Origin of the sequence: Bacillus sp. FSL R7-0646 (assembly GCF_037969865.1) — a bacterium.
In the GTDB taxonomy this organism is placed as follows: domain Bacteria; phylum Bacillota; class Bacilli; order Bacillales; family Bacillaceae; genus Bacillus; species Bacillus licheniformis.
In genome coordinates this window covers 3,664,169-4,125,541 of record NZ_CP150217.1, presented here as the reverse complement: position 1 = coordinate 4,125,541, position 461,373 = coordinate 3,664,169, and the positions used below count along the sequence as shown (strand labels likewise).

Genomic DNA, 461,373 nt, shown 5'->3' with positions numbered 1-461,373 from the left:
ATCGGCCGATGCTGCTCAGAAAATAAAATGCTGTGTTCGTTATAGTAAGCATATGGAGAATATTGAAAATACCAGTTTTCTCCGGCGAGCGGGACTTTAATAATCCTGTGGTTTGCCCGGGCAGGATACCCGATTCGTCCCGCATACCCCTCGTTTTCTTTGCACAGCAGGCACATCGGATAGCTGCGCGATTGTTTTGCAGCGGCGCGTTCCCGTTTGATTTGTTCAGGGTCTTTTTCCGGCTTTGACAAATTGATCGTAATATCCATTGTGCCGTAAGGCGTATCCATCTGATACGAAATATTTTTTTCAATTCGCTTCGTCTGGATATAGTTGCTGTTTTTGCTGAGCTGATAAAAATATTCGGTGGCTGCCAGCGGCGATTGTTCGTATTTCTGCTGGAACACTGCATTGATGACAGAAGGTCTTGCAACAAAGCAGTTCATCACATTTGCCGCCAGCATGTCTTTCGCGTCTAGATCGTCGGTTATCACGCCGTGTTCGACTGCATAGGCTGCGAGTTTTTCCAAAAGGTCTGGGATGGAGTCGCCGGAAGCAGCAGTGGCTTCCTCAGGAAACGATTCCAAGCCCAGCAGATTCATCACTTGGTTGCGCGCGTAGTTCACGTCAGCCGGTTCGATTAACCCTGCTTCAAGCGCTTTTTGAATGAGTCCGGCTATGTCTTGTTCAATCATGTTGACACTTCCTTCCTGTAACCGTTTGGATGCGAGGAATGCCACTTCCATGCATCTTCAATAATCTTTGCTACAGATGTGCGCGAAGGCCTCCAGCCCAGAACTTGCTTTGCCTTGTGAGAGCCGGCAATCAGGATGCTCGGGTCGCCGGCTCTGCGCTTGCCGATCTCGGCGGTAATGTCTTTCCCGGTTGCCTTTCTGGCCGCATCAATCATTTCTTTCACCGAAAATCCTTCGCTGCTGCCGAGATTGAATATATCGCTTTTGCCGCCTTTTCTTAAATAGTCTAATGCCGACAGATGAGCGTCAATGAGGTCTTCAACATGAACATAGTCGCGGATGCATGTGCCGTCGGGCGTATCATAGTCATCGCCGAAAATCGTTATATGCGGTCTTTGGCCGAGAGCGGTCTGCAGGATGAGGGGGACTAGGTGTGTTTCCGGACGGTGGTCTTCTCCGATTTCTCCCGTCTCCCTTGCCCCTGCAACATTGAAGTACCTGAGAGACACAAAGCTGATCCCATGGGCTTCTTCAGTCCGCTTCATGAGCTTTTCCATGATCAGTTTCGTTTCCCCGTAGGTGCTTGTCGGCATTGTCGGCATGTCTTCTGTAATCGGCACCGATTAAGGCTCTCCGTAGACGGCCGCCGTCGAGGAGAATACGATTTTTTTTACATCGTGCTCGAGCATCGCCTGAAGCAAAACCTGTGTTCCGGATACATTGTTGTCGTAATATTTGAGCGGATCTTTCATCGATTCGCCGACAAGTGAACTGGCGGCAAAATGGATCACTTCTTCAATACGTTCCTTTTCGAAAACCGTGCGGAGGAAATCGCGATCGCGCACATCCCCTTCATAAAAGATCGCATCAGGATGTACTGCCTGTCTTTGGCCGGTCTCGAGGTTGTCAACGACAACGACGTTTTCGCCTCTGTCTATTAATTGGTACACGGCGTGTGAACCGATATAGCCGGCACCGCCCAAAACCAACACGCTCATATCCATTCCCCTTTCTATATTTCTTTGGCGCCGTCGCCTATTGCCGCAGTATAAAAAGCGGCATCATAGCCAACCGTTTCGCGGTAGACGGCATTCACGCGTTCTTTAAAGCTGTCTGTCCGGTCTTTTTCTACAATCGCAATCGCACAGCCGCCGAACCCGGCGCCGGTCATGCGGGCGCCAAGGACACCGTCTTGTTCCCAGGCCGCCTGGACAATGGCATCAAGCTCCAGCCCCGTCACTTCATAATCATCCCTTAATGACAAATGGGATTCATTCATCAGCTTGCCAAATCCGGCGAGGTCGCCTTCGCGAAGTTTTTCAAGCGCCTTCAGCGTCCGGGCATTTTCGTAGACAGCATGTTTGGCGCGTTTTTGATTGATTTCATTTCTGATGAGGTGCTGATGGGCTTCAAATCCTTCCATCGTCAATTCGCCCAGGCTTGCGATCGACAACTCCTGTTGCAGATCGCCGAGCGCCTCTTCACATTGGGTGCGCCTTTCATTATATTTAGACCCGGCCAGCGTCCGCTGTTTGTTTGTATTGATGATGATCACATCGTGTTCTTTCAACACGAAGGGAGCGTATGTGTAATCAAGTGTACGGCAGTCTAGCAAAATCGCGTGATCCTTTTTCCCCATGCCGATCGCGAATTGATCCATAATGCCGCTCCCCACGCCAATGTATTCGTTTTCGACTTTTTGTCCGAGCTTCACCATGGAGATCGTGTCTGTCTGCAAATCATAAAGCCCTTTTAACAAAACGCCTGTCGCAAGCTCAATCGATGCGGAAGAAGAGAGGCCCGCTCCGTGCGGAATATTTCCGTAATACAAAATATCGGCGCCGTGAACGATTTGATGGCCTGCCGCTTTCGTCAAAAGGAACATTCCCTTCGGATAATTGGCCCAGCCGTCGGACTGGTCAAAGGCTAAATCGCTCAAGCTGCATTCAATTATTCCTTTGTCAGGGAAGTTCTTTGAATAGAAGCGGATCATTTGATCATCGCGCTTCACGCCAAGGGCATAGGTGCCAAATGAAATCGAGGCGGGGAAAACATGCCCTCCATTATAATCCGTGTGTTCGCCGATTAAGTTGATCCTTCCCGGAGCAAAAAAGGTTCGCGGTGTCTTTTCTGTCTTAAAAATAGAACGAAAGTCGTTTGATAAAGCGGCTGCAGTATTCATATATCCTCCTATTCGTTTGACGTACCAGACTTAATAAATTAATTTAATTAAGTTCAACCCCAGTTTACTACGGGTTTTCGATTGGTGCAATAAAAAGTGTTTTTTCAAATGAAGCGTTTTCATGTAAAATCCTTATTGGCGGGGATAGGGCAATCAGCACTTGACTTTTACGCAAATCAACGTTAAATTAGTAAAATATTTTACTAAAAAATTTGATATTTAAAATAAAGGTGTTCATATGGAGGTTTTACAATCGTGGCGACGATAAAAGATGTTGCAGAAAAGGCGGGGTATTCCATCTCAACGGTTTCCCGCGTATTGAATAACGACGAAAGCCTTTCCGTACCCGATGAGACGCGGGAGAAAATATTTGAAGTGGCGGAAAGCCTGAACTACCGCAAGAAAACGATCAGGACACTGGTAAAAAACATCGCGTTTCTGTACTGGCTGACGGATAAGGAAGAGCTCGAAGACGTGTATTTTAAAACGATGAGGCTGGAAATCGAGAAGCTCGCAAAGCAATTCAACGTCGAACTGGCAACGTATAAAATTTCGGGAGGCATTGACGCCATTCCCGAAAACATAGAAGGATTCATTGCCGTCGGCTCGTTTTCAGATGATGAATTAATCCGATTAAGACAGATGACGCCTCACGGTGTATTTATCGATTCGACGCCTGATCCGAATCACTTTGATTCAGTGAGGCCGGACTTAAAGCAGATGACGAGGAAAACGGTAGATTTTCTCATTGAGAAAGGGCATGAAAAGATCGGCTTTATCGGAGGTACGTACCACAACCCCAATACAGATGAAGACGAAATGGACGTAAGGGAACGAACGTTTCGCGAATATATGAAGGAAAAAGGGCTCTTGGAGGAAAGCTTTATTTTTTGCCGGAGGGGTTTTTCGGTGGAAAACGGCTACCATCTGATGGACAAAGCAGTTGAAACATTGGGAGAAAAGCTGCCGACGGCCTTTTTTACAGCGGCGGATCCGATTGCCGTAGGCTGCCTTCAGGCCTTAAATGAAAAAGGGATCGCCATCCCGGGCAGAGTCAGCATCATCAGCATCAACAACATCAGTGTAGCGAAATACGTATCTCCCCCGCTGACGACATTCCATATCGATATTAAAGAGCTTTGCAAAAACGCTATTGAATTGCTTTTGGAACAAATACTTCAAAAAAGAAAAGCTGTAAAAACGCTATATATCGGTGCCGAACTGGTGGTCAGGAAAAGCACCAATTAAAAAAGCGCGGGCTGCTGTTCACAAGCCGCGCTTTTTTCGTAAAACATTTTACCTGTGTAAGTAAAATAATTGTTTACACTTTTCCTAAGACATGCTATATTGTTTTTGTAAAGCGCTTTCACTCCAATAAAAGGAATGAGACAAATGATGAATATGAAAAAATATGTTGGAATCAGCAGTGTCATTGCTCTCAGTTTGTCTTTAACTGCCTGCGGGCCTAAAGAGAGCAGCAATGGAGCATCAGACTCGAAGCAAAAGGAACTCGTGGTCTGGGAAGATAAAGAGAAAAGCGAAGGCATTAAAGATGCCGTCGCCCAATTTGAAAAAGAGCACGGCGTATCTGTCAAAGTCGTTGAAAAGCCTTACGCAAAGCAGATCGAAGACTTGCGGATGGATGGACCGGCGGGAACGGGTCCGGATGTGTTAACGATGCCCGGAGACCAAATCGGGACAGCGGTAACGGAAGGTTTGATCAAGGAATTAAAGGTGGACAAAGAGATCCAATCGATCTATACGGAACCTGCCATGAGATCGCAGGTGACAAACGGCAAGGTCTACGGCCTGCCGAAAGCGGTCGAAACGACGATGCTCTACTATAATAAAGATTTAATTTCTGAAAAAGAACTGCCGAAAACGCTGGATGAATGGTATGAGTATTCCAAAAAAACGGCTGACGGCAAAAAATTCGGCTTCCTGGCGCTGTTTGACCAGATTTATTATGCACAGAGCGTCATGGGAGGGTACGGCGGCTACATTTTTAAAAGCGATGCCGACGGCACTTATGATCCGGCCGACCTAGGCTTGAACAACAAAGGTGCAGTCGAAGGCGCCGAGTACATTCAGAAGTTTTACCAAGAGGGGCTGTTCCCTGCCGGAATTATTGGGGAGCAGGGCATCAATGTGCTGGAATCGCTGTTTACGGAAGGAAAAGCAGCAGCGATCATTTCAGGCCCGTGGAACCTGGAACCGTTCAAAAAAGCGGGTATCAATTACGGGGTTGCCAAGCTGCCTAAACTGTCCAACGGCAAGCATATGAGTTCTTTTGTCGGCGTGAAGAGCTACAATGTAAGCGCTTATTCGAAGAATGCCGATCTAGCCGAACAATTAGTCGTCTTCCTCGCCAATAAAGAAAACTCAAAGAAGAGATATGAGATCACAAAAGAAGTTCCCGCAGTCAAAGAACTGGCGGATGATCCTGCCGTCACAAAAAGCGAAGCGGCTCAAGCCGTTGCCGAGCAATCTCAGTACTCAGAGTTGACACCGAATATTCCTGAGATGAATGAAGTATGGACGCCGGCGGATGCGGCTCTGCAAACAATTGCAACCGGAAAAGCCGAACCGAAAAAAGCGCTTGATCAAGCCGCGGAAACGATACAAGGACAGATCAAAGCGAAGCACAGCGGCAGCAAATAAGCCGCGGGCGGTGGTGTCAAACTTGTCTTAAGTTTGGCGCCATTTATTATAAGCACGTCCATATAAAGAGGTGAAGGAGAAGGTGCAGCATCGCAAAAAAGCTTTACTATTATCAATTATTCCCGGTCTGGGCCAATTCTACAATAAACAATGGATAAAGGGTCTGTTATTCCTTCTTTTAGGCGTCTCGTTCTTTGCGGTTTTTGGCGATTTGCTGAATATGGGGCTGTGGGGCCTGTTTACGCTTGGAACCGAAGTGCCGCGCGACAACTCGATTTTTCTATTGGCAGAAGGCATTATTGCTGTGATTGTCACCTGTTTTGGGCTGGCTGTCTATTACGCCAATTTGCGGGACGCCTACCAAAACGGAAAGAGGCGCGATGAACAAAAGGAGCTCAGTTCACTCAAGGAACAATATCATAATTTAATAGCTCAGGGATATCCGTATCTCATCAGCGGGCCATCGCTGTTCATCCTGGTTTTTGCCGTTGTTTTTCCGATTTTGTTCAGCTTTGCATTAGCTTTTACAAACTATAACCTCTACCATTCTCCGCCTGCCCGCCTTGTCGATTGGGTAGGAATTAAAACGTTTTCCGAAATTTTCACCGTTGATATTTGGCGGTCGACCTTTTTGGATGTTTTAGCTTGGACCATTGTTTGGACGCTTGTCGCTTCCACGCTCCAAGTCGGGTTGGGAATTTTGTTGGCGGTTGTCGTCAATCAGAAGGAAGTCCGCTTTAAAAAAATTTTCCGGACGATTCTTGTCTTGCCTTGGGCCGTGCCCGGTTTTGTTACCATTCTCGTGTTTGCCGGCCTTTTTAATGACAGCTTCGGTGCTTTCAATCATCAAATCCTCGCCGCATTCGGCATCGATCCGATTCCTTGGATGACGAATGCCAATTGGACGAAGCTGGCGCTTATTCTTATGCAGGGCTGGCTCGGATTTCCGTATGTGTTCATTGTAACAACCGGTGTTCTGCAGTCGATTCCGGATGACCTTTATGAAGCGGCGACGATTGACGGAGCGTCTGCGTTTTCGAAATTCAGGCATATTACACTGCCGCTGATTTTAATCGCGATGGCGCCGATTATCATTACGCAATTCACTTTTAATTTTAATAACTTCAATATTATTTATCTATTCAATGGAGGCGGTCCGGCTGTTCCCGGGTCAACAGCGGGAGGAACCGACATCCTGGTGTCCTGGATTTACAAATTGACGATGCAGTCGAGCCAGTACTCTTTAGCCGCCGCATTGACGATCCTGCTGTCGGTCTTTGTCATCTCAATTGCACTGTGGCAGTTCAGACGGACAAATTCTTTCAAAGAGGGGGCTTAACGTATGAAGAAAAGAAGATTCTTTCGGCTCCTTCTGACCTATTCTCTGTTGGCTTTTATGACAGCCGTTATCATATACCCTCTGCTTTGGACGGTGGGGGCCAGCTTTAATCCCGGCAACAGTTTGGTCAGCACTTCTATCATTCCGGCAAATCCGACATTGGATCACTATAAAGAATTATTCGCCGGCAAAGAGAGCCTCCAATACGGGCAATGGTATATAAACTCGCTGAAAATCAGCATCTTTACGATGATCGGATCGGTCATCAGCGTTTCTTTTACAGCTTATGCTTTTTCACGGTTTCGTTTTAAAGGAAGGAAAAACGCTTTAGTTTTATTCTTGCTGCTGCAAATGATTCCTCAATTTTCGGCTTTGGTTGCGCTCTTCGTTTTAGCGCAGATGCTTGGAATGATGAACAGCCATTGGCTGCTGATTTTGCTGTACATCGGCGGGCTCATACCGATGAACACGTATTTGATGAAAGGGTATATGGACTCCATTCCCATCGATTTGGATGAGAGCGCTAAGATTGACGGCGCAAGCAATACAAGGATTTTCCTGCAGATTATTATGCCGCTATCCAAACCGATGATCGCGGTCGTTGCCATGAACGGATTCACCGGGCCGCTCGGGGATTTCGTTTTGTCTTCGACGATATTGCGGACACCGGAGTCGTATACATTGCCGATCGGTTTATACAATTTAGTCAATGAGGTGATGGGAGCCAGCTATACGACGTTTGCCGCCGGCGCTATTTTGATCAGCATACCGGTAGCCGTCATCTTTATCATGCTGCAAAAGAACTTTGTGTCAGGATTGACGGCAGGCGGAACGAAAGGATAGTCCGAAGGAGAAAATGGTCTAAAAAAGGAGAGTATTATGCCAAAAATTTATACGACCCAAGCAAGATACATGCTTCACGGGGGAGACTACAATCCGGATCAGTGGCTTGACCGTCCGGATATTCTTGCAGATGACATCAAGCTGATGAAGCTTGCCCATACGAATACATTTTCAGTGGGGATTTTTTCATGGAGCGCCCTTGAGCCGGAGGAAGGCGTCTATACGTTTGAATGGCTGGATGATATTTTTGAGAGCATTCACCGGAACGGCGGCCGGATTATATTGGCGACACCGAGCGGCGCCCGTCCTGCTTGGCTGTCGCAAAAGTATCCGGAAGTGCTGCGCGTGAATGCTGAACGCGTCAAACAGCTGCACGGCGGAAGGCACAATCATTGCTTCACTTCATACGTATACCGTGAAAAAACGAAAGAGATCAACCGCATGCTGGCTGAAAGGTACGGCAGCCAGCATGCCCTTTTGATGTGGCATGTTTCCAACGAATACGGAGGAGAATGCCATTGTGATCAATGTCAGCACGCCTTCAGAGACTGGCTGAAAAAGAAGTACAACCATGATATTAAATCTTTGAATGACGCATGGTGGACGCCTTTTTGGAGCCACACCTTCAACGATTGGTCACAGATTGAATCGCCGTCTCCGATCGGGGAAAATGCGGTGCACGGCTTGAATTTAGACTGGCGACGCTTCGTCACTGACCAGACGATCTCTTTTTTTCAAAATGAAATCGTTCCGTTAAAGGAAATCACGCCGAATATTCCGATTACGACCAATTTTATGGCGGACACGCATGATTTAATTCCGTTTCAAGGGCTGGACTACAGCAAGTTTGCCAAGCACCTGGACGTGATCAGCTGGGACGCGTATCCCGCCTGGCACAACGATTGGGAAAGCACAGCAGATTTGGCCATGAAAGTCGGCTTTATCAATGATTTGTACCGCAGCCTGAAACAGCAGCCGTTTCTCTTAATGGAATCGACGCCAAGCGCTGTCAATTGGCACGATTTTAATAAAGCGAAACGGCCGGGCATGCACCTCCTGTCTTCTGTGCAGATGATCGCACACGGATCTGACAGCATCCTCTATTTTCAATGGCGGAAATCCCGCGGCTCATCGGAAAAATTTCATGGTGCGGTTGTCGGCCATGACAATTGTTCCGAGAACCGCGTGTTTAAAGAAGTGGCAAAAGTCGGGCAAACCCTTGAAGCGCTGTCTGAAGTCACCGGAACGATCCGGCCTGCGGATGTCGCGATTCTCTACGATTGGGAAAACCATTGGGCGCTCCAAGATGCACAAGGATTCGGGATGAAAACCAAGCGGTATCCCCAAACCCTGCACGAGCACTACCGCGCGTTTTGGGAGCGTGATATTCCAGTCGACGTGATTACGAAGGAACAGGATTTTTCATCGTACCGGCTGCTGATCGTTCCGATGCTTTACTTAGCAAGCGAAGAAACAATCGCGCGCTTAAAGGCATTTGCTGCCAACGGGGGCACATTGGTGATGACCTATATTAGCGGAATCGTCAACGAATCTGATCTGACCTATTTAGGCGGATGGCCAAAAGATCTGCAAGAGATGTTTGGCATGGAGCCTGTTGAAACCGATACACTCTATCCGGGCGATAAAAATGCGGTCCGTTATCAAAACCGGTCGTATGAGCTAAAAGATTACGCGACCGTGCTGAAGCTCAGTACGGCAGATCCCGAGGGATTCTATGAGGACGACTTTTATGCGGACACGACGGCTGTGACGAGCCATCCATACAAACAGGGGAAAACGTATTATATCGGTGCGCGTTTAAGCAGCCAATTTCATCGGGATTTTTATGGAACATTGATTAAAGAGCTAGCGATTCAACCGGCTCTTGACGTGAAACATCAGCCTGGCGTCTCCGTTCAAGTCAGACAGGATGAGGAAAATGACTATATTTTCATCATGAATTTCACGGAAAAACGTCAGCCCGTCGTGTTGGCGTCGGCAGTTAAAGATATGCTGACCGGAGAAACGCTGGCCGGCGAAGTCACATTGGAAAAATATGAGGCCAGAATAGCGGTAAAAGCAAAAGAATAGGCCTGGGAGGACATCCGCTTTAAGGTGGATGTTTCTCCGGGTGAATAATGAAAGCGTTTTCTTTTTGCTTGTGTGTCTATTATGAAAGGGGAGAAGCGAGATTGATGAAGAACGTGCTGGCTGTTTTTGTGGTGCTGATATTTGTTTTGGGCGCATTTGGAACAAGCGGTCCGGCGGAAGCCGCCAGAGATTCAGGGACGGCAAAAAGCGGCCTTTATGTTGAAAAAGTTTCAGGGCTTCGCAAGGATTTTATAAAAGGGGTTGATGTTTCGAGCATCATCGCTTTGGAAGAGAGCGGCGTCGCCTTTTACAATGAATCCGGAAAGAAACAGGATATATTCAAAACGCTGAAGGAAGCAGGCGTCAATTATGTCCGGGTGCGCATATGGAATGATCCCTATGATGCCAACGGCAACGGCTACGGAGGGGGCAATAATGATCTGGAAAAAGCGATTCAGATCGGAAAACGGGCCACTGCCAACGGAATGAAGCTGCTGGCGGATTTCCACTATTCCGATTTCTGGGCGGACCCGGCGAAACAGAAAGCGCCGAAAGCATGGGCGAACCTAAACTTTGAAGATAAAAAGACGGCGCTTTATCAATATACAAAACAAAGCCTTAAAGCGATGAAAGCAGCGGGCATCGACATCGGCATGGTGCAGGTCGGTAACGAAACAAACGGGGGCCTTGCCGGTGAAACGGATTGGGCGAAGATGAGCCAATTATTCAACGCCGGGAGTCAAGCGGTGCGAGAGACGGATTCGAATATCCTAGTCGCCTTGCATTTTACCAATCCGGAGACGTCAGGAAGGTACGCTTGGATTGCCGAGACGCTTCATCGGCATCATGTAGACTACGATGTGTTTGCAAGCTCGTATTATCCGTTTTGGCATGGCACGCTGAAGAATTTAACATCCGTCCTGACATCTGTCGCAGATACGTACGGCAAAAAAGTCATGGTTGCTGAGACATCTTATACGTATACGGCTGAAGACGGAGACGGACACGGAAATACAGCTCCGAAAAACGGCCAAACGCTGAATTATCCGGTCACCGTTCAAGGGCAGGCGAACGCGGTCCGTGATGTGATTCAAGCGGTCAGCGACGTAGGTGAAGCCGGAATCGGCGTTTTCTATTGGGAACCGGCATGGATTCCGGTAGGACCGGCTCACCGGCTCGAGAAAAATAAAGCGCTTTGGGAGACATACGGATCAGGCTGGGCTACAAGCTATGCTGCTGAATATGACCCGGAAGACGCAGGAAAGTGGTTTGGCGGCAGCGCCGTAGACAATCAGGCATTGTTTGATTTTAAAGGACGTCCATTGCCGTCGCTTCATGTGTTTCAATATGTTGATACGGGAACACCATTCAAAAATTGACTTGTGGCCGGTTTCTTAGATGAAGGCGACGCCGTTTGCCGGAAAGCGGCCTTGAATGTTTAAAGCAGAATGGAAAAAAGGCCGGATATCATCCAGCCTTTTTTCGTGAAAGGACAGTCAGAAAGAGTTGTTAAAATGTTCTCAAGAGATAAAATCCGCTTAACCAGCGGTTACCGTTTGAAATGCATCTTCTACAGATACATATTCATATCCAAGGTCGCGCGCGACGGCCTTGTAGGTGATGCTTCCGTTTGCAACGTTGACGCCGAGAGCGAGCGCCTGATTTTCGGCGACTGCTTGTTCAACGCCTTTATTTGCGATTTGCAAGGCGTAAGGCATGGTGACGTTTGTTAAGCCGATCGTTGATGTACGGGGAACGGCTCCCGGCATATTGGCGACGGCATAGTGGACAACGCCGTGCTTCGTGTAAGTCGGATCGTCATGCGTAGTGATTTTATCAACCGTTTCGATAATGCCGCCCTGGTCAATCGCCACGTCTACAACAACTGAACCTGGCGACATCGACTTGATCATCTCTTCTGTGACAAGCTTCGGCGCTTTTGCACCAGGAATTAAGACGGCGCCGATGACAAGGTCTGAGTCTTTTACGGCTTCCGCAATGTTGAGCGGATTGGACATAAGCGTTTGAATGTCTTTGCCGAACTGGTCATCGAGCTGACGGAGGCGCTCAGCGCTCAAGTCGATCAAAGTGACGTCAGCGCCAAGTCCGACAGCGATTTTGGCAGCGTTCGTACCAACCACTCCGCCGCCGATGATCGTGACTTTGCCGCGTTTTACACCGGGTACGCCCGATAACAGGATGCCTTTGCCGCCTTTTGATTTCTCAAGAAATTGCGCGCCGATCTGCGAAGCCATGCGTCCGGCGACTTCACTCATTGGAGTCAAGAGCGGAAGCGTCCGGTTCACTTCGACCGTTTCGTAAGCGATGGCTGTGACGCCGCTGTCCACAAGCGCTTTCGCAAGCTTAGGTTCAGCCGCTAAGTGCAGATAAGTAAATAAAACAAGTCCTTTTCGGAAATAGCCGTATTCAGAGCTGATCGGCTCTTTCACTTTCATGACCATATCCGCTTTTCCCCACACATCTTTCGCTTCAGCCAAAATGTCCGCCCCGGCTGCTTTGTAGTCGGCGTCCTCGAATCCGCTTCCAAGCCCGGCTCCCTGTTCAATTAAAACTTGATGACCGCTTTTTTTTAGCGCGACTACTCCGGCCGGAGTAATGGCTACACGGTTCTCGTTGTTTTTAATTTCTTTAGGAATTCCAATGATCATGATGTCGTCCCCCTCAAATGAAATATGATTCTACCGCTAGTATAAATCTCTGAATCGGGAAGAGCATCGTGTGTAAAATTAAAAATGTAAGCGCTTTTTTGTGAAATTTAACAAATTGGTGAACGTTGAATAAGGTGAAAGGCTTGAGGAGATAAGTTATCTATTAAAATTTTTTTCTTTAAAAAATAGCTTTGTTAAAAAAACAAATGTAAGCGATTACATTTTGTGTCGTTTCACAAACATAACCATTTTCCATTGTGATAGAATATCTCATGCAGCTATGAAAGCGTTATCTTTGTCAGGAGTGAGTCATATGGATATCTTAGAAATACTAGGCAAGATTAATAAGGTACTATGGGGGCCGCCCAGTTTAATTTTATTATTTGGGACAGGCTTATTTTTAACGATTGTTTTAAAAGGACTGCAATTTCGCCGCCTGATCTATGCGTTTAAGATCGGGTTTGGCAAAGAAGACAGCAAAGACGCGGCTGCCGAAGGGGATGTGAGCCATTTTAAGGCTTTGATGACAGCGCTCGCCGCTACGATCGGAAACGGAAATATCGCAGGTGTCGCGACGGCATTGACACTCGGCGGACCGGGTTCGATCTTTTGGATGTGGGTTGTCGGGCTGTTGGGGATGGCAACGAAATACGCGGAAGCCTTGCTGGCTGTTAAATTCCGCGTAAAAAATGAAAAAGGGGAATATTCAAGCGGGCCGATGTATTATATCGAACACGGACTCGGCCGCAAATTTAAAGGACTCGCCATCGCCTTTGCGCTGTTTGGAGCTTTTGCCGCTTTGGGGATAGGCAACAGTGTCCAATCCAATACGATCGCTGATATTACGAAGAACAGCTTCGGCATCGAAAACTGGGTGACAGGGCTGATTCTCGTCATTCTCGTCAGCGTCATTATCTTCGGCGGCATCCAGCGGATCAGCACCGTTGCCAGCTTCTTTGTGCCGATCATGGCTTTTCTTTACATGGGCGGGGCGATCTTGATTCTGATTTTGAATTATGACAAGATTATTCCGGCTTTTGCGCTGATTTTTTATTATGCTTTCCACCCTGTAGCGGCAGCCGGCGGCTTCCTTGGAATTGCCGTATCTGAAGCGGTTCGGAACGGGGTATCCCGCGGTATTTTCTCAAACGAAGCAGGCCTTGGGACGGCGGCGCTAATCGCCGGAAATGCGCGCGCAGACCATCCGGTAAAACAGGCGCTCGTCGCAATGACCGGGACATTTATCGTGACGATCGTGGTGTGTACAATGACCGGTTTAACCCTTATCATTACCGGTTTCTGGGACCCGTCCGGCGGCTTGATATCAGGCGTGGCCCATAATGCCAGCCTGGAAGGCGGGGCATTGACAAGCGCAGCTTTTGCTTCAGTACTCGGCGCGGCAGGCGAATACATTGTGTCTCTGTCGGTCATTTTCTTTGGCTTCTCTACAATTGTCGGCTGGTATGTTTACGGAGAAAAGTGCTTCGAATATTTGGCAGGCGCCAAAGGAATTGCGGGCTACAGGCTGGTCTACATCCTCGCCTGCGGCATCGGGACGGTTGCCAACCTCGTCACCGTCTGGGCGTTTGCCGATATGGCGAATGCGCTGATGATGATTCCAAACCTGATCGCCATCCTGCTGCTTTGGAAAGTCATCAAAGCAGAGACAAATGATTATTTTCACCACTTCTATGAACATACCAAATCGGCGGGCCCGCCAAGTAAACCAATTCATTAAAAGCTCTGCCTTCCCGGCAGAGCTTTTTCTTCGGCTTATATTCTGCACCTTCTCAAATTTTGACGAAATATGTCGATACTATGGAGGGAAGAAGATGTTTGATTTGAAAACTGTTTTTCATCATTGATGACATAAAGGAGAAAGGATCACCATAATGAAAGTGAAAACAAAACTGCTGGGAATCATATCAATTCTAGTCGTTTCAATCCTCGGAATCGGAATCTCCTCTGTTTTTATGATTTCTTCTACGGTGAAAAAGAATGAAGAACTTAAGGACAAGATGGAATTTCAAAAAGAGATTAAGCATATTCAATACCGTCTGACCGGCTTGTCGAATGACGAGAGAGCCCTTATTATGACCGGAGACGATGAATACAGTGAAGGAATGAAGGACAAGGCCGACGATGTTTTAAAGAGTCTTGACCGGGCCGGAAAACTGATCCGGGAAAAATCATACAAAGCGAACGTCGAAGAAATTAAAGAAAACTTCAAGGCTTATTGGGATTTAAATCAACAAGTCATGCAGACTTACGCTTCAAGCCTTAAAAAAGCGGAATCGATCCATTTCGGAGAGGAAAGAACATTAAGAAAAGATGTCCTCGATCCGTCTGTCAATCAGCTGGTCGAAAGCCTGGAACAAGAGGTGGATGATCTGAAAGCAGAGATCAGAGCCAATGGGACGATGAGCGAATGGGTCATCATCGCTGTCACAGGAGTATCAGCGATATTGGGAATTGTTTTGAGTCTGCTGCTCTTGAAGTCTATTCTGGTACCGTTGAGAAGCCTGAATCAGCAGCTTGAGGACATCGCCCACGGCGAGGCGGATTTAACGAAAAAAGTGATCGTCAAAAATAAAGACGAGTTCGGCCAGCTTGCCAATTCTTTCAATGCTTTTGTCCAGTCGCTGACGCAAATTGTGAAGCAGATCAGCAGCTCGTCTGAGCAAGTCGCCGCATCCTCTGAACAGTTGTCCGCAAGCGCGGAGGAATCGAAATCGACTTCCGAACTGATTTCCGAAGAGATGCAGGCGATCGCCGACAGCAACATGACGCAAAGCGAAATGACAGAAAAGAGTTCAGAAGCAATTCATGAATTGCTGGACCGTTTATCATCCGTTGCCTCCAATACAGGCAGCATAGCGGATCTGTCGTCTTCGATGAGAGACAAAGCCGAAATCGGCTCCGAGTCCGTTCATAAAATGCTCGAACAAATGAACTTCATTGATAAGTCAGTCGACTCGGCCGGCAGCGGCCTGCAGGCGCTCGTGTCCAGCACGGCGGAAATCAGCAACATTTCTTCGCTCATCACCGATATTTCGGAGCAGACGAATTTGCTGGCGCTGAACGCGGCAATTGAAGCAGCAAGAGCGGGAGAGCAAGGAAAAGGGTTTGCCGTCGTGGCGGAAGAGGTCCGGAAATTGGCGGACGAAACGAATAAGTCAGCGAGCCACATTCAATCATTGGTCACAACGATCCAAAATGAATCGGTAGAAACGGTAAATAATATTAAAGTCGTTCAAGAAAATGTCAGCTCCGGTATAGCTTTGTCGCAGGAGACGACCGGTAATTTCAACGAAATTTTAAACTTGGTGGAACAGGTTGCTTCTCAAATCCAAGAAGTCGCGGCTTCTACTCAGCAGCTGACATCAGGTGTCGAAATGGTTCAAAACACCATTCAAACATTGGCTTCCGGATCACAGGAAACGTCAGCCAGCACAAAAGCGGTTGCTTCCTCAACCCAGGAGCAGCTGGCTTCAATGGAAGAAATCTCATATGCAGCGGAATCGCTGTCCCAATTGGCTGAAGAACTTCAAACCATTATCAATCGATTTAAATATTAAGCAGAAAACCCCATCCGGCGATGGGGTTTTAATTGGTTTTCATGGCAGCCAAAGCGCCCTCGGGGATTTCTTCTTCGTGTACTTCAGTCAAGCTTTTGGCTTTCGTTCCGTACGCCAATACTTTGATGAAAGCGCCGGGATGCAGTTTTTCGTCTGCCTCTGCCTCAATCTGCTGTTTGTGTCCGCTCGCGTCATAGCCGGTTAATGTGTAGTTGTACTTTCCGTTATCCGGCTTTTCTGCATGATCCTCAGCTTTGAGATAATAAGCCTCAGGCTTTCCCTGGCCTTGTATATAATCATCGGCCAGCGGCACAAGGCCTCCTGTCGCTTTCTGCAGGATAAAAACGCCGGCAACGGCGATCAGAACCGCGGCAATCAGGCCGCCCGCCCGTGTCTTCATATACCGTCTCCTCTTTCATTCAGTTTTGTGGATGGTATTATTTTATAAAAAAGCGCAGAGAGAAGATATTGATTCCTATTACAATACACTTACATGATTGTAAGGTAGGATGGATCGCGGCAGTTTTTGTTTATCAGACCGCTTCGTGTCATAATATATCCAAACCAAAAGGAGAGACCGAGATGCAAAAAGTGATGATTGTAGAAGACGACCCGAAAATTGCAGATTTGTTAAAATCGCATATTGTCAAATACGGATACAACGTTCATGTAGTGAAAGACTTTGACCGTGTCATGGATGAGTTCAGAAGCACGGCGCCTGATCTTGTTCTGCTTGATATTAACCTGCCGAGCTTTGACGGCTACTACTGGTGCCGGCAAATCCGCCAGGAATCGATTTGCCCCGTCTTGTTTATTTCTGCGCGGACAGGTGAAATGGATCAGGTGATGGCATTGGAAAACGGCGGAGATGACTTTATCACCAAGCCGTTTCACGCCGAGATCGTCATGGCAAAAATACGCAGCCAGCTTCGCAGGGCTTACGGCGAATACGCGGCGAAGGCGGAGGAACGGCTGCTGGAAAAAGAAGGGCTGCGGCTGTATCCGGAAAGACTTGAACTGACATTTGCCGGTCAAACGGCTGCTTTGACGAAAAAAGAAGCGGATATTATTGAAAGCTTAATGGAACGCCATCCGAGAATTTCAGGCCGCGAAGATTTGCTGGCCAAGCTGTGGGATGATCAGGCATATGTGGATGAAAACACGCTTAATGTCAACATTACGCGCGTCAGAAAAAAGTTTCAGGAGCTCGGTATTGAAGATGCAGTGGAAACAGTGCGGGGCGCGGGCTATCGCTTGAATGTATCCTGGGTGAAGGCGGGAGAGGAATGAAGCTTTTTTTCAAAGAGCACTATTTGTTGATTGCCGTGCAGGCGCTGCAGTTTATCACAATGCTGTCAGTGTACTGGCTTGATGGGTATCAGCACATCAGACCGGCTTTTTATGCCGTTTTTCTCGGCTTTTTCTTTCTTGGCTTCTATCTTTTCTACCATTACTATACGCGCCGGAAGTTCTACAAACGGATGACGAGCGGGCTGGAGTCATTGGATGACACCTTCAGGCAATCGAATCAGCCCCAATCCCCTTTGTCGGAAGCGCTTGAACAGCTGCTGAAAAGCCAGTACAAGCAATACCGCCAAGAATTAAAGAAGCTGGAGCTTGGCCAAAAAGAGCATTTGACTTTCATGGATCAATGGGTGCACCAAATGAAGACGCCGTTGTCGGTCATCGAACTGACGGCTCAAAATTTGGATGAACCGGAATCATCCAGCATCCGCGAGGAGACCGAGCGGATGAAAACGGGCCTCAATACGATTCTCTATATGGCCAGACTGCGGACGATCGAACAGGATTTCCGTATAAAACCGGTCGCATTGGCGGATATCGTTCACGAGGTCAATCGCGAAAATAAGCGCTTTTACATTCGCAGTCAAGTTTATCCTAAGTTCAAAGAAATCAAAAAAGGCATCACCGTCGAAACAGATGAAAAGTGGCTGTTTTTCATCATTTCCCAGTTTGTCAACAATGCGGTCAAATATTCGGCGGGGAAAAGCAATACAGTCATTATTTCTGTATACGAAAATGATTCGGAAGCGGTATTGGAAGTGGCAGATTTCGGCGCCGGCATCCCGGATACAGATCAAAAGCGGGTTTTCGACCCGTTTTTCACAGGAGAAAACGGACGCCGTTTCAGAGAATCGACCGGAATGGGTCTTTACTTGGCAAAATCGGCGGCTGACCAGCTCGGCCACCGGATCGAACTTGATTCACAAGAAGGGAAAGGCACGACAATTCGGCTGATTTTCACGGCTACGCAAAACCTTACATCGATGTAATGAAAGTGAAAGAAGAATCGATAGTTCATCAACAAGAGATTTAGGTAAACTGGTCACAGATCGAAAGTTAAAGGTGAAAGGAGATCTTGTGATGCTTCAGGTCAAACAAGCCAGTAAGATTTACGAAGGAAAAATTGCGTACCGCGCGTTAACAGATATTAACCTAACAATTGATAAAGGTGAATTCGTCGGGATCATGGGGCCGTCGGGAAGCGGAAAAACGACCCTATTAAATATGATTGCAACGATCGATGAGCCGACGACGGGCGAAATATTGATCAGCGGCCAAAACCCGCATGTTCTCAAAAAAGAAAAATTGGCTAAATTTCGCCGCAGAGAGCTGGGATTTGTGTTTCAGGACTTTAATCTTCTGCCGACATTAACCGTTGAAGAAAATATCGTACTTCCTTTGACGCTTGACGGCGAAAAGGTCAAGGAAATGAAGCGGAGGGCAAACGAATTGGCCGAAAAGCTCGGGATTACCCAGATCATGAAAAAGCGCACATATGAGATATCGGGCGGTCAGGCCCAGCGCGCCGCTGTAGCAAGAGCGATGATTCATTCGCCGAAGCTTCTGCTTGCCGATGAGCCGACAGGCAACCTTGATTCAAAGTCATCCAAAGATGTGATGGAAATGCTTGAGTCGATCAACCGCAATGAAAAAGCGACCATGATGCTTGTCACGCATGACCCTCAGGCGGCAAGCTATTGCAACCGGGTCGTCTTTATTAAGGACGGAAAGCTGTATTCGGAGATCAACCGCGGCGATAACCGCCAAGCGTTTTTCCAAAAGATTCTCGATACACTGTCCTTGTTGGGAGGGGATGCAAATGACCTTTCGTCAGTTCGCGTTTAACAATGTCATTCGCAACAAAAGGCTGTATGCCGCTTATTTTCTCAGCAGCATGTTTACGGTGATGGTTTTTTTCGCATTTGCGATTTTTGCTTTCCACCCGGTGATGACCAGTGATTCTTTGACTTCCGGCATCGGGCAGCATGCATCCTTTGGCCTGCTGGTCGCCGGCGGCATTATTTTTGTCTTCTCTTTTTTCTTTGTGCTGTACTCGATGAGTTCATTTCTTCAATCGAGAAAAAAGGAATTCGGCGTTTTAATGATTCAAGGGATGTCGATGCGCCAAATTCGCATGATGGTATTTCTTGAAAATATGCTGATTGGATTTTTTGCGACAATCGGCGGGATTGTGCTCGGGCTCGTCTTCGCCAAATTGATACTGCTCACTGCGGAAAATGTCCTGATTATTGATAACAAGCTCGATTTTTACTTCCCGTTGATGGCGATGATTGTGACGTTTATTTCTTTTAACGGTCTGTTCTTATTTATCTCTTTTCTTGTGTCGTTTGTGCTCAGGAGCGAGAAGCTGATTGTTCTGTTAAAAGGGAACAAAATCTCCAAAGGGGAGCCGAAAGCATCTGCCTTGCTTACGCTGGTTGCTGCTGTGCTGCTTGCCGGAGGCTATTACACCGCTTTGATTGTCAAAGAAGGAGGCGTTCTTGTGGCGATGGTGCCGGTGACGATTGTTGTCATTATCGGCACATATCTGCTGTTTACGCAGCTGAGTGTTTATGTGATCCGCAGGCTCAAAAAACGGGAAACCCTGTTTTGGCGGAAAACGAATATGATTTTGTTTTCTGATCTGTCTTACAGGATGAAAGACAATTCGCGGACGTTTTTTATGGTGGCCATTATCTCTACTGTCGCATTCAGCGCCATTGGGACGCTGTACGGTTTCCAAACTCTGGTGACAAACGGAATTAAAGAGATGAACCCGCATACGTTCTCATATAAGCCGCCGGAAACAAACAAACACATCGAAAAAGACGTGGCTTTCATCAATGACACACTGGATGAAAGAAATATCAAAACAGACAAAGCTTCAGCTGTCCTTCAATATTTCGATGTCGGCGGCAATGACATGCTGATTGTGAAAGAATCTGACTATAACAAGTTTGCCGATCTCGTCGGAGCCGACCACGTCAAGCTTGAAGACGGAAAAGCGGCGGCTGCCGAGTATGAGGTCAAGATCGGCTTAGAGGGAGATGATGACCAGCAGCTCCCTTCGTCAATCCCTTTTGCAAATGGAAAACAACTGAAGGCTGATCAAACGATCCGTTCAAAAGCGTTATCTGAACCCAGCTATTATATTGTGACAGACAAAGATTTCGCACAGCTGAAAAAACCGAAAAGCGAAAACCGGTTCTATGCATGGCAGGCAAAAGAAGCTGACGGCATGGCTTTAGTGAAAGCCGGGGAGGCTTTGCAAAAGAAACTGGATTACATGTATTTCGGGGCTGTAGATTATGAGGTATATAATATAAGCAAAGGGTATGGCCCGATATTATTTGTCGGACTGTTTATCGGAATCGTCTTCTTCGTTTCAGCAGGAAGCTTCCTCTATTTCCGGTTGTACACTGATTTGGACGATGATAAGCAGAAATTCAAATCGATTGCCAAAATGGGCTTAACAGACCGCGAACTGCATAAAGTGCTGAACAGGCAGATCGGCATCTTGTTCTTCGCGCCTATCGCTGTTGCCCTTGTCCATGGAGCTGTGGCGCTGACCGCTTTATCGCATGCCTTTCAGTACAACCTCTTCAAGGAATCTGCAATGGTGCTCGGCGTGTTCTTCGCCATCCAGGTCATATATTACTTCATCGTCCGCTTCTACTATACAAAACAGATAAAAGCGGCGATTTAAAAAAGATTAGACTACGTGTCTAATCTTTTTTTTATACTTGCAGCCGGCAAATTTGGGATAAACATACCTATGTATTTTGCCTCTTCCTTCATTTGGATGATTATGTTAATTTGATATTATTTCAAATTTGAAAGAGGAGTGATCGATTTGCAAGTAAAAGAAATTTTTGTCATTCGCTGCATCTCCTGTTTAAGCGTTGTTTTGCTTCATGCGATATCAATGGTGCTCATGGTGCGGGCGGACATGCTCGGAGATGCGGTTTTCCGGGTTGTTGAATCTTTCAGAACGCTCCTGATGTTCAGTACGCCGGCGTTTATTTTCATTTCCGAATTTTTGCTCGCGCATGCCTATCCTGGTGGTGTTCCGGAAGGGTTTTTAAAAAAGCGGTTTAAAACAATTTTCATCCCTTTTCTATTTATCGCTGTTTTGGATGCTTTTATGACCGCAGGTCTGATGATGCAGCAATTTCATGCATCGGTCATTATTAAAAAACTGTTGGCGAATATATTCTTGGGGAATTTCATCGGTTACTTCATTCTCGTCATTTTTCAATTTTACTTGCTGCACATGTGCTTCCATTCATTTTTGCAAAAGGCTTCGCCTAAATGGGTGCTTTCGATTTCTTTTGCGGTCACAGCGGCTTATTTGAGCTATTTCACGTTCATTCAACCTCCGGTCGTTCAGGAGGAGGCGCCGTTTCCTTTTTCGTGGGTGCCGTTTCCCGGCTGGCTCTTTTACTTTTGTTTGGCCTATTATTGCGGCAAGAATTACGAGCGCTTTTTGGCATTGCTGGAACGGTACAGGCATGCGGTGTATGCGGCGGCTGCTGTGACCGGATGTTTCATTGTAGCGGTTTCCTACTTCGGCCAAGACATCGCGGTGACGTCAAAGCGTCCGGATATCCTGCTTTATTCGACAAGCATCATTTTCTTATGCTTCCACCTGTTTTCAAAACTGAAGTCGGTACCGAAGCTGATTATGATGATCAGCAACTATTCTTTTTCTATTTATTTACTGCACGCTTTTATCCTGATTTTCGGGTTGGTCATCTTAACCGCCCTTGACAGCATCGGTACGGTATCGGCTGTTTTGCTTTTGTTTTTCATTTCTACAGGCGCTGCGGTTTTCATATCCTGGGCCGTCAATAAATTGAAGTACGGCTATATGTTTGTCGGAAAAATTTATGTGCCGAAAAAGAGGCGAATGGAGCAAAAAGTGCGCCATCATGCAGGTTAACGACATAACTTGATAGAGCGAAAAGCCAGAGCGAAAGATTGTATCGCCGGGGTTTTTCGCTTTTTTATATTCTCATAAAAATGTTCCGGTTTTGACACATCTCCTTTTAAATGGAAGGTGACTTATTGCCTATAATCATATTATGATAACGATTATCATTTTCAGAATACGGAGGCCTCAACGATGGTTTTAGCCGAATTAAAACAAAAAGAGAGAGCAAGAATCATAGATTTTTCAGACGTGAATGAACTTGTTCAGCGCAGACTCATACAGCTCGGAATGAAAGAAGATGATGAAATTTGCGTGAAGCGCAAATTGCCGTTTGGCGGTCCGTTCATGTTCGAGTCAGGCGGGCAGTGTCTCGGCATACGGCTTGGAGAAGCAAAAAAGATCAGGATTGAAAAGCTATGAACAGCCGGCAGATTGCCCTTTTCGGAAACCCGAATACGGGGAAGACGTCATTGTTTAATGCGCTGACAGGCTCCTATGAGTATGTCGGAAACTGGAGCGGGGTGACTGTTGAGAAAAAGGTGGGGCTGCTCCGTCATAAACAAGGAATGATAGTCGATCTCCCCGGTGTTTATACATTGAGTCCGCTGTCCCGCGATGAAGGGGTTGTCACAGACTTCCTGCTCAATGATTCATTTTCAGATATATTGAATATTGTCGATGCATCACAGTTAAAGCGGAACTTGCACTTAACCGTGCAGCTCCTGGAATTTGGGCATCCGCTTACGATCGGTTTAAATATGATCGATGTCGCAGGACAGCGCGGCGTCTTCATTGATCATCAAAAAATGTCTGATGCGCTAGGTGTTCCGGTAATTCCTGTGATTGCCCGCAGCGGCAAAGGATGTGATGAACTGAGCAGGCATTTGCTTTTTGAAAAGGAAAAGAGGGCGGAGCCGCTCGTCATCAATTACGGAAGCGCAGTGGAAGAAGCGATTGGCCGGATCGAATCGATCATACCCGAACTCCCCGGCGTTTTAAAGCGCTGGATGGCCCTTCAATATTTGGAAGGCAACTCGAAAATGAAAGAACAGCTGGAGGACGCGGCCGACAGCGAAAGATTAAAGGAAATTTACGAGGAGACCGAAAAACGCCTTCATCAGGAGCATTCCGTAAGATCGCTGCATCAGCATATTTACAATGAGAGATCGCGATGGATTGACCGCATCTTGTCAACTTCTGTGCAATATCAGTCAGAGCGAAAACTGACGCTGACTGAACGCGTGGATCAGATCGTAACGCATCAGGTGCTTGGCATCCCGATTTTTTTGTTGTTCATGTATCTCATGTTCATGCTGACGTTTGATTGGTTTGGCGTTCCATTGTCTGATGCACTGGACGGTTTCATCGGGGGACCGCTGACGGAATGGACGGCCTCGGCGCTGTCGGCAATGGGAGCCAGCCCGTTTATCGAGGCGCTTATTCTCGATGGGATTATTGCCGGTGTCGGCGGTGTGCTCGTGTTCGTCCCGCAGATCTTTATCCTGTTTTTCTTCATTTCGGTGCTTGAAGATTCAGGATATATGGCGCGTGTGGCCATGGTGATGGACCGCCTGATGGAGGCGATCGGTTTAAACGGCAAAGCCTTTATTCCGCTGATTATCGGCTTCGGCTGCAATGTTCCCGGCGTCATGGCTGCGCGGACTGTAGAGCAGCCTAAGGAAAGACTCTTGACGATTATGCTGACGCCATTTATGTCCTGTTCGGCAAGGCTGCCGGTTTATGCTCTGTTTGCAGGGGCTTTTTTCGCGGCCCACCAGGCTTTCGTCGTCCTTTCCTTGTATGTGCTGGGCATCGCCGCAGCGCTGGTGCTGGCGAAGTTTTTATCCTCATCCAAGCTCAAAGAAGAAAAGTCGTTCTTCGTGATTGAACTGCCGCCGTACCGTTTGCCTCAAGCGCGTACATTGTGGCGGGCAACATGGGAGAAGGGCAAAGGCTTCGTCCGCAAAGCCGGCACTTACATTTTTGGCGGGTCTGTCCTCATTTGGCTTCTGTCGTATACGGGACCCGGCGGAACGGACGTTGCGATGGATGACAGTTTTTTAGCGATGATCGGGGGAGTGCTCGCACCGCTATTGCTGCCGCTGGGATTCGGCACATGGCAGGCAGCGGCATCACTATTAACCGGTTTTCTCGCGAAGGAAGTTGTCGTTGCTTCGATGAGCATCATCTATTTTGTACCCGAAGCCCAGCTGCAAGGCATGATGGCTGAACAATTTACACCGTTGGCCGCTTACGGATTTATGGCTTTCGTGCTTTTATACGTACCATGCCTCGCGACAGTAGCGGTGATTAAAAAAGAAACAAACTCGAAAAAGTGGATGTTCTTGTCCATTGTTTACGGACTGGCCATTGCATATGCGATCGCGTTCCTGATTTATCAGGGCGGACGACTGCTTGGGTTATCATAGGAAGGATGTGACAGCATGCTGTTTAATATTACGATCGGAGCGCTTATCTTTAGTTATGCGGCATGGACGCTTATAAAATTTGTCAAACGAAGCCGGAAAGGAAAATGCGCCGCCTGTGAATTAAATCGCACCTGTCAATCGGCTTGTGATGATGTAAAAACGAAAAACAGCTGAGGGATCAGCTGTTTTTCATTTTTATATGTTCACCTCACTCATCAAAGCTAGGGTATTTCCTTCGGTATCTTCAAAGAAGGCCACCCAGGTTTCCGTTTGCTCGATTTTCGCCACCACATGCGGCTCTATTGGAAAAGAGACGCCTTTTGTTGCAATTTCATCATATACAGCCGGCAAATCTTCAACTTGAAAATAAATGACGGAGCCTGCATGAGCAAATTCGTCTTTTTCCGGAAGGCTGAGAAGAAGCCGCACTTCGCCGCACTCAAAGAAAGCCATGCGATCTGTCTGAAATAAAAGGGACAGGCCCAATACATCCTGATAAAATGCCGCAGCCCGCTCCAAGTCTTGAACCGGCACCCCGATTTGTCCAACCTTTTCAATTCCCATCATCATCTCTCCTTTTTTTGTTATTATTTTCATTTTCACACACTTGATTCCATATATTTTTTCGATGCATTTTTTGTTTCACGTGAAACAGGAGTGATGGGCTGAAGCAGCGGCATGCGTGTCAAATCATTGTTTTTATGGATGATTATTGTTAACATGGCTTCTGTTTCTTTTAATGGAAAACAATAGAAAGGAGGCGAACATAATGAATGAAAATAAAAAGGCTGAACAGGAGAGAAAAATTGGATTTGAAGGGTTTGTGCTCCTTCTTTCACTGATTTTTATTTCCATTTTTATCACGACAGCATACGAAATACCGAGCAATCTGTTGCTGATCATTCTATTTTTCATCGGCAGCGGCTACTATTCTATTAGGCTCGTGAGCAAAGGTCTGTTGAGAAAAAAGAGGGGACTCGGCTTTAAAGCTGCGTTTTCTGCCTTTGTCGTTTGGATGGCATTATCTTTTTTGTTTCATGACATTTCATATCCATTTAGTTTGAAAGGGTTATTATTTCAAATCATGATGTTTTTTCTTTTCTACATTCCTTTCTATTTGATCTTTCAATTTGCTTTTAGGTTTTCAAGCATTCAAGAAAGAAAACAATAAAAAAAGCTGGAAATTCCAGCTTTTTTACTTATTCTCCTTTTCGCGCTTCACCAGCATCTCCGTAATCAAATCAACCTGTTTGCTGACAGAGATCGGATCGTACGGATAGAACGTGTCAAAGTCGTTGATAAAGACACGGTTGTTTTTGACGGCGTCAAGGTTTTTCCAAATGGAAGACTGCTTCAGCTTGTCCAGCGTTTTGCTGTCGCCGTTCGGGTTATAGTCTGTCACGAACATGTAGTCTGCTGCATATTCAGGTACGACTTCCAAGGAAAGTTCTTTGATTTCGCCTTTTTTGAAGATGTCTTTTTGAATCTTTTCAGGCGCCTTTAAGCCGAGCGCGTTGTACACGGCTTGGCCTCCGCGGCCGCCGTTGTCATTGAACACCCAGAATTGGCCTTTTTCTGTGTTTTCATAAATACCGAAAGTAGCATTTTTGTCGACGACTTGAGCGATTTTTTTCCTCGCTGCTTTCGATTTCCGGTCGAAATCGGCAAGGAATTGTTCAGCTTCTTCTTTAGCTCCTGCAATGTCGCCGAACATCTTAACAGTTTCCTGAACATTTTTCGCCGTGTTATAAGGAATCACAACAGTCGGTGCGATTTTGGACAGTTTGTCGTAATTATCATCGTTCATCACGACAATTAAATCAGGCTTCAGCTTCATGACTTTTTCCACATTAATCGGGTCGCCTAAATCCGTTACATCTTTCATACGGTCCTTTAAAAATGGATTGGAGAAAGACCACGAGCCGGAGCCGACGACATTGGCGCCGACCGTGAACAGTTCACCGGCATAAAAGTCTGTCACGATGCGCTTTGGATGTGTTGGAATCTTCACGCTTCCACGCGTTGATTGATATGTTCTTGTCGTTTCTTCAGCCGCTTTTTCTTTGCTACCGTTTGACGCATTGCCGCTTCCGCAGGCGCTGACCACTATACACAACAGCATAACTAAACCGATTATCAATAAGTTCTTTTTCACTTGACCCTCCTGTTGATGTGAAACATATGACATTTCCTAAGTGATAATGATTCGCATTATCAATGTAAATATAGCAGATCAATCCCTCTCTCGTCTATCACTTTTTTTGCTAAGTATGATTAGTGTGGTTTTGGTTAATTTGTTACTATAAACAGAAAAAGGACTGATGAGAGATGGCAGAAACGAACCCGGTGATCAAAAAATTGCAGTTCAAGGATAATGGACAGCCTGTACTGATTGTGAATCCGCCTGAGGCATACAGCGGCGTCATCGCTGAATTTCAAGGCCCTGTTCATCATCACGCCGAATCGGACCAATATGATTTTGTTCAGGTATTCGCAGCGACCAACGCAAAGCTGCAGGCTTTAGCCAAGGAGGCTGAACGTCATTTGGCGGAAGACGGTCTGTTTTGGCTTTGCTACCCGAAAAAATCATCGAAAGTCTACAAAGGATCGGACTGCAGCCGCGATACAGTAGCCGGACTGCTTGCAGACCAGGGCTATGAACCGGTTCGCCAAATTGCAATTGATGAAGACTGGTCTGCGCTCAGATTTCGCAAGGCGGAAAACATCAAAACGATGAAGCGGAAATTTGCCGTAACAGAGAAAGGTAAGCAGCGTACAGATCAAGAATGATTATATACGCCTCCTTTCAGGGGGACGAATATTCAGCTTGTGAACGAAAGTACACAAAAAAGAAATAATATTATGTTCAATGATTCACAAACTTTTTGTATAATGAATCTAATCTTTTAAAATACCATAGAAAAGAGGTATGCAGCATGAAGAAATGGGCATTTGTATCAGACTTTGATGGGACGATTTCCAAACAGGATTTTTACTGGATGGTCATTGATAAATATTTTCCCGAAGGCCGTGAATTGTTCAAGAAGTGGAAGTCCGGAGAATTAAAAGATATCGAATTTTTGGGAACCGTTTTTGCTTCGATTAATCAAAGCGAACAAAAAATCATTGATGACATCCATTCCATACCGATTGATGAATATGTGCCTGACTTCATTCAGCATGTCCAGAAAAGCGGCGGCGACTTCTACATTTTAAGCGCCGGCACGGATTATTACATTCATTATATTTTAAAGAAATACGGGATTACAGACGTTGAGGTCTATTCAAATAAAGGCTTTTTTAAAGAAGACAATGTTCATATGGACATTGATGAGAATCATTGGCATTACTCTGAGCGCTATGGGATTGATAAATCAAAGGTCATTCAAAAGCTGAAAGAAGAGTATGAGACGGTTTATTTTGCAGGCGACAGTGAACCGGATTCGCACCCGGCTAAATTTGCGGATGTTACGTTTGCAAAGGATGCGCTCCAGGATTTGCTGCGTCAGCAGGGGGTGCCATTTGTAGCCGTTGAAACATTTGAAGACATTGAACAATATCTTAAAGAAAAAGGGCGGATCGTCTAATGCCGCGCCAGGTTACCAGCATAGCCATCCCCGCGGTTTTGGACATTAGTGAGGGCGTGCTTGGCCGGTTGGATGAGATATTGAGAAAACATCAGTTTGCCAAGGCGATCATGTTTTTTGACGATTTTTCCTATCAGCAGTATGAGCATTCACTGAAAACCGCATTTCAACATGTTAAAGTTGAAGCCGTTCTGCTGCCGTCCAATCTGGACATACAGGAGCTTTTGAAGCGGGCATTTTCGATCGGGAATTGCGATGTCATTATTGCCATGGGCGGCGGGTATGTTGTGGACTGCGGAAAATACATCGCCTTTTCCAAGCGGACCCCGTTCATCAGCATTCCGACGTCGGCATCCAATGACGGGTTTGCGAGCAGCAATTGCTCGCTTCAGGTCGAAGGAAAAAAAACAACCGTTCCGGCAAGGGTTCCCTACGGAATCATAGCTGATTTGAGCATTATTCAAAAAGCGCCGGATTGCTTTATTTTGGCGGGGATCGGAGATTTGATGTCCAATATTACGGCCCTTTATGATTGGGAGTTTGAGGAGCGGCACGGGGTCGGCGATGTAAATGCGTTTGCGTCGATGCTCAGCAAGAAAGCGGTCAACAGCTTTGTCCGTACGCCGATGCAGGATATTAAACAGCCGATCTTCTTAAAAGAGCTTGTCAGTTCTTTGACAATGGGCGGCATCGCTACGGAAATCAGCGGAAACAGCGCGCCGATCAGCGGTTCTGAGCACCTGATATCCCACGCCTTGGACAAAATTTCGAAAAAACCGCAGATGCACGGCATTCAAGTCGGGGTAGCCACCTACATCATGGCCCATGTACAGGATCACCGGGCTGAGCGGATTGAAAAGGTGTTTACGAGAACGGGCTTTTTCCAATATGTCAAAACGCTGAATCTGAACAAAGATGAGTTTCGCGAGGCGATCAATTTGTCGCACACTGTCAAGCCCAACCGCTATACGTACTTGCATGAAGCCGGCTATCGCGAAAAAGCGCTTCGCATTCTTGATGAAGATCCGATTCTGCAAGAAATATTTTAAGCAGGCCAAGCTTGCCCGAAAAACGCCTTATTTGCTGTAAGGCGTTTTTTCCGTGGGCATCAGATGAAAATGACCGGGAAAAGCTGTGATACAATAAAGAAGGTATGGGTCATAAGTACGATGTTAGGGCTCGATTCTGATCAGGGAGAGTGTAAAATGTACAAACTAATCGCGATAGATATGGATGGAACATTGTTGAATGATCTTCATGAAGTAACAGAGGAAGTACGGAATGCCCTGCATGCCGCGAAAAAACAAGGCGTAAAAATCGTTCTCTGCACGGGCCGTCCCCTCGGCGGTGTAAGCCGCTACCTGGAAGAACTGAATTTAAATGAAGACGGCGATTATGTCATCGCCTATAACGGAGCGCTCGTTCAAAATACGCATACTCAGGAAGTTGTGTCAGAACTGACACTGGGCTATGATGATGTGAAATCGTTATATGAGCTCAGCCAAAAGCTTGATACTCCGATGCACTTTTTTGATTCGGCTTATTTGTATACGCCAAACCGGGAAATCAGCCCGTATACCGTTTACGAATCATACGTCACCAAAGTGCCGCTCCGGTTCCGGACGATCGAAGAAATCCCGCAAGATCTTCTGGCGCCAAAGGCGATGTACATTGATGAGCCGGAAAAGCTGGACCGGACGATCGCCGCAATACCGGAAGACGTCAAGGAACGCTATACAATGGTGAAAAGTTCGCCGTTCTTTTATGAAATTCTTCACCCTGCGGCAAGTAAAGGAAATGCTGTTCAGCAGCTTGCCGACATATTAGGCATCGCGCAGGAAGAAGTGATGTGTATTGGAGACAACGGAAACGACATGTCCATGATCGAATGGGCGGGTTGCGGAGTCGCCATGGGGAATGCGATCCCTGAGGTAAAAGCTTCGGCCGATTACGAAACGCGTACGAATAATGAAAACGGCGTTGCCCACGCCATTCGTGAGCTTGTATTGTCCAAATAAAAAAAGCCGGCCCTTGGAAAGGCCGGCTTTTACTTATTTAACGGCGCCATGCTTCAATCTGCCAGATATGAGTCACCCAGTCTTCATAAAAAGCCGGTTCATGGGATACGAGCAAAATCGTTCCCTTATAGTCGCAGAGCGCTTGCTTTAACGCATGCTTTGCCGATGCGTCAAGATGGTTTGTCGGTTCATCAAGAACAAGCAGGTTGCTGTTTGAAAGCATCAGCTCCGCCAGCCGGACCTTTGCCTGTTCACCGCCGCTGAGCGTAAAAAGGGGCTGGCTGATATGCTTTGGCGTCAAGCCGGATACCGCGAGCGTCTGCCTGATGTCTTTTTCCGGTAGATCAGGATAGAACGCCCGCAATTTTTCAAGCGGTGTATCATGAGAAGCTGGGCTTTCCTGCCTGAAATAGGCCGCCTGTAAATGCTGTCCTGCTGTGACGATGCCGCTCAGAGGCTTGAGGTCGCCGAGCAGCGTTTTGATAAGCGTCGATTTTCCGGCGCCGTTTTCTCCAATAATCGCGATTTTATCGCCCCGTCTTACGGTCAGGGAAAGAGGCTTAAATAATGGAACTGTGTAGCCGGCCTCAAGATTTTCCGTTTTGAGTACAGTCATCGCCGGGTTTCGCCCCGTTTTAAATGCAAAGCTTGGGACATAAGAATCTGTCGGTTTTTCGATTCGCTTGATTTTGCGTAATGCTTTCTCCCTGCTTTTGGCCTGTTTCGCCTTTCGGACTCTGTTCCGGTCGATAAACGCCTCTAACTTTTTGATTTCCCTGTTCTGTTTTGCATATGCGGCTTCAGCCTGTGCCCTGATTTGCGCATACTCCTTCAGAAAATATTGATAGTTGCCGGAATAACGTTTGATCACATGATGCTCCAGATGGAATGTAACCGTCGTGATTTCATTTAAGAAGCGTTCGTCATGAGAGATGACAAGAAATGCGTGCTCATAGTTTTTCAAGTAGCCAGTCAGCCACTCAATGTGAGCGGCATCCAAATAGTTGGTCGGCTCATCCAACAGCAGTACATCAGGCTCTTCAAGCAGCAGTTTGGCAAGCAGCAGCTTTGTACGCTGCCCGCCGCTTAAAGCCGTGACATCCTGGTCAAGCCCGATTTCCGCCAAGCCGAGGCCTTGTGCGGCATCCTCAATTTTCGTTCCGATTTGGTAAAATCCTGAAGCTTCCAGCTCAGCCTGAAGCTCTCCGTATCTTTTCAGGACGGCTTCAAGGTTGTCTCCGGCATCGGCCATTTTTTCGGCAAGCCCATTCATTTCCTTTTCGATTTCAAACAGCCGGCCGTACGCTTTCTCCATGTACTGAAGAATGGTTGTGCCTTCCGTCAGCTTGGCATGCTGTTCAAGAAAGCCGACCCGAATGTTTGGCTGCCATTCAATGTTTCCATGATCGGGCAGAAGGCTGCCCGTCAAAATGCGCAGCAATGTCGACTTTCCGGCTCCGTTTGCACCGACAAGACCGGCATGTTCCCCTTTCAGCAGGCGGAACCCGGCGTCTTGAAAGATCATGCGGTCTCCATATATATGGGTCAAATTCGTTACATGAACAATACTCATGATGATTCTCTCCTTCAGGCTTATTTTTGAAAAAACAAGCCATCTAAAGAGAACAGCGTGAAGCATCGCTATCCTGTCCGGCAAAAAAACGGGTAAGGCAAACTACACCTTACCCGCTACATATTTAAAATACAGCAAGAAAGGATGTCAAATCGTATCAAACTGTTCCCGAGATGGCTTGTCTAAAAAAGGGCAGACTTCTCCCGTCTTTAAGCCAATTCTCTTTTAAGAACAGTTGATAAGATTTTCATTCCTTTCCACCTCATTTTGGTCAAATTTACCTTCACAACACATTATATGAAGCGGAATGCCGCTTGTCAAACCGCTGCCTTATCAATTGACATCGTGTAGGCAGTGTGTTATTTAATTTGTGAACAGAATCGAACGATATATGTATATCATATGAGCAAAAGAGGAGAGGGATAGATGGCTAAGAGAGAATTCAAAGCAGAATCCAAGCGATTGCTGGACATCATGATCAACTCGATTTATTCCCAAAAGGAAGTCTTTTTAAGGGAGCTGATATCCAATGCGAGCGATGCCATCGATAAAATCTACTACAAAGCGCTGACAGATGATTCACTGACATTTAACAAAGACGATTACTACATAAAAATCTCCGCAGATAAAGAAAACAGAACGCTGACCATTGCGGACACCGGAATCGGCATGACGAAAGAAGAGCTTGAAGAGCATCTTGGAACGATTGCCAAGAGCGGCTCGCTTGCGTTTAAACAAGAAAACGAATTAAAAGACGGGCACGATATTATCGGCCAGTTCGGCGTCGGTTTCTACGCCGCTTTTATGGTTGCGGACACCGTCACCGTCATTACAAAAGCCCATGGCAGCGATGAAGCGCATCAATGGGAATCAGCCGGAGCCGACGGCTATACAATCGAACCGGCTGCGAAAGAATCAGCCGGAACCGATGTCATTCTGAAGCTGAAAGAGAATACAGACGATGAAAACTATGATGAATACCTGGATGTTCATCGCTTAAAAGCGATCATCAAAACATACTCTGATTTCATCCGCTACCCGATCAAGATGGATGTCGCGGTCAACAAGCCGAAAGAAGGCGCCGAAAATGAATTTGAAGAAGTCCAGGAAGAACAGACGGTCAACAGCATGGTGCCGATTTGGAGAAAAAACAAAAGCGAACTGAAAGATGAAGATTATGAGGCGTTTTATAAGGAAAAGCATTACGGTTTTGACAAGCCTCTCGCGCACATCCATACAAGCGTAGACGGCGCGGTGAGATACCATGCGATTTTATTCATTCCTGAAAATATTCCGTTCAACTACTACACGAAGGAATTCGAGAAGGGTCTGGAACTGTATTCGAACGGTGTGCTGATCATGGAAAAGTGTCCGGATCTGCTGCCTGACCATTTCAGCTTTGTCAAAGGAATGGTTGATTCAGAAGATTTATCGCTCAACATTTCGAGGGAGATGCTCCAGCATGACAGGCAGCTGAAGCTGATTGCCAAAAACATCAGCAAAAAAATCAAGAATGAGCTGAAGAGCTTGCTGAAAAATGACAGAGAAAAATACGAGTCTTTTTATCAATCGTTTGGCAGACAGCTTAAATTCGGGGTATACAATGATTTTGGAGCCCATAAAGATCTGTTGAAAGACCTGCTGCTTTTCTATTCATCAAAAGAGAAAAAGCTGGTCACCCTTGAGGAATATGTGTCCAGAATGCCTGAAGATCAAAAATACATTTATTATGCATCAGGCGACTCGTATGACCGAATAGAAAAGCTTCCTCAAACCGAGCTGGTTTCGGAAAAAGGGTATGAAATCCTTTATTTCACCGAGGATATCGATGAGTTCGCCATCAAAATGCTGGCGAATTATCAAGAGAAAGAATTCAAGTCGGTATCAAGCGGCGACCTCGGAATCGAAAACGATGACGAGCAAAACCAATCTGACGGGGATGACAGCCAATACAAAGACCTGTTTGAAGAGATGAAAAAGACTCTGGATGGAAAAGTGAAAAGCGTGAGGGCGTCAAAACGGCTGAAGACTCACTCCGTATGCCTTGCCGCTGACGGAGAAGTCACCATCGAGATGGAGAAAATCTTAAACGCAATGCCTGACAATCAGCATGTAAAGGCTGATAAAGTATTGGAAATCAATATAAACCACGAAGTCTTCAAAACATTGCAGAATGCTTTTGACAACGACAAGGATAAATTCAAACTGTACACCGGCCTCCTGTACAACCAGGCGCTGCTGATAGAAGGCTTGCCAATTGAAGACCCCGTCGAATTTACGAACGATATATGCAAAGTAATGGCATAAAAATAAAAAAAGATACATCTCAGCTTCTTGCGAGATGTATCTTTTTTTTGATGTTAATGCTTCACAACTTCCTGTCCCCGCACATTCCAAGTCATCGCAAATATGAGTGCTGCGATTGCACATGAAGCGGTTAAAAGCGTAAAGCCCGCATTCCAGCCGGATGCATCGACGATAACACCCATCAGCGCATTCGCCGTCAAGGTTCCGCCCAGGTAACCGAACAGACCGGTCAATCCTGCAGCCGTGCCGGCCGCTTTTTTAGGAACAAAGTCAAGCGCTTGAAGGCCGATCAGCATGACGGGACCGTAAATGAGGAATCCGATCGCGATCAATGATGCCATGTCGATCATCGGATTGCCGGCTGGGTTGAACCAGTACACAAGCACCGCGATCAAAACACCTGCCATAAAGACAAAGCCTGCCGGTCCGCGGCGTCCTTTAAACCATTTGTCAGAGATCCAGCCGCACAGCAATGTCCCCGGAATCCCCGCCCATTCATACAGAAAATAAGCGACGCTTGATTTGCTCATGTCAAAGCCTTTTTCTTCGCTTAAATAGGTTGGAGCCCAATCCAGAACGCCGTAGCGGACGAAGTACACGAAAATGTTGGCAAGTGCGATCGCCCACACCCATTTATTATTTAATACATGTTTGAAAAGGATTTCTTTCGTTGATAATTCCTTTTCAAAGGTTTTCTTCGATTTGCTTGAATAATCGTTGCGGTATTCCTCGATTGGAGGAAGTCCGACAGACTGCGGCGTATCCCGGATCAGCCAGTAAGAAATGACGGCAACGGCGATGGCGACCAAGGCCGGCAAAATAAACACACCTTCATAGCCTGTAGCAGATCCCGTTATGCCTGAGAAGATGGCGACGCCGGCAACGGCAATCGGCGCCATCAGTCCCCCGCCGACATTGTGGGCGACATTCCATATGGCGGTTTTATTTCCCCTTTCGCTGACGCTGAACCAGTGGACAAGGACACGCCCTGACGGCGGCCATCCCATGCCCTGGAACCAGCCGTTTAAGAACAGCATGATAAACATAATTGCGATCGATGAGGTGAAAAAAGGAACAAACCCCATCAAGAGGCTGATGACAGCGGAAAGGATCAAACCGGCGGGCAGGAACATCCTCGGATTGCTCCGGTCCGATATCGTGGCCATCACGAACTTGCTCAGCCCGTAAGAGATGGATAGAGCGGACAAGGCAAAGCCGAGCGCCGACTTTGAAAAGCCCTCTTCGATCAAATAAGGCATGGCAAGCGAGAAATTTTTGCGAATTAAATAGTATGCCGCATAACCGATGAAGATGCCGAGAAAAACTTGCAGTCTGAATTTCTTATATTCCGAATCAATTTGATCTTCCGGCAGCCGCTCAATCGGCGGTGCTGGCTTAAACAGTTTTAACATGGTATTCCCCTTCTTTATTCATTTACTTCTTTTCGCGCAAAACATCGCGCAGCCGGTCCGGAAAGTTGGTGAACATTCCGGTCGCTCCCCAATCGAGCAGCCGCTTCATATCTTCTTTTTTATTCACAGTATAAGGATGGACCAGCATGCCGGTGCGTCGAATCTTTTGCACGTATGCCCGGCCAATGCGGTCAAAGTTCATGCCGAGTCCGACGCTGTAAGATTGATATTGTTTTAATTCGGCGTCAGTAATGGCAGCAGGTTTGTCGTACCATAATAATTGCACTAGCGGAATGTTTGGATTAGCGTTATGAATGATTTTTAAGCTTTCAGGACTAAAAGATTGAATGATGACTTTGCTTGAATGAATGTCTGCTCCGGTCAATTTGTATTGCTTCAGGATGTCCAGGAGCTTTTCTTCCATATGATCATAGTCTTCCGGTGATTTTGTTTCGATATAGTAGCGCGCGCTTCTCCCGAATGTTTGGATGATTTCTTCAAGGGTGGGCACTTTCAGCCCGGCGTACTCCGGTTTTGCCCGCTCAGGATATGCTTCGTTAAACCAGGAGCCTGCATCAAGCTCTTTGATTTCTTTCAGCGTATAGTCTTTGACAAAACCCGTACCATTAGTCGTACGATCCAATGTCTCATCGTGCATGGCGACCAAGTGGCCGTCTTTTGTCATTTGAAGATCGATTTCTATGTAATCGCCTTTCATTTTTTGTCCAAGCTTATAAGCCAAAAGCGTGTGCTCGGGAGCATGCCCCGATGCGCCGCGGTGCGCGACATTTAGTAGCTTGTTCGGATTGAGCTGCGGCTGGGAATGGCTTGCCGCCTCCGCATGCCCGCTGAATCCAAAACCAAAAGCAGCGATTGCGGCCGTTATAAGGAAGATGCTGCGGACTAGTCTTTTCATAACATGATCTCTCCTTTCAAGCTGTTATACAGAATAAAGGTGCCGTCTATTCATTACGATTGCTTTCGCCCCCTCTTAGATGACGAAGAAAAAGAGATCCACAAAAAAACCCCTGGCACAAGAGGGTCTTATTGTGAATCTCCCATTCTCCGTCACTTGTATTAACTTCTTTCCTATCATATCAAAAATGGAAGCGCTGTCAACAGGATTTTAAAAATAAAGAAACCTATCTTTTAAGATAGGTTTCCTGATCATTTAGCGGGCAAACAGCCGGTCGATGAAATCAATGTCCTCTTGAGACAGATTGACTTCTGCCGTTTTGAGGTTGTCGATCAGCTGATCAGCGCGTTTGGCGCCCGGGATCAACACGTCGATTTCAGGCCGCGCCAAGTACCAGGCCAAGACGATATGGGCGATGTCGACATTATGTTTTTCCGCGATCGGCGCAAGCTGGTTCACTTTTCTAATGTTTTCTTTGAAGCGTTCGCCTTGGAAGTTTTCCATTTCTCTTCTCAGGTCGCCTTCCGGGAACGTTGTATCTTCGCTGTATTTTCCGGCGAGCAATCCGGAGACGAGCGGGAAGTAAGGAACAAATGAGATGTTATGCTCCTGTGTATACGGGAAGAATGTCGTCTCAGCTTCCCTGTTCAGCAGGTTGTATTCGCCTTGGAGCACATCCACCAATCCGTCTTTGTTCGCTTCTTTCAGCTGCTCAAGAGAAAAGTTGGATACACCGATTGCTCTGATTTTGCCTTCCTGCTTCAGTTCATGGAGCGCCTGAACCGCTTCGTCTTTCGGCGTATTTTCATCAGGAAAATGGATATAGAAAAGGTCGATGTAGTCAGTTTGCAGCCGCTTCAGGCTTTCTTCGACGGACTTTTTCAAAAATGCGGGAGAGTTGTCAAAGACAAAATCGTCTCCTTCTTTCTTATGGGCGGCTTTTGTTGCAATCACGACATCTTCGCGGTTGAATTCTTTAAGGACTTCGCCGATTAATTCCTCGGAACGGCCGATGCCGTATATGTAGGCGGTATCTAAAAAAGTGACGCCGTTTCTTATTGCTTCCCGCACCAATTCTTTTCCCGTTTCTTCATTGAGATTCGGATAAAGGTTATGTCCTCCGACAGCATTGGTTCCCAAACCAATCGGAAATACGTGCAAGTCTGATTTGCCAACTTTAACTTTTTTCATTGAATTCCCCTCCTGATATGATGTGTAGATAAATAAACTTGGCCGGCCGCTTGGAAACAGCCGGTCAAGGGTGTCCGCTTCAACTATACATGTTTTGCCAAATGGATTTCAATTTTGCGATCTTTACAGTACACGTGATATTCCTCATCAAGCGCCTGAGATGTGACGATCGCGTGCAATCTGTCAAACGGCGCGTACGTCAGCAGGGTCGACTTCCCGAATTTGGAATGGTCGGCCAGCAAATATACTTGTTTTGCTTTTTCGGATATTTTCTTTTTAATTTCATATTCAAGCAGATCGGAGTTTGTCAGTCCATGGGTAAGTGTTGCGCCGGTTGCCGACATGAAAGCTTTATTAATATTATATTTATCCAGCGTTCCCGGATCATCCATGCCGACGAAGGACTGCGTTTTCCGTTTGTAGTTGCTGCCGATGATGATCAAGTTTATATTTTGCATCGCTGCAGCAGCGTTGATAATGTCGAGGCTGTTCGTTAAAACGGTTACATTTTTATTTGGATCAAGAGTTTCCAATATGGATCGGGTCGTTGTGCCGGAATCAATAAAAATCAGGTCATGGTCTTCAATAAAGCGTGAAGCATAGCGCGCGATTTTTGTCTTGGCATCCTTGTTTTGAATGGTTCTGTTTTCAAAAGGGATCAAGGCCGTTTTTTCGATCGCTGTTACGCCGCCGTAGACTTTTTTTATAACTCCTTTCTCGGTCAGCTTGTTAATGTCGCGTCTGACCGTGTTTTTTGAAACATTAAAGACCTGGCATAGTTCATCAAGCGAAACGGTGCCATTGGTCAAAATATAATCTTCCATTTCTTTAATCCGCATTAACTTCATACTAAGTATCTCCTTCTAGTATATTTGACTAAATATATATGACGAACCCAAAAGTTAACCAATAATTGCTTAAAAAATGATACCATTGGTGATTATTTTTTGCAAGATTTGCCCTGTTTCTTTTTATTATACAATGTTTCCCTAAATCATTTTAACGTTTTCTACAAATCTTACAAAAGAAAAATTTAATGATTTTGATTGACTTATGGGTAAGGCCGGATTAAAATATAACCAAGAAGTGACCAAAACGTGATAATGTTGAGAAATTTCTGATGTGTAAATGTTTTATTGCGTCATGGTTCTTTGGATAAAATCATAGTTCTATTCATTAATTTCTTTTGTAAGCGTTTAATTCCTGTTTTTTGCGAAAATCCGTTGTGCAATGAAGAGCTGTTCGGCATTCATACATAATGGTTGAAACCTGCCCCATCTGTACCAGGAGATGTTTAATATTCAAGGAGGTTATAAGAATGGCAGAAATCAGAAAGTTAAGAAACTATATTAATGGAGAATGGGTTGAAAGCAAAACCGACAAATATGAAGATGTAGTCAATCCAGCGACGAAAGAAGTGCTGTGCCAAGTGCCGATTTCGACGCGAGAGGATATAGAATACGCAGCGCAAACAGCGGCTGAAGCGTTTAAAACATGGTCAAAAGTGGCTGTTCCGCGCCGGGCAAGAATTCTATTTAACTTTCAGCAGCTTTTAACTCAGCATAAAGAGGAGCTTGCCCACCTCATCACGATTGAAAACGGAAAAAACACGAAAGAAGCGTTGGGTGAAGTTGGACGCGGCATCGAGAATGTCGAGTTTGCAGCTGGAGCGCCTTCACTGATGATGGGAGATTCACTTGCTACAATTGCAACCGATGTTGAAGCGGCGAACTACCGGTACCCGATCGGAGTCGTCGGCGGAATTGCACCATTTAACTTCCCGATGATGGTACCATGCTGGATGTTCCCAATGGCCATTGCGTTAGGAAACACATTTATTCTGAAGCCTTCCGAACGGACGCCGCTTTTGACGGAAAAGCTAGTTGAACTGTTTGAAAAAGCCGGACTTCCAAAAGGGGTCTTCAATGTGGTATACGGCGCGCATGATGTAGTAAACGGCATTCTCGAACACCCGGAAATTAAAGCGATTTCATTCGTCGGTTCAAAACCGGTCGGAGAATATGTCTATAAAAAAGGAAGCGAAAATCTGAAACGCGTTCAATCGCTGACAGGCGCTAAAAACCACACCATCGTTCTGAACGATGCCAACCTTGAAGATACGGTAACAAATATTATCGGCGCTGCTTTCGGATCTGCCGGCGAACGCTGCATGGCATGCGCAGTAGTAACGGTTGAAGAAGGAATTGCAGATGAGTTCATGGAAAAATTGGTTCAGAAAGCATCTGAAGTCAAAATCGGAAACGGACTTGACGACGGTGTATTCCTCGGGCCTGTCATTCGCGAAGACAACAAGAAACGCACACTCGGCTATATACAAAAAGGAATTGAAGAGGGTGCGAGACTTGTCTGCGACGGACGCGAAAATGTTACAGATGAAGGCTATTTCGTCGGCCCGACAATCTTTGACAATGTCACAACTGATATGACGATCTGGAAGGACGAAATTTTTGCTCCTGTACTATCGGTCATCCGTGTGAAGAACTTGAAAGAAGCGGTTGAGATCGCCAACCAGTCCGAATTTGCAAACGGCGCATGCTTGTTCACATCGAATTCGAATGCGATCCGCTATTTCCGTGAAAACATTGATGCGGGAATGCTCGGCATCAACCTGGGTGTACCGGCTCCGATGGCATTCTTCCCGTTCTCCGGATGGAAGTCTTCGTTCTTTGGTACATTGCATGCCAACGGAAAAGACAGCGTCGATTTCTATACGCGCAAAAAGGTCGTCACTGCAAGATATCCGGCGCCTGACTTCAATTAATTGTGAAAAAACCGGGCGGTGCGGTTCCCGCGCTGTTCGGATCATGTTTCAAGTTTGAAAAGGAGGCTTTATCCATGAGTCATTTGTTGCGCAAGCCGCAGGCGAATGAGCTGTCACAAGGCGTGAAGCTTGTACACGAAGTGAAAAAATCGAATTCCGATCTAAGTTATGTCGAGTTTAAAGTCCTTGATCTTGCACCGGGATCCAGCTATGAAGAATCGCTGAGCAAACAAGAATGCTGCATCGTCGCGCTTACCGGAAAGATTACCGCAACCGATCATGAACAGACATTTGAAAATATCGGCACGAGAGAAAGCGTTTTCGAAAGAAAGCCGACCGACAGCGTATATGTGTCAAATGACCGCAAGTTCGGCATTACCGCCGTTACAGAGGCAAGAGTTGCCCTGTGCTATTCACCTTCTGAAAACCAGCTTCCGACGAAACTGATCAAAGCTGAAGACAACGGTATTGAGAACCGGGGAAAATTCAGCAATAAACGAACCGTCCATAACATACTTCCGGATTCAGATCCTTCAGCGAACAGTCTTTTAGTCGTCGAAGTCTACACTGAAAGCGGAAACTGGTCCAGCTATCCGCCGCACAAGCATGACCAAGACAACCTGCCTGAAGAGTCCTTTTTAGAAGAAACATACTACCATGAACTTGATCCGCAGCAAGGCTTCGTATTTCAGCGCGTATACACGGATGACCGTTCCATCGACGAGACGATGACTGTTGAAAATGGAAACGTTGTCATCGTGCCGGCCGGATACCATCCTGTCGGGGTGCCTGACGGATACACATCCTATTATTTAAACGTGATGGCAGGGCCGACGCGTAAATGGAAGTTTCATAACGACCCTGACCATGAATGGATTTTGGAACGCTAACAATAAGGCAAGGAGAGGCTGTTGAAGATGAAGTATACGTTTAATGAAGAGAAAGAATTTGACATTGTAGCGATCGGCCGCGCATGCATCGATTTAAACGCAGTCGAATACAACAGGCCGATGGAGCAGACGATGACATTTTCAAAATATGTCGGCGGCTCCCCGGCTAATATTGCAATCGGCAGTTCCAAATTAGGCTTGAAGACCGGATTTATCGGGAAGATTCCGGATGACCAGCACGGCAGATTCATCGAAACCTATATGAGAAATACAGGTGTCGATACGTCACAAATGGCGGTTGATAAAGACGGACATAAAGCTGGGCTTGCTTTCACAGAAATTTTAAGCCCTGAAGAATGCAGCATTTTAATGTACAGGGATGATGTTGCAGATCTTTACCTTGCCCCTTCTGAAGTGAACGAAGACTATATTGCCAAATCGAAGATGCTTCTTGTGTCAGGTACGGCGCTGGCTAAAAGCCCTTCCCGCGAAGCGGTGCTGAAAGCCGTACAGCTGGCGAAAAAGCATCAAGTGAAAGTGGTCTTTGAGCTTGACTATCGTCCATATACGTGGACATCTGCGGAGGAAACGGCCGTCTACTATACGCTTGTTGCCGAACAATCAGACATTGTCATCGGGACGCGTGATGAGTTTGATGTAATGGAAAATAAGAGCCGCGGCAGCAATGAAGAATCTGTTCAGCATTTATTTGCACATTCCGCAGATCTTGTCGTTATCAAGCACGGTGTCGAAGGTTCATATGCATACAGCAAATCCGGGGACGTCTTCCGGGCGAAAGCGTACAAAACGAAGGTCTTGAAAACGTTTGGAGCGGGCGATTCATACGCCTCCGCCTTCCTCTACGGACTCGTTTCAGGCAAAGATATTGAAACCGCGCTGAAATACGGAAGCGCTTCCGCCTCGATTGTTGTTTCAAAGCACAGCTCATCTGAAGCGATGCCGACAGTCGCCGAGATTGAAGAGCTTATTGCGGCTCAGTCTTAAATGAAGAATATGAATAAAGGTGGGATCGTTTGTGGGCAAGAAAATACGTTTAACCACAGCACAAGCGTTAATTAAGTTCTTAAATCAGCAGTACATCCATGTAGATGGAGAAGAAACTCCGTTTGTCGAGGGAATCTTTACGATTTTTGGCCATGGGAACGTCGTTGGAATCGGCCAGGCGCTTGAACAGGATGCCGGCCACTTAAAGGTGTTTCAAGGCAAAAATGAGCAGGGAATGGCGCATGCAGCAATGGCTTACAGCAAGCAAATGCTGAGAAGGAAGATCTATGCCGTGTCGACATCAGTCGGACCGGGAGCAGCTAACCTTGTGGCAGCCGCAGGTACTGCGCTTGCGAACAACATTCCAGTCCTCTTGATTCCAGCCGATACATTTGCCACGAGACAGCCTGATCCTGTTCTTCAGCAAGTAGAGCAGGAATACAGTGCGGCGATTACGACGAACGATGCATTGAAGCCTGTTTCGAGGTATTGGGACCGTATTACGCGCCCTGAACAGTTGATGAGCAGTCTGATTCGCGCTTTTGAAGTAATGACAGACCCTGCAAAAGCTGGTCCTGCAACGATTTGCATTTCTCAAGATGTTGAAGGCGAGGCCTATGATTTCGATGAAAGCTTTTTTGAAAAACGCGTTCACTATGTTGATCGCAAAGAGCCGAGCGAGCGTGAACTGAAGGGAGCGGCAGAACTGATCAAGTCGAGCAAAAAACCGCTCATCTTGGTCGGCGGCGGAGCGAAATATTCCGGCGCGCGCGACGAATTGATCGCCATGTCTGAAGCTTACAATATTCCGCTGGTAGAAACCCAGGCCGGTAAATCCACAGTAGAAGCCGATTTTGCCAACAATTTGGGCGGAATGGGAATCACCGGTACGCTGGCGGCAAACAAAGCGGCTCGCGGGGCAGACCTGATCATCGGAATTGGCACGCGCTATACCGATTTTGCGACATCATCAAAAACCGCTTTTGACTTTGACAACGCAAAATTTTTAAACATTAATGTCAGCAGAATGCAGGCTTATAAACTGGATGCTTTCCAAGTCGTTGCCGATGCAAAAGTAACGCTCGGCAAACTGCACGGCTTATTGGAAGGCTATAAGAGCGAGTTCGGTTCAACCATCAAGGAGCTGAAAGACGAATGGCTTGCTGAACGCGACCGCTTAAGCAAGGTAACATTTAAGCGCGAAAACTTCACTCCTGAAATTAAAGATCACTTTTCTCAAGACATACTCAACGAATATGCGGATGTGCTGCAAACCGAACTGCCGCAAACAACGGCATTGCTCGCCATCAATGAAACAGTTGATCCGGACAGCGTCGTCATTTGTTCAGCAGGCTCTTTGCCGGGAGATCTGCAGCGGCTGTGGCATTCAAACGTACCGAATACGTACCACCTGGAATACGGCTATTCCTGCATGGGATATGAAGTATCGGGAACGCTCGGCTTGAAATTGGCGCATCCTGATAGAGAAGTTTATTCACTGGTCGGAGACGGAAGCTTCCTGATGCTCCACTCAGAGCTCATTACAGCAATCCAATATAATAAAAAAATTAACGTGCTGCTCTTTGACAACTCAGGATTCGGCTGCATCAACAATCTGCAAATGGACCATGGAAGCGGCAGCTACTACTGTGAATTCAGAACAGCAGACAATCAGATTCTCAATGTCGATTATGCGAAAGTGGCCGAAGGCTATGGAGCGAAAACCTACAAAGCGAACACGATTGAAGAATTAAAAGCGGCGCTGGAAGATGCCAAAAAACAAGATGTCTCAACATTGATTGAAATGAAGGTGCTGCCGAAAACGATGACGGACGGCTATGACAGCTGGTGGCACGTAGGTGTTGCAGAGGTTTCCGAACAGGAAAGCGTGCAAAAGGCGTATAAAGCAAAAGAAAAAATGCTGGAATCTGCAAAGCAGTATTAAAGGAGGCACCAGGATGGGCAAGACACAAATTCTATGGGGCATCGCCCCCATAGGATGGCGGAACGATGATATTCCGGAAATCGGCGCGGGAAACACACTTCAGCATTTGTTGAGCGACATTGTTGTTGCGGGCTTTCAAGGCACGGAAGTGGGCGGCTTTTTTCCGGAACCGGCCATTCTCAATAAAGAGCTCGAGCTGAGGAATCTAAGGATTGCCGGCAAGTGGTTCAGCAGCTATATCATTCGGGACGGCATTGAAGAAGCAGCCAAGGAATTTGCGGCTCACTGCCAGTACTTAAAAGACGTCCATGCCGATGTGGCGGTCGTATCAGAACAGACGTACAGTGTGCAGGGCTTGGATAAAAACGTGTTTAAAGAAAAGCCTTATTTCACCGATGAAGAATGGCAGCGGCTATTTGAAGGTTTAAATCACCTCGGGGAAATCGCCGGCCGTTACGGACTGAAGCTTGTCTACCATCACCACCTCGGCACAGGCGTGCAGACAGAGGAAGAGGTGGACCGGCTCATGGCGGGAACTGACCCGGCACTTGTGCACCTTCTGTACGATACGGGGCATGCCTACATTTCAGATGGAAATTATATGAACATTTTAGAGAAGCATATTGACCGTATTAGGCACGTTCATTTTAAAGACGCGCGCCTTAAGATCATGGAGAAATGCAAGCGGGAAGGAAATTCGTTCCAACAGGCGTTTCTGCAAGGGATGTTCACAGTTCCAGGCGACGGCTGCATCGACTTTAGAGAAGTATATCAAACGCTTTTAAAGCACGGCTATTCCGGCTGGATCGTAGTGGAAGCCGAGCAGGATCCCGATGTTGCCAACCCGCTTGAATACGCATTGATCGCCAGAAAGTACATCGATCGTCACTTGTTGAATGTCCCAGCAACCAATTAAGGGGGCTCTAAATTGAGCAATGGAAGTGCAGCAGTCTCACCATTCAATAAACGAACCGTCGCAGCAGCTTTGGCAAATTACATTGATGCAGGCTCCATTGTCGCAGGATCGGCAGGATTATCTTTATGGGTCAGTTACCTGAAGCTTTCTGATACACAGATCGGACTGCTCGGCGCATTTAGCGCCAACGCCATTTCGGCAGCAATCGGAGCGCTGCTCGGAGGCTTTTTGGCCGACAAAATTGGCCGAAAGGCTGTCTATACGAACAGTATGCTGGTTTATGCACTGGGCATTTGTTTAGTTTTATTCGGCACCAGCTTCCCCTTTTTGTTAAGCGGTTACATTATTATCGGTTTATCGGTAGGAGCTGATATTACGGCTTCCTGGACGATCATCGCAGAGAACGCACCTAAGAAAAACAGGGCGCGTCATTGCGGGGTTGCACAGGTCGCATGGGCTGCGGGAGCGGTTGTGGTTCTGCTGCTGTCGGTCCTGCTCGGTGATTTAGGCTTATTGGGCAATAAAATCGTGTTTGGGCATTTGCTCGTTATCGCACTGATTACTTATGTTCTGCGGAAAAGGCTGCCGGAATCCGATGCCTGGCAGGATCAATCCGAAATGGCTCAAGCCGTCAGGAAGCCGAAGACGCCTTATCTCGATTTGCTTCAGCCTAAGTATTTGAAAAGCATTTTATTCTTAATGGGCGTGTACTTGGTTTGGAATCTGGCTGCAGGTGTCATGGGGTTTTTTATGCCTTACATTTATCAGCAGGTCGGCGATGTATCAGCGACCATGGCAAATATTTTGCAGATGGGGCTGTTTATTTTCACCGGGCTTGGCGTCGCTTTTATCTTCATGCCGTTTGCAGACAAATACAGGAAGACAGTGTTTGGGATCTCCGCATTTGCGGCGGTGATCGGCTGGTCATTGTTTCTGCTTCCGGCAGAGGGCATGCCGATTCTCATCCTCTTTATCGTGATGATCGGCATAAACAACGGGGCGGGGCAACAGGCCAACTATCAATTATGGGCGAGTGAAATTTTCCCGACGGAATATCGCGCATCTGCACAAGGATTGATGTTCTTCCTTGTTCGTATCTCAATCGGGGCTTGGAGCCTTTTCGTTCCAATGATCATCTCGAATTTTGGAATTGCATTTATGGCGGCCATTCTCCTTGGATGTGTAACGGCCAGCATGCTCATCGGGCTCTTTTTTGCACCGAATACATCCGGTAAGTCGCTTGAACAAATTCAGGAAGAGCTGTATGGGACTCCTCCGGCTCAAGCTGGGCAAGTGCAAACAAGAAAAATTATGTAACTACATTTGAAGGAGTGGCTATCAATGAAACTACGCATTGGTGTTATTGGTACAGGAGCAATCGGAAAAGAACACATCAACCGCATCACAAATAAATTAGCCGGCGGCGAAATTGTCGCGGTCACCGATGTGAACCAGGAGGCAGCTCAGCAAGTTGTAACGGACTACAGCCTGAACGCCAAGGTCTATCCGGATGACGACAGTCTAATCGCAGCCGAAAATGTAGACGCAGTCTTAGTAACAAGCTGGGGACCGGCACATGAATCAAGCGTTTTGAAAGCGATTAAAGCAAACAAATTCGTATTTTGCGAAAAGCCTCTGGCGACGACTGCGGAAGGATGCATGCGGATCGTCAATGAAGAAGTCAAAGCGGGCAAACGTCTCGTTCAAGTCGGCTTTATGCGCCGCTATGACAGCGGTTACGTACAGCTGAAAGAAGCGATCGACAATCGGGTCATCGGCGAGCCCCTCATGATCCACTGTGCGCACCGCAACCCGGTTGTAGGCGACAACTATACAACAGATATGGCTGTCGTCGATACGCTTGTCCATGAAATAGACGCCCTGCACTGGCTGATTAATGATGACTACGAATCCGTTCAGGTCATTTATCCGAAAAAATCGAAAAACGCGCTTCCTCATTTGCGTGATCCGCAAATCGTCATCATCGAAACAAAAGGCGGAGTCGTGATCAATGCGGAAATCTATGTAAACTGCAAATACGGCTACGATATCCAGTGTGAAATCGTCGGCGAGGACGGAATCGTGAAGCTTCCTGAACCATCAAGCATCTCTCTCAGAAAAGACGGCAAATTCTCGACGGATATCCTCATGGATTGGCAGCGCCGCTTTGTAGACGCTTACGATGTAGAAATTCAAGATTTCATTGACTCGATCCAACAGAAAGGCGAGGTCAGCGGGCCGACTGCGTGGGACGGCTATATCGCCGCCGTGACGACGGACGCCTGTGTGAAAGCTCAGGAATCCGGACAGAAAGAACCTGTGGCGCTTCAGGAGAAGCCGGAATTCTATCAAACGTTCACAACTGTTAAAAAATAAAAACATTCCGAGGAGTGAAAAGTATGAAATTAGCATTGGATCCATCGATGTATCGTGATGATTTGACTTTGGAAGAAACGGTCTATAAAACGGCGGAGCTTGGCTACGAATATATCGAACTATCGCCGCGCGAAGATTTTTGTCCATTCTATAAATATCCGAAAGTCGATTCAGCTAAAATCAAACAATTAAAGCGGCTTTTAAGAGATACCGGTGTTAAGCTTTCATCGCTCCTTCCGCTTTACCACTGGGCAGGTCCTGATGAAGATCGCCGTCAGGCCGCCGTGCGCAATTGGAAAAGGGCAATCGAAATTGCGGTCGAGCTTGAAGTCGATTTGATGAACAGTGAATTCAGCGGTTCAAAATACGATCCTTTAACAAGTGAAGAAAAATTTATCAAATCCATGGATGAGCTTCTGCCAATCTTTGAAAAAGAAGGCATTAAACTCAATCTTCAAGCCCATCCATACGATTTTATCGAAACGCACAAAGGTGCGTTGGATATGATCCGCGCGCTTGACAAGGATTGGATTAATCTTGTCTACTCGACTGCGCATACATTCTTTTATGATGACGGCAAAGGCGACATCGAGACAATGTTTGACGAAGCCGGCGACCGCCTCACACATGTTTTATTCGCAGATACGTATAATCATAAAGCGGCTCATGGCCTTCGCTACATCGTCAATCCGCCTGACGCAAAAGTAACGGTTCACCAGCATTTGGACATTGGTCAAGGCGAGGTCGATTTTGATACGATCTTCAGAAAGCTGAGAGAGATGAAGTTCGACGGAATTGCGACGAACGCCGTTTTTGCTTGGGTCGATGAAAGAGCGGATGAATCAAGCAGATTCATGCTTGAAAAATTGAAACAAGAATTATTAGGCTAAGCCCCCCCCCCCTGAGTTCGGCGCCCTGCCGAACTTCTCTTCACAAGGATATGAGAGAAGGAGAATCGAATATGAAGCTATGCTTTAATGAAGCAACGACGTTGGAAAATTCAAACCTTGCAAAAGACCTCGAATACTGTGAGAAGCACGGATACGATTATATCGAAATCCGGACGATGGATAAGCTGCCTGAGTACTTAAAAGACCATGCTCTCTCAGAGTTAGCCGAGTATTTTCAAACTCATCATATTAAGCCGCTGGCCTTGAATGCCCTTGTCTTTTTCAACAACCGCGATGAAAAAGGGCACCGTGAAATCATCGAAGAATTTAAAGGCATGATGGAAACGTGCAAAATGCTTGGTGTGAAATACGTGGTCGCGGTACCGCTTGTCACCGAACAAAAAATCTTAAAAGAAGATATTAAAGCAAGCTCCGTCGAAGTGCTGACAGAGCTGTCAGACATCGCTGAGCCGTACGGCGTAAAGATCGCTGTCGAGTTTGTCGGTCACCCGGAGTGTACGGTCAATACGTTCAGCCAGGCCTATGACATCGTCATGACCGTGAACCGCGATAATGTCGGCCTTGTTTTTGACAGCTTCCATTTCCATGCAATGGGCTCAAGTCTTGAGGATTTAAAAAAGGCGGACGGCAAGAAAATCTTCATTTATCATATCGATGACACGGAAGACTTTCCAATCGGATTTTTAAGAGATGAAGACCGTGTTTGGCCGGGACAGGGAGCCATCGACTTGGATGCCCACTTATCAACTTTGAAAGACATCGGTTTTTCGGATGTCGTATCAGTTGAATTGTTCAGACCTGAATACTATAAGCTGAGCGCGGAAGAAACGATTCGAACGGCCAAAGAAACAACAGTTGAAGTTGTTTCAAAATACTTCAAGATTTAATACGGGATAGGAGGGGTGAACGTGGCTTTCGTTTCCATGAAAGAACTTCTTCAAGAAGCAAAGGAACATCATTATGCAATCGGTCAATTTAATATTAATGGCCTTCAATGGACAAAAGCGATTCTAGAGGCAGCGGAAGAAGAACGGTCACCTGTCATCGCAGCCGCTTCAGATCGGCTCATCGATTATTTGGGCGGATTTAAAACGGTTTCCGCAATGGTTGCGGCTTTGATTGAGGAAATGTCGATCTCCGTTCCCGTCGTGCTTCACCTTGACCATGGCAAAAGTCCGGAGCGCTGCAAGCAAGCGATAGACGCGGGTTTTAGCTCAGTCATGATCGACGGCTCGCATTCACCAATCGATGAAAATATCGCCATGACAAAAGAGGTCGTGTCATATGCCGGGGTCCGCAATGTTTCGGTTGAAGCAGAGGTTGGCACCGTAGGGGGCATGGAAGACGGGCTTATCGGCGGAGTGCAGTATGCCGACATCGGTGAATGCGAGCGGATTGTCAAAGAAACCGGTATCGATGCTTTGGCAGCCGCGCTCGGCTCCGTTCATGGAAAATATCAAGGCGAGCCTAATTTGGGATTTAAGGAAATGGAAGAAATCTCACGGGTAACGGACATTCCGCTCGTTCTCCATGGAGCTTCGGGCATCCCGGCTGATCAAATCGCAAGAACGATCCGTCTGGGCCATGCGAAAATCAACATTAATACCGAATGCATGGTGGCCTGGACTGAGAAAACGCGCAGCATATTTAAAGACAATCCCGATTTATATGAACCCCGCGCCTATATGACGCCAGGGATCAGCGCAGTCAAAGAAACGGTTAAACATAAGATGAGAGAATTCGGGTCATCCGGAAAAGCGGTATGCACCCAAAAGATAGAAATATAAGCTAAACCAATATCGCCTCCACTCACTTAATCGAAGTGAGTGTTTTTTTGTTCGCAGTATTTGTAAAGATATTCTAAAGGTTCAAAAGTATGATTGACTGTAATTGATATAATAGTTATAATTTCCCTCATAATCCATTTTGATCAGAAAAGATTTTATTTTCTGAAAATAAATGACAGCAAGACAATAACTAAATCAGGTGAATGCTATATGCTGACAAACGTTTTAAAGTATCGGGTTCATATTTTATTTATCGTGTTATGTTTGATCGGCGGGACGACATGGGCTTTTCAAAAAGCCGGGCTGAGTGACAGCCTTCCATTTTGGTCCGCCGGCATGCGGTTCATGATCGCAAGCATTTTGATCGCGGCGTTTCTGTTGGCACGGAGGCAGTTTGTTCTGTCAAAGGAACTGCTAGTGCTGTCGTTTTTGAACGGCATCATGTATTTTTCCGTTCCATTCGGATCTGTTTATTGGGCCTCTCTTTATTTGCCGAGCGGGTTGGTGTCTATATTAGCGGCAAGCATTTCAGTCTTTGCCCTGATGATCAACCGCCTCGTCAAAGGGACACCGGCGACGAAACTGCAGAAATGGGGGATATGCCTGGCTTTGCTCGGCATTACAATCGTGTTTGGCAACCAACTGCTGATCAAAGTCGATGTTATTGAAATTGTCGCAATGATTGTGATTTTGTGTGCGATGTTTGGCTCGGCTTTTATTCAAATCAAAGTACAGCAGAGAATTCGTTCGCTTCCGATCTTAAGCTTTAACTCCCTTTCAATGCTGAGCGGCGGAGCGGTATTGCTCATCAGCAGCCTCATCTTTGAAAGCGGGACAAGAACGTTTTCCGGTGTGAGTCTTTATGCGCTGCTTTATTTAGCGGTTGTCGGCTCGATTTTGGGTTTTTGGATCAACATTTATCTGCTTAAAAAATGGCACATCTCAAAAGCGACTTCCCACTTGTTCATCTCCCCTGTCATTGCGCTCTATATCGGATTTCTGTTTCTGGATGAAAAACTGAATGCGAATATTTATTTAGGAACGCTGTTTGTCATATTCGGTGTGATGTTCATCAACTTAAAAAAAGAAGAGAGGATCGCGAAAATTGACGAAACGAAACAAAAACTTGGCCATCATTTGTCAAAATAAGCACCTGCCATTTATTTTTGAAGAAGCTGAGCGTTTAGGATTGAAGGTCACGTTCTTTTACAATTCGGCCGAAGATTTCCCGGGCAATCTTCCGGCTGTGGAACGCTGTGTGCCGCTGCCGTTGTTTGAAGATGAAGAAGCGGCGATGGATGTCGTCAGGCAGACATTTGTCGAATTTCCGTTTGACGGCGTGATGACACTGTTTGAACCGGCTTTGCCTTTCACGGCAAAAGCTGCTGAAGCTTTGAATCTGCCGGGGCTTCCTTTCACAACAATGGAAAACTGCCGCAATAAAAATAAAACCCGCAGCATACTTCAGCAAAACGGATTGAATACGCCGGTTTTTCACGAGTTCCATACGCTCGCTGACCTGGAAAACAGGAAACTGTCGTATCCATTAGTCGTCAAGCCGGTCAACGGCTTCTCAAGCCAGGGCGTCGTCCGTGTTGATGATCGGAAGGAGCTTGAGGAGGCCGTCCGGAAAGTCGAGGCCGTCAACCAAAGGGACCTCAATCGATTCGTGCACGGCAAAACGGGCATCGTAGCCGAGCAATTTATCGATGGGCCGGAATTCGCGATTGAAACGCTGTCGATTCAAGGAAACGTACATGTTCTTTCGATTGGATACAAAGGGAACAGCAAAGGGCCGTTTTTTGAAGAAGGGGTCTATATTGCTCCGGCTCAATTGAAAGAAGAGACGCGCCTTGCGATCGTCAAGGAAGTGACGGGCGCCGTTTCAGCGCTGGGCATTCACCAGGGGCCGGCTCATACAGAGCTGAGGCTGGACAAGGATGGAACACCTTATGTTATCGAGGTGGGCGCCAGAATCGGCGGTTCAGGGGTTTCCCATTACATCGTCAAAGAGAGCACAGGCATCAACTTTATGCAGCTTGTCTTGCAAAATGCATTAAAGCCGCTGGAGAGCAGCGAGTTTGAAGGCGAGATCAGGCCTGTAAGGACAGCCGGCAATTATATCATTCCTGTACAGGGCTCCGGCACTTTTGAAAAAATCGACGGACTGGAAGAAGTCAAACAGAGGCAGGAGGTTAAGCGGGTGTTTCAATTTATGAGAAGAGGCGCAAAGATCCTCCCGTACCCGCACTTTTCCGGTTATCCGGGGTTTATATTAACAAGCCATCATTCTTATGAAGAATGTGAAGCTTTCTACCGGGAGCTGGATGATGAGCTTCATATCATTTATCAAAATAATTTGACGGGTACAATAGGAGGTTAAGATGATCTCGACTAAAGTGCACAAAGAGCAAGCCGTGATGATTGTCCATACGCTCGGTCCCAAAGGCACGAACTGTGAAAAAGCCGGCCTGCTATGGCTCAAAAATAAAGGGGTCCGCGGGGAAGTCAGGCTTTATGAAACGTTGGAAGAAGCGCTGCTCCATGTTAAATCGACAGAAAATTCAGTCCTCTTAGGCTGCGCCGTTTACCCGTTTTTGCATCAAATCGTATTTGAGAATCTAGCGGACTTAAAGATTATAGACAGTTTTGTGATGCCTACATACAACATGGTGTTTGCCGCAAAACAGCACACGATGGCATCGGATATTCAAATCGTCGCTTCACACCCTGCTCCGGCTCATCTGGCAAAGCTGTTCAGCAGTCAAGTCCAATTTGTCACCAGCAATGCTCAAGCGGCCCTGGCCTGCGCTTCAAACGAGGCTGACGGCTGCATCACGACGATTAAAGCAGCCGATGAACACCGTTTGAAAGTCATTAAAGATTTTGGGGAAGTACCGATGTGCTTTACAATCCACGGGCTTAAATCAATCGAAGGAGGAAGCCGATGACGACTTTGACAGGGGACATTGTAAACATGGTCAACGAGCAGATTGTACCGAACATACATGAATTGCAGACGTACCAAAATGATAAAGGACAGATTACAGAGCATCACGAAAGGGCGGAACAGCTTCTGCTGCAATTGATTGAAGACGCAGGAGCCATTTATGAAGCGGTTCACTTAACGGCTGCAAAAGAGGCGTTTAAAGAGGACGTTTTGGATTGGATCAGCCGCGGATTAGGGGAGACGCCGTATTTTGACCGGTTATTGACGGCTTACCGGGCTCCGCATGATCAGGAGACGACCTTTTTTGCGGCGCCGATCGTGACGCCGAATGGGCCTCATGCGAAAGGCTGCTATTTTGAAGCCTTTTTAGCCGTTCGTGAAGAACCTGCCATGATGAGGCCGATAGAAGAGGATCTGCCTCATCCTGAAAACGGCTGCCAATCCCTTAAGCTGCTCGCCGGAACAAAGGGGTTCACGGAAGAAAAATGCATCGTATTCTTCCCTGAAAATGTGAAAACAAAAGAGAAAATCACATCACAGACATTCGCGATTTTCTACTTTAATAAGTTTTATCACATTTACCATGAGGACACGCTCAAAAGAGCGAGGGCCATTTTTGAACATGCGCCTTTCAAGTCGGCTCAGCTTTCCCCCGACCGCACATATGAAGCAAGGGTGTTGTGGGGCTACCTTCACGACTATTTTCATCATTGCGGAAAAAAACCTTTTCATCTCCATATTCAGGCGAAAATGAATTTTTTCGCAGGCATTTTAGAAGAAGTCAAGGTCGATTGCCAAGCAATCCTGACCTTGTGGGAGCGGCAATATGACGGCTGGGAGGAAATTATCGAATTTGTTTTGTATGAGCGGCTGCTGCGCTATCCGAGCCAGCATAATGCAACGCGGAATTTTGATTCCGGGACAGGCTATTTTCTGTTCAGCTGGATGATTGAAAACGGCCGTTCCATTCAAAAAGGAGAAGAGAAGCGCGTGTCGCTTGACCTTCCACGCTGCATGGACGATTTAAGAAAGCTTGTGGCCGAAATTGAACAGCTGGAAGAAATCGAGGATGACACGGCATACAAAGAGGCCGCGGAGCGCTATGTCAGACAATACCTGCCTCCGGGACGGGAAGGCGAGCGATTCAGCGTCCCGGAACAGTATTTCATTGACGAGATCAATAAGAAAATCGAAACCGCCCGTCTTCGATTTGAACGGGAGAGACTGGAAGCGTGAAGCCGCCATTAAGCAAAATCGGAGAGAAAATGATTGAGAAAACAGGGGTCAGGGCTGTGATGAGCGATATTCAGGAAGTCCTGGCCGGCGGTGAACGGTCATACATTAATTTAAGTGCGGGCAATCCGATGATTTTGCCCGGCGTGTCAGCCATGTGGAAGTCGGCTCTTGCCGATCTCCTTGACGATGACAGGTTTTCTTCGGTGATCGGCCAATACGGATCGAGCTATGGAACCGATGAACTGATTGCAAGTGTTGTCCGCTTCTTTTCAGAGCGGTATAGCGCCGGCATTCGAAAAGAGAACGTGTTGATTACAGCCGGAAGCCAGCAGCTGTTTTTTCTGGCGATCAATTCGTTTTGCGGAATGGGAAGCGGATCTGTGATGAAAAAAGCCTTGATCCCGATGCTGCCTGACTATTCGGGATACAGCGGGGCGGCACTGGAGCGGGAGATGATTGAGGGGATCCCTCCGCTCATATCGAAATTGGATGATCATACGTTTCGATATGAGCTCGACCGTAAGGGGTTTTTAGAGAGGATGCGGACCGATCCGTGCATCGGTGCTGTCTTGCTATCGCGCCCGAACAATCCTTGCGGAAACATCTTGCCTAAAGAAGATGTAGCATTCATTTCAGACGCATGCCGAGAAGCGAATGTTCCGCTGTTCATTGATTCCGCATATGCTCCGCCTTTTCCGGCGATTCACTTTATCGACATGGAACCGATTTTCAACGAGCAGATCATTCACTGTATGAGCCTTTCAAAAGCCGGCCTGCCTGGCGAAAGGATCGGAATCGCCATCGGGCCGTCCCGGTATATTCAGGCAATGGAAGCTTTTCAGTCGAATGCGGCGATCCATTCTTCAAGGCTGGGGCAGTATATGGCTGCATCAGTATTGAATGACGGGCGCCTCGCCGACGTGTCGCTGAATGAAGTCAGGCCATATTACCGCAATAAATTCATGCTGCTCAAGGAAACGCTTTTATGCAAGATGCCTGAAGACATCAAATGGTATCTGCATCAAGGGGAAGGATCGCTTTTCGGATGGCTGTGGTTTGAAGACCTGCCGGTGACCGATGCAGCGCTGTATGAGTATATGAAAGCGGATGGAGTCATTATCGTTCCCGGATCATCTTTCTTTCACCGTCAATCCCGGCGCCTGGCGCATTCACACCAGTGTATACGAATCAGCCTAACCGCGGCGGATGAAGATATTATAAGGGGAATCGATGTTTTAGCTAAAATTGCGAAGGGTGTATATGAGAAACAGGTTGAATACTTATAAAAAAACAGGGGCTAAAAGCAAGCCCCTGTTTTATTCGTCAATCCCTCCGCCGGCATTGGCCTTTCTTTTTCTGCGCCTTGCCGTTGTCAAGATCAAAATAACCGCTGCCGCTATGATTACGATCAGGATGGCAATGTACAGCACATGCTGCTGATTGCTTTCCTGTTTATCATCCGTCTTGGTTTCGGCGGATTTTGCTGTCAGCTGTTGATGGTTTGTAAATAGCTGATGGCTGTCCGTTTCATTCACAACGGTTGCTGCGAAATCATTGCTGTTCAAAAAGTTGATCATTTCTTTTGTGACTGCTGTGCCTTGCCCTTTAAACGGCGCGAAAACAGCCATCGAGTAATTTGAATCCCACAGCGACGTTTGAGTAAACGCGACTTGTTTTGTCGTTTCATTCAGCATTTGAAAAGATGACACATCAAATGTTCCGTTTTTCGCCGTCGGAACAGCCAATTCGGCTGTTTTTTCCTTCAGCAGAGAGAATTGATCGACGCTTCCGATGAAGATTACGTTTCTTCCTTTCACGTCATCCGGTTTGACTTCCGAGGATGTTTTTACTGTGAATGCCTGCCGGGCTTCGCTGCCGAAGGAGCCGACTACAAGCGAAAGCTCATCAATCTTCGACTGATCCGCATTGTCGGGCAGGATCATCAGCGTTTTATTGTTATGATCACCCGCGTAGGGAAGCGGCCACGCTTGAAAATCTGCTGAAGCTGACGTGTCGCTGACATGGTAAGACAATGCACTTTGTTTATCGATAAAAATCCATTTGTCCTCGTTCACCGCGTAGCAAGGGTTGTTCTCTTTCAAGCCTGAAGCGGCAAATTGAATATCAATGTAACGGCTTTTTTGCAAAAGTTTCGGATCGACTTTTAAAGAAACATGGTAAAAGCCGTTTTTGTCTTCTTTTCCTATATCGTCAAGTCCGACGGAATGAGGCTGGCCATTGATCATGACCTTCAGCTCCGCCTGTTCCGCAGCTAAGTCGCTTTGGCCGGCCTGCTTTTGAATCGTTTTCGATTTTTTCATCGCAAGCGAAAGCTTTGCAGGCTGATTCTTGTCTAATAGAGCTGGCGCGGGATAATAAAAATGCTCGGAAGATGTCTGTCCCGAACCGATTGTCAAATCCCCCGCCCCGAAATCCTCAAGTGTCAGCTTGCTGCCGCCCCGTTTGCTATGCTGCTGAAGTTTGCCGATTGCCAGCGTGTCGCCGCTGAGCTGGGCGGCATACGTTTTGTCGGTGATGACGCTGATTTTTTCAGAAAGCACATCATCAGATGCTGCGGCCGCAAACAATACAGGCTGCTGCTTATCCTTTGCTTTGAGCATCCGTTTCGCAAGCAAAAGCTTGTCTTCTTTTGCTTCGAGTTTCGCTTGTTTCAACAGCTTTTTCACTTTGCCGCTCCAGTGATGGTGAACGCCGATCACAATCGTCGGCCTGTCGATCTTCGCCAGGTCAGATTCACCCAAGATCTTCGTGCTGATGCTGTTGTCAACCGTTTTGAGGTATGCTTCTGTTTTAACTGCCGCTTCGATTTCAGCCGAACTTGGATGGTCCGGAATGACGATTGCCGTTTTTTCCACGGAGCTGCCGGACTGGGCGAACGGATAAGGATAATGTTCGAGCGCCGCTCCTTTAGATTCGTTCTTTTCCCCGATATTCAGACGACTGTCCGGATAAATTTTGATCCAGTTCCCGGAGGAGTCCTGTCTGACGCAGACGCCTTCATGAACCACTCCGTAGAACTTCAGTGATAAGCTGTGAAACCCTGGAGACGACTGGCTTTTGTTCAGCGAGAGCTTCAGCGTTTTCTTCCCGTTATTCCCTTCAAGCTTAACCGTTTTGACCGGTTCGCCATCAATCTCGGCTGTTAAAGAAGACGGTGAGATTAAAAGGTCTGAGGCCTCGTATTTAAGTGTAAGCTGCTGATGGGTAGAGGAGGCGCCCGCCGGTATTTGATACGTCAGCTCGGCGCTGTCTTTTGCCCCGTATAAAGTCAAGAGATCGTTTGTGAGCACTTGCTGCTTGGCTTGTTCCCGGCTGTTTTCCCCCAGGATCGAGCCGTCTACTGTAACGTCTTTGGCTGCAGCCGCTTGTCCCGTCGCCGTGATCAGCAAGAAGCTTGCCAGACATATGATGATATATTTCAAAAAAGTCACCCGCTTTTCTTTTGATTGTATCGTTCTGTTTTGTACCATGTTGCTTGAACAGGCGGTGCTTGATTTCTACGAATAAAGAATAAATCACGAGCACAATCCAAGCCTGCGAGTATGTAAAGTACATCAGAAAAACGATGAAAAAGTTTTGCCTGTTCATTTCTGTTTTTTCGATGCTCAGTGTAATCATGACCTTCGTCATAAATAGAAAGAAAGCCAAAACCCATAAAATGATAGACAAAAAACCGAATGAAAGATGCAGATTATAAAATAAATTGATGACAAAAATCGCATTTGACATGATGACGCCAAAGAAAAACAAAAAATACGTAAAAAAGAAATAAAACAAATCAAAAATAATCCGTTTTCTCTTCAGCTTGAAAAACTGAGCCAAAAATTTCAGGACGACATACTGGTTGCCGCGAGCCCACCTTGTCCGCTGACGCCACCAGACTTTCCACGTTTCCGGCTCCTGTTCCCAAGTGACGGCCGCCGGAAAGAAGCGGATGTGGTAGCCGAGGTTGTAGACCCGGATCGTAAGCTCGGTATCTTCGGCCAGCGCCTTATCATCCCAGCCGCCCGGCTGTTCGATAATGCTTCTTCTGATGGCGAAATTGGTGCCGGGGATCGTGGCGATTTTGAACCATTTCCATCTCCCGCCCTGTGCCATCCATTGAAAACAAATCGTTTCGATGTTAATAAATTTTGTGAGCAATGTTTTCGCCGCATTGATGACGCGGAATTTTCCCACCACCGCTCCGGCTTTCTGATCATTCATGAGCCCGAGGACAAGGTAATAAACAGCCATTTTTTCCGGCGTGTTGTCGGCGTCATATACACAAATGACGTCCCCGTTTGACTCGGCAAAACCGCAGTTGAGCGCCGACGATTTTCCCTTTCCGGCATGCGGCGGTTTGGTCACGACCATTTTAATAAAGCCGTATTGCGTGGGAAATTCATCCACAATGTCACCCGTCCGGTCGGATGAATTGTCGTTGACGACAATAATCTCCAGCCGGTCCTTCGGATAATAGAGGTTGACCATCGCCTTCAGCGTCTGCCGAATGACGACCTCTTTGTTATGCGCCGGAATCAGAACGCTGACCTTCGGGAGATCCTTCACGTTCTCTTTCCACTTCGGAATGTTCCGTTCGAAGGTCATATAGTGGCGGAATCCGCCCTGCATCAAAAACATGTGATACAGAAGCATGACCCATATTAAGCTTAACGAGACTAGGAACAGAACATTACCCACGGCTTTTTCTCTCCTTAAAGATTCGTTTTTTTAATGTGGCTCTCAAGTAAAGGGTATAGCTCACAAACATGACAACAAACAAGAGAACAATAAGAGAGAGAATCCAAAGCGCCTTTTCCAGCGGGCTTTGCTGGTGATGATCGAAAAACGTCTCAATGGGGCTGACTTTGCTTTTGACTTGAATCGTTCCATCTCCGCTTGTGTGAATTTCTACTTTATCTGTGTTAACAGTTTGCTTTGTCTTTTTAATATCGAGCCATTCGCTGTTTGGAATGCGTTCCATTTGATCAACCAGTTCAGGAAGATATTTCATTCCAAGATAAGGATGATAAAATGCGCCGGCTACTCCGCCTTCAAAATCGATCATTTGAGAGATGCGCTCCTCGACTTTGCCGAGCGGATTTTGCTCCGATTGATCGACATAGCCGATTGTCTCGGGATAGAGCGTCATCCCATGGAGCATGGCCGGATTCGTAACAAATGGACCGGCGCCTGACGTTTTCCATGTTGTATCGCTAAGCTGAACCTGGCCGAACAAGCTTGTGAAATATTGTGAGGCGATTTGATAGCCGTGCTCTGACATCGTATAGTGCGGCGCTTCAAACGCGAGCGGATACAGCCCTTCCGCGGTGAGATCCTCAATAGCGTTCGTCAGCTTCTGCCGCGTGTAAGTTTCTTCATTCTTTCTGAACGGCTTCAAATAGTTTTGATATGCCTCTTCATTCGGAAAGCTCTGTTCCTTTTGCAAAAGGGTCGCGGGTTCTTCCGCATTTTCCGATGTGATCGGCTGATCGGCTTTGGCATCCCAAAACTCGAATCCTTCACCGGTTTCGCTGTAGCGGTATGTATGGGTATACCCGTGGACAATTACGCTTCCGCCCATATCCTGAAGCTTCCTCAGTACTTTGACCAGCTTCGGCTTTTCAGACATATAGACTTTGTCGCCTGTTTCAGGATTGACATATACCGGAATCACAGAAAGGATAAAAGGAATATTCCGTTTATGCAGATAAGATCCGGCTTGGAGCAGCAGTTTTTCATCCGACATCGGGCTGATATCCTCAAGCCGCAAATATAACAGCGTGCTGCCGGCCGTTTCACCAAATGCCTGTCTGAGCTGTTTAGCGGCGAGGAGGCTGTTGTTTAGCAAATCGGTTAACCCGATGTACACGTTTCCTTTGCCGGTTTTCCATCCAAAAGGACGAGCTTTTCCTTCGTCAGCTTTGTATGTGTACAATGCTTTTCCCTTCAATCCTGATACGTCGAGGACACGGACTCCGCTTTCTAAAGAGGAATCGATTTCCTCATTTGTGCTGCGAATCTGATACACATTGTCTTTGCTTTTGAGCGTAAGACCTGCAAATTGGCTGAACTGCCCGGCGTTAAAGCCGATCGCTATCACAGGTTTTTTGGAGGAGCTGATCAGCTGCGCGAGCTTTTTGCTCAGCTTTCTTTTCGTTTGTCCGTAATAGATGACGCGGTCTTTTGTTGCGAGATCCGATGCTTTGACATCCGCGTCTTTTATGACGGCCACACGGGATGAAAAATGGCCGGCGATAAGGTCGAGAATTTTCACATCGGCTGACTCTTTTCCATCCAATGTTGAATAGACGATGAGAATGCCGTGCTCCTGCTGCTTTGCCTCGGCGCTGTCCGGAACATAAAAAGCCGCAGACAGGATAAGCACAGCCGCGTATAGAAGTAATAGCCGCTTACAGTTCATTCATCATCATCTCGTTTTCTAGTTCTTCTAAAAATTGATCGGCAGTCTTTAAATCGTTCTGATATGATAAGTGGCACACGTGGAAGGTCAAGGTGACATACTTGCCGTTTTTCAGCTGGTACGTATCCAGCTGTTTCTTCAGTTTTTCAAGGACGGCGGGCATATGTTCGGCAGGCGTGTGTGTCAGCAGGATGCCGAACCGCTCCTCGGCAGGCCGGAACTTTTTATCGGTTTCCCGGACACATGATCTGATTTGACTGCTGACAAATTGAAAGAGACGATCGGTTTCTTTTTCTCCGTACAGGGATTTGAACTCTTTGAAATAATGCATATGAAGCAGTAAAAAAACAAACGAGTTGCCATACCGCTCCGCCCGCTTGATTTCTTCTGACAGCTCCAGCTTCATCCTCTGTTTATTATCAAAGCCTGTCACCCTGTCAATCGCAACAAAGCTTTTGATTTCGTCTTGAAGGTGTTTGACGGAGCGGTGAAGTCCGATCGCGATGTCGTGTATTCTCCCTGACATAAAGGAAAACAGCAACAGCGCCACTCCCCAGATGACGAGCATTTGCAGTCCGGTTTCAGACGAAGCAGCTTCTCCTTGGCCTGTGTGAAAAAACATCATCAAAGTGCCGAGAACAAACAGGACGATGATGGTCCCAGCCAGTGCGTAAATCGATCCGAGCCATATTCCTGCTGCGATGATGGCAAGTGTGATGCAAATGATGAGAACGGGTTCGAACCGCTGGACTGAGATATAATGGATGAACAACGCAAGCGCTGCTGCAAGTCCTGTCATATAAGCGAACATTTTATGCGATTCATTGAATGAGATTTTCATTTAAAAGCTTCCTTTCGGCTAATAGGGGCAGCAGATTATCAAAAGAATGCGTATCATTTCCGCTCATATATCCCCCATAATACGTCTCGGACGAATCAAGAATTTCAAAATCATTCATTCGATCATACAGCGCTTTAATGACGGTTTTATCTTCGTTTTGGTTGATGAAGAATAAAATCGCCAACGCGTAAACGGATGGAGACTCGTATTGGACCGCCGGCTTTTTTGTATCGAGCGAATACCGGCCATACAGTTTTCCGCCGGTTTGAAACGTCTGTTTGAGCCAATCCGCTAATACAGCGGCTTTTTGATCCTTCGGAGGTAAATGCCAAGCTGCGTAAAGCTGATCAATGAGATTGACTTCATGGTCATAGGTGTATGCTTTCGTTTCTGTACTGTATGCTTTTGGGAGAAAACCGTTTTTCAAAGGGGCGCGATAAAGAATGCTGGCATTCCGACTTTCGAGTTCTTTATTTATCACTCCATTCTTTTTCAAGATGGATAGCGCATCTGGCATGATATAGGAAAGCGTGATATCTTTTGCCGCGGATTGAGAGGCGGAGTCGTAAAAGTCCGTCAATATCCCGTTGTTCATGTTGTATTTTCTTAATGCGGCACCGATGTTCCGAGCGGTTTGTTTATACTCGCTGTTTCCCCATAGAGCTGCCGCTTGATCGAGGCTCACCATGATTCTGAGATCATCGATCAGGGCGTTCACCCCGCTTGCCTGACCGTTTTGGATTTGCCATGACACCAGGTTGTTGTTCATAAGGAAGGATTCGTTCAGGTGCTGATATTGCTCATGGAAATGCTCGCCGTCTTTTTTGCTGATCAAAAACTCCATCCACAAGCCAAGCGATTCCGACAAGTAAACAGGCTGGTCGGAAAAGCCGGTTTTGATCAGCCCCTGATCGCTCATTAAATGACGGTAAACGAAGTGTTCGGCAGGCTGAAGCGCTTCATCATTTTTCTCATCATCTGACTGATCTTCAGCTTTGATACAGCCGACGGCCAGACTGACGGATAAAAAGCACAGGATCATACCAATCCATATATACCTCACGGGTGCTTTCACGATAGATCACCCCGAATGTTTTTTTGAGTAATGATTTTGACTTATTTATTATAAATGAAAAAATGGAGATTGCTAGATTTATTTGATCTTTTTGGACTATCCAAAAACAGGACGTAAGTCCAATAATAAAATGTTTTTCCATCAATAGCAGGATTTTCGTATTGATTTTTAAAAGGGGAAATGTAGAAGAGAACTAGCGGGTGTGCTAGCGCTTGGAAAAATAAAATAAACGGAGGGCCTGAATGTACATCATCAGCAAGCTTGAAAGACAAAATGTGAAAGTGACAGAAATACCGAAGTGGGGCTCTTACTTGAGAAAAACGTGGGAAAACCGTTTTGCCGCAAGCATGGAGCTTCCGGAAAGGGACGCGATCTTGGTGAGCCATTTTTTGTGGCATTTATTCAGCTATGGGATGAAGCCGTGTTTTACCGGCGGACAGGCCGATCAAGCCTTTAGCGAACAGCCGAAGCGCGATTGCTTTTTATTCTACCAGCACACGGATGACGCCTATATTCTTGAACATGCTGAACAACTGATAGCCGCAGATCTGAAAGGAGAAGAAGATGCATATATAACGGATAAACATATGACATGGACATATGCGGTGACGCATGAGTCTGCATACGGACCGTATTTTGCAATTCAGCTGGATGAGAAGGAGCATGAACCTATATAATATGGGTTAAAGCGTTACTAAAGGGGAGGAACGTGATGGACAAGGAAAAACAGCAATTGAGCATTGAAGCAGCGAGGCTCTACTATCAGTCTGACTACAGCCAGCAGCAAATCGCCGAACAGCTGCAGATTTCAAGACCGACGGTATCAAGGCTGCTGCAGTTCGCCAAGGAAAAGGGGTATGTCCAAATCCGCGTTATGGACCCGTTTGAAGATATGGATGCGCTCGGTGCGATGCTTGAGGAAAAATACGGGCTTCTAGAAGCGCATGTTGTCTTTTCGCCGACCGCGGATTATACGACCATCACGCATTATCTCAGCCGCTTCGGGGCCGAATATATGCACGGCGCAGTCAAGGACGGCGACATTGTCGGCGTCAGCTGGGGGACGACGATGTACCAAATCGCCCAAAATATGCAGCCTAAACAGGTGAAGGGCGCAGAGGTCGTTCAACTGAAAGGCGGAATCAGCCATTCCAGCGTCAACACTTATTCGTCTGAAACGATTCAGCTGTTTGCCGAAGCTTTTCAAACGATGCCGAGGTATTTGCCGCTTCCGGTCGTGTTTGACAATCCGGAAGTCAAACAGATGGTGGAACAGGACAGGCACATCAAGCGGATCATAGAAATGGGAAAACAGGCAAACATTGCGTTATTTACAGTCGGCACGGTACGCGATGAAGCCTTGCTGTTCAGGCTGGGGTATTTTCATGAAGAGGAAAAAGCCCTCCTGAAAGAACGTGGAGTCGGCGATATTTGTTCGCGCTTTTTTGATGCGGAAGGAAACATTTGCAGCGATGCTATCGATTCGCGGACGATCGGCATTGAATTGGCTGACTTGAGGGAAAAAGAACGGTCGATTCTCGTAGCGGGCGGCAGCCGGAAAAAAGCCGCTATTCATGGTGCGCTCAAAGGCAAGTATGCCAATGTGCTGATTATTGATCAGCACACGGCGAAAGAACTGCTTGATGACTGAAGTGTCCAGGAAGAACAGCCTGGATTTTACTTTATTTTCTATTGAACAAAATTTCATATGATAATTTACATTTGTTCAAAAATCGGTTATGCTGAAACTATCTTATACAAAGGAAGTGCTAGTAAATGACGATTGCAAATCTCATTGATCATACAGCATTGAAACCGCATACACAAAAATCCGAGATTAAGAAATTAATAGAAGAAGCGAAAGCATACCAATTCGCTTCAGTCTGCGTCAACCCGACATGGGTCGAATTTGCCGCCGAAGAGCTGAAGGGAACGGAAATCGACGTTTGCACGGTCATCGGTTTTCCGCTGGGCGCCAACACGACAGAGACAAAAGCGTTTGAAACAAAAGACGCTATCGCAAAAGGCGCGACAGAGGTGGACATGGTCATCAACATCGCCGCTTTAAAAGACGGAAACGATGACTTTGTCGAGGCCGACATCCGCGCGGTCGTTGAAGCCGCAAAAGGTAAAGCGCTTGTTAAAGTCATCATTGAAACGTGTCTGTTGACAGACGAAGAAAAAGAGCGCGCCTGCCGCCTGGCTGTTGCTGCCGGTGCCGACTTTGTCAAAACCTCAACCGGGTTCTCAACCGGCGGAGCGACAGCGGAAGATATCGCCCTGATGCGGAAAACCGTCGGACCTGACATCGGTGTCAAAGCATCCGGAGGGATTCGTACAAAAGAGGACGTTGAAACCATGATCTCAAACGGCGCGACCCGGATCGGTGCAAGCGCAGGCGTTTCCATCGTCAGCGGAGCAGAAGGAAAAAATGAAGATAACTACTAAGATCCAGTGCGGCGGGAAGCGGAAGCTTCCTGCGCGCAGATACAAAAATGTAAGCGAATACATCACCAGGAGGATCAAAACATGAAATATCTCATCGGGCTCATTGGTTTATTTGTCGTCTTAGGGCTTGCATGGCTGGTCAGCAGCGGAAAGAAAAGAGTGAAATACCGCCCGGTTATCGTCATGATCGTGCTGCAATTCGCATTGGGATATATATTGCTGAACACGGGTGTCGGAAACTATCTCGTCGGCGGTTTTGCCAAGGGCTTCGGCTATTTGCTTGAATATGCGGCAGAAGGTGTGAATTTTGTCTTTGGCGGACTGGTGAATGTGAATGAATCCACATTCTTCATCAGCGTACTTCTACCGATTGTTTTTATATCTGCTTTAATCGGTATTCTGCAATATTGGAGAATCCTTCCGTTTATTATAAAATATATTGGTCTTGCGCTCAGCAAAATCAACGGGATGGGCAAACTGGAGTCATACAATGCCGTGGCTTCGGCGATACTGGGGCAATCTGAAGTATTCATTTCGTTAAAAAAGCAGCTTGGCCTGCTGCCTAAACACAGACTTTATACGCTGTGCGCTTCGGCGATGTCGACCGTCTCGATGTCTATCGTCGGCGCCTATATGACGATGCTGAAGCCCGAATACGTTGTCACCGCGCTCGTATTGAACTTATTCGGCGGATTTATTATCGCTTCGATTATCAATCCTTATGAAGTCGATCGAGAACATGATATGGTAGAGGTACAGGAAGAGGAAAAACAATCCTTCTTTGAAATGCTGGGCGAATATATTATGGACGGCTTTAAAGTCGCCGTCGTCGTGGCCGCCATGCTGATCGGATTTGTCGCGATCATCGCAATGATTAACGGCATTTTCAGCGCCGCACTAGGTATATCATTCCAGGAACTGCTCGGATTTATTTTTGCGCCGTTTGCCTTCCTGATGGGTATTCCATGGCATGAAGCGGTGAATGCTGGAAGTATCATGGCAACCAAAATGGTCTCAAATGAATTTGTCGCGATGCAGTCTCTCGCACAAGGCAGCTTCCATTTCAGCGGCCGCACCGAAGCGATTGTTTCCGTCTTCCTCGTCTCATTTGCCAATTTCTCATCGATCGGTATTATCGCCGGTGCGGTTAAAGGACTGAATGAGAAACAAGGAAACGTCGTCGCGCGCTTCGGGTTGAAATTGCTGTACGGCGCAACGCTCGTCAGTTTCTTGACAGCGACCGTTGTAGGATTGATCTATTGATAAACATTGAAAAAAGGACTGGTGATCACAATGAGAATGGTTGATATCATCACAAAAAAACAAAATGGAGAAGAATTGACAACAGAAGAAATTCAATTTTTCATTAAAGGCTACACCGACGGCAGCATTCCTGACTATCAAGCGAGCGCTCTGGCGATGGCCATCTATTTTCAGGACATGACGGACAGAGAGCGGGCCGATCTCACGATGGCGATGGTCAACTCAGGCGAAACGATCGACCTTTCCGCGATTGAAGGTATCAAGGTCGACAAACACTCAACAGGAGGCGTCGGCGACACGACGACGCTCGTACTTGCACCGCTTGTCGCGGCTCTCGACGTACCCGTCGCCAAAATGTCGGGACGCGGCCTCGGACACACAGGGGGAACAATTGACAAGCTCGAAGCGATCAAAGGGTTTCACGTGGAACTTTCCAAAGATGAATTCATCGAGCTCGTCAACCGCGACAAGGTCGCCGTTATCGGCCAAAGCGGAAACTTGACGCCTGCTGACAAAAAACTGTACGCCCTTCGCGATGTGACAGGCACGGTCAATTCGATCCCGCTGATTGCCAGCTCGATCATGAGCAAGAAAATCGCCGCAGGGGCGGATGCGATTGTCCTTGACGTCAAAACGGGCGCCGGCGCATTTATGAAAACCGATGAAGATGCAGTCAACCTTGCAAAAGCAATGGTCCGCATCGGAAACAATGTCGGCCGCCAAACGATGGCCGTCATCTCCGACATGTCCCAGCCGCTGGGGTTTGCCATCGGAAATGCGCTTGAAGTGAAAGAGGCGATTGATACATTAAAAGGCGAAGGTCCTGAAGACTTGACTGAGCTTGTCTTAACATTGGGCAGCCAAATGGTCGTTCTCGCCAAAAAAGCGGAGACCCTTGACGAAGCAAGAGAGAAACTGATCGACGTGATGAAAAACGGAAAAGCGCTGCAAAAATTCAAAGACTTCCTGCAGAATCAAGGCGGCGACAGCTCTGTCGCGGATAACCCAGAAAAGCTGCCTCAGGCTGCCTATAAAATCGACGTTCCTGCCAAAGAAGCGGGCGTCGTGTCTGAAATCGTCGCCGATCAAATCGGCGTTGCGGCCATGCTGCTGGGCGCCGGCCGCGCAACAAAAGAAGACAAAATCGACCTCGCCGTCGGCATCATGCTCCGCAAAAAAGTCGGCGACGCAGTCGAAAAAGGCGAACCATTGGTTACCCTATACGCAAACCGCGAAAATGTCGATGACGTCATCGCAAAAGTCTACGACAACATCCAAATCGCGGAAACAGCCGAAGCACCGAAGCTTGTGCATACGGTGATTACGGAATAGAGGAACATGCAAAACAGCACATACCTTTGGGTGTGTGCTGTTTTTTTGATGTCACGGAATTTGAGAAAAGGTCATTTGAACTAAGTCCAGGACGCTATTTTAAATAACATCGTTTGTATCTTGAATTGATCGATTCAAGAAAATCCAAGAAAACCAAGTCCATTATCCTATTTACCTATTTTGGATGATATTGTAATATGAAAAAGGTCTGATTTACAAGAACGTTAGATTCTCCCGTAAAGCAACAATATACCTAACCGAAATACAGTGGAATAAGCGAATAGTAACGTGCGGATTTTTATTTTCTGAAAAATGAGGTGAACCCGATATGTCTAACCATGCTGCTAAAATCTCTTCTTTGGAAAAAGATATTTCTTCTTTATCTCACAATATAAAGGATACCCAAAGCAAAATCGCTGAACTGAAAAAAGCAAAAACAGCTATTACCGGTGAACTTCACACCCTTTCAAACAATGCCACTCTCATCAATCAGCCAGATATTACATCACATATATGGAATGGCAGACATACAAAGCAATTTATCAATATTAGATCAAACATTGCACACAGCTATCAAAATATACAGAGAGAAACAGATGGTCTGATTTCGCATATTGAGCAAGAGATTGAAAATCTTGAAATGCAAATTTCTAATATGGAGATGTTTCTAAGTATACAAAAACAACAGCTTACAGATATAAAAAAACAAGTCAATCATTGAGGTGAAAGAATGGCAGAAATAAAGGTAAAAGCAGAAGAAGTCAAAACGGCGTTTTCAAGCCTTCAGACAAAAATCAGCGCACTTTCGATATCAGGTTCAAAAGCCGATATCGCTAATTCTTCAATGGATGTAGTGAACAAAATAAAAAAAATCGAAAAGGAATACGAGCAGCTACTAAAAAAATACAAGGAGGCGCTATCTTCAGTTGAAAAGGACGCATGGTCAAACATTAATGTCCTGATTGATACTGATAAAAACATCTCTCAAAAAATGAAATAAGGAGGGCTGGTTTTCTCTTGAAAGTTTTAGATGTTTCTGAAGTCATTGACGCGATTGACCAATTGATTAAGGAAAAAAAGCAAGAGGAAAAAGAAATCAACGCCATAAGGGAAAGTGTACAAAAAATTGCAGAGCTTGATGATGCATTAAAAGGAGAAGGCGGAAATGCGATCAAAGAACACTTTTCTGTTCTTCACCTTCCCGTGCTGCTTTATTTTCAGCACTTTATAGATCAATACATACAGAATTTAAAAGACATTAAAGCAAAAATCAGAACTTATGAATCAACAGAGGGTTTTGTAAAAGAAGAATTTCTGACGCATGACGTCAAAAAGGGCTTAACAGAACTGAAACGTCAAACGAATGATACGGTTGATTCGATTAATGACGAAGTTGATAAAATCAGCCACTTGATTGGGGGCGGATCTATCTCTTTGGCATCATTTAATGAGCATATTTCCGAAGCCAAAAAACATGTGAACAACACGGTGTCTGATTTAAAAGAGCTTGATCGCGATGCTAATTCTATATTAAAACAATCGTCAAATTCGATCGCTCAGCTATCCAAGCTCACTGAAAAGGTGAACACTTGGTCAAAGGGAGGCGCGATCTTATCTAAAAAAACGATTAAAGAGGTTGAAAACTACTTTTCTGAAACAGATGTCGTTAAACAAATGATTGACGAAGCCGTTGATTTAGCAGAAAAACAAGACGATCCGACAATGATGGGCAGAATCGCTGAATGGCTTGATTTAATCGGAACAGGAAACGGCGCGTTGGCCGTAACAAAAGGCGTCATAGCCGTGAATGTACTGGCGACGAAAATGCTTGAGCTTGAAAAAGACGGAAAAGGAAACTTCCGTGTGAAAGCCTCTCCGAAATGGACGCAAGGAGCTAACGGAAAATACGATTCCAAGGTGGCTCAGTTTGTTTACAACATCCTGAAAAAAGGCGATCCAAACTCAAGCAAACCAATAAAAAAATGGCTCGGCAAATTTCAAAATAAACCAAGCGGCCTTTTGAGAAAGATTGTTGGATTGGGGCCTAACACAACAAGGATCTCCTACAAGAAAATTTTGGAGAGCCAAAGTTTCCTAAAGCATAAGCCAGAGGAACTGAAGAGTTATAAGACTAAGGTTGATGTGAAAGGGACTGTTGGGAAGTTTAAGGATGAAGCTAGTATTACAAAACTCGCCAAAAAAATACCTTATGCTGGAACAATATTCTCCTTGACTACAAATGGAGCTGAGTTTTTTAGTGATGATAATAAAGATAAATCTTGGTTCGAAAAATTTGGCCGATTTTCAGCAGGGATTGGAATGGATGCTGGAGTTGGAGCGTTGACCGCTAGCGGAGCTGGACTGGGTTCATTAGTATGTCCAGGTCCTGGCACCCTTATTGGAGGAGCAATTGGAGCTGGTATTGGTATAACTGGATCCATAATTGCGGGAGATCAAGTAAAAGAATGGGGAGAAGATGCTGCAGGTTGGATAGAAGATAAAGGTAAGGAAGCTGGTGAATGGTTAAGTCAAAAGGCCTCTGAAACTACAGATACAATTTCAGACGGACTCTCAGGTGCAAAGGAATTTGTCACTAGCTGGTTCAGGTAATAAGGAGGAGTATAATGTTAGACTCTAAAATTATATTAACAACAAATGAACTCGTTGCCGCATTTTTATTGTGTAGGTATGAAAAAGCTGCTGAAGATATTATCAATGATCAGCAGTTGATTCAAGATGAAAAAGATATTGAGCCATTTTCAATTCAAGCCGAAAATCTTTTAAAACAAAGAGGATATTGGGCTGATGACACAGAATCTAATTTACAAAAAGGGTTAGAAAACCTGATTCACTTACTCATTCAATCAAAGCGAAAAGTTCGTTGTATCCATCGGAAAAGGGTGCTGATTGTACACCATGTTCAAAAAGATGAACTCATTGTGCAGGAGATCGAAAATCAAAATCATAGTTTTTCGATTTTAAGAAGCAGAGAGTCGTTTTTAGAAATGTTGAAAACATTTTATCATTCATATACAGATAAAAAACCAGAACATGAAATTTTTGAAATGGATGAAGATTCATTTGATGAGTTTCACGAGGTTGAAGCTGACGTTATTAAAAGAATGGCGGAAGACCCGAAAACGCATCCGACTATAAGTCAATTTTCCTTTGACTTTTTAGCAAACAACCAAGAGCTCGATAATATTTCTTTTGTAGAAAGTGACTATATTCAAAATCAAACAAGATTAGATCAAGTTGCTTTTTTATTAAGAAGTGATAATTTCATTTGGCATTTAGATTATGAAAATATTAAAAAAACTGGCTCGCTATATCTTCTACCAGTGGCAGTCGACGAATATTTTGGGAAAATAGTGGATACAATGAATGAATTTTATGATTTATAGTAGAAAGGATTTCTATTTATGTTCTCTTTTAAAAAAAGCCGATTCTTTTGGCTGAGAAGCAATGTTATTCTAATATTGTTAACTGCTCTATTGTTGTTGAATAAACCTTATTGGGAAAAAAACGCCAATGTTATGTTTTTTATGTTTGTTTGCACTGCTGAGCTGTTTATCATTTTACTTGCATTGGTATATGGTTTTCAAACAAAAAAGACAATTGCGCGCCCTCCTTCAAGAGCTATAAGAAAGACCAATATCCCAATAGGTATATTTGTTTTTTCTATTTTTAGTTTATTTTTTGGATTTGCGATGTCAGGGGATATACCGTATCCCAATTCTGCGCTTATCATATATTTAACAATTAACATGGTGTTTGCATTTGTTTCTTTGTTTGTACCAACATTAATCATTAAGCTATATGAAGTCAACGTATATGACGAATCAAATGGGCTGATCACCGACTTTTTTCGATATGTAGCCATTCTGGTTTCCTCTTTAAATTACGAAGTCCAAATCGTTTTAGCCCGCCTCCCTTTTGTATTACAGCGTCTACTGGGCGTCATTTTCATCGCTGTTTTGCTGTGGGAGCTTACTATGATCGGATTAATTTTTGAAAACAATTGATACTGTAGGGTGTTTCTTAGGGTTGCACTGATTGCAGCCTCTTTTTCATGTCTTTTTGAAATCAGTCATGATTCGCGTATAATCACATTCATAACACCATCATTCACTGGAAATCATATGACCAAAAGGAGTCCATACATGAGCAAAGCCAGTTTTAAAGAATATGCATTAAGCGGCGATATTACGAAAGCGCTCGATCACTTAGGATATAAGGAGCCGACTGCGGTGCAGAGCGAAGTGATTCCCGCGGTGCTTAAAAAGCGGGATGTTGTGGTGAAATCGCGGACGGGGAGCGGGAAGACGGCCGCGTTCGGAATTCCGCTTTGCGAGCTGACCGAATGGGAAGAGAACAAACCACAAGCCTTGGTTTTGACACCGACGCGCGAGCTTGCCGCTCAGGTTAAGGAGGATTTGACGAACATCGGCCGCTATAAAAGAATAAAAGCAGCGGCTGTTTACGGGAAGTCATCCTTTGAACGGCAAAAAACGGAGCTCAAGCAAAAATGCCATATCGTTGTCGGGCCGCCGGGCCGCGTATTGGATCACATTGAAAAAGGAACCCTTCCATTAGAAAAACTGAAATACCTTGTCATCGATGAGGCCGATGAAATGCTGAATATGGGATTTATCGATCAAGTGGGAGCAATCATCCGCCATTTGCCTGAAGAACGGCTGACGATGCTGTTTTCAGCAACTTTTCCGGAGGATGTGGAGCATCTATCCCTTCAATATATGAAAGACCCTTTGAAAATCGAGATTAAAGCAGGCGGTACGACAACCGCAGACATCGAGCATCAACTGATCATTGTAAACGAAAATGATCCATTTTCGCTTTTAGTGGATCTGTTCATTGTTGAAAACCCGGACAGCTGCATCGTCTTTTGCCGCACACAGGAGCAAGTGAATGAGTTGCAGCGGCGCCTATCCGTTTTGGGTTATCCGTGCGAGAAAATTCACGGCGGCATGCCTCAGGAGGATCGTTTTGCCGTGATGAACCGTTTCAGACGGGGAGCGTTCCGCTATTTAATCGCGACAGATGTGGCGGCAAGAGGCATCGACATTGAGAACATCACACATGTCATCAACTATGAGCTGCCATTAGATCAAGAAAGCTATGTGCATCGTACCGGAAGAACAGGCCGAGCCGGCAGCCGGGGAAAAGCGATTACTCTTGCCAGTGCGCGTGAAAAGAGGATGATTGCTGACATTGAAGACTATATCGGTTTTCCCATTCCTATTATTGAAGCGCCGTCAAAAGAAGAAATTGCACGAGCAAAAGCGGCTTTTCTAAAGAAAATCAATGCGAAGCCGGATCTCAAAAAGGACAAGAGCGAATCGTTAAATAAGGAAATCATGAGGCTCTACTTTAACGGGGGAAAAAAGAAGAAGCTGAGAGCCGTTGATTTCGTCGGAACGATTGCTAAAATTGACGGCGTCTCCGCCGAGGATATCGGGATTATCACGATCCAGGAGCAAGGTTCATTCGTTGAAATTTTAAACGGCAAAGGTCCGCTCGTCTTAGATGCGATGAAAAACACGACCGTGAAAGGGAAATTGCTGAAAGTGCATAAAGCGAGGAAATAATCTTAGGCTGCCGATTTTGTCGGGAGCTTTTTTGCTCGTAATAAACCTTGGATAAGCAGCATATGATGGATTGTCAAAAAATGAAAGCGTTTTAAAAGAGAGGAGAACAAATGAATATGAGAAAGTGTTTCATCCAAGTCCTTGCATTGCTTTTCATCATGGCTGCATGTTTCGCGCCAAACCAAGCCTCTGCACAAACTCAAAAACCTGTTTTTTCAGAAGTGACGGTACATGATCCATCGATTATTAAAGCGAATGGCACGTACTATGTGTTCGGCTCCCATTTAGCTTCGGCCAAATCGACGGACCTGATGAATTGGACGCAAATTTCCTCGAGTGTCCACGACGGCAATCCTCTGATTCCGAACGTCTATGAAGAATTAAAAGAAACCTTTGAATGGGCTGAATCTGATACGTTGTGGGCGCCTGATGTCACCCAGCTTGAGGACGGCAAGTTTTATATGTATTACAACGCCTGCCGCGGGGATTCTCCGAGATCCGCCCTCGGGCTTGCTGTCGCAGACGACATTGAAGGTCCATACAAAAATAAAGGCATTTTTCTGAAGTCGGGAATGGATGGGATCAGCAATGACGGGACGCCTTATGACGCGACAAAGCACCCAAATGTCGTCGATCCCCACACATTCTTTGATCAAAACGGAAAGCTGTGGATGGTGTACGGCTCCTATTCCGGCGGAATTTTTATTTTAGAAATGGACAAGAAAACCGGATTTCCGCTTCCGGGACAGGGATACGGCAAAAAGCTGATCGGCGGCAACCACAGCCGTATTGAAGGCGCATATATTCTCTACCATCCTGAAACACAGTATTACTACCTGTACATGTCCTTCGGGGGGCTTGCCGCTGACGGCGGGTACAACATTCGCGTCGCCCGCTCCAAAAACCCTGACGGCCCTTATTATGATGCAGAAGGCCACGCGATGATTGACGTCCGCGGCAAAGAAGGAACGCTTTTTGACGATCGTTCAATCGAACAGTACGGCGTCAAACTGATGGGAAATTTCTCATTTAACAATAAAAACGGCTATGTGTCGCCGGGCCATAACTCTGCCTTTTACGATGAAAAAAGCGGTAAATCATATTTAATCTTCCACACCCGCTTCCCGGGACGGGGCGAGGAGCACGAAGTCCGCGTCCACCAACTGTTGATGAACAAACAAGGCTGGCAGGTTGCCGCCCCTCACCGCTATGCCGGAGAAAAGCTCGAAAAGGTGAAAACATCAGATGTGATTGGCGCCTACGAATTGGTGCGTCATGGCAAAGACATCTCCGCAGATATTAAAGAATCGAAAGAAATCCGCTTGAATCAAAATGGCAAAATAACAGGCGCAGTAGCCGGAACGTGGAAGAACACGGGGCATAACAAAATAGAACTCAAGATCGACGGAAAAACCTACGATGGCGTGTTTTTGCGTCAGTGGGATGCGGCTTCTGAGCGTAAGGTGATGACGTTTAGTGCGTTGTCTCGTGAGGGAGATGCGGTTTGGGGGAGTAGTTTAAAAAGAGCGGAATTTTAAAAGGAATTTCATCTCTAAAAGCACATTCCTGATTAAAGGTATGTGCTTTTTAAATGATTTAGATCAAATGGTTGTTTTAATATGGAAATTCAGGATGGATTATACGATAATACATATATGGTCTTTTTTACTACATAAGTTGTTCGTGAGATTCTATGAAGAAAAATCAACAAGGGGTGTTGATAAAATGGGTTTTAAAAGGAGTTTTAAAATAATGCCTGGTGTCAAACTTAATATAAATAAAAAAAGTGTTGGGATGACTTTAGGGGGCAAAAATGGCAGGATAACTTATAATACTTCTGGCAAAGTAACAACAAGTGCAAAAATCCCCGGTACAGGTCTATCTTATAGTTCCAGTAAATCTATTTCTTCATCACAAAAACAAAGTCACTTGAATAATAACAATTATTCAAATAATTTAGAGCTTAATGCTTACCTCAATCATTTAACTTCATTTCATACGAGATTAACGAGCAGGCAAATAAATTGGGAAGAAATTAAAAAAGAGTCACCGCCAGAGATTAATGTAGCTCAATTAAAAAGTGATTTAAATAATTATAAACCCAATTTCTTTGAGAGAATTCTTAGATTAGATAAAACAAAAATTGAAAAGTTAAATAAAGAAATTACTGATGCAGAAACTAAATATAAGAAAGAATATGATGAGTGGGTAAAGCAACAAAAATTTGTGAAAATTATTGATGACAAAAACAGTGTTGCTTATAGTGAAATTTTAGAAGATATTATTAAGATTGAAGATACTATAGGAAAAATAAAAGAGATTATTTCGAATGAAAATAGTGAAGTTTTATTGAATCTATTAGTGGACACATCAATTTTACCGAATCAAGAAGAATACATCTCTTCTGCTGGGAACTTGTTAACTAAAAAGCTAACCAAAACAAAATATTATCAAAACCAATTAAACTTTATTGCCAGTCTTTCTATAGGTTTAGCAAAAGTAATCTTTCAAATAATTCCTGTTGAGACTGTATCGATTAATGTTTTAGAAAAAAGAATTGATACAGTGGATGGACATGAGAAAACAATGACTATCTTTGGCGTTAAATTTAAAAAAGAGCAGTTCATGGCTTTAAATATTAATTACATTAAACCAATTGATACTCTTCAACTCTTTGAAACTAGTTTGGATTTTAAAAAGACTAAGGGTCTCCAACCTGTAGAAGGTATACACCTTTAATTTTGATACGAGGTAGATGAAATGAGTCTTATTTTATTAATTATTATTGCATGTATAGTAAAGTTTGGATCTAACTTTGTTCTTGATAAATTTATATTTCCTTCTATCAAATACATGAGTAAGGAGAGCTTTAAAAAGTTTAGAAAGTTTGTTGAACAAAAAAATACCTTATTAATTTATAAAAAGACATTGAGAGCTAGTGAGTACTTTTTTATTTTATTAATGATTATCTTTATTGCCGTAAGTTTATTTTGTGTTTTATCACCAAGCAACTCTCTTCTCAATTTTTTATTTTTTGGATTACTAGCTTTCTTTCTTTTTTGTACTATCTTTATAGGGGATTTTAATTTAAATATTAAAAAAGAATTAGAAAAAAATCAAAAAGAATACGAGAGTTTAATTGAAAATACTATCTCTAAAGTGAATAGAAATAGTTATATTTTTGATAGATTAAAAGTGTTTTTTGGAAAAACAGGAATGAGTCTGTATTTTCATTGTTTATTTTTAATTTTAATTTTAACTTTTTTAACCGAAGTTAACAGTATACCTTATAGTATTTTTTATTTATTTTTATTGACCCTACCTCTAACGTTAGCAAGTTGGATTTACTTTTCAACTTTCAATACGGAAGAACAAAATATTAGAAGGATTATTGGGTACCTGTTATTGTTGATTATAACCATTTCAAAAAGTTTTTCCGATTTTAAAATTGTAATAGGGTTAGAGGTTGCTGATTCTGCTAATGACTATATCATGTTCTTAATCCTTACGGTATTTACAGCTATAGATCGACTTTTAAAAAGTATAGTTGATGATTATACTAAATTTAAAGAAAAAAGAAAAATTGTTGAATGAATTTATGTGCCGGGATGAAAACCCCGGCTTTTTTCTATAACCCCTTTCATTTTGACGAATCTTTTCCAATTCGATAACATAAAAATAGTTCACGAAGTGTAATATCAAACAAAAAGGATGAAGCGCAATGTGTACAAGTATCACGTTGACGACTGCGGGCCGGGAGCATTTATTGGCGAGGACGATGGATTTTGATTTTGAGCTTAACGGGGAGGTGCTGTTGCATCCGCGTCGCTACAAATGGAAAAGTGAAGCGGACGGCAGCGAGCATGCCGGCCGGTATGCGTATATCGGGATGGGCAGAAGGCTCAAGAATGCTCTGTTTGCCGATGGTGTGAATGAAAAAGGATTGTCTTGCGCGGCGCTTTATTTCCCGGGCTATGCTGTGTATGAAAACGAAGCAAAAGAGCAAAGCCGCAATCTTGCGCCGCACGAATTCGTGACATGGGTGCTGTCGGAATGCGGCGATTTGGAGGATGTGAAAAAAGCGGCTGTTTCCTTAAACATTGTTGAGAGAGAGGTCAGCTTGCTGAGTACGGTGACGCCGCTGCATTGGCTATTAACGGACCGCTCCGGGGCAAGCGTCGTTGTTGAACCGACGGCAGACGGCATTCAAATTCATGATAATCCGGTCGGCGTGCTGACGAACAGTCCGGATTTCCCTTGGCATTTGACCAATTTGCGCAACTTTATCGGTCTTCAGCCGGGACAGTTTGCCGCGAAAAAAATGGGAGGCCTGACGCTGTCGGCTTTTGGTCAAGGTTCCGGGCTGTCCGGATTGCCAGGAGATTTTACGCCGCCATCCCGCTTTGTCAGGGCTGCATTTTTGAAAGAGCACATGAAGCCTGTGTCCGATGAAACAGAAGGCGTCTCTGCCGCGTTTCATGTCCTCTCCAATATGAATATTCCTAAAGGGGTTGTTATGACTGATCAAGGCGAAGACGATTACACCCAATATACGGCGGTAATGTGCAGCGAGACGTGCAGCTACTATTTTCACCATTATCAAAACAGGCAGATTCAAAAGGTTTGCTTATTACAGGAAGACCTGGACAGCAACGAATTAAAGGCGTTTCAGCCAAAGCAGGAAGAGACGGTTCATTCTCTTCAATCATAAACGAAAGAAGGAGCAACATTGCAAAACAAAGCAGCAGACAGACTCATTTTATTAGGCATCAGTTTACATAGCATATATTGGTTGTTCATTTTATTTTTGTTTTTTCATTTCAAACATCAGCTTGACGCTTATGCTGTTTGGAATCCAAATGTCACGGACGGATATATGGAGGCTGGAACTTTCGTAGCTGCGCTGAAATTGATGCTCTACTCAGGCACATTATTTAATTTGGGCCTCTTGTTCATTTTGGGCTTGCTGATAGTGATATTAGCACAGTCGATCATTTTTATTGCCTTGGAAATCGCCGCTTACGTAAAAATCAAAAAAGATCCGTTTTCTCCATGGGGATCTTTTATTTTAGCGATGGGCATTAAAAACATTTTCACGAACTTATCAGGGATTCCGTTTATGGCTGCCGGATTCATTCTTCATAAGCAGCAGGAACCGAAAGAAGCAGTTGTAGAGCCGGCGGCGCGAAGGAAAGCAAGGCGAAACCCTGCATTGCTTATGAAAAAGGCGGCGAAAGCTAGAAAACGAAGAAATGAAGGTATAAAGTCTTAGTTTTTAGTTTTCATGTATTCTATTTTTTATGAGACATTTGTAATGAAAGCGTTGACATGAACAAAAACGGGTGCTAAAGTATAGTTACAAACTAATATCAGCAAGTTTCTTAAGGATTGTTACTGCTTTTGCAGGCAAAACCTAAGTTGCGTACAGCTTTCTGGGGCATTGTCCCGTTTAAGCCGGCGTAATTTAGGTTTTTTTTATACCCAAAATAAGGAGGTGATGTGAGATTTCGAGGATTCTTTCGGCAGCAGGCCAATAAAAAAAGCCGGGTGAAGGCGGCCACCTTCAGTCCGGCAGATTCCCCCAAAGAGGAGGTACTCATATGGATTATAATAAAGTATCGAAGGACATTTTACAACTCGTGGGCGGTGAAGAGAACGTACAGAGCGTGATTCACTGCATGACAAGACTGCGTTTCAATCTTTATGACAATGCGAAGGCAGACCGCGCGAAACTGGAAAGTCTTCCGGCTGTAATGGGCACCAACATCAGCGGCCAGCAGTTTCAAATCATCATTGGAAATGATGTCCCTAAGGTGTATAAAGCGATCATTGCCAACAGCGGGCTCAGCGATGAAAAAGCGGGCGAGCAGCAAGCTGGCAAAAAGAAAAACGTGCTGTCCGCCATTTTTGATGTGATATCAGGCGTATTTACGCCGATTCTCCCGGCGATCGCCGGAGCGGGTATGATCAAGGGGATCATTGCAATCGCCGTCACGTTCGGCTGGATGAGCGAAACTAGCCAGGTCCACACCATTTTATCCGCCATCGGCGACGGAGCATTTTACTTCCTGCCGATTTTGCTGGCGGTCAGTGCCGCGAGAAAATTCGGCAGTAATCCTTATGTTGCGGCGGCGATCGGAGCGGCGATTCTGCATCCCGATCTGACAGCGCTTCTCGGTTCAGGGAAAAGCATTTCCTTTGTCGGATTGCCTGTAACCGCTGCCACTTATTCGTCGACCGTCATTCCGATCCTGCTCGCGATTTGGATTGCATCTTACGTTGAGAAATGGATTGACAAAGTCACCCCGACTTCGTTGAAGATGATTTTTGTACCGACGCTGACGCTGCTGGTTGTCGTGCCTGTCACATTAATTACGGTCGGTCCGCTCGGTGCGATTGCAGGGAACTATCTGTCAATCGGTGTGAACGGTTTATTTGAAAATGCCGGTTTAATCACGATGATCCTTTTAGCAGGAACGTTCTCGCTGATCGTCATGACAGGAATGCACTATGCTTTCATTCCGGTTATGTTCAACAACATTACGCAAAACGGCTACGATTACTTGATACCTGCGATGTTCTTGGCGAATATGGGGCAGGCTGGCGCGTCATTTGCCGTCTTCCTGCGATCCAGAAATAAGAAATTCAAATCATTGTCGCTGACGACAAGCATCACGGCTTTGATGGGGATTACAGAGCCGGCGATGTACGGTGTCAACATGAGGCTGAAAAAGCCGTTTGTATCCGCGCTTCTCGGCGCCGCTGTCGGAGGAGCATTTTACGGCATCACCGGCGTAGCAGCATATATTATTGGCGGAAACGTCGGTTTGCCGGGAATTACGACGTTTATCGGCCCGACTTTTATACAGGCAATGATCGGTATCGTCATCGCGTTCTTTGCCGCAACGGCGTTTGCTTTTGTATTGGGGTTTGAAGACATTCCTTCAGATGAAGCCGCTGAACAAGGAGCCGCTCCATCTGAAGCGGGCGCGGGAGAGATCATTCAAAGCCCGCTGAAAGGCGAAGTCAAAGCATTGAGTGAAGTGGATGATGCGACATTTTCTGGAGAAGTCATGGGAAAAGGCGTCGCCATTGAGCCTGAAGAAGGCAAAGTGGTGTCGCCGGTATCAGGCACGATCACAACCGTTTTTCAAACGAAGCACGCCCTCGGCATTACAAGCGACAATGGGGCGGAAATTATTATCCATATCGGAATCGACACGGTGAAATTGAACGGCGAGCACTTTACCGTGCATGTCAATAAAGGCGACGCTGTAAAACCGGGAGACGAGCTTGTCTCATTTGATATGGATGCGATTAAGGATGCAGGCTATCAGTTGATCACGCCGGTTATCATCACAAATACGGACCGGTACCAGTCGATCAAACCTTTGAAATCAGATGAAAGCGTTGACATTGAGGAAGCGCTGATCGCGCTGGCGTAGAAAGAGGAAAGCCTGACAAATTTGGATGAGGTGAAATGATATGACTGAACAAACGAAAAAGTTTCCTGAAGGTTTTTTATGGGGCGGAGCGGTTGCCGCAAACCAAGTGGAAGGCGCCTATAATGTCGGCGGGAAAGGACTCTCGACAGCCGATGTGTCGCCGAACGGCGTCATGTATCCATTCGATGAGTCGATGGAGTCATTGAACCTGTATCATGAAGGCATCGATTTTTACCACCGCTACAAAGAAGATATCGCTCTTTTCGCCGAAATGGGATTTAAAGCATTCCGGACATCGATTGCCTGGACGCGGATTTTTCCTAACGGCGATGAAACTGAACCGAATGAAGAGGGACTCGAATTTTATGATCGCCTCTTTGACGAGCTATTAAAATACAATATTGAGCCAGTGGTGACGATTTCCCACTACGAAATGCCGCTCGGTCTGATTAAAAAATACGGCGGCTGGAAAAACCGGAAAGTGATCGATTGCTATGAGCATTATGCGAAAACGGTTTTCACCCGCTATAAAGAAAAAGTAAAATACTGGATGACATTCAATGAAATCAACATGGTTCTGCATGCGCCGTTTACAGGCGGAGGCCTTGTGTTTGAAGAAGGCGAAAACAAGTTAAATGCGATGTACCAAGCGGCGCATCATCTATTTGTCGCAAGCGCTCTTGCCGTTAAAGCGGGGCACGACATCATTCCGGACGCTAAAATCGGCTGCATGATCGCCGCAACGACGACATACCCGATGACGCCAAAGCCGGAAGACGTGCTCGCTGCGATGGAGAATGAGAGAAGAACGCTGTTTTTCTCGGATGTACAGGCGCGCGGGGCTTATCCGGGCTATATGAAGCGCTTCTTTAAGGAAAACGGAATTACGATTGAAATGGCTGAAGGTGATGAAGACATCTTAAAGGAAAACACCGTCGACTATATCGGTTTCAGCTACTACATGTCAATGGTCGCAAGCACGAGTCCGGAAGACTTGGCAAAAACGGAAGGCAACCTGCTCGGCGGCGTCAAAAATCCGTACCTTGAATCGTCCGAATGGGGCTGGCAGATCGATCCTAAAGGGATCCGCATTACGCTGAATACATTGTACGACCGCTATCAAAAGCCGCTTTTCATTGTTGAAAACGGGCTCGGCGCCGTCGATGTCGTCGAAGAAGACGGCTCCATCCAGGATGACTACAGAATCAACTATTTACGCGATCATTTAAAAGAAGTAAGAGAAGCCATTGCAGACGGCGTCGACTTAATCGGCTACACATCATGGGGCCCGATCGACCTGGTCAGCGCATCCACCGCCGAAATGAAAAAGCGCTACGGCTATATTTACGTCGATCGTGACAATGAAGGAAAAGGCACGCTTTCAAGAACGAGAAAGAAAAGCTTTTACTGGTATAAGAAAGTAATCGAAACGAATGGCGAGAGTTTGTGATATACAGAATGGCTGTCCTTTACAGGACGGCCCTTTTTTTTCTCTGTAGCGCGTGAAAACAATTTGCTATACACTTGATTTAGAAAATAGAAAAAAGCGCGGTGAGGCAAATGTTTAAACTGCTGTTGATAGAAGATGATGAATCGCTGTTTCAAGAAATAAAAGAGCGGTTAACCGGGTGGTCATACGAGGTATACGGCATCAACGATTTCAGCGAAGTGATGCAGGAGTTTGCGGCGATTAAGCCAGACTGCGTCATCATCGATATTCAGCTGCCTAAATATGACGGGTTTCATTGGTGCCGGCAGATCCGCTCCCGTTCCAACGTTCCGATTCTCTTTTTATCTTCGCGCGATCATCCTGCTGATATGGTCATGTCCATGCAGTTCGGAGCGGATGATTATATTCAGAAGCCGTTTCATTTTGACGTGCTGATTGCCAAGATCCAGGCGATTTTCCGTCGCGTCTACGACTATAATACAGAGCCTGAGATTCTTAAAAAAACGTGGTGCGGTGCAACCGTTGATCCCGAACAAAACCGCGTCAGCAATAAGGCGGGGGCGATCGAACTGACAAGGAATGAAATGTTCATTTTAAAACAATTGATCGACCAAAAAAACAAAATTGTCAGCAGGGAAGAATTGATGAGAAGCCTATGGAACGATGAACGCTTTGTCAGCGATAACACGCTGACAGTCAACGTAAACCGCTTAAGAAAAAAACTCGATGCCTTGAACTTGGGGCAATATATCGAGACGAAGGTCGGCCAGGGCTATATGGCGAAAGAAGAAGGATGATGAGAATGCTGAAAGCGTTTTTGACCGAGAGGCGAAGCTGGATCGCCATATTTGTTTTGCAGCAGATCCTCTTTCTGTTTATCGCTTATGTCGATGCATCCATTCCTTTTACGTCGATTTTGTATATGACCTATTTGTCCTCGTTTATTTTTATCGTTTTTGTAATTGTCCGCTTTCGGAAGGAAACGAAGTTTTATAAAAGTCTTGAAGAATGGGACCACAATCTCGATGTGACAAACATTCGAGAGGCGGAAACCCCTTTTGAAACGATGATTGAAAAAAGCATAGCCGAACAAACGAAACAGTTAAAGCAAGAGGCGGCACAGCATCGCCTGGCATTGGAGAATGAAAAAGATGAGCTCATGGCCTGGATACATGAAGTCAAAACGCCGCTTACCGCCATGCATTTGATCATGGAGACGATTGAGGATCAATCTTTAAAAGCGAGGCTTGCGTACGAATGGCTGCGCATCCACCTGCTGCTCGACCGCCAGCTCCATCAAAAGCGGATGTCATTTATCGAAAATGACTTGTCCCTTGAAGTCCTAGAGCTTAAACCTATGATCTTTAAAGAAATAAAAGATTTGCAATCATGGTGCATTCCAAAAGGGATCGGGTTTGATATACAGCTGGAGGCGGGGGAAGTGCTCAGCGATGCGAAGTGGCTGTCTTTTATCATTAGGCAGCTGCTGACAAACGCGGTGAAATACAGCGAAGCATCCGATGTTTTGATTAAAAGCTATGAGCAGGATGGCAAAGTGCATCTCGCTGTTCAAGACTTTGGACGGGGCATCGATCCAAAAGATATGCCGCGCGTGTTTGACAAAGGCTTTACATCAACAACGGAGCATCATGATCAGGCTGCCACGGGAATGGGGCTGTACTTGGCAAAAAAAGCGGCAAAGCCGCTCCTGATTCATATCGAGGTTGATTCTAAACCGGGAACGGGTACAACCTTTACGCTGATTTTTCCAATGCGGAATGAATTTTCCCGTGTGCTGGGCGTGTGACAAAAATGTCACACGCTTTTCTTTTTTGTTCGCTTAATCGAAGGAAAACGGCTGCCTTCCTTTCTATAATAAAAATATCCAGTAAAAAGGAGATTTTAAAATGATGATTTTAGAAGCGAAAAAAATACGAAAAAGCTATGGAAATAAGCACAATAAACACGAAGTGTTAAAGGGAATCGACCTTCAGATTCAAAAGGGGGAATTTGTCAGTATTATGGGCCCGTCTGGTTCAGGCAAAACAACATTGCTCAATGTTCTGTCCTCTATTGACCAGGTGAGCGGCGGAACGATTAACATCAACCAAGCTGAGATGACGAATATGAAGGAAAAACAGCTTGCCGAGTTCAGGAAGCAGCATTTAGGATTTATCTTCCAAGAATACAATTTGCTCGATACGCTGACAGTGAAAGAAAATATCCTTCTGCCGCTGTCGATTACGAAAATATCAAAAAAAGAAGCCGGTCAAAAGTTTGAGGAAGTCGCGAAAGAATTAGGCATCTTCGAGCTGAAGGATAAATATCCGAATGAAATTTCCGGGGGGCAAAAACAGCGCACATCAGCAGCCAGGGCGTTTATTCATGAGCCGAGCATTATTTTCGCTGACGAACCGACCGGTGCGCTTGATTCGAAATCCGCATCAGACTTGTTAAACAAGCTGAGCCAATTAAATCAAAAGCGCCGGGCCACAATCGTTATGGTTACCCATGATCCCGTCGCCGCGAGCTTCTGCAGTAGAGTGGTTTTCATTAAAGACGGACAAATTTATACGCAGCTGAATAAAGGCGGACAGGACAGGCAGATGTTCTTCCAGGACATCATGAAGACGCAAGGCGTGTTAGGCGGGGTTCAGCATGAGCATTAATCAGCTGATCATCCGCAACCTGAAAAAAAATATACGGAACTATTACCTTTATGTGTTTGCGTTGATCTTCAGCGCAGCGCTTTATTTTGCGTTTGTTACGCTCCAGTATGATCCAGCGATCAATGAAGTGAAGGCATCGATAAAAGGCGCAGCGGCTTTGAAGGCAGCTTCCATTCTCCTTGTGGCAGTAGTAGCGGTGTTTGTTTTGTATGCCAATACGATATTTATCAAAAGACGAAGCAAAGAAATCGGTTTATTCCAATTAATCGGCATGAGGAAGCAAAAAATCTTCCGCATCTTAAGCTTGGAAAATGTCATGCTGTATTTCGGCTCTTTGGTCATTGGGGTGTTTGCCGGGTTTTCGATCTCAAAGCTCGTGCTCATGATTTTGTTTAAAATTGTAGATGTTCAAGCCGAAGCCAAATTGAATTTTTCCGTCGAAGCGCTTGTGCAAACCGTCATTGTATTCTGCGGCATCTACCTTCTCGTAATGGTGATGAATTATGCGTTTATCAAAAAGCAGAGCATTTTATCTTTATTTAAAGTGACATCAGCTACGGAGGATAAGGTAAAGAGAATATCCGTTTTCCAAATGATCATCGGCTTATTGGGCATCTTGTTTATTTTATCCGGATACTATGTATCCACTGAGCTTTTCAGCGGAAAATTCAAGACCGTAGATGAGCTGTTTTATGCGATGAGCTTTATTCTCGGAACCGTCATCATCGGAACGTACCTCTTCTATAAAGGATCGGTCAGCTTTGTCTCCAACATCATCCGCAAAAGCAAAGGAGGCTACTTGAATATTTATGAAGTGCTGTCCCTTTCATCGATCATGTTCCGGATGAAATCAAACGCCCTATTATTAACAATCATTACCACCGTTTCGGCGCTGGCGATCGGATTGTTATCCTTGAGCTATATTTCGTACTATTCTGCAGAGAAAACCGCCGAACAAAACGTGGCGGCTGATTTCGCCATGACAAATCAAAAGGATGCAAAGCGTTTTGAACAACTTTTGGACGAAAATAACATTTCCTACAGCAAAAAAGAAATTCATGTCATTCAAGCGGTTTTTAATCTGGAACAAATTGTCGATGGAGATCCTGAAAATATGGCTGGAGACCCGGGGAAATTGCCCCTCGCCGTGGTCAGCGATGCAGAGATTGCCGGGATGGACGTGCCAAAAGGAGACGTCATTTTTTCAGGATATACCGACCTTCTCCAGAAATTTATGGCTTTAAAAGAGACCGGTGCCGTTAAGGTAAAGAGCAGGCATGAGACAATCCCATTAAACTATTTAGGCTTGAAAAAAGAGTCTCTTTTATCCTTCAACTTTACCAGCGGCGGATTGCCTGTTGCCGTTGTAGATGATGCGCTGTTTAAACGTCTTAGCCAAGACAAAGATCCAAAGCTGCAGCAGAAGCCGAGCCTTTTTTACGGAATCAATTTAAAACATGAAGATCAGCTTCAGCAGGCAAATGAGCTGTTTGCAACAGTGAATCAAAACGATCAGCATTTATCGCTCCTTGATGCAAGCACAGCTCAAAAATCGCTTTTCGGCCTTGCCATGTTTATTGTAGGCTTTTTAGGACTAACGTTTCTGATCACTTCAGGATGCATCCTATATTTTAAACAAATGGACGAAAGCGAAGATGAGAAACCGAATTACACGATTTTGAGAAAACTCGGTTTCACACGGAACGATCTGTTGAAGGGGATACGAATCAAACAAATCTACAACTTCGGCATTCCATTAGTTATCGGCCTGTCTCACAGCTACTTCGCCGTCCAGTCCGGCTGGTTCCTATTCGGGGCAGAGCTGTGGACGCCGATGATCATCGTGATGGTGCTGTACACCGTCCTGTACTCTATTTTCGGCTTGCTTTCCGTTCTTTACGGCAAGAAAGTGATCAAGTCGGCGCTGTAGCTGAGTCATGTGGAATCTCGCGTCGCTTGAAGGAAAACGATGACCCTATATGGAGAAAAACTCCTTTACCATATTGAACATCATCCGCCGGTTATTTTCAGAAAAGCATAATCAAAAGCCCATCGGACTCATCCGATGGGCTTCCTCATTTTCTACAGCTCAACCTTGTAGAGCGTTTGCCGCTGTCCGCCGCCTGGGCCGCCTCTTGCACCCTGCTGTGCGAAGCTGTCTGTACTGCTGTATTGGTCAGACGAAATTTCGGTTCCGTTTTCTTTGATCCAGGAGACGAGCTCGCTGTTGCCTGAGTTTTCACTAATCAGGAAGTATTTTACTCTTCCTTTTTTGATGAGGTTTTTCAGTTCACTGACCGACAGGATCGGGTCTGTGCCGTTGAAGCCTCCGAGCGCCATGACATTTTCGTCGGCATTGATGATATACGTGGCTGCGGTTACCGTTGTCAATGTCGCGAAAAGGTACTCTTCGCCGGTATTATTTTCCCGGAGGTATGTGAGCAGTCCTGTGTCCACGTCCGAGCTGAACATTCCGCCTCCGTTGGAGCTTTGCAGCTGAGGCCCTGATTCAGGAAGAACGCTGTTCCCTCCGTAAAGGATCGGTGTTGCCGACCAATAGACCGGTGTCAAAAGAAGCACGCACAAGCTGATGATGGTGAGCTGCTTTCCGAATGGATGGCGTCGCTTCAGCATCAGTAAGGCGATGGTGACACCCAGCCCCAGGATTCCCATGACATACATCCAAGCGCTGCCGATTTGGTTTGTATAAGCGCTTAAAATGTACACTTGGAATGCTGCTGTCGTGAGAACGGCTGCCGGCAGCAGATAGCTTGCCCAGTCTTTATGATTGTTGTAAAGGCCGTACATCGCGTACCATCCGATTCCTGACAGAGCGGCGATCGGCGGCGCCATCATAATCAAGTAGTAGTGGTGGAAGAATCCGGCGATGCTGAAGAACCCGGCGACAGGAACGAGCCATGCAGACCAAAAGATCGTTTCTTTCATTTCGCCTGCTTTTTCGCGGCGGCCGCGAAACCACGTGATGATCGTGCCGAGCAGTCCTAATAATGCAAATGGGAGCATCCAGCTGATTTGGCCCGATAAAGCCGATTGGAAGAGCCTCAGCGGTCCTGCGTCACCGGTGCCGAACATGTTCATGCTTTGTCCGCCGCCTTGACCTCCGCCTGGGCCGCCATTGCCTCCGGGACCGCCGTTGCCTCCGCCCGGTCCGCCTCCGCCCGGTCCGCCTCCGGCTGGCTGCTGGCTGCCGCCGTTTGCCCCTTGAGAACTGCCGTCTGCCGAACCGCCCGCACCCGGCGGCTGCATCGCGCCGTTTTGTCCATTGGAGCCGCCGGACGAACGGTTTCCGTTCTGAGCTTGCGCATTGCCGTTCGGCTGCTGCATGTCTCCTCCAAAGCCGTTCATATCGCCGCGGGCGTTGCCCGTCGTCTGGCCGAGAAGCCGCTCAGTGCCGTTGTAGCCGAAAGCCAGTTCAAGCACAGAGTTGGTTTGGCTGCTTCCGACATACGGGCGGCTGTCGGCTGATGTATAGTCGACCGCAAGCGCCCAAGAAAGCGAAATGCCGGTGAGGACAATAAGCGATAAAACCGCTGAAACGATTTTTTTCTTCCAATTCGCATGGGCCGCAATGAGATAAAACAGCAAGAACGCGGGAAGCACCATGAATGCCTGAAACATCTTCATATTGAATCCGAGGCCGATGAGACCGAATGCAGCGAGAAGCCAGATCAGCCTGCCTTGTTTGACCGCCTTCATCAGGCACCATGTACCAAGTAGGAGCGTGAAGACGAGCATGCTGTCGATATTATTCGTTCGGCTTACGGCGACCGCGATCGGCGTCAGCGCCATCACCAGCGCTGAAATGCGGGCGGCGCCTTTTCCGAATTTCGGCTTTATCAGTGCGTAAAGCAGATAGATGGAACCCGCCCCTGCAAGCGCCTGCGGCAAAATCACACTCCACGTATGCACGCCGAAGATTTTCGCAAATATAGTCTGAATCCATAAAACGACAGGCGGTTTATCTACTGATACGAATCCGGAAGAGTCGAATGACGCGAAGAAGAAATTGTGGAAGCTTTGCGTCATGCTTTTGACTGCTGCCAAGTAATACTGGTTGGCGGCATCGTCCAGCCAAATGTTATATGTATTCAGAATAAGAGCTGCCAACAAAATTAGAACCAGAATGACATCAAGTTGTTTGTTTTTTATTTTCATCATCACTTTCACCTCTTTATGTTCCCTATTCTAGAAGAAAAATATGAACAAGCTATGAATAAAAAGAGAACAATCTATTTTTGTTTGAATGGAAAAAAATAAATATTTTTTGGAAAAAGGTGTGTACATTTTCATTTTTGCGCTGTATACTGTACTACAACAGAAATATAAAACATAAAACTGTTCTATAAAAAGGAGGTTATACAAATGAGCTTGAAAAGTCCGATGGAATTTTTCAGAACGCTTCCGAAAAAAACGTGCCCTGAATGCGGCGAAAAGATGGAGGAGCAGGCTGAATCTTACTTCATGGAATGCGAGCGCTGTCTTGCCAAAAAAGGCGAGTAGGCAAACTGTTTTATAACAAAGCATGTAAAGGGGTAGGGAGACATGAAAACAGAGGAGAAGAGAATTCATATAACCGGATCGATAAATCCGCATTATGAAGAGATTTTGACAAAAGAAGCGATGGAGTTTATCGGACGTCTTGAACGCCATTTCGGGGGAAGAAGACGGGAATTGCTGCATTTGCGGACGATCAGGCAGGCTGAAATTGATCAAGGGAAGAACCCTTGTTTTTTGGCGGAAACGAAGCACATCCGCGAGGCGGACTGGACAGTCGCGCCGCTCCCCCGGGATTTGGAGGACCGCAGGGTTGAAATCACTGGCCCGGTCGACAGAAAAATGGTCATCAACGCTTTAAATTCAGGAGCGAAAGTCTTTATGGCCGACTTTGAAGATGCGAACTCGCCGACGTGGAAAAACTGCATTGAAGGCCAGGTTAATTTGCGGGATGCGGTCCGCGGGACGATTTCTTTTACGAATGAACAGGGCAAACGCTATGAGCTGAAAGAGAACCCCGCCGTTATCATGGTCAGGCCGAGGGGATGGCACTTGGAAGAAAAGCATGTGCTGATCGGCGGCAGGCCCGTGTCAGCAAGCCTGTTCGATTTTGGTCTTTATTTTTTCCATAACGCAAAAGAGCTGATCAAAAAAGGAAGCGGCCCTTATTTCTACCTTCCAAAAATCGAAAACCACCTGGAAGCAAGGCTGTGGAACGACGTATTTGTTTATGCGCAAAACGACTTGCGCATTCCGCAGGGCACGATTAAAGCGACGGTTCTCGTTGAAACGATCCTGGCGGCCTTTGAAATGGATGAAATCCTCTACGAATTGAAGGAACATTCAGCCGGGCTTAACTGCGGCAGGTGGGATTATATTTTCAGCTTTATTAAGAAATTCAGGAACAGGGATGAAGTCATTCTTCCAGATCGCTCAGCCGTGACGATGACAGTTCCCAACATGAGAGCCTACTCCCTCTTGGCGATTCAAACGTGTCATAAACGCAACGTCCATGCGATTGGGGGAATGGCGGCGCAAATTCCCGCTAAAGACAAACCTGAGATCAATGAAGCCGCATTTGCCAAAATCCGCGAAGATAAGGAACGTGAAGTAAAAGACGGCCATGACGGAACATGGATCGCGCATCCCGGCATGATTCAAACGGCGCTCGATGTATTCAATCAGCATATGCCGTCGGCGAACCAGATTCATAGAAAGCGGAAAGACGTAAAGGTCGAGGAAAAAGACTTGCTGGAAGTACCGAAAGGCAGAATTACAGAAGCAGGCGTCCGTACCAATATCAGCGCCGGCATCCGCTATTTAGCTTCATGGCTGTCGGGCAGAGGCGCCGCTCCGATCGACCACTTAATGGAGGACGCTGCAACGGCGGAGATTTCCAGAGCCCAGCTGTGGCAATGGATTCGCCATCCGAAAGGAGTTCTTGACGATGGCCGGAAAGTCACCGCGGAAATGGTCAAGATGATGAAAGAGAAAGAAATGCAGAAAATCATCGATGAAGCAGGCGTGGAACATTTTCGGAGCGGCCGGTTTGAAGAGGCCGGACAGTTATTTGAACAGCTGATTTTGGATGATGAATTCGCGGAGTTTCTAACGATACCGGCTTATGAAAATATATAATGGGGGAATGTGCGATGCTGAAAGAAAAACAACTCGCAGAAAGCTGGGAGCATGATGAACGCTGGAAAGGGATCACAAGGCCGTATGAGGCGGCAGACGTCATTCGGCTGAGGGGCACGCTCGAGATTGAATACACGATTGCAAGGCGCGGCGCCGAAAAGCTGTGGAAGCTTCTCCATACAGAGGATTTCGTCCCGGCGCTGGGCGCTTTGACCGGAAACCAAGCCATGCAGCAAGTAAAGGCCGGATTGAAAGCGATTTATTTAAGCGGCTGGCAGGTGGCTGCCGATGCAAATATGTCAGGGAGCATGTATCCTGACCAAAGCCTTTATCCGGCAAACAGCGTCCCGGAAGTCGTCAAAAAAATCAACCGCACGCTGCAGCGCGCCGATCAAATCCACCATATGGAAGGAAAGGAAGACATCGATTGGTTTGCTCCGATTGTGGCCGACGCTGAAGCGGGCTTCGGCGGGCAGCTGAATGTGTTCGAGCTGATGAAAAGTATGATTGAAGCCGGCGCCGCGGGAGTTCACTTTGAAGACCAGCTGTCGTCTGAGAAAAAGTGCGGGCATTTGGGCGGAAAAGTGCTGCTTCCGACGCAAACGGCGGTACGTAATTTGATTGCCGCGCGCCTCGCCGCAGACGTGATGGGAGTCCCGACCATTCTTATTGCCCGCACGGACGCGAATGCGGCAGACCTGATCACAAGCGACGTCGATTCATATGATGCACCGTTTTTGACGGGAGAGCGAACAGCGGAAGGGTTCTTCAAAACAAAGCCTGGCCTTGATCAGGCGATTGCCAGAGGTTTGGCGTATGCGCCGTATGCCGATTTGATCTGGTGTGAAACGTCTGAGCCGAATATTGAAGAAGCCCGCCGGTTTGCACAGGCGATCCATGAAAAATTCCCGGGCAAACTGCTCGCCTACAACTGCTCCCCTTCGTTCAACTGGAAGGCCAAACTGGATGACAACACCATCTTGAACTTTCAGAAACAGCTCAGTGAAATGGGCTATAAATTTCAATTTGTGACATTGGCGGGCTTCCACGCCTTAAATCACGGCATGTTTGAATTGGCCCGCCAATATAAGCACCGCGGAATGGCGGCGTACTCTGATCTGCAGCAGGCCGAGTTTGCCAGCGAAGTCCACGGCTATACGGCGACAAGGCATCAGCGCGAAGTCGGAACGAGCTACTTTGATGAAGTCGCCCAGGTTGTGACAGGCGGGACTTCATCAACCACTGCACTGAAGGGATCGACTGAAGCGGAACAGTTTCAATCATAAAAACGTGAAAAAGCCGCCCGTCATTGGGCGGCTTGCTTGTTGTCTATCAAGTTAGCAATTGACATCATTGGAAGGGGCGGTAAAAGAGTTTTCCCTAATAACAGTCAGTGTCTGATGATTCCTGTTGTTTGTTTTGGCCGGCCGGTTGTCTTTGCTGAAAGAATAGAACAAATACACGGCCATTGTCAAAATCAAGATAAACATCATCATAAATATCCCCTCCAAATTTTTTGTCTTCACTATATAAGACGAACAAGCCCGGAAAAGGTTTCAGAAAATTTATATTTTTCTATAAATATTTCCGATTGCCGACTTTCTGTATGAAACCCGGCGGTTCTATACAAGAATAAAACTGAAAAACTCAGGTTGACATCATAACCATTGATGTGTAGAGTAAAAGTTAATGTAATAGGAAGTCCACTAGGGGAGCCGTAAGCCGGCTGAGACAAGAAGCGATCTTGGACCCTTTGAACCTGATCTAGTTCATACTAGCGTAGGGAAGTGGAGCCGGTGTCTTAATGATTTCATCATACTAAGGCCGCTCCATTTTGGGGCGGCTTTTTTGCGTATAAAGCCGCTTGCCCCCCTGTGCCTTCCTATAAAACCGATTGCTAAGGAGGCTATCTACATGAGTTTTTCCGCAGAACTTCGCCGCGAGGCAGACCCTATTTTTGAAGCCATTTTTGAGCATCCGTTTGTACTGGGGCTGGCGTCCGGGAGGCTGGAAAAGGAGCAGCTTGTTCATTATGTAAAGCAAGATTACGAGTATTTGAATGCCTTTATTCAAATCTACGGAATTGCGATTTCCAAGTGTCAAAATCGAAAAGATATGGAAATGTTTCATGAGCAGATTTCATTTGTGCTAGACAGCGAAGTGCACCCGCACAAAAACCTGTGCCGGGCCGCTGGGGTGGAGTACGAAACTCTGCAGGGCTATCCGCTTGCGCCTTCCGCCCATCATTATGTCCGCCATATGCTGACGTCGGCGCACGAAGGTACGCTGGGAGAGATATTAGCCGTCTTGCTGCCTTGTCCATGGACATATTGGGAGATCGGAAAAAAACTGATGAAGGACGTTCAGCCTGATCCATCGCATCCATTTTATGACTGGATCTGTTTTTACGGAAACAGAACGGATTCAATCACGACAAAGTTTTGCGCCCGCCTGGATGAATGGGCCGAAACAGCGGGCAAGGCTGAAAAAGAAAAAATGAAGGAGCTCTTTTTGCAAAGCTGTCAGCTTGAATACGGCTTTTGGGAGATGGCTTATACGGTTGAAGATTGGCCTGTGGAAATGGGGGCGGTGAGACGATGAATTGGAACATGAAAGAAGTCGTCATGACAGTCATCTTGTCTGTGGCATGCGGCGTCATTTATTTAGGGTGGTCTACCTTGTGGATCCCTGTTTCAGCTATCGTCGGGCCCGTCGGAGCGAACTTTATGTTCGGCATATGGGTGATCGCCAGCCCGATTGTCGCTTATATCATCCGTAAACCGGGTGCGGCGCTGATTGCCGAGACGGCAGCTGCGGCGGTCGAACTGCTGACCGGAAGCCATTTTGGGCTTTCAGCATTATTAATCGGTGTGTTCCAGGGAGCCGGTGCGGAAATCGCGTTTGCGATCTTTCGCTATAAGCGCTATAACTTGTTTACCCTTATGCTTTCCGGTGCGCTAGCCGCGGTGGGGAGCGCGACATACAGCCTGATGGCAAACGGTTTTGCCTACTATACGACGCAAACGCTGATATTGACGCTTATCATCCAAATCATCAGCGGCATTGTACTCGGCGGCTGGCTGGCAAAAGCCGTTGTCGAAGCGCTTGCGAAAACGGGAGTCCTGAACCAGTATGAGATCATGAAAGAACACCGGAAGAAGGATGATGCCGATGCGTTCATTTCTCGGATGCAGTAACCTTTCCGTCCGTTTTTATCATCGTCCTGAAACAGTCTTGGACCGGGTCTCGCTGTCGATTGAGCAGGGAGAAAAAGTGCTGATACTCGGGCCGAGCGGAAGCGGAAAATCGACGCTGTTGTCCGTGCTTTCCGGCATCATTCCTGAACATATCGAAGCTGAAGTCACAGGCGAGGTCAACCGCAGAAAGAGCGCCGGCGTTATGTTTCAGGATCCGGATTCGCAGTTTTGCATGCTTCATGTTGATGAGGAAATCGCGTTTAGCCTTGAAAATCGATCCGTTCCGCCAAAAGATATGGACCGCATCATCTCGGAGCTGATGGAGCTGGTCGGTTTAAAGATAGATAAGAAAACGCCGATCGAAACCTTGTCAGGCGGTATGAAGCAGAGGCTGGCATTAGCGTGCCTGCTCGCTTTGGAGCCTGAAGTGCTGTTTTTTGATGAGCCGACGGCGCAGCTGGACCCGGCCAGCCGGCAAGACATCTTTGCCTTGCTCCGCGACGTTTCCCGAAAAAGCGGACAGACGATGGTGTTCGTCGAACACGTGCTGGACGGCTGTATCGAGTGGATGGACCGAGTCATCCTTTTCAATGAAAAGGGACAGATCATCGCTGATGGAAAGCCGGAAGAAATCGTCAAACATTTTCAGCCGGAAATGAAAGCGGCAGGCATCTGGCAGCCCAAACTGTACCCCGCAGTATGGGAAGATGTTACCACACAAGATGATCATCCGCTCGCCGTCAAGCTCTCTTCTACATTGAAAATGAAAGAGGAGGAAGCGAAAAACAGGCCGTCAGCAGACAGGGACATATTGATCCGCACAGAGGACGCGGCGATCGGCTATCGGAAAAAGATCGTTGCCGACGGCATCAACCTGGAGATTCCAAGAGGGGAATGGATTTCCGTCATCGGCGGGAACGGCAGCGGAAAGAGTACGTTTTTAAAAAGTCTGATCAGGCTTGAAGCGGTCAAAAAAGGGCGCATTTATCTGGAGGGCCGGGAGCTGAAGAAATGGTCCGATCGTACGCTTTACGAGAAGGCCGGCTTTGTCTTTCAAAACCCCGAGCTTCAATTTATTCGGGACACGGTGTTTGACGAGATCGCGTTCGGAGCGAGACAGCGGAGCTGGCCGGAGGAGCAGGTCGAAAGGAAAACGGCTGAATTGCTGCAGGAATTCGGACTTGATGGTCATCAAAAAGCGCATCCCTTTACATTAAGCCTTGGGCAGAAACGGCGTTTAAGCGTTGCGACGATGCTTTTGTTTGACCAGGATTTGCTGCTGCTTGACGAGCCGACATTCGGTCAGGACGAAAAGACGGCAAAAGAATTGATCAAGCGCTTAAAGGAGCGGCAGGAACGGGGAACGACGATTGTGATGGTGACGCATGACATGGACATCGTAGACGAGCACTCCGACCGGGTCATCGTATTTCATCAAGGGAAAGCGGCATATCAAGGAACGCCGTATCAATTGTTCTCTGACCAAGACCTGGTCCGCCGCTTTTCATTGATACCGCCGCTTCACTACCGGTTCATGCACGAAAGAAAGGAGAGGGTTCCCGTATGAAAAGCAATGGTTCACTTCTTTCGGCATTGAACCCGAGCGCCAAGCTCTTTTCCCACCTCCTGGTCATGTGCATTCTCATGTTTGTTTCAAATCCGAAACCGACTTTTTTCATTTGGCTGTTTGCGGTTGTCATCGGGATTTTTTTCGGGGGATGGACTTTGTCTTATTTAAGTAAACGGCTGCTGCCTTATCTTATTTTTTTTATTCTCGTATTTTGGATGATGGCCGCTTTTGGGAAAGGCGAGGAAACGATTTGGGAATGGGCCTGGTTCCGCGTTACCGAGGAAAGCGTCGGCAATGGGCTGACAATCGCGCTGCGGATGCTCGGCTTTGTCACATACGGTCTCTTGTTTACGTCAACAACCGATTTGACGCAGTTTATTATGAGCCTGATTCATCAATGCAGATTGTCGCCTAAATGGGCTTATGGCTTGCTGGCCGGCTTCCGTTTTGTCCCGCTTTTTCAGTCGGAGCTTTCGCAAATGAAGGCGGCGCACAAAATCAGGGGCTATAAGCAAAAAAACAGCTGGAAGGCGTTTATTCGCTATGCGCTGCCGTTGTTTTCGCAAGGCATCCGCAAATCGGAAAGAATCGCCGTTGCCATGGAAGCGAGAGGGTTTACCGGTACAAAAGACCGCACCTACTATCAAACAGCGGGGCTTTCCGGAAAAGACTTCGTATATTTTGCGGGTCTGGCATCAGTCGCAGCGGGGATTTTGCTCACTTTTTAAGAAGGTTTTTTACAGGGCCGCCTTGCGGCTCTTTTTTTATAAACCCGGGTACAGGCGGGCATTCTGTAAAATGCAAACATTTCGGACGTTGACTGAAATATATTGACCTAGGCCAAAAAGGTTGTACAATCAATGTGTACCATTTGAAAAAAGAAGTATAAAAAAATCCCCTTAAAAGATGGGAGTGGCGCGATGTGAAAATTGCCAAAGTGATCAACAACAATGTGATCAGTGTTTTAAATGAACAGGGTCAGGAATTAGTGGTCATGGGCAGGGGAATCGCTTTTCAAAAAAAGCCTGGCGAAGCGGTGGATGAATCGAGAATCGAGAAGATTTTCAGGCTTGATAATAAAGATGTATCAGAAAGGTTTAAGACGCTGTTGGACGAAATTCCAATTGAATTTATGGAAATGTCTGAAGAAATTATCTCCTATGCGAAATTAAAGCTCGGCAAAAAGCTGAATGACAGCATTTATGTCTCGCTGACCGACCATATTCATTTCGCCGTCGAACGGCATAAAAAGGGACTGGATATTAAAAATGCCCTGCTTTGGGAGACGAAACGGCTGTATAAAGATGAGTTCGCCATCGGCAAAGAGGCGCTGGCCATCATTGAAAAGAAGACGGGGACAGCTCTTCCGGAGGATGAAGCCGCCTTTATCGCGCTCCATATCGTAAACGCCGAGCTGAATGAAGAAATGCCGAACATCGTCAATATTACGAAAGTCATGCAGGAGATTTTAAGCATCGTCAAGTATCACTTTCATATCGAATTTGACGAAGAATCGCTTCACTATTACCGCTTCATTACCCATTTGAAATTTTTCGCCCAGCGGCTGTTCAGCGGAACCTATATGGAAAGCCGGGACGACTTTTTATTTGAAACCGTCAAAAATAAGTACCGGGACGCTTATGTTTGTACAAATAAAATCAGGCAGTATATCGAAAAAGAATACGGTCATCAGCTGACAAACGAAGAGCTTCTGTATTTGACGATTCATATCGAGCGAGTCGTTCATCAAAAATAGAGGATGATATCAAATGAAAGCGTTGACAATTGGATAAATGTATGCTACTTTTTACTTACATCAACTTATACAGGTTGTTAGGATTGTTACTGATGATGCAGGCAAAACCTAAATGACTGTGAAGCGGGACTCTTATGCCCTTGTTTTTCATAGTGATTTAGGTTTTTTTATTTTCATATTGTCTTAAGCGGGATTGTTACTGTTCGGCAGGCAAAACCTAAACTAAGCCTTCTTTGTACAGGCTTTAGTTTAGGTTTTTTATTTTTTAACAGCTTGATAGGGCTTTACGAGAGACAGGAGATGATCAACGATGAATGTTCAATCAATGGCAAAAGAAATTCTGGCGCGCGTCGGCGGGGAGAAGAACGTTGTATCGCTAGTCCATTGCGCGACAAGGCTCCGCTTCAAACTGAAAGACCGTTCCAAAGCAGACAGAGAAGCGCTTGAAAATACGGATGGCGTGGTAACCGTGGTGGAGAGCGGCGGGCAATTTCAAGTCGTTATCGGCAATAACGTTCCTGAAGTATATAAAGAAATCGGCCGGATCTCTCAACTGTTGGAAAGTTCTGCGGCCGATCACAGTCAAAAAGAGAAAGGAAGCCTCGCCGGTAGATTAGTAGATGTCGTATCCAGCATTTTCACTCCGCTGCTCGGCGTCATGGCGGGAGCGGGGATTTTAAAAGGCCTGCTTTTGATTTGCACAAACGCCGGCTGGCTCTCGCCGGAAGAGACGACATATACGATTCTATACGCGGCAGCCGACAGCCTGTTTTATTTCCTGCCTTTGCTGCTCGCCGTTACGGCCGCCAAAAAATTCGGAGCGAACCCGTTCATAGCGCTGACGATTGCCGGAGCGCTGATCTATCCGACGATACTCGAACTGAAAAACAGCGGCGCCCATACGGAGTTTTTCGGCATTCCGGTCGTCTTGATGAATTATACGTCGACCGTTATCCCGATTATCCTTGCGGTATTTGTGATGAGCTATCTTGAAAGATTATGTATGCGCTTTATTCATGAAAGCGTGAAGAACTTTATCACCCCTTTATTATGCCTGACGGTGATGGTGCCGTTAACTTTGATCGTATTCGGACCGCTCGGCGTTTACACAGGAAACGGGATCGCGGCAGCGATTCTGTCCGTTTTTGATTTCAGCCCGATTCTGGCAGGAGCGATTATTGCGGCCTTATGGCAAATCCTTGTCATCTTCGGGATTCACTGGGGGATCGTCCCTGTCATTTTGAACAACATTGCCGTCCACGGCAAGGACTACATTAAGCCGGCGACGGCAGCCGCCGTGTTTGCCCAAACAGGAGCCGCATTTGGCGTCATGCTGAAGACGAAAAACAAGAAGCTGAAAGCATTGGCAGGATCAGCTGCCGTTACCGGGATATTCGGGATTACAGAGCCGGCCGTCTACGGGGTGACGCTCAGGCTGAAAAAGCCGTTTGTATGCGGTGTCATCAGCGCGGCGGCAGGCGGAGCCATTATCGGATACTCCGGCAGCGTCGCCCTCGCTTCCGGCGCTCCGGGCTTGTTGACGATTCCGATTTTTTACGGACCGGGCTTTCTCGGCTTCATCATCGGCATTTCAGTTTCATTTGTTTTATCGATTTTGCTCACTTACATTGTCGGCTTTGACGACCCTGTGGAGGTGACAAAAGAGGAGCCTGTTGAAAAAAGCGCCGGTGAACCGATTTACAGCCCTTTGCAAGGAGAAGTCCTGCCGTTAACAGAAGTATCAGATAAAGTGTTCGCATCGGGGGCGCTTGGAGAGGGAATCGCGGTGGTTCCGTCAAAAGGCGTTGTCACCGCCCCTGCGGACGGCATCGTGACAACGGCATTTCCGACGGGTCACGCATACGGCATAACGTCGGAAAGCGGAGCCGAGATTTTGATTCATATTGGAATGGACACAGTCAGGCTCGAAGGAAAGCACTTCAATCCTAAAGCCGTGCAGGGGCAAAATGTGAAACGGGGTGATATACTCGCAGAATTCGATCTGGACGCTTTGAAAGAAGAAGGGTTTGACGTGAAAACGCCGATCATCGTTACAAATTCCGGTCAATACACGGATGTCATTCCAACGGATCAAAAAAAGGTGAAAACTGAAGAACGGATCATCACTTTAATTTCATCACCAAGGGAGGAAAATAATCATGAAATATAAAACATTAGCTCAATTTCCGAAAGATTTTTTGTGGGGCGCGTCTACTTCCGCTTATCAAGTGGAAGGCGCTTGGGACGAAGATGGAAAAGGGCCTTCTGTCATCGATGCGCGCGAAAGCTACCCGGAAGGGACAACCGATTTTAAAGTCGCAAGCGACCATTACCACCGCTATAAAGAAGATATCGCTTTGTTTGCAGAAATGGGCTTCAAAGCATACCGTTTTTCGATTGCCTGGACGCGCATCATACCGGATGGGGACGGCGATATTAATCCAAAGGGCATCGAATTTTACAGCCGTTTGATCGATGAACTCCTGAAATATGGAATCGAACCGATTGTTACGATGTACCACTTTGATCTGCCGAATGCTTTGCAGAAAAAAGGCGGCTGGTCGGACAGGGCCACGATTGATGCTTTTGAAAAGTATGCGAAGGTCCTTTTTGAAAGCTACGGTGACCGCGTCAAATACTGGCTGACCATCAATGAGCAAAATATGATGATCCTCCACGGATCTGCACTCGGTACACTCGATCCGAACTTGGAAAATCCGAAAAAAGAGCTTTATCAGCAAAACCATCACATGCTCGTCGCACAGGCGAAAGCGATCAAGCTTTGCCATGAGATGCTGCCGGAAGCAAAAATCGGTCCTGCGCCGAATATTGCGCTCATCTATCCCGCTTCTTCGAAACCGGAGGACGTGCTGGCGGCTTTTAACTATAATGCGATCCGAAACTGGCTTTACTTGGATATGGCCGTATTCGGACGGTACAATACAACAGCGTGGGCATATATGAAAGAAAAAGGCTGCACACCGGTCATCGCTGAAGGGGATATGGACATTCTGCGGTCGGCCAAGCCGGATTTTATCGCGTTTAACTACTATACATCGCAAACGGCTGAAGCAAGCAGGGGTGATGGCAGCGACACGGCTGCTCGAGGCGGAGACCAGCATTTGCAGACGGGAGAAGAAGGCGTATATAGGGGAAGCAGCAATCCGCACCTAAAGAAAAACGCATTTGGCTGGGAGATCGACCCTGTCGGTTTCCGTTCGACGCTGCGCGAAATTTACGACCGCTACCAGCTGCCGCTGATCGTCACTGAGAACGGCCTCGGCGCGTTTGATCAGCTTGAAGACGGAGATGTCGTAAATGACGATTACCGCATCGATTATTTAAAAGAGCATATCAAGCAAATTCAGCTGGCAATCACGGATGGAGTCGATGTTTTCGGCTACTCCCCATGGTCTGCCATCGACTTAATTTCGACCCATCAAGGCTGTTCAAAACGCTACGGATTTATTTATGTGAACCGCGATGAATTTGATTTGAAAGACTTGCGCCGCATTCGCAAAAAAAGCTTTTACTGGTATAAAAACCTGATTGCTACAAACGGCGAAACACTCGATTAAACAAAGAAAGAGGATGTTCAGATGATCTCTGAATATCCTCTTTTTTGGTTTGAAAATGCTCATTTTAAAATTTGCAGAAAATTTTAAAAATATGAATGTAAATATCTTTAAAGCGTGTTACATTCGAAACGGAACGAACAACAATGATGGAAAGGAAGAAAGAACCTATGAAATTCAAAATCGAAACACTTCCAAACTACCGCATTGCATATATGCGCCGAGTTGGTCCATACGGCCCCGCCAACATTGAGGTAATGGAAAGATTAAAAAAATGGGCTAAGAAAAAAGATCTTCTTGAATCCGCCATTCTGTTTGCGATTCCACAAGATAACCCGAAAACAACGCCTCCTGATCATTGTCGATTTGATGCTTGTATTGTGATACCGCATGATTATCAAGTCGATGATACCGTTTTTGAAGGCGAAATTTCCGGCGGACAATACCTTATTTACGAGGTTGAACATACAGCAGAAGCTATTCAAAAAGCATATTCAGATATTTTCTCATCCCTGCAAAACAATGAATACCAATTGGACAATAGGCCAATCATGGAAAAATACGTTGGTGATATGGTGAACAGTCCGTATTGCGAAATATGTGTGCCCTTAAAATCGGTTTAATTCGTTTTTTTGTGTAGTTGTCACACAAAACTTTGAATCTATAAAAAGAGTTTAACCCGCCGACAGAAAGGGTAAATCATAAAATAGCATTCCAGATCAGCTACATAGGGAATAAAAATGAGGAGGGATGACAAGTGAATAACAATGATGGCCGCCGCAAAGTCAATGGGCACAGCAAGGATCAACAACTCGAACAGTACCGGTCTGACAACAGGGGCAAAAAAATGACGACGAACCAAGGTTTGCGCGTATCTGAAGACGAGCACTCCTTAAAAGCAGGCGTGCGCGGTCCGACGCTGATGGAGGACTTTCATTTCCGTGAAAAAATGACCCATTTTGACCATGAACGGATTCCGGAGCGAGTCGTTCATGCGAGGGGGTTTGGCGCGCATGGCTATTTTCAGGTTTACGAGCCGATGACGGAGTATACGAAAGCAAAGTTTCTTCAAGATCCGTCAGTGAAAACACCGGTGTTTGTCAGGTTCTCGACTGTCGCCGGTTCCAGGGGCTCGGGTGACACTGTACGCGATGTCAGAGGATTTGCGACAAAGTTTTATACAGAAGAAGGGAACTATGATCTTGTCGGCAACAACATCCCCGTTTTCTTCATTCAGGATGCCATCAAGTTCCCTGACCTGGTGCACGCCTTTAAACCGGAACCGAACAACGAAATGCCGCAGGCTTCTACGGCGCACGATACGTTTTGGGACTTTGTCGCCAACAATGAAGAAACGGCCCACATGATCATGTGGGCAATGTCTGACAGGGCGATTCCGCGAAGCTACAGGATGATGGAAGGCTTCGGCGTTCATACGTTCAGGTTTGTAAACGAAGAAGGCAAGGCGCACTTTGTTAAATTTCACTGGAAGCCCGTCCTCGGCGTCCATTCGCTCGTCTGGGACGAAGCGCAGACAATCGCCGGAAAAGATCCCGACTATCACCGCCGCGATCTGTGGGAAGCGATCGAAAGAGGCGATGAAGTGGAGTATGAGCTCGGCGTGCAAATGATTGACGAAGAAGACGAGTTCAAGTTTGACTTCGATATCCTTGACCCGACAAAGCTTTGGCCGGAAGAAATCGTCCCTGTCAAAATCATCGGCAAAATGACGCTGAATCGAAACCAGGATAACGTTTTTGCGGAAACCGAACAGGCCGCTTTCCATCCGGGCCATGTTGTGCCGGGGATCGATTTCACAAACGATCCGCTATTGCAAGGCCGGCTCTTTTCTTATACGGACACACAGCTGATCCGATTGGGAGGTCCGAACTTTCACGAAATTCCAATCAACCGCCCGGTCTGTCCGTTCCATAACAACCAGTATGACGGCTATCACAGGATGACGATTAACAAAGGGCCTGTCGCTTATCATAAAAATTCGCTTCAAAACAACGATCCGGCGCCTGCTTCAGAAGAAGAAGGCGGATATGTGCACTACGAGGAAAAAGTCGAGGGCAAAAAAATCCGCCAGCGCAGCGAAAGCTTTAACGACCACTATTCGCAAGCGAAGCTGTTTTGGAACAGCATGTCCCCCGTTGAAAAAGAACATATCATTTCGGCGTTCCGCTTTGAAGTCGGAAAGGTCAAAAGCAAGGACGTCCGCCGCCAAGTCGTTCATATGTTTAACCGGGTTGACGGGGAGCTTGCCAAGCAAATCGCTGCGGGTGTAGGCGTAGAGCCCCCTGAAAAAGACGAAGGCTCCAACGTGACGTTCAAATCCCCTGCGCTCAGCCAGGAGAATACGGTGAAACTGCCGCAGACAAGGACAGTCGCCATTTTAGCAGAACAAGGTTTTGATGATGAAGACTTGAGCCGTGTGTTGAAAGAATTCAAAAAAGCCGGCATCATTCCGGACATCGTCAGCTCGGCACTCGGAGTAATCGAAGGGGCCGGCGGCACAGAAATTGAAGTCGGAAACACTTTGCAGACGGTCGATTCTGTGCTGTACGATGCCGTTTATATTCCGGGCGGCCAAGAAAGCATAGAACGCCTGAAATTGCATAAAGCCGCATCGGATTTTGTCAATGAAGCATTCGGACATTATAAAGCGGTCGGAGCCGCAGGCGAAGGGGTCGATCTCCTGCTGTCCGCCGCCGGGGCCCACGCGGCTTCACAGCCGGGCATTATCACCTCTCGTGGTGATAAGAACAAAGACGACTTCGGCAAAAAGCTGGTCGAAGCGATCAGCAGGCACCGCCATTGGGATAGGCAAGTTTAATAATAAAGCAGGCAGGCTAGATGCCTGCCCTTTTAATCTATTTTTCTACCAAACAAACAGCCCGACAATCCCCGCGCTCAACAGCGACACTGCTATTCCGCTGACGAGGAGCTTCCACACATTTCTTCCGATAATCGCCGATTTTTCTCCGTTAAATAAGGAATTGTACGTTCCATAGATCATCCCGATCGTACTGAAGTTGGCAAACGACGTCAAAAATGTTGTGGCCACGGCGGCTGTATGGGGTGAAATCGCGTCTAGCTGCGTTTTTAAATCCATCATCGCGACGAATTCGTTTGTGGCGAGTTTCATGCCCATCAGCTGTGCAACATACATCGCGTCGCCCGGCGCCAGTCCAAGCAGGAATGCGAACGGACTGAAGATATAAGAAAAGATCTTTTGAATCGTCAAACCGTCTACGATCAAGCCCAAAATACCGTTCAAACATGAGGTTAAAGCGACATATCCGATGACCATGGCGAGAATGACGATGACCATATTCATTCCGACCATCATGCTGTTTGAAATCGTTGAGAAAAAGTCCTTTTTCTCTTCTTTTGGCGGTACGTAAATAATGTCTTCATCCTTAGTGACTTCCACCGGGTTTAAAATGCTGGCCAAGATCAACGCATTTAAGCAGTTTAGCGGGATGGCGGTAAATACGTATGTCGCAGGAACCATCGTTAAATAAGAACCGAGAATCGATCCGCTGATGCTGCTCATGCTCATAATGCCGAACGTCAGCAGGCGGTTATCCTTTAATACAGCCAATTGCCCGCGAATGACGGCGAGCGCTTCAGTATTGCCCAGAAACATCATTTGAATCGAAAAGAAACTTTCTAATTTAGGAAGGCGTGAGACTTTCGAAATTACCCAGCCGATCTTATCAATCATCCATGTTAAAATTCCGAAATAAGCCAGTATATCAAAAAATGTCACAACAAAAATAATCGGCAGCAAGGCGCTGAAGAAAAAGTCAACGGTTTCATTGCCCATCACGGACGGAAAGGCAAAAGCGATGCCGTCGCTTGCACAAGCGATCAGCCACGAAAAGAAAGAGGCGATCAGGTTGATGGCCCATCCGCCGATTTTTGTCCCAAGCATAAACCACGTCACCAAAAGCTCAACGATGAAAAGGGAGAGAATCGGCCTCCATTTTACGCTTTTCTTTCGCGGGGAACAAAAATAAATTACAGACATGACAATGAAAATGCCTAAAATATTAATGAGAAAATACATGATGCCAACTCCCGAATGTTTTTTGAAAATAAAAAAGCTCTTATTTTTCATGGGTTCCGATAAAGAAAGCATGAAAAATAAGAGCAAATGAAAAATAGATATATTGTTTGCGCAATACACTTTTTACATGATCAAATCTATTCAAACTTCCTTGTAGTCTGGCGATTTACGGTTGCCAGGTAGAAACAATCAGACCCTATTACTGATTATATACAAGAAGTGGGCTTCTATTATTTTGACTGTATTTTATCTCGAGATTGTGTAAAATTCAAGCTAAAAATATATTTTCACAATAATTTTTCAAATGAAGTCATGTCTAGGAGAGGGTCAGGGCGCTTGTTGCTTAGTCTTTGAAAGCCGGATTTTCAAGCGGGAAAAATGATTGAAGTGACGATGCACAGAACAACAGACGAAAAATTGAAAGTGATAAAATTCTTTTTATTAGAGGAGAATCGTAAGCGATCGCGCTTTATATCTTCATGATGCCGCCTATTATGGCGGTTTTTTTGTGAAACTTTATCTGGAAGTTCCCGTAAGTATGATGAATCGTTTCAGTGCTAAGGCCTCACTGTAACATACTAATGACACCGACAAACCTTGCGTAATGAGCGAACATTAAATCAAAAGTCTCTGATTTAAATAGGCAAAATTTCGCGGTGCTTTAGTTCGTTGAATGAAATGATACCTTTTTGCTATGATTTCCCTATGTTTTTACAACTTGTATGTATGTCCAATTTCAGAGAAAAAGAGGGATAATGAATTATGCTGTTAAAAAAGAACTATCTTCCTGTCGGCAGTGTTGTCGGCTTACATAATGATTCAAGGCGTCTGCTCGTCATCGGGCGGCAAATGTTTTCTGAAACAAATCACGTGATCAGAGATTATGCAGCTGTCGACTATCCAAATGGATTTACCGATCCAAAAGAGCAGCTTGTTCTATTTAATAAACAGGACATAGAAGTGGTATACCATTACGGGTATGTTGATCAAAAAGAATTGCAGCTTGATGAACTGCTAACAGAAGCTGAAGCAGGAAAAAAAGAAAATAAGGAGCAATGACGATGGGACATTTTCGCTTCAACAAAGAACTTTCACACAAGGCAGCGGGAACCATTAGTCAGCTGGAAAACGCCTTTAGCCATGTATTTGAGAACATGGTGTTTTTTCGTGAAGAATTAGACCGGCACAGCGGAAAAGCCGCAGCAGCGCTGCAGAAAAAAATGAGCGACAACATCAACTTTTTCAGTAAAGCAAGCAGCTGTTTATTATATTTTGCAGACAGTGTACGCTGTTTTGCAAAAGCGGTCGAACTGACGGACGAATCCGACAAGCCGGCCAATGTTCAGCCGCAGTCGAGATCAGAAAGAAACCATACGTTTTCGGCTGAAAGAGTTCAAAGTGAAATTAAAGTAAACGGTGAATCGTTACACCAGGCAACCGGAAAGTTTGAATCAAATCTATCTACACTTGATGAAGTTTTGCACCATTTTGACACAATGCTCAGAGAAATGATGTATGAAACAGAATTTCCGTGGGAAAAATTCGATGACGTCTGGTCTGATGCAAAGTCGCACATCAACTCAATCATGACGGAGCTTAAAAAAAGAGTCAAAGAACTTTCGGCAAATGCTAAAAACATCGTTAAGGAATTAAAGCGCGTCGATAACATAATCTCACAGCAACTGCAAAGAGTGAAATGATGGAAGGGAAACAGAGTTATGGCTTATCATAATAGAGAAAAAGAAATCACGAACATTCTCAAAAACCATGAAAGAAAAGCGAACCAGCTGCTGCGGTTAGCCCAATCCAGCCGTCTGCTTGATACTTTTAATAAAATATGGGTTTCGATAGAAAATAAAGAACTTCCGAATTTTGTATCAAAAAACGTAATGGATTTTAATGTGGCGGATATCAAATCGGAAATCAACGATTGGATAAAGGATTTAAAAGAGTGCCAGGAGAATGCCAGGCGCAAATTTGAGTCTATGGAAGACCCCACACCGGAAGACTTAAGAAAACGCAACAATATTTCGAGTGACGCTGTTCTTTTAATTAGCCAATACGAGAATCTAAAAAATGGCATTGATCAGGTGGAACAAGATTTCAGCAATGTCGCCCGCACCCACCGCGCCCCGATGCGCGAAGCTTTGACAGACCTCTCAATCTTGTATAATTCAGTTAACCATGTAAAAGGCGATTTTTCGGATTATAAGAATGTTTCTGTTTATGTGCATGGGATTGAGGATAGTGGGAATGGTTTCTATAAAAGTGTAAAGGATGCTGCGAAAAAGGGCGACCTTATCGTTCGTATTACAACAAATGAAAAAAACGAATATGTTTATGAATACTATTATATTGACAAATATGGAAAAATGTATATAAAGGAAACTTATGAAGAAATAAAAGGTCTTGAATACTTCGACACTAACGGCCGTCTCCATATTGTTTATGACACAAATGAACCCAATGAGCATCGGCAAGCAACAAGTGACGATTTAGCAGAAAAGTTAAATGAGATGGGGCTGATGAATGAGGAGACAAAGATCGATATGTTCGGGCACAGCTATGGAGGAAGAAGATCGCTGCAATTTGCGATGGATTACCCTGACCATGTGCGAAGCATCACAACAATCGGAACTCCATATGATAAAAATCTCTTAGCTGCCGGGGCAAATAGAGCGCGCTGGCTTGCAGATAATGCTGCTGGAAGAGATACTATGAATACAAGTGATTATTTAGATTTTAATGAAGAAAACAAAAACAATGATAATGGAAAAGATTACAGTAATGCCTACACTGATATGGACTGTGAGGCGATGACTGAAGATATTAATCATTTGAAATCTGCCAATCCTGAGGTGTATCAAAAGCTGCAGAAGATGGACATTACCGCTGCGGCGGGATACAGAACAGAGGATACTGTAAGTTTTTCCCCTTACTATACCGCAAGCGGAAAACATAAAATAAACAGTGATGATATCGTTTCGGTCGAAAGTCAACACGGTGACATATTAGGCGATCTCATTGATAAAAAGCCAGAAATTGAAGTAAGAGGTTCCGGTGTAACCAATCCTGGACATATTTATGAAATTGAAGACTCTGAATTTGTTGACTTGATTCGAGAGGTCAACAAAAAAGAAGCAGAATAGGAGAAGGTCGATGAAAAAGAAAGGGTTTATAAGTATATTTTTTTTAATAGTGTTTCTACTGCTCGCCACCACCGGCTGCGGCAAAGATGATGTTCAGGAAGCCATCTATAAAAAAGGCTTGCCCAAAGAAGACAGTCCAGCATTTAGAGAATTTATGAGACATGAACTTGATTTAGCGACAGACGCAACTCTTAGTTATCAAAATAGTACATATACGATTATGCGCAGTGATAAAAAGGGGCTACGGTACTATCAATATACAGATCAAGAAGTAGACGATTTTTACAGTCCCTTTCTTTCGGCTAATAAATATCCTGCGACAAAATTATATGATTTGAAAACAACTGAATTTTTAACTAAAGAAAAACTTATCCACAATAAACTTGAATATAATCTGCCGGAAATGACATTAGATAAAAAGAATGTTCTAAAAGTGAAAACAAAAAGCGGAGAAAAAAAAATAGAGTTTCCATCAGCCAAGGATAAAAAAGTACATCTGGCGTTAGCAGCTGTTAGCAAAGACAGCATGCTTATACAAGTGGACGTATATGAAAAATTTAAAAATGGTGACCTTGGAGACAGACAAATATATTATCTTTTTTTAAAAAGTGATCTTTCAAAATACCGGATTGTTAAAGAAGAGGAATTAAATTCAACAATTGAGTCTGGGAAACTGAAGGAATACTTATCCGTATTTCCAAATGTAGCGAAGGATGGAGCATATCGTAAGTTATTTGATAAATACATTTTTGATGAAAAGAAAAACAAAGTTAGGAAAATCAAAAACACTGATATTCTGAGCAAAGACGGTAAGTATGTTTATATTAACGGAGCAAAAGAAAAAGAAACAAATGTAATGCCTGATGGTATCCAACAGATACAAACAATGGATAATTATCTAAAAGGAAATGAAAAATATGAAGCTCAATTTAAGATTGATTTCAAACAAATTGCAAAAGAGATGGATTTAAACGCGGGTGATGCGAGGATAGCTAATATTCATTATTTTAATAAAGATTATGTAGTTTTGTATATTTCTTATCATGGGAAGACAATTGGTACAGCAGGTTCTGTTAATGTACTTATTGATTTACAAAAAAACAAACAACAGCCAACGGCTTATTTAGTTGATTTAGGAATTGAATCATAGAGGGACTGAAGAGTTTTTATGCAGTCCTTTTCTTATTTGACAAAGGTAGGCCACAAAATTGGGACAAGCCTTCTAATTTTTGGAACTCAAATAAAAACATTTCAATGGCCTGCCGATGATCACCAACTACCGCAAAGCCGATGGAGAAAAAAACGCACCTCCATAGTTAGACGCTGCCTAACGATAGGGGTGCAGTTCATTTTCACCCTTGCTTCACCTTCTCCGACGCATATCCATTCGGATTCGCAGAGTGCCAGTTCCAGGCGTCGCGGATGATCGCGATCAGGCTGTTGTGCTGTGGGGTCCAGCCTAATTCTTTTCTGGCTCTGGAGGAAGAAGCGGCAAATGTTGCTTGTGAATCGATGTCCGTTTCTGTCAGCTTTGCGGCGATGAGGGGAATGCCTGTGACATATTGGGCGGCAAGGATGATTTGTTCAGCGGAGTAGCTTTCGCCATAGCTGAGATTGTAGATTCGGCTATCCTTGCCTTTCCGCAAGTGATTGATGGCGAGCACGTGTGCTTCTGCCAAATCTTGAACATGAACATAATCGCGGACGCCAGTTCCGTCTTCAGATTGATCTATGTGAACAAAAGGAAGGTGTCCGAGAGCGGTTCGCAGAACATTTGAAATGAGATGTGTTTCGCTCCCCCGGTCTTCGCCGATGATGGCGGATGGGTGAGCGCCGCACGCATTGAAGGAGCGGAGGATCACATATTTCAGCCCGTACGCTTTTTCCGCTTCCATCAGCATTTTCTCCATCATCCATTTGACTTTGCCGTGCGCGTGAACGGGCTCAGGTTCGGTTTCTTCTGTGACAGGGAGGTCTTCTGGACTGCCGTAGACGGCCGCGCTTGACGCGAAAACGATCCGGCCGACATCGTATTCTTTCATCACGTCAAGCAGTGTTTCCATTCCTGTGATGTTTTCGTTAAAGGAAGTAAACACGTTTTTGGATTTCGAGGAAATCGGAGATGCTGCGAAATGCATGACGGCTTCAATGTCCTCGTTTTCAAATACTTGCTTGAGAAAATGCCGGTCGCGAATGTCCCCTTTATAAAACGCAGCTTCGGAGTGAACGGCTTCTGCGTGTCCTGTTGCCAGGGAATCCACAACAACGACTCTTTCTTTTTTCTCAATTAACGTGTAAACGGCGTGGGAACCGATATAACCGGCTCCCCCGACAACTAGTACGCTCATCGGAATCCCTCCTTTTGGATCTTTCTACATAATATGGCGCTGGGGAGCTCGCGCCCGCCGCTGTTCTTCAAACCCGTATTTTCCGTCAATGATATAAAGCGGCCTGTCTTTCACTTCGTCATAAATGCGGCCGATGTATTCGCCGATTGCCCCGAGGATGATCAGGATAAATCCGCTGAACAAGCATTGCAGAATGATCATCGACGACCATCCTGTAATGGTGCTTGTCGTAAACAGCTTCATGCAGACGACGATGAAGGCGTATATAAAGCCGATCGCTGACAGCACGATTCCTGAGTAGCTTGCCAGTTTCAGCGGCTGAAAGGAAAATGAAGTGATGCCGTCGAGCGAGAGCTTCAGCATTTTTTTCAGCGGGTACTTCGTTTCCCCTGCAAGCCGTTCGTGGCGCTCGTAATAGACGGCTGTCTGCTTGAACCCGAGCCAGCTGACAAGACCGCGGACGAACGGGTTTTTTTCTTTCAGCTTGTTCATTTCATTGACCACCTTCCGGTCCATGAGCCGGAAGTCTCCTGTATCCACCGGGATATCAACGTCTGTAAGTTTTCTTAAAATCCGGTAGAACATGGCGGCCGTTTGCTTTTTGAAAAATGTTTCTCCTTCTCGCTTTGTGCGGACGGCGTATACAACGTCAAAGCCTTGGCGCCATTTTTCCGCCATTTCCAAAATCAATTCAGGAGGATCCTGCAAATCGGCGTCGATCACAACGATCGCCTCGCCGGCAGCATAGTCTGTGCCGGCCGTAATCGCGATCTGATGACCGAAGTTTCTTGAGAAATTGATGCATTTTACTGCCTGGTCTGACTGAGCAAGCGACTTCAGCGTGTGAATGCTGTCATCGCTTGAACCATCGTTTACAAAAATCAGTTCATAGGGATCGCCTGTCGAGTCCATGACGGTTTTTAATCGGTCATAGGTGCTTTGAAGCACTTCCGCTTCGTTGTAGACAGGGACTACGATTGAAAATGTGACTTGTTTCTGCATATTCATCACCTTTCCTTTCATCAATCCAGCTCCACTTTATAAAGCGTTTGATTTCCGCCAGGTCCGCCTGACTGTGAATCATCAGAAGAAGAGCTGCTGTATTCGCTTTTTGAAATTTCTGTGCCGTTTTCTTTAATCCAGTTGGTGATTTCTGAATTGTCCCGGCCTCGGCCGTCGCCGATCATGAAGTACTTGACTTCGCCGTTTTTGACGAGCTTCTCAAGTTTTTCAACCGTCAAAATCGGGTCGCTTCCTGAGAATCCGCCCATCGCCATCACAGCTTTGCCCGTTTTGATGATGTAAGATTGAGCAGAAGTTGCACTTGAGACTGCAAATAAATATTTTTCACCGGTGTTGTTCTTTTCAAGGTAGCTCAACAGTTCTTCATCGACCGACTCGCCGCTTCCAGGGCTGCCGCCGCCGCTTGGTCTGCCTTGTTGACGGCCGCTTGCGCCTTCGTCATTCTGATTTTGGCTGTTTTGGCCGGAACCGGTATCAGCTGAAGAATCGTTGCTGTTTTGGCTGTTTGAACCTGGACCGAAGCCAGGGCCATTATTGTTGTTTTGATTACTGTCTGTTTGGCCGTCTTGGCTGCCAAATCCGGGAGGTCCGCTGCCGTCGTTATTCTGCATCTTACCTCCTCCGCCACCGCCGGCAAATGATTGTGCGGATTTAGGTCCGGCCTGTGGAATCATGCCGTTTACACCGTCAGCAAGCGTCGCCGTTGTCCAATAGAAAGGCCCGATCAGCATGCCAAGCAGCGCTGCAAGTGATACATAGTAGCTGAATGACTTTCCTTTCTTGAGAAAGATGAGAAGACAGCTTGTGACAATGCCGAAAGCGCCGATCAATATGCTCCAGATGAAGCCGATTTCGCTGAGATAAGGACTCAAAATATACAATTCAAATGCGGTTGTCAGCAAAATGCCGATTGGCAGCAGCCGTTTTTTCCAGCCGCTTTCTTCCTGATAGAGGCGAACGAGCGCCGTCCAGCCTGCACCTGACAAAGCGGCGATTGGAGCTGCCAGCATAATCAGATAGTAATGATGGAAGAATCCTGCGATGCTGAAGAATGCAGCGACCGGCAGAAGCCACATCATCCAGAAAATTGTTTCAGTCGTTGTTTCATTGAATTTTCTTTGTCTGCGAAGACCCGCGATCAGCAAACCGATGATGCCGAAGAGGACAAACGGGATCAGCCAGCTAGCCTGTCCTGAAAGCTCAGATTGGAATAGTCTGAGAGGACCCGGGGTTCCAGTGCCAAACATGCCGCCTGTGCCGCCACCGGGACCTCCGCCGCCGCTTTGGACATCACCCTGCCGGCCATCCGGTCCGCCCGAAGGCATTTCGCCTCCGCTCGGCGGAGCCATTTGTCCATTTGCCGAGTCTGAGTTGTTTTCAATATCGCCGCTTTGCTGCTGATTCTTTTGATCATGATCAGATGAGGAGGTTCCGCCCCCGCCTGCACCGTTTTGACCTGTGAGACGCTGGATGCCGTTATAGCCAAACGCCAGCTCAAGGACAGAGTTGGTCTGGCTGCTTCCGATATAAGGGCGCGAAATCTCGGGCTGGCTGTCGACGACAACCGCCCAGGAAACGGAAACACCTGCCAGAACGATCACGGCTGTGATAAGAGACACAACTTTTTTGCGAATCGTCGTTTTGGCTCCAATCATGTAAAACAGCAGGAATGCCGGTAATACCATGTAAGCTTGCAGCATTTTGACGTTAAAACCGACACCGATCATACAGAATGCGCCGAGCAGCCAGCCGATTTTTCCTTTCCGGACTGCTTTAAACAACAGCCACGTTGCAATCATCAAGCAAAGGACGAGAATGCTGTCGACGTTGTTTGTATGGCTGACCGCAACGGCAATCGGCGTACACGCCATAATAAGAGCTGAAATTCTGGCCGCCGTTTTGCCAAAAGTAGGTTTTACAATAAAGTACAAGAGTGCTACGGAAATCACTTCCGCAATGGCTTCAGGGAGAACGACGCTCCAGCCGTGCACGCCGAATACAAGTGCAAAAAGTGTCTGAATCCAGAGTGCGACAGGCGGTTTATCAACTGTTACAAAGCCTGCCGGATCAAATGATGCGTAAAAGAAGTTATGAAAGCTTTGGGTCATACTTTCAACGGCCGCCGTATAGTAGGCGTTGTCTGTGTCACTATTCCAGATGCCGTACAAGTTTAATGCTGCAGATAATACAAGAATGAAGACCAGGAATATATCGATTTTCCTTTTCTTAATCATTGTTCGATCACCTCACTAAAGAGCATTATAGAAGCCAAATATGATCAAACTATGAACAAATCAAGAAGGAATTTTAAATTGTATAGAGGGGCAAAAAAAGAGACATGCCGTCAGGAGGCATGTCTCAAATATGAGGTGTTATTTCCATACGTCTTCAGCGATCTCGACGACATGGCGCAGTTTTTCCCACTGCTGTTCTTCGGTAAGCAGGTTGCCCTCTTCCGTTGAAGCAAAGCCGCACTGCGGGCTCAAGCACAGCTGGTTCAGATCGGCATATCGGGACGCCTCTTCAATGCGCCGCTTAATATCATCCGGGTTTTCAAGCTCGCCGAATTTAGATGTAATTAAACCGAGGACGATTTGCAAGTCTTTCCGTTGGACGTAGCGAAGCGGTTCGAAGCCGCCGGAGCGCTCGTCATCAAATTCAAGGAAAAGTCCGTCTAAATTGAGTCCGTCGAAAATCGTTTCAGCAGCCGCATCGTAGCCGCCTTCCGCCACCCATGTCGACTGGAAGTTGCCGCGGCAGATGTGCATGGTGACCGTCAAATCGTCCGGGCGCCCTTCAACTGCTTCATTAATCGTGTTGGCGAAAGACTGGCGCAGTTCATCAGGCTGGCGGCCGAAAGCTTTGATCTGCTCATGTCCTTTGTCTGAGAAAAATACGGACCAGGCCGTGTCATCCAGCTGCAAATAGCGGCAGCCGGCATCGTAAAATGCGCGGATCGCTTTTTTGTAAGCCTGAGCTACATCGTGATGAAATTCATCAAGATCCTCATACGGGCTTTCTCCAAGCTTTCCTCTGAAAAACAGCATATTCGGGCTCGGAATCGTCATTTTCGGCGTATGTGTGCCCGCAATATCATGAAGAAATTTATAATCTTCCAGCATCGGATGGTTTGTAAAGTCGACTTTGCTTGTTACTTTGATGCCGCGCGGCTTCGTTTCAACATTATGAAATTGAATGCCCTTGTCCGCTGTATATCCTTCTACGCCGTCAAGTCCTTCAAGAAAATCGAAATGCCACCATGACCTGCGGAATTCCCCGTCTGTCACGGCTTTAAGACCGATTTCTTTTTGCTTTTCGACAATGCGCTTGATCTCTTCGTTTTCGACTTCGCGCAATTGTTCAGCGCTAATTTCGCCGTTCGCTTTTTGGAGGCGCGCTTTTTTTACGGGCTCAGACCTTAAAAGACTGCCCACCTGATCAGCTCTGTACGGTCCGATTTTTCTTCCAGGCGTTTGCTTCAGTACATCGGTTGATTGTGTCATGCTTCATCCCTCTTTCTTTATAGACATAAAAAAGCTCTTCCCGATAAGGAAGAGCTTGATATATTCAATCTCCTCCTTATCTTCAAGAGCACGAACATGCTCTTAAGGATTTAGCACCATTCTGTCATAGACAGCGGTTGCCGGGTTTCACAGGGCCAGTCCCTCCACCACTCTTGATAAGGAAAACCTTTTTATGCGATTTTTTAATAGTTTTAATATTAATACTTTTTATAAAAATGTCAATGGGTTTAAAAAAACTCTTCGTTTTTTTCATTTTCTTCTTCTGCGGTTAAACTGGAGGGCGTATCGAATCAATGTGTGAATTTTTCGTCAGGACAGCCGTTCAAACAGTCAACAAGATGCTGAACAAACAGAATAAATTAGAATTTTTTTCAATTTTTATTTCCAAAAACAGAAACTTTTTATTGAGTTCACCGGTCTATAATGTGTACCTGATTTCAAAATGGGTATTATAAAAAATGACAGATTAAGGAGGGTTTTTATGAACAAAAAAACAGTGTTTAAAGCGTTCGGAATGTTGATGACAGGGGTATTGTTTTTTGCGCTGTACAGTGCGGCCGCACTTCCTTCTGCACACGCGGCAAACGAAAAAAAACCGACGGTCACGAGCCATACGTACAAAAACATTAAGGCTTTGAAATACCCGCAAGTTTCAAATGTAAGCCCCAAATCTCTCCAAAACAAGATCAACAAAGATTTTAAACATTATATTGAGCAGTCCTACAAAGATTATGTAAAAAACAAGAAAGACGGCCAACAGCACGGATACCAAACGGATTATCAAACGTCCTTTGAAGTGAAATACCGGACCGGCCAAAAGCTGAGCATCCTGACAAGCAATTACGTCTATTCCGGCGGAGCGCACGGAAATACGGCAGTCCGCTCTTTCAACTATGACCTTGTCTCTAAAAAACGGGTGTATTTATCCGACATCCTAAATACAAAATCGAAAATGGATAAGACAAAAACATACATTTACAACTATATTCAAAAACACAGCGACATTTTCTTTCCGGATGTGAAGAAGAAAGACATCGTCCTCGGTAAAAACACGGCCTTCTATTACACTAACGACGGCATTGCGATCGTCTTCCAACAATACGATGTCGCCCCTTATGCCGCCGGAAATCCGGTCGTTGCAGTTCCGAAAACGGTGTATCAATAAATAACAGCCCCTGTTTCTCAGGGGTTTTTATTATGAGGGAAGAAGGAAGGAGGAGGTTTTGGAAGCTCTTTCATAAAGCGGCAGCTGACGGGCATGATTCAGCCCGCAGTCAGTTTGCAGATTTTTTCTAAATCAAACAGTTCGCAGACATAGAACATGCACTGTCGGCCGCTGATGATCTGGTATTTTTTAAAAGCATATGTCCGGTCTGCTGAAACAGGTACAAGTTGTGTGAAATGTTTTCCCAGGCAGTCGCCCGTGCTGAAAATTTCACGCCTTGACTCCAGTTCTGCAATGATTTTCCCGATGGGAAGCCTTTCTTCCTGCAAATCTTGTTTGATGGCGGGCGGCAGTAAGTTTGTTTTGACATAGACATAATTATAAGATAAATAATCATCGCCTGTTTTCAAAGACGAGGTTCTAAACAAGATGTCATCATCGCGTTGAAACAGCCTTGCTTCCTCAGGTGAAAGCTTGTCATAATCAATATTATTTTGCTGAAAAACTTCGATTTCGGCTTTGCCGCCGATCAGCGTTTCAATCGCTTTGGTTGTTGAACCATCGGTTTTGGTTAACATGTCTTTTACAAGAGAAACAAAGGTTTCAGGAAAAAAGTGGCTTACGTTCAATTAAAGGCACCTCCACGCCAAAATTAGAATTTTTCGAAAACTTGTCTTTAAATTTATCATGGGGAGGTGAGTTTGTCTAGAAATATAAGTTAAATTTTAGGTGAGCAATGTAAATTTTATCTTTTTTATAATTGGATAGATCAGGATATGTATGGAGAAAGGAGACGTCAATGTCTCCTTTTTTTGTCCCGTTATTTTAAGTCGTCTCTCCTTCTAAAAGCTGTACGGGCAAATAGGTTTCCAGCGGCAAATCATCGAATTCGCCTTCAATGGCTTTGGACAAAATCTCAATGGCCGTCTTGGAAATGAGTTCGATCGGCTGCTGGATGGTTGTCAATTCCGGGAGAATGGACTGAACCGCTTCCGTTCCGTCGTAGCCGATCACCTTTAATTGCCCGGGAATGTCTTTTCTGCGTTTTTTTGCTTCGGTGATGACTGTAGCGGCCATGAGGTCATCACTGGCAAAAATGCCGTCAGCTGCAGGCTGTTCATCAAACAGTTTTGAAATGATTTCCCGGTAATTTTGATGAAAGGGAACTTCATATGTAATCGGCTGTCTCCCGTGTTGTCGCATCACATCTTCATATGCTTTTCTTCTAAGATTTGCCGGTGTTTTCAGCTCAATTGGTCCGTTGATATGGATGATGTGCCGGCAGCCTTTTGCAATTAACAGTTCTGTCGCTTTTCTTCCTCCGTCATAGTTATCAGAGCCGATGACGGGAATCGTTTCCGACAAGTAATGGTCGATGGCGACAATCGGCAGGTTTTGCCGATGATAATTTAAAATTCCCCTGTTGTAAGTCACGGCGATGACGCCGTCCACTTGATTTCGCATCAGCATTTCCAAGTATTTTTCTTCTTTGTCTTTGCGGTTTAAGCTGTTGCAAAGCAGCAGTTTGTAGCCCATGGCAGCGCAGATGCTCTCAATATGAAAGGCCAGTTCGCCGAAAAACGGGTTGCTGGAGTTAGGGATGATGAGCCCTATTAAATGAGTTCGTTTACGAAATAAAGAGCGGGCCAAATCGTTTGGAAAGTAATTGATTTCTTCCATCGCTTTATAGACTTTTTCTTTTGTTTTTTCACTAATATAGCCGCGGTTATTTAATACCCGCGATACGGTTGTTGGTGAAACTCCCGCTTTTTTTGCAACGTCGTGAATGCTAGGCTTCATTCCCTTTTCCCCCTGCTATTTTTACTGAAATGGCTTACAATTCTCGTCACGCACTTATTTTAGAGAATCGGGCCGATATGTGCAAGAAAATGCCATGATTCTGAGAAATGTACCGGGATGAATAATTGGGGAAAAAATATGTCAACCGGTTGACATATGAAACCGGTTGACATACAATTCACTTGAAAGTGCTTTCATTTGTTAATTGATAAAAAATGGGGGGAAGTGACAAAGATGAAAAGGTGGCTCTTCGGAATTTTTTCGTTGTTGCTGATGTTTGCGATGTGGGGCTGCAGCAATAGCAAAAGTGCAAATAGCCAAGATGGGAAAACGCTTACGATGTGGGTGCACGTATCTGATGACAGTGAAGAAGGAAAGGTCTATCAAAAGCGGGTGGACGCTTTTAATAAAAAGTATGCCTCTGAAAACATCGAGGCCAAAATTGATTTCATCCCCAGAAGCGGAAACGGCGGCGGATATGAAGACAAAGTGAACGCGGCGCTGACAACGAATACCCTGCCGGATGTGATCACTTTGGACGGACCGAACACGGCGGCTTATGCGAAATCCGGCGTTATTGCGCCATTGGATGAGTATATCAAAGACCAGGATGATTTATTGCCGAGCATTAAGCAACAGGGAACCTACCAGGGGAAACTGTATGCGATCGGTGTCAGCGAATCATCGGTCGGTATTTACTATAACAAAAAAATGCTGAAGGACGCCGGCGTTGACTTGAAAACGCTGCCAACGGTTGAGAATCCATGGACGTGGGACGAATTCCTTGAGCTTTGCAAAAAGCTGAAAAATAAATATGACAAACCGGCCATCGATATGCAGTTGCAGTCAAAAGACGAAATGCTGACCTATGCGCTTTTGCCATTTGTTTGGTCGGCTGGCGGCGATGTTCTTTCAAAAGATGGCAAGAAAGCGGAGGGTGTTTTTAACGACAAACTGACCGTTGAAGCGATGACATTTATTCAAACAATGCTGAAAGAGGGTTACACGACCCGGACTCCGGTTAAGCAGGCGTTTGAAACGGAAAAATATCCGATGAAAATGAGCGGTGTCTGGACGGTAACCGACATGGAAACAAATTTTCCTAATGTCGATTATGGTGTGATGCCGTATCCTGTGTCGCCAAAAACAAAAAAGCTTGTGTCCCCTTCAGGAAGCTGGCAGTTTGCCATGACACAGACGTCTGAAAACAAGGAATGGGCGGCAAAATTGGTCGATTGGATGACAAACAAGGAATCCAACTTGGAATTGAGCCGTTCGATCGCCGCGCTGCCTGTGCGCTATTCATCAGAGAAAGTGCTGGCAAAAGAATTCTCAGATGAAATGAATGTCTTCTTGCAGCAGCTGAAAGAAACGGGGCATGCACGACCGGTGACACCGGCATATCCACAGGTGACGCGCGCATTTCAGCAAGCGATCGATGACATCAGCTTCTTTGATCAGCATCAGGATATTCAATCGGTTCTGGATACGCGTGCAAAAGAAATGCAATCAGCCATCGATAAGGCAAACTAGAAGGTGGAGCCATGAATAAAATTCCGTTGAAAGAAGCAAGGACGGCCTTTCCGCTGAAAAAAATCCCTGCCAGTAAAATAGGGTGGCGGGACAATGTGCTGGCCTATACATTTTTAGGTCCGGCCTTGCTGATTTTGTCAGTGTTTCTCGTGATTCCTTCGATTATGGCGGTTTACTACGCATTTACAGATTATTATTTGTTAACACCTGACCTGCGCAAGTTTGTCGGTTTTGACAACTTTATCAAATTGTTCAAAGACCCTATTTTCTTGAAAAGTTTGAGCAACACATTGAAATTTGTTGTCCTTGTGATTCCATTACAGATCGGGGCCGCTCTCGGGCTGGCCCTTCTGTTGAATAAAAAGCGCAAGGCCAATACGTTTTTCAAAGTCGCATACTTTAGCCCCGTCGTCATGTCGCTTGTTGTCATCTCCGTTTTGTGGCTGTACTTGCTGAATCCGAATGAAGGAATGATAAATAACGTACTGACGCATGTCGGTTTGCCGCCACAGCCGTTTTTGACAAGTCCTAATCAGGCGATCTTTACAATTGTTTTCGTTTCAGTCTGGCAGGGAGCCGGATTTCAGATGCTGATTTTTTTAGCGGGCCTGCAAAACATTCCCGGAGATGTCTACGAGGCGGCGCAATTGGATGGTATGAATAAATGGCAGCGGTTTATTTATATTACATTGCCTTTGTTGAAACCGACGTCGGTTTTTATCTTTATTACGACGCTGATCAGTGCGTTTAAGCTCCTCGTGCAGCCAATGGTCATGACCCAGGGGGGACCGGTCAATTCAACGATGACAGTTGTCTATTATATTTATCAAACGGGATTTACCGATCGGATGGTCGGCTATGCAAGTTCAATTGCGCTCTTGTTTGGCACGATAATTGGATTGGTGACGCTTGCGCAGCGCAAGTTGGTGAAGGAGGATGAAGGCGGATGAGAAGGAAATTCGGACCTTTAACGATACTGGAATATATATGCCTTGTTTTGCTGGCGGCTCTGTTTATATTTCCGCTGATTTGGATGGTCGCTTCATCGATGAAACCGGAAGCCGATATTTACAACAATATCAGCAGCATTAAAGCGTTTCTTCCGTCTTTTCATCCGTCGGAATGGTTTCAATCCTACAGGGAAGTGCTGTCACGGTTTGATTTACTAATGTATATTGGTAACAGTCTGTTTTACGGTTTGTGTGTGGCAGCGGGAGCGGTCATTATCAACGGAATGGCGGGCTTTGCATTCGCCAAGCTGCAATTCACAGGTAAAAAAGTGCTGTTTACCATATTGCTGGCGCTTTTAATCGTGCCGATGGAAACGATTTTAATCTCGCAGTTTACAATTGTTCATAAGCTCGGACTTGTTGATACGCGCCTTGCCGTGATTTTGCCGGCGCTTGCGGGGGCTTTCAATATTTATTTGTTCCGAAACTTTTTCATGGCGATCCCGGGGGAGATGATTGAGTCGGCCAAGCTGGACGGAGCAAATACATGGCAGATTTTCTGGCGGGTGATGCTGCCGATGTCCAAACCGGCTGTCGCTACGGTGGGGACATTGGCTTTTATCGGCAGCTGGAATGACTATATTTGGCCGCTGATGGTTTTGACGGATAAGTCGAAATTTCCGATCCAGGTGGCGATTACAGCCATCAACAGCACCGAGCCGGTTTATACGAACCAGGTGATGGCTGTCTTGACGATTTCCACGATTCCGCTGATTCTGATCTACATTGTAGCCCAACGCTACATTTTAGATGGCCTGGGCGGTTCAGGGACAGGCATCAAATAGATACATCCAAATCGGGTTAAAGGAGCAAATGAAAATGAAAAGCTCAAACAGTCTGTATTGGAAACTAAGCGCCTATTTTTTCTTTTTCTTTTTTACTTGGTCTTCCAGCTATTCTTTATTTGCGATTTGGTTAGGGCAAGAAATCAATTTGAACGGGTCCGCGACGGGCATTATCTTTTCTGTAAACGCTATCTTTACTTTGTGCATGCAGCCTTTGTACGGTTTTATCTCCGATAAGCTCGGGCTGAAGAAAAACATATTATTTATGATCAGTTTGCTGCTCGTATTTACGGGTCCCTTTTATATTTTCGTCTACGGACCGCTTTTGCAATACAACGTCTTTCTTGGGGCTATCGTCGGGGGAATTTATTTGGGAACTGCTTTTCTCGCCGGAATCGGTGCGATTGAAACCTTTATTGAAAAGGTCAGCCGCAAATATCAATTTGAATATGGAAGAACAAGGATGTGGGGGTCCCTCGGCTGGGCTGCGGCGACATTTTTTGCAGGTCAGCTGTTCAATATCGATCCGAATATCAACTTCTGGGTTGCGTCCGCCTCAGCAATCATATTGGTGGCCATTATTGTTTCCGTAAAAATTGAGATGACAGATGATGAAAAGGAAAGAGCAGACTCGGTCGGATTAAAAGACGTAGGAGGGCTTTTTCTCTTAAAAGATTTCTGGTTTTTGATGCTGTACGTGATCGGCGTAACATGCGTGTACGGCGTCTATGACCAGCAGTTCCCGCTTTACTACGCTTCCTTATTTCCGACTGCGGCCTTGGGGAACCAAATATTTGGATACCTTAATTCATTCCAAGTATTTATTGAAGCGGGCATGATGTTTCTTGCGCCTTTCATCGTCAATAAGCTCGGTCCTAAAAAAAGCTTGATTTTAGCGGGGCTGTTAATGGCTTTCCGGATTATCGGTTCCGGACTTGTCAGCGGACCGGTCGGAATTTCATCGATGAAACTCATTCATGCTTTAGAATTGCCGATTATGCTGATTGCGATGTTTAAATATTTGGCGACTAATTTTGATAATCGTCTTTCATCCGTACTTTATCTTGTCGGCTTTCAATTCGCATCCCAGGTAGGCACGTCGATTTTTTCGCCGCTTGCGGGAGGTTTATACGACAGCATCGGATTTCGCCACACTTATCTCATCATGGGAGCAATGGTCCTTTGTTTTACCATTATTTCGATTTTTACCTTGCTAGACTCAAAGAAAGATGTTGAATTTGCTCAAAATCTACAAAGCAATCATATATAGAGAGGATGTCACAGATGAACAGAATTCAGCAGGCAGAAGAAGCATTAAAGAAAGCCGGGAAAAAAGTGAATCGCCGTTACCGAATGGGCTATCACATGATGCCCCGGGCAAACTGGATAAATGATCCAAACGGACTTATTCAATATAAAGGGGAGTATCATGTCTTTTATCAACATCATCCGTATGATGAGAATTGGGGGCCGATGCATTGGGGCCATTTGAAGAGCAAGGATCTTATTCACTGGGAGCACTTGCCGGTTGCTTTAGCGCCGGGAGACGAATTTGATGAGAGCGGCTGTTTCTCAGGAAGCGCAGTCGAATATAACGGCGACCTCGCTTTAATCTATACTGGGCATAATATGATAGATGAAGAGAAAGACGATTTCTACCAAACTCAGAATATAGCAGTCAGCAAAGACGGTATCGTCTTTGAAAAACTGAAAGAAAACCCTGTTATTGCAGAGCCGCCGGAAGACAGCGCACGTCACTTTCGCGATCCAAAAGTATGGAAGCATCGTGAGAACTGGTATATGGTGGTCGGAAACTCCTCAAAAGAGAACGTCGGGCGGGTCATCTTATACCGCTCGCCTAACTTTGTAGATTGGGAGTACGTAGGCGTTCTCGCCCAAAGCGACGGAAATCTCGGCTTTATGTGGGAATGTCCGGATTTCTTTGAACTAGACGGCAAACACATTTTGCTGATTTCCCCTCAGGGTATAGAGGCTGATGGTGAATCATATCAAAATCTGTATCAAACAGGCTATTTGATTGGAGACTATGATGAAGAAACGAATGAGTTTGTACATGGCTCCTTTAAAGAGTTGGATCACGGCCACGACTTTTATGCCGTGCAAACTTTATTGGATGACAAAGGCCGCAGAATTGCGATTGGCTGGATGGATATGTGGGAGTCAGAGATGCCGACGAAAGCAGACGGATGGTGCGGGGCATTAACTTTGCCGCGTGAATTGACGTTGAAGGATGGTCACAAAATTTTAATGAATCCCGTCGAGGAGACTAAATTACTTCGTGGATCGGAACATCATGAGTGTGACAATCAATCGATTTCCGGCAGCTATTTTATAAAGACAGCCGAAAAGCTTCTTGAAGTGGTGGCCGTTTTTGATTTGACAATTTGCAGTGCCGAAACGGTTGGCTTAAAGATCCGGGGAATTGAACAGGAAGAAACAACCATCAAGTACAGCTTGATTGATCAAAAGCTGACGCTCGACTGTTCAAAGTCCGGCAAAGCGAGGGACGGTGTGAGAAACGTACGGCTTGAAGCGGATGAGAAGCTCACTTTGCATCTGTTTCTCGACAGATCGTCTATTGAAGTATTTGCAAATCATGGTGAAGCGACAATGACAAGCCGCATATATCCGAAGGAAGGAAGAGCGGGGATTGAGCTGTTTTCTGAGAAAGGCAACGTACGGGTTGAAGAATTCACTTACTGGACGTTGAAAGATATTTGGAAAGGTGATGAAGCCAAATGAACAGAATTTTTTGCATCGGTGAGATGTTAATTGGCTTTATCCCGCTCCAAAAAGAAACCGCCTTGCAACATGTTCTAATTTCAGCAAAGCGCAGATAAAGATTGATCTGGAAAAAAAAGCGGCTGCTTTGTCTTGCAGCCGCTTTCCGCTTTTTTCGTTTAAGCTCTTTCTTCAAACAGCTTCACAATTTCCACGATGACATTCGCGGCTTTTACCATATTGTCGGCGGAAATATACTCGTATTTTCCGTGAAAGTTTTCCCCGCCTGTGAAAATGTTCGGACAAGGAAGCCCCATATATGAGAGCTGAGAGCCGTCTGTACCGCCGCGGATCGGTTTAACGACCGGTTCAATATCAAGGTTTTTCATCGCTTTATAGGCAATGTCGACAATCTCTTTGACCGGTTCGATCTTTTCCCTCATGTTGTAATATTGATCATTCATGTCCACTGTGACGCTGTTTTCGCCGTATTTCGCTTTAAGGTTGTTTGCGATTTTTTGGACGGTGTCTTTTCTCTCGTTAAATCGGTCTCTGTCAAAATCTCTAATGATATAAGAGAGGCTCGTTTCAGAAACATCGCCCTTGATTGAAAGCAGATGATAAAAGCCTTCATAACCTTCTGTAAATTCAGGAGCTTCGTTTTCCGGCAATGCGGCGTGGAACTGCATCGCGATTTTGGCGGCATTGACCATTTTTCCTTTTGCTGTGCCGGGGTGGACGTTCGTTCCTTTACAAGTGATTTTCGCGGCTGCGGCATTGAAGCTTTCGTACTGCAGTTCGCCAAGCGGTCCGCCGTCAACCGTATACGCGAATTTGGCATTGAACGCCTCGACGTCAAACTTGTGCGGCCCTCTGCCGATCTCTTCATCAGGTGTAAAAGCGACTCTGATCTTCCCGTGTTTGATTTCGGGGTGCGCAATTAAATATTCCATTGCCGTCATGATTTCAGAGATCCCAGCTTTATTGTCGGCGCCGAGCAAAGTCGTTCCGTCGGTTGTAATCAACGTATGTCCCGCATAATCTGCTAGCTCGGGGAATTCCTTGGGCGATAAGACGACATTGAGGGATTCATTCAGCACAATATCCTTTCCGTCGTATTGTTCGATAACCTGCGGATTGACGTTCTTTCCGGTAAAATCTGTTGCTGTATCCACATGAGCCAAGAAACCGATCGTCGGCACCTCTTTTTCTGTATTCGAAGGAAGCGTCGCCATCACATAGCCGTTTTCATCGATTGTGACGTCCTTCATGCCGATCTCTTTCAGCTCTTCGACAAGCATATTGGCAAGCGCCAGCTGCCCGGGAGTGGAAGGCGTCGTCTGACTGTTTTCATTTGACTGCGTATCCACTTTCGCATAAGAAATGAGGCGTTCAATCAATTTGTTCTTCATGTTTCCTTCATCTCCAATTGTTGGTTTTATTTTAATCTTATCATTTAGAGAAGGCGAATGGGAGGATTGAAATCTTTTATTCCTGTTGTGGAAAAATTTAGTATAATAATAAAAAATAGGTCAATAGAAAGGGAGAAAAATGGAAGGATATCATCACTTTAGAAAAGAAGTAGCGAATTATTTCAGGGCCCGCTTTCCGTTCCTGTATATTTCTACATGGGAAGAAGAACGTGTCATAGATCAACTGAGTCATATTGTTTCGGATACAGAATTGATTAGAACACCAAGAACCTTATTTGTTTGGAGTTTAACCAAAGGGTTTGAAAGCAATGGAATGCCTCCATCAGCCGAAACAAAAGACCCGTTAAAGGCTTTGGCGTTCATTGAAAAATATGATCAGCCAGCAGTCTTTATATTGAAGGATTTTTATGTTTATTTGGGTGCAAATAATCGCCCCCCTGAATACCGTTTGATTCGTAAAATGAAAGATCTTGTCTCTGTATTGGAAAAGAGTCTTGTTTCCAAAAATGTTGTGCTTGTGGCGCCAACATTAACGCTTCCTCCTGAATTGGAAAAGGACATCACAATTGTAGAGTTTCAATTGCCCAGCTTTGCAGAAATTAAAGAAACGCTCAAGAAAATGATCGAAATGAATCAAGGGCAAAATCGGGCAATCGTTAGCTTGACTGAGGACGAAGAAGAACGCCTAGTAAAAGCAGCACTGGGATTAACTTTAAAAGAAGCAGAAAATGCGTTTGCACTGGCGCTAGTAAGCAAAGGGCGTCTAGATTCGGATAGCGTTGATCAAATTCTTTTTGAAAAGCAGCAAATCATTAAAAAAACCGGCGTATTAGAGTTTATTAAAAGTGAACCAAATATCCAGGATGTAGGTGGATTGGAAAATATCAAACGTTGGTTGAATAAAAGAAACAAGTCATGGATGGACTCCGCTCAGGACTATGGGCTGCCATCCCCTAAGGGTCTTCTATTAACGGGGGTTCCCGGCTGCGGAAAAAGCTTAATTGCTAAAGCTGTCAGCTCTATGTGGAAGCTTCCTCTTTTAAAATTGGACATGGGAAAAATATTCAGCGGCATTGTCGGAAGCAGTGAAGAAAATATGAGAAACGCTTTATCTACGGCAGAGGCCATTTCTCCGTCTATTTTGTGGGTCGATGAGATTGAAAAAGGATTGGGGAATAGCGGAACAGCTGGAGACGGGGGGACTTCGAAGAGAGTGCTTGGGAATTTCTTAACCTGGATGCAGGAAAAATCAAAGCCTGTATTTGTGATAGCAACTGCAAATAATATAGACGCTCTTCCGCCCGAATTCTTAAGGAAAGGACGTTTTGATGAGATATTTTTTGTTGATCTGCCAACGAAAAAAGAAAGAAAAGAAATCTTTCGCATCCATCTTGAAAAGAGGCTAACAAACCCGAAAGCTGCCGGGAATTTTTCAATAGAACCACCTGTCTTGGACAAGCTTGCAGAACTGACGGAATCATTTATTGGTGCTGAAATCGAACAAGTCGTAATTTCTGCATTATTTGAAGCCTTTTCTGAAAATCGAAGCTTAACGGTTGAGGATCTTGAGAAAGTGATTAAGCAGACTGTTCCTTTGGCTGTTACGCAATCAGAGCAAATTCTTGCAATTCGGGAATGGGCAAGTCTTCGGGCTGTATCGGCTGCCCGTCAGGAAGATCTGAAGGAATACCAATCTATTCAGCTAAAGAAAGATGACGAAAATCCGCGTGATAAAGATGCCGATTTACATACAAGCCGGGGTGGCAGAGCTGTAGAGTTTTAGGAAGAGGTGTCAAAGCATGAGTATTGAAATTGTTTTATTACCAGTTGCGATTGCAGCGACCCAAGCGATTGCATCCTATTTGGCAGAAAACGAATCAGGCCGTCTTTATACAATGCCTACCGTTATGAAGGATGAAGACCTTCTCAAAAAAGCGCTTGACCAAAATGGATGTAAGACGATCGAGCTTGGAACAACAAACGTCGAAGCAATCATGGAAGATTCAGCTGTAACTTTCCATTTGACAGAAGAAGGCACCTTTAAAGCTGCATTTGATCGTTCAGTTGATAAAAACCAGGCGCGGGAATTTATTGATCAAATTGAAGAGGAGTACAAACGGATATTGCAGCAGGAAACATATTTGAAACTTATAGAAAAGGCCGAACATGAAGGATTGGTTTTAGAAAATGAAACGGTGACAAATGAGAATTCGGTGGTATTGACGTTCAAGGTGAATGGATAAGGAGGCATTTCATGAGTCAGCGAATTATTGTTGAAATTCAGCAGGATGGTCAAATTAATGTGGAAACAAAAGGGATTAAAGGACCGAAATGCCGAGATTATATTCGAGTTCTGGAACAGCTGCTTGAGGCTGAAACGATTGATTCATCATATACGGCGGAATACTTTGAGACGGAACAGGTTGATGTTTTGAGGCATCAGCAAATTATAAGGGGGCACCGTAATGGCTAATGGATATACCAATAAGGGAGTGAAATGGGAGCTGTTTCAATCCATATGGGTCCTATTTGTATTTACTCCTTTTGGCTTTTTAAATTGGGTTTCTTTTTTCTATATTTTCGCTCGGGCAAAACAAAAAAAATGGTTAATTGCCGGATGGATCTATTTTGCTATTTTTTTATTCACTATTCTTTCTAATGGAACACCTTTATTCAATGCGGCCATGGTTCTTTTGATCATCGGCTGGGGTGTCTCAATTGTTCACGCTTTAAAAGTGCGGCCGGAGTTTTTAATTCGGTTAGAGTCCATTCAACAGTTGAAACGCGCTGAAATAGATCAGCTGCGTAAATCTCTGAAAAATGAGTATCCAGAGACCGCCGCGGCTCGAACGAGCCAAACCGATAAACAATCGGAACGGAAAATAGACATTAATCAAGCGAGTGTGGAAGACATCGCTTCGATTCCGCAGTTGGGAATTATCCTCGCCAAAAAAGCGGTCGCCATGCGTGAAGAAATCGGTGGCTTTTCATCTATTGATCATTTCGGCGAACAGTTAGGATTGAAGCCGCATGTGCTTTTGAAGGTAGAGCCGTATCTCTCATTCTCTAAACCAGTTGACCGAAGGGATAGAAAAGATGAGAATGCTGAAGGAAGGGTTTTGGATATTTAATGAAAATACGAATCCATCGTTTTTTGCCGCTTACTGAAGCAGAAGGACCCGGTAAACGGGCGTGTTTATGGGTGCAGGGATGTTCGGTACGCTGCGAAGGCTGCGGAGTACCGTGGACATGGTCTGACAAGGGTGGAAAAGACATCAGTGTAGACGACCTCTTTAAAAAGATTGTTGATTCAAAAAAAGAAAACAATATTGAAGGTGTAACATTTCTTGGTGGTGAGCCAATGGATCAAGCGGAAGCCCTTGCAGAACTTGCGGATAAAATAAAAATTGCTGGACTTTCTATTTTGACCTTTAGCGGCAGATACTTGGAAGATATAAAGTCGAATCCACGAAAGGGCCAGCTAGAGTTACTTGAATTGACTGATTTGTTCATTGATGGTCCTTTCGAAAAAGAAAATATAGATTTAAGCCGGCCATGGACAGGTTCCTCTAATCAACGATATCATTTTTTGACTGAGAGATATCGTTATCTTGAAGGTCAGCTTCAATCAATTTCAAATAAAATAGAAGTTCGGTTAGAACCCGATGGCACAGTTTCAATCAACGGAATGATTCGTCAAGAACAATTGCAAAGTTTATACGAAGAATTATCTAAACATAAAGTTTCCAACAGAAACTAACATTTGAACCCGCTATATTACCTAAAGCGGGTTTTTTATGTGAAAAAAACCATCTTTCTGAAACTTTTCTCATCATTTCTCCTCTCTAATGTTTGAAGGAGGCGCAGCAGTGAAGCAAATCAGATTAGTTAAGAAAGCTGTCGCAGGCAACGCCAAAGCTTTTGAAATGCTGTTTCAAAAGCACAGCGAACAGCTTTACAGAACAGCTTACATATATGTGCGAAATAAGGAGGACGCGTTAGATATCGTACAGGAAACGGCGTACAAGGCATTTTTATCGATTGCCCAGTTGAAGAATCCCGAATACTTTTTGACATGGCTGACGAAAATCCTCATTCATCATGCATATGCCATATTGGACAAGAAAAAGAAAGTGGTTTTAATGGACAGGCCGCTGCAGGACGAAGGCCGGGAGCAGGAGATGCATGCGGACGACAGAATAGGGATGCTTGAAGCTGTTCAGCAGTTGCGAAAAGAATATCAAACCGCCATCATTTTATTTTATTATCACGACCTGCCGATTCATGATATCGCCGAGGTGATGAATGCTCCTGAAGGAACCGTTAAGACCTATCTGAAAAGAGCGAAGCTTGAATTAAAACAACTACTGACTGGGGGAGAAGACGCATGGACAAACAACGGTTCAAAAACGAAGTAAACAAGATCGATGTCCCTACAAAAGAAATCCGCGAATCGATTGATAAAGGCATCAAGCGGGCCAAGCAGGAAAAAACGTTTCGGCCGAAGCGCGCCGTGAAAAGGACTGTTTTTGTTTCGAGCGCGGCCGCCGTGCTCCTTCTCGGTAGCGGCTTCGTTTCCCCAGCGATGCAAAGCGTGTTGGCTGACGTCCCGCTGATTGGAAAAGCGTATCAACAATTCCATGACTATGTCGGCCAAAACTTGGTGGCGGGCCAGCTTGTCACTGAACTGAACGAGAAAGCGTCCAGCAACAACATAGACGTGACAGCTACAAGCGTTTATTTTGACGGCGGAATCATCGGTATGACGTTTAAGGTGAAAAGCGATACAAGAAAAGATTTAGATGATGGAGCGAGAATGATTCATTTCACATTATTTAATGGCGAGCGCAAATGGGCTATCGCTTCTCAAGGAGACTTGAAGAAAACAGAGGACGGCTATACCGGCTACATTCAAGTAGGCTATCCAGACAAACATATTCCCGATAAACTGACACTCCCGGTTACGATCACAAATATTAACGGAATCAGAGGGAAATGGAAGTTCGACATTCCGGTTGATAAACTGCCGTATAAAACGCTCCACATAACCAAAAACAATACACAATCGGCTGATGGCCATAAGCTCGCCGTAAAAACGGTAATTCTCGGAAAAGAATCGACTGTCATCGACTATGAAGTATCCAATTCAGAGGAACATCCGAACGATCGTACATCGGTTATAAAAGTGACCGATGATAAAGGAAATGAAATTCCTTATTTGAGTGGCGGGCAGTGGACGACGGACAGTACAAAGAACGGAAACAAGGTTCGTCACGAAGAAAGGCTGATCCTTGGAAAAGTGAATAAAGGAACAAAACACCTCAAGATTGAGGCGAGCAGCAGTATGGGCGATTCCGAAAAGACGCTGCCTCTCACAAAAACGCCCGCCGCGCTGAGCGCTGACCGTCATGACTTCCAGATTGCCGTTGATCAGGTGAAACAAAACGGAAGTAAATTGTCTGTCGACTATCATCTGAAACATGTCGATCAATCTAAGATTGATATTGACAGCATGCAAAACTTTTTAGAAACGATGTCACTGGTTGATTCTGCTTATAAAAGCATTGACGAAGCGCCGATGGGACACAGCGTAAAAGGTAATTTTACAAAAGTGCTTGATCCTAAAAAGCTCCGATTCCGATCAGACTTTACGTTAGATGGTGAATTTGGAGCGAAAAACTTCAGCCTTGACCGATATTCGCTTGATGTCGAATTTGGTTATTTAAGCGCATTTTATTCTACACCGTTTAAGCCGATCAAAGTGCAGTTGCCACAGTAAAATATATGACCCGCTGTTTCAGTGAAACGGCGGGTTGTCTGCTTTGCTGGCCGTCCAACCTGAAAAATTTCCTCTCCCAAAGGAAAAAATATGCACCGAAAAGAAAGCGTTTTCATTGTAAAGTAAAAGCAAACCACCAAAAAAGGGGGAGAGTAAATGAGCAGGATGGCGAAGGTGACTGAGATGTTTGAGCGGGTCGCTTTTAAAATTACAAGTTTCAAATATATCATGGTCATTAAGTCGGCGTTTGTCACACTGATGCCGGTCATCATTGCCGGGGCGTTTGCGGTTTTGATGCAGAATATGGTGATGAGCCCCGAGACGGGACTTGCGGTTTTCAGGCCTTTTCGGTTCTTGTCTGCGCTTGAGCCGATTATGGCGTCAATCAATTATGCGACGCTGAACTTTATTACGATCGGCGCGGTGTTTTTGATCGGGATTGAGCTCGGGAAGCTGAATGGGCATGAATCGTTTTTTCCCGGCTTGATGGCGCTCATGTCCTATATCTCTGTCATTCCATCGGCGGTGCTGTTGGAAGTGAACGGTTCGATGCAGGAAGTAGTTAACGTGCTGGCCAAGGAATTTACGGATCCGAAGTCGCTGTTTTTGGGGATGTTTATTTCGATTGTGTCTGTTGAAATCTTCAGCAAGCTGTCAAGCATGGACCGGCTCAAGATTAAAATGCCGGACAGCGTGCCGGCAAATGTCTCTGTATCATTCGGCACTTTATTTCCTTCGATTATTACCGTCACGATCATCGCCAGCTTCGGATTTGCGTTTCATCGGCTGACGGGGGTATATCTTCATGAAGCCGTGTACAATGTCGTGCAAAAGCCGCTTGAGGGCGCGATTCAAGGTCTTCCCGGCATTCTCTTGCTGGTGTTTGTCGCACAGTTTTTCTGGGTGATCGGCATACATGGAAACCAGATGGTGAAGCCGATCAGGGAGCCTTTGCTGCTCGCTTCGATTACCGTCAATATGAATGCATACGCAGCCGGCGAATCGATTCCGAATATCATTACGATGCCGTTTTGGGATGTGTACATGAGCATCGGCGGATCCGGCGTCACAATCGGTCTGTTGATCGCGATGTTTATCGCGGGGAAACGGGAGGATTTGCGCAGCATTACAAAGATTTCGTTTGGTCCCGGCATCTTCAATATCAATGAACCGGTCATCTTTGGGGTTCCCGTCATGCTGAATCCGTTAATGGCGATTCCATTTATTGTGACGCCGCTTGTGACGGGTGCGATCGGTTACATCGCGACAGCGGCGGGCTTTGCCGGAAAAGCCGTTGTCATGGTGCCGTGGACGACACCGCCGATTATCAATGCCTGGCTGTCAACAGGAGGAAGCCTCGGTGCCGTCGTCACACAAATCGTATGCATCATCGTCTCCGTCCTTATTTATCTTCCGTTTGTTATTTTATTGAATCGGACCTTTACGATTAGTTCTGAAAAAAATGTGTCTATGTAAAGCAAAGAAAGGTGTGAATGAGATGGCCAGACAAACGTGGAAGATTCCCGACGATTTTATTCTCGGCGCAGCAGCGTCGGCGTGGCAGACAGAGGGGTGGGACGGGAAGCGGCCGACACAGGATTCCTATTTGGATATGTGGTACAAAAATGATCCTGATGTATGGCATGACGGATACGGACCGGCTGTGGCAACCGATTTTTATAACCGCTACAAAGAAGATATTCAATATATGAAAGACATCGGGCTAACCCACTACCGGACATCCATTAACTGGTCGCGGTTTCTTTTGGATTATGAAACCGCCGAAGTTGACGAGGTGTATGCAGGCTACATTGATGACGTCATCGATGAGCTGAAGAGATGCGGAGTAGAACCGATGCTTTGTCTTGAGCACTACGAAATCCCGGCTGTCCTGCTGGAACAGTATGGCGGATGGGGATCAAAACACGTGGTTGGCTTATTTGCGGCTTATGCAGAAAAAGCGTTTGAACGGTATGGGGACAGGGTGAAATACTGGTTTACCTTTAATGAACCGATCGTGCCGCAAACACGGATCTACCTTGACGCACTTCGCTATCCGTACGAGCAGAACACGAAAAAATGGATGCAGTGGAACTACCATAAAGCACTGGCGACAGCAAAGGCCGTGGCAATTTTCCGGAAAAGGAAGCCCAGTTTTAGAGAAGGCGCAAAAATCGGCGTCATCTTAAATCCTGAGGTCGCGTATGCGAGGTCAAGTGCGCCCCATGATCAGAAAGCGGCCCAAGTTTATGATTTGTTTTTTAACAGGGTTTTTTTAGATCCGAGCATAAAAGGCGTCTATCCCGATGAATTGATGGAGCTCATGGCCAAACACGACATCCTTTTTGACCATGATGAAGAAGAGCTTTCCGTCATCAAGCGGAATACGGTCGATTTTGTCGGTGTGAACCTGTATTATCCGAAGAGAGTTCAAGCGCCTTCAAGGCAATGGAATGAATCGACGCCTTTTCATCCTGCTTATTACTATGAGCCCTTTGAGCTGCCAGGCAGAAAGATGAATCCGTTCAGAGGCTGGGAGATCTGCCCGCGCATTGTGTACGATATGGCTATGAGACTTAAATATGAGTATGGAAATATCGAATGGCTGATTGCTGAAAACGGCATGGGCGTCGAACATGAAGAGCGTTTTAAAAATGAAGAGGGGGTCATTCAGGACGACTACAGAATCGATTTTATTTCAGCCCATTTGCGAGAGGCGATGAAAGGGATCGCCGACGGCGCAAACTGCAAAGGATATATGCTTTGGGCATTCACGGACAACGTCTCTCCGATGAACGCCTTTAAAAACCGCTACGGCCTTGTCGAGATTCGATTGGAGAACAACCGCAGCAGGGCGCTGAAAAAATCGGCTTGCTTTTATCGGGATATCATCAAAAACAGACGGTTTGAAACAGAGGAATTCCGGTATAAATAAAAACGGCGGGGAATCATCCCGCTTGTCGCCGGGATGATTTCTCATATATGCCTACATAAAATATTCCGGCCGATTGATCATGATCTGCTTGTTCATTTGACTGATAACGCCTTCGCAGCGGAGCTTTTTCAGGACGGCGCTGACGGTTTCGCGGGATGTCCCCGAGATTTTGGCGATTTCGGCAGCGGTGATCGGACAGTTGATGACGGTTGAGTTGCTTTCTTTTTGACCGAGGCTTTCGGTTAAATAATAAATGGCTTGTGTAACCCTGTCGTGGGCATGGGAGAGTGTGATGCGCTTCAGCCTTTCCTCGTGAAGGGCAAGGATGTCTGATAAATGATTGAGAATATCGTAAAGCAGGTTTTTGTTGTCCCGGACGAGATCTTCGAAGATGTTCATGGGTATATAGTAGAGTTCAATATCTGTTAAGGCTTCGGCGGCATAGTGATAATGCTCATCCCGAAACAAGCCTCCAAATGGAAAGAGGGTATGAGGACGTACATAGTCGGTATAAAACATGGATCCGGCTTCGTTTGATTTTTCGAGTTTGATAAAGCCGTCGAGAAGAAGGTACATTCGTTCCCGGGGGTCGTCTTCCATAAATAATATCTGGCCTTTATGGTAAGAGCGCCAATAGATAAACTGTTTCATATCTTCCAGATCTCTTTTATTCAGGGAAGCGAGAAGAGGAAACTTTTTCAGCTGATGTACGATGTCTTTGTTCTTCATATGGACCACCCTTATCGATTTTCTTATGTTGCGGCTATATACTTTAAATTTTACTTGTTTTTGACGATTGGCAAAAGGAAGAACCCTCCCTGAGCCCTTCCTTTTGCATTTAGGCTTGGACGACAATCGTGCCGGCATTTCCTTGGAGAGCGTCTTTGGCTAATTTCAGGGATGTGATGACCGTTTTGTTGCCTTTTTTAGCTTCAGCAAACTGAATGGCTGCTTTGACTTTTGGCAGCATGCTTCCTTCTGCAAATTGCTTTTCTTTTATATAACCTTTCAGTTCTTCGGTGGTGACGCGTTTCAGCGCACGTTCTGTCGGCTTTAAATAATCGACGGCAACATAGTCGACACCTGTTAGAATGACCAGTTCGTCAGCCTGCACAAGCTCCGCCAGTTTGCAGGCTGCAAAGTCTTTGTCGATGACGGCGTCAATACCGGAGACGGCATCGCCGTTTTCGATGACGGGAACGCCTCCGCCGCCGGCTGCAATGACGATATGTCCGTGTTCGACAAGATCATTGATAACATCGTGTTCAAGAATCGATACCGGGGCCGGAGACGGTACGACGCGGCGCCAGCCTCTTCCGGCATCTTCTTTAAAAACGAGGCCGCCGTTTCGGCTGTTCATCAGTTCTTTCGCTTCTTCTTCGCTGTAAAATGGACCGATCGGCTTTGTCGGGTTGCGGAACGCTTCATCATCGCTTCGAACGGCGACGCGGGTGATGACGGTTGCCGCATGTCCGCCTTTCCCTTTTGCGTGAAGCGCCCGGTCAAGGGCATTTTGCAGCCAATAGCCGATCATTCCCTGGGTCATCGAAACACAGGTTTCAAGCGGCATGGCCGGCGTTTTCGGAGAATCCGCCTCCTTTTGCTGGATCATCAGGTTTCCGACCTGCGGGCCGTTTCCGTGCGTGATGATTAATTCAGCGCCGCTGTCGATCATATCCGCCAAATACATGGCCGTTTCTTCAAGCGCGCGCTTTTGCGCTTCTGCGCTGGCATCTCCGGTTTGAATGGCATTACCGCCAAGTGCGACGACAATTTTTCTTTTTTTCATTTAATAATCACCTCTGTTTTGTTAAATTGAAATGCTTCCCGAAGCCAGTCTGATCACGGCGATCACGGCCAATACAAGAATCAGGGCGGCAATCAAAAGCTCGGCTTTATTGAAGACTGGGCCTTCTTTTCCTTTGCGCACAGCCCGGAATACGAGAATGCCGGGAGCGTATAAAATCATGGTCAAAAGCAGGTAATCAAGTCCCGCGGCATATACGAGCCAGACGCCGTATATGCTTGCGATGATGCCGATGATGAGATTTTTGCCCCGGTTAGGCTCTTTGTGCAGCCAGCTGTATTTAAGCTGATAAAGCCCGGAAAACAGATACGGGATCAAGATGGCCGAGGAAGCCAAGGAAAATGCAAACTGGTAGGCCGCATCTGAAATGAGAAACGTCAGCAAAAACAGCTGGATAATGGCGTTTGTCAAAGTCAGCGCATTTGTCGGCGCACCGTTTTTATTTTCTTTGCCGAACCATTTCGGGAAGACCCCTTCGCGTGCCGCGATCAGCGGGAGTTCGCCCGCGAATAATGTCCAGGCCAGCCAGGCGCCCAATACGGAAATGATCAATCCCAGGTTGATGAGCACGGTTCCCCATTTGCCGACGATATGCTCCATGATCGCGGCCATTGAAGGATTCGGAAGCTCGGCCAAGTTTTGCTGATTCATGACGCCGAGCGACAGCATCGTAATCATGACGTAAATCACGAGTACGCTGATCAAGCCGATGACAGTCGCTTTGCCAACATCGCTTGATTTCTTGGCCCGGCTTGAAAATAAGACGGCCCCTTCAATTCCGGTAAACACCCAGACGGTCACCAGCATCGTGCTCTTGACCTGTGTTCCGATGGAACCGAGCGACAGCCCTTTTCCCCAGAAATCGTTCGTAAATAAATCAAGATGAAACACAAAGATAATGGCGATAATGAAAGCGAAAATCGGTACAAGTTTTGAAATGGTCGTAATTAAGTTGATCATGGCAGCGGACTGAACACCGCGGAGGATCAAAAAGTGCACGCACCAGAGGATCACGCTTGCACCGATAATTGATGCGATGTTTTGTCCGTCTCCAAACGCAGGGATGAAATATCCGATTGCGCTGAACAGCAGCGTTCCATATGCGACATTGCCGAGAAGGGCTGCGAACCAGTACCCCCAGCCGCTGTTAAAGCCCATGAAATGGCCGAATCCTTCCCGGGCATAAGTGAAAATACCGCCGTCTAAATCAGGCCTTTTCGTCGTCAAGTTTTGGAAAGAGAATGCCAGGGCAATCATGCCGACTCCGGTGATGATCCAGCCGATTAAAATGGCTCCCGCCCCCGCCCCTGAAGCCATGTCGCTTGCAAGGTTGAAGGCGCCCCCGCCGATCATCGATCCGATGACAAGCGCGATGAGCGCAAACAGCCCAAGTTTTTTTTCTTCCGCCATTTTTGTCACCTCATTCGGTTTAGAATGGAAAAGGGAATGAGTCCCTTTTCCTGTCAGTCAAGATCGCCGAGCGTCGCTGCCATGACAGCTTTAATCGTGTGCATGCGGTTTTCAGCTTCATCGAACACTTTAGAGTGTTTGCTGCGGAACACTTCGTCCGTCACTTCCATTTCTTTAAGGCCGTGCTGTTCGTAAACATTTTGTCCGTAGGTTGTATGAAGGTCGTGGAAGGCAGGCAGACAGTGCAGGAAGATGACGTTGTCGTTGCCTGTTTTCTTGACGAGATCCATATTCACTTGATAAGGCTTGAGCAGTTTGATTCTTTCTGCAAACTTGTCTTCTTCCCCCATGGATACCCAGACGTCCGTATACAGAACGTCGGCTCCGGACACGGCTTTATCTGTATTGCTTGTAACGGTGATTTTTCCGCCGGATTCTTCAGCGAACGCTTCCGCCATTTTAACGATGTCCTGATCAGGGAAAAGCTCTTGAGGCGAACAGATTCTTACGTCCATGCCGACTTTTGCGCCGCCGATGAGCAGGCTGTTGGCGACATTGTTCCGGCCGTCGCCGATATAGGTGAGCTTGACGCCTTTTACGCGTCCCGTATGTTCTTTCACAGTCATAAAGTCCGCAAGCATCTGCGTCGGATGCCATAAATCGGTCAGCCCGTTCCATACCGGCACACCGGAATGCTCTGCCAGTGAGATCACTTTTTCGTGTTCAAATCCGCGGAATTCAATTCCGTCGAACATGCGGCCGAGAACTTTGGCCGTGTCTTCGATCGACTCTTTTTTGCCGAGCTGAATGTCGTCTTTGCCCAAATATTCGGGATGCGCACCGAGGTCGATACAGGCTGTCGTAAAAGCGCAGCGCGTTCTTGTAGAAGGCTTTTCAAACAGCAAAGCGATGTTTTTGCCTTCCAAATAGCGATGCCTGATGCCTTGTGCTTTTTTTTCTTTTAGTTTCTGGGCCAGATCGAGCAAATAGAGGATTTCTTCTTCTGAAAAATCTTTTTCAGCTAAGTAGCTTCTGCCTTTTAAATTAATCGTTTGGTTCATGGATCTCTCTCCTTTTTCTTTAGGTTGGTTATTTCACATCTTCTCGGTAGAGCGGCATGCTCATGCAGCGCGGGCCGCCGCGTCCTCTTGAAAGCTCCCCGCTCGGGATTTCGATTACCTTAATGCCCTGTTCTCTCAAACATTCGTTAGAAATGTAATTCCGGTCATAGGTGACGACAACCCCCGGAGCGATCGCGAGTGTATTGGAGCCGTCATTCCATTGCTCCCTGGCTGAAGCAATTTCGTCTCCGCCGCCGCAGAAGATCAAGTTGACATCTGAAAGGCCGAGCGTTCTCTTCAGCACTTCCGGCAAATTGTGTTCTTCAGTTGTATGAATCTCGTCTGCCGTTTTTCCTCTTTCAAGAACGAAGATCCGCATGTCTCCTTCAGGCCCCTGGATGGCGGGATGGATCGTGAATTGATCTCGGTCAACCATCGTGAAGACGGTATCTAAATGCATAAAGGCTCTGCTCTTTGGTATTTCGACGGCCAGTACACGGCGAATCCGGCTCTGCCGCTGAAACAAGTTCCGGACAAGACGCTCGATCGCCTGAGCCGTTGTCCGTTCCGATACCCCGATCGCAACGGTTTCTTCATTTAAGACAAGCTCATCTCCGCCTTCGATATTGAATTTGAAATCACGGTCGAGCCAAACCGGAATCTCGTGTCCTTTAAAACGCGGGTGGTGATTGATAATGTAGCGCATAAACAGCGATTCCCTTCGGCGGGCAGGCTCCTTCATTTTGTTGATGGTCAGTCCGCTGCCGATGGCGGCCGCCGGATCTCTTGTGAAATAAAGGTTCGGCATCGGATCGAGATAAAATGGATAATGGTCTTCCATCAGCTCATGAAGATGCGATTTTTTTTCGCGTTCAAGCTCATTTTTTCGAATGCCGCTCATCACCTGTTCAACCATTGAATCGGCGTCAAAGGTAAGCAAAAACTCTTTCAGCCTGTCGTATGCGCCGTTGATATCCGCTTTGCTTTCCGTTAAAAGCTCATCGATAAACTGCTCGCGGACTAATGCGTCATCCAAAGCTTCGGCCGTCAGCTTTTCTAAATAAAGAACTTCAGTCCCCTGTTGCTTTAATGTTTCTGCAAATTGGTCATGCTCTTTTTGCACCGCTGGCAAAAAGGGAATATCGTCAAAGAGAAGCCTTTCCAGATATTCGGGTGTGAGGTTTTCCAGTTCCCGACCGGGCCGCTTCAGCATAACGGTTTTTAAAGGGCCGATTTCTGAGTAAACGTGTATCGGTGTTGTCATGATCATCCCGCCTCCTAAGCTCTTTTTGTTACATGTACAGCTTAAAACAGGAAGGAGAAGCGCGATGTGAAAGCGATAACAACAAAAACGTGATATATTTCACATGTTTTTTGATGAAGCAAAAACAAAAATGAATAATTATGATAAATGGAAAATAAGTTCCTGTCGGAGCGGAGAATAGAACGTATAAAACGTGTATATTTTTAACGGGGATTTCTCGAAAAAAATTTTTTTGAAGGGCAAAAAAAGCTGATCCGGACGGCCGGATCAGCATAAATGGTCATAAAATGATTGGGCTGCCTCAGGTGACTGGGAAATCACAAGGCATGTATCGTTCCCGCATATACAGCCCAGCATTTCCGGGCTTCCGAGCTTATCAAGAAGAACGCCGATGGCATGGGCGTTGCCGGGCATTGTTTTAATAATGATCAAGTTGTCCGTTCGATGCACATGCAGGACAACGTCAGAGATTTTATCTTTTAATATTTTGGAAGGATTGATGGATAAAGAAGCATTTGTCGTGTAGACAAGTTTTCCGTTTTCACCGGGCTGTTTCACAAGATACATTTCTTTAATATCGCGGGAAATGGTAGACTGCGAAACGGTGATGCCGCGTTTTTCCAGCAGGGATGCCAGCTGTTCCTGATTTTCTACCGGATGTTCGAGAATGGTCTGCTTGATGAGCCATTGCCGTTTTTGTTTGTTCATAAGAGCGCCTCCCAGGCAAAACACGTATATCTATTATTATAGAATGGTTTTATCGCTGACAGATGGAAGCTATTTTACAAAAAAACAAATCTTTCAGGCTGATATAGGGGTTGATAGACCCCAGAATTTCACTTATAATGCTTGAAGATGACAAATTGATAGCAGAGAAAAGGTGGTTTTCTAGGGTTCCGCAGTGCCCTCCCGCGCTGGTCTGGTCCGAGAGAAAACACATAGCGAAGTATCGTTATGACACGGTGGGATAAAAGCCCAGGAGTTTTTGCTCTTAATCAAAGAGCTTCTCTCCTAGGCTTTTTTACTTTTTACAGGAAATCGATTAAGGATAAAGAAAGGGGATGTATTTATGAAAAAGAAAGCAATGGACATAATATTGATCATTATAGGCGCATTTTTCTTTGCGTTAGCCGTGAATCTGTTCGCCATCCCGAATGACTTGGGAGAAGGCGGCGTCACGGGGATCACGCTGATTTTATACTACGTTTTTGAATGGTCTCCGGGCATCACAAACTTTGTACTGAACGGCATTCTTCTGATTATCGGCTATCGCTTTTTGGATAAAAAGACGACGATTTACACTATTATTGCGGTGGCGGCCAATTCGTTCTTTCTGCACGTCACCGAAGATTGGACGGTGCCGGCCGATGAAGTGATCATCAGCACCATCTTTGCCGGGGTATTTGCCGGCGTCGGAATCGGCATGATCATCCGTGTCGGCGGAACCACCGCCGGGTCTGCGATTCTCGCGAGAATCGCCAATAAATATTTTGACTGGAACATCAGCTATGCCTTGCTGATGATCGATTTAGTTGTCGTCTTCAGTTCCTACTTTATCATTGGAGCTGAAAAGCTGATGTTTACGATTGTCATGCTGTACATCGCCACGAAGGTCATGGACTTCATTATCGAAGGGCTCAACACGAAAAAGGCGATCACGATTATTTCCGAGCATAAAAACGAGATCGCGGCGCAGGTCAATACCCTGATGGACCGCGGCGTCACGATATTATCGGGACGCGGGCACTATACGGGCGACTCCAAAGAAATTTTATACATTGTCATTAATAAACAAGAGCTGTCCATGCTGAAGAAAATTATTAGAAGCACAGATAAAAAAGCATTTGTCATCATCCACGATGTCAGGGATGTATTCGGCGAGGGATTTGTTGATATTTCAAAATAGGGGAAGGCTGCCGGCAGATGGCCGGGAGCCTTTTCTGTATTCATTCTGATTAGGGACAGACAAATACATGAAGTTTTATGCAGGAACTGGTTTCTGTGGTAAGGTAGGTCTTGGCATGAATATTATTTGTAGCGGAATCCGCTTGCTGAAGTAGAGGAGGGCCTAATTATTTTTGGAACAGGAAAAAAAGCAGACATTTGATGTGAAAAGCAGAATGTCCTTTAGAGTATGGGTTTTTGCAGGGACTGCAGGTTTCGGATTGATTGGAGCATGGCTCTTTTATGAAGCAATAAAACTCGAATCAAAATATTCCTTGCTGTACGTGGGCGTTGGAACTTTCGGGATCATCTACGGTTTGATGACCTTTCTAATGGTTTTTCCGGCCTTCACGAAAAAAGGAAACATCATCTTCACCATTATCGAGGGAGAAGACGGGCGGATATTCTCAGGGAAGAAATCTGTGTTGTTCAAGGACATCAAAAGCCTTAAAATGGCGGAGCACCGCTACAGCCCGAAAGGCATTTTCTTGATGGATATACTGATAGAGACACGGGGGAACGGCAGGGTGCGGATTCCGACGTACAACATTCTGCCTGAGCCGGAATTTTATAAAGCGGTCGAGCTGTACATCCTGCCGTATATGACGGAGGAAGCGCGTGCGGAATGGATCGGTCAGTTTACAGAAGCGCAAAGAAAGGCTTATTTAAATGAATTTCATAAAGATATTTAATCGTCCGGGAAACTGCAATTTTCTAGATGAAAGAAAATAACTGAAACCTTTGGGGAAATTCATTCGTCTTAATTAAAGGCCGTTGTCTTACATGCGGAAAATTTTTTTCGCAGGCGTAGACTGTTTGAGTGAGGGAAGCCGGGGGATTTCACCAGGACGTGCTTGTAAAACCGCCGAGACTTTTAGTAGAATGATATATTATCGTTTCCTCACGCTTCATTGACTGAAACAGAAAGCGGTCTGAAAAAAGTTTAAAAAGGTAGAGGTTATCATGAAAAAAATATTCTCTCATAAGCTAAGCTTTTTTGTATTAGCTGTTGTTTTTGTATGGGCTAAAACCTATGCTTCCTACTTTTTAGAGTTTAATTTAGGTGTGAAAGGGTCTACGCAGCACATGCTGCTGTTCATCAACCCATTGAGCTTCACGATTGCTGCACTCGGTTTGGCTTTGTTTGCAAAAGGCCGCCGGTCGGCGATATGGATCATCATCATTGATGCTGTGATGACGTTTGCTTTATATGCAAATGTCCTGTTTTACCGTTTCTTTGATGACTTTTTGACGTTTGCAAACTTAAAACAAGCCGGAAACCTCGGCAATATGTCTGACGGCGTTTTTGACATCATGGCATTTCATGACATCGTCTATTTCGCAGATTTGATCATTTTGATTGCTCTATGTGTGAAGCTGCCTGAACTGAAGGCGTCACAACTGAAAAAAAGATGGGCTGCTGCCGTTGTTCTCGGCGGAGTGGCTCTGTTTTTCATCAACCTTGCAGTTGCCGAGACAGACCGTCCGGAGCTTTTGACAAGAACATTTGACCGAAATTACATCGTCAAGTATTTGGGGCCTTACAATTACATGATCTATGATGGTGTTCAGGCCGCTCAAAACGCGAGCCAAAAGGCATACGCGAGCAGCGACGACCTGACGAGCGTCATCAACTATACAAATTCGCATTATGCGAAACCGAATGACGAGTATTTCGGCGCAGCAAAAGGTAAGAACATCATCAAGATTCATTTGGAAAGCTTCCAGACGTTTTTGATCGATTATAAGCTGAACGGAAAAGAAGTCACGCCGTTCTTGAACAAGCTGGCGCACGGCCAGGATGACATGATGTATTTCGATAACTTTTTCCATCAGACCGGCCAAGGTAAAACAGCGGATGCCGAATTGATGATGGACAACAGCCTTTACGGACTTCCTGAAGGCAGTGCGTTTGTAACAAAAGGGCAAAATACGTACCAGTCCCTGCCGGCGATTCTGAACCAAAAAGAAGGCTACACAAGCGCCGTGCTGCACGGGGACTACAAGTCATTCTGGAACCGCGACCAGGTGTATAAACAAATTGGCTATGACAAATTCTTTGACGCCAGCACATATGATATGTCAGAGGATAATCTCGTCAACCTTGGCTTGAAAGACAAGCCGTTCTTTGAAGAATCAATTCCGAAGCTGAAATCGCTCAAGCAGCCGTTCTATGCGCATTTAATCTCGTTGACAAACCACTATCCGTTCATTTTGGATGAAGAGGATGCCACCCTTGAAAAGGGAACAACGGGAGACAAAACGGTAGACGGTTACTTCCAGACGGCGCGCTATCTTGACGAAGCGCTTGAAGATTTCTTTAAAGAGCTGAAAAAAGCGGGATTATTTGATGATTCTGTTATAGTGATCTATGGTGACCACAACGGAATCTCAGAGAATCACAACCGTGCGATGAAAGAAGTATTAGGTAAAGAGATTACACCGTATCAAAACGCGATGAATCAGCGCGTACCGCTTATGATCCGCATTCCGGGCAAAAAAGGCGGAGTCAACCATACGTATGGCGGTGAAATGGATGTCATGCCGACACTTCTTCACCTGCAAGGTATTGACAGCAAAAAATACATCAACTTTGGTACAGACCTCTTTTCTAAAGACCACGACCAAACCGTGGCTTTCAGAAATGGAAACTATGTAACGCCGAAGTACACGATGATTGATACGACCGTATATGATACAAAGACAGGAAAAGAGATCAAGGGCAACCAAGAGACGGAAAACCTGAAATCGCAGGTGTCCGAACAGCTGGATCTGTCCGACCAAGTACTCTATAAAGATCTGTTGAGATTCCACGAGATTTCAGACTTCAAGCCTGTTGATCCATCAAAATATCATTACGGAAAAGAAAAAACCGGAGAATAAAAGACAAAAAACCGCCTGACTGCTTTAACAAGCGTCAGGCGGTTTTTTTGTGGGGCCGCTCCGCCGTTGTTCTAAGAAGCCTGTCCGGCACATAGATTGATAGGAAAGAAGACAGAACAATGAAAGAGGATGTGAGAGCGTTGACCAAATCTCAGTATTTCTTTAAATTGCATCCTTTGATGGTGCCGGCCGGCTGGAAGGTGAAGGAAAATCATTTGTATCAAAAGCCGATTCGCGACCCCCGCCATACGCTATTGATCTTGGAGAATGAAAGCTGCGGTAAAATGGTACAAGTTGAATATGCTGGAGAACTGAAGTACGTCATCAGGATGCAAAATGCTGATCAATCGAAGGTCAGCGAAGATTCTGACGCGCCGTATGAACAGCTGATCGAACGGTTGGAAGACTTGATGCGTGCCTCTGATGGCGCCCGCAATTTGCTAAGGCTTAGAATCCCGGCCGGCTGGACAGTTGCGCATCACTCTTTAACTGATACAAACCCCGATGAACTAGCGCCTGACAGCAAGGCTTGGCTGTTTGACTTCAAACGGGACCTTTTGAAGCTGCGGCATGATGAAGAACGCCTTCTGCTCGATGTAGAGTGGTATCCCGAGTGCAGTCCGGCAGGCCATTATGCGCTGAAATTGATAAAGAACGGGAACTGGGACAGCCCTTTGGAAGACATGCTGTGCATCCATCCGAAGGAATTAGCGTATGAGATTAACGCTGTTTTGAAAAAGACTTGCGAACATCAATATGTGGATGAAACCGGCGCATAACGGCCGGTTTTTGTGCGAAGAGACGCTTTTTCGATTCATACTTTTCATTCAATAAAATGCCATATTTTTCTTGATCGAATAAGAAAAATATTTTATCATGGTAAAAGATACATAACAAATAGACGAAAGGGGTCAAATGGGATGAAAAAAATAGCAGCGGGTCTTTTGTCTGCCGGTCTGATCATCGGTTTTTCCTGGGGCGCCGGCGATGTGGCAGAAGCAAAAACGAAGGTAAAGACGTACAAAAACTGCAAAGCTTTAAACAAAGACTATAAAGGCGGCGTCGCCCGTACGAAATCGGTGAAAAACAAAGGCGGAAAAACGAAGTACAAGCCGTATGTTTCAAAAGCGCTTTATGATGCCAATAAGAAGCTGGACCGCGATAAAGACAAAATTGCCTGTGAGCGCTGATATATCCAAAAAAAGATCTCTGCCAAGGGATCTTTTTTTGTTTATCAGGAAATTTATGAAAATTAAAGACTGCTGAAACATAATCTTAACAGTGCGAACCTATACTTTGGCAAGAGAAGAGCAAAAGGGGAGTGGATGATGTGTCAGCTTTATTCAAAAAATTGATGTTATCTTCATTGATCGGGGTTTCCATCGGGTCAGCGCTGTTTGCACCGAATGCGGGTGCACAAGAGCCGGCGGTGAAGCCTAAAAAAGTGGATGTCATTGCACACAGAGGCGCTTCGGGATATGCGCCGGAAAACACGATGGCTGCTTTTGATAAAGCGCTTCAGATGAAAGCAGATTATATCGAGCTGGATGTTCAAATGTCCAAAGACGGGGAGCTTGTCATCATTCACGATACGACCGTAAACCGTACGACAGATATTGACTTAGTGCTGCCGGTTGCCGTAAAGGATTTGACGCTTGCCGAGCTGCGCAAGCTTGATGCCGGCAGCTTCTTCGGTCCGCAGTTCGCAGGAGAGCGCATTCCGACATTTGAAGAAGTGCTTGACCGGTATAAAGGGAAGATCGGAATGCTGATCGAATTGAAAGAGCCTGCACGCTATCCGGGAATCGAAGGAAAAGTGTCAGCAGCATTGAAAGAGCGGAGAATGGATAAGCCTAAAAACGGAAAAATCATTGTACAATCGTTTGATTTTAACTCTGTCTATAAAATTCATCAGCTGCTTCCATCGATGCCGACAGGTGTCTTGACGTCAAAAGCGGCGGACTTAACAGATGCAAAGCTTAAGGAATTTTCCGGCTATGCCAAATACGTGAACGCCAACTTGAAAAATGTGGCCGCTGATCCTACGCTTGTGCCGAGAATTCATGCGCTCGGCATGAAGATTACGCCTTGGACCGTCCGCTCCCGCGATGAAGTGCCTCCGCTATTAAAGGCCGGCGTGGACGGGATTGTGACAGACTTTCCCGACTATGTTCCGAAAAAAGTACGGTAGCCACAATAAGAAAGCCTGCAGCTCGCTCTGCAGGCTTTTTCATTCATCAATAAAACTGGGCTAGCAGCAGCAGCGTCAGCGTAACGGTTATCGCTCCGCCGATTCTTGTGGACACCTGGGCAAACGGCATAAGCTCGAGGCGCTCTGCGGCGCTGAGAATTGCGATGTCGCCGGTGCCTCCCTGGCCGGAATGGCAAGCATTGATGATCGCGGTTTCGATCGGGTACATATTCAGCCACTTCCCTGCAAAAAAGCCGACGGCTATCATCGTGACCACGACGGATACGATCGTAATAATATTGGCGATATTAAAAGCTGCGATCAGCTTGTCCCACGGTGTCATGGAGACGCCAATGGCAAAAAGCAGCGGATATGTCACAGCAGTTGAAAAGAAGCGCGACACGCCGTAGGCGCCGTTTTCCAAATTCGCCGGAGCCAGACGAAACAGTTTCACGGCAACAGCCAGCAGAAGCATCATGACGGGTGCTGGAAATCCGAACAAGTCATGTGAAAGCATACCGACCAAATATAATGAGACGGCGAGAATGCCTCCTGACGCAAAGTGGGAAAGATTAAAAACGCTTTCTTTGTCTTTGTCGCGGCTTTCGAGCGGCTGTGCGTCCCCGCTATCAAAACGGTCAACTTTTCCGTTGCCTGTCAATTCAGGCTTTTTCTTCCCGATTACATTTAAAATTCCGGACAAAATGACGGCGCTTAAGCTTCCGAACATTATGGAAGGAATGACAAGTGCAAAAGCTTCCCCTTGTGACATGTGCATGATTTCCGAATAGCCGATGGACAGCGGAATAGCTCCCTCGCCAACCCCTCCGGCCATGATCGGAATTACAATGTACAGCAGCGTATGCTGAAATCCGAGGCCGAGCATTGTACCGACCGCCAGACCGACTGCCGCTGCAGCAATGGTCCCTGCAATCAGAGGAATAAAAATTTTAATGAACGCCCTGACCAGCGTTTCTCTTTTCATTCCTAAAATGCTTCCGACTACAATGGCAGAGATGAACAAATAAAGAAAGTTTGAGTTTTCTGTAAATTCAGTTGTTGATTTGATAATGTCATCGGGAATGAGATGGTAATAGACGATAGCTGAAGGAATAAACGTCGCAAGTATAGCGGCACCGCCGACAGAACGAAGAAGCGGCAGCGACTTTCCGATTTGGGCGAAGGTGAATCCGAAAAAGCCCGTAACCGCAATGGCTGTTAAAATGTCGCTTTTCAGATCGTGCATATAGACAAACGTCACAATCAAAGCGAAGAGCAGCAAATATACGGGCAGCGGAATGATGCCGATTTTAACATTCATTGCTCTTGCAAAAAAATTTTCATCCTGTTCTTTTGTTGTTTGAATCGGTATATGTTGTACCTTTGTTTTTGCTTCCATATTCTTTCCCCCATCCTTTATGTGATCCCCTTGCTGAGTTATTTAACTAAATTAAGTATACTAAAAAAATCAAAATTCAGACAACCGTGCAGGAAGACCTAACTGTTTTCCCATAATGATCAAAATTTGGCTAAAGACGTGTCTGGATATAGGTAATGGCCCTTGTGCAGGCCGTTTTTGATGCAATTATTCCTGGATTCCCTTTTTGTGGAATAAAAATCGACACAAAATAGCTGTTAATCCGTCAAAAATAAATCAAACATTTAGGAGCAGAGACCTTTTTTCTTTTGTAAAGCGTTGATACATTCAGCTCCTTTCTCTGAAAAGACACAGGACGTCTGAGACAAAAGATTCAATCTTGATACGGGGTACATGTGAAGGGTTATCAATGTGAGCCTTATGATTTTTTGAACAAGAGACTATAGTCGTATAATTTCAGTTTTTAATAGATAAAAAGATATAATTTTTATAATTTTTTAAAGAAAATTAGGACAAATAGTGGTAATATATTTGAGTGCAAAAGAAAGAAATAAAGGAATATTTTAGAGAAACCCTGTAAAAAGGTTTTTTTATGTATCACATAAGGAGAAGAAAATGGAATTTATTTTACACTACTATCCCGCGGCAATGATTGCTCTGATTCTCATCGGTTTTTGGGGATCGCGGGTGAATTCGCGTTTTAAGAAGTTTTTAATCATACTGTGTCTTATGACGAACGGTGTGTATATTGTATGGCGGTTCGGCTTTACGCTGCCCGTCTCTCGCCCCGCCGATATCGTGATGGGCGTCATCCTGATTGCAACTGAATGTATCGGCTTTTTACAGCTCTTGGTCTTTTATACGCTAGTATGGAAGGAAAAGAAGCGGGAGCCGGAAAAGCTGGGCGATCAAGACCATCGGCCGAGCGTTGATATTCTCATTGCAACTTATAACGAGGAGCGCCATGTGCTGAAAAAGTCGGTGGCAGGCTGTCTGAACCTCGACTATCCAAAAGAGCTTGTCAACATTTATTTGTGTGATGACGGAAGGCGGACGGCTATTCAAAAGCTGGCTGAGGAACTTGGCGTTCATTACGTTACAAGGCAAAACAATGAGCATGCAAAAGCGGGGAATTTAAACCATGCGATGAGCTGCTCAAACGGGGAACTGATTGTGACGATGGATGCCGATATGGTTCCGCTCCCTTCATTTTTGCAGAAAACCGTCGGCTATTTTAAGAAGGAAAAAGTGGCTTTTGTTCAAACGCCGCAGGCTTTCTATAATGAAGATCCTTATCAGTACAACTTATTTTCCGGAGCGAACATTCCGAATGAGCAGGACTTTTTCATGCGCAGGCTCCAGGCTGGGAAAGACCGTTTTAATGCTGTCATGTACGTCGGCAGCAATACGGTTTTCAGAAGAACGGCTTTGGAGGAAATCGGCGGTTTTGCGACAGGTGTGATTACGGAGGATATGGCAACAGGGATGCTTTTGCAAACAAAATTTAAATCTGTTTTCGTCAAAGAAGTGCTTGCGGTCGGTCTCTCGCCGGAAACGTGGATGGATCTTTTGAAACAGCGCGACCGCTGGTGCAGGGGAAACATTCAGTGCGGAAAGAAGTGGAATCCGCTTTTCTTAAAAGGCTTGACGCCCATGCAGCGAATCCTTTATTTTGACGGCATTCTCTTTTGGTTTTTCGGCGTTTTTAAGATGGTATACATCCTCGCGCCGCTCATGTTTTTGCTGTTTGGCATACATAGCTTAAAGACTGATCTGTGGTCGATCACTTCGTTTTGGCTGCCTGCGTTTTTAGGTTCTTACCTTTCATTTAAAGCCGTTTCGGACCGGCAGCGCAGTATGAACTGGAGCCATATTTACGATACATCGATGGCGCCGCACATGGCGATATCGGCCTTGTCGGAATTCATTTTCAAAAAGCGGTTTGATTTTAAAGTCACACCGAAAGGCGTCAACACAGATCGGCGAAAATTCAAATATACAACGGCGCTGCCGTGTGCGATTTTGCTCGCAATGACGCTGCTTGCACTCGGAAAAACCCTTTATGAATTGTTGTTTCTTCATACGTTTGATATAAACGTCACTTCGTATAATTTATTTTGGGTTCTCTATAACATGACAGGGCTCATACTTGCGCTGCTCGTTGCCTTTGACAGGCCGAGGTTCCGAAGCTCTGAGCGTTTCACAGTCAACAAGCCGGCGGCTTTTTCCACCGTTTCAGTAGATGAGCACAAATGTGAACTGATCGATGTGAGCGACACGGGCGCGCGTATCAGACTGCCTTATACGGCTGATTCGGATATGTACTATCATGTAGACGGTCTGATCATAGATGCGGTCGGAAAAGTCCCGGCCCGGGTGATGTGGACGACGAAGGACGAGGCCGACATTGAAATCGGGCTGCACTTCAAAGAGATGGACAAGGAACTGTATGTGAAACTGATCGGTTTTATGTTTAATGAAGAAAATGCAAAAAAGGCCGACCGGGAAAAGCGGGCTGATACGTTGTCAACAGTGATACGCTTTTTAACGAAAACTGAAAAAAGCCCTGATGCATTCAAGAGAAAATACGTGCGCGAGGCCTTTCAAGGTCTGGGAACACTGCTGTTTCCCCGTGATTCAGAGAAAGGGGCTCACGAGGTTATGATTAAGGATATCAGCTTGTCAGGCTGTCAGATTGAATCCGGCTTCCCGCTTGAAATCAATGAACATGTGCTGGTTTCTATCAATGAGAAGGACCCGGATCAGCGGCTGGCGCTCGTCTGCTGGATAAAGAAGCGGAGAAAGCGATACACAGCGGGATTGAAATTTTTAGATGAACATGCATCAAAATCAATGGGAGACCCGGTAGCATAAGCTGCGGGTCTTTTTTTGTCAATGGTCTTCCTGTACGGTCCGCCCGTATTCGAATTTCATGCTTTGGTTCAGCATGTTTTCTTTAGCTGTGATCTCTCGGGGCTGAACAAAGAGGTGTCCGCTGTGCACCTGAGCAAATTGTGATCTGTTCCGGTACGCAGTATGCAGTCGGACTTCTTTGCCAGCTGCTCTCAATGAACGGCCGATTGGTTGCGTTGGAAAATCCGGGATATGATGGTGTGCGTTCTGTTTTCCTTAACCATGGATGTGATATTCAGCCAATTGGTCTGGAGACGGATGGGATCAATTTGACACAGCTTGCTGCAACACGGGCGAAACTCGTTTATATTACGCCATCGCATCAGTTTCCGTATGGAATGGTTCTGCCGATACAGAAGAGGCTGAAATTGCTTGAATGGGCAAGCCGTGAGAAGGCCTATATTATCGAAGACGACTATGACAGCGAATTCCGCTATCAGGGCAGGCCTATTCCATCTTTAAAAGCGCTTGATAAAAAAGAAAATGTCATTTATTTAGGGACTTTTTCAAAGTCATTTCTTCCGGGAGCGAGATTGAGTTATATCGTTCTGCCTTCAAAACTGGCGGATGAATTTCAAGAGAAGCTTGGCCGCTACAGCCAGTCTGCTTCACCCATCATTCAAAAAGCGATGTTTTTATTTATGAAAGAAGGGTTTTTCGAAAGGCACATCCGTAAAATGAAAAAAGTATATCAAGAAAAGCACAAAACATTAATATCGGCCATTAAAACGCATTTCGGAAATGACGTGGAAATCATCGGCGAAAAAGCGGGGCTCCATATTTTGATGAAGACAGACCGACATGCACAAGACCTCATACATAAAGCGGAAAAACTCGGTGTGAAAGTTTATCCGGTATCCGATTTCTGGATTAAGCCTCATGAAAGCAGCTCTTCAATCGTCATGGCGGGATTTGGGGGTCTTACTGCAGCGGAAATTGAAGAAGGGATCAGCAGACTGCGTAAAGCTTGGCTCTCCTCCTCAAAGCAGGAACAGTGAAAAATGCCCGTTCCGCACCGATATTAAAAAGGATTCAGTAGATAGAAAGCGGGAATAATTGTGAAAAAAACGAAAATGTTACTTGTGCTGTCTATGTTGATGGGGGTGCTGTACGGGTGTTCCGGTCATGAAACAAAAGGAGAGGAAAAAACAGAACCAAATACGGCTCAAAAAGCGGCAAAACAATCAAAACAGCAGGCGGAACATGATCCATCATCCAAGTGGGTCAAAGTGAAAAGCCCGGCCCGCATTCCGATTCTCATGTATCACAGCATTTCCTCAGGAAACAGCCTGCGCGTACCGGAAGGGGAATTCCGCGGGCATATGAAATGGCTGAAGGATAACGGCTATTACACGTTGACACCTGAGGAAGCCTATATTGTCTTAACGCAAGATAAAATGCCGAGTGATAAATGCGTGCTGATTACGTTTGATGACGGTTATACAGATAACTTTGAAAAAGCGTACCCGATTTTGAAAGGCTATGGGATGAAGGCGACAATTTTTATGATCGGCAAATCGGTTGGCGGGAAGAACCATTTGACGGAGAAACAAATGAATGAAATGAGGCGAAACGGCATTTCGATTCAAAGCCATACCATTCATCACGTTGAATTGAACGGACTGGCACCGGGACAGCAGCTCGATGAAATGACGCGTTCCAAAGCGCTGTTTGATCGCATGTTCAGCCAAAATACGGTGATGCTGAGCTATCCGGTCGGGCGCTACAACGAAGATACGCTGAAACTCGCAAAGCAGGCAGGCTATCAAATGGCCGTCACAACAGAACCGGGAGCGGCATCTAGGGATCAGGGGATGTATGCGCTCCACCGCGTCCGAATCTCGCCGGGGATGTCGCCGGACGCCTTTGGGAAAATGGTGGAACACAGCAGACAATAGGAAAGACGGCATTTATCATGATGCCGCTTTCCTTATTTTTTTTCGTTTTGGTGCGTCGGGCTCATGACAAGCCGCAGATTCGGGCGCATACCTTCGGAGGTTCGGCGGTTTGCCGTCTGTCCGGGAGCGGTTTCGATTACCCTCAAAACTCCGGTCGGCGCAGCTGCCTGGCGGATCAATATTCTGCTTTTCGGTGCCGCTTTTTTATAAGAACTTTTGTTGTTCTTGTCAAAAAAGAATGAATACAAAATAAACAGAGCCAATAAAACCAGTAAAAAAATCATCTGGAAAAAACCCTCCTTATCATGAATGTCTTCTTTTAATATCGAACAAGTAGGTGCAAAGTTTTATATGTTTTGTATCAGAATCGCTTTATTGTGACTTTTAAATCGTTTGAAGAGCGGGAATCTGCTGTCTTTACATCATTCCCAATCGGAAGTCAGGTTAAACAACTGAATGAATAATGACGTATTTGGAGTTGATGTTGAATGAATGATGAAGGGAGATAGCTGGAATATACCCGGCTCACTGCAGCAAGAACTGCATACAGCCTAGGGATCCGAGCAGGAGCAGAAGTTAGGTTAACGCAGCCGCAGGTCTTAACAGCCGCCATCGCCGCCGCAATCACCCCCGCTGTCTCCGGATGAGTCAGGACCTCCAATAAAAAAAGTCGAAGAGCTGCTGCCGCTGTTTTTTTCCCCGGACGGCAACATGGAGGCGTAGAGAAGGAAAACCACCAGTATAAAACCAATTATTCCAACAATCATATGAAAACCTCCTAAACAATATGACTTCTGTTTTTATACGAGCAACGGGCCAAAAAGTTTCGGAATTTTGTTAAAATATAGTGATTCATAGAAAAAACGGCTTAGACGCCGTTTTTTATTGCTTGATCAATTTTTTCTGAACGGCACTCGGCATGCCGCCGGGCTGTACTTCTTCCCATGTCTCAACATATTTTCCCTTCGCGTTTACCTTTAGATAGGCGTTTCTTCGAAGGGAATCGCTGGCGGAGAATGTAATTTCTTTTTCCTTACCGGTGTCATTATATCCTTCCAGCGTGTACTCATAGCGGCCCGGGCTCAGGTGCTTACCGTCTTTGTTGATCTGGACATATACGCTTTCTTTCTTCACAAGTGGATTGAACCTGTCTGTCACTTCATTATGAATCAACAGAAATGCGCCGATACATACAGCTAAAGCGGCTGTAATGAGAGAAATTGTTTTTTTCATATTTTATCACCTTAAAAATCCTTTTAATTTTTTCAGATAGCTTTTTCGAATCATCATAAAGAATAATAGTTGGAAGATCAGAAATCCGCCTATTGTCATGATCACCGGAGATGCGAAATGACCAAGGCTCTGTGCCTCGAGCGTCTTCATCGCAAAATACGTATGAATTGAGGCGAGTACGAACGGAAAGAAGAACAGGATGGCCAATTGAATCGTTACGCTCTGCGACATTTCCTTTTCGCTCAGGCCGATTTTTGAGAGTGACCGGTAGCGCTCTTGATCTTCTTCAAGATCGGTAAACAGGCGGAAGTACAGAAAGCTCCCGGATGCCGTAAAAAAGAGAACCGCAATAAAGAATCCGATAAACAGACTCAGGCTTGGAAGCTGAACAGTTTCAAAATAATTGATGGCCTTTGCTTCAAATTGAAATTGGATATTGTGAGATTTTTCTCTGAGATCTTTTTCCAATGATTGGCTCATGTCGAGGCTCTCTTTCCAGCGGTTGTACTGATAGCCGTACAATGTGAGGGATTCGCCTTGTTTTTTCAGCTTTTCGAAGGTTTTGCCGTTTACGACAACGATGCTTTCTAACGAAATGAGCGGTTTTTTAATACCTTTTACCTTTAGCCGTTCATTTGCCGGCTTCAAATCTTTGTTCAACATGTCCAAGGTCTCAGGAATTTCCCGCTTTTCTTTTGCCTCAAAGGCGTTTGGATAATACAGCGCCTCACCGTCTTTCAGTTCACCGGAATTTAACTTGAAGTGCTTTTGGAATTCGCCTTCAGAGACCAGGAGCACCGGAGGAAGGAGATCTCCCTGGCTATAGCTCATATAAATTCCTTTTGTCACTTCCTTTGCATACGAAAAATGTCCGTCCTTCAATTTTTGTTCGATCACCTTAACGTGTGTTTGTTCCTTTTGGCTCCCGCTGTATAATAAGTACTCTATCTCATATCGGGAATCCAATTTTCCGATAGAAGTCTTGGAAATTACCAATGCACCCATGGCGGTAAAGGCGACCGCGGAAATGATGCAAACGAGAAAGAACAGGCGGGCATTATCCTTCAGCCGATAAACAAGATCGGATATCCAAAGCACGTTTTTTCCTCGTAAATAAAATGACCTCCGCTTTTTTAACAGCCGCAGCAGCCAAATGCTGCTTTGGCTGAAGAAGAAATAAGTCCCGATGATCGTCAAAATTAAGATCGTGACGGCTTGGGGAAAATGGATGTCGGCGAACAATACAAGCCAGTAGCCGGAGCCGAGGCAGCCGATGCCGACGACCGAAAAAATAATGGACGGTTTTGGCTCCGGTTTAATTTTCCCGGTGCCTTTGATCAGCTTGACAACGGTTTTTGATTTAATAAATAACACCGTAAATTGCGACAGCAGAATAAACAGCGCAAGAAAGCAGGCGGATGTAAGGGCCATCGCTTTCCAAGGCAGATACAATGGCAAAGCGTCCATTTCCAGAATATAAGCGCCGATCGTAAAGAATGTTTTTGCAAAAACAAGACCGCCGATGATGCCTGTAACGATCGAAAGCACGCCGATGATGATGTTTTCTGCGGTAATCAGCTTCCTCAATTGACCCGGAGCGATTCCCTGGATGGTGAGGATCCCGAATTCCTTGCTTCTCGACTTGAGAAAGGCGTTGACGGAATAAAGCACAAACAGAATGGAAAAGGCGAAAATCATCCATTCAGCCACCGACAACCCCCGTTTTGCAATGGTGTTTAAGTAGCCTTCCTCTAAAGCGGGGTGGAACAAAAACATCGCAAATGTGAAAAAAATCATCACTGAAAATGAGCTGCTTAAAAAGAAGGCGAGATAGGCTCTTTTATTCCGGACGACGTTTTTATAAGCGAACTGAAGAAAGGTCATTGGTATTTCCTCCCAGCATAGACAGCACATTCAGAATCTCTTCATAAAATACTTGGCGGTTGGCGCCGCGGTAAATTTCATTGAATAATGTTCCGTCTTTAATAAAAATGACGCGACGGCAATAGCTTGCGGCAACTGGGTCGTGCGTGACCATTAATATCGTGGCATTGTCGTTTTCATTAAGATGCTGCATCGTCTCCATCACGTCTTTTGATGCCTGCGAATCGAGGTTTCCTGTCGGTTCGTCGGCGAGGATGAGGGCGGGCTGATGAATGACGGCTCTTGCGATGGCCGCCCGCTGCTTTTGTCCGCCGGATACTTCAAACGTCCGTTTGTTCAAAAGTTGTTCAATGCCGAGTTTTTCAGCAATCGCCTGAAGTTTATCTTCCATGACGGAAAGCGGTTGATTTTCAAGCGTTAACGGCAGCATGATGTTTTCGCCGATCGTCAGTGTATCCAGCAAATTAAAATCCTGGAATACGAACCCGAGCTGCCTGCGGCGAAAGTGGGCAAGCTTCGCCCTTTTTAAATGATGCGGGTCTTCTCCGCGAATTAAAATGTCGCCGGAATCCGGGCGGTCAATCGTCGAAATGATATTGAGAAGCGTCGTTTTTCCAGAACCGGACGGCCCCATGATCGCCGTGAACTCACTTTCCTCGACATTGAATGAAATATCTTTTAAAGCCTGATGGGAGACTTGTCCTTTATATGTTTTATTGATGTTTTTAACGACCAGCATATTTGTTGTCATGATATCCTCCTTTTGCTGCGCTTTTTAAGGATGACCGTTTCCGGTATGTTATCCATTCCAGCGGGCTCCTCCGGAATGCTTTCAGCCAAAATGCGTTTATGAAAGGCTTGAATGGCCATTGTCCAGAAACTAAGAACGGCGGCCTCGTTTATATAACAGAATGTGCCGACTCTTTTCATAGACTCGGATTGCTTATAAAAAATCCTCCTTGCCACGTTTGTTTTGTAAACAAATCATATCAAGGAGGATGGGGATGAGCTATGCGGTTTTATTAAAGAAGACTTACATTTTTGTAAGAAATGAAAATTGCACAGTCGTTTCTTTTCCTTCTTCTGAATCGATGCTCACATCATGATTGAGCTTTTCGGCAATCTCTTTTACAAGGTAGAGGCCGATGCCTGTTGATTCCTGAAAGCGCCGTCCGTTTTCCCCGGTGTAATAAGGCTCAAATACGCGTTTCACATCTTGTGAAGGGATTCCGATTCCGTAATCTTTGATTTCCAGAATGATGCGTTCGCCTTTACGGAATATCGTCAAATCGATGCGTTCGCTTCTTCCTGACGAGTACTTCACAGCGTTAGTGATGACTTGGCCAGTGGAAAATCTGAGCCATTTGCGATCGGAGTAAATAACGGCGTCTTCAGCGGGAACCTGTTTATTTGGATAGACACGATGCTGTATAAAATAGCGTTTATAGCGCTGAATCAGCGAATTAAGCAGCTCGTCTAGTGACACGGCCTCAATTTTAAAATCTCTTTCAAACAGGTCAAGCCTTGATGAATAGAGGAGCGTCTCCAGTCCGTATTCAATCTGCTGGACTTCTTTTTTGATTTGTTTAAAAACGGGTTCGTCCTCTTCCTGGATGATCAGATTGATGACGGAAAGCGGTGTTTTCACCTGATGCACCCATTGATTCATGTAGGTTACCCTATCTTCCAGCTTGGACTCCATATCATGTATTTTGCGGTGGTGGAGCCGGCTCAGCTCCATATGTTTTTCATAGAGCTCTGAGCAAAATTCAGACGTCCCCAAAAAAGGAATTTCTGTATCTTTTTGATCTGAGCCGATCCATTGGTAGACTCTGTGTTCTTCATACCATTTGTATGAAAGATAAAGCGCAAGCGCCAGAAGCTGAACGCCGAGAATGTAAAAAAGGTGGGTGAAAGTCTGCATGCCGGCAAACCAATAGTAAAAAAATACGAATCCGCCCTGAAAGAGAAACAGAAAAATGAGAACGGCATGGTTTTTTAGGAACAGCTTCATGATTTCGTCCTCAGCTGATACCCTTCGCCCCGCACAGATTCAATTGAGAAGGGCACGTCCATGCTTCGCAGTTTTTTGCGAATCCTTGTAATATAGACATTTAGCGTGTTTTCATCTACAAATGTATCGGTTTCCCATGTCTTCTCCATTAACCGGTCTCTGCTTGTCACCTTTTCTCCTCTTTCAAGCAGCACTTCCAAGAGCTTGCTTTCCTTTTTTGAAAGCTCGAGCTTCTCATTTCGGCAGTGCAGCTCAAAACGTTCGACAAACAGCTGGACGCCTTCAAATTCAATCACTTTTTCACCTTGTTTTACTGCGTATTCTCCAAATGCCCTGCGAATTTGGCCTTTAATTTTAGCGAGCACCACCTCATAGGAAAAAGGCTTCTCTATATAATCATCGCCGCCGTTTTCGATCGCCATGACCTGATCCATTTCTCCGCTTCTCGCCGAAATGAAAATGATCGGACAAGTCGAATGCTGGCGGATTTGCCTGCACCAGTAGTAACCGTCGTATGCCGGCAGATTGATGTCAAGCAATGCCAGGTCGGGCTTCTCTTGGAGAAATATTTCAAGGATAGAGGTGAAATCAGTCGCTGCAACAGTTTCGTATCCGTATTTTTCTAAATGATCGCGTAAAAGCTTCCGAATGTCTTCGCTGTCCTCGACAATCATGATTTTCGTCATTTTGAACACTCCTATGAACAAGTCTCCGCTGCCGATTTCTTTATAAAAGCGGCAGTGAAGGGCCTCTAATGTTAAGAATATCATAAAAAGTTTTTTTTCATGTGAGCGCTTAAGGTTTTTGCATACCAGATCATGATAATTCAGTTTCTCTGAGTTAAAATAGGAATGGACGACTGTCAAAAAAGGAGAGGATCAAATGGCGAAATACAGAGGTTATATCGGAACATATACAAAAGCAGACAGCGTAGGGATTTATACATTTGAGCTTGATACGGAAAAAAAGGCGTTAAGCACGCCGAAGCCGGCAGCAAAGCTGGGCAGTCCGACATATTTGAATATCGCCAAAGACAATGACATGCTTTATGCAGTGGTCAAAGACGGCGATAAGGGCGGGGTTGCCGCATATCGTATTGACGGTTCCACAGGAGAGCTGACTATCGTCAACCAGCAGACCGGGGAAGGACCGTCGCCTTGCCACGTCAGTGTGGATCAAGATAACCGTTATGTTCTGTCCGCCAATTACCACAACGGGACGATCTTGGCATATCCTTTAAATGAAAGCCGCGGCCTGCTTGAGCCTTCATCAAAAGTACAGCATGAGGGATCAGGACCGCATGAGAGGCAGGAAAAAGCGCATACTCATTATTCAGGATTCTCACCTGATGAGAAATATGCAGTGGCCGTCGATCTCGGAACGGATCATATCATCACGTATCAATTGAAAGAGGGCCGGCTTGAAGAAGTGAAAAAACACGCTGCTGCACCGGGCTCAGGGCCGAGACATATCGAGTTCCATCCACAGGAAAAGTATGCGTATGTATTAACAGAGCTGAGTAATGAAGTCATCGTGCTGGAATACAACCCCGATTTGGGTGAATTCAGAGAGATTCAAGTGATTTCGGCATTGCCGGAAGGCTTTGACGGCCATAGCCAAGGCGGCGCCATCCACATCACGAAAGACGGCAAATTTGTATACGCTTCAAACCGCGGCCACGACAGCATCGCCGTCTTCAGCGTCAACGAGTATTCGGGCGAACTTTCCCTGGTTGAACACGTATCAACTGAAGGGGAATGGCCGCGCGACTTTGAGATTGATCCTTCAGAGCAATTCTTAGTTGCTTCCAACCAGGAAACAGGGACTTTGACATTGTTTGAAAGAGACCGGACAACGGGCCGGCTGACGCTTTTAGAGTCTGGAGTTCCTGCTCCTGAAGCGGTTTGTGTGAAATTTTTACATCAATAAAAGCAAAAAAAACTTGATTGGCCTTTTTAGCCAGTCAAGTTTTTTCTTTTTATAGCATGCGGCGGTTAACCGCTGTCATTTTACTCCGCATCCAGCCCTTTTTTGACCTTGATAAACGCAACCATCTGCTTGATTTCTTCTTCGGAAAGAAGCGTTCCGTCGACTGCCAGCTTGAGCTTAGCCCAATCCGTCAGTTCAATGGCTTCGTTTTTAGCCTTTTCATCCCGGGGATCGTCAACTCTTCCGAGCAAAAAATCGGTGGAGGTATTGAATAAATCAGCGATTTCGATAAGCGCCTCTAAAGAAGGGCGGCGGTATCCCGATTCATAGCCCGCGTAAGTGCTTTTCGCAATACCGAGGCGGTCGGCAGTATATTGCAATGACCATTTTTTGTTTTTTCTCAGTGTTGTTAATCGATCTAAATTCATATCTTACGCTCCTTTTGATACACAGTGATTATAGCACATTATCAGTAAAAGTGTACGCGAAATGAATAAAGTTTCTTGATTATTTCACATTTGAGGACTATAATTGCATTGAAGGTACGCATAAAGCGTATACATTCCTGATGTATCAAGCCTTCTTTGCTAAAATAAATCATGATTTATACTGTATAAAACTACTTCTTAAAGAGGTGTAGCACATGAAAAAGTTACTGCTGTTGACCACCGGCGGGACCATCGCTTCAGTAGAAGGCGAAAACGGACTGGCTCCGGGGGTTAAAGCGGAAGAGCTTCTCAGCTATTTATCTGATGATCATTCAAATTATACGATAGATTGCCAATCTTTAATGGATATAGACAGCACCAACATGCAGCCTGAACACTGGGTGATGATGGCTGAGGCTGTATATGAAAATTACAGCCGCTACGACGGCTTTGTGATCACGCACGGAACCGATACGATGGCCTACACCTCAGCGGCGCTTTCATACATGCTGCAGAATATTGATAAGCCCGTCGCGATTACGGGTTCCCAAGTTCCGATTACGTTTAAGAAAACGGATGCGAAAAAAAATATAAAAGATGCGGTCCGCTTTGCGTGCGACGGCATCGGCGGAGTATATGTCGTCTTTGACGGCCGCGTCATTTTAGGCACGAGAGCGATCAAATTAAGAACAAAAAGCTACGATGCATTTGAAAGCATCAATTATCCTTACATCGCTTTCATTCACGATAAGGAAATCGAGTACAACAAACGGGTTCCCGAAGTAAAGCCAGGCGCTTTGAAACTCGATACCTCTTTAAATACCGACGTTTGTCTGGTGAAGCTTCATCCGGGTTTAAAACCAGAGTTTTTCGATTGTCTGAAAGGTTCATATAAAGGCATTGTGATTGAGAGCTACGGAAGCGGCGGCATTCCTTTTGAGAAAAGAAACATTTTAGAAAAAGTGAACGAGCTGATCGATTCCGGTATGGTCGTAGCGATCACGACGCAATGCCTTGAAGAAGGAGAGGATATGAGCATTTACGAGGTCGGCCGCAAGGTAAACCAGGATGCCATTATCCGCTCGAGAAATATGAACACTGAAGCGATCGTTCCGAAGCTGATGTGGGCTTTAGGGAAAAACGGACAACAAGCTGAAGTCAAAAAGATCATGGAAACGCCGATTGCAGACGATATCATCATATAAAAAGAAAGCAGGGTTAAAAAATGAAAGCTGAAATGACATACCGGACGGAAAAGGATTTTCTCGGAGAGAAGAAGATTCCGGCCGATGTCTACTACGGGATTCAGACATTGCGGGCAGCGGAGAACTTCCCGATTACAGGATATAAAATCCACGAAGAAATGATCAAGGCGCTGGCAGTGGTGAAAAAAGCGGCGGCGCTTGCCAACATGGAGACAAAACGTCTTTATAAAGGCCTTGGAGATGCCATCGTCCAAGCCGCTGATGAGATCCTTGAAGGAAAGCTGCACGATCAGTTCATCGTTGATCCGATCCAAGGCGGCGCAGGCACTTCAATGAATATGAACGCGAACGAAGTCATCGGAAACCGCGCACTTGAACTGCTCGGCCACAACAAAGGCGAATATATTCACCTGAGTCCGAATACGCACGTCAACATGTCTCAATCGACAAACGACGTATTCCCGACGGCGATTCATATTTCAACGCTTAAGCTGCTGGAAAAGCTGCTGGACACAATGGAATACATGCTTGATGCCTTTAAGAAAAAAGCACGCGACTTTGACCACGTCATTAAAATGGGGCGCACCCATCTTCAAGACGCCGTGCCGATCCGCCTTGGACAGGAGTTTGAAGCCTACAGCCGCGTGATCGAACGCGACATCAAACGGATTAAACAATCGCGCCAGCATTTGTATGAAGTCAATATGGGCGCTACCGCGGTTGGAACGGGATTAAACGCGGATCCGCGCTATATCGAAAATGTCGTCAAGCACTTGGCTGAGATCAGCGGTCTTCCGCTTGTCGGCGCTGACCATCTGGTAGATGCGACGCAAAATACGGACGCTTACACAGAAGTTTCAGCTGCATTAAAAGTATGCATGATGAACATGTCGAAAATCGCCAACGACCTTCGGTTGATGGCATCAGGTCCGCGCGCAGGACTTGCGGAGATTTCCCTTCCGGCAAGACAGCCGGGTTCATCCATTATGCCGGGGAAAGTCAATCCGGTTATGGCCGAGCTGATCAACCAAATCGCCTTCCAGGTCATCGGAAACGATCATACGATCTGCCTTGCTTCTGAAGCCGGACAGCTCGAACTGAATGTGATGGAGCCAGTGCTCGTCTTTAATCTCCTGCAATCCATCAGCATCATGAACAACGGATTCCGTTCGTTCACTGATCACTGTGTAGCAGGTATTGAAGCGAATGAAAAACGCTTAAAAGCATATGTCGAAAAGAGCGCCGGCGTCATCACTGCGGTCAATCCGCATCTTGGCTACGAAGCAGCTGCAAGGATTGCGAGAGAAGCCATTTTAACAGGCCAATCCGTCCGCGATCTCTGTCTTCAAAACGATGTGTTGACAGAAGAAGAGCTTGATCTGATTTTGAATCCTTATGAAATGACAAAACCGGGGATTGCCGGGGCTGAACTTTTAAATCGGGATTGATCTGGAAAAAACAGTATGCGAAAACACTCTGACATTTTACCGGGATAGAAACACAGAGTGTTTTCGCTTTCCTTCAATAACTTTATGAAGAGAAAGGACAACAGCGGTGAAGTGGTACCGCATCAGCCTTTTTCATGGTATACTGTTCGTTGTTAGTTAAATTTTTAAGAAAAAATTGAAGCAGATTGCTATTTTTATGTAGTTTATTTTGAAAGCGTTTCAATAATTAAGGGGGATTTAGGTTGAAAACAGCACGGTTGCCATCAATGTTGGAAATCATTTGTGTATTAGGTGCATTTTTAGCGATAGTTTGTTCATTTACAGTCAAATTCGAGCTGCCGATTCAGCTGGCATTGTTTATTTCATGGTTCTTGGTGATTTTGCTCGGACTGCGCCTGGGGCACCGGTATGAAGATTTGCAAAAATCGATTACAAACGGAATTTCAAATGGACTTGAAGCGATATTGATCCTGATTGCCGTCGGCGCTCTTATCGGCACATGGATAGCCGGCGGTGTTGTGCCGACTTTGATTTATTACGGGCTTGAGTTTATCCACCCGAGCATATTCCTGCTTGCCACGCTCATTATTTGTTCGATCACATCTGTTGCCACAGGTACGTCTTGGGGGACTGTAGGAACGGCCGGGATCGCCATGATGGCAATCGGGGAAGGGCTGGGGCTTCCGCTTCCGCTTGTAGCCGGAGCCGTGCTGTCCGGAGCCTACTTTGGAGATAAATTATCGCCGCTTTCCGATAGTACGGTGCTTGCGTCATCCCTTTCAAAGGTCGAAGTGATTACCCATGTCAGAGCGATGCTGTACTTGTCGATTCCCGCCTATTTAATCACGGCGGTCCTGTTCACCATCACCGGCTTTATGTATGGAAGCCGAAATGTTGATTTGGAAAAAGTTGAATTTTTGAAAGCTTCTTTGCAGAACACGTTTGATATTCACATTTGGATGCTTGTTCCGGCTGTTGTCGTCATCGTTCTATTGGCGATGAGAAAGCCATCTGTGCCGACGATCGCGATCGGCGCACTTTTGGGCGCGATCTGGGCTGCGGTCTTCCAAGGCATGGACTTTGCGGATGCGATCGGCACAGCATACAACGGCTTTTCCATTGACACCGGGATCAAATTTATGGACGAGCTCTTAAATCGCGGAGGAATAGAGGGCATGCTCGGTTCGGTCGTCGTCATCATTCTCGGTCTGGGCTTTGGCGGCCTCTTGGAGCACTTAGGCGTTCTAAAAGTGATCGTCTCCAAGTTCCAGCAAAAGCTGACTTCTGCCGGCAACGTCACATTCTCGACGATTATCGTCGCCTTCTTGGCAAATGTGTTCGGCTGCGCGATGTATGTCTCGCTCATTTTAACACCGAAAATTATGGAAAAAAGCTATGACAAGCTCGGAATTGACCGGAGGGTGCTGTCCAGAAACGCGGAAGTCGGCGGTACGATGACGTCGGGCATGGTGCCGTGGTCGGACAACGGCATATATATGGCGGGGATTCTCGGCGTCTCGACCTTCTCTTATGTGCCGTTCATGTGGCTGAGCTTTGTTTCAATCGGCCTTGCGATTTTGTACGGATACACAGGTAAATTTATTTGGTACACCGATAAAAAAGACTCGCCGGTTCAGTAGCCGATTTTAAAACAATTGATGGAGGTATTCTGTTATGAATGGCAACAATATTATTCGGAATTTGATGCTGGAAATCCCTTCAGCACCCGGAAACCTTGGAAAGGTGACAACGGCGATCGGCCTTGCCGGCGGTGATATCGGAGAGATTGAAACGATCAAGGTAGGGCCGAATTATACGATGCGGAACATTACGGTTCAAGTTGAGCATGAAGAACAGCTCACCGAGATTCTTGAAGTGATCCGCAACTTAAAAGAAGGCATCCATCTTCATACCGTTTCAGATGACGTGCTGGCTGCACATGAAGGCGGCAAAATCCGCATGAAAAGCAAGATGCCGATTCGCTCGCTTGCTGATCTGCGTCGGGTGTATACGCCGGGTGTCGCGAACGTGTGCGAGCTCATTAAAGAAGAGCCGCAAAAAGCGAATATTTATACCGGAATCGGCAATTCGGTTGCAATTGTAACGGACGGCACGGCCATCCTTGGCTTGGGAGACATAGGGCCAGTTGCTGGAATGCCTGTTATGGAAGGGAAAGCCGCTCTTTTCGACCAGCTTGCGGATATCAGCGGGGTTCCGATTCTGCTCGACACGAATGATCCTGATGAAATCGTAAGGACGGTTAAAAACATCGCGCCCGGCTTTAGCGGCATTTTGCTTGAAGACATCGGTTCACCGCATTGTTTTGAAATTGAAGAGCGCCTGAAAAACGACCTGAATATTCCGGTCATGCATGACGACCAGCACGGTACGGCGGTTGTGACGCTGGCGGCCGCCATTTCAGCAGCCAAGAGTGCAGGGGTGGATCTGAAGCAGGCCCATGTCGGCCAAATCGGCCTGGGCGCGGCGGGTGTCGCGATCTGCAGGATGTTTATGGCATATGGAGTAAAACGTGTTGTCGGAACGGATAAATCGCTTGAGGCGATGGCGCGTTTAGAGAACTATGGCGGCCATGCGGCTGAAAGCATCGAAGAATTGATGGAAAGCTGCGATATCGTCGTTGCGACAACCGGTGTTCCGGGATTGATCAATAAGAAATGGGTTCGGGAAGGCCAGGTGATTTTGGCTCTGTCCAATCCGAAGCCGGAGATTGAGCCTGAGGATGCGCTCGAGGCCGGGGCAGCCTACGCTGCAGACGGACGGTCTGTCAACAATGTGCTGGGGTTCCCAGGTATTTTCAGGGGCGTGTTAAATGCCGGAGCCGATTCGATCAGCCACCCGATGCTGGTTGCGGCCGCTGAAGCGATCGCATCCTGCACAAGACAAGGCGATCTTGTGCCTCATCCGCTGAACCCTGAAGTTCACGAGATTGTGGCCAAAGCAGTCGAAAGGGTCGCACTTTCAGAAATGGGAAAAATCAACGGATAAAGAAAACAGCTGCTGCTTCATCGCAATACGGATAAAGCGGCAGCTGTTTTTTTCGCGAATGTTAACGGCGGTTCTACAGATTGAAAATGAATATATAAAATATTCGGTTCTGTAAAAATCCAATGATTGTGGAGAGCACTGATAATGATGCCCTGATCGACAAGCTTTTTTGTAAACAGCGGAACTTCTTCAGGCAAAATTGCGACTTCGGCCATATTCAAGGCGATTCCGTTTTGATCGAGCGATTCGAACATGATTTCTTCCATGCCGACTCCCCGGCTCGGTCTTCCTTGAATCGCGACACGCAAATTCCGTTTGATGCTGACAGAACAGACACCGTGGTTCAATGTGCGGCTCCCCATTTAAAATATGTCCAAATTGCCGGCAAAGCGAATGAAAACTTTGCATCGCTGAACCTCCATTTTTAAAGTTACCACGATTTTATGAAGGGAGCCCGCATATTTAGAATCCATTAAAAATGGACGATCTTTTTATTTGATGATTTCTTCACCGCCCGGCTTGTTGGCATAGTGGTACATGAAGCCCATCATAAACGCGCCTCCGACCAGGTTCCCGAGTGTTACCGGAATTAGGTTATGGATTGCGCCTGCAATCGAAATGGTCTCCGGATGCTCGGTGACCAGAGAGACGGCAAAAGTGGCCATGTTCGCGATGCTGTGTTCATAACCGGAAATAAAGAAAGTAAAGACAAACAGCATCATAGAGAACATTTTCGCTCCGTCCCCTTTTTGCGCCATCGGAACGAAAAACGCAAGGCAGACAAGCCAGTTACACAGAATCGCTTTAAAGAACAATTCGGTCACCGGCGTATTCATTTTATGCTCCGCCACGCTGAGAATAAAGCCGGTGGAAGAAGGATCTTTAAATAAGCCGGTCGCAAAGATGAGGCCTGCGAAAAAAACGGCGCCCATTAAATTTCCTGCATAGCTGAACATCCACAGCTTGATCACAGTGGGCCAGCGCATTTTTTTACGAAGCGCAGCCAATGTATAATAAAATGTATTTCCCGTAAATAAATCTCCTCCGCCATAGACGATCAGAATAATGGCGCCCCCAAAGGTGATTGCTGCAATTGGATATGTGAACGGAGAATGTTCAACATAAAAGAGATTCCCCGTTTTAAACGCTACAATGACTCCGAACCCGATAAACATACTGGCCAGCATAGCCCGTAAAAGATAGCGAAGCGGGCTTTGCACAAAGATGCTTTGCTTTTTTAAAGCAAGCTCTTCGACTAGAACAAGTGATTTAGATTCCATGTTTTCCACCACCATCAAGTGTTTACTTAAGAAGTATCTATCATAAATACAACCTAAGTATAGCAGGATATTGTGAAACATTTCACAAATTTTGTGTATTTTGTTTGAACAAATGTATGGTTCGATTTTCATAGAATAAACGGGGTATCGTTATTGTTTATTTCAAAGCAATAAATATTCCTTCCCTTCCTCCGTTAATAGTCAGCGGGAGCTGGATGGCTGTGCAGGGGGAAAAACGTGCGGTGCAGTCAGCTCGTGCTGCGTGAAGGCTTCAGTGGAGATAAATCAGCAAATGGATGAAGGGAATGCGCAGAAGGCGGAAGGAAGATTTCACAGATTGGACAAAACAGCAGAACTTTCCGTAAGGCGCGCTCACACTGAAGGAAAACCCCGAATTTGTTTCACTGCATATAACGGTTTTCTTTTGATGCGACAGGCTTTCGCGAAGAATCACAGATGTTGAATGACGAAATGTTCCACGTGAATTTCGGGGCATTTTTCTCATGTTGTTTTAGTGCTTGTTAACCAGCGTGTCACAAAATATCTATAATTCCTTCGTATAATTGTCACAATGACATCCATAAATTAGGGAAAATGTACTTTATTTAAGAAGGAATTCGCGGTAAAGTACAGGTATAAATAACCATCCTGATAATAACGGAACATCAATGCGGGCCGAGGTCACCCTTTTGTCTGTAATCATAATCACATTAATAAGATGCATGTGAAAGTCTGAGCAAGTGTGATGCCCATTTGGCAAACGGGCCCGGCTAGAACAAAGAGGAGGAGACAGGAACAGTGGACGAACTCATTTTGGCAAGATTTCAATTTGCTTCAACAACGATCTTTCACTTTATTTTTGTACCGATGTCAATCGGGCTTGTCTTTATGGTTGCTTTAATGGAAACCCTTTATGTCGCAAAGAAAAAAGACATTTACAGAACGATGGCTAAATTTTGGGGGCACTTATTTTTAATTAATTTTGCAGTCGGTGTTGTCACCGGGATTTTACAAGAATTTCAGTTCGGAATGAACTGGTCGGAGTACTCCCGCTTTGTCGGTGATGTATTCGGCGCTCCGCTCGCGGTGGAAGCGCTGCTCGCTTTCTTTATGGAATCGACGTTTATCGGTTTGTGGATCTTCGGCTGGGACCGCCTTCCGAAGAAGATTCATTTGCTGTCCATTTGGCTTGTTTCGCTTGGCACGATCATGTCGGCGTTTTGGATTCTAGCGGCCAACTCGTTTATGCAGGAGCCTGTCGGATTTGCGATCAAAAACGGACGCGCGGAAATGACCGATTTTTTTGCGATTATTAAAAACCCGCAGCTATGGGTTGAATTTCCGCACGTCATTTTCGGTGCGCTTGCCACTGGGGCGTTTTTCATTGCCGGTGTCAGCGCGTATAAAATGCTGAAAAAACAGGAATTGCTCTTTTTTAAAAAATCCTTTCAAATCGCGATGATTGTGGCGCTTGTTTCCGGGGGCGGCGTTGCGTTCAGCGGACATGAGCAGGCACAGCATCTGATGAAGAGCCAGCCGATGAAAATGGCTGCCAGCGAAGCGCTTTGGGATGACAGCGGCGATCCGGCTGCATGGACGGTGCTTGCGAACATTGACACGGACAAGCAGGAAAACAAATCCGAGCTCAGCATCCCGTATGCGCTCAGCTATTTGGCTTATAAACAATTCAGCGGCGATGTGCCCGGAATGAAGACACTGCAAAAGCAATATGAAGAAAAATACGGAGAAGGAAATTATATTCCGCCGGTGAAAACGACATTCTGGAGTTTCAGAATCATGGCCGGATCAGGACTTTTAATGATCGTTGCCGCTTTGACCGGTCTTTATCTCAGCTTCCGCAAAAGACTCGAAACAAGCAAATGGTTCTTGCGGACAATGGTGGCTTTGATCGCCTTTCCATTCATTGCAAATACGGCGGGGTGGATCATGACTGAAATCGGACGCCAGCCGTGGACGGTGTTCGGTATTTTGACAACGGCGCAGTCCGTGTCGCCGAACGTATCAGCGGGAATGCTGCTGTTCTCTGTCATCGCGTTTACAGCGATTTATCTTGTGCTGGCGCTCGTTCTTGTCTACTTGTTTGTGCGGGAGATTAAAAAAGGGGCTGCACACCATGACCACCATCATGATGATTCCGTATCGACAGACCCGTTTGATCAGGAGGTTTACCATGGTATCTCTTAATGAATTTTGGTTTATATTAGTCGCTGTGCTGTTCATCGGTTTTTTCTTTCTTGAGGGCTTTGATTTCGGCGTCGGAATGGCGACGCGGTTTCTCGGGCGCAACGATCTTGAACGGAGGGTGATGATCAATACGATCGGTCCTTTCTGGGATGCAAATGAAGTCTGGCTGCTGACCGGGGGAGGCGCGATTTTCGCCGCTTTTCCGAACTGGTATGCCACGATGTTCAGCGGATATTACATTCCGTTTGTCTTTGTTCTTCTTGCATTGATCGGCCGCGGGGTCGCGTTTGAATTTAGAGGAAAAGTCGAAACCGCAAAATGGAAGAATACATGGGATTGGGTCGTATTTTTCGGCAGCATTCTGCCGCCGTTTTTGTTCGGTGTATTGTTTGCGAGCATCCTGCGCGGCATGCCGATTGATGCCGATATGAATCTGCACGCCGGTTTTACCGATTATGTGAACGTCTATTCCGTGACAGGGGGAGTCGCCGTTACGCTTCTCTGCCTGCTGCACGGCCTGATCTTTATTACATTGAGAACGGAAGCCGATTTGCGCGACCGGGCAAGACAGCTGGCCAAAAAAGTCGTATTCGCCGTTTTGGCGGCGCTTGTTGCCTTTGTTGCATTATCCATTTTTGAAACGGACTTGTTCACGGGCAGGGGGCATGTGACGATACCGCTTGCGGCTCTGATTGTCGTTTGCTATGTGCTGTCGATCGTGTTTATGAAACAAAAACGCGACGGCTGGACATTTGCCATGACGGGCGCAGGGATCGCTCTTACAGTGGCGACGATTTTCACTGCGCTGTTCCCGCGCGTCATGATCAGCTCGGTGAAAAGCGCATATGACTTAACCGTTTATAATGCTTCATCAGGCGACTATTCTTTAAAGGTTATGACGATCGTCGCGCTGGCACTGCTTCCGTTCGTGCTGGGCTATCAGATCTGGAGCTACTATGTTTTTAGAAAACGGGTCAGCAGCAAGGAGCCAATGATTTATTAATGGGAAAAGATCTTTTGCAATATAAAGGGATGAAACGAATACTTGCAGTACTCACTGTCCTGACATGCATGCAGGGCGCCGCCATTATCATGCAGGCCGAATGGCTTGCTGAAGCGGTTACCCGCCTTTTTAACGGAGAACGCGTCGGTTCGCTCTTTCCGCTGCTCATCTTATTTACCGCCGCTTTTTTATTTCGACATGCTGTTACCCTTGTCAGGCAAAAGCTGATATTTGACTATGCCGCCGAGACGGGGGCCGGCATGCGGAAAAAGTTTTTGGAGAAGCTTTTCCAATCCGGCCCCAGGCTGGCGAGGAAAGAAGGAACCGGTCATGTCGTCACGCTCGCGATGGAAGGAATTGCACAGTTCCGCCGCTATTTGGAGCTGTTTTTGCCGAAAATGGTCAGCATGGCCGTTATACCGCCGGCGGTTGTCTGTTATGTCTTTTTTAAAGACACATCTTCCGCTGCAGTCTTAATGATTACGATGCCGATTTTAATCACTTTTATGATCCTTCTTGGGTATGCGGCTAAAAGAAAAGCGGACAGCCAATGGAAAACGTATGAGATGCTTTCAAACCATTTTACAGATTCCTTGCGCGGCCTGGAAACATTGAAAGTGCTGGGCATCAGCCGTTCACATACTAAGAATATATTTCATGTGAGCGAACGGTACAGGAAGGCGACGATGAGTACGCTTAAGATCGCCTTTCTGTCATCGTTTGCACTTGATTTTTTCACCATGCTGTCCGTAGCGACCGTTGCTGTTTTTCTCGGTCTCGGTCTTGTTGACGGCAGCATCTCGCTGGAGCCGGCTCTTGCCATTCTGATTCTTGCCCCTGAGTTTTTTCTCCCTGTCCGGGAAGTCGGCAATGACTATCATGCTACATTGAACGGACGCGAAGCCGGTAAAGCGATCAAGGCGATATTGGATTCGCCGGGTTTCAAGGATGAGGCGCCTTTAAGTCTTGAGCGATGGTCTGACGACGATCAAATCGAGTTCAAGCATGTAGATGTGCGGCATGAAGATGAGGAAAACTGCTCTTTATCCGGGATTTCTCTTTCATTTAAGGGAAAGAGAAAAATCGGAATCATCGGGGAAAGCGGTGCCGGAAAATCTACGCTTATCGATGTGCTCGGCGGCTTCCTGGAAACGAAAAGCGGCGTTATCAAAGTCGGGGGAAAAAAGAGAACGCATTTGCAGACGGACAGCTGGCAAAATCAGCTCTTGTATATTCCGCAGCATCCCTATATCTTTCCGGATACGCTCGCAGCCAATATCCGTTTTTATCATCCCGCCGCTTCTGACGAAGACGTTGAACAGGCAGCAAGAGCTGCCGGGCTCTCGGAGCTGATTGATCAGCTTCCAAACGGCTTGAAAGAGCGGATCGGTGAAGGCGGGAGGGCATTAAGCGGTGGACAGGCGCAGCGTACAGCCGTTGCCCGGGCTTTCCTTGGCAACCGTCCGATTATTCTTTTAGATGAGCCCACTGCTCATTTGGATATCGAAACAGAATACGAGTTGAAAAAAACGATGTTAAAACTGTTTGAAGACAAGCTGGTTTTTTTGGCAACCCATCGCCTTCACTGGATGCTTGATATGGATGAAATTATCGTGCTGAAAGATGGGCAGGTGGCTGAAACCGGTACACATCAAGAACTGATTGAAAAGCGGGGCGTTTATTACGAGCTCGTGAAGGCGCAGTCGTTTGGAGGTGCATCATGAACAATGAAGACGGGTGGATTCTGCCCTACATCAAGAAAAATACAAGGCTTTTGATCATTGTCGTGCTGCTTGGCGGGTTGACGGCATGCTCGGCGGCTGCTCTCATGTTTACCTCCGGTTATTTAATATCCAAAGCGGCTACGCGTCCGGAAAATGTTTTGATGATCTATGTTCCGATCGTAGCGGTTCGCACCTTCGGGATTCTGCGCTCGGTGTCGCGCTATGTTGAGCGGTTGACAGGGCACCATATCATTTTGAAAATTTTATCCGATATGCGCGTCAGGCTTTACAGGATGCTCGAACCTCAAGCTTTAAAATGGCGTGAACGTTTCCGAACGGGGGATATGCTCGGCATTTTGGCCGACGATGTTGAACATTTGCAGGACATGTATTTGAGAACGGTATTTCCCGGGCTGTCGGCTCTTCTTTTATATGGCGTATTCATCGCAGCTATCGGCTTTTTTTCATGGCCTTTTGCTGGACTAATGGCGGTCTATGCCGCGGTTTTCGTATTTCTTGTTCCGCTTGTTTCCCTGCTTGTGACAAGGGCAAAAAATGTTGCGCTGAAAAGAGGACGGAGCCACTTGTACCGTCAGCTGACAGACGCGGTCATGGGGGTGAGCGATTGGGTTTTCAGCGGCCGGCAAAACGACTTTGTCCATTCGTATGAAGCGGCAGAACATGAATGGCTGGCGATCGAAAAGAAACAGGTGCGCTTCAGTCGTTGGAGGGACTTTGCCATGCAATGCCTGGCGGCAGGACTTGTTCTTCTGATGCTAATATGGGCGGGCGGCCAAAGCGCGGAAGGGGCTCTGGCTCCTGTGTTTATTGCGGCGTTTGTCCTTGTTGTGTTTCCTTTGACGGAAGCTTTCTTTCCGCTTTCGGACGCAGCGGCTTCAATCCCTGAGTATCAGGATTCTTTAGAAAGAATGGACGGTCTGCAGCCGCCGAAAAGGGGGAACGGGGCCGATGTTCAGCAGGAACGGGCGGAGGCTGTAGGTTTGGACGATGTCACGCTTCGCTTTGAAGACGTTTCTTTTTCTTATGAGCAAGGCCAGCCGGTGTTGGACGGTGTTTCATTTATATTAAAGCAGGGTGAAAAGACCGCTTTGCTAGGCCCGAGCGGTGCGGGTAAATCGACCATCTTGTCGTTGATACAAGGGGCGCTTGCTCCTTCTAAAGGAAACATTACATTGAACGATATTTCTGTGCAGTCTCTTCAGGGAGAAATTTCACGCGTAGTCTCCGTTTTCAATCAGCAGCCGCACCTGTTTGATACGACGGTTTTGAATAATATCCGGCTCGGGAACCCTGACGCGAGCGATGAGGACGTGTATTGGGCGGCGCGCCAGGTGAAGCTTCACGATTATATTCAGTCTCTTCCCGATGGATATCATACATCTGTACAGGAAACGGGCATCCGTTTTTCAGGTGGAGAACGCCAGCGGATTGCTTTGGCGCGGATTCTGCTGCAGGACGCACCCATCGTCGTGTTGGACGAACCGACCGTAGGCCTTGATCCTAAAACAGAGAAGGAGCTTCTTTCAACGATGTTTCAAGTACTTGATGGAAAGACCGTTCTATGGATTACACACCATTTGGCAGGAGCCGAAGCGGCCGACCGGATTCTGTTTTTAGACAAAGGGAAGCTTGCAATGGCAGGGAGCCATCAGCAGCTTTTGGAAAACAATCCGCGCTATTCAAGACTTTATCGTCTGGATGCGCCTGTCAGCCGGCTTTTTTAGTCGAAAACGCCAAGCACAGCTTCAAGTTGTGAAGCTGTCTTTTTTATATGAACGTAAACTGATCCGTTCATCAGTGCTATTTTGCATGTTAAAGAGCAGTGAAGGGTATGATTCAGTTACAATTTAATTAAACGTTTGTTTAAACTATATTGAAAGGTGTGATCCGGGATGTCTGCAGAACAATTGCCGATATGGACGAAAGACTGCGTGAAGGGCTCATTGCCGAAAAGGGGAAATGATAGTCATAAAGGAACTTATGGAACCGGCCTTTTGCTCGCGGGAAGCGATGATATGCCGGGAGCGGCTCTCCTTGCAGGAATCGGGGCGATGCGGAGCGGTCTAGGAAAGCTTGTCATCGGAACGTGCGGGAGTGCGATTCCGCTGATCCTCCCCGTTCTTCCTGAGGCGACGTATTGGCGGGACGGCGCCGAAAAGGCGGCGTCAGGCGAGATTGCCGAACCTTACCGGGCGATTGCGATCGGGCCTGGGCTGCCGCCTTCGCAAATGACTGAGCAAGCGGTTCAAAGCGTATTAGCGAAAGACTGCCCGGTTGTGCTTGATGCGGGTGCTCTTTCAAAACGATCGTATCATGAACGGGAAGCGCCGGTGGTATTAACGCCGCATCCGGGCGAATTTTCGAAAATGACAGGCTTGTCCATTCGAGAAATTGAAGCAAACCGGGCCGGTTATGCTCGAGATTATGCGGAGGAACAAGGTATTACCCTTGTCTTGAAAGGCAATGAAACGATCGTTGCTTTCCCCGACGGCGAGTGCTGGAGGAATGTAACGGGAAATGGGGCGCTGGCAAAGGGAGGAACGGGGGATACGTTAACAGGTATGCTTCTCGGGATGCTGTGCTGTCATGAGAATTCGAGAGAAGCGGTGCTGAATGCTGTCCACTTGCACGGCGCATGTGCGGACGCATGGACAAAGACCAGATCGGCTCATGCGCTTCTTGCGCATGAACTTTCCGATCTGCTGCCAACGGTATGGAAAGCGTATGAGGATGGAAATAAGTGAAACGCCCGGAATGCCCCGGACGTTTCACCTCAAAGCTTATGGATTGATTTTGCCGACTCCGGCATTTTGCTTGACGATTGATTTTACATTGTCGACATTGTCGAGTGAGTAGCTGTATGGCGGATTATAGGTTGTAGTAGAGGTAGTCGGCATACTGCCCCTAGAGTTTACAAATTTGTTGTTGGATACATGCCAATAGCCCGGTGAACTGCTGTACCAAGAGACAATCGGATCTTTGGCGTTTTCAAAGAGGTTGTTCTCAATTCTGATGCGCGCGCCCATCCTCGAATTAATTCCGCTGTCGATGATTTTATTGAAATAGTTGTTGTAAATATGGCCTTCTCCGAAACGGAATGACGGCACACGCGAATTCAGATTCTCAAACCAGTTATGATGGAATGTAATCGTCCTGTTGTAATTATCGCTGTCCGATGAACCCATCAGCATTGATTTCCATCCATCGTGCACATAGTTCCAAGAGAATGTAATATATTCCGCATCTCTTTTGACGTCAAATAATCCGTCATAGTAATCTTTGTCAACGTTCAGGCTGTGGTAAAGCTCATTATGATCAACCCAAATGTTTTTAGAAGGGCCTTCAATGCCGATCGCGTCTTTATCGCCTGAGGCGACCTCGTGAATTTTCAAGTTGCGGATGATGATGTTGTTGGCCCGCCATATTTTGATGCCGATCCCTTTGAGTTCCCCTTTGGTCCCTGATCCGACAATCGATACGTTTGACACGTCTTTGACGTCAATCTTTGATGCGGATGTATTTGATGTTGTAATGGTGCCGTTGACATAAATTTTTAAAGGCGTATTTGCATTCTTATTTTTTAATGCCGCAATCAGCTGATCTCCCGTTGTTACGGTTACCGTCTGACCGCCTTCTCCGCCCGTTGTTCCGCCGTTTAGTGCGGCAAAGCCTTTTAAGCTGAAGTCGGCAAGCGGATTTACTTTGCCCGAGTTTAAGGCAGAAGCTGCTTCTGCCGAAACCGCCGCTGTCAATGACCCGACAACCCCTAATACAAAGATAAAGATGATGCTGATTAATTTCTTCATTATATTCCTCCTATTGTTTCTTTTTTGATGCCAACGCTGAATGGGAAGCGCTTACAATTACGGCGGATACTGAATGGTGGGCACCGATCATCCCTCCCTTTTATTGGAATCAGAGAGAGCATAGCATGTATTTCTGAATTGTCTGAATAATCATGTTGTGAGTTGGATTTGCTCATAAGCTGGTGATTATGCCAAATGACACGAATCTGAGAATAAGCGCATTTGGATGAAGGTCTTTCATCGTAATGTTGCAAAAAAAATCTATGGATGAAAATCCATAGATTTTGATTTTAAAACACGTTTTCTCTTTTAAAAGCTTTGCTGTTCTTTTTGATAAGCGCTTGAGGCGGACTGAGCTGAAGCAGTTCCGGCAGTTCTTCTCCATATTGGCATTGCAGCATGCCGTAGCCGACTCCGCTTAAACCAAGCATGAGCCCGGCTGAATCCACACCTCGTGATACCCCTTTACTGAATGGATTTTCTTGAAAATATGTCAACAGCCGATCTTCCGTATTCTGTATAATGGTGTTCAGTTCGCTGAATTCTTCCCTGAACCCTCTTAGGATTTCGAGTTGGCCGAAATCGCCGTGACAGAATGAGCGGTTATTGCCGAGCCCATGCTTAACAGTTGTTTCAAGAGCGTTCAAGATGTCGGTATGCAGCCCGGGATCATTGACTCCGTTTTCTCGGAGGATGCTTCTCGACAACAATATGCCGGCAGCGCCATGGCACCATGCAACTGACAGTTGTTCTCTTCCTTTTGATCCCCAATTTTTTTCGGAAGCGATGTACAGCTGCTTTTCAAATGCCAGGCATTGCGAAATGATTTTTTTCAGTGATTGCGAATCAAACACTTTATTGAATCGGGATAAAGCTGCGGCGATGCCGGAAGTGCCGTGGGCAAATCCTGTGTAATAGTTTTGTGTATGAGGATCTTTCCAGGCCGCTCCGTTTTCAATATTTGTTTTATGCTGAAGCAAATGGCCGGCGCACTTTTCGGCGAGCTTTAGAAAAACCGGGTCATCCAGTTGTTCATACAATGACATCAGAACCATTAGAGCACCGGCAGAACCGCTGATGATATCGCAGTTTTCGTCTTGTTCGATGACAGCTTCAAGGACTGGCAGAGCTTCATGTATGAGTTCGATCCATTCGTTTTTTTTCTGAACCGTTCCCGCATGCTGCAGAAAATACAGATAGCCGGAAACCCCCGTGAATGCCCCAGAGTCGGCGTACTTCAGGAATTCTTCTTTTTCCTTCAGTTCATTCAACGCTCGCTGAATCGCAAATACACACTGCTCGGTTATATGCGAGTAAGTCTCCGGCCGTTTTGCGAAGCGGCTCAGATAGCTCATAAAAAGTCCGATGCCTGCATTGCCATTATATAAATCAAGACTGACAGGGGAGATCGTCCAAGAGATTTCTTCGACGCCTTCAATAACTGTACTGATCCAAGTGACGTCCTTTCCATCATTGCCTTCAATTCGCTTTTCAGCCAAATCGTCAGCCGCTTTCTCAGCGATGGCGAGCGGCTGCAAGGCGCCTGATCTAGGACTCGGGTGATTTTGGTCTATATCGATTGCGTCTTTTTCATGTCTCGCGTTATATGCAGCCAGAATCGACATGCGTATGACATTCGCTTGTTCCTTTAAGTCCTGGTCTGAAAATGATGAGATCTTCTTAATTACTCTTGTGAAGGACGGCGTTTCAAAATAAGCGGCAATCGGTTCTTCTTCGCCATTGAGCAAATAGGTATCTGAAGGCTTCGACAGAAAATAGGGGATGTCTCCCCGAATGAGCTCTTTCAGCTCTGTTTTTGCCGCTGCAATATCTGTGTCTGCATCTTCAAACTTTTCCACCCGGCATAAAAACACTTCACGGTCTACCGCATCCCTGAGAAAATCAGGGTGGTAGCTTTTATTCAAAAGAGAGGCGTAGTGCGCTGTCGGCTTCAAAATATTTCGAACGGTGCAGTTTTTAAAATGTTCAATCGTAGCCAGGTAGCTTTCGCCATGATCAGAAATCAGACGGTATACTGCTGAAAATCCTTCGATGATACAATGAAGATAATCTGCGACAGGGACATGCTGGTGATCTAAAGTCGGCAGATTTTTCGCCTCGCCGATTTCAAATCGGTCATGCTCCAGGCGAATGTCATCGCGGAAAAATCCTTTGATTTGAAGCGCCTGAAACGGTGATTCCTGAGCTTCCTGCCCCCCCATTCCGCTGATGTCCACAACTTTATCCCGGTTTTTCCTTCCGAAGTAAAGGTTGAACGGCAGGATTCCGGTAGACCGTACGGATCTGGAAAGAATGTAGTTTGCTTTGTCAACGGCGGTCGAGCCGGGTTCGTCTCGTTTTTTATATTGATGAAAAATTGATTCAAGATCGATTAAAACAGGATGCTCGCCGGAGGCGATAATGTTTTCGTGGTGAAAGTCAACGGCATCGATGCTGTATAAAACGGCCAAAAGTTTGCCGAGGCGTGTATAGTAGCCTTCCAGTTCTTTTTTCGTATGGCACGTTTCGTGAGGAATAAACTCGGACCATCCGTACCGTTTTTTATTGATTAATCTCAAAGTTTTTAAAGGGCTGCCTGAATTTCGGTCATTGATCCATGATAGAAGAAGTTGAAATGCGTCGTCAACATCATGGCTTCTCGGTTTATAGACAATCTTTTTTCCATCGGAATATGTAAGGATGGCTGCCATCTTTCCTTTATTGTGCGAGTCTCCCACCCCAAGCTCAATATGGACAGGATCGCCGGCAATATGAAATGCAGCCTGCAGCTGTTCGCGGTCCTGCCTCAGCCTCTTCCACAGTTCAGAAAAGTTTTGAACCCAGTAATCGGTTTTTGTGCACAGAAGGCGCAGCAATACGGGATACTCGTTGAACAGGGTCCGCAGGTATCCTGGATTGACTAAAAAGTTATCATTGAAATCAAGATAGCGCATTTCGGGGGTGTCGCCCTTCAATTGATCTTCAAGCCTTAAAATGTTTAGTTCCAGTATTAATGTTTGATGGGCAATTTGAAGAAGCGTCTGTTTTAAATGTGTCAGCACCTGCCGACAAAGAGGAGGAGAAAGTATGATATTTTGTTCCTCCAAAGCATCTTGTGCTGCAGACGCAAAACGGGTCAGCAGGGAGTCGAACAGCAATTCTGAATCTTGCAGAGCAGAATCCTTGTAGGAAAAGGGCGTTTCAAAGATCCGCTTTTGCATCTTCTGCCATGGGCCGCGACGGCTGTCTTTCAGCCCGACTGACTGGGATACCGAGGATTGTGCGATGGAGGACAAAGGGTCATGGCTTAATAATGAAACTGCTTTATTGAGCCATTTATCATCATCGCCGAAAAGGGAACGCCAATACTTTATCTTATCGTTTACGAACGGGGATTGAGTTTGGGCGACGGGAAGCCGTTCGTGATATCCGGCGGATTTTTCATTCATTCTATCGACCTCTTTTTCTATCAATATGCCAACGCGGGAGCAGGGCCCCCGCGTTGGGAACTTAGTTACAGCTTGGCATGCATTCTTTTGTCACTGTACACAGGTATCCGTTATTTCCTAACGGCTTGCTCAAGATGGCACAAGTGCTGAGCGTGATTGTGCCTCCGGCGATGCTGTGCTGTTCCTCTTCCTGGAGTTCTTTAAGGATGTTCCCTGCTGGATGATAAGAAGATTCAGTGCGATACATAGGATTTTTCCATGAAAGAATCATTTCCTTTTTTGACATATATTCCACCTCCTAGAAAATTTATAATTTTTTGTCGATTTCTTGATGTACTTATAGTATAATTTGACTGGAACGGCGAGTCAATTCTAAATTATAGGAAAATTTCGATAGTTTGCCCGTTCTAGGAGGTGAGAATCATGAAAACAATGAAAAATTCAGCTGCCCGTGAAGCCTTCAAAGGAGCCAATCATCCGGCAGGGATGGTTTCCGAAGAGGAATTGAAAGCTTTGGTAGGAGGAAATGACGTCAATCCTGAAACAACTCCTGCTACAACCTCTTCTTGGACTTGCATCACAGCCGGTGTAACGGTTTCTGCTTCATTATGCCCAACAACTAAGTGTACAAGCCGATGCTAGGGAATCATAAAAAATTCAAAAGAATCCATCCTTGCAACGGAGTTGCAGGGATGGTTTTCTTCGCCAAAGGGATGACGAGAATGAGCATGAAAGAATTCGAAATTTATCTGTATAAAGCTCTTTACAGCAATGAACGAGGCGGTCAAGGTCAAGAACATCCGTCCGGCTTTTTTCCGGAAAACGGAAAAACTCCGTCTCGTCCTACGGATTTTCACCTTTCTTCTGTCCAACATTCACCCAATGAGCCTGTGCAGCTGCAAGGCAAAATGCCGGAATGGGCTGCCTGTTTGTCTGAAATTATGAAATACAACCCTAAAGCGGTTTCCGAATTAAAACACCCGCTTCCCCACATGTCATTTGTCACCTTCTTTGTTCCTTTTCTTTTATTTGCACAAGAACGGATGTCGAAAGCTTTTTCTGAATTTGAGAAGCAGGAAGGCGGTCTATCCGGCATAATCGACGCTGCCGGCTATCAAGACGGCATCATGTCTGAACTTCACCAATGCCTTGATAAGCTGGCGACGAGAACACTTATCACAGAGCTGAATGTAGCCCGGGAAGACGGCCGGCTAAAGGGGGCGTCACCGGAAGAGCGATATGTTTACTTTGTTGAACAATACATTTCCGATCCTGAAATTTACCGGGAATTTTTCGAGCTTTACCCTGTGCTTGGCAGGCTGATGGCTGAGAAGGTTCTCAGGGTGCTCGAGATTCATGAAGAAATTATTGGGAGATTTTTAAGCGACCGCAGCCTGATTGCGAAAAAATTTAATATCGCTTCCCCCGAATTGGTTGGATTTGAAGGGGATTTGGGAGATTCCCACAAAAACGGGCAGAGTGTCAAAGTGCTGGTGTTAAACAACGGAAAGCTCGTGTATAAACCGCGGTCCTTGTCAATTGACGAACATTACAGGGAGCTGCTGAACTGGCTGAACGGACGGGGAATGAAGTACAGCCTCCGTGCTGCGGAAGTGCTTGACAGGGGAAATTACGGCTGGCAGGAATTTGTAAAGCATGAAGGCTGTTCTTCAGAAGAAGAACTGGAAAGATTTTATTTCCGGCAGGGCGGACATTTGGCGATATTGTACGGATTGCGCTCCGTCGATTTTCATAATGAAAATATCATCGCCTCAGGCGAACACCCCATCCTGATTGATCTGGAGACTCTTTTTGACAACCATGTCAGCATTTTCGCTCAAAATCAAAACCTCCATGTCACCGCATTGGAGCTGAAGCATTCCGTGCTGTCTTCGATGATGCTTCCGGTCAAATTCAAACATGATGAAGTGCTCGATTTTGATTTAAGCGGGATCGGCGGCAAAGGCGGCCAGCAGTCAAAGAAAGCGAAGGGCTACGCCGTCCTGAATTACGGTGAGGACAGGATGTCTTTAAAAGAAACATCGCTGACCACCGAGGAAAAATTGAATGCGCCCAAACTAAATGGACGTCCGGTGTCCGCCGTTTTCTATACGGACTTTATCGTGGAAGGATTTAAAAATGCTTATGCCATTATGATGAAACATAAAGAAGAACTGGCAGGACCCTCGGGGTTTTTGAATCTGTTTAAGCACGACGAAGTCCGCCACGTCTTCCGGCCGACACATGTGTACGGCAAGTTTCTCGAAGCGAGCACCCACCCTGACTACTTGACCGCCGGAGATAAACGAGAGCAATTATTTGATTATATGTGGATGCTCGCCAAACAGTCGGAAAAGGCAAACGTGTTTATTCCGGACGAAATTGTCGATCTGCTGCTTCATGATATTCCCTACTTTACTTTTTATGCTGGGGGCGCTTCCCTGCTCAATTCAAGAGGGGAAGAATCGGAAGGTTTTTATGAAACATCAAGTATTGATTTGGCAAAGAAAAAAATTCAATCTTTCTCGGAAAAGGATTTGAATCATCAGCTCCGCTATATTTCTTTATCAATGGCGACGTTGATTGAAAATGTCTGGGACCATGCAGAAAGCGGGCTTGGACAGAAGGAAACGGTCGCTGATCTCGGAAAAGAGGTCAAGCATATAGCTGATGATTTGCTGCAGAAGGCGATCTATTCAGAGCGCGGTGAAGGTCCTTTCTGGATCAGCAATAATGCCGGAGACGAAAAAATGGTGTTTTTGTCGCCGCTTCCTATGGGGCTTTACGACGGAATGGCAGGGCTGGCAATATTTTTTGCACAAGCAGGCAAGGTACTGAACGAGCAGGTATATACGGATACGGCAAGATCAATGATAGAAGAAATTCAAAAGGAAGAAAGTTATTGGGTTCAAAATGGGAATTCCCATTCTGCTTTTTTCGGCACAGGCTCATTCATTTACCTGTATTCCTATCTTGGCAGTCTATGGGAAGACGATTCCTTATTGGAAAGGGCGTTGAACCTCATTCCCCGAGTTTTGGATCAGCCGAATCAAACACAAAACCCGGATTTTATCGCAGGGGATTCAGGATTGCTGACAGTGCTTGTTAATCTGTACGAAATCAAGCAGCACCCAGCAGTATTGGACTCTATAAGACAGGTACTGAGCAGATTGAATGATCGAATTGGCCGCTTACTTGATTCAATCGAGCAGGATGCCGTTTCGTTGACGGGATTTTCACACGGCTTGACGGGGATCGCATTTTCTATCGCAAAGGCGGCGAAGGTGATACACGATGACAGCTGCAAAGAGCTTGTCCTAAAGCTTGTCGAAGAAGAGGACCGCTATTTTCAAAAGGATCATCTAAACTGGCTAGATTTACGAAATGATTCGCATACGCTGTCCCCAAGCTACTGGTGTCATGGAGCTCCCGGGATTTTGCTGGGGAGAGCGCACATTCAGGCTTTTATTCCTGAATTGACTACCCGGACTTTAAAGCTTCAAGAAGCGCTTCAAAGTTCTTTAAATCTAGCAGACTGTCAAAATCATTCGCTGTGCCACGGTTTAATTGGGAATTTGAACATTCTGCTGGATATCAAAAGGCTGAACCGGGAACTTCATGTCCCTGATGATATATTTTGCATTTATAAAACGAAAAACCGGGGATGGAAAACGGGTTTGCATTCCGATGTGGAATCGCTTGGCATGTTTGTCGGGACGGCAGGAATAGCCTACGGGCTTTTGCGGCTCCTCGATGAATCTGTTCCATCCGTATTAACTCTCGATATTCCGACGGGCAGGTGAGATAAGGCTTGTTTTTTCATAAGACACCGTTTATAGAACAGATGCAGCAGACGGAATGCGGACTGTGCTGTATGGCGATGGTAGCCGGACGGTATGGTTCGCATCATACTCTGCATGAGCTGAGGGATTTATCGGGATGCGGCAGGGACGGTATGACCCTTTTTCATATGCGTCAGCTCAGCGAAAATCTGGGATTTGACGCAAAGGTGTACAGGGCAGGCGCGGCAGAACTTCCACATGTGCGTCTGCCGGCAATCGCTTTTTGGTCCGATAATCATTATGTGGTTATTGATCAAATAAAAGACCGGCATGTCAACATCATCGATCCTGCGATTGGACGAAAAAAACTCAGTATCGAAGCTTTTCTCGAAAATTACAGCGGGATCGTGCTGGAGATGATCCCTACCGAGCGGATCAGGCCGAAGAAAAAACCGCCCGTCTGGAGGCATTTTCTTTTTCATTTAAAAGAATCCCCTTCTCTGCTTGCGACCGTGCTGTTGTTTGCGATGATCTTTCAGCTCGTTTCATTAGGCATACCGATGCTCGTGCAATACCTGATCGATGACATCCTTGCTCAAAATCAGCAGGCTCTGCTGCAAACATTTATGACGGGCGTTCTTGTTTTAATGCTCGTTCAAGGCACGGTTCAATTGATCAGGGGTCAATTTATCATTAAATTAAATAACTTCCTTGACAAACGAATGATGAGAACATTTTTCTCGCATATTCTGAAGCTTCCCTATCAATTCTTTCAATTGAGGTCGTTCGGGGATCTCCTTTTCCGCGCGACAAGCCTCCGGATTGTCAGGGATATGATGTCTTCCCAATTGGTCCTCGGCGTACTCGATTTTGGCGCACTTTTATTTATCTCGTTTTATATGTTTTATAAATCGCCGCCTTTAGCAGGGCTGGTTATTCTGCTGGCTCTTCTGAATGTCGGGATCACGGCGCTCAGCCGCGGGAAGCTGAGAGAAAAAAACCAGGACGAAATCGCAAAGACTTCGCAGATTCAAAGCTATCAGACTGAGTTCTTATATGGGATTTTTGGTATTAAGACTGCGGGAATCGAAAAAGAAACGTATCAAAAATGGGATCACTATCTGGGGGAACTGATCGGGGCATACCGACGCAAGGAAGGGTTTCTTAACATCGTGAACTCTCTGACAGGCACGATGCAGATCATATCACCAATGCTGATTTTATGGATTGGTGCAATGCTCGTGTTCGAAGGGAATTTATCGGTTGGGGAGCTGGTGGCATTTCATGCTTTATCCACACAATTCTTTAATACAAGCAGCTCGATCGTCCAAACCGTCAACTCGGTAATCTTGACGACGTCTTATCTTCATCGGATACAGGATATCCTTCAAAGCCCGATTGAAGAGACACCTGGAAATAAAGACAACTCCCCGATTAAGGGGGAGATCCGGCTTGAACGGGTTTCGTTCCGTTACAGCCCGCACAGCGAAGAAGTTATTAAAGACGTAAGCCTGCATATCAAGCCTGGCGAAAAAATCGCTATCGTCGGACAATCCGGGTCCGGAAAAAGCACGCTGGCAAAACTTATTCTTGGCCTCTATATGCCTACAAAAGGCAGTGTGTTCTATGATGGAGTGAATATTAAAAACAAGGATTTAAGCGCTCTTCGCAAACAAATTGGTGTTGTTCCCCAAGATGTAACGCTGTTCAACCGCAGCATTAAAGACAACATTTCTTTATACAGTGAAGATGTTGACATTGAGCGGATACATGAAGTCGCAAAAATGGCGCAAATATACGATGACATTCAAAATATGCCGATGGGCTTTAATACGATGATTTCTGAAATGGGGATGAATATTTCGGGAGGGCAGCGCCAGCGGATTGCCTTGGCCCGTGCACTGATAAACCGCCCCGCTGTGATGCTGTTGGATGAAGCGACGAGTTCGCTGGATCATCAAAATGAAAAAAAAATCGACGCCTTTTTAAGGGAGCTGAAATGTACAAGAATTGTCATCGCGCATAAACTGACTTCAATCATGGATGCCGATAAAATCATCGTTTTGGAAGACGGCATGGTTTTAAATGTGGGTACGCATGAAACATTGCTGAATGAGAGCAAGTTTTACGGAGATTTTTATCGAAAGTTCCTTGAAAAAGAGCAATCTGCAGAGGTGATGATGTGAAAAGAATATATATTTTTCTCTTATGTTTTGCAGTCCTGCTGCCGGTCGGCGGAAAGACGGCTCAAGCAAAAGAACAAGCAGGAGAACAGTATCTTTTGCTTGAACATGTAAAAGATAAATCGAAACTGCTGGACACGGCGGAACAATTTCACATCCATGCCGATGTCATTGAAGAAATCGGATTTGCAAAAGTGACCGGTGAAAAACAAAAGCTTGCTCCTTTTACAAAGAAGCTTGCTGAAAAAGTCGGGGCTGACGTCATTGAAAAGCCGATTGCAAATACAGCAGTAAACGAAACGGAATCAGTCATCAGCGGTTCGCCTGCATGGGGGCTTGACGGTATTTTGGAACTAAAAGAATATCTATGGTTCGCTGCAAAGCAGACGGATTCCTATCGCACGTATCAAATCGAAAGAGGGCATCCGGACGTCAAAGTTGCCTTGATTGACAGCGGACTGGATCTTGACCATCCGGACTTAAAAGCGTCCGTCAATACAAATGGCGGCTGGAATTACATTGACGGCAAGCCTGTATCCGGAGATCCGACAGGACACGGAACACAAACAGCCGGGATGATCAATATCATTGCGCCAGATGTGACGATAACGCCTTATCAAGTGCTGGACGAAAAAGGCGGAGACAGCTACAACATCATGAAGGCGATGGTTGATGCAGTCAATGACGGGCATGAAGTCATCAACATCAGTACGGGAAGCTATACTTCTCTTGACAGGGAAGGAAAAGTGCTGATGAAAGCTTATCAAAGGGCTGCAAACTACGCTGCAAAGCATCAGGTGCTGGTCTTCTCTTCCGCCGGCAATAAAGGAGTCAACCTTGATGAGATGAGGAAAACGGAAAACAAGGTGCATTTGCCGAGCGCTTTGAAGCACGTCGTATCAGTCGGCAGCAATATGAAAAGCAACAATATTTCCCCATACTCCAATCAAGGGCGGGAAATTGAATTCACAGCCCCGGGAGGATATTTGGGAGAAACGTATGATCAGGATGGGATGGTTCGTGTGACAGACCTCGTACTGACAACGTATCCGAAAGGGAAGGACAACACCGCATTAGACCAGATGCTAAACATCCCAAAGGGATATTCCCTCTCATACGGAACAAGCTTGGCCGCCCCGCAGGTAGCTGGAACAGCTGCACTGGTTATATCTGAATACCGGGAGCGCCATCACAGGAAGCCATCGGCTAAACAAGTGCATCACATCCTGAGGAAATCGGCATTAGACCTGGGCAAACCGGGGAAAGATGTTATATACGGCTACGGGGAAGTACGCGCTTATCAAGCGCTGAAAATGATGAACAAGGAGTGAAGGGTATGTATGAATATCAAACAGTTTCAATCGCTGTAGGAGCATTCAACGGAAAACTTGAGAAAAATTATTCTGATGTGATTCATGAATATGCTGAAAAAGGCTGGAAGCTTCACAGCGTCTTTTCTGTTCCATCAAGGGCCGGAGGCCAGGTTTCTTCTATCGAACTGATTTTTGAAAAACCTAAATCTTGATTGTCGAAAAGATCTTCACACAATCATCACGTGAAGATCTTTTTTTAGTCTGTTTTGGTAAAAAACTTTTTACTTTTTGTTATAAACTCTTTACAATGTGTAAAAAACATTGTACTCTATATATGTAAATGATTTGCAAATAAAGAGGGTGATTGAGATTGAAAAGCAAAGCGGGGTGTTAACCAACCGGATTCCTGTGCTGCGAGCAGAGAAAGGGTGGACGCAAAAGCAGCTTGCCGATCTATTGGGTGTAACAAGACAAACTGTGATTTCCATTGAAAAGAATAAATACAAACCATCCCTGTTAATGGGGTTTCGCATTGCCGCGTTATTTGAGAAGGACATCAACGAGGTATTTCAATACCAACTAGAGGAGGATGATCGCTGATGCTAGAAATGATCAATTCAATTGGTGCTGTCGCAGGATTTGCGGGGTTTATCGGAATCATTATTTTAATCAGCCTTGACGGAAAGGATGAACGCGGGGCATATATTCAAAACAAATTCTTTCGGGTGATGTTCTTTTTGCTTACACTTGGAATATCCGCCGTTATTTTTACAAGTTCATGGGTCGATTTGTCGTTCGCCAATTATAAAAACATGGTCACACTGGCTTTTTCGCTGCCGTATTTCATTGGATTCTTCATTTTGTTGGGAATTCGTTCAAGGGTGTAGCCATGGTTGAGCTTCCAATTGTCATGAACCATGTTGAGGTGCGGGCGGGAGACAGGAAACTTCTTGAAAACGTCAGCCTTGCTGTGGACAAAGGGAGCCGGGTTTTGCTCAAAGGAGAAAACGGATCGGGAAAATCGACGTTTCTTAAAGCAATTACCGGCTTGTCTTTATTTGCGGGCGAAATTTTGATTTACGGTCAATCGATTATCCAAAACAGGGAAGCTGCTGTCGGGCATATCGGCTATGTCAGTGACGAAGTGCCGCTTCATGAGCACCTTACTGGAACGGACAATCTGAGAGTCCATGCCTTGCTTCACGGAATAGATGACGATGACCGGATCTATTCTGAACTAGAGCGGTTCGGTATCAATCCGGCTGATGACACGAAAGTACAGTACTATTCAACAGGCATGAGGCAAAAGCTGAAGATCGCAATGGCCTTATTTCATCAGCCTTCCATCTTAATATTGGATGAGCCTTTAAATGGGCTCGACCGAAAAGCGCAGGAAAGCGTTGTAGACATCATAAGGCGGTATGACGGGACCATCATGGCATCAAGCCATTGGAACGAAACTTTTATCGAATTGTTTGATCGTTTTCTAGCCATAGAAAGCGGGCGTTTAAATGAAATTGTTTAAAGTTTATTTTTGGTTAAGCTGTCCCGAAGCGGTGAAAAAGAGAATGAAATTTCAGACGTTTGCATGTACGGTTATGATCATCACGGTGCTCGCCGTTTTGCTTAATTATCTTCTCTTTTATAAAAACGGGGCAAATAAAGAAATCCGTAGCATGGAGGGAATGACTGTTTATGTCGTCTCGGTTTGGCTGACTTATATTACAGGCAGAAGATTATTTGGACGCATGATGCATCAAGCTTTTATCTTGCGGTATCCCGTTCGCCTGTTCACTTGGGTGCTGACTGGAATCGCCGTGATAACTATCGTCTCAGCGCTGGTCTTGCTTTACGGCTGTTTGGCAGTCAGTCTGCTGTTTCAAAAGGATGTTTTGTTTTCGCCAGAGCGTTTAGCCGCTGTTGCGATACTGGCGGTGATCATGTCTTCCGTCCAGTTTTTTCTGAAGACGTTAAAGGCAGAATATCTATTTGTGCTGTTGATGACGCTGACGCCGTTTTTTATGCAAAGTGGAACACTTTATTTGCCGTGGGGAGTTTCTTGGCTTTTGTTGACTGAATATTCAGTGAACGATATAGGCCTGGCAGTTTATCTTATTTCGGCGGGTTATATAGCGGTCTGTATGTGTTGGATCTTAAGGAGCGGGGAGGAAAAGATCCGTGAAAAATTTGCTCAAAGCGGAATGGATCAAACTCAGGAACTCTGATTTTACAATGACGAGCATATTCATTCTTACCGCATCTTTAGTGTTTACAGGGTTTATGGCAAAACGAATCACCCCGTTTGCGGGAGGGAATGAATGGACATCGTTAAGGCATCTTACATTGCTGTTGGTATTCAGCACGATTTATCCCTGGCTTGTCTCTTCGGTCACAGTATTTTTGCATAAGGATGAACTGAAAAACCGAGTGTGGCTGAATCGAATCTTATCGCCGCAGCCTTTCGCAGCCATGCTTTTTGCTAAGGTTTTGTTTATTGGACTGTTCGCAGCCGCATTATATGCCGTCTGTGTGATCGAATCGCTTGCCTTCGGTTTAATATCGGGGTTCCCCGGGCCTGCCCCTTGGTTTTCTTGGATGCTGGGCTTCATTCTCAATCTCTTGTCAACCTTTCCGCTGATCTGTACGGTCCTATGGCTTAAATTCACCAGTAAGGAAAAGACCTCATTAAACATTATCGTATTCATTTGTTCACTGCTGAGTTTCGGCGTTTCGCAATCCCCTTTAGGGCTTCTCTTTCCATGGTCTTTTCCTGTGACGGCCCTCATTGCAATGGAGAAGTCAGTTGCCGTTCTTATCGGTTCGATTGTTTGGTTCACGGCGGTTTCGCTGCTCTTTTTTTCTCTTCTATTGAAACAGATCAGGCCATACCAAAAAGGAGGAATACAAAATGAGTCAAGTCGAATTTGAAGGTGTAAGTAAACGAATAAAAGGCAGACCAATTGTCCAAAATATCACATTTCAAATTGCCCCAGGTACAATTTTTGGGCTGCTCGGGCCAAACGGCGCTGGCAAGACAACACTTATCAAAATGATTGTCGGGATGGCAAAGCCGACATCAGGAGATATCCGCATCGACGGCTATTCAGTTAAAAGCAATTACGAGGAAGCGGCAGCCCGAGTCGGTTCTGTTGTTGAAAACCCATCCTTTTATGAGCACTTAACAGGATACCAAAACCTTAAATATCTCGGCGGATTCCACAGCCACGTGTCAAAGGAGCGCATAGAAGAGATCGTTCAACTTGTTGATTTGACAGGAAGTATTCATAAACCAGTTAAAACGTATTCATTAGGCATGAAACAGCGTTTGGGCCTTGCCGTCGCGCTCTTGCATGATCCGGAATTTCTCATTCTCGATGAACCGACAAACGGCCTTGATCCTCAGGGAATCATTGATTTGCGCGAACACCTTCAGTACTTGGCGAAAACCTTCAACAAAACGATTTTGATTTCGAGTCATCTTCTGTCTGAGGTTGAGATGATTTGTGATGAATACGGCGTCATGAAAAACGGAGAACTCCTGCAAATTAAGAGCAATCACCGCGATACCGATACGGTTCGTTATCGGCTTACATTAAACGGCCACGCCGATGAAGCGGCTGACCTGTTGAATGAGTACCAGTATGCAGGCGGTCTCACGGAAGATAAAAATGAGATTTATGTCCTTTGCATGGAAGAAGACATTATGAAAGTCGTTAATCTGTTAATGGAGAACAAAATAAGAGTTCTGCATATGAAGCAGGAAAAACAGTCGATAGAACAAAGCTTTCTGGAATTGATCAATAAGGGGTGACCGGCATGAGGGTCTTGAAAAATGAACTTTACAGGCTGATGGTGACGAAAAGTACCTGGATTGTGTTAAGCTTGCTGCTTGTCATGACAATCGCTGTTGCATGGATGGTCAGCAATGGCGAAAAGGAGAAGGAGACAGGTAACTGGAAAGAGCAATTAACCGTTCAAAACGCTCAGTATGAAAGAGAAATGAGAGAGCTGAGCCCAGCGGTTCCCAAATACCAATTTTTAAAAGAAGAGATCGCGGTCAATCAATACCGGCTTGAGCATAATTTGCCGCCTTCTGCGAAATACAATGTTTGGACGATGCTGAAGGAGTTAAAACCGATCACAACATTAATCGCGTTGATTGCAATCGTGCTGGCAGCGAACTCCATCGCGCTTGAGCACAGCAAAGGAACTATTAAATTTGCGATTGCAACACCGGTCAAGCGTTGGCATTATCTATTGGGGAAATACTTGTCGATCTTGCTCAACACTGTATTTATGTTTGCTGCGACACTTTTATTTGCGTTTGTTTTAGGGTATGCCCTGCTAGGTTTGGAGGGAAGCCAATACTATTTGTCCTATCGAAGCGGCGAAGTGATAAAGATGTCAATGCTGAAGTTTTTAGCCTTAGACTATGGAGCCGCTTTATTGAATATTATTGTGCTGGCCACGCTGGCCTTTATGATTTCGGTCATCCTAAGAAGCGCGGTCGTCTCTGTCGGTCTTTCGCTGTTCGTCTTTTTTACAGGGTCTGCGATTACTCAATTTTTAGCGGCAAAATTTGATTGGACCAAGTATACGATCTTTGCAAATTCAGATCTCAGTCAATACATTGATGGGGAGCCGTTTATTCAAGATATGACTCTTTCATTTTCAGCGGCTGTGATTGCTGTTTATTTTATTCTTTTTCTGGCTGTCTCCTTTTGGGTTTTTCAAAAGCGGGATATTGTCACGTCATAACATTGCAGCAAAAAGCGGAGCTCGATTTACAGCTCCGCTTTCTCCTGTTCTGTGCTGTTGTATGTTCGCTCCACGACTGAAGCAAGCGTATCGATGAACCGCGGATCAGTGTTCGGCATAGGCGGACGGTGATAGCTTGCGCCAAGCTCGTCCGTAACCACTTTGCACTCATAGTCGTTGTCATACAGAACTTCCAGGTGGTCAGATACAAAACCGACTGGTGCGTAAATGAATGACCGGAAGCCTTCTTCATACAGTTCCTTTGTTAAGTCTTGGACGTCCGGGCCGAGCCAAGGATCGGGCGTGTTGCCCTCGCTTTGCCAGCCTACGGCGATCTGGTCAAATGACAGCCGTTCTCCGATTAGTTGTGCTGTTTTCTCGAGCTGATCCGGGTAAGGATCGCCATGCTCCCTGATTTTTTCCGGCAGGCTGTGTGCTGAGAATATGACGGCCGCTTTTTCCCGCTCTTTTTCAGACATGTCGTTTAAAATGCTGCCGATTTCTTCAGACCAATAGCGAATAAAGCCTTCTTCCTGATACCACTCGTCAATCGATGCGATCCGTGGTCCGCCGATTGCTGCTGCGGCCTGTTTGGCGCGCCGATTGTATACTTCGGTGCTGAAGGTGGAATAGTGGGGAGCTAAGACGACGGAAACGGCCTCTTCAATTTGGTCTTTTTTCATTTGTTCAACCGCATCCTCGATAAACGGAGAGATGTGTTTTAAGCCGAGATACATCACGTATTCGACTTTATCTTGGCGCTCGTTCAACGTTTTTTCCAGCTCTTTTGCCTGAGCGAGCGTAATTTTCGCGAGCGGAGAGATTCCGCCGATATGCTTGTAGCGTTTTTTCAAGTCTTCAATCATATCATCGGACGGTCGTTTTCCATGACGGATATGCGTGTAATACGGAATGATATCTTCTTCCTGATAAGGGGTTCCGTATGCCATGACTAACAGGCCGACTTTTTTTCGTTCCATATGTCTTCACCTCTGCTGCTGTTCTTGGCATGTTGTACAGATTCCATAGATTCCTAGAAAATGCGAGTTCACTTTAAAGTTCGTCAATTGTGCTGCCGCATGCTCTACCTCTTTGAGGTGAGGATAGTCCAGATCAGCGATCTTCCCGCATGATTTACAAATGACATGATAATGCTGTGATGTAAACAGTTCATATTTGCTTTTTGCGTCTCCGTGAGACAGCTCTTTTAAAATGCCGAGCTTCACAAATAGTTTCAAGTTGCTGTAGATTGTCGGGAGACTCATGTACGGCAATTCCCGGTGAATGTCTTCCGCCGATGGATGGCCGCCCAAAGAAGCAATCGTTTTTAAAATCAGGACGCGCTGAGCTGTAATTCGTAAACCCCGCTTTTTTAATAAAGGGACGAGCTGCTCGTCTTCCACACGTAACATCCCCTGTCGTTCTTTGATTAAGGGCAGGCACCCGCATGCTTAAGAGGACGGGTGCCTGTACCTGAGAAAATGAGAATTTCATTGAGAATGATTGAAATGATATTAGCCTTAAACTTCCTGCGGAACAGACAAGCCCAATCCTTCGGCAACTCGTGTGCCGTACTCCGGATCTGCTTTATAGAAATGCTGAATTTGACGAAGCTTAATTTCGTCTTTTGTCACCTGCTTCATCGAACCTACGATATTGCTGACAAGGCGGGTCCGCTCTTCTTCGCTCAAGAGGCGGTAAAGATCTCCGGCCTGTGTATAGTGGTCGTTATGGTCGTAGGCCGTGCTGTCCGCCGAACCTGACACCGGATAAGCCGTTGTTTTGTTTTCCGGAGATTCCTGAGGGCCTCCGAAGCTGTTCGGCTCATAGTAGACAGAGCCGCCGCCGTTTGAATCAAAGCGCATTTGTCCGTCTCTTTGATAATTATGAACTTCCGCTTTCGGACGGTTGATCGGCAGGCTGTTATGGTTTGCGCCGACGCGGTAGCGGTGTGCATCCGCATATGCGAACAGGCGTCCCTGAAGCATTTTGTCGGGAGACGGTTCAATGCCGGGCACCAATGTTCCAGGGGAGAATGTAGCTTGTTCAACCTCTGCGAAATAGTTTTCCGGATTCCGGTTTAGAACCATGCGGCCGACTTCAATCAGCGGATAATCTTTTTGCGACCATACTTTTGTCACATCGAACGGATCAAAACGGTACGTATCCGCATCCTCCAGCGGCATTATTTGAACGTACAGCTTCCATGCCGGGAAGTCGCCTTTTTCAATCGCCTCATACAAGTCCTGTGTGTGATAATCGGGGTTTTCACCTGCAATCTTTGTCCCCACTTCTTCGGTCAGGTTTTTAATGCCTTGTTCTGTTTTGAAGTGGTATTTGATCCAGACGCCTTCTCCTTCGGCATTCACCCATTTGAATGTGTGGGAGCCGAAGCCGTGCATGTGCCGGTAAGTCGCAGGGATGCCCCTGTCAGACATCAGGATGGTTACCTGGTGCAGGGATTCAGGAGACAATGACCAAAAATCCCATACGGCATCCGGGTTTTTCAAATGTGTGACCGGATGGCGCTTTTGTGTATGAATGAAGTCAGGGAATTTAATCGCATCGCGGATAAAGAAAACAGGTGTATTGTTTCCAACGAGATCATAGTTCCCTTCCTCTGTATAAAATTTAACAGCGAAACCGCGCGGGTCGCGGACGGAATCGGCTGAACCGTTTTCGCCGGCAACAGTTGAAAAACGGACAAATAACGGCGTGCGTTTTCCGACTTCTGATAAAAATTTGGCTTTTGTATATTTGGAAACGTCATTTGTGACTTCAAAATAACCGTGCGCACCGGCGCCTTTTGCATGCACAACCCGTTCAGGCACACGCTCTCTATTGAAGTGGGCGAGCTTTTCGAGCAAGTGGACGTCCTGAATCAGCGTCGGTCCGCGTGAACCAGCTGTCATTGAGTCTTGGTTGTCTCCAACTGGAGCGCCCCAGCTGGTTGTTAGGTTGTTTTTATTTGTCGTCATCAAAGGATCACCTCGCGTAAATTTTAATTACAAAATAATGATAACATTTCTCAAGAAAAAAACAATATTTATTTATAATTATTATAAAGAAAAATTTATTATCGTTGATTTGATCATGATAAATGCTGAATAACTTTTCTGGATTGGGATAAATTATTGTTAATTCCAAATAAAGGAGGAAGAAGAATGGATCAGCATTCAAACGAGCAGAAATCTGACATGGAGACTGATGATACGTTAACAAACCGGCAGGGCCACTCGATCACAAACAATCAGAATATCAGAACCGTGGGCAACCGGGGGCCATCAACATTGGAGAACTATGATTTCCTGGAGAAGATCAGCCACTTTGACAGGGAGAGGGTTCCAGAGCGGGTCGTCCATGCCAGGGGAGCCGGAGCGCACGGCTATTTTGAAGCTTATGGGACAGCAGGCGATGAGCCGGTCTCAAAGTATACGAGAGCAAAGCTTTTTCAGGAAAAAGGCAAGAGAACCCCGGTGTTTGTCCGTTTTTCGACGGTGACTCACGGGATATCCTCACCGGAAACGCTGCGGGATCCCCGCGGATTTGCGGTCAAGTTCTACACTGAAGACGGTAACTGGGATCTGGTCGGAAACAACTTGAAGATCTTCTTTATCCGCGATGCGGTAAAGTTTCCGGATTTAATCCATGCATTTAAGCCGGACCCGGTTACGAATTTGCAGGATGGCGAAAGAATCTTTGACTTCATTTCCAACACGCCTGAAGCGATGCATATGATCACATTTTTGTTTTCGCCTTGGGGTATTCCGGCGAACTACCGGCAGATGCAGGGGTCCGGGGTGAACACGTACAAATGGGTGAATCAAGAAGGGGAAGCCGTGCTTGTGAAATATCACTGGGAACCGAAGCAGGGCATAAAAAACTTGACGCAAAAAGAGGCGGAAGAAATTCAGGCGAAGAATTTCAATCACGCCACACAGGATTTATATGAAGCGATTGAGCGCGGAGATTATCCCGAGTGGGAGCTGTTCGTTCAAATCATGAGCGATGATGAGCATCCTGAGCTCGATTTTGACCCGCTTGACGACACGAAGCTGTGGCCTGAAGATCAATTTCCTTGGCTGCCTGTCGGCAAAATGGTTTTAAACAAAAATCCGGAAGACTACTTTACAGAAGTCGAACAAGCGGCATTTGGAACAGGGGTTCTTGTCGACGGACTTGACTTTTCCGATGACAAAATGCTTCAGGGACGTACTTTTTCCTACTCGGATACACAGCGCTACAGAGTGGGAGCCAACTATCTGCAGCTGCCGATCAATGCGCCGAAAAAAAGGGTGGCAACCAATCAGCGGGGCGGCCAGATGCAGTACAAGGTCGATTTAGGCAAAAATCAAAGCCCGCACATCAACTATGAACCTTCAACCATCAACGGGCTGAAAGAAGCAAAGCAGGATGGCAAAGAATACACCCCGCATGTGGAAGGAAACCTTGTGCGCGAAAGTATCGACAGGCAGAATAATTTCAAGCAGGCCGGGGACACTTACAGGCATTTCGAAGACTGGGAAAAGGACGAGCTGATTACGAATCTGGTCAATACACTTGCCCCGTGCGACCAAAGAATTCAAACGAAGATGATCGATATGCTGAAGCAATGCGACAAGGAATATGGAAGCAGAGTCGAGGAAGGATTAAAAAACGCCTCCAGCCAAAATACATCCAGCCGGGAGCCGATCGGAGCAGAAGGCGCCGAAGATGCCCCGAGACAGGCGGAAGAAAAAGGGCACTCTCAAGACCCGTATTAAAGAAGAAAACAGCGATGAACCTCTTGTGGGATTCATCGCTGTTTCACTTACGGAAGACCTTCGTCGGCTGAACGATATTTGAGGATTTATCCCGTCTTCCTGCTGTAAATATACGAAACTGTTTGGAAAAAAGCATGATACATGCAGCGGCCAGTGACAATGCGCCGGCAAACCAAAACACCTTCGGCAGCCCGAACAGTTCAGCCACTTTTCCCGCCACAACCGGTCCGAGAAAAAAACCGAGCGCATAAAAAGATTGATAGAAACCCATCACAGACATTTTGAGCTGAGGCGTACCAAGCTGAACGACTTTGCTGACCAAAAGCGGAAAAATAAATCCCAATGTCAGTCCTGTCACGGCGTGGACGATACATACCGCGAAAAGGGTTTCGGCAAACGGCAGCAAGCAAAAGAAAACAGCCGTTATCACATAAGATATCCATATCAGTGCATCGGCGGCCTTTACTTTGTAAAAGATACACCACACGGAAGCCAGCGTTTGCGGAACAAAAAAGGCGAACATAACCCAAATCAGCTGTTTCTCATCGATTCCGACCGATTCCGCGTAAATCGGCGTAAATCCGAACACGGTCATAAATAGTACAGCGTGGGCTAAAAACGATAATGTTGTAATCGCTTTTAAATCAGGAAGACGCAACGTCTGTTTAACATAGTCTGACAAAGCCATCCCCTTGGCCGTATGGCGGGGCCCGTTATCTTTAATGTAAAATGACAGAATCAGTCCGATGCATGATACGGCAACACCGATCCAAAACGGAAACATCCAGCCGAACAAATGGACGAGGTAGCCGCTGACTGCCATGCTGATGAATTGGGGAAGGACCGTTAAAAACTGCAGGATGCCCATCGCTTTTGATGATTGATCTTTTGTAAAATACTGCGAGTATAAAACGGTTGCCATCACCCACATCGCCGCGGTCATACCGGCGAGCAGCCTGGCTGTGATCACCATGATGAACGAATCGGACAACAGAAATATGCAGCAGCTCAACAGAGACATTGCAAAGCCGCTGATCAACAGCTGTTTTCTAAGCGGCGAAAGAACATCAGACAGGATGCCGAACGGAAAACGCAGTAATATCTGAGTGACGCCGTAGCTTCCAAGTACGATTCCTATCGCTGAATATGAAAATCCGATGTTGTCTAAATATAATCCGAAAACAGGGACATAGATGTATGTAGCAAACCAGAAACAAAAGACGGCACCCCAAAAGATCATATGATCTTTCCTTAAAATTTGTTTTTCTTCATAGACGATTTGTTTTTGCCGCTCCATCCCTTTTTACTCACACCCCTTTAAATTCAAGTACATCATAAATCCCGGCCGAAAAACAAGATGATTTTTTATCTTATTGAAATAGAATTGAACGGTTTGCTTGCAGGCGTCGTCCTAGATACAGAGACAAAAAGAAAGGGGGTTTGCGTTTTAGTGGATCAAGCAGATGAAAAAGAACTGATCATACGGGCAAAAGACGGTGAAGATGCGGCTTTTACGAAACTGTTTCAGCTTCATTACCCCTTTGTATATCAATATGTTCTGAAATTAACGCTGAACCCAGATCTCACAGAGGACTTGGTCCAGGAAACGATGCTGAAAGCGTATGTCAGCCTTCATCAGTTTCAGGGCAATGCAAAATTTTCAACATGGCTGATCTCAATTGCTTCCCGGCTGTTTATCGACCATCAGCGCCGGAAAAAACGCGAAAACCGCAAAACGCAAGCAGCAGGAGAGGAAGCCTTGCGAAAAATGAAATGGAATTCTGCCCTTCACGGCCACGAATGGAGCGAATACTTGGAGATGTTTGCTGCGCTTGAGCCTGAGTTCAGAATGCCAATCTTGTTAAGACACTATTACGGGTTTACTTACCCTGAAGTGGCAAACATGCTGAAAATAAAAGAAGGTACCGTCAAATCGCGCGTGCATCATGGATTAAAGAAAATTCGAAAGGAGTGGGGACAGTGAATGAACGAGATGAAAAAGAAACGGTTACACATTTGAAACGCGAACTCGAAAGAATTGATGATAATTTTGTGCCGCCGGTTCCTCAAGCATTTGAACTGAATCAGCGTTTAGCGCGGTTTAAGCAAGAGCGCAAGCGGGCGCTTAAAAAGGAATTGCTTTGTTTTATCGTCATGGCGCTGGTGATTTTATCGGCCTACTTGACGATTTCCGTTCAAGTACCGGCTGTTTTTATCATGGTGCAGGGAGCGGCGCTTATCTTGCTGCCAGCGCTTGCCCTGATAGAAAAAAGGCGGCATACGGCTGATGAGGAGGCTGATTAAATGAATCTTGACATGACTCAGGAAAAACTGCTGCTGCTGCTTTGCATTTCACCGCTTTTATTTGCGCAGAGTATCTTTCTATTTCTTAATGCGAAGAAAAAGGGAGCCAATGCGTGGTTCTGGGGAATATGGGGCTTGATCCAAACACCGATGCCTTTATTATTCTATTATTTATTTGTTGTAAGGCCGTTTCATAAAAAAAGGAGGCCGTTATCATGACTGGAGCAGATATACCTTGGGCGCTGCTCGCCCCTTTCATTGTGCTGTATTTCATTTTAGCAGTGTCCGCATTGGTCAGTTGCATAAAACAGGAGAAAACGAATGGCCCAAAGTGGATGTGGATTTTGATCATTTTCGGGATCAGTTTTGTCGGTCCCGTCTCTTACTTTATCATCGGTAAAAAAACATATGAGAGGAGGCGGGTGTGATGCTGTCCGTCAATGGCTTAACAAAAATGTATCAGCAGCACCAAGCTGTCCAAAATGTCAGCTTTGACCTTGAATATCAGCAATGCGTTGCCCTTCTCGGGCCGAACGGAGCGGGAAAAACGACCACATTGCAAATGCTTTCCGGTTTATTGGCCCCTACATCAGGACGCATCCGCTTTTTGGGGAGAGAATCGATAAACAGGCTGGAAATCGGATATTTGCCTCAGCATCCTGCGTTTTTTTCATGGATGACAGCTTTAGAATATACGGTATTCGCTGCAAGGCTTTCCAAAATGAAACGTCGTGAAGCCCTGGAAAAGAGTCGAACCGCTTTGCGCTATGTCGGTCTGGAAAAGGAAGAAGACCGGAAAATCGGCGGTTTTTCAGGAGGGATGAAGCAAAGGCTCGGGCTGGCGCAGGCTTTGGTTCATGAGCCGAGGCTGTTGATTTTGGATGAACCTGTTTCCGCGCTGGATCCGGCGGGGCGGCGCGAAGTGCTTGATATGATGAAGGATTTAAAAAAGAAGATGACAATCCTATTTTCGACTCATGTGCTGCATGATGCCGAAGAGGTGTGCGATCAAGTGATCATGCTGAAAGAAGGGGCTGTCAAATGGTCTGGTCCGCTTCACAGATTGAAGAACCGTCATTTAAAGCCATCATATATGCTGACAGCTGAAGAAAGTCTTGAAGGATGGCTGGAACACCTGCCTTATGTCAGCAAAGTCGTGTATCATAAGCCTTCACAAGCTGAATTTTATTTAACAGATCGGTCTGACAGCCGCCGACTGTTGGCTGAATGCTTGAACAGACAAGTATCGATTGTTCGTTTTGAACAAAAAACGATGTCCTTGGAAGATATGTATCTGAAGGTGATGGGGCTATGAATTCATTTTTTATGTTATTTCAAAAAGAATGGACGGAAAGCTGGAGAGACGGAAAGCTGCTTTGGCTGCCTGTCATTTTGATCCTTCTGGGCTTGATTCAGCCGCTCAGCCTGTATTATATGCCTCAAATTATCGATATGGCCGGGAATTTGCCTGAGGGATCCGTGATCGACATACCAAGGCCGAGAGGTGAAGAGGTAATGGCGAGCACCTTGTCCCAGTTCGGCACGGTTGGTACGGCAATTTTCGTTTTCAGTGTGATGGGCAGCATTGTTCACGAACGAAACCAAGGATCCCTTTCATTGGTGATGGCGAGACCTGTCAGCCCGCTTCAGTATATCGGCAGCAAGTGGCTTCAGCAGGTGCTGCTCGTATTGGTTTCGTTTGCTGCAAGCTACGGTTTGGCTTTCTACTATACAAATCTGCTATTCGGCAAGGTTGAATTTGACCGGTTTTTAGTTAGTTTATCCGTGTACAGTATATGGATTATATTTGTCATGTCGGTCACGATGTTTTTCAGTGCTCTGTTTCGCCATATCGGGGGGATTGCCGGCATGAGCATCTGTTTCATCGCCTTCGTTTCATTGGCGGGATCCTTATTTCCCCGCTTTACCGAATGGATGCCTGATAAGGCGAAAAGCCAGGCTGATTATTTTATCATGCACGGTTCATGGGACCATGCTTTCGGCTGGATGGTGTTTTCGTCTTTGGGAATTGTAATTCTTTTGTTCATGTGCACCGTTTTTGTTTTTAAAAGATATGAATCTTACTAATCAGCCGGGCTCGCCCGGTTTTTCTAATTGTCATCTTCATAACTTAAGGTATACAATACACTGGAAGGTTTCGAGGGCGTATTTAAAAATATAATAAAGGAGTGATCCAATGGGTACGCTTAACAGCCAGGCAGATCTTGCGGCTCATTCGAAAGCAAAGCCGAACAGGGTATGGATCGCTGTCATATTGGGTATTTTATCGGGAATCGGTCCGGTTGTGATCGATTTATATTTGCCCGGCCTTCCACAGATGGCAACTGATTTACATACGAATGCTTCCGTCGTTCAGCTCAGTTTAACATCGTGTTTACTGGGGCTGGCAATCGGCCAAATTGTCATCGGCCCTTTCAGCGATGTCCTTGGAAGAAGGCTTCCGCTGATCGTGTCGCTGTCCGTTTTTGCCGCGGCCTCTTTTTTATGTGCTATGACATCTTCTGTATGGGTTTTGATCGCGATGCGCTTTATTCAAGGCGCGGCGGGGGCAGGCGGCATCGTCATATCACGCGCGATTGCCCGTGATCTATATTCTGGAACAGAATTGACAAAGTTCTTTTCGCTCTTGATGCTTGTTAACGGGATAGCGCCTATCATATCTCCGGTAGCGGGCGGACAGCTGATGAAATGGACGACGTGGAACGGCGTATTTTTCATCATCGGCCTTTTTGGCCTGCTGATGATTTTGTCCGTTATATTCGGGGTTAAAGAGTCGCTGTCTCCGGAAAACCGTACGGCAGGCGGATTCAAAGAGACGTTTGTATCATTTGGAAGGCTCTTCGGCCAGCGTACATTTATGGGATACGCCTTGGCGCAAGGGCTGATCGTAGCGGGGATGTTCGGCTATATATCGGCCTCTCCGTTTGTTTTGCAGGACATTTACAAATTGTCGGCTCAAGCCTTTAGTTTTTGTTTCGCATTAAACGGCCTGGGCATTATTATCGCAGCTCAGATTACGGGCAGGCTTGCCGGCCGGTTCGGTAAAGCGTCCCTTTTGCGGAGCGGTTTGCTGCTGTCTTTTACCGCAAGCGTTGTTTTATTTGTTTCTGTCTTTTTTAAAGCTCCGCTGATTCTTATTTTAATCCCGCTGTTTGTCGTGGTTTCCTGCATCGGAATCGTGACGACGACCAGCGGATCCTTGGCCATGCAGAGCCAGGGGAAATCAGCCGGGAGCGCATCTGCGCTTCTAGGACTGCTTCCGTTTATTTTAGGAGCTGCCGCGGCGCCGCTCGTCGGTATTGCCGGAAGCCATACAGCTTTGCCGATGGCAGTCGTCATTCTGTTTTGCAATATCAGCGCGCTCGCTTGTTTTAACATACTGGTTCGGCGGGCAGGCTTAAAATTTTACCGTGGCAGGATATCAACTGTAGCTTCTGCGTGGTTGTAGTTTCGCCCGAACTTTTGCAGCTCCGCGGTGATTCTGTGAGTGCCGGCGTTTGGAAGCGTTTTCCTAACCATGACCAGTTTGAACTCAGAAGAGCTGAAAGCGTAAACCGGCACTCTGACCGTTTGCCCGTCATTTAAAATCTGTGTATAGTTCAGTGTTCTGCCGTTCAGCGAATCTCTCGTATTCGCATGGAAGCGGTATGGGAAGTTAAATTCAACATAGCTTGAACCGACAAAAAAGTTCGGTTTGTAAGTGACTTCAATGTCTGAAGTTGTCCATTCTTTATTGCTGTCAACCGTCTCGACATGCAGCGTCGGAGCGTTTCTGTAAAAAGTGGCGCTCGCCTCTTCCGTCGGAAGAATGAAAGAAAACAATGCGGCTGAAGTTAATAGGCCGACTCCAATTTTACCGATAAATTTACGTTTCAACATGTACTTACCCCTCCTAATAAATGTTTTTAAAAAATGATGAAAAAGGAAAAAATAAGTTCGGAATCTACTATATTCCTTTTCCCGCTCCATCAATCTATCATCATTTACCAATCAAGTAAATATTTTTAAAGGAAAATTCTAAAAACATTTAAAAAATGCATGATATGTAAAGAAAAATACAATAGAACGGCTGCCGGCACATTCATGCCGGCGGGCCGAACATTGATTTAACGAGGGACAATCTCCAAAGTTGTTTCAGCATGGTTGATGTTTTTTCCATTTTGCTGCAGTTCAGCAGTAATTCTGTGAGTGCCGGCATTTGGAAGCGTTTTCCGAACCATGACCAGTTTGAACTCAGAGGAACTTAAAGCATAGACAGGAACTCTGACCGTTTGTCCATCATTTAAAATTTGTGTATAGTCAAGCGTTTTTCCATTTAGTGTATCTCTTGTGCTTGCATGAAAGCGGTACGGAAAATGAAATTCAACATAGCTTGAACCGACAAATGCGTTTGGTCTATAAGTAATTTCGATGTCTGAAGTTGACCACTCTTTATTGCTGTTAATAGTTTTTGCCTCAAGCACAGGCTTCTGAGTCGGGTTATCCGGTTGCGGATTGTCCGGCTGCGGTTTTTGAGGCGGCTGTGGTTTAGGTGCCGGCTTGAATGGCGGCGGACAAAAGATCGGTCCTCTAAAATGATTTGTTTTCACCTCTTGAGCATTTGCTCCTTGGGTAGGAATGATAAATGAAAACAATGCTGCAGAAGCTAATAGACCAACACTGATTTTACGAATGAATTTTCGTTTAAGCATCGATAAGTTCCTCCTAATTGCAATGTTTAAGTTAAAGTAGAGGACGTCCTATTATTTTCAAGGCAGAAATGAGATCGAGATCAACTATATTCCTTTTCTTGTTTACTTAATCTATCACCATTTACCATCCAAGTAAATATTTTTAGATAAATTTCTAAAAAATTAGTATAAATTGATAGTTTTCTGTCAATTGACGCCCTTTTTTTATAAAAAGGAGTCGCATAAAGAACAAAATGGTTAATTGTGTATATTTGTTGCAGTTCCTTGAGGGGCGTTTTAATATAAATAAAAAGGGATCAGGGGGATGGATGATGCGAGACATTCAGTTGTTTTTGGCCGGGGACTCAACGGTTTGCGATTATGATGAGAATAGGGCGCCGCGTGCAGGCTGGGGGCAGAAAATCGGCGAGTTTTTAAGCGCAGGTGTTTTGATCCGCAATGAAGCGGCATCAGGAAGAAGCTCAAAAAGCTTTATTGAAGAAGGCAGGCTGAAGCGAATCATAACACAGATCAAAAGCGGCGATTATTTGTTTGTCCAGTTCGGTCATAACGACCAAAAACCGGATGATCGCTATACAGAGCCATACACAACTTACAAGCAGCATTTGACCCGGTATATAGATGAGGCACGGTTAAAGAAAGCCAATCCTGTTCTGATTACACCGGTCCAGAGAAGATCATTTGCAAGCGATGGCCGCTTTAAAAATACCCATGGCGACTATCCTGATGCGATGATACAGCTTGCGGAAGAGCTTCGGGTGCCGCTTATCGATCTCGCCTTCAAAAGCCGTCAATTGCTTGAATCGCTAGGACCGGAAGCTTCCAAAAAGCTGTATTTATGGCTTGAACCGGGGGAACACCCCAACTATCCGGACGGAGCCAGGGATGACACCCACTTTTGCGACTTCGGGGCAAAAGAAATCGCTAAGCTTGTTGCACAGGAAGCAAAAGAAGCGGGAATTCCTTTATAAAACAGCCTACTTGAGAATAATTTTCAATTATTTTTCGAAATTTTTGCACTTCCGATGCCAAACTGTGATACGATCAATCTCGTAAAGATTTTCAAAAGGAGTGCACATCATCCTATGATACGCCGCTTTTTTTCATACTATAAACCTCATAAACGTTTGTTCTTCATCGATTTCAGCAGCGCGATCGTCGTTGCAGTGCTGGAGCTGGCTTTTCCTCTAGTTGTTCAGTGGTTCATTGATACGCTGATTCCCGGGGGAGACTGGCTTGAAATCGTCTGGGTAAGCATCGGCCTCTTACTGATCTACCTGCTCAGCACAGGTCTGCAGTACATTGTCAATTATCTCGGGCATAAGCTGGGCATCAACATTGAAACAGATATGCGCCAGGAGCTTTTCCAACATGTACAGCGCCAATCTTTCCGCTACTTTGACAATACAAAAACAGGACATATCATCAGCCGCATCACAAATGATCTGTTTGATATCGGAGAGCTGGCCCATCACGGACCGGAAGATTTGTTCATCGCCGTGATGACCTTTTTAGGTGCATTTTGGATTATGCTGACGATTAATGTGAAGCTTGCATTGGTTGCAGTTCTGTTTGTGCCGTTATTGATTATCTTGATCACCTATTCCAATATCAGGATGAACCGGGCTTGGCGCCAGATGTACAGCGAAATCGCCGATGTTAATGCCAGGGTTGAGGACAGCGTTTCAGGCGTTCGCGTCGTTCAATCTTTTACGAATGAGCGCTTTGAGATATCCCGGTTTTTAAAAAACAATCAAAAGTTCCGCAAGGCGAAGCTGAAGGGCTACAAAACGATGGCTCTCACGACTGCCGGAACCTTTTTGATGACGCGGCTGATGATTCTGGCAGTGCTCGTGTTCGGAGCTTGGCTCAGTTTTTCCGGGAATATGTCCTACGGGGAATTCGTCGGGTTTGTTCTTTATGTCAACGTGCTGTTTAAGCCGATTGATAAAATCAGCGCCATTTTGGAGCTTTATCCTAAAGGAATGGCAGGATTTAAGCGGTTTACGGAGTTGATCGATACAAAGCCGCAGATTGTCGACCGCAAAGATGCGATTGATGTTCCGGCGCTGGAAGGAAACATCGTCTTCAAGAATGTGACGTTCGGCTATGAAAAACATAAACCCGTCCTGCGAGGCATCGATCTGTCAATTAAAGCCGGAGAAACCGTCGCCTTTGTCGGGCCGTCGGGAGCGGGCAAAACGACGATCAGCTCGCTGATTCCGCGCTTTTACGATATAGACGGCGGGGCCATCACAATTGACGGCATCGATATTCGCGATATGACAAAACGCTCTCTCCGTTCGCAAATCGGCATCGTCCAGCAGGATGTGTTTCTTTTTACGGGAACGCTCCGCGAAAACATTGCCTACGGAAAACTGGATGCCACAGATGAAGAAATTCAGCGGGCCGCCAAAATGGCGCATTTGGAACAGCTGATCGAGTCGCTCCCCGACGGTTATGAAACCCAGGTCGGCGAAAGGGGGCTGAAGCTGTCAGGGGGCCAAAAGCAGAGGATTGCCATCGCCAGGATGTTTCTAAAAAACCCGCCGATTCTCATATTGGACGAAGCCACATCAGCACTTGACACAGAGACGGAGCAGGTGATTCAAAACGCTTTGACGGAGCTCGCAAAAGACAGGACGACGCTTGTCATTGCCCACAGACTTGCTACGATCCGCAATGCCGACCGGATCGTGGTCGTGACAGAGAATGGAATCGCAGAAGAAGGGACACATGATGAACTGGTTGAGCGCGGCGGTATTTTCGCAAATCTTCATCGTGTACAGTATCAGTCGTAAATGATTGGAAACAGGCAAGCCCATGTTTGGGCTTGTTTTTTTAAGGGCAAAAGACCTTGAAAAGAAAGGGAACGGATGCTACACTTTCGTTATATATTATCGATATCGGATTTCGATATTGAATTTCGTTAAAGGGGGTGCGGTATTGGAAGATAAGGTATTGCGAAAGCTATTTCTAGGATTTATTCAAATTCATATTCTGCACCACGCCAGCGAACACCCGATTTTCGGATTGTGGATGCTTGAGGAATTGAAAGAGCACGGATATAACATCAGTGCGGGAACGCTGTATCCGATCCTTCATTCTATGGAAGCTGACGGACTTCTTCGAAAAGAAGAACAGAATGTGGACGGAAAGATCAGAAAATACTATTCAACCACGGAAAAAGGAGCAAGCGTACTGAAGGAAGCCAGATTGAAAGCATATGAACTGTTTAAAGAAATTAAAGAATAGAGGAGTGGAATGATGACAAAGCATAAAGCGGACAGAAGCTTGAAGTCGCTGCTTGAAATTCTATTCGTTTCAACCAGGCTTGGATTGACATCATTCGGAGGTCCGATCGCACATTTAGGATATTTTCATGCCGAATATGTCCGTAAAAGAAAATGGATGGACGAAAAAAACTATGCCGATCTGGTCGCTTTATGCCAGTTTCTGCCCGGTCCTGCCAGCAGCCAGGTGGGGATCGGAATCGGCGTGATGAGAGCCGGCGTCCTCGGCGGAATCTCAGCGTTCATCGGGTTTACTCTTCCATCTGTCATAGCGCTTGTATTATTTGCCATGGTTCTGCAAGGCTTCGATATTGGAACAGCCGGCTGGATTCATGGACTGAAAATCGTCGCCGTCGCCGTAGTCGCCCATGCCGTTATGGGGATGGCGCAAAAGCTGACACCTGATAAAAGGCGCAAAGCGATTGCGCTGTTTGCTCTGGTCGCCACTCTTCTCTGGCAGACGGCTTTTACACAGGTCGGAGTCATCCTGCTCGCCGCTTTCGCCGGATATCTTATCTATAAAGAGCAAGTTGAAACGGATGATTCCGTCATGCAGTTTCCTGTGTCGCGCCGGTTTGCAGCGGTCTGTCTCAGCTTGTTTTTCGGGCTTCTCATTTTGCTGCCGGTGCTCAGGGAAATGACATCTTCCGGCTGGATTGCCATGTTTGACAGCTTTTACAGGTCGGGTTCTTTGGTCTTCGGAGGAGGGCATGTTGTCCTGCCATTATTAGAACGGGAATTTGTACCGGCGGGATGGTTAAGTGAAGAGGCATTTTTGGCCGGATATGGAGCCGCACAAGCTGTTCCGGGGCCTTTGTTTACATTCGCTGCATATCTTGGTGCGGTGATCAGCGGCTGGCAAGGCGGATTGCTCGCCACAGCGGCGATTTTTCTGCCGGCGTTCCTGCTGATTCTGGGGACGCTGCCCTTCTGGGATACGCTGCGCCGCAATCCTAAAGTAAAAGGCGCTTTAATGGGAGTGAATGCAGCTGTTGTGGGGATATTGATTTCCGCGTTTTATCACCCGATCTGGACCAGCTCCGTATTGGCGCCGATCGATTTTGCATTCGCTGCGGTTTTGTTCAGCCTGCTTGTCTACTGGAAGCTCTCGCCGTGGATCATCGTTGCAGCCGGTGCTGTCGGCGGTGCGATGTTGCAGCTGTTGTAAGTGGAGAAGGCTGCCGATCATTCGGCAGCCTTGTTTCGCGTATCAACGGTGTTCTTTTCCGATTTCGGGAAGCACCGTTTTGGCAATATTTTCGTCCAGTTTTTCATAGTCGTAGTAATGAATCGCATCATATAATTCTTCGCGTGTCTGCATGTCATCGAGCACACCCTTTTGCGTGCCTTTTTCGAAAATCTCCGCGAAGACCCGCTCATAAGCTTTCGCGGCGGCGCGCAGGGAAGTCACAGGGTAAATAACCATGCTGCAGCCGAGCATTTGGAATTCGTCAGCCGTATAATAAGGCGTTTTTCCGAATTCGGTCATATTGGCCAGGAGCGGCGCTTTAATGGAAGAAGCCATTTCCCGGAATTCGGCTGCGCTCGTTAATGCTTCAGGAAAGATGGCATCGGCTCCCGCGTCGGCATATAAATTGGCGCGCCTGACGGCGGCTTCCATCCCTTCTGCTGCTTTTGCATCCGTCCGAGCCACGACAACGAGCGAAGGGGCGGTTTCTTTTATCGCTCTAATTTTTGCGATCATGTCCTCTGCGGGTACGAGCGTTTTTCCATTTAAATGTCCGCATTTTTTAGGCAGTTGCTGATCTTCGATTTGGACGGCTGCGACTCTGCTCTCGGCCATTTCGGCGGCCGTGCGTGCCGCATTTAGGACACCGCCGTAGCCGGTGTCGATATCGACCAAAAGCGGAAGATTTGCGGCTCTCACAAGTTCGCTTGCTTTTTCAGCGATTTCCTGGGAGTGTATCATTCCGAGGTCAGGGAGCCCGCGGCTTGCCGTGTAGGCGGCCCCGGAGAGATAGAGCGCTTTGAAGCCGATGTTTTTTGCGGTAATGGCAGCCATTCCGTCATGAACACCGGGTATTTTCAAAATATCAGGTGCTTTCATCAGTTTTCTGAATGCATTGGCCAGCTCTTCCTGAGTTGATTGTTTCGAGACAATCCACATATTCAAAACCTCCTAAATGACAAACAATTCCATGAAATCCGGTACAGGTGTACCGCTTAATCTGTGAGGATCATTCAGCAGGGCGTTGATTCGTTCCGCTTGCCCCGCCGGAAAGCGCGTTTTTAAATTATTGATAAATTTGTCTTTTAAGAGCGGGATGCCCTCGTTGCGGCGGCGCCGATGACCAATCGGGTATTCGACCGCGATTTTTTCCGAGTGTGTGCCGTCTTTATAAAACACTTGAACAGCGTTGGCGATCGAGCGTTTTTCCGGGTCGAGATAATCGACGGAATACTGTTTGTTTTCGACTGTCGTCATTTTTTCGCGCAGCCTGTCGATCTCCGGATTTTGCGCGGTTTCGTCTTCATAATGGTCAGCGGTAATATCGCCGTAGATCAGTCCGATCGCTGTTATATACTGAAGGCAGTGATCACGGTCAGCCGGATTGTGTAATTCTCCCGTTTTGTCGATAATCCGGATGGCCGATTCGTGCGTCGTGATCACGATTTGGCCGATGTCATCAAGTCTGTCCTTCACTTCAGGGTGAAGCCTGATCGCGGCTTCAGCAGCCGTTTGAGCGTGGAATTCAGCCGGATACGAAATTTTAAAAAGGACATTTTCGATGACATAAGAGTCGAGCGGTCTGGCGAGCGTCAATTCTTTTCCTCCGAATAAGACATCCTGAAACCCCCACATTGGAGCAGACAAAGCGGTTTTATATCCCATTTCGCCTTTCAAGGTCATCATCGCGAGCCTCACGCCGCGGCTAGTCGCATCACCGGCTGCCCAGGACTTACGCGAGCCGGTATTCGGAGCATGGCGGTACGTCCGCAGGCTTGAATTATCGACCCAGGCCTGGGAGACGGCATTGATAACATCCTGTTTTGTGCCCCCCAATAGTGAGCATGCCACAGCAGTGGAGGCGACTTTTACGAATAGCACATGGTCAAGCCCGTTTCTGTTTAAGCTGTTGTCGAGAGCAAGGACGCCTTGGATTTCATGAGCCTTAACAATTGCCGTCAGGACATCGTTAATCGTGAGCGGTTCCTTGCCCGCCGCGAGCAGCTGTCTGCTGACATAGTCGGCGCAGGCTAAAATCGCTCCGAGGTTATCTGACGGATGGCCCCATTCGGCCGCAAGCCATGTGTCGTTATAATCGAGCCAGCGGATCATGCAGCCGATATTAAAGGCGCCGTGAACAGGATCAAGCTCAAATTGCGTTCCCGGGACGCGGGTGCCGTTCGGGACGACGGTACCCGGGGCAATCGGGCCGAGATGCTTGGCGCATTCCGGATATTTGAGCGCCAATATTCCGCAGCCCAGTGTATCCATTAAGACGTAACGGGCGGTTTCAATCGCTTCTTCGCTTGAAATCTTGGCATTTACCGTATAGTCGGCGATCTCTTCCAGCAATTGATCACAGTTTTGGAGCGTTTGACTTTCAGTTTTCATAACATCTATCTCCCTTCTTTCTGAATCAAAGCGAATTATGGATGAAGATGACGCGGTCCCGTATAGTGAACTCTCGGGCGGAACAGCCTGTTGTCTTCATGCTGTTCAATGACATGCGCGCTAAGACCGACCGACCGTGCCGCGAAAAATATCGGAGTATAGAGATCGATCGGTATGCCGAGCAGGTAATAGACTGGAGCCGCATAGTAGTCGAGGTTCGGATACAGGCCTTTTTCTTCGCGCATCAGCTTTTCGCCGGCATCGCACATCTCATATAAATCCTGTCTGCCGGTTTTATGAGAAAGCGAATAGAGCGCCTTTTTCAGCAAGGCTGCGCGCGGGTCCATTTTTCTCATATAGACGCGGTGCCCAAAGCCCATGATTTTTTCTTTTCTGCTTAACTTATGTTCAATCAGCTTGCAGAAGCCCGATTTTGTTTCTCCTTCGAGCAGCATGTACATGACCGCTTCATTCGCACCGCCGTGCAAATGTCCTTTTAGCGATGCTACAGCGCCTGTGAAAGCACCGTATATATCTGTGTTTGTCGATGCGATGACTCTTGCGGCAAATGTGGAGTTCGGCATTTCGTGCTCGCTGTAAAGCATTAATGTCTGATCAAAGACGGCTGTTTCTTGGGGAGTCGGTTCTTTTTCCGTCAGCATATATAAAAAGTTCTGGCTGAATGAAAGCTGTTTGTCAGGCGTGATGACGTTTTTCTGGTGAAGGATGCGGTAGCTGTTGGCGGTAATATTCGGAACCTGTGCGATCAAGCGCAGCGCTTTGCTTCTGTTTGCTGCTTGAGATCTGTCATTCAATTCGGGATCATATCCTGCTAAAGCGGAAATCCCGGTTCGGAGCGCATCCATCGGATGGGTATTATTCGGAAGCGACTTCAGAATAGTATAGATTCCGCCGGGCAGTTCATACGCACTTTTTAAAGCGCTTTCAATTCCTTTCAATTCCATTGGATCTGGCAGCTTATCTTGAAGGAGAAGATAGACGAGGTCAAGATATGTTTTTTGTTCTGCAAGTTCGATTAAATCATAGCCTTTAATGACGATTTGTTCCGCTTCCGTATCTAAGAAAGAAATGTTCGTTTCTCCAGCAATAACGCCTTCTAATCCCGGTTTAAATACACCTTGTTTGCCCATTTTTCCACCTCTTATTCGTTTTTTAACATTTGTGTCAAAAACGTGCTGTGATAATGGCATTGGCTGTTCGGCGGATTAGTATGAACGTTCGAGCGTTTCTTCAATTGAACGTAAGCTTCGTTTAATGTGGGAACGCATGGCGGCTTCTGCCAAAACGCTGTTTTTTTCTTTGACGGCATTAAAAATATCCAAGTGTTCATTGAAAGATACAGACGGTTTGTAGTCAGGATTTTTGTATCCGCTGATTCTGCGATACCGTTCAATCCTGCTTTCAAGCTGATCCAGAAAACGTTTTGCGGTTGCATTTGTGCTGATGGCGTGCAAGATAGAATGAAATTCTGATCCGTATTTGACCGTATCTGTTTTGCGGCCCTTTACGGCAGCCAGCTTCATCAGTTCGATGCGGTCTTCAAGCTGATGAAGGCTCTCCGGCGTCACCAGCTGTGCGGCTTCGGCAGTGAGTAGTCCTTCAAGCGCTTCACGCACTTTAAAAACCTCTTTCGCTTCAGCGAGCGAAATCGGGCATACGCGAAGCCGGCCGTTCGGCTGTTTACTGACCAATCCTTCAAGCTCCAGCCGGTAAAGAGCCTGGCGAAGAGGAGTTCTGCTGATGTTTAAACCCTTTGCAAGACTGTCTTCAGCAAGCTGTTCAGAGGGAGGATATTCAAGTTCGATGATTTTCGTTCTTAATTCGTTATAAGCGTAATCACTTGCAGACTGTCTTTTGACTGGATTTGAAGAGTGCATGAAAAAAGCTTTCGCCTCCTTTTTTCAGAATATAATTATTATTGTATACAATAATACAGATATGTCAATGTCATCCACTGAAGACCAATAAATCATCTCATTCATCATTGCCTTCATTTCTGGCATCTCGTCTGTCGAAAATGGTAAAATATATCACAATCGACAAAGAGGCGATTTGCTTTTTAGCAAAAAGGAGGCCAACAAAAATGAATCCAGCTCACGAACCTCTCCCGCTCGAATTTTACAACAAGCCAACAATTGAACTTGCCAGGTCCCTGTTGGGCTGTCTTCTCGTTAAAGAAACGGAAGAAGGGCCTGCTTCAGGATATATTGTGGAGACAGAGGCTTATAAAGGGCCAGGGGACAGAGCAGCTCACAGCTATGGCAACCGCCGGACAAAGCGCACCGAAATCATGTATCGTGAAGCCGGCGTGGTGTATACGTACACCATGCATACCCACACACTCATCAATGTTGTAAGCGGAGGAGCCGATGAACCTGAGGCCGTGCTGATCAGAGCGCTTGAACCTCATGAAGGCCTCGCGCTGATGGAGAAGCGAAGGAGCGGAAAGAAACCGCGCGATTGGACAAACGGTCCGGGAAAGCTGACAAAGGCGCTTTCCATCACGATGAACGATTACGGCAGACCGCTGACGGGGCCGCCGCTTTATATCGCAAAAGGGTATGAACCCCAAGATATTTTGAGCGGTCCGCGAATTGGCATTGACAACTCAGGTGAAGCGAGGGAATACCCTTGGCGATTCTGGATAAAAGGGAACCGCTATGTCTCAAGATAGTTAAAAGGTTTGGCTCCCGTTCATCAGGGAAAACAGTAAAAAAAACAGGAGGGAGTCAAGCCATGAAAAAAATGATTAAAAGCGCCGTCAAATGGGCGCCTGTCATCTATCCGATCGCATGGAAAATCATTAAAAACCGAAGGGAGAAAAAGAATCTGAAAGCCGGTTAAACCGGCTTTTTTCTTGGAGAAAGGCCAAATTGACTTGAAAGCGCAGTCATAATAGAATTTACTTAACTATGAGACAAATTTCACAAAAAAATGAATATACCTGAGTGTATAGGTTTGTTCTCGGTTCAAGTATCTTAGTGGGAGGGTCTTTTTCTATGCTCAATGCTCGGCTTAAGCTTATCCTCGGCGAATTGATAGGGGCAGAATCACCATTAACCAGCGCATATTTGGCCAATGAGCTAAATGTGACCTCTCGGACGATCAGATCAGATGTGAAAGAATTAGACCGGCTTCTCTCCAAAAACGGCGCTGCCGTCCAATCGATCAGGGGTGCAGGCTATCGGCTCTCCATCAAGAATGACCGCCTCTTTCGCCAGCTTCTGCAGCACACATTTCATCAAGAGCTTTCTACTCCCGTTTTTCCAAATGAGCGTATTCTCTATTTATTAAAAAGGCTTCTCTTAACTGAGGAGTATGTCAAACTTGAAGATTTAGCCGCTGAGATGTATATCAGCAAATCGACGGTCCAAAACGATATGAGAGATGTGAAGAAAAGGCTTAAACCTTACGACATTGAGCTGAAGATCAAGCCGAATTACGGCTTTAAGCTGAAGGGAGATGAGATGAAGCTGCGATCGTGCATCGCAGAGCACCTTTTTCCAAAGCGGGAAACGGATATTGATATTATGAACACCCGGATATCCATTCTCCCAAAAGAAGAGCTTGCTATGATCCGTCAAACGATTTTAGAAAAAATAAGCGAAGATCAAATTTCTCTTTCAGATATCGGACTAAACAATCTTCTCATCCACGTCGCCATTGCATGCAAACGCATCCGAAGCGGCAAACATGTTTCTCTTTATTCCAAAGATGTAAAGGAGATTATGAATCATAAAGAATATGAAGTGGCGAGGGCGATTGTCCGCACTCTTGAACAAAAGCTGCACGTGGCGTTTCCAGAAAAAGAAACGGCCTACATCGCCATCCATTTGCTTGGCGCGAAAAGGACGGTTATGGCCGCCATTCGCAGCGGTGCAATCGAAAGCATGATGGATGAAGAAGAGACAGACCGGCTGACGCAATTGATCATGAAAACCATCGATCAAAAATTCACCCTCGGCATTGGGGATGACAAAGAATTAAAAATCGGTCTCGGCCTTCACCTAAAACCGGCTTTGAATCGCTGCAGATACGGCATGAATATCAGAAATCCAATGCTGGATGCAATTAAGGCCAATTATCCGCTCGCATTTGAAGCGGGTATTCAAGCCGGTGAAGTCATCAAAAGAGAGACGGGATTTGACATTCAGGAAAGCGAGGTCGGCTACCTCGCGTTGCATATAGGCGCAGCCATGGAAAGAAGAAACATGAACAGGCCCTCAAAACGCTGTATGATTGTCTGTGCTTCAGGGGCCGGAAGCGCCATGCTGCTTCAGGACAGACTGCGGGCAACATTCGGTTCAAAGCTTGAGATCCTTGGAACGGTTGATTACTACAAGCTGAATCAAATGTCGCTCCATGCACTCGACTTTGTTATCAGCACAATACCGCTGTCCGATGATCTTCCCATTCCGGTGATTCAAGTAAACACAATACTGGGAGGGGGAGATTTAACGAAAATAGAACAAGTGCTTGCCGAAGATGACGGAATCGCTTCGACTTATACGAGAAAAGAGCTTGTCTTTTTGCGGGAAAGTCTGTCTTCAAGAGAGGATGTCCTTCGCTTTCTGTGCGGAAAAGTGACGCAATCAGGGCTTGCAGACGCGGGGCTTGAAGCCTCGGTCTTTGAACGGGAGGCCGTTGCGCCCACTTGCTTCGGCAATCTGGTTGCGATTCCGCATCCGATGACACCAAAAACCGCTTCAACTTTTTGGGCGGTTTGCACGCTGCAAAAACCGATAGTCTGGGAGAATAAGAGGGTTCAATTCGTCTGCCTTCTTTGTGTAGAAAAGGACAATACAGCAAATTTGCAGGAGATGTACAAATTTTTGGGCCGTGTTTTAGATGACAGGGCGATTGTCCGGGAACTCCTGAAATGCAAAACGTACTGGGAGTTTATGTCCGTCTTTAAAAAAAGCGGGCCGGCTCATCGATATGCCAAATGAAGATGTCCCCTTGTCTTTTTTCCTCTTCGCTGAGGAAAATCATTAAGTGTATATGAAAACGGTTTCATTATATGATGAAACTGTAAGAGAGATCAGACACGATACGTAAAAGGGGGACTATTTAACATGAATATCTTATTAGCTTGCGCCGCAGGAATGTCAACGAGTCTGCTTGTGACGAAAATGGAAAAAAGTGCAGAGGAACAAGGAAAAGACTATAAAATCTGGGCCGTTTCCGGAGGAGAGGTTCAGAATCATATCGATAAAGCCGACGTATTGCTTCTTGGCCCGCAAGTCCGTTACATGCTCCCGCAATTAAAAAAATTAGGAGAATCGAAAGGTGTACCCGTCGATGTCATCAATACGGTCCATTACGGAACTTGTAATGGAGCTGAAGTGTTAAAATCCGCCGAACAGCTTGCCGGCTCTTAAAGGAGGCGGCACAAGTGAACAAGTTTAATGCATTTTTAGAGGAGAAGATCATGCCGGTTGCCGGCAGAATTGCCGCCCAGCGCCATTTGCAGGCTCTCAGAGACGGCATTATTCTGACCATGCCATTAATCATTATCGGATCGCTGTTTCTCATTTTAGCCAATTTGCCGATTCCGGGATATCCGGAATTCATGGCGGGGATTTTCGGCGATCAATGGGCTGAGAAATTAAGCTATCCGGTTAATGTCAGCTTTGACATTATGGCGCTGATCGCCACGTTTGGCATCGCCTACCGTCTGGCGGAGAAATATGATATCGATGCCCTGTCATCGGGCGCCATTGCCGTAGCAGCTTTTCTGCTTGCGACCCCCTACCAGATTCCGTTCACACCCGAAGGCGCAACAGAGGAAATTTTAGTGTCAGGCGGCATCCCGATTTCATTAATGGGAAGCAAAGGTCTGTTTGTCGGCATGCTGATCGCGATGTTCTCCACTGAGGTTTACCGCTGGGTCGTTCAAAAGGATATTGTCGTCAAAATGCCGGACGGCGTACCGCCGGCTGTCAGCAAATCATTTATCGCTCTGATTCCGGGATTCGCCGTTATCGGCTCGATCTGGGCGGCCCGCCTTTTAATTGAAATGACGCCGTTTGAAAGCCTCCATAATGTCGTCAACGTCCTTTTGGGAACGCCTCTTTCCGTCCTTGGCGGCAGTCTCGGCGGAAGCCTTATTGCCGAAACTGTGAAAATGCTGCTGTGGTCCTGCGGCCTTCATGGAGCAAACATTGTCGGCGGAGTGATGTCGCCGATCTGGTACGGAGCGATGGACGAAAACCGTCTCGCTTTCCAAGCCGGAGAAGCGCTCCCGAACATATTTACGACGCAGTTTTTTGAGATTTGGATCAACATCGGCGGCAGCGGCGCTACTTTGGCTTTGGTCATTACGATGTTTCTTAGGGCGCGAAGCAAGCAAATGAAACAGCTCGGCAGACTCGCCATCGGCCCCGCTGTTTTTAACATCAACGAACCGATTATCTTCGGCATGCCGATCGTCATGAACCCGATGCTGCTGATCCCGTTCATCGTGTCGCCGCTGCTGATGATAACGGCAACCTATATTGGAATGAGCACAGGTCTTGTTGCAAAGCCGGCTGGGATTGCCGTGCCGTGGACGATGCCGCCCGGCTTTTCCGGATATTTGGCAACAGGAGGGAAAATTTCCGGAGCGGTCATGCAGCTGATCAATCTGTTGATCTCGTTTGTCGTATACTATCCGTTCTTTAGAATGTGGGATAAACAAAAGCTGAAAGAAGAGAGCGAACTGGAGACCGGAACGGCTGCAAGCGATGGTCAACAGGTCAGTGTATAGAAAAGGGGTGCCAAAATGTCCGAGGAATTGGAACGAACGATATTTCAAATTATCCTTCACGGAGGAAACGGCAGGAGCTTTTGCATGGAAGCGATAGCCGAAGCCAAAAAGGGAGATTTCGCAGCTGCAAAAGAAAAGATCCGGGCGGCTGACGAAGAACTGATCAGGGCGCATCACTTTCAGACAGCTTTGATTCAAAATGAAGCGAAGGGTGCGAAAACCGAACCTTCACTGCTCATGATTCATGCCCAGGATCATTTAATGAATGCGATGACCATGAAAGATTTGGCCGCGGAGATTGTCGAGCTCTATGAAAAAATGAATATCCACGGAGGTGTCAATTGATGAAAAAAGGATTGAAAATCGTAACAATTGGCGGAGGTTCAAGTTATACGCCCGAGCTTGTCGAGGGATTAATCAAACGGCATGACGAGCTTCCGGTCAGCGAGCTCTGGCTCGTCGATATACCGGAAGGGGAAGAAAAACTTAATATCGTCGGCACGCTGGCGAAGCGAATGGTCGAAAAAGCAGGCGTCCCGATCAAAGTCCATCTGACGCTAGACCGCAGGGAGGCTTTAAAAGACGCTGATTTTGTCACGACGCAATTCCGCGTCGGCTTGCTCGAAGCGAGAGCAAAAGATGAACGAATTCCTTTAAAATACGGGGTGATCGGTCAGGAAACAAATGGACCGGGCGGCCTTTTCAAGGGGCTTCGCACCATTCCGGTCATCCTTGAGATTGCAAAAGACATCGAAGAACTGTGCCCCGACGCGTGGCTTGTCAATTTTACCAACCCGGCAGGCATGGTGACTGAAGCGCTGCTCCGCTATTCTAATTTGAAAAAAGTCGTCGGGCTCTGCAATGTGCCGATCGGCATGAAGATGGGGGTTGCAAAGGCGCTCGATGTTGATGAAAGCCGCATAGACATTCAATTTGCAGGATTAAATCATATGGTGTTCGGACTCGACGTTTTCCTTGACGGCGTCAGCGTCAAAGACAAAGTGATCGAAGCGATGGCAGATCCAGAAAATGCGATGACGATGAAAAATATCTCCGGAGAATCGTGGGAACCCGACTTTATCCGCGGCCTTGGCCTGATTCCGTGCGGCTACCACCGCTACTACTATAAAACACAGGAAATGCTTGAACACGAACTGGAGGCTTCAAAAACGGAAGGAACGCGTGCAGAGGTTGTTCAGCAAGTTGAAAAGGAATTGTTTGAGCTGTATAAAGATCCGGAGCTGGCGATCAAACCGCCCCAGCTTGAAAAGCGCGGCGGCGCATATTACAGTGATGCCGCCTGCAACTTGATCAGCTCGATTTACAATGACAAGCACGATATTCAACCTGTTAACACGATGAATAACGGAGCGATCGCAAGCATTCCTGATGACTCCGCAGTGGAAGTCAACTGTGTCATGACGAAAAACGGGCCGAAACCGATCGCGGTCGGAGATTTGCCTGTCACCGTGAGAGGTCTTGTCCAGCAAATTAAATCGTTCGAACGCGTTGCGGCTGAAGCGGCTGTTACAGGCGATTACAACACTGCACTTGTGGCCATGACGATCAACCCGCTCGTTCCGTCCGACAAAATTGCGAAACAAATACTGGACGAAATGCTTGAAGCGCATAAAGAGCATCTTCCGCAGTTTTTTAGATCTGTAGAAGCATAGGAATAGATTTGAGGTTCCGGTGTGTTTGCCGGAACCTTTTCATTGTTGGAGGCGCCGCTGCGCCCGCCTGACCCGGTGAAACTGCGGCCGTCACATTCGTACTACATATTTGCGCTAGCTTCTTTTTCTTTTATCAGATCTGACCGCCGGGCCCTGGCAAGCTGAGTAAATATGAGGATGCCGATGCCCGCAATGATTTCGATGAAGCCGCCGATTGCAATCACGTTTCCCGCGCCAAGCATTTTTGCGGCATATCCGCAGGCAATTGCCCCTAAAGGAAGCGATAGATTTGTGATCATATGGATGACTGCAAACACTTGAGGCTGGTCATCCCCTTCGACAGATGTCTGGATAATCGTGAATTCGGGGACATTAATCGAGCTGATGGCTGCCCCGAATGCAAAGGCGGCGAGAAATACGAGCGGCAGGAAAGTATTCAGTCCTGCGATAAAATAAGCTGCACCTTCGAGAATGCCTGCCGTAATAAAAAGGAGTCCGTACCTGTTGATTTTTACTTTTGCAAGGATAAATCCCAGTAAAAATGCTCCTCCTGCCGTCGTCGCCTTCAGCAGCGAGTGGATGAACGGCGTTCCGTTTAAATCCTCAGCAACATATACCGCGGAAAGGGCTTCCCAGGGTGAAGCCGCCAGGTTCATGAAGATGCAATAAATCGCGAGCGGATATAATATTTTGTGGTTTTTCACCAATGTAAATCCTCTTTTTAATCTCGCAAAATATGTACCTCTTTGAGCAAGAGACTTAGACTGTGAATGAGTCCGGGTGATGCTGTATTTGATGCAAAGCATGAATAGGCCCGATATGATATAAAAGATAAATGAAAAGACCAAAGTCGTTGCAGGACCGATAAAAGTCAGCAGCACTCCGCACAATGTAACGGCTCCCAGCCTGATGATTTCTGAAGAAGACTGGAGAATCGCGTTGGCTTTTTGGATGAGATTTTCGTTCACGATCTGCGGAATCAGCGTAATTGACGCCGGGTTATATGTCGCGCCTGTTGCCGAATGGATGATCATGAGGCCTAAAACAAACCACATCGGTGAAAAGCCGTTTAAATAGCAAATCGGTATAGTAATGACGACGGCTGCCCTTGTTAAATCCGAAAAGTACATCCAGAATTTCAGGGCGCTTCTTTTGACTAAAGGCCCTGTAATCGGCGCCAAAAAGGCTTCGGGGAGAAAAGTGACGGCAAGAAGCAGGGAAGTGCCGATTGCACCTTTTCCGTCAAAGATTAAAAACCATAAAATAGAATTGAAGGCAAAACAGTCAGCAGAGATTTTGATTAGCCTGGAGATGAAAAGGAACGTGTAATTCTTTTCCCAGACGCTCAATTTTGTTTGATCCATCGTTCAGCGTCCTTTCTTGATTTGCGTGTTACATCAGAACGGATAATCTCTCCTTTCCGGCATGGTTATTGATAATTTTAACATAAAGTATATAAAATGGAATCGTTTTATGCGGGAGGGATTGCAAGTCGGATTGAAAAAGAGGCAAGTAGGGTGGAAACAGAGCCTGCCGCCGGCGAATTTTACGATAAGGGTGCAAGCCCTCTTTTTTGCAAAAGAGAGCTTAAACCGCTTAGCAGGACTGGCTTACTTTATCAACTTCAACTGTCCAGCCGAATGTGTCAGGCAAAGCGCCTTTTTGAATACCGGTGATCGTTTGGTAGAGCCTTTTGGCGATTTCTCCAGTTTGACCGTTGTTGATCACAAGGCTTTCGTCTTTCCAGATCAGCTCGCCGACGGGGGAAATGACAGCGGCGGTTCCGGTGCCGAATGCTTCCTCAAGCAGGCCGTCTTTGTGAGCCTGAACCAGTTCATCAACTGAAATTTTTCTTTCGGTTACGGAGAGTCCCCATTGTTTTAAGAGATGGATGACGGAGTTTCTCGTAATGCCTTCCAAAATGCTTCCGTTTAGAGCCGGAGTGACAATTTCACCGCTGATTTTGAAGAAGATGTTCATGCTGCCTACTTCTTCAATGTATTTCTTTTCAACTCCGTCAAGCCACAGCACTTGTGAGAAGCCTTTGCTTTCCGCAACTTCCTGAGCCTTCAGGCTCGCAGCGTAGTTTCCGGCCGTTTTCGCATTGCCTGTACCGCCTGCCACAGCACGGACAAATTCGCTTTCAACAGCAATTTTCACAGGGCGGATGCCTTCTTTGTAATAAGATCCGACCGGCGATAAAATGATCAGCATTTTATACATATTGGATGGGGCGACGCCAAGGTACGGTTCTGTTGAAATAATGAACGGACGGATATAAAGGGATGTCCCCTCAGCTTGAGGAATCCATTCCTTGTCGATCTGAACCAGCTGCTTCAGCCCTTCCAGAACGATTTCAGGATCAATCCGGGGAATGCAGAGGCGGTCGTTGGATTTATTGAGTCTCTCGAAGTTTTTTTCAGGTCTGAACAGAAGAACTCTGCCTTCGCTTGATAAATAAGCTTTTAATCCTTCAAAAACGGATTGTCCGTAGTGGTAAACCATTGCAGCCGGGTCCATTTCAATCGGCTGGTAAGGAACGATTCTCAGATCGTGCCAGCCGTTTTCAGCCGTATAGTCCATGATAAACATGTGGTCGGTAAAGGTCCGGCCGAATTCGAGCTTGTCAGCCTCTGGCTTTTGCTTTTTTGCTGTACTGAGCTGTACGCTGATCGTTTGTTTTGTCATATTCATTCTCCCTGCCGTTTCTAGTCTTTTTCCAAAAAATATTTATCTTCTATTTTAAACCTTCTCTTGATAATCGCAATAGATTTCAGAGAAATTTGTAAAATAGAATTTTTGGAAACATTAGAAATTTAAAACAGAAAAAAAGGGACTCCCCAGCGGGGAATCCTTTTTTATGATGACTTTTTATAAAAAGCTTCGATCTCCTGATCGACGTAAACCCAGCCTTTCCAGCCAAGGTGGAGCGTATCTTTCAAGAAGTACGGATCATATTCATGATTCGTTAAATCAGCAACTTGAAAGCCCTCTTGTTCGATTTCTTTTTTGATCTTTTTATAGAAATCCGTCCGGCCTTTTTTAGGGAAGCCGGTATAGTCGTAAAATTTGCCGTGGACCGGAACCGAGATGAACAGCGGTTCTGCGCCGGATTCTTTCAAAACATCCATCATGAGATGGAAATCGTGGAACTCGACGGACTCGGCATAGTTCATCTTTTTATTATGGCCTTTAAGCTTTTTCAGCTTCGGCTTCAATTTCTTATAAACGCCGTTTGAGATTTTAAACTCATTGTTCCGGGATTCTTTGGCGCCGACCTTTTCGGCCATCTGTTTTAATTCATCCCACGATTTGTTTTTTACATCTTGGGAAATGGTCCGCTTCGGTCCGTCTCCTTCAACCATGGAATAATAGATGTCCTTTTTCTCCAGAATGCTTTGGTAAGCTTTTGCCGGCGGCGTCAGAAGAGACAGTGCCACCTTGTCCTGGTCGAGCTCGGCTTTAAAAAGGGCTGAAAGCAGAGCGTCATTTTTCACTGCATGAAATTTAAGCATGCGTTTGATGATTTTTTTCTTCAGCCCGGAATCGACATTTTGATTGAACACAAGATCGTATGCCTGCAAAGCCGAGAAGTTCGGCGCAAAGTGGGCTTCGTCCGAGCCGTGTTTTTGAAACCACTGCGGAGAGATAATGAAAACGATTTTCTTGCCCTTTAATTGATCAGACTGCGCCGCAAAGTTGATCGCGTGAATCAAGGACTGTGAGCCGCCTTTTCCGACCAGGTAAGGCGTGAACCCTTGATTGTTTACTTTAAAATAGTTAGACGGATGGAATGCATCTAACCGGGACAATTCCGATGATCCGAAAATCGGCAGATATTTCGGGTCTTCAAGCGCTTTGCCTTGAAGATACATCCCCTGGAACATCATCGGGTTTAATTCTGTAGCTGAAGTTTCGACGCGATCTTTAGGAACCAGCTTTGTCAGCCATGCATTTGGGATCAAGATCGCGGTGAAAAAAAGTAAAAATGCCAAGATGATTGGCCCGAATAAAAAACGCTTTTTCATTATCTCAACTCATTCAGCTGCTTTATGATTTGATTTGGCGTGTTCCATGCATCCCGGTCAAACTCTGTAATCGGCACTGTGATGTTAAAATGGCTTTCGAATGCGAGCAGCAATTCCACCGTGCCGAAGGAATCGAGGATTCCCTCTTCGAATATATCAATATCCGGATTTTCCTTTACGATATCGTCCTGACATACCTCTGCTAAAACTGAAAGTACTTCTTGATTAAAATCCATTATGAAAATCTCCTTTTAGTGTATTAGTTTCCCTGAGAAAATTAAAAATCCAAAACATACAAAGTGGAAGGTCACCACAATTGAGACGGCTGTCGTCCACTTGTTGTTCGGCCACCACTTGTGCTTCTTATTCCATTTTTCAAAGAAGTTAAAGCCGACCATGAGCAGCGCGTGATACAGCCCGTAGACGATGTACTGAGGGGCAAGGCCGTGCCAGACGCCCATCAGAAGGAACAGCAGCACATATCCGATATTGGAAACAGCCATCCGGTTTGTGATCCATTTTTTCTTCGTCATCCAAAGGACAAAGCGCATGAAGACGTAGTCTCTGAACCAGAAGGAAAGCGACATATGCCAGCGGTTCCAGAAATCTTTAATATTGCGGCTGATGAACGGCTTATTAAAGTTTTCAGGGGATTTGATTCCCATGATATAGCTGACGCCGACCGCAAAAGCCGTGTATCCGGCGAAGTCAAAAAACAGATAAAGGCTGTACGCATACATGTATGCCAATCCATGCGAGAAGCTGCCGGAAGTCAAAAACGGCAGTTTCATTATGACATACGTATTAATGCAGTAGCCGATAATGAATTTGTACAAAAAGCCGAGAAAAATTTTATTGATTCCTTTGTAAAGCAGTTCTTCGTATTGCTCCTTTGTCCAAACCGTCTGATCGTCTTTTTCAAAACGGCGGTACCTGTCGATCGGACCTGACGAGATGGTTGGAAAAAAGAGAATAAAGTAAAGCAGTCTGCTGATTGGGAGCTGCTTTTTAATGAGACCGTCGCGGGTTTCAATGATGAGCTGAACCCCTTTAAAAGTTAAATACGAGATTCCGAGAAATGTTGCCCAGTTGTCAACGGCGAAAAACGGCAGCAGCTTTGACAGTGCCAGAGGCAGGATAGAAGCTGCTGCAGCCAGACAAAATACGATGCCGCTGTTCGCTTTTAGACGGTAAGCGATATAGCCTTTGATCAGAACCGTCTGCCAAAGCGTAAACAGGCACAGCATGATCAGCCCGTGCAGGCTGTTCGAAAAAATAAGCGCCAGAACCAGAACGGAAACCGCCATATTATATAAGCGGAAGCTTTTTCCGTTCAATCCGAGAATGATGGTCGGCGCCAGTAAAATTCCTAATATAATGAAGAAAAGAAATGAACCATAAGGCGTCATACGGTTACCTCTTCTTTTAATCTCTTGCGGTCGATTTTACCGTTTGCTGTCATCGGAATCTCTTTTTGATACATGAATTTTCTCGGAATCATATAGGCCGGCAGCTTGCTGCCCAAATCTTTCTTAATCGCGCTGGTTAACTGGTATTCCTTTTCGAAATCGTGTTCGGCAGGCACAATCATGGCGATCAGATACTCGATTTTCTCCTCGCGGTAGAATGGAATAACGACTGCCGACTGCACATATCGGGACTGATTGATTTGATATTCGATTTCTTCAAGCTCAATCCGGTAGCCGTGCAGTTTGATTTGGAAATCGAGTCTTCCGAGGAAGAAGAGCTGGCCGTTTTCTTTGTAACCTGCGTCACCGGTGCGGTAAGCAGGGGAGCCGTTGTAAGAGAAAAACGCTTTTTCCGTCAGCGCTTTTTCGCCTAAATAGCCTTTGCTGACGCTTGCTCCGGTAATTATGATCTCGCCTTTTTCCCCGTCTTGGACGGCTTTTCCGTCTTCATTGATGATTACGATTTCGGTTTCGGGCTTTTCAGAACCGACGGGAAGAGAAGAATACTTGTTTAATACGTCGTCTGTTACTTCGATGGAAGTGACGGCAACGGTCGCTTCGGTCGGGCCGTATGTGTTAAAAACACGAGCCTTTGGAAATCTTTCTTTAAGCTGTCTGGCGACTGACGCAGGAAGCGTTTCTCCGCAGAACATAAACAAGCTCAGCTCCGGAAGCAGCTCTTCCGAATAAGACGGATCCATCAAGCACATTTGTGCGAATGAAGGCGTCGATGTCCAGACGTTGACGTTGGACTGTTTCAGTGCTTCAAACAATAGTTTCGGCCGATTAATCATGTCTTTCGTAACCGTCCATAAGGTGCCTCCGGACTGCAGGCACGGATAAAGGTCCATTACCGATAAATCAAAGGAAAACGGGGCTTGATTTAAGAACACTTGGCCGCTTTCCACCGGAAAGTCATTCGTGATCCAATCTGTGAAGCTCTGAAGGTTATCGGCTGAGATTTGCACGCCTTTTGGATTTCCCGTGCTTCCGGATGTGTAGATAATGTAAAAAGTATCTTCCCCATGTACCCAGCGTCCGGGATCTGTCTCCGGCACCCCGTCTCCTTCAAGAACGCCCGGTTCCACTACGGAAATGAGGGCATCTCCCGTGTCAACCGAAGTGCCTGAATTATTGAGCAGAAGCTCGGCTTTTGAACTGTTGATGATTTTCAGAATCCGGTCTGCCGGAATCGATACGTCAACTGGAATGTACGGATGCCCGGCTTTTACACAAGCCAGGAAGGAAACCGCCATAACCGGTTTCATATGTCCGTAGACAATGATCGGAGAAGCATCTGTTAAAGCTTCGCTTTGAATCCTTGCGGCAAGGCGCTCAGATTGTGACCAAAGCTCTCCGTATGTCAGCTTTTCTTCTTCATTCACAAAAGCAAGGGTATCGGGTTGTGTTTGCGCGTATTTTTTAATTGTTTCAATCAGTTTCATTGTTTTCTTCTCCATTAAAAGTCATTATAAATATATGAACCTGTATTTGCTGTATGGAATCCGTAAATTAAAAACAGCAGCACCAGAATGAGAAAGTAATAGGAAGTGTTGAGCAGCCACTTCATTGTTGTTTTTTCATACAACATTCTTAGCTTATTTAACATTGATCTTTTCCTTTCCGTTATTGAATTGCCTTAACAACAGTATAAGACGAAAATGTTGTATAAAAGTTTCATTTGTGGGAGAGTTTTTATTTCCGAGCGCCGTCAGCCGTCAGCTCAGAGCCTATCCTATTATAAACATTTTTTGTTATTGTGGAAATAAATTCTTTTTAAATTACAAAAAAACAGGCTCATATGAAAAGCGGAGCGCCTTTCGATATGAACCTGCAGTTTTTCGGAAGAAGGCTTCGTGCGCGAATGAATTAATACTTTACAAAAGCGGAGCCCACAATGATCAGCAAAATAAATAATACAACAATCAAAGCGAAGCTATTAGAGTATGACATATTCTCACCTCCGAAAAGTGGTATTACAGAATATGATAGTTTTATGACTTTTGAAAGGGGTATAAATTTAAAAATGTGGAAAATGGTAAACCAGGCTATTTTTTGATCTCCGCTTTAAGTCGAAACTTTACCATGGAGGTACCCGTCTATTAACTGAAAAAACGAAACGAAATGATGTTATAAGGAGAAAAATACAATGGATATGGCGATAGATAAGATGATAGGACTGCCTGAAGCCCAGATAGAAGATTTGAGAAACCTGATGGAGGACTGGAAGAACGAACTCCTCGTCTATAAATTTGCCTTGGATCAAATGGATACGAAGTTTTCGATTATCAGCCAGGAATATAATTTAATTCACGGCCACAACCCGATTGAACATACGAAATCAAGGGTGAAAAGCTTTGAAAGCCTGATTAACAAGCTTGTGCGGAAGGGCTGCGATATTACGACAAAGGCCGCTAAGGAGCACATCAATGATATCGCCGGTCTCAGAATCGTCTGCTCGTTTTTATCCGACATTTACAATATGGTTGAAGTGCTGAAGGAACATGAAGACATCAAAATTTTAAAAATGAAGGACTACATTAAAAATCCGAAGCCGAACGGATACAGGAGTCTTCACTTAATTGTAGAAGTGCCCGTTTACTTGACCAACCGCGTCGAGCACGCCAAGGTGGAGATTCAAATCAGGACGATCGCGATGGATTTCTGGGCGAGCCTCGAGCATAAAATCTACTACAAATTGAACAATGAAGTGCCGAACCAGCTCACTGATGAGCTGAAAGAAGCGGCTGACATCGCGAACTACTTGGATGAAAAGATGCTTCATATTCGAACAAAAGCGGATCAATAAAAGGAAGCCGGGCTAAAGAAATGCCCGGCTGCTATTTTTTTCTGCCGCTTGACCCGAAGTTGTCAATGTTGATATCAACATGATATGTAATATCGGCTTCGGTGAAAATCTCATCCCATTTCCCTTCCGCTTTTTCGATACCCGAATTTCAAGACGTCCGCCCGGTATTTGCCCTGCAGTTTGCCGAGCGCGCTCTTAATCCACACTTTCACTTGATCTCCGGCAAGACGCTCGACTTCTTTCCGCTTTTTGTTTTGGAAATCATGGCCCGGCGATGGCGTTCTTCTTTTGTCAGCGTACTGATAAGTTTTTTTGAACTTTTCACTATGCCAGCTCCGTCAAATGCGTTTTTCAACTAACAGAAAAGAGGAAGAACGCTCCTCTGTATCAAAGGTTATGACTGTCATGAATCGAAAAAGGAAAACAAGAAAATGATAAGAGCACGAGGAGGTCTAAATATGAAATCGGATATTGAAAAACGTGCGGAATGCGGTTTGCAAAACGGAACGGAAGCAATGATGAACCGGGAGTCGCAACGGCTTGATGCTGCTTTATACGGGGCCGTCCTCAATGCTTTCGGCTGTGATGATAGGAGCCGTCTGATGAGCGGGGAAGCGGGGGCGGGCGGTAAAGCGGGCGGAGCTGGCGAAAGGCTGCTGTACCCTAAGTAAATGGCCGGATTGAAAAAGAAACGGGCCCTGTTTTTAACAGCCGTTGCATCAGGGACGATGCTGAATCCGCTCAACTCTTCAATGATTTCTTTGGCGCTGCACAGCATCCAGCATGAGTTTCACCTTTCATTTGCAACCGTATCGTGGCTGATTTCATCTTTTTATCTAGCCAGTGCGGTCGCACAGCCTGTCACAGGAAAAATTGGCGATTTAATCGGCCGGAAAAAGATGTTTTTGTCAGGGCTTGTTCTCGTTGCCGTATCGGCAATCGGCGCTCCTCTCGCACCGGCTTTTTCCGTCTTGTTGATCATGCGTTTGTTTCAATCGATTGGGAGCGGCGCCATTTACCCTTCGGGAGTGGGCCTGATCAGAAGCCACATTCATGAGAAGCAGGCGTCTGCACTCAGTGTGCTGTCCATTTTTTCTTCGGCAATGACCGCCTTTGGACCGACCGTGGGGGGATTTTTAATCGTACTCGGGGGATGGCCCGCCATCTTCCTCGTGAACTTTCCATTTATTTTGTTCAGCTTTTTGCTGGGGATGTACATGTTCCCGAAAGATGAGAAAAAAGCCGGCTTAAATGTCCGCGCCGTGATCAAGCGGCTTGATCTCACCGGAATTCTTCTGTTTGCGGGCGGAATCGTTCTCCTGCTGGCATTTCTGCTCTCATTGAGCACGGGCGAGCCCCGTTTTGCCGAGGGGATGTTCGGACTCGTCTTGCTTTTGATGTTTGTTTGGTGGGAGCTGAGAGTGAACAGTCCGTTTATTGATATCAGGCTGTTGATCGCACGCAGGACGTTAACTTCGGTCTATGCTCAATTTATTATGCTGAACATCTTTAACTACTGTTTGTTTTTTGGACTTCCGAGTTATTTTCAGGATGAAATGCACCTTTCCGTTCAAACGAGCGGTCTTTTGATGCTGTTCATGTCCGGGACGAGCGTATTGATCTCGCCTTTCGTCGGGAAATGGATTGACCGTTCAGGAGAAACGCAGCCCGTGTTAATTGGTTCTTGCTTAATGGCAGCGGGCGCTATCCTGCTCACATTGTTTTTTGTCGATGCACCGATGTTGTGGAAAGGCATCATCCTCTCTTTGCTCGGGGTCAGCTACGGCCTCGGCAATGTCGCCCTGCAGGCTGCCATGTTTACGGCAAGTCCGCCGGACATCGTCGGGACGACTTCGGGGCTTTTTCAAACATGCCGCTATCTTGGCTCGATCTTTTCGTCCGTCATTCTGGGTCTGTTGTTTGGAGAAGAAATAACCGCGGGGCATTTTCAGGATCTGGGGATGGTCATGATTGCGGTTGCCATCGGCAGCATTTTGATGAGCTTCAGATTTATCAAGCTGATGAAGGATTGAAAAATGGAGCGCGAGATGCGGCTCCATTTTTTTGCTTTCTTTTGGAGATTGGAAAAGCAAAGAGACAAAAATTAACAAATTGATATTGGTTGCTTATTGATTGTTTGATAATAAAGATAACGAATAGCTGAAAAGGTGATGATACGGAAGCGGTGGGGAGGAAAGGCGCTTTGGGTCTATGAAAAGAAGGAGGAGCAGATTTTCAATCTGCTCCTTTTTAAAATTACTGGGCAACTGAGCTGTAAGACGGTTTTCTGTTTTCCTTCTTGGTGAAGTTATACACAGCTGTTCCCGCGATTTGACCGGCTGTTTTCAGCCTGTCTTTGCTGATATGTTCAATCGTGTCGTAAGGGGTGTGGTACCAAGGCTCCAAAGCGCCTGTTCCCGGCTCTCTCCAAATAAAGTTGGCCGAGTCGATGCCGGCTTCATGGAATGGGACATGGTCGGATGATCCGCCTTGATGTAAAAATAATACGTCTTTTCCAAGGCTTAAAGAAGCGGCTTTACTTAGCTGCCAGACGAGGTTTGCCGAACCGTCGGGCGTATTGATGTACAGCTGTGAAGCATTCTCCCAGCTTGTCGCCACCATATCTAAGTTAAAGTTGGCAACGCTCCGTTTGACTTCCTGATTTGACAATGTGCTGACATAATGCCGCGAACCGAGGAGTCCGATTTCTTCGGCTCCGAATGTAATAAAGCGAATTTCTTTGTCGGCTGGCACTGTCTTCAAAATTCGGGCCAGTTCAAGGACGACTGAAGTGCCGGAGGCATTGTCATTGGCTCCCGGTGCATATGGAACGCTGTCATAATGCGAAGTCACATAAACGATGTCAGGATTTTTGACACCTTTTGCTTTGCGGACGCCGATTACGTTTTGCGAGGTTTGATTTTTATGAGCTTTCAGCTTCAGGATCGCTTCTTGTTCAGAAAGCAGCTTTTCCCCGTCTTCCTTTTTGACGCCGACAACTGGAATATCGACTTTATTACCGCTTAGATTCGGAGTCAGAGGGACGAGGCTGTCGACGTTATTATAAATGATAACTCCGCTTGCGCCTGCGTCAGCAGCGTTTTTGGCCTTTTCATAGAATGTCAGCTCTCCTCTCAAAATGACGGCGATTTTTCCTTTCGCTTCTTCTGTGAAGTCGCCGGGCAAGCCGAGGCCGGCATCATAGAGAGGAGCGGCTAAGCCTTCTGCTGCAGTCGGGGCGGAACCGGCGGCAGGCCGCGCAGGCACGTTATTTCCCTGAACGGTAAGCGTTCCTTCCAGCCGGTCAGGTATGCTGAACTTTTGTGTGCTTACTTTCAGATTTGACTTTTTCATCTGTGAGGCGATAAAAGCGGCGCTCTTTTTTTCTTCTGCCGTGCCTGTCACACGCGGCCCGATCGTTTCGCTTAAATGGTAAATCGTTTGATAGGCGCGGTTCTCGTTGAATTTTTTGCTGAATTTTTCGATATCTTTTGCGATGGCTGTTTCCTGAGGGGCCGCTTGAGCTGCATTCCCCGTTCCATCGGCGACCACGCCGCCTGCAATGATCGATAGCGCCAATCCGAACATCATCATTTTTCTCTTCATACATAAACCCCCTTGATGGTCTTGTTTTCCTGAGAAGAGATATTCGCAGCAGAACGGGTGAATCCTGCATGCTTCAGATAAATGATTCGATAGACTGGTAATTTGAAGTTTAATAAAAAAATTTTTTTGTTTGATAGGATGGTTGACGTGAGCCTTCTTTCTGTTTAGAATACGTCCGAATTATCAGGATCCTGATTTTGAATCACATATGTGAATTTTGGAGGGTGTCATGTCAGTAAAATCCGCGGTACGTGTTGTACGTATATTTGAATTGCTGTCAAATCATCCGGATGGATTAACCGTAAAGGAAATCAGCAAAGAACTTTCGCTGCCTCAGAGCAGTACATTCAATTTGGCCGCTACACTTTTGGATGAAGGTTACCTTCAGCAGGATGCTGTCAAGCGTTACAGGCTGGGGGCAAAATTGATTCAAGTTGGAACCGCTGCCATGGAGTCGATAGACATTTCATCGCAGGGCGTTCCTTTTTTAAAACAGCTGATGGACGGCGTTCAGGAAACGGTGTTTATGGCCGTTCTATCCGATGATCAGCTCGTCTACATCGCAAAAATCGATAACAACAGGTCAATCAGAACAACCGCACAGCCCGGCTCGCGCAAACCGCTTTATTGCACCGGGCTTGGCAAGGCATTTTTGGCATTCATGCCGGAGGACAAAAGGGAAGGGCTGCTCGACCGCATGGAGTTTATCCGGTTTACCGGGCATACCATCACTGCCAGAGAAGAGCTGGAAAAGCAGCTGCAGACATTTTTGGAACAGGGATATGCCGTTGACAATGAAGAAAATGAAGAAGGTTTGTTTTGTCTGGCGGCGCCTGTCTATGGTCCGGATGGCGTGATGAAGGCGGCGATCAGCACCGCCGGGCCAAAGGAGCGCATGCTCGCAAGAAAGGCCGTTATCGTTGAGCAGCTGCTTCACACAGCCGGAAAAATTACAGAAAGCATTGGCGGATATAGAAAGCCGCTTTAGCAAAGGAGAGAGTTCTGATGGATGTTATTAGCATAGGAGAGACAATGGCGCTGTTCACTCCGAATGAAGACGGCCCTCTCAGATACGCAAGAAACTATCAGGTGAGAATAGCGGGCGCAGAAACCAACACGCTGATCGGGCTTTCGAAGCTCGGGAAAAAAGCCGGCTGGATTACACGGCTTGGAAAAGACGAGTTCGGGGCGATGATTCTTTCTTCTGTCAGAGGAGAAGGAGTCGATGTGAGCCAGGTGAAGCTCGATGACGCGGCGCCGACCGGTTTGTTTTTTAAAGAAAGGAAAAGCGCGGCCAAAGTCAATGTCTTCTATTACAGGACGCTTTCAGCGGCGAGTTTTTTAAAGAAATGCGATATTGATGAGCAATACATTGAGAAAGCGGGGCTTTTATACATTACGGGAATTACCCCGGCTTTAAGTGAAAGCGCTTCAGATGCGGTGTTTTATGCAGTGGAGCTCGCCAAAAAGCACAATAAATGCGTTGTATTTGATCCGAACTTTCGAAAAAAGCTCTGGGACGGAGAGCGGGCGCGGCAGACCATGTTTGAACTTATCAAACGGTCTGATATCGTGCTTCCGGGGTTGAGCGAAGGGCGTTTTTTGTTCGGCACCGCTGATGAGAAAAAAATTGCGGAAGCCATCCGCGGGCTGGGGGCTGAAACTGCGATCATCAAGCTTGGTTCAAAAGGCGCCTATTATGCCGGCGGGAACGAAAGCGGCTATGCGGAAGGCTATCAGATTCAGGCAGCAGCGGATCCCGTGGGTGCCGGAGACGGCTTTGCGGCCGGCGTATTATCGGGTTTGATTGATCAAATTCCGCTTTCAGAAGCTGTCAAACGGGGCTGTGCCGTCGGCGCCATGGTAGCGGCGGTAAACGGTGATATTGAAGGGCTGCCTGACCGCGAATCACTGTTTGCGTTTATGGAACAATCTGATGAAGAAGATGTCAGCCGATAAAAAAACCGTAGAGAAAGGGTGGCAGAAATGATGGTATTGTCACACATCGAAGAACAAAAACTGATTGCGATCATCCGCGGATACAATCCGGAGGAGGCAGTGAGCATTGCCGGCGCCTTAAAAGCGGGCGGCATCAGGCTTGTGGAGATTACGCTTAATTCCCCTCAAGCGATCAAAGCGATTGAAGCGGTTTCAGAGCATTTTGGGGACGAAATGCTTGTCGGAGCGGGAACCGTACTTGATCCCGAATCTGCGAGAGCGGCGCTTTTAGCCGGCGCGCGGTTTATCCTGTCTCCGACCGTCAATGAAGAGACGATCAAGCTGACAAAACGGTATGGAGCGGTCAGCATTCCAGGCGCTTTTACCCCGACTGAAATATTGACGGCGTATGAAAGCGGGGGAGACATCATCAAGGTATTTCCCGGAACAATGGGGCCTGGCTATATCAAGGATATCCACGGACCGCTTCCGCATATTCCGCTGCTTCCGACTGGAGGAGTCGGATTGGAAAACCTTCACGAGTTTCTGCAGGCCGGTGCGGTCGGAGCGGGAATCGGCGGTTCGCTTGTTCGGGCTAATAAAGATGTTAATGACGCGTTTTTAGAAGAGCTGTCCAAAAAAGCAAAGCAATTTGTTGAAGCAGCAAAACAGTAAAAAGGGGAGATCAGAGATGAAAATAACAGGATTCGAGTGTTTCCTAATTCCGCCGCGCTGGCTTTTCTTAAAAATCGAAACGGATGAAGGCATTACAGGATGGGGAGAGCCGGTAATCGAGGGAAAGGCCGCGACAGTTAAGGCGGCTGTGGGCGAGTTAATGGAATATTTGATCGGCAAAGACCCGATGAACATCGAAGACCATTGGAATGTCATGTACAGAGGCGGGTTTTATCGGGGCGGGCCCATTCTGATGAGCGCGATTGCAGGCATCGATCAAGCGCTTTGGGACATTAAGGGCAAGTTTTACAACGCTCCCGTGCATCAGCTGCTCGGAGGGAAGAACAGGGAATCGATCAAGGTCTATTCATGGATTGGCGGAGACAGGCCTCAAGACGTCGGCCTCGCTGCCAAACAGGTGGTTGATAAAGGCTTTACAGCCGTCAAAATGAACGGCACGGAAGAGCTGCAATACATCGATTCACATGAAAAAATCGATCAGGTGATTGAAAGAATATCAGCAGTCAGAGAAGCGGTCGGCCCGTACATCGGAATCGGCATTGACTTTCACGGCAGGGTGCACAAGCCGATGGCGAAGATCTTGGCAAAGGAGCTTGAACCGTTTCGGCCGATGTTTATAGAAGAGCCTGTTCTGCCGGAAAACAACGAGGCGCTCCGCGATATCGCCAGCCTCGTCTCAATTCCGATTGCGACTGGAGAACGGATGTTTTCAAAGTGGCAGTTTAAAAACCTGCTGACTGACGGCTATGTCGATATCATTCAGCCTGACTTGTCACACGCCGGCGGAATTACCGAATGCAAAAAGATCCTGTCGATGGCGGAAGCATTTGATGTCGCCGCCGCCCCTCATTGTCCGCTGGGCCCGATCGCTCTGGCGGCATGCCTTCAGGTTGATGCAACGTGCCACAATGCATTTATACAGGAACAAAGCTTAGGGATCCATTACAACAAAGGGACGGATTTGCTTGATTATATAGTAGATCAAAAGGTGTTTTTCTATGAGGACGGCTATGTCCGGATTCCGGATGGACCTGGCCTTGGGGTGGACATCAATGAAGATCACGTCCGTAAAATGGCTGATATCGGGCACAACTGGCGCAATCCGGTATGGCGGCACAAGGACGGAAGCATAGCTGAATGGTAAAAATGATACCGTTTTCAAAAGGTGTCCGTCATTACAATCAAATAAAAGGAGAGGGCCTGTCATGAAACAAACAACTTTAAAAGAGAAGCCGACAAAGGTTAGAGTGCGGGTACTGCTGTTTATTTTTGTATGTGTCGTGATCAATTATATGGATCGAAGCAATATCTCTGTTGCAGCTTCTGCAATCGGGGACGATTTAAACTTGTCTGCCGTTCAATTGGGCTTGATTTTTTCAGCTTTCGGCTGGGCTTACTGCGCACTGCAAATACCGGGCGGCGGGCTTGTCGACCGGTTTGGCCCGAGGCTTGTCTACGGCTTTACCTTGGTTACATGGTCGCTCGCAACATTGCTTCAGGGGTTTGTCCGCGGCTTCGGTTCGCTATTCGGCTTGCGTCTTGCGACCGGAGCGTTTGAAGCGCCGGCTTTTCCGACCAATAACCGGGTGGTGACTTCATGGTTCCCTGAACAGGAAAGAGCTTCAGCCATTGCATTTTATACGTCGGGGCAATTTGCCGGCCTTGCATTTTTGACGCCGGCGCTCAGCGCCATCCAGCATGTCGTCGGCTGGCGCGGCCTTTTTATTGTAACAGGGGTGATCGGCATCATCTGGGGCCTGATCTGGTATATCTTTTATCGTGATCCTGATCGTCATCCAAAGGTAAACAAGGCTGAACTTGACCATATTGAAAAAGGCGGGGGTATCGTCCGCCGCGGCCGGACTTCCGAGAAAGAGAAATTGGCATTTACTTGGAAGCATTTTAAACAAGTGACCGCTCATCGCAAGCTGTGGGGCATATATATCGGACAGTTCGCCGTTAATTCGACTTTATGGTTTTTTCTGACGTGGTTTCCGACATACCTTGTAAAATATAGAGGCCTTGATTTTCTCCAATCCGGTTTTCTCGCCTCGCTTCCATTTCTTGCGGCATTTACCGGTGTTCTGTTGTCCGGCTTCCTGTCCGACTTTTTGATCAAAAGAGGCGTATCGGCCGGGGTTGCCCGCAAAACACCGATTATTACCGGATTGTTCCTGTCTATTTCAATTATCGGTGCCAATTATGTCGATCAGACATCTCTGATCATTTTGTTTATGACGCTCGCCTTTTTTGGAAACGGTTTGGCCTCCATTACATGGGTGCTTGTATCGTCTTTAGCGCCTAAGCATTTGATCGGGCTGACCGGCGGAGTATTTAATTTTGTCGGCAGCCTCGCCTCCGTTATCGTTCCGATTGTCATCGGCTTTCTCGCCAACGGCGGAAGCTTTGCGCCCGCCCTCGTCTTTATCGGAGCCCTCGCCCTTGCGGGAGCGCTTTCCTACATCTTTCTTGTCGGAAAGGTTGAACGGATTCAGGTCAATGATAACGCAGAGGAAAACGATTCTATTTCTATGTGACACCCGGCTGCCGGATATTCGGCGGCCTTTTTGAATAATAGATCATGGTTTGTCACAAAATAACGTTCAAATATTTTGATGACAGGTGCTCAGGATGAAAACATACTTTCAAAAAGATTATCAGCTCGGCTCGTTTCAATTTTTTTCAACATCTCATATACTGACTTTGCTGGTGCTTGCAGCGCTCGGCGTTTGTTTGTTCGTCTTTCGCAAGACGTTGCAAAAACCGCGGTGGAACCGGGTGATTCGCTATGCCTTTGTGGCGGTTTTATTGATTTCTGAAATCAGCTACCACTCCTGGTTTATCTATGTAAATTCATGGACGCCGCGCTATTGTTTGCCGCTCCACCTCAGCGACCTTTCGGTTTATCTCGTCATCATTCTGTTATTGACGAAAAACCTCAACTTGTTTAAATTTCTTTATTTTGCCGGTTTGGGAAGCGCGCTGCAGGCGATTCTGACGCCTGACTTGGGAAGGTACGGCTTTCCTCATTTCCGCTTTTTTGAATTTTTCATTTCCCACGGGATCGTCGTTCTCGCCTGCCTCCTGATGATTGCAGCCGAAAGGTATAAGCCGACGGTTCGCTCTCTCTGGGTCACGTTTCTTCTTGTCAATGTTTATGGTGCTCTCATTTTTTTGATCAACCGTTTGCTGAACTCGAACTATATGTACATGATGAAGAAGCCCGGCGGCGGAGCATCGCTGTTAGATGTGCTCGGGCCATGGCCGTGGTATCTTTTATCAGCTGAAGCGGTCACGATCGTCTTCTTCTATCTTCTCTATTTGCCGTTTTGGATTGCCGGGAAGGTGAGAGAAAAAAAGGATCATGCATGATTCTTTTCCATGGCTGATATTAGCGATTAACCTTTTCTAAAAAATAAACGTTTGTATGAAGCAAAAAAGCAGATCTCGTAAAAGATCTGCTTTCTATTACATACTGATTTGTTTCTTTTGTTCATGAGCTGTTTCTGGCTGTATTTCCTTCGTGAGTTGATGCCCTTCTATGTCTACATTCGGAATAATCTTGTCCAGCCATTTTGGCAAATACCAGGCTGCATTCCCCATCAGCTTCATCAGACTTGGAATCAGTGTCATTCGTACAATAAATGCATCAAAGAGCACACCAAAGGAAAGAGCCGACCCGTTGGCTTTAATAGAAGCTTCACCAGCAAAGATAAACCCTGCAAAAACGAATATCATGATCAGGCCGGCTGCGGTGACAACAGGACCGCTGTGTTTTAATCCAGCCTGAATGGCTTGTACTGGATTCTTTGTTTTTACATATTCTTCACGCATTCTGCTTACAAGGAATACTTGATAATCCATCGCTAATCCGAACAGAATCCCAATGGATAAAATCGGCAGGAACGCGAGTATCGGCCCTTTTTCAGGTATTTTGAAAAAGTCGATGAGATTCCCGTCTTGTAAAACAAATACACAGATTCCAAGAGTGGCTGTCATCGTCAATATGAAACCTGCGACAGCAACAAGAGGCACAAGCAACGAACGGAATACGATTGTCAGCAATACAAACGCAAAACCAACAATGAGTACAGCAAACACCGGTATCGCATCATTAAGGCGATCTGAAATATCAATATTCACTGCGGTTGATCCAGTAACGAGCAAATCTACTCCGTTTTTATCTGATAAGCTGCGTACATCCTTTACCAAATCCTTCGTTGCTGCATCATTTGGACCTGTTTCAGGAACTACTGTAATGATGGCAAAGTTCCCTTCTTTATTAGGCATTGCCGGAGTGACACTCGCTACATGGTCCAGTTCCTTTATTTCTTTCACTGCATCTGCGAAGGCTTCCGCCTTATTTTCTGTTACACTTGCGGCATCCGCTACGATTGTTAATTGACCATTAAATCCTTCTCCAAAACCGTCGGCAAGCAAGTCATAAGCCCGGCGATCCGGGTTATCCTTCGCTTTCATCCCTGCATCAGGCAAGCCCAGCTCCAAATGCATAGATGGGATACTAATAACGAGCAAAATCAGAATGCTGCATACACTTAGCATGATAGGATTCTTTGTGACAAAGCGTCCCCAGACATTTGTTTCCGCGCTTTGTTTTTCTTTTTTCTTGTTTGCTTTCGGAACCATCCGTTTCCCCGCTATCGACAAGACGGCAGGCACAAGCGTGATTGAAGCGAGAACAGCCATCAGTACACTAAGTCCTGCTGTCAGCCCCATTGCAGACATAAAAGGAATGTTAACGACAGTCAATCCGCAAAGTGCTACGATAACAGTAAGTCCGGCAAAAACGACTGCACTCCCGGCTGTTCCTGTAGCTCTCGCAATTGATTCATTTTTTTGTATACCTTCGCCTAAAAACTGGCGGTGCTTCGTAAAAATAAATAAAGCATAATCAATTCCAACTGCAAGGCCAATCATTCCGGCTAATGATAGACTGACGGAAGCGATATCGAATACTTGTGTCCCAATCAAAACAAGCCCAATACTTACACCTAATCCAATCAGTGCTGTTAAAATCGGCAAACCTGCTATTAATAAAGAGCCAAACGTAATGGCCAAAACGATAAAGGCCAAAATAATGCCGACAATTTCAGAGATACCGCCTATCTCCATCTCAGCTCCTGGTACATCTCCGCTTAGTTCAGTTTGCAATCCTTCATAATCAGCCATTTTCAAACTGTCTTTTAAGTGTTTGATAGAGTAATCTTTAATATCATCTGCTGATGATTTATACTTGATATCAGCATAGGCAACTGTGCCATCTTTCGCGATTGTTCCTGTCACAAAAGGACTTGCAATCGAGTCAACGGAACCATCTTTATCGATTTCCTTTAACGTATTTTCTATTGCTTTTTCCGCTGACTTCGAAGTCAGTTTCTCCCCATCTTCAGCACCGAAAATAACCCGTATGCTCCCTTTATCAGGACCGTGGGGAAATTCTTTTTGAATGACATCCATCGCTTTTTCCGAAGGTGTGTCAGGTATGGACATATCCTCAGAAAAACTTGGTTTTAACGTGATTGCAAGGCCTATCGAAGCAACTAGCACAACGATCCATGCGCATATTACTTTTATGCGATTGCGAGCAACCCATCCTCCTAATTTATATAACATTTTTGACATGATAATCTCCTTTCAACACATTGCTTGATCACATTCTTTCTCATTGTAGTGGACAATGAAATAAAAAAAACGTACATTCGGGCATGTACGTTTGGGCAAATTTTAATTTGATATTATTAGTCTAATGTCAGAACGCCTCTTTGCATGGCAATCGTCACTGCTTCAGTTCTTGAATTCGCGCCTAATTTATTGTAAATGGACGTTAGTCTAGACTTTACTGTTCTCTCAGAGACGCCCAAATCAAAGGCAATCGCTTTGCTTTTAAGACCTTTAGCAATTGCTTTTAGAACTATGACTTCCTTTTCTGTCAGCTGCGTATCACTGCTCTGCTTCTTCATCCGCTCCAATTGGATTTCTTGCAGACGTTTTAAGATATCAGGCTGCAATAGCACGTTTCCTCTTATTGCTGCGTCCATCGTATGAAAAAGGGTTTCTGAACTTGTATCCTTCAATAGATATCCTTTCGCCCCTAATTCAATTCCTTCGATCATTAAGTGATCTTCATTATACGTAGTCAAAATAATGATGGGGATGTCGTGTTTTTCTTTTATTAGTTTAATGGCTTCTAACCCGCTCATCTCCGGCATATACAAATCCATGAGAATAATATCCGGTTTTAATTCATCTGCAAGGCGAACTGCTGCTTTGCCATTTTCCGCCTCTCCTATGATGATGTAGTGATCATTCGTTTCAATTAAAAGCTTCAGACCTTCCCTCACGACAAGATGGTCATCAACGATTAAAACCTTATTCATCTGGCATCTCTCCCTGAATTGGTACAGTGATATCAATTTGTGTTCCTTTAGATGTTGTACTCTTTATATTGAATTGGCCTTTCATTGCTCTGACGCGTTCTTCTATGCCGAGAAGCCCATAATGTCCTCTCTTTTTCTTGCCTTTTTCAACATCAAATCCTTTGCCGTTATCCTTGACGGTTAAATGGAGCCTCCTCTTATCATCATCCCAAATGGACACTGAGATCGTTTCTGCTTCAGCATGCTTTACGGCATTCGCTATGCATTCTCCAATGATGTAATAACAGTTTTCAGCTGTTCGAACGTCCGGCACTTGGTCTAATCTGTAGTCTAAAAAGCAAGCCATGCCTGTCGACTCTTGAAAATGATCCATTAATGAGGTAATTCTTTCTTTTAAAAAACCGATTTCTTCTGATTTGCTGCGCAGATCGTCAATCGCTGAACGTGCATCAGCTAGTGTGCTTTTCACTCTATTCATAGATTGTTGAACGATTTCTTTTGCTCTCTCTGTGTTGTCTTTGGCGAGATGAACATGAATAGCGTCCAGCTGCATATTTAAACTGACCAGCCCCTGAGCAAGCGTATCGTGCAAGTCCCGGGCCATACGCTGTCTCTCGTTTTGCAGCGTCAGCTGTTCTACCTGCTGATGAGCCAGCTCCAGCCTTTCAAGAGTCAGCTGCGCTTTTGTCTTTTCATCGACTTGGGCAAAAAATGTAGCGGCATATGTGATAATCACGATCATAATAGGTACTGCTATGACAAGAAAATGCAAATATTCACCTTTGTGAATATGATATAGTACAGTGATTGACAGCAGAAGCAATAAATAAAGGATGAGGAACGTCTTTCTTCTGTCTGCCATTCCTATAATCTGTCCGATCAAAAATGCATAAAGGCCAATGATGATCAGCACTAAAAAGCCTGACATGACATTAGCAAGTGTAAAAGTGATCAAACCTTGTAATACGAAGTACAGAATCACCCTTTTCTTAACCCAGCGATATGAGTGCCAATGCAACAAAGCAAAGATGGCGGTCAATACCGTAAACACATTAAGCAATAAAATGGACCAGCTCCCATTAAGAAATTGCAGCACGATAGAGGCGACATAGATCATGAGAATAAAAGCCAGGCCCGGCACTCTGAGTGCAAGCATATTTAATGCCCGCCTATCATGTGAGTAGTATTTTTCTTTGAAAGGATTCCTTATCAGCAAACCTCATCCACTTCCTTTAACAGTTTAACCAAAAAGAGACTTATGAAAATCGATCCCATTTCATTGAACGTGCAACATATATTTATCCAATCATTTTATAGGAAGAGAAGGAACACAACAATACCAATGTGCAGTGAACCATTAGATCTTCCCAACATATGAACATTGCCCAAACGTACATATGCATTCTGCCTTTATGTACGTTTTATCTTTCCAAATTTACATTTAAAATAATGAGGAACTCACTATTGATTAAAGGAATGATCAACATTGAAATCGATTGATCTCACAATTTTATCATTAAAAAGAAAAGGAATCCGAACTGAGAAAGTGTCAAAAAATCAGTGCCCTGATCGATTAAGCAATGCGAACGAAAAAACAGACAAGCATAGATACAAAAATCGTCAATCCAAGAACAAGCGTAAAGAAAAAGAGGAATGAAGATGTATTGGTTCTTAGGTGCTTTATTATATTTTCTCGTCGGTACTTGTATTTTCATTGGAGTCATTAGAGGCAGTCACTCAGGCTCATGGATACTCCTTGCATTAGCAGCTCCGCTTATCATTGTTGGCTATCCTTACTTTTATTTAAAGCAGCATCTTGCTAAAAGATAGCAAAATAGACGCTATACAATCTGAGGATCTTGCATGATCCTTTTTTTTTTCGGCCTATCAACGGTGTTTATTTTTCGAAAAAAGGGAATAGAACAAAAAAAGAAAAGGAGATGGACGACATATGAAAAGCGACCGAACCATGCATATTATTTCTTGTACAGACAATAACTACGCACAGCATTTAAGCGTGATGTTCTCATCATTGCTGACGAATATGGATCAGACGCGCGAGGTGAAACTGTATGTCATCGACGGAGGGATTGAACCGGAGAATAAAAAGCGTCTGGAAGAGACGACCCTCCAATTCGGAGCTCCTATTACATTTCTTAATGTGGAAAAAAGCCAGTATGACAAAGCGGTCGAAAGCAGCCATATTACAAAAGCGGCTTACTATCGAATTTCCATTCCCGATCTGATTGATGACGAATCCGTTAAACGAATGATCTATGTCGACTGCGACGCCTTAGTTTTAGAGGATATATCGAAGCTGTGGGACATGGACATTTCACCTTATTTCGCGGCGGCGGTTGAAGATGCAGGCCAGCATGAACGGCTGAAAAAGATGAACATCAGCGATGAAGCAAAATATTTTAACTCGGGCTTAATGATCATCGATATGGAAGCTTGGAGAAAAAACGACATTTCGAAAAAAGTCATCGACTTTATCAATAACAACGATGAAGACATGTTTGTGTTTCATGACCAAGACGCATTGAACGCGATTCTTTATGATCAGTGGCTCGAACTTCATCCGAGGTGGAACGCCCAAACACACATTATTTTAAAAGAAAAAACACCGGCTTCCCTCATCGATCAAAAGCGCTATATGGAAACAAGGGCAAACCCGGCAATCGTTCATTTCTGCGGCGGAAACAAGCCTTGGAATTCAAACACCTCACACCCGTACGCCCGTCAATATTTTAAGTATTTGCAGTCCACAGCCTTTAACCAGCCGGCCAAATTGTCTAAAAACCATGTCAGCTAACATGCCAATCTCATTTTAAATCGCAGGATGAATCGATATAATGACAACAAACCCTGACGTATCCCCATATTCGCTTGTTTCCTTCGGAAACAAGCATTTTTCTGGTCGGGAAAATTCCTGCTGAATGGAGGAGAGCTTTTGGTTAAAGTGCTGTTGACGCTCAACGGACTGTTTTACCGCGCTGCGCCGCGCTTGAGAGAAAGGGTCGAACGGCTCGGCGCCGAATTTGCGTTTTTGGATTCAAATCGGTTGACGAGACAGGATTTACTGACTCATATCAAGGATGTCCATATTTATATCGCCGGCGTTGAAAAAGCGGACCGGGAGCTGATCGACGCCGCTCCGGGACTCCGGTATATCATGAAATTCGGCGCGGGAATCGACAATATTGATGTGGAATATGCAAACGAAAAAGGGATTCTCGTCACGAATGCACCCGGCCAAAATGCCTCGGCGGTCGCCGATTTGGCATTCGGTCTTCTGCTGTCTGGCGCCCGTTCGATCCCGCAGTCAAACGCGGCAGTCAAAGCGGGCTTATGGCAAGCGGCGATGGGCTATGAGCTCGATGGAAAAACGCTGGGGCTTATCGGTTTTGGGGAAATCGGCAAAAAGGTTGCAAGGCGGGCTGCCGGGTTTAATATGAACGTTTTGGCGTACGGCACATACAAAGACTACAATGCAGCCAAACGGCTGAATGTGCGGTTCGCCGAGCTTGACGATCTCCTGGAAAAATCGGACTTTGTATGTATCAGCACATCATTGAGACCTGCCACCTATCATTTAATCAATCAAGAAAAACTGGCAAAAATGAAGAAAACCGCGTACCTGATCAACATTGCCCGCGGAGAAGTGGTGGACGAAAGCGCGCTTATTCAAGCGCTTGAGCAAAAACAGATCAGAGGCGCAGCATTGGACGTCTTTGAAACCGAACCGCCGGCTGCCCGGATCGCCGGTCTCAGCAATGTCATTTGCACGGCGCATATCGGCGGCGCTACGTATGAGAGCATCAGGCGCATCGAAGAGATGACATATCAAAACATCAAAAGGTTTATCGAAAAACAGCAGCCGGCTTTCCGCGTTCAATAAAAACCGGAAACGGCGATAAGCCGCGTCCGGTTATGTTCTTTGAAAAAACTCGACCATTTCTCCTTCGGGCCCAAAAAGAAAAAAATAGCGGAAGCCGTTCGGCAATACGGTAATCTCATCTTCCATCAGCTTGATGCCGGCGCCTTTTACGCGATCAAATTCAGCCTCGATATCATCGGTCGAGACGGCAAAATGATGAACTTTTCCTTCCTGAGGAAGGTTGTCGTTATATCCCTCGATCAGTTCGAGCTCTGTCTCGTCTCTGTTCTCAAAGCCTAAAAAAGCGAGTTTCATGACGCCGTTTGTATGGGTCATTCTGCCTTTCAGCGTCATTCCGATCACATTCTGGTAGAATGCGATCGAAGCATCAATGTCTTTCACCATCAGTCCTACGTGGTCAATTCGCGCCATTTCGCCATTCCTCCTTTAGTTTCTCCATCATCTTAGAAAAATCGGAATCATCTGTCAATTATATCGATTACATGATGAATAAGAACATCTATCAGGCGTTATGGTAGGATAGAGAAGACTTTAAGATAAGGACTGAATTAAAATGCATACATTAAAAATAAAACATCCATTCGCTGCAAAAATGAAAAAGGGCTATCCCCTAATCGAAAAAGAGGCCGTTTCTTCGCAAGAAAACGGCATAAAAGAAGGATCGCTGATCAGGATAACCGATGAAAACGGCAGGTTTTTAGGAAAGGGCTATTATGGCGAGCAAAACAAAGGGATCGGCTGGATTCTGACTCGAAACGAGGGGGAATCGATTGACCAGTCATTCTTTTTAAGCAGGCTGGCGAAAGCATTTCAAGCCAGAAAATCGCTTTTTCAAGACCCGGATACAACCGCTTTTCGTTTGTTTAACGGGGAAGGCGACGGAATCGGCGGCTTTACGATTGACTATTATGACGGCTACTATTTGTTCCAATGGTACAGCAAAGGGATTTATACGCTTAAAGAAACGATTATGGAAGCCCTTGATGAATTGACGGATTATAAAGCTGTTTATGAGAAAAAACGGTTTAATACGGCCGGGCAGTATGTGGAAGATGACGACTTTGTCAAAGGCGAAAGAGGAGACTTTCCGATCATTGTGAAAGAGAACGGCATTCATTTTGCCGTTTACCTCAATGACGGAGCGATGACCGGCGTTTTTCTCGATCAGCGCCATGTCCGCAAGGCGGTTAGGGACCGGTATGCGGAAGGGAAAACCGCGCTCAACACATTCTCATATACCGGCGCATTTTCTGTGGCGGCGGCGCTCGGAGGCGCTGAAAAAACGACGAGCGTTGATGTTGCAAACCGCAGCTTAAGCAGGACGATCGAACAATTCAGTGTGAACGGGCTGGACTATGAAGCTCATGAGATTAAAGTCATGGACGTTTTTAAATATTTTCAATACGCGGCCAAAAAAGAACTCGCCTTTGACCTTGTCATCCTTGATCCCCCTTCATTTGCGAGAACGAAAAAGCATACATTCAGCGCGGCAAAGGATTACAAAAATCTGTTAAAAGACGCGATTCGAATCACTAAAGATCAAGGTGTGATCGTCGCTTCGACGAACAGCAGCGCATTTGGAATGAAAAAATTCAAAGGCTTTATCGAAGAGGCATGCAAAGAAACGGGGACGCGCTTTACAGTGCTTGAGGAGCATTCGCTTCCCGAAGATTTTAAAACGGTGAAAAGCTATCCTGAGGGCGATTATTTAAAAGTTGTCTTTTTACAGGTTCGCCATCGTTAATGTAAGGCTGGAGAAAAAATTTGCGATAAAAACAATACCTGTCGGTCAATTATTCATGTATATTGATATTACGCAAATCACACAGGCAGGGGGAAGCTATGAATTACGGAATTTTAATATCGATAGGTATTTATATGGCGGGAATGCTTTTCATCGGATATTTTGCATATCGCAGGACATCAAATTTGACCGATTACATGCTTGGCGGAAGAAATCTGGGTCCCGCCGTTACCGCGTTAAGCGCAGGAGCTTCCGATATGAGCGGCTGGCTATTAATGGGGCTGCCCGGTGCGATGTTCCTGAACGGATTGAGCAGCGGCTGGATCGTTGTCGGTCTGACAATCGGCGCTTATTTGAACTGGGTGTATGTCGCGCCGAGGCTAAGGACGTATACGGAAACGGCCGGCAACAGCATTACTATACCCGATTATTTCGAAAACCGTTTTAAAGACGGTTCAAGACTGTTACGGATGACGTCGGCTTTTGTTATTTTAGTATTTTTCACTTTTTATACATCATCCGGAATGGTGGCGGGCGGAGAGCTGTTCAGAACCGCATTCCACCTGGATTATCGGATCGGCATCTGGCTGACGGCCGGGGTTGTCATTCTTTATACGCTCTTCGGAGGCTTTTTGGCTGTCAGCTGGACCGATTTTGTTCAAGGGACGATCATGTTTATCGCGCTCATCTTAATGCCGGTAGTCGTGTTTGTTCAACTGGGGGGAATTGCGCCGGCGTTTTCGGAAGTGAACGCGGTTAACCCGGATCTCCTCCGTCCGTTTCAAGGAACAACCGTAATCGGTATCATATCTTTACTGGCATGGGGTCTCGGCTACTTTGGACAGCCTCATATTATTGTCAGGTTTATGGCGATTTCAAGCGTGAAAGAATTGAAGAGTGCCAGAAGAATCGGCATGGGCTGGATGATCTTTTCGATTTGCGGAGCGATGCTGACAGGACTCGTCGGCATTGCCTATTTCAGTGCGAATCATCTTACGTTAAAGAATGCCGAGACGATATTCATTAAGCTTGCCGACCTTTTGTTCCCTTCAATGATTACGGGGTTCTTGCTGGCCGCCATATTAGCAGCGGTGATGAGCACAATTTCTTCACAGCTTCTTGTAACCTCAAGCGCGCTGACAGAGGATTTTTATAAAGCGTTTATCCGGAAAGGGGCTTCTGATAAAGAACTTGTACTTGTCGGAAGGCTGTCTGTCCTCGCCATTTCACTGATCGCACTCTTGATGGCGCTTCATCCGAATGAAACGATTCTGAATCTTGTCGGCTATGCATGGGCAGGCTTCGGGGCGGCATTTGGCCCTGTCGTTTTGCTGAGCCTGTATTGGAAACGAATGACGAAGTGGGGCGCGCTTGCAGGGATGCTGTCCGGAGCGCTGACCGTTATTGTGTGGGAGCAAGTGAAAGCGTTTGACCCGGTTTATGAAATCATTCCCGGATTTATTGTTTGTACAGTCGTGATCATCGCCGTCAGCCTGATGACAAAGAAGCCGCGGGCAGAGATTGAAAAGGAATTTGAGACTGCGGTTGAACAGCTGAAAGGTTGAGAATCTAGTGATGGCCTTTGTCAAAGTATTGTTGACGACCGCTTTTCTCACAGGGGCTTTCGCAGGATTCCTGTGGGCATTTTCCAAAGAAAAAGGCGATGGATTTTTCTCGGAAATGGCGGCGGATGGATCGGGAGTCTTCACACTTTTCGGTTTGATCGGTTTACTGAACGTCAAACTGTTAAAAGCAATTTCCCCAAAACTGCTGCATGACAGGTCTTTTAGGTGTATTTCTTTTATTCTGGCCGTTGTATTATTGATGATGTCTATATTCATATGGCTGATCGATTTCTAAATGAAAAAACCAAATTGGCGGAAAAACCTTCACCAATTTGGTTTTTTTTCGGCTATTACACTGCAATAAGGGAAATCAGAAACGGCGCTGCGCAAAGCGTGATGATCGCGGCCAGGATCATCGACACGCTTGAGATCGTTCCGGACACGGAGCTCAGCTCAAATGCTTTTGACGTACCTGCGCCGTGGGCGCTTGTGCCAAGCAGTACGCCCCTCGCGATTTCATTATCAATCCGGAAGTAGCGAATGACCATCGGTCCGATCACTGATCCGAACAAGGCGGTCAATATGACAAAAACAGCGGTCACCGCCGGCATTCCGCCGATCATTTCAGAAACGTTCATTGCAATTGGCGTTGTGACAGATCTGGGAACGAGGCTCTCGATCAGGTCTTCATTCAGCTTGAAGAGTTTTGCGATAAACGCTGTTGACAGGATCGCGATACAGCAGCCTACAGCCACGTTGATAATGATCTCAACCGCGTATTTTTTTAAGACTGGAAAGTATTTGTACAGCGGAATCGCAAAAGCCACGGTTGCCGGCTGGAGCATGTCCGTCAACAAGCGTCCGCCCGCATTGTACGCTTCAAAAGGGACGTTGATGAAAAGCAGCAGGCCGACCAGTATCACCGGCGTGACCAATAAAGGTGACGCATACACCTTTGGATGGCGTGAATACACCGCTTTTGCGCCCAAATAGATTAAAACTGTTGCGATCAGGCTTAAGCATCCGATGAGCATGTTTTTTTTCTTTCCTTTCTTTTGGCAATCAATTGAGTCAGCATTCCGGTCGACACCATGACGACGAATGTACTGATGAGGACAACGAGTATAATGCTTGTGCCGAATTCAGCCAGAATATCTCCGTAGTTCATAATCCCGACGGCTGAAGGGACGAAGAACAAAAGCAGCTCCGCGAGAAGCCACAGCGCGCCGATTTCAATCCATTCCAGCTTAATGATTTTGAAATGGAGAAGCGCAAAAATGACGATAATCCCGAGAATGCTGCCGGGAATGTTTATATGAAGAACCTCGACAATCAGATTCATGAAACGGGCGAATAAAAACAAAAGAGCGACCTGACCTAATCCTTTAATGAATGTTTTCATGTCATTATCCCCCTTTCTAAACAAGAGTGTACATGAGTTTCAAGTATAGGTAAAATACATATACAGAATATATATTATTCATTTTGTCTATAGTTAAAAGCGCAAATCAGGTCAAAAGCAACAGTTTAATAACTAAAATTGGAAAACGTCATACGGAATCATTTGGCGATTTTTTGTGACCATTAAACCGCCGTGTTCCCGTGCCTTTAGACTTGTCCGCAATGAAAGCGGTGTACAGATGATTCAAAAAGACGGGTTATATGTCCTTGAAATGCGGTGTGAGGATGATGGCGAACTGTGTATATATCCCTAAAAACAGTCTTTAAAGCCTATTCAACATCCGTGATTTTCGACTTAAACTATAAATATTGGAAATGAGAGCAAGTCTAGTCAAAGATGTGAATCTATGAAAAACAAACCGGATCATGATTTGACAAGGAAATAATCAATGCGAATCATACTGCAATTTCAGAGGTGACAATAATGGACTACTCAGACACGCTGCAAAAAATACACGGTGTCCTCTCCCATAAGGCGGCAGAGCTGGAAGAACAAATTGCAAGGCTGGAGCGGGCAAAGCGCGATGTAGAGCGGGAACAAAACCTCGGAATCGAAGAAATCAGGCAGATTTTGCGGCCGAATCTTAATGAGTCGTGGACCGGAAGCAGGGCAGCCGATTTTGACGAAGCACGTGATGAAGCGCACACGGCAATGTACAGAATTTTCACCGATGAGTATGATCGGTATATTCATAAAATCGATTTAAAGATATTTGCTTTAGATGCTGAAAAAGGAGCTGTTCAGGCTGCAAGCTGGTCAGCCGACCGGGCGGACTTTCTGATGGAAAAAGGAGAGGAGGCCGTCGACGCTCTGCACAGCACAATCAACGGTTTAAAAGGATGGTTGAAATGAGCAAAACGATTAAACTTAACCATGCAGCGGTTATGAAGCAGCTGGAACAAGTAAGCAGCACGCTTCAAGCCGTATCTTTAAAAAGCCCGCCAGCCGGAGCGCTCGGGCGGAACAACCTTGATTTTACGAAAAAGTGGCTTGAACGAGAAGCCGAAATTTGCAATATGGTCAAACAGTATAAAGAGGCTGTTCGTAAAAACATTGAGGACACCCGCTCAAATGTGGATACGCTGAAGGAACAGGATGAGGCGATTGCCCGAAGATAGGCGCTGCCGGCTGTATGCCGGCGGCGTTTTTTTTATTGTGGCTCTCGCGGGGGTGCAGAAAACAATGAATTTGGTTTAGAATATGAATACACGCAGGAACTCTGAAAGGGTGTCAAACAAATGGACATACGCCACTTAACCTATTTCTTGGAGGTAGCCCGTCTGAAAAGCTTCACAAAAGCCGCTCAGTCATTATACATATCTCAGCCGACGATTTCCAAAATGATTAAAAACCTTGAAGAAGAGCTGGGCATCGAGCTGTTTTACCGGCGCGGCCGGCAGATCGAGCTGACTGATGCGGGGCAAAGCATGTATGTGCAGGCCCAGGAAATCACCAAGTCATTTCAAAATTTAACTTCAGAGCTGAACGACTTGATGGACGTCAAAAAAGGGCATGTGAGGATCGGTCTGCCGCCGATGATCGGCTCCGGTTTTTTTCCGAAAGTGATAGGGGATTTCAGAGATAAGTATCCGAACGTCACCTTTCAGCTTGTTGAACACGGGTCTGTGAAAGTGCAGGAGGGAGTAGAGGACGGATCGCTTGATATCGGCGTTGTCGTCCTGCCTGCAAAAGAGGAGATTTTTCACTCCTTTACAATTGTTAAAGAAGACTTAATGCTAATCGTCCACCCGTCCCATCGTTTTGCCGATGCGGAAGAGATCGAGCTTCGGCAGTTAAGCGAAGAACCGTTTATTTTCTTCCGGGAAGACTTTGTTCTTCACGAACGGATCATTACGGCCTGCTTGAAGGCGGGATTTCAGCCGAATGTCATTTATGAAACCTCACAATGGGATTTCATCAGCGAAATGGTTTCCGCGAACCTTGGGATAGGTCTTTTGCCCGAAAGGATCTGCCGGGATCTTGACCCTGAAAGGGTGAGGATCATTCCGCTGGTGAGGCCGGCCATTCCTTGGCATGTCGCCGTCATTTGGAGAAAAGACCGCTATCTGTCGTTCGCGGCGAGGGCGTGGATTGATCATACAAAATCGTATATATGGAGCGAGAATTCAAAAACAGAAAGGAATGCAGGCGAATGAATATGGAAGATGCCGCAAGGGGAATTGAGTTAGTCAGAAAGCAAAAACCGCTCGTACACAATATGACAAACAATGTCGTCACCAACTTTACGGCAAACGGTTTGCTGGCTCTCGGCGCATCGCCGGTGATGGCGTATGCGAGGGAAGAGGCCGCCGACATGGCAAAGATCGCCGGAGCCCTTGTGCTGAACATCGGCACGCTCAGCCGTGAATCTGTTGAAGCGATGATTATTGCAGGAAAGTCAGCTAATGAACATGGGGTGCCGGTTATTTTTGATCCGGTCGGTGCGGGGGCGACGCCGTTTCGAACGGAATCGGCTCAAGCGATCATGCGCAAAGTGAAGGTTTCTGCCGTCAGAGGCAATGCTGCGGAAATTGCCAACACGCTTGGGGAAGACTGGCTGATCAAAGGCGTGGACGCGGGTGAAGAGAGCGGCGACAGAACGGAGCTCGCAAAAAAAGCCGTGAAATTATGGGATACAGCAGTCATCATAACCGGTGCTGAAGACGTGATAACGGATGGTACAAAAACGTATACCGTGGGCAACGGACATCAGCTGCTTACGAAAGTGACGGGGACAGGCTGCTTGTTTACCTCTGTCATCGGTGCGTTTTGCGCCGTTGAAAAAGACGTTTGCCGTGCCGCTGTATCTGCAGCCGCTTTTTATGGAACAGCGGCCGAGTTGGCCGCGGCGAAAACGGAAAGCCGGGGGCCCGGAAGTTTCCAAATCGAGTTTTTGAATCAGCTTGCTGCCGTTGAAGCTATGGATATAAAAGAACGCGGCAGGATCAGAGAGGTGGAATAAGATGACGCGAGTCTCAGAAGAAGCAATGAAAGATCTGTTGTCGGTCTATTTTATTATGGGGTCAAACAATACCGCAGGGGATCCTTTAACTGTTATTGAAAAAGCTTTAAAAGGCGGTGCGACCCTTTTTCAATTCCGCGAAAAAGGCGAGGGTGCGTTGAAAGCCGGAGATCAAACGGCGTTTGCCCGACAGGTGCAGGCGCTGTGCAAACAGTTCAATGTACCGTTTATTATCAACGATGATGTAGAACTCGCGCTTGAACTTGACGCAGATGGCGTGCATATCGGCCAGGATGATGATAAGGCCGCAGACGTCAGAGCGAGAATCGGGGACAAAGTCCTCGGCGTTTCCGCGCATACACTTGAAGAAGTCTTAAAGGCGGAAAAGGATGGAGCGGATTACATCGGTGCGGGGCCTGTTTACCCTACTGAAACAAAGCGGGATACAAAAGCTGTGCAGGGCGTCTCGCTCATTCAAGAGATCCGCAGGCAGGGAATTGGCATTCCTGTGGTCGGAATCGGCGGGATCACGGTCGAAAACTGCGTCCCCGTCATCGAGGCCGGGGCGGACGGCATCAGTGTCATCAGCGCCATCAGCAAAGCCGCCGATCCAAAGCAGGCCGCCGAGGCGTTTAGCGAGAAAGTCCAAGCTGCCAAACAAAGCGCACATTCCTAAATGGAATATGCGCTTTTCAGCGTGTCGAGAAACCCTCGCATTCGTTGTCAGGCCTGCGCGTCGGTGCTCACGAATTCCAACATTCGCTCCGCTCCGATGCTCGACCTTCCTAGACTGCAAGGGTTTTCAATCACGCTGAAAGGATGATAAAATCCCAAAACAAAAAGCCGTTTTGGGATTTTATCAACAATCTGCAAAACGCACATTCCTAAATGGAATATGCGCTTTTTTATATGAAGATTAAAATCTCTCGTTCATAAACCGTTCCAGAAAACGTTCGGTTACAAGGGAGGACATCCCAAGCGCTGAGGCGGTGCGGCCGAGCGTGGAGATTTTTAAATGATAATTAGACAAGGCTTCTGCTGCGCTTCTTGAGGCAATCGTTTTTTTGATCGCATCGACGATGCTCGGATAGGATTCCACTATGGTATTCCGCAAGATAATGGTGTCGGGATTCAACGTTTTCAAGATGTTGAGAAGCCCGATGCCGATATGAAAGCCAAAGCGTTCAAACGTCTCCATCATGCCCGGATCACCGCGGTCTGCAAGTTCTTTAACGGTTTCGTAAAGCTGGGCCCCGGAATTCGCTGCATAGTGAGAGAAGACGGCTTTTTCTGAAGCGTAAAGCTCCCAGCAGCCTCTATTTCCGCACCGGCATAACGGACCGTCAAAGTGAATGGACATGTGCCCGGCTTCTCCGGAAAAACCTTGCACACCTCTAAACAATTTTCCATTCATTAAAATCCCTAAACCGATCCCGGTATTAATGCTGACAAACACGGCATGCTCAAGCTGGCCGCCTTCCCCGTATTCCTTCTCGCCAACGGCGCCGGCGTTGGCTTCGTTTTCAATTAAAATGGGAACGCCGAACCTTTCTTCCAGTTTTTCTTTTATCGGAATCAAATGGATCGGCTTATTTGGCGTAAAGACTACATGCCGTTCGTTGTCCACCAAGCCGGGCACGCACACGCCGATTCCGGTCAATCCGAATGGGGAAGGCGGTATTTTGTCAACGGCAAGCCCCGTCAATTCGATTAATGCCTCTTCTGTCGCCTGAATGTCTTCTTCATCAAGCGTTCGTTCGAATTGTTCAATCAAATGCCCTTCAAGGTCGGTTAACGCAACAATTATATAATTGGTTCCGACATCTACACCGACCGCATAGCCGGCTTTTCGATTGAATTTCAGCATAACGGGCCTTCTGCCGCCGCTTGACTCGCCGGGGCCGGTTTCATAAATGATGTCCTTTTGAAGCAGGGAAGACACTTGGGAGGAAACGGTCGCTTTATTTAATCCTGTTATTTCCGAAAGTTTGGCCCTTGAGACGGGTCCGTTTTCAATAATCTGCTCAAAAATCAGGGCTTTGTTCATTTTTTTTACAAGGGCTTGATCCGCTGTATTCAATGTCAATCACTCCATTGCTTTGAAGCTGTGAATTTATTATAGTATAACAAATTTTGAAAACTTATTTTTTCCTCTATTTCCATTGAAAGCGATTAATTGATCCTGTAAAATACATACAAGGAAGTTAGTTTAATGGTTAAACAAACATTGTTTTTTAACGTTTGCAAGGAAAAGTGAAGGGGGAGATCGGAATGTTTTTTAGAAATATCGGAATGATTGAGTATGAAGGGGCCGATTCGGAAAATCCTTACGCATTTAAATATTACAACCCTGATGAATTTGTCGGCGGCAAAACGATGAAGGAACACCTTCGCTTCGCTGTTGCGTATTGGCATACCTTTGATGCGGACGGGAAAGACCCTTTCGGCGACGGGACGATGTTCCGGGCGTGGAACCGGCTGACACATCCTTTGGATAAAGCGAAAGCCAGGGCGGAAGCGGCTTTTGAATTTTTTGAAAAGCTCGGCGTGCCCTATTTCTGTTTTCATGATGTTGATATTGTCGATGAAGGAGCAACATTGCGTGAAACTTTCACGTATTTGGATCAAATGTCGTCTTTTCTCAAAGAAATGATGGAGACAAGCCATGTTCAGCTGCTTTGGAATACAGCCAATATGTTTACGCATCCGAGATATGTCCACGGGGCCGCAACTTCTTGCAATGCAGACGTCTATGCCTATGCAGCTGCAAAAGTGAAAAAAGGCCTGGACATCGCCAAAGAGCTTGGAGCGGAAAACTATGTGTTCTGGGGCGGAAGAGAAGGTTATGAAACATTGCTGAATACAGATATGAAGCTTGAGCTCGAAAACTTGGCTTCATTTTATAGAATGGCAGTTGAGTATGCGCGTGAAATCGGTTTTGACGGCCAATTTTTAATCGAGCCGAAGCCGAAGGAGCCGACGAAGCACCAATACGATTTTGATGCAGCCACAACGATCGCTTTTTTAGAAACTTACGGTTTAAAAGACCATTTTAAACTTAATCTTGAGGCGAACCATGCGACATTGGCCGGGCATACATTTGAGCATGAACTAAGGGTGGCTGCCTTGCACGATATGCTGGGTTCCATTGATGCCAACCAGGGCGATTTGCTCTTGGGCTGGGATACCGATGAGTTTCCGACCGATCTGTATTCTGCGGTTCTGGCGATGTATGAAATTTTGAAAGCAGGCGGGTTTAAAACCGGCGGCATCAACTTCGATGCTAAAGTAAGGCGCCCGTCATTTGCCGATGAGGACTTGTTTCACGCTCATATCGCAGGAATGGATACGTATGCAGTCGGCTTGAAAGTCGCCTCCCGTCTGCTTGAAGATAAAGCGCTCGATCAGGTTATCGAAGAACGTTATGAGAGCTATACGAAAGGCATCGGGCTTGAAATCAAAGAAGGCCGCACCGATCTGAAAAAGCTCGCCGCTTACGCTCTTGAAAACGACCATATTGAAAATCAGTCAGGCCGCCAAGAACGGCTGAAGGCGACCGTTAACCGTTACTTATTGAACGCTTTGCGCGAAGCGCCGGCAGGAAAGGAGACACGCTAGTGGAATACGTAATCGGGGTCGATCTCGGCACCAGCGCGGTTAAAATCATCCTTGTCAATCAGCGGGGAGAGCTGTGCGGCGAGGTCTCCAAACCGTTTTCCATCATTGAGCCCCATTCCGGTTATTCCGAACAGGATCCCGCAGAATGGGCGGACAAAACGAAGGAAGCCATTAAGGAATTGGTCGGGCATTTCCCGGGAAAAGCATCTCAGATTAAAGGGGTCAGCTTTTCCGGACAGATGCATGGATTGGTACTTTTAAACGGCAAAGGAGAGGTTTTGCGAAACGCGATCCTGTGGAACGATACACGGACAACCGAACAATGCCGGCTGATTAACGACAAAATCGGAAAGGAGCGCCTGCTCGAGATCGCGAAAAATCCGGCGCTCGAAGGTTTTACCCTTCCGAAGCTTTTATGGGTGAAAGAATATGAAAAAGAGCTGTTTGAAAAGGCGGCCGTTTTTTTGCTGCCGAAAGACTATGTCAGGTACACCATGACGGGGCGTCTTCACAGCGAATATTCAGATGCGGCCGGAACGCTCCTGCTAGATGTGAGACATCAAACATGGAGCGGGGAAATCTGCAGAAAGCTCGGCATCCCGGAGTCCTTATGTCCGGATTTGATTGAACCGGGCGCTTGTGTCGGCGGCCTCAGACCGGAATTCGCGGCCGAAACCGGGCTGTCTCCTGAAGTCAAGGTGTTTGCCGGCGGCGCTGATAATGCATGCGGCGCTGTCGGCGCCGGTATTTTAAAAGAAGGAACCGCCCTTTGCAGCATAGGCACCTCGGGGGTTGTTCTCACATATGAATCAAACCGTGATCAAGAGTTTAATGGCAATATTCATTTTCTGAACCATGCAGCCCCAGATGCGTTTTATTCGATGGGAGTGACGCTTTCTGCAGGACGCAGCTTCAGCTGGTTTAAAGATGTATTTGCCGGGCAGGCGTCATTTGACGAATTAATCAGCGATATTGGCCATTCCCGTCCCGGGGCCGGGGGACTGCTGTTTACCCCTTACTTGTCAGGGGAGAGAACTCCTCATGCCGACGCAGATATTCGCGCCAGCTTCATCGGGATGGACAGCGCACATACACGGGCGGACTTTGTCAGAGCCGTTATTGAAGGCATTACATTCTCCCTTCATGAAAGCATTGAACAATTCCGTGCCGGGGGAAAAGACATCAGCCGTGTGATTTCAATCGGAGGAGGCGCCAAAAGCAATCAATGGCTGCAAATCCAGGCGGATATCTTCAACGCCGACATCATCAGACTGACAAGCGAACAGGGGCCGGCATACGGTGCAGCCATGATTGCGGCCGTCGGGTGCGGCTGGTTTCCGTCGCTTGAGGCTTGTGCAGACCGATTCGTTCTCATCAAAGAAACCTTTTCGCCCCGCCGTGAATACAGCAGACAATACGAAGCTCTCTTTCAAATTTACAGAGATGTCTACCGGCACACGAAAACGCTGAACGAGCGGCTGGCAAGCTTTCGGGAATAAATAAAAACTTATGGGCCGGCCGGCTCATAAGTTTTTTTCGGCTGCACACGGTTTAAGATTGATCCATGTGGATGCCTGTATGCGCTTTGACCTGAATTTCTGCAAACGCGTCTTGACCAGGGGTTTTTGAAGATAGAATCGTTCCAAGATAAGCGCCTAAAAAGCCGAGCGGAATAGAGATGATTCCCGGGTTGGAAAGCGGGATGAGCGGGTCTCCAACAAAGATGGCGTTTCCGGCCGGGTCCCATACGCTCGGGCTGATGGAGACAAGGATCAGAGCGCTTAAAAGGCCGGTCAGGCTGCCGGCCAAAGCGCCGGCGGCATTGAATCTTTTCCAGAAGACGGTGAAGATAATGAGCGGCAAATTGGCGCTTGCCGCCACGGCAAATGCAAGCGAGACAAGAAACGCGACATTCAGCGATTGGGCAAAGACAGCAAGCAGAATTGAAAGGACGGATACGCCGATGGAAGCCCACCTTGCAGCAATCATTTGCTCTTTTTCCGTAGCCGCGCCTTTTCTGATAATCTGGCTGTATATATCATGCGCAAAAGCAGAAGCCGCCGACAGGACAAGTCCTGTAACTACCGCCAAAATCGTGGCGAAAGCGATGGCTGAGACGAAGGCGAACAGAAAATCTCCGCCGAGCGCCTGAGCAAGCAGCGGTGCGGCCATATTCCCCGCTTTATCGGCAGCTAAAATGTTTTCAAAACCGACAAAAGCGGCAGCACCAAAACCGAGAAAGACCGTCATAATATAAAATATACCGATAATCCATGTTGCCGAGACAACCGATTTCCTTGCCGTTTTGGCATCTTTTACTGTATAAAAGCGGATGAGAATGTGGGGCAGGCCGGCTGTTCCAAGGACGAGCGCCAAATTGAGTGAAAGTGTTTCAAGAGGAACTTTATACTTATTGCCGGGGTTTAGAAAATCCGCCCCGAGCGGAGTAGCTGTTTTCATTTGTTCGAACATGTTCGTCAGGCTGAAGCCGAATTTTGAAAAAACGATGACCGAAATGATGAGCGTCCCCGCCATCAAAAGAACGGCCTTGATGATCTGGACCCAGCTGGTTGCAATCATTCCTCCGAATACGACGTAGATGGTCATCAAAACCCCGACAATGCACACTGCCAGCGTATAATCGATGCCGAGCAGAAGCTTGATCAGCGCGCCGGCGCCGACTAACTGTGCAATCATATAAAAGGTGGAGATCGTGATTGTGTTTAATGCGGCGACACCGCGAATTTTCTTTTGTTTAAAACGAGAGGCAATCATGTCCGCCATTGTAAATTTGCCGAGGTTTCGGAGCGGTTCTGCCACAATATAAAGGACAACTAAATAAGCGACGAGGAAGCCGATGCTGTAGAAGAAACCGTCAAACCCGTTCAAAGCGATCATCCCGGCAATTCCGAGGAAAGAAGCCGCTGACATGTAATCTCCCGCAATAGCCAGTCCGTTTTGAATGCCGGTAAGTCCCCCTCCCGCCGTGTAAAACTCATTGGCCGTTTTTGTCTGTTTAGCGGCGAAATACGTAATGACAAGCGTGAGGGCGACAATGGCAAGAAACAAAATAAAGGCTGTGGCACTCATGAATCAACGCCTCCAATCTTCTTTTTGAAATCGCTTGCAATTTGATCGAATTGACCGGCTTTTTTCGTATACACAATGCACAGCGTCCACGTCATAACAAACTGAGCAATCGCGAAAACCCATGCCCACGTGATGGCCCCGACTGCCGGCTGATTCAAAAATGTGAAGTATGATGTCATAACCGGCAGCAGGAAATAAAAGAGCAAAAAGAAAATCGTCATCGGTACAATAAAAGCCCGTTTCCGCTTTAACAACCGCTGGAACTCCGGAGATGCCGCAGCTTTGCTGTAATCTATTTTGCCTTCTCCCATTTGTTCTTTGACCCTCCTTGTGTTTGTCTGAAAAGATACAACAAAGGTATGTAACAAGCTCCGGATTTATTCTTCAATTTTCACAAAGCCTTTTATTTATATAAGATGAAAGACCTGATCATCTCGAATAAATGCTTTTTCCATAAATAAAACCGTTTGTTCGCCTTTTTATTTGCCATGCTTTTGCCCCGTTTCCGCCTCTGCCAGCTTCCTTCTCAGTTCATTTGCAGACACAATCGCTGTCCGGTCTGTCACCACGCCGCCGGGCTTGTTCCCTTTGCCGAGCAAATAGCCGTCGAATGTCATGTTCATAAAATCAAAGATATATTGAAACTGTTGAATAAGCGGCAGCCCTTTCAAGCGGGGATCATCGTCTCCGACAGCCGCGACGTAGACCGTTTTTTTCGCCATTTGCTGTTTAAATGCAGATCTCCCGTGCTCAATCAATGTCTGTGACCAGCGGTCAATAAAGTTTTTCATCAAACCCGACATTCCGTACTAATAGATCGGAGTGGCAAAAATCAGGATATCCTTCTCCAGCACCCGGCTGATCAGGTCTCTGTAGTCATCATCAGGATACAAAGGGGCTGTATTGCCGTGCCTGTAGTCCGATACGGGCTCAATGTGATAGTTTCGCAGGTAGATCTTATCGGCATCAAGTCCGTCTACTAATCGATTCACCAACTCTTCCGTATTTCCGTTTTCGCGGGAGCTTCCGCAGATTGCTGCTATCCCCATATTCATCATCCTCCTCTGGAATGGGTCATGAATTCAGTTTAAGATAACAACAACCATCAGTAAAATTGATATTTTAGATATTTAACATCGAAAAAACCGATTATATAGGCGGATGGTTAACAGAAAAGGGAGTATGGAAAGGAAGCCCGAGGATGGTATCAAAAGGATTAAGGCCAAAAGCTCCGCCCCCTTTCAGGAGAAAGGCAATCGAAACCGATACAGAAGAAAGTGTATGGGGCTGCTGGCATCAGCGTTGGTCAGCAATGCCTCTAAAACGCCTTAATCAATCCGGTCTGGTACCCCTTAAGAGAGTGAAGCTGGAAAAAGTGAAACAACCTATGTACAGGGCAAAAGGTAAGGCTGCTCCTTAAAATGCTCGTTTCTATGGAGCAGACAGAATCTATACACAGGCAGCAAGCCTGCTGCTCAAATACGTCATTATCAATTAAAACACTCGTTAAAACAGCCGGTTGGATCATCTTGATAGACCAAGATTCAACAGAACCGCCTGTTTTTTTGGATAACTGATGCTTTTAAACGCTTATTGCTTTATCTGTTTTTCAGCATCGCTTTGGATGGGCTGACTGCGAAGAAATTCTTTCACATCTTCAATTTGCAGCCCAAGTTTTTTCGCCTCCTTCATCAAAATCACCCAATCTTTGTCCAACTTGTGTTTCGTTTGAGTATTCATAGCTTCCTCCAATATGATAAGACGTTGTTCACCTCAAAGAAAAAACGGTTCTTCCTTGAGATGCAATAAAAGTTATAAAACAACAGCCATGTGAAAACAATGACAAATTTCATAAAAAATTCACAAAGTCATCATTGATAAACCTACCTATTCCCTAAATAACTGACTAAAAAAACCAAAAAATCTTAGATTCTTACTTATAATAATAAACAATCAATTACTGACTGGATAGTATTCAAATAAAAATGATCATTTTTCCCTATTAAGAATTTCTCAATTGCAGCCGAATATCCTTTGAATATTCTAAAAACAAGGAAGGGATTTTTGAGAGGTCATTGTGTGGAAATATTGGAAAATCGATGGTTTGAAGGGGTTATTTAGATTAAAGATCTAATGGGTGGAGAGGGTTCTTTGGGCTTAGTTGCTGTATGGGTTAAAGAAGGGTAATACGAAAATACTATTATCGATCAGCATTAAGTGGAAAAAAAGAACATTGGTTTCAAATGCAGTGAAAAAAGTATAGCTTTTGCCTCAAAATCGCGTTGATTCACCAAGAGAAAACCATTGATATGGATAAAAACCCGAACTATTCCTTGTAAGGTATTTAATGGAATGAAGGTCTCTCAATTCGTTTTTCCCCCAACTTTTTATTTGAAGAAATGATGAAAATACAAGCCGGAAAATGCTGAAGGTGGTAAAATGAAAAAAGCAAATATATCATCTTTGTTTGAAAAAGAGATTCACAGGCGTTTTATAGATTTTAAAATAGAAGGATAACGCCGCTGAAAGGAGAGAAATGAATTGGCAATATTAGTATGCGGAGGGGCGGGCTATATTGGAAGCCATGCTGTAGCGGAACTGTTAAGCCGCAATGAAGATGTCGTAATTATTGATAACCTGCAAACTGGACATGAAGAGGCGGCTTTAAAGGGAGCTTCTTTCTATAATGGAGATCTGCGCGATGAAGCATTTCTAAGAAAGGTGTTTCAGGAAAACGACATTGAGGCTGTCATGCATTTCGCGGCCGATTCATTGGTTGGAGAAAGCGTAACAGATCCTCTCAAATATTATGACAACAACGTTTACGGAGCTGTTTGCCTGTTAAAGGTCATGAAAGAGTTCGATGTGAAGCAAATTGTTTTCTCATCAACCGCTGCAACATACGGAGAACCGGATCGGGTGCCGATTATGGAAACAGATCCGACGGATCCGACAAACCCGTACGGGGAAACGAAGCTTGCCATTGAAAAAATGCTGAAGTGGTCTGAAAAGGCATACGGAATCCGTCATGTCGTCCTTCGCTACTTTAATGTTGCCGGGGCGCATGTAGACGGCTTGATCGGCGAGGACCACCAGCCTGAAACGCACCTGATTCCGATCATTCTTCAAGTCGCGCTAGGCAAACGGGACAAGATTATGATTTTCGGCGACGACTATCCGACTCCGGATGGCACGTGCATCAGAGACTACATCCATGTGATGGATCTGGTCGACGCGCATATTCTCGCTGTCGAGAGGCTTCGAAACGGCGGAGAAAGCGCCGTATACAATCTCGGAAACGGAACGGGCTTCTCAGTCAAAGAAGTCGTTGAAACTGCCCGGAAAGTGACAGGCTGTCCGATACCGGCGGAGGTTGCAGAGCGCCGCGCAGGAGACCCGGCACAGCTGATCGCCTCTTCGGAAAAAGCGGTGAAAGAGCTTGGATGGCAGCCGAAGTACGCCGAACTGGAAACGATCATTGACAGCGCGTGGAAGTGGTTTAAAGCACATCCGAACGGCTATCAAAGCTAGAATGCGATAACGCCTATTATATAGGATAAAAAAGAGCTTTCAGTCACAGAAGAAAGCTCTTTTTTGATGTTCTTTAGTTTAAAACCGGTTGTCAGCAGGGAAAAGGAAGGGAGAAGGATAATGATTCACCATGAAAAAATTTAACAATGTGAAATTAATGATTGACCAAAGTTTTTTATTGTGGTAAACCTAAATTTGACAGATTTTTTGTTCCGGAGGGATTTGTCAGCGCTTGCTATGTGTGTAAAAAGAACTAAAAAATTACCAGTCTTTTTCCTTTGTTATTCATAATATCATGAACAAATTTTGACGATTTTGTGACATTTGGGTGAAAAAAAGGTGAACAATCGAAAAAAATAAGGCTAATTGGTGAAGATTTTGATAGCATAGCAAGGTAGAAGAAAAAAGTTTTTCAGAATCCTTTTATCTTAGATATTCTGACCAAATTTTAGACATCATTAAGGAAGGATGGTGATCCTCTTGTTCAGAGCATTTAAACCACTGATTATGCTGACTCTGCTTTCCTCCGTTTTTTTATTGGGCGGCTGCAGTCAAATCGCGGTATTGGATCCTAAAGGACCGGTTGCTTCGCAGCAAAGAGATCTTATTCTATTATCGATTGGATTTATGCTGTTTATCGTAGCGGTCGTATTTGTCCTTTTTACTGTGATGATTGTGAAATACCGTGAGCGTAAAGACAGAAAGTCTCCTTACAGCCCGGAAGTAGAAGGCAATACATTTTTAGAAATCGTCTGGACAGTGGTTCCGATTTTAATTGTTATTGCGCTGTCAGTGCCGACAGTTCAAACAATTTATTCTCTAGAAGAGGCTCCAAAAGCATCAAAGGACAAGGAACCTTTGGTCGTATATGCTACATCTGTCGATTGGAAATGGGTATTCAGCTATCCGGAACAGGATATCGAAACGGTCAACTATTTGAATATCCCGACAGACAGACCGATCTTGTTTAAAATCTCATCTGCCGACTCTATGGCATCTCTGTGGATTCCGCAGCTTGGCGGGCAAAAATACGCCATGTCCGGAATGGAAATGGAGCAATATTTACAGGCAGACCATGAGGGTACTTATAAAGGCCGAAATGCAAACTTCACAGGCGAAGGTTTTGCAGAACAAAAGTTTAATGTCAATGCGGTATCTGAAAGCAAGTTTAATGACTGGGTGAAGAAAACGCAGAAAGAAGCTCCCAAGCTGACGAAAACCCAGTACGATGAACTGATGCTTCCTCAGCATGCGGACGAAATGACGTTCTCATCTACACACCTGAAGTACGTTAATCACGGAAATGATGCGGAATACGCCATTAAAGCGCGCGAAAGACTGGGCTATAAACCGTTGTCTCCGCACTCTAAATCAGATCCGTTTGAAAACGTAAAGACAAACAAAGATCAAAAACAATCTGAAGACCAAGATTCTCACTAGGAAAGGAGGAAGCTTGCATGAATTTGAAATGGGACGAATTCATAATTACAGGTGACCCATTAATTCTTGGAGCACAGATTTCCATTTTGCTTACTTCAATTGCAATCGTATTTGTGCTGACATACTTCAAAAAATGGAAATGGCTTTGGAGAGAGTGGATTACCACCGTCGATCATAAACGTTTAGGAATCATGTACATCATTGCCGCAGTCATTATGTTCTTCCGCGGCGGTGTCGACGGGTTAATGATGCGTGCCCAGCTCACGCTTCCTAATAACGGCTTTTTAGATTCCAACCACTATAATGAAGTATTTACGACTCACGGTACGATCATGATCATCTTCATGGCGATGCCGTTTCTTATTGGGTTAATGAACGTGGTCGTACCGCTTCAAATCGGTGCGCGGGACGTTGCTTATCCTTACTTGAACAACTTGAGCTTCTGGACCTTCATGGTCGGAGCGATGCTGTTTAACATTTCATTCGTCATCGGCGGATCGCCGAATGCAGGATGGACGGCTTACATGCCGCTTGCAGGCAATGAGCTGAGTCCTGGACCTGGACAGAACTATTACTTGCTCGGACTTCAGATCGCGGGTATCGGTACGCTTCTCACCGGGATCAACTTTATGGTTACCATCCTGAAAATGCGTACAAAAGGCATGACTCTATGGCGGATGCCGATGTTCACTTGGACAACGCTGATCACTTGTGTGATTATCATTTTCGCCTTCCCTGTCTTGACAGTGGCTTTGGCGCTGATGACATTTGACCGCTTGTTCGGAACAGCCTTTTTCACTTTGGCAAACGGCGGTATGCCGATGCTATGGGCGAACCTGTTCTGGATTTGGGGACATCCTGAGGTTTACATCGTTATTTTGCCTGCTTTCGGTATTTTTTCAGAAATCATTGCAACATTTGCGAGAAAGCAGCTGTTCGGCTATAAAGCGATGGTTTATTCCATTGTGGCGATTTCGGTTCTCAGCTTTATCGTTTGGCTGCACCACTTTTTCACAATGGGCAACAGCGCGGCGGTCAACTCGTTCTTCTCGATTACGACAATGGCGATATCGGTGCCGACCGGGGTTAAAATCTTTAACTGGCTGTTGACGCTGCATCGAGGCAGAATTAAAATCACAACGCCGATGCTGTGGTCGCTTGCATTTATTCCGAACTTCGTCATCGGCGGTGTTACGGGCGTTATGCTTGCGATGGCAGCTGCGGATTATCAATATCACAACACATACTTCCTCGTATCGCACTTCCACTACGTGCTGATCGCGGGTACTGTGTTTGCATGTTTCGCCGGATTGATCTTCTGGTATCCGAAAATGTTCGGTCACAAACTGAACGAACGCATCGGAAAATGGTTCTTCTGGCTGTTCATGACGGGCTTTAACATCTGTTTCTTCCCGATGTATTTCCTTGGATTGCAGGGAATGCCTCGCCGTATTTACACATACGGAGCAGAAGACGGCTGGACTGCATTGAACATGATTGCGACATTCGGCGCATTGCTGATGGCCGCAGGATTCATCGTTCTCTGCTATAACATTTTCTACAGCTTCCGTCATTCAAAACGCGAGGAATCAGGAGATGCTTGGGGAATGGGTCGCACGCTTGAATGGGCTACATCTTCTGCGATCCCGCCGCACTATAACTTTGCGGTTCTGCCTGAGGTCACTTCACCTGACGCATTTGCGCAAATGAAGGAAGACAATGTCGAGATTCATCCTGAAAGCAAGTTTAAAAAGATTCATATGCCGAGCAATTCAGGCCGTCCGTTTATCATGTCATTATGCTTCGGATTTGCTGGATTCGGGCTTGTCTTTGAATGGTTCTGGATGGGAATCGTCGGTCTGATCGGTGTATTCCTCTGTATGATTCTTCGTTCATTTGAATATGACGACGGCTACTATGTAAGTGTTGAGGAAATAAAAGAGACTGAACGAAAGAATGCCAAGTAAAGGAGGCGGGATTGATGGAACATGCAGAACACAGCAATTCTAACGCTCCTATGGAATACCGTTCTGAAATCGGAAGGTTGAATATCCTTGGCTTTTGGATTTTTCTTGGAGCGGAGATTGCTTTATTCTCTACGTTATTTGCGACCTATGCTGTTCTTCATAACAGAACAGCGGGAGGCGTACTGCCGGCAGAACTGTTCGACGCGAAGCTCGTTTTAATCATGACGTTCCTGCTGTTAACGAGCAGTTTCACATGCGGCATTGCAGTGCATGAAATGCGCCGCGGCAGTTTGAAAGGCGTGATGATCTGGATGATCATTACCCTGTTGCTCGGTGCTGGCTTTGTCAGCTATGAGCTTTATGAGTTCAATCATTATGTACACGAAGGTGCCACTTTATCGACAAGTGCTTACTGGTCAGCATTCTTTGTTCTATTGGGAACCCACGGACTGCACGTATCGATTGGTATCTTCTGGATTATCGGCATATTGCTTCAGACGAAAAAGCGCGGCCTCACCCCGCAAACGTCTGCTAAGCTGTTTATCTCAAGTTTGTATTGGCACTTCTTAGACGTGGTATGGATCTTCATCTTTACCGGTGTCTATTTGATAGGGTTGGTGAATGTATAATGGCAGCAAAACAATCGGCTGAACACAGCCACTTTCCTTGGAAGCATATTGTCGGGTTCGTGTTGTCCATTGTGCTGACCTTATTGGCCTTGTGGGTGATCTATACGGATTTAAGCATGGCTGCAAAGCTGTGGATTATTTTCGGTTTTGCGATCATTCAAGCTGGACTTCAGCTCTTAATGTTTATGCATATGACTGAGAGTGACAGCGGCAAAATCCAAGTCGGGAATACGCTGTTTGCCGCGTTTATTGCGGTTGCGATTATTGCCGGTTCCGTCTGGATCTTCGCTGCTCACAACTATCACGGAGACAACCCTGAGGGCGGTTCTCCAGGTGCAAAACATTCTGAGCACAGCGGACATTAATTGATTGGCAAAAGAGTGCGGATTTCAACTATCCGCACTCTTTTTTGATTGCTGAACGGAAAAAGAGAGAGCCCGAGGCTCTCTCTTTTTCATACACTCTTAACCGCGTTTTACGCCGCGGCCGAATTTGCCGTCGCCCGGCTTGCTCTTTTTAGAAAGAGTAACAGTCAGGAATGAACCATAGCTTTTAACTTGAGCACTTTCCAATTTGCGCATCTGTGTCACCTCCTTATTACTTCCAGTTGATTACATAATCATGCTATCATAGAATATAGTGGTAAAAACCACAAAAAGGCACTAAAACCCGACATCATCCTTCAATTCTATTCATGGGGTTTTTATTGCGGTATTTGTTCGGAGGAAACTGATTTAAGGAGAGTGTTACTGATGATACGCGTGTTGTTAGTAGACGACTACAGGGTTCTGACATCCGGAATGAAGGAAATATTAAAAAAATATAATATGGATGTCATCGTTTGCCACGAAGGAAATGAAGCTCTCGACCTCTTAAAAAACCAAGAGGTACATATAGACGTTTTTCTTTATGATTTAAAAATGCCGGGGATGAACGGGTTGGAACTGTCTCTTAAAACGCTGGAAATCGAACCTCAATCCAAAATTATCATTATGTTTTCGGGAGATGAAATTCACTCATATTTTAATAAGTTGATCGAGGCCGGAGTTAAAGGGTTTATAGATAAATCGTATACAGACAGCATGATAGCTTCGAGTATTTTATTGTGTTTAAAAGGGGCTGTGTTATTTCCCGACGGCTTGCTGCAAAAACTGAGGCTCGACTCCGATCTCTCGGTGGACGAGCATTTAACAGACACAGAACTGGATATTTTGCAGAAGGTGGCCAGCGGTAAAACAAATAAAGAGATCGCAGCAGACCTGCAAATGTCGACACGGAACGTAGAGTATCACTTGAGCAAAATCTATAAAAAGCTCAAAGTAACGTCGCGGTACTGCGCAGTAAAAAAAGGGACGATGCTTAATTTGATCAAGCAGAAAGTATAGACAAAGTATATATTCGTTTTTCCCTGCAAAAGAGAGTCGATAGGCTCTCTTTTTCTTTTTCCTCCGAATAAATCCCGTAATAATGGCCCATTGATGCCATTGGCTAATCATGTCGGTTTTCGGTAGTTTTTTGCGGTTTTTTTAATATTGTCCTGTGATAATCTGATTCATGTGATCAGTTGGTAAATTCAGGGGCATCGTCGCATTGCAGGCTCTTTTTAAAACGCTCCAGCGCTGAAATGATAACGAGGGCGTGGAAAGAACATCATGCATAAAGTGCTGAAAGAGAGCTTGCCGGCTCTCTTCTCCTTTATTTTTCTGAAATCATGCATACCGGGGAGGTCTAATCTTTGAAAATTATTCGAAATCAAGAGACAGCGACAACCGTGTTGGAAAATGAATGCATCGTCCTAAACCTGGACAATGGGCAGTATTTCGGATTGGAAGGGGCTTTAAAAGAGCTGTGGATCGAAATTGAAAATGAGCGAAAGGATAAAAAAGATATTCTGATCAAGTGGCAATCGGCGTTCGATCAGACGGAAGAAGAACTATCAGCGATATTAAATGAGGCGATACAGGAACTGACACATCATAAGCTCATTAAAATAGAGGATAAAAGCTGATGAAAAAAAGAGCGCTTGTCAAAAACCACGAATATTTTACAACCGTTCATGCTTTTGTACGTATGATGCTGTTAAATTATGACTTTGAAGAAGCTTATGAAAAAATTGCGATCCACCTGTTTCCGCTGTATGCGAGCGCAAAGCAAAGAGGTGCAGGGCTTCTTGATATAGACGAACTGCACCGGAACGGCGAATATTTGTATTCCCTTGATGAAGACGACCATTTGGTCACTTCATGCGTTTCTATTGCATTAACGATTCAATCTATATTATTCAGCAATGGGTCTGATGCTGATCTCATGATCGGGGTCAAGAAAATTGATGACAAGCTGTTTTCTCACGCGTGGGTTCAAATGGAAAACGGCAAATCGATCGATCCGAATCATAAAAATAAGAATTTAAAAGTTTTACAGACATATAAGATGAGCGCTTACGCTGAAAGGTGGGTGTTATCTCTAGTATGAAAATATGGTTTGGAATGCAGGGAAACAACACCGCTTTATGGCAAGAGTGGGTTTCCGCCGTCAAGAAATGGGGACGGGCGGAACGGATTCACAGCTACAGCTGCGGGATCGCAAACATGGCTGAAGCGCATATCCGATACGATGAAGCTTTTAGACCTTCAACTCAAATAAATCTTTTGCACCCCGTCATCTTAGACGGCTGGATCAGCGGCGGTCTTAACGCAAAATCGGATGGCACCCGAAAGATCGAGCAATATGACAAGCTGTACGCATCATTGAAGCAGGACAAAGCTGCCATGCTGTCTCACTCGCATGGCGAATATACGATGGTCTGGTGGGATGACAGTCTGCATAGCCTTGTTTTGGCGACTGATACATACGCAACCCGTCCGGTTTACTACTGGGTCAGTCCGAAAGGAGAATGGTATGCAGCGAATGACATGCGCATCCTTTTGCTTGTTCATGACATTCCTTTTGCGATCGATCAAGATGTGTGCAGAATGTTTCCTACTTCGGGCTTTGCTGTAGGAGAAAACGGCTTTGAAGATCGGACATTTTTTAAAGGAATACGCAAAGTGCCTGCGGCGTCCTACGCTTTTCTCGGCCGGGATCAAGCGGTTCACGTGCACAGCTATTGGGGGCTTCCGCAGCTATTAAACGAGAAAGATCTTGCTGGAGACGCTGTTCCGAGGTTCCGGGAGCTTTTTCAGGAAGTGACAGCAGATCGTTTAAAGGATGAAAGGCATATTGTCGAATTAAGCGGCGGACTGGATTCAGCTGCCGTAACCGCCGCCGCAGTTGCAGGCGGACGCAAGGAACAGCTGCTGGCCGTCAATATATCATTTGCCGAACCCGACATGATATTAAGCCACGACAGGGACCTTGTAAAGAATATGATGCGAGATATGGATATCCCCGGCCTGATCATTCTTGGAGACGCTACAGCCAAAATTCCAAACGCGGAAATTGGGCGTGATCCGCTTTGGTTTGTAGACGGTCCTGATCCGAGAGCCAATTCACTGGTTAATGAGACTTTTACAGTGATCGCTGAGGAGTATGGTGCCTCGTCTGTCCTTACAGGTGAGGGCGGGGATTTCATTTTTAGCGGAGAAGTGTCAGTGATCGATTCCTTGCTTCGGCAGAGACGGTTTTCTGAAATCTACAAATTGCTTCGCGAATGGTCAGGCGGCAGCATGAAAGAGATGCTGAAGCTCGGATTTCAATACGGAATCGCCCCTTTCATGCCTTATATTGGAGAAAAGCTCTATTACGACCTGCTGTGGTCAGATACGGAATATGAGCTGCCTGAATATTTCACTGAAGAACACCGAAAGAGAGAATGGGAGATCAATAAAGAGGATCATCTACGCTATCGAAAAAGCCGGGAGCTCTCAGTGTGGGGCAAGAGGTTTCACTATGACTTTTTGTGGCCGAGAGCGAGGTACATGGATGCTGTTGGTGTGACATTGCATACGTACCATCCATTTTTGGACCGGCGGCTGATCGAGTTCTCATTTTCTGTACCGCCTGAACAGCATTTTGATGTTTTAAAAGGGCTTGAAGAACATTATGCAGGCTCTAAAATGCTTCTTCGCAAATCTTTCACCGATATCCTGCCTGCCTATGTTTATAACAGATCAACGAAAACAACATATGCCCATATGGCCAGGAAAAGCTTTATGAATGACCGCAGACACGTTCTTCAGTTATTTGAGCCGGGAGAGCGCGTCTTCGTTGAAGAACTCGGCATCATTAAGCGCGATATATGGTGGAAACACTTGCTGGCTATGGCTATCCGCTCTGAAGATCCAAATAATGATCTGGGCATGGGCTATCAGTACATGAGATCTGTTATTGACTTGGAAATATGGCTAAGAGAAGCATCCAAGGGGAAGGAGCACCTTCTCGACCGGAGCCGTCCGGTAAAGCCAAGGGTCATGGCTGATATCGAAACCGTCAATACGCCGGAGAAAGCCAAAATATACTCGTATCAATGACCACAATAGGTATAGAAAATGAAGGTGAAGCATGTGTGGAAGATGAAGCATATTCAAGAGCCGCTGCAAACGGCGGGCCTGCTTGGGAAAATGGTCTGGAAATCCGGTCCGCGGCTGATGATTTGCATGGTTATCTTCATGCTGATCGAAGCCGGAGCACCTTTAATCCAATTGTACGCTTCAAAGCAAATGATCGACGGCATTGTCGATCAGGAAGCCGTCATCTATGCAGAAATATGGGCTGTCATTTATGCGGGAAGCCTGGTCATGGTCAGTGTCGTTAAATCATTGGAAAAATGGGTGAAGGCAATGCTTTCTGAGAGGTCGATGATCACAGTCAACAGTTTGTTGATCGACGCTTTTGACCGCATTCCGGGGATGCGTTTTTTTGAGGATCCAAAGTACAGGGACCGGCTGGAAACACTGCGGGATCGTTCGACATGGCTTCCTTCCCAATTCATTAATATCAGTTCGAACTTGGTGACCGCCGTTATGTCTTTGGCGGGCGTCGTTTTGATCATCGCCTATCTGTCGCCCGTCCTTGCTTTCATCCTTATTTTGTCGACCGCTCCATTTGCTTTTGTCCATAATCATTACAATGAAATGGAGTGGGAATATCACAAGGATTATGCCCCTGTAAGAAGGAGGGCCGCATATGCGCGCCACATTCTGCTCGGGAGACGATCGGCCAAAGAAGTACGCCTTTTTGGCCTGGGGTCTTTCTTTCTTGATTTATATCAATCTGCTTTTAAAGGCCTATATTCTGTGCTGCGGAATATTCAGGTCAGAAGCGCGCGCTGGTCGGTTTTAACGGGTTTCTTATCGGGGGCGGGAACGGGTTTGGGGTACTTTTGGATTCTGTCCCAATCCCATTCAAGCAGTTTTTCTGTGGGGGATATATCGCTGTACTTGGGGGCCGTGTTCCAATTATCAACGGCACTCCGGGATATCGCCAAAGAAGGTGCAGATACGTTGGATATATGGAGAATGGGAAGAGACTTTTTTCTTTTTATGAACGCCGAAAAGGATATCAGGCTTCCTTCCAATGGCGAATCTCTCGAGGGCGAAGGACCGCTGGCAGTCGAATTCAAAAATGTCACCTTCCGCTATCCTTTCAGAGAAGCGGCTGCCGGCTCCCGGGTAAATGAAGCTGATGTGGATGAGGAAGACTTGGATATGCTCGATGAGCTTGAAGATGAAGAGATGCGGGGACAAGACGAACAGCCTGAATCGTATGACATGCACACAGGCGATGTTCTGAATCGAATTAGCTTTTCAGTATCACCGGGAGAAAGAATTGCCATTGTAGGGGCGAATGGATCTGGGAAAACAACGCTCATCAAACTGCTCTGCCGTTTTTATGAGTATGATGAGGGTGAGATTAAAGTGAACGGCAAAGACATCCGCAAGGTCGATCTTCAACAGCTGAGAAACAAAATGGCGGTCGTGTTTCAGGAGTTTGGCAGATACGAATTGTCACTCCGGCACAATATCGCGATAGGCCGAACGGAAGCTTTAGGCGATGAAGAAAAACTTCGCGCCGCCGCTCGGGCCGCCAAGCTGGAACCGATTGTCGAAGAGTTGCCTGAAGGGCTGGAAACAATGATCGGCCCTGAATGGGGCGGCACCGATTTTTCTGGAGGCCAATGGCAGCGGATCGCTTTAGCCAGATCGTTTATGAAAGATGCCGGACTTGTCATATTGGACGAGCCGGCCGCATCTTTGGATATTCGGGCTGAATATGATATTTTCCGGCAGTTTCAAAGCTTCACAGAGGGAAAAACGGTGATCATGATTTCCCATCGGTTCAGTACGGTAAAGATGGCTGACCGCATACTGGTTTTGAAAAACGGAAGAATCGCAGAAGAGGGAAGCCATCAGGAACTTATGGACAAGAACGGGGAATACAGCAGAATGTTCCGCATGCAGGCCAAATCGTTTCAGGGGAAGGATGAGGTATATTGCTGAAATTTTATTCGTTTTTCAAAAAGCTGCCTCAAACCGCTTCCATCATATTTTACGGTTTAACGTTGTTTTGGCGCTGCGATCCTTTTAAGTCGGCGGTTCTGTTTTTAATTACACTGCTGAATGCAATGCTCGGACCTCTCCTAGTCTGGCTGAGTGCAGAGGTGATCGATGAGATTGCACGGGCGCCGTTTGAGCTGTCTTCTTGGAATGCACTGGTTTGGGCGGCCTTTGCATACATTGCTTTTACGCTGATCGTAGATGCCCTTCAGCCTGTAGCTGAAATGCAGAAAAGGCTCCTTACCGCCAAGCTCGAAGCTTATCTTGATGAAATGCTCATGAAAAAGGCAATTTCCATTCCTGATATCGCGGCTTTTGAAGACGCATCTTTTCATACCAATACACAAATCATCCGCTATAATGAATATTTTGTCACGATGTGGGTTTCCATCGTGTCTCAAACCTTCGGCGGAATGGTGATGATTGCAGCCAGCAGTTTATTGATTGGCATGGCTGCACCGTGGGTGCCGCTGCTGTTTCTCATATTGGCCGTTCCCAAACTGTACTGGGAGGCGAAGTTAAACAACGCGACCTTTGAAGGACGGAAAGAGGTTCAGGAACTGAGGCGGCGCGCGGAATATTATGCAGGTGTCCCTCTTATGTCTGAAACAGCCGGAGAGGTCAAGATATACAATCTTGTTCCTTTTTTTAAATCCTTTTATAAAAACACCTCGATGGAGCTCCTCCATACGCTGTCCAACGATCAAAAAAAACTGGCGCTGTATCAGCTGTTCTGGTCGGTATTACAATCTTTGGCCGCAGGTGCCGTCCTGATTTACATCGTTCACCAGGCTTTTCATGGGGGATTATCCATCGGGGATGTGATGCTGTTTATCGGAGCCGCGGTTCAGTTCAATGAAGGAATCAATGAAATGTTCGCTGCTTTTGCGATCGGAGCAAGAGAAACGAGGCACCTCGGAAATGTGCATTCTTTTTTAAACAGCAAAAATTCCATGGAAAATGGGGAAACCGCTCCAGCTGTTCAAAAGCAAAAAGGATTTACATGTGATCAAGTGGAATTTTCTTATGATGGAACCAAAACGGTACTTGATATTCAACAGTTTGATATTCCATTGAATAAGACGACCGTTCTCGTGGGAGAAAACGGATCAGGCAAAAGCACACTCGTTAAATTGCTTCTGCGTTATTTTGATCCCAATCAAGGCACGATCTCGTATAATGGTTTACCGCTTTATAAGTATGATATAGAGCATTACCGGTCAAATGCCGCGGCCGTGTTTCAGGATTTTTTGCGGTACGAAATGACATTGAAATACAATATCGGTCTGGGCGACATTTCTTCATGCACCGACTTGGCCAAAATAAAAAGTGCTTCGGCTTTCGGCGGAGTGGATCAGTTTTTGCATAAGCTTGAAGACGGCTATGAAACAGAGCTTGGCAGATTGTTCGGCGGCAGGAATTTGTCGGGGGGAGAATGGCAGCGGATCGCCATATCCCGCGCATTTATGCGTGATGAGTGTGCCGACATTTTAATATTTGATGAACCCTCTTCTGCGCTGGATGTATTTATTGAGGAAGAGATATTTGATAAGCTGCAAAAGCTGACGCAGGGCAAAACAGTCATTATTGTCTCGCACCGGTTAAGCACGGCCCGTTTTGCCGACCACATCATCTTTTTAGAAAAAGGAAGGGTGGCGGAGGCCGGAACCCATCAAGAATTGATGAAAAATCAGGCACAGTACGCAGAGCTTTATCGCCTGCAAGCTGAAAAATACGCGCAATAAAGGAGAAAGCAATGAGCAATATAGAAGAACTTCGTCTTTTTCGAAAAGAAGATATTGAATGGCTGCAGACCTGGTTTGAGGATGCAGAGGTGAAAAGGCGGCTGGAAGGGATGCTCCCTCTTGACGAATGGTTCAATTTTGCAGGCGGTAATGAAAACTACCGGGTATGGGCGGCTTTAGAGGACGGCAAGCCTGTCGGCGTTGTCATGGTTGAAGTTGAGGAGGACTTGACCGGGAACATTGCCCTTTTAGTCGATCCGTTTTTGCGCGGAGGGGGATATGGAAAAGCGCTCATCAAAAGGACGATGGCATTGCCGGAAATGAGCCGGATCAACAAATGGTTCGCCGGAATTGAAGAGGATAACAAGAGGTGCTTAGCGTGCTTCCGATCCGTCGGGTATTCATTGGAACACGAACAGCCGGACGAAGACTGCTACTACTCTCTTATTTATTTCCCGGAATCTTAAATAAGGAGCATAAGAAGATGAACTTGATCAAATGGATTTTGTTTTCCGTTATTTCATTCGCCTTTTTTCAGCCGGCACCAGCCGCTCTATTAAAAGAAAAGGACGACTATACTATTCTTGTTTATATGATTGGTTCTGACATGGAAAGCGATTTTCATATGGCAAGCGATGACATTCAGGAAATGATGGATGCGGGTTCATCTTCAAACGTCAATGTCGTTCTTCAGACAGGAGGAGCAAAAAAATGGGCGAACCCGTCGATCAGTCACAAGGTGAATCAGAGGTGGAAAGTTGAACATCAGAAGCTGGTGCCCCTCGAAAATGTCGGGAAGAAAAATATGGACAGTCCCGGCTCCGTCACAGATTTTATCACATGGGGAGTCAAAACATATCCGGCTAAAAAATATGTATTGATCTTTTGGGGGCATGGGCTTGGCTCAGTTGACGGCTACGGGGGAGACGAAAACTTCGGCAATAAGAAAATGAAAATAAGCGAGCTGCAGTCGGGAATCAAAACGGCCTATGAACATACGAAGCAAAAGTTTGATTTAATCGGTTTTGACAACTGCAAAATGGCCGGGATTGAAACGGCATATGCCTTGAGGGATTATGGTAAGTACATGCTGGCTTCAGTCGACTATACGAATCAAAACGGCTGGGATTATAAAAGGGCGCTGCAGTCTGTACAAGACGACCCTTCAATCGATCCGAAAGAGCTTGGCAGGGAAATCGCTGCAGGCTACGTACAGCAGTCAAAAGAAAACGGTGAAACAGAAGACCTGCAGCAGTCTTTAATTCAATTGAACCGTGTCAAAGACGCTGTCGATGCCCTCGACAGATTGAGCGTAAACATGAACCTGGCATTGAAAGAGCCTGACGGAAAGCGCCTGCTCCACTACGCGCGTCTCGCTGCTGAAGATTATGCAGATGAATCGGATATGGTTGATTTGGCGGATTTGTCAAGCTTGATCGGTCAGCAGATCGGAGCCGAGAAAGAAGCAAAAGAGGTCGTAAAATCCGTCAAGAAGGCTGTCATCATGAACATCAAATCTCCGGAGCATCCAAGAGGAAGCGGCATGTCCGTTTATTATCCGGCCAGAGACAACCATAAGCGGTTTGCGGAAAAATCGAAAATATACCGCCTGCTTGACTTCAGCAGCCGGTATCAAACATTCATCAAAGATTACTCGCATTCAACATTTAACTTTGATCTATAGTTGCGTTTAACAGCAAAAAAGCGCCGGCGGAAAAACCGGCACTTTTTTTATCGGCTCATGTGCTTCCGGATCAATGGAAGTCCGTAGATGATGAAAGCGGCGACATGGGCGATGACAACGTTGAGAATAAAGAGTGCGATCATGAGAGAGTGTCCTGTAGGAGAAAGGCTGCTGGTCATATAGAAAAAGAAGAATACCCACATTAAAATGATGGGCGGAATAGAAGAAATTGCGACCTTTTTGTTGTCCAGCCATAAAAATAAAGGAGTGGCGCTTGCAATCAGCAAGTAAGCGAAAAACATATCCATGCGTTTTCAGCCCCTTTCGATAATGATAGCGCTGTCAAAAAAAGCGGAATGAAACATCAATTGTGTCTAATTGGAGAATATTTTGTGAACATTCTGTTACATTTATTATACCACGTTCTTCGAAAAATGATACATACTGGAAAGCATTTTCCGCTCCAACTATCGGCTCAATTTTCACGGTGATTCAGTTAGGACATAAAGGGTGAAGGGGAGAAGAAGTGAATAGCGAAAATGCGTGGAGGAGATTGATCATGCGAAAGTTAGCCAAGAACCGCGCGTTTCCTATACGAGGCCGGCAGGCTTACGGGAAGCGAAGAAGCGGACAGGCGGATCGTACGATAAGGCCGCAGACCCCTTGGATCAACGATTTTTTTCTAAACAAAAAAGGCCCTCGGCATTTGGCGCCGGGAGCCTTTTATTTGTCTAAAAAATAAAGTTGGCACACAGTACAATGACAGGCAGCGTAATAAGCGTCCGAACGAGAAAAATCAAGACGAGGTCAAGGAACGTCACCGGGATTTTGGAACCTAGCAAAAGGCCGCCGACTTCGGACATGTAGATTAATTGTGTAACCGATACACAGGCGATGATGAACCTGGTCATTTCACTTTCAATGCCGCTTCCGAGCACGGACGGCAGGAACATGTCGGCAAACCCGACGACAAGCGTTTGTGAGGCCTCAGCGGCTTCAGGAACCTGCAGCAGCTCGAGAAGAGGAATGAACGGCAGTCCAAGCCATTTGAAAACCGGCGTATATTCAGCGACAATCAGCGCGGCTGTGCCGAGCGCCATGACGACGGGAGCGACGCCCATCCACATATCGAGTACGTTTTTAGCCCCGTCCTGCAAGAAATCTTTGACGCTTGTATTTTGTTTTGCTTTTGCGACAGCCTGGCTGAGCCCCCATTGGAACGGAGTGTATCCTTCGGGAATCTTCTCTTGATCCTGATCCGCTTGATCTGTAATATAAGTATCAGCCTTTCTTGATAAAGGCGGAATCCGCGGGCTGATCACCGCAGCTGCGGCACCCGCCAGCAATATCGTCAAATAAAACGGAACGAACATATGAGGAAGGCCAACCTGTGAAATAATCACAAGGCAAAACGTGATGGAGACGACTGAGAAAGTCGTGCCGATGACGGCGGCCTCACGCTTCGTGTAGAATCCTTCTTCATACTGTTTGCTCGTCAGGAGCACGCCGATCGTGCCGTCGCCGAGCCATGAAGCCATACAATCGATCGATGACCGCCCCGGCAGCTTAAAGACAGGCCTCATCAGGTTTTTCATCAAAGCGCCGCACAGTTCGAGCAAGCCGAAATTCAACAGAAACGGCAGAAAAAGGCCTGCAAATAGAAAGACGGAGAAGAGAACGGGAAGCAGGCTGAATAATAATGTTCCGCCGGTACTCTTGGCATACACCGCTTCAGGTCCGATCTTAAAGTACGCCATCACGGCGAAAATCATGCCGACTAGGCGGACGATATACCAAAATAAAGATACATTCAGCAGGTTATAGAAAAACTCGCTTTTTTTGATGAAAGCCGGATGAAAGGTTTTGGTGATAAAGGTTAAGATAAATGTTGCGGTTACGATGACCGTCATGATCAGCGGCAATTGCTGCTGAAGCAGCTCCTGCAATGCATTTGAAAAAACAGCAATTGGAATCGTTAAATTTCCTTCAATTTTAACGGGAATCATAAACAGAATAATTCCGATAAGCGAAGGGACCAAAAATTTTATGATATCAAGCCGTTTACGCTTTTGAAGTGCTTTATCCAAATGAAAAACTCCTTATGAATTGGTGATTCTGTACCACTTCTGCCGGAGGCAAAAGTTTAATTTTATGCAACATTACTCATTTTAATACATTTCAAGCAAAAATCAATGAATTTATCACATTCGACAATAGTTGGAAAAATCCTTTAAAATAGAATAGGAATTTGTTCGCAATAAAATCGAAACATTTTGTTCTTTTGTACGTCATATCATTTGTGAGGAAGCGGATGCCGTCTTCCTGCATTAATTCATTGTGTCATATTATAAGGGCGGGATTTCGAATGAGTCAGAAAAAGAATATTACAAATCCCTTTTACCAGGGGGATTTGATTTTTGTCTATATTGTCTTTTTTATCATAAGCGTTGTGGCTGTGTACGCTGCTCAGCAGTTTAATCAATATAATGAACCCTTTGCGATGAAACAGTGCCTTTACTATTTACTGGGGGCCTTCATCATCATCGTGTTTCTTTATTTTGATTTGGAGCAGCTTGAAAAGCTCAGCTTTTATTTCTATCTGCTCGGCATTTTGATGCTGATCGTGTTAAAGTTCAGTCCGGCATATATCGGATCATACAGGTTTGCGCCGGTCATCAACGGTGCCAAAAGCTGGTTTATGCTTCCCGGGTTTACGCTGCAGCCGTCGGAATTTATGAAAATCGGGCTGATCATGTACTTGGCTTCCTTCATGTCTAAAAACGGCCCTGTCGGCAAGCGTACGTTGAAAGAAGACTGGATTTTTCTGCTGAAAATCGCCGGTATCATCATTGTTCCGTTCGGCTTGATTTTAGAGCAGGATACGGGTACAGCCGGGATCGTCGCGTTTGTGATCCTTGTGATGGTATTCCTGTCGGGCGTGAACTGGAAATTGATTTCTCTTATCTTCGGAACGGGTCTTGCAGCCGTTGCTTTGATTTTATATGTCATCATCAAATTTCCCGATGTTGCGGGAGCGCTCGGGGTTGAACAATACCAAATCAACCGCGTTATGACCTGGGTCAATCCGAGCGAACAGAATGCCGACGATAAAATGCAGGTCGAAAGGGCGCAAATGGCGATCGGTTCAGGAAAAGTATTCGGAAATGGTGTAAGCGATCTTCAAGTCTATGTACCTGAGGCGCAAACAGACTTTATTTTTGCCGTCATCGGCGAGAGCTTCGGGTTTGTCGGATGCACTTTTGTTGTCATTATGTTTTTCTTCTTAATTTACCGGCTTGTCGTGCTCATCGACCGAATACATCCGTTCAGCAGGTTTGCCTCATTTTTCTGTGCGGGCTTTACCGCTTTAATTGTCATTCATACCTTTCAAAATATCGGAATGAATATCGGCATTATGCCCGTGACCGGCGTCCCGCTGCTTTTGGTCAGCTATGGGGGCAGCTCAGTCGTAGCAACCTTGCTCGGCTTCGCGGTTGTCTACAATTCAAGCTGCCAGTTAACAAAGTATCAAAGCTATATGTTCAAATAACAGCCTGATGTATGCGGGCTGTTATTTTATTCACCCTTTTTCGCAATGTGAACGGTTGTTCATGCTATAATGAAAGTTAGTGCTTTTGATGAAGAAATAAGGCGGGGTATAATGGGCCAGAAGAAAAATACGACAAGTCCCTATTATCAGGGCGATTTGATTTTTATATTAGCCATGTTCTTTTTAATCAGTGTGATCGCTGTTTACGCTGCGGAGCCGTCTTTTTCACCGAAGGGTTATCCGGCAAAGCAATTGTTCTTTTATCTGCTCGGCATTTCGGTGATCGTCGGCTTTCTCTATTTTGATCTGGAGCAGCTTGAAAAGTTAAGCATTTACATATATTTATTCGGCATCTTGTCGTTGCTCGTGTTAAAAGTTAGTCCGGAGTCGATCGCTCCGATTAAAAACGGCGCAAAAAGCTGGTTTCAATTTGGTACGATCACGCTGCAGCCGTCGGAATTTATGAAAATCGGCCTGATTATGATGCTGGCTTCGGTGATTTCCAAAGCAAGTCCGAAAGGCTCGCGCTCGATGCAGGAGGATGTTCGCCTGTTGCTGAAAATCGCGGGAGTGTCGGCGGTTCCGGTCGGATTGATTTTAATGCAGGACGCCGGTACGGCCGGTATCTGCATGTTCTTTGTCGCCGTTATGGTGTTTTTATCAGGCGTGAACTGGAAGCTGATTTTCATAGTCGCGGGATCGGGCATCACGCTCGTACTGCTCGTTCTGTTTTTGGTGATCAATTTTCCGGAGTTTTCAAAGGATACATTGCATATCCAGCAATATCAGATCAACCGGGTGATGACATGGGTCGATTCGAGCCAGCAGGACGCGAATGATACGTATCAGACCGAAAAAGCCGTTACGGCGATCGGCTCAGGAGAAATCTTCGGAACGGGCATTAACAATTTGAAAGTATACGTTCCTGAAGGCCAAACCGATTTCATCTATGCCGTCATCGGCGAAAGTTTCGGCTTTATCGGCTGTACATTTGTCGTCATCATGTTTTTCCTTCTCATTTACCGGCTTGTCGTGCTGATTGATAAGATACACCCGTACAACAAGTTTGCATCGTTTTTCTGTGTTGGGTATACGGCGCTGATTGTCATCCACACATTCCAAAATATCGGAATGAACGTCGGGCTGATGCCGGTTACGGGCGTTCCCCTTCTGTTCATCAGCTACGGAGGGAGCTCTGTATTGTCCGCGCTGATCGGCTATGCGATCGTTTATAACGCCAGCTGCCAGCTGACGAAATATAAAGGCTATATGTTTAAATAAAAAAGACAGCCGAATCAGGCTGTCTTTTTAGTCTTGGTTTAAAAATGCTAGAGCCGCCGACACAAGAATTTTCGCCGCGTTCAGCATGCCTTTTTCATCGATGTCAAACATCGGGTGATGGTGCGGGTAAACGGCTCCAGTCTGCGGATTGCCCGCGCCGGTAAAAAAGAATGATCCAGGGACATGTTCAAGATAATAAGAGAAATCTTCGCCGATCATATTCGGTTCGAGTTCGATGACGGCTTCAGGGCCGACGACATGTTTGGCGCATTGACGGACGATGTCCGTTTCATTTTCATGGTTGACGACAGGCGGGTAGCCTTTTTCATAATCGAGTGAAAACGAGGCCCCGTTGCTGTCGCAGACGCCTTTAATTACGCGTTCGATCTCGGCGATGATCGTTTCCTGGACATGCTTTGAAAAGGTGCGGACCGTTCCTTCAATGACCGCTTCTTCGGCAATGACGTTAAATGCCTGGCCTGAATGAAATGTTCCGATCGACAAGACGGCTGCTTCTGTCGGATCGATTCTGCGGCTGACGATTTGCTGGAGATGGTTGACGACCGAGGCTCCCGTGATTAAAGCGTCTGTCGTTAGGTGAGGCGCGCCTCCGTGTCCGCCCCGCCCGGATATCGTGACTTTAAATTTATCAGCGGCTGCCATCATCGGGCCTGATTTGACACCGACTTGACCGACGGGCATCGGAGCCCAGATGTGGGTGCCGAAAATGGCATCCACGCCTTCGAGACAGCCGGCTTCAATCATCGGCTTGGCGCCGCCTGGTGTAACCTCTTCACCGAATTGATGGATCAGCACGACATTTCCCTTCAAGTCTTTTCGATGCTTTGCCAGGGCTTTTGCGGCTGTGAGGAGAGCAGACGTGTGGGCATCGTGCCCGCAGGCATGCATGACGCCGGGGACAGTCGACCGGTACGGAACATTTTTTTGATCCTGTAAAGGCAGAGCGTCGAAATCGGCTCTCAAGGCGACCGTCTTGCCGGGGCGGCCGCCTTTAATGTGACCGACGACCCCTTGGCCGCCGACATTCGTTCTCACGCCAATCCCGAGGCTTTCCAAGTAATTTGCAATGGTGAGCGGTGTATTGACCTCGCGATGGGAAAGCTCCGGATATTGGTGAAAATGTCTCCTTAGTTCGATCATTTCCGGAAATAATGCATCTAATTCTTCAATTACGGATTTCACCGTCATCTCCCTTTCCGATTCGAAAATAGTAAGACAATTCTATCATTTTACCATATGAAATTGAATCCATCTGCAGTCCGCCAAACCGTTTTGCTTTAGAGAAAAGCAGATATTGGATATGATAAAGGTTGAGGAGGTAAGAGGATGAATAAAACGATTGAAACTATTTTAAATCACCGTTCGATCAGGTCTTTTACAGATCGGCTCCTGACCGAAGAAGAGGTTCGCCTGCTTGTGGAGAGCGCTCAAAGCGCATCGACGTCAAGCTATATTCAAGCATATTCAATCATCGGTGTCACCGATCCGGACAAGAAGCGCAAGCTTGCGGAATTGGCCGGGAACCAGCCATATGTTGAAAAAAACGGCCATCTGTTTGTATTTTGCGCAGATCTTTACAGGCATGACAAAATCGCTCGGAAAAAGGGTGTAGATATTACAGCTTCTCTTGAAGGGACGGAAACCTTTATGGTCAGCGTCATCGATGCAGCGCTTGCCGCTCAAAATATGTCAATAGCGGCCGAATCAATGGGCCTCGGCATCTGCTATATCGGTGGGATTCGCAACAATTTGAACGAAGTCTCCGAGCTTCTTGAAACACCTGAATACGTTCTTCCGCTGTTCGGGCTTGTCGTCGGCCAGCCGGCCAACCCTTCGGCCAAAAAACCGCGTCTGCCGCTTGATCACATTTATCATGAAAATGTCTATCAAGCGGATGATGCCGAGTTTGAAAAGCATTTGTCCGCATATGACGAAACGATTTCAAACTATTATCAAAAGCGGACGGACGGCAAACGGTCTGACAAATGGACAGACCAGATCACCGGCAGCCTCAAAAAGCCGCCGCGTGCGTATATGAATGAATTCGTTAAAGGAAAAGGTTTGAACAAAAGGTAAGGAACCTCCCCTCCGACTCGGAGGGGACTTATCTTATCAGCATGTATTGAAGGAAAAGATAAAACATCAGCCAAAAGGGCAGACTGAAAAGGATTCCGAATAAACAGCCTTTTGCAAAGCGTTCTTCTACGGCTGGCGGGTGCGTTTTTTGCTTCGTCTCATTCATCAGTACTGGGAGCTCCTTTAGTTTATCCATGATACTATTATTTCTTTTTGCGCAGAAAAAGTAAACGAAGATTTGGGGTGAAAAAGATGTTGTCATTAAGCATACTGGATCAGACTCCTGTTTCTGAAGGAAGCAAACCTGAACTGGCTTTGCAGCATACGGTGGAGCTTGCGCAAGCGGCGGAGCGGCTCGGATACAAGAGGTTTTGGGTTTCTGAGCACCATTTTTCCAGGAACTTGGCAGGGTCAAGTCCGGAGGTTCTGATCGGTTATCTTGCGGCTAAAACAGAGAAGATCCGTATAGGATCCGGCGGCGTCATGCTTCCGCATTACAGCGCCTACAAGGTGGCGGAAAACTTCCGCGTCTTGGAAGGACTTGCGCCCGGCAGGATTGATCTAGGTGTCGGACGTGCTCCGGGAGGGATGCCGATCGCTTCAATGGCCCTTCAAAATGGAGGAAGACGGATGGCTGACCAATATCCAGAACAAATTCAGGACCTCGTCACATATTTATACGATCAAGCCGATGAACATCACCGCTTTCCCAACTTGACCGCAACGCCGAACATCGCCACAGCGCCCGCTGTTTGGCTGCTCGGCTCCTCAGGGGAAAGCGCAAGGCTTGCCGCCCAAACAGGGGCATCATATACATTTGCTCAATTTATTAACGGTGAAGGCGGAGAAGAGGCGGCCAGACTGTACAAAGAGAGGTTCGAACCTTCTGTATTGGGGGAACAGCCAAATGTGATCGTTGCCGTATTTGTGATTTGCGCTGAGACAGAAGAGAAAGCGGAGAACCTTGCCAAAAGCTTGGATTTTTCTTTATTGGCCAATGAACAGGGGATGGTGACCGAAGGCTTTCCATCATTGGAAACGGCCCTGTCCTATCAATATTCTCCTTATGAAAGAAAGAGAGTGGAAGACAATCGAAAACGGATGGTCATCGGAACGCCGCAGCAGGTAAAGGAACAGCTGCTTGAACTGGCCGGCGCTTACGGAACGGACGAAATCATGGCGGTGACGATCACCCACGATTTTCAAGACAGATTGGATTCATACCGGCTGCTGGCCGAAGCGTTTCATCAGTCAATTTAGCGTTTTTGCTGAAAAAAATCGAGAAAATGGCGGATTGGGAAAAGAATAAACAGAATGCATATGTATAAAGCGGTAAACAGCCAGCTGAGCGGAATGAGGATGATGGTATCGACGGTTTGCTCCGCAGCTTTTTGAAAAGGCTTGGGCTCGCGCTTCTGCAGGTTGACGGCGAAGTACAAAATCGTGAAAAATATAAAGCAGACAATAATGAAGGATAAGCCGAATAATACGATAAAAGAAAGCATATACACGATGTCCTCCGATTGCTTTTTTCACGTTTTGAAGAGAAGGGGGAGCTTCTCCTGAACGCATTATCCGTATTTTAACATAAAAAAGCCTTGTTGAGTGGTTCTCAACAAGGCTTGTCATTATTCGACGATAAAAGGGTCTTCCGTCAATACGTAGCTTGATTTCCCTTTGGCGGATGCATAGGCAAGCATATAGTATTTTCCGGACTTAAGGGATGCGGCGTCATTGATTTTGCCGTTCCATTGATAAGATTGATAGCCTTTGCCCTGGTTTTTGTAAACGCCGGCCTGGCCGAGAAGGTTCAGGTTTTCATCATAGACGAGAAATGCGAGCTCTTCAGCCCCGCCCGGCAGGTAGGCTTCGATCGTGTAAGCGCCCTGCTTTGCTCCCGGTTCAACTGTTACGGATGTGACGCGCGGGTAGTCTGGCTCTTTGACGATCAATAGGAGCGGGATTTCGGCGACTTTTCTTCCGTCTTCACGGATGTAAACCGTGCCTTCATATGTGCCTGCTTTCGTTTTCGCGGAATTGACGGTTACTTTTGCCGCTGCTTTACCTGTTTGATTGGCCGGTACCACGACTCGTTCCGTTCCTGATACCGTGATGCCCGTTCCTTTAAAGGAGTATTCGAGCTGATAGGCTTTTCTGTGTGAAGAAAGGTTTTCAATCGTGAACGCTTGTTTTTTCGTCTGTTTCCCTTTGTCTTTCAGGAATGTTCCGTATGAATGGCTGCCCGGCGTTACAATGGATGAAGCTTTAAGGGCCTCCATGATGCGGATGCTGCCCGCTCCTTGCGTATTGTGAGGGAGAGGCTTTCCATTTTCATCCGTCAGTTTTTCCGCCGTATTCATCAGTACGCCTTTGATTTGCTCAGGCGTCCAATCCGGTTTGGCCTGCTTTAATATGGCTGCCGTTCCCGCGACATGCGGGGAAGCCATGCTTGTTCCCTGTTTTGAACCGTAACCGTACGGGTTTTTCGGATCGTGGGTCGGAATGGTGCTGACGATGTTGACGCCTGGCGCTGAAACGTCAGGTTTAATCATCCATGTATCCATGACAGGCCCGCGGGACGAGAATGAGGCAATTGTTTCCCCCAGCTTTTTGTCCAATTTGAAAGAAAAGACAACGGAGTGTTTCCCTTCTTTGATCTGTTGAACAAGCTTTTCGCCCTCTTCTTTTGACAATTTGACGGTCGGTACGGCCATCCCCATGACGTTGGCCTCGATTTCCCCTGTTGCATTATTGTAAATCACGGCTCCGATAGCGCCGGCGTTTTTGGCATTTTCAGCCTTATCAACAAATGGTATGACGCCTCTCTGGATAACCGCAACTTTTCCTTTCACATCTTTGCCTGAGAAATCGTCAGCTTGTCCGAGGCCGGCTTCAACGAGTTCCACCTCTTGACCGTTCAATGCTTCAAGATCCTTTTCCTCTTGGTATCCCATCACCTTTGCTGATGAATACGAAGGAAGCGTCACCGAATACTCATTATACGGAAGCTGTGATGCGCCGACGGAAATCGCAACCCTTGATGTTCCCGGCGAGCCGACCGTCCAGTTTTCCGGTCCGCTGTTACCGTTTGACGTAACGGCGACAACCCCTTCAGCCATCGCCCAGTCCAGTGCGATGCTTGTTGCATAATCAGGGCTGTTCAGCGAATTTCCCAATGAGAGGTTCATCACTTTTGCTCCGTCTGCAACGGCTTTTTCAATGCCCGCAATCACATTCTCGGTTGTGCCTGAGCCGCCGGGGCCGAGCACGCGGTAAGCAAGAAGCGTTGCTTCAGGCGCCACGCCTTTAATCTGTCCGTTCGCGGCGATTGTTCCTGCAACATGAGTGCCGTGATCAGTCGCTCCGCCGCGCGGGTCGCCTGTCGGTGTTTCCTGTGGATCATAATCATTATCCACAAAGTCATAGCCCTTATATGGGCCGAAATTATTCTTTAAGTCGGGATGGGTGTAATCCACGCCCGTATCAATAACGGCTACCTTAATGCCTTTACCGGTATAGCCCGATTTCCATGCCTGATCCGCTCCGATGAACGGGGCACTTTTATCCATCTGTGGATAAATGGCGTCTGCTGCAAGTGTCACGTCTTTTCCTTTTACGCTGTCAGGTTTGTAAGTTGCGTTTGGATAAACCGCTTTAACTTCCTTGACGGCGAGCAGCTTTGGAATTTCACTGGCCGGCAGTTTCATAGAAAAGCCCGAAAATACACGGTCGTATTCGCGGTTTACTTTCGCTTTTTTAAGTGTTTTCAGCGCTTTGCTTTTCGCTTTGCTTCGAGCTGTTTTTAGAGAAGCCTTCGTTTGTTTTTCTCCGTCCGCTTTTGCTTCGGCAAGCGACTTTTCTTTCAGTTCCACGATAACCGTCGTCTGTTTATCAGACGTCACATCAATATCACCGTAGATTTCAGCTTTCTCAAGCTCAGGCGACTTTTTATCGGGAACGGAAGTTGCCTGCACTCCGGTGAGGAATGTGGATAACGCAAATAATAGAATAAAAGCCATAACAAAATAGCGCACGATACTTTTTCTCAATCTGTTTTCCCCCTTCTGGATAAATGTTTCTTTGTAATTATTAGAGTTTCGAACTTTTAAAATATTCTCTCAGTTTCAAAAAAATCCTTCTATATATAGAAATAATTTTCAAAGATTCAATGTATTGGAGTGAATTTCTCTAGATTTATGCACAATTTACTGTGTATAAGTGAATAAACTTGTGTATAGATATTGTAGGGAATATACGTTCTTATACTAAATATTGAATAAGTATGTGGATATGTGGATATATCCTGTGGGTAATATGTGTTTATCCTTAGGATAAGCTGTGAGTAAGTTACATTCATGGTTTGTATCCGCTGAATCATGCGATTCCTTCAGTTTTCAACAAAACTTCTAAAAACTAGAATCATTTTGCACACACATTGTGACAAACATTTTCATTTTGCTGGGATAAGATAGAGCAAGAAAGTTTAATAGAGTTGCTAGTTTTATCAAAACGAAACTGGAGGGATCGGTATGAAAGGTTTGATATCATTTTTAAAATTATGGACAGCCGTGCTGCTGAATGCGGTGATGCCTGTCAGAGAAAATCAGATGAAGGTGACGGCGTTCGCCGGCGGTACATATCAGGCTGCCGATGCTTATCAGGCAGGCGGCTTTTCGGAAAAAAGAGAAGAGAAGACAGAGCGGATGTCGGGCTGTAAGAGAATGAAGCCCGGCAGTTATACGACAGAACCCAGCCGGGCTGTTTGCAAAAAAGCGGTGAAAAGGGTAAGAGCCGGACCAACTCTTTACACGGGAACTTAAACAAGGTAAAATCCCACTCATAATGGGAAGTGGGTGACAGCTTTGAAAATCTATAAAGTATTGAACAACAATGCAGCAATCATAAAGGAGGATGGTCAAGAAAAAATTGTCATGGGACCTGGTATCGCTTTTCAAAAAGGCAAAAACGATACCATTCCAAGAAACAAGGTAGAAAAAATTTTTACCATTCATGAAGAAAATGAAAAGTTTAAACAAATCCTCGAAACACTTCCGGAAGAACATATTGAAGCTGCCGAAGAGATCATCAGCTATGCGGAAGGGCAGCTGTCCGCACCGTTGAGCGATCATATCCACATCGCCCTTGTGGATCATTTGTCATTTGCGATCGAGCGAGTCCGCAAAGGATTCGTCATTCAAAATAAATTGTTAAATGAAATCAAAGCGCTTTATAAAAAAGAATATGAGATCGGACTCTGGGCAATCGATTTGGTCAAAGAAAAACTGAAAGTCGAATTGCCTGATGATGAAGCGGGTTATATTGCGCTGCATATTCATACCGCAAAAATGGATGCGGAAAACATGCAGAAGACTCTAAAATACACGAACATCATCAAAGAATTGATAGAAAAAATCGAATGCTGTTTCAATCAGAAGATTGACGAAAACAGCATCTCATATCAGCGTCTTGTCACGCATCTCAGGTATGCCATCAACCGGCTGGAATCAAATGAAGCGTTTCATGTCATGGACGATGACATGCTTTATTTCATCCGGCAAAAGTATCCTGAAAGCTACCGATGTGCGGCAGGGCTGGCGGATTACGTAAAAACTGAATATGATCTTCATCTTCCGGAATCAGAAGTCGGATATATTACGCTGCATGTCCAGCGTTTAAATGATTCCTATAGGTAATACCGCCTGATATCGCGCGATCAGGCTTTTTTTAGGTCGATTTTCACAGAGAATAAAAAAGTAGTTGACGAAAGCGTTATCACATAATAAAATGAAAGCGTATTAAAAAATAAATACCGGGGATTGTGACTGGTAAAGCAGGCAAGACCTAAAATTTGCTAGATGAATGGGGAAAATCTATCCTCCATTCGTTGGTGAATTTTAGGTCTTTTCTGCTTTTTTTTAAAAAAAAAGGAGGAGTCATCATGATTCATAAAGAAATCGCTGTACGTCTTATACAGCTTCTTGGCGGAGAAGATAATGTCATCAGTGCAGCTCATTGTGCGACAAGGCTTCGTTTGGTGATTAAGGACGAAGCAAAAATCGACCAGGAAAAGGTCGAAGAGCTGGAAGGTGTAAAAGGAGCCTTTTCAAGCTCTGGTCAATACCAGATTATTTTCGGAACAGGGCTTGTTAATAAAGTGTATGAACAGTTTGCCAAAGAGCTGAATCTTGACCAAAAGGAAACGGTTCAGCACAGCGATGCCGCAAAGGGAAAAATGAATCCTTTAGCGCGATTTGCGAAAACGCTGTCAAATATTTTCGTGCCAATCATCCCGGCCATTGTTGCAAGCGGTTTATTAATGGGGCTGTTGGGAATGATGAAGGCATTTCAGTGGGTCGATCCTGATGCGGCGCTGTATAAAATGCTTGATATGTTCTCGAGCGCGGCATTTATTATCCTTCCGATCTTGATCGGTGTCAGTGCTGCGAAAGAGTTTGGCAGCAATCCTTACCTGGGGGCTGTACTTGGAGGAATTTTAATTCACCCGAGCTTGTTCAATCCTTGGGGACTTGCAACTGCATCACCGGATGTGATGGACTTTTACGGACTCAAAATCGAGATGCTTGGCTATCAAGGAACCGTTGTTCCAATTTTGCTTGCCGTATATGTGATGAGTAAAATCGAAAAAGGCGTAAGAAGAATCGTTCCAAATGCGATCGATCTATTAGTAACACCGTTTGTCACGATTATTTCAACGGGATTCATTGCTTTTATCGCGATCGGTCCTTTAGGAAGAATGCTTGGTACAGGGATCACGAACATTTTAACATATGTGTATGACGTTGCCGGGCCTGTTGCCGGACTGATTTTCGGGGGAACATACTCGCTGATCGTTCTAACTGGTGTCCACCACAGTTTCCATGCGATTGAGGCCGGCCTTATCGCTGATATCGGCAGGAACTACCTGCTCCCGATCTGGTCTATGTCCAATGTCGCCCAAGGCGGGGCCGGACTTGCCGTATTCTTTTTGGCAAAGCGTGCAAAAACAAAAGAAATTGCTTTACCTGCCGCTTTCTCTTCTTTTCTCGGCATTACCGAACCTGTTATTTTCGGTGTCAACCTCCGTTACCGCCGGCCGTTTATCGCGGCAATGGCCGGGGGAGCGCTGGGAGCTGCATACGTTGTCTTTATGAATGTTGCAGCAAACGCATACGGTTTGACGGGAATTCCGATGATTGCGATTGTCGCCCCGCTTGGAATGGGCAACCTGATCCACTATTTAATCGGAATGGCGATTTCTGTGACTGTCGCATTTATCACAGCCTTTATCTTAGGCATTAATGAAGACGAGAAAAAGTGACGGAGGGAGGGAAAACGATGAATCAAGATCAGGAGCTTCGTCAAAAGGCAATGAACCGGGTTGAAGAATACCGGGATATTGTAAACCTTGATCCCTATCGGCTGCATTATCATATCATGCCTCCTGTCGGACTGCTGAATGATCCGAACGGGTTCATTCAGTGGAAAGGGGTGTACCATCTTTTTTATCAGTGGATGCCTTTTAAAACGGGGCACGGTGCAAAGTTATGGGGACACTACTCCTCAGCAGATCTGGTTAACTGGCGGCATGAAGAGATCGCCCTCACGCCGAGCGACTGGTTTGATAAAAACGGTTGTTATTCAGGAAGCGCGATCGCTGAAAATGATGTGCTGCATCTGTTTTACACGGGGAATGTCAGAGACGGCGAGGGAAATAGGGAGACCTATCAATGTCTCGCCGTCTCAAAAGACGGCATCTCGTTTGAAAAGCAGGGGGTTGTTGCAAGGCTTCCGAAAGGGTATACGGCTCATTTCCGCGACCCGAAAGTATGGAAAAAGAACGGCAGCTGGTACATGGTGCTCGGCGCCCAGACTGAAAATCTTGAGGGAAGGGCGGTGCTGTTTCAATCGGATAATCTGAAGGACTGGCAGTTCCTCGGCGATATCACAGGTTCAAATACAGATCAGCTCGGGGAATTCGGCTATATGTGGGAATGCCCTGACATGTTCGAACTGGACGGCAAAGACGTCTTAATTGTCTGTCCGCAAGGCCTTGAAGCAGAAGAGATGCTCTACCAAAACGTCTATCAGTCAGGCTATTTTGTCGGTGAATTGAACGAGCTGAAACCCTGGTTTACACACGGAGATTTCGAAGAGCTTGACCGCGGCTTTGACTTTTATGCGCCGCAGACGACAAAAGACGAATCAGGCCGGAGGATATTGGTTGCCTGGATGGGTGTTCCAGACCAAGATGAACAGAGCCAGCCGACGATTCCGCATCAATGGGTGCACTGTATGACATTGCCGAGGGAATTGCATTTACAAAACGATAAAATCGTTCAAAAACCGGTCGAGGAGCTTAGAACGCTCCGCCAAAACGAAAAAAACGCGGCAATATCGCTTAATCAAGGCACCGAAAAATTGGACATTGTTCAACCGGACAAAGCTGAGCTTTTCATCAGTCCGAAAGTTATTGAAGAGGGTTTTGAGATTTCCTTCAGGGGTGCAGCCCGACTCATATACAATAAAGCAGAAGGCATCATAACCTTGGAGAGAAACAGTTATGTTGATGAAAAAACGGAAGCCAGACAGTGCCGTTTGCAGGAGCTTCGCAATTTAAACATCTTTTTAGACGCCTCTTCTATTGAAATCTTCGTCAATGAGGGAGAGGAAGTCTTTACGGCAAGATATTTTCCTTACCCGGGAAATAATGATGTTTGGATCAGTGCCAGAAAAGAAATCATAATGAATGTGACATCCTGGACAATGGCATAAAGGGAGCGGCTGCTGTTTGCTATTTTCTGTACAATCCCTTTATGATATGCTTTTTTTAGAGAGAGTGCAGTATAAAGGGGTTGTTTTTGTGGATCAAAACCAGCAGAAATTGACCGCTATGCGTTTGAAAAAAATAGCGGACCATATTGAGGATACGAGAGAGGAATACAATGGTTTGCTCCTCCAGATGAAGAAGCTGATCGGCGGTATTGAAGATAAAACAATTCCAAATGATGAGGAAGTACAAAAGAAACTTCAGGACACTTATGAACAAATGAAAGAATATGCTCTTTTTGTGGAATCGATCGAATCTTTCTTAAGATCATCTGCAAGAACGATCAAACGGGAAAGCTAAATGAAAGCCCCTTTTACATAAAAGGGGCTTTTTTTATTTGCCGCTGAGTCGTAAAGCGGAGTGCTTTGTCGGCCCGACGTATTGATTCAAACGGAACGATTCGCGAATCGCTTCCGTAATAAACGCTTTTGCAGAATAAATGGCTTCTTTTACATTTGAACCTTTGGCAAGCTCAGCCGTAATTGCCGCGGAGTAGGTGCAGCCCGCCCCGTGCGTGTATGGGGTGTCGATTCTTTCTCCTTCGATCACCTCTGCATCCCGGCCGTCAAATAATACATCTACCGCTTTTTCGTGATTTAGTTTGCCTCCCCCTGTAATGAGGACGTGTTGGGCGCCGAGGCCGTGGATGGCCTTTGCCGCTTCCTTCATTTGCTCAACCGTTTTAATTTCTCCAAGGCGGCTGAGCTGGCCGGCTTCAAAAAGATTTGGCGTAATGACCGTGGCAAGCGGAGCCAAAAGCTCTCTTAAAGCCTTTGCGTGCTCGGGATACAGCACTTCATTTGCCCCTTTGCATACCATAACCGGATCAATGACGACATTTTTCATGCTGTGCTTCTTAATTGTGTCTGCCGCCAATTCAATTATGTCAACTGTCGGAAGCATGCCCGTTTTCATCGCATCTACACCGATGCCGTCCACAATCGTCGACAGCTGAGCGCGGATGACTTCCGTATCAACTGGGAACACCTGATGATTCCAATTGTTCTCAGGGTCCATGGCGACAACAACCGTAAGGGCCGTCATTCCATAGACGTTCTTTTCCTGGAACGTTTTTAAGTCCGCCTGAATGCCGGCGCCTCCGCTTGAGTCAGAGCCGGCGATTGTCAGTGCTTTGTGCATTGTCATGTTCAGTCAATCCTCCACGATAAGAGATTCCATCCAAAGTTGGTTTATTACTTATTATAGACAGCTTTTCGCAAGATCACAATGAAATGGCTGCCGCTTTATAGTGCAGCGGTCCTCTGCAAAATTTCGTGAATGGATTGGCATAAAAAACCAGACCATCTTTTGATCCATGTGAAATTATTCGCATTATGCTTTAATATGTTTAGAATGAAATAAGAAGGAGCGTATATCACAAACATGAACATATCTATCGTAGTTGTCACGCATAATCGGGTCACCGCTTTGTGCGAATTGCTTGAATCTATTGCAAAACAGTCTGTTGAACCGTTTGAAGTTATTATTGTTAATGATGCCGGGGAGAGCGTCGACTTTGTTGAGCGCCTTTATTCAGAGCTTCCGATCAGAGTTATACATCTGAAAGAAAACGTGAAGCATGTAAAAGCGAGAAATATAGGGGTGAAAGAAGCTTCCGGAGATGTTATTATGCTGTGTGATGATGATGATTTTTTCACGCCGTGCCATATGGAGAGAATGTTGAATGCGCTGGAGACCGCCGATTTTGTTTATTCGGATGCTGAGATTGTGTCTTTTGAAGAAAAAGAGGATATGAGAATTCCGACAAGCCGTTACCTTTTTGCGTATTCCTTTAACTTGGATGAAATGAGGAAGTTTTCTACATATGTTCCTTCAGGAAGTATGTACAAACGATCTCTTCATGACGAAATCGGCTACTTCGATCCTGCCGTCCACAATTATTGGGATTGGGACTTTTTCCTGAGAGCGGCTGAGCGGTTTCGCGTGAAAAGAGTTCCTTTCGCAAGCGTAATCTATGCGTTTTCAGACCAGGGTGACAACCAGTCCGGAGATCTTGGCGGAATGAGGCAGTATTACTTGGATGTCTTGAGTGAAAAGCATCAGCTTGGCAAGCTGCCGACAAAGAACTTTTTCGTGCTACTCGAAGAACCTGCCATGAAAAAAAGGGAAGCGGAAAGCGAAATCGTCTGGGATGGAAAACCGGTTGCATCCAGGCTCACTGCTGCAAGACAATTGAACTAAGGAGGCCTGAACATTGAAACAGATTTTGAATGACAGCTGGTGGCAACAGCTGAAGGACGAGTTTGATAAGCCTTATTATCAAGAACTGAGGGAAATGCTGAAAAGGGAGTATGCTGAACACACCGTATATCCTGAACCGAACGATATATACAATGCTTTGCATTATACTTCCTATGAAAATGTGAAAGTCGTAATTCTCGGCCAAGACCCGTATCACGGTCCGGGTCAGGCCCATGGCTTAAGTTTTTCCGTACAACCCGGCGTCAATCCACCGCCTTCTTTGAAAAATATTTTTATAGAATTGCAGAATGACATCGGCGCCGACATCCCGAATCACGGTTCTCTCGTCAGCTGGGCTAAGCAAGGCGTTCTGCTGCTGAACACCGTTTTGACCGTGAGACGGGGCCAGGCAAATTCGCATAAAGGGAAAGGCTGGGAACAGCTCACAGATAGTATAATAGATGTTTTAAACAAAAGAGACAAACCGGTCGTTTTTATTCTCTGGGGCCGGCATGCCCAAATGAAAAAAGAACGAATCGATACATCCAAGCATTTTATTATCCAATCGCCGCATCCGAGCCCGTTCTCGGCTAGAAACGGGTTTTTCGGGAGCAGACCGTTTTCAAGAGCCAATCAGTATTTGGAACAAATCGGGGATGAGCCGATTGACTGGTCCCTTCCGAATCTTTAATCGCTAGAACCGCTAAAAAAGCGGTTCTTCGTTTGTCTGGCTCCTGTCTACCTGAGAAGTTTTTTGATGATCCGCAGCCCGTTTTTCGATGAAGGATAACGGAATGAAATGTCAAACAGGTTTGTCTGTTTTAAAACGCTTTTTTCATGGGAAAACGTCTTAAAGCTGTGATACCCATGGTAACTTCCGATTCCGCTTTCGCCTACGCCGCCGAAGGGGAGGTAAGGTGTGGCTGTGTGCATCAGCGTGTCATTGATACATCCTCCGCCAAATGAAATCCGGCTGAGGATGTGCCTCTGTACCGTTTTTTCATTCGTAAACAAATAGAGCGCGAGCGGTTTAGGGCGGCTTTGAACCATTTGGATAACGTCTTCGATCGTTTCATAGCCGATGACGGGAAGGATCGGTCCGAAAATCTCTTCCTGCATGACCGGCGATTCCCAGTCAGGTTCATCGATAATGGACGGAGCAATTTTGAGTGCGTCTTTTTGATATGTTCCGCCTGTGACGATATTCTCGTTTTGTAAAAAGCGGATTAACCGTTCGAAATGACGTTTACTTATGATTTTTCCGTAAGCCGGATGGCTTTCCGGCTTTTCTCCGTAAAATGTTTGGATCGATTGTTTCAGAGCGCGCATCAGCTCATTTTTTACATCTTTGTGTACGAGCAGATAGTCAGGCGCAATGCAAGTCTGTCCTGCGTTTGTCAGCTTTCCGAAAACAATCCTTTGAGCCGCAAGCTTGAGATCAGCATCCTTGTGCACGATGCAGGGGCTTTTTCCGCCAAGCTCGAGGGTGACTGGAATAAGCTGTTTTGCCGCGGCTTCCATGACAACTTTGCCTACGGGAACACTGCCCGTAAAAAAGATATAGTCAAATTTTTGCCGCAAGAGCTCTTGGTTTGTCTTCACTCCCCCTTCAATAACGGACACATATTCGGGCGGAAAGATATCTTTGATCATCTCGGATATAACGGTTGATACGGCGGGAGCAAGCTCAGACGGTTTGATGACGGCGGTATTCCCCGCAGCAAGTGCGCCGATCAGGGGCGAGACGGCAAGCTGAAACGGATAGTTCCATGGCGCGATGATCAGAACCGTGCCGTAAGGCTCAGGAATGACGATGCTTTTTGAACCGATGTGCGAAACGGCCGTTTTCGCCTTTTTCGGTTTGGCCCATTTTTTTAATCGTCTGCTGATGAAGCGGATTTCTTCCAGTACAATGCCTATTTCCGTCATATAGGCTTCGTGCTCTGATTTATTAAGATCTTTCTGAAGGGCCTCAAGTATGTTCCGTTCATTCTTTTTTACAGCATCTTTTAGAATGTTGAGCTGTTCCAGACGATTTTCAACAGCTAGTGTTGCCCCGCTTAAAAAATATTGCTTTTGCTCGGTAACGGTCGTTTCGATGGAGGTTGTTCGTTCTGCCATTCCCTGTTTCCTTTCGCTTTTAGAAATTCGAGTGAAGTTTTTTTCATTATGGGTGACAGCCTTTTCAGCTGTCAACTTCTGTCCGGAAGAAAATTGGCTTTTTTCACCCGCGTTTTGCCGGGGAATATTCTTTTTTGAAATGTAAAAGACAATGCTTCATAGCAGCAGAGGCAATTTTTCGCAAGGAATATTTGAAAAGTGCATTCGGCATGAGAGAAGTTAATTTGGTAAAATGAAATGAAAACTGAAAACGGTTTGGAGGATCGATTTGATGAACATACATATATCAAGTTTGCTGCAAAAGATGGAGGACGAATTGAAAAAAGCAAAGGAATGCCACCAGGAAAACGAATTGAAAATGCACATCGCGGTGATCCGCTCCCTTTGCGACGTCATTGTGGAACCGCAGCAGGGGCCGTCCGTCCAGTCTTCGCCTTATGTTCAAACGGCCAATAAACCATCGAGCGATCAGCTGATGCTCGAAAAAATGATGGGGAGCGCCGGTGCTGAACAATACAAAAAACAAGAGAAACAAAAGCATGAAGATGACGGCAACGGAGATTCTATTTTTGATTTCTAGGCGCCGTCCGTCTGTTTTAAAAAAGAGAGGTTGATCAACTTGAAACTGCTTTTTGGGGCTTTACAATGGACGGCATTTATTATTGCGTCCGCAATCGTGGTGCCCATTGCAATCGGGCAGTCATTCGGGCTGAACCAGGGAGAGACCGCGGGGTTGGTTCAAAGCACTTTTTTCGTGCTCGGCACAACGGCTTTTATCCAATGTTTATTGGGACACCGCCTGCCGATTAATGAGAGTCCGGCTGGCCTCTGGTGGGGCGTCTACACGATTTATGCCGGTCTTACAGGGACCGTATTCGCGACTCACATCGAAACGCTCCAGGGGCTGCAGGGAGCGATGCTGCTAAGCGCGGTTTTCTTCTTTATTTTTAGTTTATTTAAAGTCATTGATAAGCTGGCTGTGATGTTTACTCCTGTTGTGACAGGCATTTATTTACTGCTGCTGGTCATCCAGCTTAGCGATCCGATCGTTAAAGGTGTCATGGGGATCGGCTACCGGAAAAACGAGGTCGATATACCCGTGTTTTTGCTGGCGGTTGTGATTATGCTGGCTACGTTTCTGATGAGCCGGTCAAACGTTCCGATTCTCAAGCAATATTCAATTTTAATTGCGCTTTTCGGCGGCTGGATCTTATTTGCCGTATTCGGCGTGGCGAAGGCGCCCGAGCGTGCGAACCAGCTGTTCCACCTTCCGGATATTTTTCCTTTCGGCATGCCGATGTTTGACAGCGGGCTGGTTGTTACTTCGTTGTTCATTACAGTTTTGTTAATCGTCAATATGCTCGCAAGCATACGGGTGGTTGAAGGAGCAGTCAAACAGTTTGAGAAGCTGGAAGAGAGGAAGCGGGCCCGTCCGGCCGGGTTTATCGCCTCTGTCAGCCATTTGCTGAGCGGACTGCTCGGAGCTGTAGGGACCGTGCCGATATCCGGAGCTGCAGGGTTTATTCAAACGACGAGGATGTCTTCCAAAAAACCGTTTTTGCTCGGGAGTCTGATCGTAATCGTCATCAGCTTCTTCCCGCTGGTCATGAATACTTTTGCCAGCCTGCCGTCTCCGGTCGGTTTTGCGGTGAACTTCGTCGTGTTTTCAACGATGGTCGGCCTGGCATTTGCCGAATTCGATTCTTATGAAAAGGACGAGGCCGGCCGCATCCGCTTTGTTACCGGGATTGCGCTCCTTGCCGGTGTGGGGGTTATGTTTGTACCTGAGAGTGCTTTGGAAGGGATGCATCCTGTTTTTGTTTCCATTTTAAGCAATGGGCTTGTCCTTGGAACAATCGTAGCGATTGCTGCGGAACAAATACAGCTTAGGAAAAAGAAATATGACAATATCGTGTCATGAGATTTGCATAAGTTGAAATTCATGACATGTACGCTATGATGATAAAGGAAAGGCGGGCGATTTGATCGTGAAATTATTTTTGATTTTAGGTGCTGTCAATGCTATGCTTGCGGTTGCTTTAGGAGCGTTCGGAGCCCATGGTCTTGAAGGGAAAATTCCCGAGAAATATTTGCAAATCTGGCAGACCGGCGTCCAGTATCATATGTATCATGCGCTCGGTTTAATTGCCGTCGCGCTCATCGCGTCAAAACTGGCAGGTGCGGTAAGCGTTTCTGCGGCAGGGTGGCTGATGTTTGCCGGAATCGTTTTATTTTCTGGAAGTTTATATGTCCTCAGCCTTACGCAAATCAGCGTCCTCGGTGCGATTACTCCGCTGGGCGGCGTGGCGTTTATTGCCGCATGGATCATGGTCGTTGTCTCAGCGGTCAAATATTTGTAGTTTTACTAAAAAAGCCAATCTCTGAAAAGGATTGGCTTTTTTTATTTTAACAGGGGCTGATTCATGGTAATTTAATGTTATGAACAGGGCGAAAGACCCGGCTTTTGCATTTTGACAGAAGGGATGTGCACGGCGGAGGACCGGTCTCCGTTCAAACGATGAAAATTAAAGTGATCATTGCGGATGACAATTCATTCATAAGAGAGGGCATGAAAATCATATTGAGCACTTATGATGAATTTGAAGTGCTGGCGACGGTGGAGGATGGCTTGCAGGCGGTCGAATTTTGCCGCGCCCAAGCTGTGGATATTGCACTCCTTGATGTCCGCATGCCCAACATGGATGGAGTGGAAGCTGCGCGGCTCATTTCAGAAACGGGCGCCAAGCCTTTTATCTTAACAACGTTTGATGACGACGAATACATCGTCGCTGCGATACGGAACGGCGCAAAAGGCTATTTGCTGAAAAATGCCGAACCCGAGCGAATCAGAGACGCGATTAAAAGTGTGTTCAACGGCCATATTGTGATGCAGGATATCATCCTCGACAAGATTAAGTCCAATTTGGCGGAGCATAAAGAAGCGGAACCTAAGATAGACGAAAGCCTGTTTACCGAACGCGAGCTCGGGATTATGGCGCTGATCGCCAGAGGGCTGTCCAATAAAGAAATTTCGAAGGAGCTGTTTATCTCTGAAGGTACGATTGCCAATTATATTTCCTCGATTTTGGGGAAAACAGGGCTTGAACATCGGACGCAAATTGCGATTTATTATTTAACCGGTAAAGTTAACTTTTAACCTGGGGGATCACCATGGAATTGCGGATTATGACCGGCAAACTGATTTTGTTGGGATTTATCATCTATCAATGCGTTTTTTCGGAAAGTGACAATCTGCCGTGGCTTGTGTTCAGCCTTCTTGTTTACGTCTGTATCAACCTCGGGATTGCGATTTTACCTAAAGGAAAAACAAAAAAGCTTTTTATTATCATTTCTGTCATCATTTCAATCGTTTCTTATGCAGAAGTGCACCCCCTATTTATTTTATTCCTTCCTTTTACCCTGTGTGAAGGAGCAGCCGATTTTGGGCTGCCGAAGTGGGCGGTACTTGCCGCTTCAATCGTTCCGGTCTTGTTTATCAATGAAAGCATCTCAGCGGTCTACGCGTTGACGGCCGCTTTTCAATTTTTGCTGTACTGGGCGGCAAGCCATGATGCAGCGCGGATTGAAAAGCTTGAACATCATATTGATCAAACGAGAAGAGACCTGCAGAAGCTGACAAACATGCTGCGTGAAAACAAAGAGTTTATCAGACAATCCGAATATACTTATAAGCTTGAGGAGCGCAACCGGCTTTCCCAGGAAATACACGATAAAATCGGTCATTCCATGACAGGAGCGCTGATTCAGCTCGAAGCGGCGAAGCGCGTCCTTGACATAGACAAGGAAAAAGCTTCAGAGCTCCTGCAAAATGCGATTAACATCTCCAAGGACGGGATCGAAAATATTAGATTGACGTTAAAAAGCGTCAAGCCGCCCTCAGAACAGATGGGCATCCACAGATTGAGGCTGTTTATCGATGAATGTTCGGCGCAGTACCATATGAATATTTCATTTTTGCATAAAGGCGATTTGGATGTTATTTCTCAGATTCAATGGAAGATTATTTTTGAAAACATCACCGAAGCGCTGACAAACTCGGTGAAATATGCTGAAGCGACACATGTATCCATCTGTATTCATGTGCTGAATACGCTCATTAAAGCCGAAGTGAAAGACAACGGAAAAGGGCGGCAGAAAATCAAGAAAGGGATGGGGATCATCGGGATGGAGGAACGGGCCGCTTCTGTTAACGGAAAGGTGATCGTTGACGGTTCAAACGGCTTCTCTGTCACCACCCTGCTGCCCAAGCATGAATGATTTCATGAATTGAATATGAATTTTCTCATGTGAAAAAGATGAAATGCTGCACTGCCGCACCATTCATCTTTTTTTTATAATGAAATCAAAATGAGGTGAGAACATGAATGTATTGGAAATCCATCATCTGACGAAAAAATTCGGCGACTTCGTTGCCGTCGACAATATATCACTCTCGATCGAAGAGGGCGAAATATTTGGATTGCTCGGCGCAAACGGGGCGGGAAAGAGTACGACCATTCACATGATTTCGAGTTTGTTGAGAAGCAATGAAGGCGAGATCACGATTCTCGGAAAAAACATTGCGAAACACCGCAAGTTCGCCAAGATGAACATCGGCATTGTCCCGCAGGATCTGGCCATTTACGAAGATTTAACGGCATATGCAAATGTGAAATTTTTTGCCGGGCTTTATGGTCTGCGCGGGGCCCATTTACACAATCGGGTTGAAGAAGCATTGCAGTTCGTCGGTTTAAGTGATAAGCATAAAAGCTTCCCGAAAAATTTTTCAGGCGGGATGAAAAGAAGGCTCAATATCGCCTGCGCGATCGCCCACAGGCCAAAGCTGATCATCATGGACGAACCGACGGTTGGAATTGATCCGCATTCGAGAAATTATATTTTGGAATCCGTCAAAAAGTTAAATGCGATGGGATGCACGATTATTTACACGAGCCATTATATGGAGGAAGTTGAAGAGATCTGTACTCGGATCGCCATCGTTGATCACGGAAAAATTATCGCCGAGGGAACGAAGGAGCAGCTGAAATCGATCATTACCAACACAAAAGATATTCAAGTCGTTCTTAAATCTGCGGAAAATATCGATATCGGCGAACTGAAAACGATCAGCGGCGTGGAAGCGGCCGTTCTTGAAGACAATACGATCAAAATCAACTCGGATGCAGGCGTCAATAATTTAAACCAGATTATTGAAAAGCTGATGAAAAACGGGGCCGAGATTCGTTCATTGGAAGAAAAAGCGCCTAATTTGGAAACCGTGTTCCTGACCTTGACCGGAAGACAGTTGCGCGATTAGAAAGGAGGTCCAAGGTTTGAATACACTCATCATTGCGAAAAAAGAAATTGTATCTGCTTTTCGGGACAAACGGACGTTCCTTTTTATGCTGGCATTTCCGATTGTACTGATTATGATTTTAGGCACTGCGCTGACGAATGCTTTCGATCAACAAGCAGCGGTCGGCGAGGTTCGTGTTTTGTATAAAGACAATTCTGACGGAGCGTTTTCGCAAGGCTTTAAAACATTCGTAAAGGAAGCGAAAACATCCGGCGTTCATTTTAAAAAAGTGTTGTCCGATATGGATGAAAAACAAGAAATCAAACAGGGGAACTACGATGCTTATCTTGAGATCGAAAACAGCGGCATCAAGCTTTACCAAATGGATAAAAACAGTATGAAAAACAGCATTATTCAAGGAATGCTGACCGCGTTTGCAAACCGGTACAATGCCGCAGCGGAGATCATCAAAGCTGCTCCTGAGCAAGCGGGCGCCGTGCTCGGGGACGCACCGGGCGACAATTATATCAAGGAGACGTCGCTCAGCTCAGACAGAAAGCCCAGCTCCATGGATTATTATGCGGTTGCCATGACCACTCTGATCGCGCTTTACAGTGCATTAAGCGCCAGCTATTTAATAAGGGGGGAGCGGCTTAGAAAAACAGCCGACCGGCTGATCGCGGCACCGGTTCATAAAGGCGAGATCTTTGCGGGTAAGCTGATCGGCAATCTTGTGACAAACGGATTGTGTATTTTTGCCGTCGTCGCAGTCAGCAAATACGTATTTAAAGCGTACTGGGGAGAGCATCTTGGGCTTGTAGCGGCCGTGCTGTTCAGCATCGTATTGTTTGCCGTATGCCTCGGCCTCGGCGTCAGTTATTTGACGAGAACGGGGGAAGCGGCAGTGGCGATCATTAACGTGTTGATTCCGCTAGTTGCATTTTTCGGGGGCGCTTATTTTCCTGTCGACGATGCGGAAGGTGTTTTAGCTTTGATCACAGACCTGTCTCCGCTCGCCTGGACGAACGAAGCTATTATGAACATCATATTTGCGGACGATTTAGCGGCAGGGCTGCCTGCCATCTTGCTGAACATCGGCTTATCCCTGTTATTTCTGCTGATTGCCGTTGTCTCATTGCAGAGAAGGGAGGGGCTGTAGGATGAAAGAAATGCTATGGCTTGTCAAAAACACACTGAATGTCACTTTTAAAAAGAAGATCAATATCTTTCTGTTTGTATGTCTGCCCTTGCTAGGCATATTCGTATCGCTTTTGACAGAGGGAAGCATGGAAAAGACGGATTTGCGCGTCGGAATCATCAATCATGACGGCGGACGAATCGCCGAAGATACTAAGGATTTTTTGAAGGGGATCGAGAATGTCAACATCAGTGCGGTCAGTGAAGCAGAAGGGAAAAGTCAAGTTGCGGCAGGGGAGCTTGATTGCGTCATTACGTTTGAACAAGGCTTTTCTCAAAGCGTGCAGAGCGGCGAACCGGCTCACATCGCAATCGCATCTGTCAAAGGCGCTGAAATCACCGGATTCGTGAAATCGTATGTCTATCATTATATTGATAATATCGCCGCAATCGGCAAATCGGCGCAGGGGAATGAAAAGCGCTTTGAGGAAATGTATAAAAATTACCGGAATTCTGAAACGAGTGTCAAAACATCTACGATTGAAGACACGGCGAAAAATAGAAACATGACGGAGCGGACGGTCGGTTTTCTTCTGATGGCGATGCTTTTTTCAGCGGGAAGCTTGACCGAACTGTTAGTAAAGGAAAAAGAGAACAGAACGTATTTCAGGCTTTTGACCACACCGATAACGGCAAGGCAGTACGTCATGTCCAATGTGGCCGTCAGTATGTCTGTCATCACATGCCAAACCTTTTTAACATTGATTATGGTGAAATATGTTTTCCGGATGGAAACCGGCATCTCATTTTGGGAGATGGCAGCGGTGCTGCTGATCTTTGCGCTGAGCGCGGTCGGCCTGGCATTGATCACAGTCGTCTTTGCAAACAGCTCCAGGTCATCCGGGGTATTGCGAAATTTGATTTTTATGCCGACGATCATGCTGTCGGGATGTTTTTGGCCGGTTGAAATCATGCCGTCTTTCGCACAGCGAATCGCGGACTTTCTTCCGCAGCGGTGGGTGTTGGATACGCTGGCAAAATTGCAGGAGGGACAGCAGCTTCAAGGTCTGTATTTGAATATCATGATTCTGTTTGCTTTCGCTGCTGTCTTTTTCCTCATCGTCATTTACAAATTCAAACGCAATAATGATGTGAGAAACTTCGCTTAACATCTATAAAAAAAGGGTTCGGCTTAGTTAAACCGAACCTTTATCTTGGTGTATATGAGGCCATTGAATACGGATAATCATAAGTGATCGGCTCATCAAACGTAATATAGTCAAGATACACCATGAGCAGCAAATAGCGTGTGCCCGTTTTTCTGTCGCTTAAAATGATGTGGTCGCGGCCGGCTGCTTCAATTTCTCCCCGAAAGACTTTCGCATTCCATTCCGGATTGTTTTCGAATGTCATATATACGGTTGCCACTTTTCCGCGATTGAGCCGCAAAATGTTTTCAATGTAGGATTGCTCAAGCGGCAGCATGCCTGGGATGCTCGGTGAAGGCTGCTGTCCTGAAGGCATTGGAGGGACCTGGACGCCTGCCGGCTGCGGCTGGGTCAGCTGGGGACCGGGCTGCTGATACGATTGCTGCCCTCCCATTTGGGTGAAAGGCTGCTGTCCCTGATGCTGGTACATTTGACCCATCTGCGGATAAGGATTGGGGCCCATTTGCTGCCGGAAATCCGGCATCTCAAGCTCCTGAAGCGGCTGAAACTGATTTTTTTTAAATTTCATCTCGTTCCTCCTCATTTCATTGTGTCAAAGTCATGCCTACCATCTATACATGAGGAATGATAAAGTGCTGCTATGAAGACGATCCGGCTGAAAAGCTGTGGGCTGACTCAAGATGATAGATCAATATTTCCCATCCCTTTTACAGTATGAACGGGCGGGAGGGAATATGACGACACATCATGTTGGAAAGAGAAAAACAAAAAGACCGCTCGTGAATAGAGCGGTCTTTCTGCATATTAGCCTGTAATCACTTCATCTTCAGGATGGCGGATCGGCGCCTTCTTCGGCTTGGCCAGCGTAAACGCCATAGTCAGAGGCCCGACGCGGCCGATAAACATCATCATCATGATAACCGCTTTGCCTGCGGCCGTTAAATCAGGTGTCAGTCCCATCGACAGGCCGACTGTTCCGAAAGCGGAAAATACTTCAAAGACGATTTTCAAAAATGGGGCATTCTCTGTGATCGTCAATATAAATAATGCGAAAAGCACGAATAAAAAACTGATCACAATGATGGCTAAAGCTCTTAAAATGGTTTTCATCTTAATCGCCCTTTTGAACACAACCGTCTCGCTTTTCCCCCTTAAAAAGGTGATCGTCGCCAAGATCATAACGATAAACGTTGTCAGTTTAATTCCGCTTCCCGTTGACGCACTTCCGGCTCCGATAAACATCAAAACGATGATTAACAGGAGGGACGGCGTTGTCATCTGGGCGATATCAAGCGTATTGAATCCGGCAGTTCTCGGTGTCACGCCTTGGAAGTAAGCGCCCCACATTTTGTCGGCCAAAGGCAGTCCGCCGAGCGTACCCGGATTCGAGTATTCTAAAATGAAAATCAGCAACGCGGCTGTCGTATTGATGATCAATGTTCCAACGATCATGAGCTTGGAATGCAGCGATAATTTCCGGAAGTTTCGCTTTGTCCATAAATCCAGCAGAACGGTAAAGCCGATTCCCCCTGTAATGAAAAGGCCTGTGATGACAAGGTTGACAATCGGATCGCCGACATATTGAGACAAGTTGTCAGGCCACAGGGAAAATCCCGCATTGTTAAAGGCTGAAATCGTGTTAAACAAACTATGAAACAAGCCTTTTTGCAAACCATATTCAGGAACCCATCTGATCGAAAGGATCAGAAACGCCACAAATTCTATGACAATCGTGAAAATAAACAGGTGCTTGACCAAGCGGACAAGCCCGCCTAAAGAAGTCTGGTTAAATGCTTCTTGAACAAGAATCCGCTGCTGCAAGCCGATTTTTTTGCCGATCATCATGACGACGAGGACGGCAAACGTCATTAAGCCGAGCCCGCCGATTTGAATCAGGCACATAATAACGGTTTGTCCGAAAACTGTAAAATCTGCCCCTGTATCTACAACAACAAGGCCAGTTACCGTAGTTGCCGAGGTGGCCGTAAATAAAGCATCCACCCATGAGATATAAGTAGTGGAGGCGCCAGGCAGCTTCAATAAACAAGCCCCGATCGCAATGATAATCAAGAAACTAAGAGCCAGCGTCTGCGGCGGACTAATATTGATGATCTTACCTTTTACAAGATTTGAAGAAACCAATTTAGGCATTTTTCGTTCCTTTCTTCATCCATTCAAAACATGAATGGAGAAAAAGCAAGGTTATGTCAATCATAAACTCGGTTCGTGATGCTTCAATAATGTCAATAATGTACAGCCAGATCCATCGTTTGTCAACAAAAAATCAGGAGAATGAAGAGAAGGGAAGCGGGCAGGCCTTTTGTCCTTTACTAAAGCACAGCGGAGAAAATCAAGAGGAACAACGCCTGGTTAAATTCTATTATTTTGCATTTATTTTAAAAATATGACATGGAAAACATTTACTACAAGCAGAAAAAATGGTAGTTTTTAATAGAAATCACCAAAGTGCCGGCGCTTTGGAAAGAAGGCGTTGCTTGATTTTACATCTTTCTTGCACGCTTTCGTCATGACGAATATGAAAAAAATGATGACTTGGGGGAATTGCTGTGTTGAAAAGAATGTATCGTTCTAAATTGTCAATCTTGGCGGTTAGTCTCGTGATGATGGCTTCGATTTTCCTGCCTTCGTTCCAGGCCAGCGCCCAAACAACAAAAACTGAATCTGTCTACCGCCCGGCTGCGAGCGCTTCCTTGTATTCGGTGATAACAGGCGCCAGCAAACAGGAGTGGTCGTTCTCGGATATTGAGTTAACATATCGTCCTAACTCAATCTTGGCGCTGGGAACGGTTGAATTTACTTTGCCGTCGGGATTTTCCGCCACAACGAAAGATACGGTGAATGGAAGAGCGCTGACAACAGGGCAAATTTTGAACAACGGAAAAACGGTAAGGCTGCCGCTTACAATTGATCTGCTGGGCATTGCGGAGTTTAAGCTGGTGCTGGCCAACAAAACGCTGCCTGCCGCAGGAAAGTATACATTCCGGGCGGAGAACAGAGTACTGGGGCTCGGATCGACTTTCTATGCCGAATCTTCAATCGAAGTGCAAAAACGGGCGACTCCGCCTACACAGCCGTGCAACTGCAAGTAAATAGGCAAAAAAGCTCCAAAGACCTCGGCCTTTGGAGCTTTTTTATCATTACACATGCAAAAATGCAGGCAGCTGTTCTTTTGCAAGGCGGTTGCCGACAAAGAACGAACCGAATTCACCGTAGCGGGCGCTTACTTCATCAAAGCGCATTTCATAGACGAGCTTTTTGAACTGAAGCACATCATCTGAAAAGAGCGTGACACCCCACTCATAATCGTCAAATCCGATTGAGCCGGTAATAATCTGTTTTACTTTTCCCGCATAGCCGCGTCCGATCATTCCGTGGCTGCGCATCAAGTTTCTTCTCTCTTCCATAGACAGCATGTACCAGTTGTCATCGCCCGATCTTCTTTTATCCATCGGATAGAAGCAGACATATTTGGCATCCGGGAGCTCAGGGTACAGGCGCGCCCGCACTTGCGGATTTTCGTAAGGGTCCCCGTCTCCGCTTCCCATATAGTTGCTCAGCTCGACAACGGATACGTATGAATAAGCAGGTATCGTGTATTCAGCGAGTTTGGATTTATTGAACTCGAGTTCGATTTGATTTAATTCCTCCATCGTAGGGCGCAAAATCATCAGCATGAAGTCCGCTTTCTGGCCGACGATGCTGTAAAGCGTATGGCTTCCGTTTCCTTCTTTTTGGGCAGCTCCCCATTTTTCAAGAAGGCCGGTAAATTCGCTGATAATGATCTGGCGCTCATCGCTTGAAAGCATTTTCCATGCGGACCAGTCCATTGTCCGGAAATCGTGAAGGGCATACCAGCCGTCAAGCGTTTGTGCGGCTTCATTCGTTTTTTGCTGTTCGCTCATTTTGCAATCACTCCCAATTTGTATGTACTTGTCTTCATCATATCATAGTTTGCCGCGTTTTATCCGTTTAGAAGTTTTGAACAAAAGGTGACCATCTGTCGTATAACTGGGAAAGGCTGTTATATACTAATAGAAGTGTTTAAAGCCTTTCTGAAATTAAATTAATTAAAAAAAGCGTTTAAAAAGTGTAAACGTTATAATAAAATACAGAAGGATTGAATTTATATCACAAAAGAGTATGCTTAATAGAGAAATGAAGTATTTGTGACACTTTCAAGGAGGGTATATAGTGGCAGATCTATTTACAACAGTGCAGGGAAAAGTAGCAGGAAAAGGAGTTAAAATCGTATTTCCGGAAGGTTTGGACGAGCGTATTCTTACAGCTGTCAACAAATTGGCCGGAAACAACGTGTTAAAGCCGATCCTTGTAGGAAACGAGCAGGAAATCAAAGATAAAGCAAACGGGTTGAATTTAACGCTGGATGGCGTTGACATATACGATCCTCATACATATGAAGGGATGGAAGACCTTGTTCAGGCTTTCGTTGAACGCCGCAAAGGCAAAGCGACGGAAGAGCAGGCCCGCCAAATCCTTTTAGACGAAAACTACTTTGGAACGATGCTTGTTTATAAAGGGCTTGCCGACGGCCTTGTCAGCGGTGCGGCTCATTCAACAGCGGATACGGTTCGCCCGGCGCTGCAAATTATTAAAACAAAAGAAGGCGTGAAGAAAACATCAGGCGTCTTTATCATGGCGCGCGGCGATGAGCAGTACGTATTCGCAGACTGTGCGATCAACATTGCGCCTGACAGCCAGGACCTTGCGGAAATCGCAATCGAAAGTGCGAACACAGCGAAAATGTTCGACATCGAACCTCGTGTCGCCATGCTCAGCTTTTCAACAAAAGGTTCGGCAAAATCAGACGAAACTGAAAAAGTAGCCAACGCGGTTGCAATCGCAAAAGAAAAAGCGCCTGAGCTTACACTTGACGGCGAATTCCAATTTGACGCGGCATTCGTTCCGTCTGTCGCTGAGAAAAAAGCGCCGGACTCCGTCATTAAAGGAGATGCAAACGTATTTGTTTTCCCAAGCCTTGAAGCGGGGAATATCGGCTATAAAATCGCTCAGCGCCTCGGCAACTTTGAAGCGGTCGGTCCGATTCTGCAAGGGCTGAACATGCCTGTAAACGACCTGTCCAGAGGGTGCAACGCTGAGGACGTTTATAATCTTGCGCTGATTACGGCGGCTCAAGCTCTGTAATAGGCTTCCTGAAAAAGGTGAACCTGAAGAGGTTCGCCTTTTTTTATGCTTCAATCGCTACATTCAGCAGAGACTCCGCTCCTTTCCGGCCGGGATCGAGAGGCGGCCACTGACAAAGGTCGAAAGGAAAATCGGAACCCGGAACAAGGCGGTCTTCTCCGACAAGCTTCTTCAAATATGCCGCGCTTTCTTGCTCCCATAGCACACCATCAAACCAAAACTTCCGCAAATATTCGCGCGGCGGAGCCGAAAGCGATGAAGAAACGCCGGCCCATTTGTCATACCCTTTGTTCAGTCTTCCGATCTGATAAGGCAAAAAGCCGCCTCCGTGGGCCAAAAGAATTTTCACATTGCGAAACCGGTCTGTAAACCCGCTTAACAAAAGGTCTGCGGCACAAATCGTCGTTTCCCACGGAACGCCGATCAAGTTTGGCAGCATCCTGCGGCGGAGCCGCGGATCTTCAGAAAGGAGCGGATGTATAAAGATAATCGCTTTTCTTCTATCAGCCGTTTCCCAAAACGGTGTAAATGCTTCGTCCGAGAGAAGTAGTTGCGAAGCGCCGGGTCCGATAATCGCTCCTTTAAGCCCGTTGTTCATCGCTTCATTCAGGCGCTCGCTCGCCTTTGAAGGGCTGTTCAGCGGGACTGTGCCGAGTCCCGAGAGGCGGCCGTCGTATTTTTTAACCCATTCGGCAAGCGCTTTGTTGTATACAAAAGATAATTCGTCCGTGATTTCTTCGGCGAGATCGTAAAGGAAAAGCTGGGGAACCGGCGATACCAATGAGTGTGTGACGCCGGCCTCCTGCTGGGCTTCCAAATATAAAGCCTCCTGGTAGAAAAGCTCTTTTAATTCAAAGCCCCATTTGTGATTGACCGTCAAAAACTCCGCTTGGCATCCAGCCTTTTTTTCGCGGACAGCGTGGACTCTCTTTTCATTGTCTTCCAGCCAAAGCAGCACATCGCGCGGTATAAAGTGCGTGTGAAGATCATACAAAGCTGATTCCCCCAATTTTTATATTCGTTTCCAGTACCCGATCCTTTCGGAAATATCCCGGGCCGCTTGTTTCACTTGGTAAATGATTTTCGCCTGCCGGGCCTTGATGCGTTTTGCAGGGCCTACGACACTGACGGCGTACAACACTCGACCTGCGTGGTTTCTGACGGGAGCTGAGATTGATGTGACACCATCTATGAATTCCCCGCAACTGACGTCAAATCCGTTTTCTTTAACGGTTTTCAGCACCTCCCTCAATTTGTCCCCGTCTGTAATGGTTTCTTTCGTACAGCTTTTCAAGCCTTCCTTCACATACTCGTCCAATATGCCCTCTTCATCAAAGGCGAGAAGCACCTTACCTGAGCTTGTGCAGTGCATCGGGTTTTGCCGCCCGATATATGAGAGAAGTTCGACCGGGCGGGGGCATTCCGTCCGATTGAGATAAACGACGCTGAGACCGCGGCGCATCGCGATATGCGACGTTTCGCCGGTCTCATCGGTCAGCCGTTTGAGGACCGGCAGGGATTCGCGGTTGATTTCAAGAGTGGAGTTGACAATGGTGTTTAACTGCAGGACCGATAAGCCGAGCTTGTATCTTCTGGATTCCGGGTCCTTCATGACAAACCCTTCGCTTTCCAATGTAGACAAAAGGCGCGAGACCGTGCTTTTTCCGAGGCCAAGCGACGAGGCGAGTTCGGTTAGTTTCTTTTCCGGTGTGTCTAAGGTAAACGATTGAAGCAGCCGAAGCGCATTTTTTACTGAACCGAGCAGCTGGTGGTCCTTCGTCTCAACAGTCATAGGTTCCTCAACTCTCTCCCTTGTTTTTGTTTCCTTTTATTCCATAATATAACACGATATAAAAAATAAAAGAGCGGAAAATATCAAATTTTCGGAAAAAATGTCTGATTTGTTCCGCATAGAGGAACATTGCTGTTTTCTTGTCAGTTAAAATCCTTTAATTTAATGGAAAGGATTTGAAAAGGAGGATGTTTGCAGAATATGAATGTTCAAACTCCATCGGAAAAACTCGTAAAACCTTTTGACTGTCAGCACTACATAAACGGCAGGTACTTTCCTTCAGAGAAAGGCAGCACGTTTGACAACATCAATCCGGCTACACAGGAAATTATCGGAAGCGTTGCGGAAGGAGGCAAAAAAGAGGTCGATCTTGCAGTCGCGGCAGCCAGGCGTGCATTAAACGGACGCTGGAAAAACATGACCGCTGACGAAAGGATTCGGATCATCAGAAAGGTCGGCGACATCATACTTGAGCGTAAAGACGAACTGGCGAGGCTTGAGACATTGGATACGGGAAAACCGCTTTCGCTCTCAAGCACTTTGGATATTCCACGTGCCGCTTTCAACTTTCATTTCTTTGCGGATTTTATGAGAGGAGCCGGAACGGAAGCTTATCAAACTGACGATCTTGCAATCAATTATGCGATTCGCCGTCCGGTCGGCGTCGTCGGGCTGATCAATCCGTGGAACTTGCCGCTTCTTTTGCTGACGTGGAAATTGGCGCCTTGCCTGGCGGCGGGAAATACAGCCGTTATCAAACCGGCTGAACTGACGCCGATGACAGCCACCCTTCTCGGGGAAATCTGCCATGATGCAGGGATGCCTGACGGAGTCGTTAATATCGTCCACGGATTTGGACCAGATTCCGCCGGTGCTGCGCTTTCTGAGCATCCCGATGTCGATGCGATATCTTTCACCGGAGAAACGACAACCGGCAAAGCCATTATGGAAGCTGCTTCGAAAACATTAAAGAAACTTTCCTTTGAATTGGGAGGGAAGAACCCGAACATTATTTTTGCCGATGCCGACATGGATGAAGCCGTCAGCACCTCATTGAAATCGAGTTTCGTCAACCAGGGGGAAGTATGTATGAGCGGCTCCCGCATCTATGTCGAGAGGGAAGCGTATGACGAATTTCTGAACAAGTTCGTTGAGAAAACGAAAAAGCTCAAAGTCGGCGATCCTTTTGATCCGGACACGAATATCGGCGCCTTGATTTCTTCTGAACACACAGAGCGTGTGATGAACTACATCGAATTGGCCAAACGGGAAGGCGGCAATATTTTAACCGGAGGAAAACGCCCTGAAGGACAGGAATCCGGCTGCTTTCTTGAACCGACGATTATCACCGGACTTTCACGCAATTCCAGGCTCATCAAAGAAGAAATCTTCGGTCCGGTCGTAACGGTGATTCCGTTCGACGATGAGGAGGAAGTGATTGCACAGGCTAACGACACACATTACGGGTTAAGCGCGACCTTATGGACGAACGACCTCCGCCGGGCGCACCGCGTAGCCGGGCAAATCGAATCGGGCATGGTGTGGGTCAACAGCTGGTTTCTCCGCGATCTTCGGACGCCGTTTGGCGGCATGAAACAGAGCGGACTCGGACGAGAAGGAGGCATTCACAGCCTCGAATTCTTCAGCGAATTAACCAATATTTGCATCAAGCTGTAAAAGGGGGGAAGCGGATGAATACCGCAGCATTAAAAGATACGGCGCGACTCTTGTATCTTGCCGAAACAGAGAAGCGTGAAGTTGAAAGAATCACAAAGGACTACCCGGAGCTGACCGTTGAAGAGGCGTATGCGATCCAAGAAGAGCTGATTCAGCTTAAATTATGGGATGGCAATAGCATCATCGGTCCGAAAATGGGACTGACCAGCCGGGCGAAAATGAAGCAGATGAACGTCGAGGAGCCGATCTACGGTTATATTTTTGAAGATATGATCGTGCCAAACGGCGGAAGCATCCGGATGAACGAGCTGATTCACCCGAAGGTTGAAGCAGAGATTGCTTTTGTGCTGGGGGAGGATATTGAAGGACCGGGTGTTACAAAGGAGCAGGTCCTTGAAGCCGTTGCTGAATTGATTCCCGTTCTAGAAGTGATTGACAGCCGCTATGAAAATTTCTCATTCACTTTGCCTGACGTCATCGCGGACAATGCGTCATCTTCAAGAGTGGTGTTAGGTGAAAAAGTGAAGAAGCCGGACGATTTCAAGCTGGATGAAGCAAGAGTCTCTTTAATGATAAACGGCGAGGTCAAAGAGCGGGGCACTGGAGCAGCGGTTGTCGGGCATCCCGCAAATTCGGCGGCCATGCTCGCCAACATGCTCTCCCGGAAAAAACAAAAGCTTGCGGCTGGCAGCATCATTTTAACGGGCGGTGTAACGGGAGCTGTCATGCTGCAGCCGGGCGACCGCGTTTCAGCACAAGTAGAAGGGCTGGGAGATGTATCATTTTCGGTCAAGCCATAACCTGAGGTGATTATGATATGCCGATTGTTCATATTCAACTATTAGAAGGCCGGCCGCCTGAAAAGGTCGAGGAAGTCATTCGAAAAGTGACGGAAACGTTGAGCGCCACCCTAGACTCTCCGAAGGAAAACGTCCGCGTTCTTGTCACCGAAGTTTCTAAAAGCCACTGGGGCATAGGCGGCACACCGGTCTCAAAATTAAGACCTTAAAGAAGGCGATGGGAGGAATCTACATGTCAATCGAATTGGCGGCGCTTGTTCCGCATACACCGAGGATGTGTTTTGAAGATAAAACCCCTGACTTCCAAAGAGAGCTGGTCAAGGGCATGAAGAGGCTCTCCAGGATTATTGAAAGAATTGAGCCCGATGCCGTTGTCCTGATTTCCTGTCACTGGACGTCAAGCTTTGACCATCTGATCGATGCAGCTCCCGACCATCAAGGCGTTTTAACGGCTTTGGAGTGTCCGAATTTAATTTCCGATGTTCCGTATTCTTACCCCGGGGACACTGAATTGGCGCTGCAATTGGCTGAAGCCGGCAGAGAAGGGGGGCTTTCCGTCATTCCTGTCAATGATCCAGCTTACTGCTGGGATTACGGGACGGTCGTTCCGCTGCGCTACCTCGTTCCAAAGGGAGATATTCCGGTTATCGATTTATCGGTTACATTGGCCGCGAACCTGGAAGAAACGCATTTGTGGGGCCGGCTTGCCGGAAGAGTGCTGAAAGAAAGCAGAAAGAAAACCGTGTTCATCAGCAGCGGGGCGCTAAGCCATCATTTGGTGAGGGGGCCGGAATGTATGCCGACATTGGCCGAACAGGCCCTCGATGCACAATTTTTGACCTACTTAACAGACAACGATCTTTTATCAGCTCAGCAGATGCTGCCTCAATATGCTAAAAACGCCGGGCTTGAAGCCGGCGGCCGCCACATTGCAATGCTATTGGGCGTGCTGGAGGACGGATGTAAAAGCACGTTTTACGGATACGGTCAGTCTTCCGGGAGCTCCAATGTCGTCATGGCATTCGAGCCGGCGGGACAAAAAGCTCGCACGCACGCTTTCAATGAAAAAGATACCGTGCGTTAAGCTGCTTTCATAATACGATAAGAATCGTGGAGGGGAACATGAAAAATCGTTCAGTTCATCCAGCGGAAGTCATGGCGGCCAGCAAATTTAACAAAGTGCACCTGACTGTTTTCCTGTGGTGTTTTTTCGCCATTGCCTTTGACGGTTATGATATTGCAATGTACGGCGTCAGCCTGCCATGGCTGATGGAGGAATGGAGCCTGACCGCCATCCAAGCCGGAGCGATCGGGAGCTATACATTGATCGGCATGATGCTCGGCGCGCTTATTTTTTCGCCGATCGCAGATCAATACGGCCGCAAAAAGGTGTTGGGCTTCTGTATCTTTCTGTTCAGCCTGTTTACTGCAGCAGCCGGTCTGATCGATTCTCCGCTTTTGTTTACGATCATGCGGTTTCTCGCTGCGCTTGGAATGGGCGGGTTGATGCCGAATGCCATTTCGCTGATGACAGAGTATTCGCCGAAAAAAAACAGAGCGGTGATTGTAGCCGCTATGTATTGCGGCTATTCTGCAGGCGGTGTGCTGGCTTCCCTCGTCGGCATGTTCGCCGTGCCCGTGACAAGCTGGAGAGTGCTCTATCTGATCGGAGCCGTGCCGCTCTTCGTGCTCCCGTTCTTTTTCAGCAGGTTTCCCGAATCTCTGTCATTTTACGTTTTGAAGAAAAAGACGAAAGCGCTGGCTGAGATTCTCAATCAGGTGCATCCGGCGGGACGCTACAGGGAAGACGACAATTATCAAATCTCGGTGATTGCGAAAGAAAAGAAAGGCTTTCCGGTAAAAAAACTGTTTGGACAAAAACGTGCAGCCAGCACATTCGCATTCTGGCTTTCCGTTTTCAGCTGCCTTCTCATGGTTTACGGCTTAAATACATGGCTTCCGAAAATGATGCAGGCGTCAGGCTACGGGCTGTCGTCAAGCTTGTCATTCAACTTGGCGCTTTGCTGCGGACAAGCCGCAGGAGCGGTATTCGGCGGATATTTGGCAGATAAAGCCGGCCATAAAAAAGTGCTTGCGGCTATGTATGTCATCGGAGCCTTTTGTTTTGTAGCATTTGGAATGACGATGAACCCCGTTCTTCTGTACTTGCTGATTGCCTTAGGCGGGGCATGCACCGTCGGAGCGCAAAATATCGCCAATCCTTATATTTCTGAGTATTATCCGAAAGAAATCAGAGCGACCGGCATCGGCTGGGCGCTCGGGGTCGGCAGACTCGGAGCGATCATTGCGCCTTCGCTGTTTGCATTGATCCTTGCTTCCGGCATGGAGCCGAAGCAGGCTTTCATGGTGTTCGCGATCCCGAGTGTTTTTGCTGCACTCGGCATCATGCTCGTCCAAGAGAAACACGCTTCATTTGATTTTGTCTCTAAGTCGGAAAGCGCCGGGTATACATTAGAAGCCACATCAAAACATGGATAAAGGGAGGAAACCATTTTGCGGACACAAGTGGGAATTATCGGAGCGGGACCTGCCGGGCTTATGCTCGCTAACCTGCTCCACCGCAGGGGAATCGAAGCGGTCGTGATCGAATCCCGCTCGCGAAAGGAGATTGAAGAGACCGTCCGTGCAGGCGTTCTAGAACAGATGACGGTAGATTTGCTGAATGAAACAGGTGCCGGTGAACGGATGATGAAAACAGCTATGTTTCATCAAGGAATTGAGATTCGCTTTGGCGGCAAGCGGCACAGAATTGATATGCACAAGCTGACGGGGGGGAAATACATTGCCATCTATCCCCAGCATGAAGTGATCAAAGATTTAACCGCCGCCCGCCTGCAATCGGAAGGGCGCATCGTTTTCAATGTGTCTGACGTCCGCCTTTCAAATATTGATACAGAAGCGCCTGTCATCACTTATCAGAATGAAAACGGCGATACAGAAGAACTGAACTGCGATTTCATCGCAGGGTGCGACGGCTTTCACGGGCCGAGCAGACAAAGCATTCCGAAGGAGATCCGCAAAGAGTACGAAAAGGTGTACCCTTACGGATGGCTCGGCATATTGGCTGAAGCCCCTCCGTCCTCGCCTGAACTTGTATATGCCCATCATGAAGACGGGTTTGCCCTCGTCAGCACAAGGACACCGGAAATCCAGCGGCTTTACCTGCAAGTCAGTCCTGCAGATTCAGTCGGGAACTGGCCGGACGAAAGGATATGGGAGAAGCTTCACCTAAGGCTGTCGGCCGATGACGGATGGAAGCTGACTGAAGGCCCGATCATTCAAAAAAACATTGTCTCGATGAGAAGCTTTATATGCGATCCAATGCAATACGGCAGACTCTATTTAGCGGGGGATGCCGCGCATATTGTACCCCCGACAGGTGCGAAAGGCCTGAACCTTGCGATGGCGGATGTCCAGCGGCTTGCATGGGCGCTCGAAGACTATTACGAAACCGGAAGAATCGAACGGCTGGCCGGCTATTCTGAGTCTTGCCTCCGCCGCGTCTGGAAAGCTGAACGCTTTTCCTGGTATATGACATCCCTGCTGCATCGCCATCACGGCTACACCCCTTTTGACTACCAGATTCAATTGGCTGAACTTGACCACGTTACGACTTCAACGGCGGCCGCTCAAAGTCTTGCCGAGAATTACGTCGGGCTGCCGCTTGAATTCGGAGAACCGTCTTTAAGCGTCACTTGAATGAAGGAAGCGCCGGAGATAAGAAAATTTCCACCACATGTTTTCGTAAATGGTATAATGGATGTTGGCTGAAATGCAAAACGAAAGGGTTTACACTATATATGGCAAAGCAACCGATTGATCTACTTATCCAGCCGAAATGGAGAATCATTGACCAATCCAGTCTCGGCCCATATTTTGATGCAAAACAATCATTTGCGATAGATGATACGCTGTGCGCTTCTGTCGGGAAAGGTTTATCTCCGGCGACCGCGCGTTCCTGGGTGCACCATGACACGATTGTGCTAGGAATCCAGGATACAAGGCTCCCTTATTTACAAGAAGGGATTTCATTGCTTGAAGAAGCGGGCTATCAAGCCATCGTCCGCAATTCCGGCGGACTGGCCGTCGTTTTGGACAGCGGGGTTTTAAACGTTTCCCTGATTTTTCAGGATAAGAAAAACGGAATTGATATCGACAGAGGCTATGAAGCGATGTTTGAGCTCGTTAAGCGAATGCTGTCATCCTATGACGCAGCAATCGAAGCCTATGAAATCAAAGGCTCCTACTGTCCAGGAAGCTTTGATTTGAGCATCGGGGGAAGGAAATTTGCGGGAATTTCCCAGAGGCGCCTGAGAGGCGGAGTGGCTGTTCAAATTTATTTGTGCGCTGATCAAAGCGGAAGCGGGCGCGCTGAGCTGATCAAACGCTTTTACGACACCGCCTTGAAAGACATGCGCGGGAAAACAAAAGCCGTTTATCCCGATATTCGCCCGGAAACGATGGCTTCGCTTTCTGAGCTTCTCAATGAAGACATTTCGGTGCAGAACTTGATGCTCTTGCTTCTGACACAGCTGAAAGAGCTGGGCGGGGAGATTTATCAAGGCCCTCTCACGCCCGCAGAAGAGGAAGTGTATGAGAAAAACCTTGTCCGCATGATTGAACGGAATGAAAAGGTTTTTGGATAGAAGAAGAGCCTCCGCCGCCTTTATATTCGTTGTCAGGCATGCTTAAAGCGGTGAAAAACCAGCGGGCTGTAAAATGCTTCAAAGACGGCAAAATCCTAAAACGGTTGAACGTTTTAGGATTTTGCCACACCTCACCGCTTCCGGAGCGGTTTTTTTATGCTGCGCTCGAAGCGCTTTTTCGTTTTACATATGTTTTGATGAGAAGATAAGCCGCCAAAGCGATGATATACGCCAAACTGACGGCCATTAAAATAACGGTTGCCGGCGTATGCTTGGCCGCATAGACGAAAAAATCAAGCTGTGAAATATTATGTGCGTTTTTAATGGAGTCCTCTCCGTACAGCCAACTTGTAAACTTGGCTGTATATTTCCACTCCCACGGCACCTTTAAAAGCTCGCTGCCTTGATACCAGCTTGCCAATGCAGAAAACAAAAACAAAAGGGCCGCAGTGCCGAACTGAACCGCATATAAAACAAACTTCATCGAATACCCCGCCTTATGAATTGCTATCCCTATTATGAAATTTTTGTCATATGAAAGCAAGCCGCAGAAAGGTAAAAATACCCCCTTTTTTAAAGAAAGGGGTATCCTCGTATCGAAAAATGTTTGTATGCATTGTCAGTCCTTGCTGCCTGAACGTCTCTGCCGCACCCTCTGAGAGCAGCGCTATTCAGCCATTTTTTCTAAATTGCCGTTCCGGTCCATTTTGAAGGCGGGCGCAGCGTGTTCGTCTTCTTCGAATAAAACTAGTTTTCTTGCACGGTTCATAATTTTTACGAGCGTTTCGTAGTCTTCCTGGATGGTTGTCTGGTCTTTTTCCAGCTTTTTGACTTCCGCTTCAAGCTTTTCAACTTTCTTCGTCAGTTCTTCGTTTTCCTGTTTTAAGCGTTCATTTTCCATTTTTAAAGCGGCAGTTTGTTCTTCGTTTCCTGTATAGTTTTGCAGGAAGCGGATCACATCATCGATCGTCATGTCTTTCGATGTATCGGCTGTATGGCCGGCCTGCGGCTGATTTGGCGATAGAAGGTGAGATAAACTAGCTAACTCTTCTTTAAAGCTCTCATCAACATAAGGCAGATGCTCGCTGGCGATCGGCTGCTGTTCGCTTGAATCTGCGGTTGCTTTCTTCTGCTCAACAACGCTTTCTGCAGGAGGTTCAGCATTCGTTTCGACCGGCGGCTTGTATAATAAGCGTTTTTTCGCCGGCTGTCCGTTTCCGAGGGCGCGCATTCTTTGCTTCCTCTGTTTTTTAGCCAGCTGCAATGCTTTTTCGTATTGGTGGCGGACAACTGCGTTCCATCTAAAACCGCAGGCGGCTGATGTCCTGTTCAGTCTGTCTCCGACTTCCTCGAAGGCGTTCAGCTGTGTGCTCCCTTCCCTGACATGCCGCAATACCGTTTCAGCAAGCAGTAAATCATTTTCCTCAGACCAAGCGTCTTGTCTTTGTTTCATCACTTCTCAACTCCCATTGTCAGTATTGGTATTAGATTGTCCATTTTGGAAAATATTTATACAAGTTTGCTAAAAGAATAGGAACTGATTTTTTTAGCGCGATCCTTGCAGGAATGAAAGAATCCTTGTAAAATGAAGGATGGTGTCATTTTTTATAAAAGTTCGGCACAGTTGAATGCCTTTCATAAAGACAGATGAACAAAACGAAAGGAAGCGTATGAAATGGCTAATGAATTTCGAGTATGCGACGATTGCCAGGCCACCAATTTAAAGACGCTTTTGCCCCGTCTGAAAGAAATTGATCCGGATGCAAAAGTGGAAATCGGCTGCCAGTCTTACTGCGGGCCGGGACGAAAAAAATCGTTTGCGTTTGTCAATAATCGTCCGCTGTCAGCTCCTGATGAAGACGAGCTGATCGAAAAAGTGAAAAAGAAACTCAAAAAATAACCGCCTCCCTAACGGGTCAGGCGTTTTTGCTTGTTTGACGGCTTTTTGGCAGGCTGGAACAAATGGCCGGGTAAATTCAAGGATGTTTTCAAAAAACAGACTCGATATAATAGAAGCAGACCTTAAAGAAAACAAGCAGATCGGGCAATACTTACAATATACATTTAGTTTTCCGAAGAAAAAGAGACGGATGGGCAGCGATCAGTTTGCCTCACGTTTGAAAAAAAGAGGGACAAAAATGGCGTATCCAAACGGAAAATTATCAGAAGAAAAAGTGTTTAAAGATCCTGTTCACCGCTATGTCCACGTACGGGACAAGCTGATATGGGACTTGATCGGAACCCGCGAATTTCAGAGGCTGCGCAGAATCAAACAGCTTGGGACGACCTATTTGACGTTTCACGGAGCCGAACACAGCCGTTTCAACCATTCTCTCGGCGTCTATGAAATTGTCAGAAGAATGGTTGATGACGTTTTTAAAGGCAGGGAGGAATGGGATGACAGCGAGCGCGATCTGTGCCTTTGCGCCGCATTGCTGCACGATTTGGGGCACGGCCCGTTTTCCCATTCGTTTGAAAAGGTCTTCCGGCTTGATCATGAAGACTTTACGAGAGCGATCATTTTAGGCGATACAGAAGTTAACCGAGTATTAAACAAGGTAAGTCCGACATTTGCAAAGGATGTCGCTGAAGTCATCGCGAAAACCTATCAAAATAAGCAGGTCGTCAGCCTGATCTCAAGCCAGATTGACGCTGACCGCATGGACTACCTTCAGAGGGACGCCTATTACACCGGCGTCAGCTACGGTCATTTTGATATGGAGCGGATTCTCCGCGTCATGCGGCCGCGCGAAGACCAAATCGTCATTAAGCAAAGCGGAATGCATGCTGTTGAGGACTATATTATGAGCCGGTACCAGATGTACTGGCAGGTCTACTTCCATCCTGTGACAAGAAGTGCGGAAGTGATTTTGACGAAGATTCTTCACCGTGCAAAGCAGCTTCATGAGGAAGGCTATGTTTTCACGCATGCGCCAGTGCATTTTTATTCTATTTTTGAAGGCAATGTCACATTGGAAGATTATTTAAGTCTTGATGAATCAATCATTCTTTATTATTTTCAGGCCTGGGAAAAAGAAGAGGACGAAATTTTGTCTGATTTATGCCGCCGTTTTATCAACCGCAGGCTGTTCCAGTATGCGGAATTCAATCCGAATGAGGAAATGGCGACTTACTTTGAACTGACCAACTTGTTTAAAGAATCAGGGATTGATCCCGAATATTATCTTGTGGTGGATTCGTCCTCAGATCTTCCTTATGATTTCTACAGACCGGGGGAAGAAGAGGAACGCCTCCCGATTCAATTGCTGACGCACAACGGCCAGATTAAGGAGCTGTCGCGGCAGTCCGATATTGTCGATGCGATATCAGGCAAGCGGAGAACGGACCATAAGCTGTATTTCCCGCTCGATTTAATCGAAGGGTTGCCTGACGGCCGTCATGCGAAAAGAATGAAAGAATTGCTCGGACTGAAATAGAAAGAAAAGGATGAAGGAGATGGCGGAGATTTGTTAAAAGAACATGCAAAGCTGATGAAGGTCTTCTCGGATTCGGGGGAGATTGTCGGGCGGAAAAAGCTGCAGAAAATCATTTATATCGCAAAGAAATTGGAGCTTCCTTTTTATGAAAAGTATGATTTTCATTTTTACGGGCCTTATTCAGAGGAGCTGACGCTTCAAGTCGAAGAACTTTGCAATCTCGGATTTCTCCATGAAGTCAAAGAAAAAAAGGGCGGCTATTATCAATACCGCTATTCACCCACTGAAGCGGGAAAGCAGTTTTTGAGCCAGTGTGAGCTGGATATGCGGGATATTAAAGCCTATTTAGACGACGTAAACGGCCAGTCATCGCGTTTTTTGGAACTGGTGTCGACGATTTTGTATTTTGAGGGGCTGGAGCAGGAAGAGATTAGAGAAAAAGTGTTTACCGTAAAAAGCAAACAGCGGTATACGGACGAAGAATTCGATGAAGCCGTCGCTTACATAAAAAAGCTCAGAAATCTTTGTTCATAAGCCTGCCGAAAAACGGTAGGTTTTTTGGTTTGTTTTTTTGTCTGCGTTTTGGAATTTTTGTAGGGAAATTGAAAGAAGCAGTGAAAAGAACGTATGTAATATTTCCTCTTTTTGGATGAATTGAAGGAATTTTTTGATAACTAGCAGAATTTTTCATTCGTTCAAAAAATAAGGAGGGGTTTTGCAGTGAAGAAACGTTCTTTATTCTTATCTCTATTACTTTCCGTCAGTCTCATTCCCGGTGTGACGGCCGGTGCCGCCAAGACGGGCGGGCATGAGCACGAGCACGATCATGAAGCAAGAGGAACTTATATTGATTCTTTGCCTAAAGCGAAAGATTTTAAAGACTTGAAAGGAAAAGTTCAAATTGAAAGAACGGTCAATACGAAAATACTGGATGAGAAAGGAAATGTGACGGGAACGAAAACGTTTAAAAAGAATACGGGCAAAGGGTCGTTTTCAACCCAGGCAGGCACGGGAAGCCAGAAAGTGAGCGTCCTTGCCGTGGCTGACGCTCAGTATCGGGCGAAATACAGCGATTGGCAGACAAGAATCGTCCAAATTATTGAGCAGGCGGATGTCATGTTCAACAGGGATCACGATGTTGATTTTGTCGTCGAAGCTGTGGCGCCTTGGACCTCTTCAGGCAGCAACAGCTCTCAAATTCTATCAAACCTTCAGAGCAATTTCAGCGGGCGCAGCTATAAATTCGTCGTCGGATTTACGGCGAACAGTAATTTTGACGCCGGCGGCATCGCATACGTATACAACAGCAAGCCGAACGGCAGCGCCTTCAGCGTAAACCTCGACCAGGGAACGGCCAACACGGCAAAAGCTGCAACCCACGAATTTTCCCATAACTTCGGCTTGAACCACGATGCGCAAGGAAGCGGAATCCGCTGCATTATGAACTACGACTACGCATACACGGTCGATGTTTGGGATTCAGCTCACAATAGCCAGATCACTAAAAACAAAGCTTGGTATAAATAATAAAAACGGCGTCCCGCGCGTAAGCGGCGAACGCCGTTTTCTTTTACATATCGCTCATTCGTTTGCCGGCGACACCGTAGTTTTCCTTTTTCATTTCCTCAATGATGACCGCGATTTTTTCTGCAGGTGCGCCTGTTGTTTCGGAGACGGCTTCGGTCACTTTTTTAACGAGATTTCTTTTTTGTTCATCTGTGCGGCCTTCCAGCATTTGAACAGTTACGTATGGCATATGTTCTCCTCCTCCTTTTAAAAAATGGCTGCTCACTTTAGCATCAGGTTCTCTTATAGTATACTGGAGATAGTAAATCTTTGTATATGAGAAAGAGGGAAAGCCACATTTTAGACCGTTTTCTTATTTATCCGCTGGAAATGATTCCGTATGTTGTTTTGACACTTGCTGCCGCATTCACTGTGCATGAGGTCGCCCATGCGTATGTGGCTTACAAATTCGGCGATGAGACGGCCAAACGGCAGGGCAGGCTGACGCTCAACCCGCTTAAGCATCTTGATCCGTTTGGAACGATTTTGATCTTTATATTGGGATTCGGCTGGGCAAAGCCGGTGCCCGTTAACCGCTTTTATTTTAAAAACCCGAGGCTGGCCGGATTTCTCGTGTCAATCGCCGGACCGATCAGCAATCTGATCCTTGCTTTCATCGGTTTTATATTGCTGCTTTTGTCCGTGAAGCTGTCCGGGACGCTGCCTGCCGGTTTTTACAGCGGTTTGCTTCAATTTTTTACGATTTGGGTGAATCTCAACCTGCTTTTATTTCTGTTTAATTTAATGCCGTTCCCGCCTCTTGACGGTTTTCGGGTTATACAGGATGTGGTCGCCCCCGAAGTGCGGGCGAAGCTGTCGAAATATGAGGCGTACGGCTCGATCGTCTTTCTGATTATCGTCATTACACCGCTTGGCCAATATGTATTCTGGCCGTTTTTGAATGACGGGCGGGAATTGATCATATCGATATTTAACAGCGTTTTCCGGCCGCTGATGTAGGAGGTATTTTTGATGGAACAAGGAAAAAAGAAAAAAACAATCGGATTCAACATTATTAAAAGCGATCCGACAGACGGACACGGGGGATTTGGAGCAGGCGCATTAAGCCTTGACAACATCTCGCCTGTCATTGTCGATGTTGAAGAGAAAGAAGCGTTTGTGGATATCGGCGCCATGCACGCCCGCAGCACGGTTGAAAAAGGAATCAAATTTTTGCCGAACAAAGAAGAGGTGCCGAACGGAAAACCTTACTGGCTTGTGTGGGTTACGATCGACCGCAGGGAAGAAGGCCCTTATTATGCGGGTGTGACGGCATGCGAAATGACGGTCGACAGAAGCATCCGCCGCGGCTACAAATCGCTTCCGGAGCACGTCAATTTAATGGATAAGTCGATGAAGCGGAAGATTATCGTCGAGCATATGGATGAAGGTTCTAAGCGCGTTCTTGCCGATTTTCTGAAAAACCATGATCAAGGGCTTTGGGACCGTTCATCAGACGAGCTGAAAAAGGGACTGCTCCAGCAATAGGAAAAACCCCCCGGACTGCCATGAAGTCCGGGGGGTTCGTCTATCCCCCTAAAAAGTTTATTCTCCTTTTTTAAACCATTTTTCCCACCACTTTTGCCGCTTATGGGGGGGAGCGGCGGGCTTTTCGTGCCCGGCGTTTTGCTCCTTATAGATTTCCTTTCCATAGCAAACCTGCTCGGGTTCAGTACCTTTGATAAAATAAGCGAAATATTTGGACGGGCAGCTGGGCGCCGCCGCATAACCTGTAGCCGGGTCGATGTACATCCCTTTCACGCCTTCAGGCGGCATTAAAGCTGCGGCGGGCGCGTCTTCAAGCGCTTTTTCCATAAACTCAGCCCAAATTTGTTTGGCATAGTTTTTCTCTGCGACGGCATCGATTGTCCGCTCTTTGTCATATCCCGTCCACACGCCTGAAGCAAGACCGGGATAAAAGCCGATCATCCAGCTGTCGGTGCTGGTCGTTCCCGATTTTCCGGCGTATCGGCGCGTCAGCTGATCTGCGATCGTCCGGCCGGTAACAGATGTATAGCCGTTGAGTGATTTGTCGAACATCCCGCTCATCATGTTCGCCGTGATAAAAGCCGCTTTTGGGTCAAGGATTTGTTTGCTCCGCTTCGGTTTTTCATAAAGAACCTTCCCGTTCGGATCGGTAATTTTCGTAATAAAGGAAGGTTCGATTTTTTTCCCGCCGTTGGCAAACATGGCGTATCCGTTCACCATTTCAATCGGCTTCACAGGGGATGTTCCGAGCGCAAGCGACGGCACTTTTTGCAGCGGGCTGTTGATGCCGAATTGCTTTGCGGCATCAATCAGTTTGTCCATGCCGAGGAAAAGGTGGGTTTTCACGGCGTAAATGTTATCGGACAAAGCCAGTGCCTGCAGAAGCGTGATCGGACCGTCTGCATAATAGCCGTGATAGTTGCTCGGGGAATAAGCGCTGCCTTGCCCGAGCTCAAATGTCGTTTCCGCGCTCCTCATTCGGGTGGCCGGTGTAAAGCCGTTTTGAACCGCCGAATAATAAAGGAAAGGCTTCATGGTGGAGCCGGGCTGCCGCATAGCCTGCGTTACGCGGTTAAAAGGGCTTTTTTCGTAGTCGCGTCCTCCGACAAGCGCGAGAACGCTGCCGTCGGACGGGTTGATCGCTGCAAATCCCGCCTGAATGTCGGATGACGAATCTATCGTGTGTTCGATCGTATCCTCGGCAATTTTTTGGAGACGCGGGTTGAGCGTGGTGAATACGTTGTAGCCGCCTGTTTCCGCTTGCTCCGGCGTCAAACGCAGCAATCGCGAAATTTCTTTAACAGCTTCGTCATAAAAGTACGGAGCGGTTTTTTCGGTTGTTTGCTTATCCTGTTTTTCAAAGCGGAGCGGCATTTTTTTCAGTGCTGCCGCCTGCATTTCCGTCAGCTTGTTTTGTTTCTCCATCATTGTCAGGATCATTTCCTGGCGTTCTTTCGCTTTTTTTTCATTGACAAAGGGCGAATAAACTGAAGGACCCTTTGGAATGCCGGCAAGCATTGCAGCCTCCGCCGTATTGATATCTTTGGCCCGCTTGCCAAAATACAGCCGGGAAGCCGCTTCGATTCCGTATGCTCCATGCCCGTAATAAATCGTATTTAAATAGCCTTCCAAAATATCTTTCTTTGTGTAGTTTTGTTCAAGCCTTATCGTATAAAAAGCTTCATTCCACTTTCTTTTCCATGTTTTATCGTGGCCGAGGTAGAGGTTTCTCGCATATTGCTGGGTGATGGTGCTGGCTCCCTGAACTTTGGACATCGCCTTTAAATCGGCAATGAGGGCGCCGCCCATCCTCATATAGTCAAAGCCGTGGTGCCGGAAAAAGTTCCGGTCTTCAACGGCAAGCGTGGCATCGATGACTGCGGGATTGATGTTCTTCAGCGAAACCCAGTACCGCTTTTGCCCGTAATGCGTTTCCCCCATTTGCTTTCCGCTTCCGTCATACAGCACGGTAGACCTCGGCACCTGAATCGAAGGAGCGCCTTGCCATTTGGCCGCCAAGACCACCGTCATGACAACGATTGAAAGGAAGATCAGCATCAATGCTCCCATGAACAAAAATGCGCGTATCGTCTTGATGGTTAAACGGACCCGCTTGTCCGTCATTATGTCCATGTTCAAATCTCCTCCCGGATAAATAAAATGTTCTTATCATTATGAGGAAAAAGAGGAGGATTTAAACAAGCGGGAAGGAAAAAACGGCAGACCCTCTGCGGAGATTAAGACAGCAATATGAGGAATCCTATTTTTTGGCGGTCGCCACATATGAAATCAGCCATAATACGAAAACTGCACCTTCGCTGACTGATGCGGCCAGAATCGGGGAAGCTCCTGCTGCATGGATGGACAACAGCATGCCTTCCCCCGGGAGCAGCCCTTTAAAGGATATATTGAATTTGAAAAGGAGCATTAAACCCGAGGACCACGCAAGCGGCAGCCATAGAGCAAGCTGCTCTTTCTTTGCGATCAGCACTCCCGCCAAGCCGAGAAAAATCAGAAAGCAAAGCGACCACCAGTCAATGAACAGGCGTGAGACAACAAACCAGAGGGGAGAACCCGACAGCTCAAAAAAAGGATGAACATTCTCCGCACCGTAGCCGCCGAATGTAAACCAGCCGATGGCCGCACTCCAAAACAGCAGGCAGATCATCACAAAAGCAGAAACGGTGCAGCCGAGCAAAATCAACGGCAACACCGTTCTGTTTGTTGCAATTGCACCTGCTGAACGCCGCATCCATTCGCTGTGCCGTAGAACAAACAGGCTGCGGACAGGACAGCGACCATATGCATCAAATAAACAGATCCGCTGACTTCGAGAAGCCAATCCGGCAAAGACGGAACGGCAGCCTCCCGGATATAAACGGGGCTGAAAAACAAAACGGCCGCTCCGATCAGAAAAAATATCAATAAAAACCTTTTCCGGCGGCTGGTTATATACAATTTGAGCAGTTGTTTGCTCTGCAAATGAGAACACCTCCAAAAGCGCACAGTATGCACATCTGTGCTTAGCTTAGCCATTATAAAAGAAAAATCGGCGATTGGGAATATAATGGACTTGGAATGACTCCTGAAAATGAATCGATCCGTCTTTACAATCACCTGCAATTCCTCTATACTTTTTCCTTAGGCAAAAGCCGATGCTTCAGTGCAGAATAATCGCCGCCGCAGGCGAGAAAAATAGATTGAAATACAGCTTATCACGAAAGGAAGATGACGCTTTGAGCGGACTTTGGTATACAGAGAAGCAAACGAAAAATTTCGGTATTACAATGAAAATCAACAGGACTTTACATACAGAGCAGACAGATTTTCAAAAGCTCGAAATGGCCGAGACTGAAGAATTCGGCAACATGCTGTTTTTGGACGGCATGGTCATGACATCTGAAAAAGATGAATTTGTCTACCACGAAATGGTGGCGCACGTGCCCCTGTTTACGCATCCGAATCCTGAGCATGTGCTTGTGGTCGGCGGCGGAGACGGCGGCGTTATCCGTGAAATTTTGAAGCATCCGAGCGTGAAAAAAGCGACGCTTGTCGATATTGACGGCAAGGTGATCGAATATTCCAAGAAATTCTTGCCTTCCATTGCAGGCAAACTTGACGATCCGCGCGTCGAAGTAAAAGTCGATGACGGCTTCATGCACATTGCCCAATCTGAAAATGAGTACGATGTCATCATGGTGGATTCAACCGAGCCAGTAGGGCCTGCTGTCAACTTGTTTACAAAAGGCTTTTACGCCGGCATAGCAAAAGCGCTAAAGGAAGACGGCATTTTCGTTGCTCAGACGGACAACCCTTGGTTTACACCTGAACTGATCACAAACGTTCAGCGCGATGTAAAAGAGATCTTCCCGATTACAAAGCTGTATTTGGCCAACATTCCGACATATCCAAGCGGATTGTGGACGTTTACGATCGGTTCGAAAAAATACGATCCTCTTGAAGTGGAGGACAGCCGCTTCTTTGATATTGAGACGAAATACTACACAAAAGAAATTCATAAAGCGGCATTCGTCCTTCCGAAATTCGTCAGCGATTTAATCAAATAAAACAGTTTGGCGCAGGATGGCATTCTGCGCTTTTTTTCAGGGAGGTTTTTGAAGATGAGATTTGATGAAGCATATTCCGGCAAGGTGTTTATCGCAAGCCGCCCCGATTGGGAAGAGGCGGACGCCATCCTTTACGGCATGCCGATGGATTGGACGGTCAGCTACCGTCCCGGCTCCCGCTTCGGTCCGGCGAGAATCCGCGAGGTGTCCATCGGACTTGAAGAATACAGCCCTTATTTGGACAGGGAGCTGGAAGAGGTTCATTTCTTTGACGCCGGCGACATCCCGCTGCCTTTCGGGAACCCGCAGAAGAGCCTCGACATGATTGAAGAATATGTCGACAGCATTTTAGATAAAGGAAAATTCCCGCTCGGTATGGGGGGAGAGCATCTCGTTTCATGGCCGGTCATTAAAGCGATGTACAAAAAATATCCCGATCTTGCCATCATCCATATGGATGCGCACACAGATCTCCGCGTCGACTATGAAGGAGAGCCGCTCTCGCATTCGACGCCGATCCGTAAAGCCGCGGAACTGATCGGACCCGGCAATGTCTATTCATTCGGCATCCGCTCCGGCATGAAAGAAGAATTTGAATGGGCAAAAGAAAACGGCATGCACATTTCTAAATTTGAAGTGCTTGAGCCGCTTAAAGCCGTCCTGCCGAAACTCGCGGGGCGTCCGGTTTATGTGACGATCGACATCGATGTCTTAGATCCCGCGCATGCGCCGGGAACCGGTACGGTTGACGCCGGAGGCATCACATCCAAAGAGCTGCTCGCTTCGATTCACGAAATCGCCCGCTCAGACGTCAATGTCGTTGGAGGAGACCTTGTCGAAGTCGCTCCTGTCTATGACCATTCGGAACAAACCGCAAATACGGCAAGCAAGCTGATTCGCGAAATGCTGCTCGGCTGGGTGAAATAAAACAGGCTGTCCTTTTTTCAGGACGGCTTTTTTCTTAGAAAATGGTTTATCTTCCCGTCCGTTCTGTTAAGATGATATAAAGGAGCTGCGGTTGAACTTTTTTTCCCGAATGATTATACTAATCAAGTCAAATCGGATCGAAAAAGGAAGTGTCGGAATGGATCAGGAGACACCCGTTCATATCTATGTGAAATCTGTTATCCGGGAAGGATCGGACACGGAGACGATCGAGTTCCGGACAACTGGATTTTATTATATGAAAAAAGATAAAATATATCTTTCTTATCATGAAGAGCATGATGCTGGAAAGGTGAAGACGATCGTCAAGGCAAGTGAAAACGAAGTTCTGGTCATGCGTTCCGGCGCCATCGAAATGAAACAGCGCTTCAGGCCGGGCAGCCGCACCGTCACTCATTATAAAATGCCATTCGGCAGACTCGAGCTCGGCGTGGATACTAAAGCTGTATCAGTCACACATCAGCCGCCGGACGGAAAGATCAGCATTGAGTACGATATGATTGTAAGCGATGAACAAAAGCATTTACATAAGATGTCGATTTCGTATAGAGGAGGACACGAGTCATGAACATAGTCGAACAAATGAAAGATGTGCTGAAGCAGGAAATTAAGGAAGCTGTCATGAAAGCCGGCCTCGCCGAAGAAAGCGAGATTCCAGAAGTCGTACTGGAAGTTCCGAAAGACAAGTCGCATGGCGACTATTCCACTAATATGGCTATGCAGCTGGCGAGAATCGCCAAAAAAGCGCCGCGGAATATTGCCGAAGAAATCGTCGCATCCTTTGACAAAGGAAAAGCGTCGATCGACAAACTTGATATCGCAGGACCTGGCTTTATCAATTTCTACATGAACAATCAATATTTAACGAAGCTGATTCCGGCTGTGCTTGAAGCAGGAGAGGCCTACGGTGAAACAAATATCGGGGGCGGGGAACGCGTCCAGGTGGAATTCGTCTCAGCAAACCCGACGGGCAACCTGCACCTTGGACATGCCCGCGGAGCCGCTGTCGGAGATTCCCTCTGCAATGTACTTGAAAAAGCGGGGTATGAAGTGAGCCGCGAATATTATATCAACGATGCCGGCAATCAAATCAACAACCTCGCGTTATCCGTCGAAGCCCGTTACTTTCAGGCGCTTGGAAAAGATAAGCCGATGCCTGAAGACGGGTATCACGGCGAAGATATTAAGGAAATCGGCCAAAAGCTCGCCGACGAATTCGGCGATCGTTTTGTTCATGAAGAAGAGAGCGAACGCCTCGCGTTTTTCCGCGAATACGGCTTAAAGTACGAATTGGGCAAACTTCGTGAAGACCTGGAGAATTTCCGTGTCCCATTTGATGTCTGGTACTCTGAGACATCGCTTTACCAAAACGGAAAGATCGATCAGGCGCTCGAAGCCCTTCGCGAAAAAGGGCATATCTATGAAGAAGACGGAGCGACATGGTTCCGCTCGACGGCGTTCGGCGATGACAAAGACCGCGTGCTGATCAAAAAAGACGGATCCTACACGTATCTTCTGCCTGACATCGCTTATCACAAAGACAAGCTTGACCGCGGCTTCCAAAAGCTGATCAATGTATGGGGAGCAGACCATCACGGCTATATCCCGCGCATGAAAGCGGCTATTGAAGCGCTCGGTTATGACAAAGAAACGCTTGAGGTCGAGATCATTCAGCTCGTCCACCTTTACAAAAACGGCGAAAAAATGAAAATGAGCAAAAGAACCGGAAAAGCCGTCACAATGCGCGATCTTATTGATGAGGTCGGCCTTGACGCTGTGCGTTACTTCTTTGCGATGCGCAGCGCCGATACCCATATGGACTTTGACCTTGATCTGGCCGTCTCAACATCTAATGAGAATCCAGTTTACTACGCGCAGTACGCCCATGCGAGAATTTGCAGCATGCTGCGCCAAGGCGAAGAAAAAGGCATTTCTTTTGAAGGGAACCTTGATCTTACGAAGATCGGTTCTGAGAAAGAGTATGATCTGCTTAAAGTGATCGGCTCGTTCCCTGAGGCCGTCGCTGATGCCGCAGAGAAGCGGATTCCGCACCGCATTACAAACTATATTTTTGAATTGGCATCTGTGCTTCACAGCTTTTACAATGCTGAGAAAGTCCTCGATCCGGCAGATGAAGAAAAAAGCCGGGCCCGTTTATCATTGATGAAAGCAACGCAAATCACATTAAATAATGCCCTCAAGCTGATCGGCGTATCAGCGCCTGAAAAAATGTAAAACGAATCCCCCGTCCATTGAACGGGGGATTTTTTCTTGATTTGGTGAGGAGGCGTCTCGCAAAGGAAGAACTTCCGCCTTCCCTTATTGAACTTGAGCGTCAGAAAGAATCGATTGTGCTTTTTTTACTAATTCCTGCGCCATTTTCCCTTCGATGACAATCAGGCACTCATTTTCGCGATTGGCCATTCTGAACATTTCCAGCTCAATTAAATCTTTGATTTTGCACATCGTTTTTCTTGAGCATATATATAGCTGATGTCTGGCTGAGCGGCAAAGCTTGTACAGCTCAATCAAGTTTTTTAACGTCATCGATTGGGCGCGGAGTTTAATCGACTCTGCTTGGTTCATCGTACATCCCCTCCGTATGTAATCATCACTTTGGTGAAATGTTACCCGCATGTCATGCAGGATAAACGTACGTTTTATAAAAAGAATGAAATCGATTTCGCCAGCCATTCGACGGGCCGCTGCATCACCGGCCGCTTCGCATACCGCTCCTTTGTCAGAAGCTCGGCGTGTTCAATGCTTTCCTTGACGACGTCGAAGAATTGCTTTGTCCAGTCTTTATCATGGATGACGACATTCACTTCATCATTGAGAAACAGGCTCCTGTTGTCAAAATTCGATGTTCCGATCATCACATGCCGGTCATCGACGATTAATGCTTTTGCATGATAAAAGCCTCTGTAGTACCGGTAAATATAGCAGCCCGCTTTTAAAAGGGCTGGAAAGTGCGTGTAGGCGGCCTCTTTGACAAGCGGATGATCGGGTTTCATCGGCACGAGAACCGACACGATCACGCCCCTTTCCCTGGCTGAGAGAACAGCCTGCTGCAAAGCCGGGCTCGGAATATAGTACGGCGTGCAAATCATGATTCTTTCTTTTGCCTGTTCGATAAATGAAATGTATTTTTCCTCTAGAGAAAATCCCTTTGTCGCATGGGTTGTATGGGTGACAGCTCCTTGCTGCAGCGGCGGAAATACGCTGTTGGCCGGCTTTGCCTGCGGCGCTTCTCTTTTGAAGTCCGATATAAAAATGTGCTGCAAGTCGGCAACGCCTTCTCCCGTCATTCGCAAATGGTAATCCTTCCACGGTCCGAATTCCGCTTTTTTACCAAGGTATTCTTTCGCGATGTTAAATCCGCCCACATAGCCGATCTTTCCGTCTATGACGGCGATTTTTCGATGATTCCTCGCATTCAGCCGGTAAAAGAAATAGGGGAAGCCCGGCTTGTTGGCGAAAAAAACGTGCACACCGCTTTGTTTCAGGCCGGAGAGCGTTTTTTTCTTCACCTTCATCGCGCCGATCCGGTCGATCAGCAATCGTACGCATACGCCGGATTTCGCTTTATCCTTCAGCACCTTCAAAAATTCAAGGCTGATGTCATCGTTCTTCACAATATAAAACATGACATGCACCGACGATTCGGCCTGGCGGATGTCATCCAGCAGCCGCTCACACAAGTCTTCTCCATTATGAATCAGTTCAATATCGCTTTTCTTCTCTGAAAAAACGGGCTCGTAGGCTTTCTTCTCAAAGGCTTTGCGGCCAAAATGGAAATCGAGCGCAAGAAGCAGGATGAGAAAACATACCATAATCATAAGCGGCACCAATGAAGACACTCCCTTTTTTCGTGTAAAGAATAGTGTCCCCCTATTTTCCTGCATTTATGAAAATATATTGACTGAACACTCATTCATTATTTAAGATAAAGGTAGTTCAAGGGGATTTAAGGTTGGGGAAATGAAAGGGGGAGCAGCTGATGAATGTCTTGCTGTCGTTGAATTTCATTGCGTTTTTAGGTGTAACCGTTTACGCCGTTTATCTGTTCGTCTATTTGATCAGAACGAGAATCAGTTACATCAGGCTCGGACAAAAAGAGGATTTTGATAAGCGGACGAAGGAGCGCCTTCAAAAGATATGGGAGAACGTGTTCGGCCAAAAGAAACTGCTTAAAGATAAAAAAAGCGGCATCATCCATGTCATGTTTTTTTACGGCTTTATTCTCGTTCAGTTCGGAGCGATCGATTTTATTTTGAAAGGGCTCGTTCCTGATCAAGGTCTTCCGCTTGGCGGCGTCTACCCGGCGTTTACGTTTTTTCAGGAAATCGTCACACTGATGATTTTAATTGCGGTAGTCTGGGCTTTTCACAGGCGGTATATAGAAAAACTCGTCAGGCTGAAGCGCAATTTTAAGTCGGGGATCGTGCTCATGCTGATCGGCGGCTTGATGTTTACCGTTTTACTCGGAAACGGTATGAACATGATCTGGCATGAACATTCATTATCATGGCACGAACCGATGGCATCAGGCATCGCTTTTGCCTTCGGCTTTATGGGGGAAACCGCTTCAGCGGCAGTGTTCTACGCGGCGTGGTGGGCGCACCTTCTCATCCTGCTGACATTTTTAGTCTATGTACCGCAGTCAAAGCACGCCCACTTAATTGCCGGACCGGCAAACGTATTTTTCAGCCGGCTGACAAACCCGGGAAAGCTTCAAAAAATCGATTTTGAAGATGAAACAAAAGAAACGTTCGGCGTCGGACGGATCGAGGAATTCAGGCAGTCCCAGCTGATCGACCTTTACGCATGCGTGGAATGCGGGCGCTGTACCAATATGTGCCCGGCTACAGGAACAGGCAAGATGCTTTCGCCGATGGATCTGATTTTGCGGCTCAGAGACCATTTGACAGAAAAGGGAGCAGCAGTGACATCGAGAACGCCTTGGGTACCCGCACCGCTCTTTCAGCATACGAAAGGCAACCAGCTGGCCATGGCGGCAGGGGGAGAAGGGTCAAGGGAAGCGGCTGCTTCAGAACTTTACAACCCGAGCTTAATCGGCGACATCATCACAGAAGAAGAAATTTGGGCCTGCACAACATGCCGGAATTGTGAAGATCAGTGCCCGGTCATGAATGAGCACGTCGATAAGATCATCGATCTCCGCCGCTATCTCGTGCTCACAGAAGGAAAAATGGATGCAGATGCCCAACGCGCCATGACGAGCATTGAAAGGCAGGGGAACCCTTGGGGATTAAACCGAAAAGAACGTGAAAACTGGCGTGATATAAGAGACGATGTTGAGGTGCCGACAGTAAAAGAAATGAAGAAAAAAGGCGAGTCCTTTGAATACCTGTTTTGGGTCGGGTCGATGGGATCGTATGACCGGAGAAGCCAGAAGATCGCCATGGCTTTCGCTCGCCTCCTCAATCAAGCCGGGGTCACGTTCGCGATATTAGGCAATAAAGAAAAAAATTCAGGCGATACGCCGAGACGGCTTGGCAACGAGTTTTTATTCCAGGAGCTAGCTGCAAAAAACATTGAGGAATTTGAAAAAAATGATGTTCAAAAAATTGTAACTATCGACCCGCATGCATACAATATTTTCAAAAATGAATATCCTGATTTTGGTCTGAAAGCGGAAGTTTATCATCATACAGAAATTCTTGCTGCCCTCATTGAAGAAGGAAAGCTGAAACCTGAGTTTCCGGTTCACGAAACCGTCACCTTTCATGATTCATGCTATTTGGGCCGCTACAACGAGGTTTACGATCCGCCGCGCGCTATTCTCCGCTCCATTCCGGGCATCCGTTTAGCGGAAATGGAGCGCAGCCGTGAAAACGGAATGTGCTGCGGAGCGGGGGGCGGCCTCATGTGGATGGAGGAAGAGGCGGGCGCGAGGATCAACGTTGCCAGAACGGAGCAGGCGCTCAGCACATCACCTTCTGTCATCAGCTCGGGCTGTCCTTACTGTTTGACGATGCTCGGCGACGGAACAAAAGCCAAGGAATTGGAGGATCAGGTCGGCACGTATGATGTAGCGGAGCTGCTTGAACGCGCCGTATTCGGGTCAGAGCAAAAAGAACATGCCTCATAGACGGATTTCAGGTTTTAAATAAAGAAGGTGTGAGCCGGATCTCCGCCTTCTTTTATCTTCGGTATGTACAAATCATGATAAGGGGAGAGGATGTCAGGTGGCGAGATCAGTTATTGCAGGCGGCGCACGCACGCCTTTTGGAAAACTCGGGGGCGCGCTTCAGTCAAAGACGGCTGCGGAGCTCGGCGGAATCGCCGTAAAAGAGGCATTAAAACGTTCCGGTGTAAATCCTGAGGATGTCGATGAAGTCATCATGGGCTCCGTACTTCAAGGCGGACAGGGGCAGCTGCCGTCGAGGCAGGCCGCGCGTTTTGCGGGACTCCCGTGGGACGTCAAAACGGAAACGATTAATAAAGTGTGCGCTTCAGGTTTAAGAAGCGTCACAATGGCGGATCAGATCATCAGGGCCGGTGATGCGGAGGTCATTGCCGCCGGAGGTATGGAATCGATGTCAAACGCCCCTTATTTGCTTCAAAAAGCGAGGTGGGGGCTGAGGATGGGAGACGGGGCGGTTAAAGATTTGATGATCGCAGACGGGCTGACATGCTCATTTACGGGCGTTCACATGGGCTCCTACGGAAATGCCGCTGCGAAAGAGTTGGAGATTGCTAGGGAAGAGCAGGATCGGTGGGCGCTCAGGAGCCACATGCGAGCCGTACACGCTGCGGATTCAGGCGCGCTAGGAGAAGAGATCGTCCCGGTCAGCATCCAAGAGAAGCGGGGCGGCGAATTAACGGTCGATCAAGATGAAGCACCGCGGCGCGACACGTCAATGGAAAGGCTGTCAAAGCTTGCCCCGGTTTTTGACCATAATGGGACAATTACGGCGGGAAACGCGCCGGGGGTAAATGATGGGGCATGCTCACTTATCGTGATGAATGAAGACAAGGCAAAGGAACTCAATGTGAAGGCGCCGGCCGTCATTAAAGCGCACACATCAATTGCAGTCGAAGCAAAAGACTTTCCGAAAACCCCCGGGCTTGTCATCAGAGAACTGCTTAACAAAACGGGAGCTGAGCTTTCTGATATCAAACTGTTTGAAATCAATGAAGCTTTCGCTGCGGTTGCTTTGGCAAGCGGAAAGATCGCGGGTCTTGACATGGAGAAGGTCAATGTCAACGGCGGCGCCATTGCGATCGGCCATCCGATCGGCGCGAGCGGAGCAAGAATCATTTTAACGCTTATGTACGAATTAAAACGGCGCGGCGGCGGTATAGGGATTGCTGCCATTTGCAGCGGCGGCGGCCAGGGAGACGCCGTGATGATCGAGGTATAAAAAGGGGGATTTCAGATGAAAAAAGACACGATCATGGTCATCGGAGCCGGCCAGATGGGGTCCGGGATCGCTCAGGTCTCTGCCCAGGCCGGATACAATGTTTACATGTATGACGTATCACCTGAACAAATTGAAAAAGGAATGAAGCGCATTTCCGGCCAGCTTTTCAGACAGGCGGAAAAAGGCAAGCTGCCGCATGAAGATGTGAAGCAAATCTACCAGCGCCTTTCTCCGTCGGCTGCGCTCGACGAAGCGCGGGAAGCTTTTCTCATCATTGAAGCGGCTGTTGAACAAATGGACGTAAAAAAAGACATTTTCACGCGGCTTGATGAAGTGACCGAAGACTCAGCGATATTGGCATCAAATACATCGTCCCTGTCGATTACGGAACTTGCTGCCGTCACAAAAAAACCTCATAACGTCATCGGCATGCATTTTATGAACCCGGTTCCCGTCATGCAGCTTGTCGAAGTCATCAGGGGGCTTGAGACGAGCGGCGAAACATATGAAACCGTCGTGGCTGCGGCGGAGCGGATGAACAAGGTTCCGATAGAGGTGCGGGATTTCCCGGGATTTATCTCCAACCGCATCTTAATGCCGATGATTAATGAGGCGGTTTTTGCACTTTATGAAGGCATCGCCGAGAAAGAAAGCATAGACGGAATCATGAAGCTTGGCATGAACCATCCGATGGGCCCGTTGGCTCTCGCCGATCTGATCGGTCTGGATACGTGTCTGTATATTATGGAGACGCTGCATGAAGGCTTTGGCGACGATAAGTACAGGCCTTGTCCGCTCCTTAAACAATATGTCAGCGCAGGACGACTCGGAAAGAAAACGGGCAGAGGGTTTTATACGTATGAAAAGCAGCCGACATAAGGAGGGGTGAGCTTGAATTTTCAGTTTACAGAAGAGCAGACCCGCATGCAGAAGGTTGTAAGGGATTTTGTCAAACAGGAGGTCGCTCCTTTTGTACCTGAAATGGAAAAAGGCCGTTTTCCAACCTCTCTTTTGAAGAAAATGGCGGAGCGCGGCTGGATGGGGCTTCCGATACCGGCTAAGTACAACGGGGCCGGTCATGACTTTATCACCTATATGATGACCATACATGAGCTGTCAAAGAAAAGCGCCGTTCTTGGTGCGGTTCTATCTGTACACACGTCAATTGTCACCATTCCCATTCTTTTAAACGGTAATGAGCGGCAAAAAGAGCACTACGTTAAAAAGCTGGCAGCAGGGCAGTACTTGGGAGCTTTTTGTTTAACCGAACCGAGTGCCGGTTCCGATGCGGGCAGTCTAAAAACTAGGGCCGAAAAGCGCGGCGATACCTATGTGCTGAACGGAACGAAAGTTTTTATTACAAACGGCGGAGCCGCGGACATTTATCTTGTTTTCGCTTCAACCGATCCGGAGGCGGGAACGGGAGGCATTTCCGCTTTTATCGTGGAGAAGGGCACGCCGGGCTTTTTCATCGGAAAAAATGAAGAGAAAATGGGGCTCCACGGTTCGCTAACGGTCACTTTAAATTTTGATAACGCTGTCATTCCCGCCCGGCAGCTGCTGGGGGAGGAAGGAATGGGATTCAAAATTGCCCTGTCCAACCTGGATACCGGCCGGATCGGAATTGCGGCGCAGGCTCTGGGTATCGCCGAGGGAGCGCTTTCTGAAGCCGTTCAATTTCTAAAAAAACGGTATCCGGACGGAGAGCTGTATAAGAACGGCCAAGCGCTTGCCTTTAAGCTGGCCGACATGGCGGCGAGGACAGAGGCGGCCAGGCTTCTCGTCTACCAGGCCGCCTCGTTGAAACAGCAAGGCATGCAGACGGGGAAAGCTGCTTCAATGGCCAAATTGTTCGCTTCGGAAACGGCGATGTATGTCGCCGGAGAGGCCGTGCAGCTGCTCGGAGATTTCGGATACACAAAGGATTTCAGCGCTGAACGATATTTCAGGGATGCGAAAGTGTGTGAAATTTATGAGGGCACGAGCGAGATCCAGCGGATCGTCATCGGTAAACATTTATAAGGTGTCAAAGGGGGAAAAAGGATGATCTTTAAGCTGAGTGAAGAGCACCAAATGATACAGAAGATGGTGCGCGACTTTGCCCATCACGAGGTGGAGCCGACTGCGAAAGAGCGGGATGAGGAAGAGCGGTTTGACATGGAACTGTTTGCAAAAATGGCGGAATTGGGGCTCACGGGTATACCGTGGCCAGAGGAATACGGGGGAATCGGCAGCGACTATCTCGCCTACGTCATCGCGGTTGAAGAGCTTTCGAAAGTCTGCGCCTCAACGGGTGTCACCTTGTCTGCCCATACATCGCTTGCGGGCTGGCCGATTTATGCATTTGGAACAGAAGAACAGAAACAGGAATATTTAAAGCCGATGGCCCGCGGCGAAAAGATAGGAGCCTACGGATTGACGGAGCCCGGTTCAGGCTCCGATGCCGGCGGCATGAAAACGACCGCAGAAAAAAAAGGCGATGAATATATTTTGAACGGGACGAAGATCTTTATCACAAACGGCGGAATCGCGGACTTCTACATCGTGTTTGCCAACCTTGCCCCGGAACAGAAACACAAAGGCACAACCGCCTTTATCGTTGAAAAGGACTTCCCCGGCTTTTCTGTCGGAAAAAAAGAGAGGAAACTGGGCATCCGTTCATCACCGACAACCGAAATCATCTTTCAGGACTGCCGCGTGCCTTTAAAAAACCGCCTTGGCGGGGAAGGTGAAGGCTTTAAAATCGCGATGAAGACGCTCGATGGAGGCAGAAACGGAATTGCCGCTCAAGCCGTCGGGATTGCCCAGGGCGCATTTGAGGCGGCGAAGGCGTATGCGAAAGAGCGGAAGCAATTCGGCAGGCCGATCGCCGAGCAGCAGGGCATCGCTTTTAAACTGGCTGATATGGCGACGGAGATTGAAGCTTCAAGGCTTTTAACCTACCAGGCGGCATGGCTGGAATCAGAAGGACTGCCTTATGGAAAGGCTTCTGCCATGTCAAAGCTTTACGCAGGGGATACGGCCATGAAAGTGACGACGGAGGCCGTGCAAATATTCGGCGGGTACGGCTACACAAAGGATTATCCGGTCGAGCGCTTTATGCGCGATGCAAAAATCACACAGATCTATGAAGGTACGCAGGAAATTCAGAAGCTCGTCATTTCGAGAATGCTGATGAAATAAGGGTGGAAAATCGCCGTCTGGCCCGGCTTGATCTGCCGCCGGCGGACAGGCTGCCGGCGCAGTTTTTTTGTTTTGAAGGGGCCGGACGCTCCCGGCTGTTCTATGTTTCAATCCCGCTTGCCGCCGATTTCCAATGCAACCGGCAAAAATTATTGAATTAACGGGAATAAAGGTGGCATAAAGTGATTTCTTTTGTTTATAATGAGAGGTATGGTTTGTCGTAAAGACAGGGATTACATGCTTATTTTCTATGACAGAGATAGTAGATACATACATGAAGATAGAAAGGGAGTGTCTGGCGATGAGTTTGAAACAATACTCAGAGGAGCAGCTAAAGGAAATGGCTTTAGTTGAAATCGCATACGAAATTTTCTCGGAACACAAAAAACCGATTACATTCCAGGAGCTAACAGATCAAGTGGCTTCCTTGCTTGGAATGGGGAAAGAAGAGCTGGAAGACCGCATCGCCCAGTTCTACACAGATTTAAATATCGACGGACGCTTTTTGGCGCTGTCAGACCAAACGTGGGGCCTGCGCAGCTGGTATCCGTATGATCAGCTTGATGAAGAAACCCAGCCGACTGTAAAAGCGAAAAAGAAAAAAGCGAAAAAAGCGGTTGAAGAAGATCTTGATCTTGACGAATTCGAAGAAATCGACGAGGATGATATTCTTCTTGACGATGTCGAAGAAGATTTGGACATTGACGCCGATGAATTCGATGAAATCGATGAAGCCGACGATGATGAGCTGGATGATCTTGAAGACGAGATCCTGGATGATGATGAAGATTTTGATGAAGAGGAAGACGAAGAGTAATTGCCTTCTGAACGGAATTCATGTTTAAATCGATCTTGACTTTCACAGGCGAACTAGGTAGTATGTATTTTGGGCTCTTCAAAACGAAGAGATTCGAGTGATACGGACTATCAGCTCCCTTTCAAGAAATTGAAAGGGAGCTTTCTTGTTTTTCCGCCTCCTAATCATTTAAATCATTTAGAAAAGATCTAAATGATTTTTCATAAAAAGAGCATTTTAAGAAATAAGCGTTAATCGAAGAGAGGGGTACAGAAATGACAAAATATATCTTTGTAACCGGAGGAGTTGTATCCTCGCTTGGAAAAGGAATTACGGCGTCTTCGCTCGGCCGCCTGCTGAAGAACAGAGGTTTGAATGTCACCATTCAAAAATTTGACCCGTATATCAACGTAGACCCGGGTACGATGAGCCCGTATCAGCACGGTGAAGTGTTTGTAACCGACGACGGTGCGGAAACGGATCTTGACCTCGGCCATTATGAGCGCTTTATCGACATCAATTTAAATAAATACAGCAACGTGACAACAGGAAAAATCTATTCCACGGTGCTGAAAAAAGAGCGCAGAGGCGATTATTTAGGCGGAACCGTACAGGTAATACCTCATATCACAAATGAAATTAAAGACCGTGTATTCCGCGCCGGAAAAGAAACGCACGCTGATGTCGTAATCACTGAAATCGGCGGAACCGTCGGTGACATCGAATCGCTGCCGTTTCTTGAAGCGATCCGCCAGATCAAGAGCGATGTCGGCCGCGACAATGTGATGTACATCCATTGTACGCTTGTTCCATATCTTAAAGCGGCGGGAGAAATGAAAACAAAGCCGACTCAGCACAGCGTAAAAGAACTGCGCAGCCTCGGCATTCAGCCAAATGTCATCGTCGTGAGAACAGAAATGCCGATTTCTCAGGACATGAAAGATAAAATCGCGCTCTTCTGCGACATTGATCCTAAAGCCGTCATCGAGGCTGGAGATGCGGATACGCTCTACTCCATTCCTCTCGACCTTCAAAAACAAGGCCTGGACAGCCTGGTTTGCAGCCACTTGAAGCTGGATTGCAGAGAAGCCGATATGGAAGAGTGGAAAGAACTCGTCAAAAAGGTGAAAAATCTGTCCAAAACGGTAACAATCGCTTTGGTCGGTAAATACGTTGAGCTCCCGGATGCTTACATTTCAGTTGTAGAATCGCTTCGCCATGCGGGTTATGCGTTTGATGCAGACATTCAAGTTAAATGGATCAATGCGGAAGAAGTGACGGAAGACAACGTTGCCGATCTTGTTCAAAATGCGGACGGTATTCTTGTTCCGGGCGGATTCGGAGACCGCGGTGTTGAAGGGAAAATCACGACAGTCAAATATGCCCGCGAACAAAAGATTCCGTTCTTCGGCATTTGCCTCGGAATGCAGGTGGCATCGATTGAATACGCGAGAAACGTGCTCGGCCTTGAAGGAGCGCACTCAGCCGAAATCGATCCGTCTACACCGTATCCGATTATCGACCTTCTCCCTGAACAAAAGGACATTGAAGACCTCGGCGGAACACTGCGCCTCGGACTTTATCCGTGCAAGCTTCAAGAAGGATCGAAAGCATATCAGGCATATGAAAATGAAGTGGTGTATGAACGCCACCGCCACCGCTACGAATTCAACAATGAGTTCAGACAGCAGATGGAAGAAGCCGGTTTTGTATTTTCCGGGACAAGCCCTGACGGCCGTCTCGTAGAAATTATCGAGCTTAAAGACCATCCATGGTTTGTCGCGTCTCAGTTCCATCCTGAATTTACGTCAAGACCGACAAGACCTCAGGCTCTGTTCAGAGACTTCGTACATGCTTCGCTAAAGACTTCGGAAAAGCTGTAAAAAAGAAAAAGCCTGCCGGCAAATTGGAGAGACCCAAATAAATGAGACAAGGAAAAAACACCCCCTGAATCGTATTAATACAATATGATTCTTAGGAGGGTGTTTTTCTATGGGCACAAGAGTACATTACGCAGAAGAAGTAAAATGGGAAGTAATTAAAATGAAACAAGCTGGAATGACAAACAAAGAAATAATGGAACAACTGGGGATAAAAAATAAGACTCAAATTAAAACATGGATGCGATGGTACAAAACAGGCCAAACCTATCGATTTTCGCAACAAGTTGGAAAACAATATTCCTACGGTAAAGAATCGGAGGAAATGAGTGAGCTAGAAGAATTAAAACTAAAGAATAAACAGCTAGAGGCTCAATTGGCAATTATAAAAAAGTACCAGGAGATCGAAAGGAGTTGGAGCCACGAGTCATTGTCCAAGTTGTAGAAGAACTCTCAGCCACTTTTAAAATAATTGATATTCTTGGAGTATTAGGCATACCTAAGTCAACATATTACCGTTGGAAAAAGAAGTATAAAAAAGTTGAGCTAACTTCATTAGAAGAGCTAGTAATCAAGCTGTGTAAGAAAAACTTCTATCACTATGGTCATCGTAAAATTAAATCCATCTTAAACAGAAAGTATGGGATAAATGTAAACCGCAAAACTGTACAAAAAATTATGCAAAAGTTTGAGATTCAGTGTCAAGTTAAGAAGAAGCGACAAAAGTACATTTGTGGTGAGAGTAATATTATTGTGCCGAACACTCTCAATCGTAATTTTAAAGCAAGCCGATTAAATGAAAAATGGGTAACCGACATTACCTACTTACCTTATGGCTCGACTATGTTATATTTATCAACGATTATGGACTTATATAACAACGAAATAGTGGCTTACAAAATAGGTACGAGCCAAGATATTAACCTAGTATTAGACATATTGAGGGAAGCTGTAGAATTACGTAAACCAGTAGGGTTACTTCTTCATAGCGACCAGGGATCTGTCTATACTTCACATGCATATCAGAATTTGGCCAAAGAAAAAGGCATTACCACAAGCATGTCTCGAAAAGGAAACTGCCATGATAATGCCGTCATTGAATCCTTTCACTCCTCGCTAAAGTCGGAAGGATTTAACGCTCAAAGTAGAGCATCTATATCCAATTCTAAAGTAGTACAAATTGTAAATCAATACATGTATCGATATAATCATGTACGAATTCAGGCAAAATTAAACTACCTGTCCCCACTGGAATACAGGGGACAGGCAGCATAGGTGTTTTTTCTAAGTCTCATTTTAACGGGTCAGTTCAAAATCACGCCGGCGGGCTTTTTTGGGCTCTTTCTGATGATAATGGCGGCCCGAACTGGTACTATATTCATTAGGCCGGCCTCACGTCACTAATTTCCTTTAGGCAACCCTGTTTTATTGGTATTCCTGGAGGATTTCCTTTAATGTAAAGGATAGGGCATGATAAATATAGAGGCTGACCATCAGGGACGGAAATCCGTACCTTGTTCCGTCTTCATCGGGAAGAAGCGGCATTCTCAGCTTTGAATCGATATGGACATCGGCGAAGGATGCGATCGGGACGCCGTCTTTTCCCGAAGGGGAGACGACAACAAGTCCGATTCCTTTTTCATACAGTTTTTCCGCCATTTTCAGTTCTTCGTCATCCGCTGAACCGGCGCAGAACATCAGCACTTTGTCCGTCATTTCAAAATCGGGCCAGTTTTCTTCGTCCTTCTGCAGCGGTTTGACTGAGGGGAACGGTTCAGAACTGTACATCGCTTCTTTCAAAATGCCTTCCAATTCATTTTTTCCGTATACATAAACCGAATGATCACTGATGACCGCCTGAGCCAACAAGCGGGCGCCGTCCTCTATCGATTGGGCCTCGCCCTCTTGAATCCGGTTGAAGATTCCCGTCAATTGAGTGGTGAAAATTTTAAGCAAGGTGACTCCTCCTTTTTTACTGACTATCATTATATAACAAAAGAGAATAATGGGAAAAATCCTCTAAATATGTCGCAAACTTAAATATTTTAATTAAAGGAAAAGAGAAAAACAAAACAGAATAGATAAACTACTGCTTAATTTTGGCGAAAATTATAAATATAGAGGTGTAAATCATGAATGAGAAGATTTTAATCGTAGACGACCAGTACGGGATTCGGGTTCTGCTGAATGAAGTTTTCAATAAAGAAGGGTACAAAACCTTCCAGGCCGCAAACGGGATTCAAGCGCTTGACATTGTGAAAAACCAGCGCCCCGACCTCGTTCTGCTCGATATGAAAATCCCCGGAATGGACGGAATTGAAATTTTAAAAAGAATGAAGATCATAGACGAGGGGATCCGCGTCATCATCATGACGGCCTACGGAGAGCTCGACATGATCCAGGAATCGAAGGAGCTCGGAGCCCTGACACACTTTGCTAAGCCTTTTGACATCGACGAAATCCGCGATGCCGTCAAAACGTATCTGCCCATAAAGTCCAACGGATAGCGGAAAAGTTTTTGATGTTGTCACAGTCACAATGTTGCCGATTTGTTGATTAATTGTTATTCTATATAAGTAGAGAAAAGCTGTCTAACGTTTTTTAAAAAACAAAACATTTTACATATGGCGGATTTTTCTGGTCATGCTAGGTAGGTGTGGAGGCTTTTTTCGCAAAAGCAAATCAGGCTACATAAGGAGGACTTTCGACATGCCTTTAGTATCAATGACGGAAATGTTGAATAAAGCAAAAGAAAACGGATATGCTGTCGGACAATTTAACTTAAATAACCTTGAGTTCACTCAAGCGATTTTACAAGCCGCTGAAGAAGAGAAATCTCCTGTTATCCTCGGTGTATCAGAAGGTGCGGGACGCTATATGGGCGGTTTTAAAACCGTTGTTGCAATGGTTAAAGCGCTGATGGAAGAATACAACGTAACAGTGCCTGTTGCGATTCACTTAGACCACGGTTCAAGCTTTGAATCCTGTGCAAAAGCGATTCATGCGGGATTCACTTCCGTTATGATCGACGCTTCTCACCATCCTTTCGAGGAAAACGTTGCGACGACTTCAAAAGTTGTTGAGCTCGCTCATTTCCACGGCGTATCAGTTGAAGCTGAGCTTGGAACTGTAGGCGGACAGGAAGACGACGTAATTGCAGATGGCGTCATCTACGCGGATCCTAAAGAGTGCCAAGAGCTTGTTGAGCGCACAGGAATCGACTGCCTTGCTCCTGCATTAGGTTCTGTTCACGGTCCTTACAAAGGCGAACCAAACCTTGGATTTAAAGAAATGGAAGAAATCGGAAATACAACTGGTCTTCCGCTCGTACTTCACGGCGGTACAGGCATTCCGACTGCCGACATTAAGAAAGCTATTTCTTTAGGTACGGCAAAAATCAACGTCAACACTGAAAACCAAATCGCTTCCGCGAAAGCTGTTCGCGAAACGCTGGCTGCGAAGCCTGAAGAGTATGATCCGCGCAAATACCTCGGACCTGCACGCGAAGCTATCAAAGAAACAGTTATCGGCAAAATGCGCGAATTTGGTTCTTCAAACAAAGCATAATGACGATTGGAAAAGCATCTGTTTTCCCGCAAAGCCGGGGAAACAGGATGTTTTTCTGGTGTTTTAGAGGGAAGTGCTGTTAACACATGCCATGTGACGGCATGAGGCTCTTTTGCTTCCCGTTCAGTCAAAAAAGCCGCCTGATAGCGACAGGCGGTTTTATCCATATCATCCGGAAAGCGCAAACAAGTTCCACAGTTCAGACATTTTCATGACAGGAGGTTTTATCAATATGCTGTTTTTTATTGATACTGCAAATTTAGACGAAATTAAAGAGGCGCACGCTCTCGGCGTGCTTGCGGGAGTTACGACAAATCCTAGTTTAGTAGCAAAAGAAAACATTTCGTTTCATGACCGTCTGCGTGAAATTACCGAAGTGGTTTCTGGGTCAGTCAGCGCCGAGGTTATTTCTCTGAAGGCTGAAGAGATGATTGAAGAAGGAAAAGAGCTTGCGAAAATCGCGCCGAATATTACGGTGAAAATTCCGATGACGCCTGACGGCCTGAAAGCTGTTAAAGCATTAACCGATCTCGGAATTAAAACGAACGTCACACTGATCTTCAGCGCAAATCAGGCGCTTCTTGCCGCAAGAGCAGGAGCTACGTATGTTTCCCCGTTCCTGGGACGCCTTGACGATATCGGCCACAACGGCCTCGACTTGATCAGTGAAATTAAACAAATTTTCGATGTGCACGGTTTGGACACGCAAATCATCGCCGCGTCCATCCGCCATGCGCAGCATGTGACTGAGGCCGCGCTCAGGGGAGCTCATATCGGCACGATGCCTCTCAAAGTCATTCACCAGCTTACAAAGCACCCGCTTACTGATAAAGGGATCGAACAGTTTTTGGCTGACTGGAATAAATAATTGCTTCATGTGGGTGGCAAGTGGAGGGACTCCCTCCGTTTGTCACCATTTTGTCTTACAAAGAGAAATGAATGTTTTGCAGAAGAGAACCTTGCCGCAGTCTGCTTCGCTACTTTTCTTCCCGATAAATTTGAAATGTGTTGTATTCTTTCTCTTTTAATTGGATAGATTTTGAAATGAACCATTTATTTTGAGTTTGAAGGAAATCTCATTATGAAGCGCTCCATTAGCTATCTTCTTTAAGGAAGGAGACGATCATGGAAAAGTTAAATATAGCTGGCGGCGATCCTCTCAATGGCACAGTACATATAAGCGGAGCGAAAAACAGCGCTGTCGCTCTCATACCTGCGACGATTTTGGCTGATTCGACGGTTACGCTTGAAGGCCTTCCCCATATTTCAGACATTTTGACGCTTCGCGATCTGCTGAGAGAGATCGGCGGAAACGTTCACTTTGAAAAGGGAGAAATGGTCGTTGATCCTGCGCCGATGATCAGCATGCCTTTGCCGAATGGAAAAGTGAAACAGCTTCGGGCTTCTTATTACTTAATGGGCGCGATGCTAGGACGCTTTAAGAAAGCGGTCATCGGCCTTCCAGGCGGCTGCCACCTTGGTCCGAGACCGATTGATCAGCATATCAAAGGTTTTGAGGCGCTCGGAGCCGAAGTGACAAACGAACAGGGTGCGATCTATCTGCGTGCGGAGGAATTAAAAGGCGCGCGCATTTATCTTGATGTCGTCAGTGTTGGAGCAACGATCAACATCATGCTTGCCGCCGTGCTTGCCAAAGGCAGAACCGTAATTGAAAACGCTGCGAAAGAACCTGAGATTATCGATGTTGCCACTCTTTTAACAAGCATGGGAGCAAAAATAAAAGGCGCCGGTACGGACGTCATCCGCATCGAAGGCGTTGAATCGCTTCACGGGTGCAGACACTCGATTATTCCGGACCGGATCGAAGCCGGCACTTTCATGATTGCAGCTGCTTCCATGGGACAAGAAGTGCTGATTGATAATGTAATTCCGACGCATTTGGAATCGTTAATCGCCAAGCTCCGCGAAATGGGGGTTCGAATCGAAGAAAGCAGCGAGCAGATTTTAATGGTCGGCGGACAGAAAGAGCTGAAACCGGTCGATTTGAAAACGCTCGTATACCCCGGCTTTCCGACCGATCTGCAGCAGCCGATGACATCGCTTTTAACGAAGGCAAACGGGACGAGCGTTGTCACTGACACCATTTACTCCGCTCGCTTCAAACATATTGACGAGCTGAGACGCATGGGTGCGTCGATGAAGGTTGAAGGAAGATCGGCGATCATTACCGGGCCAGCTCCTTTGCAGGGCGCCAAGGTGAAAGCGAGTGATCTTCGGGCGGGAGCATGTCTCGTTGTTGCCGGTCTAATGGCGGAAGGTGTCACGGAAATCACCGGTTTGGAGCACCTTGACAGAGGCTACAGTCAGCTTGAAGAAAAGCTGACAAAGCTCGGGGCCACTGTCTGGCGCGAAAAATTGACAGACCAGGAAATTGAACAGCTGCAAAACTCGTGATCGACAAATGCTGTTATAGATAAAACATAAAACGATTTCATATGGGTGAGAGGAGATTAGATAGGAATGGAAAGAAGCTTATCGATGGAACTTGTTCGTGTGACAGAAGCGGCTGCGCTAAAGTCAGCGCGCTGGATGGGAAGAGGTAAAAAAGACGAAGCCGACGACGCTGCGACAAGCGCCATGAGGGATGTGTTTGACACCATTCCTATGAAGGGAACGGTGGTAATCGGAGAAGGGGAAATGGACGAAGCGCCGATGCTTTATATTGGAGAAAAGCTCGGCAACGGCTACGGCCCTCGAGTAGACGTAGCAGTAGACCCTCTCGAAGGGACGAACATCGTCGCTAGCGGCGGATGGAACGCTCTCGCAGTCATTGCGGTGGCTGATCACGGAAACCTGCTGAATGCGCCTGACATGTATATGGATAAAATCGCTGTAGGTCCTGAAGCTGTAGGCTGCATCGATATTGAAGCGCCTGTGATTGATAACTTGAAAGCTGTGGCAAAAGCAAAGAATAAAGATGTGGAAGATGTTGTAGCCACGATTTTGAACCGTCCGCGGCATGAGAAAATCATCCATGAGCTTCGCGAAGCAGGCGCCAGAATCAAGCTGATCAATGACGGGGACGTGGCCGGTGCGATTAACACCGCTTTTGATCATACAGGCGTCGATATTTTATTCGGCTCAGGAGGCGCTCCGGAAGGCGTACTCTCGGCTGTTGCACTCAAAGCTCTCGGAGGGGAAATTCACGGAAAGCTTCTTCCTCAAAGTGAGGAAGAACTGAGACGCTGTGAAAAGATGGGGCTTGATACGGGCAAAGTGCTCCGCATGGAAGACCTCGTCAAAGGAGACGATGCGATTTTCGCCGCAACTGGCGTCACAGACGGAGAGCTCCTGAAAGGCGTGCAATTCAAAGGATCTGTTGGAACGACCCACAGCGTAGTCATGAGGGCAAAATCCGGTACGGTACGGTTTGTGGACGGAAGACACAGTCTCAAGAAAAAACCTAACCTAGTCATCCGGCCATAAGGAAAAGGAAAAGCGGGGATATAAACGACCCGCTTTTCCCTTGTATTTCACTTCACGAATTGAATCAAGGTTCATACTCTGATACAATAGCTAACGGCTTTTCTTCTTCATGTCAAGGCATTTTTCAAAACAGGGTCATCTCTATCAATTTCATGTCAAATCATAAATGAAGTTGAATATGTACGACAAATGAGGTAAAACTAAAGAGTGCTGCGAAATTTTCTGCACATGCTGGTTCCTAGAGAAAACCAAAATCCTGCCGCATCTATCAGATATGCGATTATCTTCTCTTGTTAAGTCCTCGCTTCTTTCTCGACTCATACTTATAATCCTTTTCAATACGTCGATATATATGGGTAGAAGCGTTGCCGGTAAAACGAATCGGCAGTATACATTAATCGTCTTTCGTGAAATTGATGAGACAAAGTAAATTATTCGATTAGAAAAGAGTGGTGTTCTTAGTGAAAGATGTATCCATTTCATCTTTGGAAAATATGAAATTAAAAGAGCTGTATGAGCTTGCAAGGCATTATAAAGTCTCTTATTACAGCAAACTGACAAAAAAGGAACTGATTTTTGCCATTCTGAAAGCAAACGCCGAACAGGAAGATCTGCTGTTCATGGAAGGCGTATTGGAAATCATCCAGTCCGAAGGGTTCGGCTTTCTCAGACCGATCAACTACTCGCCTAGTTCAGAGGATATCTATATTTCCGCCTCACAAATCCGCCGTTTTGATTTGAGAAACGGTGATAAAGTGTCCGGAAAGGTCCGCCCTCCAAAAGAAAACGAACGGTATTACGGCCTGCTGCACGTTGAAGCGGTTAACGGCGACGATCCTGAATCAGCAAAAGAACGCGTGCACTTTCCGGCATTAACGCCTCTTTATCCAGATCGCCAGATGGTGCTTGAAACGAAGCCGAATCACCTGTCAACACGGATCATGGACATGATGGCGCCGGTCGGCTTTGGACAGCGCGGTCTGATCGTCGCTCCGCCTAAAGCGGGTAAAACCATGCTCTTGAAAGAGATCGCGAACAGCATCACAACCAATCATCCGGAAGCGGAGCTGATCGTGCTTCTTATCGATGAAAGACCTGAGGAAGTGACCGACATCGAACGTTCGGTTGCAGGAGACGTTGTCAGCTCAACGTTTGACGAAGTTCCTGAAAACCATATCAAGGTGGCCGAGCTTGTATTGGAACGTGCAATGAGGCTTGTTGAGCATAAAAAGGACGTTATCATTTTAATGGACAGCATTACAAGGCTTGCCCGCGCCTATAACCTTGTCATTCCGCCGAGCGGCAGAACATTGTCCGGGGGAATCGATCCCGGCGCTTTCCACCGTCCAAAGCGTTTCTTTGGAGCAGCCCGCAACATTGAAGAGGGCGGCAGCTTAACGATCCTGGCGACCGCTCTCGTCGACACGGGCTCGCGGATGGATGACGTCATCTATGAGGAATTTAAAGGAACAGGGAACATGGAGCTTCATCTTGACCGTTCTCTTGCGGAAAGAAGAATCTTTCCTGCCATTGATATTCGCCGTTCGGGTACGCGTAAAGAAGAGCTTCTCGTTCCGAAAGAGCACCTTGATCGTCTGTGGTCAATCCGGAAAACGATGTCTGACACGCCTGACTTCGTCGAGAAATTCATGAGAAAAATGAAAAAGACGAAAACGAATCAGGAGTTTTTCGATATTCTGATCCAGGAATGGAAACAAGCCAATATGTCTGCTGCAAGGCGCTGATTTAAAACTTTAGTTTGCAAAACGTCCGAATCGCTGTTATAATTCTATCATGTGCGTTCCGGAGGTTTTGCCCCGGAATAATAACTCTGTTTCCGAATTGGATTCAGGGCGGAAGGAGATGACAGACATGAAAGCAGGAATTCATCCTGAGTTCAAAAAAGCAACAGTCAAATGCGCTTGTGGAAACGAATTTGAAACAGGTTCAGTAAAAGAAGAGGTACGCGTTGAGATTTGTTCTGAATGCCATCCGTTCTACACTGGCCGCCAAAAATTCGCTTCTGCTGATGGTCGTGTTGATCGCTTTAACAAAAAATACGGTCTTAAGTAATAATAGATATGATAAACAGGCAGGGATTCTTCTTGCCTGTTTTTTACTTGCAATAATTGCTGGAGAGGAGTTAGTTGGATGTACATCATGAAGCAAAGCGGCTGGCTTGAACTCATATGCGGAAGCATGTTTTCGGGCAAATCAGAGGAGCTCATCCGCCGGATCAAAAGGGCGACGTTTGCGAAGCAGGAAGTCAAAGTGTTTAAACCAGCCATTGATAATCGCTACAGCAGCGAATCGGTTGTATCGCATAATGGGACATCCATTGTGTGCCATGCCATCGCATCTCCGGAAGAAATTTTTCAATACATAAGCAAAGAAACGGATGTCATCGGCGTCGATGAAGTGCAGTTTTTTGACGAAACGATTGTCGGCACGTTAACTTCTCTGGCTGATCAGGGCTACCGTGTGATTGCAGCAGGCCTTGATTTGGATTTCCGGGGCGAGCCTTTCGGCGTCGTGCCCGATCTGATGGCTTTAGCGGAAACGGTGACCAAGCTGCAAGCCGTGTGCTCTGTCTGCGGATCTCCAGCCAGCCGCACGCAGAGGCTGATCAATGGAAAACCTGCTTCTTATGACGATCCGGTCATTTTGGTTGGGGCCTCCGAAGCATATGAAGCGCGCTGCCGCCACCATCATGAAGTGCCTGGAAACCCGAAATGAAATCGGAAAAACATATAGATTTTCACTCGAAAACACTTGGTAAAAACAAGTGTTTTTTTTATTGAATCCTTTTTGCGGGAATTAATGTAATTAAAAAACTTAATTAAGAATACGAAAAAATTAACTAATTTTCATCGCTTGAATTTTGACAAAAGCAGGCATAAAATGACTTACTGTAGTCAGTAAAAAGTAAATAGGTTTTAGGAAATGTTCAGTTTTTTGTCAAAAAACGCGCGTTACATATTTGACAAATCTACATGTGTAAAAAGGCAAATATTCTATATTGTTTACCGTATTTATTTCACTTCATTAACATTTTAAGAAAGAAGGTAATTAGTGTGAACAACATGAGAAGAACGAAGGAAGGACATTTGGAGACTTCTTTGCGGGGTAAAGACGTTCTTTCCATTCCAACGCTAAATAAAGGTGTTGCATTTTCTCTTGAAGAAAGAAAGAACCTCGGTCTAGAAGGGCTTCTGCCGCCGACTGTTCTCAGCCTTGATCAGCAGGCAGAACGGGCTTACGAACAATTTTCCCGTCAACCTGACAGACTTCGCCAAAACGTATATTTGAACGATCTGCAAAACAGAAACGAAGTGCTTTTCTATAAATTATTGCAAAACCACCTGCGTGAAATGCTTCCGGTTGTCTATACGCCTACTGTCGGCGAAGCGATTCAGGAATACAGCCACGAATACCGCAGACCGCACGGCGTTTACTTGTCAATCGATGATATGGACGGAATCGAAACGGCTTTTAAAAACCTGCAGGCGTCTGCTGATGACATCGATTTGATCGTCGCTACAGATTCCGAAAGCATTTTGGGGATCGGCGACTGGGGCGTCGGAGGCATCAATATTGCGATTGGTAAGCTTGCAGTATATACGGCGGCAGCGGGAATCGATCCGAGCCGCGTTATCCCGGTCGTACTGGATGTCGGAACGAATAATGAAAAACTGCTAAACGATCCGCTCTATATCGGAAACCGTCATCCGCGTGTAGAAGGCGAGCGCTATGAACAATTTATCGACGCTTATGTCGAAACAGCATTGAAGCTTTTCCCTAACGCGCTTCTACACTGGGAAGATTTCGGAAATAAAAATGCCCGCAATATCATGAGTAAATATAACCATAAAATTGCAACATTTAATGATGATATTCAAGGAACAGGGGCTATCACGCTGGCTGCGATTTTAGCAGCTGTCAAAAAGACCGGCACGTCTTTGAAAGACCACCGGGTCGTCATCTTCGGACCTGGTTCTGCTGGTATAGGAATCGCTGACCAAATCCGCGACACCATGGTGCTTGAAGGGCTTTCAGAAGAAGAAGCCAACCGTGCATTCTGGACAGTCGATTACAGAGGATTATTAACGACAGGCATGGATCAAATCATGGATTTCCAAGAACCGTATTTGCGCGATACGGAAGAAGTGAAAGATTGGAAACGCAATGAAAAGGGAGAGATTTCCTTTGAGGAAGTCATCCGTCAAGTGAAGCCTACGATCCTGATTGGTACATCAGGTGTTGCCGGCGCCTTTAGTGAAGAAATCATCAAAGAGATGGCGGCTCATACTGAGCGTCCTGTGATTCTGCCGATGTCAAATCCGACACATCTGGCCGAAGCTGTTCCTGAAGACTTGTTCAAATGGACGGACGGAAAAGCGCTTGTGGCGACGGGAAGCCCGTTTGAAGCTGTTGAGTACAATGGCGTGAAACACGAAATCGGACAATCCAATAACGCTTTTGTATTCCCTGGATTAGGCCTGGGTACAATCGTTGCGAAAGCGAAAGTCATCACAAACGGCATGTTTGCTGCATCTGCCAACGCGGTCGCGAACATGGTGGATCATGAAAAGCCGGGTGCAGGTCTTCTGCCGAAAATCGACGACCTGCAAGACGTATCCGTTCAAGTGGCGATCGACGTTGTAAAAGCTGCCATTAAAGACGGCGTGGCCCAAGTTCAGCCTGAAGATGTCGAAAAGGCTGTCCGCGAAGCCATGTGGCGTCCGGAGTATAAAACAATTGTTGCAAAACAAGACTAATATTAGGTTCTGAGGAAACGATAAAAGAAACGGCAGCCCGGGTGCGGATGTTTTGTCACCGGGCTGCACCAATCAAATTTGAAAAAAATGGGATCGGCGGCTGTGTAACAGGGCGACCGCGTTTATCAGCCGCCGTTAATACGTCCCTGAAAGGGACAACATAGAGGAGGAAACAGCCTTGAGCTTTTTAAATATTTTAATCCTCCTTGCGCCAATATTTTTTGTTATTGCGCTGGGATGGTTTGCGGGTCACTTTGGAAGCTATGATGCTAAATCAGCAAAAGGGGTAAGTACGCTCGTAACGAAATACGCGCTTCCGGCCCACTTTGTATCAAGCATTTTGTCAACGCCAAAAGATAAGTTTTACAGCCAGATTCCGCTTATGATTTCATTGGTAATCGGTATCGTTGGATTTTACGTTATTATTTTGCTTCTTTTACGATTTTTGTTTAAATACGATTTAACAGATGCTTCAATGTTCTCATTGAACTCAGCACAGCCGACATTCGCCTTTATGGGTATTCCTGTATTGGGCAGCCTGTTCGGCATGCAGGAAGTTGCGATTCCAATCGCGATTACGGGAATTGTCGTAAATGCGATGCTTGATCCTCTTGCGATCATCGTCGGAACCGTCGGCCGTTCTTCAAAAAAACAAACGGAAACGACGGACAGCATTTGGAAGGTGACAGGAAAATCAATTTTACACGGTTTGTCTGAACCGCTTGCTTTTGCACCGCTTGCAAGTATCATTCTTGTGTTATTCGGTCTGCAAATTCCTGAATTGCCGCAGAAAATGCTTGATATGCTCGGAGATACGACTTCAGGAATCGCCCTATTCGCAGTCGGGGTGACTGTCGGAATCCGCAAAATTAAATTCAGTATGCCTGCCTTGAGCATCGCTTTATTAAAAGTCGCTGCTCAGCCTGCTTTAATGTTTGTGATCGCGATGGTCGTCGGCCTTTCTTCTGCCGACATGACAAAAGCGGTTCTGCTCGTGGCATTCCCTGGTTCTGCTGTGGCGGCCATGATTGCTACAAACTTTGAAAGCCAGGAAGCGGAAACGGCATCCGCGTTTGTGATCAGTGCGGTGCTGTCAATTATTTCGCTGCCGATATTGATTGCAATTACAGCTTAAGTAAGAAAAAAGCTTGCAAGAAGCCGTTTATGGCCTTGCAAGCTTTTTTGCGCTTTAAAAAGAGAAGATCGATTTCAATTTGCTCTTCGGTTTTTTTTCTTCTCTTCTGACGGCTGTATCTTTTTCCCGGCGGTTCATGCTTTCCAATTGGCTGATTTTCTGCTCGAGATGCTTGATCTGCTGCCGTTCTTCTTCAAGTTCGCGCCTTTGCTGCAGAAGCTGGTAGGAGACGACATCGTCCGCTTTTTGCTCCAGCTTTCTTTCCAGCTCGGCGATTTTCTTTTGGAGCAGCTCGCGTTCAAGCTGTTCATGCTCTAAAAAACGCTGCAGCCTTTCTTCGAGCCGCTCATTCAATTGCAGTGCAGGCTCTTTCGTTTGAATCATTTCGTTTTTCTTGATGAAGAAGGTTTTTTTCGGGCGTTTGACCGTGACATCCTGCATAGGCGTACCGTTTTTCAACTGCTCTTTTACTTCTTTTAAAATGGCGATATCGTCTTCCGTGAAAAAGTAGTGGCCAAGCTCATTTCGGGAAGCGGGCAGTTGCAGCTGCTTGACCCAACGCTGCACCGTTTTGGTTGAAACCCCCAGTTCATTTGCCGCATCAGCAGTATTCATAAGATACCTCCTTTTAACCTGTAACTGTTCATTAAAAAGGGTATTCGACCTGAATGAAAAGGCCTCCTTCCTGTTAGACAAAAGAAGAAGGGATTCGGCAAAGAAAGCGGTTTTTCCCCAGAGGGTGCAGCCGTTGCTATGCTTCGTAAAGCTCTAAAGGCAGGCCGTCCGGGTCGGAGAAGAACGTATAGCGCTTGCCCGTCCCGGGATCGGTGCGGATCGGTTCAGCAGTGATGCCTTTTTGCTTGAGCTCCTTGACGGTCTGGTCAAGATCGGCCACCGTGAAAGCCAAATGGCGGAGTCCGGCAGCTTCGGGTCTGGTAAGGCGTGCGGGCGGATCCGGAAAAGAAAACAGTTCGATGACATAGCGGCCGTTTAATGAGAGGTCCAGTTTATATGATTCCCGATCCTTTCTGTACGTTTCGCTCAGAATCTCAAGTCCGAGCTTGTCGGCATAGAATGTTTTGGATGCTTCATAATCCGAGCATATGATGGCGATGTGATGAATCGATTCCAGCATTGAGTCAAGCTCCTTTTTTCTTAAAAGTATAGCAAAAAGACGCGGCTGCTGCCGATAACGGCGAAGTTGTTTTGACGGGGAAGAGTCCCTATACTATAATTAGAATGTTACGCACAGCAAACAGAGGTGAATAGCGTGTTAGACCGTTTAAAATCGATAGAGGACCGGTACGAAAAATTAAATGAACTATTAAGCGATCCGGAGGTTGTCAACGATCCGAAGAAGCTTAGAGAATATTCGAAAGAACAATCTGATTTACAGGAAACAGTTGAAGTATACAGACGTTATCGTAGCGCGTCGGAACAGCTGAGCGATGCTAAAGCGATGCTTGAAGAAAAGCTTGACTCCGACATGCGCGAGATGGTGAAAGAGGAGATTTCCGAACTGCAGGAAGAAATCGAGTCGCTCACAGATCAGCTGAAGGTATTGCTGATCCCTAAAGATCCGAATGATGACAAAAACGTTATCATGGAAATCCGCGGCGCAGCGGGCGGAGAAGAGGCCGCTTTATTTGCCGGCAACCTTTACCGCATGTACAGCCGCTACGCAGAGCTCCAAGGCTGGAAAACAGAAGTGATGGAAGCGAATATGACAGGTACAGGCGGATATAAAGAGATCATTTTTATGATCAATGGGAACGGCGCATACTCAAGGCTGAAGTATGAGAACGGCGCACACCGCGTACAGCGCGTTCCAGAGACCGAATCCGGCGGGCGCATCCATACATCCACGGCAACGGTAGCCTGCCTGCCTGAAGCGGAAGAGGTAGAAGTCGATATACATGAAAAAGACATTCGCGTCGACACCTTCGCATCGAGCGGTCCGGGAGGGCAAAGCGTCAATACGACGATGTCAGCCGTCCGTCTGACCCACCTTCCGACAGGTGTTGTCGTGTCTTGCCAGGATGAGAAATCTCAGATCAAAAACAAAGAAAAAGCGATGAAGGTTCTGCGCGCGCGAATTTACGACAAATTTCAGCAGGAAGCTCAGGCTGAATATGATCAAAACCGGAAATCCGCCGTCGGAACAGGAGACCGCTCTGAGCGCATCCGCACGTATAACTTTCCGCAAAACCGCGTTACCGATCACAGGATCGGCTTGACGATCCAAAAGCTCGACCAAATCCTTGAAGGCAAGCTTGATGAAGTGATTGACGCCCTGATTGTAGAGGATCAGGCAAGCAAGCTTCAGCAGGCGGAGAGCTAAACATGAAAACAATTTTTGAAGCCCTCAGGTGGGCTTCTTCTTATTTGACGGAAGCGGGAAGAGACCGGAATGCCGCGGAAATTTTGCTGACAGATCAGCTGAACATCGACCGCAGCAAACTGTTGGCAAGCTTCCATGATGTCATATCAGAGTCTGATTTTGCGAGGTTTAAAAAATCTGTCGAGCTTCATCATCAAGGAGTGCCTGTTCAATATATCACCGGAAAAGAGTCCTTTTACGGAAGGGAATTTTCGGTAAATGAACACGTTCTGATTCCGCGTCCTGAAACAGAGGAAGTCGTTGAAGCTGTCCTTTCCGAAGCGGAAAGAGTTTTTCACGGGACAGATCGTCTTAAAGCTGTCGATGTCGGTACAGGAAGCGGGGCGATTGCAGTGACCCTTGCGCTTGAGAGCCCGCGTTTTTCCGTCACGGCGACGGATATTTCGGAACAAGCTTTAAGTACCGCAAGACACAACGCTGACCGGCTTGGGGCGAAAGTGGATTTCCTCTGCGGTGATTTGCTTGAACCGCTTATCGCGCGACAGAAGAAAGCTGATGTCATCGTTTCGAATCCACCTTATATATCCGAGGAAGACATGAGGACGCTGTCAGATGTCGTCCGTCTCCATGAACCCGCCGGGGCTTTAACGGACGGTGCTGACGGATTGCAGTTTTATAAGCGTTTCATGAAGGAAATTCCATCTGTCATCGCAGATCAGGCACTGGTGGTGTTTGAAATCGGCTGGACTCAGGGGAATGCCGTTAAAGACATGTTTCACCGGTTCTTTCCTGATGCTGACGTGCGGGTGAAGAAAGATCTTAATGGAAAAGACCGCATCGTCTGCGCGGTAATTGAACAACATAGTTAAAAGTGACTCCAAAAGTTAGACAATAAAATGTCATGAAACAGTTTAACTGGCATGATTCCGGTATTGTACCAGGCTCATGCCTTTTCATTTGATCTTGATCCGTTTATGCCCTTCATTCCCCGCAAATTACCCTTTAGTTCCTCAGCTGTAAATTTAGCCATTAGAAAACTGCGCCTCCAATTGTTAAGTGTGTCGAACAAAAGGGGGGCGGCTCAAATTCCCGGTGGAAAATAGGAACCGCAGCCTTGACCGTTCTGGCGGCGTGCTTTACCATTTTTTAACAAAATTTTTATCTGAATAAAATAAAAAATAGTTCAAGATTAATATATATACTAAACAGATTGTCTTATTTTTAATGCAGGGGACAGTGTCACGACATCCCTCTGTAAGCCGCTTTCCCCATTCAGAAGGTTTACCATTGCACATACGGCTTTTTGAGCCAGCTCTTCAACAGGTATATCGATTGTCGTGATTTCCGGATCGGTCACCTCACAGATCGATTGATTGTCATATCCAAGCACTGCAAGCTGCTTTGGCACTTCATATTGATAATATCGGGCCCTTTTAATAATTCCTGCGGCCACTTGGTCGTTTCCCGTAAAAATGGCGGTCGGCTTTTCGGACATGTTGTGGATCTGGTCCATAATGCGGAAGCCGTCATGAATGGTAAATGCGTGGCTGAACATCCACTTCTCCTGGAAACGCAAACCTGCATCAGACAATGCTTTCATAAACCCTTCTTTTCTCATAATCTGGGCCTTGCTGTGTATCGTGTCACAGCAAAAGGCCATTAAATGATGCCCTTTTTGAATAAAAAGCTCCGTTCCTTTATATCCGGCTTCGAATTCGTCATAGCAGATCACCGGCACGTCCGCTTCGGCGTGGAATTCATTTGCCATAACCACGGGACCGTATTTGACGTATTTTTTGATGTCTTCCCATTCATTTTCAAGGCTGCATAGCATAACGCCGTCGACTTCTTTCCTCTTGAGCAGCTCCAGTACTTTCAGTTCATTCTGCTTTTGATAAAACGTCTGAAACACAATGACTTTGTATTGGTGTTTCAGCGCTTCAGCGGACATATGCTTCATAAGCTGAGCGAAGAAGGGGTGGTCCGCGTGTGGGACAGACACTGCGAGAAACATCGTTTTGTTGGATCTGAGCTTTCGTGCAGACGTGTTCGGGATGTAGTCCAATTTTTCGATGACTTCCAAAACCCGCTTCCTTTTTTCTTCAGATACATAGGGATGATCGTTCAGTACTCTTGAAACAGTTGTTTTTGACACATTACTTAATTTTGCAATTTCGTCAATCGTAGGCATAAAGTCACTTCCTGAAAAAAAGAGTTGTTATGGTATCGATTCCATCATTTAAGATATGTCATGAAATATGACAATTTCCCAAAATAATAAAAATGGGGTGAAATTGATGAAAACCGCAAACGAAAACATGACTTGCACGAGCAAACAGCTATTTGTCCTTCTGAATGATTTGAAGGAAGGAAAGCTCGCTGGTGAATGCCGTATAGACGACACACTGGCCAATCAAAAATTAAAAGAGACATTGCAGCAGGATCAATTCGACATAACCGCCAATTTGCTGAACAGAATGGATTCCCCGCCCTCCAGAGTTGACTTTATGCCGCTTCATCGACTGATCACAGAAGAAGAAGTAGATGACGTGGTTCATGCGGTGAAAGACGTGCTGCCGACCGGGCAATTTACAAGCGGTTTTTATGTTGGCGTATTTGAAGCTGAAATAGCTGCTTTTTTGAGCAAAAAGCATGTCATGGCTTCATCCAGCGGAACCGATGCCATGATTGTCGCGCTGAAGGCTGCGGGTGTTGGACAAGGTGATGAAGTCATTATGCCTGCAAACAGCTTTGCTGCAACAGAAAACGCCGTGCTCGCAGCTGGAGGCACTCCGATTTTCTGCGATATTGACCCTGTTACATTTTGCATGGATCCTTCAGAAATTGAAGCATGTGTCACTTTGAAAACGAAATGCATTTTGCCTGTACACCTTTATGGAAAGCTGCCTGACATGGAAGCCATTGCAAAAACCGCTGATAAATACGGCATCCCGATTATTGAAGACGCCTGCCAGGCGATCGGCGTTTCCGATCTGGGAAAAAACAGCCTTTGCTCCATATTAAGCTTCAATCCGTATAAAAATCTCGGCACTTGCGGAAAAGCCGGCGCAATTGTGACGGATGATCCATCATTTGCATCCGCATGCATGGAATATATGTATCACGGCTTTGAACTGAATCAAAAAAATAAAAAGGCGGCTGACTACGGCTTTAACGCTAAGATTGATAATCTGCAAGCCGCTATTGGACTGGCAAGGATGAAATATCTTTCTTTAAATAATCTGAAGCGCTTATATTTAGCAGATCGTTATATTGCGCATTTGCAGCAGTATGAAGACAGAGGTCTGATCAAATTGCCTCAAATGACCGATGATCATGTATGGCATTTGTTTACAATTAAAATACTAAACGGAAATCGTGACCAAGTCAAAGATATGATGCTTAAATTTCATAATGTCCAAACAGATATATACTACCCGATTTTATCCCATCATCAAAACACACCACTTGTAAAAGCCAATTATCGGCACACATCACTGCCGGTCACTGAATCAGTGCATAAACAAATGCTTCAGCTTCCTCTCTATCCGGGGCTCACCGTAGAAGAACAAGACAAAGTAATGGAGGCCTTAATTGATGTCGTATCATGAAACACTTTCTTTTCACACCTTGCAGCAAGTAAACAAGCCGAAGTACGCCGTATTTTGCGATTTTGATGAGACATATTTCGCCCACAGCATCACCGATGAATCGAGAAAAGCGCTCATGGACCTTGAAACATTTATTCATTCGCACCATCTTGATCACAAGATTTTGCTCGGCTGGGTGACCGGGAGCAGCCTGTCATCCGTTCTTGCAAAAATGAAGCGGGGAGGCTTTCGATATCTTCCGCATTTTGTCGCCGGTGACCTTGGCACTGAAATCACTTATTTCTCTGAAGAAGGCCAAGTCTCTGATAAAGATTGGGAAGCCCGATTGCAAGAATCAAATTTCTCCCATGATCTGGTCGAAGAAATCAAGCAGACTCTCTCTAAAAAATATGAGATTGCGCTTGTGCCTCAGACTCAGCATGGCTTTTCCCGCTATAAAATCAACTATTACTATAAATCGTTGGAAGAGAGCACAGATAAGAGGGCGCTTGAAGCCATCAGGCGGCTTGCAAGAGAGCATGGAATAGGAGTAAATATCAATCGCTGCAACCCTTTGGCAGGCGATCCGGAAAACAGCTATGATGTGGACTTTATCCCCTTGCGGACAGGCAAACCGTACATTGTGGATTTTATATTGGATAAATTCGCGATAGAGAGGGAGAATTCATTTGCTTTCGGCGACAGCGGAAACGATGTGGATATGCTAAAAAAAACCGGACATGGTTATCTGGTGGGGAATGCGACAGCAGAAGCCAAGTCGCTCCATTCCCGTATGACAGAAGGCAGCTATACGGCTGGAATTTTAGAAGTGCTAAAAGCCCATATCAAACGATAAGGAGTGTCCTTAGATGAAAATCGGAATTATAGGAGCCGGAGGAATTGCAAAAGCCCATGCGAAAGCTCTTTCAACAGTCAAAGGTGCCGAGCTTTCCGGGTTTTTTGATATCAACTCGCTTGCCTCTCGTAAATGTGCGTTTGAATACGGAGGAACTGCCTTTACCAGTATGCAGGAGCTGTTGAATCAGTCGACGGCAGTCATCGTTTCATCGCCGAACTTTTGCCATAAAGAACATGCGCTTGAAGCGATGGCTGCAGGGAAGTATGTATTGTGTGAAAAACCGATGGCTGTCTCAATGGAAGAAGCGGAGGAGATGAAAAGCAGGGCGTCTCAATCCGCTTATATTCCGATCATGGGCTTCAATTACCGCCATCTCACATTCGTTAAGCGCCTAAAAGATATGATATCCGGCAATGAACTTGGAGATATTTTGTCCATCAATGTCCATTTTAAGAAAAACAGCGCCTTGAGAAGAAAAAAATATACTTGGCGCGATCATTCGAAAAGCAACAAAACGAGCGGGGCATTAGGAGATTTGGGCGTGCATTTAATCGATCTCATACTCTATTTGTTCGACAGCCCGTTTAAACTGGACAGTTTAAAAGTCAAAATGATGACGGTCGTCAAAGAAAAAGAACAAAAACAGGTATATGTTGATGATCATTCAGAAGTATACGGCCAGCTTGAAAATCATGTGTTTGTCAATATGATTACGTCAAAATGCACAAAATCGGATGAGTGCGGCTTCAGCATCGAGGTCAACGGCCAAAACGGCGTATTTTACTATCATTCACGGCAGAAAAATCAGTTTTTGCTGAGGGCCGGATTGACGGAGCAGATGATAACAATGCCGGACACGTGGCTGACAGACCCTGAAAATGAATTTTACGGATGGGCCGATTCCTTCAGAGTTCAGCTGATCCAATGGATGAACGGAATTCGGGATCGCAATTTTGCATCTCTTGCCACTTTTGAAGATGGATACAAGACGCAGTTCTACTTAAATGAATTTTTCAATAAAGGTCAGCAGCTGTCCCTTTCAAAACAAGCAAACTAGCATTGCGAAAGACCCTTGCCGGCTGTGCCACCCAAGCCGCAAGGGTTTTATGGTCTGCAACGAAGGAGTGAGTCTAATGAAAAAAATATTTCTATTCGGCTGTTCGTTTTATTTTCTAGTAGGGGTTATCCATATTCTGCTGGGGAGCCTGTCACCGTACATCATTCAAGAATATCAACGGGATCTTCATGATCTATCCTTCCTGATCTTTTTCCAATTCACCGGTTTTCTAAACGGCGTCCTGCTTGCGCCGATGTTTGTCAGACGCACCTCTCATACGGCTGTATTGACGTTTGGCCTTCTTCTTATTCTCGTTACGCTTTTAGGTGTTTTCCTTTTTGATATGTTCATCTTTTTTGTCATCATGGGATTTTTGCTCGGCTTTGGCGCGGGTACTTTAGAAACGACGATGGGGGCGTATGTGATTGCGCAAGATAAAAATGCGAAAGGGATGAATATTTTAGAGGTTTTTTTCGGATTAGGCGCGCTGCTGTTTCCTTTTCTTATTTATATCCTTACGGAACGATATGCCTGGCATTTCCCCTTGTATGCTTTATTTATCTTCGTTTTTGTGCTCGCGTGTATGTGGGGGGTTTATTTGCGCAGAAAAACCCCCGGCACTGCTTCCGGTCAGATGGCTTATCAGGAAAAACCGACTGTATCAGCCATATTTGAAACCGGAAGGAAAGAAAAAAACATTTTCCTCTTTCTCATATTCGCTTTTGTGTATGCGGGTATCGAGACCAATTTCGCAAACTTTTTGCCGGCGCTGATGCTGGAAAAAGGGGCTGAAGAAATCAGCGTGATCAGCGTCACGTTTTTTTGGACGGGGATGGTATGCGGACGTTTATTGACAAGTATTTTTGGCGGACGCATAACTTCCGTTGCCTTTCTGATCTTCAGCGCCGGAGCCTTGACTGTTTTGCTTTTGATTCTCGCGTGGTTTCCGGTTCATCAAACACAGCTGCTCCTCGTATTTTTCATCGGGCTGTCGGCAGCCGGCATTTTTCCGTGCGCCGTCACTCTTGCCTCGTTGGCTGGAAAGCCTTTTACAGAGGAAATCACGAGTCTTTTCATTTCGTCCGCAAGTCTGGGAGGAGCGCTTCTTTCATTCTTGATCGGCTGGGCGATTGATGCAAGCGCAGCCGCTGTCTTCCCGTTTTTGCTGTTCGGCGGATTGGGGGGCTTGCTGCTGGCGATCAGCGCGGTGATTTTTTTATCCGGCCTGCAAAAAAACAAGCAGAGTCATTTGGATATGTAGATTTATTAGGAAGAGATTACAAGCTTAGTAGGATTTTTTTCAGCAGCCGTTTAAACCGTTCCATCTTTGACCATAATATTGCTAGAAAAGGTTGAAGAACGAGAGGAACGGTGGGGAAAATGAAGAAATCAAACATTGCCTGTATGTATATTTTTCTTTTATTAATAGGAGCGCTTGCAAATCTCACGACGGAAGAGACTGCCCAATCATCAGGCGGGCAGCCTGCCGTGATTCCTGATGAAGCGATTCGGCTGCGGATTTTGGCAAACAGCGACAGCGGGAGCGACCAGAGCGTCAAACGCAAAATCAGGGATGAGGTCAATAAACAAATTACGAAATGGGTGGAAAACCTGACCTCGGTTGAGGAAGCGAGACAAGTCATCAGGTCGAAGCTGCCTGAAATCCAAGAGGTTGCCATGGATGTCATGAAACGCGAAAATGTTCGGCAATCCGTGTCTGTCCGTTTTGATCGTGTTTCATTTCCGACAAAGCTATACGGCAATATGGTGTATCCGGCCGGAGAATATGAGGCTGTTTTAATTACATTAGGCAAGGGAGAGGGAGCCAACTGGTGGTGCGTCCTGTTTCCGCCACTTTGCTTTCTTGATTTTTCCAATGGGGAAGCCGTAAAGTCGCCTGAAGACGAACAAACCGCTGCCGGAGAAGACCGCCGGGAAGAAAAAACAGACGCGGCGGATGAAACGGTATCTGGCATAGATAAAGATAAAGAAGACAAAGAAGTGAAATTTTTTCTTGTCGAATGGATTACCGGGCTTTTTTCTTAAAAGGACCGCCTTGCTTTCGTGTGCAGGGCGGTTTTTTACTGTTTGTTTTTTCATGATGGTTATTGAAGCTTTTGAATATGATATAATTTTCCAAAACGGTTCAGGGGAAATACTGCTTTTCGGATATACACCTTTTGCCCCTTTCTGATGTGCCAATCACATTGCCGGCAGAAGAGAAACTGTCTTATCACCAGTACAGCGTTCATTTGCATACTCATTCAAAGCGTTGGTTCCTGCTAATCAAAATTGAAAAATGAATAGCCGGCATTCTTCCAAATCAAAAGGTATATTTTACTGTCGCCCTCATAGATTGGATAGAGAAGTTAAAAAACGGGGTGAAAAGATGTTCTACCAATTGAGGTTAGCGGAAACGAAAGACATGAATGCGATCGAAGCATTTTTAAAAAAGGCGGGGACAAGCCATAAGGGTCTTGAGGAAGCGAAGAGCCAGTTTATCATGATGGAAGACCCTCCCGATGAAATCGTCGCCTGCCTCGGAATGGAGGAATTTGAAAACAAAAAAGGACTGCTGCGCTCGCTTGTCGTGTCTGACAAGCTCAGCCAAGGCCACATCGTTTCCTTGTTTCAAAGCATGCAGGTATTGTGCGAAAAGCGAGGAATCCAAACCCTTTATTTAGTAGCCAATAAGCGAACATCGATGGATTTCCTTGAAGTGCTCGGTTTTAAACAAGCTGCGGCAATTCCTGATGAGCTGGATGAATCCGAGCATGTTTCAGACTCACTGAACGTAAACGGAGCGGTTTTAATGGAGAAAACGTCAAATTAGCCGTTAACTTATACACAGAGATATCCACGGATTCAAAAGCGTTATCCACAAAATGTGGACAACGCTTGTTTTCTTTTCTTTCATCTTTTATACTTTCAACATGATTTACATGAATTATTAACGTTTTTAGTGTTTTGTTAAGGGAGTTTTGATGTTAATGAAAACAAAAGTATGGACTGTGGATGTAAAACGCGATTTGTCCACAAACTGTCCACAAATTGCACAGGCGGCAAGACTGCTTCAGCAAAATGAAACGGTTGCTTTTCCGACAGAGACTGTTTACGGTCTTGGTGCAAACGCCAAACACAGCGAAGCAGTAGCTAAAATATACGAAGCGAAAGGGCGGCCGAGCGACAATCCGCTCATTGTCCACATCGCTGAAATTGAACAGCTTGCAGAATTTGCGGAAGTTGATTCGCCTCAGGCCGAAATGCTGATGAAGCGTTTTTGGCCCGGGCCGCTGACCCTTGTGCTGCCGTGCAAGCCCGGGGTGTTATCCACAAGGGTGACGGCGGGGCTCGACACGGTCGCGGTTAGAATGCCTGATCATCCTGTGGCGCTTGAGCTGATTAGACAGGCCGGCGTTCCGGTGGCTGCCCCGAGCGCAAATCTGTCCGGAAAACCGAGTCCGACGAAAGCCGAGCATGTCGTCAACGATTTGAATGGACGGATTGCGGGTGTCGTTGACGGCGGCCCTACAGGAGTAGGGGTTGAATCAACAGTTGTTTCATGCACCGGTGAAATTCCGGTCATTTTGAGGCCGGGCGGCGTTACAAAAGAGCAGCTCGAAGAAGCGGCCGGCCCCGTCTTGATTGACCAGGGCCTCACCGACGAAAAAAAGGCGCCTATGTCTCCCGGGATGAAATATACGCATTATGCACCGGAAGCACCTCTTGCTATTGTGAACGGGGGAGTTGAGGATATTCAACGGCTGATCGACCAATATCAGAAAGACGGGATGAAAGTCGGTGTCCTTACGACAGAGGAACGGGCCGATGTCTATCAGGCCGATGCCGTCCGCATCTGCGGCAGAAGAGACCGACTTGAAACGGTTGCCGCCGGTTTGTATGACGTTCTCCGCAGCTTTGATGAAGAACGTCTCGATTTTATTTTTGCGGAGTCTTTTCCTGAGGAAGGAGTGGGCCGGGCGATTATGAACCGGCTGTTGAAAGCGGCCGGCCACCGCGTAATCGAAGCGTAGCCTAAGCGGGGGTGTTCTATCTGCCTTTGGACGTGCATAAGCTAGAAAAGCTGGCGTGTCCAAGGGGGAATTGCATGAATGTTGATGTGTTAATAGGCGAAATCCTGACGCTTTCGATGATGGCTTTTGCACTCGGCATGGATGCCTTTTCAGTCGGTCTTGGAATGGGAATGGCCAAGCTGAAAAGGAACCAGGTTTTTCAAATCGGCGTCATTATTGGATTGTTCCATGTCATCATGCCGCTTGGCGGAATGATTGCGGGACAGTTTCTTTCGGGTGCGCTTGGTGCGCTGGCGGGATATATTGGGGGAGCTCTTTTATTGGTGCTGGGCATTCAGATGATTGTCGCATCTTTTAATAAAAGCGGGGAGCAGATCATCTCTCCGCACGGCTTCGGCTTGTTCGTTTTTGCCGTCGGCGTCAGCCTTGACAGCTTTTCAGTCGGTCTCAGCCTCGGCCTCTACGGAACGAAACCGATATTAACGATCTTTCTGTTCGGTTTGTTCAGCATGGTGTTAACTTGGGCGGGCCTTCTGCTTGGAAAAAAGGTTCAAACGTGGCTCGGCGCCTACAGCGAAGCGCTCGGAGGAGCCATCTTGCTGAGCTTCGGTCTGAAGCTTTTGCTGCCCATTTAATTGAAAGATGGGAAAATCTTTTTTCTGTTTTGCATAACATAATGGAACTTAGAAAAAGAGGGGGAGATCCCCTCTTTTTTGATTTCTGGAGCGGATTTTATTATTTTCCGTCTGAATCCTTTATAATATGAAACAAAGGAGTGAACAAGATTGAACATATTATTTGTCTGTACTGGAAATACGTGCCGCAGCCCGATGGCCGAAGCGCTCTTTAAATCTGCGGCTGCCGAAAAAAATCTGGATGTCTCCGTCAAATCTGCCGGGTTGTTTGCTCCTGAAAACGGAAAAGCTTCTTTATATGCTGTCGAAGCGCTTTTTGAAAAAAACATCGCTCTGAATCATACATCTTCACAGCTTTCCGAGGAGAAGGTGGAATGGGCTGATCTTGTTCTGACGATGACAGAGCAGCACAAGCAGCTGGCAGTACATGAATTTTCAAAGAGCCAAGATAAGATCTATACGCTGAAAGAGTATGTTAATGGAGATGGCGGGGACATTATTGACCCGTTCGGCGGTTCTCTCAGCGACTATCAAAGAACGAGAGATGAGCTGGAGCAGCTGCTGAGAAAATTGGCGGAAATGCTTGCGAAGAAATCTCAGGAATAGAAGCTGGCTAAGGAGCGTTTGCAAATCAAGCGGCAGCGGGTACAATAGACATGATCAATCAGAAGTATATAACGGCTGTATGCTGGCTTAACGGTTTCTGCGAGACTTTTGGCGGCACATTAAACGAGGAGGAGTCATTCCAATGAAAGTAATCATTGCATCAGATCACGGCGGAATCAATATCAGAAAAGAAATTATGGCATTGATGGACGAATTGAACATCGAATACGAAGATTACGGCTGCGAATGCGGTTCAGGATCTGTGGACTACCCGGATTATGCGTTTCCGGTCGCGCAAAAAGTGGCGAACGGGGAAGCCGACAGAGGCATTTTAATATGCGGAACAGGAATCGGCATGAGCATTTCCGCCAATAAAGTAAAAGGCATCCGCTGCGCCCTTGTCCACGACGTTTTCAGCGCCAAAATGACAAGAGAGCACAATGACACGAATGTTCTTGCGATGGGTGAACGGGTCATCGGCCCTGGTTTAGCGAGAGAGATTGCAAAGGTTTGGCTTACGACTGAGTTTTCAGCCGGGCGGCACGCCGTCCGCATCGGAAAAATCGCCGATTATGAAGACAAGCATGAATAAAGGGTGTCGTCAATCATGAAAAATCTTGAACAGACATGGCGTTCTATATTAGATGAATTTCATCAGCAAGCGAATTTGCGCGAAGGCCACATCGTCGTCATCGGCTGCAGCACAAGCGAGGTGGCCGGAAGGCGCATCGGCACTTCGGGAAGCGAACAAATCGCTGAAGCGGTCTACAAAGGACTGGAAGAGCTCAGGGACAGAACAGGAATCGCCCTCGCTTTTCAGTGCTGCGAACATTTAAACAGGGCGTTGGTTGTCGAGGAAGAAACGGCGAAAGCATACCGTCTTCCCGTTGTTTTCGCCATTCCTGTCCCGAAAGCGGGGGGATCGATGGCTTCATATGCCTATAAACATATGAAGGCTCCTGTTCTTGTTGAACAAATAGAGGCCGATGCGGGGATCGACATCGGCGACACGTTTATAGGAATGCATTTAAAGCCTGTTGCCGTTCCTGTCCGCGTCTCTCAAAAACAGCTAGGCGAAGCGCACGTGACGCTTGCGCGGACAAGGCCGAAGCTGATTGGAGGCGTCCGCGCCGTCTATGAAGCGGAGTAGCGGAAGAAGCGGGGGGAAGAGCCGGACAGGCTTTTTTCTTTATTAGAATAATTTTTTAAACAAATGATATATCGAACTATATGATTTGTCTATTCGTTTAATATTCGGTTTTTCCAATAATAAAAAACGAATTTTAAAAATAATCTCTTACATTTGCATGAAAAACCGTGTACAATGAGATGGTATAATTAACGAAATGGAAACAGATAGGAGAGGATCTCGCTGATGAAACATTTACCTGCGCAAGATGAACAAGTTTTTAGCGCCATTCAAGATGAGCGGAAACGTCAACAGTCGAAGATTGAGCTGATCGCTTCTGAAAACTTTGTAAGCGAAGCGGTTATGGAAGCTCAAGGCTCGGTTTTAACTAATAAATATGCGGAAGGATATCCTGGTAAACGCTACTACGGCGGTTGTGAGCATGTAGACGTGGCAGAGGATATCGCGCGCGACCGCGCCAAGCAGATTTTCGGCGCCGAGCACGTCAACGTTCAGCCGCATTCCGGCGCACAAGCGAACATGGCGGTATACTTCACGATTTTGGAGCACGGTGACACTGTGTTGGGAATGAACCTTGCTCACGGCGGACATTTAACGCACGGCAGCCCTGTCAACTTCAGCGGTGTTCAGTACAACTTCGTTGAATACGGCGTTGATAAAGAGACGCAGTATATTGATTACGAAGATGTCCGTGAAAAGGCGCTCAAACATAAGCCTAAGCTGATCGTGGCCGGAGCAAGCGCATATCCGCGCACCATCGATTTTAAAAAGTTCCGCGAAATCGCTGATGAAGTCGGAGCCTATGTGATGGTGGACATGGCGCATATCGCCGGACTTGTAGCAGCAGGTCTTCACCCGAATCCTGTTCCTTACGCTGACTTTGTGACGACGACAACTCATAAAACGCTTCGCGGACCGCGCGGCGGCATGATTCTTTGCCGTGAAGAGTTTGCGAAACAAATTGACAAGTCGATCTTCCCTGGAATTCAAGGCGGACCGTTAATGCACGTGATCGCTGCAAAGGCTGTTTCCTTTGGCGAAGCTTTAAAGGACGAATTCAAAACATATGCCCAAAATGTCATCAACAATGCGAAGCGCTTGGCTGAAACATTGAAAAAAGAGGGTATCGAGCTCGTATCCGGCGGAACGGATAACCATCTTGTGCTGGTCGACCTGCGCTCTCTCGGCATTACCGGAAAAGTGGCTGAAAATGTACTTGATGAAGTCGGCATCACCGTCAACAAAAACGCGATTCCTTATGATCCTGAAAAACCTTTCGTTACGAGCGGAATCCGCGTCGGTACAGCAGCTGTGACGAGCCGCGGCTTTGATCTGGAAGCGATCGAAGAAGTGGGAGCGATCATTGCGCTTGCCCTTAAAAACCATGAAGACGAAGCGAAACTTGAAGAAGCAAAACAGCGTGTAGAAGCGCTGACAAACAGATTCCCGTTGTATACCGGGCTTGATTACTAAGATATTTGCGCCGCTCCGAAAAGGGGCGGCTTTTTTCATAAAATTGTCTCCTGATTTTTGTTGAAACAAGCTGTTTTTTTATGTAGAATCAATAGAAGTGTGTGAAAAAAGGAGCTGAAGACGGATATGGGAAAGGTATATGTGTTTGATCACCCTCTTATACAGCATAAGCTTACATACATCCGGGACGTAAAGACCGGAACGAAAGAATTCAGAGAGCTTGTTGATGAGGTTGCAACGCTGATGGCATTTGAGATTACGCGAGACCTGCCGCTGGAGGAAGTGAATGTAGAGACTCCTGTGCAAATGGCAAAGTCAAACGTCATCGCCGGAAAAAAACTCGGGGTTGTTCCGATTCTGAGAGCAGGGCTTGGAATGGTAGACGGAATTTTGAAGCTGATTCCTGCTGCAAAAGTCGGACATGTCGGGCTTTACCGTGATCCTGAAACATTGAAGCCTGTTGAGTATTATGTCAAGCTTCCATCCGATGTTGAAGAACGCGAATTCATCGTCGTCGATCCGATGCTGGCAACCGGAGGTTCGGCGGTAGAGGCGCTGAACAGCTTGAAAAAACGCGGCGCAAAAAATATCCGCTTTATGTGTCTGATCGCTGCCCCGGAAGGTGTAGACGAAGTGCAGAAGCATCATCCTGACGTTGACATTTACATTGCCGCTCTGGATGAAAAACTAAATGAAAAAGGATATATCGTTCCCGGATTGGGCGACGCCGGAGACCGCATGTTCGGAACGAAATAATGTAAGAAAATCCTGAAAAAGGGTTTTCTTTTTTTGTGTTTTATACCATAATTAAACATGTGTGCGTCTTAAATGAGGCGAATTTGTGAACATTTTGTGAGAGCTGCTGTGATTATGAATAGTTTTTTAACTTTAAACAGATTGACACCTCAGGGGGGCTATTGTATGCTAAAATAGGCTATTATGATAAGGTTTTCATAGCGGTTATCATAATGACCAGTCCTCTGTTAAAATCCTTTGAAAACCCCATATTTGCAGGCGACAGACAGATCACCGGCCCAAGAATTTTCGGACTGTGTGAAGTCTTGAGCAGAACACTACGTTCTGTAAAATGGTCAGACCGCCTAGTTTACCGTAATCGTAAGATAGATTTAAAATTTTCACATCAGGAGCGTATTTGATGACCGATGCGAGTCTTTCATTCCGTAGGCAACAAAAATATGTCCTATATATTTTAGCAGTCTGCGTGTTAGGCTATGGATTTCTGCCATATCAGGCAATTTTTTTAGGCCTGATTACCGGCACTGTTTTCAGCTATTTCAATCTCTGGCTGCTGGCCAAAAGGATGCAGGCCTTCGATAAAGCAGTGGCAAAGGGCAAAATGATCCGTTCTCTCGGGACTGCTTCCAGATTGTGCAACGCCATTATCGCGGCGGCCATTGCTTATAAATACCCTGAATATATTCATTTGGCAGGCGTCATTGTGGGGTTGATGACAATTTATCCTGTCATTATGATAGATTCCTTTATCCAGCTAAAACGTTCATCAATGGAAGAGAGGTGAAAACCCTTTGAATCACGAATCTAGAATTGTTAATTTCTTAGGCCTCAATTTTGATTTAACTAGCATTCTAATGATTACTGTGACAAGCATCATCGTCTTTCTGATAGCGGTGCTGACCACAAGAACACTCGCGATCCGGCCGACGAAAGCTCAGAACTTTATGGAGTGGATTGTCGACTTTGTTCGCAATATTATCGGCAGCACAATGGATCTTAAAGTCGGCAGAGACTTTCTCGCCCTTGGCATAACCCTGCTGATGTACATATTTGTTGCCAACATGCTCGGCCTTCCGTTTTCCATAACAGTAGGCCACGAATTATGGTGGAAATCCCCTACGGCCGATCCGGCGGTTACTTTAACCCTCGCCGTCATGGTAGTAGGCCTCACTCATTACTACGGAGTGAAAAGGAAAGGGTTGGGGGAGTATACCAAAGATTTCTTCAGACCAATTCCATATTTAGTGCCGCTCAAAATCATTGAAGAATTTGCGAACACATTAACATTGGGATTGCGTCTTTACGGTAATATTTTCGCCGGCGAAATTCTGCTCGGCCTTCTTGCCGGACTGGCAACCAACTTCTATTCTCAAAGCATTTTCCTGGGGCTGGTTGGAACCATTGGAGCGGTTGTGCCGATGATCGTATGGCAGGCGTTCAGCTTGTTCGTAGGTACAATCCAGGCATTCATCTTCACGATGTTAACAATGGTTTACATGTCTCACAAAGTAAGTCATGAACACTAAAAATAAGACATATCCGCTAAGGATAACAATTTAAAGGAGGAACTTTTTCATGAGTTTAATAGCAGCTGCAATCGCAATTGGATTAGGTGCACTTGGTGCAGGTATTGGTAACGGACTTATCGTATCGCGTACAGTAGAAGGAATCGCTCGTCAGCCTGAGGCTGGAAAAGAATTGAGAACCCTTATGTTCATCGGGGTAGCATTGGTTGAGGCCCTTCCGATTATCGCTGTTGTTATCGCGTTCTTAGCGTTCTTCAGCTAAAAGCGAATATAAAACTGGTAAATGGCGAAGATCACTGCAAGAGGCCTTCGCCATTGCTTTATGGTTGCTTGAACTGTCATAACGGCCGGAAGAATCACCCTCCTGAAAAAAGAGGGAGAACATTTTTCGATGGCCTCGGAGAGATAATCTGCAAGAAGGGAGTTGCCGTATTCGATGTCTTTTTTACCACAGGTTATGGGTGCAGGAGTAGGGTTTAACGCCGGAACAATGCTGTTCCAGCTTGTTGCCATGCTGATTTTGTTAGCGCTCTTGAAGAAATACGCTTTAGGGCCGCTATTAAATATAATGAAAGAGCGTGAAGACTACATTACCGGAGAGATCTCCTCTGCCGAGAAAAAGAATGAAGAAGCGAAGAAGCTCATTGAGGAGCAGCAGGCGCTTTTGAAAGAAGCACGCGAAGAATCCCAGTCTCTGATTGAAAACGCGAAAAAACTGGGTGAACAGCAAAAGGATGAAATCATCAAGGCTGCGCGCCAGGAAGCAGAACGCATGAAAGAATCAGCCAGAAGCGAGATCGTCAAAGAAAGAGACCAGGCTGTCACCGCGCTGCGCGAGCAGGTTGCATCATTGTCTGTGATGATCGCTTCTAAAGTAATCGAAAAAGAGCTGGACGAACAAGCCCAGGAAAAATTGATCCAAGACTATCTTAAAGAAGTAGGAGAAAGCCGATGAGCCAATCAGCTGTCTCCAAACGCTACGCAGCCGCTCTGTTTGACATTGCCCTTGAATCCAAGCTGGTCAATGAAATAGAAGAAGAGCTGACCGTCGTTAAGAAGATATTTATTGAGCATAAAGACCTCAATGCCGTTCTGGGTCATCCTAAAGTGCCCGCTGAAAAGAAAAAGCAGATTTTAAAAGACTCGTTCGGATCCGTTTCGACTGCAGTCTTACATACGCTTTATCTTCTCGTTGACCGCAGCCGCACGTCAATCGTCCCGGATCTCGCGGACGAATATGTCAAAATGGCGAACCGGTTCCGCGGGACGGAAGATGCGATCGTATACTCTGTAAAACCGCTCAGCGAAGAGGAAATTTCCTCTTTTTCTCAAGTGTTTGCAAAAGAAGCAGGCGCCGCTTCACTGCGCGTCAGAAACGAAGTGAATCCGGATCTGATCGGCGGTGTGAAAATCCGCATCGGGAACCGCATTTATGACGGCAGTGTAAGAGGAAAGCTTGACCGGATAGAACGTCAATTAGCAGGCGAAAATCGAAAGAAGGGGTGAAACCTAAGTGAGCATCAAAGCTGAAGAAATTAGCACTCTCATAAAACAGCAAATTGAAAACTATCAGTCTGAAATAGAAGTTCACGACGTAGGTACGGTAATTCAGGTCGGTGACGGTATCGCACGCGTACACGGCCTTGATAACTGTATGGCAGGTGAGCTTGTCGAATTTTCAAACGGTGTGCTGGGCTTAGCTCAGAACCTTGAAGAATCAAATGTAGGTATCGTTATTTTGGGACCTTACAAAGACATCCGTGAAGGTGACGAAGTTAAAAGAACCGGCCGGATCATGGAAGTCCCTGTCGGCGAAGAGCTGCTCGGCCGCGTTGTCAACCCGCTCGGCCAGCCTGTTGACGGAATGGGCCCGGTTCTCACAAGCAAAACCCGTCCGATCGAAAGCCCGGCTCCTGGAGTTATGGATCGTAAATCCGTACACGAGCCGCTTCAAACGGGGATCAAATCAATCGATGCTTTAATTCCGATCGGCCGCGGCCAGCGTGAGCTGATTATCGGTGACCGTCAAACGGGTAAAACGTCGATTGCGATCGATACAATTCTGAATCAGAAAGACCAGGATATGATTTGTATCTATGTCGCGATCGGTCAGAAAGAATCGACAGTCCGCGGCGTTGTCGAAACGCTTCGCAAACACGGCGCCCTTGACTATACGATCGTTGTGACGGCTTCCGCTTCACAGCCTGCCCCTCTATTGTACCTCGCGCCGTATGCAGGGGTTGCGATGGGAGAGGAATTCATGTACAACGGCAAGCACGTGCTGGTTGTGTATGACGACCTTTCAAAACAGGCTACCGCATATCGTGAACTGTCCTTGCTTCTTCGCCGTCCTCCTGGTCGTGAAGCATTCCCTGGGGATGTATTCTATCTTCACTCCCGTTTGCTTGAACGCGCTGCAAAATTGAGCGACGCCAAAGGCGGAGGATCTTTAACGGCACTTCCGTTCGTTGAAACGCAAGCAGGCGACATTTCGGCGTACATTCCGACAAACGTCATTTCGATCACTGACGGACAAATCTTCCTGCAGTCTGATTTGTTCTTCTCTGGCGTGCGTCCTGCGGTCAACCCGGGATTGTCTGTATCCCGTGTCGGCGGGTCCGCGCAAATCAAAGCGATGAAGAAAGTTGCCGGTACGCTGCGCCTTGATTTGGCATCATACCGTGAGCTTGAAGCATTCGCACAATTCGGCTCAGATTTGGATAAAGCGACACAGGCGAAGCTGAATCGCGGTGCCCGTACGGTTGAAGTACTTAAACAGGATCTGCACAAACCGCTTCGCGTTGAAAAGCAGGTTGCGATTCTCTATGCTCTGACAAGAGGCTTCCTTGATGATGTGCCTGTTGAGGATATCAAACGTTTTGAAGAAGAGCTCTTTATGTATCTTGACCAAAATCATAAAGATCTGCTCGATTCAATCGCCCAGACAGGAAACCTTCCTGCCGATGAGGACATGAAGGGTGCAATCGAAGGCTTTAAACGTACGTTCGCGCCAAGCAACTAAACAATAAAAAGTGAGAAAAAGGCTATCTTTTTCTCTCTTTTTCACGTCAATGCGAAGGAATTTGAAAACAAAAAGGTGGTGAAACCTTTTGGCCTCATTACGGGATATTAAATCCAGGATTGCTTCAAATAAAAAAATGAGTCAAATTACGAAAGCCCAGGAAATGGTTTCTGCTTCAAAGCTGAACCGGGCTGAAAACAAAGCGAAATCGTTTGTTCCTTATATGGAAAAAATGCAGGAAGTCGTTGCCGATATCGCAGTCGGATACACCGGCAAACACCCGATGATGTCAAGCCGCCCAGTGAAGCGGACCGGGTACCTTGTCATCACAGCTGACCGCGGCTTGGCGGGGGCGTTCAATGCAAACGTACTCCGCAAAGCGTATCAAAGGATTCAGGAACGCCATCAATCCAAAGATGAGTATGCGGTCATCGCGGTCGGAAGAATGGGGCGCGATTTCTTTAAAAAGCGCGGAATTCCTGTCATTTCTGAAATGACGGGGATCAGGGACGAAGTGACGTTTTCAGAAATCAAAGATTTGGCGAACAGCACGGTGCAAATGTATATTGACGAAACCTTTGATGAACTGTATCTGTTCTACAACCATTTTGTCAGCGCGATTTCCCAGGAGGTAACGGAGAAAAAGCTGCTGCCTTTGACAGATATTGCGCCTAACAAGAAAAAGACGTCATTTGAGTTTGAACCGGATGAAGAAGAGATTCTGGAAGTGCTCCTTCCCCAGTATGCGGAAAGCTTGATTTTTGGCGCGCTTCTTGACAGCAAAGCGAGCGAACATGCTGCGAGAATGACGGCGATGAGAAATGCGACAGACAATGCAAAAGAGATTATCGCCGATCTTGAACTGTCATACAACCGTGCCCGTCAGGCATCCATCACGCAGGAAATTACGGAAATTGTCGGCGGTGCAGCTGCTTTAGAATAGAAAAAGTTTGTCAGGAGGGATAGAGATGAAAAAAGGACGCGTTAGCCAGGTATTAGGGCCGGTCGTAGATGTTCGTTTTGAAGACGGTCACTTGCCTGAAATATATAATGCGATTAAAGTTACACATAAAGCGCAGAACGAGAATGAAGTGGACATCGATCTTACCCTTGAAGTAGCGCTTCACTTGGGTGATGATTCAGTTCGTACAATTGCAATGGCTTCAACTGACGGTGTTACACGCGGAATGGAAGCCATCGACCTGGGAGAGCCGATCTCCGTTCCGGTCGGAAACGTAACACTCGGCCGCGTATTTAATGTACTCGGGGAAAATATCGATTTGGATGAGCCGCTTCCGGCTGATGCTGCCAAAGATCCGATTCACAGAGAAGCTCCAAAATTTGATCAGCTATCAACAGAGGTTGAAATCTTAGAGACGGGTATTAAAGTCGTCGACTTGCTCGCTCCATATATCAAAGGCGGAAAGATCGGTCTTTTCGGAGGAGCGGGAGTTGGAAAAACCGTTTTGATTCAGGAGCTGATCAACAACATCGCTCAAGAGCACGGCGGTATCTCTGTATTCGCAGGTGTCGGCGAGCGTACGCGTGAAGGAAACGACCTTTACTATGAAATGAAAGATTCCGGCGTTATCGGCAAAACGGCAATGGTCTTCGGTCAGATGAACGAGCCGCCTGGTGCGCGGATGCGCGTTGCCTTGACCGGACTTACAATGGCCGAGCATTTCCGTGATAAAGAAGGCCAGGACGTATTGTTCTTTATCGATAACATCTTCCGATTCACTCAAGCAGGATCTGAAGTATCTGCACTTCTTGGACGCATGCCGTCAGCGGTTGGTTATCAGCCGACGCTTGCGACCGAAATGGGTCAGCTTCAGGAACGGATCACATCAACAAATGTCGGATCTGTAACATCGATTCAGGCGATCTACGTTCCTGCCGATGACTATACTGACCCGGCGCCGGCTACGACGTTCGCTCACTTGGATGCGACGACGAACCTTGAGCGTAAGCTGTCGGAAATGGGGATTTATCCTGCGGTCGATCCGCTTGCATCCACTTCCCGTGCGCTTTCGCCTGAAATCGTCGGAGAAGAGCACTATGAAGTGGCGCGCAGCGTTCAGCAGATCCTGCAGCGCTACAAAGAGCTTCAGGATATCATCGCGATGCTCGGAATGGATGAGTTGTCAGACGAAGATAAGCTTGTCGTCAGCCGTGCGCGCCGCGTACAATTCTTCCTGTCGCAAAACTTCCACGTAGCTGAACAGTTTACAGGACAAAAAGGTTCTTACGTACCTGTCAAAGAAACGGTAAAAGGCTTCAAAGAAATCCTTGAAGGTAAGTATGATCACCTTCCTGAGGACGCTTTCCGCCTTGTCGGCCGAATCGAAGAAGTTGTCGAAAAAGCGAAAGAAATGGGTGTAGAAGTATAATCTGGTCCTAGGAGGGTAAAAGCATGAAGACCTTAAAAGTCAATATCGTTACTCCCGACGGCCCAGTATACGATGCGGATATAGAAATGGTAAGCGTTAGAGCAGAGAGCGGTGAGCTTGGTATTTTACCCGGCCATATTCCGACGGTTGCTCCGCTAAAAATTGCTGCAGTCCGTCTGAAAAAAGACGGTCAAACTGAGCTGGTTGCCGTCAGCGGGGGGATAGTGGAAGTCCGCCCTGACCATGTCACCATTCTGGCCCAGACGGCGGAAACATCTGAACAAATTGACAAAGAACGCGCCTTGGCCGCAAAACGGCGTGCCGAGGAACGTTTGCAAAAGCAAACTCCAGATGTTGACATTATTCGGGCAGAGCTTGCTTTAAAACGCGCGATTAACCGGTTGGATGTTGCGAGATAGAGATAAGGATCCTTCCCATATTTAAGGATGGGAAGGGTCTTTTATATTCAAGATCAAACAGAATTGAAAATGTTGAAAAATGTTCACAAATTGTTCGCCTTTTTAGTATGAATCTATCTATAATACAAAATAGTAAGCTATGTTCTCTTCCACCAAAAAGAGGACGTAAGACATTCAAGTAAGCTCCTAAAACACAAGCCCCTCAGGCAACAGAGGATCACTCCATCTATGGGAAAAAGTTCTATCATGAACGACTTAACATGCAACATCAAAACTGTTAAAATGACTTGAAATGACCAGCAACATTCCTTTATCCTACGGCAGAAGAGACGAGGCTGGCCGGAAGCACCAAACCGGCTGAACGTAAGGAGGCGTCATCAATAATGGAAGAGATCGGACAACAGGCTGCTGTCAGTATCATCGTTCATCTTTTTTTTATTGCATTGACTTGGTGGGCTCTTCTGGCGGTCAATATTGATCCGCTTATCAGGAAAGGAAAAGTCATTCAGGCGAGGGTGTTAATGATCATCATTACAATCGCCGTCGGCTCCACCGTCAGCAATTTTTTCTTGGACTATCTTTATTATTCCAGACAGCTTCAAAATTTATTTTCATGATTGAGTAAAAGAATTTATGGGAATGGACGAATATGGGTAACACCGCGTTCTGCAAAATCACCGGAGACCTTGTTTTTCCACGTATGCTTTTCCTGCGATCCGTCAACAATGGAGAGTAGGAGAGGATGATGCAGAATGAAGACAAAACAAACGGTTAATGCCCTTATTTTTATTGTGGTTTTATTTTTAATTGTTCATGTCTTTCAATCGCTTGAAGCAGCGGGCAATACGCCGCTTGAACAGCTGGCGGAAGGTTTGAGCCGCCATGATGTCGAGCTTGAAGAGTGGACCATGCATACAAAAAAACAGCTTACCCTAAGTGAAAAAGATTTTTTTGCAAAACTGAAACATTTCAAGAAACAGCATCGACAATATGAATGGACTTTAACGCGGGAAGACGACGATACAGTTAAAGCGACAGGTGTTTTTCAGGACAAAAAAAATCATATCAATTCCAAAATACATTTGGTATCCACCCACAAAAACCAGAGACTTGTTTCGTATTTATTGTATGAGCAAAAAGGCGCGGGACCACGGGAAAACTGGAATGCTACATATAAGCAGTTTGAACGGGATGCATTCGACATAATGCGAGAAAAGACCGCAATTTTTACTTGTCTAAAGGGCCATTTAAATGGTATGATGAATGTTGTTTTGCAAAAAAAAGCAAATGAGCTAGTACATGAATTTGATGCAAAGTCAGTTGAAGATTTAATTGAACCAAATTTCGTTTCTATTTCTGCTTACACTAACGAGTGGAAAGAATCCATCAAGACAGAAAAACACCGTATGAATTTGCAAGTCTCGCTTAGAAATGCGGGAATGGGCGAAAAACTTACCGTCACGGTTGGCACACCAATCGTCACGACTGAATATTAATATAGAGAAATTGGGACGCGGAGGGGAATACCTTGGAAAAAATCATCGTCCGCGGCGGTCGAAAGTTAAACGGCACAGTCAAAGTTGAAGGAGCAAAAAATGCCGTTTTACCAGTTATCGCTGCATCTTTATTAGCCAGTGAAGAAAAAAGCGTAATATGTGATGTGCCTACGCTCTCCGATGTATATACGATTAACGAAGTGTTACGTCATTTAGGCGCAAGTGTACATTTTGAAAATAATACAGTAACGGTTGATGCATCTCGCACTTTGTCTACGGAAGCTCCGTTCGAATATGTTCGTAAAATGCGCGCATCCGTATTGGTGATGGGTCCGCTTCTTGCTCGCACAGGCCATTCGAGAGTGGCTTTGCCTGGAGGATGTGCAATCGGTTCAAGACCGATCGATCAGCATCTGAAAGGCTTTGAAGCAATGGGGGCAAAAATTAAGGTCGGAAACGGCTTTATTGAAGCGACTGTAGAAGGCCGCCTTCAAGGAGCGAAAATTTACCTTGATTTCCCTAGTGTCGGAGCAACTGAAAACCTGATTATGGCTGCAGCTTTGGCTGAGGGCACGACAACTCTCGAAAATGCTGCTAAAGAGCCTGAAATCGTTGATCTGGCTAACTATATCAATGCAATGGGCGGTAAAATTCGGGGTGCCGGTACAGGCACCATTAAAATTGAAGGCGTTAAGGCGCTTCATGGGGCAAAACATACGATTATTCCTGACCGGATAGAGGCGGGAACGTTCATGGTTGCCGCGGCGATTACCGAAGGGAACGTACTGGTAAAGGGAGCGGTTCCTGAGCACTTAACATCTTTAATTGCGAAAATGGAAGAAATGGGCGTTCAAATCTTGGAAGAAGGAGACGGTCTTCGGATCATCGGTCCTTCTGAATTGAAGCCTATTGATTTAAAAACAATGCCACATCCAGGTTTCCCGACTGATATGCAGTCACAGATGATGGCTCTTTTGATGCGCGCAAATGGAACCAGCATGATCACAGAAACCGTCTTTGAGAACCGCTTCATGCACGCGGAAGAATTCCGCCGTATGAACGGAGATATTAAAATCGAAGGCCGTTCTGTCATCATTAATGGTCCTGTGCAGCTTCAAGGCGCTGAAGTTGCCGCAACGGATCTTCGCGCCGGCGCAGCTCTTATCCTTGCTGGCCTTGTTGCTGACGGTCATACACGCGTAACCGAATTAAAACATTTAGACCGTGGATATGTCAACTTCCACCAAAAACTTGCCGGTCTCGGCGCTGATATTGAGCGCGTTAACGATGAAGAAGCAGTTCATATTGAAAATAAAGAAGTTGTATCCGATTTAAATGCATAAATCAACCTGAAATCAGTATGTCATACGGCATACTGATTTTTGCGTTTCAAGTATTCTATATCAGTATGCCTCCCATATCTATCATTATGCACAAGAATTGCTTTTAAAATACGTAGCAGCAGTTGAAAAAGTACAGTCATATTAGCTTGTCCCCGCCCATAAAATGAAAGAGACAAAACAGAAATGGGGGCACTGATTTGAAACAGCTCATAATTGTACTAGCAGGAATCTGCACGCTGATTTTACTCATACCAACACTGCTTGTCCTCCCTTTTCACGGGGGACCGGGGGCAATTAAAACAGAGAAACACGCTCAGCAACACGAGGAAAAAAAGAAAGTCACCTTAAAAGAGTCTCCCGTTTCAATTCCGGTCTACAGAACGGCTGACCGGAAAGTTGAAGACATTCCGCTTGAAGAGTATGTCATCGGTGTCGTTGCCTCGGAAATGCCGGCAGATTTTGATATCGAAGCTTTAAAAGCACAAGCGCTGGCAGCCCGCACATACATTGTGAGGCAAATGGTGTCAGAGCAAGCTGTACAGTCGCCGAAAGGCTCGCTGGTCGATGATACGCAGATGTTCCAGGTGTATAAAAACAAAGAGGAGCTCCGCAGGCTGTGGAAGAAGGATTACGATTGGAAAATCAAAAAGGTGACCGAAGCTGTAGCCAGTACGCAAGGCAAAATTTTAACCTATGAGCATAAGCCTATTGATGCTTCGTTCTTCTCGACGAGCAACGGGTACACCGAGAATGCCGGAGCTTATTGGACAAGTGATATTCCGTACCTGCAAAGCGTGAAAAGCTCCTGGGACACAAAATCGCCGAAATTCCTGAACCATAAAACGTTTACTGTCGCTGAATTTGAACAAAAGCTCGGTGTCAAGCTGCCCGGTTCAAACAGCATCGGAGAGATCACCGAAAGAACGCCGGGAAAACGCGTAGCGACTGCCGTCATCAATGGAAAGAAGCTTGAGGGAAGAGATATTCGCGAAAAGCTCGGCCTCAAATCGGCAGACTTTGATTGGAAACGCGACGGGAATCAGATTACAGTCACGACAAGGGGATTTGGACATGGAGTGGGAATGAGCCAATACGGTGCGCATTATATGGCGAAAGACGGCAAGAAAGCAGAAGACATCGTCAAGTATTATTACAAAGGAACAGCCGTATCCAATGCAGATGAATTTTTAAATAAATACATGGCGAAAAAATAAAACAAAAGACGTCTGCCTCTTGGCGGCGTCTTTTTGAATATCATCGAAATTTGGCATTCCCATGAATTTGATGCACGCTAAATTATTATACAAATATTTCTAAAAACATGTGCCGGAGGGCTTGCTGAACAGCGTCAAAAGGCCGCAAACGCCGTATCAACAATAGGGGTCACAGGTTATAAAGTCTATTTTATATACTTGTTGTATGATGAATTGAATAACGAGGAAAAGGAGACATGCCCTATTTATTTCTCCCTGGTGTTCTTCTACGATAATAATGTGTTAACGACTTTATTTCAGAAAGGGGAAAGGGAGAAATGAAGAAGAAGATGACATTGGGCATTTTGACCGCTATGGTTCTCAGTCTTGGTTCGCCTGCTTTTGCAGCTGAGAAAAAACAGGAGGTAACAGTTGCCGAAGATGCGCCCAACGTTGCGATTATGCTTGATGCAAGCGGCAGCATGGCTAAAAAGATCGGCGGGGTCTCAAAATACGAGCTTGCCAAAAATGAAGCGTTCAGCTTTGGTTCCAAGCTTGAAAATGCAAACGTGCTCATGAGAGTTTTCGGTTCAGAGGGAAACAATAAAAATTCCGGAAAAGTGCAGTCCTGCAATGCAATCAGAGGGGTGTACGGCTTCCAAACGTATGACGAGCAAAGCTTCCGCAATTCCTTAAACGGCATCGGACCGACCGGATGGACACCAATCGCAAACGCGCTGCAAGATGCAAAAAACGCGCTTGACCAGCTGGACAACAACGGGAAAAACGTCGTCTATCTGCTGACAGACGGTGAGGAAACATGCGGAGGCAATCCGGTAAAAGTCGCAACAGAACTGCGCAAATCCAATGCGGTTGTCAACGTGATCGGCTTTGATTATGAAGGAGACTTCCACGGACAATTGACCAGTATCGCAGCAGCTGGCGGCGGTGAATATTTCCAGGCAAAAACTAAAAATGACATCAAAAGAATTTTTACTCAGGAAGCAATTGAGCTTTCTAAATAAACTGGAAAAAAGCTGTGGACATGTTTCCGCAGCTTTCCTTTTGTGATGAAAAGATTGTCAAAAGTCAAGAAAAATACTTTACAAATATTAAGTTATTGTGTCAGAGCGTTGAACCCTGCTGCGTCCTTTGGAGGGGTTATTTGTCGTAACGGTAGCTTTATTGGGATGAAATCGGCCTTTTAGCAGACTTTTTTGATAGGTCTTAAGTGAATGCGTCGATCGATTATCGTAAGGATTATGAAGAATTTGTGAATTTGAAAAGGAGATCCGGCCTATTTATTTCTATCAAGCCTTCTTTTACGATGTTGGTGGACTTGATCTCATGCGGAAGATCGGTCCGAAAAAACAAATGCGGAAAGGAAAGTGAGAAAGTTGAAAAAGAGGTTTGCTCTGTTGACAACGTTCACCATGCTTTTGTCATTGGCGCCGGCAGCAGCTTTTGCGGCTGAAAACGGAAATGCGGACAACAGCAAAAAAGATGTCAATGTTGCAGTTGTGCTTGACGCAAGCGGCAGCATGGCACAAAAGGTTGAAGGAGAAAGAAAATTTGATATTGCCAAAGAATCCGTAACCGATTTTGCCGACCTGCTTTCAAGCGATGCGAATGTCATGCTGAATGTTTTCGGACATAAAGGCAACAATAAAAACTCAGGAAAAGAAGTATCCTGCGGTACGACTGAAACCGTCTATGATCTGCAGCCGTTTTCTTTCAATTCATTCGAAAACGCTTTAAGCGGAATCAAGCCTACAGGCTGGTCTCCGATTGCAAAATCTCTTTATGATGTAAAAGATGATCTTGCCGATAAAGATGGGAAGAATTATGTCTACATCGTGACAGACGGTGAAGAAACATGCGGAGGGGATCCTGTTCAGGCAGCAAAAGATCTGCGCAAATCCAACATTAAAACGATCGTCAACATTGTTGGGCTGGATGTAAAAACCGTGAAAGAAAAAGCAAAGCTTAAAAAAGTAGCTGACGCCGGCGGCGGAAAATTGATTGAAGCCGACTCAGCTTCTGATTTTAAAAAGGTATGGAAAGAAGAAGGCGTAAAACTGTCTCAGTAACTCCATACGAGAACGGGACGGCAGCAGAGCCGTCCCGACTGTTAAGCTAATCGGTCGACATTTCGAGTTCTTCGATTCGTTTTTCCGCATAGCGCGGATCTTTTCTCGAATGGAAAATCTCCGCCTTTTCAATCATGACCGCCGTGTTGTATTCCGGAATACGGGCATGGTTTTCGTATACGCCTTTAGGGATCAGCACATTTCCTTCCGGCCAGTAGACTGCCGTGTTTCCGCGTTGTACGCCGGCATATTTTGCCCGCCCTTGGAAAGTTCCGTAGCGGTTGAATAGAACGATCGCTTCTCCATCTTGAATATAAAGCTCCTCGGCATCTTTTGGATTGATCATGACATCCCGGCGATCTGCAGCGTTGAAAGGATCTTTTTCACTATAAATCATCGAGTTGAACTGTTTTCCGCGCCTTGTCGTAACGAGAAAGCGTCCTTCCGTTTGTCTGTTTTCAGGAAGATCGACAGGGATCAGGTTGCCCCTGCCGTCTGCCGTCGGACAAACACCGCCTTCACAAAGCCAGGCGCCGCCCCATTGAAAGACATCTCCGCGTTTTTTTAAATGCTGAATCCCGTCATAATTCCGGTTGGCAGCAGCGATTTCTTCACGGATTTCCGCAGCGCCGTCAAAATGGATCAGTTCTTTGTCTTCGGGCCGGACCCGTTTGGCGAGATCTACATAAATTTCCCATTCTGAACGGGCTTCTCCGATGCGCGGTCCTTTAATTTCGGGGCTGAAGTATACCATCCGTTCCGTACTGGTCGAGGTTCCTCCGCCAGGCTGTTCATACCTTGTCATCGCAGGGAGAATGATGACTTCCTCTTTGGCATCGACCAGGGTAGAGGTATTGAAGATGATGTCCTGATGGACTCTCACTTCAACTTCCTGCAATGCTTTTTTGATAAAATCAGGGTTCGGCATCGTCTCCAAAAAGTTTCCTCCGCTTGTATAAAACACTTTTACTTTTCTTTCGCTTCCGCTCGGCAGCAGCATGTTTTCGATCGTCTGGCCGATCGTATCGCCTTGCCAAGTCGGTAAGCGGAAGCCCCAAACCTTCTCGATCCGTGCGGCATTTTCCTCGTCAAAATCACCGCCTGGGAGGACGAAAGGATCGGCACCCATTTCTCCAGAGCCCTGCACACCGCTGTGCCCTCTGATCGGCATAACGCCGCAATGCTTTCTGCCGATGAATCCTTGTAAAAGGGCGAGATTTGCCACCTGTGAAATGTTGTCGGTCGCAAAACGGTGCTGTGTGAGCCCCATGCTCCAAATGAAAACGCCGGTTTTCGCCCGGGCCAGCAAGACGGCGAATTCTTTCATTCTCTCTTTTGATATGCCGGATGACTCTTCAAGCGTCTTCCAATTTTGTTTTTCGATGTGCTGTTTAAGCTCAGTGAACCCGTTTGTGTGTGCATCGATAAAGGCGCGGTCAATGCTTGAACCTGGTGCCTCCCGCTCCATTTCAAACCAGTGCTTCATCACCCCGTTCATAAAGGCAATGTCGCCGCCGATATTGACTTGGTAAACATCATCGGTGATTTTGGTGCCGAAAAGGGCGCTCTCAGGTATCGATGGAATCCAGTATTTCTCCATCGATGGCTCCCGGTACGGATTGATCATAATGATTTTCGTTCCCGCTTTTTTGGCGGCATACATGTATTTTGTTGACACCGGCTGATTATTGGCAGCGACAGACCCCCAGAAGACGAGGACATCCGTTCCGATCCAGTCTCGGTAGCTGCAGCTTGAGGCGCCGATGCCAAGGGACCTTTTTAAAGCCGTTTTGCTTGGCGAGTGGCAGATCCGCGAGGCGTTGTCAATGTTGTTTGTGCCGATAAACCGCGCCGCTTTTGCGGCCGTATAGTACACCTCATTCGTTATGCCTCTGGCTGTTAAATAAAAGGCGAGCTGCCGTTTATCAATCGATTTGATTTTGTCCGCGATTCGGCTGAGCGCTTCATCCCACGAAATTCTCGAGAACGATCGTTCACCATTTTTTCTCGACAGCGGATAGGGGATGCGTCCAAGCTTTCTCAGCTCGGTGCTGTCCAGCTTTCGCAGCTGTTCGATGTCGGCGGACAGCCATTTGTCCTCGATCGCAGGCATTGTATTTAAGCGCAGGACGTTCAGCCGCGTCGTGCATAAATGAGGGCCTGTGAGCGTCTGATCGCGGAGTCCGGACACACCGAGCGCACAGCCGTCGCACACGCCTTGCGTCAAAATTCTGTAGGCGTACGGAAGGTTGTCTTTATTGTCCCACGCTGTTTTCATCGTATCTCTGATATGCTTCGGCTTTACCTTTCCGAGTCCCATCGGCGCCCAAGACGCCCACAGTTTTGGCGCGGGCTTTTTATTCAGCTTCATCGGACCTTGATGCTTTGTTTTTCCCATTCCCTTCTCTCCTTTCCAGCGGATACTGCAGATCATCCTTTTAGCGAGTTTGAGACATGAACCGCCGCTTTTTTCCGCAACTGTTTAATGTCCGTTCTAATGAATATCGAAATGAACAGGGCGATGGCGAACAGTGCCGCAAACACCGTCAGGCTTTGGCTGTAGCTCCCTGTTGCATCGCGTACCCAAGAAGAGAACATCGGGCCTGCAAGCCCTGCCGCCGCCCAAGCCGTTAAAATGTATCCGTGGATCGCACCGAGCTGCTTTGTTCCGAACAAATCCCCGATATAAGCCGGAATTGCGGCAAACCCTCCGCCATAGCACGTATAGATCAATGCCATCAAAACAGAGAAGGCGGCCTTGTCGGAAATGAACGGCAAAAGCGGGAAGGCGATCAGCTGTATGGCGAAAAAGACGGTATACGTATTCGGCCGTCCGATGTAATCAGATACAGAGGCCCAGCCGATGCGCCCTAAACCGTTAAATGCGCCCAAAACGCCGACGAGCGCGGCGGCCGCGGCGGCGGACATGCCCGCACTTTCCTGCGCCAGCGGTGAAGCGATTGATATGATGGCGATTCCGCACGTAACATTAATAAAAAGCATCAGCCATAAATAATAAAAGCGTTTCGTTTTAATCGCTTCATTTGCCGTCAGCTGGGAAATATCAGCGCTTTGTGCTCTTCCGCTTTTTCCGGTTGAAAATCCTTCAGGCTGCCAGCCTTCTTCAGGCGGGGCGAGGTAAAGCGAAGAGAGCATCATCACAAGAAAGTAGCAGATACCGAGAATAAAAAAGGTGTTGGCTATACCGACCGCTGAGATCAGCTTTTGCATGATCGGGCTGCTGATCAAAGCCGCAAATCCGAAGCCCATAATGGCAAGCCCTGTGGCCAAGCCGCGGCGGTCAGGAAACCATTTAACAAGCGAAGATACGGGTGTAATATAGCCGACGCCGAGTCCGATCCCTCCGAAGACTCCATAAAACAAATAAAGCAGGGGAAGGGAGCCGATCTGAACGGCGAAGCCGGAAAACGTCACGCCAGCTCCGAAGAAAAGTGCGGCGAGCATGCCTGCTTTTTTGGGGCCGTGTTTTTCGACGAAGTGTCCCAAAAATGCGGCTGAAAGCCCGAGAAATAAAATAGCGATGCTGAACGTCAGACTGATCTGGCTGAGGCTCCAGCCGAAGGTTTCAGCGAGCGGGTTTGTAAAGACGCTCCATGCGTATACCGACCCGATTGACAAATGAATGCCTACAGCACATAAAGCAATGAGCCACCTGTTTTTCGCTTTTTTCATGTGAGAACCCCCTGTTGAAAAAGGCTGTAATAAAGACAGAAGGCTGCCGGGGAGCGATTGTTTGAAAGCGGTTTCTGAAGTTGCTGCGAAGAAGGGCAGTCTGTTTGAAAAGTGAATATTTTTTGAACTTTTAAAAAATAATATCATGTTTTCAAGCTATCAACAAGATGAAGCTTCCAAATTTGACCTGACGGTTGTGAAACGGCATGATAGACGAGTATAGTAATAGATATAGTAAGAAACAAAGGGGCGGAGTTATTCATGGGGAAAAACATCACAACAAGCCGAAAAATTTTCCGTTATGATAATGGAGAGCTGGTGCAGCAAGAAGATCAGATGGCGACGGAATTCCCCCTGACTGTCATGGTGAACGGCGAGGAATTTGTCACGCTTGTTTGCTCGCCGGACAGCCTGGAAGAACTGGTGATCGGATTTCTCGCATCTGAAGGGGTGATCCGATTTAAAAATGAGATTAAAAGGTTTACAATAGATGAAAGCCTCGGGTTCGCATATGTCGACCTTGTCAGCACAAAAAAGCTGCAGCTGAAGGATTACACAAAGCGGGTGATCGGCTCCTGCTGCGGAAAAGGGAGGCATTTTTATTTCCAGCAGGACGTCAAAACCGCAAAAACAGCGATTGACGGCGTGACCATTACGCCAGAGAACTGTTTGAAGCTGATGCGCGACATGCAGAAAAGCAGCAAGCTTTTTCACCATACGGGGGGCGTTCATAATGCCGCTTTGTGCAGCACAGACAAGCTGATTGCAGTCAGATCTGATATCGGAAGGCATAATGCGCTTGATAAATTGTACGGATATTGTTTGCTTCATCAGGTTCCTGTGCGCGATAAGCTGATCGTATTCAGCGGCAGAATTTCTTCGGAAGTGCTGCTTAAAGCCGCGAAAATCGGGGTTTCCGCGGTCATTTCCAAGTCGGCGCCGACCGAGCTGGCCATTCAGATGGCAGAGGAGCTGAATATCATGACGATTGGTTTTGCGAGAAACCGGTCATTCAATGTATACACGCATCACGAGCGAATTCAGTTTTCATAAAAGGAGGCAACAGGCGTGAACACCAACAGTGAACAAGTTTTGGATCAGAAAAGCCGGCCGCTTCGGGATTTAAGAATTTCTGTCACCGACCGCTGCAACTTAAGATGTACGTATTGCATGCCTGCAGAAATCTTTGGGCAGGATTATCCGTTTTTGCCAAAAGGCGAACTGTTGTCCTTTGAAGAGCTTGAACGATTGGCCAAGCTGTTTGTTCATCAGTTCGGGGTAGAAAAAATCCGTCTCACCGGCGGAGAGCCGCTGATGAGAAAAGATATGCCGGAATTAGTCGGGAAGCTTGCAGGGATCAAAGGGATTCGCGATATTGCGATGACAACGAACGGCGTTTTGCTGCCGGTTTACGCTGACAAGCTGAAAAAAGCGGGGCTGAAACGTGTAACGGTCAGCCTGGATTCCCTGGATGATGAGCGTTTCAAATCGATCAACGGAAGAGGCGTTTCCGTCAGCAAGGTGCTGGCCGGAATTGAAGCGGCGAAAAAGGCCGGACTCGGCGTCAAGATCAACATGGTCGTCCAGAAAGGGGTCAATGAGAAGGATATTTTGCCGATGGCCCGCTATTTCAAAGAAAAAGGCCATATTTTGCGGTTTATTGAGTTTATGGATGTCGGGAACACAAATGAATGGAACCGTCAGTCAGTGGTGGCCAAAGCGGATATCATCCGGATCATCAATGAAGATATGCCGATTGAACCGATCGACCCGAACTACGAAGGAGAAGTCGCAAAACGATACCGATACCTGGACGGCTCAGGAGAAATCGGTTTTATCTCTTCTGTATCCGATGCTTTTTGCACCACATGCAACAGAGCAAGACTATCGGCGAAAGGCGAGCTTTTCACATGTCTTTTCGCATCAAGCGGGTTTGATTTAAGAACCTTGATCAGAAGCGGGCAGACCGATCAGGAGCTGGCGGAGGCGATCGGCACCGTCTGGCGGAATCGCGATGACCAATATTCTCTCGACCGCGCTCTTGCAAAAGCGGTTCCGCGGAAAAAGGTTGAAATGTCCTATATTGGAGGATAATTGACTGCTCCTGAGAAGGCCGTCCATAGAGTAGATGGGCGGTTTTTTTCATGCTGAGGTCTGCTTGTTTTGCATATTGACAGGTTTGATACGGGGGAAAAGCGGAAATTTTCTTAAAAAACATTGCCTGAAACAGAAAGGATGATTGAATGTTCGGACTGCAGGATATTGTCAAATTCCTCTGGTCGTTCTTGATCGTTTTTCCTGCCGTGTCGGTGCTTCATGTCTTGGGCCACAGCGCCATGGCGGTGTTGTTCGGCGGGAAATCTTCGCTTGAAATCGGGATGGGCAAAAAATTGCTGAAAATCGGCCCTGTTCAAATCAGAAGTGTCTACTTCATGGATTCCTTCTGCAAATACGGGGATTTAAAATACGATAACCGTTTCACGAATGCGATGATTTATGCTGGCGGATCGCTGTTTAACTTAATGTCTATATTTATTATCAATCTGCTGATTATCAAAGACATCATACCCGAAAATATTTTTTTCTACCAATTTGTTTATTTTTCAACCTATTATGTATTTTTTGCTTTGATTCCCGTGAGGTATTCCGAAAATCATCTTTCTGATGGAATGGCAATTTATAAAGTGCTGAGGTATGGAGAGAAGTACGATATTAATAACTGAGCAGCCGGCTGCGGGCACATCCCGGAGCCGGCGTTTTTCAGAATGAATGATGTCTTCAGGCAGTTTCTTTAGCTTTCGAACGGCTTCGACGAATGTCTCTAAAGGATCACAGCCGCTAAAATATTGAAATGCTTCCCGATCCCCGTTGTTCATCACGACGAGATGATCGCCTCTTGTTACCAGCCCTTTTTCGCGGCGAAACGAGGTGACGGCATCATAGCGGATGTCAAGATGAAAAGGGGAGCCAAACAGGGAGGAATAAAACATGAACCGCCTGTCAGTGGCGGCAAGCACGCCTCTGTACGGAGTGTAACGTGCAGACAGTCTCGCGTTATAAGCGCAAAGAATAATAGATCTGATCTCTTCATTCGGCTCAAGCCGGCTATCCAAAGCTGCTTTTCCTTCTGTTATCTCCTTCATTGAAAAACACTCCTTTCATCAGTAGATACGAAAGAGACTGTGAAAAAGTTCCGAAGTGAGACGTGAGGGTTTGAAAAAATTTTTATTTATTCTTGCGATCATTAAGGATATGATAAGAGTTGACAAAAACGTGACCTGTAACTATAATAATTACATCGGTGGTGAAAACATATGGTGAACACCCGTCTTTCAGTGGCCATTCATATATTGTCTTTAATCGCCGCAAACCCGCGGGAATCTTCGGAAATGATCGCCGGGAGCGTTAATACGAACCCGGTTGTAATCAGGCGCATGATCAGCCAGCTCAAAAAAGCCGGTATTCTGACGTCGCGGCCGGGAGTGGCCGGGGCAAGCCTGAAAAGAGATCCCGAAGATATATCTCTGCTTGATATTTACCGCGCGGTTCAGCCGCATGAGGAATTATTTGCGATTCATGACAAGCCGAATCCAAACTGTCCGGTTGGAAGACAAATTCAAACAACGCTTGATCAAACGTTTCACAGCGTTCAGCAGGCGATGGAGAACGAATTGGCCAGCAAGTCTCTTAAAGACGTCTTAACTCATCTCTTTTAAACAAGAGATGATGTTTCATCATCAACATGTAACAAATCTTGTTACAAATAATCAAATTATTGGAGGAAGCGATTATGAAAATCGGTATTATCGGTGCAAGCGGTAAAGCGGGCAGCATGATTTTAAAAGAAGCATCAGAAAGAGGACACGAAGTGACGGCAATTGTCAGAAGTGCGTCAAAAATGGCGAACAGCGATGCAGCTGTCATTGAAAAAGACATTTTCAACCTGACAGCGGCAGACATCAAAGGACTGGATGTTGTCGTCAATGCATTCGGCGCGGCCCCAGGGCAGGAGCATCTCCATGTTGAAGCTGGAAGAAAGCTGATTGAACTGTTTAAGCAGGTTCCTGAAACAAGATTAATCGTCGTAGGCGGTGCAGGCAGCCTTTATGTCGATGAGGAAAAAACAACCCAGCTGTACGATACGCCTGAGTTTCCTAAAGAATACTTGCCGACGGCTAAAAATCAGGGGCAGAACCTTCAGGATTTGAAAGAAGCAGATGGACTGAAATGGACGTTCATCAGCCCGGCGGCATTTTTTAATCCGGAAGGAAAGCGAACAGGTTCTTATCAAAAAGGTCAGGAAAACTTAATCGTAAACACCGCCGGAGAAAGCTACATCAGCTATGCAGACTACGCCATTGCAGTGGTGGACGAGGCTGAAAAAGGCGAGCATGTCAATGAGCGTTTCACTGTTGTCGGAGAAGCTCAATAATAAAAGCCTGTCTCGGAAATTGATCCGAGACAGGCTTTTGATCATCATTCGTAATAATAAGGATCATACCCGCTGTAAGAATCGGCTAGAACACCTAAAAAGATCAGGAAGAAAAAAACGATTATGCATAAAATGAAGATCACAATATTCGATAGTAAGTAGAAAAATTGCCATTTCATAAACTTCACATAGTTATCAAGCAAGGCTTCATGCGGTTCTTGCGGCATGTCATGACTCATTTTCTGAGCGGCGTTTGCCGATTTAAGAAGATAGATTCCTGAAAAAATCATCAGCACACCTGGAGCGGCTCCGATGATAAGCAAAGAAATTCCGAAAAAGGCATAGATGCCTCCGGCGATAATCATAAAAACTCCGGTTATTTTTCCCCATTTTGCAATCGCATCAAGCGATTTTTTCATGCTGTCTGTCATTTCCAAAATAAGAAGTCACGCCTTCCCTGTAAATATAGTAATTTCTCTATAGTTATACACTAGGTAAAAGGATATTGAAATGATAAGTATTGATTTTTTATTATATTTTAAAGTGCGGATTGGGCAGATGGTCTCTTTGGATACATTATTCCACAATAAAAGTGACTGTGTTATAGTAAATCGTAAGAAGCATATCAGCTATAAGTGATGTGAAATGCACCTTGCAAACTGGTATTTTGTGCCGGACAAGCACCCCGCAACCAATTTACCATATTGTTTTAGGGGCATTTTTATTTTTTGTAATATCACTGGGTTAAGAAAGGCGGTTTTTCTATGAAATCTTCTTATTTCTATCGTCTCTTGCAAATTGATCATATAAGAAAGCCCGGCGATCTTCCGGATGAACAGCAGCTCGCAGACTCTTTCGTTTTGATCTTTCATTTGAAGGGTGAAGGCAGAATCGATATACAAGCATCAGGCAGACCCCTCCAAAAAGAAACGCTGTATATCGTTCCGCCTTATGAAACATTCGGAATCACAGCTTCGTCAGAGGAAATCAGCGTTTATCTCATCAGGCTGCAGCCCTACTGCTATGAAGACCGCCGCCTGACGCTTCAAGCAGACACCGACCCTGACGCTTTTTCCGACCTTCAGATGATGAATGTCCATCCTGTCGGAAATCTGGCCTCCCGTCTTCAGGAACTTTCCGCCTTATGGCCGGCATCTTCAGCGCTCCAGGAGCTGAAATGCCAAGCAGATCTGCAGCAGCTTCTGTACGATATCTATTCGGCCAAACTGACTCATCCCGAAAACACCGCATCAGCCATAGGAAAAACAAAGGAGTATATTGAGGAGCATTCAGATGCACACCTGACGCTTGATCAACTCGCGCAAATGGCCGGAATCAGCGCGAAGCACTACAGCGAAACGTTCAAAAAGCTGTACGGTCAAAGCGTGACAGAGTTTATCACTGAGACGCGGATGACGAAAGCGAAGCAGCTGATGGCAAAAGCGAGCTACAAGCTGAGGGAAATTTCAAGCCAAATCGGATATCAGGATGAATTTTATTTCAGCAGGACGTTTAAGAAGCATACAGGCTTATCCCCGACCGTTTATATGAAAAAAAGGCGCAGAAAGCTGGCTGCCTACGGCCAGAACACGATCGGACAGCTGATACCGCTTCACCTCATTCCTTACGCCGCTTCCCTGCATCCGAAGTGGACATCATATTACTATAAGCATTACGCGGCAGATATTCCGGTCCATCTGAGCGCATACCGCTTTCACGAGCCGTGGGAAGAAAACCTGCGGACATTGTCATCGGCTGACCCGGAGCTCATTATCAGCATGGACAGCGTGTCTCACGAGGAACGGGAACAGCTCCAGTCGATCGCGGATGTCTTCTTTTTGCCTTCACAGGAACAATGGAGGAGGCATTTTATGCTGACCGCATCCCATTTGGACGAAGAAGCGGAGGCTCACAAATGGCTGCTGTCTTACCAGCGTCTCACCGAGACCGCGAAAGAGGCGCTTTATCCGATCTGCGGACGCCGAAGCTTTTTGTTTTTGCGCTTGCATAAACACGAGATTTATCTGGCGCATAACCGTTCTGTTCAAGATGTATTTTTCGGCGACCTTGGCTTTGAATCGGCTGTGTCGCTGGAAGAACCGACTGACCGGGCCGTGTCGATCGAAACAATCGCAGCCTATCAGCCGGATATCATTATGATTTTCATTTTTAAAGAGCCGGAGACGCTGGCATTCTACAGGGAGCTTCAGCAGTCGGCTGCTTGGCAGGATTTGAAAGCGGTGCGGCATCACCGGGTGTATCAGGTGAATTCTGATCCTTGGCGGGAATATTCCGCATGCAGCCATGAACGAATCATCCGCCAGGCGGTTCGGCTACTGTCCGGAAAAAATCCATTTTAATTGCCGGATATTATCCATGGTGTTATCGAAGAGGCTTACCTATAATTTTAATTGATAATAGTTATCAATTAAATCAGGGGGTCTCAGTCAGATGAGAAAAATATCAATATTTCTATTTATTCTCCTTCTCGCGCTTGGCGCAGCGGGATGCGGGAACAGCAAAGAAAAGGCTGGCGGCGATGGCAAGAGCACAGCGTCAGCTGAGAAGAGCATCGAGTACCTCGATCATACATACAAGGTGAAGATCCCGGCCGAACAAATCGTCATTACGGGAAGCGTGGAATCGATGGAAGATGCCAAGCTTCTGGATGTTCACCCAGCCGGTGCCATTTCCTTCTCCGGAAAGTTCCCGGATCTGTTTAAGAGCATTACTGACAAAGCAACCGCTGTCGGCGAAAAAATGGAGCCGAACCTGGAGAAAATCCTTGAGCTGAAACCGGATGTCATCCTGGCTTCAACGAAATTTCCTGATAAAGTGGTGAAAAAACTGGATAACATCGCGACGACGATTCCTGTTTCCCATGTTTCTTCAAACTGGAAAGACAATTTAAAGCTGCTGGCTGAACTGACAGGCAAAGAAGATAAAGCGAAGCAGATTATTTCGGATTATGAAGCCGACCTCAAGGAAGCTAAAACAAAGCTTGAGAAAACGGCAAAAGATACAAAAGCGCTCGTTGTCAGAATCAGAAAAGGCAATATCTTTATCTATCCGGAAGACGTATTCTTCAATTCCACATTATACGGTGAGCTCGGCTTCACAGCTCCAAAAGAAGTCAAGGCGGCAAAAGCCCAGGAGTTGGTTTCTTTAGAAAAACTGAGTGAAATGAATCCGGACTATATGTTTGTCCAATTCTCAGACGATGAGAATGCCGACAATCCGAATGCGCTGAAAGATCTAGAGAAAAATCCAATTTGGAAAAGCATTTCTGCAGTGAAAAATGACCGTGTATTTGTCAATGCTGTAGACCCGCTTGCGCAGGGCGGAACGGCATGGAGCAAGGTTGAATTTTTAAAGGCTGCAGCTGAGAAATTGGCGCAGAACAAATAGAAAAGGTTCATTGAGCTATGCATTCAAAGCAAATGACCCGCATCATTATGATCGCCGCTCCGTTTGCCATACTGCTGTCTGTTTTTCTGTCGGTATGTTACGGTGCAAAACAGCTTGAGCCCGAGGTGATTTTTTCGGCGCTGCTGCATTTTGATCCAGGCAACACAGATCATCAAATCATTTGGCATTCCCGTCTTCCGCGCGCTGTCGGCGCTCTTTTAATCGGAGCGGCGCTGGCGGTGTCCGGTGCGCTTATGCAGGGTGTCACCCGAAATTACTTGGCTTCCCCGTCGATTATGGGCGTTTCCGACGGGTCAGCGTTTGTGATCACGCTGTTGATGGTGGTGATTCCGGGTTCATCCTCTCTGGAGATGATGGGCTATTCGTTTATCGGATCAGCCGTCGGCGCCGGCCTTGTCTTCGGCCTCGCCTCGGTGATTCCAAACGGTTTTATGCCGGTTCAACTTGCCATAATCGGGACGGTAACAAGCATGCTGCTCAGCAGTCTGTCTGCGGCGATATCGATTTACTTTCAAATTTCCCAGGACGTCAGCTTCTGGTACAGCGCGAGGCTGCATCAATTGAATCCCGAGCTGCTGAAGTATGCCGTGCCGTTTTTTGTGATCGGCATCATTCTGGCGCTCTCTCTCAGCAAAAAAGTGACAGCTTTATCATTGGGCGATGACATTTCCGAAAGCCTCGGCCAGAAAAAGCAGGCCGTCAAATGGACAGCGATGGCAGCGGTCGTCGTTCTGACAGGCTGCTCTGTCGCCATGGCGGGAAAAATTGCTTTTGTCGGACTGGTCGTGCCGCACATTACGCGTTTTCTCGTCGGATCGGATTACAGCCGGCTGATCCCGTGCTCCTGCGTTCTCGGCGGCGTTTTTTTGACGCTGGCCGATCTTCTCAGCCGGCTGATCAACTATCCGTTTGAGACACCGATTGAAGTCGTTACTTCGGTGATCGGCGTTCCTTTCTTCCTTTATTTGATCAAGAGAAAAGGAGGGGAGCAGCGTGCCTAAAAAGGTTGCAGTCATCTATGCTGTTTTTATTGTGCTGATTCTCACAATCTGTTATCTCAGCATAACAGTAGGATCGTTTGCCGTACATCCGGCTGAGCTGTTATCAACATTGCTTCACATCAACCCGAATGAGCAATACGCCATTCTCCTGTTTGAGCTGCGTCTTCCAAGGATTGTGACGGCGGCACTCGTGGGTCTTGGGCTCGGCATTGCCGGTTCCGTCATCCAGGCGATGACAAGGAACGGACTGGCCGACCCGGGAATCCTGGGGATTAATGCAGGTGCGGGGGCGGCGATCGTCGGCTACATGCTGATCTTTCAAGGCCAGACCGAAACGACAAGCCTGCTCGCTGCAATGGGGATGCCATTCTTCGGCTTGATCGGGGGCATTTTGGCTGCAATATTCATTTTTATCTTTGCCTGGCACGCCGGCAACTTGGATTCGGGCAGGATTATTCTCGTTGGAATCGCGATTAATTCAGGGTTCAGCGCTGTTTCGCTTTACCTGTCATTGAAGATGAATCCGAATGACCACGAAATGGCCACGGTTTGGAAAAACGGAAGCATCTGGTCGGCGAATTGGACGTATATTCAAGCGGCACTGCCGTGGCTGCTTGTTCTTATTCCATTTCTGCTGATGAAGTCCGGCCTGCTCGATACCATTCGCTTTCATGAAGATACGGTGAAGAGTCTCGGCGTATCCGCGAATATTGAAAAGGTGGTGCTGCTCACGGCTTGTGTCGGCATTATCAGCGCCTGTGTGGCTATTTCGGGGAGCATGGCATTTGTCGGCCTGATTGCTCCGCACATCTCGCGGAGGCTCGCCGGCGTCCTGCACCGCCACTCATTGCTGTTAAGCGGATTGATCGGGATGTTTCTCGTATTGTGCGCCGATTTTGCCGGAAAGCTGCTGTTCCAGCCGTCCGAGGTGCCTGCGGGTATCATTCTCGCCATTTTCGGTGTGCCGTACTTCTTATTTTTACTTTTCAAACAAAAAAAGACTGTTCATTAGACTGTTTTTTAGCTCATCAAAGAGGGGAAGGGAGAATGATATGGCTCAAGAAAAACTTCAGCAGTCTGTCAATGCTGCTGAATGCATCCCGGTTGCGATACCGGGGACAGAACAGCGGTGCATGCGTTCACTGGATGGGAGCCGCACATATCGGATTTTTATTGCGAAACCATTTGGGGAACAGCCGCCCGCAGGATATCCCGTGATTTATCTGCTTGATGCCAATTCCGTGTTTGGAACGATGGTGGAGGCGTTGCGGATGCAGTCGCGCCGTCCCGATAAAACCGGTGTAGGGACGGCTGTTATTGTCGGCATCGGTTACGAGACCGACGCTCCCTTTGACCGGGGGCGGTATTATGATTTTACTCTGCCGGAATCGGGCGCTGAGCTGCCCATGAGGCCCGATGGAGCAGACTGGCCGGAACCAGGCGGGGCGAAAGCTTTTCTGTCCTTCATCGAACAGCAGTTAAAGCCGGAGATCGAACAGGAATTCACGATTGATGTGAAAAGGCAGGCGATTTTCGGTCATTCCCTAGGCGGACTTTTTGTCCTGCAGACCCTGTTTACAAAACCGGATCTATTTCAGACATATATCGCCGGCAGTCCGTCCATCCATTGGCATCCGTCATTTTTTGATAAAGAGCATGACTTTGTTTCGAAGTTGCAGGAAGCTGATGGCGATGTAAAGGTATTGCTTGGGGCCGGAGAACTCGAAAAGACGCATAAAAGCGGGATGAACGACAATGCAAAAAGGCTGGCCGACCGCTTGGCCGCTTTGGAAAGTCAGGGGGTTCGCGCGGAGTACCATGAATTTAAAGGGGAAGGTCATATATCGGTTCTGCCTGTGTTAATCAGCAGAGCGCTGCGGTTTGCCTTCAAGCCTGATTGATAGCGGGGCGCTTCCGGCGCCCCGAGCTTTGAAAAAGCATGAGAATAGATAACTGATAATATACCAAGCGCATTGATACGGATAAACAATCGAAAACGATTTGACCGTTAGCAGTTATTGGTATATTATATTTTTAAACGATAATGATTATCATTATCAATTGGAATTTTAGCCGGCAGTGACTTTTTGAGACTCGGGCGCTGCCGGCTTTAAGAAAGGAAATGATAAAAGTGAAAGGCAAGGTTGCTTTGGTGACTGGGGCTTCGCAAGGAATCGGCAAAGAAGTGGCCCTGGCGCTTGCTGGACGCGGGGTGTTTGTTGCAGCGGCTGATCAAAATCGAAAAGGGCTGCTTGAACTTGAAGACGAACTTGAACAAAAAGGACTGCAGGGTTCAGGTTTTGCCGCGGATGTGGGCGACAGTGCCGCAGTTGACCAGCTTATCGCCGATATTGAACGCGAGATCGGTCCGATAGACATGCTTGTCAATGTAGCCGGCGTGCTCAGAACGGGTCTGATCCATTCGTTGAGTGATGAAGATTGGGAGAAGACGTTCAATGTCAACTCCACCGGGGTTTTTAACGTATCGCGTGCCGTCGCCCGCCGGATGGTACCGCGCAGGACTGGAGCGATCGTGACTGTCGGATCAAATGCGGCAGCTGTGCCGCGGATGCACATGGCCGCCTACGCGGCCTCCAAGGCGGCCGCTTTAATGTTTACGAAATGCCTCGGCCTTGAACTTGCCGAGTACAATATCCGCTGCAATATCATATCGCCCGGATCAACGGATACCCCGATGCAGCGGTCGCTATGGCAGTGTGAGGAAGCTGCGCAAGGCGTCATTGAAGGATCACTTGAAACATTCAAAACGGGAATCCCGCTCGGAAAATTGGCTTCGCCGGCTGACATTGCAGATGCTGTAGTATTTTTGCTGTCTGACGGGGCTCGTCATATTACGATGCACGATTTGCGCGTCGATGGCGGAGCAACGCTTGGAGCCTGATTCAATCTAAAGGAGGTTTTGATGATGATAGAACGTCATGTCGTGTCAGAAGCGCTTGCAGATCAGCTGTTAAAGGAATATCAGGCCGGTGCTTCATTCTTTTTCTCTTCCCCTGAGCGGACCATTCTGGCGGAAGGTGTTTTTGCTTCTGTTTCTCAAACCGAAGAGCAAAGCCTTGCTCAGCGGACTGCGGAAGTTCTGAAAAAAGCCAGGGAGAACGGGCAGGAAAATCCGATTGTAGTTGGAGCTGTGCCATTTGACGATGCAAAGCCGGCGCAGTTAACCGTGCCGGTCGAAGCGTGGCATGCGGGGCCGCTGACATGTGAAGAAGACGATAAAGAGGTGCCTGAACCTGCCCTGCACCCCTATGATGTCCAGCAGATTCCAAGCCCGGAAGCGTATATGGCCGGAGTCAGACAAGGATTGGCAGGTATAGCAGCAGGAGAATACAGCAAGATCGTCCTTTCCCGGTCATTGCAGCTGACCTCGCCGATCAAAGTCGATATCGGTCAATTGCTGCGAAATCTTGCCCGCCGCAATACAAGCGGGTACAACTTTGCCGTTGATTTAACCGGGCAGTCATCTGAAGCGCCTCGCACCACTTTGATAGGCGCGAGTCCCGAACTGCTTGTATCACGGTCCGGGTTCTGCGTTACGGCAAATCCTTTAGCAGGTTCAAGACCTCGGAGCGATGATCCCGAAGAAGATCGAAGACGGGCGGCTGAACTGCTTGCTTCGCCTAAAGACCGTCACGAACATGCGGTCGTTGTCGAAGCGGTTGCTTCCGCGCTCAGGCCGTTTTGCCGGAAGCTGGAGGTGCCGGAACCGTCGCTCATCAGCACGCCGACGATGTGGCATCTTTCAACGGAATTGAAGGGAGAGCTTACAGACCTCTCTGTATCATCATTGGAGCTTGCCGCCGCCCTTCATCCGACGCCCGCTGTCTGCGGCACGCCGACGAATGCGGCGAAAGAAGCGATTAAACAGATTGAGCCGTTTGACCGCGGGTTTTTCACAGGTATGGTCGGCTGGTGCGACGCGGACGGTGACGGAGAATGGGTTGTAACGATTCGCTGTGCCGAGGCGGAGGAACACGCGCTTCGACTGTACGCAGGTGCCGGAATTGTCGCCGGGTCGAAGCCTGAAGACGAACTTGCCGAAACGTCTGCAAAGTTTCGGACAATGCTTCTTGCGATGGGAATGAACAGTGAGTAACGGAGGGATAGAGATGCTGAAAGGATGCACGACATGGCCGAAGGAGTTTGCGGATAAATATCGGAAGGAGGGATGCTGGCGAGGCGAAACTTTTGGAAAAATGCTGAGGGAGCGGGCCGAAAAATACGGAAGCCGCATTGCCCTTACATACGGAGATATCCATTTAAGCTATCGTGAGTTAGACAGGAGAGCCGATTCTTTGGCTGGCGGTCTTTTAAAGCTGGGGATCAAAAAAAATGATCGCGTCGTTGTCCAGCTGCCGAATATCATCGAGTTTTTTGAAGTTTGCTTTGCGCTCTTCCGGATCGGAGCTCTGCCTGTTTTTGCGCTTCCATCGCATCGGCATAGCGAGATCACGTATTTTTGCGAGTTTTCTGAAGCTGCTGCCTACATTATTCCCGATCGTCACGCAAAGTTTGACTACCGCAAGCTGGCGAGACAGGTAAAGGAGAAGCTGCAAGGGCTCCGTCATGTCATTGTCGCCGGGGAACCGGAGGAGTTTGAAGCGCTGGCAAGCCTTTATGATCAGCCGGCACCTCCGCAAAACGTCTATCCAGAAGATGTCGCCTTTCTTCAGTTGTCGGGGGGAAGCACAGGTCTGTCCAAGCTGATCCCGAGGACGCATGATGATTATATATACAGCTTGAGGGTCAGCGCAGAGATTTGCAGGCTCGATCACAACAGCGTATATCTTGCGGCTCTTCCGATCGCTCACAATTATCCGCTCAGCTCGCCGGGAGTGCTCGGTACGCTGTACGCGGGAGGCCGAGTCGTCCTTGCATCAGGAGGCAGCCCGGATGAAACCTTCCCTCTGATCGATAAGGAGAGGGTAACGATCACGGGACTCGTACCGCCGCTTGCGTTAATCTGGCTTGATGCTGCTTCGGCGCGCCGGGACGACTTGTCAAGCCTCCAGGTCTTTCAAGTCGGCGGAGCGAAATTCAGCGCCGAAGCTGCCAGACGCGTTTCATCGGTGTTTGGCTGCAAACTGCAGCAGGTTTATGGCATGGCAGAAGGTCTGGTCAACTATACCAGACTTGATGATCCTGAAGACACGATCGTTCACACACAAGGCAGGCCAATGTCTCCGTTTGACGAGATTAAAATTGTGGACGAAAAAGGACGCGAACTTGGACCCGGACAGACAGGAGAGCTGCTGACAAGAGGTCCATATACGATTCGCGGCTATTACAAAGCTGAGGAGCACAATGCCAAAGCGTTCACTGAAGACGGGTTTTACCGTACGGGAGACTTGGTTAAAGTCAATTCATCAGGCTATTTGATTGTTGAAGGACGAGCTAAAGACCAGATCAACAGAGGCGGTGAGAAGGTTGCCGCGGAAGAAGTGGAAAACCATCTGCTCGCACATCCGGGGGTACTCGATGCGGCGGTTGTCTCGATGCCGGATCAATTTCTCGGCGAAAGGGCGTGTGCATATATTATCCCTCGCGGCGCTGCACCGGCTCAGGCTGAGTTGCAATCGTTTTTGAGAGAAAGGGGCCTTGCAGCCTACAAAATACCCGACCGGGTAGAAATGGTTGAAGATTTCCCGCAGACAGGCGTAGGAAAAGTCAGCAAAAAAGAGCTGCGTGCGGCGATTGCTGAAAAAATGTCTGCAGCTGAGAATGTCAGATGATAAAAAATGAGAGGATGTGATTTGATGGCCATTCCTGCCATCTTACCGTACCAAATGCCAGAAGCATCAAATATGCCGAAAAACAAGGTGTCATGGACTCCTCATCCGAAGCGTGCGGCGCTTCTGATCCACGATATGCAGCAATATTTTCTCAACGCTTACCGTTACGGCGAGTCTCCGGTCACAGATCTGCTGGCTAATATCAAGAAGCTTCGGAAGCGATGTGCCGAGCTCGGCATGCCGGTTATTTTCACGGCTCAACCCGGCGCCCAGACACCGGAAGAACGGGGGCTTCTCCAAGACTTTTGGGGACCCGGAATCGGTCCTGATCCCGATGAGCAGAAGATCGTGGATGAGCTGAAACCGAATGAAGGCGACATTGTTTTGACCAAGTGGAGGTACAATGCCTTCAGAAAAACCAACCTTTTAGGCGTGCTGGAGGAGCAGGGGCGGGATCAGCTCATAATCACCGGAATCTATGCCCATATCGGCTGCCTGATGACGGCATGTGATGCTTTTATGCAAGATATTGAAACATTTTTCGTCGGAGATGCGGTGGCGGATTTCTCATTAAAGCATCATGAAATGGCCATCACATACGCAGCTGACCGTTGCAGTGTCACAATTACTGCGGAACAGCTTCTGAGCCGACTGAAAGATGGCGAAAGCCATGAACACGCAAAAGAAAGCTCTCATGCACTGACAAAACAGATTATTCGCGAACAGGTGGCATCGCTTCTTCTTGAATCGCCGGAAAAGATAAGCGACAGCGAAAATTTGATCTACCGGGGAATTGATTCCGTGAGAATCATGAGTCTCGCAGAGCGCTGGCGCCGAGCGGGGCGGGAGGTGTCGTTTGTAGAGCTTGCGGAGGACCCTTCGATTGAAAACTGGTGGAGACTGTTGTCCTCCTCTAAAGAAGCACCTTTGCCAAATGCAGACTATCAATGAAGGAGGTCACCTAAATGCCTGAATGTCAACATAACCGAAAGCCATTATCAGGAGCGCAAGCCGGGATTTGGTTTGCTCAGCAGCTTGATCCGGAAAATCCGATCTACAATACAGCTGAATACGTTGAAATTAAAGGCCCGCTTGATCAGGAGCTTTTCGAAAAAGCGCTGCGCCATGTCATTAAAGAAGCTGAATCATTTCATGCCAGATTTGGAGAAGATCAAGACGGACCATGGCAAGAGATCGTTCCGTCAACAGATTTTCCGCTACATTACATTGATGTCAGCTCAGAAACCGATCCGGAACAGGCGGCTAAAAGCTGGATGATGGATGACCTTGCCCGTCCGGTTGATCTGACTCGCGGCCCGCTTTTTACAGAAGCGCTTTTTAAAGCGGCGCAAGATCATTACTTCTGGTATCAGCGAACTCACCATATCGCAACAGACGGGTTCAGCTTTACATTGATCGCCGAGCGGCTGTCAAAAATATATACCGCATTGATGCAGAACAAATCGATCGACCAGAGCGGAGCCTTTGGCTCCCTCGATTTGATTCTCGCGGAGGAAACGGCTTACCGTGCATCAGAACAGTATCAGGAAGATCGGCGATTTTGGCTTGGGCGTTTCAGCGATGAACCGGAGGTGGTCAGCCTTGCCGAAAGGGCGCCGCGTACCTCTTCAAGTTTTCTTCGCAGGTCTGAACACCTGCCAAGTGAGGATGCTGATCGTCTTCTGTCTGCCGCGAGCAGAATGGGGGCAACTTGGCACGAAACCGTGATGGCAGCAGCAGCAATATATGTTCACCGTCTGACAGGGGCAAATGACGTCGTTCTCGGGATGCCGATGATGTGCCGCCTCGGGTCAGCCGCTCTTCATATTCCGGGAATGGTCATGAATCTCCTCCCGCTTCGAATTGGCATGCAGCCGCAAATGAGCATAGGAGAGCTAGTCAAGCAAATCTCGGGTGAGATGATGAAGCTGCGGCGCCATCAGCATTACCGCCACGAAGAATTGCGCCGGGATCTCAAGCTGCTTGGCGAAAACCAGCGGCTGTTCGGTCCGCAGCTTAATTTGATGCCTTTTGAGAACCGCTTGAATTTTGCCGGCTGTCAAGGCATCGTGCATAATCTTGCCACGGGACCTGTGGACGATTTGTCAATCAACATTTACGGCCGTCCGGACGGTGGCGGGCTAAAAGTAAACATGGATGCAAACCCTGCTGTTTATCATGCGGATGAACTTGAAGATCACGGCAATCGTTTTCTTACTCTTCTGAAAACGATTGCCGTTTGCGAACAAACTCAGCCGGTGGGGACGTTGGACATTCTTCTCCCTGAAGAACGCGCTCAAATATTGATTGAATGGAATCAAACAGAACACGGGCTTCCCAAAGAGAGTCTTCCGCAGCGATTTGAAAGGATGGCAAAGGAGTGTCCTGAATCTCCGGCAGTCGTTTGCAATGATAAGGTTCTCACTTATTCCGAATTAAATCAAAAGGCTAATCAACTGGCTCACTTGCTGATCGATCAGGGGGCGAAACCCGAGACATTTATTGCCTTGGCGTTGCCGCGGTCAGCGGAAATGGTTGTCAGCATGCTCGCCGTTCTCAAAGCTGGAGCGGCTTATTTACCTATAGATCCCGATTATCCGGCTGACAGGATCGAGTATATGCTCAACGATGCACAGCCGCTGCTTGTTATGACCAGCAAGGAAGCGCAAGACACGATCGGTTCGCAAATGCCGAAGTTAATCCTCGATGAACAAACTGTTATGGAGAAAATGTCCGGCTGTTCTGAAGAAAATCCCGGCGAACAGCATTCCGGCAACCAGCCGGCATATATGATTTATACGTCGGGATCAACCGGCAGACCTAAAGGCGTGGTCGTACAAGCTGAAAGCTTATTCAATTTTTTGCTGTCAATGCAGGACATGTTCGCGCTTAATCAAGATGACCGGCTGCTGGCCGTCACTACAATTGCATTCGACATCTCAGCACTCGAAATTTATTTGCCGCTGATCAGCGGATCAGCAGTCGTTCTTGCCGAGAAGGAAACGGTACAAGATCCGTCCGAATTGGCCAAAATGATTGAAACATACGAAATTACAATAATGCAGGCTACACCGACCCTCTGGCATGCATTGGCCTCGAGCGCCCCGGACAAGCTCAAAGGTCTTCGTGCGCTTGTCGGCGGCGAAGCTTTGCAATCCAGCCTGGCCCGGCAATTGCAGCAGCTCGCGTGTTCTTTAACGAACCTTTATGGACCGACGGAAACAACGATTTGGTCTACAGCCGCTGCGCTGGAAGGCAACTGTACGGAACCTCCGGGAATCGGCTGTGCGATTTGGAATACGCAGCTTTATGTCCTGGACGCCGGATTACAGCCAGTGCCTCCGGGAACGGCTGGAGAACTTTATGTGGCAGGAACAGGGGTAGCGCGCGGCTACTTGAACCGACATGCTCTCACGGCTGAGCGCTTTATTGCGAATCCATACGGGCCGCCTGGATCGCGGATGTACCGGACAGGCGACATCGTGCGCTGGCGCGAAGACGGGTCGCTTGATTATATCGGCCGTGCAGACCATCAAGTCAAAATTCGGGGGTTCCGAATTGAAATGGGAGAAATAGAAGCGGTGCTTGCAAATCATCCGGTTGTTAAACAAGCTGCTGCTATCGTTCGTGAAGACCAGCCCGGTGACCCGCGTTTATTCGCGTATGCCGTTCCCGCTTCGGGAGAAAGCCTTGATCCTGCCGAGCTTCGCCGCTACGTTGGTGAGACACTGCCCGACTATATGATTCCGTCTGCATTTGTCATACTCGATGAACTGCCGCTTACGCCGAACGGAAAGCTTGACCGCAAATCCCTGCCGGCTCCGGCGGTGAGTATGCATACAGGCGGACGCGAGCCGAGGACTCCGCAAGAGGAAATTTTGTGTGATTTATTTGCTGAGGTGCTGGGGGTGCCGCGAGTCAGTATTGATGACAGCTTTTTTGACCTCGGCGGACATTCCCTTCTGGCAGGCAGGCTCGTCGGCCGCATTCGGGAAATGCTCGGCGTCGAACTCGGAATCGGCCGTTTATTCGATGAGCCCACAGCCGCCGGACTTGCCAAACAGCTTGATCAGGCGCAGAGCGCCCGTCCGGCATTGCGCAAAAGAGAGCGCCGCAAGGAGATTCCGCTGTCCTTCGCACAGCGGCGCCTATGGTTTTTGCACTGTTTGGAAGGACCGAGCCCGACCTATAATATTCCGGTTGTCGTTCATTTAACTGGAGATTTGGACCAAAAGGCGCTGGCAGCTGCTCTGGGTGATGTGGCAACAAGACATGAGCCGCTTCGAACAATTTTCCCGGATCAGCAAGGGACAACACACCAGCTGATATTGGAAGCGGATCAAGCGCGTCCCGAACTCACTGTATCCCATGTCAGCGAACATGAGTTGGAAAAAGTCCTGGCTGAGGCCGTCCGGCACCGTTTCCATTTAGAAAAGGAGCCTCCGTTTCGCGCCCAGCTATTCGTACTCGGACCGGACAAATTTGTGCTTCTTCTGCTTTTGCACCATATGATCGGCGACGGCTGGTCTTTAATGCCGCTGACCCGTGATTTGGAAACCGCCTATAATGCGCGTTTGCAAGGTGAGGCACCTGTTTGGGAGCCGCTTTCTATACAATATGCCGACTATGCCGTATGGCAGGAATATCTGCTTGGCAGTGAGAACAATCCGGACAGTCTGATTGCCAAACAGCTCGAATATTGGTCGAAGGCATTGGAACATCTGCCTGATCAGCTGGAGCTTCCGACTGATCACCCGCGTCCGTCGGAATCTAGCTACAGAGGCGGTACGATTGATCTCAGCATTGACGAACAGCTGCACGGCCGCCTGTTCGATTTGTCCCGCAGCACCGGAGTCAGCATGTTTATGATTTTGCAGTCGGCTCTTGCCGCACTACTGACACGGCTCGGAGCAGGCCATGATATTCCGCTCGGCAGCCCGATAGCGGGAAGAAACGATGATGCTTTAGGCGAAATTGTCGGATTGTTTGTTAATACGCTTGTGCTTCGAACAGATACATCGGGTAATCCGAGTTTTCGGGAGCTTCTGAACAGAGTCAGAAAAGTAAACCTTGCAGCGTATGAGCATCAGGACCTTCCGTTCGAGCGTCTTGTTGAAGTGCTTAATCCGCGCAGGTCAAGAGCGAGACATCCGCTGTTCCAAATTATGCTTGCCTTTCAAAATACGCCTGAACCTGAGCTTGACCTTTCCGGCCTCAAGTCAGACATTGAAATTCGCAGCGTCGGAGCAGCCAAGTTTGATTTGACGATTGAGCTTCGCGAACATCGAAAAGCGGACGGAACACCCGCAGGTATCGGCGGATTTCTTGAATACAGCACAGATTTATTTGAGCGAAATACGGTTCAAACATTGGCAGAACGGCTTGTCAGGCTGCTGGATTCAGCAGCAGACGACCCTGATCAGCCGATCGAAAAACTCGATATTCTCCTTCCGGCCGAACGGGAAAACATGCTGGCTGATTGGAGCAAATCGTCCAACAGCATACCTTGTTCATCTTTGCCCGTTTTGTTTGAAAAGCAGGCGGCAAAGGATCCGGAAGCTGTTGCGGTTATATGTGAAAATAATGCGCTCACATACGGCGAGCTTAATAAACGCGCTAACCGGCTTGCTCATCTCCTGATCGCCAAAGGGGTTGGCCCCGAACAATTTGCTGCCCTGGCGCTGCCAAGATCTTTGGATATGGTTGTCGGATTGCTTGCAGTGCTGAAGGCTGGCGCGGCATATGTGCCCCTAGATCCGGACTACCCGGCGGAAAGGATAGCGTTTATGTTGAATGATGCCCATCCTGTCTGCATCGTAACGAGTTCAGCGGTAGAATCAAATCTTTCTGTTCCCGGATCTGTTGAAAGGATTGTACTCGATGATCCTTGTATACAAGAGGAACTGAAAGGATGCGCTGCTGCGAATCCGTGTGATGCCGACCGCACCGCGCCTTTGCTGCCTCTTCACCCGGCGTATGTCATTTACACATCCGGTTCGACCGGCAAGCCGAAAGGAGTCGTTGTTCCGCATCAAAATGTCGTGCGGCTGTTCGGAGCGACTGACCAATGGTTCCATTTCGGCGCTGACGATGTTTGGACGATGTTTCATTCTTACGCATTTGACTTTTCGGTATGGGAAATTTGGGGAGCACTTCTCAATGGGGGCCGGCTTATCGTGGTGCCTCATACAATCAGCCGCTCGCCGGCCGAATTTCTCAATCTTCTCGTTCGCGAGGGAGTGACTGTGCTCAATCAGACTCCTTCAGCATTTTATCAATTGATGCAGGCTGACCGGGACAATGCTGAGACAGGAAAGCTCCTTTCCTTGCGCTTTATCATTTTTGGAGGGGAAGCGCTCGAGCTGAAGAGGCTTGAAGATTGGTATGAACGCCATCCGGATCATTTCCCGCGGCTGATTAATATGTATGGAATTACAGAAACGACGGTGCATGTCAGCTATATTTCTCTCGATCAGCAGACTGCGGCACTTCAAGCGAACAGCCTGATCGGCCAGGGGATTCCCGATTTAGGTGTATATGTGCTTGATGAGTATCTTGAACCGGTGCCCCCGGGCGTCACCGGAGAGATGTATGTGTCCGGGGGCGGTCTCGCACGGGGTTACTTGGGCAGACCCGATTTGACAGCAGACCGCTTTGTCGCTGATCCGTTTGGTCCGCCGGGAACCAGGATGTACCGCACCGGCGATCTTGCCCGCAGGCGCCAGGACGGCTCTCTGGATTATATGGGGCGGGCCGACCAGCAGATCAAGATCCGCGGCTTCAGAATCGAACTCGGCGAGATAGAAGCGGTGCTTGTCCGCCATCATAGAGTGAATCAAGCCGCTGTGGTCGTAAGGGAAGGCCAGCCCGGGGACAAGCGTCTGATCGCCTACGTTGTCCCGGCGTCTGAAGAAGAAACCGATCCGGCTGAGCTGCGCCGGTTTGCCGCAGGCACTCTGCCGGAGTACATGGTGCCTTCCGCATTTGTAAAAATTTCAGAGCTGCCATTGACTCCAAATGGCAAACTTGACCGAAAAGCGCTGCCTGAGCCTGACTTTGCCGCGGCTGTTAAAGGGCGGGGCCCAAGAACACCGCAGGAAGAAATCCTGTGCGATCTTTTTTCAGAAATCCTCAATGCGCCGAGAGTCGGTATTGATGACGGATTCTTCGAACTTGGCGGGCATTCTCTTCTCGCCGTACAGCTGATGAGCCGCATTCGTGAAGCGCTCGGAGTCGAACTCGGCATCGGCGACCTGCTTGAAGCGCCTACAGTCAGCGGACTTGCTGAACGGCTTGAATCCGGCGGCAGGCAAAGTGCGCTGGATGTAATGCTTCCGCTGAGAACCGGAGGCAGTCAAGATCCCCTGTTCTGTGTGCACCCGGCCGGAGGCCTCAGCTGGTGTTATGCCGGTTTAATGACGGCACTCGGCAAGGAATACCCGATATACGGCCTTCAAGCCCGCGGGATCGCAAGGCAGGAAGAGCTACCTGATACGCTCGACGACATGGCTGCTGATTATATTCGGCACATTCGTACGATTCAGCCAACAGGCCCTTATCGTCTGCTCGGCTGGTCCCTCGGAGGCAATGTTGTTCATGCGATCGCAACTCAGCTGCAGGAACAAGGGGAAGACATATCGCTTCTTGTCATGCTTGATGCTTACCCGAATCACTTCCTTCCAATTAAAGATGCGCCTGATGAGCAGGAAGCATTGATTGCCCTCTTGGCATTGGGAGGATACGACCCGGACAGCCTTGACGGGGCACCGCTGAACCTTTCCAGTGCGATCGATATTCTGCGCCGCGACGGCAGTGCGCTTGCCAGCCTGGACGAGGCTGCGATCTTGAACTTAAAGGAGACGTATGTGAATTCCGTCCGGATTTTAAGCGAATATAAGCCCCGCGTCTTTCATGGCGATATTCTGTTTTTCAAATCAACCGTGATACCGGAATGGTTTGATCCGATCGATCCGGAGTCATGGCTACCTTATTTGAACGGAAACATTGATATTCATGATATGGATTGCCGGCATAAAGATTTGTGCCAGCCGGAGCCGCTGGCCGAAATCGGACGTCGGGTTTCGGAAAAGCTGGACGACTTGAAAAAAGATACGGATAAGTAGGGAGAGATAGCGATGACAAATCCTTTTGAAAATGAACACGGCACATATGTCGTTTTAATGAATCAGGATGGCCAGTATTCACTCTGGCCGGCCTTCATTCATATTCCGGCAGGGTGGGAGGTCGTCTGCGGGGAAGCGAGCCGCAGCGCCTGTATCGACTATATCAGCTCGAATTGGACCGATCTCTCGCCGAACAGCATCAAGCTGGCTGCAGAAGTACACGGCGGTCAGCAATGAATAGAAGGCCGTTCAATCAAAGGACGGTTGTCAGCATTGTATATGTAACAGCCATGTTTATGGCTGCGATGGATGCGAGTGTCATCAACATGGCATTGCCTGCCATCATGACCGAATTTCAAACATTGCCGTCTGCTGCAGGCACAGTTAACATTGGATACTTAGTCAGCTTGGCGGTCTGTCTTCCCGCAGCCGGCTGGCTTGGGGACCGCTTTGGGACAAAGCGTGTTTTCCTAGCCGCGCTTTCGATATTTACAGCTGCATCCGCCTTATGCGGAATCGCTGACAATCTGGCGGCGTTAAACGCATTTCGCGTGATCCAGGGGGCCGGCGGCGGGTTGATTACGCCGGTGGGAATGGCGATCTTGTTCAGGACGTTTCCTCCGCATGAACGGGCCAAAATTTCGAGAGTCCTCGTTCTTCCAATTGCCGTCGCGCCTGCGGTTGGGCCGATCATCAGCGGGTTTCTGACAGATCAGCTGTCATGGCGCTGGATTTTTTACATTAATATTCCGATCGGAATGATCATTCTGCTGTTTGGCCTGTTGTATCTTCATGAACATTTGGAGCCGGAAGCGGGCAGATTTGATTGGCTTGGATTCCTTTTGGCGGCGCCGGGAATGGCGTTGGCGGTTTTTGCACTCAGCCAGGGGCCTGCGCGTGGATTCGGCTCTCCGGATGTGCTTGCAGCAGGGGCCGGGGGAATGATGCTCCTCGCAATCCTCGTTTTTGTCGAACTGAAGGCTGAGCATCCGTTGATTGAACTTCGCTTATTGAAGGACCGGGTTTTTGGAATGATGAGCGTCATTTCGCTTCTGACAGCAGGCGGACTGCTTGGCATGCTCTATATATTTCCGCTGTTGTGTCAGGAAGCACTCGGCTACTCTGCGACAGATACTGCGCTGATTACGTTTCCCGAAGCATTAGGCTTGATGCTGGCGTCCCAGCTGATGCCGAGGTCGTTGGCAAAGCTTGGCCCGAGGCGGGTCATTTCCGTTGCGCTGTTAGGCGCTGCTGTGCTGTTTGGGCTGCTGAGCCTGACCGGATATGGGTCAAATCTTTGGCTTCTCAGGCTGCTGCTGTTTTTAGCGGGCTTTTTCTTGGGGCACGCGGTTGGTGCGGCGCAGGTTGTTTGTTTTGCCAACATTTCATCATCCTCAATGGGCCGGGCAACAACGCTGTTTAATGTGCAAAACCGGCTCGGATCTGCCTTTGGAGTTGCTGTCATGTCGTGCGTCCTTGCTGTGCTCAGCCAGCCCAGCGCAGGCATAGAGCCTGATTTATCAGCTTACCGGACAGCTTTGCTCTGTGCAGCCGGTTTCCTCATGGCTGCGCTTTTCATCGCACTCAAGCTCAAGGACGCTGACACAGGCCGTCAAATGGACAAGCATGCTTCAGCACCCAAAGGTACGGCAGCTTCTGGTGAGTAAAACAAAAATCCTCCCGTTTCCGGGAGGATTTTTTTAACAGCATGAATTGTGCGCTATAAAATCGGCGACAGCAGGATCGAAATGGCTTCTTTGAAGCGGATCGATTTGCTTCTGTTTAAATATTCCTCAAAGGTCAGCTCCCTTGACACTTGCAGATCTTTTTCAAATGATAGGACAAGGCTTCTCGCAATTTCCTCATCATATAAAAATGCATTCACTTCAAAATTGAGCTTGAAGCTGCGCATATCAATATTTGCCGTGCCGACCGATGAAATTTCCTCATCTACTACAATCGTTTTCGCATGGATAAAACCGTTGTCGTAAATAAATACGGAGGCGCCTGCTTTTAAAAGTTCGCCGATGTAAGAATAGGTTGCCCAGTACACAAACGGATGGTCGGGTTTGTTAGGAATCATGATCCTGACGTCAACGCCGGACAGACAAGCGATCCTGAGGGCATCGAGCAGGCTTGCGTCCGGTATAAAATAAGGCGTCTGAATAAGAATGGACCGCTTTGCCGTTGATATCATTTTAATATAGCCGTTTTTAATCTGCTCCCATTCTGAATCGGGGCCGCTGGTGACGATTTGCATGCCGATGTTTCCGTGGGAGTCGATGTCAGGAAAATGGTTTGGCATATATGTAATGTCGTGATGGTGCGAGGCCTGATTCCAATCCAGGATAAAACGCGTTTGAATCGAGTGGACCGCTGTTCCTTTGATTCTGAGGTGCGTGTCCCGCCAATAGCCAAAGGCCGGGTTCAGACCGAGATATTCGTCTCCGACATTAAATCCTCCGACATAGCCGATGACGCCGTCGATAATGACGAGCTTGCGGTGGTTGCGGTAATTCATGCGCAAATTGATAAATTTAAAGCGCGACGGGAAAAAGACTTCGACAAATCCTCCCGCTTTTTTCAGCTCTTTGAAAAAGCTTTTCCTGAGGCTTCTTGATCCTAATTCATCATACAAAACGCGGACTTCAACGCCTTCTTTTGCTTTTTTGATGAGCGCATCCCGGAGCTTTTTGCCGATCTCATCGCCTTTATAAATATAATATTGAAGATGAATATGGTCTTTGGCGTTTTCAATATCGCGAAGCAGCCTGTCGAATTTCTGGCGTCCGTCCGTTAACAGCTCGACCGCATTGTCTTCTGTAAAAACGGCGTGGTTATTCAAAATGTGCATATAAATCAAGTCTTTGCTGTCCGCCGTCGCTTTATTGCGAAATTCAAACTCGCGGTTTTTCAGCTTGGTCAGCTGCTGTTCCAATATTTTTTCAATCCCGATCTTCTTTCGGTCTTCCCATTGAAAAAGGTGATTTCTGCTCAAATTGTGGCCGAAGAGCAAATAAAGGATAAAGCCGAGAACGGGAATAAAGAAGAGCACCAAGAGCCAGGCCCAGGAGGAGCTTGCATCCCGGCGTTCCCTAAAGATCACAACGATTGCCAAAAGCGTATTTAAAACTAATATAAAACCGAGAAATATCGATGTGATACTGATATTTTTAATAATATCCATATTGAACCTCACAAGACGGATTTGTTTTTATACATTCCATTTATAACAGTTACTCCCCTTTCAAGCAACTATCTCATGTTATACGGGGCGGCGGCCGGAAAGTTTCTAAAGAAAAAGGGAGGAAGGCAAAAAACTGTAAAACATGTTGGATCTAAGTTACGATATACATATAAAAAGCGTGATTTAATTAGCGGACCAACGCCTCTTTAACCAAAACGGGAGGGATTGATTATGGATATGGAACGTTTCCATCAAATGCCGGCCTTTATGAAAGAAGAAATGGATAACCTCAAGCGCGTGGCGGCGCCGTTCTTAAAGAAAAGGCTGATTTTTCTTTTTATCGCGATTCCGCTGCTTCTTGCTTCATTTGTTTATCTTTCCTCTTTTTGGGGGCAGGCAGCTTATGGAACCGATTCAATGATAAAAATCGGCTGCGCTGCCGCAGGTGCAGCATTCGGCATGGCGCTGTTCAGAGAGTCGTCATACCAAAAAAGAAATGTTCAGCAATCGGTGATGAAATATATATTGGAACGGATGCAAGCAAGCGAAGTGCTTTCAGATGAACGGAAAAGCCGCTACGTTCGGGCGGTCAAAGAAGAGCCGTTTACTGTGATGAGAAGCTTTTTGGAATTTTTAAATGAAGAAGAGATCAGAAGGCGCAGGCTGGCTGAATGATTGATGGAAAAAAGAGCTGCATGACAGCTCTTTTTTTCGTGTCATGATGATCAGGCTTCATTCAATTCTTTTCCTAATATTTTTAAGTCGTACCGGATTCCGTCCATCTCGGCGATTCCAGGAAAGTGTCCCCACTCGGTGAAGCCGTATTTTTTGAAAAGCTTCATGCTCGGTTCATTGTGAGCGAAAATAAACGCCATTAAAGAACGGATTCCAAGCTTTGGAGCAGCTTCAAGCGCTTTTTCAAGCACCGCAGAACCCGCCCCTTTGCCGCGGTGGTCTTCATGAAGGTAAATGCTGACTTCGGCGGTTTTGGCGTAGGCGGGTCTCCCGTAAAATGATTCAAAGCTGATCCAGCCGACGATATCCCGTTTTTCATTTTCTACAATATAAAGAGGCCTTTCTTCGGTATGGCTCAAAAACCAGTTCAGCCTTTCTTCAGGCGTGACGGGTTCTGTATCTGCCGTCACCATTCGCGACGCAATGGTGGAGTTGTAAATATCGACTACTGCGGGAAGGTCTTCCCGATTGGCGATTCGTAATTTCATTCTCTCTATCCTTTCTTCATATGTTATATCTTCGGCGTTTTTTCCGTTATCATGCATACCGGTCATTTTTCAGTTTTTCAGGGCGGTTTTACATAAAAACGAAACAGCCGGTGCAAAATAAATTGAAAAAAGTTTTTTGTAAATGTATATATTTTCTGAAAAGTGTTCAGAATGTTGCTGAGGTGATGAGTTATGAAAGAGGAAGAAAAGAATCGTACTTCCAAAATCACAAAGCTGCAACAATTTTTTCGTAAACGCTGGGTATTTCCGGCCATCTATTTGACAAGTGCCGTCGTTGTATTAACCGCCGTTCTATGGTATCAATCGGCTTCTAACAACGATGTAAAAGACCAGCTTGCAGACGATGGCAAGAAATCAGCCTATGATAACCGGGATGATGCGGTAGAAGTAGGCAAACCAGTCGAAAATGTCGCAATGCCGGTTGCTGATTCTGAAAATGTTTCCGTCGTTAAAAAGTTTTTTGAAACTGACGCAACTAAAGAAGAGAAAGAAGCAGCACTTGTAAACTATAATAACACGTACAGCATGAGCAAAGGTATCGACTTGGCTGAGAAAGACGGAAAAACATTTGATGTTTCCGCATCTCTAAGCGGTACGGTCATCAAAGCTGCAAAAGACCCTGTACTGGGCTACGTTGTTGAAGTTGAACATGAAGATGGTTTATCAACTGTGTATCAGTCTCTTTCTGAAGTAAGCGTCAAACAAGGTGACAAGATTGAACAAAATCAAGTCATCGGAAAAGCAGGCAAAAACCTTTACAATGAAGAAGGCGGAAACCATGTGCATTTTGAAATCCGCAAAGACGGTGTTGCGCTAAACCCGCTGAACTTCATGGACAAGCCGGTCTCCAGCATTGAAAAAGCAATGGAGGAACAAGCGTCTGAAGTGAAAGAACCTGCTCAGCCTTCTGTTGAAGAAAAGTCAAAAACAGAAGACAAAGCGAAAGATCAAACAGATGGAAAAGACGACAAAACCAAGCGGGAAGATTCGTCTGAAGGGTCAGAAAATCAAGACGGAACCCAGTCTGACGATTCAAGCCAGTCATAAGGCACGCTTCCCTCAGGGCGCCTATCAAATGCGATAGGCGCCTTTTTTGTTACAATCATAAAAAAACCCGTATCAAATCGGCGGAGCCAGCCGTTTATTAAGTAAGAGGCCTCTTTTAAGGAGTGTGAATGCATTCATGAATGAATTAGAACAGCAAGCGCTGATAAAGTATTGCCTGAGAATGACAGGCGATAAATGGGATGCCGAGGATTTAGTCCAGGATACAATCCTCAAGTTAATGGAAATCAATCGAACAGACGCGTCACATGCTTATCAAAAGACGGTTGCAAAGCATAAATGGATTGACCTGCTCAGAAAAAGGAAGCGCGAAAGCTTTCTGTCTGAAGATAATCTGGAAGACGGGCGGGCAGAGCGCATGAAGGCGGCCGATGACTTCGAGCACCTGCTGAAACAGCTTTCCGGTATTTTAACACCGAAGCAATTAACGATTTTTCTGCTCAAAGATGTGTTTTCCTTTCAGCTGCACGAAATCGCCGAGACGCTCGGTAAGCCCGAATCATCCGTCAAGTCGCTTTTATTTAGATCGCGTCAGCGATTAAAAAGGCTTTCTCCGGAGGTTCTGCAAAAGGAGCCGGCGGACGGGGATGACGAACACATCGGTCTGCTTGTTCGGGCGATATTGCATCACAACCCCGATGATCTGCTCGAATTTGCCAAACAGACATGGCGTTTCGACGCTTCACAGCCGTCTTGCATCAGCATGATGAGGTGCGCTGCCTAGGAGGAAAAATGCTATGAACACCATTCCTTACGTCATTGAGAAAACGGCTGCCGGTGAAAGATCGTACGATATTTTTTCCAGACTTTTAAAAGACCGGATCATTATGATCGGTTCTGAATTCAACGATGACCTCGCCAATCGGGTCACCGCCCAATTGCTGTTTTTGTCAGCTGAAGACAATGAAAAAGACATTTCGATCTATATCAACAGCCCGGGCGGATCAACTTCCGCGGGATATGCAATTTTGGATACGATGGATTATGTGAAGCCTGATGTCCGCACGATATGCGTCGGAATGGCCGCTTCCATGGGAGCGATTCTCCTCGCCGGCGGAGCAAAAGGCAAACGGTATGCACTCAAAAACAGCGAAATCATGATCCATCAGCCGCTCGGCGGCGTCAAAGGACAGGCGACAGACATGGAGATTTCAGCGAAGCGGATCATCAAACTGAGGGAAAAAATCGAGCGCTTCTTTCACGAACGAACGGGCCAGCCCATTGAAAAACTAAAAGCCGACATGGAACGCGATTACTTTATGGATGCGGACGAAGCGAAGGCATACGGTGTTATTGATGCTGTTTTGTAACATTAGAAAAGCTCCCGGCTTAACTCCAGCCGGGAGCTTCGATCTTTTTTATAAAGCGTCAGGACCTTCCTCGCCTGTGCGGATGTTGATGGTGTTTTTAATTTCGTATATGAAGATCTTGCCGTCACCGGGTTCCCCGGTTTTCAGGACGTTTTGCGCCGTCTCGGCCACCTTTTCGACAGGCACTTTGCTGACGACGATTTCGACTTTTAACCTTTCATACACATTGCTTTCGCGTTTGACCCCGCGGTAAAGCTCAGTATGCCCTTTTTGCAGGCCGCATCCGTGTACATTGTAAAACGTAATGGACGTTACCCCGATTTTGGCCAGCTCCGTTTTCAGCTTTTCAAAGTTTGTAGGACGGGTTACAATTTCCACTTTATACATTTGACCGCTCATACCATCACTCCTGACAAATTAATCTTGATACGCTTTTTCGCCGTGCAGCGTAAGATCGAGGCCCAATGATTCTTCATCCTCTGAGGCACGGAGTTTAAAAAAGATACTGACTATCTTAATAATAGCGTATGTGACGATTGCGACAAACAAATATGTTGCAGCAATCGCAATCAGCTGTTTCCAAAGGAGACTGATGTCTCCGTAAAAAAGCCCGTTGGCACCGTCTGCGTTGACAGATGTCGTCGCGAACAAACCTGTCGCGATTCCGCCCCATGTCCCGCCGAGCCCGTGAAGTCCGAAGGCATCGAGCGCATCATCGTACCCGAATTTTTTCTTGAGCGAAAACACCCCCCAGAAACAGACGATTCCTCCGATAAGCCCGATCCATACAGATGAGAATGGCGTGACAAAACCTGCGCCAGGCGTAATCGCGACGAGTCCCGCAATCGCTCCCGAGACGGCGCCGAGCATCGTCGGCTTCTTATTAATCAGCCATTCTGCCAAAATCCAGCCGATCAGCCCCGCGGCCGCAGCCGTATTCGTGTTGATAAAAGCGGTCATGGCGACTTCATCGATCGTCAGCGCGCTTCCGACATTGAAACCGAACCATCCGAACCAGATCAAAGTCGCCCCGAGCAGGGTCAGAAGGAGGTTGTGAGGGGCGGTGTCGCTCATATTTTTCCGCTTGCCGAGAACAATCGCAACGACCAGACCGGCTACCCCGGAAGAAATGTGAACGACGTTTCCGCCGGCAAAATCAATAGCTCCCAGCTCGTCAAGCCAGCCTCCGCCCCATACCCAGTGGGCGACAGGCGAATAAACGAAAACCGCCCAGAGCACCGAGAAAAGAATAAAGGCCGGAAAGCGCATGCGCTCCGCAAAGCTTCCGGAAATAATCGCAGTCGTCAGGACGGCAAATGTCAATTGGAACATCATATAAAGCGTATGCGGGATCGTCTCCGAATAATCGGCATTGGGTTCAAAACCGACACCGTGCAGTCCGATCCAATCCAAACCCCCGATCAATGGGTTTCCGGGAGCGAAAGCGAGTGAATAGCCGAACAAAATCCATATGATAGAAACGATGGCAATTGAAGATAAACTGTGCATAACGGTGCTGAGCACATTTTTGCTCCTTACAAGGCCTCCGTAAAATAAAGCGATGCCCGGCGTCATCAGCCACACGAGCAAAGCGCAAAAGAACATAAATACTGTATCCCCCATCTGCATGTTTCATTCCTCCGTAGTCATTTAGATTGAGAGCAGATCTCTGTTTCTTTCATTATAGTGACAAAAGGGAGATATCATGATGAACATGTCAGATTTCCTTACATGGTTTTTGGGGAGAAAAGCGGACAGGGAGAGGCTGAAATATCCGACAGAAGGGGGATTAAGCGGTTTTTTCAACCTCAACTGCAACGATTCGATGTCCGTCCATTTCTTTTACTTTAAAACGGTATCCTTCACTTTCGATCGTCGTTCCGGGCTTGCTCTCAATATTCTGCGTCAGCATCCAGCCGCCGATTGTATCAATCTCCTCATCTGATAAATGAATTCCAAGCAGGTCGTTTACGTCGCTGACCAGTACTTTCGCGTTTAGGATGTAATGGTCATCTTCGAGTTTCTGAACAGCAGATACTTCTTCAGTATCGAATTCATCGCGAATGTCGCCGACGATTTCCTCGACAATATCCTCAACCGTCACAAGACCCGATGTTCCGCCATACTCATCTACGAGAATCGCCATATGTGTATGCTCTTTCTGCATTTTGACAAACAGCTGGTAGACGGGAATCGTTTCAATCACATGGATAACCGGATGGATATATGGCTTTAGCGATTTTGTTTCTAAAGAAAATTCCCCTGCAAGCTCCGCCAGCAGCAGTTCTTTTATATTGATCATTCCGGTGATGTGATCTTTGTCTTCCTCCATGACGGGGAAGCGGGTGTGCTTCGTTTCTTTGATAAGCTGCTTCGCTTTTTTTAAACTGTCGTCAAGAGATAAGACGGTCATTTCATTGCGCGGCACCATAATTTCTTTTGCCGTACGTTCGTCGAATTTAAAAATATTGTTTACATATTTCAATTCATTTTGGTTAATCTCCCCGCTTCGATAGCTTTCAGATAAAAGCGTTCGCAGTTCTTCCTCCGAATAGGCCAATTCGTGTTCACCGGTCGGCTTCAGGCCGAACAGACTTGTGATCATGCGGGCTGAATGATTGAGCAGCCATATAAAAGGAAACATGATTCTATAAAACCAGATCATCGGCTGTGCAAAAAGCAGCGTAACGGTCTCCGCTTTTTGAATGGCGATCGTTTTTGGCGCCAGCTCTCCGACAACAACATTGAGATAAGTAACTGATAAAAAAGCGGCCAAAAATGAAAGAATATGTGTAATCGACTCGTTCAAGCCGATTTTTGAGAAAAGGGGATGCAGCAAGGTCTGCATCGTCGGTTCACCAAGCCAGCCCAAGCCCAATGCCGTCACGGTGATTCCAAGCTGGCAGGCTGACAAGTATTCGTCAAGGTGCGAGGTCACTTCTTTTGCGGCAAGAGCGCCCTTTTTTTTCTGAATGATCAATTGGTCGATCTTTGTCCGCCTTACTTTGACGATGGCGAATTCGACCGCGACGAAAAAGCCCGTAAATGCGATTAATCCTGCTACTGCAATCAGCTTCAATAACTCCAATGCCCCGCCTTCTCAGTAAAGAAGGCGCCACCTCATTTTCTATGAAAAACTCATACTGGCTTCATACCACGTGCCGCAGCGCGGCAAACATCATGTTTATTTACGCGGAGGGCGGGCAAAGAAATATAAAACGAGTGGGCCGGAAGAGGAGGAGACAAGTATGAGAGTTTTTCAGGGAGAGGGCTGGACATGGTATCAGCTTGGCCCTCACGAAAAAACAACAGCACAAGGGCTGATCCAGCCCGATCATTGGCCGGAATGCCGAAACTGGTTTCAAGGCGTTCCCTCGGCCAACATCAATTGCCTTGATATCAATGCTGCCGTTCAAGGCAAGGAAGCGATCTACGGTTCATATATTTACGACCAGGAAGCGGAAGTTCAACAAAACCGGACAGCATTTCATTTTTACTTAACGAAAGACTATTTTTTCACAATGAATTTAGATATCTCGCAATTTGAAGAGGCAAACAGAAGGCCGATCGATCAACACTTAAAGCGATGCAAAGACGCCCCTGAAGTGTTCCTGGTCCTGCTGGGCGAACTGATGAGAATGTATTTGAAGGAACTTGAGCACTTTGAAGTTCACCTTGGAAAAGTAAGGTGGGGATTTCATCATGACAACAATAAAAGCATCATTGAACTGATTCATAAGCGGCGTCACGAACTCCTGGTCATAAGAAGTTTAATTTTATCGATGAAAAAGGTTGCAATGGGCCTTAAAGAAACTTTTTTAACCAAATCGTTTGACGAAATCGAACAGCGCAGGACGTTTTACGAAATCGACAGAGGCATGTCATTGATCAAAGAGTATGCGAATGAAATCAATTATTTGCTTCATTCCGAGGAAGTGGTGACATCCCACAGAGGCAATGAAATTTTTAAAGCGCTGACGATTTTTACGACGATCTTTACGCCGATGACGGCTTTCGGCGCCCTGTGGGGAATGAACTTCGAAGTCATGCCTGAACTCTCTTTAAAGTACGGCTATTTATTTTCGCTTATTTTAATCGCCGTTTCGACCGCCCTTGTGTATTGGTATTTGAAAAAGAAAGGCTGGACCGGCGATTTATTGAGGGATAAAAAACGATATATGAAAAGGAAGGGCTCTTTTAAATAGGTTTAAGCCCGCGGTATATCGGAAAAGCACATAATAACCCCATCATAAAGGAGGAATTCCGAATGAAACTGAAGGACATCATGACAACCAATGCTGAATGCTGCGAGCCTTCTGCCCCGATTGCGGAAATTGCCGGTAAGATGCGTGATTACAATGTAGGTTCAATTCCGGTCTGCGAGAACGGAAAATTGACGGGGATCGTTTCAGACCGGGATATTGTTATCAGATGTGTAGCTGAAAATGAAACAGATGCGGCTGCTCGGGATATCATGAGCACACAGATGGTGACAGGGCGCCCGGATATGTCTGCTGAAGAGGCTGGTGATCTGATGGCGGAACACCAAATTCGCAGGCTGCCGATTGTTGAAGATGACCGTCTTGTCGGAATCGTTGCTTTGGGGGATCTCTCCGTCTCACATGCGGATGAGAAAGCGGGAGAAGCTTTAAGCGAAATTTCAAAACCGGCTTAAACAGGTTGAAGGAAGAGCGTTTTTAGCTCTTCCTTTTTTATGTTTCTTCACTTTCCCACTTTTTCAGCGGCCAAAATAAGACGTGCTGCCTTTTTGCATAATGAAGAAGGGGCGCGGTGTCTGGGAGTGTGAGATCGTTTGCGCTTGTGAGCGGACCCGGAAAAATATCAGCTTCAGCCTGCTGCAGCTGCCACTCTGAATGGTGGATATCTTCATAATAGAGCTCGTTTTTATGCGTGGTGTACAAACGGTACCTTTCAGCAAGCCAGTATTCAAGCGTTCCTTTATCAGCTGAGAAAGGCTCCGAAACCGGTTGATATTCTGCATAAAACTCTGCTTGTGAACGTTTTCTCCTGCTTGTCAGCTGAAAGCGGTCTTTATGTTGTGCAAAGCGCATCCCGGCGTAAAAATAAGGCAAGTGGAACATTGAGCGCGCGCCGGCGACGGCCAAGCGCGAAGCGGCGTCAAGACTGAAAAAATAAATGCCCGGGACGCCTTTATATGCTACATATGTCCGGACATTCAGCTCGGGAAATCTGCTGATGAAAGGAAAGGGCGGCAAAAAACGGGGACGCATATTTGTCAGCAGAAAAGGCAAGATACCGATCCACGCTTTTCCGTTGAATGTCTCCAATTCCAAGGCCGCCGGTATTTGTCCGCGAATGGCTTCAGGATCGACAGCCCAATGGGCAAATAATACATGATTCCATGTTTGCGTCATCATCCACGGTCCTTCAGGCAGTGGAAAAGGGCGGTGAGAAGTATTTTTTATCATAGAACAGCTCTCCTTTGGTTCGAATTTTGACCTGTTTTAAGCACATCCCGAACCTGTTGTACGGTTTTATGATTTCCCTTTTCGGCTAAATCAAAAACGAGGATACAAAAAACGGAGGAGTGATCTGATTTGTTCAAGCATACGAAAGTGCTGCAGTACCCTGCCAAACCTGAAAGACCCGACCCTGTCTTCGCAAAGAAAATGCAGGAGATACTCGGCGGCCAGTACGGAGAAATATCTGTGGCGATGCAATACCTTTTTCAAGGGTGGAATACGCGGGGAAATGAAAAGTATAAAGATTTGCTGATGGATACGGCGGCAGAAGAAATCGGACACGTCGAAATGATTGCGACGATGATTGCACGGCTGCTTGAAGACGCTCCGGTTTACGAGCAGGAAAAAGCAGCAGACGATCCTGTCATCGGCGCCATTATGGGCGGAATGAACCCTCATCACGCAATCGTTTCAGGTCTGGGGGCCATGCCTGAAAACAGCACCGGCGTTCCTTGGAATGCAGGCTATATTGTAGCGAGCGGCAACCTTCTGGCCGACCTGCGCGCAAATGTCAACGCTGAATCGCAAGGCAGACTGCAAGTCGCACGGCTGTACGAAATGACGGATGACAAAGGCGTACAAGATATGCTCGGTTTTCTTTTGGCAAGAGATACGATGCACCAAAACCAGTGGATTGCCGCGATCAAAGAGCTGGAAGAAAAAGAAGGCGTCATCGTGCCCGGTACCGTTCCGCCAGAATATGAAAAAGAAGAAGTTTCGCACTCTTTATACAATTTTTCGGATGGAGAAGAAAGCGCACAGTTTGAGTGGCTGATAGGGAAGGCGCCGGACGGAGCGGAATTTCACTATGAGAGCGGCCCTGTCGCATATGGAGAAAAACCGGTCTTGAAGCCCGCTCCAAAACGAAGCCACAATACACCTGACTATGGAGAATAAAAAGAGCCGAACGGCTCTTTTTTTATTTTTTAAAATGACAAAACACTTCGTAAATATTAAAATAAGTGACAGATTTGCAGATTTTTTTATTGTCAGGTAAGCTTACTATAAAAACAACAGTAAGGAGTTATATCATGAGTAAAGTACTTATTTTTGGCCACAAAAATCCGGATACGGATACGATTTGTTCAGCGATTGCATATGCCGAATTAAAAAAGGAGCTCGGCATGGACGCAGAGCCTGTCCGCCTCGGCGAAATCAACGGCGAAACCGAATACGCGCTTAAGAAATTCAATGCAGAAGTACCCCGCCTTGTGAACACTGTCGCGAATGAAACAGACAGCGTGATTTTGGTTGACCATAATGAGCGCCAGCAGAGCGTCGATGACTTGGATCAGGTTCGCGTGCTTGAAGTCATCGACCACCACCGGATCGCCAACTTTGAAACGAGCGACCCTCTGTATTACCGCGCAGAGCCTGTAGGCTGCACGGCAACGATCTTAAACAAGCTCTATAAAGAAAACGGCGTTGAAATTAAAAAAGATATTGCGGGGCTGATGCTGTCGGCGATCATCTCAGATTCCCTCTTATTCAAATCCCCGACATGCACGGAAGAAGATGTCAAAGCTGCAAAAGAATTGGCTGCGATTGCCGGCGTTGATGCTGACAGCTATGGACTAGATATGCTGAAAGCCGGAGCTGATTTGAGCGCAAAGACGATTCCTCAGCTTCTTTCTCTGGACGCAAAAGAGTTTACGATGGGAAGCCATAAAGTAGAGATCGCGCAGGTTAACACTGTCGACACAAACGACGTTCTCTCCCGCAAAGAGGAAGTTGACGCAGAACTTGCAAAAGCGGTATCTGAAAAAGGGTTGGATTTATTTGTGTTTGTCGTAACTGACATTTTAACAAACGACTCGGTTGTCGTCGCTTCAGGACAAGCTGCACAAGCAGTGGAAAAAGCGTTCAATGTCACATTGGCAGACAACACAGCGACACTGAAAGGCGTTGTATCGCGCAAAAAACAAATTGTTCCGCCGTTAACCGAAGCCTTAAAAGGTTAAGGAAATAAAAAAACACCCGAATCTCATGATTCGGGTGTTTTCTTATACCGTTCTGGATACCGCTTTCCGCAATTTCCGCAAGATCGATTCATAGAGTGAAATGATCCGTTCAAAAAGCGGCTGCACATACGTGGAGAATCTAAACATAACAAGTGATACGAATAAAGCGACCAAAATGCTGCCCAATACGTCAACAGGGTAGTGGTGTCCGACCCAAATACGGGAAAAGCCCGTCAATAACCCGAAAGCAATCAGGCAGCTTCCAATTTTCCGATGATAAAGCCAAAAAGCGATCGAAATGGCTAACGCCCCGGTTGTATGATCGCTGGGAAATGAGGCGTCGGCAGCATGGTGAATCAATACGTCCACATGATGAGCGACAAATGGCCTCGGCTCATAGTAAACCAATGACAGCAAATAATTTGCCGCCAATCCGAAAATACCCGTCACACCGGCCTGAAGAACGGTTATTTTATAAGAACGGTTTCCGAATATCCAGATCAAAAGCAAAATGAGCGCATACATATAAATCGCTTTTTCTGTAATCAAAATCATGGCGCCATCCAGGATGTCGTTGTGGTTTGCTAATTGATGAATGCGTGTAAAAAGCCAATAGTTCAAAAAATCACCTTTTTAATAGAGTAGTAATTTTTGGGCAGACAGTTAGGAGACGTATTTCATTTTGCAAAAGTTTCATTAAATAACAGATCGAGCTGTATCAGCCTGCATGAAAAGAGCCGGGCGTTCCCGGCCCGGCGAGGTTGAACGGCTTATTCAGCCATTGATATATCCCGCTTCTCCTTTGCGGATGCAGGTTTTTGGCTCCATGTATACAGAAACAGGTTGATGAGCACGAAAACGCCTGAGAATAAATAAATGTTTGAAAAACCGGCTTGTGCCACAACCAACCCGAAAACATAGGATCCGACTGCGATGCCGGTATCAAACAGCGTAAAATAAGTCGCTGTTGCATAGCCGCTCCGGTGAGGCGGCGAAGACTGGATCGCCAAGGTCTGAAGGCACGGTGTGATAGATCCGTAGCCGATGCCGATGACAGCTCCGGATAGCAAAAGCATCGCACTGCTGTTTGTAAAAGCAAGCAGGAAAAGCCCGGCGCAAAAAATGATAATGGACGGATAAATGACGACTCCCGGGCCGACTTTATCATACAGTTTTCCCGTAAACGGCCGCGTGATCATCATTGTCACCGCGAACACCATAAAGAAATAGCTGCTTGCTTCAATAAGGCCGAGGGATTTGGCATAAACAGAGATGAAGGAAATCACGCTTGAATAACAAAACGACACGAACAAGCCGACCGTTGCAATCCGAATCGCGCCCTTTTCAAACATGTTGGAAAATGACAGCCTGAACACAGCTGAACGGATGTCGTTTCCTTTAGGAATCCGCACCAGTGCCGTACAGAGGATGGCTACAGTGACGATTCCTGAAAATAAAATAAACAGATCGGAAAAACTCATTTTATCCAGCAGGTTCAAGGCGATAAACGGGCCGATGACAACCGCCAAATTCATCGACATAGCAAAATAGCCCAGCCCTTCCCCGCGGCGGGCCGGCGGAATTAAATCGGCTGCAATTGCACTCGTCACCGTGGTGATGATGCTGAACCAAATGCCTTGGAAAAAGCGAATGCCAAGCAGCAGGTAGATATCGTGAATGAAGATATAAAGAAATGATGCCAAAGTAAACAGCACGACGCTGATGAGTGCCATTCTCTTTTTGCCAAAACGCTCAATAACAGCTCCCGAAAACGGCCTTGCAAAAATCGCGGACAGCATGAAGCCGCTGATCAAAAGGCCGCCCTCTGACTCGGAGCCGCCGAGCTCCTGCATCGCATAGACCGGAAGCACGGTCAATAGTGCGTAAAAATAGACGAATATAAACAAATTAATCAAAACGACCATGATAAAATCCCTGGTCCAAATGGGTTCAGCTTGCTTCATAGGCTACAACTCCTCCTGGTGTCCTTCTAACAATTGACTTAACAGCCTTTGGAATATTTTTTTATCCCGTTCTTCAAATACGGAAAGCATTTCCTCTTCAAATTCTTTCATTTTTAATTGAATGTCATCATATTTAATTTTGGCTTCTTCTGTCATCTTGACGACTTTTTCCCGTTTGTCATCGCCCTGTATCCGTTCGACCCAGCCGTTTTTTTCGAGGCGGCTGACGGTTCTTGTCACAGTCGGCGCTTCGACGTGCAAATAAGTCCATATGTCTTTCTGCGTCATCGGTCCGTAGGTGTGAAGACAATATAGGATCGACCACTGTGAACCGTAAAGGCCGTACGCTTCGAGCTGTTCATTCGTTTTTTTAGCAACCATCCGAGTGCTTTGATTGAGCTGGTGAATAATCTTTCGATTGATATGTTCCATTCCCGGACTCCTTCAAAATAGTTACCTAGGTAAATAATAAACTTTATTCATTTTACCGGAAGTCAAGATTAGTGTAAAGTTAAAATTTTTGAAGCCCGAAATAAAATTATAAGAGAAACCCCTTGTCCTCCTTGAGTTTTTAGCATAATCCCATTTAAATGCTAATACACTGATACAAACCTAACAAAGAGAGTGTTTGAGGTGAGGGATCGTGGGAGTATTTCAAAATTCTACTTGGAAAAGCATAAAACGAAGAAGCTGCGCAAATAGCGAATTTTTTCACAAGACGGATCTCATTTCACACTTCTCACATCCATTTTAGGGAGGTCGAGTGGTGTGCACGATTACATCAAAGAGCGAACAATCAAGATAGGGAAGTACATCGTGGAGACGAAAAAAACGGTTCGTGTGATAGCGAAGGAGTTTGGTGTTTCCAAAAGTACCGTTCACAAGGATTTGACAGAAAGGCTGCCTGAAATTAATCCTGACCTGGCCAATGAAGTAAAAGAAATTCTTGATTATCATAAATCAATCAGACATTTGCGGGGCGGAGAAGCAACAAAACTAAAATACAAGAAAGAGGAAATCTTTGAAAGAGAACCCGTGCAATAAGGAATAATGGCTCAGAAACGAGCAGCGTTTATCAGAATTTCCCGGTATCCTCCGTAAAAAGCCACAAAAATTTTATGAAGAACTTTAATAAGCTCTCTTTTTTTTCTAATATTTATGATAAAATATATAATTAGGGCAGAATGTGGACATTGCTGTGAAACAGATTTCGAGGAGGATATAGATAGATGTTTGCAAGGGATATTGGTATTGACCTTGGTACAGCGAATGTGCTGATCCATGTCAAAGGAAAAGGTATTGTCTTAAATGAACCATCAGTCGTTGCTCTTGACAAAAACAATGGGAAAGTGCTCGCTGTCGGTGAAGAAGCAAGGAGAATGGTAGGACGTACACCTGGGAATATTGTTGCGATACGTCCATTAAAAGACGGCGTCATTGCCGATTTTGAAGTAACAGAAGCCATGCTGAAGCATTTCATTAACAAGCTGAATGTAAAAGGTCTTTTCTCAAAGCCGCGCATGCTGATTTGCTGCCCGACAAATATTACTTCTGTGGAGCAGAAGGCCATTAGAGAAGCTGCCGAAAAAAGCGGCGGAAAGCATGTATATTTGGAGGAAGAACCTAAGGTGGCCGCAATCGGAGCGGGAATGGATATTTTCCAGCCAAGCGGAAACATGGTAGTTGATATCGGCGGTGGAACGACAGATATCGCAGTCATCTCAATGGGCGATATTGTCACCGCCTCTTCTATTAAAATGGCTGGGGACAAGTTTGATCTTGAAATCTTGAACTACATCAAACGCGAGTACAAGCTGCTCATAGGCGAACGGACAGCCGAAGATATTAAGATTAAAGTCGCAACTGTTTTCCCAGACGCACGTCACGAGGAAATTTCCATCCGCGGCCGCGACATGGTCACAGGATTGCCGAGAACCATTACGGTAACGAGCAAAGAGGTGGAGGAAGCGCTGCGCGAATCTGTATCTGTCATTGTACAGGCTGCCAAGCAGGTGCTCGAAAGAACGCCGCCTGAGCTGTCAGCCGACATTATCGACAGAGGCGTTATCATTACAGGAGGCGGCGCATTGTTAAACGGTCTTGACCAGCTTCTTGCCGAAGAGCTGAAAGTGCCTGTTCTCGTTGCTGAAAATCCGATGGATTGTGTGGCAGTCGGTACGGGTGTCATGCTTGATAACATGGACAAGCTTCCCAAGCGCAAACTGAGCTGATCAGAAGCCTCATTCTTTTTGAGAATGAGGTTTTTTTATGTGAAATGCTTTAAAGGAGCTGAACGGCTGCCGATAAAAAGAGTAGTATGTTTGAATACCATTATAGAACAAACGTTCTGTATTAGCAAATATAAATTGCAAGCATTTCGCAAAAGAGGTTTTTTCGATAGGAAACTCTGGAGCATGACACTTATTTTGAGGTGAAATGATGTTAAAAGGACTTTATACAGCAACTTCAGCAATGATCACCCAGCAGCGCCGCACAGAGATGCTGACGAATAATATCGCGAATGCAAATACGCCGGGATATAAAGAAGACCAAGGATCAATACGTTCTTTCCCGGAAATGCTTTTGAGCCGGATTGAGTCTGATTCTTTCAAAGCCGGCAGCGCTTCGCGTTCGTTTTCAACACAGACGCCAATCGGTTCAATCAATACAGGGGTTTATATGCAGGAACTGAAGCCTCAATTTTCTCAAGGCGATCTGCAAAGCACGAATGAGCCGACAGATATTGCAATCAGCGAAGCCGAAGTTCCGGTCAACGGCGAAACAAACGATAAAGCGGCGCTTTTCTACGCGGTCCGGCTTGAAAATGGGGATGTACGCTATTCAAGAAGCAGCCGTTTTTCTTTAAATGAAAATAATCAATTGACAATAAACGGCCGACTCGTCCTTTCAACGGAAAACCGGCCGATCACGGTGGGAAGCGAGAATTTTCAAGTCGCTGAGGACGGAACGGTGACTGAAAACGGCCAAAATCTGGGGAGGATCGATGTCAGAATCGCGCTCGATACGAGAAATTTAGCAAGAGAAGGCGATGATCTGTATCGTACTGAAAACGGTGAGGCGCTGCCAAGCGCAGTCGGCAATCCTGAAGTCACTTATTCTGTCAAGCAGGGGATGACCGAACGGTCGAATGTCGACGTGACGAGAGCCTATACGGAAATGACCGCTGCCTACCGCTCGTTTGAAGCCAACCAAAAAGTTCTTCAGGCTTATGATAAAAGCATGGAAAAGGCGGCCAATGAGATTGGAAGGATCGGATAAATGACCGATCGCGATCAGCGTAAATGGAGGATGTGGAAAAACGATGCTTAGATCCATGATCACGGCTTCAAACACAATGTTTGAACTGCAAAAACAAATTGATAATATCAGCCATAATCTTGCAAATACCGATACAACGGGATATAAGGCGAAAAACACGAGCTTTTCGGAGCTGATCAGGCAGCAGATTGAACAGGTAAACGAGAAAAATAATGAAGTAGCTGCAAGCAGAAAGACGCCGCCAGGACTTCGCCTCGGCGTCGGAGCCGTCATGACCGACCGGCTGACGCATAAGCAGGGAAGCCTTAAGGAGACGGGCCGCGATCTTGATATTGCACTGACTTCTCCTTATCAGTACTTCCAGGTCAATGTCGGCGGGGAAGTGCAATATACAAGAGACGGGGCATTTTACCTTACGCCTGCGGCGGGGAACGCCAACCAGATGCAGCTTGTGACGAAAGAAGGACATGCCGTCCTTGATGAAAACGGAAATGCCATCCGCTTCAACCAGCGCTATAAACACATCAAAGTCGATGAATCGGGAAGTGTCACCGTTTCGTCAGACAATCAGGGAGAAGCGCCACTGCGTTTTAACCTGGGGATCGTCCGGGCTGTCAAACCTCAGGCTCTAACAGAAGAAGGAAGCAACCTTTTTTCTGTCAGCGATGAATTGAGAGCAACGGCTCTTATCAACCTGAACGGAGCCGGGCGGCAGGACATTTCTCTAAAACAGGGATTCCTTGAATCATCAAATGTCGACGTATCGAAGGAAATGACCGATCTGATCTCTTCGCAGAGGTCATATCAAATGAATTCCCGCGCCATCACGATGGGCGATCAAATGATGGGGCTGATCAATTCAGTACGTTAGCACAGCAAAACAGGAGCCGGCCAAACGACGTTTGGTTCAGGCTCTTTTTATTTTCACTTTCATCGTTTTAAACCGGTTGTGCCTCATCTTTTGTTGAAAAAGATTCCGTTTCATAATATACTTCCAGATGTACAGAATAAGGCACTGACATATCATTCTATACATATTTTTCGAAAAAGGAGATGTCAAGGCAATGCTTGATGCTCAGCAAATTAAAGAAATCATTCCCCACCGCTATCCCTTTCTGCTGGTAGACCGTGTGACAGAAGTAGAGGAAGGAAAACGGGCCGCGGGTTATAAAAATGTGACAGTAAATGAAGAGTTTTTTAACGGACACTTTCCGGATTATCCGGTGATGCCTGGTGTTTTAATTGTTGAAGCGCTTGCGCAAGTAGGTGCGGTGGCGCTTTTGATGAAGGAAGAAAACCGCGGAAGGCTCGCGTTTTTTGCGGGAATTGACAGCTGCCGCTTCAAAAAGCAGGTGAAACCGGGCGATCAGCTCCATCTTGAGCTTGAAGTGCTTCGTTTCCGCGGTTCCATCGGCAAAGGAAAAGGAGTCGCAAAAGTGGACGGAGAAGTCGTGTGTGAAGCCGAATTGATGTTTTCTCTTGGTGAAAAGCAGGAATAATGTAAACACAATGGGTTTTCGTAAAAGCCCATTTGTTTTTTTATCATGAAAGCGAAAAGGTGATCATTCATGTGGAAAGAATTTAAAAGTTTTGCGATTCGGGGAAATGTAATCGATCTTGCAATTGGTGTCATCATCGGAGGCGCCTTTGGAAAAATCGTAACTTCGCTTGTCAATGATTTGATGATGCCGCTCCTCGGTCTTCTGCTTGGAGGCCTGGATTTTTCCGCGCTGTCGTTCACATTTGTTGATGCCGAAATTAAATATGGGCTATTCATTCAGTCGATCGTCAATTTCTTTATTATTTCGTTTTCCATTTTTCTATTTATCCGCTATATCTCTAAGCTGAAGAAGAAGGATGCCGAAGAAGAAAAAGCTGCTCCTGATCCTCAGGAAGAATTGCTTAAGGAAATACGGGATTTGTTAAAAGAGCAGACAAACCGTTCTTAGAGCTATAAATGAAAAGGCTGTCCGGCGAAGACAGCCTTTTTTATATATTTTGCTTAAATGCTTCAAGAAGCCGATCTCCGGAATATCCTTCTTTCATTAAATCTTCCAAAATCTTGTCGGAGCCTTTCCTCAGCTTTGAGCTGACCATTTTGCCGTCCAATAAGACGGAAACATGCTCGCCGAGCACCGTGATGTTTTTGACCTTCGCTAACAGCTGTGCTGGGCGGTTGCTTTTTTTCGTGATCGTTACATATGCTTTCACTTCTTTGCCTTCCTGAAGGAGATATTCGAAAAAATACCGGTATTCTTTAGAAACCAGCCCTTCAACCATCCAGTGGTTTTCTCCGTCTTCCTTATTAATGATAAGGCCGTCGATCAGCGGGAACTCCTCAAGCCGCTTTGAAGTGTCATCCTGGCGGACAATTTTTAAATCAATAAGCCTAAAGGTTTTCATTAGTATCACCTCACAAGCTTCCATAGTTGTATAACCATTATAGCACATTCGCTTGGGAGAACTCTTGACCCTGGTTTGTTTCTGCAATAGGAGCATATTCATATTTTAAATTTTGCAAAAAGTATTTTATAATGCTTTATTTTTATTTATACTTTAGGTGATATTGAGCAGGAGGTGACTTATGAACCATTTTTACTTAAAGGAAGTATTTGTGATCGCAAGCAATTCAGCTGCTGACTGCCGTCAATATATGCCTATGATTTGCTTTTCAGCCGGTAACAAAAAGCACGAAATCAGCACATATGCAAATGAAGGCATCATGTTTCGCTATGAAACGAAGGACGGAATGGAAATATACGAATTTCAAGTAACGCTTAAACAGAAAGAGTTGTCATTCCGTCTGTATGCTTGGGACGGGGGCTCATATGTCCGCGTATACTCAGAGCGGTGGCTGTCATCTCCTGTTTTTTTTCAGTTTCTGAAAAATACGTATTTCTCAAATAAAAATGAAATGATTTTTATGATTAGTGGAAGAAAAAAGCAAAAATTATGACATGAGCCCGGGTTTTTTTCCGGGTTATTTTTCTTTTATGAGGATTTTGCTTAAAATCTGTTCTCTTATAAACTGGGGATACCCGAACAGGAAGGGAGGGACGAAATGTTTAATGAGATCATGCTCGTCGGGCGTTTGACAAAAGATCCCGAACTGCGGTATACATCTGACGGTGTCCCTGTTGCAAATGTGACGCTGGCTGTCAGCAGGCCTTTCAAGAACGCAGCAGGCGAAGTAGAAGCGGACTTTGTCAATTGCACTCTATGGCGCAAAACTGCCGTGAACACAGCCGAATATTGCGAAAAAGGCTCCATCATCGGGCTGAGCGGAAGAATCCAGACCCGCCAATACGTCAATTCAGAAGGCGAACGCACCTTTATTACAGAAGTTGTCGCCCGGTCAGTCAGATTTTTGGGAGAAAGCCGGAAAGCGCATGAGCCGGCTGATGCTTAAACCTAAGATTCCTTCTATAAACTCCTTTCTCAAAAAGAATCAATCAATATCCCCTTGTTTATCCCCTTTTATGGCCGGTTTTGAATGACCGGTTTTTTTATTTTAGACAAAAAATAGACAAATTTAAATTGACGTCCAAAAATTCCGTATGTATAATGTAAGCGAATACAACAACAAATGACCAATGTTTGCACAAATGCGCAAAGGTAAAGGGTGATCTTATGGAAATGAGGGATGATAAACGCCTTCTGATCAAAGTCTGCAAAATGTACTACGAAGAGGATATGACACAGAGCCAGATTGCAAAAGCAACAGGGATATACAGAACAACCGTCGGACGTATGCTGAAAAAAGCGCGTGAGGCAGGAATCGTTAAAATCACGATCGATGACCATGTCGGGACACACTATGATTTGGAACGGGAGCTCGAACAGCTGCTCGGGCTTAAAGAAGTGTACATATGTGATGCAAAACCGGAACAAACAGCTGAAGACAAGAAGAAACTCGTCGGCAAAGCCGGAGCCGAAATCTTAAAACGAGTCGTGAAAGACGGGGATACGGTAGGCTTCGCATGGGGGACGACGATGGCGGGAATGATCGGGGAGTTTCACGGCGTCAAAAAACGGAGCGCTTCATTCGTGCCGCTGGTCGGCGGTCCGGGCGCCATGGATACGAAATATCACGTGAACAGCATCGTCTACAGCATTGCGGGTGACTTTGGAGGCACGCCTTACTTCATAGATGCGGCAGCCGTTGTCGAAAAAAAAGAAACGAAGGAGGAAATCGTCAAGTCCCACTATTTCAAAAAAATAGAAAGGCTGTGGAACGGCCTTACTGTGGCAGCCGTCGGAATCGGGGCGCCGCTTAGTTCTTCAAATATGATCTGGACCGGATTTTACGGCGATCAGGATATCGAGCGCCTTGAAGAAAAACATGCAGTCGGAGATATATGCTCGCGTTTCTTTGATCGTTCGGGAGCTTTAGTAGAAACAGAGATTCATGACAGAACCATCGCGATAGACATCAACAGGTTAAAGGATTTGGAATATTCCATAGGTCTTGCCGAATCCCATGAAAAAGTTCCTTCGATTATCGGGGCTGCAAAAGGCCGCTATATTAATGTTTTAGTGACAACTGCCGAAACAGCCAGAGAAATTGCCGAGGAGGTGAGAAATCAATCATGATCATTTACTTTATCATCGCCCTTGGAGCTGCATGGCTTCTCCAGAGCGTTTTAGGTTTTTGGCAAATCAGGCATTTCAATCGAACGTTCGCCGCGTACAGGCGTATAGGGAGAGTCGCGGTCGGAAGGAAGACCGGCTTACTCAGAGCCGGAACGGTCGTCCTGTTTGTCATCGACAAACGCAACAAAATTTTGAAGGCATCAAAAATGCAAGGTGTCACCGTCTTTTCAAGAATCAGACCTTTAAAAGGGTTTGAAGGAAAGTATTTGCTGAAGATCGGACAAGCGGAGCTTGCCCGGCACGACCGCCTCACACGTCTTGCAATTGAAGATGCCTTGAGAACATTCGACATCATCACGAAAGGGGGTGATGTTCCGCAGAAGAAAACACGGCTTCAAAAACTGATGAGCTTTCAAATCAAAAAAAGAGGTGAAATATGAAAAACGTAACATGGCTTGCGGAAAAGTTTATGGACTTATTCAGGCATGGCGGAGAAGTGTTTGTCGGTATGCTTACAGACATCGTTCCTTTATTGATTATGCTGCTTGTCGCCATGAATGCTCTGATACGCCTGATAGGAGAAAAGCGCGTAGAAGCGCTTGCGAGGAAGTCGGGAAAAAATCCATTGACCAGATACATGGTTTTGCCTGTCATCGGTACGTTCATGCTCGCAAATCCAATGACGCTGTCGCTTGGCAGGTTCTTGCCTGAAAAATACAAACCGAGCTATTATGCGGCTGCATCCTATTCGTGCCACACGCATAACGGACTTTTCCCACACGTGAATCCGGGCGAGCTGTTTGTTTTCCTTGGGATTGCCGCAGGGATTACAACGCTCGGGCATGAAACGACGGAGCTTGCTCTCCGCTATCTTTTAGTCGGGATTGTGACAAACTTTCTCAGGGGCTGGGTAACGGATATGACAACGGCTTATGTCGCGAAACAGCAGGGCATTGCCTTGAAAGATTCGATTGATCTTAAATAAGAAAGGCGGTTTAGGAGATGAGTTCCTATCGTTCGGTTGAAGTTTCAAAAGGGCCTGGAGGGTTTGGCGGACCTCTGGTGATCACGCCTGATGAAGAGAGAAATAAAATCGTGTACGTCACCGGCGGAAACAAACCCGATTTTGCGGATCATTTAGCTGAGCTGACGGGGTGCACCCTGGTCGACGGCTTTAAAACGACAGTACCCGAAAGCGAAATGGCCGCTGTGATCATCGACTGCGGAGGGACGCTGCGCTGCGGACTTTACCCGCAAAAGCGAATTCCGACGATCAATGTGATGGCGACCGGGAAAAGCGGGCCGCTTGCCGCCCATATTACAGAAGATATATATGTTTCCGGAGTAAAAAAAGAGAATATTAAACTGCTGGGAGCTGTGGAGGAGCCTGAACAGTCTAATATTCCAGAAGAAAAACAAATACAAAATAAACAAAACCATTATAGCACAGAGAAAAAGATTAGTGAACAGCAGTCGCCGAAAGGGATGATGGCGAAAATCGGGATGGCCATGGGATCGATCGTCAGCACATTTTATCAAGCTGGACGGGAAGCGATTGAAACCGTTATCAAAACAATTCTTCCGTTCATGGCTTTTGTGGCTCTATTGATCGGCATCATTAAAGAGTCAGGCATCGGAGACATTTTTGCCAAATATTTATCACCATTTGCAGGCTCACTGCCCGGGTTGCTACTAATCTCGCTTGTTTGTTCATTTCCACTGCTTTCCCCGTTCCTTGGACCGGGGGCGGTGATTGCACAAGTTGTCGGTTCTCTGATCGGCGTTGAGATTGGCAAAGGAAACATTCCGCCGAATTTGGCGCTGCCTGCGTTATTTGCAATCAATTCACAAGCCGCTGCCGACTTTGTTCCAGTCGGTCTGGGTCTTGCGGAAGCGGAAGTCGAAACGGTTGAAGTCGGGGTGCCGTCGGTGCTGTATTCGCGTTTTCTCACGGGGGCGCCAACCGTTTTTATTGCTTGGCTGGCCAGCTTTGGCATGTATGACAGCTGAGGGTTTTCTTAAGGAGGGAGAATAATGGTCATGCTTTATGAAACAAAAATAAACAGAATCGGAGCTCAAGCAGCGGCGTTTTCAGATGAAAAGATGCTCATATTATTTGGTGAAGGTGCTCCGGATGAATTGAAAGATTATTGTTTATCAATTGATATAAAGCCTGTAGAAGGCGACTTCAATGAAGGCGATGAGCTCATACTGGGCGGCGAGTCCTACAAAATTACAGCCGTTGGCGGAGCCGTTCGTCAAAACTTGGCGAATCTCGGGCATATTACGCTAAAATTTGACGGATCAGTTTCAGCCGAACTGCCGGGAACACTGTACCTTGAACGAAAAGAACAACTGCCGGAGGTTTCAGCAGGAGACTGTATTCAAGTTAAAAGATTCTCATAAGGAGCGGGTGCAATATGGAGATGAATAAAGGAAAAGTGGCATTGATATGCGGCGGCGGCCAAAGTCTCGGAGAAGCGCTGTCCTACCGGATGGCAGAGGCGGGATATGACATCGCGGTCGCAGACATCAACGGCGAGAACGCCGAAAGGACGGCAGATCATGCAGCCGGTCAATACGGGGTCAAATCGCTGTGGATTCAAGCGGATTTTACAAAGGAAGCCGATGTGAAAAAAATGATCGGCAGGGTCACGGACGAATTCAATAAAATCGATGTGATGGTGTACAGTGCGGGAATCGCCAAAAGCAATAAAATCACGGATTTTGAACTTGAAGACTGGGAACGGACCATCGAGGTCAATTTGACCGGGTATTTTCTTTGCGCGAGGGAAACGTCAAAGGTCATGATTGAGCAGGGAAGCGGGTCAATCATTCAAATCAATTCCAAATCGGGAAAAGTCGGCAGCAAGCATAATACAGCTTATTCAGCTTCTAAATTTGGAGGGGTCGGTCTCACGCAAAGCCTCGCGCTTGATCTTGCCGAACACAACATTCGGGTGAACAGCATTATGCCGGGAAACTTGTTAAAATCGCCGATGTTCCAAAGCTTGATCCCGCAATACGCGAAAAAGCTCGGCATTCCAGAGAGCGAAGTAGAGCGCGTGTACACCGAAAAAGTGCCTCTAGGACGGGGCTGTACGTATGATGACATCGCCAATGCCATCTTATTTTACGCCTCTGACCAAGCATCTTATATGACGGGTCAATCGATCAATGTAACCGGGGGGCAGGTCATGCATTAAAACAAGAGGGGGACGCGATGATGAACATGCTGATTGATTCAGCGCATATACCGGAGATTGAAAGATTGCTTGATTCATTTCCCGCTGGCGGCGTCACGACAAACCCGGCACTGATCGCAAGGGAGAACAAGCCTTTTAAACAGCAGATTCAAGATATTCGGCGGCTTCTTCCCGAGCATCTGCCTCTCCATGCCCAAGTGATCGCCGACCATTGGCGGGATATGGTCGATCAGGCGAAGGCACTCTATAACTGGCTAGATGGAAACGTGTCTGTGAAAATTCCGGTGACGACTCAAGGGCTTTACGCGATCAGAAAGCTTGCGGCTGAAAATATCCAGACCACCGGGACAACGGTTTATACCGCTGCACAGGCTGTACTGGCGGCAAAAGCCGGCGCCTCCTATGTCGCGCCGTATGTCAATCGCATTGATCAAGAGTATGGTAATGGCGCTGGCGTTGTCAAAACGATTGTCGGCTTATTCAACACATACTGTTTAAATTGCAAAGTGCTTGCGGCAAGCTTTAAACATAACCGTCAAATTCTTGCCGTCATGGAAGCGGGGAGCCATGAGGCGACAATCAGCCCTGAGCTTATAAGCCGTTTGGCTGATCATCCGGCTGTAGATCGTGATATCCATGCGTTTCGTGAGATTTGGCACTCTCAATATGGAACATTTTCATTTTAAAGTACGAGCCTGAGGGACGGGAAACCGGCCTCAGGCTTTATTTTTGCTTATCATTACTTATATACTCTTGATTTATTCGGCGTAATTGCTTATAATCACTTATAAATGATGAACTTTACTTGCGCAAAGAAGGAATGATCCAGTGTACCAAGAGGAAAGGCTAATTTCCATCATCGACTATTTAAAAGAGCATAAACGGATTTCCGTTGAACAAATTTGTTCTTTATTCGGAGTTTCAAGAGATACGGCAAGGCGGGATCTGGTTAAACTGCAAGAGCAAGGCGCCATTATCAGGACAAGGGGCGGGGCGATTCTGCCCACCGTTCATGATGAGGTCAAAGACTATTCGGGCAGGCTGGGCATGGTTTCCGAAGAAAAAAGCATGATCGGAAAAGCAGCCGCTTCTTTAATCAGAGAAGGCGACCGCATTATTTTGGACGCTTCCACGACAGTCCAATCATGCGCAGAGCATTTGCCGGATGTCAATTGCACGATCATCACCAATTCGATTAACCTTGCGGACGTTCTTTCCTCAAGAAAAGGGGCTGACATCCGCCTGCTTGGAGGAAAGCTTCAAAAAGAGCACCGGTTTTTGTACGGCGCCTCTGTCATTGAAAAGCTGTCATGCTATCATGTTGATAAAGCGCTGATCGGCGTGGTGGGGGTTTCTGAACATGGGCTTACAATCGCCCATGAGGAGGACGGAATGGTGAAGCGGAAAATGATTTCCCAAGCGAAGCAAGTCATAGCGCTTGCCGACCATTCGAAAATCGGGAGAACGGATTTTTACCGATACGCTGAACTCAGTGACATTGACCTTCTCATTACAGACCGGCTGCCGTCGAAACCGTTTCAGAAGCTGCTTGATGAACACGATGTGGAGCTGCTTGTGGCTGAACATCACGATACTTAAGGGGGAATACAGCAGATGAAAATGATTGCGGTCGATTTAGACGGGACGCTGTTAAACAGTGAAAGCAAGATCTCAAAGGAAAATATCGATGCGATTAAAAAAGCGCGGGAACACGGGATTGAAGTAGTAGTTGCCACGGGGAGAGCATCCTTTGATGTTCAAACGATATTTGAGCCGACAGGTATTAAAACATGGATTATCAGTGCCAACGGAGCGGTGATTCATGATCCTGAAGGCAGCCTTTACCATTCGGTGCCGCTTGATCGGAAACGGGCAGAAGGAATTCTTCGATGGCTTGAAGAAAATAACTACTATTATGAGGTGTTCAGCGATGAAGCAATCTTCACGCCGCAAAACGGCCGCGAGCTGCTTGACATTGAGCTGGACCGCTTGAAAAGCGCAAATCCTGAGGCAGACCTATCAAGGCTGGAACTCGCGGCTGAACAGCAGCTCAGCCAAAACGGATACGCGTACATCAGCTCCTATACCGATCTGTTTTTAGCCGGAAAGGATGTTAATGTATATAACATATTAGCTTTTTCTTTTCATAAGGAAAAGCTGGAAACGGGCTGGAGGCAATTTGAAGATGCACAAGATATTACGCTTGTCACTTCAGCCGAGCACAACTTTGAAATTGAGCATCTTCAGGCGTCAAAAGGGCTGGCATTGGAGAAGCTTTCACACAAGCTCGGCATTTCCCTTCAGGAAACAGCTGCCGTTGGAGACAGCCTCAATGATTTTTCGATGCTGAAGATCGCGGGGAAAAGCTTTGCCATGGGCAATGCGCGCGGAGACATTAAAGAGATGGCTGATGAGGTGACGCTCACTAATGATGAAAATGGCGTTGCTCACATCCTGCATCAGCTGATTGAACAGCAAGTCAAACCGGTTTAATTCGTACATCCTTTCAAATCGGCGTGATGCCGGTACACGGCAGCGTAACGATTGAAGGAGTGCGGTTAAGCAGCGGATGTTATTGGTCCGCGGGCCGCCGACATTGTCGGCGGCCTTTTTTAATATGGTTTGACCTCGATGATTATGACTTTTGATTCTTTGTTGGCGATGGTTGTTTTTGTTACTATTCCTATTTAACTATTGATTGAATTTGAAATAATAGGATCACCCGCTTAAAAGGAGAGTGATAAGAATGAAACAGCCGTTCCAACTACCCGAAAAAATGGCCCGATTCCGCGGGCAATTCGAACAATCAGCGCGGGATTTTTTAATTGGGACTGTCATTAAGGGGCATAAACACAAAAAACAGCTGTCTATCGCAGACAGCTGTTTTATTTAACCTGTAATAGCCGAAGCGTTCAGGGTAAATAACTCCTCAAGTTCATGCTCAGAAAGCTCGGTGATCCAATTTTCGCTTTGGATGATTTGATCGTTCAGCGATTGCTTCGATTCGAGCATTTGGTCGATTTTTTCTTCAATTGTGCCGGTGGTGATCAGTTTATGAACGTGGACGAACCGTTTCTGTCCAATTCTGTAGGCGCGGTCTGTCGCTTGATTTTCAACCGCGGGATTCCACCATCTGTCATAATGGATGACGTGATTGGCGGCCGTCAAATTGAGGCCTGTGCCCCCGGCTTTTAATGATAAGATCAAAATCGGAAATTCCTTGTTTTGAAACTGCTCCACCATTTTGTCCCGTTCAAGCTTGGATAAGCTGCCGTTCAGAAACTTGACCGGTTCGCCGAATGACTTCTCGAGCAGGCGCTTCATCATATCTCCCATCCCGAGATATTGGGTGAAAATCAAGCAGCTTTCATCGCTTTCGCGAATCGTCTTCGTCAGCTCCAGCAGTTTTTCGAGCTTGACTGACCTTCCGTTAAGGAGCTCGCTCCCGGTCTCTTTTAAGTAAAGGGCAGGGTGGCCGCAGATTTGTTTGAGCTTGCCGAGCATGCTTAAGATTAGAGCTTTGCGCTGCATTCCGGCGAGGCTTGACATATGTTCAAACGTATCTTTGACAAGCTGTTCATATAGTGAAGCCTGTTCTGCGGAGAGCGGAACGAACTCTTTTTCCTCCTGTTTCTCAGGCAGATTGAGCGCGACTTCTTTGTCCTGCTTTGTCCGTCTTAATAAAAACGGTTTGATCAGCTGCTGAAGCTGTTCGATCCGTTTTTCGTCGCGGTCTTTTTCGATTGGCAGGACAAAACGCTTATGGAAGCTGCCAAGGCTTCCGAGATAGCCTTTGTTCATGAAATCGTAGATTGACCACAGCTCCGTCAGGCGGTTTTCCATCGGAGTCCCGCTGAGCGCGATATGATGCAGTCCTTTCAGCTTTCTGATTGAACGGGATTGTTTCGTGTGCGCATTTTTAATGTTTTGGGCCTCGTCAAGGCAGATGCAGTTCCAGGCGACGCTGCTGAGATCGTCAAAGTCGGATTGGGCGAGGCCGTATGACGTCAAGACGATATCCGCATCTTTGTAAGATGTCTGAAACGCTTCACCTTTAGGGCGTTTTGGCCCGTAGTGGAGCGCTGCCGTCAGGCCGGGCGCGAAGGTCTCGAGTTCGCGCTGCCAGTTCCCGAGGACGGAAGTCGGCGCAATGATAAGAGACGGCGTTTGTTGTCCCTGTTCTTTTAAATAGGCGAAATAGGCGATCATCTGAATGGTCTTTCCGAGCCCCATATCATCTGCCAGGCAGGCGCCGAAGCCGCAGTTTCTGAGAAAGATCAGCCAGTTCAAACCGTCTTCCTGATAAGCTCTGAGCGTCCCGTGAAAATATTTGCTGACCGGGTATGACGGGAGATCATCGCGCTGGCTCAGCTTTCTGATCATGTTTTTCAGCTGATAGGACAGTTCAAACCGTACATCGCTGAATGCGGAAGCATCGAACAGATCATCATCCTCGCGGGTTTCGCTCCGCTCTGTCAGCTCGCGCGCCAGGATGTCAGACATATGAAGCCCCTCTGTTTCTGCCCGCTCCATCAGCTTTTTCATTTGTTTGATAAAATTCGGGTCGATTTTGATCCACTGCCCGCGTATATTGACAAGCCGTCTTTTATTGGCGACAAGCTGCTCGAATTCTTCCTCTGTGAGTTCAATTCCATTGGTGGCAAAACGCCAGTTGAAGTCCATCAATGCATTCATTCCGACAAAAGACTCGCCGCGGGGAGCCGATGACACTTTTGCTTTCAGCAGCATATTGCTGTCTCTCACGATTTGCCACCATGACGGCAGCAGAATTTCAATCCCCATGCTGACAAGTGTTTCGCTAGCTTCGGACAGGAAGATCCATGCTTCCTCTTCCGTTAAAAGCGACGTCCCCGATTCGATCGTCAGCCAGGGCACGATTTGGCGGAACCTGTCTTGTTCTCGGTCGATTTTATCAGCGTATGCCTGCCACGATTTTTTCAGCCTGTTCAAGCCTTCAAAGAACTGAATGGCTCCGCTTTTTTTGTCGCGCAAAAACAGTTCGATTTTCCAATCGTCTCCGTCAAAGTCAGGTTCATTTAAGCGGAGTCCGACGGTAAACGGCACAGGGTTTTCATGCCAGCCAATCGTTTCAAGAAAATCGTCTTCATCAAGAAAATGTCCCTGAAATGTGGTGACTGCGGGGGAATGTGCGACAATCGATTCCCATTTTGCTTTTAATTCGTCATTGTAGTTGATGTAGTCTTCGACAGCGTGTGAAAACCATTCGGCTGTATAGCCTTCCAAAATCCCTTCTTTATCTTTCCAGCGCAGCATTTCCTGCTTCCATGCTTCATAGTCGGGAAGAAAGTCTTCATCTGCGATAAACTCATAAATGGTGGAAGCCGTTTTCATCAAAGGTTCAGTTTCCTCAGTAAGGATGATGTCGCTGAATGAATTAAATGAGTTTTTGCCGAGAAATTCGACCGCCATCCACGGGGACAGCAGAACCGCAGGGGTATCTAAACCGGCTTCCTCGAGAAATGTTCCGTAAAAAGACGATTCGTGCCACTGAAACAAATGCCTTTCCATTTCATTTCGCGTAAGAAACTGATGATCCCCGTCATGACAAGATAAAATAAATGTATAGTCTTCTGACTGTTCGACATGTATTACGATTTCCTTAAGACTCGCCATCGATCAACTTTCCTTTCTTAAGCTCCTCCTGGAAGGCTCTCAGCCGTTTATAGCGGGCTGAAAACTGCTCCATAAACCGGTTCCAGACATCCTGTTTTTTCGCTTTTTTATAAAGGGTGCGCAGCTTTTTTAATTGTTTGACGGCTTCTTTGTAGCTTGAGCGGTTTTTTTGTTCAACCAGCCCGGAAATTTCTCTGTGATAGGAAGGGATCAATGCTTCAGGAGCCGCTGCCGCAATGTCTTTCAAGGCGTTCTGCCCTATCTCAGAGATTGAAAAACCGACAAGGCTGTGGATCTCCATCCACTCCGTAAAGCGGTTTTTGTTATATAAAAAATGGCTGTATTCAGTAAATGTATAAGGAAGGCACTCTTTGCAATACCGTTCAAATACATGCTCTTCTTTTGCGTTTTTGCTGTAATCGCTTAGAAACAGGAAGAATTCGCTTAGTACATCGCGTATTTCCCGGTACGGTTTATCCAGTCTGCAGAAGCCGGCCGCCAGCTGCTCAAGGTGTTCATACCATTTTTTCAGGCGCTTCCAGTCCTTTTTGGCGGTCATGACACTGAGCCATTGAAACGTATACGGAAGAATCTCCGGTGAAAACGATCCGGCTTGATCAAGAATCACATCATCGTTTTTCAGCAGAAATTCAAGATGCAGCCTGCCGAATTGTATTTCAGGCGAAGGCTCCAGATTGTTCAGCACATCGAGCTCCCGCTTCAGCCAGTTTGGCCGGGATAGAAGCGCACTCCAGATCTCCCCGAAAATCCGCAGCCTTTCATACTGGAAAATATCTTTCTTGAGCAGCAGTTCCCGAATCACGCCGGGGGTTTTTTCTAAAAACGGGTCAAGGGAGAACGATAGCGCATATGTTTTCAGTTCATCGATCGAGCTGTAGATCGTATCCATCAGCTGTTCGATATAAGGATTCAGCGAGTAAAAATCTTTTTCAGGATCGATGCGCCCTTTCTCGACGAGTGAATGCATAGCAAGCCATGTCGCAAGAGCCGCGTGGATTTGATACATTTTTTTCAGCTCCGGCTCCGCAGGCGTCCGCTTTTTTAAAGCTGAAAAATACCCGTAGTAAAGGTATTGCATCGTTTGCTGGTTTTTAGGCGTATGCTCCTCCCAGCGTCTGAACTCCGTATTGAAAAAGGAGGTCCATTGATCGAGCGTGTGGCTGCGGGGCTTCATTCCGCGCTGAAGCTGTCCGAGAATCTCCCGGTTTTCGCGGCGTTTTTGCGCTTCCTTCCAAAACTCCGTAAATGTTCCCAATCGATCATATTGTGCATATAGATATAAGTAAACGGCAAGCACATGACGGCACATGTTTTGAGCAGGGCAGGAACAGCTGCTTTTTTTAACGTCGGCGAGGTCGATGAAGACCTTTACCGGGACAACGTCCTGGACGTAAGCGCTGACCGTATGCCCGCTCATCGGCTTGACCCGATAGACGGAATCCTGTCTGTATAAAATAAGGGCTTTTTTCATGAGCTGAATGTTTTCTTCTGTGCACGGCAGTACATGCTTAAACTGTTCAGCTGCATCCATCACAACCGTTTTTGAGATCATGTCTTGAAGCATGTCTATCGCTCCTAACCGAATGACTTTTAAAAAGTTTCCAATCTCTCTATTATAGCTTAATCAATCCGTCCAAAAAAGATTTTCTCAGGAAAAGGACATAAAAACGGATGGCTGTCGAATAATGTAATAGACTATGGCAAATCGATTCTTTACATCATATAATTTGAAATATAATCAGAAATGTTTTAATTTATGGAAGCTGAAAGGAAAAGGATATGGATGACAAGGAATTGAATCAGGAAGAATTTTTGAGAATTCTTATGCATGCGTATGACGTTGGTGAAAAATCGAAAGACATAACGACGAAAGAACTTCTTGAAGATCTCATTCTTCATATCAAAAATGGATATACGACGTAAAAGGTGTGCAAACTGCGGTTTGCACACTTTTTCGTTCAGCAAGAAGTGCGCAGATCCTGCAAAAGTCGATATTTAATACCATATAAAGACGCGGTTTCCCCGGTATCTCCCGTTATTTGTCAGGATTCATTTCTTTCGGAAACGAAATAACCATGTATAATCAAAGGTAGGTGTTTAATTTGCTGAAAATTTAAATAAATACGCGAATCGTAGAAGGGGGCTTTTATGAGAGATCATATCGGCTTTAAAGATGTGTTCATCGTTTTGAAAAAAAGATTCGTTCTGGTCGCACTGATCACCATTGCGGCTGCTTTGTCCAGCGCTGCCGTCAACTTTTATTGGCTCAAACCCGTCTATCAGGCATCCGCCCAAATCCTCATCAACGGCCGTCAAACGTCGAACTTCACCGACATCCAGACCAACCTTGAACTTATCAACACATACAACGTCATTATGAAAAGCCCGATCATTTTAAATAAGGTTAAAGACGAACTTAACCTTTCGGAAACGGCTGAAGACCTGAAGCAAAAAATCACGGTTATCAGCGAAAATGAATCGCAGATTGTCAGTATCTCCGCGACTGACAAGGATTATTCCAAGGCGGCGGATATCGCGAATACAGTCGCCGCCGTATTTCAAAGAGACATTGGCGATATTATGGGTGAAAATGCCGAAATCAGCCTTGTTGCGAAAGCCAATCCCGATCATTCACCTGTTCCCGTCAGCCCGAACAAGAAGTTCAACATCGCTCTTTTTACAGGGTTCGGCCTTCTGTTTGGCGCTGGGCTAGCATTTTTGCTCGAGCTTTTGAAAAATACCGTTCGAAATGAAGAAGACATCGAAAAAGATCTGAATGTTCACGTGTTGGGAAATATTCTGTATGTAAAACCGAAAAAAGGACAGGCCAGGAAGCTGGAAAGCTTTGTCGGCAAAGACCATACATTCTGAAACGGGAAAACACGGGGAGGTCGCATATGATCGATATTCATTGCCACATTCTTGCGGGCGTTGATGATGGAGCAGCATGTATGAATGACAGTTTAGAAATGGCTAAACAAGCCGCCCTCCAGGGGATTCATACGATTATCGCCACACCGCACCACCGAAACGGTGTATACGAACATCCAAAAGAAGCCATCCTTGCAGCTGTTTCGGGTTTAAAGACGAGAATGCAAAAGGAAAACATCCCGGTTCTCATTACCCCCGGGCAGGAAATCCGCCTGTACGGCGAATTGAAGCGCGATCTTGAGCGCGGCAGACTGCTCAGCCTCGCCGGCACAAAGTATTTGCTGATTGAACTTCCTTACCACCATGTCCCGCGTTATGCCGAAAAGGTGCTGTTCGATCTCCAATTAAATGGTTACATTCCGATCATCGCACACCCCGAGCGGAACCTTGAATTGATGGAGAATCCCGATCTGCTGTACCGCCTCGTCAAAAACGGCGCCTGCGCCCAGCTGACATGTTCAAGTCTTGCAGGCCGTTTCGGCAGAAGCGTCAAACGGCTCGCCCGCCGCTTTCTTGAAGCGAACCTCATCCACTTTATCGCATCAGACGCCCACAACCTCACGACCCGATCTTTCTTTTTTGATACAGTAGAAAACGATTACGGCCGCGATTTCTTGAACGTGTTTACAGAAAACGCGGGCCTGCTCCTGGAAAACCGGGAGATTCATAAAGAAACACCGCGTCCCGTCAAAAAGAAAAAGCTGTTGGGCCTGCTGTGAAAGTTGTTCACAAAGGCCCCCCAGCCAAAATGTCAGCACCGGTTATGCGGCGCTGATTTTTAATGTCATTTGATAAAAAGCGGCCGGACGTCCCTCTCTACAGCAGCGGAATGACAAGCCCGCCGTAAGCGAAGGCCGCCACGATCAGGAAAGCCGGATGGACGCGGAACTTCGTCAAGGCGACTAAAGAGATCAGCGCGATGACAAGTGATTGAACCATGCCGATCGAATGGATCGCGTCGCCGCTGATTTCCCATGTTAAAAGAAGCATCATCATGGCTATAACCGGCTGAACCGACAAGGTCATTCCTTTGACGACCTGCGACTGGCGGTAGCGGCCGATCAGCTTGAGCAGCAAAACGAGCGCGATGGCCGAGGGAAGCACAGTTGCGGCAAGAGCAATGAAAACACCGGGCCATCCGAGCACGCTGTAGCCGACATAAGCTGCAATTTTTGTGGCGATCGGGCCTGGCAGCGCATTTGCAAGCGCAAGCATGTTTGAAAATTCCTCTTTTGACAGCCAGTGAAAATGCTGAACAACTTCTTCAAAATTAAGCGGAATTGAAGCTGGCCCGCCTCCGTAGCCCAATAAGTTTGCAATAAAGAAGGCCCAAAACAGATAAAAGATGATCATGAAGCGGACACTCCTTTATCCTTTTCTCGGGCCGCTTTTCTTTTTAATTTAAAATGGAACGCGCCATACGTTAAAAACAGGATGACAATGATGCCGGGGTGGATGGAAAACACTTGAAGACCCAAAAACGCAAGAATAAAGAAAAGCACGCCGGTCAGCAAGCCGAAGCCTTTCAATGCTTTTTGCCCAAATTCGTAAGCCATGATGCCGAGCATGACGGCGATGACAGGGGTGACAGCGCCGATCATGCCGCTTACGATTTTTGAGTGGCTGAGCACATTAACGGCTGCGAACAAGGCGGCCATCGCGGCGCATGTCGGCATGATATGGGCTGCTGTAGCAACGACAGCACCAGGAACGCCTTTTACTTTATGACCTAAATATGCCGACATTTTCGTAGCGATCGGCCCGGGCAGCGCATTGGCAATCGCCAAAATTTCCCCGAATTCATCATCATCGATCCATTTGAACTTAGAAACGGCTTCATGACGGATCAGCGGGATAACAGATGGGCCGCCGCCAAAGCCCAATATTCCCGTTCTTGTCATTGCGATGATCAGTTCCCGGTAAGGGTGCTTCATTTTGCGTTTCCTCCTATTCAGTTAAAGCTTCATTCCCATTCGGCTCTTATAACGTTTAATCAGCATCTGGCAGTCGACGCTCACCACGCCTTTCAGGGGGTACAGGCGCTTCGTCAAAAATTCCTCCATCTCCTGATCATTTGCGAAAATGCCGTGCATATGCAGCTTGCTCGGCCCTGTCATATGATAGAGGCTTGTCACGGCGGGCTCCTTTTCCAAAGCAACGGCAACAGCCTCTAAATATTGGGGTTCGACTTCAACGTTGAAAAACACCGATACGTGAATCCCGACCTTGACTGGATTGATGACGGCTGTGAATTTTTCAATGATGCCTTCTTCAATCAAGTTGTTGATCCGCGTCTGTACGGCAACTCTTGAGAGTCCCACACGCTTTCCTAAATCCGTATAAGAGATTCTTCCTTCCTCATGCAAGATCGAAAGGATTTTTTTATCCGTTTCATCGAGAATTAAATTTGGCATATGGTAGTCGAGGCTCACAAATATCCCTTCCTTTCTGTTTGGTCATTATCATTCGAAATTGCTTGTCAATCACACTATAAATGAACATTTTGTAAATTGTATCATAATAAGGGTTTCGATATGAATCATTTTAACGTTTTTTTAATACTTATTGAAAAAAGGGCGTTAGTTTTTCTTCCCTGAAAGTAGCGCCTCTTTTAACGGGCCACTATACTTCAAAGGACAAATGAATGCTTGAAAGGAAGGAATGAGCTATGGAGAAGCTGAAGATCGGTTCGAAACAAATGGTTGTCAGTCCTCATTATCTCGCTTCGCTTGCAGGCAGCATCATCATGGAGAAGGGAGGGAACGCGTTTGACGCCGCTGTTGCAGTAAGCGCGTGCCTAGCTGTTGTCTATCCGCATATGACAGGACTCGGAGGGGATGCCTTTTGGCTGATGTATCACAATGGAAGCGGGGAGATCAAAGGGTACAATGGCAGCGGGCGGTCGGGGCGGAAAGCGGACCGGGATCAGTATAAAGGAGAGCGCGCCATTCCGGTCAGGGGCCCAAGGAGTGCGATTACCGTGCCGGGGATGGTGGACAGCTGGGCCGAAATACTGGCTGCGTACGGCCGTCTATCGCTTCGAGAGGTGCTGAAGCCGGCGATTATGTATGCAGAAAAGGGGTTCCCGGTCTCGCCTGATCAATGTCAAAACACGGTGAAAAACGCTGAATGGCTTTCCTGTATGCCGATCACTGCAGATATTTATCTTCCGGGAGGAAAACCGCCCTCTCCAGGTGAGCGTTTTGTGCAGAAAGAGCTCGCGTGCACTTTGACGTTGATCGCTGAGAAAGGAAGAGACACCTTTTATAAAGGGGAAATTGCCCAAGCTTTAGCAGCCTATCTCCAAAACAACGGGGGCATCTTGAACCTTGAAGATTTCGGGCTGCATCGAGGGGAATGGGTGTCTCCGCTTTCCTCCACATACAGAGGATATGCCATCTATCAAATGCCTCCGAATTCACAAGGATTTACCGGTCTTATGACATTGAACATTTTGGAAAACTACGACTTTGGCATGATCGAGCACGGTTCTTTCGAGTATTATCATCTGCTTATCGAAGCATTGAAATTAAGTTTTTCCGACTGCAACAAAGTATTGACTGACCCGGAATTCTCACAGATTCCGCTTGGACGCCTGCTGGACAAAGAGTATGCCCAGGAGCTGGCCGCAAAAATCGGACTGCCGGCGCTTCAGGCGGAGAGCCGGCCGCTCGGCAGCGATACAGCTTATGCAGCAGCAGTAGATGAAGACGGGAATGCTGTTTCGTTTATTCAAAGTTTGTATTTCGAATTCGGCTCAGGTGTTACAGCTGGAGATACCGGCGTCATTTTGCAGAACAGAGGGGCGTTTTTCTCGCTTGATCCCGACCATGTCAATACGCTGGAGCCGGGAAAAAGAACTTTTCATACGCTGATGCCCGCCATGGCGTTTAGAGGCGGCAAGCCGAAATTCCTTTACGGAACGCAAGGGGGAGAAGGACAGCCGCAGACGCAGACGGCTCTTATTACGAGAATGGTAGATTACGGGATGGATCCGCAAACAGCTGTTCATGAACCGAGATGGGTATGGGGCAGAACATGGGGAGAGCGGGTGGAAGGTGTAAGAATAGAAAGCAGAGTGGCGCCTGAAGTGATTGCAAAACTGCGAAAGCATGGGCATCATGTAACCGTTGTCGGTGAATTTGACGGGGTGATGGGTCATGCCGGAATCATTGAGATTGACGATCAAGGCTTCCTGAGAGGGGGGAGCGATCCGAGAAGCGATGGGGCAGCAATCGGCATTTAACTGCGTTTTCAAAACTTGCAAACGTCTATATGAGGAAAAAACCCCGTGAACAAGGAGGATTTGTCCACGGGGTTTTTTCTATACGGCTATGAGTGTTGATCTGAGATTTCGATGAAATGCTTAAGTGCCGGATTGCGGTTGTCCTTTCGATGTGCGGTAATCCATTCGGCGCGAAGGGGAAAGTCTTCGATTTCTTTGTATACAACATCAAGGTTAAATAATCGTTTAGCCGCCGTAGGCACGACGGCGATTCCCATTCCGGCCGATACGAGGCCGATCACCATTTGGTATTCTGTAGCTTCCTGGGCGATGTTGGGGATAAACCCGGCTTTTTCACACAAGAAATTGAATTCCGTGTATAAAGAGGGCCACGCTTCTTTGGCAATGACGATCAGCGATTCTTCTTCAAGATCCTTCAAATGTACCCGGGCTTTTTCTGTCAACGGGTGGTGTTTTGGAAGTGCAAGGACACAATGGCTTTTTTTTACCGTGTATGACTTCAGTTCGTCGTTTCCCAACGGGGGATGCAGCACCCCGATGTCAATATGCCCGTTTAGCAGTGCATCGATCTGATTGGGGGTTGAAAGCTCCCGAAGATCGATCTGCACGGACGGGAACCGGTTTCGGTATTCCCTGATGATGGGAGGCATGATCTCGTATGTTGCGGAGCCGACAAAGCCGATCACGAGTCTTCCCAGCTCCCCGCGGGCCGTCCGCTGAGCCATGTCGACGGCCTGATCAATCTGGGAAAGTCCTTCCTTGATTTGTTTTAAAAAGACCCCGCCTGCCGCCGTCAGCCTGACGGCTCTTTTTGACCTCTTCAGCAAGGTGACGCCTATTTCACTTTCTAGCTGTTTAATCTGCTGGCTGAGCGGAGGCTGAGTCATGTTCAGCCGAAGAGCTGCTTTTCCGAAATGCAGTTCTTCGGCAACAACCATAAAATAACGAAGATGGCGCAGCTCCATTAATCACTCATTCCTTTCTGAATGCGATTTCAGTCGTTTTACATATTAATTGTAAGACAAAGAAGTATTGGAAAACAATTTCCACAAGATGTATATTTAATAATACAATAATTTTATTAAAAATTCATTGTAAATGAATGAAAATGGAGGAGTGAGGGCTTTGAATAATGTAGCCGCTAAAAATGAAACTCTTACTGTAAGAGGAGCAGAGCTTGTGGTGGATAGTCTCATTCAGCAAGGTGTCACTCATGTTTTCGGTATTCCGGGAGCGAAAATCGATGCGGTGTTTGACGTATTGAAAGACAAGGGGCCTGAATTGATCGTTTGCCGTCACGAGCAGAATGCAGCATTTATGGCGGCGGCAGTCGGACGATTGACTGGAAAGCCCGGTGTTTGCCTGGTGACTTCAGGTCCGGGAGCGTCTAATTTAGCGACCGGTCTTGTAACAGCCAATACAGAAGGAGATCCGGTTGTTGCCCTGGCGGGTGCTGTAAAAAGAGCGGATCGTCTCAAAAAAACTCATCAATCGATGGATAATGCGGCGTTGTTTCAGCCGATTACGAAATATAGCGCAGAAGTGGAAGATGCGAACAACATACCTGAGGCTGTAACCAATGCATTCAGAGCGGCGGCTTCTGGACAGGCTGGCGCAGCGTTTCTCAGCTTTCCGCAGGACGTTACGGCCGGTCCGGCAACTGCCAAGCCGGTGAAAACCATGCCGGCGCCGAAGCTGGGCGCGGCTTCGGACGAACAAATCAGCGCGGCCATCGCCAAAATTCACAATGCGAACCTTCCTGTCGTGCTTGTCGGGATGAAAGGCGGAAGACCTGAAGCGATTGAAGCGGTTCGGCGTCTGCTAAGGAAAGTGAAACTGCCGTTTGTTGAAACATACCAAGCAGCGGGTACGCTGTCTCACGATTTGGAAGACCAGTACTTCGGCCGGATCGGACTATTCCGCAATCAGCCCGGAGACATGCTATTGGAAAAAGCGGATGTCGTTTTGACGGTCGGCTATGATCCGATTGAATACGATCCGGTCTTTTGGAATGGAAAAGGCGAACGAAGCGTGATTCATCTTGACGAAATACAAGCCGATATCGATCATGACTATCAGCCCGAAATCGAGTTGATCGGCGATATCGCAGAGACGTTAAACCATATTGAACATGACTCTCTGCCGGTTTCCATCGACGAGTCCTTTGCACCTGTCCTTGATTACTTGAAGAAAGCACTGGAGGAGCAAAGCGAACCTCCTAAAGAAACAAAAACTGATCTTGTTCATCCGCTGCAAATCGTTCGCGATTTGCGTGAACTGCTGAGCGATGACATAACGGTGACTTGCGACATCGGCTCCCATGCGATTTGGATGTCTAGATATTTCCGCACCTACCGTCCGCATGGACTGCTGATTTCCAACGGCATGCAGACGCTTGGGGTGGCTTTGCCGTGGGCGATTGCAGCAACGCTGGTCAATCCGGGACAGAAAGTCGTGTCTGTTTCCGGGGACGGGGGCTTCCTGTTCTCCGCGATGGAGCTTGAGACAGCGGTCAGATTAAAAGCGCCGATCGTTCACATTGTCTGGAATGACAGCACATACGATATGGTTGCGTTCCAGCAGGAGATGAAATACAAGCGGACGTCCGGAGTCGACTTCGGCGGAATCGATATTGTAAAATATGCTGAAAGCTTTGGTGCAAAAGGTTTAAGGGTCAATTCACCTGACGAATTGGCAGAGGTGCTTAAAGCTGGTCTTGATGCAGAGGGGCCTGTTGTCATTGATATTCCGGTCGATTACAGCGACAACATTCATTTGGCCGATCAGCGTTTTCCAAAAAAATTTGAGGAACATTTTAATAAAGAAGCCTCTAAGCAATCTTGATCACAGCATGTCCAGTCACAACGAACAAAATCAAGGGAGTGAAAAGAGGAAAATGAAAAGTGCAAGCAAACAAAAAATAATTCAGCCCGTTGATAAGAACCTCGATCAAGTCTATCAGGTCTCAACGATGGTATCTTTATTGGACGGAATTTACGACGGGGATTTTTATATGTCCGAAGCGAAGGAGCACGGAGACTTCGGGATCGGAACGTTCAACCGGCTCGACGGCGAGCTGATCGGTTTTGACGGTGAGTTTTACCGTCTCCGTTCCGATGGAAAAGCCTACCCAGTTCAAGGAAGCGATTGTTCTCCATTTTGCTCGCTGGCTTTCTTCCGGCCGGATATCTATCACGAAATCAAGCAGCGGATGCCGCTTGAGGCGTTCGAAGAAGAAATGAAACGGATCATGCCGAGTGAAAACCTGTTTTACGCGATTCGCATGGACGGAACCTTTAAGAAAGTCAAAACGAGAACAGTTGAACTTCAGGAAAAACCGTATGTGCCGATGGTTGATGCGGTAAAATCACAGCCGATCTTTGATTTTAATGATATTACGGGGACGATCGTCGGCTTTTGGACACCGCAATATGCCAACGGAATCGCAGTTTCCGGCTTCCATCTTCACTTTATAGATGAAGACCGCAATGTCGGCGGACACGTTTTCGATTATGAAATCGAAGAATGCACGGTGCAAATTTCTCAAAAACTCAATATGAACCTCAGATTGCCGAATACGCAAGATTTCTTTCAAGCGGATTTCAATAAACACGATCTTGCAGCCGGAATTGAAGCGGCCGAAGGCAATCCCGAGTAAATGAAAAAGCCCTCTTTGAAAAGGGGGCTTTTTTGCTTTCGCTAACCTTCCTTAAACATGTTGCACAGCAATGGTGCGCATGATGAGGACCGGAATTCGGCGCGCCGTTTTGCGGAAAGGGTCAGTCAGGATCGTCTATGTTCCTTTGCAGGCCGATCAGTCCCGGACGCTTGTGTTTGCTTATCCTGAAAAATGCCATTTGAGCCGGGCGGCAAGGGCTTTTATGGAGGTGGCCAAAAAAAATCAGACCTCCATGTATCAAGAGGTCTGATTTCACAGTTACTTTTTCGTTTCCAGTTTGAGCGGTGCGGGTATCGTTTTTTCAACTTTTTTGCCGTTCAAAATATCGCGGGCCGCTTGTACGGCGAGCTTGCCGATCAATTCAGGCTGCTGGGCGATCGTTGCCGACATGTCTCCGGCCTGAACCGCTTTAACCGCATCTTCATTGCCGTCGAAGCCGACGACAAGAATCTCTTTCCCTGAGCTTCTGATCGCTTCAATCGCGCCGAGCGCCATTTCGTCATTATGTGCGAAAACCGCTTGAATATCAGGGTTTCCTTGAAGGAGGTTCTCCATGACGTTCAACCCTTTTGTCCGGTCAAAGTCGGCTGTTTGCTTGGCGATCACATTCAGCTTGTCATCAGCGGTCTTATGAAACCCTGAGCCCCGTTCCCTTGTTGCCGATGCGCCGGGGACGCCTTCAAGCTCAGCCACTTTTGCGCCTTTGCCGAGCTGCTCCACAATAAAGTCCGCTGCCATTTGTCCGCCTTTTACGTTATCTGAAGCGACGAGCGTTTCTACTTTTCCGTTTTCGGCGGAGCGGTCAAGGGTGACGACCGGAATGCCAAGCGAATTGGCCGATTGGACTGCAGTTGAGATGGCGGAGGAGTCCGCCGGGTTGATCAATAAAGCGTCAACGCCTTGCTGCAGAAGATCTTCGACATCATTCGTCTGCTTTGCCGAATCGTCCTGTGCATCGACGACAATCACTTCTATCCCTTGTTTTTTGGCTTCTTTGACAACTCCGTTCTTTAATGAAACGAAAAACGGATTTTTCAAAGTTGAGACAGATAAACCGATTTTAATATCCGTTCCTTTTTCTTTATTCGGCTTTGCCCATTCCGGCGGCTCCAGCGAGCAGGCGGACAGAAACAGAAGCGCCAATGCGGTGAAAACCGTTAATGTTTTTTTCATCAGTATAGCCCTCCTTAAGCGGATTTCTTGCGGTCCAGCAGGACTGCGATCAAAATGACGACACCTTTGACGACCATTTGGAAAAAGGAAGAGACGCCAAGCAGGTTCAAGCCGTTATTCAACGTTCCGATGATCAGGACGCCGATGAGTGTGCCGGCAATTCGTCCTCTTCCTCCGGCAAGGCTTGTGCCGCCTAATACGACTGCGGCTATGGCGTCGAGTTCATAGGAAGTGCCTGCCGTCGGCTGGGCTGAGTTTAGCCGTGACGTCAAGATGGCTCCAGCCAACGCGGATAATAGGCCTGCAAGAGAATAAATCATCATTTTGACGCGCGGAACTTTAATGCCCGAGATCAAGGCCGCTTTTTCATTTCCGCCGATTGCATATGTGCGGCGGCCGAAAGGCGTTTTGTGAAGGATCACCCAGAGGATGATAAAGGCGGCCGCCATTGTAATCGCAGGGACGGGGATGCCTAAAAAGTAACCGCGTCCGAAAAGCTGGAAGCCGTAGTGGTTGCCGAGCCCTGTAATCGGATTGCCGTCTGTATAAACCATCGTCAATCCGCGGAAAATCGTCATTGTGGCAAGTGTTGCGATGAACGGGGCCATTTTACCTTTCGTGATTAACAGCCCGTTGACCAAGCCGAGCAGGGCTCCGATCAGGCAGCCGATGATGACGGCGAAAACAGGATCGATGCCGCCGGCGATCATTCCGGCGATCAATGCGCTTGACAGCGCCAAAATCGCTCCGACGGAAAGATCGATGCCGCCGGTTAAAATGACAAAGGTCATGCCAAACGCGATCAGCGCATTAATGGCGACTTGTCTTAACAAGTTTAAAATATTTAACGGTTCTAAAAAGCTCGGATTTAACAATGATACGATGACGACGAGAATGATCAGGCCGAGAAACGGACCGAGCTTTTGCATTACAGAATCAACATTAAGGCTTTTTTTCACAGCCGGTTGAGTTTTCATGTTACCGTCCTCCTGTAGCGAGTGTCATAATTCGTTCTTGCGTGGCATCATTTCTTGATAGCTCTCCGCTTAGCGTTCCTTCATGGATTACAAGGACGCGGTCGCTCATCCCGAGAATCTCGGGGAGCTCTGAAGAGACCATGACGATCGCGACGCCGCGGTCTGTCAGCTCGTTCATCAGCTGATAAATCTCCCTTTTCGCGCCGACATCGACGCCTCTGGTCGGCTCATCCAAAATCAGCACTTTAGGGCCGATGCCGATCCATTTGGCAATGACCACTTTTTGCTGGTTTCCTCCTGAAAGGTTTCGCGCGTGGGTTTCCGGCGATTCCGTTTTGATCGTCAGCCGCTTGATCAGAAGATCGACAAATTCCTGCTCGCTTTTTTTGTCAATCCATCCTTTCGGCGAAAAGCTGGCGAGATTCGGAAGGGCGATATTTTCTCTGATGGACGTGTCGAGCACAAGTCCTTCATCCTTGCGGTTCTCGGTAATAAAGCCGATTCCCTTTTGAACGGCATCGCTCGGTTTTTTGAGCGCCGCTTTTTTGCCTTCGATGAAAATGTCTCCCGAGTCAAGCGGATCGAGCCCGAAAACCGCTCTCATCAGCTCGGTGCGCCCGGCACCCATCAGTCCTGAAATCCCGACGATTTCGCCGGAGCGGACGGAAAAGCTGATATTTTGGAAGACTCCTTTTTTGGATGCCTGCTTGACTTCGAGGACGACGCGTCCCGGATTTGGCTGTCTTTCAGGATAGCGTTCGGTCAGCTCCCGTCCGACCATCTTTTTCACCACTTCATGAAAGTCGGTGTCGGGAATCCGTTTCGTGTCCACCGTTTTTCCATCGCGCATCACCGTGATCCTGTCGCAAATCGTGAAGATTTCTTCCATGCGGTGGGATATATAGACGATGGAGACGCCGTTTTTCTTTAATGCTCTAATGACGCCGAACAGTTTTTCAATTTCTCTTTCTGTCAACGCTGCCGTCGGTTCATCCATGATGATCACTTTCGCGTCTGTCATAAGGGCTTTTGCGATTTCGATCATTTGCTGCTGGCCGACGGAACAGTCTCCGGCTTCTTTTTCAAGAGAAATTGAGACACCGAGCCTTTCAAGCTGCTCTTTTGCTAGCGCTATCATTTTCTTGTTGTTTAAAAATCCAAGTTTGGAAGAAAGCTCTCTGCCGATAAACAGATTTTCCAAAACGGTCATTTCAGGCCAAATGTTCAGCTCCTGATGGATAAAGGCGATTCCGTTCTGTTCGGCTTCCTTTGGATCTGAAAAATACGTTTCTTTTCCGTCGATCTCGATCGTTCCGCTGTCCAGCTTGTGAAGTCCAGTCAACAGATTCATGAGTGTCGACTTTCCGGCGCCGTTTTCTCCCATTAAAGCGTGGACTTCACCTTCTTGAAGCTCGAAGGAAACGCCGGACAGCACCTGGTTTTGGCCAAAGGCTTTAAAAATGTCCTTCATTTTAATATGCATGGGCTATCCCTTCTTTCCAGATGTAGAATGTAAACATCTAAAAGATCACTCCCGCGTGCAAGATGCAATTTGCATAAGGCGTTGCTTCCCCTGTGCGAATGACCGCTTTCGCCTGGCTCGTTGCCTTTTTGAATGCTTCGTGCGGGATATAGTCAATCTTTTGGTTTGAAAATTCCGCTTTTAAAAATGCGGCTTGACCGGGATTGACGCTTTCTATTTCTTGGGCTGCCGTCACTTTTTCGACAACCATTTCATCGGCGATGAGCTTTGTAACCTCTCGAAATCCGGGCGTACCCAATGTCAGTGCGAGATCGATTTTGGGGACGCCGGGCGGAACGGGCAGACCGGCGTCCGCGATGACGATGGTATTGGTATGCCCGAGATCGGCCAGCAATTTTGCGATATGGCTGTTTAATATTCCGTGTTTTTTCATGACAGTTCACGCTCCACTTCATCCCGTTTTGGCATGCCGCCTTGTGCGCCGAATTTCAGAACCGACAGGGAAGCCGCCCGGTTCGCAAAGCGCAAGGCAGATTCGATGCTTTGTCCTTCGGAAAGCGCGACGGCCAATCCCGCATTGAAGGTGTCTCCGGCGCCCGTCGTATCAATCGCATTGACAGGGAATGAAGGAACGACACGTTCTTCCAGACCATTGTGATAGCGGACGCCGTTTTTCCCTTCTGTGATGAACAGCTTCTCCGGATAGCGCTTTAACGCTTCCTCCCGGGACATGCCCTGAAACAGTACCGAAGCTTCATGCTCGTTTGGCGTGATGTAGGCCGCGTGTTCGACCGTTTCCGGGCGTAGCGGACGGGCTGGTGCCGGATTCAGCAGGAGGGGAATGCCGAGAGAGCTGCACAGTCCGCTGACATAATCGACGGTTTCCTCCGGAATTTCTTGCTGAATCAGAATGATATCAGCCTGTTTAATTGCAGGCAGCGCTTTTTGAACATATTCAGGAGTGACGTGGTCATTTGCCCCTTTGACGACGATGATGCTGTTGTCGCCGTCTGCGAGAACGATATGTGCGGTTCCGCTTTCCTGACCTGTAACCGGTTCCACATAGTCTGTCAAGACACCATTGGCTTGAAAATTGTCGAGGATGGCTTTCCCGTAATGATCATCGCCGACGCAGCCGATCATATGGACCTCGGCGCCAAGCCGGGCCGCGGCTACCGCTTGGTTGGCCCCCTTTCCGCCCGGAACCGTTTTAAAAGATTCGCCAAGCACCGTTTCTCCGGCGGCCGGCCGCTTGGGCGATGTCACGACTAAATCCATCGAAGAGCTGCCGATCACGCATATTTTACTCATTGTCATTCCGCCTTTCTTGTCGTTTGTCTTTCAATAAAGGCAACCGGCATCTGAACTGCCGATTGTTCAATATATTCATTTTTCATTAATCTAAGCAGCAGTTTTGCAGCTTCTTTTCCCATTTCATAGGCGGGCTGCCTGATCGTTGATAAAGAGGGGAAAAGCAATTCGCTTTGCGGTATGTCATCAAAGCCGATAATCTGCAGTTCATCGGGAACTTTGATCTTCCGTTTTAAGGCTTCATGCAAAACGGCTGTCGCCACAATGTCATTGCTTGCGATCACGCCGTCTGTTTCCGGATATGTGCCAAACAGCTCCGCCGCCCGTTTTTGGGCTTCCGGAAATGAAAATGTCTCGGTTTTCATGACGTGAAAATCGATATCGGCTCCGCTTAGCACGTCCAGCGCTCCGTTGAAACGGTCTCTTGCAGTCTGAAGGTGAGCCGGTCCTTTAATCAGCGTAATCCGTTTCGCGTTCCTCTTGATCATCTCAGCCGCTGCGATTCTGCCTCCTTCGCGGCTGTCCGCAAATACAGCCGGCGCATTCTCGCCCGTCCGGTCAAGAAAGACGATCGGCATGGACAAGTCTTGATAATTTGGCGCATCCGGATAATTGGTCGCTGAAATGACTCCGACCACATGATTTTGTTTAAACGTCTGCATATAATCAAGCTCTTTTTCCAGATTTTCATCGCTGTTTCCAAATATGAGCCGAAAGCCGAGGCGGTGGATCTCATCTTCAACGCCGCGGGCAAGCTGAGGA

At 46.5% G+C, this 461,373-nt stretch carries 438 protein-coding genes, 3 pseudogenes and 4 riboswitches (2 of these 445 only partly in view); of the genes and pseudogenes, 313 read left to right on the top strand and 128 right to left on the bottom strand.

All coding sequences use genetic code 11. The features are described from left to right. From galT to MKY62_RS21275, 3 genes and pseudogenes are all read right to left on the bottom strand, one after another. Window positions 1-695, bottom strand: partial view of a UDP-glucose--hexose-1-phosphate uridylyltransferase gene (gene galT / locus MKY62_RS21285; RefSeq protein WP_003177897.1) — the 5' end (the start) only. Its footprint begins 793 nt before the window's first position; the window shows 695 of its 1,488 coding nt (coding positions 1-695); the start codon lies at window positions 693-695; its stop codon lies beyond the left edge, outside the window. Next, window positions 692-1,693 (bottom strand): annotated as a pseudogene (galE, locus tag MKY62_RS21280) (UDP-glucose 4-epimerase GalE). Before galE (MKY62_RS21280) ends, galT begins: the two are co-directional and overlap by 4 nt. Window positions 1,694-1,707: 14 nt before the next feature. Beyond that, complete coding sequence (locus MKY62_RS21275; protein ID WP_009329994.1) at window positions 1,708-2,877, bottom strand: galactokinase; 1,170 nt, start codon at window positions 2,875-2,877, stop codon at window positions 1,708-1,710. Between the two features lie 255 nt (window positions 2,878-3,132). Between MKY62_RS21275 and MKY62_RS21270 the strand changes: the two genes are divergently transcribed. The 6 genes from MKY62_RS21270 (at window position 3,133) to MKY62_RS21245 (ending at window position 11,190) form a co-directional block, all read left to right on the top strand. Then, entirely contained in the window at window positions 3,133-4,125 is a 993-nt protein-coding gene (locus MKY62_RS21270; RefSeq protein ID WP_003177891.1) for a LacI family DNA-binding transcriptional regulator, read from the top strand. 144 nt (window positions 4,126-4,269) lie between these two features. After that, window positions 4,270-5,538 carry an extracellular solute-binding protein gene (locus MKY62_RS21265; RefSeq protein WP_003177889.1) on the top strand — a complete coding sequence of 423 codons (1,269 nt, stop codon included), beginning with the start codon at window positions 4,270-4,272 and terminating at the stop codon, window positions 5,536-5,538. A gap of 82 nt (window positions 5,539-5,620) precedes the next feature. Then, the gene (locus MKY62_RS21260; protein ID WP_003177887.1) at window positions 5,621-6,877 is read left to right on the top strand and encodes a sugar ABC transporter permease; all 1,257 of its coding nucleotides are present in this window, start codon (window positions 5,621-5,623) and stop codon (window positions 6,875-6,877) included. A 3-nt stretch (window positions 6,878-6,880) separates the two neighbouring features. Beyond that, entirely contained in the window at window positions 6,881-7,720 is an 840-nt protein-coding gene (locus MKY62_RS21255) for a sugar ABC transporter permease (protein ID WP_003177884.1), read from the top strand. Between the two features lie 36 nt (window positions 7,721-7,756). Next, window positions 7,757-9,811: a beta-galactosidase gene (locus MKY62_RS21250; protein ID WP_003177882.1), complete on the top strand. Its 2,055-nt coding sequence runs from the start codon at window positions 7,757-7,759 to the stop codon at window positions 9,809-9,811. Between the two features lie 104 nt (window positions 9,812-9,915). Then, window positions 9,916-11,190, top strand: a complete 1,275-nt coding sequence (locus MKY62_RS21245) for an arabinogalactan endo-beta-1,4-galactanase (protein ID WP_009329991.1) — start codon at window positions 9,916-9,918, stop codon at window positions 11,188-11,190. Window positions 11,191-11,349: 159 nt separating this feature from the next. On the opposite strand, the gene ald is transcribed toward MKY62_RS21245, so the two are convergent. Next, window positions 11,350-12,480: an alanine dehydrogenase gene (gene ald / locus MKY62_RS21240; RefSeq protein ID WP_003177878.1), complete on the bottom strand. Its 1,131-nt coding sequence runs from the start codon at window positions 12,478-12,480 to the stop codon at window positions 11,350-11,352. A 313-nt stretch (window positions 12,481-12,793) separates the two neighbouring features. Here ald and MKY62_RS21235 point away from each other — a divergent pair, with 313 nt between their 5' ends. Then, a complete protein-coding gene (locus tag MKY62_RS21235) occupies window positions 12,794-14,218 on the top strand; it encodes a sodium:alanine symporter family protein (protein WP_003177876.1) in 1,425 nt (474 codons plus the stop codon). A gap of 154 nt (window positions 14,219-14,372) precedes the next feature. Then, on the top strand, window positions 14,373-16,058 hold the full coding sequence (locus MKY62_RS21230; RefSeq protein WP_003177874.1) for a methyl-accepting chemotaxis protein: 1,686 nt from the start codon (window positions 14,373-14,375) through the stop codon (window positions 16,056-16,058). Window positions 16,059-16,086: 28 nt separating this feature from the next. Here the strand turns inward: MKY62_RS21230 and MKY62_RS21225 are convergent, their stop codons facing one another. Further along, the gene (locus MKY62_RS21225; protein WP_003177872.1) at window positions 16,087-16,458 is read right to left on the bottom strand and encodes a YxeA family protein; all 372 of its coding nucleotides are present in this window, start codon (window positions 16,456-16,458) and stop codon (window positions 16,087-16,089) included. Between the two features lie 182 nt (window positions 16,459-16,640). On the opposite strand from MKY62_RS21225, the gene MKY62_RS21220 reads away from it, so the two are divergent. From MKY62_RS21220 to MKY62_RS21185, 8 genes are all read left to right on the top strand, one after another. Beyond that, window positions 16,641-17,348, top strand: a complete 708-nt coding sequence (locus MKY62_RS21220) for a response regulator transcription factor (RefSeq protein WP_003177869.1) — start codon at window positions 16,641-16,643, stop codon at window positions 17,346-17,348. After that, entirely contained in the window at window positions 17,345-18,352 is a 1,008-nt protein-coding gene (locus tag MKY62_RS21215; RefSeq protein ID WP_003177867.1) for a sensor histidine kinase, read from the top strand. Before MKY62_RS21220 ends, MKY62_RS21215 begins: the two co-directional genes overlap by 4 nt. A gap of 91 nt (window positions 18,353-18,443) precedes the next feature. Beyond that, entirely contained in the window at window positions 18,444-19,208 is a 765-nt protein-coding gene (locus MKY62_RS21210) for an ABC transporter ATP-binding protein (RefSeq protein WP_003177865.1), read from the top strand. After that, window positions 19,183-21,069, top strand: coding sequence for an ABC transporter permease (locus MKY62_RS21205; RefSeq protein ID WP_011198462.1), 1,887 nt, complete (start codon window positions 19,183-19,185; stop codon window positions 21,067-21,069). Before MKY62_RS21210 ends, MKY62_RS21205 begins: the two co-directional genes overlap by 26 nt. A 147-nt stretch (window positions 21,070-21,216) precedes the next feature. Further along, window positions 21,217-22,305 carry an acyltransferase family protein gene (locus MKY62_RS21200; protein WP_003177863.1) on the top strand — a complete coding sequence of 363 codons (1,089 nt, stop codon included), beginning with the start codon at window positions 21,217-21,219 and terminating at the stop codon, window positions 22,303-22,305. Between the two features lie 183 nt (window positions 22,306-22,488). Beyond that, window positions 22,489-22,716: a FeoA family protein gene (locus MKY62_RS21195; protein ID WP_003177860.1), complete on the top strand. Its 228-nt coding sequence runs from the start codon at window positions 22,489-22,491 to the stop codon at window positions 22,714-22,716. Next, window positions 22,713-24,725, top strand: a complete 2,013-nt coding sequence (gene feoB / locus MKY62_RS21190) for a ferrous iron transport protein B (protein WP_009329987.1) — start codon at window positions 22,713-22,715, stop codon at window positions 24,723-24,725. Before MKY62_RS21195 ends, feoB begins: the two co-directional genes overlap by 4 nt. A gap of 15 nt (window positions 24,726-24,740) precedes the next feature. Continuing rightward, entirely contained in the window at window positions 24,741-24,899 is a 159-nt protein-coding gene (locus MKY62_RS21185) for a FeoB-associated Cys-rich membrane protein (protein WP_003177856.1), read from the top strand. Between the two features lie 21 nt (window positions 24,900-24,920). Here the strand turns inward: MKY62_RS21185 and MKY62_RS21180 are convergent, their stop codons facing one another. Continuing rightward, window positions 24,921-25,289, bottom strand: coding sequence for a VOC family protein (locus MKY62_RS21180; RefSeq protein WP_003177854.1), 369 nt, complete (start codon window positions 25,287-25,289; stop codon window positions 24,921-24,923). A 205-nt stretch (window positions 25,290-25,494) separates the two neighbouring features. Between MKY62_RS21180 and MKY62_RS21175 the strand changes: the two genes are divergently transcribed. Further along, window positions 25,495-25,896: a hypothetical protein gene (locus MKY62_RS21175; protein WP_003177850.1), complete on the top strand. Its 402-nt coding sequence runs from the start codon at window positions 25,495-25,497 to the stop codon at window positions 25,894-25,896. A gap of 24 nt (window positions 25,897-25,920) precedes the next feature. Here MKY62_RS21175 and MKY62_RS21170 read toward each other — a convergent pair whose 3' ends face one another. Further along, a complete protein-coding gene (locus tag MKY62_RS21170) occupies window positions 25,921-26,880 on the bottom strand; it encodes an iron-hydroxamate ABC transporter substrate-binding protein (protein WP_003177847.1) in 960 nt (319 codons plus the stop codon). A gap of 173 nt (window positions 26,881-27,053) precedes the next feature. Here MKY62_RS21170 and MKY62_RS21165 point away from each other — a divergent pair, with 173 nt between their 5' ends. The 4 genes from MKY62_RS21165 to yidA all read left to right on the top strand — a co-directional run bounded on the left by MKY62_RS21165 (window position 27,054) and on the right by yidA (window position 30,330). Continuing rightward, window positions 27,054-27,515, top strand: coding sequence for a hypothetical protein (locus MKY62_RS21165; RefSeq protein ID WP_003177845.1), 462 nt, complete (start codon window positions 27,054-27,056; stop codon window positions 27,513-27,515). A 146-nt stretch (window positions 27,516-27,661) separates the two neighbouring features. Then, window positions 27,662-28,312 carry an MtnX-like HAD-IB family phosphatase gene (locus MKY62_RS21160; protein WP_003177843.1) on the top strand — a complete coding sequence of 217 codons (651 nt, stop codon included), beginning with the start codon at window positions 27,662-27,664 and terminating at the stop codon, window positions 28,310-28,312. Continuing rightward, window positions 28,312-29,361, top strand: coding sequence for an iron-containing alcohol dehydrogenase family protein (locus tag MKY62_RS21155; protein WP_003177842.1), 1,050 nt, complete (start codon window positions 28,312-28,314; stop codon window positions 29,359-29,361). The genes MKY62_RS21160 and MKY62_RS21155 overlap by 1 nt, the downstream gene beginning before the upstream one ends. A 156-nt stretch (window positions 29,362-29,517) precedes the next feature. Continuing rightward, window positions 29,518-30,330, top strand: coding sequence for a sugar-phosphatase (yidA, locus tag MKY62_RS21150; protein ID WP_009329985.1), 813 nt, complete (start codon window positions 29,518-29,520; stop codon window positions 30,328-30,330). Window positions 30,331-30,367: 37 nt separating this feature from the next. Here the strand turns inward: yidA and MKY62_RS21145 are convergent, their stop codons facing one another. Then, entirely contained in the window at window positions 30,368-31,903 is a 1,536-nt protein-coding gene (locus tag MKY62_RS21145) for an ABC-F family ATP-binding cassette domain-containing protein (protein WP_003177837.1), read from the bottom strand. Between the two features lie 426 nt (window positions 31,904-32,329). Here MKY62_RS21145 and htpG point away from each other — a divergent pair, with 426 nt between their 5' ends. Then, the gene (gene htpG / locus MKY62_RS21140; RefSeq protein ID WP_009329984.1) at window positions 32,330-34,210 is read left to right on the top strand and encodes a molecular chaperone HtpG; all 1,881 of its coding nucleotides are present in this window, start codon (window positions 32,330-32,332) and stop codon (window positions 34,208-34,210) included. Between the two features lie 53 nt (window positions 34,211-34,263). Here the strand turns inward: htpG and glpT are convergent, their stop codons facing one another. The 4 genes from glpT to MKY62_RS21120 all read right to left on the bottom strand — a co-directional run bounded on the left by glpT (window position 34,264) and on the right by MKY62_RS21120 (window position 38,577). Further along, complete coding sequence (glpT, locus tag MKY62_RS21135) at window positions 34,264-35,622, bottom strand: glycerol-3-phosphate transporter (RefSeq protein WP_003177833.1); 1,359 nt, start codon at window positions 35,620-35,622, stop codon at window positions 34,264-34,266. A gap of 22 nt (window positions 35,623-35,644) precedes the next feature. Next, window positions 35,645-36,538: a glycerophosphodiester phosphodiesterase gene (locus MKY62_RS21130; protein WP_009329983.1), complete on the bottom strand. Its 894-nt coding sequence runs from the start codon at window positions 36,536-36,538 to the stop codon at window positions 35,645-35,647. Window positions 36,539-36,793: 255 nt separating this feature from the next. Continuing rightward, the gene (locus MKY62_RS21125; RefSeq protein ID WP_011198461.1) at window positions 36,794-37,729 is read right to left on the bottom strand and encodes an aldo/keto reductase; all 936 of its coding nucleotides are present in this window, start codon (window positions 37,727-37,729) and stop codon (window positions 36,794-36,796) included. A gap of 83 nt (window positions 37,730-37,812) precedes the next feature. Beyond that, window positions 37,813-38,577 carry a DeoR/GlpR family DNA-binding transcription regulator gene (locus MKY62_RS21120; protein ID WP_003177827.1) on the bottom strand — a complete coding sequence of 255 codons (765 nt, stop codon included), beginning with the start codon at window positions 38,575-38,577 and terminating at the stop codon, window positions 37,813-37,815. 470 nt (window positions 38,578-39,047) lie between these two features. Between MKY62_RS21120 and iolA the strand changes: the two genes are divergently transcribed. The 15 genes from iolA (at window position 39,048) to MKY62_RS21045 (ending at window position 55,813) form a co-directional block, all read left to right on the top strand. Further along, window positions 39,048-40,511, top strand: a complete 1,464-nt coding sequence (gene iolA, locus MKY62_RS21115) for a methylmalonate-semialdehyde dehydrogenase (protein ID WP_003177824.1) — start codon at window positions 39,048-39,050, stop codon at window positions 40,509-40,511. Window positions 40,512-40,585: 74 nt separating this feature from the next. Continuing rightward, window positions 40,586-41,401, top strand: coding sequence for a 5-deoxy-glucuronate isomerase (iolB, locus tag MKY62_RS21110; RefSeq protein ID WP_003177822.1), 816 nt, complete (start codon window positions 40,586-40,588; stop codon window positions 41,399-41,401). A gap of 27 nt (window positions 41,402-41,428) precedes the next feature. Continuing rightward, window positions 41,429-42,406: a 5-dehydro-2-deoxygluconokinase gene (iolC, locus tag MKY62_RS21105; protein WP_003177820.1), complete on the top strand. Its 978-nt coding sequence runs from the start codon at window positions 41,429-41,431 to the stop codon at window positions 42,404-42,406. A gap of 31 nt (window positions 42,407-42,437) precedes the next feature. After that, window positions 42,438-44,351, top strand: coding sequence for a 3D-(3,5/4)-trihydroxycyclohexane-1,2-dione acylhydrolase (decyclizing) (gene iolD, locus MKY62_RS21100; RefSeq protein WP_003177817.1), 1,914 nt, complete (start codon window positions 42,438-42,440; stop codon window positions 44,349-44,351). A gap of 13 nt (window positions 44,352-44,364) precedes the next feature. Next, window positions 44,365-45,267: a myo-inosose-2 dehydratase gene (gene iolE, locus MKY62_RS21095; RefSeq protein WP_003177815.1), complete on the top strand. Its 903-nt coding sequence runs from the start codon at window positions 44,365-44,367 to the stop codon at window positions 45,265-45,267. Window positions 45,268-45,279: 12 nt separating this feature from the next. Further along, a complete protein-coding gene (locus MKY62_RS21090; RefSeq protein ID WP_003177812.1) occupies window positions 45,280-46,584 on the top strand; it encodes an MFS transporter in 1,305 nt (434 codons plus the stop codon). A gap of 24 nt (window positions 46,585-46,608) precedes the next feature. Continuing rightward, on the top strand, window positions 46,609-47,643 hold the full coding sequence (locus tag MKY62_RS21085; protein ID WP_003177810.1) for a Gfo/Idh/MocA family oxidoreductase: 1,035 nt from the start codon (window positions 46,609-46,611) through the stop codon (window positions 47,641-47,643). 23 nt (window positions 47,644-47,666) lie between these two features. Then, window positions 47,667-48,533: a sugar phosphate isomerase/epimerase gene (locus MKY62_RS21080; RefSeq protein WP_003177808.1), complete on the top strand. Its 867-nt coding sequence runs from the start codon at window positions 47,667-47,669 to the stop codon at window positions 48,531-48,533. A gap of 71 nt (window positions 48,534-48,604) precedes the next feature. Continuing rightward, window positions 48,605-49,441 (top strand): 2-keto-myo-inositol isomerase, encoded by an 837-nt coding sequence (iolI, locus tag MKY62_RS21075; protein ID WP_003177805.1) that lies wholly within the window; start codon window positions 48,605-48,607, stop codon window positions 49,439-49,441. Window positions 49,442-49,462: 21 nt separating this feature from the next. After that, entirely contained in the window at window positions 49,463-50,341 is an 879-nt protein-coding gene (gene fba / locus MKY62_RS21070; RefSeq protein ID WP_003177802.1) for a class II fructose-1,6-bisphosphate aldolase, read from the top strand. A 210-nt stretch (window positions 50,342-50,551) separates the two neighbouring features. Continuing rightward, window positions 50,552-51,490, top strand: coding sequence for an EamA family transporter (locus MKY62_RS21065; protein WP_003177801.1), 939 nt, complete (start codon window positions 50,552-50,554; stop codon window positions 51,488-51,490). Then, window positions 51,447-52,724, top strand: coding sequence for an ATP-grasp domain-containing protein (locus MKY62_RS21060; protein ID WP_011198458.1), 1,278 nt, complete (start codon window positions 51,447-51,449; stop codon window positions 52,722-52,724). The genes MKY62_RS21065 and MKY62_RS21060 overlap by 44 nt, the downstream gene beginning before the upstream one ends. Window position 52,725: 1 nt before the next feature. Continuing rightward, window positions 52,726-53,292, top strand: coding sequence for a prephenate dehydratase domain-containing protein (locus MKY62_RS21055; protein ID WP_016886324.1), 567 nt, complete (start codon window positions 52,726-52,728; stop codon window positions 53,290-53,292). Next, on the top strand, window positions 53,289-54,527 hold the full coding sequence (locus MKY62_RS21050; protein WP_003177793.1) for a DUF6421 family protein: 1,239 nt from the start codon (window positions 53,289-53,291) through the stop codon (window positions 54,525-54,527). Before MKY62_RS21055 ends, MKY62_RS21050 begins: the two co-directional genes overlap by 4 nt. Next, window positions 54,524-55,813 (top strand): valine--pyruvate transaminase, encoded by a 1,290-nt coding sequence (locus MKY62_RS21045; protein WP_009329973.1) that lies wholly within the window; start codon window positions 54,524-54,526, stop codon window positions 55,811-55,813. The genes MKY62_RS21050 and MKY62_RS21045 overlap by 4 nt, the downstream gene beginning before the upstream one ends. A 30-nt stretch (window positions 55,814-55,843) precedes the next feature. Here MKY62_RS21045 and MKY62_RS21040 read toward each other — a convergent pair whose 3' ends face one another. The 5 genes and pseudogenes from MKY62_RS21040 to MKY62_RS21020 all read right to left on the bottom strand — a co-directional run bounded on the left by MKY62_RS21040 (window position 55,844) and on the right by MKY62_RS21020 (window position 62,858). Next, complete coding sequence (locus tag MKY62_RS21040) at window positions 55,844-57,970, bottom strand: cellulose biosynthesis cyclic di-GMP-binding regulatory protein BcsB (RefSeq protein WP_011198455.1); 2,127 nt, start codon at window positions 57,968-57,970, stop codon at window positions 55,844-55,846. A 5-nt stretch (window positions 57,971-57,975) separates the two neighbouring features. Next, window positions 57,976-59,231: pseudogene (locus tag MKY62_RS21035) on the bottom strand (glycosyltransferase). Further along, the gene (locus tag MKY62_RS21030) at window positions 59,224-60,954 is read right to left on the bottom strand and encodes a DUF2334 domain-containing protein (protein ID WP_016885639.1); all 1,731 of its coding nucleotides are present in this window, start codon (window positions 60,952-60,954) and stop codon (window positions 59,224-59,226) included. The pseudogene MKY62_RS21035 and the gene MKY62_RS21030 overlap by 8 nt, the downstream one beginning before the upstream one ends. After that, window positions 60,944-61,795: a diguanylate cyclase gene (locus tag MKY62_RS21025; protein ID WP_003177783.1), complete on the bottom strand. Its 852-nt coding sequence runs from the start codon at window positions 61,793-61,795 to the stop codon at window positions 60,944-60,946. The genes MKY62_RS21030 and MKY62_RS21025 overlap by 11 nt, the downstream gene beginning before the upstream one ends. After that, entirely contained in the window at window positions 61,776-62,858 is a 1,083-nt protein-coding gene (locus MKY62_RS21020) for a hypothetical protein (protein WP_025805461.1), read from the bottom strand. Before MKY62_RS21020 ends, MKY62_RS21025 begins: the two co-directional genes overlap by 20 nt. A 254-nt stretch (window positions 62,859-63,112) precedes the next feature. On the opposite strand from MKY62_RS21020, the gene MKY62_RS21015 reads away from it, so the two are divergent. The 22 genes from MKY62_RS21015 to MKY62_RS20910 all read left to right on the top strand — a co-directional run bounded on the left by MKY62_RS21015 (window position 63,113) and on the right by MKY62_RS20910 (window position 87,016). Further along, window positions 63,113-63,547, top strand: coding sequence for a DUF4275 family protein (locus MKY62_RS21015; protein WP_011198452.1), 435 nt, complete (start codon window positions 63,113-63,115; stop codon window positions 63,545-63,547). 35 nt (window positions 63,548-63,582) lie between these two features. Then, window positions 63,583-64,521, top strand: a complete 939-nt coding sequence (locus tag MKY62_RS21010) for a sugar-binding transcriptional regulator (RefSeq protein WP_003177775.1) — start codon at window positions 63,583-63,585, stop codon at window positions 64,519-64,521. A 125-nt stretch (window positions 64,522-64,646) separates the two neighbouring features. After that, a complete protein-coding gene (gene deoC / locus MKY62_RS21005; protein WP_011198451.1) occupies window positions 64,647-65,318 on the top strand; it encodes a deoxyribose-phosphate aldolase in 672 nt (223 codons plus the stop codon). 81 nt (window positions 65,319-65,399) lie between these two features. Continuing rightward, on the top strand, window positions 65,400-66,581 hold the full coding sequence (locus tag MKY62_RS21000; RefSeq protein WP_003177771.1) for a NupC/NupG family nucleoside CNT transporter: 1,182 nt from the start codon (window positions 65,400-65,402) through the stop codon (window positions 66,579-66,581). Window positions 66,582-66,611: 30 nt separating this feature from the next. Continuing rightward, entirely contained in the window at window positions 66,612-67,913 is a 1,302-nt protein-coding gene (locus MKY62_RS20995; protein ID WP_003177769.1) for a pyrimidine-nucleoside phosphorylase, read from the top strand. Between the two features lie 328 nt (window positions 67,914-68,241). Next, a complete protein-coding gene (locus MKY62_RS20990; protein ID WP_003177767.1) occupies window positions 68,242-68,634 on the top strand; it encodes a DUF5082 domain-containing protein in 393 nt (130 codons plus the stop codon). A 9-nt stretch (window positions 68,635-68,643) separates the two neighbouring features. Continuing rightward, the gene (locus tag MKY62_RS20985) at window positions 68,644-68,913 is read left to right on the top strand and encodes a YwqI/YxiC family protein (protein ID WP_016886325.1); all 270 of its coding nucleotides are present in this window, start codon (window positions 68,644-68,646) and stop codon (window positions 68,911-68,913) included. A 17-nt stretch (window positions 68,914-68,930) separates the two neighbouring features. Beyond that, window positions 68,931-70,523, top strand: coding sequence for an LXG domain-containing protein (locus MKY62_RS20980; RefSeq protein ID WP_003177763.1), 1,593 nt, complete (start codon window positions 68,931-68,933; stop codon window positions 70,521-70,523). A gap of 14 nt (window positions 70,524-70,537) precedes the next feature. After that, window positions 70,538-71,317, top strand: a complete 780-nt coding sequence (locus MKY62_RS20975) for a hypothetical protein (protein WP_016886326.1) — start codon at window positions 70,538-70,540, stop codon at window positions 71,315-71,317. An 18-nt stretch (window positions 71,318-71,335) separates the two neighbouring features. Beyond that, window positions 71,336-71,938, top strand: a complete 603-nt coding sequence (locus tag MKY62_RS20970) for a hypothetical protein (RefSeq protein ID WP_016885642.1) — start codon at window positions 71,336-71,338, stop codon at window positions 71,936-71,938. Window positions 71,939-72,076: 138 nt separating this feature from the next. Beyond that, window positions 72,077-73,522 (top strand): DEAD/DEAH box helicase, encoded by a 1,446-nt coding sequence (locus tag MKY62_RS20965; RefSeq protein ID WP_016886328.1) that lies wholly within the window; start codon window positions 72,077-72,079, stop codon window positions 73,520-73,522. Between the two features lie 158 nt (window positions 73,523-73,680). Further along, window positions 73,681-75,060 (top strand): glycoside hydrolase family 43 protein, encoded by a 1,380-nt coding sequence (locus tag MKY62_RS20960; protein ID WP_085960394.1) that lies wholly within the window; start codon window positions 73,681-73,683, stop codon window positions 75,058-75,060. A gap of 187 nt (window positions 75,061-75,247) precedes the next feature. Next, window positions 75,248-76,261 (top strand): DUF4236 domain-containing protein, encoded by a 1,014-nt coding sequence (locus tag MKY62_RS20955; RefSeq protein WP_025805456.1) that lies wholly within the window; start codon window positions 75,248-75,250, stop codon window positions 76,259-76,261. A gap of 21 nt (window positions 76,262-76,282) precedes the next feature. Further along, complete coding sequence (locus MKY62_RS20950; protein ID WP_016885646.1) at window positions 76,283-77,116, top strand: hypothetical protein; 834 nt, start codon at window positions 76,283-76,285, stop codon at window positions 77,114-77,116. A gap of 127 nt (window positions 77,117-77,243) precedes the next feature. Beyond that, window positions 77,244-78,233, top strand: coding sequence for a choloylglycine hydrolase family protein (locus MKY62_RS20945; RefSeq protein WP_016885647.1), 990 nt, complete (start codon window positions 77,244-77,246; stop codon window positions 78,231-78,233). Between the two features lie 18 nt (window positions 78,234-78,251). Beyond that, window positions 78,252-78,794, top strand: a complete 543-nt coding sequence (locus tag MKY62_RS20940; protein ID WP_009329959.1) for a hypothetical protein — start codon at window positions 78,252-78,254, stop codon at window positions 78,792-78,794. A gap of 328 nt (window positions 78,795-79,122) precedes the next feature. After that, a complete protein-coding gene (locus MKY62_RS20935) occupies window positions 79,123-80,967 on the top strand; it encodes a beta-glucoside-specific PTS transporter subunit IIABC (protein WP_003177744.1) in 1,845 nt (614 codons plus the stop codon). 40 nt (window positions 80,968-81,007) lie between these two features. After that, on the top strand, window positions 81,008-82,417 hold the full coding sequence (locus MKY62_RS20930; RefSeq protein WP_009329956.1) for a glycoside hydrolase family 1 protein: 1,410 nt from the start codon (window positions 81,008-81,010) through the stop codon (window positions 82,415-82,417). A gap of 110 nt (window positions 82,418-82,527) precedes the next feature. Next, window positions 82,528-83,214 carry a response regulator transcription factor gene (locus MKY62_RS20925; protein WP_003177739.1) on the top strand — a complete coding sequence of 229 codons (687 nt, stop codon included), beginning with the start codon at window positions 82,528-82,530 and terminating at the stop codon, window positions 83,212-83,214. A gap of 5 nt (window positions 83,215-83,219) precedes the next feature. After that, window positions 83,220-84,224, top strand: a complete 1,005-nt coding sequence (locus MKY62_RS20920) for a sensor histidine kinase (RefSeq protein WP_003177737.1) — start codon at window positions 83,220-83,222, stop codon at window positions 84,222-84,224. 100 nt (window positions 84,225-84,324) lie between these two features. Further along, on the top strand, window positions 84,325-85,086 hold the full coding sequence (locus tag MKY62_RS20915; RefSeq protein WP_003177734.1) for an ABC transporter ATP-binding protein: 762 nt from the start codon (window positions 84,325-84,327) through the stop codon (window positions 85,084-85,086). Then, window positions 85,076-87,016, top strand: coding sequence for an ABC transporter permease (locus MKY62_RS20910; protein WP_003177730.1), 1,941 nt, complete (start codon window positions 85,076-85,078; stop codon window positions 87,014-87,016). Before MKY62_RS20915 ends, MKY62_RS20910 begins: the two co-directional genes overlap by 11 nt. Before the next feature lie 152 nt (window positions 87,017-87,168). On the opposite strand, the gene MKY62_RS20905 is transcribed toward MKY62_RS20910, so the two are convergent. Then, window positions 87,169-89,256 carry a glycosyltransferase family 39 protein gene (locus MKY62_RS20905; RefSeq protein WP_162264112.1) on the bottom strand — a complete coding sequence of 696 codons (2,088 nt, stop codon included), beginning with the start codon at window positions 89,254-89,256 and terminating at the stop codon, window positions 87,169-87,171. 213 nt (window positions 89,257-89,469) lie between these two features. Here MKY62_RS20905 and yhfH point away from each other — a divergent pair, with 213 nt between their 5' ends. The 3 genes from yhfH to aceA are packed head-to-tail and all read left to right on the top strand — an operon-like array spanning window position 89,470 to window position 92,525. Beyond that, window positions 89,470-89,607, top strand: a complete 138-nt coding sequence (gene yhfH / locus MKY62_RS20900; RefSeq protein WP_003186519.1) for a protein YhfH — start codon at window positions 89,470-89,472, stop codon at window positions 89,605-89,607. Window positions 89,608-89,649: 42 nt separating this feature from the next. Beyond that, window positions 89,650-91,239 carry a malate synthase A gene (gene aceB, locus MKY62_RS20895; RefSeq protein ID WP_003186517.1) on the top strand — a complete coding sequence of 530 codons (1,590 nt, stop codon included), beginning with the start codon at window positions 89,650-89,652 and terminating at the stop codon, window positions 91,237-91,239. A gap of 14 nt (window positions 91,240-91,253) precedes the next feature. Next, the gene (aceA, locus tag MKY62_RS20890; RefSeq protein WP_003186515.1) at window positions 91,254-92,525 is read left to right on the top strand and encodes an isocitrate lyase; all 1,272 of its coding nucleotides are present in this window, start codon (window positions 91,254-91,256) and stop codon (window positions 92,523-92,525) included. A gap of 51 nt (window positions 92,526-92,576) precedes the next feature. On the opposite strand, the gene MKY62_RS20885 is transcribed toward aceA, so the two are convergent. Continuing rightward, window positions 92,577-92,735 carry a hypothetical protein gene (locus MKY62_RS20885; RefSeq protein WP_003186513.1) on the bottom strand — a complete coding sequence of 53 codons (159 nt, stop codon included), beginning with the start codon at window positions 92,733-92,735 and terminating at the stop codon, window positions 92,577-92,579. Between the two features lie 202 nt (window positions 92,736-92,937). Then, window positions 92,938-93,042, top strand: a riboswitch (TPP riboswitch). 111 nt (window positions 93,043-93,153) lie between these two features. Here MKY62_RS20885 and tenA point away from each other — a divergent pair. The 9 genes from tenA (at window position 93,154) to MKY62_RS20840 (ending at window position 104,176) form a co-directional block, all read left to right on the top strand. Continuing rightward, window positions 93,154-93,840, top strand: a complete 687-nt coding sequence (tenA, locus tag MKY62_RS20880) for a thiaminase II (RefSeq protein WP_339613870.1) — start codon at window positions 93,154-93,156, stop codon at window positions 93,838-93,840. Continuing rightward, the gene (locus MKY62_RS20875) at window positions 93,837-94,436 is read left to right on the top strand and encodes an ECF transporter S component (protein ID WP_003186510.1); all 600 of its coding nucleotides are present in this window, start codon (window positions 93,837-93,839) and stop codon (window positions 94,434-94,436) included. Before tenA ends, MKY62_RS20875 begins: the two co-directional genes overlap by 4 nt. Then, window positions 94,411-96,003 (top strand): ABC transporter ATP-binding protein, encoded by a 1,593-nt coding sequence (locus tag MKY62_RS20870; protein WP_003186508.1) that lies wholly within the window; start codon window positions 94,411-94,413, stop codon window positions 96,001-96,003. Before MKY62_RS20875 ends, MKY62_RS20870 begins: the two co-directional genes overlap by 26 nt. Continuing rightward, on the top strand, window positions 96,000-96,734 hold the full coding sequence (locus MKY62_RS20865; RefSeq protein ID WP_003186507.1) for an energy-coupling factor transporter transmembrane component T: 735 nt from the start codon (window positions 96,000-96,002) through the stop codon (window positions 96,732-96,734). Before MKY62_RS20870 ends, MKY62_RS20865 begins: the two co-directional genes overlap by 4 nt. Window positions 96,735-96,928: 194 nt before the next feature. Next, window positions 96,929-97,762 carry a PRD domain-containing protein gene (locus tag MKY62_RS20860; RefSeq protein ID WP_003186505.1) on the top strand — a complete coding sequence of 278 codons (834 nt, stop codon included), beginning with the start codon at window positions 96,929-96,931 and terminating at the stop codon, window positions 97,760-97,762. Window positions 97,763-98,072: 310 nt separating this feature from the next. Continuing rightward, window positions 98,073-99,932: a PTS beta-glucoside transporter subunit IIBCA gene (locus MKY62_RS20855; protein WP_003186503.1), complete on the top strand. Its 1,860-nt coding sequence runs from the start codon at window positions 98,073-98,075 to the stop codon at window positions 99,930-99,932. Further along, window positions 99,922-101,340, top strand: a complete 1,419-nt coding sequence (locus tag MKY62_RS20850; protein ID WP_016886392.1) for a glycoside hydrolase family 1 protein — start codon at window positions 99,922-99,924, stop codon at window positions 101,338-101,340. The genes MKY62_RS20855 and MKY62_RS20850 overlap by 11 nt, the downstream gene beginning before the upstream one ends. A 167-nt stretch (window positions 101,341-101,507) precedes the next feature. Then, entirely contained in the window at window positions 101,508-101,960 is a 453-nt protein-coding gene (locus tag MKY62_RS20845) for a GyrI-like domain-containing protein (RefSeq protein ID WP_003186499.1), read from the top strand. Window positions 101,961-102,094: 134 nt separating this feature from the next. Beyond that, a complete protein-coding gene (locus MKY62_RS20840; protein WP_016886391.1) occupies window positions 102,095-104,176 on the top strand; it encodes a catalase in 2,082 nt (693 codons plus the stop codon). Between the two features lie 45 nt (window positions 104,177-104,221). Here the strand turns inward: MKY62_RS20840 and MKY62_RS20835 are convergent, their stop codons facing one another. Beyond that, a complete protein-coding gene (locus tag MKY62_RS20835) occupies window positions 104,222-105,415 on the bottom strand; it encodes a nucleoside transporter C-terminal domain-containing protein (protein ID WP_003186496.1) in 1,194 nt (397 codons plus the stop codon). Window positions 105,416-105,549: 134 nt separating this feature from the next. Continuing rightward, window positions 105,550-105,651: riboswitch (purine riboswitch) on the bottom strand. Window positions 105,652-106,177: 526 nt separating this feature from the next. Between MKY62_RS20835 and MKY62_RS20830 the strand changes: the two genes are divergently transcribed. Genes MKY62_RS20830 through MKY62_RS20815 form a run of 4 tightly spaced genes read left to right on the top strand, consistent with a single transcriptional unit; the run spans window position 106,178 to window position 109,714 of the window. Next, a complete protein-coding gene (locus MKY62_RS20830; protein ID WP_003186494.1) occupies window positions 106,178-106,474 on the top strand; it encodes a DUF4176 domain-containing protein in 297 nt (98 codons plus the stop codon). A 2-nt stretch (window positions 106,475-106,476) separates the two neighbouring features. Next, window positions 106,477-107,115: a hypothetical protein gene (locus MKY62_RS20825; RefSeq protein WP_003186492.1), complete on the top strand. Its 639-nt coding sequence runs from the start codon at window positions 106,477-106,479 to the stop codon at window positions 107,113-107,115. 18 nt (window positions 107,116-107,133) lie between these two features. Further along, a complete protein-coding gene (locus MKY62_RS20820) occupies window positions 107,134-108,564 on the top strand; it encodes an alpha/beta hydrolase (protein WP_003186489.1) in 1,431 nt (476 codons plus the stop codon). A 10-nt stretch (window positions 108,565-108,574) separates the two neighbouring features. Beyond that, on the top strand, window positions 108,575-109,714 hold the full coding sequence (locus MKY62_RS20815; protein ID WP_003186487.1) for a hypothetical protein: 1,140 nt from the start codon (window positions 108,575-108,577) through the stop codon (window positions 109,712-109,714). Between the two features lie 202 nt (window positions 109,715-109,916). On the opposite strand, the gene galE (MKY62_RS20810) is transcribed toward MKY62_RS20815, so the two are convergent. From galE (MKY62_RS20810) to MKY62_RS20795, 4 genes are all read right to left on the bottom strand, one after another. After that, window positions 109,917-110,912 carry a UDP-glucose 4-epimerase GalE gene (gene galE, locus MKY62_RS20810; RefSeq protein WP_011198445.1) on the bottom strand — a complete coding sequence of 332 codons (996 nt, stop codon included), beginning with the start codon at window positions 110,910-110,912 and terminating at the stop codon, window positions 109,917-109,919. A gap of 24 nt (window positions 110,913-110,936) precedes the next feature. Next, window positions 110,937-111,914 carry a glycosyltransferase family 2 protein gene (locus MKY62_RS20805; RefSeq protein WP_011198444.1) on the bottom strand — a complete coding sequence of 326 codons (978 nt, stop codon included), beginning with the start codon at window positions 111,912-111,914 and terminating at the stop codon, window positions 110,937-110,939. Between the two features lie 20 nt (window positions 111,915-111,934). Continuing rightward, a complete protein-coding gene (locus tag MKY62_RS20800) occupies window positions 111,935-114,169 on the bottom strand; it encodes a glycosyltransferase family 39 protein (RefSeq protein ID WP_011198443.1) in 2,235 nt (744 codons plus the stop codon). A gap of 138 nt (window positions 114,170-114,307) precedes the next feature. Next, complete coding sequence (locus tag MKY62_RS20795) at window positions 114,308-115,438, bottom strand: 5-methyltetrahydropteroyltriglutamate--homocysteine S-methyltransferase (RefSeq protein ID WP_003186479.1); 1,131 nt, start codon at window positions 115,436-115,438, stop codon at window positions 114,308-114,310. A 73-nt stretch (window positions 115,439-115,511) separates the two neighbouring features. Then, a riboswitch (SAM riboswitch) is annotated at window positions 115,512-115,621 on the bottom strand. A gap of 319 nt (window positions 115,622-115,940) precedes the next feature. Between MKY62_RS20795 and MKY62_RS20790 the strand changes: the two genes are divergently transcribed. Continuing rightward, on the top strand, window positions 115,941-116,624 hold the full coding sequence (locus tag MKY62_RS20790) for a DUF3298 and DUF4163 domain-containing protein (protein WP_003186478.1): 684 nt from the start codon (window positions 115,941-115,943) through the stop codon (window positions 116,622-116,624). Between the two features lie 98 nt (window positions 116,625-116,722). Here the strand turns inward: MKY62_RS20790 and MKY62_RS20785 are convergent, their stop codons facing one another. Together MKY62_RS20785 and MKY62_RS20780 are read right to left on the bottom strand one after the other, a co-directional pair. Further along, on the bottom strand, window positions 116,723-117,253 hold the full coding sequence (locus MKY62_RS20785; RefSeq protein WP_009329908.1) for a chorismate pyruvate-lyase family protein: 531 nt from the start codon (window positions 117,251-117,253) through the stop codon (window positions 116,723-116,725). 196 nt (window positions 117,254-117,449) lie between these two features. Continuing rightward, window positions 117,450-118,424, bottom strand: coding sequence for a LacI family DNA-binding transcriptional regulator (locus MKY62_RS20780; protein ID WP_009329906.1), 975 nt, complete (start codon window positions 118,422-118,424; stop codon window positions 117,450-117,452). A 234-nt stretch (window positions 118,425-118,658) separates the two neighbouring features. Here MKY62_RS20780 and MKY62_RS20775 point away from each other — a divergent pair, with 234 nt between their 5' ends. The 5 genes from MKY62_RS20775 to MKY62_RS20755 are packed head-to-tail and all read left to right on the top strand — an operon-like array spanning window position 118,659 to window position 124,515. Then, on the top strand, window positions 118,659-119,957 hold the full coding sequence (locus MKY62_RS20775; protein WP_011198441.1) for a sugar ABC transporter substrate-binding protein: 1,299 nt from the start codon (window positions 118,659-118,661) through the stop codon (window positions 119,955-119,957). 11 nt (window positions 119,958-119,968) lie between these two features. After that, the gene (locus MKY62_RS20770) at window positions 119,969-120,907 is read left to right on the top strand and encodes a sugar ABC transporter permease (protein WP_009329903.1); all 939 of its coding nucleotides are present in this window, start codon (window positions 119,969-119,971) and stop codon (window positions 120,905-120,907) included. Next, entirely contained in the window at window positions 120,904-121,752 is an 849-nt protein-coding gene (locus MKY62_RS20765; RefSeq protein ID WP_006639650.1) for a carbohydrate ABC transporter permease, read from the top strand. Before MKY62_RS20770 ends, MKY62_RS20765 begins: the two co-directional genes overlap by 4 nt. Before the next feature lie 34 nt (window positions 121,753-121,786). Next, the gene (locus MKY62_RS20760; protein WP_009329898.1) at window positions 121,787-123,022 is read left to right on the top strand and encodes an MFS transporter; all 1,236 of its coding nucleotides are present in this window, start codon (window positions 121,787-121,789) and stop codon (window positions 123,020-123,022) included. A gap of 14 nt (window positions 123,023-123,036) precedes the next feature. Beyond that, window positions 123,037-124,515 (top strand): glycoside hydrolase family 32 protein, encoded by a 1,479-nt coding sequence (locus MKY62_RS20755; protein ID WP_003186470.1) that lies wholly within the window; start codon window positions 123,037-123,039, stop codon window positions 124,513-124,515. A gap of 158 nt (window positions 124,516-124,673) precedes the next feature. Here MKY62_RS20755 and pepT read toward each other — a convergent pair whose 3' ends face one another. Beyond that, the gene (pepT, locus tag MKY62_RS20750; RefSeq protein ID WP_003186466.1) at window positions 124,674-125,906 is read right to left on the bottom strand and encodes a peptidase T; all 1,233 of its coding nucleotides are present in this window, start codon (window positions 125,904-125,906) and stop codon (window positions 124,674-124,676) included. Between the two features lie 139 nt (window positions 125,907-126,045). On the opposite strand from pepT, the gene MKY62_RS20745 reads away from it, so the two are divergent. The 9 genes from MKY62_RS20745 (at window position 126,046) to MKY62_RS20705 (ending at window position 134,641) form a co-directional block, all read left to right on the top strand. After that, window positions 126,046-127,710, top strand: a complete 1,665-nt coding sequence (locus MKY62_RS20745) for an AAA family ATPase (protein WP_009329895.1) — start codon at window positions 126,046-126,048, stop codon at window positions 127,708-127,710. Between the two features lie 16 nt (window positions 127,711-127,726). Continuing rightward, window positions 127,727-128,170, top strand: a complete 444-nt coding sequence (locus tag MKY62_RS20740; RefSeq protein ID WP_009329892.1) for a hypothetical protein — start codon at window positions 127,727-127,729, stop codon at window positions 128,168-128,170. A gap of 11 nt (window positions 128,171-128,181) precedes the next feature. Then, a complete protein-coding gene (locus tag MKY62_RS20735) occupies window positions 128,182-128,400 on the top strand; it encodes a DUF2997 domain-containing protein (RefSeq protein ID WP_009329890.1) in 219 nt (72 codons plus the stop codon). Beyond that, the gene (locus MKY62_RS20730; protein ID WP_011198440.1) at window positions 128,393-129,058 is read left to right on the top strand and encodes a helix-hairpin-helix domain-containing protein; all 666 of its coding nucleotides are present in this window, start codon (window positions 128,393-128,395) and stop codon (window positions 129,056-129,058) included. Before MKY62_RS20735 ends, MKY62_RS20730 begins: the two co-directional genes overlap by 8 nt. Next, complete coding sequence (locus MKY62_RS20725) at window positions 129,058-129,687, top strand: 4Fe-4S single cluster domain-containing protein (RefSeq protein WP_009329887.1); 630 nt, start codon at window positions 129,058-129,060, stop codon at window positions 129,685-129,687. Before MKY62_RS20730 ends, MKY62_RS20725 begins: the two co-directional genes overlap by 1 nt. 88 nt (window positions 129,688-129,775) lie before the next feature. Then, the gene (locus MKY62_RS20720; protein WP_016886390.1) at window positions 129,776-130,345 is read left to right on the top strand and encodes a sigma-70 family RNA polymerase sigma factor; all 570 of its coding nucleotides are present in this window, start codon (window positions 129,776-129,778) and stop codon (window positions 130,343-130,345) included. Beyond that, a complete protein-coding gene (locus tag MKY62_RS20715; protein WP_003186462.1) occupies window positions 130,315-131,706 on the top strand; it encodes a DUF4179 domain-containing protein in 1,392 nt (463 codons plus the stop codon). Before MKY62_RS20720 ends, MKY62_RS20715 begins: the two co-directional genes overlap by 31 nt. 156 nt (window positions 131,707-131,862) lie before the next feature. After that, the gene (locus tag MKY62_RS20710; protein WP_003186460.1) at window positions 131,863-133,182 is read left to right on the top strand and encodes a PTS transporter subunit EIIC; all 1,320 of its coding nucleotides are present in this window, start codon (window positions 131,863-131,865) and stop codon (window positions 133,180-133,182) included. A gap of 22 nt (window positions 133,183-133,204) precedes the next feature. Next, window positions 133,205-134,641 (top strand): glycoside hydrolase family 1 protein, encoded by a 1,437-nt coding sequence (locus MKY62_RS20705; RefSeq protein ID WP_003186459.1) that lies wholly within the window; start codon window positions 133,205-133,207, stop codon window positions 134,639-134,641. Window positions 134,642-134,692: 51 nt separating this feature from the next. On the opposite strand, the gene MKY62_RS20700 is transcribed toward MKY62_RS20705, so the two are convergent. The 6 genes from MKY62_RS20700 to argR form a co-directional block, all read right to left on the bottom strand. Next, window positions 134,693-135,370, bottom strand: a complete 678-nt coding sequence (locus MKY62_RS20700; RefSeq protein WP_003186457.1) for a Crp/Fnr family transcriptional regulator — start codon at window positions 135,368-135,370, stop codon at window positions 134,693-134,695. A 109-nt stretch (window positions 135,371-135,479) separates the two neighbouring features. After that, a complete protein-coding gene (arcC, locus tag MKY62_RS20695) occupies window positions 135,480-136,430 on the bottom strand; it encodes a carbamate kinase (RefSeq protein ID WP_003186452.1) in 951 nt (316 codons plus the stop codon). A gap of 21 nt (window positions 136,431-136,451) precedes the next feature. Further along, window positions 136,452-137,858 carry an arginine-ornithine antiporter gene (gene arcD, locus MKY62_RS20690; protein WP_003186450.1) on the bottom strand — a complete coding sequence of 469 codons (1,407 nt, stop codon included), beginning with the start codon at window positions 137,856-137,858 and terminating at the stop codon, window positions 136,452-136,454. A 53-nt stretch (window positions 137,859-137,911) separates the two neighbouring features. Then, a complete protein-coding gene (gene argF / locus MKY62_RS20685; protein WP_003186448.1) occupies window positions 137,912-138,919 on the bottom strand; it encodes an ornithine carbamoyltransferase in 1,008 nt (335 codons plus the stop codon). A 28-nt stretch (window positions 138,920-138,947) separates the two neighbouring features. Further along, window positions 138,948-140,183: an arginine deiminase gene (gene arcA / locus MKY62_RS20680; RefSeq protein WP_025805435.1), complete on the bottom strand. Its 1,236-nt coding sequence runs from the start codon at window positions 140,181-140,183 to the stop codon at window positions 138,948-138,950. A gap of 267 nt (window positions 140,184-140,450) precedes the next feature. Further along, window positions 140,451-140,891 (bottom strand): arginine repressor, encoded by a 441-nt coding sequence (gene argR / locus MKY62_RS20675; protein WP_003186445.1) that lies wholly within the window; start codon window positions 140,889-140,891, stop codon window positions 140,451-140,453. A 169-nt stretch (window positions 140,892-141,060) separates the two neighbouring features. After that, window positions 141,061-141,167, top strand: a riboswitch (guanidine-I (ykkC/yxkD leader). A gap of 85 nt (window positions 141,168-141,252) precedes the next feature. Between argR and MKY62_RS20670 the strand changes: the two genes are divergently transcribed. The 6 genes from MKY62_RS20670 (at window position 141,253) to MKY62_RS20645 (ending at window position 147,201) form a co-directional block, all read left to right on the top strand. After that, on the top strand, window positions 141,253-142,089 hold the full coding sequence (locus MKY62_RS20670) for a YitT family protein (protein ID WP_003186443.1): 837 nt from the start codon (window positions 141,253-141,255) through the stop codon (window positions 142,087-142,089). A 172-nt stretch (window positions 142,090-142,261) separates the two neighbouring features. Next, the gene (locus MKY62_RS20665; protein WP_003186441.1) at window positions 142,262-142,819 is read left to right on the top strand and encodes a YfjD family protein; all 558 of its coding nucleotides are present in this window, start codon (window positions 142,262-142,264) and stop codon (window positions 142,817-142,819) included. Window positions 142,820-143,090: 271 nt separating this feature from the next. Then, window positions 143,091-145,010: an LTA synthase family protein gene (locus tag MKY62_RS20660; protein ID WP_003186439.1), complete on the top strand. Its 1,920-nt coding sequence runs from the start codon at window positions 143,091-143,093 to the stop codon at window positions 145,008-145,010. Window positions 145,011-145,141: 131 nt separating this feature from the next. Then, window positions 145,142-145,789 (top strand): hypothetical protein, encoded by a 648-nt coding sequence (locus tag MKY62_RS20655; protein ID WP_231082826.1) that lies wholly within the window; start codon window positions 145,142-145,144, stop codon window positions 145,787-145,789. A gap of 141 nt (window positions 145,790-145,930) precedes the next feature. Further along, window positions 145,931-146,200 carry an excalibur calcium-binding domain-containing protein gene (locus MKY62_RS20650; protein WP_003186434.1) on the top strand — a complete coding sequence of 90 codons (270 nt, stop codon included), beginning with the start codon at window positions 145,931-145,933 and terminating at the stop codon, window positions 146,198-146,200. A 140-nt stretch (window positions 146,201-146,340) separates the two neighbouring features. Further along, a complete protein-coding gene (locus MKY62_RS20645; RefSeq protein WP_003186432.1) occupies window positions 146,341-147,201 on the top strand; it encodes a glycerophosphodiester phosphodiesterase family protein in 861 nt (286 codons plus the stop codon). 46 nt (window positions 147,202-147,247) lie between these two features. On the opposite strand, the gene MKY62_RS20640 is transcribed toward MKY62_RS20645, so the two are convergent. Then, window positions 147,248-148,600, bottom strand: a complete 1,353-nt coding sequence (locus tag MKY62_RS20640; RefSeq protein WP_003186429.1) for a 2-hydroxycarboxylate transporter family protein — start codon at window positions 148,598-148,600, stop codon at window positions 147,248-147,250. A gap of 594 nt (window positions 148,601-149,194) precedes the next feature. Between MKY62_RS20640 and MKY62_RS20635 the strand changes: the two genes are divergently transcribed. The 3 genes and pseudogenes from MKY62_RS20635 (at window position 149,195) to MKY62_RS20625 (ending at window position 153,390) form a co-directional block, all read left to right on the top strand. Further along, complete coding sequence (locus MKY62_RS20635) at window positions 149,195-151,453, top strand: glycosyltransferase (protein WP_003186428.1); 2,259 nt, start codon at window positions 149,195-149,197, stop codon at window positions 151,451-151,453. A 125-nt stretch (window positions 151,454-151,578) separates the two neighbouring features. Further along, window positions 151,579-152,490 (top strand): annotated as a pseudogene (locus MKY62_RS20630) (PLP-dependent aminotransferase family protein); the annotation flags it as partial. A gap of 60 nt (window positions 152,491-152,550) precedes the next feature. Further along, complete coding sequence (locus MKY62_RS20625) at window positions 152,551-153,390, top strand: polysaccharide deacetylase family protein (RefSeq protein ID WP_003186423.1); 840 nt, start codon at window positions 152,551-152,553, stop codon at window positions 153,388-153,390. Window positions 153,391-153,422: 32 nt separating this feature from the next. Here the strand turns inward: MKY62_RS20625 and MKY62_RS20620 are convergent, their stop codons facing one another. From MKY62_RS20620 to MKY62_RS20590, 7 genes are all read right to left on the bottom strand, one after another. Then, window positions 153,423-153,674 carry a hypothetical protein gene (locus MKY62_RS20620; RefSeq protein WP_003186421.1) on the bottom strand — a complete coding sequence of 84 codons (252 nt, stop codon included), beginning with the start codon at window positions 153,672-153,674 and terminating at the stop codon, window positions 153,423-153,425. A 315-nt stretch (window positions 153,675-153,989) separates the two neighbouring features. After that, window positions 153,990-154,157: a hypothetical protein gene (locus MKY62_RS20615; protein ID WP_169082272.1), complete on the bottom strand. Its 168-nt coding sequence runs from the start codon at window positions 154,155-154,157 to the stop codon at window positions 153,990-153,992. Between the two features lie 115 nt (window positions 154,158-154,272). Next, window positions 154,273-154,623, bottom strand: a complete 351-nt coding sequence (locus tag MKY62_RS20610; protein WP_003186417.1) for a YxeA family protein — start codon at window positions 154,621-154,623, stop codon at window positions 154,273-154,275. A 6-nt stretch (window positions 154,624-154,629) separates the two neighbouring features. After that, entirely contained in the window at window positions 154,630-156,507 is a 1,878-nt protein-coding gene (locus tag MKY62_RS20605; protein ID WP_003186416.1) for an ABC transporter permease, read from the bottom strand. Further along, window positions 156,482-157,258 (bottom strand): ABC transporter ATP-binding protein, encoded by a 777-nt coding sequence (locus MKY62_RS20600; RefSeq protein WP_003186414.1) that lies wholly within the window; start codon window positions 157,256-157,258, stop codon window positions 156,482-156,484. The genes MKY62_RS20605 and MKY62_RS20600 overlap by 26 nt, the downstream gene beginning before the upstream one ends. Before the next feature lie 282 nt (window positions 157,259-157,540). Beyond that, complete coding sequence (locus MKY62_RS20595) at window positions 157,541-158,521, bottom strand: ATP-binding protein (protein WP_009329870.1); 981 nt, start codon at window positions 158,519-158,521, stop codon at window positions 157,541-157,543. Further along, window positions 158,518-159,207, bottom strand: coding sequence for a response regulator transcription factor (locus MKY62_RS20590; RefSeq protein WP_003186410.1), 690 nt, complete (start codon window positions 159,205-159,207; stop codon window positions 158,518-158,520). Before MKY62_RS20590 ends, MKY62_RS20595 begins: the two co-directional genes overlap by 4 nt. 196 nt (window positions 159,208-159,403) lie before the next feature. On the opposite strand from MKY62_RS20590, the gene MKY62_RS20585 reads away from it, so the two are divergent. Then, window positions 159,404-160,450, top strand: a complete 1,047-nt coding sequence (locus tag MKY62_RS20585; RefSeq protein WP_009329868.1) for a lactonase family protein — start codon at window positions 159,404-159,406, stop codon at window positions 160,448-160,450. Between the two features lie 80 nt (window positions 160,451-160,530). On the opposite strand, the gene MKY62_RS20580 is transcribed toward MKY62_RS20585, so the two are convergent. Further along, entirely contained in the window at window positions 160,531-160,878 is a 348-nt protein-coding gene (locus tag MKY62_RS20580) for a helix-turn-helix transcriptional regulator (protein ID WP_009329867.1), read from the bottom strand. A gap of 215 nt (window positions 160,879-161,093) precedes the next feature. On the opposite strand from MKY62_RS20580, the gene MKY62_RS20575 reads away from it, so the two are divergent. The 4 genes from MKY62_RS20575 (at window position 161,094) to MKY62_RS20560 (ending at window position 166,537) form a co-directional block, all read left to right on the top strand. Then, a complete protein-coding gene (locus MKY62_RS20575; protein ID WP_003186405.1) occupies window positions 161,094-162,083 on the top strand; it encodes an asparaginase in 990 nt (329 codons plus the stop codon). A 20-nt stretch (window positions 162,084-162,103) separates the two neighbouring features. Further along, entirely contained in the window at window positions 162,104-163,531 is a 1,428-nt protein-coding gene (gene aspA, locus MKY62_RS20570; protein WP_003186403.1) for an aspartate ammonia-lyase, read from the top strand. Between the two features lie 242 nt (window positions 163,532-163,773). Further along, window positions 163,774-165,171 carry a Na+/H+ antiporter NhaC gene (gene nhaC / locus MKY62_RS20565; protein ID WP_003186400.1) on the top strand — a complete coding sequence of 466 codons (1,398 nt, stop codon included), beginning with the start codon at window positions 163,774-163,776 and terminating at the stop codon, window positions 165,169-165,171. A gap of 34 nt (window positions 165,172-165,205) precedes the next feature. After that, window positions 165,206-166,537, top strand: coding sequence for a malic enzyme-like NAD(P)-binding protein (locus MKY62_RS20560; RefSeq protein WP_003186398.1), 1,332 nt, complete (start codon window positions 165,206-165,208; stop codon window positions 166,535-166,537). A gap of 17 nt (window positions 166,538-166,554) precedes the next feature. On the opposite strand, the gene MKY62_RS20555 is transcribed toward MKY62_RS20560, so the two are convergent. After that, window positions 166,555-166,884, bottom strand: coding sequence for a DUF1259 domain-containing protein (locus MKY62_RS20555; protein WP_003186396.1), 330 nt, complete (start codon window positions 166,882-166,884; stop codon window positions 166,555-166,557). Between the two features lie 144 nt (window positions 166,885-167,028). Further along, complete coding sequence (locus MKY62_RS20550) at window positions 167,029-167,817, bottom strand: formate/nitrite transporter family protein (RefSeq protein ID WP_003186394.1); 789 nt, start codon at window positions 167,815-167,817, stop codon at window positions 167,029-167,031. Window positions 167,818-168,615: 798 nt separating this feature from the next. Between MKY62_RS20550 and MKY62_RS20545 the strand changes: the two genes are divergently transcribed. The 5 genes from MKY62_RS20545 to MKY62_RS20525 all read left to right on the top strand — a co-directional run bounded on the left by MKY62_RS20545 (window position 168,616) and on the right by MKY62_RS20525 (window position 175,514). Beyond that, window positions 168,616-170,022 carry a cytochrome ubiquinol oxidase subunit I gene (locus MKY62_RS20545; protein ID WP_009329863.1) on the top strand — a complete coding sequence of 469 codons (1,407 nt, stop codon included), beginning with the start codon at window positions 168,616-168,618 and terminating at the stop codon, window positions 170,020-170,022. Then, window positions 170,009-171,025, top strand: coding sequence for a cytochrome d ubiquinol oxidase subunit II (gene cydB / locus MKY62_RS20540; RefSeq protein ID WP_003186392.1), 1,017 nt, complete (start codon window positions 170,009-170,011; stop codon window positions 171,023-171,025). The genes MKY62_RS20545 and cydB overlap by 14 nt, the downstream gene beginning before the upstream one ends. Next, a complete protein-coding gene (gene cydD, locus MKY62_RS20535; protein ID WP_009329862.1) occupies window positions 171,025-172,749 on the top strand; it encodes a thiol reductant ABC exporter subunit CydD in 1,725 nt (574 codons plus the stop codon). Before cydB ends, cydD begins: the two co-directional genes overlap by 1 nt. After that, on the top strand, window positions 172,746-174,494 hold the full coding sequence (cydC, locus tag MKY62_RS20530; protein ID WP_003186390.1) for a thiol reductant ABC exporter subunit CydC: 1,749 nt from the start codon (window positions 172,746-172,748) through the stop codon (window positions 174,492-174,494). The genes cydD and cydC overlap by 4 nt, the downstream gene beginning before the upstream one ends. Window positions 174,495-174,662: 168 nt before the next feature. Next, entirely contained in the window at window positions 174,663-175,514 is an 852-nt protein-coding gene (locus tag MKY62_RS20525) for an NAD(P)H-hydrate dehydratase (protein ID WP_003186389.1), read from the top strand. Window positions 175,515-175,550: 36 nt separating this feature from the next. On the opposite strand, the gene MKY62_RS20520 is transcribed toward MKY62_RS20525, so the two are convergent. The 3 genes from MKY62_RS20520 to MKY62_RS20510 all read right to left on the bottom strand — a co-directional run bounded on the left by MKY62_RS20520 (window position 175,551) and on the right by MKY62_RS20510 (window position 180,311). Continuing rightward, the gene (locus tag MKY62_RS20520) at window positions 175,551-176,576 is read right to left on the bottom strand and encodes a pectate trisaccharide-lyase (protein ID WP_003186388.1); all 1,026 of its coding nucleotides are present in this window, start codon (window positions 176,574-176,576) and stop codon (window positions 175,551-175,553) included. 290 nt (window positions 176,577-176,866) lie between these two features. After that, window positions 176,867-180,025 carry a type 2 lanthipeptide synthetase LanM family protein gene (locus MKY62_RS20515; RefSeq protein WP_016886313.1) on the bottom strand — a complete coding sequence of 1,053 codons (3,159 nt, stop codon included), beginning with the start codon at window positions 180,023-180,025 and terminating at the stop codon, window positions 176,867-176,869. 61 nt (window positions 180,026-180,086) lie between these two features. Next, window positions 180,087-180,311: a plantaricin C family lantibiotic gene (locus MKY62_RS20510; RefSeq protein WP_003186381.1), complete on the bottom strand. Its 225-nt coding sequence runs from the start codon at window positions 180,309-180,311 to the stop codon at window positions 180,087-180,089. Window positions 180,312-180,448: 137 nt separating this feature from the next. On the opposite strand from MKY62_RS20510, the gene MKY62_RS20505 reads away from it, so the two are divergent. The 12 genes from MKY62_RS20505 to MKY62_RS20450 all read left to right on the top strand — a co-directional run bounded on the left by MKY62_RS20505 (window position 180,449) and on the right by MKY62_RS20450 (window position 192,061). After that, window positions 180,449-180,667: a class II lanthipeptide, LchA2/BrtA2 family gene (locus MKY62_RS20505; protein WP_003186379.1), complete on the top strand. Its 219-nt coding sequence runs from the start codon at window positions 180,449-180,451 to the stop codon at window positions 180,665-180,667. Window positions 180,668-180,747: 80 nt separating this feature from the next. Next, window positions 180,748-183,828, top strand: coding sequence for a type 2 lanthipeptide synthetase LanM family protein (locus MKY62_RS20500; protein ID WP_231082789.1), 3,081 nt, complete (start codon window positions 180,748-180,750; stop codon window positions 183,826-183,828). Between the two features lie 8 nt (window positions 183,829-183,836). After that, entirely contained in the window at window positions 183,837-185,993 is a 2,157-nt protein-coding gene (locus MKY62_RS20495; protein WP_016886311.1) for a peptidase domain-containing ABC transporter, read from the top strand. Beyond that, window positions 185,990-187,321: a S8 family serine peptidase gene (locus MKY62_RS20490; RefSeq protein WP_003186371.1), complete on the top strand. Its 1,332-nt coding sequence runs from the start codon at window positions 185,990-185,992 to the stop codon at window positions 187,319-187,321. The genes MKY62_RS20495 and MKY62_RS20490 overlap by 4 nt, the downstream gene beginning before the upstream one ends. A gap of 5 nt (window positions 187,322-187,326) precedes the next feature. Continuing rightward, on the top strand, window positions 187,327-187,515 hold the full coding sequence (locus MKY62_RS20485; RefSeq protein ID WP_003186368.1) for a DUF4177 domain-containing protein: 189 nt from the start codon (window positions 187,327-187,329) through the stop codon (window positions 187,513-187,515). A gap of 175 nt (window positions 187,516-187,690) precedes the next feature. Beyond that, window positions 187,691-187,903, top strand: coding sequence for a helix-turn-helix transcriptional regulator (locus tag MKY62_RS20480; protein WP_025805415.1), 213 nt, complete (start codon window positions 187,691-187,693; stop codon window positions 187,901-187,903). After that, entirely contained in the window at window positions 187,903-188,190 is a 288-nt protein-coding gene (locus tag MKY62_RS20475; protein WP_003186361.1) for a hypothetical protein, read from the top strand. The genes MKY62_RS20480 and MKY62_RS20475 overlap by 1 nt, the downstream gene beginning before the upstream one ends. Before the next feature lie 2 nt (window positions 188,191-188,192). Further along, window positions 188,193-188,828, top strand: a complete 636-nt coding sequence (locus MKY62_RS20470; protein WP_003186359.1) for an ABC transporter ATP-binding protein — start codon at window positions 188,193-188,195, stop codon at window positions 188,826-188,828. Window positions 188,829-188,901: 73 nt separating this feature from the next. Then, window positions 188,902-189,528 carry a lichenicidin immunity protein gene (locus tag MKY62_RS20465; RefSeq protein ID WP_225852978.1) on the top strand — a complete coding sequence of 209 codons (627 nt, stop codon included), beginning with the start codon at window positions 188,902-188,904 and terminating at the stop codon, window positions 189,526-189,528. Then, a complete protein-coding gene (locus tag MKY62_RS20460; RefSeq protein ID WP_003186355.1) occupies window positions 189,482-190,231 on the top strand; it encodes an ABC transporter permease in 750 nt (249 codons plus the stop codon). The genes MKY62_RS20465 and MKY62_RS20460 overlap by 47 nt, the downstream gene beginning before the upstream one ends. Next, a complete protein-coding gene (locus MKY62_RS20455) occupies window positions 190,212-191,114 on the top strand; it encodes an ABC transporter ATP-binding protein (protein ID WP_003186353.1) in 903 nt (300 codons plus the stop codon). The genes MKY62_RS20460 and MKY62_RS20455 overlap by 20 nt, the downstream gene beginning before the upstream one ends. Window positions 191,115-191,119: 5 nt before the next feature. Beyond that, window positions 191,120-192,061, top strand: a complete 942-nt coding sequence (locus MKY62_RS20450) for an ABC transporter permease subunit (protein ID WP_003186351.1) — start codon at window positions 191,120-191,122, stop codon at window positions 192,059-192,061. Window positions 192,062-192,087: 26 nt separating this feature from the next. On the opposite strand, the gene hemH is transcribed toward MKY62_RS20450, so the two are convergent. The 3 genes from hemH to katA all read right to left on the bottom strand — a co-directional run bounded on the left by hemH (window position 192,088) and on the right by katA (window position 195,039). Then, window positions 192,088-193,041, bottom strand: a complete 954-nt coding sequence (hemH, locus tag MKY62_RS20445) for a ferrochelatase (protein ID WP_009329855.1) — start codon at window positions 193,039-193,041, stop codon at window positions 192,088-192,090. Window positions 193,042-193,047: 6 nt separating this feature from the next. After that, a complete protein-coding gene (locus MKY62_RS20440) occupies window positions 193,048-193,464 on the bottom strand; it encodes a Fur family transcriptional regulator (protein ID WP_003186347.1) in 417 nt (138 codons plus the stop codon). A 117-nt stretch (window positions 193,465-193,581) separates the two neighbouring features. Then, window positions 193,582-195,039 carry a catalase KatA gene (gene katA, locus MKY62_RS20435; RefSeq protein WP_016886309.1) on the bottom strand — a complete coding sequence of 486 codons (1,458 nt, stop codon included), beginning with the start codon at window positions 195,037-195,039 and terminating at the stop codon, window positions 193,582-193,584. 186 nt (window positions 195,040-195,225) lie between these two features. Between katA and MKY62_RS20430 the strand changes: the two genes are divergently transcribed. After that, the gene (locus tag MKY62_RS20430; RefSeq protein WP_016886307.1) at window positions 195,226-196,824 is read left to right on the top strand and encodes a catalase; all 1,599 of its coding nucleotides are present in this window, start codon (window positions 195,226-195,228) and stop codon (window positions 196,822-196,824) included. 43 nt (window positions 196,825-196,867) lie between these two features. Here MKY62_RS20430 and MKY62_RS20425 read toward each other — a convergent pair whose 3' ends face one another. After that, complete coding sequence (locus MKY62_RS20425; RefSeq protein WP_009329853.1) at window positions 196,868-198,121, bottom strand: MFS transporter; 1,254 nt, start codon at window positions 198,119-198,121, stop codon at window positions 196,868-196,870. A 153-nt stretch (window positions 198,122-198,274) separates the two neighbouring features. Here MKY62_RS20425 and sigY point away from each other — a divergent pair, with 153 nt between their 5' ends. The 7 genes from sigY (at window position 198,275) to MKY62_RS20390 (ending at window position 202,597) form a co-directional block, all read left to right on the top strand. Further along, window positions 198,275-198,808, top strand: a complete 534-nt coding sequence (sigY, locus tag MKY62_RS20420) for an RNA polymerase sigma factor SigY (RefSeq protein ID WP_011198430.1) — start codon at window positions 198,275-198,277, stop codon at window positions 198,806-198,808. Further along, window positions 198,805-199,128, top strand: a complete 324-nt coding sequence (locus tag MKY62_RS20415) for a YxlC family protein (RefSeq protein ID WP_003186335.1) — start codon at window positions 198,805-198,807, stop codon at window positions 199,126-199,128. The genes sigY and MKY62_RS20415 overlap by 4 nt, the downstream gene beginning before the upstream one ends. Beyond that, entirely contained in the window at window positions 199,129-199,347 is a 219-nt protein-coding gene (locus MKY62_RS20410) for a hypothetical protein (protein WP_003186332.1), read from the top strand. Further along, window positions 199,344-199,556, top strand: coding sequence for a PLD nuclease N-terminal domain-containing protein (locus tag MKY62_RS20405; protein WP_003186330.1), 213 nt, complete (start codon window positions 199,344-199,346; stop codon window positions 199,554-199,556). Before MKY62_RS20410 ends, MKY62_RS20405 begins: the two co-directional genes overlap by 4 nt. Continuing rightward, window positions 199,556-200,443 carry an ABC transporter ATP-binding protein gene (locus MKY62_RS20400; RefSeq protein ID WP_009329850.1) on the top strand — a complete coding sequence of 296 codons (888 nt, stop codon included), beginning with the start codon at window positions 199,556-199,558 and terminating at the stop codon, window positions 200,441-200,443. The genes MKY62_RS20405 and MKY62_RS20400 overlap by 1 nt, the downstream gene beginning before the upstream one ends. Beyond that, a complete protein-coding gene (locus MKY62_RS20395; RefSeq protein WP_003186326.1) occupies window positions 200,440-201,216 on the top strand; it encodes an ABC transporter permease subunit in 777 nt (258 codons plus the stop codon). The genes MKY62_RS20400 and MKY62_RS20395 overlap by 4 nt, the downstream gene beginning before the upstream one ends. Window positions 201,217-201,325: 109 nt before the next feature. Further along, window positions 201,326-202,597: a multidrug effflux MFS transporter gene (locus tag MKY62_RS20390; RefSeq protein WP_016886306.1), complete on the top strand. Its 1,272-nt coding sequence runs from the start codon at window positions 201,326-201,328 to the stop codon at window positions 202,595-202,597. Here the strand turns inward: MKY62_RS20390 and bslB (MKY62_RS20385) are convergent. Together bslB (MKY62_RS20385) and bslB (MKY62_RS20380) are read right to left on the bottom strand one after the other, a co-directional pair. Then, complete coding sequence (gene bslB / locus MKY62_RS20385) at window positions 202,555-203,028, bottom strand: biofilm surface layer hydrophobin BslB (RefSeq protein ID WP_003186322.1); 474 nt, start codon at window positions 203,026-203,028, stop codon at window positions 202,555-202,557. The genes MKY62_RS20390 and bslB (MKY62_RS20385) overlap by 43 nt on opposite strands. A 227-nt stretch (window positions 203,029-203,255) precedes the next feature. Then, window positions 203,256-203,840: a biofilm surface layer hydrophobin BslB gene (gene bslB, locus MKY62_RS20380; protein ID WP_003186319.1), complete on the bottom strand. Its 585-nt coding sequence runs from the start codon at window positions 203,838-203,840 to the stop codon at window positions 203,256-203,258. Window positions 203,841-204,148: 308 nt separating this feature from the next. Between bslB (MKY62_RS20380) and MKY62_RS20375 the strand changes: the two genes are divergently transcribed. The 4 genes from MKY62_RS20375 to MKY62_RS20360 all read left to right on the top strand — a co-directional run bounded on the left by MKY62_RS20375 (window position 204,149) and on the right by MKY62_RS20360 (window position 208,301). Beyond that, window positions 204,149-204,811 carry a rhamnogalacturonan acetylesterase gene (locus MKY62_RS20375; RefSeq protein ID WP_003186317.1) on the top strand — a complete coding sequence of 221 codons (663 nt, stop codon included), beginning with the start codon at window positions 204,149-204,151 and terminating at the stop codon, window positions 204,809-204,811. Between the two features lie 114 nt (window positions 204,812-204,925). Beyond that, window positions 204,926-206,641 carry an ABC transporter ATP-binding protein gene (locus MKY62_RS20370; protein ID WP_003186314.1) on the top strand — a complete coding sequence of 572 codons (1,716 nt, stop codon included), beginning with the start codon at window positions 204,926-204,928 and terminating at the stop codon, window positions 206,639-206,641. A 145-nt stretch (window positions 206,642-206,786) separates the two neighbouring features. Then, on the top strand, window positions 206,787-207,095 hold the full coding sequence (locus MKY62_RS20365) for a PadR family transcriptional regulator (RefSeq protein ID WP_011198424.1): 309 nt from the start codon (window positions 206,787-206,789) through the stop codon (window positions 207,093-207,095). Window positions 207,096-207,107: 12 nt separating this feature from the next. After that, window positions 207,108-208,301, top strand: coding sequence for a chromate transporter (locus MKY62_RS20360; protein WP_003186312.1), 1,194 nt, complete (start codon window positions 207,108-207,110; stop codon window positions 208,299-208,301). A 42-nt stretch (window positions 208,302-208,343) separates the two neighbouring features. Here the strand turns inward: MKY62_RS20360 and prpB are convergent, their stop codons facing one another. From prpB to MKY62_RS20340, 4 genes are all read right to left on the bottom strand, one after another. Then, window positions 208,344-209,261, bottom strand: coding sequence for a methylisocitrate lyase (gene prpB, locus MKY62_RS20355; RefSeq protein WP_003186310.1), 918 nt, complete (start codon window positions 209,259-209,261; stop codon window positions 208,344-208,346). Window positions 209,262-209,273: 12 nt separating this feature from the next. Next, window positions 209,274-210,713: a bifunctional 2-methylcitrate dehydratase/aconitate hydratase gene (locus tag MKY62_RS20350; protein WP_003186308.1), complete on the bottom strand. Its 1,440-nt coding sequence runs from the start codon at window positions 210,711-210,713 to the stop codon at window positions 209,274-209,276. A 35-nt stretch (window positions 210,714-210,748) separates the two neighbouring features. Continuing rightward, the gene (gene mmgD / locus MKY62_RS20345; protein WP_016886304.1) at window positions 210,749-211,864 is read right to left on the bottom strand and encodes a citrate synthase; all 1,116 of its coding nucleotides are present in this window, start codon (window positions 211,862-211,864) and stop codon (window positions 210,749-210,751) included. Window positions 211,865-211,939: 75 nt separating this feature from the next. Continuing rightward, complete coding sequence (locus MKY62_RS20340) at window positions 211,940-212,611, bottom strand: GntR family transcriptional regulator (protein WP_003186304.1); 672 nt, start codon at window positions 212,609-212,611, stop codon at window positions 211,940-211,942. A 206-nt stretch (window positions 212,612-212,817) separates the two neighbouring features. On the opposite strand from MKY62_RS20340, the gene MKY62_RS20335 reads away from it, so the two are divergent. From MKY62_RS20335 to licH, 7 genes are all read left to right on the top strand, one after another. Then, on the top strand, window positions 212,818-213,408 hold the full coding sequence (locus MKY62_RS20335) for a DNA-3-methyladenine glycosylase (protein WP_003186302.1): 591 nt from the start codon (window positions 212,818-212,820) through the stop codon (window positions 213,406-213,408). Window positions 213,409-213,470: 62 nt separating this feature from the next. Continuing rightward, the gene (locus MKY62_RS20330; protein WP_003186300.1) at window positions 213,471-213,578 is read left to right on the top strand and encodes a hypothetical protein; all 108 of its coding nucleotides are present in this window, start codon (window positions 213,471-213,473) and stop codon (window positions 213,576-213,578) included. Window positions 213,579-213,733: 155 nt separating this feature from the next. Then, on the top strand, window positions 213,734-215,683 hold the full coding sequence (locus MKY62_RS20325; RefSeq protein WP_003186299.1) for a BglG family transcription antiterminator: 1,950 nt from the start codon (window positions 213,734-213,736) through the stop codon (window positions 215,681-215,683). Window positions 215,684-215,809: 126 nt separating this feature from the next. Further along, window positions 215,810-216,115 (top strand): PTS lichenan transporter subunit IIB, encoded by a 306-nt coding sequence (gene licB / locus MKY62_RS20320; RefSeq protein ID WP_003186297.1) that lies wholly within the window; start codon window positions 215,810-215,812, stop codon window positions 216,113-216,115. Window positions 216,116-216,129: 14 nt separating this feature from the next. After that, window positions 216,130-217,482, top strand: coding sequence for a PTS cellobiose transporter subunit IIC (celB, locus tag MKY62_RS20315; protein WP_003186295.1), 1,353 nt, complete (start codon window positions 216,130-216,132; stop codon window positions 217,480-217,482). Between the two features lie 15 nt (window positions 217,483-217,497). After that, window positions 217,498-217,827: a PTS lactose/cellobiose transporter subunit IIA gene (locus tag MKY62_RS20310; RefSeq protein WP_003186294.1), complete on the top strand. Its 330-nt coding sequence runs from the start codon at window positions 217,498-217,500 to the stop codon at window positions 217,825-217,827. Beyond that, window positions 217,827-219,155 (top strand): 6-phospho-beta-glucosidase LicH, encoded by a 1,329-nt coding sequence (gene licH / locus MKY62_RS20305; RefSeq protein WP_003186291.1) that lies wholly within the window; start codon window positions 217,827-217,829, stop codon window positions 219,153-219,155. Before MKY62_RS20310 ends, licH begins: the two co-directional genes overlap by 1 nt. Before the next feature lie 101 nt (window positions 219,156-219,256). On the opposite strand, the gene MKY62_RS20300 is transcribed toward licH, so the two are convergent. The 8 genes from MKY62_RS20300 to MKY62_RS20265 all read right to left on the bottom strand — a co-directional run bounded on the left by MKY62_RS20300 (window position 219,257) and on the right by MKY62_RS20265 (window position 226,605). Further along, complete coding sequence (locus MKY62_RS20300; RefSeq protein ID WP_003186290.1) at window positions 219,257-220,519, bottom strand: MFS transporter; 1,263 nt, start codon at window positions 220,517-220,519, stop codon at window positions 219,257-219,259. 232 nt (window positions 220,520-220,751) lie between these two features. Further along, complete coding sequence (locus MKY62_RS20295) at window positions 220,752-221,843, bottom strand: branched-chain amino acid aminotransferase (RefSeq protein WP_003186288.1); 1,092 nt, start codon at window positions 221,841-221,843, stop codon at window positions 220,752-220,754. Window positions 221,844-222,013: 170 nt separating this feature from the next. After that, window positions 222,014-223,183, bottom strand: coding sequence for a D-alanyl-lipoteichoic acid biosynthesis protein DltD (gene dltD, locus MKY62_RS20290; protein WP_003186286.1), 1,170 nt, complete (start codon window positions 223,181-223,183; stop codon window positions 222,014-222,016). Further along, complete coding sequence (gene dltC, locus MKY62_RS20285; RefSeq protein WP_003186284.1) at window positions 223,183-223,419, bottom strand: D-alanine--poly(phosphoribitol) ligase subunit 2; 237 nt, start codon at window positions 223,417-223,419, stop codon at window positions 223,183-223,185. The genes dltD and dltC overlap by 1 nt, the downstream gene beginning before the upstream one ends. 15 nt (window positions 223,420-223,434) lie before the next feature. After that, a complete protein-coding gene (dltB, locus tag MKY62_RS20280; protein WP_003186281.1) occupies window positions 223,435-224,592 on the bottom strand; it encodes a D-alanyl-lipoteichoic acid biosynthesis protein DltB in 1,158 nt (385 codons plus the stop codon). Further along, window positions 224,589-226,097, bottom strand: a complete 1,509-nt coding sequence (gene dltA, locus MKY62_RS20275; protein WP_003186280.1) for a D-alanine--poly(phosphoribitol) ligase subunit DltA — start codon at window positions 226,095-226,097, stop codon at window positions 224,589-224,591. Before dltA ends, dltB begins: the two co-directional genes overlap by 4 nt. A 14-nt stretch (window positions 226,098-226,111) precedes the next feature. After that, window positions 226,112-226,261 (bottom strand): teichoic acid D-Ala incorporation-associated protein DltX, encoded by a 150-nt coding sequence (locus MKY62_RS20270; RefSeq protein ID WP_003186278.1) that lies wholly within the window; start codon window positions 226,259-226,261, stop codon window positions 226,112-226,114. Between the two features lie 260 nt (window positions 226,262-226,521). Beyond that, the gene (locus MKY62_RS20265; RefSeq protein WP_016885663.1) at window positions 226,522-226,605 is read right to left on the bottom strand and encodes a YjcZ family sporulation protein; all 84 of its coding nucleotides are present in this window, start codon (window positions 226,603-226,605) and stop codon (window positions 226,522-226,524) included. Window positions 226,606-226,822: 217 nt separating this feature from the next. Between MKY62_RS20265 and MKY62_RS20260 the strand changes: the two genes are divergently transcribed. From MKY62_RS20260 to MKY62_RS20250, 3 genes are all read left to right on the top strand, one after another. Further along, entirely contained in the window at window positions 226,823-227,461 is a 639-nt protein-coding gene (locus tag MKY62_RS20260) for a GTP pyrophosphokinase family protein (protein ID WP_031314764.1), read from the top strand. Between the two features lie 458 nt (window positions 227,462-227,919). Continuing rightward, window positions 227,920-228,132 carry a hypothetical protein gene (locus MKY62_RS20255; RefSeq protein WP_003186274.1) on the top strand — a complete coding sequence of 71 codons (213 nt, stop codon included), beginning with the start codon at window positions 227,920-227,922 and terminating at the stop codon, window positions 228,130-228,132. Then, complete coding sequence (locus MKY62_RS20250; RefSeq protein ID WP_003186272.1) at window positions 228,133-229,494, top strand: MFS transporter; 1,362 nt, start codon at window positions 228,133-228,135, stop codon at window positions 229,492-229,494. 223 nt (window positions 229,495-229,717) lie between these two features. On the opposite strand, the gene MKY62_RS20245 is transcribed toward MKY62_RS20250, so the two are convergent. Next, window positions 229,718-231,067: a M28 family peptidase gene (locus MKY62_RS20245; RefSeq protein ID WP_003186270.1), complete on the bottom strand. Its 1,350-nt coding sequence runs from the start codon at window positions 231,065-231,067 to the stop codon at window positions 229,718-229,720. 229 nt (window positions 231,068-231,296) lie between these two features. Here MKY62_RS20245 and MKY62_RS20240 point away from each other — a divergent pair, with 229 nt between their 5' ends. The 6 genes from MKY62_RS20240 (at window position 231,297) to MKY62_RS20215 (ending at window position 237,073) form a co-directional block, all read left to right on the top strand. Next, on the top strand, window positions 231,297-232,055 hold the full coding sequence (locus MKY62_RS20240; protein WP_003186268.1) for an IclR family transcriptional regulator: 759 nt from the start codon (window positions 231,297-231,299) through the stop codon (window positions 232,053-232,055). A gap of 17 nt (window positions 232,056-232,072) precedes the next feature. Beyond that, window positions 232,073-233,026, top strand: coding sequence for a sugar kinase (locus MKY62_RS20235; RefSeq protein WP_003186265.1), 954 nt, complete (start codon window positions 232,073-232,075; stop codon window positions 233,024-233,026). Between the two features lie 27 nt (window positions 233,027-233,053). Next, the gene (locus MKY62_RS20230; RefSeq protein WP_003186263.1) at window positions 233,054-233,680 is read left to right on the top strand and encodes a bifunctional 4-hydroxy-2-oxoglutarate aldolase/2-dehydro-3-deoxy-phosphogluconate aldolase; all 627 of its coding nucleotides are present in this window, start codon (window positions 233,054-233,056) and stop codon (window positions 233,678-233,680) included. 16 nt (window positions 233,681-233,696) lie between these two features. Then, the gene (gene dgoD / locus MKY62_RS20225) at window positions 233,697-234,845 is read left to right on the top strand and encodes a galactonate dehydratase (RefSeq protein ID WP_003186261.1); all 1,149 of its coding nucleotides are present in this window, start codon (window positions 233,697-233,699) and stop codon (window positions 234,843-234,845) included. A gap of 61 nt (window positions 234,846-234,906) precedes the next feature. Next, the gene (locus MKY62_RS20220) at window positions 234,907-236,238 is read left to right on the top strand and encodes an MFS transporter (protein WP_003186259.1); all 1,332 of its coding nucleotides are present in this window, start codon (window positions 234,907-234,909) and stop codon (window positions 236,236-236,238) included. 94 nt (window positions 236,239-236,332) lie between these two features. Continuing rightward, complete coding sequence (locus MKY62_RS20215; RefSeq protein WP_003186257.1) at window positions 236,333-237,073, top strand: TIGR02206 family membrane protein; 741 nt, start codon at window positions 236,333-236,335, stop codon at window positions 237,071-237,073. Between the two features lie 96 nt (window positions 237,074-237,169). Here MKY62_RS20215 and MKY62_RS20210 read toward each other — a convergent pair whose 3' ends face one another. The 3 genes from MKY62_RS20210 to MKY62_RS20200 all read right to left on the bottom strand — a co-directional run bounded on the left by MKY62_RS20210 (window position 237,170) and on the right by MKY62_RS20200 (window position 241,315). Continuing rightward, on the bottom strand, window positions 237,170-239,344 hold the full coding sequence (locus tag MKY62_RS20210; RefSeq protein WP_003186255.1) for an MMPL family transporter: 2,175 nt from the start codon (window positions 239,342-239,344) through the stop codon (window positions 237,170-237,172). Window positions 239,345-239,460: 116 nt separating this feature from the next. Beyond that, complete coding sequence (locus MKY62_RS20205; protein ID WP_003186252.1) at window positions 239,461-240,099, bottom strand: response regulator transcription factor; 639 nt, start codon at window positions 240,097-240,099, stop codon at window positions 239,461-239,463. After that, complete coding sequence (locus MKY62_RS20200) at window positions 240,092-241,315, bottom strand: sensor histidine kinase (protein ID WP_011198417.1); 1,224 nt, start codon at window positions 241,313-241,315, stop codon at window positions 240,092-240,094. Before MKY62_RS20200 ends, MKY62_RS20205 begins: the two co-directional genes overlap by 8 nt. A gap of 270 nt (window positions 241,316-241,585) precedes the next feature. Between MKY62_RS20200 and MKY62_RS20195 the strand changes: the two genes are divergently transcribed. The 4 genes from MKY62_RS20195 (at window position 241,586) to MKY62_RS20180 (ending at window position 244,000) form a co-directional block, all read left to right on the top strand. Then, window positions 241,586-241,756 (top strand): hypothetical protein, encoded by a 171-nt coding sequence (locus MKY62_RS20195; RefSeq protein WP_003186246.1) that lies wholly within the window; start codon window positions 241,586-241,588, stop codon window positions 241,754-241,756. Beyond that, window positions 241,753-241,929 (top strand): hypothetical protein, encoded by a 177-nt coding sequence (locus MKY62_RS20190; RefSeq protein ID WP_085959885.1) that lies wholly within the window; start codon window positions 241,753-241,755, stop codon window positions 241,927-241,929. The genes MKY62_RS20195 and MKY62_RS20190 overlap by 4 nt, the downstream gene beginning before the upstream one ends. Window positions 241,930-242,050: 121 nt before the next feature. Further along, on the top strand, window positions 242,051-242,914 hold the full coding sequence (locus MKY62_RS20185; RefSeq protein WP_003186243.1) for a glycosyltransferase family 8 protein: 864 nt from the start codon (window positions 242,051-242,053) through the stop codon (window positions 242,912-242,914). A gap of 147 nt (window positions 242,915-243,061) precedes the next feature. After that, on the top strand, window positions 243,062-244,000 hold the full coding sequence (locus tag MKY62_RS20180; RefSeq protein WP_009329832.1) for a phosphoglycerate dehydrogenase: 939 nt from the start codon (window positions 243,062-243,064) through the stop codon (window positions 243,998-244,000). Window positions 244,001-244,030: 30 nt separating this feature from the next. On the opposite strand, the gene MKY62_RS20175 is transcribed toward MKY62_RS20180, so the two are convergent. Next, window positions 244,031-244,411 (bottom strand): VOC family protein, encoded by a 381-nt coding sequence (locus MKY62_RS20175; protein WP_003186240.1) that lies wholly within the window; start codon window positions 244,409-244,411, stop codon window positions 244,031-244,033. Window positions 244,412-244,547: 136 nt separating this feature from the next. Here MKY62_RS20175 and MKY62_RS20170 point away from each other — a divergent pair, with 136 nt between their 5' ends. The 3 genes from MKY62_RS20170 (at window position 244,548) to MKY62_RS20160 (ending at window position 247,604) form a co-directional block, all read left to right on the top strand. Further along, window positions 244,548-245,744, top strand: coding sequence for a class I SAM-dependent rRNA methyltransferase (locus tag MKY62_RS20170; protein ID WP_085959536.1), 1,197 nt, complete (start codon window positions 244,548-244,550; stop codon window positions 245,742-245,744). Between the two features lie 98 nt (window positions 245,745-245,842). Next, window positions 245,843-247,309 (top strand): sodium/proline symporter PutP, encoded by a 1,467-nt coding sequence (gene putP / locus MKY62_RS20165; protein WP_003186236.1) that lies wholly within the window; start codon window positions 245,843-245,845, stop codon window positions 247,307-247,309. A 10-nt stretch (window positions 247,310-247,319) separates the two neighbouring features. Further along, on the top strand, window positions 247,320-247,604 hold the full coding sequence (locus MKY62_RS20160; protein WP_009329830.1) for a hypothetical protein: 285 nt from the start codon (window positions 247,320-247,322) through the stop codon (window positions 247,602-247,604). Window positions 247,605-247,659: 55 nt separating this feature from the next. Here the strand turns inward: MKY62_RS20160 and MKY62_RS20155 are convergent, their stop codons facing one another. Together MKY62_RS20155 and MKY62_RS20150 are read right to left on the bottom strand one after the other, a co-directional pair. Continuing rightward, on the bottom strand, window positions 247,660-248,343 hold the full coding sequence (locus MKY62_RS20155; protein WP_003186234.1) for a CidB/LrgB family autolysis modulator: 684 nt from the start codon (window positions 248,341-248,343) through the stop codon (window positions 247,660-247,662). Then, complete coding sequence (locus MKY62_RS20150; RefSeq protein ID WP_003186233.1) at window positions 248,325-248,711, bottom strand: CidA/LrgA family holin-like protein; 387 nt, start codon at window positions 248,709-248,711, stop codon at window positions 248,325-248,327. The genes MKY62_RS20155 and MKY62_RS20150 overlap by 19 nt, the downstream gene beginning before the upstream one ends. A 483-nt stretch (window positions 248,712-249,194) precedes the next feature. On the opposite strand from MKY62_RS20150, the gene MKY62_RS20145 reads away from it, so the two are divergent. From MKY62_RS20145 to thiE, 5 genes are all read left to right on the top strand, one after another. Further along, window positions 249,195-249,623 carry a DUF5082 family protein gene (locus MKY62_RS20145; protein ID WP_003186232.1) on the top strand — a complete coding sequence of 143 codons (429 nt, stop codon included), beginning with the start codon at window positions 249,195-249,197 and terminating at the stop codon, window positions 249,621-249,623. Continuing rightward, a complete protein-coding gene (locus tag MKY62_RS20140) occupies window positions 249,620-249,889 on the top strand; it encodes a YwqI/YxiC family protein (protein WP_003186231.1) in 270 nt (89 codons plus the stop codon). Before MKY62_RS20145 ends, MKY62_RS20140 begins: the two co-directional genes overlap by 4 nt. A gap of 120 nt (window positions 249,890-250,009) precedes the next feature. Next, the gene (locus tag MKY62_RS20135) at window positions 250,010-250,927 is read left to right on the top strand and encodes a LysR family transcriptional regulator (protein WP_003186230.1); all 918 of its coding nucleotides are present in this window, start codon (window positions 250,010-250,012) and stop codon (window positions 250,925-250,927) included. Further along, window positions 250,924-251,733, top strand: coding sequence for a hydroxyethylthiazole kinase (gene thiM, locus MKY62_RS20130; RefSeq protein ID WP_339613854.1), 810 nt, complete (start codon window positions 250,924-250,926; stop codon window positions 251,731-251,733). Before MKY62_RS20135 ends, thiM begins: the two co-directional genes overlap by 4 nt. A 1-nt stretch (window position 251,734) precedes the next feature. Then, window positions 251,735-252,409, top strand: a complete 675-nt coding sequence (gene thiE / locus MKY62_RS20125) for a thiamine phosphate synthase (protein WP_003186228.1) — start codon at window positions 251,735-251,737, stop codon at window positions 252,407-252,409. 240 nt (window positions 252,410-252,649) lie between these two features. On the opposite strand, the gene MKY62_RS20120 is transcribed toward thiE, so the two are convergent. Then, window positions 252,650-253,813, bottom strand: a complete 1,164-nt coding sequence (locus MKY62_RS20120; protein ID WP_003186224.1) for an ROK family transcriptional regulator — start codon at window positions 253,811-253,813, stop codon at window positions 252,650-252,652. Window positions 253,814-254,004: 191 nt separating this feature from the next. Between MKY62_RS20120 and xylA the strand changes: the two genes are divergently transcribed. Continuing rightward, window positions 254,005-255,351 (top strand): xylose isomerase, encoded by a 1,347-nt coding sequence (gene xylA, locus MKY62_RS20115; RefSeq protein ID WP_003186222.1) that lies wholly within the window; start codon window positions 254,005-254,007, stop codon window positions 255,349-255,351. Then, window positions 255,351-256,850: a xylulokinase gene (gene xylB, locus MKY62_RS20110; protein WP_003186220.1), complete on the top strand. Its 1,500-nt coding sequence runs from the start codon at window positions 255,351-255,353 to the stop codon at window positions 256,848-256,850. The genes xylA and xylB overlap by 1 nt, the downstream gene beginning before the upstream one ends. Window positions 256,851-256,902: 52 nt before the next feature. On the opposite strand, the gene MKY62_RS20105 is transcribed toward xylB, so the two are convergent. The 5 genes from MKY62_RS20105 to MKY62_RS20085 form a co-directional block, all read right to left on the bottom strand. Next, window positions 256,903-258,441, bottom strand: a complete 1,539-nt coding sequence (locus MKY62_RS20105) for a cation acetate symporter (RefSeq protein WP_003186218.1) — start codon at window positions 258,439-258,441, stop codon at window positions 256,903-256,905. Beyond that, window positions 258,438-258,752 carry a DUF485 domain-containing protein gene (locus MKY62_RS20100; protein ID WP_003186216.1) on the bottom strand — a complete coding sequence of 105 codons (315 nt, stop codon included), beginning with the start codon at window positions 258,750-258,752 and terminating at the stop codon, window positions 258,438-258,440. Before MKY62_RS20100 ends, MKY62_RS20105 begins: the two co-directional genes overlap by 4 nt. A gap of 168 nt (window positions 258,753-258,920) precedes the next feature. Continuing rightward, window positions 258,921-259,232 carry a hypothetical protein gene (locus MKY62_RS20095; protein ID WP_016886302.1) on the bottom strand — a complete coding sequence of 104 codons (312 nt, stop codon included), beginning with the start codon at window positions 259,230-259,232 and terminating at the stop codon, window positions 258,921-258,923. A gap of 18 nt (window positions 259,233-259,250) precedes the next feature. After that, on the bottom strand, window positions 259,251-259,490 hold the full coding sequence (locus MKY62_RS20090) for an NAD(P)H-dependent oxidoreductase (protein ID WP_003186212.1): 240 nt from the start codon (window positions 259,488-259,490) through the stop codon (window positions 259,251-259,253). Window positions 259,491-260,031: 541 nt separating this feature from the next. Continuing rightward, window positions 260,032-260,181: an anti-repressor SinI family protein gene (locus MKY62_RS20085; protein ID WP_003186207.1), complete on the bottom strand. Its 150-nt coding sequence runs from the start codon at window positions 260,179-260,181 to the stop codon at window positions 260,032-260,034. Between the two features lie 801 nt (window positions 260,182-260,982). Here MKY62_RS20085 and galE (MKY62_RS20080) point away from each other — a divergent pair. From galE (MKY62_RS20080) to MKY62_RS20020, 13 genes are all read left to right on the top strand, one after another. Further along, window positions 260,983-261,972 (top strand): UDP-glucose 4-epimerase GalE, encoded by a 990-nt coding sequence (gene galE / locus MKY62_RS20080; protein WP_003186203.1) that lies wholly within the window; start codon window positions 260,983-260,985, stop codon window positions 261,970-261,972. A gap of 471 nt (window positions 261,973-262,443) precedes the next feature. Further along, window positions 262,444-263,412, top strand: coding sequence for a cytochrome aa3 quinol oxidase subunit II (qoxA, locus tag MKY62_RS20075; protein WP_003186201.1), 969 nt, complete (start codon window positions 262,444-262,446; stop codon window positions 263,410-263,412). A 17-nt stretch (window positions 263,413-263,429) separates the two neighbouring features. Beyond that, the gene (qoxB, locus tag MKY62_RS20070; protein WP_003186199.1) at window positions 263,430-265,379 is read left to right on the top strand and encodes a cytochrome aa3 quinol oxidase subunit I; all 1,950 of its coding nucleotides are present in this window, start codon (window positions 263,430-263,432) and stop codon (window positions 265,377-265,379) included. 14 nt (window positions 265,380-265,393) lie between these two features. Continuing rightward, complete coding sequence (qoxC, locus tag MKY62_RS20065; RefSeq protein ID WP_003186197.1) at window positions 265,394-266,008, top strand: cytochrome aa3 quinol oxidase subunit III; 615 nt, start codon at window positions 265,394-265,396, stop codon at window positions 266,006-266,008. Further along, a complete protein-coding gene (gene qoxD / locus MKY62_RS20060; RefSeq protein WP_003186195.1) occupies window positions 266,008-266,373 on the top strand; it encodes a cytochrome aa3 quinol oxidase subunit IV in 366 nt (121 codons plus the stop codon). Before qoxC ends, qoxD begins: the two co-directional genes overlap by 1 nt. A gap of 387 nt (window positions 266,374-266,760) precedes the next feature. Next, window positions 266,761-267,393 carry a response regulator transcription factor gene (locus MKY62_RS20055; RefSeq protein ID WP_003186191.1) on the top strand — a complete coding sequence of 211 codons (633 nt, stop codon included), beginning with the start codon at window positions 266,761-266,763 and terminating at the stop codon, window positions 267,391-267,393. A gap of 350 nt (window positions 267,394-267,743) precedes the next feature. After that, window positions 267,744-268,016, top strand: a complete 273-nt coding sequence (locus MKY62_RS20050) for a hypothetical protein (RefSeq protein ID WP_003186189.1) — start codon at window positions 267,744-267,746, stop codon at window positions 268,014-268,016. Continuing rightward, window positions 268,016-268,480: a lasso peptide biosynthesis B2 protein gene (locus MKY62_RS20045; protein WP_009329822.1), complete on the top strand. Its 465-nt coding sequence runs from the start codon at window positions 268,016-268,018 to the stop codon at window positions 268,478-268,480. Before MKY62_RS20050 ends, MKY62_RS20045 begins: the two co-directional genes overlap by 1 nt. Further along, entirely contained in the window at window positions 268,477-270,477 is a 2,001-nt protein-coding gene (locus tag MKY62_RS20040) for an asparagine synthetase B family protein (protein WP_003186185.1), read from the top strand. The genes MKY62_RS20045 and MKY62_RS20040 overlap by 4 nt, the downstream gene beginning before the upstream one ends. Window positions 270,478-270,519: 42 nt before the next feature. Continuing rightward, window positions 270,520-272,445 carry an ABC transporter ATP-binding protein gene (locus tag MKY62_RS20035; RefSeq protein WP_225852977.1) on the top strand — a complete coding sequence of 642 codons (1,926 nt, stop codon included), beginning with the start codon at window positions 270,520-270,522 and terminating at the stop codon, window positions 272,443-272,445. Further along, a complete protein-coding gene (locus MKY62_RS20030) occupies window positions 272,439-274,247 on the top strand; it encodes an ABC transporter ATP-binding protein (RefSeq protein ID WP_016885674.1) in 1,809 nt (602 codons plus the stop codon). Before MKY62_RS20035 ends, MKY62_RS20030 begins: the two co-directional genes overlap by 7 nt. Window positions 274,248-274,258: 11 nt before the next feature. Continuing rightward, entirely contained in the window at window positions 274,259-274,714 is a 456-nt protein-coding gene (locus MKY62_RS20025) for a GNAT family N-acetyltransferase (RefSeq protein ID WP_003186178.1), read from the top strand. A gap of 17 nt (window positions 274,715-274,731) precedes the next feature. Next, window positions 274,732-275,931 carry a clostripain-related cysteine peptidase gene (locus MKY62_RS20020; RefSeq protein WP_011198409.1) on the top strand — a complete coding sequence of 400 codons (1,200 nt, stop codon included), beginning with the start codon at window positions 274,732-274,734 and terminating at the stop codon, window positions 275,929-275,931. Between the two features lie 47 nt (window positions 275,932-275,978). On the opposite strand, the gene ywcE is transcribed toward MKY62_RS20020, so the two are convergent. Then, complete coding sequence (gene ywcE, locus MKY62_RS20015) at window positions 275,979-276,239, bottom strand: spore morphogenesis/germination protein YwcE (protein WP_003186174.1); 261 nt, start codon at window positions 276,237-276,239, stop codon at window positions 275,979-275,981. 423 nt (window positions 276,240-276,662) lie between these two features. Then, window positions 276,663-278,018: a YjiH family protein gene (locus MKY62_RS20010; RefSeq protein WP_003186170.1), complete on the bottom strand. Its 1,356-nt coding sequence runs from the start codon at window positions 278,016-278,018 to the stop codon at window positions 276,663-276,665. A gap of 278 nt (window positions 278,019-278,296) precedes the next feature. Between MKY62_RS20010 and MKY62_RS20005 the strand changes: the two genes are divergently transcribed. Beyond that, a complete protein-coding gene (locus MKY62_RS20005) occupies window positions 278,297-279,481 on the top strand; it encodes an FtsW/RodA/SpoVE family cell cycle protein (protein ID WP_025805366.1) in 1,185 nt (394 codons plus the stop codon). Window positions 279,482-279,592: 111 nt separating this feature from the next. Next, window positions 279,593-280,762 (top strand): FtsW/RodA/SpoVE family cell cycle protein, encoded by a 1,170-nt coding sequence (locus tag MKY62_RS20000; protein ID WP_003186168.1) that lies wholly within the window; start codon window positions 279,593-279,595, stop codon window positions 280,760-280,762. Window positions 280,763-280,789: 27 nt separating this feature from the next. On the opposite strand, the gene MKY62_RS19995 is transcribed toward MKY62_RS20000, so the two are convergent. Further along, entirely contained in the window at window positions 280,790-281,965 is a 1,176-nt protein-coding gene (locus tag MKY62_RS19995; RefSeq protein WP_003186166.1) for an amidohydrolase, read from the bottom strand. A gap of 144 nt (window positions 281,966-282,109) precedes the next feature. Between MKY62_RS19995 and nfsA the strand changes: the two genes are divergently transcribed. Then, window positions 282,110-282,859: an oxygen-insensitive NADPH nitroreductase gene (nfsA, locus tag MKY62_RS19990; RefSeq protein WP_003186165.1), complete on the top strand. Its 750-nt coding sequence runs from the start codon at window positions 282,110-282,112 to the stop codon at window positions 282,857-282,859. Between the two features lie 252 nt (window positions 282,860-283,111). Further along, entirely contained in the window at window positions 283,112-284,119 is a 1,008-nt protein-coding gene (locus MKY62_RS19985; protein ID WP_003186163.1) for an LLM class flavin-dependent oxidoreductase, read from the top strand. Here MKY62_RS19985 and MKY62_RS19980 read toward each other — a convergent pair. Then, window positions 284,116-284,364 carry a hypothetical protein gene (locus MKY62_RS19980; RefSeq protein ID WP_009329815.1) on the bottom strand — a complete coding sequence of 83 codons (249 nt, stop codon included), beginning with the start codon at window positions 284,362-284,364 and terminating at the stop codon, window positions 284,116-284,118. The genes MKY62_RS19985 and MKY62_RS19980 overlap by 4 nt on opposite strands. A 123-nt stretch (window positions 284,365-284,487) precedes the next feature. Then, complete coding sequence (locus MKY62_RS19975) at window positions 284,488-286,908, bottom strand: S8 family serine peptidase (RefSeq protein WP_016886300.1); 2,421 nt, start codon at window positions 286,906-286,908, stop codon at window positions 284,488-284,490. A gap of 480 nt (window positions 286,909-287,388) precedes the next feature. Between MKY62_RS19975 and MKY62_RS19970 the strand changes: the two genes are divergently transcribed. The 5 genes from MKY62_RS19970 (at window position 287,389) to MKY62_RS19950 (ending at window position 291,986) form a co-directional block, all read left to right on the top strand. Further along, window positions 287,389-287,679: a hypothetical protein gene (locus MKY62_RS19970; RefSeq protein ID WP_009329813.1), complete on the top strand. Its 291-nt coding sequence runs from the start codon at window positions 287,389-287,391 to the stop codon at window positions 287,677-287,679. A gap of 42 nt (window positions 287,680-287,721) precedes the next feature. Further along, on the top strand, window positions 287,722-288,552 hold the full coding sequence (locus MKY62_RS19965) for a PRD domain-containing protein (protein WP_003186155.1): 831 nt from the start codon (window positions 287,722-287,724) through the stop codon (window positions 288,550-288,552). Between the two features lie 245 nt (window positions 288,553-288,797). Next, window positions 288,798-290,177, top strand: coding sequence for a sucrose-specific PTS transporter subunit IIBC (locus MKY62_RS19960; RefSeq protein ID WP_009329812.1), 1,380 nt, complete (start codon window positions 288,798-288,800; stop codon window positions 290,175-290,177). A gap of 17 nt (window positions 290,178-290,194) precedes the next feature. Further along, the gene (locus MKY62_RS19955; protein WP_003186152.1) at window positions 290,195-291,631 is read left to right on the top strand and encodes a sucrose-6-phosphate hydrolase; all 1,437 of its coding nucleotides are present in this window, start codon (window positions 290,195-290,197) and stop codon (window positions 291,629-291,631) included. Between the two features lie 88 nt (window positions 291,632-291,719). After that, the gene (locus MKY62_RS19950; RefSeq protein ID WP_025805367.1) at window positions 291,720-291,986 is read left to right on the top strand and encodes a hypothetical protein; all 267 of its coding nucleotides are present in this window, start codon (window positions 291,720-291,722) and stop codon (window positions 291,984-291,986) included. Between the two features lie 33 nt (window positions 291,987-292,019). On the opposite strand, the gene MKY62_RS19945 is transcribed toward MKY62_RS19950, so the two are convergent. After that, window positions 292,020-292,832 (bottom strand): bifunctional hydroxymethylpyrimidine kinase/phosphomethylpyrimidine kinase, encoded by an 813-nt coding sequence (locus tag MKY62_RS19945; RefSeq protein ID WP_011198406.1) that lies wholly within the window; start codon window positions 292,830-292,832, stop codon window positions 292,020-292,022. A 237-nt stretch (window positions 292,833-293,069) separates the two neighbouring features. Between MKY62_RS19945 and MKY62_RS19940 the strand changes: the two genes are divergently transcribed. Both MKY62_RS19940 and MKY62_RS19935 read left to right on the top strand, forming a co-directional pair. Then, window positions 293,070-293,888, top strand: a complete 819-nt coding sequence (locus MKY62_RS19940) for a glycosyltransferase family 2 protein (RefSeq protein ID WP_003186146.1) — start codon at window positions 293,070-293,072, stop codon at window positions 293,886-293,888. Window positions 293,889-293,901: 13 nt separating this feature from the next. Further along, window positions 293,902-294,579, top strand: a complete 678-nt coding sequence (locus MKY62_RS19935) for a uracil-DNA glycosylase (RefSeq protein WP_003186145.1) — start codon at window positions 293,902-293,904, stop codon at window positions 294,577-294,579. A gap of 47 nt (window positions 294,580-294,626) precedes the next feature. Here MKY62_RS19935 and MKY62_RS19930 read toward each other — a convergent pair whose 3' ends face one another. After that, window positions 294,627-296,009, bottom strand: a complete 1,383-nt coding sequence (locus MKY62_RS19930; protein WP_016886299.1) for an aldehyde dehydrogenase — start codon at window positions 296,007-296,009, stop codon at window positions 294,627-294,629. A 271-nt stretch (window positions 296,010-296,280) separates the two neighbouring features. Between MKY62_RS19930 and MKY62_RS19925 the strand changes: the two genes are divergently transcribed. From MKY62_RS19925 to MKY62_RS19890, 8 genes are all read left to right on the top strand, one after another. After that, on the top strand, window positions 296,281-296,589 hold the full coding sequence (locus MKY62_RS19925) for a YwdI family protein (RefSeq protein WP_009329807.1): 309 nt from the start codon (window positions 296,281-296,283) through the stop codon (window positions 296,587-296,589). 39 nt (window positions 296,590-296,628) lie between these two features. Continuing rightward, entirely contained in the window at window positions 296,629-297,930 is a 1,302-nt protein-coding gene (locus tag MKY62_RS19920; RefSeq protein ID WP_003186140.1) for a purine/pyrimidine permease, read from the top strand. A gap of 67 nt (window positions 297,931-297,997) precedes the next feature. Continuing rightward, window positions 297,998-298,369, top strand: coding sequence for a DUF423 domain-containing protein (locus tag MKY62_RS19915; RefSeq protein ID WP_009329806.1), 372 nt, complete (start codon window positions 297,998-298,000; stop codon window positions 298,367-298,369). A gap of 158 nt (window positions 298,370-298,527) precedes the next feature. After that, entirely contained in the window at window positions 298,528-299,166 is a 639-nt protein-coding gene (locus MKY62_RS19910) for a response regulator transcription factor (protein ID WP_011198404.1), read from the top strand. 14 nt (window positions 299,167-299,180) lie between these two features. After that, window positions 299,181-300,287: a histidine kinase gene (locus MKY62_RS19905; protein WP_003186134.1), complete on the top strand. Its 1,107-nt coding sequence runs from the start codon at window positions 299,181-299,183 to the stop codon at window positions 300,285-300,287. Window positions 300,288-300,390: 103 nt separating this feature from the next. After that, on the top strand, window positions 300,391-301,326 hold the full coding sequence (locus tag MKY62_RS19900) for an ABC transporter ATP-binding protein (RefSeq protein WP_003186132.1): 936 nt from the start codon (window positions 300,391-300,393) through the stop codon (window positions 301,324-301,326). A 16-nt stretch (window positions 301,327-301,342) separates the two neighbouring features. Beyond that, window positions 301,343-302,464: an ABC transporter permease gene (locus MKY62_RS19895; RefSeq protein ID WP_003186131.1), complete on the top strand. Its 1,122-nt coding sequence runs from the start codon at window positions 301,343-301,345 to the stop codon at window positions 302,462-302,464. A 1-nt stretch (window position 302,465) separates the two neighbouring features. Further along, window positions 302,466-303,611: an ABC transporter permease gene (locus tag MKY62_RS19890; RefSeq protein WP_003186129.1), complete on the top strand. Its 1,146-nt coding sequence runs from the start codon at window positions 302,466-302,468 to the stop codon at window positions 303,609-303,611. A 40-nt stretch (window positions 303,612-303,651) separates the two neighbouring features. On the opposite strand, the gene gerQ is transcribed toward MKY62_RS19890, so the two are convergent. Continuing rightward, a complete protein-coding gene (gene gerQ, locus MKY62_RS19885; protein ID WP_003186127.1) occupies window positions 303,652-304,179 on the bottom strand; it encodes a spore coat protein GerQ in 528 nt (175 codons plus the stop codon). 236 nt (window positions 304,180-304,415) lie between these two features. Next, the gene (locus tag MKY62_RS19880; RefSeq protein WP_003186125.1) at window positions 304,416-305,762 is read right to left on the bottom strand and encodes a TrkH family potassium uptake protein; all 1,347 of its coding nucleotides are present in this window, start codon (window positions 305,760-305,762) and stop codon (window positions 304,416-304,418) included. A 419-nt stretch (window positions 305,763-306,181) separates the two neighbouring features. Between MKY62_RS19880 and bslA the strand changes: the two genes are divergently transcribed. Then, a complete protein-coding gene (gene bslA, locus MKY62_RS19875) occupies window positions 306,182-306,721 on the top strand; it encodes a biofilm surface layer hydrophobin BslA (protein ID WP_011198400.1) in 540 nt (179 codons plus the stop codon). Between the two features lie 48 nt (window positions 306,722-306,769). On the opposite strand, the gene hemQ is transcribed toward bslA, so the two are convergent. Next, window positions 306,770-307,534 carry a hydrogen peroxide-dependent heme synthase gene (gene hemQ / locus MKY62_RS19870; RefSeq protein ID WP_003186119.1) on the bottom strand — a complete coding sequence of 255 codons (765 nt, stop codon included), beginning with the start codon at window positions 307,532-307,534 and terminating at the stop codon, window positions 306,770-306,772. Window positions 307,535-307,823: 289 nt separating this feature from the next. Here hemQ and pta point away from each other — a divergent pair, with 289 nt between their 5' ends. Continuing rightward, window positions 307,824-308,795, top strand: a complete 972-nt coding sequence (gene pta / locus MKY62_RS19865) for a phosphate acetyltransferase (protein WP_003186117.1) — start codon at window positions 307,824-307,826, stop codon at window positions 308,793-308,795. 43 nt (window positions 308,796-308,838) lie between these two features. Here pta and MKY62_RS19860 read toward each other — a convergent pair whose 3' ends face one another. Further along, on the bottom strand, window positions 308,839-309,789 hold the full coding sequence (locus MKY62_RS19860; protein WP_003186115.1) for an amidohydrolase family protein: 951 nt from the start codon (window positions 309,787-309,789) through the stop codon (window positions 308,839-308,841). A gap of 18 nt (window positions 309,790-309,807) precedes the next feature. Next, the gene (locus MKY62_RS19855) at window positions 309,808-310,587 is read right to left on the bottom strand and encodes an IclR family transcriptional regulator (RefSeq protein ID WP_003186114.1); all 780 of its coding nucleotides are present in this window, start codon (window positions 310,585-310,587) and stop codon (window positions 309,808-309,810) included. Between the two features lie 201 nt (window positions 310,588-310,788). Between MKY62_RS19855 and MKY62_RS19850 the strand changes: the two genes are divergently transcribed. The 7 genes from MKY62_RS19850 to MKY62_RS19820 all read left to right on the top strand — a co-directional run bounded on the left by MKY62_RS19850 (window position 310,789) and on the right by MKY62_RS19820 (window position 317,731). Further along, window positions 310,789-312,264, top strand: a complete 1,476-nt coding sequence (locus MKY62_RS19850) for an aldehyde dehydrogenase (protein WP_016886296.1) — start codon at window positions 310,789-310,791, stop codon at window positions 312,262-312,264. 14 nt (window positions 312,265-312,278) lie between these two features. Next, window positions 312,279-313,064: a fumarylacetoacetate hydrolase family protein gene (locus tag MKY62_RS19845; RefSeq protein WP_003186110.1), complete on the top strand. Its 786-nt coding sequence runs from the start codon at window positions 312,279-312,281 to the stop codon at window positions 313,062-313,064. A 17-nt stretch (window positions 313,065-313,081) separates the two neighbouring features. Further along, window positions 313,082-313,273 carry a 4-oxalocrotonate tautomerase gene (locus tag MKY62_RS19840; RefSeq protein ID WP_003186109.1) on the top strand — a complete coding sequence of 64 codons (192 nt, stop codon included), beginning with the start codon at window positions 313,082-313,084 and terminating at the stop codon, window positions 313,271-313,273. A gap of 23 nt (window positions 313,274-313,296) precedes the next feature. Further along, window positions 313,297-314,148, top strand: a complete 852-nt coding sequence (locus MKY62_RS19835; protein WP_003186107.1) for an extradiol ring-cleavage dioxygenase — start codon at window positions 313,297-313,299, stop codon at window positions 314,146-314,148. Between the two features lie 38 nt (window positions 314,149-314,186). Next, window positions 314,187-315,563 carry an MFS transporter gene (locus tag MKY62_RS19830; protein WP_016886295.1) on the top strand — a complete coding sequence of 459 codons (1,377 nt, stop codon included), beginning with the start codon at window positions 314,187-314,189 and terminating at the stop codon, window positions 315,561-315,563. 15 nt (window positions 315,564-315,578) lie between these two features. Further along, complete coding sequence (gene pobA / locus MKY62_RS19825) at window positions 315,579-316,784, top strand: 4-hydroxybenzoate 3-monooxygenase (RefSeq protein WP_003186104.1); 1,206 nt, start codon at window positions 315,579-315,581, stop codon at window positions 316,782-316,784. Window positions 316,785-316,885: 101 nt separating this feature from the next. Beyond that, window positions 316,886-317,731, top strand: coding sequence for a biotin/lipoate A/B protein ligase family protein (locus MKY62_RS19820; RefSeq protein ID WP_003186102.1), 846 nt, complete (start codon window positions 316,886-316,888; stop codon window positions 317,729-317,731). A 154-nt stretch (window positions 317,732-317,885) separates the two neighbouring features. Here the strand turns inward: MKY62_RS19820 and MKY62_RS19815 are convergent, their stop codons facing one another. Together MKY62_RS19815 and MKY62_RS19810 are read right to left on the bottom strand one after the other, a co-directional pair. Beyond that, window positions 317,886-318,215 carry a YjdJ family protein gene (locus tag MKY62_RS19815; protein ID WP_003186099.1) on the bottom strand — a complete coding sequence of 110 codons (330 nt, stop codon included), beginning with the start codon at window positions 318,213-318,215 and terminating at the stop codon, window positions 317,886-317,888. A 183-nt stretch (window positions 318,216-318,398) separates the two neighbouring features. Continuing rightward, window positions 318,399-319,187, bottom strand: a complete 789-nt coding sequence (locus MKY62_RS19810) for an RsfA family transcriptional regulator (RefSeq protein ID WP_025805379.1) — start codon at window positions 319,185-319,187, stop codon at window positions 318,399-318,401. 219 nt (window positions 319,188-319,406) lie between these two features. Between MKY62_RS19810 and MKY62_RS19805 the strand changes: the two genes are divergently transcribed. The 4 genes from MKY62_RS19805 to MKY62_RS19790 all read left to right on the top strand — a co-directional run bounded on the left by MKY62_RS19805 (window position 319,407) and on the right by MKY62_RS19790 (window position 322,695). Continuing rightward, complete coding sequence (locus tag MKY62_RS19805; RefSeq protein ID WP_003186096.1) at window positions 319,407-319,631, top strand: DUF1450 domain-containing protein; 225 nt, start codon at window positions 319,407-319,409, stop codon at window positions 319,629-319,631. 238 nt (window positions 319,632-319,869) lie between these two features. Continuing rightward, window positions 319,870-321,168 (top strand): HD domain-containing protein, encoded by a 1,299-nt coding sequence (locus MKY62_RS19800; RefSeq protein ID WP_011198398.1) that lies wholly within the window; start codon window positions 319,870-319,872, stop codon window positions 321,166-321,168. Window positions 321,169-321,198: 30 nt separating this feature from the next. Continuing rightward, window positions 321,199-321,702: a YwgA family protein gene (locus MKY62_RS19795; protein ID WP_003186093.1), complete on the top strand. Its 504-nt coding sequence runs from the start codon at window positions 321,199-321,201 to the stop codon at window positions 321,700-321,702. 186 nt (window positions 321,703-321,888) lie between these two features. After that, the gene (locus MKY62_RS19790; RefSeq protein WP_003186091.1) at window positions 321,889-322,695 is read left to right on the top strand and encodes a zinc-dependent metalloprotease; all 807 of its coding nucleotides are present in this window, start codon (window positions 321,889-321,891) and stop codon (window positions 322,693-322,695) included. Window positions 322,696-322,738: 43 nt separating this feature from the next. Here MKY62_RS19790 and MKY62_RS19785 read toward each other — a convergent pair whose 3' ends face one another. Continuing rightward, window positions 322,739-322,924 (bottom strand): 2-hydroxymuconate tautomerase, encoded by a 186-nt coding sequence (locus MKY62_RS19785; RefSeq protein ID WP_003186089.1) that lies wholly within the window; start codon window positions 322,922-322,924, stop codon window positions 322,739-322,741. Window positions 322,925-323,010: 86 nt separating this feature from the next. Between MKY62_RS19785 and MKY62_RS19780 the strand changes: the two genes are divergently transcribed. Then, the gene (locus tag MKY62_RS19780; RefSeq protein WP_009329798.1) at window positions 323,011-323,694 is read left to right on the top strand and encodes a site-2 protease family protein; all 684 of its coding nucleotides are present in this window, start codon (window positions 323,011-323,013) and stop codon (window positions 323,692-323,694) included. A gap of 12 nt (window positions 323,695-323,706) precedes the next feature. Then, on the top strand, window positions 323,707-324,222 hold the full coding sequence (locus MKY62_RS19775; RefSeq protein ID WP_003186085.1) for a YwhD family protein: 516 nt from the start codon (window positions 323,707-323,709) through the stop codon (window positions 324,220-324,222). Window positions 324,223-324,279: 57 nt separating this feature from the next. Here MKY62_RS19775 and MKY62_RS19770 read toward each other — a convergent pair whose 3' ends face one another. From MKY62_RS19770 to MKY62_RS19760, 3 genes are all read right to left on the bottom strand, one after another. After that, the gene (locus MKY62_RS19770; protein WP_003186083.1) at window positions 324,280-326,355 is read right to left on the bottom strand and encodes a transglycosylase domain-containing protein; all 2,076 of its coding nucleotides are present in this window, start codon (window positions 326,353-326,355) and stop codon (window positions 324,280-324,282) included. Between the two features lie 127 nt (window positions 326,356-326,482). Next, the gene (locus tag MKY62_RS19765; protein ID WP_223307063.1) at window positions 326,483-326,932 is read right to left on the bottom strand and encodes a hypothetical protein; all 450 of its coding nucleotides are present in this window, start codon (window positions 326,930-326,932) and stop codon (window positions 326,483-326,485) included. After that, entirely contained in the window at window positions 326,923-327,204 is a 282-nt protein-coding gene (locus MKY62_RS19760) for a hypothetical protein (protein ID WP_009329794.1), read from the bottom strand. The genes MKY62_RS19765 and MKY62_RS19760 overlap by 10 nt, the downstream gene beginning before the upstream one ends. 254 nt (window positions 327,205-327,458) lie before the next feature. Here MKY62_RS19760 and speE point away from each other — a divergent pair, with 254 nt between their 5' ends. The 4 genes from speE to argS all read left to right on the top strand — a co-directional run bounded on the left by speE (window position 327,459) and on the right by argS (window position 331,469). After that, window positions 327,459-328,289 carry a spermidine synthase gene (gene speE, locus MKY62_RS19755; RefSeq protein ID WP_003186080.1) on the top strand — a complete coding sequence of 277 codons (831 nt, stop codon included), beginning with the start codon at window positions 327,459-327,461 and terminating at the stop codon, window positions 328,287-328,289. A gap of 54 nt (window positions 328,290-328,343) precedes the next feature. After that, entirely contained in the window at window positions 328,344-329,216 is an 873-nt protein-coding gene (speB, locus tag MKY62_RS19750; protein WP_003186079.1) for an agmatinase, read from the top strand. A 157-nt stretch (window positions 329,217-329,373) separates the two neighbouring features. Next, window positions 329,374-329,802, top strand: coding sequence for a DUF1934 family protein (locus MKY62_RS19745; RefSeq protein ID WP_011198397.1), 429 nt, complete (start codon window positions 329,374-329,376; stop codon window positions 329,800-329,802). Beyond that, a complete protein-coding gene (gene argS, locus MKY62_RS19740) occupies window positions 329,799-331,469 on the top strand; it encodes an arginine--tRNA ligase (protein ID WP_003186077.1) in 1,671 nt (556 codons plus the stop codon). Before MKY62_RS19745 ends, argS begins: the two co-directional genes overlap by 4 nt. An 84-nt stretch (window positions 331,470-331,553) precedes the next feature. On the opposite strand, the gene MKY62_RS19735 is transcribed toward argS, so the two are convergent. Beyond that, a complete protein-coding gene (locus tag MKY62_RS19735) occupies window positions 331,554-331,820 on the bottom strand; it encodes a hypothetical protein (protein WP_003186076.1) in 267 nt (88 codons plus the stop codon). Window positions 331,821-331,894: 74 nt separating this feature from the next. Next, window positions 331,895-333,085 carry a cardiolipin synthase gene (gene cls / locus MKY62_RS19730; protein WP_003186075.1) on the bottom strand — a complete coding sequence of 397 codons (1,191 nt, stop codon included), beginning with the start codon at window positions 333,083-333,085 and terminating at the stop codon, window positions 331,895-331,897. 149 nt (window positions 333,086-333,234) lie between these two features. Here cls (MKY62_RS19730) and MKY62_RS19725 point away from each other — a divergent pair, with 149 nt between their 5' ends. From MKY62_RS19725 to MKY62_RS19685, 9 genes are all read left to right on the top strand, one after another. Further along, window positions 333,235-335,349 carry a heterodisulfide reductase-related iron-sulfur binding cluster gene (locus tag MKY62_RS19725; RefSeq protein ID WP_003186072.1) on the top strand — a complete coding sequence of 705 codons (2,115 nt, stop codon included), beginning with the start codon at window positions 333,235-333,237 and terminating at the stop codon, window positions 335,347-335,349. A 97-nt stretch (window positions 335,350-335,446) separates the two neighbouring features. Beyond that, a complete protein-coding gene (locus tag MKY62_RS19720; RefSeq protein WP_003186069.1) occupies window positions 335,447-336,625 on the top strand; it encodes an acetyl-CoA C-acetyltransferase in 1,179 nt (392 codons plus the stop codon). Window positions 336,626-336,640: 15 nt separating this feature from the next. Beyond that, window positions 336,641-337,504 (top strand): 3-hydroxybutyryl-CoA dehydrogenase, encoded by an 864-nt coding sequence (locus MKY62_RS19715; RefSeq protein ID WP_003186068.1) that lies wholly within the window; start codon window positions 336,641-336,643, stop codon window positions 337,502-337,504. Between the two features lie 12 nt (window positions 337,505-337,516). Next, window positions 337,517-338,647 (top strand): acyl-CoA dehydrogenase family protein, encoded by a 1,131-nt coding sequence (locus MKY62_RS19710; protein WP_003186067.1) that lies wholly within the window; start codon window positions 337,517-337,519, stop codon window positions 338,645-338,647. Window positions 338,648-338,668: 21 nt separating this feature from the next. After that, complete coding sequence (locus MKY62_RS19705) at window positions 338,669-339,808, top strand: acyl-CoA dehydrogenase (protein ID WP_003186066.1); 1,140 nt, start codon at window positions 338,669-338,671, stop codon at window positions 339,806-339,808. A 2-nt stretch (window positions 339,809-339,810) separates the two neighbouring features. Next, complete coding sequence (locus MKY62_RS19700) at window positions 339,811-339,969, top strand: hypothetical protein (protein WP_016885684.1); 159 nt, start codon at window positions 339,811-339,813, stop codon at window positions 339,967-339,969. A 140-nt stretch (window positions 339,970-340,109) separates the two neighbouring features. Then, the gene (gene rpoE / locus MKY62_RS19695; protein WP_003186065.1) at window positions 340,110-340,625 is read left to right on the top strand and encodes a DNA-directed RNA polymerase subunit delta; all 516 of its coding nucleotides are present in this window, start codon (window positions 340,110-340,112) and stop codon (window positions 340,623-340,625) included. Window positions 340,626-340,879: 254 nt separating this feature from the next. Next, window positions 340,880-342,487, top strand: a complete 1,608-nt coding sequence (locus MKY62_RS19690) for a CTP synthase (RefSeq protein ID WP_003186064.1) — start codon at window positions 340,880-340,882, stop codon at window positions 342,485-342,487. A gap of 109 nt (window positions 342,488-342,596) precedes the next feature. Continuing rightward, a protein-coding gene (locus MKY62_RS19685; protein ID WP_144620601.1) for an IS3 family transposase occupies window positions 342,597-343,759 on the top strand; the annotation gives its coding sequence in 2 pieces (ribosomal slippage) (window positions 342,597-342,873 and window positions 342,873-343,759; 1,164 coding nt in all). A 150-nt stretch (window positions 343,760-343,909) separates the two neighbouring features. Here the strand turns inward: MKY62_RS19685 and MKY62_RS19680 are convergent. Beyond that, entirely contained in the window at window positions 343,910-344,440 is a 531-nt protein-coding gene (locus tag MKY62_RS19680) for a DUF2529 domain-containing protein (protein WP_009329789.1), read from the bottom strand. A 173-nt stretch (window positions 344,441-344,613) separates the two neighbouring features. On the opposite strand from MKY62_RS19680, the gene MKY62_RS19675 reads away from it, so the two are divergent. From MKY62_RS19675 to MKY62_RS19630, 10 genes are all read left to right on the top strand, one after another. After that, window positions 344,614-344,991, top strand: coding sequence for a response regulator (locus MKY62_RS19675; RefSeq protein WP_085959535.1), 378 nt, complete (start codon window positions 344,614-344,616; stop codon window positions 344,989-344,991). Window positions 344,992-345,193: 202 nt separating this feature from the next. Beyond that, on the top strand, window positions 345,194-346,051 hold the full coding sequence (locus MKY62_RS19670) for a class II fructose-bisphosphate aldolase (protein WP_003186061.1): 858 nt from the start codon (window positions 345,194-345,196) through the stop codon (window positions 346,049-346,051). 232 nt (window positions 346,052-346,283) lie between these two features. Beyond that, window positions 346,284-346,919: a fructose-6-phosphate aldolase gene (gene fsa / locus MKY62_RS19665; protein ID WP_003186060.1), complete on the top strand. Its 636-nt coding sequence runs from the start codon at window positions 346,284-346,286 to the stop codon at window positions 346,917-346,919. A gap of 257 nt (window positions 346,920-347,176) precedes the next feature. Next, window positions 347,177-348,466 (top strand): UDP-N-acetylglucosamine 1-carboxyvinyltransferase, encoded by a 1,290-nt coding sequence (locus MKY62_RS19660; RefSeq protein WP_003186058.1) that lies wholly within the window; start codon window positions 347,177-347,179, stop codon window positions 348,464-348,466. A 66-nt stretch (window positions 348,467-348,532) separates the two neighbouring features. Beyond that, window positions 348,533-349,498: a class II fructose-bisphosphatase gene (gene glpX, locus MKY62_RS19655; RefSeq protein ID WP_003186056.1), complete on the top strand. Its 966-nt coding sequence runs from the start codon at window positions 348,533-348,535 to the stop codon at window positions 349,496-349,498. A 461-nt stretch (window positions 349,499-349,959) separates the two neighbouring features. Beyond that, entirely contained in the window at window positions 349,960-351,243 is a 1,284-nt protein-coding gene (gene rho / locus MKY62_RS19650; protein ID WP_003186053.1) for a transcription termination factor Rho, read from the top strand. A gap of 127 nt (window positions 351,244-351,370) precedes the next feature. Then, window positions 351,371-351,571 (top strand): 50S ribosomal protein L31, encoded by a 201-nt coding sequence (gene rpmE / locus MKY62_RS19645; protein WP_003186051.1) that lies wholly within the window; start codon window positions 351,371-351,373, stop codon window positions 351,569-351,571. A gap of 78 nt (window positions 351,572-351,649) precedes the next feature. Next, window positions 351,650-352,234 carry a thymidine kinase gene (locus MKY62_RS19640; protein WP_003186050.1) on the top strand — a complete coding sequence of 195 codons (585 nt, stop codon included), beginning with the start codon at window positions 351,650-351,652 and terminating at the stop codon, window positions 352,232-352,234. A gap of 338 nt (window positions 352,235-352,572) precedes the next feature. Continuing rightward, complete coding sequence (gene malS, locus MKY62_RS19635; protein WP_003186049.1) at window positions 352,573-354,276, top strand: oxaloacetate-decarboxylating malate dehydrogenase; 1,704 nt, start codon at window positions 352,573-352,575, stop codon at window positions 354,274-354,276. 178 nt (window positions 354,277-354,454) lie between these two features. Further along, on the top strand, window positions 354,455-355,411 hold the full coding sequence (locus MKY62_RS19630; RefSeq protein ID WP_003186048.1) for an AEC family transporter: 957 nt from the start codon (window positions 354,455-354,457) through the stop codon (window positions 355,409-355,411). A 54-nt stretch (window positions 355,412-355,465) separates the two neighbouring features. Here MKY62_RS19630 and racA read toward each other — a convergent pair whose 3' ends face one another. Together racA and MKY62_RS19620 are read right to left on the bottom strand one after the other, a co-directional pair. Beyond that, window positions 355,466-356,026 carry a chromosome-anchoring protein RacA gene (gene racA, locus MKY62_RS19625; RefSeq protein ID WP_003186047.1) on the bottom strand — a complete coding sequence of 187 codons (561 nt, stop codon included), beginning with the start codon at window positions 356,024-356,026 and terminating at the stop codon, window positions 355,466-355,468. Window positions 356,027-356,162: 136 nt separating this feature from the next. After that, window positions 356,163-356,546, bottom strand: coding sequence for a VOC family protein (locus MKY62_RS19620; RefSeq protein ID WP_003186045.1), 384 nt, complete (start codon window positions 356,544-356,546; stop codon window positions 356,163-356,165). Window positions 356,547-356,681: 135 nt separating this feature from the next. Here MKY62_RS19620 and prfA point away from each other — a divergent pair, with 135 nt between their 5' ends. Beyond that, entirely contained in the window at window positions 356,682-357,752 is a 1,071-nt protein-coding gene (gene prfA, locus MKY62_RS19615) for a peptide chain release factor 1 (protein WP_003186043.1), read from the top strand. Window positions 357,753-357,754: 2 nt separating this feature from the next. Continuing rightward, a complete protein-coding gene (prmC, locus tag MKY62_RS19610) occupies window positions 357,755-358,621 on the top strand; it encodes a peptide chain release factor N(5)-glutamine methyltransferase (RefSeq protein WP_003186041.1) in 867 nt (288 codons plus the stop codon). 332 nt (window positions 358,622-358,953) lie between these two features. Here prmC and MKY62_RS19605 read toward each other — a convergent pair whose 3' ends face one another. After that, on the bottom strand, window positions 358,954-359,943 hold the full coding sequence (locus tag MKY62_RS19605) for a LacI family DNA-binding transcriptional regulator (RefSeq protein WP_003186038.1): 990 nt from the start codon (window positions 359,941-359,943) through the stop codon (window positions 358,954-358,956). 106 nt (window positions 359,944-360,049) lie between these two features. Between MKY62_RS19605 and MKY62_RS19600 the strand changes: the two genes are divergently transcribed. From MKY62_RS19600 to MKY62_RS19465, 28 genes are all read left to right on the top strand, one after another. Next, the gene (locus MKY62_RS19600) at window positions 360,050-361,363 is read left to right on the top strand and encodes an aminotransferase class I/II-fold pyridoxal phosphate-dependent enzyme (RefSeq protein WP_003186036.1); all 1,314 of its coding nucleotides are present in this window, start codon (window positions 360,050-360,052) and stop codon (window positions 361,361-361,363) included. Beyond that, on the top strand, window positions 361,350-362,198 hold the full coding sequence (locus tag MKY62_RS19595; RefSeq protein WP_003186034.1) for an HAD-IIB family hydrolase: 849 nt from the start codon (window positions 361,350-361,352) through the stop codon (window positions 362,196-362,198). Before MKY62_RS19600 ends, MKY62_RS19595 begins: the two co-directional genes overlap by 14 nt. Window positions 362,199-362,211: 13 nt before the next feature. Then, window positions 362,212-363,258 (top strand): Gfo/Idh/MocA family oxidoreductase, encoded by a 1,047-nt coding sequence (locus MKY62_RS19590; RefSeq protein WP_003186031.1) that lies wholly within the window; start codon window positions 362,212-362,214, stop codon window positions 363,256-363,258. A gap of 76 nt (window positions 363,259-363,334) precedes the next feature. Then, window positions 363,335-364,519, top strand: coding sequence for an MFS transporter (locus MKY62_RS19585; RefSeq protein ID WP_003186030.1), 1,185 nt, complete (start codon window positions 363,335-363,337; stop codon window positions 364,517-364,519). 119 nt (window positions 364,520-364,638) lie between these two features. Continuing rightward, window positions 364,639-365,304 (top strand): stage II sporulation protein R, encoded by a 666-nt coding sequence (spoIIR, locus tag MKY62_RS19580; protein WP_003186028.1) that lies wholly within the window; start codon window positions 364,639-364,641, stop codon window positions 365,302-365,304. Window positions 365,305-365,647: 343 nt separating this feature from the next. Then, entirely contained in the window at window positions 365,648-366,091 is a 444-nt protein-coding gene (locus MKY62_RS19575) for a hypothetical protein (protein WP_003186027.1), read from the top strand. A gap of 157 nt (window positions 366,092-366,248) precedes the next feature. Then, complete coding sequence (locus MKY62_RS19570) at window positions 366,249-367,292, top strand: L-threonylcarbamoyladenylate synthase (protein ID WP_009329761.1); 1,044 nt, start codon at window positions 366,249-366,251, stop codon at window positions 367,290-367,292. A gap of 74 nt (window positions 367,293-367,366) precedes the next feature. Then, window positions 367,367-367,927: a manganese efflux pump MntP family protein gene (locus MKY62_RS19565; protein WP_003186024.1), complete on the top strand. Its 561-nt coding sequence runs from the start codon at window positions 367,367-367,369 to the stop codon at window positions 367,925-367,927. A gap of 150 nt (window positions 367,928-368,077) precedes the next feature. Further along, entirely contained in the window at window positions 368,078-368,533 is a 456-nt protein-coding gene (locus MKY62_RS19560) for a low molecular weight protein arginine phosphatase (protein WP_009329759.1), read from the top strand. Window positions 368,534-368,675: 142 nt separating this feature from the next. Then, a complete protein-coding gene (rpiB, locus tag MKY62_RS19555) occupies window positions 368,676-369,125 on the top strand; it encodes a ribose 5-phosphate isomerase B (protein ID WP_003186021.1) in 450 nt (149 codons plus the stop codon). 15 nt (window positions 369,126-369,140) lie between these two features. Further along, entirely contained in the window at window positions 369,141-369,683 is a 543-nt protein-coding gene (locus MKY62_RS19550; protein ID WP_003186019.1) for a TIGR01440 family protein, read from the top strand. A 225-nt stretch (window positions 369,684-369,908) separates the two neighbouring features. Further along, window positions 369,909-371,156: a serine hydroxymethyltransferase gene (glyA, locus tag MKY62_RS19545; protein WP_003186018.1), complete on the top strand. Its 1,248-nt coding sequence runs from the start codon at window positions 369,909-369,911 to the stop codon at window positions 371,154-371,156. Between the two features lie 126 nt (window positions 371,157-371,282). After that, window positions 371,283-371,912 (top strand): uracil phosphoribosyltransferase, encoded by a 630-nt coding sequence (upp, locus tag MKY62_RS19540; protein WP_003186017.1) that lies wholly within the window; start codon window positions 371,283-371,285, stop codon window positions 371,910-371,912. 400 nt (window positions 371,913-372,312) lie between these two features. Further along, complete coding sequence (locus tag MKY62_RS19535; RefSeq protein WP_003186016.1) at window positions 372,313-372,696, top strand: ATP synthase subunit I; 384 nt, start codon at window positions 372,313-372,315, stop codon at window positions 372,694-372,696. Window positions 372,697-372,703: 7 nt separating this feature from the next. Next, window positions 372,704-373,438 (top strand): F0F1 ATP synthase subunit A, encoded by a 735-nt coding sequence (gene atpB / locus MKY62_RS19530; RefSeq protein WP_003186015.1) that lies wholly within the window; start codon window positions 372,704-372,706, stop codon window positions 373,436-373,438. A gap of 49 nt (window positions 373,439-373,487) precedes the next feature. Next, a complete protein-coding gene (atpE, locus tag MKY62_RS19525; protein WP_003186014.1) occupies window positions 373,488-373,700 on the top strand; it encodes a F0F1 ATP synthase subunit C in 213 nt (70 codons plus the stop codon). Between the two features lie 174 nt (window positions 373,701-373,874). Further along, the gene (gene atpF / locus MKY62_RS19520; RefSeq protein ID WP_003186013.1) at window positions 373,875-374,393 is read left to right on the top strand and encodes a F0F1 ATP synthase subunit B; all 519 of its coding nucleotides are present in this window, start codon (window positions 373,875-373,877) and stop codon (window positions 374,391-374,393) included. Further along, window positions 374,390-374,944 carry a F0F1 ATP synthase subunit delta gene (locus MKY62_RS19515; RefSeq protein WP_003186011.1) on the top strand — a complete coding sequence of 185 codons (555 nt, stop codon included), beginning with the start codon at window positions 374,390-374,392 and terminating at the stop codon, window positions 374,942-374,944. Before atpF ends, MKY62_RS19515 begins: the two co-directional genes overlap by 4 nt. 7 nt (window positions 374,945-374,951) lie before the next feature. Beyond that, complete coding sequence (gene atpA, locus MKY62_RS19510; RefSeq protein ID WP_003186010.1) at window positions 374,952-376,460, top strand: F0F1 ATP synthase subunit alpha; 1,509 nt, start codon at window positions 374,952-374,954, stop codon at window positions 376,458-376,460. 88 nt (window positions 376,461-376,548) lie between these two features. Further along, window positions 376,549-377,403, top strand: coding sequence for an ATP synthase F1 subunit gamma (gene atpG, locus MKY62_RS19505; RefSeq protein WP_003186008.1), 855 nt, complete (start codon window positions 376,549-376,551; stop codon window positions 377,401-377,403). A 25-nt stretch (window positions 377,404-377,428) separates the two neighbouring features. Beyond that, window positions 377,429-378,850 (top strand): F0F1 ATP synthase subunit beta, encoded by a 1,422-nt coding sequence (gene atpD / locus MKY62_RS19500; RefSeq protein ID WP_003186006.1) that lies wholly within the window; start codon window positions 377,429-377,431, stop codon window positions 378,848-378,850. Window positions 378,851-378,873: 23 nt separating this feature from the next. Continuing rightward, a complete protein-coding gene (locus tag MKY62_RS19495) occupies window positions 378,874-379,269 on the top strand; it encodes a F0F1 ATP synthase subunit epsilon (protein ID WP_003186004.1) in 396 nt (131 codons plus the stop codon). Between the two features lie 383 nt (window positions 379,270-379,652). Further along, window positions 379,653-379,886, top strand: a complete 234-nt coding sequence (locus tag MKY62_RS19490; protein WP_003186001.1) for a DUF1146 family protein — start codon at window positions 379,653-379,655, stop codon at window positions 379,884-379,886. 135 nt (window positions 379,887-380,021) lie between these two features. Then, window positions 380,022-380,765, top strand: a complete 744-nt coding sequence (locus MKY62_RS19485) for a YwmB family TATA-box binding protein (protein ID WP_003185999.1) — start codon at window positions 380,022-380,024, stop codon at window positions 380,763-380,765. Between the two features lie 32 nt (window positions 380,766-380,797). Next, window positions 380,798-382,108, top strand: coding sequence for a UDP-N-acetylglucosamine 1-carboxyvinyltransferase (murA, locus tag MKY62_RS19480; protein WP_003185997.1), 1,311 nt, complete (start codon window positions 380,798-380,800; stop codon window positions 382,106-382,108). Window positions 382,109-382,305: 197 nt separating this feature from the next. Then, window positions 382,306-383,322 (top strand): stage II sporulation protein D, encoded by a 1,017-nt coding sequence (gene spoIID, locus MKY62_RS19475; RefSeq protein WP_003185995.1) that lies wholly within the window; start codon window positions 382,306-382,308, stop codon window positions 383,320-383,322. Window positions 383,323-383,639: 317 nt separating this feature from the next. Further along, a complete protein-coding gene (locus MKY62_RS19470; protein ID WP_003185993.1) occupies window positions 383,640-384,326 on the top strand; it encodes a VWA domain-containing protein in 687 nt (228 codons plus the stop codon). Between the two features lie 408 nt (window positions 384,327-384,734). Then, window positions 384,735-385,391 carry a VWA domain-containing protein gene (locus MKY62_RS19465; protein WP_044051842.1) on the top strand — a complete coding sequence of 219 codons (657 nt, stop codon included), beginning with the start codon at window positions 384,735-384,737 and terminating at the stop codon, window positions 385,389-385,391. A 46-nt stretch (window positions 385,392-385,437) separates the two neighbouring features. On the opposite strand, the gene MKY62_RS19460 is transcribed toward MKY62_RS19465, so the two are convergent. Both MKY62_RS19460 and MKY62_RS19455 read right to left on the bottom strand, forming a co-directional pair. After that, complete coding sequence (locus MKY62_RS19460) at window positions 385,438-387,789, bottom strand: FdhF/YdeP family oxidoreductase (protein WP_009329743.1); 2,352 nt, start codon at window positions 387,787-387,789, stop codon at window positions 385,438-385,440. Between the two features lie 32 nt (window positions 387,790-387,821). Beyond that, window positions 387,822-389,084 (bottom strand): OFA family MFS transporter, encoded by a 1,263-nt coding sequence (locus MKY62_RS19455; protein WP_003185985.1) that lies wholly within the window; start codon window positions 389,082-389,084, stop codon window positions 387,822-387,824. 261 nt (window positions 389,085-389,345) lie between these two features. Between MKY62_RS19455 and fdhD the strand changes: the two genes are divergently transcribed. The 3 genes from fdhD (at window position 389,346) to MKY62_RS19440 (ending at window position 391,807) form a co-directional block, all read left to right on the top strand. Next, window positions 389,346-390,137, top strand: a complete 792-nt coding sequence (fdhD, locus tag MKY62_RS19450; protein WP_003185983.1) for a formate dehydrogenase accessory sulfurtransferase FdhD — start codon at window positions 389,346-389,348, stop codon at window positions 390,135-390,137. Window positions 390,138-390,152: 15 nt separating this feature from the next. Continuing rightward, the gene (gene moaA, locus MKY62_RS19445; RefSeq protein ID WP_003185982.1) at window positions 390,153-391,178 is read left to right on the top strand and encodes a GTP 3',8-cyclase MoaA; all 1,026 of its coding nucleotides are present in this window, start codon (window positions 390,153-390,155) and stop codon (window positions 391,176-391,178) included. Between the two features lie 149 nt (window positions 391,179-391,327). Then, the gene (locus tag MKY62_RS19440; RefSeq protein WP_003185980.1) at window positions 391,328-391,807 is read left to right on the top strand and encodes a hypothetical protein; all 480 of its coding nucleotides are present in this window, start codon (window positions 391,328-391,330) and stop codon (window positions 391,805-391,807) included. Here MKY62_RS19440 and MKY62_RS19435 read toward each other — a convergent pair. Next, window positions 391,688-392,227, bottom strand: coding sequence for a PH domain-containing protein (locus MKY62_RS19435; RefSeq protein WP_003185978.1), 540 nt, complete (start codon window positions 392,225-392,227; stop codon window positions 391,688-391,690). The two genes, MKY62_RS19440 and MKY62_RS19435, sit on opposite strands and share 120 nt — an antisense overlap. A gap of 171 nt (window positions 392,228-392,398) precedes the next feature. Between MKY62_RS19435 and MKY62_RS19430 the strand changes: the two genes are divergently transcribed. Continuing rightward, window positions 392,399-392,800 carry an Rrf2 family transcriptional regulator gene (locus tag MKY62_RS19430; RefSeq protein WP_003185976.1) on the top strand — a complete coding sequence of 134 codons (402 nt, stop codon included), beginning with the start codon at window positions 392,399-392,401 and terminating at the stop codon, window positions 392,798-392,800. A 74-nt stretch (window positions 392,801-392,874) separates the two neighbouring features. Next, window positions 392,875-393,516: an NAD(P)-dependent oxidoreductase gene (locus MKY62_RS19425; protein WP_003185975.1), complete on the top strand. Its 642-nt coding sequence runs from the start codon at window positions 392,875-392,877 to the stop codon at window positions 393,514-393,516. Between the two features lie 44 nt (window positions 393,517-393,560). Here MKY62_RS19425 and MKY62_RS19420 read toward each other — a convergent pair whose 3' ends face one another. Beyond that, complete coding sequence (locus MKY62_RS19420; protein WP_031314738.1) at window positions 393,561-393,947, bottom strand: DUF5362 family protein; 387 nt, start codon at window positions 393,945-393,947, stop codon at window positions 393,561-393,563. A 333-nt stretch (window positions 393,948-394,280) separates the two neighbouring features. Here MKY62_RS19420 and MKY62_RS19415 point away from each other — a divergent pair, with 333 nt between their 5' ends. From MKY62_RS19415 to MKY62_RS19360, 12 genes are all read left to right on the top strand, one after another. Next, the gene (locus tag MKY62_RS19415) at window positions 394,281-395,876 is read left to right on the top strand and encodes an AraC family transcriptional regulator (RefSeq protein WP_003185971.1); all 1,596 of its coding nucleotides are present in this window, start codon (window positions 394,281-394,283) and stop codon (window positions 395,874-395,876) included. A gap of 91 nt (window positions 395,877-395,967) precedes the next feature. Continuing rightward, window positions 395,968-396,924 (top strand): iron-hydroxamate ABC transporter substrate-binding protein, encoded by a 957-nt coding sequence (locus MKY62_RS19410; protein WP_003185969.1) that lies wholly within the window; start codon window positions 395,968-395,970, stop codon window positions 396,922-396,924. Between the two features lie 17 nt (window positions 396,925-396,941). After that, complete coding sequence (locus tag MKY62_RS19405; protein WP_003185966.1) at window positions 396,942-397,946, top strand: iron ABC transporter permease; 1,005 nt, start codon at window positions 396,942-396,944, stop codon at window positions 397,944-397,946. Beyond that, complete coding sequence (locus MKY62_RS19400; RefSeq protein WP_017474417.1) at window positions 397,939-398,958, top strand: iron ABC transporter permease; 1,020 nt, start codon at window positions 397,939-397,941, stop codon at window positions 398,956-398,958. Before MKY62_RS19405 ends, MKY62_RS19400 begins: the two co-directional genes overlap by 8 nt. 40 nt (window positions 398,959-398,998) lie before the next feature. After that, complete coding sequence (locus tag MKY62_RS19395) at window positions 398,999-399,847, top strand: alpha/beta hydrolase (RefSeq protein ID WP_009329734.1); 849 nt, start codon at window positions 398,999-399,001, stop codon at window positions 399,845-399,847. A 221-nt stretch (window positions 399,848-400,068) separates the two neighbouring features. Further along, entirely contained in the window at window positions 400,069-400,848 is a 780-nt protein-coding gene (locus MKY62_RS19390) for a 2,3-dihydro-2,3-dihydroxybenzoate dehydrogenase (protein ID WP_031314736.1), read from the top strand. Window positions 400,849-400,872: 24 nt separating this feature from the next. Then, window positions 400,873-402,063, top strand: a complete 1,191-nt coding sequence (dhbC, locus tag MKY62_RS19385) for an isochorismate synthase DhbC (RefSeq protein ID WP_011198385.1) — start codon at window positions 400,873-400,875, stop codon at window positions 402,061-402,063. Window positions 402,064-402,076: 13 nt separating this feature from the next. Then, the gene (locus tag MKY62_RS19380; RefSeq protein ID WP_003185956.1) at window positions 402,077-403,699 is read left to right on the top strand and encodes a (2,3-dihydroxybenzoyl)adenylate synthase; all 1,623 of its coding nucleotides are present in this window, start codon (window positions 402,077-402,079) and stop codon (window positions 403,697-403,699) included. 24 nt (window positions 403,700-403,723) lie between these two features. Continuing rightward, window positions 403,724-404,650, top strand: coding sequence for an isochorismatase family protein (locus MKY62_RS19375; RefSeq protein WP_003185954.1), 927 nt, complete (start codon window positions 403,724-403,726; stop codon window positions 404,648-404,650). Between the two features lie 14 nt (window positions 404,651-404,664). After that, complete coding sequence (locus tag MKY62_RS19370) at window positions 404,665-411,822, top strand: non-ribosomal peptide synthetase (protein ID WP_003185952.1); 7,158 nt, start codon at window positions 404,665-404,667, stop codon at window positions 411,820-411,822. A gap of 12 nt (window positions 411,823-411,834) precedes the next feature. Then, a complete protein-coding gene (locus tag MKY62_RS19365) occupies window positions 411,835-412,059 on the top strand; it encodes an MbtH family protein (RefSeq protein WP_003185951.1) in 225 nt (74 codons plus the stop codon). Then, window positions 412,056-413,489, top strand: a complete 1,434-nt coding sequence (locus MKY62_RS19360) for an MDR family MFS transporter (RefSeq protein ID WP_003185948.1) — start codon at window positions 412,056-412,058, stop codon at window positions 413,487-413,489. The genes MKY62_RS19365 and MKY62_RS19360 overlap by 4 nt, the downstream gene beginning before the upstream one ends. Window positions 413,490-413,542: 53 nt before the next feature. Here the strand turns inward: MKY62_RS19360 and cls (MKY62_RS19355) are convergent, their stop codons facing one another. Next, window positions 413,543-414,991, bottom strand: a complete 1,449-nt coding sequence (gene cls / locus MKY62_RS19355; RefSeq protein WP_025806104.1) for a cardiolipin synthase — start codon at window positions 414,989-414,991, stop codon at window positions 413,543-413,545. A 249-nt stretch (window positions 414,992-415,240) separates the two neighbouring features. On the opposite strand from cls (MKY62_RS19355), the gene MKY62_RS19350 reads away from it, so the two are divergent. Continuing rightward, the gene (locus MKY62_RS19350) at window positions 415,241-415,684 is read left to right on the top strand and encodes a YwnF family protein (protein ID WP_003185944.1); all 444 of its coding nucleotides are present in this window, start codon (window positions 415,241-415,243) and stop codon (window positions 415,682-415,684) included. A 50-nt stretch (window positions 415,685-415,734) separates the two neighbouring features. Here the strand turns inward: MKY62_RS19350 and MKY62_RS19345 are convergent, their stop codons facing one another. Then, window positions 415,735-416,232, bottom strand: coding sequence for a GNAT family N-acetyltransferase (locus MKY62_RS19345; protein ID WP_003185943.1), 498 nt, complete (start codon window positions 416,230-416,232; stop codon window positions 415,735-415,737). A gap of 192 nt (window positions 416,233-416,424) precedes the next feature. Between MKY62_RS19345 and MKY62_RS19340 the strand changes: the two genes are divergently transcribed. The 3 genes from MKY62_RS19340 (at window position 416,425) to MKY62_RS19330 (ending at window position 418,628) form a co-directional block, all read left to right on the top strand. Next, entirely contained in the window at window positions 416,425-417,300 is an 876-nt protein-coding gene (locus MKY62_RS19340; protein ID WP_003185941.1) for a M23 family metallopeptidase, read from the top strand. 136 nt (window positions 417,301-417,436) lie between these two features. Then, window positions 417,437-418,042, top strand: coding sequence for an RNA polymerase sigma factor (locus MKY62_RS19335; RefSeq protein ID WP_017474248.1), 606 nt, complete (start codon window positions 417,437-417,439; stop codon window positions 418,040-418,042). A gap of 13 nt (window positions 418,043-418,055) precedes the next feature. Beyond that, window positions 418,056-418,628: an ATP-dependent Clp protease proteolytic subunit gene (locus tag MKY62_RS19330; RefSeq protein WP_003185937.1), complete on the top strand. Its 573-nt coding sequence runs from the start codon at window positions 418,056-418,058 to the stop codon at window positions 418,626-418,628. Between the two features lie 48 nt (window positions 418,629-418,676). Here the strand turns inward: MKY62_RS19330 and MKY62_RS19325 are convergent, their stop codons facing one another. The 3 genes from MKY62_RS19325 to MKY62_RS19315 form a co-directional block, all read right to left on the bottom strand. Continuing rightward, entirely contained in the window at window positions 418,677-419,027 is a 351-nt protein-coding gene (locus MKY62_RS19325; protein WP_003185936.1) for a P-II family nitrogen regulator, read from the bottom strand. 18 nt (window positions 419,028-419,045) lie between these two features. Further along, window positions 419,046-420,257: an ammonium transporter gene (locus MKY62_RS19320; protein ID WP_003185933.1), complete on the bottom strand. Its 1,212-nt coding sequence runs from the start codon at window positions 420,255-420,257 to the stop codon at window positions 419,046-419,048. Between the two features lie 160 nt (window positions 420,258-420,417). Continuing rightward, window positions 420,418-421,716 carry a hemolysin family protein gene (locus MKY62_RS19315; RefSeq protein WP_003185931.1) on the bottom strand — a complete coding sequence of 433 codons (1,299 nt, stop codon included), beginning with the start codon at window positions 421,714-421,716 and terminating at the stop codon, window positions 420,418-420,420. A 160-nt stretch (window positions 421,717-421,876) separates the two neighbouring features. Between MKY62_RS19315 and MKY62_RS19310 the strand changes: the two genes are divergently transcribed. After that, entirely contained in the window at window positions 421,877-422,833 is a 957-nt protein-coding gene (locus tag MKY62_RS19310) for a magnesium transporter CorA family protein (RefSeq protein WP_003185929.1), read from the top strand. A gap of 62 nt (window positions 422,834-422,895) precedes the next feature. Beyond that, window positions 422,896-423,303 (top strand): CBS domain-containing protein, encoded by a 408-nt coding sequence (locus MKY62_RS19305; protein ID WP_003185927.1) that lies wholly within the window; start codon window positions 422,896-422,898, stop codon window positions 423,301-423,303. 37 nt (window positions 423,304-423,340) lie between these two features. Here MKY62_RS19305 and MKY62_RS19300 read toward each other — a convergent pair whose 3' ends face one another. Continuing rightward, complete coding sequence (locus MKY62_RS19300) at window positions 423,341-424,078, bottom strand: DUF2071 domain-containing protein (protein ID WP_003185925.1); 738 nt, start codon at window positions 424,076-424,078, stop codon at window positions 423,341-423,343. Between the two features lie 129 nt (window positions 424,079-424,207). Here MKY62_RS19300 and MKY62_RS19295 point away from each other — a divergent pair, with 129 nt between their 5' ends. Both MKY62_RS19295 and MKY62_RS19290 read left to right on the top strand, forming a co-directional pair. After that, a complete protein-coding gene (locus MKY62_RS19295; RefSeq protein ID WP_003185922.1) occupies window positions 424,208-425,029 on the top strand; it encodes a manganese catalase family protein in 822 nt (273 codons plus the stop codon). Between the two features lie 134 nt (window positions 425,030-425,163). After that, window positions 425,164-426,093: a manganese-dependent inorganic pyrophosphatase gene (locus MKY62_RS19290; RefSeq protein WP_003185920.1), complete on the top strand. Its 930-nt coding sequence runs from the start codon at window positions 425,164-425,166 to the stop codon at window positions 426,091-426,093. A 42-nt stretch (window positions 426,094-426,135) separates the two neighbouring features. Here MKY62_RS19290 and MKY62_RS19285 read toward each other — a convergent pair whose 3' ends face one another. The 3 genes from MKY62_RS19285 to MKY62_RS19275 form a co-directional block, all read right to left on the bottom strand. Next, entirely contained in the window at window positions 426,136-426,714 is a 579-nt protein-coding gene (locus MKY62_RS19285; protein ID WP_003185918.1) for an undecaprenyl-diphosphatase, read from the bottom strand. Between the two features lie 149 nt (window positions 426,715-426,863). After that, the gene (locus tag MKY62_RS19280; RefSeq protein ID WP_003185916.1) at window positions 426,864-428,057 is read right to left on the bottom strand and encodes an MFS transporter; all 1,194 of its coding nucleotides are present in this window, start codon (window positions 428,055-428,057) and stop codon (window positions 426,864-426,866) included. A 3-nt stretch (window positions 428,058-428,060) separates the two neighbouring features. Continuing rightward, the gene (locus tag MKY62_RS19275) at window positions 428,061-428,489 is read right to left on the bottom strand and encodes a MarR family transcriptional regulator (protein ID WP_003185914.1); all 429 of its coding nucleotides are present in this window, start codon (window positions 428,487-428,489) and stop codon (window positions 428,061-428,063) included. A 336-nt stretch (window positions 428,490-428,825) separates the two neighbouring features. Between MKY62_RS19275 and spoIIID the strand changes: the two genes are divergently transcribed. From spoIIID to mscL, 6 genes are all read left to right on the top strand, one after another. Further along, window positions 428,826-429,101, top strand: coding sequence for a sporulation transcriptional regulator SpoIIID (gene spoIIID, locus MKY62_RS19270; RefSeq protein ID WP_003185911.1), 276 nt, complete (start codon window positions 428,826-428,828; stop codon window positions 429,099-429,101). A gap of 185 nt (window positions 429,102-429,286) precedes the next feature. Further along, window positions 429,287-430,288 (top strand): cell shape-determining protein Mbl, encoded by a 1,002-nt coding sequence (gene mbl, locus MKY62_RS19265; RefSeq protein ID WP_003185909.1) that lies wholly within the window; start codon window positions 429,287-429,289, stop codon window positions 430,286-430,288. 208 nt (window positions 430,289-430,496) lie between these two features. Further along, window positions 430,497-431,336: a flagellar hook-basal body protein gene (locus tag MKY62_RS19260; RefSeq protein ID WP_003185907.1), complete on the top strand. Its 840-nt coding sequence runs from the start codon at window positions 430,497-430,499 to the stop codon at window positions 431,334-431,336. Window positions 431,337-431,379: 43 nt separating this feature from the next. Beyond that, complete coding sequence (locus MKY62_RS19255) at window positions 431,380-432,207, top strand: flagellar hook-basal body protein (RefSeq protein WP_003185904.1); 828 nt, start codon at window positions 431,380-431,382, stop codon at window positions 432,205-432,207. A gap of 193 nt (window positions 432,208-432,400) precedes the next feature. Next, on the top strand, window positions 432,401-432,835 hold the full coding sequence (fabZ, locus tag MKY62_RS19250) for a 3-hydroxyacyl-ACP dehydratase FabZ (protein ID WP_003185902.1): 435 nt from the start codon (window positions 432,401-432,403) through the stop codon (window positions 432,833-432,835). Window positions 432,836-432,904: 69 nt separating this feature from the next. Then, window positions 432,905-433,285: a large conductance mechanosensitive channel protein MscL gene (mscL, locus tag MKY62_RS19245; RefSeq protein ID WP_003185900.1), complete on the top strand. Its 381-nt coding sequence runs from the start codon at window positions 432,905-432,907 to the stop codon at window positions 433,283-433,285. A gap of 40 nt (window positions 433,286-433,325) precedes the next feature. Here the strand turns inward: mscL and MKY62_RS19240 are convergent, their stop codons facing one another. Continuing rightward, window positions 433,326-433,739, bottom strand: a complete 414-nt coding sequence (locus MKY62_RS19240; protein WP_003185898.1) for a YwpF-like family protein — start codon at window positions 433,737-433,739, stop codon at window positions 433,326-433,328. Window positions 433,740-433,920: 181 nt separating this feature from the next. On the opposite strand from MKY62_RS19240, the gene MKY62_RS19235 reads away from it, so the two are divergent. The 12 genes from MKY62_RS19235 to MKY62_RS19180 all read left to right on the top strand — a co-directional run bounded on the left by MKY62_RS19235 (window position 433,921) and on the right by MKY62_RS19180 (window position 442,028). Then, window positions 433,921-434,292 (top strand): hypothetical protein, encoded by a 372-nt coding sequence (locus tag MKY62_RS19235; protein WP_003185895.1) that lies wholly within the window; start codon window positions 433,921-433,923, stop codon window positions 434,290-434,292. Window positions 434,293-434,397: 105 nt separating this feature from the next. Continuing rightward, window positions 434,398-434,745: a single-stranded DNA-binding protein gene (gene ssb, locus MKY62_RS19230; RefSeq protein ID WP_003185893.1), complete on the top strand. Its 348-nt coding sequence runs from the start codon at window positions 434,398-434,400 to the stop codon at window positions 434,743-434,745. A 221-nt stretch (window positions 434,746-434,966) separates the two neighbouring features. Further along, on the top strand, window positions 434,967-435,929 hold the full coding sequence (locus tag MKY62_RS19225; RefSeq protein WP_003185891.1) for a sugar-binding transcriptional regulator: 963 nt from the start codon (window positions 434,967-434,969) through the stop codon (window positions 435,927-435,929). Next, a complete protein-coding gene (locus tag MKY62_RS19220) occupies window positions 435,926-436,369 on the top strand; it encodes a transcriptional regulator GutM (RefSeq protein WP_003185888.1) in 444 nt (147 codons plus the stop codon). Before MKY62_RS19225 ends, MKY62_RS19220 begins: the two co-directional genes overlap by 4 nt. Further along, a complete protein-coding gene (locus MKY62_RS19215; protein WP_003185886.1) occupies window positions 436,366-436,914 on the top strand; it encodes a PTS glucitol/sorbitol transporter subunit IIC in 549 nt (182 codons plus the stop codon). The genes MKY62_RS19220 and MKY62_RS19215 overlap by 4 nt, the downstream gene beginning before the upstream one ends. 17 nt (window positions 436,915-436,931) lie before the next feature. Continuing rightward, window positions 436,932-437,939, top strand: coding sequence for a PTS glucitol/sorbitol transporter subunit IIB (locus MKY62_RS19210; RefSeq protein ID WP_003185884.1), 1,008 nt, complete (start codon window positions 436,932-436,934; stop codon window positions 437,937-437,939). Between the two features lie 24 nt (window positions 437,940-437,963). Further along, complete coding sequence (locus MKY62_RS19205; RefSeq protein WP_003185882.1) at window positions 437,964-438,335, top strand: PTS glucitol/sorbitol transporter subunit IIA; 372 nt, start codon at window positions 437,964-437,966, stop codon at window positions 438,333-438,335. 14 nt (window positions 438,336-438,349) lie between these two features. Further along, window positions 438,350-439,135 (top strand): sorbitol-6-phosphate dehydrogenase, encoded by a 786-nt coding sequence (srlD, locus tag MKY62_RS19200; RefSeq protein WP_003185881.1) that lies wholly within the window; start codon window positions 438,350-438,352, stop codon window positions 439,133-439,135. Between the two features lie 20 nt (window positions 439,136-439,155). Then, window positions 439,156-439,821, top strand: a complete 666-nt coding sequence (locus tag MKY62_RS19195) for a transaldolase family protein (protein ID WP_016885696.1) — start codon at window positions 439,156-439,158, stop codon at window positions 439,819-439,821. A 142-nt stretch (window positions 439,822-439,963) separates the two neighbouring features. Then, on the top strand, window positions 439,964-440,734 hold the full coding sequence (locus MKY62_RS19190; protein WP_003185877.1) for a DeoR/GlpR family DNA-binding transcription regulator: 771 nt from the start codon (window positions 439,964-439,966) through the stop codon (window positions 440,732-440,734). A gap of 15 nt (window positions 440,735-440,749) precedes the next feature. Further along, window positions 440,750-441,628, top strand: coding sequence for a Cof-type HAD-IIB family hydrolase (locus tag MKY62_RS19185; RefSeq protein ID WP_003185875.1), 879 nt, complete (start codon window positions 440,750-440,752; stop codon window positions 441,626-441,628). A gap of 253 nt (window positions 441,629-441,881) precedes the next feature. Beyond that, window positions 441,882-442,028 carry a hypothetical protein gene (locus MKY62_RS19180; protein WP_011198373.1) on the top strand — a complete coding sequence of 49 codons (147 nt, stop codon included), beginning with the start codon at window positions 441,882-441,884 and terminating at the stop codon, window positions 442,026-442,028. Here MKY62_RS19180 and MKY62_RS19175 read toward each other — a convergent pair. Together MKY62_RS19175 and MKY62_RS19170 are read right to left on the bottom strand one after the other, a co-directional pair. Beyond that, window positions 442,025-444,790, bottom strand: coding sequence for a DEAD/DEAH box helicase (locus MKY62_RS19175; protein WP_003185871.1), 2,766 nt, complete (start codon window positions 444,788-444,790; stop codon window positions 442,025-442,027). The genes MKY62_RS19180 and MKY62_RS19175 overlap by 4 nt on opposite strands. Continuing rightward, window positions 444,777-446,375, bottom strand: a complete 1,599-nt coding sequence (locus MKY62_RS19170; RefSeq protein WP_009329707.1) for an SWIM zinc finger family protein — start codon at window positions 446,373-446,375, stop codon at window positions 444,777-444,779. Before MKY62_RS19170 ends, MKY62_RS19175 begins: the two co-directional genes overlap by 14 nt. Before the next feature lie 215 nt (window positions 446,376-446,590). On the opposite strand from MKY62_RS19170, the gene MKY62_RS19165 reads away from it, so the two are divergent. The 3 genes from MKY62_RS19165 to MKY62_RS19155 all read left to right on the top strand — a co-directional run bounded on the left by MKY62_RS19165 (window position 446,591) and on the right by MKY62_RS19155 (window position 448,461). Next, a complete protein-coding gene (locus MKY62_RS19165; protein WP_003185866.1) occupies window positions 446,591-446,734 on the top strand; it encodes a hypothetical protein in 144 nt (47 codons plus the stop codon). 225 nt (window positions 446,735-446,959) lie between these two features. After that, the gene (locus tag MKY62_RS19160; protein ID WP_009329706.1) at window positions 446,960-447,682 is read left to right on the top strand and encodes a Wzz/FepE/Etk N-terminal domain-containing protein; all 723 of its coding nucleotides are present in this window, start codon (window positions 446,960-446,962) and stop codon (window positions 447,680-447,682) included. Window positions 447,683-447,708: 26 nt separating this feature from the next. Beyond that, window positions 447,709-448,461 carry a CpsB/CapC family capsule biosynthesis tyrosine phosphatase gene (locus MKY62_RS19155; RefSeq protein ID WP_009329705.1) on the top strand — a complete coding sequence of 251 codons (753 nt, stop codon included), beginning with the start codon at window positions 447,709-447,711 and terminating at the stop codon, window positions 448,459-448,461. Window positions 448,462-448,558: 97 nt separating this feature from the next. Here MKY62_RS19155 and MKY62_RS19150 read toward each other — a convergent pair whose 3' ends face one another. The 3 genes from MKY62_RS19150 to MKY62_RS19140 are packed head-to-tail and all read right to left on the bottom strand — an operon-like array spanning window position 448,559 to window position 450,174. Then, window positions 448,559-449,095: a chromate transporter gene (locus tag MKY62_RS19150; protein ID WP_016886384.1), complete on the bottom strand. Its 537-nt coding sequence runs from the start codon at window positions 449,093-449,095 to the stop codon at window positions 448,559-448,561. Further along, a complete protein-coding gene (locus MKY62_RS19145; protein ID WP_003185857.1) occupies window positions 449,092-449,676 on the bottom strand; it encodes a chromate transporter in 585 nt (194 codons plus the stop codon). The genes MKY62_RS19150 and MKY62_RS19145 overlap by 4 nt, the downstream gene beginning before the upstream one ends. 21 nt (window positions 449,677-449,697) lie before the next feature. Next, entirely contained in the window at window positions 449,698-450,174 is a 477-nt protein-coding gene (locus MKY62_RS19140) for an Lrp/AsnC family transcriptional regulator (RefSeq protein WP_003185856.1), read from the bottom strand. 236 nt (window positions 450,175-450,410) lie between these two features. Here MKY62_RS19140 and ggt point away from each other — a divergent pair, with 236 nt between their 5' ends. Next, window positions 450,411-451,988 (top strand): gamma-glutamyltransferase, encoded by a 1,578-nt coding sequence (ggt, locus tag MKY62_RS19135; RefSeq protein ID WP_016886383.1) that lies wholly within the window; start codon window positions 450,411-450,413, stop codon window positions 451,986-451,988. 86 nt (window positions 451,989-452,074) lie between these two features. Here the strand turns inward: ggt and alsR are convergent, their stop codons facing one another. Beyond that, the gene (alsR, locus tag MKY62_RS19130) at window positions 452,075-452,953 is read right to left on the bottom strand and encodes an acetoin biosynthesis transcriptional regulator AlsR (protein ID WP_003185852.1); all 879 of its coding nucleotides are present in this window, start codon (window positions 452,951-452,953) and stop codon (window positions 452,075-452,077) included. A gap of 160 nt (window positions 452,954-453,113) precedes the next feature. Between alsR and alsS the strand changes: the two genes are divergently transcribed. From alsS to MKY62_RS19115, 3 genes are all read left to right on the top strand, one after another. Then, a complete protein-coding gene (alsS, locus tag MKY62_RS19125) occupies window positions 453,114-454,832 on the top strand; it encodes an acetolactate synthase AlsS (protein ID WP_003185851.1) in 1,719 nt (572 codons plus the stop codon). A gap of 52 nt (window positions 454,833-454,884) precedes the next feature. Beyond that, the gene (gene budA, locus MKY62_RS19120; RefSeq protein ID WP_003185849.1) at window positions 454,885-455,646 is read left to right on the top strand and encodes an acetolactate decarboxylase; all 762 of its coding nucleotides are present in this window, start codon (window positions 454,885-454,887) and stop codon (window positions 455,644-455,646) included. An 82-nt stretch (window positions 455,647-455,728) separates the two neighbouring features. Further along, window positions 455,729-455,917 carry a hypothetical protein gene (locus tag MKY62_RS19115; RefSeq protein WP_016885697.1) on the top strand — a complete coding sequence of 63 codons (189 nt, stop codon included), beginning with the start codon at window positions 455,729-455,731 and terminating at the stop codon, window positions 455,915-455,917. 8 nt (window positions 455,918-455,925) lie between these two features. Here MKY62_RS19115 and rbsB read toward each other — a convergent pair whose 3' ends face one another. The 6 genes in view from rbsB to MKY62_RS19085 are tightly spaced (at most 37 nt apart) and all read right to left on the bottom strand, a layout consistent with a single transcriptional unit that may run on beyond the window. Further along, window positions 455,926-456,840 (bottom strand): ribose ABC transporter substrate-binding protein RbsB, encoded by a 915-nt coding sequence (gene rbsB / locus MKY62_RS19110; RefSeq protein ID WP_003185844.1) that lies wholly within the window; start codon window positions 456,838-456,840, stop codon window positions 455,926-455,928. 14 nt (window positions 456,841-456,854) lie between these two features. Further along, window positions 456,855-457,817 carry a ribose ABC transporter permease RbsC gene (rbsC, locus tag MKY62_RS19105; RefSeq protein ID WP_003185842.1) on the bottom strand — a complete coding sequence of 321 codons (963 nt, stop codon included), beginning with the start codon at window positions 457,815-457,817 and terminating at the stop codon, window positions 456,855-456,857. A 1-nt stretch (window position 457,818) separates the two neighbouring features. Continuing rightward, entirely contained in the window at window positions 457,819-459,300 is a 1,482-nt protein-coding gene (locus tag MKY62_RS19100; RefSeq protein ID WP_016886511.1) for a sugar ABC transporter ATP-binding protein, read from the bottom strand. A 37-nt stretch (window positions 459,301-459,337) separates the two neighbouring features. After that, window positions 459,338-459,733: a D-ribose pyranase gene (gene rbsD, locus MKY62_RS19095; RefSeq protein ID WP_016886512.1), complete on the bottom strand. Its 396-nt coding sequence runs from the start codon at window positions 459,731-459,733 to the stop codon at window positions 459,338-459,340. Next, complete coding sequence (gene rbsK, locus MKY62_RS19090) at window positions 459,730-460,611, bottom strand: ribokinase (RefSeq protein WP_025806120.1); 882 nt, start codon at window positions 460,609-460,611, stop codon at window positions 459,730-459,732. The genes rbsD and rbsK overlap by 4 nt, the downstream gene beginning before the upstream one ends. Before the next feature lie 2 nt (window positions 460,612-460,613). After that, window positions 460,614-461,373, bottom strand: the 3' portion of a protein-coding gene (locus tag MKY62_RS19085; RefSeq protein ID WP_003185835.1) for a LacI family DNA-binding transcriptional regulator. The gene runs 221 nt beyond the window's last position; only the last 760 of its 981 coding nucleotides appear in the window; its start codon lies off the right edge, out of view; its stop codon occupies window positions 460,614-460,616.

Excerpts from the sequence above, each read along its gene's own strand:
- MKY62_RS21275 (WP_009329994.1), bottom strand. The coding sequence starts at position 2,877 with ATGAATACTGCAGCCGCTTTATCAAACGACTTTCGTTCTATTTTTAAG.
- MKY62_RS21265 (WP_003177889.1), top strand. The coding sequence starts at position 4,270 with ATGATGAATATGAAAAAATATGTTGGAATCAGCAGTGTCATTGCTCTC.
- MKY62_RS21255 (WP_003177884.1), top strand. The coding sequence starts at position 6,881 with ATGAAGAAAAGAAGATTCTTTCGGCTCCTTCTGACCTATTCTCTGTTG.
- MKY62_RS21250 (WP_003177882.1), top strand. The coding sequence starts at position 7,757 with ATGCCAAAAATTTATACGACCCAAGCAAGATACATGCTTCACGGGGGA.
- MKY62_RS21245 (WP_009329991.1), top strand. The coding sequence starts at position 9,916 with ATGAAGAACGTGCTGGCTGTTTTTGTGGTGCTGATATTTGTTTTGGGC.
- ald (WP_003177878.1), bottom strand. The coding sequence starts at position 12,480 with ATGATCATTGGAATTCCTAAAGAAATTAAAAACAACGAGAACCGTGTA.
- MKY62_RS21235 (WP_003177876.1), top strand. The coding sequence starts at position 12,794 with ATGGATATCTTAGAAATACTAGGCAAGATTAATAAGGTACTATGGGGG.
- MKY62_RS21230 (WP_003177874.1), top strand. The coding sequence starts at position 14,373 with ATGAAAGTGAAAACAAAACTGCTGGGAATCATATCAATTCTAGTCGTT.
- MKY62_RS21225 (WP_003177872.1), bottom strand. The coding sequence starts at position 16,458 with ATGAAGACACGGGCGGGCGGCCTGATTGCCGCGGTTCTGATCGCCGTT.
- MKY62_RS21220 (WP_003177869.1), top strand. The coding sequence starts at position 16,641 with ATGCAAAAAGTGATGATTGTAGAAGACGACCCGAAAATTGCAGATTTG.
- MKY62_RS21215 (WP_003177867.1), top strand. The coding sequence starts at position 17,345 with ATGAAGCTTTTTTTCAAAGAGCACTATTTGTTGATTGCCGTGCAGGCG.
- MKY62_RS21210 (WP_003177865.1), top strand. The coding sequence starts at position 18,444 with ATGCTTCAGGTCAAACAAGCCAGTAAGATTTACGAAGGAAAAATTGCG.
- MKY62_RS21205 (WP_011198462.1), top strand. The coding sequence starts at position 19,183 with ATGACCTTTCGTCAGTTCGCGTTTAACAATGTCATTCGCAACAAAAGG.
- MKY62_RS21195 (WP_003177860.1), top strand. The coding sequence starts at position 22,489 with ATGGTTTTAGCCGAATTAAAACAAAAAGAGAGAGCAAGAATCATAGAT.
- feoB (WP_009329987.1), top strand. The coding sequence starts at position 22,713 with ATGAACAGCCGGCAGATTGCCCTTTTCGGAAACCCGAATACGGGGAAG.
- MKY62_RS21185 (WP_003177856.1), top strand. The coding sequence starts at position 24,741 with ATGCTGTTTAATATTACGATCGGAGCGCTTATCTTTAGTTATGCGGCA.
- MKY62_RS21180 (WP_003177854.1), bottom strand. The coding sequence starts at position 25,289 with ATGGGAATTGAAAAGGTTGGACAAATCGGGGTGCCGGTTCAAGACTTG.
- MKY62_RS21175 (WP_003177850.1), top strand. The coding sequence starts at position 25,495 with ATGAATGAAAATAAAAAGGCTGAACAGGAGAGAAAAATTGGATTTGAA.
- MKY62_RS21165 (WP_003177845.1), top strand. The coding sequence starts at position 27,054 with ATGGCAGAAACGAACCCGGTGATCAAAAAATTGCAGTTCAAGGATAAT.
- MKY62_RS21160 (WP_003177843.1), top strand. The coding sequence starts at position 27,662 with ATGAAGAAATGGGCATTTGTATCAGACTTTGATGGGACGATTTCCAAA.
- MKY62_RS21155 (WP_003177842.1), top strand. The coding sequence starts at position 28,312 with ATGCCGCGCCAGGTTACCAGCATAGCCATCCCCGCGGTTTTGGACATT.
- yidA (WP_009329985.1), top strand. The coding sequence starts at position 29,518 with ATGTACAAACTAATCGCGATAGATATGGATGGAACATTGTTGAATGAT.
- MKY62_RS21145 (WP_003177837.1), bottom strand. The coding sequence starts at position 31,903 with ATGAGTATTGTTCATGTAACGAATTTGACCCATATATATGGAGACCGC.
- htpG (WP_009329984.1), top strand. The coding sequence starts at position 32,330 with ATGGCTAAGAGAGAATTCAAAGCAGAATCCAAGCGATTGCTGGACATC.
- glpT (WP_003177833.1), bottom strand. The coding sequence starts at position 35,622 with ATGTTAAAACTGTTTAAGCCAGCACCGCCGATTGAGCGGCTGCCGGAA.
- MKY62_RS21130 (WP_009329983.1), bottom strand. The coding sequence starts at position 36,538 with ATGAAAAGACTAGTCCGCAGCATCTTCCTTATAACGGCCGCAATCGCT.
- MKY62_RS21125 (WP_011198461.1), bottom strand. The coding sequence starts at position 37,729 with ATGAAAAAAGTTAAAGTTGGCAAATCAGACTTGCACGTATTTCCGATT.
- MKY62_RS21120 (WP_003177827.1), bottom strand. The coding sequence starts at position 38,577 with ATGAAGTTAATGCGGATTAAAGAAATGGAAGATTATATTTTGACCAAT.
- iolA (WP_003177824.1), top strand. The coding sequence starts at position 39,048 with ATGGCAGAAATCAGAAAGTTAAGAAACTATATTAATGGAGAATGGGTT.
- iolB (WP_003177822.1), top strand. The coding sequence starts at position 40,586 with ATGAGTCATTTGTTGCGCAAGCCGCAGGCGAATGAGCTGTCACAAGGC.
- iolC (WP_003177820.1), top strand. The coding sequence starts at position 41,429 with ATGAAGTATACGTTTAATGAAGAGAAAGAATTTGACATTGTAGCGATC.
- iolE (WP_003177815.1), top strand. The coding sequence starts at position 44,365 with ATGGGCAAGACACAAATTCTATGGGGCATCGCCCCCATAGGATGGCGG.
- MKY62_RS21085 (WP_003177810.1), top strand. The coding sequence starts at position 46,609 with ATGAAACTACGCATTGGTGTTATTGGTACAGGAGCAATCGGAAAAGAA.
- MKY62_RS21080 (WP_003177808.1), top strand. The coding sequence starts at position 47,667 with ATGAAATTAGCATTGGATCCATCGATGTATCGTGATGATTTGACTTTG.
- iolI (WP_003177805.1), top strand. The coding sequence starts at position 48,605 with ATGAAGCTATGCTTTAATGAAGCAACGACGTTGGAAAATTCAAACCTT.
- MKY62_RS21065 (WP_003177801.1), top strand. The coding sequence starts at position 50,552 with ATGCTGACAAACGTTTTAAAGTATCGGGTTCATATTTTATTTATCGTG.
- MKY62_RS21055 (WP_016886324.1), top strand. The coding sequence starts at position 52,726 with ATGATCTCGACTAAAGTGCACAAAGAGCAAGCCGTGATGATTGTCCAT.
- MKY62_RS21050 (WP_003177793.1), top strand. The coding sequence starts at position 53,289 with ATGACGACTTTGACAGGGGACATTGTAAACATGGTCAACGAGCAGATT.
- MKY62_RS21030 (WP_016885639.1), bottom strand. The coding sequence starts at position 60,954 with ATGAACTGTAAGCGGCTATTACTTCTATACGCGGCTGTGCTTATCCTG.
- MKY62_RS21025 (WP_003177783.1), bottom strand. The coding sequence starts at position 61,795 with ATGAAAATCTCATTCAATGAATCGCATAAAATGTTCGCTTATATGACA.
- MKY62_RS21015 (WP_011198452.1), top strand. The coding sequence starts at position 63,113 with ATGTACATCATCAGCAAGCTTGAAAGACAAAATGTGAAAGTGACAGAA.
- MKY62_RS21010 (WP_003177775.1), top strand. The coding sequence starts at position 63,583 with ATGGACAAGGAAAAACAGCAATTGAGCATTGAAGCAGCGAGGCTCTAC.
- deoC (WP_011198451.1), top strand. The coding sequence starts at position 64,647 with ATGACGATTGCAAATCTCATTGATCATACAGCATTGAAACCGCATACA.
- MKY62_RS21000 (WP_003177771.1), top strand. The coding sequence starts at position 65,400 with ATGAAATATCTCATCGGGCTCATTGGTTTATTTGTCGTCTTAGGGCTT.
- MKY62_RS20995 (WP_003177769.1), top strand. The coding sequence starts at position 66,612 with ATGAGAATGGTTGATATCATCACAAAAAAACAAAATGGAGAAGAATTG.
- MKY62_RS20990 (WP_003177767.1), top strand. The coding sequence starts at position 68,242 with ATGTCTAACCATGCTGCTAAAATCTCTTCTTTGGAAAAAGATATTTCT.
- MKY62_RS20985 (WP_016886325.1), top strand. The coding sequence starts at position 68,644 with ATGGCAGAAATAAAGGTAAAAGCAGAAGAAGTCAAAACGGCGTTTTCA.
- MKY62_RS20975 (WP_016886326.1), top strand. The coding sequence starts at position 70,538 with ATGTTAGACTCTAAAATTATATTAACAACAAATGAACTCGTTGCCGCA.
- MKY62_RS20970 (WP_016885642.1), top strand. The coding sequence starts at position 71,336 with ATGTTCTCTTTTAAAAAAAGCCGATTCTTTTGGCTGAGAAGCAATGTT.
- MKY62_RS20965 (WP_016886328.1), top strand. The coding sequence starts at position 72,077 with ATGAGCAAAGCCAGTTTTAAAGAATATGCATTAAGCGGCGATATTACG.
- MKY62_RS20960 (WP_085960394.1), top strand. The coding sequence starts at position 73,681 with ATGGCTGCATGTTTCGCGCCAAACCAAGCCTCTGCACAAACTCAAAAA.
- MKY62_RS20955 (WP_025805456.1), top strand. The coding sequence starts at position 75,248 with ATGGGTTTTAAAAGGAGTTTTAAAATAATGCCTGGTGTCAAACTTAAT.
- MKY62_RS20950 (WP_016885646.1), top strand. The coding sequence starts at position 76,283 with ATGAGTCTTATTTTATTAATTATTATTGCATGTATAGTAAAGTTTGGA.
- MKY62_RS20945 (WP_016885647.1), top strand. The coding sequence starts at position 77,244 with ATGTGTACAAGTATCACGTTGACGACTGCGGGCCGGGAGCATTTATTG.
- MKY62_RS20935 (WP_003177744.1), top strand. The coding sequence starts at position 79,123 with ATGGATTATAATAAAGTATCGAAGGACATTTTACAACTCGTGGGCGGT.
- MKY62_RS20930 (WP_009329956.1), top strand. The coding sequence starts at position 81,008 with ATGACTGAACAAACGAAAAAGTTTCCTGAAGGTTTTTTATGGGGCGGA.
- MKY62_RS20925 (WP_003177739.1), top strand. The coding sequence starts at position 82,528 with ATGTTTAAACTGCTGTTGATAGAAGATGATGAATCGCTGTTTCAAGAA.
- MKY62_RS20920 (WP_003177737.1), top strand. The coding sequence starts at position 83,220 with ATGCTGAAAGCGTTTTTGACCGAGAGGCGAAGCTGGATCGCCATATTT.
- MKY62_RS20915 (WP_003177734.1), top strand. The coding sequence starts at position 84,325 with ATGATGATTTTAGAAGCGAAAAAAATACGAAAAAGCTATGGAAATAAG.
- MKY62_RS20910 (WP_003177730.1), top strand. The coding sequence starts at position 85,076 with ATGAGCATTAATCAGCTGATCATCCGCAACCTGAAAAAAAATATACGG.
- yhfH (WP_003186519.1), top strand. The coding sequence starts at position 89,470 with ATGAGCTTGAAAAGTCCGATGGAATTTTTCAGAACGCTTCCGAAAAAA.
- aceB (WP_003186517.1), top strand. The coding sequence starts at position 89,650 with ATGAAAACAGAGGAGAAGAGAATTCATATAACCGGATCGATAAATCCG.
- aceA (WP_003186515.1), top strand. The coding sequence starts at position 91,254 with ATGCTGAAAGAAAAACAACTCGCAGAAAGCTGGGAGCATGATGAACGC.
- MKY62_RS20885 (WP_003186513.1), bottom strand. The coding sequence starts at position 92,735 with ATGATGATGTTTATCTTGATTTTGACAATGGCCGTGTATTTGTTCTAT.
- tenA (WP_339613870.1), top strand. The coding sequence starts at position 93,154 with ATGAGTTTTTCCGCAGAACTTCGCCGCGAGGCAGACCCTATTTTTGAA.
- MKY62_RS20875 (WP_003186510.1), top strand. The coding sequence starts at position 93,837 with ATGAATTGGAACATGAAAGAAGTCGTCATGACAGTCATCTTGTCTGTG.
- MKY62_RS20870 (WP_003186508.1), top strand. The coding sequence starts at position 94,411 with ATGCGTTCATTTCTCGGATGCAGTAACCTTTCCGTCCGTTTTTATCAT.
- MKY62_RS20865 (WP_003186507.1), top strand. The coding sequence starts at position 96,000 with ATGAAAAGCAATGGTTCACTTCTTTCGGCATTGAACCCGAGCGCCAAG.
- MKY62_RS20855 (WP_003186503.1), top strand. The coding sequence starts at position 98,073 with ATGAATGTTCAATCAATGGCAAAAGAAATTCTGGCGCGCGTCGGCGGG.
- MKY62_RS20850 (WP_016886392.1), top strand. The coding sequence starts at position 99,922 with ATGAAATATAAAACATTAGCTCAATTTCCGAAAGATTTTTTGTGGGGC.
- MKY62_RS20845 (WP_003186499.1), top strand. The coding sequence starts at position 101,508 with ATGAAATTCAAAATCGAAACACTTCCAAACTACCGCATTGCATATATG.
- MKY62_RS20835 (WP_003186496.1), bottom strand. The coding sequence starts at position 105,415 with ATGTATTTTCTCATTAATATTTTAGGCATTTTCATTGTCATGTCTGTA.
- MKY62_RS20830 (WP_003186494.1), top strand. The coding sequence starts at position 106,178 with ATGCTGTTAAAAAAGAACTATCTTCCTGTCGGCAGTGTTGTCGGCTTA.
- MKY62_RS20825 (WP_003186492.1), top strand. The coding sequence starts at position 106,477 with ATGGGACATTTTCGCTTCAACAAAGAACTTTCACACAAGGCAGCGGGA.
- MKY62_RS20820 (WP_003186489.1), top strand. The coding sequence starts at position 107,134 with ATGGCTTATCATAATAGAGAAAAAGAAATCACGAACATTCTCAAAAAC.
- MKY62_RS20815 (WP_003186487.1), top strand. The coding sequence starts at position 108,575 with ATGAAAAAGAAAGGGTTTATAAGTATATTTTTTTTAATAGTGTTTCTA.
- galE (WP_011198445.1), bottom strand. The coding sequence starts at position 110,912 with ATGAGCGTACTAGTTGTCGGGGGAGCCGGTTATATCGGTTCCCACGCC.
- MKY62_RS20805 (WP_011198444.1), bottom strand. The coding sequence starts at position 111,914 with ATGCAGAAACAAGTCACATTTTCAATCGTAGTCCCTGTCTACAACGAA.
- MKY62_RS20800 (WP_011198443.1), bottom strand. The coding sequence starts at position 114,169 with ATGATTAAGAAAAGGAAAATCGATATATTCCTGGTCTTCATTCTTGTA.
- MKY62_RS20795 (WP_003186479.1), bottom strand. The coding sequence starts at position 115,438 with ATGACACAATCAACCGATGTACTGAAGCAAACGCCTGGAAGAAAAATC.
- MKY62_RS20790 (WP_003186478.1), top strand. The coding sequence starts at position 115,941 with ATGAACAAAAAAACAGTGTTTAAAGCGTTCGGAATGTTGATGACAGGG.
- MKY62_RS20780 (WP_009329906.1), bottom strand. The coding sequence starts at position 118,424 with ATGAAGCCTAGCATTCACGACGTTGCAAAAAAAGCGGGAGTTTCACCA.
- MKY62_RS20775 (WP_011198441.1), top strand. The coding sequence starts at position 118,659 with ATGAAAAGGTGGCTCTTCGGAATTTTTTCGTTGTTGCTGATGTTTGCG.
- MKY62_RS20770 (WP_009329903.1), top strand. The coding sequence starts at position 119,969 with ATGAATAAAATTCCGTTGAAAGAAGCAAGGACGGCCTTTCCGCTGAAA.
- MKY62_RS20765 (WP_006639650.1), top strand. The coding sequence starts at position 120,904 with ATGAGAAGGAAATTCGGACCTTTAACGATACTGGAATATATATGCCTT.
- MKY62_RS20760 (WP_009329898.1), top strand. The coding sequence starts at position 121,787 with ATGAAAAGCTCAAACAGTCTGTATTGGAAACTAAGCGCCTATTTTTTC.
- MKY62_RS20755 (WP_003186470.1), top strand. The coding sequence starts at position 123,037 with ATGAACAGAATTCAGCAGGCAGAAGAAGCATTAAAGAAAGCCGGGAAA.
- pepT (WP_003186466.1), bottom strand. The coding sequence starts at position 125,906 with ATGAAGAACAAATTGATTGAACGCCTCATTTCTTATGCGAAAGTGGAT.
- MKY62_RS20745 (WP_009329895.1), top strand. The coding sequence starts at position 126,046 with ATGGAAGGATATCATCACTTTAGAAAAGAAGTAGCGAATTATTTCAGG.
- MKY62_RS20740 (WP_009329892.1), top strand. The coding sequence starts at position 127,727 with ATGAGTATTGAAATTGTTTTATTACCAGTTGCGATTGCAGCGACCCAA.
- MKY62_RS20735 (WP_009329890.1), top strand. The coding sequence starts at position 128,182 with ATGAGTCAGCGAATTATTGTTGAAATTCAGCAGGATGGTCAAATTAAT.
- MKY62_RS20730 (WP_011198440.1), top strand. The coding sequence starts at position 128,393 with ATGGCTAATGGATATACCAATAAGGGAGTGAAATGGGAGCTGTTTCAA.
- MKY62_RS20725 (WP_009329887.1), top strand. The coding sequence starts at position 129,058 with ATGAAAATACGAATCCATCGTTTTTTGCCGCTTACTGAAGCAGAAGGA.
- MKY62_RS20720 (WP_016886390.1), top strand. The coding sequence starts at position 129,776 with ATGTTTGAAGGAGGCGCAGCAGTGAAGCAAATCAGATTAGTTAAGAAA.
- MKY62_RS20715 (WP_003186462.1), top strand. The coding sequence starts at position 130,315 with ATGGACAAACAACGGTTCAAAAACGAAGTAAACAAGATCGATGTCCCT.
- MKY62_RS20710 (WP_003186460.1), top strand. The coding sequence starts at position 131,863 with ATGAGCAGGATGGCGAAGGTGACTGAGATGTTTGAGCGGGTCGCTTTT.
- MKY62_RS20705 (WP_003186459.1), top strand. The coding sequence starts at position 133,205 with ATGGCCAGACAAACGTGGAAGATTCCCGACGATTTTATTCTCGGCGCA.
- MKY62_RS20700 (WP_003186457.1), bottom strand. The coding sequence starts at position 135,370 with ATGAAGAACAAAGACATCGTACATCAGCTGAAAAAGTTTCCTCTTCTC.
- arcC (WP_003186452.1), bottom strand. The coding sequence starts at position 136,430 with ATGAAAAAAAGAAAAATTGTCGTCGCACTTGGCGGTAATGCCATTCAA.
- arcD (WP_003186450.1), bottom strand. The coding sequence starts at position 137,858 with ATGGCGGAAGAAAAAAAACTTGGGCTGTTTGCGCTCATCGCGCTTGTC.
- argF (WP_003186448.1), bottom strand. The coding sequence starts at position 138,919 with ATGAACCAAACGATTAATTTAAAAGGCAGAAGCTACTTAGCTGAAAAA.
- arcA (WP_025805435.1), bottom strand. The coding sequence starts at position 140,183 with ATGACAACACCGATACACGTTTACTCAGAAATCGGCCCTTTAAAAACC.
- argR (WP_003186445.1), bottom strand. The coding sequence starts at position 140,891 with ATGAACAAACAAAAACGGCAATGGCTCATCAAGCAGACCATTCTCGAA.
- MKY62_RS20670 (WP_003186443.1), top strand. The coding sequence starts at position 141,253 with ATGAAAAAGAAAGCAATGGACATAATATTGATCATTATAGGCGCATTT.
- MKY62_RS20660 (WP_003186439.1), top strand. The coding sequence starts at position 143,091 with ATGAAAAAAATATTCTCTCATAAGCTAAGCTTTTTTGTATTAGCTGTT.
- MKY62_RS20650 (WP_003186434.1), top strand. The coding sequence starts at position 145,931 with ATGAAAAAAATAGCAGCGGGTCTTTTGTCTGCCGGTCTGATCATCGGT.
- MKY62_RS20640 (WP_003186429.1), bottom strand. The coding sequence starts at position 148,600 with ATGGAAGCAAAAACAAAGGTACAACATATACCGATTCAAACAACAAAA.
- MKY62_RS20635 (WP_003186428.1), top strand. The coding sequence starts at position 149,195 with ATGGAATTTATTTTACACTACTATCCCGCGGCAATGATTGCTCTGATT.
- MKY62_RS20620 (WP_003186421.1), bottom strand. The coding sequence starts at position 153,674 with ATGATTTTTTTACTGGTTTTATTGGCTCTGTTTATTTTGTATTCATTC.
- MKY62_RS20615 (WP_169082272.1), bottom strand. The coding sequence starts at position 154,157 with ATGATTGTTGGAATAATTGGTTTTATACTGGTGGTTTTCCTTCTCTAC.
- MKY62_RS20610 (WP_003186417.1), bottom strand. The coding sequence starts at position 154,623 with ATGAAAAAAACAATTTCTCTCATTACAGCCGCTTTAGCTGTATGTATC.
- MKY62_RS20605 (WP_003186416.1), bottom strand. The coding sequence starts at position 156,507 with ATGACCTTTCTTCAGTTCGCTTATAAAAACGTCGTCCGGAATAAAAGA.
- MKY62_RS20600 (WP_003186414.1), bottom strand. The coding sequence starts at position 157,258 with ATGACAACAAATATGCTGGTCGTTAAAAACATCAATAAAACATATAAA.
- MKY62_RS20595 (WP_009329870.1), bottom strand. The coding sequence starts at position 158,521 with ATGAAGCTGTTCCTAAAAAACCATGCCGTTCTCATTTTTCTGTTTCTC.
- MKY62_RS20590 (WP_003186410.1), bottom strand. The coding sequence starts at position 159,207 with ATGACGAAAATCATGATTGTCGAGGACAGCGAAGACATTCGGAAGCTT.
- MKY62_RS20585 (WP_009329868.1), top strand. The coding sequence starts at position 159,404 with ATGGCGAAATACAGAGGTTATATCGGAACATATACAAAAGCAGACAGC.
- MKY62_RS20580 (WP_009329867.1), bottom strand. The coding sequence starts at position 160,878 with ATGAATTTAGATCGATTAACAACACTGAGAAAAAACAAAAAATGGTCA.
- MKY62_RS20575 (WP_003186405.1), top strand. The coding sequence starts at position 161,094 with ATGAAAAAGTTACTGCTGTTGACCACCGGCGGGACCATCGCTTCAGTA.
- aspA (WP_003186403.1), top strand. The coding sequence starts at position 162,104 with ATGAAAGCTGAAATGACATACCGGACGGAAAAGGATTTTCTCGGAGAG.
- MKY62_RS20560 (WP_003186398.1), top strand. The coding sequence starts at position 165,206 with ATGAATGGCAACAATATTATTCGGAATTTGATGCTGGAAATCCCTTCA.
- MKY62_RS20550 (WP_003186394.1), bottom strand. The coding sequence starts at position 167,817 with ATGGAATCTAAATCACTTGTTCTAGTCGAAGAGCTTGCTTTAAAAAAG.
- cydB (WP_003186392.1), top strand. The coding sequence starts at position 170,009 with ATGGTATCTCTTAATGAATTTTGGTTTATATTAGTCGCTGTGCTGTTC.
- cydD (WP_009329862.1), top strand. The coding sequence starts at position 171,025 with ATGGGAAAAGATCTTTTGCAATATAAAGGGATGAAACGAATACTTGCA.
- cydC (WP_003186390.1), top strand. The coding sequence starts at position 172,746 with ATGAACAATGAAGACGGGTGGATTCTGCCCTACATCAAGAAAAATACA.
- MKY62_RS20525 (WP_003186389.1), top strand. The coding sequence starts at position 174,663 with ATGTCTGCAGAACAATTGCCGATATGGACGAAAGACTGCGTGAAGGGC.
- MKY62_RS20520 (WP_003186388.1), bottom strand. The coding sequence starts at position 176,576 with ATGAAGAAATTAATCAGCATCATCTTTATCTTTGTATTAGGGGTTGTC.
- MKY62_RS20515 (WP_016886313.1), bottom strand. The coding sequence starts at position 180,025 with ATGAATGAAAAATCCGCCGGATATCACGAACGGCTTCCCGTCGCCCAA.
- MKY62_RS20510 (WP_003186381.1), bottom strand. The coding sequence starts at position 180,311 with ATGTCAAAAAAGGAAATGATTCTTTCATGGAAAAATCCTATGTATCGC.
- MKY62_RS20505 (WP_003186379.1), top strand. The coding sequence starts at position 180,449 with ATGAAAACAATGAAAAATTCAGCTGCCCGTGAAGCCTTCAAAGGAGCC.
- MKY62_RS20500 (WP_231082789.1), top strand. The coding sequence starts at position 180,748 with ATGAGCATGAAAGAATTCGAAATTTATCTGTATAAAGCTCTTTACAGC.
- MKY62_RS20485 (WP_003186368.1), top strand. The coding sequence starts at position 187,327 with ATGTATGAATATCAAACAGTTTCAATCGCTGTAGGAGCATTCAACGGA.
- MKY62_RS20475 (WP_003186361.1), top strand. The coding sequence starts at position 187,903 with ATGCTAGAAATGATCAATTCAATTGGTGCTGTCGCAGGATTTGCGGGG.
- MKY62_RS20470 (WP_003186359.1), top strand. The coding sequence starts at position 188,193 with ATGGTTGAGCTTCCAATTGTCATGAACCATGTTGAGGTGCGGGCGGGA.
- MKY62_RS20465 (WP_225852978.1), top strand. The coding sequence starts at position 188,902 with ATGATCATCACGGTGCTCGCCGTTTTGCTTAATTATCTTCTCTTTTAT.
- MKY62_RS20455 (WP_003186353.1), top strand. The coding sequence starts at position 190,212 with ATGAGTCAAGTCGAATTTGAAGGTGTAAGTAAACGAATAAAAGGCAGA.
- MKY62_RS20450 (WP_003186351.1), top strand. The coding sequence starts at position 191,120 with ATGAGGGTCTTGAAAAATGAACTTTACAGGCTGATGGTGACGAAAAGT.
- hemH (WP_009329855.1), bottom strand. The coding sequence starts at position 193,041 with ATGGAACGAAAAAAAGTCGGCCTGTTAGTCATGGCATACGGAACCCCT.
- katA (WP_016886309.1), bottom strand. The coding sequence starts at position 195,039 with ATGACGACAAATAAAAACAACCTAACAACCAGCTGGGGCGCTCCAGTT.
- MKY62_RS20430 (WP_016886307.1), top strand. The coding sequence starts at position 195,226 with ATGGATCAGCATTCAAACGAGCAGAAATCTGACATGGAGACTGATGAT.
- MKY62_RS20425 (WP_009329853.1), bottom strand. The coding sequence starts at position 198,121 with ATGGAGCGGCAAAAACAAATCGTCTATGAAGAAAAACAAATTTTAAGG.
- MKY62_RS20410 (WP_003186332.1), top strand. The coding sequence starts at position 199,129 with ATGAATCTTGACATGACTCAGGAAAAACTGCTGCTGCTGCTTTGCATT.
- MKY62_RS20405 (WP_003186330.1), top strand. The coding sequence starts at position 199,344 with ATGACTGGAGCAGATATACCTTGGGCGCTGCTCGCCCCTTTCATTGTG.
- MKY62_RS20400 (WP_009329850.1), top strand. The coding sequence starts at position 199,556 with ATGCTGTCCGTCAATGGCTTAACAAAAATGTATCAGCAGCACCAAGCT.
- MKY62_RS20395 (WP_003186326.1), top strand. The coding sequence starts at position 200,440 with ATGAATTCATTTTTTATGTTATTTCAAAAAGAATGGACGGAAAGCTGG.
- MKY62_RS20390 (WP_016886306.1), top strand. The coding sequence starts at position 201,326 with ATGGGTACGCTTAACAGCCAGGCAGATCTTGCGGCTCATTCGAAAGCA.
- bslB (WP_003186322.1), bottom strand. The coding sequence starts at position 203,028 with ATGTTGAAACGTAAATTTATCGGTAAAATTGGAGTCGGCCTATTAACT.
- bslB (WP_003186319.1), bottom strand. The coding sequence starts at position 203,840 with ATGCTTAAACGAAAATTCATTCGTAAAATCAGTGTTGGTCTATTAGCT.
- MKY62_RS20375 (WP_003186317.1), top strand. The coding sequence starts at position 204,149 with ATGATGCGAGACATTCAGTTGTTTTTGGCCGGGGACTCAACGGTTTGC.
- MKY62_RS20370 (WP_003186314.1), top strand. The coding sequence starts at position 204,926 with ATGATACGCCGCTTTTTTTCATACTATAAACCTCATAAACGTTTGTTC.
- MKY62_RS20360 (WP_003186312.1), top strand. The coding sequence starts at position 207,108 with ATGACAAAGCATAAAGCGGACAGAAGCTTGAAGTCGCTGCTTGAAATT.
- prpB (WP_003186310.1), bottom strand. The coding sequence starts at position 209,261 with ATGTGGATTGTCTCGAAACAATCAACTCAGGAAGAGCTGGCCAATGCA.
- MKY62_RS20350 (WP_003186308.1), bottom strand. The coding sequence starts at position 210,713 with ATGAAAACTGAAAGTCAAACGCTCCAAAACTGTGATCAATTGCTGGAA.
- mmgD (WP_016886304.1), bottom strand. The coding sequence starts at position 211,864 with ATGGGCAAACAAGGTGTATTTAAACCGGGATTAGAAGGCGTTATTGCT.
- MKY62_RS20340 (WP_003186304.1), bottom strand. The coding sequence starts at position 212,611 with ATGCACTCTTCAAATCCAGTCAAAAGACAGTCTGCAAGTGATTACGCT.
- MKY62_RS20335 (WP_003186302.1), top strand. The coding sequence starts at position 212,818 with ATGAATCCAGCTCACGAACCTCTCCCGCTCGAATTTTACAACAAGCCA.
- MKY62_RS20330 (WP_003186300.1), top strand. The coding sequence starts at position 213,471 with ATGAAAAAAATGATTAAAAGCGCCGTCAAATGGGCGCCTGTCATCTAT.
- MKY62_RS20325 (WP_003186299.1), top strand. The coding sequence starts at position 213,734 with ATGCTCAATGCTCGGCTTAAGCTTATCCTCGGCGAATTGATAGGGGCA.
- licB (WP_003186297.1), top strand. The coding sequence starts at position 215,810 with ATGAATATCTTATTAGCTTGCGCCGCAGGAATGTCAACGAGTCTGCTT.
- MKY62_RS20310 (WP_003186294.1), top strand. The coding sequence starts at position 217,498 with ATGTCCGAGGAATTGGAACGAACGATATTTCAAATTATCCTTCACGGA.
- licH (WP_003186291.1), top strand. The coding sequence starts at position 217,827 with ATGAAAAAAGGATTGAAAATCGTAACAATTGGCGGAGGTTCAAGTTAT.
- MKY62_RS20300 (WP_003186290.1), bottom strand. The coding sequence starts at position 220,519 with ATGGATCAAACAAAATTGAGCGTCTGGGAAAAGAATTACACGTTCCTT.
- MKY62_RS20295 (WP_003186288.1), bottom strand. The coding sequence starts at position 221,843 with ATGACAAAACAAACGATCAGCGTACAGCTCAGTACAGCAAAAAAGCAA.
- dltD (WP_003186286.1), bottom strand. The coding sequence starts at position 223,183 with ATGAAAAAGCGTTTTTTATTCGGGCCAATCATCTTGGCATTTTTACTT.
- dltC (WP_003186284.1), bottom strand. The coding sequence starts at position 223,419 with ATGGATTTTAATCAAGAAGTACTTTCAGTTTTAGCAGAGGTATGTCAG.
- dltB (WP_003186281.1), bottom strand. The coding sequence starts at position 224,592 with ATGACGCCTTATGGTTCATTTCTTTTCTTCATTATATTAGGAATTTTA.
- dltA (WP_003186280.1), bottom strand. The coding sequence starts at position 226,097 with ATGAAACTGATTGAAACAATTAAAAAATACGCGCAAACACAACCCGAT.
- MKY62_RS20270 (WP_003186278.1), bottom strand. The coding sequence starts at position 226,261 with ATGTTAAATAAGCTAAGAATGTTGTATGAAAAAACAACAATGAAGTGG.
- MKY62_RS20265 (WP_016885663.1), bottom strand. The coding sequence starts at position 226,605 with ATGTCATACTCTAATAGCTTCGCTTTGATTGTTGTATTATTTATTTTG.
- MKY62_RS20260 (WP_031314764.1), top strand. The coding sequence starts at position 226,823 with ATGATAGGACTGCCTGAAGCCCAGATAGAAGATTTGAGAAACCTGATG.
- MKY62_RS20255 (WP_003186274.1), top strand. The coding sequence starts at position 227,920 with ATGAAATCGGATATTGAAAAACGTGCGGAATGCGGTTTGCAAAACGGA.
- MKY62_RS20250 (WP_003186272.1), top strand. The coding sequence starts at position 228,133 with ATGGCCGGATTGAAAAAGAAACGGGCCCTGTTTTTAACAGCCGTTGCA.
- MKY62_RS20245 (WP_003186270.1), bottom strand. The coding sequence starts at position 231,067 with ATGAAGAGAAAAATGATGATGTTCGGATTGGCGCTATCGATCATTGCA.
- MKY62_RS20240 (WP_003186268.1), top strand. The coding sequence starts at position 231,297 with ATGTCAGTAAAATCCGCGGTACGTGTTGTACGTATATTTGAATTGCTG.
- MKY62_RS20235 (WP_003186265.1), top strand. The coding sequence starts at position 232,073 with ATGGATGTTATTAGCATAGGAGAGACAATGGCGCTGTTCACTCCGAAT.
- MKY62_RS20230 (WP_003186263.1), top strand. The coding sequence starts at position 233,054 with ATGATGGTATTGTCACACATCGAAGAACAAAAACTGATTGCGATCATC.
- dgoD (WP_003186261.1), top strand. The coding sequence starts at position 233,697 with ATGAAAATAACAGGATTCGAGTGTTTCCTAATTCCGCCGCGCTGGCTT.
- MKY62_RS20220 (WP_003186259.1), top strand. The coding sequence starts at position 234,907 with ATGAAACAAACAACTTTAAAAGAGAAGCCGACAAAGGTTAGAGTGCGG.
- MKY62_RS20215 (WP_003186257.1), top strand. The coding sequence starts at position 236,333 with ATGAAAACATACTTTCAAAAAGATTATCAGCTCGGCTCGTTTCAATTT.
- MKY62_RS20210 (WP_003186255.1), bottom strand. The coding sequence starts at position 239,344 with ATGTCAAAAATGTTATATAAATTAGGAGGATGGGTTGCTCGCAATCGC.
- MKY62_RS20205 (WP_003186252.1), bottom strand. The coding sequence starts at position 240,099 with ATGAATAAGGTTTTAATCGTTGATGACCATCTTGTCGTGAGGGAAGGT.
- MKY62_RS20190 (WP_085959885.1), top strand. The coding sequence starts at position 241,753 with ATGAAGATGTATTGGTTCTTAGGTGCTTTATTATATTTTCTCGTCGGT.
- MKY62_RS20185 (WP_003186243.1), top strand. The coding sequence starts at position 242,051 with ATGAAAAGCGACCGAACCATGCATATTATTTCTTGTACAGACAATAAC.
- MKY62_RS20175 (WP_003186240.1), bottom strand. The coding sequence starts at position 244,411 with ATGGCGCGAATTGACCACGTAGGACTGATGGTGAAAGACATTGATGCT.
- putP (WP_003186236.1), top strand. The coding sequence starts at position 245,843 with ATGAATTACGGAATTTTAATATCGATAGGTATTTATATGGCGGGAATG.
- MKY62_RS20160 (WP_009329830.1), top strand. The coding sequence starts at position 247,320 with ATGGCCTTTGTCAAAGTATTGTTGACGACCGCTTTTCTCACAGGGGCT.
- MKY62_RS20155 (WP_003186234.1), bottom strand. The coding sequence starts at position 248,343 with ATGCTCATCGGATGCTTAAGCCTGATCGCAACAGTTTTAATCTATTTG.
- MKY62_RS20150 (WP_003186233.1), bottom strand. The coding sequence starts at position 248,711 with ATGAAAACATTCATTAAAGGATTAGGTCAGGTCGCTCTTTTGTTTTTA.
- MKY62_RS20145 (WP_003186232.1), top strand. The coding sequence starts at position 249,195 with ATGGACTACTCAGACACGCTGCAAAAAATACACGGTGTCCTCTCCCAT.
- MKY62_RS20140 (WP_003186231.1), top strand. The coding sequence starts at position 249,620 with ATGAGCAAAACGATTAAACTTAACCATGCAGCGGTTATGAAGCAGCTG.
- MKY62_RS20135 (WP_003186230.1), top strand. The coding sequence starts at position 250,010 with ATGGACATACGCCACTTAACCTATTTCTTGGAGGTAGCCCGTCTGAAA.
- thiM (WP_339613854.1), top strand. The coding sequence starts at position 250,924 with ATGAATATGGAAGATGCCGCAAGGGGAATTGAGTTAGTCAGAAAGCAA.
- thiE (WP_003186228.1), top strand. The coding sequence starts at position 251,735 with ATGACGCGAGTCTCAGAAGAAGCAATGAAAGATCTGTTGTCGGTCTAT.
- xylA (WP_003186222.1), top strand. The coding sequence starts at position 254,005 with ATGTTTTTTAGAAATATCGGAATGATTGAGTATGAAGGGGCCGATTCG.
- MKY62_RS20105 (WP_003186218.1), bottom strand. The coding sequence starts at position 258,441 with ATGAGTGCCACAGCCTTTATTTTGTTTCTTGCCATTGTCGCCCTCACG.
- MKY62_RS20100 (WP_003186216.1), bottom strand. The coding sequence starts at position 258,752 with ATGGGAGAAGGCAAAATAGATTACAGCAAAGCTGCGGCATCTCCGGAG.
- MKY62_RS20095 (WP_016886302.1), bottom strand. The coding sequence starts at position 259,232 with ATGAAAAACTTTATTGACCGCTGGTCACAGACATTGATTGAGCACGGG.
- MKY62_RS20090 (WP_003186212.1), bottom strand. The coding sequence starts at position 259,490 with ATGGGGATAGCAGCAATCTGCGGAAGCTCCCGCGAAAACGGAAATACG.
- MKY62_RS20085 (WP_003186207.1), bottom strand. The coding sequence starts at position 260,181 with ATGAATACTCAAACGAAACACAAGTTGGACAAAGATTGGGTGATTTTG.
- qoxB (WP_003186199.1), top strand. The coding sequence starts at position 263,430 with ATGAATTTGAAATGGGACGAATTCATAATTACAGGTGACCCATTAATT.
- qoxC (WP_003186197.1), top strand. The coding sequence starts at position 265,394 with ATGGAACATGCAGAACACAGCAATTCTAACGCTCCTATGGAATACCGT.
- qoxD (WP_003186195.1), top strand. The coding sequence starts at position 266,008 with ATGGCAGCAAAACAATCGGCTGAACACAGCCACTTTCCTTGGAAGCAT.
- MKY62_RS20055 (WP_003186191.1), top strand. The coding sequence starts at position 266,761 with ATGATACGCGTGTTGTTAGTAGACGACTACAGGGTTCTGACATCCGGA.
- MKY62_RS20045 (WP_009329822.1), top strand. The coding sequence starts at position 268,016 with ATGAAAAAAAGAGCGCTTGTCAAAAACCACGAATATTTTACAACCGTT.
- MKY62_RS20040 (WP_003186185.1), top strand. The coding sequence starts at position 268,477 with ATGAAAATATGGTTTGGAATGCAGGGAAACAACACCGCTTTATGGCAA.
- MKY62_RS20035 (WP_225852977.1), top strand. The coding sequence starts at position 270,520 with ATGAAGCATATTCAAGAGCCGCTGCAAACGGCGGGCCTGCTTGGGAAA.
- MKY62_RS20025 (WP_003186178.1), top strand. The coding sequence starts at position 274,259 with ATGAGCAATATAGAAGAACTTCGTCTTTTTCGAAAAGAAGATATTGAA.
- MKY62_RS20020 (WP_011198409.1), top strand. The coding sequence starts at position 274,732 with ATGAACTTGATCAAATGGATTTTGTTTTCCGTTATTTCATTCGCCTTT.
- ywcE (WP_003186174.1), bottom strand. The coding sequence starts at position 276,239 with ATGGATATGTTTTTCGCTTACTTGCTGATTGCAAGCGCCACTCCTTTA.
- MKY62_RS20005 (WP_025805366.1), top strand. The coding sequence starts at position 278,297 with ATGAGTCAGAAAAAGAATATTACAAATCCCTTTTACCAGGGGGATTTG.
- MKY62_RS20000 (WP_003186168.1), top strand. The coding sequence starts at position 279,593 with ATGGGCCAGAAGAAAAATACGACAAGTCCCTATTATCAGGGCGATTTG.
- nfsA (WP_003186165.1), top strand. The coding sequence starts at position 282,110 with ATGAATAAAACGATTGAAACTATTTTAAATCACCGTTCGATCAGGTCT.
- MKY62_RS19985 (WP_003186163.1), top strand. The coding sequence starts at position 283,112 with ATGTTGTCATTAAGCATACTGGATCAGACTCCTGTTTCTGAAGGAAGC.
- MKY62_RS19980 (WP_009329815.1), bottom strand. The coding sequence starts at position 284,364 with ATGCTTTCTTTTATCGTATTATTCGGCTTATCCTTCATTATTGTCTGC.
- MKY62_RS19970 (WP_009329813.1), top strand. The coding sequence starts at position 287,389 with ATGAAAGGTTTGATATCATTTTTAAAATTATGGACAGCCGTGCTGCTG.
- MKY62_RS19960 (WP_009329812.1), top strand. The coding sequence starts at position 288,798 with ATGATTCATAAAGAAATCGCTGTACGTCTTATACAGCTTCTTGGCGGA.
- MKY62_RS19955 (WP_003186152.1), top strand. The coding sequence starts at position 290,195 with ATGAATCAAGATCAGGAGCTTCGTCAAAAGGCAATGAACCGGGTTGAA.
- MKY62_RS19945 (WP_011198406.1), bottom strand. The coding sequence starts at position 292,832 with ATGACAATGCACAAAGCACTGACAATCGCCGGCTCTGACTCAAGCGGA.
- MKY62_RS19940 (WP_003186146.1), top strand. The coding sequence starts at position 293,070 with ATGAACATATCTATCGTAGTTGTCACGCATAATCGGGTCACCGCTTTG.
- MKY62_RS19930 (WP_016886299.1), bottom strand. The coding sequence starts at position 296,009 with ATGGCAGAACGAACAACCTCCATCGAAACGACCGTTACCGAGCAAAAG.
- MKY62_RS19925 (WP_009329807.1), top strand. The coding sequence starts at position 296,281 with ATGAACATACATATATCAAGTTTGCTGCAAAAGATGGAGGACGAATTG.
- MKY62_RS19910 (WP_011198404.1), top strand. The coding sequence starts at position 298,528 with ATGAAAATTAAAGTGATCATTGCGGATGACAATTCATTCATAAGAGAG.
- MKY62_RS19905 (WP_003186134.1), top strand. The coding sequence starts at position 299,181 with ATGGAATTGCGGATTATGACCGGCAAACTGATTTTGTTGGGATTTATC.
- MKY62_RS19900 (WP_003186132.1), top strand. The coding sequence starts at position 300,391 with ATGAATGTATTGGAAATCCATCATCTGACGAAAAAATTCGGCGACTTC.
- MKY62_RS19890 (WP_003186129.1), top strand. The coding sequence starts at position 302,466 with ATGAAAGAAATGCTATGGCTTGTCAAAAACACACTGAATGTCACTTTT.
- gerQ (WP_003186127.1), bottom strand. The coding sequence starts at position 304,179 with ATGAAATTTAAAAAAAATCAGTTTCAGCCGCTTCAGGAGCTTGAGATG.
- MKY62_RS19880 (WP_003186125.1), bottom strand. The coding sequence starts at position 305,762 with ATGCCTAAATTGGTTTCTTCAAATCTTGTAAAAGGTAAGATCATCAAT.
- hemQ (WP_003186119.1), bottom strand. The coding sequence starts at position 307,534 with ATGAGCGAACAGCAAAAAACGAATGAAGCCGCACAAACGCTTGACGGC.
- MKY62_RS19855 (WP_003186114.1), bottom strand. The coding sequence starts at position 310,587 with ATGACTGTTGAGACGAAGGACCACCAGCTGCTCGGTTCAGTAAAAAAT.
- MKY62_RS19850 (WP_016886296.1), top strand. The coding sequence starts at position 310,789 with ATGAATGTTCAAACTCCATCGGAAAAACTCGTAAAACCTTTTGACTGT.
- MKY62_RS19845 (WP_003186110.1), top strand. The coding sequence starts at position 312,279 with ATGAATACCGCAGCATTAAAAGATACGGCGCGACTCTTGTATCTTGCC.
- MKY62_RS19840 (WP_003186109.1), top strand. The coding sequence starts at position 313,082 with ATGCCGATTGTTCATATTCAACTATTAGAAGGCCGGCCGCCTGAAAAG.
- MKY62_RS19835 (WP_003186107.1), top strand. The coding sequence starts at position 313,297 with ATGTCAATCGAATTGGCGGCGCTTGTTCCGCATACACCGAGGATGTGT.
- MKY62_RS19830 (WP_016886295.1), top strand. The coding sequence starts at position 314,187 with ATGAAAAATCGTTCAGTTCATCCAGCGGAAGTCATGGCGGCCAGCAAA.
- MKY62_RS19820 (WP_003186102.1), top strand. The coding sequence starts at position 316,886 with ATGGCAAAGCAACCGATTGATCTACTTATCCAGCCGAAATGGAGAATC.
- MKY62_RS19815 (WP_003186099.1), bottom strand. The coding sequence starts at position 318,215 with ATGAAGTTTGTTTTATATGCGGTTCAGTTCGGCACTGCGGCCCTTTTG.
- MKY62_RS19805 (WP_003186096.1), top strand. The coding sequence starts at position 319,407 with ATGGCTAATGAATTTCGAGTATGCGACGATTGCCAGGCCACCAATTTA.
- MKY62_RS19800 (WP_011198398.1), top strand. The coding sequence starts at position 319,870 with ATGGCGTATCCAAACGGAAAATTATCAGAAGAAAAAGTGTTTAAAGAT.
- MKY62_RS19785 (WP_003186089.1), bottom strand. The coding sequence starts at position 322,924 with ATGCCATACGTAACTGTTCAAATGCTGGAAGGCCGCACAGATGAACAA.
- MKY62_RS19780 (WP_009329798.1), top strand. The coding sequence starts at position 323,011 with ATGAGAAAGAGGGAAAGCCACATTTTAGACCGTTTTCTTATTTATCCG.
- MKY62_RS19775 (WP_003186085.1), top strand. The coding sequence starts at position 323,707 with ATGGAACAAGGAAAAAAGAAAAAAACAATCGGATTCAACATTATTAAA.
- MKY62_RS19770 (WP_003186083.1), bottom strand. The coding sequence starts at position 326,355 with ATGGACATAATGACGGACAAGCGGGTCCGTTTAACCATCAAGACGATA.
- speB (WP_003186079.1), top strand. The coding sequence starts at position 328,344 with ATGAGATTTGATGAAGCATATTCCGGCAAGGTGTTTATCGCAAGCCGC.
- MKY62_RS19745 (WP_011198397.1), top strand. The coding sequence starts at position 329,374 with ATGGATCAGGAGACACCCGTTCATATCTATGTGAAATCTGTTATCCGG.
- argS (WP_003186077.1), top strand. The coding sequence starts at position 329,799 with ATGAACATAGTCGAACAAATGAAAGATGTGCTGAAGCAGGAAATTAAG.
- MKY62_RS19735 (WP_003186076.1), bottom strand. The coding sequence starts at position 331,820 with ATGAACCAAGCAGAGTCGATTAAACTCCGCGCCCAATCGATGACGTTA.
- MKY62_RS19725 (WP_003186072.1), top strand. The coding sequence starts at position 333,235 with ATGAATGTCTTGCTGTCGTTGAATTTCATTGCGTTTTTAGGTGTAACC.
- MKY62_RS19715 (WP_003186068.1), top strand. The coding sequence starts at position 336,641 with ATGAAAAAAGACACGATCATGGTCATCGGAGCCGGCCAGATGGGGTCC.
- MKY62_RS19705 (WP_003186066.1), top strand. The coding sequence starts at position 338,669 with ATGATCTTTAAGCTGAGTGAAGAGCACCAAATGATACAGAAGATGGTG.
- rpoE (WP_003186065.1), top strand. The coding sequence starts at position 340,110 with ATGAGTTTGAAACAATACTCAGAGGAGCAGCTAAAGGAAATGGCTTTA.
- MKY62_RS19690 (WP_003186064.1), top strand. The coding sequence starts at position 340,880 with ATGACAAAATATATCTTTGTAACCGGAGGAGTTGTATCCTCGCTTGGA.
- MKY62_RS19670 (WP_003186061.1), top strand. The coding sequence starts at position 345,194 with ATGCCTTTAGTATCAATGACGGAAATGTTGAATAAAGCAAAAGAAAAC.
- fsa (WP_003186060.1), top strand. The coding sequence starts at position 346,284 with ATGCTGTTTTTTATTGATACTGCAAATTTAGACGAAATTAAAGAGGCG.
- MKY62_RS19660 (WP_003186058.1), top strand. The coding sequence starts at position 347,177 with ATGGAAAAGTTAAATATAGCTGGCGGCGATCCTCTCAATGGCACAGTA.
- glpX (WP_003186056.1), top strand. The coding sequence starts at position 348,533 with ATGGAAAGAAGCTTATCGATGGAACTTGTTCGTGTGACAGAAGCGGCT.
- rpmE (WP_003186051.1), top strand. The coding sequence starts at position 351,371 with ATGAAAGCAGGAATTCATCCTGAGTTCAAAAAAGCAACAGTCAAATGC.
- MKY62_RS19640 (WP_003186050.1), top strand. The coding sequence starts at position 351,650 with ATGTACATCATGAAGCAAAGCGGCTGGCTTGAACTCATATGCGGAAGC.
- racA (WP_003186047.1), bottom strand. The coding sequence starts at position 356,026 with ATGAATACTGCTGATGCGGCAAATGAACTGGGGGTTTCAACCAAAACG.
- MKY62_RS19620 (WP_003186045.1), bottom strand. The coding sequence starts at position 356,546 with ATGCTGGAATCGATTCATCACATCGCCATCATATGCTCGGATTATGAA.
- prmC (WP_003186041.1), top strand. The coding sequence starts at position 357,755 with ATGAAAACAATTTTTGAAGCCCTCAGGTGGGCTTCTTCTTATTTGACG.
- MKY62_RS19605 (WP_003186038.1), bottom strand. The coding sequence starts at position 359,943 with ATGCCTACGATTGACGAAATTGCAAAATTAAGTAATGTGTCAAAAACA.
- MKY62_RS19600 (WP_003186036.1), top strand. The coding sequence starts at position 360,050 with ATGAAAACCGCAAACGAAAACATGACTTGCACGAGCAAACAGCTATTT.
- MKY62_RS19595 (WP_003186034.1), top strand. The coding sequence starts at position 361,350 with ATGTCGTATCATGAAACACTTTCTTTTCACACCTTGCAGCAAGTAAAC.
- MKY62_RS19590 (WP_003186031.1), top strand. The coding sequence starts at position 362,212 with ATGAAAATCGGAATTATAGGAGCCGGAGGAATTGCAAAAGCCCATGCG.
- MKY62_RS19585 (WP_003186030.1), top strand. The coding sequence starts at position 363,335 with ATGAAAAAAATATTTCTATTCGGCTGTTCGTTTTATTTTCTAGTAGGG.
- spoIIR (WP_003186028.1), top strand. The coding sequence starts at position 364,639 with ATGAAGAAATCAAACATTGCCTGTATGTATATTTTTCTTTTATTAATA.
- MKY62_RS19575 (WP_003186027.1), top strand. The coding sequence starts at position 365,648 with ATGTTCTACCAATTGAGGTTAGCGGAAACGAAAGACATGAATGCGATC.
- MKY62_RS19570 (WP_009329761.1), top strand. The coding sequence starts at position 366,249 with ATGAAAACAAAAGTATGGACTGTGGATGTAAAACGCGATTTGTCCACA.
- MKY62_RS19565 (WP_003186024.1), top strand. The coding sequence starts at position 367,367 with ATGAATGTTGATGTGTTAATAGGCGAAATCCTGACGCTTTCGATGATG.
- rpiB (WP_003186021.1), top strand. The coding sequence starts at position 368,676 with ATGAAAGTAATCATTGCATCAGATCACGGCGGAATCAATATCAGAAAA.
- MKY62_RS19550 (WP_003186019.1), top strand. The coding sequence starts at position 369,141 with ATGAAAAATCTTGAACAGACATGGCGTTCTATATTAGATGAATTTCAT.
- glyA (WP_003186018.1), top strand. The coding sequence starts at position 369,909 with ATGAAACATTTACCTGCGCAAGATGAACAAGTTTTTAGCGCCATTCAA.
- upp (WP_003186017.1), top strand. The coding sequence starts at position 371,283 with ATGGGAAAGGTATATGTGTTTGATCACCCTCTTATACAGCATAAGCTT.
- MKY62_RS19535 (WP_003186016.1), top strand. The coding sequence starts at position 372,313 with ATGACCGATGCGAGTCTTTCATTCCGTAGGCAACAAAAATATGTCCTA.
- atpE (WP_003186014.1), top strand. The coding sequence starts at position 373,488 with ATGAGTTTAATAGCAGCTGCAATCGCAATTGGATTAGGTGCACTTGGT.
- atpF (WP_003186013.1), top strand. The coding sequence starts at position 373,875 with ATGTCTTTTTTACCACAGGTTATGGGTGCAGGAGTAGGGTTTAACGCC.
- MKY62_RS19515 (WP_003186011.1), top strand. The coding sequence starts at position 374,390 with ATGAGCCAATCAGCTGTCTCCAAACGCTACGCAGCCGCTCTGTTTGAC.
- atpD (WP_003186006.1), top strand. The coding sequence starts at position 377,429 with ATGAAAAAAGGACGCGTTAGCCAGGTATTAGGGCCGGTCGTAGATGTT.
- MKY62_RS19495 (WP_003186004.1), top strand. The coding sequence starts at position 378,874 with ATGAAGACCTTAAAAGTCAATATCGTTACTCCCGACGGCCCAGTATAC.
- MKY62_RS19490 (WP_003186001.1), top strand. The coding sequence starts at position 379,653 with ATGGAAGAGATCGGACAACAGGCTGCTGTCAGTATCATCGTTCATCTT.
- MKY62_RS19485 (WP_003185999.1), top strand. The coding sequence starts at position 380,022 with ATGAAGACAAAACAAACGGTTAATGCCCTTATTTTTATTGTGGTTTTA.
- MKY62_RS19470 (WP_003185993.1), top strand. The coding sequence starts at position 383,640 with ATGAAGAAGAAGATGACATTGGGCATTTTGACCGCTATGGTTCTCAGT.
- MKY62_RS19465 (WP_044051842.1), top strand. The coding sequence starts at position 384,735 with ATGCTTTTGTCATTGGCGCCGGCAGCAGCTTTTGCGGCTGAAAACGGA.
- MKY62_RS19460 (WP_009329743.1), bottom strand. The coding sequence starts at position 387,789 with ATGGGAAAAACAAAGCATCAAGGTCCGATGAAGCTGAATAAAAAGCCC.
- MKY62_RS19455 (WP_003185985.1), bottom strand. The coding sequence starts at position 389,084 with ATGAAAAAAGCGAAAAACAGGTGGCTCATTGCTTTATGTGCTGTAGGC.
- fdhD (WP_003185983.1), top strand. The coding sequence starts at position 389,346 with ATGGGGAAAAACATCACAACAAGCCGAAAAATTTTCCGTTATGATAAT.
- MKY62_RS19440 (WP_003185980.1), top strand. The coding sequence starts at position 391,328 with ATGTTCGGACTGCAGGATATTGTCAAATTCCTCTGGTCGTTCTTGATC.
- MKY62_RS19435 (WP_003185978.1), bottom strand. The coding sequence starts at position 392,227 with ATGAAGGAGATAACAGAAGGAAAAGCAGCTTTGGATAGCCGGCTTGAG.
- MKY62_RS19430 (WP_003185976.1), top strand. The coding sequence starts at position 392,399 with ATGGTGAACACCCGTCTTTCAGTGGCCATTCATATATTGTCTTTAATC.
- MKY62_RS19425 (WP_003185975.1), top strand. The coding sequence starts at position 392,875 with ATGAAAATCGGTATTATCGGTGCAAGCGGTAAAGCGGGCAGCATGATT.
- MKY62_RS19420 (WP_031314738.1), bottom strand. The coding sequence starts at position 393,947 with ATGACAGACAGCATGAAAAAATCGCTTGATGCGATTGCAAAATGGGGA.
- MKY62_RS19415 (WP_003185971.1), top strand. The coding sequence starts at position 394,281 with ATGAAATCTTCTTATTTCTATCGTCTCTTGCAAATTGATCATATAAGA.
- MKY62_RS19410 (WP_003185969.1), top strand. The coding sequence starts at position 395,968 with ATGAGAAAAATATCAATATTTCTATTTATTCTCCTTCTCGCGCTTGGC.
- MKY62_RS19405 (WP_003185966.1), top strand. The coding sequence starts at position 396,942 with ATGCATTCAAAGCAAATGACCCGCATCATTATGATCGCCGCTCCGTTT.
- MKY62_RS19395 (WP_009329734.1), top strand. The coding sequence starts at position 398,999 with ATGGCTCAAGAAAAACTTCAGCAGTCTGTCAATGCTGCTGAATGCATC.
- MKY62_RS19390 (WP_031314736.1), top strand. The coding sequence starts at position 400,069 with ATGATAAAAGTGAAAGGCAAGGTTGCTTTGGTGACTGGGGCTTCGCAA.
- dhbC (WP_011198385.1), top strand. The coding sequence starts at position 400,873 with ATGATAGAACGTCATGTCGTGTCAGAAGCGCTTGCAGATCAGCTGTTA.
- MKY62_RS19380 (WP_003185956.1), top strand. The coding sequence starts at position 402,077 with ATGCTGAAAGGATGCACGACATGGCCGAAGGAGTTTGCGGATAAATAT.
- MKY62_RS19375 (WP_003185954.1), top strand. The coding sequence starts at position 403,724 with ATGGCCATTCCTGCCATCTTACCGTACCAAATGCCAGAAGCATCAAAT.
- MKY62_RS19370 (WP_003185952.1), top strand. The coding sequence starts at position 404,665 with ATGCCTGAATGTCAACATAACCGAAAGCCATTATCAGGAGCGCAAGCC.
- MKY62_RS19365 (WP_003185951.1), top strand. The coding sequence starts at position 411,835 with ATGACAAATCCTTTTGAAAATGAACACGGCACATATGTCGTTTTAATG.
- MKY62_RS19360 (WP_003185948.1), top strand. The coding sequence starts at position 412,056 with ATGAATAGAAGGCCGTTCAATCAAAGGACGGTTGTCAGCATTGTATAT.
- MKY62_RS19350 (WP_003185944.1), top strand. The coding sequence starts at position 415,241 with ATGGATATGGAACGTTTCCATCAAATGCCGGCCTTTATGAAAGAAGAA.
- MKY62_RS19345 (WP_003185943.1), bottom strand. The coding sequence starts at position 416,232 with ATGAAATTACGAATCGCCAATCGGGAAGACCTTCCCGCAGTAGTCGAT.
- MKY62_RS19340 (WP_003185941.1), top strand. The coding sequence starts at position 416,425 with ATGAAAGAGGAAGAAAAGAATCGTACTTCCAAAATCACAAAGCTGCAA.
- MKY62_RS19335 (WP_017474248.1), top strand. The coding sequence starts at position 417,437 with ATGAATGAATTAGAACAGCAAGCGCTGATAAAGTATTGCCTGAGAATG.
- MKY62_RS19330 (WP_003185937.1), top strand. The coding sequence starts at position 418,056 with ATGAACACCATTCCTTACGTCATTGAGAAAACGGCTGCCGGTGAAAGA.
- MKY62_RS19325 (WP_003185936.1), bottom strand. The coding sequence starts at position 419,027 with ATGAGCGGTCAAATGTATAAAGTGGAAATTGTAACCCGTCCTACAAAC.
- MKY62_RS19320 (WP_003185933.1), bottom strand. The coding sequence starts at position 420,257 with ATGCAGATGGGGGATACAGTATTTATGTTCTTTTGCGCTTTGCTCGTG.
- MKY62_RS19310 (WP_003185929.1), top strand. The coding sequence starts at position 421,877 with ATGAGAGTTTTTCAGGGAGAGGGCTGGACATGGTATCAGCTTGGCCCT.
- MKY62_RS19305 (WP_003185927.1), top strand. The coding sequence starts at position 422,896 with ATGAAACTGAAGGACATCATGACAACCAATGCTGAATGCTGCGAGCCT.
- MKY62_RS19300 (WP_003185925.1), bottom strand. The coding sequence starts at position 424,078 with ATGATAAAAAATACTTCTCACCGCCCTTTTCCACTGCCTGAAGGACCG.
- MKY62_RS19290 (WP_003185920.1), top strand. The coding sequence starts at position 425,164 with ATGAGTAAAGTACTTATTTTTGGCCACAAAAATCCGGATACGGATACG.
- MKY62_RS19280 (WP_003185916.1), bottom strand. The coding sequence starts at position 428,057 with ATGAAGCAAGCTGAACCCATTTGGACCAGGGATTTTATCATGGTCGTT.
- MKY62_RS19275 (WP_003185914.1), bottom strand. The coding sequence starts at position 428,489 with ATGGAACATATCAATCGAAAGATTATTCACCAGCTCAATCAAAGCACT.
- mbl (WP_003185909.1), top strand. The coding sequence starts at position 429,287 with ATGTTTGCAAGGGATATTGGTATTGACCTTGGTACAGCGAATGTGCTG.
- MKY62_RS19260 (WP_003185907.1), top strand. The coding sequence starts at position 430,497 with ATGTTAAAAGGACTTTATACAGCAACTTCAGCAATGATCACCCAGCAG.
- MKY62_RS19255 (WP_003185904.1), top strand. The coding sequence starts at position 431,380 with ATGCTTAGATCCATGATCACGGCTTCAAACACAATGTTTGAACTGCAA.
- fabZ (WP_003185902.1), top strand. The coding sequence starts at position 432,401 with ATGCTTGATGCTCAGCAAATTAAAGAAATCATTCCCCACCGCTATCCC.
- mscL (WP_003185900.1), top strand. The coding sequence starts at position 432,905 with ATGTGGAAAGAATTTAAAAGTTTTGCGATTCGGGGAAATGTAATCGAT.
- MKY62_RS19240 (WP_003185898.1), bottom strand. The coding sequence starts at position 433,739 with ATGAAAACCTTTAGGCTTATTGATTTAAAAATTGTCCGCCAGGATGAC.
- MKY62_RS19235 (WP_003185895.1), top strand. The coding sequence starts at position 433,921 with ATGAACCATTTTTACTTAAAGGAAGTATTTGTGATCGCAAGCAATTCA.
- ssb (WP_003185893.1), top strand. The coding sequence starts at position 434,398 with ATGTTTAATGAGATCATGCTCGTCGGGCGTTTGACAAAAGATCCCGAA.
- MKY62_RS19225 (WP_003185891.1), top strand. The coding sequence starts at position 434,967 with ATGGAAATGAGGGATGATAAACGCCTTCTGATCAAAGTCTGCAAAATG.
- MKY62_RS19220 (WP_003185888.1), top strand. The coding sequence starts at position 435,926 with ATGATCATTTACTTTATCATCGCCCTTGGAGCTGCATGGCTTCTCCAG.
- MKY62_RS19215 (WP_003185886.1), top strand. The coding sequence starts at position 436,366 with ATGAAAAACGTAACATGGCTTGCGGAAAAGTTTATGGACTTATTCAGG.
- MKY62_RS19210 (WP_003185884.1), top strand. The coding sequence starts at position 436,932 with ATGAGTTCCTATCGTTCGGTTGAAGTTTCAAAAGGGCCTGGAGGGTTT.
- MKY62_RS19205 (WP_003185882.1), top strand. The coding sequence starts at position 437,964 with ATGGTCATGCTTTATGAAACAAAAATAAACAGAATCGGAGCTCAAGCA.
- srlD (WP_003185881.1), top strand. The coding sequence starts at position 438,350 with ATGGAGATGAATAAAGGAAAAGTGGCATTGATATGCGGCGGCGGCCAA.
- MKY62_RS19195 (WP_016885696.1), top strand. The coding sequence starts at position 439,156 with ATGAACATGCTGATTGATTCAGCGCATATACCGGAGATTGAAAGATTG.
- MKY62_RS19185 (WP_003185875.1), top strand. The coding sequence starts at position 440,750 with ATGAAAATGATTGCGGTCGATTTAGACGGGACGCTGTTAAACAGTGAA.
- MKY62_RS19180 (WP_011198373.1), top strand. The coding sequence starts at position 441,882 with ATGAAACAGCCGTTCCAACTACCCGAAAAAATGGCCCGATTCCGCGGG.
- MKY62_RS19175 (WP_003185871.1), bottom strand. The coding sequence starts at position 444,790 with ATGGCGAGTCTTAAGGAAATCGTAATACATGTCGAACAGTCAGAAGAC.
- MKY62_RS19170 (WP_009329707.1), bottom strand. The coding sequence starts at position 446,375 with ATGCTTCAAGACATGATCTCAAAAACGGTTGTGATGGATGCAGCTGAA.
- MKY62_RS19165 (WP_003185866.1), top strand. The coding sequence starts at position 446,591 with ATGGATGACAAGGAATTGAATCAGGAAGAATTTTTGAGAATTCTTATG.
- MKY62_RS19160 (WP_009329706.1), top strand. The coding sequence starts at position 446,960 with ATGAGAGATCATATCGGCTTTAAAGATGTGTTCATCGTTTTGAAAAAA.
- MKY62_RS19155 (WP_009329705.1), top strand. The coding sequence starts at position 447,709 with ATGATCGATATTCATTGCCACATTCTTGCGGGCGTTGATGATGGAGCA.
- MKY62_RS19150 (WP_016886384.1), bottom strand. The coding sequence starts at position 449,095 with ATGATCATCTTTTATCTGTTTTGGGCCTTCTTTATTGCAAACTTATTG.
- MKY62_RS19145 (WP_003185857.1), bottom strand. The coding sequence starts at position 449,676 with ATGAAGCACCCTTACCGGGAACTGATCATCGCAATGACAAGAACGGGA.
- ggt (WP_016886383.1), top strand. The coding sequence starts at position 450,411 with ATGGAGAAGCTGAAGATCGGTTCGAAACAAATGGTTGTCAGTCCTCAT.
- alsR (WP_003185852.1), bottom strand. The coding sequence starts at position 452,953 with ATGGAGCTGCGCCATCTTCGTTATTTTATGGTTGTTGCCGAAGAACTG.
- budA (WP_003185849.1), top strand. The coding sequence starts at position 454,885 with ATGAAAAGTGCAAGCAAACAAAAAATAATTCAGCCCGTTGATAAGAAC.
- MKY62_RS19115 (WP_016885697.1), top strand. The coding sequence starts at position 455,729 with ATGAGGACCGGAATTCGGCGCGCCGTTTTGCGGAAAGGGTCAGTCAGG.
- rbsB (WP_003185844.1), bottom strand. The coding sequence starts at position 456,840 with ATGAAAAAAACATTAACGGTTTTCACCGCATTGGCGCTTCTGTTTCTG.
- rbsC (WP_003185842.1), bottom strand. The coding sequence starts at position 457,817 with ATGAAAACTCAACCGGCTGTGAAAAAAAGCCTTAATGTTGATTCTGTA.
- MKY62_RS19100 (WP_016886511.1), bottom strand. The coding sequence starts at position 459,300 with ATGCATATTAAAATGAAGGACATTTTTAAAGCCTTTGGCCAAAACCAG.
- rbsD (WP_016886512.1), bottom strand. The coding sequence starts at position 459,733 with ATGAAAAAACACGGAATATTAAACAGCCATATCGCAAAATTGCTGGCC.
- rbsK (WP_025806120.1), bottom strand. The coding sequence starts at position 460,611 with ATGAGTAAAATATGCGTGATCGGCAGCTCTTCGATGGATTTAGTCGTG.